A 461373-nucleotide genomic window follows, 5' to 3' on the forward strand; every position below is an offset into this window, starting at 1 on the left:
AAAGAGTGGCTCAGGTCAAGCGTATACGCCGCAATGTCAGCGGGATCATCCTGCTCGACAAGCCACTGGGTTTCACTTCCAACGCCGCTCTGCAAAAGGTTCGCTGGCTGCTCAATGCCGAGAAAGCCGGGCACACCGGCAGCCTTGATCCTCTGGCAACGGGCGTTCTGCCGTTGTGTTTTGGTGAAGCGACCAAGTTCTCTCAGTACCTGCTCGATTCGGACAAGTCCTACGAGACCCTGGCGCAACTGGGCAAGACCACTACCACTGCCGACTCTGAAGGCGAGGTTTTGCTCACGCGTCCGGTGACCGTTGGTCGCGACGATATCGAAGCGGTTCTGCCGCATTTTCGCGGACAAATCAGTCAGATACCTCCCATGTACTCGGCCCTCAAACGTGATGGTCAGCCACTTTACAAGCTGGCACGTGCAGGGGAAGTAGTGGAGCGCGAGCCCCGTTCTGTTACTATTGCGCGCCTGGAATTACTTGCTTGCGAAGGTGACACAGCACGTCTGTCTGTCGATTGCAGCAAGGGCACCTATATCCGCACGCTGGTCGAGGATATCGGTGAGAAGCTTGGTTGTGGTGCTTACGTCGCAGAGCTGCGTCGTACCCAGGCCGGGCCTTTCACGCTGGCTCAGACAGTGACGCTGGAAGAGCTCGAGCAGGTGCATGCCGACGGCGGCAATGAAGCGGTTGACCGTTTCCTGATGCCATCGGACAGCGGTCTGCTGGACTGGCCGCTGTTGAAGTTTTCGGAACACAGTTCGTTCTACTGGTTGCATGGTCAGCCAGTGCGCGCGCCGGACGCACCGAAATTCGGTATGGTTCGCGTGCAGGATCACGAAGGTCGCTTCATCGGTATCGGTGAAGTCGCCGAAGACGGGCGCATTGCGCCGCGTCGCTTGATTCGGTCAGAGTGACCGAAACCACTCCATCCGCCGGCTTGCCGGTGAATGGGGTGGAACGAGGATGGCTGTCAACAGGCACGGTCATACCTCATTTTTTAATACGAGGATCTGTCCTCGGCCTGTTGGAAACGTTTCTCCGGAAGCGCTTCCTTGCACAAAAGGATTGCCCACATGGCACTCAGCGTTGAAGAAAAAGCTCAGATCGTAACCGACTACCAGCAAGCTGTTGGTGACACTGGTTCGCCAGAAGTGCAAGTTGCACTGCTGACCGCCAACATCAACAAACTGCAAGGCCACTTCAAGGCCAACGGTAAGGACCACCACTCGCGTCGTGGTCTGATCCGTATGGTAAACCAGCGTCGCAAGCTGCTGGATTACCTGAAAGGTAAGGACGTTAGCCGTTACAGCGCCCTGATCGGTCGTCTGGGTCTGCGTCGCTAATAACGACGTTGCTAGAGGTTGGTTGTCTGTCACGATCCGTCGGGTTTTCCCGGTGGCTCTGGCAGGCTCCCAGCCTCAAGTTTTATCTGGGCTGTGGAAGGGGCCGATTCCCCACACTGCCCAAGAATTCGCAAGAAACCAGTTCCCCAAGAGCCACAAAGAAAGGTAGGAAACCGTGAACCCGGTAATCAAAAAGTTTCAGTTCGGTCAATCGACCGTAACCCTCGAGACAGGCCGTATCGCCCGTCAAGCCTCTGGTGCAGTATTGGTCACCGTTGACGACGACGTCAGCGTACTCGTGACTGTGGTCGGCGCCAAACAGGCTGACGCTGGCAAAGGCTTCTTCCCTCTGTCCGTGCACTATCAGGAAAAAACCTACGCTGCCGGCAAGATCCCTGGTGGTTTCTTCAAGCGTGAAGGCCGTCCTTCCGAGAAAGAAACCCTGACTTCGCGCCTGATCGACCGTCCGATCCGCCCGTTGTTTCCAGAAGGCTTCATGAACGAAGTGCAGGTTGTCTGCACCGTCGTCTCCACCAGCAAGAAAATCGATCCGGACATCGCTGCGATGATCGGTACTTCGGCTGCCCTGGCTATCTCCGGTATCCCGTTTGACGGTCCGGTCGGTGCTGCGCGCGTTGCTTTCCACGAAAGCACCGGCTACCTGTTGAACCCGACTTACGAGCAGCTGCAGGCTTCGAGCCTGGACATGGTCGTTGCCGGTACTTCCGAAGCCGTACTGATGGTTGAATCGGAAGCCAAAGAGCTGACCGAAGACCAGATGCTGGGCGCCGTACTATTTGCGCATGACGAGTTCCAGGTCGTGATCAACGCCATCAAGGAACTGGCTGCCGAAGCCGCCAAGCCTACCTGGGCCTGGCAGCCGAAGCCTGAAGCGACTGAACTGCTGGGCGCTATCCGCTCCGAGTTCGGCGACGCGATCTCCCAGGCTTACACCATCACTGTCAAAGCCGACCGTTATGCACGTCTGGGCGAGCTGAAAGATCAGATCGTTGCCAAACTGGCTGTGGAAGAAGGCAGCCCGTCTGCCAGCGAAGTCAAAGCCGCTTTCGGCGAAATTGAATACCGCACCGTTCGCGAAAACATCGTTAACGGCAAGCCGCGTATCGATGGTCGTGACACACGTACCGTTCGTCCTCTGAACATCGAAGTGGGCGTTCTGCCGAAGACTCATGGTTCGGCACTGTTCACCCGTGGCGAAACTCAGGCGCTGGTCGTTGCCACACTGGGTACTGCGCGTGACGCACAGCTGCTCGACACCCTCGAAGGCGAGAAAAAAGACCCCTTCATGCTGCACTACAACTTCCCTCCGTTCTCGGTGGGCGAGTGTGGTCGCATGGGCGGCGCAGGTCGTCGTGAAATCGGTCACGGCCGTCTGGCCCGTCGCAGCGTTCAGGCCATGCTGCCAGGCGCTGACGTGTTCCCGTACACCATTCGTGTCGTGTCGGAAATCACCGAGTCCAACGGCTCCAGCTCCATGGCTTCGGTCTGCGGCGCTTCCCTGGCTCTGATGGACGCTGGCGTGCCGATGAAGGCGCCGGTTGCCGGTATCGCCATGGGCCTGGTCAAGGAAGGCGAGAAGTTCGCCATTCTGACCGACATCCTGGGTGACGAAGACCACCTGGGCGACATGGACTTCAAGGTAGCCGGTACCTCCAAAGGTGTTACCGCGCTGCAGATGGACATCAAGATCAAGGGCATCACCGAAGAAATCATGGAGATCGCCCTGGGCCAGGCCCTGGAAGCTCGCCTGAACATCCTCGGTCAGATGAACCAGATCATCGGTCAGTCGCGTAACGAACTGTCGGCCAACGCGCCGACCATGATCGCGATGAAGATCGACACCGACAAGATCCGTGACGTGATCGGCAAGGGTGGCGCAACCATCCGTGCCATCTGCGAAGAGACCAAGGCTTCGATCGACATCGAAGACGACGGCTCGATCAAGATCTTCGGCGAATCCAAGGAAGCGGCTGAAGCAGCACGTCAGCGCGTTCTGGGCATCACCGCAGAAGCGGAAATCGGCAAGATCTACGTCGGCAAGGTTGAGCGCATCGTCGACTTCGGCGCATTCGTCAACATCCTGCCGGGCAAGGACGGTCTGGTTCACATTTCGATGCTGAGCGATGCTCGCGTAGAGAAAGTGACCGATATCCTCAAGGAAGGTCAGGAAGTCGAAGTACTGGTACTGGACGTCGACAACCGCGGCCGTATCAAGCTGTCGATCAAGGACGTAGCCGCAGCGAAAGCATCGGGCGTCTGATTGATCTGAGCGACATGTGAAAAAGGACTCTTCGGAGTCCTTTTTTTATGAGCGCAATTAGGGCTTTACGAATGGGGGCGTGCAAACTGCTTGGCCCAAACATGCATCTTGCAAGCCCGGGTCTTCACTAACGGGCAATCTGCACGACTCGGCAAAACAGGAAAAAACATAACCAGTTGATTTTAAAGAGTATTTCTACTGCTCCGGATTTGGCACACCGCTTGCGATATAACTGCTAACCCTGCCACCACACGCTGGTGCAGATTTTGAGAAAAACAGGAGTTATCGTATGAAGAAGTTCGCTATTGCCGCTGCTACCGCTACTGCCCTGACTCTGACCATGGCCAACGCTGCTTTCGCACAGACCTCGGCTCAAGCGCCAATGGTTCTGGCCGCTAACACCACTACTCAAGAAGTCAAAGAAGATACTTCTGATACCTGGATCACCACCAAAGTCAAAGCCGACCTGCTGACTGAAAAAGGCATCCCAGGTTCGGACATCAAGGTTGAGACCAACAAAGGCGTGGTTTCCCTGTCCTCCATGGTAAAAGTTACTGAAGCTCAGAAAAACACTGCCGTCGCTATCACCAAGAAAATCAAAGGTGTTAAAGACGTATCGGCTGCTGGCCTGAAAGCCGAGTAAACGAATACTGCCCATGAACACCCGCAGTCATTGATTGATGGAAGGTTCATGCGAGGCTACAAGGATGTAGCCATTAAAGGCCCCGACTGAAGAGTCGGGGCCTTTTCTATGGGACTACAAAAAATGAAGGACGGGGAGGCGGGAAGTATCAGTTGCGACGTTTGCTTTCGATGCCTACCAGACGGCCGCCTTCGAAGCGCAGGTACTGATACATGCCGTTGTCAGGACCGTATATCCACTCCTCGACCCTCACGACGTCGGACATTCGATAATTGTTATTGAAGGTTTCCTTGGTGCCGAGCACTTCCTGGCTGACCGGCTCTCCGCATTTCTGCTGGACGTCGAACGCCCGGTCACCGGTGCTGACCAACTGACTGCCGCAACGCAGGGTTGAGGTGGCATGTGCCGAGGCGACAACTGACCCTGCAACGGCGGCGAGGGTCAGGTTGATCAGCAGTTTGATTCGGGTGTGTGCCAAAGGCTTCACTCGCTGTCGAGGTGGAGGGGGCTGATGACTTTACCATCCGGTTGGGCCTGGCCCAGGCGGGCGTCGACAAAGTACACGCGAGCGTCTTCGAGCTTGCCCTTGTCCACCAGGTAATCCTTGATGCTGCTGGCTCTGCTCTGGCCCAGTTCGCGCAGCAGCAGCTCATTGCTGCTCCAGAACTTGAGTACAGCGGCACGCATCTGGGCTGAGCGTTGCTCCTTGCCCAGACTGGCCCATTCGGCGGGCGGCTGCTGTTTCATGCGTGTCCTGTAGATACCTTCAAGCATGGGCGCTTTTTCCTCTTCCGGGACCTGTATCAAGCCGGCCCTGGCTGGAACCTTGTCGCCGCGTCGCTGGAGGATCTTGTAGTACGTGTACTGGTATTCGCGTTCCAGCCTCTGCTGGGCGATCAATGGACCGTCACTGCTGGCAGCGCTGGTGCCCTCGATCTCCAGTTTCAGGTCCGGACGCTCCTTGAGCGCTACCGAGAGCTTGTCCAGGGCATTTTGCGCCTCTGCCGACAAGTCACTGGCGCCTGGTGCGAAGCTGACGCTGCCGAGGTCCTCGGAGCTTCCACCGGCGACCAGCCCGCCGAGCATCTTGAACGGGGCTTGCGCTGCACGCAGCACCAGGTTGCGCAGGGTCTGCCAGACAATCGGCATGACGCTGAACTGCGGGTTGTTCAGATCGCCTTCGATGGGCAGCTCCAGGGAAATGCGCCCCTTGGTATCCTTGAGCAACGCGACCGCCAGACGAATAGGCAGGTCCAGCGCATCCGGGCTGTCGACCCGTTCACCCAGTTGCAACTGCTCCACCAGCACCTTGTTCTGAGCCTTGAGCTGGCCCTTGGTGATCAGGTAGTGCAGGTCGAGATTGAGCCTGCCCTTACGGATCCGGAAGCCTGCGAACTTGCCGGAGTAGGGGGTCAGGTTGGTCAGCTCGACGCGCTTGAAGCTGGTGGTGATATCCAGACTGGCCATCGGGTCGAACGGATTGAGGCTGCCCTTGATGGTCACCGGCGCATAGCGGTCGACCTTGCCCTCGATGTTCACGGGTGCCGGCGTAGGCTTGCGGTTGTCGATGGTGCCGATACGACCGTTGAGCTGCTGCACGGCGGTGGCGAAGTTAGGGGTCAGAGTCATGTCGGCAAAGTTTGCCGAACCCTCTTTGATATTCACTTCACCCACGTAGATCGCCAGCGGGTTTTCCTTCTTGCTTGCGGCTTGCGTTCTGGCTGCCTTTGGCTGGCTGGCGGTCTTGCCGGCAGCCGCGTCGACTGGCTGCGGGATCAATAGATCGTCGATATTGGTGGTCCGGTCTTCATTGATCATGAAGCGCGCGTAGGGCTGATCCATATTCACTTTGGCAATCGAGAGGCCCTTGCCGTGCTGGTATTCCAACCCCTCCAGCGCCACTTGCTGCCACTTCAGGAAGTCGCGCTGTTTGAGCGTATCCAGTGTGTGCAACTGATTGACCTGCGCTTTACCGGTGACGCTGAACGCCAGTGGCTCGGTGCTTGTCAGGTCGACCGCCAGATCGCTGCCGAGCATGCCGCTGCGCAGCTCCAGACGAATGAACGGGCTGATGTAGGCCTGGGCGAGGCGCAGGTCGATGTCGCGGGTCGTCACGTTGAGTCGTGCGCTGACCGGGTTGAGGTTCACGTCGCCGGTTGCAGTGAGATTGCCCTGTTTGCCCAGTCCGGTATCCAGCTTGAGCGTGAAGGGCGCCTTGTTCAGGCTGTCGAAATTCTGCATGTCCAGATTCAGCGGGCCAACGTCCAGCGCGACGGGCTCTTGAGGCACGCGATCGGCCAGGTGAACCATGTAGTTGCGCAACTGCACATCACGCAACAGGACCTGCCACGGTTTGCCCTGCGCCACGGGTTGAGTGCCGGCCTTGGCTGAGGCCTCGGTGGCCGGCGCCGGCTCGGCGGCTTTTTCGTCCACGGCTGGCGTGTGCGGTGCTGCGGGCTTGCCCGGTTGGCTGGCGAACAGTTTTTGCCAGTCCAGTTGCCCGTCGGCTTCACGCGCGGCCCAGGTTTCCAGCTTCTGGCTGCGGATTTTGCCTACAGTAACCAACTGTTTTGCCAGGTCGACCGATGTTTCGCTGACGTCCAGGCGTTGCAGGCGCACCAGTGGGCGACCGTCGGGAGCGTTGAGCGCGAAAGGCGCGACACTGGCCGACACGTTGGTCAACTTCAGCTCGGTTTCCTTGGACAGATTCAGTGTGTAGGCCGTGCTGAAATTCAGCACGCCGTCTTCGAGCGCCAGCGGCAAGGCATCACGCACGTAAGGCCACCACAGCTTCATCTTGCTGTCGGTGACTTTCAGCGTGCCCTCGGAGGTGATCGGGATCAGGCTGATACGGCCGACCCAGTCGATCTGCCCACCGTCCGGCCCCGCCGCGACCAGCGTCATGTCGGCATTGTCTTCAGGCAGCGTGCTGAGGTTCTTGAGCTCGAAATCCAGCGCGTCGTAGAGAAATTCGATGGGCTGGCTGGGGCGCAGGTCCTGGAAGTGAACGTAACCGCCCGCCAGTTTGATTTCGTCGATACGCAGCGGGAACGGCTTGGTGGCGGGTTCGTCCTTTGTCGGTTCGCTGGCAGGCAGCTTGAACAGCTGTGCCAGATTGAGCTTGCCCTGTTTGTCGAACAGCAGCTCGGTGCGCGGTTTGATCAGCTCGACGCGTTGCAGATGCAGGGCCCGTGTCCACAGGCTGTTGATCTGCAGATTGGCATAAAGCTTTTCAAACGCCACCTGCTCCTTGCCCGGCGTGCCGATGTTCAGGCCCCAGAGTGTCAGCTCCAGCGTGTAGGGGTTGAATTCCAAGCGTTCGAGCTTTGCCGGCACCGTGGCGTAACTGGCCAGTTGCTGGTTCGCGATTCGCAGAGCGACGCCGGGAAGAATGAAAAACCCCAGCAAACTGTAGAGCGCGATCACAGCCAGCAGGGAGCCAAGTGTGCGTTTCAATCCTCTGGACATGGGCAGCGGCGTCTCTCTCTTTTGGAAGCCCTTGGAGTATGGCATGCCTGTTCGGTTCCGAAGGCACTGCCATCGTGGCTTGTAGGAACATTCCGGTTGCGCTTTACGATATCAGGCGCCGGATCAGAGTTGCAGAATCAGGGTCTTCAGTGGCGGTTGATTATCCTGAGACGGGAAGTCTGCGGCGGGACGCATCTCCTGGCAGTCGCGTACCGGACGCCCGGCTTTGGTGGCACAGCGCAGTACCTGCTCACGCCAGTCCTGCATGCTGACTTTCGCCAGATTGTTGCAACAAATCAGCACACCATCGTCTGCCGTGGTCAACAGCGCAGGTTTGAGCAGGCTTTGATAGTCGCGCAGCAAATCAACGGTGCCGAACGCGCTCTTGGCCCAGGCGGGCGGATCGAGCAGGACCAGATCATATTGGCGCTGTTGCAGTTTCACGTAGCTGGGCAATTGCTGGCTGCGGCGTGCGGCAATGGGCAGCCCGGCCAGTTGGCGGATCGCCGGAAAGTAGTCCGACTGGATGAATTGCATGGGTGGCAGTTGCGGATTGAGTGCACCATTCTCGCGACCCACCGCCAGATTGCCCTCGGCGAAGTCCAGATTGCACACTTCACTTGCGCCACCGGCCGCAGCACTGAGTCCGACGCCGCAGGTGTAGGCGAACAGGTTCAGCACGCTTTTGCCGGCGCTGTGCTGCTTGACCCAGCCGCGCGTGTTGCGCAGGTCCAGAAACAACAGCGGGTCCTGGCCTGCATGCCGGCCGCGGACCCGGTAATTGAGACCCCATTCGTGGCCGACATGATCGGCCAGAGCCGCTTCTTCAGCCTTGTACACGGTATCGTGACGATCCACGCGCGAGTTGCCTTGCGAACGATCGTTATAGACCAGCAGGGTGTCCAGGCCCAGGCGCGTGTTGACCTGCTCATGCAGCGCCAGCAGGGCATCGCGATCCAGGCGGGTGTGGAAACTCTGCACCAGCAATTGCGGGCCGTAGCGGTCGATGGTCAGCCCGCTGGCACCTTCCTGGCTGCCGTGAAACAGTCGATAGCAGTCCGTGCCCTGTCCATGCAATTGGTCGAGCAACGCCTGGCGATTGTCGAGGGCGACGCTGAGCGGCTGATTCAAGGAAGACATGCTGAGCGCCTCGGGCTGGAATAAGGCGCGGGAGTTTACCAGTTACCGGGCGCCGGAGGTTTTTGGCGTCAGCCATGAGCTTGATCTCCTGCGCTGTCATACAGCGCCAATATTCCCCTGCTACGGTGCTTTTTTACCTGTCAGCGAGGGGATAACCGTGAGCCAGTTCGATCTCAAGCGTCGCCGTGTCATCCAGGCTGTCGGAACTGTAGGTGCCGGTCTGCTGTTACCGGGTGTTGCACCGGCGGTCATCGCTTCGGTGCAGGATCGCCCGAAGATGGTGGATGGCGTGCAGTCCGGCGATGTGTTCGGCGACAAGGCGATCGTCTGGAGCCGTAGCGACCGGCCTTCGCGCATGATCGTCGAGTGGGACACGCGCAGCATGTTCACTCAGCCATGCCGCGTGGTGTCGGCGCTGGCCGATCAGCGTAGCGACTTTACCGCGCGGGTCGAGTTGAGCGGGCTGCCGGTCGATCAGGCCATTTTCTACCGGGTGTCTTTCGAGGATGCGCAGAGCGGTGTCGTCAGCGAGCCGTGGTTCGGCCATCTGCGCAGCACGCCGCAACAGCGTCGCGACATTCGCTTCGTCTGGAGCGGCGACACGGTGGGGCAGGGCTTTGGCATCAACCCCGATATCGGTGGCATGCGTATCTATGAAGCCATGCGTTTGCGCCTGCCGGACTTTTTTATCCACAGCGGTGACACCATCTACGCCGACAGCCCGGTGCCGGAGCAGCTCACCACGGAGGGCGGGCGTGTCTGGCGCAACATCACCACCGAGGCAAAGAGCAAGGTGGCGGAGACCCTCGACGAATACCGGGGCAATTACCGCTATAACCTGATGGATGAAAACCTGCGCCGCTTCAACGCTGAAGTGCCGCAGATCTGGCAGTGGGACGATCACGAAGTCACCAACAACTGGTCGCCCAGCAAACAGCTCGATGATCGCTACAAGGTCAAGGACATCGGTCTGCTGTCCTCGCGTGCCCGCCAGGCTTATCTGGAATACGCGCCGCTGCGCTTGCAGGAAGCAGACAACGGCGGACGCATTTATCGCAAGATCCCCTACGGCCCGATGCTCGACGTATTTGTCCTGGATATGCGCAGCTACCGCGCCGGCAATGATGCCAACCTGGCCGACAAACCGGGTCCGACCACCGCATTCATGGGCCGTGAGCAACTGGACTGGCTCAAGCGCGAGCTCAACGCGTCGCGCGCGCAGTGGAAAGTGATCGCGGCGGACATGCCCATCGGCCTGGGCGTGCCGGATGGCGAGGTCAGCCCCGGCGTGCAGCGTTGGGAGGCCATCGCCAACGGCAATGACGGCCCGGCGTTGGGGCGTGAGCTGGAGGTCGCTGAATTGCTGGCGTACCTGCGTGCACAGAAGATTCGCGATTGTGTCTGGCTGACGGCCGACGTGCATTACTGCGCCGCGCATCATTACCAGCCGGACCTGGCCGTGTTCCAGGACTTCGACCCGTTCTGGGAGTTCGTCGCCGGGCCATTGAATGCCGGCAGTTATGGTCCCAACGTGCTGGACAAGACCTTTGGTCCCGAGCTGGTGTTCCAGAAGGCGCCCCCTGCGCAGAACACCTCGCCGTTTGCGGGCTTTCAGTTCTTTGGCGAAGTGAATATCGACGGGCAGACCGGTGAGATGACCGTGGCGCTGCGTGATCTGGACGGTGTATCGGTCTTCGAGCGCAAACTCCAGCCAGTGAAGGAGGTCAGCCGCATCGTTTGATAAACGACAATCGCGGCGGGGTGGTCAGGGTTTCGGAAATTCCGTGCAACATGCTGGTCGTCGGTGGCCTATCATGAGCTACCTAACGACGGGACCGGACGCGTTGCATGCTGGCTATTTTTCTCGAAACCCTGAACATCACCGCCCCGGTGTTTGCCATGCTGTTTCTGGGCGTGTTCCTCAGGCGTATCAGCGCGATCAATGATGGTTTCATCGTTGCGGCTTCCGGGCTGGTGTTCAACGTCACCATGCCTGCGCTGCTGTTTCTGGGCATTATTCACGCCGATCTGCGCACCGCCCTGCAGCCCAAACTGCTGATTTTTTTCAGTATCGCGACGCTTCTGAGTTTTGCCTTCGCCTGGGGCTGGGCGATCTGGCGTTGCCCGCACGAAGAGCGCGGGATCTACGTCCAGGGTGCGTTTCGTGGCAATAACGGTGTCATCGGTCTGGCGCTGGCGGCCAGCATGTACGGGCCTGATGGCATTTCACTGGGTGCCATTCTCGCTGCGCTGGTCATCGTCTTCTACAACACCTTGTCGACGGTGGTGTTGGCGGTTTACAGCCCGGTGATCAAGTCCGACCCCTGGAGCATCTTCAAAAGCGTACTGGCCAACCCGCTGATCATCAGCGTGATCATCGCCTCGCCATTCGCTTACTTCGGCATCGGCCTGCCCAAATGGCTGGAAACCTCCGGCAGTTACCTGGCACAGATGACTTTGCCGCTGGCACTGATCTGCATCGGTGGCACGCTGTCGCTGGCCTCGTTGCGCAAGAGCGGAAAACTGGCTGTCAGTGCCAGCGTCATGAAGATGATCACGCTGCCAGTGCTGTGCACGCTGGCCGCCTGGCTGGCCGGTTTTCGCGGCGCTGAACTGGGGATTCTGTTCCTGTACTTCGGCAGCCCGACGGCGGCTGCCAGCTACATCATGGCGCGCACGGCCAACGGCAATTACGAGCTGGCCGCGGCGATCATCGTCATCACCACGCTGGCCGCCGCAGTCACCACCAACGTGGGGATTTTCATCCTGCAATGGGGCGGCTGGATCTAATCCGCTTTGACGTAGCTGTCGATCACTTCCTGCGCTGCACGAAATGCGTCGATGGCTGCCGGCACGCCGGCGTACACCGCGCAGTGCAGCAGCGCTTCGCGAATTTCCTCGACCGTGCAGCCATTGTTCAGCGCGCCACGGACGTGGCCCTTCAGCTCTTGCGGGCATTTCAGGGCGGTGAGGGTGGCCAGGGTGATCAGGCTGCGGGTCTTCAACGGCAGACCCTCGCGACTCCAGACGCTGCCCCAGGCATGCTCGTTGACGAAATCCTGCAGCGGCTGGCTGAACTCGGTGGCATTCCCCAGCGCACGGTCTACAAAGGCATCGCCCATTACCTGGCGGCGGATCTGTTCGCCGTCACTGATCGTCTTGTCTGTCATGGCCTTGCTCCTTGTCTCGATGCGGGTCGGAGGTCAGTGCTGGCGTCGCCAGGCGCGAATCGTGCCCCAGACAACCACAGCGCCCAGCACAGGTAACACCAGCGTGAGCATTTTGCTTTCAAGCCGTTCGGCCAGTGCCATGCCGGTGCTGATCGACAGGATATGCAGCCCGTAGGTCAGGTACAACGACAGTAGAAACAGACCTTCCAGGCGGTCTATCCGGTAACCGGAATAGAACAGCGGCACGCACAGCAGCGAGACGCCGAGCATGATCGGCAGGTCGAACACCAGTGCGTTTGGCGAGATCGTCAGCGGCACCGGGGCGACCAGTGCGGTCAGCCCCAGCACGCCCAGCAGATTGAACAGGTTGCTGCCGATCACGTTTCCCACGGCAATATCGCGCTCGCCACGAAACGCTGCGATCAGCGAGGTCATCAGTGCCGGTAATGACGTGCCGATGGCAATGATGGTCAGGCCGACGATGCGTTCGGAAAGCCCCAGGTGGATGGCAAGTACCACTGACGCGTCGACCAGCAGGTGTCCGCCAGCGGTCAACAGCAGCAAGCCAGTGGCAAGCATGAGGATGCGCGTGAAGGTACGAGGTTTTTCGGTTGTCTCGGCATGTCCGTGCCGCGGCGCATGACCGCCCTGGCGAATGATGACAATGAGGCAGAACAGCAACCCGGCAAGCAGCAGTGCGCCATCGAGTTTGCTGAATTCGCCACTCCACGACAGGCCGATAGCCAGCAGGCAGGCACCAATCATCAGCGGAATGTCGACGTGCAATACCTGGCGAGCAACGCGTAATGGAATGATCAGCGCGCACAAGCCCAGGATCACCAGCACATTGAAAATGTTGCCGCCGATGACACTGCCAACAGCGATGTCGGTGTTATCGGCAAACGCGGCTTGCAGACTGACTGCCATCTGCGGCGCGCTGGTGCCCATCGCCACGACGGTCAGGCCGACGATCAGTGGCCGGACCTTGAAAATCGCCGCCAGATGCACCGCTGCGCGCACTGACAGTTCTGCCCCGATCAGCAGCAATAACAAGCCACTGAGCATCTGGATGAGTGCGGGGGCGGGCAGGGCCGATAGCTGGAGAATACGAGTGTCCTTGTCGGGGGTAATCGAGGGTCGGGGTTAATCCAGGGCCTGCACGCGGACTGGCGCTGTGCCGCTGCGCAGCATACCCAGTTGTTCGGCCGCTTCGCGAGAGACATCGATCAGACGGCCGCGCGTGTGGGGGCCGCGATCGTTGATGCGTACGACTACCGACCTGTCGTTGTCCAGGTTGGTGACCTTGACGCGCGTGCCGAAGGGCAGCTGTCGATGTGCAGCGGTCAGCGCATTCTGATTGAACGGTTCGCCGCTGGCAGTGCGGTTGCCATGATGGCGTGCACCGTAATAGGCGGCGGTGCCGGTCTCATCATAACCATGGGGGTCGATGATGTGATTGGCGCATCCTGCCAGTAACGTCAGCAGGCTGCAGGCAAAAATAAGGCGGCGCATGGGGTGGGTTCCTGAGTGCCGGAGTAGTTGTGGTTGACGCTCGTGCCAAGGCTCCATGTCGGCATGCATTTCGTGACGCTCCGCGTCATAACTCGTTGTCACCGCGTACTCGACGGCGGACGCAGAGCGTCCGGAACTGCATTCCCACGCAGAGCGTGAGGAACGATAGGCGCGCGCGGACACCTGTCGTACCAATGCTCCGCGTTGGCATGCTTTTCGTGACGCTCCGCGTCATAACTCGGTGTCGCAGCGCGTACTCGACGGCGGACGCAGAGCGTCCGGAACTGCATTCCCACGCAGAGCGTGAGGAACGATAGGCGCGCGCGGACACCTATCGTGCCAATGCTCCGCGTTGGCATGCTTTTCGTGACGCTCCGCGTCATAACTCGATGTCGCAGCGCGTACTCGGCATTGGAGCGATCAGCCCTCCAGCTTGGCCTTCAGCAGTGCGTTGACCTGCTGCGGGTTGGCCTTGCCTTTGGAGGCTTTCATCGCCTGGCCGACAAAGAAGCCGAACATCTTGCCGCGCTTGGCTTCGTCTGCGGCGCGGTACTGTTCGACCTGTTCCGCGTTGGCTGCCAGCATTTCATCAAGCATCGATTCGATGGCGCCGCTGTCGGTCACCTGCTTCAGGCCGCGCTTTTCGATGACTTCATCGGCGCTGCCCTCACCATTGGCCATCGCCTCGAAGACCATTTTCGCGATCTTGCCGGAAATGGTGTTGTCGGTGATGCGCTTGAGCATGCCGCCCAACTGCTCGGCACTGACCGGCGACTCGTCGATTTCCAGGCCCTGCTTGTTCAGCAGGCTGCCCAGCTCGACCATGACCCAGTTGGCTGCCAGCTTGGCGTCACCGCTGATGCTCACTACCTGTTCGAAGTAATCAGCCTGCTCGCGGCTCGAAGCCAGTACGCTGGCGTCGTAGGTCGAGAGACCGAACTGGCTCTGGAAGCGTTCACGTTTCTGCGGTGGCAATTCCGGCAAGGTGGCGCGGGTTTCATCGAGGAACGAGTCCTCGATGATCACCGGCAACAGATCCGGGTCTGGGAAGTAACGGTAGTCGTTGGCTTCCTCCTTGCTGCGCATGGCGCGGGTTTCGTTGGTGTTCGGGTCGTACAGGCGTGTCTGCTGGATAACCTTGCCGCCGTCTTCGATCAGGTCGATCTGGCGCTGAATCTCGCTGTTGATCGCCTTTTCGATGAAGCGGAACGAGTTGACGTTCTTGATCTCGCAGCGCGTGCCGAACTCGACCTGGCCCTTGGGGCGAATCGATACGTTGCAGTCGCAGCGCAGCGAGCCTTCGGCCATGTTGCCGTCACAGATGCCCAGGTAGCGGACAATCGCGTGGATCGCCTTGACGTAAGCCACGGCTTCCTTGGCGTTGCGCATGTCCGGCTCGGAAACGATCTCCAGCAGCGGCGTGCCGGCACGGTTCAGGTCGATACCGGTCATGCCCTGGAAGTCTTCGTGCAGGCTCTTGCCCGCATCCTCTTCCAGGTGCGCACGGGTGATGCCGATGCGCTTGACCGTGCCGTCTTCGAGGGGGATGTCCAGGTGGCCCTTGCCGACAATAGGCAGCTCCATCTGGCTGATCTGATAGCCCTTGGGCAGGTCCGGGTAGAAGTAGTTCTTGCGGGCAAACACGTTATGCTGGCCGATTTCGGCGTTCACAGCCAGGCCGAACTTGACGGCCATGCGCACGGCTTCCTTGTTCAGCACCGGCAATACGCCGGGCATGCCCAGGTCGACGAGGCTGGCCTGCGTGTTGGGCTCGGAGCCGAACGTGGTCGCGCTACCGGAAAAAATCTTTGATTGGGTCGAAAGCTGGGTATGAATCTCCAGCCCGATGACGACTTCCCATTGCATGTGTTTCTCCTCAGAAGCCTTCAGGTGCGCGGGTGTGCCAGTCGGTGACTTGCTGATACTGATGCGCCACATTCAAGAGACGGCCTTCCTGGAAATATGGAGCGAGCAGTTGCACGCCGACTGGCAGACCGTCGACGAAGCCCGCAGGCATGGACAAGCCGGGCAGGCCCGCCAGGTTGGCGGTGATGGTGTAGAAGTCTTCCAGGTATTCGGCAATCGGATCGTTGGTCTTGGCGCCGATTTTCCAGGCCGGGTTGGGCGTGGTCGGACCGAGAATCACGTCGACATCGGCGAACGCGCTCATGAAATCGTTCTTGATAAGGCGACGAATCTTCTGCGCCTGCAGGTAGTAGGCGTCGTAGTAGCCCGCCGACAGCGCGTAGGCGCCAACCATGATGCGACGCTGGACTTCCGGGCCGAAGCCTTCGGCGCGAGAGCGCTTGTACAGGTCGGTCAGGTCTTTCGGGTCTTCGCAGCGGTAGCCGAAACGCACACCGTCGAAGCGCGACAGGTTGGACGAGGCTTCAGCCGGGGCGATGACGTAGTAGGCCGGGATCGCGTGCTGCAGGTTCGGCAGGCTGACTTCCTTGACGATCGCGCCGAGCTTTTCCAGCTCCTTGACGCTTTCATGCACCAGCTGCGCAATGCGTGGGTCGAGGCCTGTGCTGAAATATTCTTTCGGCACACCGATACGCAGGCCCTTGAGCGAGGTATTGAGGCTGGCGGAGTAGTCTGGAACCGGTTCGTCGATGCTGGTCGAGTCCTGCGGGTCGAAGCCGGCCATGCCTTGCAGCAGCAGCGCGCAGTCTTCGGCCGTGCGTGCCATCGGGCCCGCCTGATCGAGGCTGGAGGCGTAGGCAATCATGCCCCAGCGCGATACGCGGCCGTAGGTCGGCTTGAGGCCTGTGAGGTTGGTCAGTGCCGCAGGCTGGCGAATCGAGCCGCCGGTGTCGGTGCCGGTCGCGGCAGGCAGCAGGCGTGCAGCAACGGCGGCTGCCGACCCCCCCGAAGAACCGCCAGGGACGCACTCCAGGTTCCACGGGTTCTTCACCGCACCGTAGTGGCTGGATTCGTTGGCCGACCCCATGGCGAATTCGTCCATGTTGGTCTTGCCCAGCGTCACTGTACCTGCCGATGCCAGGCGCGAAACGACCGTGGCGTCGTACGGTGCCTTGAAATTGTCGAGCATCAGCGAGCCGCAACTGGTGCGGATGCCCTGGGTGCAGAACAGGTCCTTGTGGGCCAGCGGGGCACCTAACAGCGGGCCGTTTTCACCGGCGGCGCGGCGAGCGTCTGCCGCTTGCGCCTGGGTGATGGCCAGGTCTTCGGTGAGGCTGATGAAACTGTTGAGCTGCGGATCGAGCGTCGCGATGCGCGACAGCAGGACGCGAGTCAGCTCTTCGGAAGAAAACTTTTTATCGGCGAGTCCGCGAGCGATCTCGGCCAGAGTCATTTGATGCATGCAGGCGCTTTCCCTTACTCGATGACTTTCGGAACCAGATAGAGGCCGTCTTGGACCGCTGGTGCGATGGCTTGGTAAGTGTCACGACGATTTCGCTCGGTGACGGCGTCTTCGCGCAGGCGCTGGGTGGCTTCCAGCGGGTGAGCCAGCGGCTCGATGCCAGTGGTGTCGACCGCTTGCATCTGATCGACCAGCCCAAGAATGCTGTTAAGTGCTTCGGTAGTACGCGGGATATCGGCGTCATTGAGGCCCAGTCGGGCCAGATGAGCGATCTTTTCCACGTCGGAGCGTTCAAGCGCCATGGGGTATCTCCAGTGGAATGCTTATGGATTTGCTTTGTTGCCAATTGCGGAACACTATCGCGTTATTACTGTCTCAAGCCGCTAACGTCGAGGGTGGTGTTCGGAAAACCGCCAATTTAGCATATTGGCTCCTTGCCCAAAATCCCTGTCGTTGTTAGAGTTTGCCGCACTTTTTTTACCACGCGTTCCCTAGGGTCCCTTTCCCATGTTCAAGAAACTGCGTGGCATGTTTTCCAGTGATCTATCCATCGACCTGGGCACTGCCAACACCCTTATTTACGTGCGTGAGCGCGGTATCGTTCTGAATGAACCCTCTGTCGTTGCCATTCGTACTCACGGCAACCAGAAGAGTGTCGTGGCCGTCGGTACCGAAGCCAAGCGCATGCTGGGCCGTACTCCAGGCAACATCGCAGCCATTCGTCCAATGAAAGACGGCGTTATCGCCGACTTCAGCGTCTGCGAAAAAATGTTGCAGTACTTCATCAACAAGGTTCATGAAAACAGCTTTCTGCAGCCCAGCCCTCGTGTGCTGATCTGCGTTCCGTGCAAATCCACCCAGGTTGAGCGTCGCGCCATTCGCGAGTCGGCCCTGGGGGCAGGCGCACGCGAAGTATTCCTGATCGAAGAGCCGATGGCCGCCGCAATCGGTGCCGGTCTGCCAGTGGAAGAAGCTCGCGGTTCGATGGTTGTCGACATCGGCGGCGGTACCACAGAAATCGCCCTGATCTCCCTGAACGGTGTGGTGTATGCCGAATCCGTACGTGTGGGTGGCGACCGTTTCGACGAAGCGATCATCACCTATGTGCGCCGTAACTACGGCAGCCTGATCGGCGAATCCACTGCCGAGCGCATCAAGCAGGAAATCGGTACTGCCTATCCGGGCGGTGAAGTGCGTGAAGTCGACGTCCGTGGCCGCAACCTGGCCGAAGGCGTTCCACGTGCGTTCACTCTGAACTCCAACGAAGTGCTCGAGGCACTGCAGGAGTCGCTGGCGACCATCGTTCAGGCGGTCAAGAGCGCTCTGGAGCAATCGCCTCCGGAACTGGCCTCGGACATCGCCGAGCGTGGCCTGGTCCTCACCGGTGGTGGCGCACTGTTGCGTGATCTGGACAAATTGCTGGCTCAGGAAACCGGTCTGCCGGTGATCGTCGCCGAAGACCCGCTGACCTGTGTAGCGCGTGGCGGTGGCCGTGCGCTGGAAATGATGGATAAGCACACCATGGATCTGCTCTCCAGCGAATAATTCGCCGGGGTGCCTTTCACGGAGTCTTTTGTATGCAGGTGGCGGATATGCTACCTGTATGCTTCAGGCTGACGCCGAAACAGGGTGCCTATCTCTTTCATTTGTCCGGGCCGGTTACATACCGCATGAATAATTGCCAATCGAAGTTCGATCCAACGATCGCATGCCCCGGAGGAGCGGCCTATTAAACCGCTTTTCTCAAAAGGCCCGTCGCTGGGTGTACGTCTGCTGGTGCTGGCCGTTCTGTCGGTTGCGTTGATGGTTGTCGACGCCCGCTTTACGATCCTCAAGCCCGTGCGCAGCCAGATGTCGATGGTGCTCATGCAGTCCTACTGGATCGTCGACCTGCCACAGCGTCTTTATCAAGGCGTCGCCAGTCAGTTCGGCAGCCGCACAGAGCTGATCGCCGAAAACGAAAAACTCAAGACCGAAGCCCTGCTCCTGCAAGGTCGCCTGCAAAAGCTGGCGGCACTGACCGAGCAGAACGTTCGCCTGCGCGAGTTGCTGAACTCCTCGGCGCTGGTCAACGAAAAGGTCGAGGTCGCCGAGCTGATCGGCATGGACCCGAACCCCTTCACCCACCGCATCATCATCAACAAGGGCGAACGCGACGGCGTCGTGCTCGGCCAGCCTGTGCTCGATGCGCGCGGCCTGATGGGGCAGGTGGTCGAGTTGATGCCTTACACCTCGCGCGTCTTGTTGCTGACTGACACGACCCACAGCATCCCGGTGCAGGTCAATCGCAACGGTCTGCGTGCCATCGCCAGCGGTACCGGTAACCCGGAACGTCTTGAGCTTCGGCATGTGGCAGACACCGCAGACATCAAGGAAGGCGACCTGCTGGTCAGTTCGGGCCTTGGGCAGCGCTTCCCGGCCGGTTATCCGGTGGCGACGGTCAAGGAAGTGATTCACGACTCCGGCCAGCCGTTCGCGATCGTTCGTGCGGTGCCGACCGCTGCGCTGAATCGGAGTCGCTATCTGTTGCTGGTGTTCTCCGACGGCCGCTCGCCGGAGGAGCGCGCTGCCGATGCAGCCCAGGCACAGGAATCCATCGACAAGGGCGTCGAGCCTTCCGTGATGGCGACGCTGCCGCCGCCGACTCCCGCCTTCCCGATGTGGCCGCAGGCAGTCGTTCCGGTCTTTCCGGGCAGTACGCTGACGCACAAGCCTGCAGCGCAATCGACAACGCCGGCATCGGCGGCGACACCCGCGACGCCGGCAAGGCCTGCTTCCCGGCCTGCGGCATCACAGCCACCTGCCTCAAGACCTTCCACTGCCCGGGAGCCTATCGATGGTTAGTCATGTTTCCGGGCGCAATGGCTGGGTGGTCTGGCTGACATTTGCGATCGGTCTGTTATTGAGCGTTTCGCCGCTGCCGCAATTCATGGAAATTTTCCGGCCGCTGTGGCTGGCCCTGCTGCTGACCTTCTGGGTTCTGGCACTGCCGCACAAATACGGCATGACCACCGCGTGGATACTGGGCCTGATGGAGGATGTGCTGTATGGCACATTGCTCGGTCAGAATGCCCTGATCCTCAGCCTGATTACCTTTCTGGTGATGTCCCTGCAGCAGCGCCTGCGCATGTTCCCCATGTGGCAACAGTGCCTGGTGCTATTGGTGGTATTCGGTCTGGCGCAGCTTGCGCAACTCTGGCTGAGTGCGCTGACCGGCAACCGTCAGCCTACGCTGGCGCTGGTGCTGCCCGCGTTGGTCAGCGCCCTGTTGTGGCCCTGGATCAGTTATGGCCTGCGTGGATTGCGCAAACGTTTGAAAATCAATTAAGCGCAAGGTGAGCGCGACGCCTCGCTGCGTTGTTCGCGCTCACCCGCACAGACACGGAGATGTCCTTATGCCCTCGCTTTATCTGGCTTCTGGCTCGCCGCGCCGCCGCGAACTTCTGACTCAGATCGGTGTGTCCTTTACCGTACTGAGCGCTCAGATCGATGAAACCCCCTTCGACCGTGAAACCCCGGCCGCCTATGTCGAGCGTCTTGCGCTGGGCAAGGCTCAGGCCGGGCTGTCCGTGTTGCCTGCCGAACAACAGGCCTGCGTAATGGGGGCCGACACGGCGGTTGTGCTGGATGGGCGCATTCTCGGCAAGCCGGTCGATAAAGCGGATGCGCAGGCCATGCTCATGGCCATGTCCGGGCGCGAGCATGAAGTGCTGACGGCTGTCGCGCTCTGTGATCGGCAACGCAGCGAAACCCGTATTGTTACCAGTCGTGTGCGCTTTCGCCCTATTCAAACCCATGAAGCCCAGGCCTACTGGACCAGTGGCGAGCCCGCCGACAAGGCCGGCGGCTATGCCATCCAGGGGTTGGCAGCGATTTTCGTCGAGGGCCTGCAAGGCAGCTATTCTGGGGTGGTAGGTCTGCCCCTGTGCGAAACCGCAGAACTGCTCGGCCATTTCGGCATACCCTGCTGGCAATGCCTGGAAGGTGACAAGTCATGAGTGAAGAAATTCTGATCAACATTACGCCGATGGAATCGCGCGTGGCAGTGGTGGAAAACGGGGTTCTGCAAGAGGTGCACGTCGAGCGCACCCAGCGTCGCGGCATCGTCGGCAATATCTACAAAGGCAAGGTCGTGCGGGTGCTTCCCGGCATGCAGGCGGCGTTCATCGACATCGGCCTGGACCGTGCGGCGTTCATTCACGCCTCGGAAATATCCATGCGTGAAGGGCCCGCGGTCGAGAGCATTGCGTCGCTGGTACACGATGGCCAGAGCCTCGTCGTGCAAGTCACCAAAGACCCGATCGGCAGCAAGGGTGCCCGGCTGACCACACAACTCTCCATTCCGTCGCGTTATCTGGTGTACATGCCGCGCACTGCGCATGTGGGCATTTCGCTGAAAATCGAGGATGAAGCCGAGCGCGAACGACTCAAGAAGGTGGTCAGCGATTGTGTCGCCCTGGAGGGTATCAAGGAGTCCGGAGGTTTCATTCTGCGCACTGCTGCCGAAGGCGCCGGTGCCGACGAAATCCTGATGGACATCCGTTATCTGCGCAGGCTCTGGGATCAGATCGGCGAGCAGATCAAGACCGTCAGCCCGCCCACGGTGATTTACGAAGACCTGGGCCTGGCGCTGCGAACCTTGCGCGATCTGGTCAGCCCGCGCATCGAGAAGATCCGTATCGACTCGCGGGAAACCTTTCAGAAGACCACTCAGTTCGTCGCCGAGCTGATGCCGGAAATTGCTGACAGGCTCGAGCACTATCCGGGCGAGCGGCCGATCTTCGACCTCTATGGGGTCGAGGACGAAATCCAGAAGGCCCTCGAGCGCAAGGTGCCGCTCAAGTCGGGCGGCTATCTGGTGGTCGATCCGGCTGAGGCGATGAGCACCATCGACGTCAATACCGGTGCGTTCGTGGGCCATCGCAACCTCGAAGAAACCATCTTCAAGACGAATCTGGAAGCCGCCACGGCCATCGCCCGGCAGCTGCGCCTGCGCAATCTGGGCGGCATCATCATCATCGATTTCATCGACATGGAAGATGGTGAGCACCAGCGTCAGGTGCTGCGCACGCTGGAGAAACAGCTGGAACGCGATCACGCCAAGACCAACATCATCGGCATCACCGAGCTGGGTCTGGTGCAGATGACGCGCAAGCGCACCCGTGAAAGTCTCGAGCAGGTGCTCTGCGAACCCTGTCATTGCTGCGCCGGGCGGGGCAAGCTGAAGACCCCCGAGACCATCTGCTACGAAATCTTCCGGGAAATCCTGCGCGAAGCCAGGGCCTATCAGGCAGTGGGCTATCGCGTTCTGGCCAATCAGCGCGTGGTGGATCGCCTGCTCGACGAGGAGTCCGGCAATGTGGCTGAACTGGAGAGCTTTATTGGCCGCACTATCCGTTTTCAGGTAGAAACCATGTACTCGCAGGAACAATACGACGTGGTGCTGCTCTGAGGGTGCTGATCGTTTGAAATATTATGACAAGTGCCCTACGGGTTTCTGGCAGGTATGCCGTTTTATCGAGAATGATGCGTGGCGAACGAGCAAAACCTGTACCTGACCGCACCTGCACACCTGAGCCGGAACCCGTTCGCCGATTCCGCTCCTCGCGCCCCGCAGTGGAGGGCCTCCTGAGATGGGACGTCTTCCTCGCCTCGTGGCAACCCTGACCCGCTGGGGCCTGAGCCTGTGCGCACTGATTTTGGTGCTCGCGGCGCTGTACGTGAGTCTCGGTCGTCAACTGACGCCGCTGGTTGCCGAATACCGTGTCGATGTGGAAACCCGGGCCAGCAGCGCGCTGGGCATACCGCTGAGCATCGGCAGCCTGGAAGGCAGCTGGAGCCGCTTTGCCCCGGTACTGCTGGCTCATGACGTGATGGTCGGAGAGGGTTCCAGTGCCCTGCGTCTGGATCGCGTAAGGGTTGTTCCCGACCTTTGGGAAAGCCTGCTGGCGCGTGACGTGCGCATCGCTCATCTTGAAGTGGACGGTCTACAGTTCAGCCTCATCCAGGACAAGGATGGTGCATGGTCGGTTCAGGGCTTGCCGGTGCACAACGACAGCCCGTTCGATCCCGAGCAGGTGCTCAGGCAGATGCAGATGGTCGCGCATTTGTCGTTGCTCGACAGCCAGGTCACGGTGCAACCGTTTGACGCCGCGCCGCTGACCCTCACCTATGTAAACCTCAGTCTTGACACAGGCAGCTATGCGCAGCGACTTGACGCACGCCTGACCCTGCCGGATGGTCAGCCGGTCGCGCTCAACGTGCGCTCGCGCATCCAGGCCAGTCAGTGGAAGGACGGCGAGGCCGATGTCTACGCCAGTCTGCCGCAAAGCGACTGGGCCAAGTGGTTGCCGAAAACCCTCACGCGCGAATGGACTCTGTCGAAGCTGCAGGCCGGAGGCGAGGTCTGGTTGAGTTGGGGCAAGGGCACCGTGCAAAGCGCGACGACGCGCCTTAATGCGCCCCAGGTCAAAGGCGTTTACGCCGGCCGCAAACCGTCGACGATCAATAACCTTGCGCTGAACGCATGGTTTGCACGGACTGATACAGGTTTCGACCTGAACCTCGATTCACTGGCGATGAGCCTGGGCGAAACGCGTTGGGAAAGCCGTGTGCAACTGACGCAGACCGCCGCGACCCCTGACAGCGAAGAACTCTGGCACGTACAGGCGGATCGTCTGGATTTGACCCCCATCACGCCGCTGATCGACTCGCTCGCGCCCCTGCCTGACAAGGCTATGGCAGTGGTCGACGGCCTCAAGGTGACAGGCGGCCTGCATAACGTACTGCTCGACTACCGGCCACAGGCGGTCGGCGACAAGCGCCTGAGCTTTGCGGCCAATCTGGACAAGGTGGGTTTCAACGCGTATCGCGGTGCTCCGGCGGCCGGAAATGTCAGCGGTGCCATCAGCGGCGATCTGGGGCAGGGCGAGCTGCGCCTCGACACCGATGACTTCATGCTGCACCTGGACCCGATCTTCGCCAAACCCTGGCGTTACCAGAAGGCCAACGCTCGTCTGAACTGGAAACTGGATGACCAGGCGTTCACGCTGATTGCCCCGTACATCAAGGTACTCGGCGACGAAGGCAAGATTGCGGCGGACTTTCTGATCAAGATTCATCTCAATCATGATCAGGAAGACTACATGGACCTGCGGGTCGGCATGGTCGACGGCGATGGCCGTTACACCAGCAAGTACCTGCCGACCGCGCTCAGTCCGGAGCTTGATCACTGGTTGCGCACGGCCGTGGTAAGTGGCGCGGTCAAACAGGGCTTCTTCCAGTATCAAGGGTCGCTAAACAAGAATTCGCCCGATACGGCGCGTGTTATCAGCCTGTTCTTCGATGTCAGCAACGCAACGCTGGCGTTCCAGCCGGGCTGGCCTTCGCTGACCGGGGTGGATGGCAAGGTCTACGTCGAAAACAGCGGCGTACGTGTCAAAGCGAGCAAAGGGCAGTTGCTCGATACCAAGGTCAGCAACGTGCTGGTCAATATTCCCCATGTGCCGTCAGGTCAGGACAGTCACCTGCTGGTGGACGGCAATTTCTCCGGAAGTCTGGGCGACGGTCTGAAGATTCTCCAGCAGGCGCCCATCGGTACGGGCAGCACGTTTGCCGGATGGCAGGGCGAGGGCCCGCTGGACGGCAAGCTGAAGCTGGATATTCCGCTGGCCAAGGGCGTAGAGCCAAAGGTAGTGGTGGATTTCAGCACCGACAATGCACGCTTGAAACTGGCTGACCCGGTGCTGGAGCTGACTCGCCTGAAAGGCGACTTCCGTTTCGACAGCGCCAGCGGGCTGAGCGGCAAGGGCATCAAGGCCCAGGCATTCGATCGCCCTGTGACCGCAGAGATCGCCGCCGAAGGCAAGCCTGGCGACAACGTGACGCGTATTGTGGCGAGCGGGCAAATCACCGTGAAGCGGCTGACCGACTGGCTGAACGTGACCCAGCCGCTGCCGGTCTCCGGTGACTTGCCGTATCAGTTGCAACTGATTCTGGACAGCAAGGACAGCCCGCTGGTAATCAACTCCACGCTCAAGGGTGTGGCGATCGATTTGCCTGCACCCTTTGGCAAGACCGCCGAGCAGGAGCGCCCCAGCGAATTCCGTATGACCCTGCAAGGTGCGGAGCGCAGGCTCGGCGCGGCCTATAACGATCAGGCCAACTTTGCTTTCGCTGCACCGAATGGCAAGTTTGCCGAGGGGCGTGGCGAGCTTTACCTGGGGCGCGGCGGCGCGATTGTGCCGGACGCCAAGGGCCTGCGGATCCGTGGGGAGTTGTCCGAACTGGACATAGCGCCCTGGCAGGAACTGGCCGGGCGGTACAGTGGGAATGATCCTGGCGGCAGCGCAAAACAACTGCTTAACAGCGTTGATCTGCAGATCGGCAAGCTGACCGCGATGGGCACCACACTCAATGACGTGCGTGTCCAATTGCAGCGCAACGCAGCAGCCTGGGCCCTGTCGCTGGACAGCGCGCTGGCCAAGGGCACGGCAACGTTGCCCGACGCCAAGTCTGCGCCGATCGGTATCGACATGCTCTACGTTCGATTGCCTGCATCCGATCCGAAAGCAACCGTGGTGGAAAACGCACCTGATCCTCTGGCGGATATCGACCCACACAATATCCCTGCGCTGGACGTGAAGATCTCCCAGCTGTTTCAGGGCGATCAGTTGCTGGGGGCCTGGGCATTGAAAACCCGACCGACGCCTGCCGGCATGCGCATGTCGGACATGAGCCTGGGGCTCAAAGGCATTCTGCTGGAGGGTGACGCTACCTGGGAGGGTAAACCCGGGACCAGCAGCAGTTCGTTCAAAGGTCGTCTGGCGGGCAAGAATCTCGCGGATGTGCTCAAGGCGTGGAACTTCGCACCCACCGTCACCAGTGAACGCTTCGAGATGAACGTGGACGGACGCTGGCCGGGTTCGCCTGCCTGGGTCGGTCTGAAGCGCTACTCCGGCAGTCTGGATGCCACGCTCAACAGAGGCCAGTTTGTCGAGGTCGAGGGCGGTGCTCAGGCGTTGCGGGTGTTCGGGCTGTTGAATTTCAACTCTATCGGCCGCCGTCTGCGCCTGGACTTCTCCGACTTGCTGGGCAAAGGACTGAGCTACGACCGGGTCAAAGGGCTGCTGGTCGCCAGCGACGGTGTCTATGTGACGCGCAACCCGATCACCCTGACCGGCCCATCGAGCAATCTGGAGCTCAACGGTACGCTGGACATGGTTCGCGATCGCGTCGATGCGAAGCTGCTGGTGACCCTGCCGGTCACCAATAACCTGCCGATCGCTGCACTGATTGTCGGCGCGCCAGCCATTGGCGGCGCTCTGTTCTTGGTCGACAAGTTGCTGGGTGACCGTGTTGCGCGTTTCGCCAGCGTGCAATACAAGGTCGAAGGGCCTTGGAAAGAGCCGAAGATCACGTTCGACAAGCCATTTGAAAAGCCCCAGTAGCGTCTCATGGGGTACAGTGGTGGCCATGTCATTCAGGAGCGGGTTGCCATGTCCTTCGCGGTGATTCAGATGGTCAGCCAAAGCGATGTCCTGGCCAATCTGGCCAGCGCTCGACGGCTGCTGGAACAGGCCGCCGAAGGTGGCGCGCGGCTGGCGGTGCTGCCCGAAAACTTCGTCGCAATGGGGCGCCGTGACGTCGCCGATATCGGGCGTGCCGAGGCTCAGGGGCACGGACCGATCCTGCCATGGTTGAAACTGGCCGCTCGCGACCTCAAGTTATGGATTGTTGCCGGAACCTTGCCACTGCCGCCGGATGAGCGGCCGGATGGCAAGGTGACGGCGTGTTCGCTATTGATCGATGAGCACGGTGAGCAGGTGGCCCGCTATGACAAACTGCATCTGTTCGATGTGGACGTCGCTGACAACCGGGGCCGCTATCGTGAATCGGATGACTATGCTCACGGGAGCAGGGTGGTGGTGGCCGATACGCCTGTGGGGCGTCTGGGGCTGACCGTCTGTTATGACCTGCGCTTTCCCGAGCTGTACACCGCGCTGCGTGAAGCCGGCGCTGAACTGATTACCGCGCCGTCAGCCTTCACTGCGGTTACGGGGGCTGCGCACTGGGACATTCTGGTCCGCGCGCGTGCCATCGAAACCCAGTGTTACGTGCTGGCGGCGGCACAGGGCGGGGTCCATCCGGGACCCCGCGAGACTTACGGACACGCGGCCATCGTTGATCCATGGGGCCGCGTACTGGCCGAGCAGGCACAGGGTGAAGCAGTGCTGCTGGCCACACGCGACAGTGAAGAACAGGCGTCCATACGGGCGCGGATGCCGGTGTCCAGTCACCGGCGCTTTTTTTCGCAGGACGCCATGCGGCCTGCTTCGGAGTGAATATGAGTGATCTGTCCTCAGTCAGCGAACACCTTCTGGCACCCGGCGGCCTGAACCTCGACAGCCTGCAGTCCGTGCTGGGCGATCTGGCCGGGCCAGGAATCGACGCGGCCGATCTGTATTTTCAGGGCATGATCTCCGAGTCCTGGTCGCTCGAAGACGGGATCGTCAAGGAAGGCAGTTTCAATCTCGACCAAGGCGTGGGCGTGCGTGCCCAGTCGGGCGAGAAAACCGGCTTTGCGTACAGCAATGCGATCACCGCCGAGGCCCTGCGCACCGCCGCACAGGCCGCGCGCTCCATTTCCCGTGCTGGCCAGAATGGTCGCGTACAAGCCTTCACCTCGCAGGACGTGGCGCAGTTGTATGCCCCGGATAACCCGCTGGAAGTGCTGAGCCGCGCCGAGAAGGTCGAGTTGCTCAAGCGCATCGACGTGGCAACTCGCGCGCTGGACTCGCGTATCCAGCAGGTGTCGGTGAGCATGGCCGGTGTCTGGGAGCGCATCCTGGTGGCCGCCGCGGATGGCAGTCTGGCCGCTGATGTGCGCCCGCTGGTGCGCTTCAATGTCAGTGTCATCGTCGAGCAGAATGGTCGCCGCGAGCGGGGCGGGCATGGCGGTGGCGGGCGCACCGACTACCGTTATTTCCTGACCGACGATCGCGCCATGGGCTATGCCCGTGAAGCCCTGCGTCAGGCACTGGTCAACCTGGAAGCGATTCCCGCTCCGGCAGGCACCTTGCCAGTGGTGCTCGGCTCTGGCTGGTCCGGTGTGCTGCTGCACGAAGCGGTGGGTCACGGCCTTGAGGGCGACTTCAACCGCAAGGGCAGCTCGGCCTACAGTGGGCGCATGGGCGAGATGGTTGCGTCGAAACTCTGCACCATCGTCGACGACGGCACCCTGGCGGGGCGTCGGGGTTCGCTGAGTGTCGATGACGAAGGCACACCGACCGAATGCACTACGCTGATCGAGAACGGCGTGCTCAAGGGCTACATGCAGGACAAGCTCAACGCCCGCCTGATGGGCGTGGCACGCACCGGCAATGGCCGTCGCGAGTCCTATGCGCACCTGCCGATGCCGCGCATGACCAACACTTACATGCTGGGCGGGCAGAGCGATCCGCAGGAAATCATCGCCTCGGTGAAGCGCGGCATCTACTGCGCCAACCTTGGCGGCGGTCAGGTGGATATCACCAGCGGCAAGTTCGTGTTTTCGACCAGTGAGGCCTATTTGATCGAAGACGGCAAGATCACTGCGCCGGTCAAAGGTGCGACCTTGATCGGTAACGGGCCGGAAGCCATGAGCAGGGTGTCGATGGTGGGCAACGACCTGTCGCTGGACAGTGGCGTTGGTACGTGCGGGAAAGATGGCCAGTCGCTGCCGGTCGGTGTGGGTCAGCCTACGCTGAAAATCGACGCGATTACCGTGGGTGGCACGGGGAGCTGAGAGTGAGTCGGGGCCGGCTGCTTACTGCCGCCGGCCCCGAGGGCGAAATCAGCGCAGACCGCGTTGAAGTTCGTCCAGCTCACGGATGTATTTGAAGATTTTGCGGCTGGTGGCCGGCGGTTTGTTGCGTGCAACTTCATGTTGCGCCTGACGGATCAGCGAACGCAGCTGCTGACGGTCGGCATCGGGGTATTCGACCACGAATTTCTCGAGGTCGGCGTCATCGCCCGCGATCAGGCGATCACGCCAGCGCTCCAGATTGTGGAAACGTTCATTGTATTGGCGAGTGGAGGCATCGAGTTGGTCCAGCAACACCAGAATGGCTTCCTGGTCCTGATCGCGCATCAGCTTGCCGATGAACAGAATATGCCGCTTTCGCGCGATGTTCGCCGTGTGCTTGGGTGCTTCGGCCAGGGCCTTGCGCAAAGCGTCGGTCAGCGGCAGCTTGGCCAGCACATCGGCTTTGAGTGTTGTCAGTCGCTCGCCGAGGTCAACCAGAGCATGCAGCTCTCGTTTGACCTGGGTTTTGCTTTTCTCCCCGTCGAGGGAGTCGTCGTAAGAATCAACCATGGGGGCAGTCCGCAAAGAAACGCCGCCATGATAACCAGTCATGGGCCGCTTGTCCGGCCCGGTCGGTATTCGGCCTGTGCTGAAAGAAGAATTTGATGGAGAAAGTCATGAGTGCAACCCAAAGCGTCGGCCCACAAGCCTTGCCCGAGCTGCAGGAACAGGTCGAGCAGATCATCGCCGAAGCCCGGCGTCAGGGCGCCAGCGCCTGCGAAGTCGCAGTGTCGGTGGACCAGGGGCTGTCGACATCGGTCCGTCAGCGTGAAGTCGAAACCGTCGAGTTCAACCGCGATCAGGGCTTTGGTATCACCCTGTATGTCGGGCAGCGCAAGGGTTCGGCCAGCACCTCGGCAACCGGTGCCGATGCCATTCGTGAAACGGTCGCCGCTGCACTGGCGATTGCCGAACACACCTCCGAAGATGAAAGCTCCGGGTTGGCCGACGCTGCGCTGATGGCCAAAGAGGTCATGGACTTTGACCTTTATCACACCTGGGACATCTCGCCCGAGCAGGCCATCGAGAAGGCGTTGCTTTGCGAAGCGGCAGCCTTCGATGCCGACAGCCGCATCAAGAACGCCGACGGCACTACGCTCAATACCCACCAGGGCTGCCGTGTATACGGCAACAGCAATGGCTTCATCGGTGGCTATGCGTCAACGCGGCACAGCCTCAGCTGTGTGATGATCGCCGAGGGCGAAGGCCAGATGCAGCGCGATTACTGGTATGACGTCAACCGCCAGGGCGAACTGCTGGCCGATGCGCAAAGCATTGGCCGCAAGGCTGCGTTGCGTGCAGCGAGCCGTCTGGGTGCGCGTCCTGTGCCGACCTGTGAAGTGCCGGTGCTGTTTGCTGCGGAGCTGGCAGGCGGCCTGTTCGGCAGCTTTCTCGGCGCCATTTCCGGGGGCACCCTGTACCGCAAGTCGTCGTTCCTCGAAGGTGCGCTCGGTCAGCGCCTGTTCCCCGAGTGGATGACCATCGATGAGCGCCCGCACCTGAAGCATGCGATGGGCAGCTCGGCGTTCGACAGCGATGGTCTGGCGACCTTTGCCAAGCCGTTCGTGGAAGGTGGGGATCTGGTTTCCTATGTGCTGAGCACGTATTCCGGCCGCAAGCTGGGCATGCCGAGCACCGCCAATGCGGGCGGTGTGCACAACCTGTTCGTTACCCATGGTTCGGAAGACCAGGCCGCTCTGATTCGGCGCATGGGACGCGGCTTGCTGGTGACCGAACTGATGGGCAGTGGTCTGAACATGGTCACCGGCGACTATTCGCGTGGCGCGGCGGGCTTCTGGGTCGAAAATGGCGAGATTCAGTTCCCGGTTCAGGAAGTGACCATTGCCGGCAACATGCGTGACATGTTCAAGCAGATAGTCGCCGTTGGCAGCGATCTTGAGCTGCGTAGCAACATCCGCACCGGCTCGGTACTGATCGAGCGAATGACCGTAGCGGGTAGCTGATCAGGCCCTGGCTATCGTGCCCATACACGCAGAGTGTGGGCACGATAGACGGAGCACTGAATGGCTTGCCCGCTCGTTCCTCACACTCCCGCGTGGGAATGCCGTTCGTGACGCTCTGCGTCACCCAACCGCCTGCAGTTTTCACCCCCAATAACCTCCACCCGAACCCGCGTCTTCCGTGTCCCTCAAAGCATGTTCACGTTTACCGGCGTAAGGCCGTCTAGCGATCAGGCTTGTGTTGATTCTATATCTCATTTAATAATGAATATCATTTCCAAAATGAGCTGCGGTCATGGGGTCTGTTTTGCACGAGTTGTCCTATCTGGAAAACTGGCGCGGCTTGAGTCTGCGGATTCGTTGCGCGCTTGAGCCCGACGAGCCTCGGCTGATCGAGCATTACCTCGCCGAGGGGCGTTACCTGGCGCGATTTACCGCCACGCCCCGGCCCATGATCGCCGAAACCACTTTCCGTCTGCTGATCGACACCGCACGCGACACGGCATTGCCGTGGCACTGGCGTTGCCTGTGTCTGGATCAGGCCTGGCGTCCCCTGCGCGATCTGCAGGCCATTGCCTCCACGCCCGCGCGGCGTCAACGCTGGCAGGCCTGTGTTCACCAACTGGCGAACTGTGTGCTGCAGCCCTCGATTTCCCTCTCTGAATTGGTGCAAGGACATTGCGATGAGTAATACCCGTATCGAACGCGACAGCATGGGCCAGCTACAGGTCCCGGCCGAGGCCCTGTACGGCGCGCAGACTCAGCGTGCGGTGGAAAACTTTCCGATCAGCCATCAGCGCATGCCCCGGCAGTTCATTCGCGCCTTGTTGCTGGCCAAAGCCGCGGCAGCACAGGCCAATCTGGAACTGGAGCAAATCAGCACAGGGCACAGCAAGGCAATTGCCAGTGCCGTGAAAGACCTGTTGGCCAGCGACTACATGGCTCATTTTCCGGTCGATATCTTCCAGACCGGCTCCGGCACCAGTACCAATATGAATGCCAACGAGGTAATCGCGACGCTGGCCACGCGGGTGCTGGGCGAAGAGGTCAATCCCAATGATCACGTCAATTGCGGGCAAAGCAGCAACGACATCATCCCCACCACGATTCATGTCAGTGCTGCGTTGGCCCTGCACGAGCAACTGCTGCCAGCGCTCGCTCATCTGTTGCAAGTGACCGAGCACAAGGCGCAGCAGGTGCATGCCTTCGTCAAGACCGGTCGCACGCACCTGATGGACGCGATGCCGGTGCGCATGAGTCAGGTACTCAACGGCTGGTCACAACAGATTCGCGCCAACATCGAGCATCTGCAGGGCTTGCAGCCAAGCCTGCAGTCGCTGGCTCAGGGCGGGACCGCCGTCGGGACCGGCATCAATGCGCATCCGGAGTTTGCGCTGCGTTTCAGTTGCCAGTTGAGCAGCCTGACCGGCGTCCAGTTCACGCCTGGCAAGGACCTGTTCGCGCTGATCGGTTCACAGGACACGGCCGTCGCAGTATCTGGTCAGCTCAAGGCCACTGCGGTGTCACTGATGAAAATCGCCAATGACCTGCGCTGGATGAATTCGGGGCCGTTGGCTGGCCTGGGTGAGATCGAACTGGAGGCGTTGCAGCCCGGCTCATCGATCATGCCGGGCAAGGTCAATCCGGTGATTCCGGAAGCGACCGCCATGGTTGCCGCGCAGGTGATCGGCAACGACGCCACGATCACCGTGGCAGGGCAGTCGGGCAACTTCGAACTGAACGTGATGCTGCCCATCATCGCCCAGAACCTGTTGAGCAGTATCGAGTTGCTGGCTAATTCCAGTCGGCTGCTGGCTGACAAGGCGATTGCCAGCTTCAAGGTCAACGAGTCCAAGCTCAAGGAAGCGCTGTCGCGCAATCCGATTCTGGTGACCGCGCTTAACCCCATCATTGGCTATCAGAAGGCCGCCGAAATTGCCAAGACCGCCTACAAGCAAGGTCGGCCGGTGATTGACGTTGCCCTTGAACACACCGACTTGCAGCGCAGCGAACTGGAAGTGTTGCTAAACCCCGAAAAACTCACCGCTGGCGGTATCTGATTCCGCCCGGCCAACGTTCCTGGAGGTACCTCATGCAGCATTGGAAACGCACCATCGAGCAGGCCAATCGCTGTTTCAATCTCGGCGAGTGGGTCGAAGCCCGCGAGTTGTACCTTCAGGCGCTGGCGTTGGCGCAAGTCCTGTTCGAGCGCTGGGCGGATGTCGACGAAGCGGTCGCGGCCTGTGTGATTTCTCACCACAACCTGGCGGATCTCCACCTGAGTCTGGGTCAGCCGGAGGAGAGCGCCGAGTACCTGTGTGCCATCCACCAGCACCTGTTGCAGACCATGCAGGATCAACGTCTCCCGCCCGCCCTGCGCGAGGCGGCCTTGCGTCACAGCAGCAAAACATACGCCGAACTGCTGAGTTTCATCAGCGAACACGGCGAGTACCCGCGCACTCATCGGTTGCTGAGCAGCAGCGAGCATACGCGCTCATCGCTGCAGCGCCATTCGGCAAATCCTTCCGGACTTTTCTACGGAGCACATTGAAATGCCTTACACCTTGCCTGCACTGCCTTACGCATACGATGCCCTTGAACCGCATATCGATGCGCAAACCATGGAAATCCACTACACCAAGCATCACCAGACCTACATCAACAACCTCAATGCAGCGGTCGAAGGCACGGAATTCGCGGACTGGTCTGTGGAGAAGCTGGTCGCCAGTGTCCAACAGTTGCCTGAAAACCTGCGCCCAGCGGTGATCAATCAGGGTGGTGGCCATGCCAATCACTCATTGTTCTGGGAAGTCATGGTGCCGGGCGGGGGAGGTTTGCCCAAGGGCGCTGTCGCTTCGGCGATTGAAGAACAACTGGGCGGCTATGAAGGCTTCAAGGAGGCATTCACCAAGGCCGCGTTGACCCGTTTCGGCAGTGGCTGGGCATGGCTGAGCGTTACGCCCGACAAGAAGCTGGTGGTGGAAAGCAGTGGTAATCAGGACAGCCCGTTGATGAACGGCAATACACCGATTCTGGGGCTGGACGTGTGGGAGCACGCTTACTACCTGCGTTATCAGAACCGTCGTCCCGAATACATTAACGCGTTCTATAACGTGATCAATTGGGATGAGGTGTCTCGCCGTTATCAGGCAGCCCTGGCCTGAGCCTGGCAACCGCATACAAGGCAGCCTATGCGCTCAGAACTCCTCGCGCTCAGCAATGTGCGGTTATTTCGTCTGGCAGTCGGGAGCCTGCTGTTGTTGGCGGGTATGGCGCTCCTGATTGCCCATGGGCTGAACTGGATGCGCGTGCAAGGCTGGTGGTGACGGATACCGCGTTTGTCCGAGGGCTTATTCGCCCTCGTCAAACCGGTTGTCGATCAGCTCGACCAGGCCATCGAGCGCTTCCTGTTCGAATTCGCCCTCGGTGTGCAGGTGGATCTCGGTGCCCTTGCCGGCAGCGAGCATCATCACAGCCATGATGCTTTTGCCGTCGACCATGCTCTCGGGCGTGCGGCCGACCCTGATCTTGCAGGGGAACTTGCCTGCGACGCCCACGAATTTGGCGGCAGCGCGGGCATGCAGGCCCAGTTTGTTGATGATGGTGATTTGACGAGCGGGCATCGCAGTGAAAATCCTTCAGCTGAGGTCGCGGTGGCGAACCTGAACGTTCTTGAGTGATTGTTGCAAGACCTGACCAAGCCGTTCGGTCAGGTAGACCGAACGGTGGTGTCCACCCGTGCAGCCGATGGCAATGGTAACGTAAGAACGGTTACTGGCTGCAAACCGGGGTAGCCATTTGTTCAGGTAAGCGAAGATGTCCTGAAACATTTCTTCGACATCAGGCTGCACCGACAGGTAGTCGATAACGGGTTGTTCGAGCCCAGAGTGGTCGCGCAGTTCCGGCTTCCAGTACGGATTGGGCAGGCAGCGCACATCGAATACCAGGTCTGCATCAATGGGCATGCCGCGCTTGAAACCAAACGACTCGATCAGAAACGCAGTGCCTGGCTCGGGCTTGTTCAGCAGACGAAGCTTGAGCGCGTCGCGCAACTGATAGAGGTTCAGGTGGGTGGTGTTGATCTTCAGGTCGGCCAGATCGATGATCGGGCCCAGCAATGTAGTCTCGTCGCGTATCGCCTCGGCCAGCGAGCGATCTGCCGTGCTCAAGGGGTGGCGACGTCGGGTTTCCGAGAAGCGTTTGAGCAGGGTGGCTTCGTCGGCATCCAGATACAGCACGTCGCACTGGATATTGCGTGAGCGCACTTCATCGAGCATCTGCGGAAAACGGGTCAGATGGCTTGGCAGGTTGCGGGCATCTATCGAAACCGCCAGCAAGGGTTCGGCGAGTTCGGTGTTGATCAGTGCGCGTTCGGCCAGTTCCGGCAGCAGACCGGCAGGAAGGTTGTCGACACAATAGAAGCCGTTGTCTTCCAGTACATCCAGCGCGGTGCTTTTGCCCGAACCGGAGCGGCCGCTGACGATGATCATGCGCATTGTCAAGGACCTTTTTGTGCGTCCAGCACCACGTTATACAGCGCTTCATCGCTTGCCGCGTTGCGCAGGCTCTTGCGCACGTCGGCCTTGTCGAGCATTCCGGCAATCTGGCTAAGCAGCTCCAGGTGATCGTCGGTCGCCTTCTGCGGGACCAGCAAGACAAACAGCAAGTCTACGGGCGCGCCGTCGATGGCGTCAAAATCTACCGGGGCATCAAGGTGAATCACGGCACTGACAGGCTCGCCACAGGAGGCCAGGCGGCAGTGAGGAATGGCGATGCCGTTGCCGAAACCGGTCGATCCCAGTTTTTCACGGGCAATCAGGCTTTCGAACACAGTGCCCGATTCCATTCCCGGCACTTCGCGGCCGATCAGGTTGGCAATCTGTTCAAGTACACGTTTCTTGCTGCCGCCCGGCATGTTCACGAGTGAACGGCCGGGGGTCAGGATATTTTCAAATCGGATCATTTAAATGGGCGTTAGCGAGCGGCCGCACCTTTGAGGATGCTTTGCTGCTTTTCCTTATGCTTGAGCAATTGTCTGTCTAGCTTGTCAGTGAGCAGGTCGATGGCAGCGTACATGTCATCATGTTCAGCATTGGCAACGACCTCTCCACCATGGATGTGCAACGTGGCTTCGATCTTCTGCTTGAGCTTTTCGACCGTCATCGTGACCTGCACGTTGGTAATCTTGTCAAAATGCCCCTCGAGCTTCTTGAGCTTGAGCTCAACGTATTCACGAAGGGGTTTGGTCACTTCCAGTTGGTGTCCACTGATGTTGACTTGCATACAGCTTTCTCCTTTGCCAGTGCATAAAGAGGCAGGCATGGCGCCTGCCACTGGAACGCTGTGGCTCGGCCTGCATCACATCAGTCGCTTACGCTCACTGGAAGGGGCGATCCCGAGAGACTCACGGTACTTGGCGACTGTGCGACGGGCTACTTGAATGCCTTGTGCCTCCAGTAAACCAGCGATCTTGCTATCACTCAACGGCTTTTTCTGATTTTCCGCCGCAACCAGTTTTTTGATGATTGCACGGATTGCCGTGGACGAGCATTCACCGCCCTCGGAGGTGCTCACATGGCTTGAGAAGAAGTATTTCAGCTCGTAAATGCCGCGTGGGGTGTGCATGAATTTCTGGGTGGTTACGCGCGAGATGGTCGACTCGTGCATGCCCACTGCCTCGGCAATGTCGTGCAGGACGAGCGGCTTCATGGCCTCGTCGCCGTACTCGAGAAAACCGCGCTGATGTTCGACGATTTGCGTGGCGACCTTCATCAGTGTTTCGTTGCGGCTTTGCAGGCTCTTGATGAACCAGCGCGCTTCCTGCAACTGATTGCGCATGAAGGTGTTGTCCGCGCTGGTGTCGGCGCGCCGCACGAAGCCCGCGTATTGCGGGTTGACGCGCAGGCGCGGTACTGATTCCTGATTGAGCTCGACCAGCCAGCGTTCGTTGTCCTTGCGCACGATCACGTCCGGAATGACGTATTCGGCTTCGGTGGATTCGATCTGCGAGCCTGGACGCGGGTTGAGGCTCTGGACCAGTTCGATGACCTGGCGCAGCTCGTCTTCCTTGAGCTTCATGCGTCGCATCAGCTGGCCGTAGTCGCGGCTTCCAAGCAGATCGATGTAGTCGCTGACCAGACGTTGTGCTTCTGTCAGCCAAGGCGTCTTCGCTGGCAGCTGGCGCAGTTGCAGCAGCAGGCATTCGCTCAGGTTGCGTGCGCCGATGCCGGCAGGTTCAAACTGCTGGATGCGGTGCAGTACGGCTTCGATCTCGTCGAGTTCGATGTCCAGTTCGGGGTCGAACGACTCGAGAATCTCCTCAAGCGTCTCGTCGAGGTAGCCCTGGTTGTTGATGCAGTCGATCAGCGTGACCGCCACCAGGCGGTCCTTGTCGGACATCGGCGCAACATTCAGTTGCCACAGCAGGTGACTTTGCAGGCTTTCGCCGGCAGAAGTGCGTGTGGTGAAGTCCCACTCGTCGTCATCATTGCTTGGCAGGCTGCTGGCGCTGGTCTGGTAGATGTCTTCCCATGCGGTATCGACGGGCAGCTCGTTGGGAATGCGTTCGTTCCATTCGCCTTCTTCAAGGTTGTCCACGGTAGGCGCGGATTCCTGATAGGTCGGTTCCTGAACGTCGGGGTTGGGCTTTTGTTCGATGTTGTCGGCAAGCGGGTCGGAGTTGTCGAAGTCGTCGCCTTCTTCCTGCCGCTCAAGCATAGGGTTTGACTCCAGCGCTTCCTGGATCTCCTGCTGGAGATCCAGAGTTGAAAGCTGAAGTAAGCGGATTGCCTGTTGCAGCTGCGGTGTCATCGTCAGCTGCTGGCCCATTCTCAAGACTAGCGATGGTTTCATGGCAGGGGCTAAACACCTTATTCGCCGGCGCGCATGCGCCATCTACTACAGGCGCCGTGGCGCCAACTTAAGCAAATTATATGCCTGAAACCTGTGCGTTTGCCTAGAGTGATATGACAAATAAAATGTTGTCAATACACTGCGTAGGCATCAATCGGCTGCGAAGCGCAAAGGGCAGTCGATTAAAGGCGGAACTCGTGGCCGAGATAGACTTCTTTCACCAACTGGTTCGCCAGAATGGTCTCTGAGTCGCCTTCCGCAATCAGCTGCCCATCGTTGACGATGTAGGCCGTCTCGCAGATATCCAGCGTTTCCCGGACGTTGTGGTCGGTGATCAGTACACCGATACCCTTGGCCTTGAGGTGGTGAATGATCTGCTTGATGTCACCTACCGAAATAGGGTCGACACCTGCGAACGGTTCATCCAGCAGGATGAATTTCGGCGCGGTGGCCAGGGCGCGAGCGATTTCCACGCGGCGACGTTCACCACCCGACAGGCTCATGCCCAGGTTGTCGCGGATGTGGGTGATGTGGAACTCCTGCAGGAGGCTTTCCAGCTCCTTGCGGCGTGCGCCGGCATCGAGCTCCTTGCGGGTCTCGAGAATCGCCATGATGTTGTCGGATACCGACAGCTTGCGGAAGATCGAGGCTTCCTGAGGCAGGTAGCCGATACCCGCACGGGCGCGACCGTGCATGGGTTGGTGGCTGACATCCAGATCGTCAATCAGCACGCGACCCTGATCGGCCTGGACCAGGCCGACGATCATGTAGAAGCAGGTGGTTTTGCCGGCGCCGTTCGGGCCCAGCAGGCCGACGATCTGGCCGCTGTCGATGGAGATGCTCACATCGCGCACGACCTGCCGGCTTTTGTAGCTTTTAGCCAGATGCTGGGCTTTGAGCGTCGCCATTTACTGGGCCTTCTGAGGTTGATCGGTTTTCTTTTTCGGCTGGATGACCATGTCGATACGCGGACGTGGTGTGGTCACCTTGGCACCGCCATTGGCACGACCGGCGCTGACGACCTGTCTGACCGTGTCGTAGACGATTTTCTCGCCTTCCGAGGTGTTGCCGTCATTGATGACCTTGGCCTTGTCGATCAGGACGATACGGTCCTGTCCGGCGTAATACTGGATGGTGACGGCATAGGCCTGCACGATCGGTTTGTCCACGGCAGGCTTCTGCTCGTAGTAGGCCAGATTGCCGACGGAGGTAAATACATCGACTTCGCCCTGGGCATTACGAGTAATCGTCACGGTGTTGCCCGTGATTTTCATCGAACCCTGAGTGATGATGACATTGCCCTTGTAAGTCGCCACGCCTTTCTTGTCATCGAGCTGAGCATCGTCAGACTGGATGTGGATAGGCTGATCTCGGTCGGTTGGCAGGGACCAGGCGCTCGCGCTTCCCAGTGCTGCGCCCAGGCCGAGCAATAAAGGAAGAGTTTTAACGAGCCTCATACTGTCCTCTTACGTTGGACAGCAGGTCCATCCTGCTGTCTTTCAAATACGCTTTCATTCCCTTGGCCGTGGTCACACCGCCCGCGCCGTCGATTCTAACGTCTTGGTCGGTCTGCGCATATTGCTTCTGAGGGAATACGGTCATGCGACTACTGGTGATAATAGTCGTACGTTGTTTTTCATCGGTACGTTCGACGCGAACCGAATCGATCAGCTCGACCTGGTCGCCGCCGGACGAAACCTCGCCTTTCTTGCTCTGCACGTGCCAGGGAAACTCGCCGCCGCGGTACATATGCAGGTCGGGCGTGGTCAACAGGGTCACGTCAGTGGCTTTCACATGCTCAACCTTGTCGGAGGTCATGTCGTACTGAAGTTTGCCGTCGGGCAGGTACTGAACGCTGTGGGCGTTGATTGCATAGTAGTCGATGACAGTGTCGTCGACCGTCGAGACCGGTTGATCCATAAAGCTTTCCGGGCTGATGTTCCAGTAGCCGACCGCTGCCAGCAGCAGCGCCAGTACCCCGAGAAGCAGGAACTTGCGAATTTTTTTAGTGAACATAATGGCTTCTATAAATAGGCGGAGTGAGCCGCTTCAAGGTTGCCTTGCGCACTCAGAATCAGTTCGCAGAATTCGCGCGCCGCGCCTTCGCCGCCTCGCGCCCTGGTTATCCCGTGTGCATGCTCGCGTACAAAACCGGCCGCATTGGCCACTGCCATGCCCAGGCCGACGCGTCTGATGACGGGCAAGTCTGGCAGATCATCACCCAGATAAGCGACCTGTTCGTAACTCAGATTGAGTTCTGCAAGCAACTTGTCCAGCACCACCAGCTTGTCTTCACGTCCCTGGAACAGGTGTTCAATGCCCAGGCTTTTCGCCCGGCGCTCGACTATCGCGGTCTTGCGGCCACTGATGATCGCCGTGGTGACGCCCGAAGCTATCAGCATTTTTATGCCTTGGCCGTCGAGGGTATTGAATGTCTTGATCTCGCTGCCATCTTCCATGAAGTAAAGGCGGCCATCGGTCAGCACGCCATCGACGTCGAAGACTGCCAGCTTGATGGCCTTGCCGCGTTGCATGAGATCCTGGTTCATTATTTCGTTTTCCATTACATGACGCCTGCGCGCAGGAGATCCTGCAGGTTGAATGCGCCAACCGGGCGGTCGTTCTGGTCTACGACAACAAGCGCACTGATTTTGTTGTCCTCCATGATTTTCAGCGCCTCGGCGGCGAGCATCTCGGCATTGGCGGTCTTGCCATGCAGCGTCATGACCTCGTCGATGATGGTCTGACGAATATCGACAGGGCGGTCCAGTGTCCGGCGCAAGTCACCGTCCGTGAAGATGCCGGCCAGTGTGCCGTCGGCTTCGACGATGGCGGTCATGCCCAAACCTTTACGAGTCATTTCAAGCAGGGCGTCGCGCAGCAGGGTGCCGCGTTGCACGCTGGGCAGTGATTCGCCGGAGTGCATGACATTCTCGACCTTGAGCAGCAGGCGGCGACCCAAGGCGCCACCCGGATGGGAGAATGCGAAATCTTCGGCGGTGAAACCGCGTGCGTCGAGCAGCGCCACGGCAAGGGCGTCGCCCATGACCAGTGCAGCGGTCGTCGATGATGTCGGTGCCAGGTTGAGCGGGCAGGCCTCATGCACCACATGGGCGTTGAGGTTGATGTCGGCAGCCTTGGCCAGAATGGACTCCGGGTCGCCGGTCAGGCTGATCATCTTTATGCCCAGGCGCTTGATCAGTGGCAGCAGGGTGACGATTTCGTTGGTGCTGCCGGAGTTCGACAGGGCCAGGATGATGTCATCACGGGTGATCATGCCCATGTCGCCGTGGCTGGCTTCGGCCGGATGCACGAAAAACGAGGTGGTGCCGGTGCTCGCCAGCGTGGCAGCGATCTTGTTGCCGATGTGTCCGGACTTGCCCATGCCGACCACAACCACACGCCCTTTGCTGGCGAGGATCATTTCGCACGCGCGCACGAAGTCGCCGTCAAGACGTTCAAGCAAGCCTTGTATGGCTTCTATCTCAAGGCGAATGGTGCGTTGCGCCGATTGGATCAGGTCACTGGATTGGTTCATGTCTGGAAAGGGTCAGCCTGCTGAAAGGCGGCGATTATAGCGGTAATGAACGATTCCCTCACGTCTGATCGTCGTTGTGTTGTTTTTAAACGAATTTCCTACGCACTTGCAGGTCTGTATTCAAGCCTGTGGCCATAACATTGTGGTGCAGAATAATTCAGCGAATACCTGAACCGCTTGGTTCTCTTCTTGGGGGCGGGTGGTTGCGGTGATATAGTTCGCGGCCTGTTCGGCCCGCCTGGGCAGCCTGCCGGTGTTCAAAAATTGGCGGCTCGGGGCGGAAGCTGTATCGCAAGGAGTTTAGATGAGTCCTGATGACGCCTATGCGGTCGAGTTGAAAGGTGTGTCTTTCAAACGCGGTGCGCGCAGCATTTTCAATAACGTTGATATTCGTATTCCGCGCGGCAAGGTCACCGGGATCATGGGGCCGTCAGGGTGCGGCAAGACCACCCTGCTGCGCCTGATGGGTGCCCAGTTGCGCCCGAGCGAAGGGCAGGTGTGGGTCAACGGCCAGAATCTGCCGGAGCTCTCGCGCAGTGATCTGTTCGATGCCCGCAAGCAGATGGGCGTTTTGTTTCAGAGCGGCGCGCTGTTTACCGATCTGGATGTTTTCGAAAACGTCGCCTTTCCACTGCGCGTGCACACCGAGCTGCCGGAAGAAATGATCCGCGACATCGTTCTGCTCAAGCTTCAGGCCGTAGGTCTGCGCGGCGCGGTGGAACTGATGCCGGACGAATTGTCGGGCGGCATGAAGCGTCGTGTCGCGCTGGCGCGTGCCATCGCTCTCGATCCGCAGATTCTCATGTACGACGAGCCCTTTGTCGGGCAGGACCCGATTGCGATGGGGGTACTGGTGCGTCTGATCCGGCTGCTCAACGATGCGTTGGGTATCACCAGTATCGTGGTGTCCCATGACCTCAGCGAGACTGCGAGCATTGCCGACTATCTATATGTTGTCGGCGACGGGCAGGTGCTTGGGCAGGGTACGCCTCAGGAACTGATGTCCTCGGACAATCCACGTATTCGTCAATTCATGACCGGCGAGCCTGACGGCCCTGTACCGTTCCACTATCCGGCGCCGGATTTTCGCGAAGATCTATTGGGGAAGCGCTGATGCGCAATAAGTCACTGATGGACCGGGTCCGCCTGCTGGGGCGCTCGGCCATTGATATTGTTACTGTCCTGGGGCGTTCCGGTCTGTTTCTGGTTCACGCCCTGCTCGGTCGCGGCGGTGCGGGTAGCAGTTTTCAACTGCTGGTCAGGCAGCTGTATTCGGTGGGTGTCATGTCGCTGGTCATCATTGTGGTGTCCGGCATGTTCATCGGTATGGTGCTGGCGCTGCAGGGCTTCAGTATTCTGACCAAATACGGTTCGGAGCAGGCGGTCGGCCAGATGGTTGCCCTGACCCTGCTGCGTGAACTCGGTCCTGTGGTGACTGCCTTGCTGTTCGCCGGTCGTGCAGGGTCTGCATTGACCGCCGAGATCGGCAACATGAAATCCACCGAGCAGCTGTCGAGCCTTGAAATGATCGGCGTCGACCCGCTCAAGTACATTGTTGCGCCGCGTCTGTGGGCCGGGTTCATTTCGTTGCCGATTCTGGCAATGATTTTCAGCGTGGTCGGTATCTGGGGCGCTTCCTGGGTAGCGATCGATTGGCTGGGAGTCTATGACGGTTCTTTCTGGTCGAACATGCAGAACAGCGTTTCTTTCACGAACGATGTGCTCAATGGGGTGATCAAAAGCGTCGTATTTGCCTTCGTGGTGACATGGATTGCCGTTTTCCAGGGTTACGATTGCGATCCTACTTCCGAGGGGATCAGTCGCGCGACGACCAGAACCGTCGTATACGCCTCGTTGGCCGTGCTGGGACTGGACTTTATTTTGACCGCTTTGATGTTTGGAGATTTCTGATGCAAAACCGTGCCATCGAAACCGGAGTCGGTCTGTTCCTGCTGGCGGGGATACTGGCTCTGCTCCTGCTGGCCCTGCGAGTCAGTGGTCTGAGCACAAGCGCGAGCACCGATACCTATAAACTTTATGCCTACTTCGACAATATTGCCGGTTTGACTGTCAGAGCCAAGGTAAGCATGGCTGGCGTTACGATCGGCAAAGTGACGGCGATCGATCTGGATCGCGATACCTTCACCGGTCGCGTCACGCTGGAGATTCAGAAGAAGGTCGATAACCTGCCTTCGGACTCGACTGCGTCGATTCTGACTGCCGGTCTGCTGGGTGAAAAATACATTGGTCTCAGCGTCGGCGGTGATGACAAGTTGCTCAAGGATGGCGGGACTATCCATGACACGCAGTCGTCGCTGGTGCTGGAAGACCTGATCGGAAAATTCCTGCTCAATACTGTTAGTAAAGACGCCAAGTGAGGAGCTTCAAATGATCTCTATTCTGCGCCGTGGCCTGCTGGTATTGCTGGCCACTCTGCCAATGCTGGCGAATGCTGCGGCGACCCCGTCGGCTCATGACCTGGTGGAGCGCACTACCAAGGAACTGTTGAGTGACCTGGCGACCAATCGCGAGCAGTACAAAGCCAATCCAAGCGCGTTCTATGATGCACTGAACCGCATTGTCGGTCCTGTCGTGGATGCCGATGGCATTTCCAAAAGCATCATGACCGTGAAGTACTCCCGCAAAGCGAGCCCTGAACAGGTGAAGCGTTTCGAGGAAAACTTCAAGCGCAGCCTGATGCAGTTCTATGGCAATGCCTTACTGGAATTCAACAACCAGGGGATCACCGTCGCACCTGCCAAGGACGAAGGCGATGACCGCACCAGCGTGGACATGCAGGTCAAGGGCAACAACGGTGCGGTCTATCCGGTCTCTTACACGCTGGTCAAGCTGAACGGCGAGTGGAAAGTGCGTAACGTTGTCATCAACGGCATCAATATCGGCAAGCTGTTCCGTGATCAGTTCGCCGATGCCATGCAGCGCAACGGCAACAACCTGGATACCACCATCAACAACTGGGCTGGCGAAGTGGCCAAAACCAAATCGACCGTTGATGCCACGCAGAAGCCGGTGCAATGACCGAATCTGCCGTCCGCCTTGTCGGGCCGGGTGAGCTCCGGCTGATCGGTGTGCTGGATTACCGCACAGGGCCGCAATTGCGCAAGCAGGGTGCGGCACTGATCAAGTCCGGTGATCTGGCAGATCTCACGCTTGACTGCTCGGGTGTCGAGAAGTCCAGCAGCGTTGGCCTGGCCTTGTTGCTGGCGTTCATGCGCGATGCCCGGGATGCAGGCAAGTCGATGACAGTCCGCTCGCTCCCCGAAGACATGCGCCAGATAGCCCGCGTATCAGGTTTGACCGAGCTGCTGGACGCCCACTGAAAGGCACTATCGAAAAAGCCCTTTATCCGGGACCTGCTTGTCAGGCTTCGCATAACATGGGCTTTTTTTGTATGATGCCAGACCCGCGCGCGTACAGCGCCGATCGAGGTTAAGCATGCAGGCCGTAGAAGTTAAAAGCTTCCTTGAAGGAAAGCTGCCGGAAATCAAAGTGGAAGTCGAAGGCGAAGGCTGCAACTTCCAGCTGAACATCATCAGCGACGAGTTGGCCGGCCTGAGCCCTGTCAAACGTCAGCAACAGATTTATACCCATCTGAACCCCTGGATTGCCGATGGCAGCATCCACGCGGTGACCATGAAATTTTTCAGCCGCGCTGCATGGGCCGAGCGTACCTGAGCCAATTGGTGTCGAGACTCTAATGGATAAATTGATTATTACCGGCGGCGTTCGTCTTGATGGCGAAATTCGCATTTCCGGGGCAAAGAACTCTGCCCTGCCGATCCTTGCCGCCACCTTGCTGGCGGACGGACCCGTTACCGTTCAGAACCTGCCGCACCTGCACGACATCACGACCATGATCGAGCTGTTCGGCCGCATGGGCATCGAGCCTGTGATCGACGAAAAGCTCAGTGTCGAAATCGACCCGCGCACCATCAAGACTCTGGTCGCCCCGTACGAACTGGTGAAAACCATGCGTGCGTCGATTCTGGTGCTGGGCCCGATGGTCGCTCGCTTTGGCGAGGCCGAAGTGGCTCTGCCAGGTGGTTGTGCCATCGGTTCGCGTCCGGTCGACCTGCACATCCGTGGCCTTGAAGCCATGGGCGCGATCATCGATGTCGAAGGCGGTTACATCAAGGCCAAGGCACCCGAGGGTGGCTTGCGCGGTGCCAACTTCTTCTTCGATACCGTGAGCGTGACCGGTACTGAAAACATCATGATGGCGGCCAGCCTCGCCAACGGTCGCAGCGTGCTGCAGAACGCCGCGCGCGAGCCCGAGGTTGTCGATCTGGCCAACTTCCTGATCGCAATGGGTGCCAAGATTCACGGTGCAGGTACCGACACCATCACCATCGATGGCGTCAAGCGTCTGGGCCCGGCCACTTACAAGGTCATGCCTGACCGTATCGAGACCGGCACCTACCTGGTGGCCGCTGCCGTTACCGGCGGTCGCGTCAAGGTCAAGGACACCGATCCGACCATCCTTGAGGCTGTGCTGCTCAAGCTTCAGGAAGCGGGTGCCGAAGTCACGACAGGTGAGGACTGGATCGAGCTGAACATGCACGGCAAGCGTCCGAAGGCCGTCAATGTGCGTACCGCGCCTTATCCGGCGTTCCCGACCGACATGCAGGCGCAGTTCATTTCGCTCAACGCGATTGCCGAAGGCACGGGGGCGGTCATCGAGACCATCTTCGAAAACCGCTTCATGCACGTGTATGAAATGCACCGCATGGGCGCTCAGATACAGGTCGAAGGCAACACCGCCATTGTTACCGGCACCGAAGTGCTCAAGGGCGCGCCAGTCATGGCAACCGACCTGCGTGCATCGGCCAGTCTGGTGATCTCGGCGCTGGTTGCCCAGGGTGACACGCTGATCGACCGCATCTACCACATAGACCGTGGTTACGAGTGCATCGAAGAGAAGCTGCAAATGCTGGGTGCCAAGATCCGCCGCGTTCCGGGCTAGCAGCACGCGGCCCTGATGCCGTTGGCATCGGGGCCGCCTGTTTCTGTCGCGGGTGTGATTTCTGATTCGTTTCACTTCAGGTCGACAGGCCTGAGGGTTGTCATGCGCCGCTTGCGTCGTGACAAAAGTTTCCTGATAAGGACTTACGTTTCCCATGTTGACCATCGCACTGTCCAAGGGCCGTATTCTTGATGACACTCTGCCGCTTCTCGCTGAAGCGGGCATAGTGCCGACCGAGAATCCGGACAAGAGCCGCAAGCTCATCATCCCCACGACTCAGGCCGATGTGCGCCTGCTGATCGTGCGTGCCACCGATGTGCCGACCTATGTCGAGCATGGTGCCGCCGATCTGGGTGTCGCGGGCAAGGATGTGTTGATGGAATACACCGGTCAGGGCCTGTATGAGCCGCTCGACCTGCAGATTGCCAAGTGCAAGCTGATGACGGCGGGCGCTATCGGTGCGGTCGAGCCCAAGGGCCGTCTGCGCGTGGCGACCAAGTTCGTCAACGTTGCCAAGCGTTACTACGCCGAGCAGGGCCGCCAGGTCGATATCATCAAGTTGTACGGCTCCATGGAGCTGGCACCGCTGATTGGCCTGGCAGACAAGATCATCGACGTGGTCGACACCGGTAATACCTTGCGTGCCAATGGCCTCGAGCCCCAGGAACTGATCGCAACCATCAGCTCGCGTCTGGTGGTCAACAAGGCCTCCATGAAGATGCAGCACGCACGTATCCAGGCCCTCATCGACACTCTGCGCAAGGCAGTGGAGTCGCGACACCGCAGCTGACCCATTCACGCAACGTTGAGTTGCGTCCAGCTATCCGTGTCATAGCCAAATTTCTCAGGTGCCTGCGCGGATAGCTTGGTAGCTTTAGGCTCCTGAGCATCCGCCAATTATTGAGGCCCCGCTATGACCACTCCCACTGCAATTCGCCGACTCGACGCTGCTGACCCGGATTTCGCACGACATCTGGATCATCTGCTGAGCTGGGAAAGTGTGTCTGACGACTCGGTCAACCAGCGCGTGCTCGACATCATCAAGGCGGTGCGTGAGCGTGGCGACGCGGCGCTGGTCGAGTTCACCCAGAAGTTCGACGGGCTGCAGGTCGCCTCGATGGCCGACCTGATCCTGCCCCGCGAGCGCCTGGAACTGGCGTTGACGCGCATTACCCCGGTTCAGCGCGAAGCCCTGGAAAAGGCCGCCGAGCGTGTGCGCAGTTACCACGAAAAGCAGAAGCAGGATTCCTGGAGCTACACCGAGGCCGACGGCACGGTGCTGGGCCAGAAGGTCACGCCGTTGGACCGTGCAGGTCTGTACGTGCCGGGTGGCAAAGCTTCCTATCCGTCTTCGGTATTGATGAACGCCATACCGGCCAAGGTGGCAGGTGTGACCGAAGTGGTCATGGTCGTGCCGACGCCGCGTGGTGAAATCAACGAACTGGTGCTGGCTGCTGCCTGCATTGCAGGGGTCGACCGGGTGTTCACCATTGGCGGGGCGCAGGCTGTTGCCGCGCTGGCTTACGGCACTGAAAGCGTGCCGAAAGTCGACAAGGTTGTTGGCCCTGGCAACATCTATGTGGCGACCGCCAAGCGTCACGTCTTCGGTCAGGTGGGGATCGATATGATCGCTGGTCCTTCCGAGATTCTGGTGGTGTGTGACGGCCAGACCGATCCTGACTGGATCGCCATGGACCTGTTCTCCCAGGCCGAGCACGACGAAGATGCCCAGGCCATTCTGGTCAGTCCGGATGCCGAATTTCTCGACAAGGTGGCGGCCAGCATCACCCGTCTGCTGCCGACCATGGAGCGGGCGGCCATCGTCGAAACGTCGATCAACGGTCGCGGCGCCCTGATAAAGGTGGCTGACATGGCCCAGGCCATCGAAGTCGCCAATCGCATCGCGCCCGAGCACCTCGAACTGTCGGTCGCCGATCCGGAAGCCTGGCTGCCGCAGATCCGCCATGCGGGTGCGATTTTCATGGGGCGCCACACCTCCGAAGCGCTGGGCGATTACTGCGCAGGTCCCAACCATGTGCTGCCGACCTCCGGAACGGCGCGTTTCTCCTCGCCGCTGGGCGTCTACGATTTCCAGAAGCGCTCGTCGATCATCTATTGCTCGCCGCAAGGTGCGTCCGAGCTGGGCAAGACAGCGTCCGTGCTGGCTCGTGGCGAATCCCTGAGCGGTCACGCGCGCAGTGCCGAATATCGAATCACTGACCCTGACTGGAAAGCAGGCAACACAGAGGACGGCAAATAATGAGCAAATTCTGGAGCCCTTTTGTCAGCGATCTGGTGCCCTATGTGCCGGGCGAACAGCCGAAGCTGACCCGACTGGTCAAGCTCAATACCAATGAAAACCCGTATGGCCCTTCGCCAAAGGCCATCGACGCCATGCGTGCTGCGCTGACCGACGATTTGCGCCTGTACCCGGATCCCAACAGTGATCTGCTCAAGCACGCTGTCGCCGATTACTACAAGGTGCAGCCCAATCAGGTGTTCCTGGGCAACGGCTCGGACGAGGTGCTCGCGCACATCTTCAACGGCCTGTTCCGCCACGAGGCGCCGTTGCTGTTTCCGGACATCAGCTACAGCTTTTACCCGGTGTATTGCGGTCTGTATGGCATCGATTACGAAACGGTCCCGCTGGACGAGCAGTTCCAGATTCGTGCCGAAGACTACGCCAGGCCGAATGCAGGGATCATTTTCCCCAACCCGAATGCGCCGACCGGTTGCCTGCTCGGTCTGGACAAGGTCGAGCAGATCATCAAGGCCAGCCCGGATTCGGTGGTGGTGGTCGATGAAGCCTATATCGACTTTGGTGGCGAGACAGCGATTACGCTGATCGACCGTTACCCGAACCTGCTGGTCACCCAGACCCTGTCCAAGTCGCGCTCGCTGGCCGGGCTGCGCGTCGGTCTGGCAGTGGGGCATCCTGACCTGATCGAGGCGCTGGAGCGGGTCAAGAACAGCTTCAACTCCTATCCGCTGGACCGCATGGCCAATGTGGGCGGGGCGGCCGCTTTCGAGGACCACGAGCACTTCGAGAAGACCCGTAACAAGGTCATCGAAAGCCGCGAGGCGTTGATCGAGCAGTTGCAGGGCAAAGGTTTTGAGGTACTGCCATCGGCAGCCAACTTCATCTTCGCCCGCCACCCGCAACACGATGCCGCAGCACTGGCCGCCAAATTGCGCGAGCAGGGCGTCATAGTTCGCCACTTCAAGCAGCAGCGAATCGCCCAGTTCCTGCGCATCAGCATCGGCACGCCAGAGCAGCATCAGGCGTTGCTGGAAGGCCTTAGCGACATCTGAGAAGCGGATTGGTCAGCCCGAAAACGGGCTGGCCCTGCGCTACGACTCTAGACCGGGCGCAAGGCGTCCAGAAGGACATGCCCACGCGGCAGACTCATCGTCATACGCAAGTCTCGCTCCCACGCCCTTCAGGCAGATGCCTGAACGCAGTGGAAGCGCCTTTCGTGATGCTCTGCGTCAAAGATCTGCGCCGTACCGTACTTTCAGGTACTGGCGCATCACTCCGGCGCTGCGGCGGGGGTCGGGGCGGGCGGTGGGCGCAGGCCGACTTCTGCGCTCAGGCGCATTTCCTTGCCGTTGCGCATCACGTCGATAGCAATCTTGTCCTTGGGTTTGGTGCGCGCCACCTGATTCATCGAGCGGCGGCCGTCGCCGGCAGGTTCGCCATTGATGCTCAGGATCACGTCACCCAGTTGCAGCCCGGCTTTTTGCGCCGGTCCGTCGCGGAAGATGCCCGCCACGACGATACCCGGACGATCCTTCAGCCCGAAGGATTCGGCCAGTTCCTGGGTCAGGGGTTGAACTTCGATGCCCAGCCAGCCACGAATGACCTGCCCGTGCTCGATGATCGACTTCATGACATCCATCGCCAGTTTGGTCGGAATGGCGAAGCCGATGCCCTGGGAGCCGCCGGACTTGGAAAAGATCGCGGTATTGATACCGATCAGGTTGCCGCTGGCGTCCACCAGTGCGCCGCCCGAGTTACCCGGGTTGATGGCCGCATCGGTCTGAATAAAGTCTTCATAGGTGTTGAGGCCCAGCTGATTGCGCCCGGTGGCACTGATGATCCCCATGGTCACGGTCTGGCCGACCCCGAACGGGTTGCCGATCGCCAGCGCTACGTCGCCGATGCGGATGCTGTCAGAGCGCGCGATGGTAATCGCCGGCAGGTTTTTCAGGTCGATCTTGAGCACCGCCAGGTCGGTTTCCGGGTCATTGCCGATGACCCGGGCAATGGTTTCGCGGCCGTCTTTCAGCGCTACCACGATCTGGTCCGCGCCGGTGGTGACATGATTGTTGGTCAGTATGTAGCCTTCGGGGCTCATCATGACGCCAGAACCCAAGCTCGATTCCATGCGCTTCTGCTTGGGCGTGTTGTCGCCGAAGAAGCGTCGGAACTGCGGATCTTCGAAAAGCGGGTTATTGCCCTTGTTGACCATCTTGGTGGTGTAGAGGTTGACCACCGCGGGCGCTGCGGCAATCACCGCGTCGGCATAGGAAGACGGACCTTGCATGACATTGGTGGTCTGTGGAGCCTGTTGCAGATTGACATCCAGGCTCGGCAGACCTACCCACTGCGGATAGCGCTGAATAATCAGCATGGCGATAAGCACGCCAGCCAGCAACGGCCAGCCGAAAAAACGCAGTGCCTTGAACATTTAACAAGTCCTGATGGTTGCGGGCGCAGAAAGTTTTGCCACGGGTGCGCCATAATGGCGGGCATTATACGAGTACAACGCAGCTCTGAACTGCATATTTAGGAGTCTTTTATGGCTGTTGCCCTGAGCACCCTTGTCGAAGAAGCCGACCGCTATCTGAACAGTGCCCGGATTCAGGATTACTGCCCTAATGGCCTGCAGGTCGAAGGGCGGCCACAAGTCATGCGCATCGTCAGTGGTGTGACGGCCAGTCAGGCCCTGCTGGACGCGGCTGTCGACGCTCAGGCTGATCTGGTTCTGGTCCACCACGGTTATTTCTGGAAGGGCGAAAACCCGTGTGTCGTCGGCATGAAACAGCGTCGCCTGAAAACCTTGCTCAAGCATGACATCAGCCTGCTGGCCTATCACCTGCCGCTGGATGTACATCCCGAGGTGGGCAACAACGTGCAGTTGGCGCGTCAACTGGACATCACGGTCGAAGGCCTTCTGGACCCTGAGAATTCGCGTGTGGTCGGGTTGATCGGCTCGCTGTCCGAGCCCATGACTGCGCGGGATTTCGCCCGTCGCGTGCAGGATGCGCTGGGTCGTGAGCCATTGCTCATCGAAGGCAGCCAGATGATTCGCCGTGTCGGCTGGTGCACCGGTGGCGGTCAGAACTACATTGATCAGGCGGTGCTGGAAGGCGTCGATCTGTTCCTCAGTGGCGAAGCATCGGAGCAGACGTTCCACAGCGCACGAGAGAATGACATCAGCTTCATTGCCGCCGGTCATCATGCCACCGAGCGCTATGGCGTTCAGGCGCTGGGCGATTATCTGGCGCGACGGTTTGCCCTCGAGCATATCTTTATAGACTGCCCGAACCCGATCTGAACGATCAAACAGCAGGGCATATGCATAGATCGTTTCGATCTAGTTGCATCGCTGATTAGCGATATCACGCATGTTAAAGTGCGCGGCTCGAATACGGCCCGCTGGCCGCCCCGGGGTTCCCCGGTCCATAACGAACGCAATCCGTGAGTAGCCATGGTTGACAAACTGACGCATCTGAAACAGCTGGAGGCGGAAAGCATCCACATCATCCGCGAGGTCGCCGCCGAGTTCGATAACCCGGTGATGCTGTACTCGATCGGCAAGGATTCGGCCGTGATGCTGCACCTGGCGCGCAAGGCATTCTTCCCCGGTAAACTGCCATTCCCGGTCATGCACGTCGATACCCGCTGGAAATTCCAGGAGATGTATCGCTTTCGCGACCAGATGGTCGAGGAAATGGGCCTGGACCTGATCACCCACATCAACCCCGATGGCGTGGCGCAGGGTATCAATCCGTTCACCCACGGCAGCGCCAAACACACCGATATCATGAAGACCGAGGGCCTGAAGCAGGCGCTCGACAAGCATGGTTTCGACGCCGCCTTTGGCGGAGCCCGACGCGACGAAGAAAAGTCCCGGGCCAAGGAACGCGTCTACTCGTTCCGCGACAGCAAGCACCGTTGGGACCCGAAAAACCAGCGTCCCGAGCTGTGGAACGTTTACAACGGCAACGTCAACAAAGGCGAGTCGATCCGCGTGTTCCCGCTCTCCAACTGGACCGAGCTGGACATCTGGCAGTACATCTACCTTGAAGGCATCCCGATCGTGCCGCTGTATTTCGCCGCCGAGCGCGACGTCATCGAGAAAAACGGCACGCTGATCATGATTGATGACGAGCGCATCCTCGAGCATCTCACCGATGAAGAGAAGTCGCGCATCGTCAAGAAAAAGGTCCGTTTCCGTACCTTGGGCTGCTACCCGCTGACCGGTGCTGTCGAGTCCGAAGCGACCAGCCTGACCGACATCATTCAGGAAATGTTGCTGACGCGAACTTCCGAGCGCCAGGGCCGGGTCATTGACCACGACGGCGCTGGTTCGATGGAAGAAAAGAAACGTCAGGGTTATTTCTAAGGGGTGTCACATGTCGCATCAATCCGATTTGATCAGCGAGGACATCCTCGCCTATCTGGGCCAGCACGAACGCAAGGAAATGCTGCGCTTTCTTACCTGTGGCAACGTCGATGATGGCAAGAGCACGCTGATCGGGCGTTTGCTGCACGACTCCAAGATGATCTACGAAGATCACCTGGAAGCCATCACCCGTGACTCGAAGAAGTCCGGCACCACCGGCGATGATGTCGATCTGGCGTTGCTTGTGGATGGCCTGCAGGCCGAGCGGGAGCAGGGCATCACCATCGATGTTGCCTATCGCTATTTCTCCACGGCCAAGCGCAAGTTCATCATTGCCGACACACCGGGCCACGAGCAGTACACCCGCAACATGGCCACCGGTGCGTCGACCTGTGACCTGGCGATCATTCTGGTGGACGCGCGCTATGGCGTGCAGACCCAGACCCGCCGTCACAGCTATATCGCCTCGCTGCTGGGCATCAAGCATATCGTTGTCGCCATCAACAAGATGGACCTCAACGGCTTCGATGAAGGCGTTTTCGAGTCGATCAAGGCCGATTACCTGAAGTTCGCCGAGGGCATCGCGTTCAAGCCGACCACCATGGCTTTTGTTCCGATGTCGGCGCTCAAGGGCGACAACGTGGTGAACAAGAGCGAGCGTTCGCCTTGGTACACCGGCCAGTCGCTGATGGAAATTCTTGAAACCGTCGAAATCGCCAGCGACCGCAACTATGCGGACCTGCGTTTCCCGGTGCAGTACGTCAACCGTCCGAACCTGAACTTCCGCGGCTTCGCCGGTACGCTGGCCAGCGGCATCGTGCACAAGGGCGACGAGATCGTCGTGCTGCCCTCGGGCAAGAGCAGCCGTGTGAAGTCCATCGTCACTTTTGAAGGCGAGCTGGAGCAGGCGGGGCCGGGTCAGGCGGTGACGCTGACCATGGAAGACGAGATCGACATTTCCCGTGGTGACTTGCTGGTGCATGCCGACAACGTTCCGCAGGTCAGCGATGCGTTCGATGCCATGCTGGTGTGGATGGCCGAAGAGCCGATGCTGCCGGGCAAGAAGTACGACATCAAGCGCGCCACCAGCTATGTGCCGGGCTCCATTGCCAGCATCACCCACCGGGTCGATGTGAACACGCTCGAGGAAGGCCCTGCCAGCTCGTTGCAGCTGAACGAGATCGGTCGCGTCAAGGTCAGCCTCGATGCGCCCATCGCGCTGGACGGCTACAGCAGCAACCGCACCACTGGCTCGTTCATCGTCATCGATCGTTTGACCAATGGCACCGTTGCTGCGGGCATGATCATCGCCAAGCCGGTATCAGGTGGTGGCTCGCAGCACCATGGCGAGCAGGCTCACGTCTCCACTGAGGAGCGCGCGCAGCGCTTCGGCCAGCAACCGGCCACCGTATTGTTCAGCGGCCTGTCCGGTGCGGGCAAGAGCACGCTGGCCTATGCGGTCGAGCGCAAGCTGTTCGACATGGGCCGTGCGGTCTATGTGCTGGACGGTCAGAACCTGCGTCATGACCTGAACAAGGGCTTGCTCCAGGATCGTGCTGGTCGTAACGAGAACTGGAGCCGTGCCGCTCATGTAGCGCGTCAGTTCAACGAAGCTGGCCTGCTGACTCTGGCGGCGTTCGTTGCGCCGGATGCCGAAGGGCGTGAGCGCGCCAAGGCGCTGATCGGCAAGGATCGTCTGCTCACCGTCTATGTGCAGGCATCGCCAGCGGTCTGCCGCGAGCGTGATCCTCAGGGCCTGTACGCCGCTGATGGCGACAATATTCCTGGCGAGTCCTTCCCGTATGACGTGCCGCTGAATGCCGATCTGGTGATCGACACGCAGACACTCAACGTCGAAGAAAGCGTCAGGCAGGTGCTGGACCTGCTGCGCAGCCGCGGCGCGATCTGATACGCATGCAGGTGTGAAAGACCAATGGTTTTCAGCGCCAGCACTAACCTCTTTGCGAGCTTGCTCGCGAAGGGGTAGGCCACAAAAAAGCCCGCCGCAGACAATCTCTGCAGCGGGCTTTTTGTGTGACTGCGAAAGCTTACTTTTTCAAGCCGTAATGCTCATCCAGCATGCCCGGGGAGTTAGGCGACTTGGGCGCGTAATCCTTCGGTGTCTCGGTATCACGCGGCGGAGTCAGGCGATCGCGATGATCGCGGTGCGCATGATTGGCCTCAGGGTGCAGGGCGGCCAGCAGGCGTTGGCGGGTCAGTTCGTCGAGAGCCAGACGGTTGGCGCCCTCGGCAAGGTGTTCCTGAACATCCTGATAGCTCTGTGAAAGCTTTTGTACCAGATTGGCCGTGCTGTTGAAGTGCGTGACTACCTCGTTCTGATAGGTGTCGAAACGTTCCTGAATGTCGTCCAGCTGGCGCTGGGTGCTGTTCGGAACGGTGTTGGGCAGCAGGCGTGCCACCAGAAAACCAATGACGACACCGGCCACCAGGGCGAGCGTCGGCAACAACCAGACTAAGAGCGAGTGTTCCACGAGTCCTTCCTCTATAAACGGCTTTGCTTTACGTTAACGGCTCGAACCTGCGCTGTATACCCGCGACGTATCGTTGATATGCATGCCGCAGACAATCAGCTAGACGAGTCGACCCATTTCGAGGTCACGGAGTTCTGTTTTGCTCATGCGTGAAACCCCATTATTTATCGATGGCCCTGAAGGCCAGCTCGAAGCGCTGTATCAGGACGTCCCCGACGCCCGAGGTGTTGCACTGATCTGTCATCCTAACCCGATACAGGGCGGAACGATGCTCAATAAAGTCGTCTCGACGTTGCAGCGTACCGCACGGGATCAGGGTTTGATCACGTTACGCTTCAATTATCGCGGCGTCGGCGCCAGTGCCGGTACCTCGGTGGCCGGACCGGGCGAGATTGATGATGCCCAGGCTGCCGCCCAATGGCTGCGGGCGCAACATCCTGATCTGCCGATGACCCTGTTGGGATTTTCCTTTGGCGGCTACGTTGCTGCAAACCTGGGTGGCCGACTGGAAGCGCAGGGTGAAAAGCTCACGCATCTGTTTCTGATTGCTGCTGCGGCGTCGCGCCTCAAGGATCAAAGCGTACTGCCCCAGGCTTGCCCGCTGACGATCATTCAGCCGGAGAACGACGAAGTGATCGATCCCGAGACGGTCTATGCATGGTCCGCCGCGTTGCAGCGTCCCCATGAGCTGCTGAAAGTGGCAGAATGCGGACACTTTTTTCACGGCAAGCTGACTGATCTGAAAGATCTGCTCCTGCCGCGACTTTCCAGCTGATTGCAGCCCGTATTGCATCCTATTGATAAGCGACCTGCCATGACCACTCGTATCCTGACCGGTATCACGACCACCGGCACTCCCCATCTGGGCAACTACGCGGGCGCCATTCGCCCGGCCATTGTCGCCAGCCGTCAGAGCGATTTCGACTCGTTCTACTTTCTGGCCGACTACCACGCTCTGATCAAATGCGATGACCCGCTGCGCATTCAGCGCTCGCGTCTGGAAATCGCCGCGACCTGGCTGGCAGCGGGTCTGGACGTTGATCGTGTGACCTTCTATCGCCAGTCGGACATTCCCGAAATCCCGGAACTGACCTGGCTGCTCACCTGCGTCGCGGCCAAGGGCCTGCTCAATCGCGCCCACGCCTACAAGGCGTCGGTGGACAAGAACGTGGAAGGTGGCGAAGACCCGGATGCAGGCATCACCATGGGGCTGTACAGCTACCCGGTGCTGATGGCTGCCGACATCCTGATGTTCAATGCGCATCAGGTTCCGGTAGGGCGCGACCAGATTCAGCACGTTGAAATGGCCCGCGACATCGGCCAGCGTTTCAATCACCTGTTCGGCAATGGCAAGGAATTCTTTGTCATGCCCGAGGCATTGATCGAAGAGAGTGTGGCCACGTTGCCAGGTCTGGACGGTCGCAAGATGTCCAAGAGCTACGACAACACCATCCCGCTGTTCAGTGGTGCCAAGGACATGAAGGGCGCGATATCGCGCATCGTCACCGACTCGCGTGCGCCGGGCGAAGCGAAAGATCCAGACACCTCGCACCTGTTTACCCTGTATCAGGCCTTCTCGACGGCCGAGCAGTGCGCCGAATTCCGCTCCGACCTGTTGCAGGGCCTGGGCTGGGGTGAAGCCAAGAATCGTCTGTTCACGTTGCTGGACGCGCAGTTGAGCGAACCTCGTGAAAAGTATCTGGGGCTCATCGAGCGTCCTGCCGATCTCGAAGACATCCTGCTCGCCGGCGCGCAGAAAGCCCGGCGTGTCGCCACTCCGTTCCTTGGGGAGTTGCGCGAGGCGGTGGGCCTGCGGTCGTTCCGTACCGTGGTGCAGAACGCCGACACCGGCAAGAAAAAGGCCAGCAAAGGCGCTCGTTTCGTCAGCTTCCGTGAAGACGACGGCAGTTTCCGTTTCCGTCTGCTGGCAGCCGATGGCGAGCAGTTGCTGTTGTCGCGCAATTTTGCCGATGGCAAGGCAGCCGGCGTGGTCAGCAAGCAGTTGCAGCAGGGCGGCGAACTGGACCTGCGCAGCGCAGACGATCGCTTCACGCTGTGGCTGGACGGCGCCTGTGTGGCGGACAGTCCGGTATTTGCCGACGCTGCCGCGCGCGACAGTGCCATCGAAACTCTCAAGCTGGCGCTCGCTCCCCAACAGGACTGATTGCCAATCCCCGGGGTCGTCGCTACAGTGACGACCCGTTTTTGTTGCCTTGCTAACGAATTATGACGCCCCTAGAACGATATCAAGCTGATCTGAAACGCCCGGACTTCTTTCACGATGCCGCGCAGGAAAACGCTGTGCGTCATTTGCAGCGCCTGTACGACGATCTGATTGCCGCTCACGACAGCAAGCCCGGCCTGTTCGGCAAACTGTTCGGCAAGAAAGAGCAGACGCTGGTGAAGGGGCTGTACTTCTGGGGAGGTGTAGGTCGCGGCAAGACGTATCTGGTCGATACGTTCTTCGATGCGCTGCCGTTCCAGGACAAGGTTCGTACTCACTTCCACCGCTTCATGAAGCGTGTGCACGAAGAGATGAAGACCCTCAAGGGCGAGAAAAACCCGCTGACGATCATCGCCAGGCGTTTTTCCGATGAGGCGCGGGTCATCTGTTTCGACGAATTTTTCGTCTCCGACATCACCGATGCCATGATCCTCGGCACGCTGATGGAAGAGCTGTTCAAGAACGGCGTGACGCTGGTGGCGACTTCCAACATCGTTCCGGACGGCCTGTACAAGGACGGCCTGCAGCGGGCGCGTTTCCTGCCGGCCATCGCGCTGATCAAGCAGAACACCGACATCGTCAACGTCGACAGTGGCGTTGATTACCGTCTGCGTCACCTGGAGCAGGCCGAACTGTTCCACTTCCCGCTCAACGAAGTGGCGCAGGAAAGCCTGCGTAAAAGCTTCAAGGCGCTGACTCCGGATTGTGCAGAAACCATCGAAAACGATGTGTTGATGATCGAAAACCGCGAGATCCGTGCGCTGCGCACCTGTGACGATGTGGCCTGGTTCGACTTCCGCGAGTTGTGCGACGGCCCGCGCAGTCAGAACGACTACATCGAGCTGGGCAAGATCTTCCATGCCGTGCTGATCAGCGGCGTCGAGCAGATGGACGTCGCCACTGACGACATCGCCCGACGCTTCATCAACATGGTCGACGAGTTCTACGATCGCAACGTCAAGCTGATCATCTCGGCCGAGGTTGAATTGAAGGACCTGTACACCGGTGGCAGGTTGATGTTCGAGTTCCAGCGCACCCTCAGCCGTCTGCTGGAAATGCAGTCCCACGAGTTCCTCTCGCGGGCGCACAAGCCCTAGCAGCAGTGGCGAGCTTCAAGCCAACAGCCTGAAGCTCGCCCAGGCTGCCGCTTGCCTCTCAAAGCCTCTCTATATGACCTTCGAACTGTTGCCGATACTGATTGGGTGACAGCTCGGTGTGCTGACGGAACAGTCGGGCAAAGAAGCTGGCATCGTCGTAGCCTACTTCATAGCTGATGGTCTTGATGCTCTTGCGCGTCCCCGAGAGCAATCCCTTCGCCGTTTCGATCCGCAGCCGTTGCAGGTAATGCAGTGGCTTGTCGCCCGTGGCGGTCTGAAAGCGGCGCATGAAATTGCGGATGCTCATGCCGTGCTCGCGGGCCACGTCTTCAAAGCGGAACTTGTCGGCAAAGTGCTCTTCCAGCCAATGCTGAATCTGCAGAATGACCACGTCCTGATGAAGCTTCTGGCCGCCAAAACCGATTCGCCCCGGCGAGTAGGTGCGACGCACTTCATAGAGGATGTCGCGGGCTACGGCCTGGGCGACATTGGCGCCGCAGAAGCGCTCGATAAGATAAATGTAGAGATCGCAGGCTGAGGTCGTGCCGCCCGCGCAATACACGTTGTCGGCATCGGTCAGGTGCTTTTCCTGATTGAGCAGAACCTTGGGATAACGCTCGGCAAATGCGCTGAAAAAGCGCCAGTAGGTCGTCGCCTCCTTGCCGTCCAGCAAGCCCGCCTCGGCGAGCCAGTAAACGCCGGTGGCTTCGGCGCAGAGTACGGCACCGTTGGCGTGCTGCTCGCGCAGCCAGGGCAGAATCTGTGGGTAGCGCTGGCAGAGGGTTTCAAAGTCGTCCCAGAAGGCTGGAATGACGATGATGTCGCTCTGGCACAGCGCACCGTCGACTGGCAGGGTGACATCGCTGAAGCTGCTGACAGAAAGCCCGTCCGGGCTGACCAGGCGCGTTTCGAAGGCGGGCACCAGGCCATGGCCCAGTTGCTTGCTGTAGCGCAGGCTGGCCAGGTGGAAGAAGTCCTTGGCCTGCATGACGGTCGAGGCGAACATCTTGTCCGTGGTCAGGATGCTTACGCGGCGCAGAAGAGTGGCGTGTTGGATCGGCATAATCGTTATTCTTATATGGGTAAATGGTCAAGCAACGGCTGGATCGTCTTATTTTTTGCCAAAACTGTCCAGCCTCGTTATGTAGGGCTCCCTGAGGGAGCGCCTATGATGGCTTTGTGCTAAGTGGCTAAATATCCGCCAATCCACGCCCCGCAGGCAATAAACAGAATGTGAACAAAAAATCCGGTTGAGGTTATTTTTACAGTCTGTATAATCCGCCAGCTCTTTGCAGTGGAAGTGATGCGCCGTCTGCCGAAGAATCTTGCCGTATAACGGACGCGCTGACCCGAGCCCCCGATAGCGTCTGTTTCCGGCTGCCTTTGACTTGTCAAAGTACGCACTATTCAGTAAGATCCGCCGTCTAATTTTCAGGGCGGCCCCTGAGGCTATAAAGAATGAAAACTTTTACTGCTAAACCGGAAACAGTTAAGCGCGACTGGTTCGTCGTCGACGCTGCTGGTCAGACCCTGGGTCGTCTGGCCACCGAAATCGCGAGCCGTCTGCGTGGCAAGCACAAACCGGAATACACTCCGCACGTTGATACCGGCGACTACATCGTCGTGATCAATGCCGAGCAGATCCGCGTTACTGGTGCCAAGACCACCGACAAGATCTACTACTCACACTCCGGTTTTCCGGGCGGGATCAAGTCGATCAACTTCGAAAAGCTGATCGCCAAAGCTCCTGAGCGCGTGATCGAGACCGCGGTCAAAGGCATGCTGCCTAAGAACCCGCTGGGTCGCGACATGTATCGTAAGCTGAAAGTCTATGCGGGCGCTGTACACCCTCATACTGCTCAGCAGCCCCAAGAACTGAAGTTTTAACGGAATAGTTCATTATGTCGGCGACTCAAAATTACGGCACTGGCCGTCGCAAGACCGCAACCGCTCGCGTTTTCCTGCGTCCGGGTACTGGTAACATCTCGATCAACAACCGCTCCCTGGACAATTTCTTCGGCCGCGAGACTGCCCGCATGGTAGTTCGTCAGCCGCTGGAACTGACCGAGACAGTTGAAAAGTTCGACATCTACGTCACCGTTATCGGTGGCGGTGTAAGTGGTCAGGCTGGCGCAATCCGCCACGGTATCACTCGCGCTCTGATGCAGTACGACGAGACACTGCGTGGCGCTCTGCGTAAAGCAGGCTTCGTGACTCGCGATGCTCGTGAAGTTGAACGTAAGAAAGTCGGTCTGCGTAAAGCGCGTAAGCGTCCGCAGTACTCGAAGCGTTAATACGCTCTTCGTTCAAAGAAAGAACGTCCATCTCCTCGCGGGGCTGGGCGTTTTTTTATGGGCGTGATTTTTACGGTCAGGATTTTTTCGTGTTGCTCGTTTTACGTCGATATTGTGAAATTTATCCGCCTGTCGACGAAGATTACGGAATTTACATCGCGTAAATGAGCTATCTTGTGGCCCGCGACGAACACCTGTCCTGTTGCGTTCATTATCGGATGCGCCCTTGAGGCGCGTTCGTTCGTCTGTCCGATAAATTTTAACAAGCGAGGAGGATCGCCATGGGCGTGACCAACCGGTTGGCCTGTTACTCCGACCCCGCCGACCACTATTCTCATCGCGTACGCATTGTGCTCGCCGAGAAAGGTGTCAGCGCCGAAATTATTGAAGTGGTGGCAGGTCGTCATCCGCCGCAGCTGATCGAAGTAAATCCATACGGCAGTGTGCCGACCCTCGTCGATCGTGACCTGGCGTTGTACGAGTCGTCCGTGGTGATGGAGTATCTGGATGAGCGCTATCCGCATCCGCCTCTGCTGCCCGTCTATCCGGTTGCCCGTGCCAACAGCCGTTTGCTGATCCATCGTATCCAGAGAGACTGGTGCGGCCTTGTCGACCTGATCCTGGATACGCGCAGCAAAGAGCCTGCTCGTGTTCAGGCGCGCAAGGAGCTTCGCGAGAGTCTGGCCGGGGTTTCCCCGCTGTTCGCGGAAAAAGCTTTTTTCATGAGTGACGAGCTAAGTCTCGTTGACTGCTGTCTACTCCCCATACTCTGGCGTTTGCCAATTTTGGGTATTGAATTGCCGCGGCCTGCCAAGCCGTTGCTTGATTACATGGAGCGCCAATTTGCGCGTGAGGCTTTTCAGGCGAGTCTGTCTGCTGCCGAACGTGAAATGCGCTAAGGCTTAAGGAGCCGTTAATGAACTCCAGTCGCCCTTATCTTGTTCGTGCTCTCTACGAGTGGATCGTCGATAACGATTGCACCCCGCATGTGCTGGTCAATGCGGATTACCCGTCGGTGCAGGTCCCGCAAGGGTTTGCCAATGACGGGCAGATTGTCCTGAATGTTTCGCCAAGTGCCGTGCGTCATCTGCATATGGATAACGAAGCGGTCAGTTTCGAAGGCCGCTTCGGCGGTGTGCCGCACACGCTGTATGTGCCTGTCGCTGCCATCCTGGGTATTTATGCCCGCGAGAACGGTCAGGGCATGGTTTTCGATCTGGAGCCTTCCATGGAAGAGGGCGAAGAAATCGAGATCGAAATCGAAGACGATACGCCTCCGCCAGACAGCGAACCGCCACGTCCGAGTGGCAGGCCGAGTCTGAAGGTCGTCAAGTAAAAGACGGGCAATAAAAAAGGCGATCTTCGGATCGCCTTTTTCATGCCTGTCGGTTACCCGTCAGTCGATGTACTCGAAGAGTTTGACGATCTTCTGTACACCGGATACGCCCTGTACCAGGTTGGTAGCGCGATTGGCTTCGTCCTGTGTCACCAGGCCCAGCAGGAACACGATGCCGTTTTCGGTCACCACTTTGATGCGCGAGCCGGGGATGGATGCGTCAGCGATCATCTGGCTTTTGACCTTGGTCGTCAGCCAGGCGTCGTTGTTGCGCGCCAGCAGTGAGGAGGGCGCCATCACCTGCAGTTCGTTGTTGACCTTCTTGACGCGCTGAACCGCGCTGGCGGCCTGTTCGGCCATGGCCTTGAGGTCGGCACGCGGCGTCTGTCCAGCCAGCAGTACGATGCCGTTGAAGCTGGTCACGACGATGTGTGAGCCCTCTGCGAGGTCAGGGCTGGCCTTGGAGATATTGACGGCTGCCTTGGTTTCGATCAGCGAGTCGTCGATCTTGCTGCCGAAGGTGCGCGTGCCGCGATCATCTTCGATCGGCTTTTCGCGAGTGGCCGTGATCACCGAACTGCATCCGGTGACGCTGAGGCACAGTGTCAGAACCAATAGGCTGAGACGATTAGGGGTCATTCTTCACTCCCGAACAGTTGGCTGTCGATCAAATCGCAAAGGCAATGGATCGCCAGCAGATGGACTTCTTGTATGCGTGCCGTGACATTGGCGGGTACGCGGATCTCCACATCCTCCGGCAATAGCAGGGAGGCCATGCCGCCACCGTCGCGTCCCGTCAATGCTACGACAATCATTTCGCGATCATGTGCGGCCTGGATGGCTTGAATAATATTCGCCGAGTTGCCGCTGGTGGAAATGGCCAGCAATACATCGCCTGGCTGACCCAGTGCGCGGATCTGTTTGGAGAAGATTTCGTTGTAGCTGTAATCGTTGGCGATCGAGGTGATCGTCGAGCTGTCGGTGGTCAGTGCAATCGCCGGCAGGCTCGGCCGCTCACGCTCGAAGCGGTTGAGCAATTCCGAGGAAAAGTGCTGTGCATCGCCAGCCGATCCGCCGTTGCCGCACGCGAGCATCTTGCCCTCGTTGAGCAGGGCATTGACCATGACCTGACTGGCTTGCTCGATAAAGGGTGCAAGGACTTCCATCGCCTGTTGCTTGGTTTCGATGCTGGCCTGGAACAGCCGGCGAATTCGGGATTGCATGTCCATCAATGTGACCTTAATTAGAGCGTACGGCGGCGGGACGGATGCGCCGGGTTCTCCCGGGAGCTATCCGGCACACAAGGTGTGCAGCCGGCAAAACAAGTAGCGAAATCGGTGAGGGTATAAGCGTGTTACTGGCCATGATCCGAGTCGCACTGCTGCGCCAAGTCAGCTGTCAAAAGCGCTCTTGATCCAATTCAGCGGTGCGGCATTGCCGGGCTCGCCTTCAATGGCGATCACGTCGAAACGACAGGGGTGATTGGCCCAGGTCGTCGCTTGCTGCAGAAAAAGCTGTGCGGCCGTGACGAGTTTCCCCTGCTTGCGAAAATCGACGCTTTCCATGGCGCCGCCCCATCCTGAATGGCGCCGGTAGCGAACTTCGACGAATACTACTGTATCGCCGTCAAGCATGACTAGATCAAGCTCGCCGCGTTTGCATAACCAGTTTTGTTCAATCAGGCGCAGCCCCTGTTGTTGCAAAAACTGCAGGGCGAAGGCTTCAGCCTCGCGCCCTGCTTGCTGGCGGGTGCTGCGTTGCATCAGGGCGCGGTGTCCGGCAGACGCTGGATCTTGCCGTCGACGAACTCAGCCCATGGCAGCTGGCGTTCGACGCGACGACCAGGATTCAGGCTGAGGCTGCCGGACAGTCCGTCGATGCGGCTGTCAGGCATCGCCTTTAGCTGGGCGAGGCGCGGTGCCAGACGATAGGCGTCGATACCCATTGCATACAGACGACCCAGGCTGCCTGCAGCCTGTGGCCATTGCGCGGTGACCTGCTGGCGCAGCGGGTCTTCGGCGTTCAGCAGCCATGGCGTTTCGCAGAAGCGCACGCCATTCAGGTCCATATATTGAGCGTGATCGTTGCTGTTGGTGAACAGGTGCGAAGTGGCGTAGACCGGAACGTCACCCGCGTACTGAAAGACCATGGTGGGTTTGATCTGCTGTGCTTGCTGCGGGGTAGCGGCGAGGAACATGAAGTCGATGTCCTGGCGACGACTTGGCTGAGCGGCGACCTGGGTGCCGGCGGTGCTTTGCAGGCGCTGGGCGCGGCCTTCGCTGTTACGCAACTGGAACAGGTCGGCGACCTGCTGTGCCAGTTCTACAGGCTGATCGACATGCTCTGCAGCGATCAGCGTGCCGCCCTTGGCTTGCCAGCTCTTGCGGAAGGCATCCAGCACGCGGTCGCCCCATTCACCTTTCGGAACCATCGCAACGGCGCTGCGCTTGCCGTCCGCCCAGGCGCGACGTGCAACCTCGCGTGCTTCGTCTTCTGCGGCCAGGCCGAATTGGTACAGCTGAGCCGGGCCTTCATTGCTCGTGTCGCTGTAGTTCAATGCCAGGGTGGTGATCGGCAACTGCTGGCGGCTGTTCAGCTGTTTAACGAGGTTCTTTTCCAGCGGACCGACAACCAGTTGCACGCCAGCGGCCTGAGCCTGACGGTAGAACTCGTCCATCGAGGTGATTCGCGAGCTGTCGAAGACCTGGATGGCTGGAGGATTCTGTCCTGCCTGCTGAGCCTGGAAGTGCGCGGCCATGAAGCCTTCGCGCAATGCCTTGGCGACTGCGGCCAGTTGACCATCCTGCGGCAGCAGCAGAGCAATTTTGGTGATCGGCTCGCTGGTCAGTGCACGCAACTGCGCGAGGGCGGTTGGCAGTTGCAGTGCAGCAGGATGTTTCGGATTCTGCGCTTTCCAGCTGTCGATGGCAGCCTGTTGCTGCTCAAGCGTGCCTGCGCCCTTGACCGAGCGAGCCAGATTCAGCCAGCCGCCCATATCGTCAGTGGCGGTGCTCTGCAGCTGCTCGGCAGGCAGGGCGGAGACCAGTGTCCAGATCGCGTCATTGTTGGCGTTGACGTCTGCGCCTTGCAGCAGCGGGCCTGCGTAAACACGTTCATTGGCGGCTGCGAGCGCCTGGCCATCGGCTTCAAGGGCGCGTGCCTTGACCATGTGAGTACGAATCTGTTGCTCGACCGACAGCTCGCCCAGGCGCTGCATGCTCGGATGATTCAAGGCGGTCAGCGCTGCCTTGGGCTGATTGCGGCCCATCGCCAGCTCAGCGGACAGTGTGCTGGCGAAAACCTGCAGCCCGGGCTTGAGTTGATCGATTTGCACCTGTCCGAGGATTTGCGCGGCGCGTCCTGCGTCATTCTGGCGGCTGGCCAGATCGGCCGCACTCAAGCGCAGCGTTGCGGCCTGCTCGGGTGTTTTGGCGCTGGCGGCCTGTTCGAGCAATTGCTCGATGCTGGCATCCGGGGTTCGAGGCAGCTCGCCAAGGCTGGACGAGGGCGAGCTGGCACAGGCTGCGAGGAGGGCAGCGAGGCAGAGGGCAGAGAGCAGCCGCAGACAAGCGATCATTGGTATGTTCCTGAAACTCGAGCGAATTAACGGGGGATTGTACCCAAGCGCTGGCCAGGGTGCGATGTCGAAGGTATTTAAAGCCGTGATATCAGTCGCTTTAAGGTCATCTGGCGGCCAAATCGTTCAATTCGGGAGGGGCGCCGCGCTTCTTGCTCGGGTCTGAACATGTTTTCATTCCTTTTTTGTCGGCATCCTGACGCGCGAACCGTTCCGCCGGGCCGCAGCCTGTACAATGCATTTTTTCCAAGCACCTGTTTTAACCTGCGAGGTTTGCGTTTTGACTGTTCCGGTTGTTTCGAATTCCACCCCGGGTTCGCTTTATGTAGTGGCGACTCCTATCGGCAATCTGGACGACATGAGTGTGCGAGCCTTGAAGGTGCTGCGTGAGGTCGCCCTGATTGCGGCTGAAGACACTCGCCATTCCGCGCGGCTGATGCAGCACTTCGGCATCCCGACGCCATTGGCCGCCTGTCACGAACATAACGAACGTGATGAGGGTAGTCGGTTCATTACACGTCTGCTGGCCGGTGACGACGTCGCGCTGATTTCCGATGCGGGCACGCCATTGATCTCCGATCCCGGTTATCACCTTGTTCGTCAGGCGCGTGCCGCGGGTGTGCAGGTCGTACCGGTGCCGGGGGCGTGTGCCTTGATTGCGGCTCTTTCTGCAGCCGGGCTGCCGTCGGATCGATTCATTTTCGAGGGCTTTCTTCCGGCCAAGTCTGCGGGTCGCAAGGCCAGGCTCGAGGGTGTCAGGGAAGAGCCGCGCACGTTGATCTATTATGAGGCGCCGCATCGCATCCTGGAGTGCCTGCAGGATATGGAGCTGGTCTTCGGTGCTGACCGTAAAGCGCTGCTGGCGCGTGAAATAACCAAAACTTTCGAAACCCTCAAGGGTCTGCCTTTGGGTGAGCTGCGGGCATTCGTCGAATCCGACAGTAATCAGCAGCGCGGAGAGTGCGTGGTGCTGGTGGCTGGCTGGACGCCGCCGGATGACGAGGATGTCATTGGCGAGGAAGCGCGTCGGGTGCTGGATTTGCTGCTTGCGGAGATGCCGCTCAAGCGCGCCGCAGCGTTAGCTGCTGAAATAACCGGTGTACGCAAGAACCTGCTGTACCAGGTGGCGCTGGAGAAGCAGAAGGGGTAACAGGCTGCTTTTGAAAGGGGCGAGCGAGCCACACAATGCTATTAAAGCTTGTTCTTGATGGCATGTGCCGCTAACCTTGTCGGCGGAGAGTCGATTGGACAGTCGCTGCCTCTTGTTGTTCCGCAACAAGGGGGGGAGGAAAGTCCGGGCTCCATAGGGCGGAGTGCCAGGTAACGCCTGGGAGGCGTGAGCCTACGGAAAGTGCCACAGAAAATAACCGCCTAAGCACTTCGGTGCCGGTAAGGGTGAAAAGGTGCGGTAAGAGCGCACCGCACGTCTGGTAACAGTTCGTGGCAAGGTAAACCCCACTCGGAGCAAGACCAAATAGGGTTCCTAGGCGTGGCCCGCGCTGGAACCGGGTAGGTTGCTAAAGACGTCCAGTGATGGCCGTCGTAGAGGAATGACTGTTCTCGACAGAACCCGGCTTACAGATCGACTCTCCACCTTTTTCTTCCCCCTTCGTTTCAAGCAGCAAAACCCTTCCGTAATACCAAAAAAATCTTACAGCTCATAAATCACATTAACTTTGAATCGCAACGATTTGAGTTGTGTGGGATTTATCCGTCAGATCCTTCGCAAAATTACCTTTTTATCCTCAATACCTCTCCTAAATCTCCGAAATGTAAGGGTTTTCCTTAAGACCGTGCCTTGACGGTGTGGTGGGCGCGTTCCTATAGTGTGCGCAAGTGGCAGAAAGTGGCACGAAGTGGGTTTTTTTAGCGCAAAAAGCTAATATTCGGAGAATGCGCCTGTGTTCCGTGGTGCCAATGCGATCAATCTCGATGCCAAGGGCCGTCTCGCTATGCCGAGCCGGTACCGTGACGAGTTGGATTCGCGTAGCGCCGGCCAACTTATCGTGACCATTGATGCCGTTGATCCATGCCTTTGCCTTTATCCGCTTTCCGAATGGGAGCTGATAGAGGCAAAACTTCGTGATCTGGCGACGTTTCGGGAAGAGAACCGCCGCCTGCAAAGGCTTCTGATTGGTAATGCTGTCGATCTGGAACTCGACGGGAGTGGGCGTTTTCTGGTACCGCCGCGCCTGCGCGAGTACGCCAGGCTGGATAAGCGCGTAATGCTGGTGGGCCAGCTCAACAAGTTTCAACTGTGGGACGAGGACGCCTGGAATGCTCTTGCTGATGCTGACCTGGCTGCCATTCAAAAACCTGGCGCGATGCCCGACGAATTACGTGATTTGATCCTGTGACTATGAATAGCGGCTTTACCCACATCACCGTGCTGCTTGAAGAAGCCGTGGAGGCTCTCGCGGTGCGCGCCGATGGCTGCTACCTGGATGGCACGTTCGGACGTGGCGGGCATAGTCGTCTGATACTCAGCCAGCTGGGCCCCGATGGTCGGCTTCTGGGATTCGACAAGGACCCTCAAGCGATTGCCACCGGGCAAGCGCTAGCGGCCGAAGACGGCCGCTTTGTCATTGTGCAGCGCAGCTTTGCCGAATTGGGATCCGAGGCCCAGGAACGCGGTCTGGCGGGCAAGGTCAGTGGCATCCTGCTGGATCTGGGTGTGTCGTCCCCGCAGCTGGATGATCCCGAGCGCGGTTTCAGCTTTATGAACGACGGTCCTCTGGACATGCGCATGGACCCTACCCGTGGCGTAAGCGCTGCCCAGTTCATCGCGACTGCACCGGCTGAGGAAATTGCCCGCGTCTTCAAGGAATACGGCGAAGAGCGCTTTGCCAAGCGCATGGCCAACGCGGTCGTCGCGCGTCGCGAAGTCCAGCCTTTCGAGCGCACCGCCGATCTGGCAGAAGTGCTCAAGGTTGCCAACCCTGCCTGGGAAAAGGGCAAGAATCCTGCAACGCGTGCCTTTCAGGGCCTGCGTATTCACGTAAACAACGAATTGGGCGATCTGGAAGCCGGCCTCGAAGCCGCACTGGATGCGCTGGAAGTGGGTGGCCGCCTCGTCGTCATCAGCTTTCACTCGCTGGAAGACCGCATCGTCAAACTGTTCATGCGCAAGCTCGCCAAGGGCGAAGCCGACAACATGCCGCGCAATCTGCCGATCCAGTTCAAGCCGTTCGAACCGAAAATCAAAATTCACGGCAAGGCCCAGTTCGCCTCGGATGTCGAAACCAAAGCAAACCCGCGTTCGCGCAGCGCTGTCATGCGTGTAGCGGAGAAGCTCAGGTGAGCCGTCTGTTTCTGAAGCCTCTGCCCGGCGGCAGCTTCATTATGCTGCTGCTGTTTATTGCTGTCCTGATTTCGGCGATTGGCGTTTCCTATAGCGCACATTGGAATCGTCAACTGCTAAACTCGCTGTATTCGGAAATGAGTGTGCGCGACAAGGCGCAGGCAGAGTGGGGTCGGCTGATTCTTGAACAGAGCACCTGGACTGCACACAGCCGCATCGAGAACCTGGCCACCGAACAACTGAAGATGCGCATCCCGAGCGCTGCCGAAGTACGGATGGTGGCGCCATGATGAAGCTTGATGGTGCTCTTTATCCGTGGCGTTTTCGCGTAGTCGTAGGGCTGCTGGTATCCCTCGTGCTCGCGATTTGCTGGCGCATCGTCGACCTGCAGGTCATCGACCATACCTTTCTCAAGGAGCAGGGCGATGCACGCAGCCTTCGGCATATCCCCATTCCGGCGCACCGTGGCCTGATCACCGACCGTAACGGCGAGCCGCTGGCCGTCAGTACTCCGGTGACGACGCTGTGGGCCAACCCGCGTGAAATGCAGCAGGACAAGTCCAAGTGGCCGATGCTGGCAGCCGCGCTGGGCCAGGATCTCAAGGCATTGACCGAGCGTCTGGACTCGCAGGCGAACAAGGAATTCATCTACCTGGTTCGTGGCCTGACGCCAGAGCAGGGTCAGTCGGTCATCGACTTGAAAGTGCCCGGTGTATACGGCATCGAGGAATTCCGTCGTTTTTATCCGGCCGGTGATGTCACTGCGCACATGGTCGGCTTTACCGACCTTGACGACCATGGTCGGGAAGGTGTCGAGCTGGCGTATGACGACTGGCTCGCCGGTGTGCCCGGCAAGCGTCAGGTCATCAAGGACCGGCGTGGCCGACTGATCAAGGATGTTCAGGTCACCAAGAATGCCAAGGCCGGAAAGACCTTGGCTTTGTCTATTGACCTGCGCCTGCAATACCTGGCGACCCGTGAACTGCGCAATGCCATCGTCGAGAACGAGGCCAAGGCCGGCAGCATGGTGATCATGGACGTCAAGACCGGTGAGGTTCTGGCGATGGTCAACCAGCCCACCTACAACCCGAACAACCGCCGCACCATGGTGCCTGCCGCCATGCGCAACCGGGCAATCATCGACGTGTTCGAACCCGGTTCGACCATGAAGCCGATCTCCATGACCGCAGCGCTGGACAGTGGCCGCTGGAAGCCCACCGACAAGGTCGAGGTTTATCCAGGCACCCTGCAGATCGGCAAATACACGATTCGTGACGTGACCAAGACCGAAGGCCCGATCCTCGATCTGACCGGCATTCTGATCAACTCCAGTAACGTCGGCATGAGCAAGGTTGCTTTCGATGTGGGCGGTGAGGCGATCTTCCGTGCCATGCAGCGCGTCGGTTTCGGTCAGTACACCGGCCTCGGCTTCCCTGGCGAGCGCGTCGGCAATCTGCCCAACTACCGCGAATGGCGCAAGGCTGAAACCGCCACGCTGTCCTATGGCTACGGTCTGTCGGTTACTGCCTTGCAGTTGGTGCATGCCTACGGCGCTTTGGCCAACAACGGCCGCATTGTGCCGTTGACGATCCTGAAAACAGATAAAGAGCCGGAATCGACCCAGGCCATTCCGGAGAAAACCGCCAAGACCCTGCAGGGCATGCTGCAGCAGGTTATCGAGGACCCGCGCGGCGTCTATCGCGCCCGAGTGCCGTCCTATCACGTCGGTGGCAAGAGTGGTACGGCGCGCAAGACGTCCATCGGTACCAAGGGCTACGCGGAAAACTCCTATCGTTCCCTGTTCGCCGGTTTCGGCCCGATGAGCAACCCGCGCTACGCCATCGTGGTTGTCATCGACGAGCCGAGCAAGGGTGGTTACTACGGTGGTCTGGTTTCGGCCCCGGTATTCAGCAAGGTCATGTCCGGCACGTTGCGTCTGATGAACGTGACGCCTGACAACCTTGCGCCACCTGAACAAGTCAACGCCGCACCGGCAGCCAAAGGAGGGCGTGGTTGATGGCCTTTAATCTGAGCAAGCTTTTCGCTCACACCGACCGCGACGCGCTGATTCGCGAGTTGACGCTCGACAGTCGCAATGTGCGTCCGGGCGATCTGTTTCTGGCAGTGCCGGGGATCAAGGTCGATGGCCGCGCGCATATCGCCGACGCACTCAAGCGTGGTGCAGCTGCCGTAGCCTATGAAGTCGAAGGGTCGATCGTTCTGCCGATCACCGACGTGCCGCTGATCCCGGTCAAGGGGCTCGCCGCGCAATTGTCCGCTATCGCCGGTCGCTTCTATGGCGATCCTAGCCGCAGTCTGAATCTGGTGGGCGTTACCGGCACCAACGGCAAGACCAGCGTGACCCAGCTGGTGGCCCAGGCGCTTGATGTTCTCGGGCAACGCTGCGGGATCGTCGGCACCTTGGGCACCGGTTTCTACGGCTCGCTGCAAAGCGGCCGCCACACTACGCCCGATCCGATTGCCGTGCAGGCGACGCTGACCGACCTGAGAAAGGCCGGCGCGCGCGCAGTGGCGATGGAAGTCTCCTCCCACGGTCTCGATCAGGGACGCGCTACGGCGCTGGCGTTTGATGTGGCGGTGCTGACCAATCTGTCCCGTGACCATCTGGATTATCACGGCACCATGGAGGCATACGCTGCCGCCAAGGCAAAGCTGTTCGCATGGTCCGATCTGAAATGCCGGGTGATCAACCTGGATGACGACTTCGGTCGTGAACTGGCCGCTATCAAACAAGAGTCGCGCCTTATCACCTATAGCCAGCTGGACAGCTCGGCCTACCTGTATTGCCGCGATGCCAAGTTCGACGACGATGGCGTGCGCGCCACGCTGGTCACGCCTCAAGGCGAGCACTTCCTGCGCAGCAGCCTGCTGGGCCGTTTCAACTTGAGCAACGTCCTGGCTGCGGTCGGCGCGTTGCTGGGCCTGGATTACGCGCTGGACGAAATTCTCAAGGCGCTGCCGAAACTCGAAGGCCCGGTCGGACGCATGCAGCGTCTGGGTGGTGCCGAAAAGCCTCTGGTGGTGGTGGATTACGCACATACCCCGGACGCGCTGGAAAAAGTGCTCGAAGCTCTGCGCCCGCACGCCAAGGGTCGCTTGTTGTGCCTGTTCGGCTGCGGCGGTGACCGTGACCGTGGCAAGCGTCCGCTGATGGCTGAAGTGGTCGAGCGTCTGGCCGACGGTGTGTGGGTCACTGATGACAATCCGCGCTCCGAATCGCCCGCCAGTATTTTTGACGATATACGCCCTGGTTTCGTTGCTGTGGACAAGGTGCGTTTCGTCGAAGGTCGCGGTCAGGCCATTGCCGAGCTGATTGCCGGCGCCAATGCCGATGACGTGGTAGTGCTTGCCGGCAAGGGCCACGAGGACTACCAGGAAATCAACGGTCAGCGGCAGCCGTTCTCCGATTTGCAAGAAGCCGCCAGCGCGCTTGCTGTATGGGAGCCTGCGAATGCTTAAGCCAATGACCTTCAGCGAACTGGTTGTGCCACTCGACGCCCGTCTGGTCGGCGGCGACTGCAGCTTTGCCGGCGTCAGCACCGACAGCCGGGGTATCGAGCCTGGCCAGCTGTTCGTGGCCCTGACCGGCCCGCGCTTCGACGGTCATGAATACCTTGATCAAGTGGCTGCCAAAGGTGCGGTCGGTGCTCTGGTCGAGCGCGAAGTGCAGGGCGCCGTCTTGCCGCAACTGGTCGTGCTGGACACGCGCAAGGCTCTTGCCCAGTTGGGTGCCATGAACCGCAATGCATTCCTGGACCGGCCGGTTGCCGCCGTCACCGGATCCAGTGGCAAAACCACGGTCAAGGAGATGCTCGCGAGCATCCTGCGTACGCGCGGGCCTGTGCTGGCGACCCGAGGCAACCTGAACAACGAATTGGGCGTTCCGCTGACCCTGCTGGAACTGGCTCCCGAATATACGTCTGCTGTGATCGAGCTGGGTGCGTCGCGGGTTGGCGAGATTGCCTACACCGTGAGCCTCGCCAAGCCGCACGTCGCCATGATCACCAACGCCGGAACCGCCCATGTTGGCGAGTTTGGCGGCCCGGACCGGATTGTCGAAGCCAAGGGCGAGATTCTGGAAGGTCTCGATGCTGGCGGCACGGCAGTATTGAACCTGGAAGACAAGGCGTTCCCGATCTGGCGCAAGCGCGCCGGCAATCGCAATGTCCTGACCTTCGCACTCAGCGACTCTGCGGCCGATGTGTACGCCAGCGAACTTAGCCGTGATGCACGTGGCTGCCCGGGCTTCATCATCAACAGCCCGCTAGGCACTGCCCGGGTTCAGTTGAACCTGCTCGGCACGCACAATGTGTCCAACGCCCTGGCCGCTGCGGCTGCCGGCTGCGCAATGGGTGTGCCGCTGGAAGGGATCGTCACCGGGCTGAACAACGTGCAGCCGGTCAAGGGCCGTGCCGTGGCGCAAATTGCCAGCAATGGCACGCGCGTCATCGATGATACCTACAACGCCAACCCTGCCTCGATCAACGCGGCCGTCGACATCCTCACCGGCTTCACTGGTCGTACCGTACTGGTGCTGGGCGATATCGGCGAGCTCGGCGACTGGGCAGAGCAGGGCCATCGCGAGGTCGGTGCCTATGCCGCTGGCAAAGTCTCGGCGCTGTATGCCGTCGGCCCGTTGATGACTCACGCCGTCAGCGCTTTCGGTGAGCACGCTTACCACTTTGCCAGTCAGGCTGAACTGATCGCGGCGCTGGGCGCCGAGCAGGACCCTGATACCACTTTACTGATCAAGGGCTCGCGTAGCGCCGCGATGGAACACGTCGTGGCTGCCTTGTGCGGTTCTAGCCTGGAGAAACATTAATGCTGCTGCTGTTGGCCGAGTTTTTACAACAGTTCTACAAAGGCTTCGCGGTCTTTCAGTACCTGTCATTGCGCGGGATCCTTGGCGTGCTCACCGCACTGACGCTGTCGCTGTGCCTGGGGCCGTGGATGATCCGCACCCTGCAGATGCGCCAGATCGGTCAGTCGGTGCGCAACGACGGTCCGCAGTCGCACCTGTCCAAATCGGGCACGCCGACCATGGGCGGCGCGCTGATCCTGTCGTCCATTGGTATCAGTACGCTGCTGTGGGCTGACCTGAGCAATCGTTACGTGTGGGTTGTGTTGCTGGTGACCTTCCTGTTCGGTGCCATCGGCTGGGTCGATGACTACCGCAAGGTGATCGAAAAGAATTCCCGGGGCCTGCCAAGTCGCTGGAAGTATTTCTGGCAGTCGGTGTTCGGCCTCTGCGCGGCGATCTTCCTTTATACGACTGCACCGTCGGCGACTGAAACCACGCTGATCGTGCCGATGCTCAAGGATGTGCGCATCCCGCTGGGTATCGGTTTCATCGTGCTGACCTATTTCGTGATCGTCGGCTCCAGCAACGCAGTCAACCTGACTGACGGGCTGGACGGTCTGGCGATCATGCCGACGGTGATGGTTGGCGGTGCCCTGGGCATTTTCTGCTACCTGTCGGGTAACGTGAAATTTGCTGAATACCTGCTGATTCCCTATGTGCCGGGGGCGGGCGAGCTGATTGTGTTCTCTGGCGCGCTGATTGGCGCGGGGCTGGGGTTCCTCTGGTTCAACACGTACCCGGCGCAAGTATTCATGGGCGACGTCGGTGCTCTGGCACTCGGCGCGGCCCTGGGCACCATGGCGGTGATCGTTCGTCAGGAAATGGTCCTGTTCATCATGGGCGGTGTGTTCGTGATGGAAACCCTTTCAGTGGTCATTCAGGTTGCGTCTTTCAAACTTACCGGCCGCCGCGTATTCCGCATGGCGCCGATCCATCACCACTTTGAACTCAAAGGCTGGCCCGAGCCACGTGTGATCGTCCGTTTCTGGATCATCACCGTGATTCTGGTGCTCATTGGCCTTGCCACGCTGAAACTGAGGTAGAACGAGTGTCCCTGATCGTTTCCGACCGCTTCCGCATTGTCGTGGGTCTAGGCAAAAGCGGCATGTCCCTGGTTCGCTTCCTGGCGAACCAGGGCGTGTCCTTTGCCGTGGCCGACACGCGGGAGAATCCTCCTGAGCTGGCGACCTTGCGTCGCGACTATCCGCAGGTGGAAGTGCGTTGTGGCGAGCTGGACGTGGATTTCCTCTGCCGTGCCGATGAGCTGTATGTCAGCCCCGGTCTGGCCTTGGCGACCCCGGCCCTGCAGCAGGCGCACGCACGCGGCGTCAAACTGTCGGGCGACATCGAACTGTTCGCGCGTTACGCGAAGGCGCCGGTGATTGCCATTACCGGCTCGAATGCGAAAAGCACCGTGACCACACTGGTCGGTGAGATGGCCGCTGCCGCTGGAAAGCGTGTGGCGGTGGGCGGCAATCTCGGCACCCCGGCACTGGACCTGCTCAGCGACGATATCGAGCTGTACGTGATGGAGCTCTCCAGCTTTCAGCTGGAAACCACCGACCAGCTCAACGCTGAAGTGGCGACCGTGCTGAATATCAGCGAAGACCACATGGACCGTTATAGCGGCCTGCCTGCCTACCACCTGGCCAAGCACCGGATTTTCCGTGGCGCGCGGCAAGTGGTGGTCAATCGTCAGGATGCGCTGTCCCGTCCGCTGATTGGCGAAGGCCTGCCGTGTTGGACATTCGGCCTCAACAAGCCGGATTTCCATGGTTTCGGCCTGCGTGAAGAGAACGGCGAAAAGTACCTGGCGTTCCAGTTTGAAAACCTCATGCCGGTGCGTGAGCTGAAAGTGCGTGGTGCGCACAATCAGGCCAACGCGCTTGCAGCCTTGGCGCTCGGGCATGCGGTCGGCCTGCCGTTCGACGCCATGCTCGCCAGCCTGCGCGAGTTCACCGGCCTGGAGCATCGCTGCCAGTGGCTGCGCGAGCACGACGGCGTTCATTACTACAACGATTCCAAAGCCACCAACGTCGGTGCCGCACTGGCTGCCATCGAAGGGCTGGGCTCGGATATCGACGGCAAGCTGGTGTTGATCGCCGGCGGCGATGGCAAAGGCGCTGACTTCAGCGGTTTGCGTGCGCCAGTCGCCAAGCATTGCCGCGCTGCGGTCGTGCTCGGGCGTGATGCAGAACTGATTGCCCAGGCACTGGGCGATGCCGTTCCGCTGGTGCGTGTCGACACCGTCCAGGCTGCTGTCGAGCACAGCGCAAAACTGGCTCAGCGTGGCGATGCCGTATTGCTTTCTCCTGCATGCGCCAGCCTGGACATGTTCAAGAATTATGAAGAGCGCGGACGTGTGTTCGCGCAGGCAGTGGAGTGCTTGTCATGATCTTCGGTGTGATCAAGCCTTACCCATCGCCACTCATCAGCGGCCGCGGTATCGACCTGGACTTCCCGATGCTGGTCGGTTGCCTGGCGCTGCTCGGCCTTGGCCTGGTGATGATTACCTCGGCGTCGTCGGAAGTTGCTGCGGTGCAGTCGGGCAACACGCTGTACATGATGACCCGTCACCTGGTTTATCTGCTGATCGGCCTGGGTGCCTGCGGCGTGACCATGATGATCCCGGTCGCCACCTGGCAGCGTCTGGGCTGGATGATGCTGCTCGGTGCGTTCGGCCTGTTGCTCTTGGTACTGGTGCCGGGAATCGGACGCGAGGTGAACGGTTCGATGCGCTGGATCGGCTTCGGCGCGTTCAACGTGCAGCCGTCGGAAATCGCCAAGGTGTTTGTGGTGATCTTCCTTGCCGGCTACCTGATCCGTCAGCAGCAGGAAGTTCGTGAAAGCTGGATGGGCTTCTTCAAGCCGTTCATCGTGCTGCTGCCGATGGCCGGTCTGCTGCTCATGGAGCCTGACTTCGGTGCGACCGTGGTAATGATGGGCGCTGCGGCGGCCATGTTGTTCCTCGGTGGTGTCGGCCTGTTCCGCTTCTCGCTGATGGTGGTACTGGCGGTTGCCTCTGTTGTGGTGCTGGTTCAGGCCCAACCTTACCGGATGGCGCGTCTGACCAACTTTACTGACCCGTGGGCCGACCAGTTCGGCTCCGGCTACCAATTGACCCAGGCGCTGATCGCCTTCGGTCGCGGCGAGTGGTTCGGCGTCGGGCTGGGCAACAGCGTGCAGAAGCAGTTTTATCTGCCGGAAGCGCACACCGACTTCGTGTTCTCGGTACTTGCAGAAGAGCTGGGCGTTGTGGGTTCGCTGATCACCGTCGCGCTGTTTCTGTTCGTCAGTATTCGCGGCATGTACATCGGCATGTGGGCCGAGCGCGCCAAGCAGTTCTTCGGTGCCTACGTGGCCTACGGTCTGTCGTTCCTGTGGATCGGTCAGTTCCTGATCAACATCGGTGTGAACGTCGGTCTGCTGCCGACCAAGGGTCTGACCCTGCCGTTCCTCAGCTACGGCGGCAGCTCGCTGGTGATCTGCTGCGCGAGCCTCGGGCTGCTGCTGCGCATCGAGTGGGAATCGCGCAACAACATGGGCAGCGAAGAGGCCGAGTTCAAGGAAAGCGACTTCGCCGAGGACACGCCCCATGGACGCTAACGTGCTGATCATGGCAGGCGGAACCGGCGGGCATGTATTCCCGGCGCTGGCCTGCGCGCGCGAGTTCCAGGCACGCGGTTACAAGGTCCATTGGCTGGGCACGCCGCGCGGTATCGAAAACGAACTGGTGCCGCAGGCCGGTCTGACGCTGCATCTGATCAACGTTACCGGTTTGCGTGGCAAGGGCCGCTTGTCACTGCTCAAGGCGCCTTTCATGTTGCTCAAGGCCCTGATGCAGGCACGCAAGGTCGTGCGTCAGGTCAAGCCGGTCTGTGTGGTCGGCTTTGGTGGCTACGTCACCGGCCCCGGCGGTCTGGCGGCGAAGCTGGCAGGCGTACCGTTGATCATTCACGAGCAGAACGCCGTTGCCGGTACTGCCAACCGCAGTCTGGCGTCGTTCGCCAGCCGGGTGTGCGAAGCGTTCCCGAACACCTTTGCGGATTCGTCCAAGCGTCGCACCACCGGTAACCCGGTGCGGGTCGAGCTGTTTCTGGAAACACCGCGTCAGGCACTGGCCGGACGCAAGGCTCGCCTGCTGGTACTGGGCGGCAGCCTGGGCGCGGAGCCGTTGAACAAATTGTTGCCCGAGGCGCTGTCCCAGCTGCCTCAGGACATCCAGCCCGAAGTGTTTCATCAGTCGGGCAAGAATCATGACGCAGTCACCGCCGAGCGCTATCGCAACGTGGGCGTCGAGGCGCAGGTTGCGCCGTTCATCCAGAACATGGCCCAAGCCTATGGCTGGGCCGATCTGGTGGTCTGCCGCGCAGGCGCATTGACCATCAGCGAACTGGCCGCCGCCGGCCTGCCGTCGTTGCTGATACCGCTGCCCCACGCGATTGATGACCATCAGTCACGTAACGCTGACTATCTGGCTCGCGAAGGCGCAGCCTTCGTCATGCCGCAAGCGACAACTGGCGCCGCCGAGATGGCAGCACGCCTGAAAGAGGTTTTGATGCAACCCGAACAATTGAACAGCATGGCCCGCACTGCACGCAGCCTGGCCAGGCCTGATGCAACCAGCACCGTCGTCAACGTCTGTGTGGAGGTGGCCCATGGTTGAGAATCAACGCGCCATGCCACAACCTGAAATGCGCCGTATCCGTCGTATCCACTTCGTCGGTATCGGCGGTGTCGGCATGTGCGGCATTGCCGAGGTACTGTTGAACCTGGGCTACGAAGTGTCGGGCTCCGACCTGAAAGGTTCGGCCGTGACCGAGCGCCTGGAATCTTTCGGCGCACAGATTTTCATCGGCCACCGTGCCGAGAACACCATCGGTGCCGACGTGCTGGTAGTGTCGAGCGCTGTCAACACGTCCAACCCGGAAGTGGCCACTGCGCTGGAGCGCCGCATCCCGGTCGTACCGCGTGCCGAGATGCTCGCCGAGCTGATGCGTTATCGCCACGGCATCGCCGTTGCCGGTACGCACGGCAAGACCACCACCACCAGCTTGATCGCTTCGGTATTCGCTGCCGGCGGCCTGGACCCGACCTTCGTGATTGGCGGCCGTCTGAACGCTGCGGGTACCAATGCGCAGTTGGGCACCAGCCGCTACCTGATCGCCGAAGCCGATGAAAGTGACGCCAGCTTCCTGCACCTGCAACCGCTGGTCGCTGTGGTCACCAATATCGACGCCGATCACATGGCGACCTACGAAGGTGACTTCAACAAACTGAAGAAGACCTTCGTCGAGTTCCTGCACAACCTGCCGTTCTACGGGCTGGCGGTGATGTGCATCGACGATCCGGTGGTGCGCGAAATTCTGCCGCTGGTCAAGCGCCCGACGCTGACCTATGGCTTCAGCGAGTCTGCCGATATACGTGCAATCAATGTGCGTCAGGACGGCATGCTGACCTTCTTCACCGTACTGCGCCGCGACCGCGAGCCGCTGGATGTTTCGGTGAACATGCCCGGCAACCACAACGTACTCAACTCGCTGGCGACCATCGCCATCGCCACTGATGAGGGCGTCAGCGACGAGGCCATCGTTCAGGGCCTGTCCGGCTTCCAGGGCGTTGGTCGGCGCTTTCAGGTCTACGGCGAGCTGCCGGTCGATGGCGGCAACGTGATGCTGGTCGATGACTACGGTCACCACCCGCGCGAAGTGGCAGCAGTGATCAGTGCGGTGCGTGGTGGCTGGCCTGATCGTCGTCTTGTCATGGTTTACCAGCCGCACCGGTTCAGCCGCACACGCGATCTGTACGATGACTTCGTGCAGGTTCTGGCGGACGCCAACGTACTGTTGCTGATGGAAGTCTACCCGGCCGGTGAAGAGCCGGTTCCCGGTGCGGACAGTCGTAACCTGTGCCACAGCATTCGTCAGCGCGGTCAACTGGACCCGATCTACATCGAGCGCGGTGTCGAGCTGGCGCCGCTGGTCAAACCGTTGCTGCGCGCGGGCGACATTCTGCTGTGTCAGGGCGCTGGCGACATTGCCGGTCTGGCACCGCAACTGCTCAAGAGCCCGCTGTTCGCCGGTGCCAAAGTGGCCTCCACCGAAGGGAAGCTGAAATGACAGCCGTTGCCCAGTCTTCCCTGCGCTCGACACTCGAGCCGAAAAGCTTCGGCCGTGTCGCCGTGCTCTTCGGTGGCAAGAGTGCCGAGCGGGAAGTCTCCCTGAACTCGGGTAATGCCGTGCTCAAGGCGTTGCTCGATGCTGGCGTGGATGCGTTCGGCATCGATGTGGGCGACGACTTCCTGCAGCGACTGGTCAGCGAAAAAATCGACCGTGCCTTTATTGTTCTGCACGGACGCGGCGGTGAAGACGGCACCATGCAAGGCCTGCTGGAATGCCTGGAAATCCCTTATACCGGCAGTGGCGTACTGGCTTCTGCACTGGCGATGGACAAGTTGCGTACCAAGCAGGTCTGGCAGAGTCTCGGCCTTGCCACACCGCTGCATGCCGTTCTTGAAAACGAGAGTGATTGTATTTGCGCCGTGACGGAACTGGGCCTGCCTTTGATCGTCAAACCGGCCCATGAAGGTTCAAGTATCGGTATGGCAAAGGTGAACAGCGTCGATGAATTGATCGCCGCATGGAAAGCCGCAAGTACCTACGATTCGCAAGTATTAGTCGAACAATGGATTCAGGGACCTGAGTTCACTGTGGCGTCTCTGCGTGGCCAGGTGTTGCCTCCCATCGGCCTGGGCACTCCTCACAGTTTTTATGATTACGATGCCAAGTACCTGGCGTCCGATACTCAGTACCGGATTCCGTGCGGACTTGGCGATGCGCAGGAACAGGAACTCAAACAACTTGCAGCACGTGCTTGCGAAGCCATCGGCATTGCAGGGTGGGCGCGCACGGATGTCATGCAGGACGCACAAGGCAAGTTCTGGTTACTGGAAGTCAATACTGTACCTGGCATGACCGATCACAGTCTGGTGCCTATGGCGGCCCGTGCGGCAGGTCTGGATTTTCAACAACTGGTGTTGGCGATTCTGGCCGACAGCGTTCAGGCGAGGGGTTAAGGCATGTACGGCCCGTCGACACGTCCTCAGCCATCTGCACCCGGCCGCAACAAGCCGGTGCCGCGCGGCGCCAGCCGTATGGTGGCCAAGGAGCCCTTGTCGGCGCGCCTGCCCAAGGCCAACTTCAGTTTTCTGAAGCGTCTGCTCTGGCCTGTGCTGTTGGTGGTTCTGGGCTTCGGTACTTATGAGGCAGCACAGCGTCTGCTGCCGTACGCCGACCGCCCGATTACCCGCATCAACGTGCAGGGCGATTTGAGTTACATCAGCCAGCAGGCTGTGCAGCAGCGGATTGCGCCTTATGTGGCGTCGAGCTTTTTCAAGATCGATCTGGCTGCCATGCGCACCGAGCTTGAGCAGATGCCATGGATCGCGCACGCCGAGGTCCGTCGTGTATGGCCGGATCAGGTCGTGATTCGTCTTGAAGAGCAGTTGCCGGTTGCCCGTTGGGGCGATGAAGCGCTGTTGAATAACCAGGGGCAGGCTTTCACACCGCGTGAACTGTCCAATTACGAACATCTTCCCCAGTTGTTCGGCCCGCAGCGGGCCCAGCAGCAGGTGATGCAGCAGTATCAGGTGTTGAGTCAGATGTTGCGCCCGCTGGGCTTCTCCATCGTGCGCCTGGAGCTGCGCGAGCGTGGCAGCTGGTTCCTGACGACAGGTGCCGGTAGTGCTGGCCCGGGTATCGAGTTGTTGCTTGGACGCGACCACCTTGTCGAAAAAATGCGCCGCTTCATCGCGATTTACGACAAAACGCTGAAAGACCAAATAACGAATATCGCGCGCGTCGACTTGCGTTACTCCAACGGCCTTGCGGTCGGTTGGCGCGAACAGGCAGCGCCGGCGACGGAAAAACCCGCCGTCGCGAAGAATTGATAAGAGGCAGGACCATGGCAAATGTGCAAAGCGGCAAAATGATCGTCGGGCTGGATATCGGTACCTCCAAGGTGGTGGCACTGGTAGGCGAAGTCGCGGCCGATGGCTCGCTGGAAATCGTGGGTATCGGTACCCATCCCTCCCGCGGCCTGAAAAAGGGCGTGGTGGTGAATATCGAATCGACCGTGCAGTCGATCCAGCGCGCAATCGAAGAAGCGCAGCTGATGGCTGGCTGCCGTATTCACTCGGCATTCGTTGGCGTTGCAGGCAGCCACATTCGCAGCCTGAACTCGCACGGTATCGTGGCGATTCGTGATCGCGAAGTCAGCTCCGCGGACCTGGAGCGTGTGCTCGATGCTGCTCAGGCAGTGGCCATTCCTGCCGACCAGCGTGTGTTGCACACCCTGCCTCAGGATTACGTGATCGATAATCAGGAAGGGGTGCGTGAGCCCTTGGGCATGTCCGGGGTACGTCTGGAAGCCAAGGTCCACGTGGTGACCTGTGCGGTGAACGCGGCGCAGAACATCGAAAAGTGCGTACGTCGCTGCGGTCTGGAAGTCGACGACATCATTCTCGAGCAACTGGCCTCGGCATATTCCGTGCTGACCGATGACGAGAAGGAACTGGGCGTGTGCCTGGTGGACATCGGTGGCGGTACCACCGACATCGCGATCTTCACCGAAGGCGCCATTCGCCACACGGCGGTCATCCCGATTGCGGGTGACCAGGTGACCAACGACATCGCCATGGCGTTGCGCACCCCGACCCAGTACGCCGAAGAAATCAAGATTCGTTATGCCTGTGCGCTGGCCAAGCTGGCCGGTGCAGGCGAAACCATCAAAGTGCCGAGCGTGGGCGACCGTCCACCTCGCGAGCTGTCGCGTCAGGCCCTGGCCGAAGTGGTAGAGCCTCGTTACGACGAGCTGTTCACCCTGATCCAGGCAGAACTGCGCCGCAGCGGCTACGAAGACCTGATCCCGGCCGGCATCGTGCTGACCGGGGGCACAGCGAAAATGGAAGGTGCGGTCGAACTGGCCGAGGAAATCTTCCACATGCCGGTGCGCCTGGGCGTACCGCACAGCGTCAAAGGGCTCGCTGATGTCGTGCGCAACCCGATCTACTCGACCGGCGTAGGCCTGTTGATGTACGGGCTGCAAAAACAGTCGGATGGCATTTCGCTGTCCGGAATTGTCGGCAACAGCAGTTACAGCGACGAAACCAAGGCACCGGTGCTTGAGCGTATCAAGCGTTGGGTGCAGGGAAATTTCTAAGTTTCAACGTTCAACGGTTTCACAGCTTCAGATTCAGGGCTTCACCAGCAATATCGGCAGGCAGTAGGCAAAACTAACTAGAAAGCGGAAGGAGAGAGAAAATGTTCGAACTCGTAGACAACGTCCCGCAAAGCCCGGTTATCAAAGTTATCGGCGTAGGCGGTGGTGGCGGCAACGCTGTCAATCACATGGTCAAGAGCAACATCGAAGGCGTGGAATTCATCTGTGCCAACACTGATGCTCAAGCGCTGAAAAACATCGGCGCGCGGACCATTCTGCAACTTGGTACCGGCGTGACCAAAGGTCTTGGCGCTGGCGCCAACCCTGAAGTCGGTCGTCAGGCCGCACTGGAAGATCGTGAGCGCATTGCAGAAGTTCTGCAGGGCACCAACATGGTTTTCATCACCACTGGCATGGGCGGCGGTACCGGTACCGGTGCAGCACCGATCATTGCTGAAGTGGCCAAGGAAATGGGCATTCTGACGGTCGCAGTCGTGACCCGTCCGTTCCCGTTCGAAGGTCGCAAGCGTATGCAGATCGCCGATGAAGGCATCCGCATGCTGTCCGAAAGCGTCGACTCGTTGATCACCATCCCCAACGAGAAGCTGCTGACCATCCTCGGTAAAGACGCCAGCCTGCTGTCGGCTTTCGCCAAGGCTGACGATGTACTGGCCGGTGCCGTTCGCGGTATCTCCGACATCATCAAGCGTCCGGGCATGATCAACGTCGACTTCGCCGACGTGCGTACCGTGATGAGCGAAATGGGCATGGCGATGATGGGCACTGGCTGCGCCAGCGGTCCTAACCGTGCACGTGAAGCGACCGAAGCGGCCATCCGCAACCCGTTGCTCGAAGACGTCAACCTGCAGGGCGCTCGCGGCATCCTGGTCAACATCACTGCCGGTCCTGACCTGTCTCTGGGTGAGTACTCGGACGTGGGTAGCATCATCGAAGCGTTCGCTTCCGAGCACGCGATGGTCAAGGTCGGTACCGTTATCGATCCGGACATGCGTGACGAGTTGCACGTGACTGTGGTTGCCACCGGCCTGGGCGCGAAAATCGAGAAACCTGTCAAGGTCATCGACAACACGCTGCAGACCACCCAGCAGGCTCCTGCGCAGCAGGCGTCCCGTCAGGAAGCACCGTCGGTCAACTACCGTGACCTGGATCGTCCTACCGTGATGCGCAATCAGGCACACGCAGGCGCTACAGCAGCGGCGAAGATGAATCCCAACGATGATCTCGATTACCTGGACATCCCGGCTTTCCTGCGTCGTCAGGCCGATTGATGAAATGTATCAGGGGTATTAGGGTGATTGGTGTTCAGCAAAGGCATGGTCTGCTATCATCGCCAGCCTTTGTTGATACCAGTTCGCAACTTGCGCTGAAGCGGCCCATGCCATGATTAAACAACGCACCCTGAAAAATATTATCCGTGCCACAGGTGTAGGCCTGCACTCCGGGGAGAAGGTTTACCTGACCCTCAAGCCCGCACCTGTGAATACCGGCATTGTGTTTTGCCGAGCTGACCTTGATCCGGTCGTGCAGATCCCTGCGCGTGCGGAAAACGTCGGTGACACCACTCTGTCGACCACTCTGGTCAATGGTGATGTCAAAGTCGACACGGTAGAACACTTGCTCTCGGCCATGGCTGGCCTTGGCATCGATAACGCCTACGTCGAGCTCTCTGCCTCCGAAGTTCCTATCATGGACGGCAGCGCAGGCCCTTTCGTATTCCTGATTCAATCGGCAGGCCTGGAAGAACAGGACGCGCCGAAGAAATTCATCCGTATCCTGCGTGAAGTCACAGTGGAGGAGGGCGGTAAACGCGCTACTTTCGTGCCTTTCGAAGGCTTCAAGGTCAGTTTCGAGATCGATTTCGATCACCCCGTCTTCCGTGATCGCACCCAGAGTGCAAGCGTGGACTTTTCCAGTACTTCCTTCGTGAAGGAAGTCAGCCGTGCCCGGACCTTCGGGTTCATGAGTGATATCGAGTACCTGCGCAAGCACAACCTCGCACTCGGCGGCAGCGTGGAAAACGCCATCGTGGTCGACAAGGACGGTGTACTGAACGAAGACGGCCTGCGTTACGAGGACGAATTCGTCAAACACAAAATCCTCGACGCCATCGGTGACCTCTACTTGCTGGGCAACAGCCTGATTGGTGAGTTCCGGGGTTTCAAATCGGGGCATGCACTGAACAACCGTCTCCTGCGCACGTTGATCGAGCAGAAAGACGCTTGGGAAGTGGTGACTTTCGAGGATGCCAGTACGGCACCTATTTCTTACATGCGTCCTGTCGCGGCCGTGTAAGCAAGCTTTACTCTCTTTCCTTTTGTTTTTTTAAAGGCTGCCCTCGGGTGGCCTTTTTTTATGATTTTTTTTCTGGAAAGTCAGTGCTCGCGGAGGTCTTGCAGCGATCAGGGAGGACTATTTTCTGTCTTTTGCATGGCTGGCCAGCCTTTCCAGCGCGGCACGCAAGCGCGGATCGGTAATGCCTTCAGCGGTGGCCTGAATGTTTTCGGCAGCTACCGCCGACAGGTCGATCGTGTGAGTGGCGGCTCCGCGTGGCGCTTCGGGCGGCTGCACCTTGAACACAATGCGGGTCAGGTTGATGAATTCGTCGAAGGCCATCAGTTGTCGGTGCAGGCGTTTCTGCTGATAGCGCAGGCGTGTGGCCCAGTGACCGTCAGTCACGATCAGAAGCAAGGTGCCTTCGCGCCAGGATGCCACGTGACAATGTTCGCGGGCCGCAGGTTGCAGCTGGCTTTCGAGCAGGCGCTGCCAGTGGCTGAGTCGCTCGGCATGGCGAAATATAGCCTTCAGGGGCTTGGCTTCACGCAGCAAAACCGCGGGCGGGCGGGCGTTCAGAGGACGAAAGGCCATGGGGGGATGCCTGGGTAACAAGATGAACATCTTAACAGAAAGCGTTCTGACGGCTGCTTTTCAGGGCATTTCCGTGCTTTCATATGCAAATCAATGAGTAACTTCCCCGGATAACGGGTTGAAGTGCTTGAAAATGGCCCCATTGTAAACCTGCCCCGTCACAGCGCTGTGCCAGCATCGTGGAATAACGCCACTTTCCTCACCATCGTTTCCGGGTAGAATGCTCGTTCGCATGCGGCCATCTGGGCTGCACGGGCGACTCACGGGGCCGCCCTCCATTCCTATGTGTGGAAGATCCTGTCGATATGTTTGCGCCTTTGTTGAAAAAACTTTTTGGAAGCAAGAACGAGCGTGAAGTAAAACGCATGCTCAAGACGGTACAGATCGTCAATGCCTTCGAAGAGCAAATGGTGGCCCTTTCGGACGAGCAACTGCGCGCCAAGACCGAAGAGTTCAAGGCCCGCATAGCCAAAGGCGAGACCCTCGATCAATTGCTCCCGGAAGCCTTTGCTGTCGCTCGTGAAGCGGGCAAGCGCGTCATGGGCATGCGCCACTTCGACGTTCAGTTGATCGGCGGCATGACCCTGCATGAAGGTCAGATCGCGGAAATGCGTACCGGTGAAGGTAAAACCCTGGTAGGTACGCTGGCCGTATACCTCAACGCATTGTCCGGCAAGGGCGTTCACGTCGTTACCGTGAACGACTACCTCGCTCGCCGCGATGCCAACTGGATGCGTCCGCTTTACGAATTCCTCGGTCTGACCGTAGGCATCGTCACGCCATTCCAGCCACCGGAAGAGAAACGCGCCGCCTACGCTGCCGACATCACTTACGGCACCAACAACGAATACGGCTTCGATTACCTGCGTGACAACATGGCGTTCAGCATGGACGACAAGTTCCAGCGTGAACTCAATTTTGCCGTAATCGACGAAGTCGACTCGATTCTGATCGACGAAGCGCGTACGCCGCTGATCATCTCGGGTCAGGCTGAAGACAGCTCCAAGCTGTACACCGAAATCAACCGCCTGATCCCCAAGCTCGAGCAGCATATCGAGGAAGTGGAAGGCGAAGTCACCAAGCCGGGTCATTTCACCGTTGACGAGAAAACCCGTCAGGTCGAACTGAACGAAGCCGGTCACCAGTTCATCGAGGAAATGCTCACCGAAGTCGGCCTGCTGGCTGAAGGTGAGAGTCTCTACTCGGCGCATAACCTGGGCCTGCTGACTCATGTCTATGCCGGTCTGCGTGCGCACAAGCTGTTCAATCGCAACGTCGAATACATCGTTTCGGACGGTCAGGTTCTGCTGGTCGACGAACACACCGGCCGGACCATGCCGGGCCGTCGTCTGTCCGAAGGCCTGCACCAGGCCATCGAAGCGAAGGAAGGTCTGAACATCCAGGCGGAAAGCCAGACCCTGGCATCGACCACTTTCCAGAACTACTTCCGTCTGTACAACAAACTGTCCGGCATGACCGGTACGGCCGACACCGAAGCATTCGAATTCCACCAGATCTACAACCTGGCTGTGATGGTCATCCCGCCGAACAAGCCTTTGGCGCGCAAGGACTTCAACGACCTCGTATACCTGACGGCGGAAGAGAAGTACGCCGCCATCGTTACCGACATCAAGGCCTGCATCGCGGAAAACCGTCCGGTGCTGGTGGGTACGGCGACCATCGAAACGTCCGAGCACATGTCCAGTCTGCTCAACAAGGAAGGCATCGAGCACAAGGTTCTGAACGCCAAGTTCCACGAAAAGGAAGCGGAAATCATCGCGCAGGCCGGTCGTCCGGGTGCGCTGACCATCGCCACCAACATGGCCGGTCGTGGTACCGACATCCTGCTGGGCGGCAACTGGGAAGTCGAGGTCGCCAATCTGGAAGACCCGACTCCCGAGCAGATCGCACAGATCAAGGCTGACTGGCAGAAGCGTCATCAGCAGGTGATCGAAGCGGGCGGCCTGCACGTCATTGCCTCCGAGCGTCACGAATCGCGCCGTATCGACAACCAGCTGCGCGGTCGTGCCGGCCGTCAGGGCGACACCGGCTCCAGCCGTTTCTACCTGTCGCTCGAAGACAGCCTGATGCGCATCTTTGCCTCTGACCGGGTGAAGAACTTCATGAAGGCGCTGGGCATGCAGTCCGGTGAGGCCATCGAGCACCGCATGGTGACCAACGCCATCGAAAAAGCGCAGCGCAAGGTGGAAGGTCGCAACTTCGACATTCGCAAGCAATTGCTTGAATTCGATGACGTGGCCAACGAGCAGCGTAAAGTGATTTATCACATGCGTAACACGTTGCTGGCCGCCGAGAACATTGGCGAGACCATTGCCGACTTCCGCGAGGAAGTGCTCAACAACCTGATCAGCCAGCACATTCCGCCACAGTCCCTGCCGGAGCAGTGGAACGTTGCCGGCCTGGAATCGGCGCTTAATACCGACTTCGCGGTTCAACTGCCGATCCAGCAGTGGCTCGACGAAGACGACAATCTGCACGAAGACAGCCTGCGCGAAAAAATCATGGCGCAGTTGCTGCTGGCGTACAACGAGAAGGAAGACCAGGCCAGCGCCGAAGCCCTGCGCTCCTTCGAGAAACAGATCCTCCTGCGCGTGCTGGACGACCTGTGGAAGGATCACCTGTCGACCATGGACCACCTGCGTCACGGTATCCACCTGCGTGGTTACGCTCAGAAGAACCCGAAGCAGGAATACAAGCGCGAGTCCTTCACACTGTTCCAGGAATTGCTGGATTCGATCAAGCGCGACACCATTCGTGTGCTCTCGCATGTTCAGGTTCGCCGCGAAGATCCAGAGGAAGAAGAAGCCCGCCTGCGTCAGGAAGCCGAAGAGCTGGCCAGTCGCATGCAGTTCGAACACGCGCCTGCACCGGGCATCGAGCAACCGCTGCTCGACGAAGAGGGTGGCGAAGCGCCTGTTGCCGTTGCATCCGAGCCGGTTCGCAACGACCAGAAACTGGGCCGCAACGAGCTTTGCTGGTGTGGTTCGGGCAAGAAATTCAAGCACTGTCACGGCCAGATCAACTAAGCCTTTGACCGTGTAATATCTGCGCCGCGACCGGCTTGCCCGTCGCGGCGTTTTTTCATTGATCGCCGTACCGATGCGGACGGCGCCACACTCCATGAGGAGCACCCCGATGGCTGTTGGTCTTGGTCCTTTGCCTGCGTTGCACCCGGTTCCCGGTTTTGAACTTGGCATTTCTTCTGCCGGCATCAAACGCCCGGGGCGCAAGGATGTTGTGGTCATGCGCTGTGCCGAAGGCTCCAGCGTTGCCGGCGTATTCACCTTGAATGCGTTCTGCGCAGCGCCGGTCATTCTGGCCAGACAGCGTGTCCAGGGCACTGTGCGTTATTTGCTGACCAATACCGGCAATGCCAATGCGGGCACAGGCGAACCTGGTCTTGTGGCGGCGCGGCGTACCTGCGAGAAGCTGGCGCAACTGACCGGCGTCGATGCTTCTGCGGTGTTGCCATACTCGACGGGCGTGATCGGCGAGCCGTTGCCTGTTGAAAAGATCGAAGGCGCCCTGCAAGCCGCGATCGATGATCTGTCTGTGGATAACTGGGCCGCTGCGGCGACCGGGATCATGACCACCGACACCCTGCCCAAAGGCGCCAGCCGTCAGTTCAGTCATGACGGCGTGACCGTCACTGTGACCGGCATCAGCAAGGGCGCAGGCATGATTCGCCCGAACATGGCGACCATGCTCGGCTACATCGCCACCGACGCCAAGGTGTCGCAGAGCGTGCTTCAGGACCTGATTCGTGACGGCGCCAACAAGTCGTTCAACCGCATCACCATCGACGGCGACACCTCGACCAACGATTGCTGCATGCTGATCGCTACCGGTCAGGCCGATCTGCCGCAAATCACCGAAGCCAAAGGCCCGTTGTTCGAGGCGCTGAAGAAAGCCGTGTTCGATGTGTGCATGGAAGTCGCTCAGGCCATCGTGCGTGACGGGGAAGGTGCGACCAAGTTCGTGACCGTGGAAGTCAACGGTGGCGGCAATCACCAGGAATGCCTGGACGTCGGTTATGCCGTGGCCCACTCGCCGCTGATCAAGACCGCGCTGTTCGCCTCCGACCCGAACTGGGGCCGTATCCTGGCAGCTGTCGGCCGTGCCGGTGTGCCGGATCTGGACGTGAGCAAGATCGACGTATTCCTGGGGGGCGTATGCATCGCCAGCCAGGGCTGCCGCGCCACGACCTACACCGAAGAGCAGGGCTCGGCGGTGATGGCCGAAGAGGAAATCACCATCCGTATCGAGCTGGGTCGTGGCGATTGCAGCGAAACGATCTGGACCACCGATCTTTCTCATGAGTACGTGAAGATCAACGCGGAATATCGCACCTGATTCAATGCCCGGCGCGCCGGTATCCTGTCTTCGCGCCGGGCTCAATGGAGCTGAACCATGAGCCTGCATCTGATTATCGGCGACAAACGCTATTCCTCCTGGTCGCTACGTCCCTGGCTGGTGCTGGAAATGACCGGTGCGCCGTTCACCGATCAGGTTATCCGCCTGAACCAGCCTGACACCCGCGCGAACATTCTCAAGTACTCACCGACCGGCAAGGTCCCTGCGTTGCAGTGCGAGCACGGCACGATCATCGATTCGCTGGCCATTTGCGAATACCTGGTCGAACGTTTTCCGGACGCCGGCCTTTGGCCGAGTGACACCGCCGCGCGTGCCCAGGCACGTTCTGCCTGCGCGCAGATGCACAGCGGTTTTGTCAGCCTGCGTTCGAACATGCCGATGGACCTGCGCCAGGATCAGGCACTGGAAGTGATTCCGGTCGACACCCAGAACGACATCGACCGTATCGTCGAACTGTGGGCCGAATGTCGCGCTGCTGCGGCCGAAAGCGGTCCGTTTCTGTTCGGTAAGCCGAGCATTGCCGACGCGTTCTTCGCCCCGGTAGCCATCCGCCTGCGCAGCTACCGTGTCGAACTGTCTGAAGAAGCTTTGAAGTACATCGAAACCATTTACCAGTGGCCTGCCTTCAAACGCTGGCAGCAGGCCGGTCTGGAGGAGTCCTGATCGTGAAACGAGTTCATGTGGCCGCCGCCGTCATTCGTGGCGCTGACGGCAGTGTATTGATTGCCCGACGTGCCGACACTCAGCATCAAGGCGGCCTCTGGGAGTTTCCTGGCGGCAAGGTCGAGGAGGGCGAGACTGTCCAGGCCGCGCTCGCACGTGAACTGCAGGAAGAGCTGGGCATCCTGGTGACTGCGGCACGTCCGCTGATCAAGGTCTGTCACGACTATCCGGACAAGCAGGTGCTGCTGGACGTCTGGGAAGTCTCGGCCTTCACTGGCCAGGCGCATGGTGCAGAAGGGCAGCCGCTGGTCTGGGCCAGCCCGCGTGAGCTGGCCAATTATGACTTTCCGGCCGCCAACCAGCCGATCGTCGCGGCGGCACGTTTGCCCGGCGAGTACCTGATCACCCCTGAGGGGCTGGATAATATCGAGCTGTTGCGCGGTATGCAGAAAGCCATCGCAGGCGGCATCAAGCTGGTCCAGTTGCGTGCACCGGGTGGTTACGATCCGAAGTACCGTGACCTGGCCGTGGATGCGGCGGGCCTGTGTGCCGGCAAGGCGCAGCTCATGCTCAAAGGGCCTCTGGAGTGGCTGGGCGACTTCCCGTCCGCCGGCTGGCACCTGACGGCGGAGCAACTGCGCAAGTACGCCAGTCGCGGGCGTCCGTTCCCAGAGAACCGCTGGCTGGCGGCGTCATGTCATAACGCCGAAGAGCTGGCTCTGGCGGAGCAGATGGGCGTGGATTTCGTCACCCTGTCGCCCGTTCAGCCCACCCTGACCCATCCCGATGCGCAACCGCTGGGCTGGCAGCAGGCAACGCAACTTATTGCGGGTTTCAACAGGCCGGTCTTTCTGTTGGGCGGCGTGGGCCCTGCCGAGCGGCAACAGGCCTGGGAAAGCGGCGCACAGGGCGTGGCCGGGATTCGCGCGTTCTGGCCTGACGAGATAGTCTGAAGTTCAGCAGAGGACGCAGAGCGTCCAGAACGGCATGCCCACGAGGAGCGGGGGGCACCGTAAGTGTTCTTTCGAACACCTATGGTTGCTCACGCTCCAGCTTGGGAACGATAAGCCTGGTGGTGCCCATCAAACCGGCTTGGGCGCGGGCTGCCAAAGGATCTCGGCAATCCCCTGTCGTCTGGCGATCAATCGAGCAGCGACGAACAGCAGGTCCGACAGCCTGTTGATGTAGGCCAGCCCTGCGCCTTCCAGTGGCTCGACGGCATTCAGATGCTGACAGCGACGTTCGGCACTGCGCGCCAGGCTACGGCAAATGTGCGCTTGGGCGATCAGCGATGAACCGCCTGGCAAAATGAAATTCTCCAGCGGCCCCAGTTCGTCATTCCAGACATCAATGGCGGCCTCCAGTCGCTCGACCTCGGCTTCGTTCAGCGCCTTGTAGGTCGGCATGGCCAGTTCACCGCCCAGATCGAACAGTCGGTGCTGACACGGTGCAAGTACCTCGATCACTTCCTTGAGGGCCGGGACGCGCTGAGCTTCATCGATCAACCCCGCCAGCAACAGTCCCAGTTGGCTGTTGAGGGTATCGACCTCACCGATGGCCTCGACGCGCGGATGATCCTTGGAGACCCGACGGCCATCGCCCAGACCGGTTTCACCGGCATCGCCGGTGCGCGTGTAAATCTTCGACAAACGAAAGCCCATTGATGCGATTCCTGATCAGGATTTTGAAATGACCTGCTGCTGCACGTTCACCTGGTTGGCCACCAGCGGTAGACGCAGCGTAAAGCAGGTGCCTGTGCCGAGAGAGGAATGTACCTCCATCTGACCTTTGTGGTTGTTGGTGACAATGAAGTAGGACACCGACAGGCCCAGTCCGGTGCCCTGGCCGATTTCCTTGGTGGTGAAAAACGGCTCGAAGGTACGCTTGCGAATGTTCTCCGACATGCCGATGCCGTTGTCCTCGACCTGAATCTCGGCCCACGGCGGATTGAGACGCGTGCGCAGGGTAATGCGCCCGGGCTCTTCGCTCTCCGGCCGCTGGTGGATGGCCTGCGCAGCGTTCTTCAGCAGGTTCAGCAGCACCTGCTCCAACTCGTTGGCGATGCACGGCACCGGACCCAGTTCGGGGTCGAACTGACGGATGATGTGCTGGCCCTTGAAGTCGAAACCGATGGTCAGATCGAAGTCGTTACTGGCGATCTCCACGGCTTGGTCGATCAAGGCCGGCAAATCGCAGGGCGATAACTGACGACTGCTCAGGCGGCTGAAATTGAGCATGTGGCTGACGATTTTTGCAGCCCTGGCACCGGCCTGCTGAATGCCGTCGAGCAGTTTGGGTACTTCGCGGCTTTCCAGGTAATGGTTGACCTGCGCCAGATCGACGCCGTCGGCTTCGGCCTGCTCGATGTTTTTCGGCAGTTCCGGGGACAGCCGCCGGCGGATGTTCTGCACGTTGTGCAGAATGGCGCCCAGCGGATTGTTGATCTCATGCGCCATGCCTGCTGCAAGACCGCCGACCGACAACATTTTTTCCGACTGCACCATCATTTCTTCCAGCGATATGCGCTGGGTGATGTCATCGATCCGGATCACCACGCCGCGCCCGGCATCGCCGGTCAACGGGTAGAACGTCAGCGCGTAGTGGCGGGACTCGTCATTCTTGATCCAGGTCACGCGCTCGATCTTGGTCACGCTGTGGCGCTCGACGGTGTGCTTGATCTGCGGCAGAAACGAGCGCATCGGCTCGAAGGCCAGGAAGATCGGCTGGTTCAGCGCTTCGTCCAGGGTCGTCCCGGACAATGCCGTCGCCTCCTGATTCCACTGGGTGACGTACAGCTGTTCGTCCAGTGCGATCATCGCCGAGGGCATCGAGTCGATGATGCTGTTGAGGTAGTTCTGGAAGCCGGTGAGCTTCTTCTCGATCTTGCTGCGCACCTGGACTTCCAGCTCCAGCTTGCGGTTGGTGTGGCGGGTTTCCTCGGCCAGCCCCTGAGCCTGATCGTAGGCTTCCTGCGAGTCGTCGCGCGCGCGCTTGAGTTGCTGTTCGCGTGCTTCGATACGCGACAGCATGGTGTTGAACGCCTCGGCCAGGCTGCCGATTTCATCCTCGTTACCGGGTTCTGCGCGGAGTGCGTAGTTCTCTTCGCGGGTCACCTGCCGGGACAATTCTTCCAGCTGATAAATGGGTTCAGTAATCAGGCGCCGAATCTGTCGCGCCACCACCAGCCACAGCAACACGCTGAACACCAGAATGCCCAGGCTGGCGGTCAGCGTGCCGGTGTAGAACGCAGGAGGCAGTTCGCTGCTGGCAACCAGCAGCAGATGCCCTGGCGGCTCGTCGCCCTTCGGTACGGTAATGACCTGCGTGCTGCGAAATTCGGTCAGGCGCCAGCTGTCCATGTCTTTGAAGTGCCTGGGCAGCTCGAGGCTTTCGCCCTGATGCATCTGCTCAAGCCGCTCGCCGTCGTTGTCATACAGGGCTGCGGCGCGCAACGGCCCGTAGCTTCTCAGCTCCTTGAGCAGCGCGCGCGCCTCGTTCGGCGAGTACAAGGCCCGCTCGTTGAGGTTGGCGCTGCTGATCAGCCGACCGATGGTCTGCAGGGCCTGTGGAGCCATCGCCTCCTGAGAGATGTAGTAGGCCGCGCTGATGAAAGTCAGGTTGGCGACCAGCAGTACAGTGGTCATCAGGACCAGCAGGGCAGCCAGCAGTTTCTGACCTACCGGCAGGTTTTCCAGGCGTTGGCGCAAAGGCATTGGGCAAGTCGCAGTGACGGGTGATGCGAGCAGGGTAGCGCGGGCTAGTCGGTACGCAAACCCTTGCTTGCCAGATGAGCGGTCAGACGCGTCTGCAACTGCTGCAGGTGCGGGGCCGGGCAGCCATGACGCGCTGCGGCTGCGCATGCGTAACCCAGCAGGTAGCTGATTTCGGTGCGTCGCCCGTGAAGCACGTCCTGATACATGGATGAGTAGTTGGCGGCGGTCGCCTGGATGACCCGCAGCACTTCCGCATGCAGTTCCTGCGCAGCCGCTGGCTGGCCGCAGTTGCCCAGCAGATCGCTCAGCTCGGCGCATAGCGTGGCGACCTCGCAGGCGTGCTCGAGCAGGCCACCATTTCGGCAGCCGTGCAGGACCGTCAGCGGGTTGACCGCGCAGTTGATTGCCAGCTTGCGCCACAGGCGGGTCAGGATGTCCGGCGTCCATTCGTGGGGAATGCCACTGTCGTGCAGATCCTGAAGAAGCGCGGGGGCTGTCGGGTTGGATGCATCACCCAGCCAGTTGAAACCGTGGCCAGCGAACCTGACGCGCCAGTCCGACTCCAGAAACGCGCCTTCGGTGCTGGAGGCGAACAGGCAGCGCGCCTGGAGGATTTGCGCCGCCACTGCGTCCTGACTACCCAGGCCGTTCTGCAACAGGATGACATCGGCATGTGCCGTCAGTCGCGGAGCCAGCTGAGCGACAGCCTGCTCGGCCTCGTAAGCCTTGCAGGCCACCAGCAGCCGTTCGATGGGTTGTCGATGGTCGGCGGTCTGTGCTTCGACCGGGTACGCATGGGCGATACCGTTCTCGACCAGCGTCACGCAGCTGCCATTGGCTTGATAGGCGGCCAGCCGATCCGCGTTACGAAGGATCAACCGCACCGGCAGATTCGCGCGTGCCAGTCGCGTCGCCCAGAGACTGCCCAGGCTGCCCGCACCGAGAACATGCCATGTCACCGCCATCACAGCGGCACGTTATGGCGCTGAAGCGGTCTGCAGAAGGTGAAAACAAGGATGTGCATGGAAGGCTCACAGTGAACGCCGGAAAAGTCTCGTTATAATGAGCGTTCTTTCACACCGTCAAGTCATGCGTGCCCGAATTGTGCGCACGCCGTTTATCTGGAGAACATACATGCCCTCGTTCGACGTAGTGTCCGAATTGGATAAACACGAAGTCACGAATGCCGTCGACAACGCTATCAAAGAGCTGGACCGTCGCTATGACCTCAAAGGCAAAGGCACGTTCGAGTTCAAGGAACTGACTGTCACGCTGACTGCAGAAGCAGACTTCCAGCTGGAGGCCATGATCGAAATCCTCAAGCTGGCGCTGGTCAAACGCAAGATCGACGCGAAGTGCCTCGAGATCAAGGACGCTTATGCTTCCGGCAAATTGATGAAGCAGGAAGTCATCCTGCGTGAAGGCATCGACAAGGAGCTGGCGAAGAAAATCGTCGCCCACATCAAGGAAGCCAAACTCAAGGTCCAGGCCGCCATTCAGGGCGAGCAGGTGCGGGTTACCGGCAAGAAACGCGACGACCTGCAAGAAGCCATCGCAGCGCTGCGTGCCTACGATTCGGGCATGCCGTTGCAATTCAACAACTTCCGCGACTGATCATTGCATTGAAAACCGGGGAACCCTGCGTTCCCTGGCCAGTCCGAATCGCCCTGAGCATTGAAATGACGGCAGGCCGCCGTGGTTTTGATCGCAGTTCGTGACGAGTAAGGAGATAACGATGGATTTAAACGCAGAAGTCGGTCATCTGTGGCAAGCGTCGCAGGCCTGGATTCCGATGATCATGGAGTACGGCAGCCGCTTGCTGCTGGCAGTCGTCACGCTGTGTGTAGGCTGGTGGCTGATCAACCGGCTGACCGGCAAACTGGGCGCGTTGCTGGCCTTGCGACACGCCGATCTGGCCTTGCAGGGCTTCGTCAGCAACCTGGCCAACGTCATTCTGAAAATCCTGCTGGTGGTCAGCGTCGCGTCGATGATCGGCGTGGAAACCACCTCGTTCGTGGCGGCGATCGGTGCGGCCGGTCTGGCGATCGGTCTGGCGTTGCAAGGCAGCCTGGCGAACTTCGCCGGTGGCGTGCTGATTCTGTTGTTCCGCCCGTTCCGTATCGGTGACTGGATCGAAGCCCAGGGTGTGGCGGGAACCGTCGACAACATCCAGATCTTCCACACCGTGCTGCGCACCGGCGACAACCGCACCGTGATCATTCCCAACGGCAACCTGTCCAACGGCATCATCACCAACACCAACCGTCAGCCGACCCGCAAGATCACCTTCGACATCGGCGTCAGCCACGACGCCGATCTCAAGAAGGCCTTGCAGGTCCTGCTGGACATGGCCGACGACCCGCGCGTACTTAAGGACCCGGCCCCTCAGGCTGTGGTGGCTGCGCTGGGGGAGAACGCGATTACCTTGTCCCTGCGTGTCTGGACCAGCAGTGGCGACATGGGCGACGTGACGTCTATGTTCAACATCGAAGCACGCGACCGCCTGAAGGACGCAGGCATCGAGATCCCACTTCCGCAACGGATTGTGCGGATGGTTCAGGAATAGTGGTTTGTGCGGTATCACAAAGCCCTGGCTCGTGAGAGTCGGGGCTTTTCTTTATTTGCAGGTTCAGGAAAAGGCTATTTCCATGGTTGATGATTGTCTGCCTTCAGCGATTCCCGGGCGCTTTACCATCTGTCGATACGAACATGCCTTTCAGCTCTCCGGCACAAAAAGTACGTTATTTACTGTAAATGTAACCGTCGTCGTCCTCATCTTCCTCGTCGATATCTTTGAGTTTTTCTTGGTGAGGTACGGGGTAAAGACCCAGTACGGCCGCCACTCCCGTAGATATGCCCATGATAAAGGGGGTTGGCTCGGGATACTGAGAGAGCTTTCGATCGGGATCCTCGGTGGGATTAACGCCGCTGCCAGCGGGGAGCTTCATTATCTTCATGCTATCAGCGGTGAGGATGCAGCGAGGCGGGACTATCTTGCCTTCAAACATTTCCACTATTTCGGCGGTGGGTAATGGCGTGAGTGGTTCGCTGACCTGTGCGCCTGATTCACGATGCGTGAACAAGAAATTCTCGCCGCTTTTCTCGATACGAATCCTTGGCTGATTCTTGGGCTTTGTGGCGTAGTCACCAATCAACTCGTCACACGGGGACACGGACTTTTGCGCACAGCCCGCTAATAGAACCATCTCGGCAACTAAATGCATCCCTAAGACGGCCTGACAAAAACGCGTGTACATATTTCTTCCTTGTTCCAATTGAAGGGGCACTTCCACGTTGTTTCCTGTACTTGCGCTGCATGACCTGATCACGAAATATCCTAAATCACTCGCACATTCAGAGCATGGCTGGCCACACCCTGACAGCCGCACGCCAGTCGATGGCCGTGCAGCACCACCGGGATACCGTTCAGTTTTCGGGTGGGGTGGCCTTCGATGAAGGCGAACTCACCCGCATGAAGCGGGCAGGTGGCTTTGTCGCCCAGCACGGCCGGAGGCTTACCGTTGAGGGTGTGGGTGCCTGCCAGTTGGCAGGACACCACTCGGCCACCGCTGCTGGTGGCGTCGCCCAGGCAGACGGGATAACTCACTCTGCAGGTGCCCCGCCGGTTGGCGAGCCGAAGGTGAACGGATCTGCGCCGCGGTTCTGGCTGTTCTTCGCTTTGCGGGCGTCATCGGGCGGACGGACCATTTGTACGGTCAGGCTGCCATCGGTGCCGGCGTAGACCACGGCACTGACGCCACCGTCCTTGTAACTGGCGATGGTCGCCAGATTGATCTCGACCAGCGCACCACTAACCCCGGTATTACCCAGACGACGACCGATGTCGTAGCCCTCTTCGACGTTGCCCAGTTCAAGACCATGGCCGTCCTTGTTCAGGTCGTGCAGGGCGTTGTTCAGGGCGATTTCCGCTTCCGGGTTGTTGGTGCTGTCGTAGAACACTCGTACAGGCTTCTGACCCTCAGGCAGTGTGTCTAGTGCTTGTACCCAAGCGGCTTGCAAGGCTTTGGCTTGCAAGGCCGGTTTCAGACGCTTGCCGTTTTCATCCTGCATGGGCGCTTTGATCGGGCTATGCAGATAGCCAAGTACCGGCGCAGCGTCGAACTCCTTGACCTGGTGCTGACCCCAACGGATGGGTAGCCAAGGGGAAGGCTCGAAGTTGCCAGGACCACGGTTACTGATGGTTTTCCAGAGAGTGGGGAGTTGGGATTGCCAGTAGGCGGTGGACATGGTGCCTGGAGCGTAAGGGTTTTCAATGCCCTTGGCGCTTTCCGTGCTTTCGTACCAGTCTGAAAATGCTTTATCACGGCTCCAATAAAAAGCCCAAAGTTTGCCCAGATCGGTATTTTTGTTTTGATTGTCTTCTTTTTCGCTTATCGCATAAGGACGAATATACCGGTCTACTCGATCTGAGCGGGTGACAAGCAGGCCTGTCATGCTTTCGAACACTGTCGGTACGACGTAAGCATTTTTGGGCAGGCCGGGGGTACCACGTTTACGATAAATGTCTCGTGTGACATCGCCGTCCTGACTTGCGATCAACGCTTGCGGGACCTGCGGATTATCGTTGAAGAACTTGAAAAGTCGCTCAATCATGGCTTGAGCATTGCTCGTGTTCTCATCTTCCTGCCATAGGAATAGCGTAACTCCGAGAGTGGCAGCATTGCGACCGGCGTTGATCAGGTTTGCAGCCCTGTAGGGTTTTTCATATGGGTTAGGGGGGGCAAGCGCGAAAACTGGAGTCGGCCAATAGGCCACGGATTCAGACGCTGAATGTTTGAACGCGACTTGTAATTTTATATCTGCGCTAATTTCTCTAGCGTCGAGTGAAGGGTCATAATCCTTAGGGTTTCGTGAAAAGATAGAGACGAAGTTGTTGTTTTTCTTTTTTATGAACTCCCAGATTTCAGACTGATGATCCTCATAGATGCCAATTCCGGCACCTCTTATCTCCAGTGAGTAGGTACGCTGTCGAGCAGCCTCCTGTTCTGCATTCTGAGTGATCACTTCGGATTTATAAGCCGCCAGCTCAGCTTTTTCGTGAGCGATCGCGTTGCCCCACCAATGCCCGCTGTACGCCAATAGGGCAGCCCCCAAAATCCCTGCAATACTCCAGCGCACCACTGAATGTATATCACGAAGTTCCACGTCGGTTTCCTGTGCTTTTAAGTAAACAATGATGACAAAGCCGAGCCACAGAGCCAGCGTTAGTCCGATCGTCCATAGGTAGGGTCTTAGTGGCGGACGAAGTGAAGATTTTTGTTTGGTCTCCGTCACGGCTTTGCCCCTTTACTCACGACGTTCTTGACCAACGCAGGGGGGGACAGAGGGACCACTCCATAGGGTGGAAATATACCTTTTTGATAGTACTGATGACTGGCCTTTACCAAGGCCTGAGCACGTGGACTGAGACGACTCCATGCCGAGGATTCGGTTGTATTGAGAAATTGTTTTGCATCCATTCTCCAGTTCCCAATAGCCACCAACAACTCACACATTGCTGGGTCATCCAGGCTTTTAGACTGGCCAATCGCGATGTCCATTGCAGTAACCCAGCGGTGGTTCTCCGGACTCCGTAGCAATCCGGAGTGATAGGAGTTGTAGCCCCAAGTACTGTCGTCATGCTCCATGCGTGTACGGACTTCGAACGGCGTCTCTTCTCGCTGAAAGCTTCTTCGATTGTTTGAGATGCGTACCGATCTGGTGTGTTGCTCGGGGTCATTAGAGAGGCTGTTATAGCGTGCTAGAGCTTGCTCCTTATCAATCTCGTACGGGTTATATTCGCCAGGCATCTGTATCCAAAGAAACCTGGCCGCGTCTTTACCGAGTGCAACGCTTTTCCCAACATCGTCAGGTCTATCTCGGCCAGAGGTTGTGGGCGTCCCTTCGATTGCTTCGCCGCCAAACATCTGCGGTTCGTGAGCAGGATTCAATGCCTCTGCGTTGATGAGGCGCTCTTGCCCTTCTGATACGGGGGCCTGAGAGACAAGCCCGGTAAAGAAGGAGCCGCCAGGGTAACGGCTCTCGTCTTTCGCACGTAGAAACTCGGGCTGAGGTTTCTTGCCCACCAATACCGGCTCTCCGTCGCGATGGCGTTTTGTCCACATGCGCTGATAAAAGCGTCTTCCTTGCAGGATCATCATAGCCATTCGCCCATCCGGCAACGCGTCAGGTACGCCATACGTACCGATGCCCTGCACGTCGTCCAGCGCAACGGTGGTGTCATCAGGACAGAAGTAGAGATACACTTTGCCGCGATTATCTCGTTCGGGAAAGACGGTCAAGTTACCGAGCTTATTCTTTCGGATGCCTTGAGTGGGGGACCATTTAGGCCCACTTCTGCCTGCATAGGTCCCGGGGTTTCTCAGGCCTGACAATGGCGGCTGTGCGTGAGGTTTTTTTGTAACGGCACTGACGATATTGATCAGTGTGGAGAGAGTGTCATGGTCTTTGGGTGTTACCTTTGGCAGCACACTGTAGGGTGAGTCAACCATGATCACAGTGTCCGCGCAACGCTGACCTTCATCGACCAACAAAGCTTGTGCCAATAACGTTATAAGTGTGCCTTGGCTATGGCCCATGATGGTGATAGTTTCATCGGGCGATAGGCGGCGAATCTCGCGGACCAGCATAGCCAGACGGTGCGCTGCCAGCACAAAATATTGCCTTGAAGGCGCTTTTCCAAAGTATAAAGAGTTATCCGGACTCAAGAACTCTACTGAATGAGTTTTAAAGTTTGGCTCGAAGCCTTCTCCATACATCTCTTGTAAATTGTTTGTCGCGTTGGCAAAAAAACCGCCGCCCTTGGCAAAGTGACGATCCAGACGATTGCCATTGATGTCCTGAAACTGATTACGCATTTTGAGCGGGTCTCCCGCATCATCGCGTTTTATATCCTCAGATGCTGCTCGATAGCCCCAGTAAAAAGGGATGAGAAGGCTGTGGGTTTTAGGGTCATTGGTGTCGCGCCGATAAAGATACGTGTCAGAATCATCGACGATCACCTTCTGGTCACTACTTCGCTTTTCAGGTGCTGTTTTTTCAGCCGCCTTGTACCTGGCCCCATACCGCCCCGGTACCAGATCCGGCCTATCCAGCCGCTCATTAACTCCCTGACACAGCCCGGTCTCCACCGACTCATAAGAAGCCCCCGGATCATTCACACCGTGCAGAAAGATCACTACGCCTGGCAAGTCGGCGGGCACTTCCATTTTGCTGGTGGTATTTAGGTTGGGGATCAGGCGCGTATTGCCTTGGGCAACAGCGTATTCATCGGCGCCGTTCATTGCGCACCTCCTTTCGGTGTGCCGCTGCGTAATGCCGATACCTGTGCCTGATGCATCATTTCGCGTTCCACGCGCTCGGTCAGTCCGTCTGCGTTTGTCATTCCTTTCACCAGGCTGCCATCTTCCAGTTTGATTTCATACGAGTGATCCGCTGCTGCCCGCGGGCTTTGTTCGCTGTGGCCGGGGTAGTGGAAGGTGACCTGCTGGGCGGCGGGGTCGCGGCCGAAAGAAGGGATCGCAGCGCTGTCGGTCTTGGGGCCGATCCAGTCGTGTTCGCTGGCGTGCACGGTGACTTTGCCTTGCGAGCCGATCTCGACGCCGCCGCCAATCTTGATGTAACTGCCGTCATCGGCGACCAGACGGATGGTCGGCGCGGTGATGACCACTTCGCCTTCAACGGCCGAGACGTGCAGGTTTTTCTGGGCATTGAGGGCGATGTCGTCTTCCTGCGCTTGCACCAGCACTTTGCCGCGGTTGGCGATGGCGCTGATGCCAGCGTCCTGGGCGAAAGCTGACAGCCCTTTGCCTGCTTGCAGGTGCATGGCCGCGCCGCTGGTCAATTGCAGGTTGTCCTGCGCGGTGGTGTCGTGATTTTCACCGGCATAGTGAGCCTGCGAGCGCGGCGTGGCGCTGGCGATGCCTGCTGCTGCTGTCATGGCCAGTACCGGGTCGCCTAGGCCGTTATTATCCGGCGCGGGCCATTGATCGAGCGACTGGCGCAAGGCTTCTATACCTTTGACATCCACCGCCTGTCCGCCACGCGCGGCTGCGGTTTCGCCGAGGGATTTGAACAGCTCGCCGCACTCGGCCAGCAGTTTGAGCAGCTCTTCGCGATCCAGTTGTGAGCCTTTTGCGTCGGTACGCGCATAGGTGGTCAGCAACATGCCTTGCGCGGCACGCAGGGCGATGGCGGCATCGGTGCGCAGCTCTGCGCCGTTGCCGCGTGGCTGAGCGGTGCCGTCAGTGCGCGGGTCGGTCAGTTTGCCCAGGTTGAGGGCCGTGGCCTGATGGGTTGTGCCCATGCGTGCGCGCAGCGAGCCTGGCGTGTCATCGAACAGCAGTTCGTTGAAACCGCTGCCTTTGTGTTCCTGGGTGCGGATCCCCGACAACGTGCGGTTGCCGGGCAGCCCCGAGGCCTTGCTGAAGCGTGGCGGCAGATTAATGTTGTTGTAGAGCACCGACGTCACCAGAGGCCGGTCGATATCGCCTGCCAGAAACGTAACCAGCACTTCCTGGCCGATGCGTGGCATGAACTGATGCCCGAAGCCGCTGCCGGCACTGGGCATTGCCACCCTTAACCAGGTGGTGCCTTGCGGCAGGCTGTCGCCGCGCTGCCAGTGGAACCTGACCTGTATCCGCGCGAGCTCATCAGTGAACACTTCCTCACCGTCCGGCCCTACCACGATGGCGCTCAGCGGGCCGTTAATGCTCGGGCGCGGGACGGTGATCGGATGACGGTAGGGAATCTTGTGTCGAATGCACACGAACTCGTTCGTGTAGCCCGCGCCTTCGTCCGATAGGTAATTATTGCTGCCTTCATGCTTGACGGTTATCAGCAGAAAACTGCGATCTTCAGCGGAGCCGCGGTCATGATCAAAATGCTGGGTCAGCTCAAAGGTGTGGCCAGGGTACATGGCGCGGCAGTTACTGTTGCCGGTGAATATCTTGCCCTGAACTTCAATGGCCTCCAGGCGCTGACGTACAAGGCGTTCACCATCATTGAAAGTGCCGTGGCTGTAGTGATCGAGCACGTCATACACTTCATACGAATCGACGTTACCCTGCTCATTGAGGCTCGGCATGCCAACCGGCAGCGAATTGCGCGGCTGCTTGTAATCGAAAGTCTGAATGGACATGCGCCCCGATTGCAGGCGTCGATGGCTGCGCCATTCGGTGATCGAATCCGCTGTCTCGGTAACGGATGCACTGTGGTAACGAATGGTTGGCTGTTGGGGGAGGGGCGAGAGGTCGCGCGAGTGATCAAGAATGATCAGCGTGTGCTTTTCCTGATTGTGATCGAAATAAAAAAACAGCCCTTCGTGTTCCAGCAAGCGCAATACAAAGGTCAGATCGCTTTCACGGTACTGGGTGATGTAACTGTGTGTCTTGAGTGGCTGGCTGAGTTGAAACTCGAAATCGGGCAACGCGCCATAGGCCGCAAATACCGTTCGGATAACGGCTTCGATGGTCTGTTCCTGAAATATGCGCGAGTCGACGCGTCGCGAGAGCATCCACAACCAGGGGCTCAGTGTTGCGCTGTAACGTGCCAGACCGCCGTCGCTGCCTTCCAGGCTAAAGGCACTGATATAGCCATTGATGAAGCGCGACTCGCCGGTGGCCAGCTCTATTGCCAGTTGTGCAGGTTGGCCGATCTGCGATTTGAGCTCCAGGCCGGCATCGCGGCTGATCATCGACAACTCGAAACTGAACAGCTCGGACAGGCTTTCAGTGCCGGAAAAACGTTCCAGCAGGAGTTCCTGTTCGTCACGGGCAACGGTCGTCAGTTTGATCAGGCGACGGTTTTGTGGCGCAAATAGCGCTGTTAGATCCTTTAACATTGTTGCTCCGTTATATAACGCCGGCCGCTCGTCTCGGTCGAGAGTGCTGATATAGAGAGGTGTGTGAGTCTATAGACTTCTTTCCTGGGGCACACACTTAAATTGCAAAGCGCCATTACCGAGCGACATTACTCCTGATGGCGCGGTTTAGGCAGTGAGGAATGGCTAACGATGTCGTCGGCCAATTCATAAGAAGCTGTAGTGCGTTTCTTACGGCGTAATGAGAGCCGCCAAGAGGAAGGACTGTAAGGGGCGGGTGCGCGCGATATAAAAGAAGCCCTGGCGCTTGAGCGTCAGGGCTTTTTAGTCGGCGATTACTGCAGGCTTATATTGGCCAGCGTAACGATAATGCCGATTGCCGCGACGGTGGCGGCTACTACGTTGATCGAGAACACCGTACGTATGGTTGTGGAGAGTCTCCACGGTTTTACGGCGAACGCATAAACCAGCAGAAAGATGATGGCGAAGATCTCCACCTGTGCGAGCAGAACCACCGCGCCACCGAAGGCCATTGGCCCGGAAGGGGTCGCGGGATCCTGTGACAGGTAGGAGCTCAGCAGGGTGCCGATGATCGGCAGCCAGATCCCCAGGCTGATAAGGATCAGGGGAACGGGGTTGAAAGCGCGTGCTTTGTTTTCGGTGTCCAATGTTGTTCCTTGATGAGGTAGCCAGAGATCAGGGCTTGTCGATAACGGAAGCCTCTTGAGGCGGCTCGGTCTTCGCCGTGCGTATCTCTCGGTTCCATTGCAGGATGATCATCACCAGCGTCGGAATGCCCAGCAGCGCGGTGATCAGGAAGAAGTTGTGGTAGCCGTACTTTTCCACCACCACACCGGAATAGCCGCCCAGCAGGCGCGGTAGCAGCAGCATGATGGAACTGAGCAGGGCGTACTGCGTGGCAGAGAATTTCAGGTTGGTGAGGCTCGACAGGTAGGCGACGAACGCCGATGTCGCGAGCCCCGAGCTGAGGTTGTCCAGCGAGATGGTGACGATCAGCATCTTCACGTTCGGGCCCATGTCCGCCAGCAACAGGAACAGGATATTGGTCGAAGCCGAGGCCAGTCCGCCGATGAACAGGATCGGCATGATGCCGAAGCGCACGATCAGCAGTCCGCCGATACCGGCCCCCAGCAGGGTCATGATCAGGCCGAAGATTTTGCTGACGCTGGCGATCTGGTCCTTGGTAAAGCCCTGATCGATGTAGAACACGTTGGCCATGACCCCCATCACCGTGTCCGACATCCGGTAGGTCGCGATCAGGCCCAGCAACAGCAGCGCCTGCCAGCGGTAGCGCATGATGAAATCGTTGATCGGGGTGAGCACCGGTGCCAGTCCGCGACGACCCATTGAGGATAGGCAGGCGATGGTCAGGAGCGTGTAGAGAATCGCGCGTAAAAACGCCCGGTCTTCCAGCAACAGGTCCATCCAGCTGGTGCCGTTGAACAGCACGCTGGCGAAGTCGGTATTGTAAAGCTGGGTAAACATCGCCGGTACGGAGACCAGCAGCACAATCAGCACGAACACCGAGGCCAACTGGTGCGTAAAGCCATAGCGCGCTGCCGACAACTGCGTGCGCAACGGCACAGGCGGCTCGCGCATGATCAGAGTGGTGACCAGGGCGGGCAGCATCAGCAGTCCGAACAGTACGTAAGTGCCGGTCCATGCCGAATGCTTGTAGGCAAAGCCCGTCGAGCCGAAGCCCTCGGCGAAATACAGCGCACCTGCAGTTGCCAGCAGTGCAGCGACCCGGTAGCCGGACATGTAGCTGGCGGCAAGGGCTGCCTGTTGGGTGTCGTGGGCAATTTCCAGACGATAGGCATCAATGGCGATGTCTTGCGTGGCTGAAGAAAAGGCGACCACCACGGCAATCGCGATCAGCCACGAGAGATGCTTTTGCGGGTCGCAAAAGCCCATACCGATCAGGCCCAGAATCACCAGGCTCTGGGACAGCACCAGCCAGGAGCGACGACGTCCCAGCTTGCCGAGCAGGGGCAGGCGCCATTGGTCGAGCAATGGCGACCAGACCCATTTAAAGGCGTAGGCAAGGCCGATCAGGCTCGCATAGCCGATGGTCTCGCGAGCGACACCGGCTTCGCGCAACCACACGGATAATGTCGAAAAGACCAGCATATAAGGCATGCCCGCAGCGAATCCGAGCAGCAGTAACACTAATGTCGACGGGCTGGCATATGCGGCGAGCGCGGCGCGCCAGGTTTTACGGGGCATGGGCTGGAATCTGCCTCAGGTTACGAAAACAAAGGGCGCACTCTAACCGCTGTGCTATAGGGGACGCCAGCCATGGCGCTGCATATCAACCCGATTATTCATAATGGTAACGCCCTCGGCGCGTAAACGTGCCCGTTGTTCGTCACCGGAAACGCTGCCAACCGGCAGGCTGAGCCGACCACTGGCGCCCAAAACCCGGTGCCAGGGCAGGGAAGAGCCTTCCGGCAACTGGCTCAACGTACGACCCACCCAGCGTGCTGCGCGACCCAGGCCCGCCAGTTCGGCGAGTTGTCCGTAGGCGACCACTTTGCCTTCCGGGATCTGCGCCATTGTCAGGTAGAGGGCAGTGCGTCGCGCCTCGTTCGGCGATTGTCCCGCCGAGTAAAGTAATGTTAAGTCCGGGTCTGCCACGCGATAATCCTGTATAAAAACGATATTGATTGTCGTTCACTGAACTTTGGTTTATTCGGGCTGTCAGTTACCACCGTGCTTGGTGGTACATGGATAGCCCCGACACCTCCCCGCAGGAAAATGCCCGATTCCCGCCTTACAGAGCCTAGTTATCGCTTATGTTGTCCAGAACCCTGTTGTGCCTTGCAATCACCGCTGTTTCCACTCCATTGCTTGCCGATACCGTCTGGTTGAAGAATGGCGACCGCCTGACCGGCACAATCAAGGTATTCGACGGCGGCAAGTTGCTGCTGCAAACCGAATACGGTGGCGCCATCGCGCTGGACTGGAAACAGGTCAAGACCCTGAAAAGCGATCAGCCGTTGCTGGTCAAGCAGGATGAGCATGGCGGCGAAGTCTCCAATTCGCTGCAGGCAGCGGATGATGGCAAAGTTGTGCTGGCCAATGGCGATGCACCCAAGACCGTCGATCTGGCAAGCATCCATCAGATTATCAAGCCCAAGCCGGTTATCACGGATCTTGTCTGGAAAGGCAACATCGATGCGGCGCTGGACTTCCAGCAGGCAGAAAACGATACCAATGATTACAACGTCGCCTTCAAGACCTCGGCTCGTCATGGCGACTGGCGTCACAACGCCAAGGGCGATTACAACCGCGAGACAACCGACGACGTGGTCGGCACTGACAACTGGAGCGCCGAGTACTCGCTGGACCGCTTCCTGACCGAGAAATTCTTCTGGGACGGTCGCGTCAGCTACAAACGCGACAAGGTCGAGGATCTGTCTCGTCAGCGCGTAGTCGGTACCGGTCCAGGTTACCAGCTGTGGGATGACGAACTGGGTGCATTCAAGGTCGGTGCGCTGCTTAACCGTACCGATTTCGAGTTCTCCAATGACGAGAAGGAAAACTTCTATTCCGTTGCCGGCACCTGGGATTACAACCGCTACCTGATCGGCAAGAAGGTCGAGTTCTTCACCAACGGCGAGCTGGGCAAACCGCTGAGTGCCGTCGCCGACTACTCGCTGGATGTCGAAGCGGGGCTGCGTTACAAGGTGACCGACTGGGCGTCGCTTAACCTGAAAGCCGAGAAGAACGTCATCAGTGGTTCGAGCAATGGCGATGTCGACAAGACACGCTACACCGCTGGCTTCGGCGTAAGCTGGTAAGCGAAGGGCAGGCGACGCACACCCTTTGCGTCGCCTGCTGCTTTTACGGGCTGACTAGATTCGCATTGCGCCATCCAGCTCAAGGATGCGTCCGCTGTAATAATCGTTTTCCAGAATATAAGCCACCGAGTGTGCAATCTCGTCCGGCCTGCCCATGCGCTTGAGCGGGATCGCCGAGGTCATCTTCTCGAGGGCTTCGGGGCGCATGCTGCCGGTCATCTCTGTCTCGATGAACCCCGGTGCCACACCTGCCACCCGGATACCGTAGCGGGCCAGTTCCCTTGCCCAGGTAACCGTCGCAGCCGCCACGCCGGCCTTGGCTGCCGAGTAGTTGGTCTGTCCGATATTGCCCGCACGTGAAATCGAAGAGATATTGATGATCGCGCCCTGACTCTTCTGCTCGATCATTTTCGCCGCCACTTCGCGTGTGCAGAGAAATACGCCGGTCAGGTTGACGTCGATCACCGCCTGCCATTGGGCAAGGCTCAGTTTGGTCATCTCGCCATCCTTGACCTTGACCAGCAGGCCGTCACGCAGAATACCGGCGTTGTTGACCAGACCATGAATGTCGCCGAAATCCCCGGCGACCTTGCTGACCGTGTCGACGACCTGCTCTTCATTAGCAACATTGCACAGATAGGCGCGAGCCTTGACTCCGAGTGCCTCACAGGCGGCGACCGCCTGATCGAGTTTTTCCTGATTCAGGTCCAGCAGCGCCAGATTGGCGCCTTTGCCGGCCAGGTATTCGGCCATGGCTCTGCCCAGCCCCTGGCAGCCGCCGGTGATGATTATCAGCTTGTTTTTCAATTCCATATGCGTGCCCAATCACAGTTGATCGTTTCCATGGCATCACTGGCGGGTTGCGAGTGCTTATGCCATAGCCAGAGCACGTTATAGGCTGTTTTTGCGCGTTCGTCTCGGGTCTGCTGCCCGGCTCTGAAATACACCGATACACGTTTGTGAAGGCCTGGTTCAGCTCACTTGTGCGCATAATTTAGCGGCAAGCCAGATGCAGGGAGCTTGAATTAACGACCTTCTGACATCACATACGGTCTACTCGGAAGGCAATCTTCCCTTGAGGAACTCATTTGATGCGTGTTTTTTTGCTGCTGTTTCTATTATTCCCGGTACTTGAGCTGTTTCTGCTGGTTCGTGTCGGGATGTCCATCGGCTTTCTGTGGACCATTCTGCTCGTCGTCGCAACGTCGATGCTCGGCTTGTTCGTCATGCGCGTGGCCGGTTTTGCAACGGCGCTGCGTGCGCGCGAAAGCCTGGCACGTGGCGAGCTGCCTGCCCAGGAAATGCTTGAAGGGTTGATGGTTGCCGTGGGTGGCGGTCTGCTGCTGTTGCCCGGTTTCATCAGCGACATTCTGGGTGTGATCTGCCTGTTGCCGATCACCCGTCGTCTGCTGATCAACAAGGTCCGCCAGCGCGCCGAAGATCAGGCCATGCGTCAGCGAGCTTTCGCCGATGACTTGCAGACACCTGCCAATCCGGGCGCGTCCAGCCATCGTCCGACTGCGATTCACCAGCCTACCCGCGAGCCCGACGTCATCGAAGGCGAGTTCGAGCATCGCGACAAGTAATCTTCCACATCCCCCGGCAGCGCGGCACCTCAGGGTGCCGCGTTCGTTTTGACCAGCCGGTTCGGTTGTAAAAAATTTCTACCCAAGACTTGTAATCACTTTGCTCGCCCTTATGTATGGGTCACCGCAAGGTTTCTGGCCTGAAGGCCAGACCGTATTCTGCGGTTCGCGCGTCGAACCGTAACCGGCAAGTCCGGATTTAAACCGGCCGGTGCACTCACCGGACGATCAAACAAACATAATCAGGAGATCGACAATGAAGCTTCGTCCTCTGCATGACCGCGTCGTAATCCGTCGCAGTGAAGAAGAAACGAAAACTGCCGGCGGTATCGTTCTGCCAGGTTCGGCTGCTGAAAAGCCTAACCGCGGCGAGATCGTTGCTGTGGGTACCGGCCGCGTGCTGGACAACGGCGAAGTACGTGCGCTGGCTGTGAAAGTGGGTGACAAGGTTGTGTTCGGCCCTTATTCCGGCAGCAACACAGTGAAAGTAGACGGCGAAGACCTGCTGGTGATGAGCGAGAACGAGATTCTTGCTGTCGTCGAAGGCTGAGTGCTCCCGCTGACTTCCGTTACTACTAAGTATTCAAGGAATAATGATCATGGCTGCTAAAGAAGTTAAATTCGGCGATTCTGGCCGCAAAAAAATGCTCGCCGGTGTAAACGTCCTGGCTGACGCAGTTAAAGCGACCCTGGGCCCTAAAGGCCGCAACGTTATCATCGAGAAAAGCTTTGGCGCTCCGCTGATCACCAAAGACGGTGTTTCGGTTGCCAAGGAAATCGAGCTTAAAGACCGTTTCGAAAACATGGGCGCGCAGCTGGTCAAAGACGTTGCCTCCCGTGCCAACGATGATGCAGGCGACGGTACCACTACCGCTACCGTTCTGGCTCAGGCCATCGTCAACGAAGGCCTGAAGGCTGTCGCTGCCGGCATGAACCCGATGGACCTCAAGCGCGGCATCGACAAGGCGACCATCGCCATTGTTGCCGAGCTGAAAAAGCTGTCCAAGCCATGCACCGACACCAAGGCGATTGCCCAGGTCGGCACCATCTCGGCCAACTCTGATCACTCCATCGGCGACATCATTGCCGAAGCCATGGAAAAAGTGACCAAAGACGGCGTCATCACCGTTGAAGAAGGTTCGGGCCTGGAAAACGAGCTGTCTGTTGTAGAAGGCATGCAGTTTGACCGTGGTTACCTGTCCCCGTACTTCATCAACAAGCCGGACACCATGGTTGCCGAGCTGGACAGCCCGCTGCTGTTGCTGGTCGACAAGAAGATCTCCAACATTCGCGAAATGCTGCCTGTTCTGGAAGCAGTCGCCAAGGCTGGCCGTCCTCTGCTGATCGTTGCCGAAGACGTTGAAGGCGAAGCGCTGGCGACTCTGGTTGTCAACAACATGCGCGGTATCGTGAAAGTTGCAGCCGTCAAGGCTCCAGGTTTCGGCGATCGTCGCAAGGCCATGCTGCAGGACATCGCTGTTCTGACTGGCGGTACCGTTATCTCCGAAGAGATCGGCCTGAGCCTGGAAACCACTACCCTGGAACACCTGGGTAATGCCAAGCGCGTCATCCTGAACAAGGAAAACACCACCATCATCGATGGTGCTGGCGTGAAAACCGATATCGACTCGCGTATCTCCCAGATCCGTCAGCAAATCGGCGACACCAGCTCGGACTACGACAAGGAAAAACTGCAAGAGCGTCTGGCCAAGCTGTCTGGCGGCGTTGCAGTGATCAAGGTCGGTGCCGGTTCCGAAGTCGAGATGAAAGAGAAGAAAGCCCGCGTTGAAGACGCCCTGCACGCAACCCGCGCAGCCGTTGAAGAAGGCGTGGTACCTGGCGGTGGCGTGGCACTGGTTCGCTCCCTGCAGGCTATCGAAGGTCTGAAAGGCGACAACGCTGATCAGGACGTCGGTATCGCTCTGCTGCGTCGTGCAGTCGAAGCGCCTTTGCGCCAGATCGTTGCCAACTCCGGTGACGAGCCAAGCGTTGTTGTCGACAAGGTCAAGCAGGGTTCGGGTAACTACGGTTACAACGCTGCTTCCGGCGAATACGGCGACATGATCGAAATGGGTATCCTTGACCCGGCCAAAGTGACTCGCTCTGCTCTGCAGGCGGCGTCCTCCATCGCCAGCTTGATGATCACCACCGAAGCGATGATCGCTGACGTGCCTGAAGACAAGCCAGCAGGCGGCGGCATGCCGGACATGGGCGGCATGGGTGGTATGGGCGGCATGATGTAAGCCAGCTTTACCCCCAAGGTTACACCCATAAAAAACCCCGCCTTGTGCGGGGTTTTTTTATGGTCTTTCTGTGTCGGATCAATCAATGCGTCGGTTGTACTTTGCTGTTCGCGAGACCCTTGGGTTCGGGTCGGTACAGTACGAAGTAATAAACCCCCAGACAGATCAGCCAGCAGAACACTGCGGTCCAGATGTTATGGGAAAAGAAGTGCGCACCTTGCAGCATTCGCCCGACAGAGAAGACCGTGCCAAGACCGAATGCCAAAGCCAGGCCCATTTTCGCCATCCGTGGACGACGGTCGCGAAGGGCGAAGAACAGTGCGAACAGGGTAAAGCCGGTCGCCGCGTGGCCGCCCGGCCAGCAGCGTCCCGGTTTATCGGTCGCAGGGCGTGGGCTCAACAGTTCGCTGTAGGTTTCCTGCCCACCGAATTCTTTCAGGCTCCAGGGGCACTGCACTGACGTCACCACTTTCACCGGGGTAACGAAGGCGGTTGAAAGCGCCATGGACAGCACCAGGCAACCCAGCTCTCGGCGCCACGGGATCAGGCGCTCTACCTTGAAGGACGCCGCAAAGCCGATCATGGCCAGCGCGCCGAACACCATGACCAGCTGTTTGGCGCGGTCATGGAGAACGTCTTCGAGAAAATAACTGTGCCTGCCAATGAACTGTCCGCTGACGGGGTCGAAGGCCAGTTTGGCGATGTCCATGTCCAGGGAGGTCAGTTCAAGCAGCATGAGGATCAGTGCCACGGCGACAGGGATACCCAGGTAAATCCACGGGTTGATCGAACGGGAGTAGGGTGGGGCGACGGTTTTCGACATATCGAATCCAGGTCTTTGAAGGGCATGCCGCGATTATTGTGTGCGACGGTTCGTCTCAAAGTGTGTCATGAGCCTTATGAATCATAGGTGAAAAAATCGTCATGCCATTTCGGCGCTGGCCCTCACGCCCACTTCGTCTTAAGCTGCGCCAGCCCAAACTGCATATGAGAGTGCTTTATGCGAATTCTTCTGGTTGAAGACAACCGCGACATCCTGGCGAACATGGCCGATTACCTGGGCATGAAAGGCTATACCGTCGATTGCGCCCAGGATGGCCTCTCAGGACTGCATCTGGCAGCCACCGAGCACTACGACCTGATCGTTCTCGACATCATGCTGCCCGGCATCGATGGCTACACCTTGTGCAAACGCCTGCGCGAAGATGCCCGGCGCGACACGCCGGTCATCATGCTGACCGCCCGTGATCAACTGGACGACCGTCTGCAGGGTTTCCGCTCCGGTGCTGACGACTACCTGCTCAAGCCGTTTGCCCTGTCCGAACTGGCCGCGCGGATCGAAGCGGTATTGCGCCGTGCCCAAGGCGGCGGTCGGCGTACCTTGCAGGTGGCCGATCTGGTCTATGACCTCGACACCCTCGAGGTCACGCGTGAGGGGCGCATGCTCAAGCTCAATCCGGTCGGCCTCAAACTGCTCGCCGTACTGATGCAGAAAAGCCCGCACGTATTGCGTCGCGAGATTCTGGAAGAAGCGTTATGGGGCGATGACTGCCCGGACAGCGACAGCCTGCGCAGCCATGTGCACCAGTTGCGTCAGGTGATCGATAAACCGTTTGGCAAACCGCTGTTGCAGACCGTGCATGGCGTGGGCTATCGCTTGGCCGAGGGCCGGGATGGAGTTTAAACAGAGTCTTGCCCAACGGATCATCATTGCCTTCGCATTGATGAGTGCACTGGTCGCCGGGTCGTTCGCCATCGGAATCATCTCCACCGTCCACCTGGTCGAAGAAAAGCTGATTTCCGCCGGCCTCGGTGGTGACCTCAACCGTCTGATGCTGATGGACAGTGTCAGCGACTGGAGCCACCGGCCCAAGCCCGACCAGTTGTTCTATTTCAGCAATGGTCCGGGCGACTTCGATCTGCCCAAGGACATTCGTCATCTCGAGCCGGGCTTCCACGAGGTGTTCCGTGGGCCGTTGTCATACCACGCCATGATTGAGGTAGTGGATGGCCGGCATTACGCCCTGTTGCAGGATCAGAGCGATTTTGAAGAGCGTGAGCGGGTGCTGTTTGCCGTCGTGCTGGTCGGTTTCGTTCTGGCATTGGCGCTGGCGGTGTTTCTGGGGTGGGTGCTGGCGCGACGGGTCATGGCGCCTGTTGTGCGTCTGGCCCGGCAGGTTCGCCACCGTGACCAGTTGCTTGGACTGGCACCGCCACTGGCGCCTGACTATGCCGCTGACGAAGTCGGCGAGTTGGCGGTGGCCTTCGATGCAACTTTGGGACGTTTGAGGCAGGCGCTGATTCGTGAGCGTATGTTCACCAGCGACGTGAGCCATGAACTGCGTACGCCGTTGATGGTGCTGGCCAGCTCTTGTGAGCTGTTGCTGGAAAACCCTGCGCTCGATTTGCGAGGCCGTCGCCAGGTAGAGCGTATCGGCCGTGCCTGTGAAGAAATGCGCGATCTGGTGCAAACCTTCCTGATGCTCGCTCGCACCCAGCGCGAAGATCCGGCCATGACGCCCAAGGCCACGCTGGTCGGGGTGGCCGAGCAGTTGATCTCCCAGTGGCGTGACCCGATAGAGAGCAAGGGGCTGCAATTGACCTACACGCCACCTGCCGATGACCAGCTGTCCGATATTCGTTACAACGCAACCTTCCTGCATGCCGTGATGGGCAACTTGCTGCGCAACGCGCTGCACTACACCGATCACGGATTCATTGCGCTGACCCTGCACGCAGAAAGCTTCACCGTGGAGGACAGTGGCGTGGGCATTCCCGAAGAGAAACGCGAGGCGATGTTCGAGCCTTTCGTGCGTGGCAACGAGCAGCGCGGAGAGGGGCTGGGCCTCGGGCTTTCACTGGTGCAGCGCATCTGTACCAACCAGGGATGGAGCGTCGATCTCACCCCTATGGAACCTCATGGTTGCCGATTCAAGGTGACGCTCAACGTGATCAAAGTCTGACCTTCCTTTCGAGTAGAGCGGCCTCAGTGTGTAGCGGCCAATCGACTGCACTTCGTCGATTAGCCGCACACCGTCTCTAACTCTCTGTAAAATCTCGAAACACCTGATGTGGAAACGTAACATTTTTTTCACATTCAGATGACCTGACGGTGACGGCGGTGCCTTTAGTTTGGCCCCCCATCAACATCAGGAGCAGCTCTCATGAGCGATCGCATCGAACTCGAGTTTTCCCGAAAGTACGACAAGACACACGCCCGCCAGTACCTGGAAAAGCATCAGGACGGTATCTGGCGCAAGCTGTCGCATCATCGCGATGAACAGTTGGCGAGAAAGGCTCTGCACATGGCCGGGGACCCGGGCCTGGTGCTGGACCTGCCTTGTGGTGCGGGACGCTTCTGGCCGTTATTGGCCGAGAAGCCGAACCGCTCGATCATCGGTGCCGATAACTCCGCAGACATGCTCAGTACCGCCTGTGCCTCGCAGCCGGCAGACGTTGTGAAAAGGGTACAACCCTTGCAGACATCTGCCTTTGCCATCGACCTGCCTGATAACGCAGTAGACAGCATTTTCTGCATGCGCTTGTTGCACCATGTCGGTCAGTCCAGCGACCGGATGGCTCTATTGCGCGAGTTTCAGCGCGTAACCCGTGACAGCGTGATCGTCTCCCTCTGGGTTGATGGCAATTTCAAGGCATGGAAGCGTGCGCGCCTGGAGAACAAGCGCCAGCAAAAAAATGGGCGGGAAAGTTACCAGAATCGCTTTGTGTTACCTGTTGTTACCGCAGAAACCGAATTTGAGCAGGCAGGATTTCGCATTCAGAACCGCATGGATTTCCTGCCCATGTACGCCATGTGGCGAGTCTATGTCCTACGTAAAAGGTAAAAAGATGGGTTTGCAGTCCGTGAAAGAACCAGTTGTGAACCCGATCCAGAATGAGTTCGATCAGTTCTGGAGCCAGCATGGCGAGTGGGTTGAAGAACCCAATGTGCGCCGTGGTGGAGAGAGTGGTGTGCAGCGGCTGGTCATGGACGATGGGCAAACCCTGTATGCCAAACGCCAGACAGGCCACATCTACCGCAGCCTGCTGCACCCGCTGGGCCGACCCACCGTACTGCGCGAGCGCGAGGCGCTTGAAGGTCTTCGCAAGCTTGGCGTCGTCGTCCCTGAAGTGGTGTTTTGCGGTGCCGAACGTGGCGAGGACAACGCCTGGCGGGCGTTGCTGGTCACCGTGGCGCTGGAAGGCTTCGAGGAAATTGAAAAGTGGCAGGCTGCCGGAGGGCGCGAGCGCCATGGCGAGCTGTTCTATGAGCGCATGCTCAAGGAAGTGGCAGCCACTCTGGCCCGCATGCACCTGGGCCGCTGGCAACACAGCTGTCTGTACATCAAGCACATTTTCGTGCGGGTCACAGGGGAAGGGCCGGACGCCAATGTCGAGGTCGCCTTGCTCGACCTGGAAAAGGGCCGTCGTCGCCTTACCGCTCAAGGTGCCGCGCAGCACGATATGAAACAGCTACGACGCCATTCGTCATTCAGCGCTGCAGACTGGCAGAAGTTGATCTACTTTTACCAAGCAGCGTTTGGCAGCTCTATCAAAGGTTTAGAGTCATGAAGCTAGAAATGGCAAGAGGTCTGTTTATCTTCGGTGCACTGGCAGTTGCGACCGTCGCCGTGGCGGCGCTTGAACAGCCGTCTACCCGCATACTCACCACGCAGCACGGCGAGGGCCATTGTCCGCAGCCACGCGTGGCGAAGAGTCTGGTGAATGTGCAACCGGACCACGATCTGTTGCTGTTCATGTACAGCCTGGCGCAGGGTACCGGCGTCAAAAACTGAAGCCCTCAGCGCCCTGCACCTAACCCACTTGAGCCAGATGAAGATGGTTGTCCCACAACCCGGCTGGCAGGTCCAAAGGCTGGGCCAGTAGTTGCGCCTTGCGACAGTCATAGAAGCGGCAGCGTCCCTGGCCTGAGGTCACGACGAAGCCGTCGGCGACAGCCCCCACTCCCGCACAGTCCGGCAACGGCGCATCCAGTTTCAGCACGCCACTGTCCAGATCCCAGATAAAGAAGCGGTTGCCGCGTGGTGCCGTCAGGGCCACCAGTCGCAGGTCACTGTGTACTGCGACGCTGGCGGTGTAGTGAGCCATGGCGCGTAATTGCTCTTCTGCCACTGGAAACGCCTGGAATGGCTGGCCTGGACGTTTGATTGCCAGCAGTTCGGCCAACTCGTGACTGTCGCCCATGAACTGTTGACCTGCAACGATGGTGCCATCGCTGGCGATGCCCATGTGGCGGACGCTGTTCATCTGCTGGGAAAGCGTTTCCTTGCTGAGCAAGGTACCGTCACGCTGCATGATGACCAGGCTGGGTTGCATGGCATCGAGGTTCATCTCTACCCGGCTTTCCGCTTCAGTGCGGATGCCACCGTTGGCGACTACCAGCGTTTCCCCATCCGGCATCCAGGAGACCTGATGCGGACCGATGCCATGCGTAGAGATCTCGGCCGAGTGCACCAGTCGCTCGTCGACGAAGCGGTAGACACCCAATAAACCGCGCCCTGGATCACGGGTATCATTTTCCGTCGCATACAGCCATTCGCCGTCGCGATGAATCACTGCATGTCCGTAGAAGTGGCGGTCAGGCTGCGAAACGATGGTTTGCAGCAAACGACCATCACGCAGGTCGATCAGGTAGCTTTCAGTACCTGGGCGACGTGCGATGAACACCGCAAGTGGCAGGTCTGGATGATTGATGATGTCGTGGCAGCGCTGGCCCACCCGGGTCGCGAATACCTGCGTTCCGTCGAGCTTGAAACCCACCGCATAGTGCTTGCCGTCGCCATCGTCGCGAGCCGAAAGCAACAAGGGGCGTGTGTCTTTTTGCCTGAACAGGGTCCAGCCACCCAGCGTGCAGGCGCTGAGCAGAAGACTGCCGAGCGCCATGGCCTGACGTCGCAACATCACATGTACCTCTTGATCAATCGCCGTCGTTGGCGTTGAAACCCAACTGAATGCCGAGGGCCTTGGCCAGCTCGCCTTCGTGCAGGCGATGCACGGCATTCAGGCTGTCGTAAAACGCATTGAGTTGCTGGCGTCCTGCATCCGTGGCCAGCAGGTCGGCGAGTGGCGGCTTGAGTTCCGACAGCAGTTTTCGGCTGTTAGCGTAGGCGGCATCGATTTTGTCGGCCAGCGGTTTCTGCTCGGTGGGCAGCAGGCTGCGCAGGCCCTTGTTGTCGACACCGGTCCACACCGTCTCGGCGCTGATCAGGCTGGCTTCCAGGCTGCTGAGCGACGACTTGCTGCGCCACGCATCTGCCTGGAATGGCTGCGGCTGGCCCTTGCTCTGACGACCCAGTGGCGTGCCAAGCTTCTTCTTCAAGCTGTCGAGGGCGGTGACCTGAACCCGCAGCAATTCGGCAATGGCTTCGTGAGAGTCGGCGTAGCGCTGATTGGGGAACTTGCTCAATTGCGCGAGCATGCCGTCGGTGCTGTTCCAGCTGTTGAGGATTTCTTCAGCCAGTTGTTTCTGGCGTTCACCGATGGCCATCAGCAGCGGGCAATAGCGTGCTTTCTGCTCGGCATTGGCCATGTCGATGTCGGCGTCGAAGAGGATGTATTCGTAGGCGGACAAACCCTGCACCACGACACTGGCCTTGGACAGTTCCTGGGCGGTGATCTGTGGTTGGGCGGTTACCAGTTGCTCGACCTGACGGCCAACCAGATTCTTCTTGTCTGGCCAGAACTGTATTTGCCAGGCGCGATTGCCTTCGGCCAGAGGGCCGATCAACAGCGGTTGCAATTCGGCCCAGGTTTTCTGTGCTTTCAGAAAGTCGGCGCGGGCGGCGGCCAGATCAGTCTTGCCCTGGCAGAACGCCAATGCGCTGGCTGCCAACTGACGATCGGCCTCCACCCAGCGGCTGTAGGTCGGCAGGATGACCTGTTTGGCAATCGCTGCGGACGTCACCGCCTGAGGGTCGGATGGCGAGCAGGCACCCAAGGCAAGTGCCGCAAGGCTGGTCAGCAACAACTTGGGTCGGAACATGTCCGGCTCCTTATTTCTGAAAGGAAGATGTTTGAACAGGGAGATTCTGCAATGGGCGCAATCATAACGAATTCAGAAAGGCCAACAGTGCTTCACGTTGCTGTGCGTCAAAAGCCAGAACCTGGCGCTGCGCCGTCTGGGCTTCGCCGCCGTGCCACAGAATCGCCTCAAGCACATTACGCGCGCGACCGTCGTGCAACAGTTGGGTGTGTCCACTTACCGTGCCAGTCAGGCCCAGCCCCCATAAGGGCGGGGTGCGCCACTCACGTCCGGTGGCCTGGAACTCGGTACGGTTATCGGCCAGCCCTTGACCCATGTCGTGCAGCAGCAAGTCGCTGTACGGGCGAATCTCCTGATTGGCCAGCTCGGGTTCGGCGGCGTCGCTACGGGTTTTGAAAGAGGGGGTATGGCATTGCTGGCAGCCCGCCTGGAAAAACAGGTTCTTGCCTGCCAGCACCTGCGGATCATCGACCTTGCGGCGCGCCGGAACACCCAGGTTGCGGGTGTAGAACTCCACCAGGCGCAGGATATTGTCGCTGACTTCCGGTTCGCCATCCGGGCCATTGCCATTGGGCGCGGCCAGGCAATCGGTCTGGGCCGGCGTGCAGTCATCGAAAGGGCGCAGGCTGGTGGTCAGCCCCATGTCGCCGGAAAAGGCGTGCACGTTCTGCTGGTTGAGGTTCGGCTGTCCGGCTTTCCAGCCAAACCTGCCCATCACCACTTTTTGCCGAGCATCATCCCAGACCCAGTTGGGACGTCCCGAGATGCCATCGGCGTTCTTGTCATCAGGGTCGGCATTGGCAAGGATGGCTTCATCGGCAATCGCCTCAAGCAAGCCCAGGCCGATCATTGGCGGGGCCACGCGTGCCGAGATGTGAGTATCGGGGTGCATGGGGCCGTAGCCCAGTTGGGTGATCCTGAGGGTCGGCTGGCGCAGCTCGACTGCCGTGCCATCGCGAAATTCGACCGTCAGCGCATCGTACTCGACCCGCACCTTGCCCTCGGGCGCTACGCCCGGGTTCGACATGTCCTGCAATTGACCGCCGTAAACCGGCTCCGGCAGTACGCCGTTGCGCTTTACAAGGTCGGCGTACGCCGGGTCATCGGGAATCGACAGCCTGACCAGCATCGACACTGCATTGCTGTCGCCAGCCTCTGGCGGATGACCGCGACCGTCCTTGATGTGGCAGTTCTGGCAGGCATTGGTGTTGAACAGTGGGCCAAGTCCGTCGCGAGCCGTGGTGGTCGACGGCGCAATCACCCACGGGCTGCGGAAAAAGCTGTTGCCGACGCTGAAGTCCAGCCGCCGCACCGGGGACAGATTGGCCGAGGGCAGGGAGAAGGCGTTCTGGTCGCTTTTCCTGACGGTGGCGCTGCCTCCGGACAAGGCTTCTCCCGGCTCGGCATGCGTGAAACGCGGGGCGTCATCGCATGCGCTCAGGACCAGGGTCGTGAGCAAGGCAAGTGATAGACGGAGCCGCGTACTCATAGACATCCTGCAACGGGGCGAAAAATCGGGGCGTGCAAGCTTATCAGCCTCGGGCGGTTTGAATAAGAGGGATTATCGTTTGCGGCGTCTTGCGCAATGTGTTGTTACGAATCTTTGACGCTGGTCGGGTCCTGATTTTTTTGCCTATGCTGCGAAGGCTGCTTCACACGATCAGTCACATGACGCTGGCAGCATTCATACACCAACGGCCAGCAGAGATCATTCAATGAATAACCCGGACAACAGCGCTTTTGTGACCACCATTCAGGCTCTGGAAGCGATCTATGGCCCGATCGCGCCTCCTTCGCTCATCAAGGAAGTTGACCACATTCACGAGGTCTACCGGCCTTTCATCGAGCAGGCACCGTTCGCCGTGCTTGCCTCTGCCGGTCCTGACGGGCTCGATGCTTCTCCACGGGGAGATCAGGCGGGGCTGGTGCATATCGAGGACAGCAAGACGCTTTATCTGCCTGACCGACGCGGCAACAACCGCATCGATACGCTGCGCAACATCGTCAACGATCCGCGCGTTGCGTTGCTGTTTCTGATACCCGGCGTAGGTGAAACCCTGCGCGTCAACGGAACCGCACAGATATCGGTTGAGCCCGAGTTGCTCTCGCGTTTCGCAGTGAAGGGCCAGTTGCCCAGGTCTGTCCTGCGTATTTGCGTGACCAGCGTGTATTTCCAGTGCAGCAGGGCGACCATCAGGTCTGGCTTGTGGGACCCGGCACAGCACATCGAACGCAGCGCGCTACCTACTGCCGGGCAGATACTCAAGGCGGTTTCGGCTGAGAAGATCGACGGCGAGGCCTATGACAAGGCGTTGCCGGGACGTATTGCGGATACGTTGTATTGATGCTGGCGGAGTTTGTCCATGTCGCGAGCCAGCGCGCACCACAGCTGAAAACGATACCTGCCGATCAGATACAAAAATGCCGGTCAGCGAACTGACCGGCATTGATTGTCATCGCAACAAACGCGGTTGATCAGAACTCGTGATCGGCGTTGTCCGGGTTCAGATCGGTTATGCCCAGCTTGCCAGCCGCCTGTTCGATAGCACCTGTCTGTTTGACCAGCGCGGCGATAGCGTCACGTACCACCTGATTGCCTGCCGTGTTGCCGGCAGCGATCAACTGATCGAAATGCTCGCCCTTGTTTGCATGATCGACGATGACCTGCAACTTGGCCTGCGTGTCGTCCAGGTCGGCGCGCAAGGTGGCGTCGGTGGCCGGGTCTGCCTTGGCAACCAGGGACGAAAGGCTTGGCCCGCTGACCTTGCTGCCGTCGGTGCGGGTGTACTCGCCCAGATAAACGTTGCGAATGCCCTTGCCGTTGTAGAAGTGCGAGTTGTGCGTGTTGTCGCTGAAGCAGTCGTGTTCGTCTTCGCTGGAGTTGGCTTCCAGTGCGACTTTCATGCGCTCGCCCGCCAGTTCACCCAGCGACAGGCTGCCCATGCCGAAGAGCATTTTACGCAGACCGCTTTCGCCGGATTCGGCTTCCAGCGTGGCGCGGTAGTTGTCGGGCACGCCGGCCCTCCAGTTACCGGACATTTCTTCAAGGTCGCTGACCAGCAGGTCGGTGACGGCCTCGAGGTAGGCGCGGCGGCGGTCATTGTGGCCGCCGGTTGCGCCAGCCCCTTCCAGGTAATCGCTGGCCGGACGTGCGCCGGCCCCAGAGCCGGTACCGTTCAGGTCCTGGCCCCAGAGCAGGAATTCGATGGCGTGGTAGCCAGTGGCAACGTTGGCCTCGGAACCACCCAGCTCGTTCAGGCTGGCGAGTTTTTCGGAGGTGATTTCCTTCACGTCGACCTTGTCTTCGCCGACCTGAATTTCGGTGTTGGCGATGATGTTGGCAGTGGCGCCCGGGTTGCCCAGCGCGTGCTGGTAATCCTTGGCCACATAGTCGATCAGACCTTCGTCCAGGGGCCAGGCATTAACCTGTCCTTCCCAGTCGTCGATGATGGTGTTGCCGAAGCGGAACACTTCGCTCTGCATGTAAGGCACACGCGCAGCGATCCACGCCTCGCGGGCGGCTTTCAGGGTTTCATCGTTGGGCTTGGCGAGGAAAGCGTCGACGGCAGTGCTGAGTTTTTTCGCACCGGCCTCGGCATCGTCGAATACTGCGGACACCATGTTGGCGTAGTTCGCGACCACCGCCTTGGCCGCCGCGTCGTCAGTCTGGGCGGCTGCTGCCGGAGCAGGGGCAGCAGGCGTCACAGCCGGCGCCGCCGGCGCAGCAGCTGGCGCGGGTGCCGGGGCGGCAGCCTTGTCCTTGCCTTCGCCACAACCGGCGAGAGAGATAGCGATGGCCAACAGACTAGCGGTTGCCAGAGGCATACGAATCATGACGGAATCCTGCGTCGATAAAGGTGATGGCGGGGTGCGCCCATAAAATCTGCGACATAATGCGAAAGATTTGCATTCGATGTAAAGGCAAAACGCCTGTGTGGGCGTGTTCAGGCATTCGGCAGGTTGTAACAGACGGTTTCAAGATGACTTGGATGGCCGGGAGTATGCAAGCCGGCTTACAGGCTGGCGGCGTGGTCCTGACGCGACTGCTTGAGGTAAGCCAGCAACTCCCGCCCGGGCAGCGGCTTGCTGTACAGATAGCCCTGGCCTTCGTGGCAGCCCTCGGTCACCACATAAGCCTCCTGCTCGACGGTTTCCACGCCTTCGGCAATGACTTGCATGCCCAGGCTCTTGCCCAACTGGATAATGGCCCGCACGATGGTGGCGTCATCGTCGTCGTCAATCAGGTCCTGCACGAAGCTGCGGTCAATCTTGATCTTGTCCAGCGGCAGGCTTTTCAGGTAACTCAGCGATGAGTAGCCGGTGCCGAAGTCATCGATGGCGATCAAGGCGCCGGAGCGTCGCAAGCTCAACAGGTGCTGGGCGGCGGTGTTGATATCTTCCATCAGCCCGGTTTCGGTCACTTCCAGTTCCAGGCTGCGCGGTGGCAAGCGATAGATCTGCAGCAGGTTGTTGACCACGCGCGGCAGTTCGGCGTGATGCAGTTGCACGGTCGACAGGTTGACTGCCATGCGCAAATCGGTGAAGCCCTGATCGAGCCATTCGCGCAGTTGGCGACAGGCCTGATCCAGCACCCATTCGCCGATGGCGATGATGGTGCCGTTCTGTTCCGCCAGCGGGATGAATACATCCGGCGGCACCAGGCCATGTTCCGGATGCTGCCAGCGGATCAGTGCTTCCACACCGACGATACGGTGATCGCGATAGCTGATCTGCGGTTGATAGACCAGGTACAACTGATCGCGTGGCAGGGCTTCGCGCAGGTCTTTTTCGAGTTCGCGGCGGCGGCGCATTTCGCTGTCCACACTGGCGATGTAGAACTGATACCGGTTACGCGAGCGCGCTTTGGCCAGCGTCATGGTCTGCTCGGCTTTTTGCAGCAGCTTCTCGGTACTGTCGCCATCTTCGGGAAACAGGGTGATGCCGATAGTCGCTCGCAGTCGAATCTGCTGATCACCGACGATGAACGGAGCTTCCAGCTCATCCAGAATATTTTGCGCCAGTTCTGCCGCCTCGTAGGGCTGCTCGATGTTGGACTGGACCAGCGCGAACTGGTCGCCGCCCAGGCGCGCCAGTGCGCCGAGTCGCACGCTGTGCGCGCGCAGGCGGTCAGCGAGTGCGAGCAACAATTGGTCGCCGGACTGGTAGCTGAACTGTTCGTTGATCCCCTTGAAGTCATCCAGACCCACGCAAAGAACCGCCACTCTGTGTTGCTGGCGTCCCGCATCTTCCAGAATCCTGTCCAGCCCGATCTGCAATTGAAGCCGATTGGGCAGGCCAGTGAGGAAATCGTATTGCGCCATGCGCTGCAGATTGTTCTCGGCCTCGTGGCGCAGATAAGTGTGGCGCTCGATAGAGGCCAGCAACTGATTGGCGGTGTTGACCCAGATCCCCAGTTCGTTTTTCTCGTGGCCTTTGAGTAACGGCAATTGATGTTCGCTGGGGCGGTCGGGGTTGATCGCGATCAGATGCTCGATGATCTTCGACAGCGGCCTGGTCAGCAGCCAGTGATAGACCAGATACAGCACCAGCCCCATTGCCAGCGCACGCAGCACGCCGGCGATAAAGATGATTCCGGCATTGACCAGAAAGCTTTCGCCGTAATTGGCGGTGTCGAGGGTGATGCGCAAATCGCCGTAATACTCGCTGTAAGGACTGCGGCCTACCAGTTGAGTGGTGAAGCTGCGCTCCTGGCCGAGAATGAGGTCTGTCAGCCAACGCGTAGGGGCGGTTTTCAGCGGCCGGTCTTTCTCGGCGAGCAGGCTTTCGTTGGGGTGTCCTATGGACGCCATGCGTACCGATTCATCCTGAAACAGGCCTTCGATGACCTGCATGCCCATTTCGCGGTCCAGGCTATAGACGGCCTGTGTCGAGGGGTCGCGGAACATGCCGAGAATTCGCTCGGCATCGTTCGCCACGGTCTGACGTGTCTTGTAGGCGTCGAAGACGATTTGTGCACAGCTGAGCAGGACGCCTACCAGAAGCGCCGAAAGCAGCACAACGCGCAGCAACTTTACCGACAGGCTGTTCTTGAGTTCCAGCTTCAATGGCCGTTCCTTAGTTCGTGTCGGAGGGCATATCGCCTCATGACCCTCGAAAAACCAGGCCTGCACGCCGTGACCTTGTCACAACCGGTACGCCTGGCTGATCTTCGCGTTCCTTGCACCTGCTGGCCAAAGCCACCTCAGTGCGTCGGGTGGCCAGGTAGGTAACTTGAGCAGAACACTGTAAAGAATTACGTCATAGAGAATTACGTTGTAGTACGAGTCAGCTAGCGTTTTCTGACAATACACAAAGTATGGGCGGCAGGCGAAAAAGATTTTCGATTCGCCTGACTGGCAGGCCGGTGTTCGACGCCGTCTGTGAAACGGGCGTCCGGTGAGCGGCCCTTGCGGACCGGAAAACATAAAAAACCCGACGCGAGGCCGGGTTTTTTCGATGACGCTGGACTCAGGCTGCGAATTGCTTGGCCACGAAGTCCCAGTTCACCAGGTTCCAGAACGCTTCCACGTACTTCGGACGCAGATTGCGGTAGTCGATGTAGTAGGCGTGTTCCCACACATCGCAGGTCAGCAGCGGGGTGTCGCCGCTGGTCAACGGGTTGCCGGCACCGATAGTGCTGGCCAGTGCCAGGGAGCCGTCAGCCTTCTTCACCAGCCAGCCCCAGCCGGAGCCGAAAGTGCCGATGGAAGTCTTGCTGAACTCTTCCTTGAACTTGTCGAAGGAACCGAACGCCTTGTTGATAGCTTCGGCCAGAGCGCCGGTAGGCTCGCCGCCAGCGTTAGGGGCCAGGCAGTTCCAGTAGAACGTGTGGTTCCAGACCTGCGCGGCGTTGTTGAAGATACCGCCCGAGGAGGTCTTGATGATCTCTTCCAGGGTCTTGCCTTCGAACTCGGTGCCGGGCACCAGGTTGTTCAGGTTCACGACGTAGGTGTTGTGGTGCTTGTCGTGGTGATATTCCAGAGTCTCCGCAGAAATGTGCGGCACCAGAGCGTCTTTGGCGTAGGGCAGTGGCGGCAATTCAAAAGCCATGGTTTATCTCCTTTCAGGTCAATTGCGGTAGTCGCAGGGCCGATCACGGGCGGCCAGATACAGCATGCACCGGGAGTTTTACTCTTTTGCGGCGCAGACCCCGGATCATAGCACCGGGTCTGCGGCTTAACCACGCAACAACTGTGTGGGATAGAGGTTCCCACGCGATTGACTCTGCGGTTATGAAAACCGTCAGGCTGACCGTATCAACTGCAAGGCCACGCTGAACATCATCACCGCGATCATCAGGTCCAGCATGCGCCAGGTGGCAGGGCGGGCCAGCCAGGGAGCCAGCCATGCCGCGCCCAGGGCAAGGCTCGAGAACCACAGCAGCGAAGCACTGGCTGCGCCGGCGACATACGCGCCAGGTACGCCCTGTTGTGCGCCCAGCGAGCCAATCAGCAGCACGGTGTCCAGATAGACATGCGGGTTCAGCAAGGTGACGGCCAGTGCGCTGAGCAACACGGTGCGCAGCGATTTTCTGCCAGCCGCTGCGCTGCGCTCGAGGCTTTGCCGCGAGCAGGCGCGGCGCAATGCCTGCAGGCCGTACCAGCTGAGGAATATCACACCACCCCAGCGCGCCACTGCCAGCAGGGTCGGATTCTGTGCTAGTACATTGGCCAGACCGAACACTCCTGCCGCCACCAGCAGGGCGTCGCAGACAATGCACAGCATCGCCACCGCCACATGATGTTCACGGCGCAGGCCCTGAGCCAGCACAAAAGCATTTTGAGTTCCGATAGCCATGATCAGTCCAGCCGCGATCAGCAGCCCATTGAGGTAGCTTTGCCACATAAGGAGGTTCCAACGAGCAGATTCAGATAGCCATTCTTATGGGGTGAGGGATATAAGGAAAACCAATAATCCTCATCGCTCATTAGGAAAACTGATGTTCGACTATAAATTGTTGTCGGCGCTGGCGGCCGTGATCGAGCAGGCCGGGTTCGAGCGTGCCGCTCAGGTGCTCGGGCTTTCTCAGTCAGCGGTCTCGCAACGCATCAAGTTGCTGGAGGCGCGCATTGGCCTGCCGGTGCTGGTACGCGCCACGCCGCCGAGCCCGACCGATATAGGTCGGCGCCTGCTCAATCACGTGCAGCAGGTCCGTTTGCTGGAACGCGACCTGCAAAGTCAGGTGCCTGCACTGGACGAGGAGGGTGTGCCCGAGCGTTTGCGAATCGCCTTGAATGCCGACAGTCTGGCAACCTGGTGGGCGCCGGCCATTGGCGCGTTTTGTACGCAGCACCGTTTGCTGCTGGATCTGGTTGTCGAAGATCAGGACGTAGGTCTCAAGCGCATGCGCGCCGGTGAGGTGGCGGCCTGCCTGTGTGGCAGCCAGCGTCCGGTGGCCGGGGCACGCAGCCAGTTGCTGGGGGCCATGCGCTACCGGGCGCTGGCCAGTCCGGCGTTCATCGCCCGCCACTTTCCGGACGGTGTCAGCCCTGAAACGCTCGTCAGATCCGCTGCACTGGTGTACGGGCCGGACGACCTTTTGCAGCATCGTTATCTGGCACTGCTGGGCGTTCAGGACGGCTTCGAGCATCATTTGTGTCCTTCCTCCGAAGGTTTCATCCGTATGATCGAGGCGGGAATGGGCTGGGGGCTGGCGCCCGAGTTGCAGGTGCGTGACCAATTGCGCAACGGCACTCTGCTCGAATTGCTGCCGGACCGTTGCATTGATGTGCCGCTCTACTGGCATCATTGGCGCAATGGTGGGCAGCTTCTGACGCGCCTCACCGAACATCTGGCGCAACATTCGGTTCACTGGCTGGTGCCGCTGAGCGAAGACTGATCGTCAACAGGATCATGTGTAATCCATGCAGGCAGTGTTTTCCTTTCCTGCAGACGCGTTAATGGAGCGGTAAATGAAGATTCTGGTCACCGGCGCGAGCGGCTTCATCGGCGGACGCTTTGCGCGTTTTGCCCTTGAGCAGGGCATGAGCGTGCGGATCAATGGCCGTCGTGCCGAAGGTGTCGAGCACCTGGTCAGGCGCGGTGCCGAGTTTATCCAGGGCGACCTTGCCGATCCCTATCTGGTGCGCGCACTGTGCGATGACGTGGAAGCGGTCGTGCATTGCGCAGGCTCGGTCGGTACGTGGGGACGTCGCCAGGATTTCATGCAGGGCAACGTGCAGCTTACGGAAAACATCGTCGAGGGCTGCCTGAAACAAAGGGTGCGAAGGCTGGTTCATCTTTCCTCGCCGTCGATCTACTTTGATGGCAATTCGCACCGTGGCATCAAGGAAGAGCAGGTGCCCAAGCGCTTTCACAATCACTACGCGGCCACCAAATACCTGGCCGAGCAAAAGGTTTTCGGTGCCGAAGAATTCGGACTTGAAGTCATCGCCCTGCGGCCGCGCTTTGTCACCGGTGCGGGCGACAACAGCATTTTCCCGCGTTTGCTGCACATGCAGCGCAAGAGGCGCCTGTCGATCGTCGGCAATGGCTTGAACGTGGTGGATTTCACCAGCATGCAAAACCTCAACGAAGCCCTGCTGAGCAGCTTGCTGGCAACGGATTCGGCACTGGGCAAGGCCTACAACATCAGCAATGGCACGCCGGTCCCGCTGTGGGATGCGATCAATTACGTGATGCGGCAGATGCACTTGCCTCAAGCCACTCGTTATCGTTCATTCGGGCTGGCCTACAGCGCCGCGGCAATCAATGAGGCCGCCTGTATGCTATGGCCGGGCAGACCTGAACCTACCCTGTCGAGAGTGGGCATGCAGGTCATGAACAGGGATTTCACGCTTGATATCAGCCGCGCCAGGCATTATCTGGATTATCAGCCTCAGGTCAGCCTTTGGACGGCGCTGGATGAGTTCTGTGGCTGGTGGCAGGCACAGCACGCGATCTGAATGCGGTAGTAGCACAGTGAGATTGAATCTGCGCTGTTGTTATACTGCCGAACTTTGATTTAACAGCTTCCTGAAGGGTTATTCATGCGCAACGATCCATACGACGACGTCGATGACGTCCCCAGCCTGAGCGCCAAGGACGACGATGACGACTTCGCGCCGAGCAATGGCGCACGCGATCGCACCACCGTCTATTCGCGCACCACGCCTGTAGTCAAGGTCAAGGCGCCGAGCACCGGACCTTTGTGGGCGTTGGTCGGGGCGCTGTTCATTGCCTTCTGCGGTCTGGGCTGGTGGAGTTTTCAGCAGGTTTCCCTGATGGAACAGCAGTTAGTGGCCACTCAGGAAAGCTTCGCGCGCATCAGCGAAGAAGCGGCGGGGCGCCTGCAGGATATTTCCGGCAAGGTTGTCGCCACTGAAGCACTTTCCAGTGATGGAGAGGCGCTCAAGCAGCGAATCAAGTTGCTGGAAGCGCAGTTGGAAGATCAGGACAAACAACGCGAAGGCGTCGAAGGCCAGCAGGGCAGTCTCGACAAGCGCCTGGAGCAGATGGCCGCGCAAACCGCGCAGCAGCAGAGTGAAAACGCGCAGTTGCAGGAACAGCTTAAAAGCGTTGTCACTGAACTGACCACGCTCAAGGCGGCGTTGCCAGACCTGAAGACGGCTCAGGCTGATCAGGGCAAGCTGGATGCGCAGATCAAAAGTGTGGCAGCCGATGTCGCCACGTTGAAAAAGCAGGGCAATCCGTCTGCCGCTGTCGAACGTCTGGAGCAGGATCTGATTGTTCTGAAAAGCCAGCAGGAAAACCGCCCGGCTCCTGCTGCAGAGGCCAGCACTGCCGAGTTCGATGCATTTCGTGCTCAGGTCACTCGCAACATCAATACCCTGACCAGCCAGATCCAGAATCTGTCGCAACAGCTCAACGCTCGTCGTTGACCCCGGGCTTGCCTGCCGCTATCCATGGCGGCAGGCAAATACTCCGGTCTTTTTTACCTCTGATAAATAAATATGCGCTTGCCAATCGAGGGAAGGCTTACGCTTGTCTGGCAGTTAACTAAATGGAGTTTCAATAATGAATGGAATCAAGGATATGCGCCCCAATACACCGGAAGAAAACATCGAAAGAGATGACGTCGTTGCTGAAGAACTTCAGTCCATACATCCAGAGTATCTGGTATCAACCAAACCAAAAGTAAACATCAAGCCTCCGGTCAAGGTGACAAATCCGGTCAAACCGCCGGTGAAGCCTCCGGTCAAGACAACGGACCCGGTCAAGCCGCCAGTCAAACCGCCGGTCAAGACAACGGACCCGGTCAAGCCGCCAGTCAAACCACCGGTCAAGACAACGGACCCGGTCAAGCCGCCAGTCAAACCGCCGGTCAAGACAACGGACCCGATCAAGCCGCCGGTCAAACCGCAGGTCAAGCCCTCTACTACTGAGCCAGTACCGCAAACTGTGCCCCCGATACCTGCGGCACCCTCGCGTCTGGACAAGCTACTGGCGGTCGTCAACACCACAACGGGCGTCCTGCAGCTGGTCCAGCCGCCTAACAGCGTGGCCAACCCGGACGGCACGGTCAGCTATCCAAACGGCAGCGTCGAGTCTGCAGATGGTCAATCCGTCACCCATCCGGACGGAACCGTGCAGAATCTGGACGGCACGACGGTGAATGCTGATGGCTCGATAGAGCACCCCAATGGTGACGTCCAGCACAAGGACGGAACCTGGGTTTTTGCGGATGGTTCGGTCAACTACCCGGACGGCCGCTGGAAAATGGTGGATGGTACGATCACCGACGCCGAAGGCAATGTGTTAGGTACGGTCAAGCCTGACGCTGCACTGTAGCGGTCACCGTTTCACGGGCGATAAAAAACCCTGGCTCTTGCGAGTCAGGGTTTTTGGCGTTGCAGTAACGTTTTACAGACGCGGGTAGTCGATGTAACCGACCGGCCCTTTGGCGTAGAACGTCTCCGGGTGCGCTTCGTTCAGAGGGGCATCACTGGCCAGCCGCTCCGGCAGGTCCGGGTTGGCGATGTAAGGCACACCGAAGGCGATTGCGTCGGCCTTGCCTTCTGCCAGCCAAGCATTGGCGCTGTCTTTGGTGAACTTCTCGTTGGCGATATAAACGCCGCCGAAGTCTTTCTTCAACTGTGGGCCGAGGCTGTCTTCAGCATCATGCTCACGGGCACAGATGAACGCGATACCGCGCTTGCCGAGCTCTTTGGCCACGTAGCTGAAGGTTTCAGCACGGTTTGCATCGCTCATGTCGTGCATGTCGAAGCGAGGCGAGAGGTGAACACCTACACGGCCAGCGCCCCAGACATCAATGACTGCGTCAGTCACTTCCAGCAGCAGACGCGCACGATTTTCTACCGAACCGCCGTACTCGTCGGTGCGCTGGTTGCTGCCGGTCAGCAGGAACTGTTCAAGCAGATAGCCGTTGGCGCCATGCACTTCCACGCCGTCGAAGCCCGCAGCCTTGGCGTTTTCCGCACCGACGCGATAGGCCTCGACGATGTCGCCGATTTCCGCCAGCTCCAGCGCGCGCGGGGTTGGCAGTGGGGTGATTGGGCGCATCAGGCTGACATGGCCTTCGGCCGCGATGGCACTCGGCGCGACCGGGGTTTCGCCGTCCAGGTAGGAAGGGTGGGAAATACGACCCACGTGCCACAACTGCAGGGCGATACGGCCACCGGCGTTATGCACTGCCTTGGTGATGTTGCTCCAGCCACGTACCTGATCGTTGGACCAGATGCCCGGGGTGTCGGGGTAGCCCACGCCCATCGGAGTGACAGAGGTGGCCTCGGTCAGGATCAGGCCGGCCGAGGCGCGCTGAACGTAATACTCGGCCATCATCGCGTTCGGTACACGGCCTTCATCGGCACGGCAGCGTGTCAGTGGGGCCATGATGATGCGGTTGTGCAGTTGCAGATCGCCCAGGGTGATCGGGTCAAAGATAGTCGTCACGTGTCGAATCCTCGTAATTGATCAATGCGTAGCAGGGGCCAGATCGGGGTTGCCGGTCTGACGAAAGGTAATCAGGGTAATCAGCAGCGCCAGCACGGCCAGGATGGCGGCGGCCAGCGGTACGCTGGTCAGGCCCAGGCCATGAGCGATGACGCTGCCACCGACCCAGGCGCCCAGCGCGTTGCCGACGTTGAAGGCACCGATGTTCAGGGTTGAAACCAGGTTCGGTGCGGCTTTGCCGAACGTCACCACGTTGATCTGCAGGGCCGGGACGGCAGCGAAGGCCGCGACTGCCCAGAGGAACAGGGTGATTTCAGCCGGGATCAACGCGGTGCTGGTCCAGCTGAGCACGGTGGAGATCACCGCCATCGAGACGAATACGCCGATCAGCGTGGACGACAGGCGGCGGTCGGCCATCTTGCCGCCGATCACGTTGCCGGCGGTCAGGCCCAGGCCGATGAGCAGCAGGGTCCAGGTCACGCCGTTGGGTGATACACCGGTGACTTCGCCGAGCAGCGGGGCAATGTAAGTGAACAGGGTGAACATGGACGCTGAGAACAGTGCAGTCATGGTCAGCGACAGCCAGATGCCGGCCCCCCGGAGAGCGCCCAGTTCAGCGCGCATGTCGAGCTTTTCTTCATTGCGGTTGGTCGGCAGGAAGCGGATCAGGCCGATCAGCGCAATCACGCCGATGACCGTGACGGCCCAGAACGTCGAGCGCCAGCCTGCGTATTGACCCAGCGCAGTACCCAGCGGCACGCCCAGCACGTTGGCCAGGGTCAGGCCGGTGAACATCAAGGCCACTGCTGAGGCGCGCCGGTTGGCGGGCACCAGACCTGCGGCAACCACCGAGCCGATGCCGAAGAACGCACCGTGACACAGTGCAGTCACCACGCGGGCGAACATCAGGACGTTGTAGTCGCTGGCCAGTGCACAGAGCAGGTTGCCGATGATGAAAACCCCCATCAGCGTGACCAGCGCGGCCTTGCGCGGCAGTTTTGCCGTGGCCATGGCCATGAACGGCGCACCGACGGCGACACCCAGCGCATAGCCGGTCACCAGCCAGCCTGCACCGGGGATCGATACACCGAGGTCGGCCGCCACATCAGGCAGCAGGCCCATGATGACGAATTCGGTGGTGCCGATGGCGAAGGCGCTCAGGGCCAGAATGAGTAGCGAAAGAGGCACGGGGCAGCTCCTGGTAAACGTTGGAAAATCAGGTCGGGTTGTTCAGTTCTTCAACCAGCGCCTGAACGAATGCCTGTATGACTTCTTCGTTGCGTCTGAAGAAATGCCATTGTCCGACCTTCTTGCTGCTGATCAGACCAGCACGTTGCAAGGTCGCCAGATGGGCCGAGACAGTGGATTGTGACAATCCCGCACGCTGATCGATCTGTCCGGCGCACACGCCGTGTTCGATCGAGTATTCCTGGGCGGGAAAGCTTGCGCGGGGGTTCTTCAGCCAGGTCAGGATTTCTCGGCGGACCGGGTGGGCCAGGGCTTTTATTATGTCGTCGAGGTCGATAGGCATGTCGTTCTCACAGGCGGTGTAGCGTTATATCGCGATAGAGCGAACCTTATATCTGTATTTCGCGATATACAAATATGATTATGTGCTTAGGATCAGACAAATCGCTATATCGGGTTATAACGATATATGGACAGAAGGTCCGAAAGCGGCCTAGGCTTGCAGCCATGAACTACTTGGCACATCTTCATCTTGGTGGGCATCGACCCGCTCAATTGCTTGGCAGCCTGTATGGCGACTTCGTCAAAGGTCCGCTGCCGGGACGTTTTCCTGCGGAGCTCGAAGCGGCGATTCGTCTGCATCGCAGCATCGACGCCTTCACTGACAGTCATCCGCTGATCAAGGCCTCCATCGCCCGCTTTCCGCTGCAGAGACGGCGTTATGCGGGCATCATGCTCGATGTCTTTTTCGATCATTGCCTGGCGCGGGACTGGCATCGTTACGCTGACCTGCCGTTGGACGCATTCACCCGCAAGGTCTATGGCACGCTGGCTGCCGAGCCGCAATTGCCCGAGCGGCTGGCGCTGATCGCACCGCGCATGGCGGCGCAGGACTGGCTGGGGTCATATCGGGATTTCGAGGTGCTGGAGCAGGTGTTGAGCGGGATATCCCGACGCCTGTCACGACCCGAAGGGCTGGCCGGCGGCATGCAGGAACTGCAGGCGCTGTACCAGCCCTTGAGTGCGGATTTCGCTGAGTTCTATCCGTTACTCGAGGATTTCGCTCAGGCCGCTCTGGCCGGACGCGAAACCACTTCGCTCGGCTGAGCCGGCGGCTCGCCAAACAACGCCACTTGAACCGCCTGCTGGGCCTTGAAGGCCAGTGCTGCGCGTTCCTGATCAGCGGTCGGGATAGGTGTCAGCAGGTGAATATGCACGTCGCTCTGCTCGTTGGCGAACAGTCGGCGCAAATGCGACAGCAAGTCATCGTCGCCAATGAACGGGGCTATCGGGTCTGGCTTGCCGTTGCGCGAGTAACCAATGGCCACCGGCTGGATCGGCACCCCAGCATCAATGGCGCTGGACAGCAGACGACCGTGAAAGGTGCGCAGGCTTTTGCCGTCAGTGGTGGTGCCTTCGGGGAAGATCAGCAGTGCGTTGCCTTGTTGCAGGTGATTGCACATCTGCCTCTGGATCAGACGGCTGTCGCCCGATCCGCGACGAATGAACAGCGTACCGGCCTTCAACGCCAGCCAGCCCGCTACCGGCCAGGTCCGCACTTCGGCTTTTGATAGAAACGACAGCGGCGCCAGCATGCCAAGCAGTGCGATGTCGGTCCATGACACATGGTTGCTGACCCACAGCATGGGCTGGGTCGGCAGTTGACCTGTCACTGTGACGCGAAACGGCAGGGCGTTGGTCAGGCGCGCCATGAACCAGCGGCTCCAGCGCTGCCGACGCTCCATCGACCCTCCGATTCTGGTGCGTTCCAGGACTGCGAACGCGCTGGCAATCGTCAATCCGAGCGCTACGACCAGTAGCACCCGGACTACGCGGGCATAGCCGCGCAACCGGCTCATCACACGGCCGCCTTGAAGTGGCGGGCGTAGCGCGGGCACAGGTCATCGCGCTTGAGCAGGATGAACACGTCGGCCACCTGGAAGTCTTCGTCCCAGCACGGTTCGCCACAGATCTTGGCCCCCAGACGCATGTAGGCCTTGAGTAGCGGTGGCATCTCGCAGATCACATTGCTCGGGATATCGAGAGTCGGCAGCGGATTCTTCGGCTCGGCGCGCAAGTGCTCGTTGCACAGGTAGCGTTCGCGCAGGCGTTGCATGATCGCATGGGCCTGAATACCGCCGTCCTGCATCGGGATGCTTGCGCAGCCCATCAGGTAGCTGTAGCCGCCTTCGTTGAGCACCTCGGCCAGCTCGCTCCACAACACCGCGATGGTGCCGCCGTTGCGATAGGCCGGATCGACGCAGGTGCGACCCAGTTCGAGGATCGGGCCTTGCAGATTGACCAGCCCGTGCAGGCTGAACTCTTCTTCGCTGTAGAAGCGCCCCAGCGTATTGGCGGCCTGATGGTCGAGCAGCCGGGTAGTGGCAACCAGACGCCCGGTGTTCAGGTCGCGCACCCCGATGTGCGAGCAGTGAACATCGTAATCGTCGATGTCCAGGCCTTGTTCAGCGCCGTTGAGACGGGCGTTGAACTCTTCGCTGAACACACTGAAACGCAATGCCTGTGCTTCCTGCAAGGCGCGCGCTCCAATCAGGCGCTCGGCCTGAAGACGACGTTCAGAAGTGTTGTCACGAATGCGGGCGATCTGGGTCATACGAATCTCCATGAGCCAGCCTTGCAGATGCAGAAAGGGCTGGTTGACTGATTTGTCCAGGCGCTTTGCCGTACTTGCAGGCTAGGGAGATGGCGTGTCATGCCTGTGAAGCTTTGGTGATGGTTGTGTGACGGGGGACGCGGTGGCCATTTCCTCTGCGTCCGGTCTTGAGGGTTGCAGGGCGGCACAGATTTGTGACTTTGTGACGCGAAGCGTCACGCAATGCATTCCCACGCTGGAGCGTGAGGAACGAGCGGGGTAAGAACGGTCACTATCGTGCACATGCTCCGCGTGGGCATGCCGTTCTGAACGCTCTACGTCCGCTCCCGGGTTGATAGCTGACTGTCATGAAACGCTGATACGGTATGCCGATTACTTTTTAGAGGCCCTGTCATGCCGCATAGATTCGTCCGCCTGTGTCTGGTTCTGATCCTGGGCTTCAGTGCCCAGGGCGTCGTTGCTCAAACATGGCCGACAGAGCAATGGTCTTCTCAGTCTGTGCCGCGATCTGCGGCCATCGAAGAGCTCGAGGCTTATGCCTTCCCGCCTCGCGACGACGCCACGCGCAAGGGCATACGCACCGATGCGCTGCTGGTGATTCGTGATGGCGAAGTTGTGTACGAGCGCTACGGCGGTGTAACCACCGCGCAAACGCCGCACCTGACCTGGTCGATCAGCAAAAGCATCATGGCGACGGTGCTGGGGGTGGCGTTTGCAGAAGGACGCTTTCAACTGAATGATCCGGTGGCGAAGTTCTACACGCCGTTCAAGGCGCACCCCGAGGTCGCCATCAAAGACCTGATGCACTGGGCGTCGGGTCTGGATTGGCAGGAAGACTACGAATACGCTCCGCTCAACTCCTCGGTGGTCGCCATGCTCTACACCCGCGGGCGTGACGACATGGCGCGCTTCACCGCCGATCACCGCGCTGCCCAACCCCCCGGCAAGACTTACCTCTACTCCAGCGGCGACAGCACCGTTCTGGCTGCGGCCTTGAAAAAGATGGTCGGCGCTGAGGCCTATCCGGGTTATCCATGGGCCGCGCTGTTCGACCCGCTCGGCATCCGCAGTGCCGTCTGGGAAACCGATGGTGCGGGTACATTTGTAGGCTCTTCCTATGCCTACATGACCGCCCGCGATCTGGCACGCATCGGCCTGCTGATGCAGCGCGGCGGGCAATGGCAGGATCGGCAGTTGCTCAACAAGGAGTGGATGGGCTTCGCGTTGACGCCGTTTGCCGGTACAGGCGTGGATGCCAGCGTTGAAGTGCCTGGAGGCCAATGGTGGCTCAACCGTACTGCCGATGGCGGCAAAGGACCGTGGCCGGAAGCTCCCCCTGACACCTTCGCGGCACTGGGGCATTGGGGGCAGGCGCTGTATGTGATTCCCGATCAGAAGCTGGTGATCGTGCGCTATGCCGATGACCGCGACAGTACCTACAACCACAATGAGATGCTCAAGCGCGTACAGGCCGCGTTTGGCAAGGAGGGCGGTCAATGAGCACGCGTCGAATGTTCATCCTGCGCCGTCCCTTCAGCAGCCTGCTGTTGCTGATGGTTGCCGCACTTGCCATCCTCGCCTGGCAGTACCGTGTGAACCTGCAGGCATTTCCGACCATCATCAGTGCCTACACCGCCAAGGAATACTGCTCGTGCAGGTACGTCATGAACAATTCCGAAGCGTATTGCCAAGGCTACATCAAGCAGTATCTGCCCAGCACGCTGGTCGACGACAGCAGTCAAAAACGGGTCATTGCCAGCGGCCTCGGACGCACTAGCAGCGCGTCGTGGCAGGGTGAGCGACAGGGCTGTCGCTTGCTGCCCTAAGGGCTTGGTGGATTGTCGCCGAACGCAGGCGTTTGCCAGCGGTCAGACAGGCGGATAAGGTGGCCCTCAATTGCACGTCTGGAGTCTGCATGCTCACTATGAATCGCCTGCTGCTGGTCCTGCTGGCCGCAGCGGCGTTACCTGCCCATGCGAACTGGTATCTGGATAACGAGTCGTCACGGCTCTCGTTCACCTCGACTAAAAACGCCGATATTGCCGAGGTGCATCGCTTTCTCGTGCTGCACGGCAAAGTCGACGCCAAGGGGCTGGCTGAAGTGGAAGTTGAAACCGATTCAGTCAGTACCGGCACTCCGCTGCGCGATGAGCGCCTTCGAGAGCAGGTGTTTCAGGTGCGCAAGTTTCCGACTGCTCAGATCAATGCGCAGCTCGACATGCGCCCGATCAACGACCTCGCGCCCGGTGCGCAACTGGAACTGCGTTTACCGCTGACCGTCAGCCTGCGCGGCAAGACCCACAGCTATAACGCCGAGCTGCTGGCGACGCGTCTGGACGAGCGGCGCTTTCAGGTCGTGACCCTCGAGCCGCTGGTGATCCATGCCCAGGATTTCGATATGGCCCCGGACTTCAAGGCCTTGCGCAATGCCGCAGGATTGTCGGCGGTGAGCCTCTCGGTCCCGGTCGGGGCTGTCCTGATCTTCACGGCGCGCTGATATGAACGGTGCGATTTTTCCGTGGCGTGAAAACAACCGCTTTCAATTGCTGATCGACGGCCCTGCGTTCTTCCCGCGCATGATCGCAGCCATTGATCGCGCCGAGCAGCAGGTCGATCTGGAGTTGTACCTGGTCGAAGCCGGGGCCTGCGCCGACGCCATTGTGCGCGCGCTGGTCGAGGCGGGCAGGCGTGGCGTAATCGTGCGCTGCCTGTTCGATGACTTCGGTTCAAAAGCCTTCGACGCCGGCCTGCGCAAGCAACTGACCGATGCCGGTGTGATTTTGCGTTTCTACAATCCGATCCACTGGCGGCGCGGCGTGCGCAACTTCTACCGCGACCATCGCAAACTGCTGGTGGTGGACAAGGCCTTGGCCGTGGTTGGCGGCACCGGTGTGACCGACGAATTCTGGGAGCCGGACAAAGACGTCAGCCAGTGGCACGAAGTGATGGTCGAAATCACCGGGCCACTGGTGATTGACTGGCAGGCGCTGTTCAACCGGCAGTTCCATGCCAACGCCCGGCGTTTCGCCTGGCGTCCGAAAGAAAACTTCGGCCTTGATCACCTGCCCAAGGCCCCGACAACCGGTGAGGGCCTGGGCCGCGTGGCGTATGCCGATTCCCGCCAGCACCGCGACATTCTGCAGTCGCTGGTGCGTGCGCTGAACACCGGACAAAAGCGGATATGGCTGGCAACCCCTTACTTCCTGCCCACCTGGAAAGTTCGCCGCGCCCTGCGCAGGGCGGCGGCGCGTGGTGTTGATGTGCGTTTGCTGCTGACCGGGCCGCGCACCGATCATCCGTCCGTACGCTATGCCGGTCACCGCTACTACCCGCGCCTGTTGCGCGCCGGGGTCAAGGTGTTCGAATACCAGCCCTGCTTTCTGCACCTGAAAATGGTCCTGATCGACGACTGGGTGAGTCTCGGCTCGTGCAATTTCGATCACTGGAACCTGCGCTTCAACCTGGAAGCCAACCTCGAAGCCCTCGACCCTGGATTGACCCGCGACGTGGTCGCCAGCTTCGAAAAAGACTTCGCCCTGAGCGCCGAGACCACGCTGGCAGACTGGAAGGCCAGACCGCTGTGGCGACGGGTCAAACAGCGCTTGTGGGGCTGGATCGACCGGCTGGTGGTTAACTTGCTGGATCAGCGTAACTGAGGGTTACACGGGGCCACGCTTGGCCCCGGGCTGTCATCCCGTCAGACGATGCATTCCAGTGAACGGTCAACCATGGCTTTGGCCATCTCGGCCATGTGCAACACCGAAAACGCCAGATCACGGCTGGTGCCCTGGGTGCTGTCGCCGGACTCATAGGCCGTCGTGATGATGCAGCGCAGCAGATCCGAAGCGTAGTTGAGTGCTTCTTCCTGGCTGACGGAGGCGTTGACGGTGAACAGGGCAGTGGGCGGGTCGGGGACGATTTTATCGGGCATGTTTGCAACTCCTGATCAATGAAAGGAGCCGCCCCTTTCGCTACCAAACGATCAGGGTGGCGGCCGTACGCAGGTTGGTAGACCGGTGACCAGGCAAGCCGGTGCGTCCGAAGACGCCAAGCGCACGGCCACCATAAACGCAGGCCGAAAAAATGCGCCTTGAGAAGGTGGCGCATTGCGCACAGGTCACTCAGGTCTACCAAACCTGATCGCTGATTGGGCAGCGATCGATGAAGGCTAGAGACCTGAATAGCCAAGCGCAAGAGGCCGGGATTTTCTCGGAAATTTCCTTCAATTGAAAGGTAGGCGTCCTGCTGATAATTCCTACAAGAATTATCGAAATGGGTTTTCTGAAGATGTTTTCGGTGTAGGCGGGGAAGTGACGAGGGCTGTTTGTCAGTATTTCAGCAAGCAGTACATCACCGAGGGCGAGACCTTAAGAAGCTATCGGATTACAGTGAATCAGCATGATGTGTCTCCGCCCTATAGATAATGTGCGGAGTAGAGTGCTTGTAATGAAAATAGCCTGTGCAGCGTTTGCCGGACAGGCTTGTTGCATGAATGGAGTAGTTAAGGCTTTTTGATATTCTGCATGTAGGTATGATTTGGATCTGTAACGACCTTCTTCGTCAACGCGTCCAGTTCCTTGCTGTGATACATGTCCAGGCATTTCAGCAGGTCGAATTTTATACCCCTGATCCGGGATTCGGCCAAAGGGTTTGTGTAGTCTCGCGCGAGGTATTTTTCAACCAGGGTCTTGACGGCAAGAGGACTTTTTTCCATGTCATAGTAGGTCCAGTCACGCATCGCACTGACACTGCTGCCCGCGTCAATTCCGACGTTTACGTCATATTTATAAGCGGTGGTTATGCAGGTGGCTAGCGCCATGTCCTTGTAGTTTTTTTCAAAGGTTCTGTACATTCCTTCGGGCGATGAGGTCGGGGTGTAGGCAAAGCAGTTGGATGTTGCTAAGACTAGAGATAATGCAAGGGCCGCAAGACATGATTTCATTCTGCGAACCTCCCTGTGAATATGGATTTTTATTTGTAGTCTTGCATGTAGGTGTGTGTTGGATTTACGACAGTCTTTTTTGTTAAGTCATTCAGATCCTTACTGTGGTAAAGATCCAGGCACTTTAAAAGGTCAAATTTTACACCTTTTATCTCGGACTCGGTTAAGGGGTTTGTATAATCTCTGGTCAGATACTTTTTTACGAGTGCTCGTATTTCATCAGGTCCCACTTCCCAGTCGTAATTTGCCCAGTCCTCAATGGCGGTGACGCTACTTCCAGCGTCAATTCCGACCTTTACGTCATATGCGTAAGCGTTTGCTATACAGGTAGCGAGGACCAGGTCCTTGAAGTTTTTTTCATAGCTTCGGTGCATGCCCTCTGGTGATGAAGGTTTTGTATGTGCGAAGCTCTCGGTTGCCACGAGTGCGAGACAGACTGTGAAGGCTTTGAAGAGAAACTTCATGAGGTTAGGCTCCAAAAGTTTGCCGTATCCGTACGGTAGTTGACGTAGGGCTCGTTAAAGTAGCAATGGTCATAGCAAAGATTGCCGTCAAACAACGTTGCATGGCCTTTTGCGTCTGTCCAGCCCGATATTTCAAATAATATAATTCCTTTTTTTCTTGCAAGCGCTCCGCCGTCAGAAGGTGGGTATTTGACGACCTCAGGCTTGCCCCAGTGCGTTTCCAAAAAGCTTTTCAGGTTCGATACACGGAAAAAGTACTGGTGCTGATCTGCGCCGGAGACTGTCTGTTTAGATACTTTAGGTATTTTCAGTCCTGAGTAGTTCAGGATGTAACTTAATCGAACAGCACAGGTGTTCCTCCATTTTGTAGAAGGATCAGGGTTGTTTATGTTCTTCGCGACGAACCCACCAATCACCTCTGCCACTCGCTTTTCCGGCGCTATCGGATCATAAATATGTTGCGAAGCCGCCCAGGCGGCGGTAAAAAATGGCCGTGCCATAGTCCTTCCTTGATCATGTCGTGACGTTTTATGCGTGAGCGTTCAAGACGTCAGGAATAGGCCTTGTTGTTGATACGGTTCCAGCCACCCGAGACATTCCCTCCACCGGCTCCGTCAGATCTTTTCTGCTGGGTGTAGGTGGTTTTGATTTTTCCGTAGTTTAGGCTGATGGTCTCGCTGGGGATGCCATCGTTGGCATGCTGGGTGTAGTTGGAAATGATGACTTCTTCCAGCAGCACTTCAAAGTATTTGACCTTGTCTCCGCCTGCACGATGCAGTGACAAGACGACTTCCTTCAGGTGCTTGCCCGCGCACAACGTTTCCATGAGCTTGCAGCTCGACTTGTCCAGTGATTTGGTGAACGTGAAATCACTCAAGGACGTCCGACCCGACGAGGCGCCTCCTGAAGAACTCGCCGTGGCGGAGGTACTTTGGTGCATGCCGAAACCATACCCGGTGATCTCGATACAGTCCTTGTAGCGGTCATCCAGCGCTTCGCCTGGAATGCCTTCGATTTTGATGTATGCGTCAAAAGCCATTTTAGAATCTCCCTGTGTATCAGGCGGTATTCCTGAAACGTACATTTTATTTTTCATGAGCCCAGTGGTTTACAGCCAGCAGAAGAATAAGCTGTGTTGCGGGGAGGGACAGGGGCAATGAGCTTCAGTGAAGTACCGAACCATCTCGGTTTGTTGTCTGAAATGTATTACGGACTGATCGCAAGGGCGCGATATGTCTAGCCCCTGTGCATGTTATTCAGGAAGAAAGTTACCGGGTTATATTGGCAACAGACTGACGCGTCTATTCGAGCCGATCGCAATTTCAGGTTCAGTCAGTTACTCAGCAAAAACCCGGCTTGCGCCGGGTTTTTATTGTCTTGCAGATCAAAGCTTACTGCACTTCCACCGCCAGACTGTCGCTGATCTTTTTCTGCCAGATCTGCGGGCCGGTGATGTGAACGGACTCACCGGTGCTGTCGACTGCAACGGTAACCGGCATGTCCTTGACCTCGAACTCGTAGATCGCTTCCATGCCCAGCTCGGCGAAGGCCACGACGCGGGATTTCTTGATCGCCTGAGCCACCAGATAGGCAGCACCACCAACGGCCATCAGGTACACGGCCTTGTGATCACGGATCGCTTCGATGGCGGTCGGGCCGCGTTCGGATTTGCCGATCATGCCCAGCAGGCCGGTCTGGTCGAGGATCTGACGGGTGAATTTGTCCATCCGGGTGGCCGTGGTCGGGCCGGCCGGGCCGACGACTTCTTCGCGTACCGGATCAACCGGGCCGACGTAGTAGATGAAGCGACCCTTGAGGTCTACCGGCAGGGTTTCACCCCTGTTGAGCATTTCGACCATGCGCTTGTGCGCTGCGTCGCGGCCGGTGAGCATCTTGCCATTGAGCAAAACGGTTTCGCCCGGTTTCCAGCTCTGTACTTCTTCCGGGGTCAGGGTATCGAGGTTGACGCGGCGGGCCGATGGGCCGGCTTCCCAGACGATTTCCGGGTAGGCGTCCAGCGATGGAGCCTCCAGCGAAGCGGGGCCGCTGCCGTCGAGCACGAAGTGCGCGTGGCGGGTGGCGGCGCAGTTGGGGATCATGCACACCGGCAGCGACGCGGCGTGGGTCGGGTAGTCCATGATCTTGACGTCGAGCACAGTGGTCAGACCGCCCAGGCCCTGAGCGCCGATGCCCAGCTGGTTGACCTTCTCGAACAGCTCCAGACGCATCTCTTCGATACGATTCTGTGGGCCGCGGGCCTTCAGCTCGTGGATGTCGATGGACTCCATCAACACTTCCTTGGCCATGACCGCGGCTTTTTCTGCGGTGCCGCCGATACCGATGCCGAGCATGCCCGGCGGGCACCAGCCTGCGCCCATGGTCGGAACGGTTTTCAGAACCCAGTCGACGATCGAGTCGGAAGGGTTGAGCATCGCCATCTTCGATTTGTTTTCCGAACCGCCGCCTTTCGCCGCGACGTCCACTTCCACGGTGTTACCCGGGACGATGGAGTAGTGAATGACGGCCGGGGTGTTGTCCTTGGTGTTTTTGCGAGCGCCTGCCGGATCGGCAAGGATCGAGGCACGCAGCACGTTTTCAGGCAGGTTGTACGCGCGACGCACGCCTTCGTTGATCATGTCGTCCAGGCCCATGGTGGCGCCGTCCCAGCGAACATCCATCCCCACGCGCACGAAAACCGTGACGATGCCGGTGTCTTGGCAGATCGGGCGATGACCGGTCGCGCACATGCGCGAGTTGATCAGGATCTGGGCGATGGAGTCACGAGCGGCAGGCGACTCTTCACGCAGATACGCCTCGTGCATGGCCTGGATGAAGTCCACGGGGTGGTAATAGGAAATGAACTGCAGTGCGTCTGCAACGCTCTGAATCAGGTCGTCTTGCTTGATCACGGTCATGCGGCGCGCTCCTCTGTAAGGACGGGAACATTCAATTACGCTATCGGCGGCAGTCTGGAACTGCGGCTTGAACCAGAGCTGTCAGGTTGGCCGTAGCGGGCGCAAAAAGGCGCGGCAGTATAACCCGCCCGACAAGCCAGTCTGTACAATCGCCGTTATTTTCTGCACAGGCCGTCTTGATGCCTCAATTGCATGTGGGTGAGCTTAGCTGGTCGGTGGCATCGGCCAGCAATCTGCTCGACGCCCTGAACCATGCCGGTATTCCGGTCCCTTACAGCTGTCGTGCCGGCAGTTGCCACGCGTGTCTGGTGCGCGTCGTAAAGGGCGAGCCTGATGACGCGTTGCCCGACGCGCTGCCTGCCGAAAAGCGCCAGCAGGGTTGGCGGCTTGCCTGTCAGTGCCGAGTGACGGGGGATCTGGCTGTCGAGGTATTTGACCCGCAGCGTGATGGTCTGCCCGCAGCGGTCACAGGCTGCGACTGGCTCTCTGCGTCGGTGCTGCGTTTGCGTCTGGAGCCTGCGCGACCTCTGCGCTATAGCGCTGGGCAGCACCAGGTGTTGTGGACGGACAGCGGTGTTGCGCGGCCTTACTCGCTGGCGAGCCTTCCCGGTGAGGATGCGTTTCTGGAGTTTCATGTCGACTGCCAGCAGCCCGGGGCCTTCCGTGACGTTGCTCGCCAGTTGCAGGTCGGTGACGCTCTGAGGCTCGGCGAGCTGCGCGGTGGTGCGCTGCGTTACGACCCGGACTGGCAGGAAAAACCCTTATTGCTGCTGGCCGCCGGCACCGGGCTCGGGCCCTTGTGGGGTGTGCTGCGCGAGGCTTTGCGCCAGGACCATCAAGGCGCGATACGCTTGATTCATCTGGCCCGCGACAGCCAGGAGCATTATCTGGCCGATGAACTGCACGCCCTGGCTGAGCGTTATCCCCAACTGCATGTTCAGCTGGTTGCTCCGCAGACGCTACAGACAACCCTGGCTGAACTGCGCCTGTTGTCGCGGCACGCGATGGCGCTGGTGTGTGGCAGTGCCGACAGTGTCGAGGTATTTGCCAAGCGCCTCTATCTGGCGGGGCTTTCGCGCAATCAATTGCTGGCGGATGTGTTTTTGGCGCGGGAATAAGAGGCTCGTTAGTTAACGCTCTCGTTCCGCATGCTTCAGCGCTTAGCGTTATACAAGTCCGCTTTTGATTCTGGCCTACGGGCAGAAGCCTGAAAGCCCAACTTCCCGGACTGAAACAATGCAAAAGGCCCCGACTCTTGCGAGACGGGGCCTTGGCTTGCCGTGTGCTGCGATCAGACCAATGGGTCGCCAACATGCAGGATTTTCATGCCGTTGGTGCCGCCGATGGTGTGGTAGCTGTCGCCCTTGGTGAGGATGACCCAGTCACCTTGCTCGACCAGACCACGCTTGAGCAGTTCGTCGACTGCGGCCTGGCTGACCTGACCTGGGGGCAGGGCTGCCGGGTCGAATGGCACGGTGTAGACACCACGGAACATCGCTGCACGCGCCTGAGTACCACGGTGCGGAGAGAACGCGTAGATCGGCACCGAGGAACGGATGCGCGACATGATCAGCGGGGTATAGCCGCTTTCGGTCAGTGCGATGATCGCCTTCACACCCGGGAAGTGGTTGGCGGTGTACATGGCCGCCAGCGCAATGCTTTCATCGCAACGGGTGAACGAATGACCGATACGATGGCTGGAAGTCTTGCCGGTCGGGTGCTTTTCAGCACCAATGCAGATACGGGCCATGGCCTGAACCGCTTCGATCGGATAGGAGCCTGCAGCACTTTCGGCCGACAGCATCACGGCGTCGGTGTAGTCGAGCACGGCGTTGGCCACGTCGGACACTTCGGCACGCGTCGGCATGGGGCTGGAGATCATCGACTCCATCATCTGCGTGGCAACGATCACTGCCTTGTTGTGGCGACGGGCGTGCAGGATGATGCGTTTCTGTACGCCGACCAGTTCGGCATCACCGATTTCAACGCCCAGGTCACCACGAGCGACCATGACCGCGTCACTGGCGCGGATCAGCTCATCCAGCACTTCGTCGTTGGCAACGGCTTCGGCGCGTTCGATCTTGGCCACCAGCCAGGCCGTACCACCGGATTCGTCGCGCAACTGGCGAGCGTATTCCATGTCGGCGGCGTCGCGCGGGAAGGAAACGGCCAGGTAGTCCAGGTCCATCTCGGCAGCGAGCTTGATGTCCTGCTTGTCTTTTTCGGTCAGTGCCGGCGCCGTCAGGCCACCACCACGACGGTTGATGCCTTTGTGGTCGGACAGCGGACCACCGATCAGCACGGTGCAGTGCAGTTCGTCAGCGGTCTGGGTGTCGACGCGCATGACCACGCGACCATCGTCGAGCAGCAACTCGTCGCCTACGCCGCAATCCTTGACCAGATCCGGGTAGTCGATACCCACGATCTGCTGGTTGCCACTGGTCAGCGGATGAGCGGTGGAGAAGGTGAACTTGTCACCGACCTTCAGCTCTATTCGCTTGTCGGTGAACTTTGCGATACGGATCTTCGGCCCCTGCAGGTCGCCCAGCAGAGCGACGAAGCGCCCGTGTCTGGCGGCGATTTCGCGGATCAGCCTGGCCCGAGCCTTGTGCTCGTCCGGAGTACCGTGAGAGAAGTTCAGACGAGCAACGTCCAGACCCGAAAGGATCAGTTGTTCGATGACTTCCGGCGAGTTGCTGGCAGGGCCAAGTGTGGCGACGATTTTGGTGCGGCGAACGGTCATGCACAAACTCCTTAATTGAAGCGCAGCGAGAGGCTACTCCTGTCTGGGTATTTAGTCATTGTTCCTTTGCACTACCGTGTCATGGTCAGGGAGGGCGATCGGCTGACAACCGGCGCTCTATTGGCCTGAAGAAACAGGCTGTGACGCCGATACAGGGCAGAGAACAGGAGAGTCCCATGCGTATTGTAACGATTGTTGTATTACTGACTGCGCTCAGCGGTTGCACCCGCTGGGCGATGAATTCCAACCTTGATCACGCCTATCGTGCCTATCAGGAAGGTGACTGTGATCGGGTGATGCTCGATCTCTCCAAGGTCGAACGCCAGAGCCGCTCGCGCCGTTATGTCCAGCCGGAAGTGTCGATGTTGCGCGGCCAGTGCCTGGAACGACAGAAGTTGTATGTCGATGCGGCGCAAACCTATCAATTCCTGATGGCGCAGTATCCAGAAAGTGAGTACGCGTTCCGCGCACGCGCCAGACTCGACACGCTTGCGCAAACAGGCCTTTACCCCAGGGCCCAACCTGCCAGGCCCATACCTGTGCCTGTTCGAAACGCTCCCGTATCGAAATAATTACCCTCGTTTGAATGGGGTGGGTTGTGTTCGGGTGGATTTCGAATAATTTTGAGCTAGGCTGAGGTCACAAAGTGGACGAGCTGCAGGGCTCCAGGCCGAGGCTGTTACCTGGATCGCTCCTGTCGTGCAGCGCATTCGAAGTCCGCAACGAACACACGGTGTTGCGTTGTCGCAATACCCGTCTCGGAAGGCAGCCTGCCATGTATAAAGAGCGGAAAATCGAACGCCATCAACTGCAGGATTATCTGCAGGTTTTCAATCGTCATACCGGCAAGCTGGTGGGGTGCCTGGGGAATGTCTCCGGCGAAGGGCTGATGCTTATCAGCAGCCTGCCGATCCTGGTGGGGGCCAGGTTCGATCTATGTCTGAAACTGCCGAATGGCAATATCGGACAGCCCATTGATGTGAGCGCCAGGTGCCTCTGGTGTCACGAAGACGAGACACCTGGCAGTCATGACTCCGGTTTTGAATTGTGTCAGGTCTCGACGGAGTATCTGGAGTTCGTGCAGTTGTTGCGACAGTACTTCTGTTTTTACCCTTCCTACGAAGCCTCTGCCTGAGGCTGCTGCCTGACGGGCAGGGCGTCGTTCATAAAGTCCCTGCCTTTTTCCAGCTCATGTAACGGTTGACCAGCTGTGGGCCCAGTTCTCCTGGGCGCGCATCCATTATCACGATGCCTTGCGCACTCAAGCGATCGTGCAGCGAAGCGCGGGCGTTGAGAAAGTCGATGGTCCCGCAATAACTCAGCGCTTCATCGTACGTGTGTACCGGTGAGTGGCGCAGGCCGTCGAGGACCTCTTCTCGCAGACTGGCGATCAGTACCCGATGCTGTTTGCCGAGCTGCCTGGCGGCGGCCAGCAACTCCTCATCGTCTTCATCGCGCAGGTTGGTCATCAACACCACCAGTGAGCGTCTCTTGTGACGAACCATCAGTTGGCGCACGGCAGCGCTGTAGTCAGCGGGGCGCCGGGTAGTCTGCAGGTCATACACCGAGTTGAGTACCCGATTCAGCTGCCCGGGCCCCTTCACCGGCGCCAGGTAACGATCCTGCTCGCCGGCAAAGGTCGCAACACCGACAGAATCACCCTGACGCAGCGCGACATAACTCAATAGCAGACAAGCGTTGAGAGCGTGATCGAAGTGGGACAGGTCGCCGTCCTGACTGCGCATCCGACGTCCGCAATCAAGCATGAAAACAATCTGCTGATCCCGCTCGTCCTGGTATTCCCGTGCAATGGGCGCTCGCTGGCGGGCAGTGGCTTTCCAGTCGATCTGACGCAGGCTGTCGCCCTCTCGAAACTCACGCAACTGGTTGAATTCCATTCCCAGCCCGCGGCGTTGCAGCTGGCGCACGCCCAATTGGCTCAGCCAGTTATCCACCGCCATCAATTGACCGCCGCAGAGACGGGCGAAATCCGGATAGACCCGCGTGGTGCCGGGCACTGCCAGGTAGCGCCGTGCCGTCCACAGGCGCAACGGCCCCGGCAGGCTGATTTCGCACCGCTCAAATGTAAAATGCCCCCGGCTTGACGGGCGCAGACGGTAGCCGATGCTGCCTTTGCCACGTGCGGCCAGGGTCAGGGACTGAGGCAGGTTTTGGTGTTCCAGCCCGTGCGGCACATGATCGAATACCCGCACGGTAACGGGCTTGCTACCGTCGTGCTGCATGTCGAGCCGGACTTCGTTCCAGCGTTCAAGCGCCAGACTGCCCGCCAGCTCGCGCTGTACGCGCGGCGAAGAGCTTCTGAGCAGCCAGATTGCATCAAGCAGGCTAACGACGACGAGGGCCAGCAATGCCCCCCAATAAAGGTCGTCGATTTTTGCCGGATACTCGATGCCCAGCGTATGAAGCGTTCCGAGCAGCAAGGCCATGCTCATCAGTCCGCCGAGCCAGCGCAGCAGCGTTACCGACGGCTTCAGGACCTGTTTCACAGGCGCGGTGCCGAGACCTGGTCGAGGATCTGCCTGAGCACCTGATCCACAGACAGCCCTTCGATATCCAGCTCAGGTGACAGCCTGACCCGATGTCGCAGCACTGCCAGCGCACAGCCCTTGATATCGTCCGGAGTCACGAACTCGCCTCCACGCAACACGGCTCGGGCCCGACCGCCACGCACCAGCGCAATTGAAGCGCGAGGGCCTGCGCCCTGACTCAGACCTGGCCAGGTGCGCGTGCTGCGTGCCAGTCGCACGGCGTAGTCCAGCACTTGCTCATCGATGGGCAACTCGCTGGCAATGCGTTGCAGCGCCTGAACCTCGCGGGCCTGCATGATCACCCTGAGCGGTCGCACATCCAGCATGTCAGCCCGGGACGAGCGGGTGACCTGACGCACCATGTTCAGCTCTTCCTGCGCTTCGGGATAATCCATGCGCAGTTTGAGCATGAAACGATCCAGTTCAGCTTCAGGCAGTGGATACGTGCCTTCCTGTTCGATGGGGTTCTGGGTCGCCAGCACCATGAACGGCTGCGGGATCGGCAGGGCGCGTCCTTCAAGGGTGACTTGCCGCTCCTGCATCGCTTCGAGCAATGCAGCCTGGGTCTTGGCCGGTGCCCTGTTGATTTCGTCGGCCAGCAGCAGGTTGGTGAACAGCGGCCCCTTGCGCAGCTTGAACTGCTCGGTCTGCATGTCGTACACCGCATGACCGGTGACATCGCTGGGCATCAGGTCCGGGGTAAACTGGATGCGGGCGAATTCGCAGCCGATACAACTGGCCAGCGCCCGGACCAGCAGCGTCTTGCCAAGCCCCGGAACACCTTCCAGCAACACATGTCCGCCGCCGATCAGAGCGGTCAACACATCGTCGATAACCGCATTTTGGCCGATCACGGCTTTTTGCAGCTCGTTGCGCAACGCCTGAGCCAGCTGGCTGGCGCGTTGACGCTGCTGTAGCTGAGTGGCGGACTCGGCGGCGGGCTCGGCAAGTGGCTCGGTGCTGCTGCCTGATGGGGCGGGCGTTTGATCGCTCATAGGGCATTCCTGATTGTTTGCAGGTGGGCTACCTGGCGGGTGAATTCGCTGTGTGACAGGCGTTGCGGCGGGCGAGGGCGCAGCGCGTCGCTGATGGCACTGGTGGGCTGACGGGTCAGGCGTGCAAGTACTTGCCATTGTTCGGCAACGACCAGCCGCTCGAAACCGGGATGCAGTTGGCGGGCGCGACGCAGGATGTCCTTTTGCAGGCGTTTGATCAGCGTTTGCTGCCCGGTGTGTTTACGCAGGAACTCGGCACTGGCGCGCAGGTGTTCGGTCAGTTGGCGACGTGCGAGTGGCGCGGGTCGGCGCAGCGGGCCCTCGCGCAGACCGATGTGCCACAGACCCAGAGCAATCAGCAGTGCCAGCGTCAGCAGCGCCTGAGGATAGTTGCGCAGCAACAGGCTCAGCAGGTTGTCGTGTTCGGTTTGCAGCACCAGGGTCACTTGGCTGCCTTGCGTCAGATACCAGAGCAGCCAGGCATTGTCGTAGTGGCCGATCGAGCGGGTTTTCCACAGGTTGGCGTCCGTGACGACCGTGATCAGCCCATTGCCCCTGCTTATTTGCAGCAGGTGTGTGGCATCGGCGCTGTTGGCCCAGGATTGGGCGTGATCTTCCGGGTCTTCGAGGTGAAACGCCGGATCGAAGCTCATGTAGGCCGGGGCGCTCTCGTTTTCCAGGTACAGGCGGGTCAGCTCTGGCCAGGGCATTTTCTTGTGTTTGGGGGCGGGCGTCATCAGCGGGATGGGCAGTGGCGGCTGAGCGTCGGTCAGCTGCTGTTCCTTGGCATTGATGTCTTTGGTGAGGTACTGGTGAATCTGCAGACTGTCCAGCAGCAAATCGCCGCTGCGGCCTTTTTGTTCGTCCCACAGTTGTTCGGCGACGAACAGCAGGTGCCCGCCTGCCTCGGCCCAGTCCAGCAGTTTTTGGGTTTGCGTCGGCGTCATGTCTTCCCGGTCATCGAGCAGCAGCAGGGTCTGGGTGCTCTGACTCGGGTCGGGAAGCTGTGCCAGCGTATCGATGGTATTCACCGTGACGGAGAGACTACGCAGAAAATGTTCAGCCGCCAGCCAGGGATTGGCCTTCGCCTCTGGCGAGGGGCCCTGATCGACCGTTTTCTCGTAGCGCTCAAGCTGAGTGCTCAGAAACAGCGCGCCACTTGCCAGCAGTAACAGGGCCAGCAGCCCGATCAGCACTCCGGTGCGGCGGCTCATGGCTGTGCTGCCTGGTTGAACAGGCGACGCCAGCCATCGCAGAGTGCCTGCCGGGCATGGGCCGGGGGCAGGCGATGCCCGTAGGCGAGGTTTTGCCAGTGTTCGGTCAGCGTGCGGCTGAACTCACTCAGCAGCGGCTGGTTGAGCGTGGCGATACGTTCCAGCACCTGACTTTCGGTATCGGCATTTTTCAATGGCAATCGATAGTCGCTCAGCAAGCGGCTGAGCAAGGCGCGGTATAGCAGACCCAGCGCTTCGCGGGGCTGGCTGTTCCAGAGCTGCTCGGCCCGACCGGCAACATCGTCGGGCAGGCTTTCGGCATTTACTTGCAGACCAAAGAGCTGTTCGGGGGCCGGGCGGGTGGTTTTTGCCTTGTCGGTCTTCCGGCCAACGAAGGTCCTGAACCAGTCCCGGTAACGGAAGATCACCAGCCCCGCGAGCCCGATGACCACGGCCCAGAGCAGTACTTCAATCAGGCTGGCCAAGGCGCTTGCCGCGCGCAGAAGCCGATTGAGCCAGGTCATCAGCCAGCTCTGGTCACGCGTGTCCCGAGCCGCAGACTGGCCTTTCTGTTGTTCAGGGAAGCGCCAGCCCGTTTCGGTCCGGGGGTTGCGAAAGGGCGGCTGTTGCAGAACGTTGTGGATCTGGCTGCGCGCCGCTTCGCTGGTCAGGGACTGGCGGGTCAGGCGCGGCGTGTCGGGCGCCGCCACGGACGGAGCGGATTGCGCAGGGGCGGATTCCGGCACAGGGCAGTTGTAGCTTTGTTGATCGGCCCAGGCCGGAGCTGGCGCTGTCGAAAGTACCAGACCGACGCCCATCAACACGGCATAGGCACTGCCGATCAGGCGCTGCCGCAGGCGTCGGAAGATCAGTTCTATATCCCAGGCTTCAAGAACCGTACGGCGATTCAAGTACAGCGTGAAGCCACAGGCAACATACACAGGCTCCCAGAGTATCAACGCCAGGGCATAGAAGAGGTTGGTCAGGTGGTCGATCCACAGCCATTGGTTTTCCACGTCGAGCAGACTCATCCAGTGCCAGTCGATCTGGATCTGCTGCGGTATCAGGGCGTAGAGCAGGACCAGCAGCCCTATCCACAATGCATATTCCAGGTGTGCGCCAACGATGGTGAGCAACTGCGCGGCACGCAGGTCTTTCTGGCTGAGCAGGCTGATGCGCAGGTCGCGCTCGGTACCTGCCAGATGCTCCAGTTGCTGCACCGGCAGTTGGAAGCTGCGACTCAGGGAAAGACGTCGCCACAAGAGGCTGGGCAGCAGTTGCTCCTTCAGAGTCGCCGGCCATGCCTTGAGGGCCTGTCGCAGTGTCGGCGCGGCCCCGAACAGTGACTGCGAAAGGATGAGCAGCGGCAACCGTTCGAACGCAGGTTTGAGCCACCAGAACAACAGAATGGCTGCTGTTGGGTAATCCCAGAGCAACACACTTAGGACGCAGAAAAAGGGCAGGGTGACGATTGCCCAACTGCTCATCAATACGCCGCGGTGCCGCCCGGCAAGCAGCACGCCCAGGTCGATGGCTTCCCAGGGCGAGCGAGGGCGTATGGCAACAGTCGACTCAGTCAGGCGCATGTTGTGTACGTCCTGCCAGAGTCAGATACGCGGCCACCAGCAACCACAGGACGGCACCTGTCAGGTACTTGAGAAGTGGTCCGGGCCAGGTCATCGATGACCAGTACGCCTCGATGAAGGCTGCGATCAGCAGAAACAGGATAACCCCGCCGACCAGCTGCATGCTGGCCCGGGCTGCGATGCGCAGTGCGGCACTGCGGGTCAGTCTTCCCGGCGCCAGCAAGGCCCAGCCCAGCTTGAGGCCCGCCGCCCCGGCGAGAGCGATGGCGGTCAACTCGAAGGCGCCGTGACCGATGACGAAGGGCCAGAAGGTCTGTCCGTAACCGATGTCTGTCAGGTGCCCGGCGATTGCACCGGTCATCAACCCGTTGAAGAGCAGGAAAAACAGACTGCCCAGGCCGTACAGCAAGCCGCTTGCATAGGTTTGGAAGGCGATGCCGATGTTGTTCATGATGTAGTAGCCGAACATCATCCAGTCCGTATCGGAACCTCGTTCGACGGGCTGTCCGACGCGGCTGGCCGACGGGTCATACATACTCTGCATGTCTGCCAGTTGCTCAGGGCTGACGACGCTGTAGATCAGTTGTGGAAAGCCATAGACCAGCAGCGTCATGCCGATCAGGCTGCCGAACAGCAGCAGGCTGGCAACCAGTACAAAGCGCCACTCGGCCCGCACGCGTCGCGGAAAGCCGCCCAGAACGAAGCTCAGCAGTCGCACCCCGGCAGTGCTGCGGTGACGGTAAAGTTGCTGATGACCGCGCATTGCCAATTGATGCAAGGGGTCGACCAGATGGCTGCTGTAGCCGCGCTCCTGTGCCAGCGCCAAGTGGTGGCAGAGTCGCCGATAATCGCCTGGAAAGGTCTCGTTGCCGCTGACATCGGCTTTGCCCTGTTCAAGTGCCGTCAGGCGCTGCTCGAAGTGCTGCCACTCCTGCTGATGGCGGGTTTCAAACAGGCTCTGCTTCATGTCGGCCCCAGCAGGTTGCGGGCGATGCCGTTTACATGAGCAACCGCTTTATCGGCGGGGATACGCAAGGGTTCGGCAAGGATGGCCGCCAGTTCCTGGGTGCGCGCGTTGGACAGTTCACCCTGCCGTTCTGCGAGGCCGAGCACCGCCCGCTGCTCATCCAGATGCAGGGCAAAGGGCACCATGACCGGTTCGGCCTGCGGCAGGATAGGGCGCGCCACCGGCCGGTTGCTGTAAATCACCAGTGTTCCGGCGGCGAGATCACCCAGCCGCTTGAACAGCGGATGGTTCAGACAAGTGATTGCCCCCAGCCCGTAGCCCAGCGGGAGCATGTCGACGAAGCGCAGCAGGTTGCGAATCAGCGACGAAGACCAGTCTATGGGCGTGCCGTCGTCATGCACCACCCGCAGCCCGAGCAGACGCTTTCCGGGTGTGCGTCCCTGGTCGAGCACTTCAAACAGCACCATGTACCACCAGTTCACCAGAAAAAACACCAGGGCGGCCAGGCCCATGCCGAGCTTGTCGAACAGCTGCAGAAGAACGAAGAATACGCCGATGAGCGCTGCGCGAATGGCGAAGTCGATGCCGAACGCCAATGCGCGGGAAACCAGCCCGGCAGGGCGCAGGAGCATATCGATGCCTTCTGGCGTCTCGATTTCAATGCGCGTGTCCAGTGGTGTGGGCAGCGCTGCATTCCTTGGCGAAGCGGGACGGGATGACATTGTCGGAGGGGCGCGCCTGAAAACGAAAACTGATGCTAGCTACCGCAGCGGAGCTAAGCAACCGACCATTCAATACGCGGGCTGTAAGAAAACATTTCCCTGTGCGCCGGATACGACCCGATTAGCCAATGACACCTGTCACGCCCTACACTTCGCGGGTCTTTTGTTCAGGATCAGCCCGTGACCTCCAGCATCTTCTGGTACGACTACGAAACCACCGGTATCAACCCGCGCAACGATCGTGCGCTGCAGATGGCCGGCATTCGCACGGATACCGACCTCAATGAAATCGCGCCTCCGGTCAATCTGCACTGTCAGCTCAGCGATGACATCCTGCCCCATCCTGTCGCCTGCATGATCACCGGAATCACGCCGGCCACGCTGGCAGAAAAAGGCTTGTGCGAGGCCGATTTCATGACTCGCGTACATGCCGAACTGTCTGCGCCGGGTACCTGTGGCGCGGGTTACAACACCTTGCGTTTTGATGACGAAGTCACGCGCTACAGTTTTTATCGCAACTTCTTCGACCCCTATGCGCGCGAATGGCAGGGGGGCAACAGTCGCTGGGATCTGATCGATGTCGTGCGAGCCGCCTACGCATTGCGCCCCGATGGCATTGTCTGGCCGGAACAGGACGGCCGGGTCACGTTGAAACTGGAGCGTCTGACGGCTGCCAATGGTATTGATCATGGACAGGCGCACGACGCGTTATCCGATGTGCGTGCAACTATTGCCCTGGCGCGTTTGATTCGTGAAAAGCAGCCGAAGCTTTACGACTATCTGTTCGCATTGCGCAGCAAGCAGAAAGTCCAGGAACAGGTTCGCCTGATGCAACCTCTGGTGCATATTTCGGGACGTTTTTCTGCGGCGCGCAATTACCTGGGCGTGGTGCTGCCGCTGGCATGGCACCCTCATAATCGCAACGCGCTGATCGTATGTGATCTGCACCTGGATCATTCACCGTTGTTGCACGAGGACGCTGAAATACTCAAGCGGCGTTTATATACGCGGCACGACGCGCTGGGCGACGGCGAATTGCCCGTGCCGCTCAAACTATTGCATATAAACCGGTGCCCGGTGATCGCCCCGCTGGGCGTGCTGCGTAGCGAAGATCAGCAGCGGCTGCAATTGGACATGGCCGGCTATCAGGCACGCGCAACGCAATTGAGTGAACGTCGCGAAGTTTGGCACGATAAACTGGCGACCGTTTACGGCAAGGACGATTTCGCCGCAAGTGAAGATCCCGAACAGCAGTTATATGACGGTTTTATGGGTGACCGTGATCGTCGACTGTGTGAGCAAGTTCGGCAGGCCGAGCCAGAACAACTGGCGCGCGACGCCTGGCCATTTGATGACGCCCGTTTGCCTGAATTGTTATTCAGGTATCGGGCTCGTAACTTCCCTGACACCTTGAGTGGCGAAGAGCAAACACGCTGGCGGGATTTCTGTCAGCAGCGCCTGCGGAGCCCGGAATGGGGGGCTCCCAATACCCTGCATGACTTTACTGCCGCATTGATAGAATGCTCCCTTAGTGCCGCGCCAGAGCAGTTGGAGGTGTTGCGGCAATGGCAGGATTACGCACACGAGCTGAGTAACCGTCTGGGCGTATAAAAAATACCGGGCAATAAAAAACGCCAGCAAGCTGGCGTTTTTGCAATCGCAATGAATCGCGACCTTGTGAAGCTTAGCCCAGCAAAGTGGCCCAGCTTTCAACGTCGTCGCTGCCCCACTTGGCTTTCCACTCTTTCAGCGTCTTGTGGTTGCCACCTTTGGTTTCGATGACTTCACCGTTGTGCGGGTTCTTGTATTGCTTGACCTTGCGGGCGCGTTTGGTGCCGGCAGGTTTAACAGCGCCGCCACGAGGGGCCTTGTTTACCTTGGCATCCGGATCCAGCAGGGCAATGATGTCACGCAGCGACTTTTGGTATTCGCCCATCAGCGTGCGCAGTTTGCCTTCGAATTCCAGCTCGGTTTGCAGTTTGTCGTCTTGCGACAGGTTCTTCAAACGGGCCTGCAGTTCTTTGATGGCTTCTTCTGTAGCGCGGTATTCGTTGATCAGGGACATGAGGAGACCTTATGTTGTGAGGGTTGCAGGGATACAGTGCGGCAATAATAGTCACTGTAAATGAGCAAGTAAACATTAAATAAAAGTTTTATTTGAATTATTTAGCAATATACACACGTCCTACAGACCTCTGAACTAGGGGTGGGTCGTGCTTCCTTCAAAAGATCGCCGCTATAAAGCCCTCCTTATTACAGGTTTTGTTTAGCGGTAAACCCCGTAAAAACCCATACTGGCAAGGTGCAATCTCTGGCCTTGGCGGTGTGCTTTTTCGGTATCTGAATTCTGGCAACAGAGATACTGCAGTTTTGCTGCGCAGCCGCTAGAATAGCGGCTTTGCGAAGTTCTGGAGTTTCCCCCAATGCGCACTTTTCGTCTGGTGATTGCTTGCCCGGACCGTGTAGGCATCGTTGCCAAAGTCAGTAACTTTCTGGCGTCCCATAACGGCTGGATCACCGAAGCGAGTCATCATTCGGACAATCTCAGCGGCTGGTTTTTCATGCGTCACGAGATCCGTGCCGACACCCTGCCTTTTGACCTGGACGGGTTCCGTGAAGCGTTCACGCCGATTGCCGAAGCTTTTTCGATGGACTGGCGCATTACCGACTCGGCGCAGAAGAAGCGCGTCGTGCTCATGGCAAGTCGCGAATCGCACTGTCTGGCCGACCTGCTGCACCGTTGGCACAGTGACGAACTCGACTGCGACATCGCCTGTGTGATTTCAAACCACCAGGACCTGCGCAGCATGGTCGAATGGCATGACATCCCTTACTACCATGTTCCGGTGGACCCGAAAGACAAGGAGCCTGCGTTCGCCGAGGTATCGCGTCTGGTCGGTCATCACCAGGCCGATGTCGTGGTTCTGGCGCGTTACATGCAAATTCTGCCGCCACAGCTGTGCCGTGAATATGCCCATCAGGTCATCAATATCCACCACAGCTTCCTGCCATCGTTCGTCGGCGCCAAGCCTTATCACCAGGCCTCGTTGCGCGGTGTCAAACTGATCGGCGCGACCTGTCACTATGTGACCGAAGAACTGGATGCCGGGCCGATCATCGAGCAGGACGTCGTACGCGTCAGCCACCGTGACAGCATCGAAAACATGGTGCGTTTCGGTCGCGACGTGGAAAAAATGGTGCTGGCCCGCGGCCTGCGCGCTCATCTGGAAGACCGCGTTCTGGTTCACGACAACAAGACGGTCGTCTTTGACTGATCTATCTTTTCCGGAGCGCGTCTCTCGCGCTCCCGACCCAGCTGTCGGCAATGGTGCAACGTGCAAGGTGACAGCCAATGACCGATCCTCTCGACAAAGCCACTTCCACCGCTCCGGCAACGCTTGGCGAAGGCTGCCTGAGCCGCTATGACCCTGCGCAACTGACGGCGGAAAACGGCGCTGATTTTGAAGGTGCCGCAGCACTGTGGCGCGAGCTGCAGCATGCGCAAGCGCCTGTTGAAGGGCTTGAGAAGGAGGGGGAGCAAGAGGAGAAGTGAGTCAAACCCTTCAGGCGGTGCAAGGGATGCACCGCCCGAAGGGTTTTAGGCTCTGTACGAAAAGTGGCTGCGCTCGGTGATGCTTCGTTAAAAACAGGCTCGGATGCGAGTCCAATCGGAATGCTCATTTACAACACGTAGAGTCGAACGCGACCCCGGCCGTTCCTCGCCTGTTTTTGCCTCGCCTGACCTTCGCTCGCCGACTTTTCGTACAGAGCCTAGATCAGGCCAGGGCCTTGGAAGCCAGCCAGAACAACGCTGCGGACAAGGCGACCGTTGCCGGCAGGGTCAGTACCCAGGCCAGCAGGATGGTGCGCACGGTTCCGCCTTGCAGGCCGCTCTTGTTGGCGACCATGGTACCGGCTACACCCGACGACAGAATATGCGTGGTGGACACCGGCAGACTGAACACGTTGGCCAGACCGATCGCGCAGGCGGTGGTGATCTGCGCCGACATGCCTTGTGCGTAAGTCATGCCCTGCTTGCCGATCTTCTCGCCGATTGTCAGGACCACACGTTTCCAGCCAACCATGGTGCCGATGCCCAGCGCCAGTGCGACCGCCAGAATCACCCAGAACGGAGCGTACTCGGTGGTGGTGGTCAGGTCCTTGCGAAGTTTCTCCAGATCGGACTTTTCACGTGCCGACAGGTCTGGAAGTTTGCCGACCTTGCGGGCGGTGTCGTCCAGGCACAACAGATAGCGACGTACTTCGATGCGGCTTTCAGGTGCCAGCGCGTGGTAGTCGGACACGCCCTTCAGGCGGTCGAGCAACGCGTCGATGGTAGGTTCGGTCTGCTTCGGGTTACAGGCAGAGCTTGAAGGCAGGTCGCCTTTTTCGGCTTTGCCCATGGCCAGATATTCGCCCAGCGTGCTGCTGTTACGCTGATAGAACTGACTCAGGTGCTGGGTCGCATCGCGGGTACGTTCGATCTGATAGGTCGTGCTGGTGAGGTCAAGCACGAACTGGCTGGGTACGATACCGATCAGTACCAGCATGATCAGGCCAATGCCTTTCTGACCGTCATTCGAGCCATGTACGAAGCTGACCGCCATTGCGGAAATGACCAGCACCAGACGGTTCCAGAACGGCGGATGCTTCTTGTCGTCCAGCTTGCGGCGCTGGTCGGGAGTCTTGTGCATCTTCGACTGCGGGCGCCACCACTTCAGGGCAACCAGCACCAGACCCGCAACGATAAAGCCGGCCAGCGGCGAGAACACCAGCGACGCGCCGATATCGATCGCTTTCTGCCAGTTAACGCCATCGGCCAACGGGATATCGTTGAGCAGCGCATTGGCCAGACCCACACCGAGTATCGAGCCGATCAACGTGTGCGAGCTGGAGGCCGGAATGCCGAAGTACCAGGTACCGAGGTTCCAGGTAATGGCCGCCGCCAGCAGCGAGAACACCATGGCCAGGCCATGTCCGGTATTGACGTTGATGAGCAGTTCGACCGGCAGCAGATGGACGATGGCATAGGCAACGCCCACGCCGCCCAGCAACACGCCGAGAAAGTTGAATACACCGGAAAAGAACACGGCCAGATGAGGCGGCATTGCTTTGGTGTAGATGACTGTCGCCACCGCGTTGGCGGTGTCATGAAAGCCGTTGATGAACTCGAAGGTGAGGACGAAAGCCAGGGCGAGCAACAGGCTCACAAGCACCCAGGCATCAAGCCCGCTGAATAAATCGATCATGTAGGTTTTCTGACCGGGTCTGAAGGGGGCGCGATTATGACAGAAAAAATACCGAACGACTTGTCGTCACCGCGTGGTGTCGCCTCAAACCAAAAAAAAGACGCATGAGCGCCGCCCCGTTGAGTGCTCAATGAGGCAGTAAGGCGTGTAATTCCGGGTACTGGAAGTAGGAGGCTTATCGGGCAGGGATCACCAGACCCGTGCTGTCATGGCTCTTCTTTCAGGCCTTCTTCCATTTTTTGCAGTTCTTGCTTGAACGCCTGGTCCAGCAGGCTGGCTCTTTTGCGCCAGGGTTTGCGTTCCGGTTCAGGTTGCGCGGCGTAGGTGGTGATTTCACCGCCGTAGACATCCTTGTAGCGTTGCTCCTGGCGCTCAAGTTCCGCGCGCAGTTCATCTTTAGTCACTTTAATACCTGATCGAGTCGAATGGGCTCTGGCGATGACGCAAAACATTGCAAGTATGTTCACTCCAGTCTGGCTGTATACCAAATACAGTCAGCGACCTGTTCGGGCGATTGCGCGAACGGTTTACTGGACATGCCTGTTGTTGTCTGCGGCTACGTGCACCAGAGAAAAACACCTGTCGTAGCGACATACGTTTGATTTCAAGCGCAAGGCTTGAGCTGGCAGGCTTGCTGATGGTCTCGCGGCGATGGTGCACCGTGACAGGGCGTCGACAAGACAGTCGAAGCAGAAATCGGGTGAACGAATCAATCGTTGCGAGGGTATTGCCAACCAACTGGCGGATACTATCTCCAAGAAGTTCTGTTACGTCAACAACAGAGGTTGAATGAGTTCACCGGTATGGTTTTTTTGTACGATTGTTCCGAAGTTTCAGTGGGCCATTTATATGACAGAAGTTTTATAAAACAGTTTTGACTTTCGACGACAAAATGTTGGCGAGGAAATTCACGGTTTTCTATATGCGGGATGTCTTGAGTTGCGCGGCAGGCGCCGACTGAGAACGGGATGAGCAGGAGGATGTCGCGGGCATCGGGCACAGAGGGCGCGCCTGAGTAATGAAAACGGCCTTGCTTGATGAGCAAGGCCGCTGCCTTGGACTTCTTAGTGGGTACCTGACCAGTATTTCCAAGAAGTCACTTCGTGGCAGAGGTAAAGGTATAAGTATATTTACATAGGGTCAATTGCGATTATCGGCCACCTGTTCGATAATCGCACAAGCGGGCCGGGCTTCGGTCCGCTGAAAAGAGCTGAAACCTGCGGTTTACAGGGCCTGAAAGGCAGTTACATAAGGTGGGTCAATGAACGACGAACTGCGTAAATCTTTTGCCTCATTGGCACCGCCCATCGTGGCGTCGCCTGCGAAGCGCATTCAGGCGCTGACCGGTGATCCGGATTTCATGACGTCGCTGGCGCGCGGGCTGGCCGTGATTCATGCCTTTCAGGAGCGCAAGCGACACCTGACCATTGCACAGATCAGCCACCGCACAGAAATCCCCCGCGCGGCAGTGCGTCGTTGTCTGCACACGCTGATCAAGCTCGGTTATGCGACCACTGACGGTCGTACCTACTCGCTACTGCCCAAGGTGCTGACCCTGGGTCACGCCTATTTGTCATCGACGCCACTGGCAACCTCGTCGCAGCCTTATCTGGACCGTATGAGTGATCAGCTGCACGAGGCGTGCAACATGGCCACGCTGGAAGGCGACGACATTCTTTATATAGCGCGCTCTGCGACCACGCAGCGACTCATCTCGGTCGACCTTTCCGTGGGCGGTCGCCTTCCCGCGTACTGCACGTCCATGGGCCGCATTCTGCTGGCCGCTCTGGATGACGTGTCGCTGCATGAATACCTTGACCATGTCGATCTGCAGCCCAAGACCAGCCGCACCATTCGCACGCCGGAAGCCTTGCTCGAATGTCTGCAACTGGTTCGGCAACAGGGCTGGTGCATTGTCGATCAGGAACTGGAGCAGGGGCTGCGTTCGATTGCCGTACCGGTCTATGATGCGTCGGGCCAGGTGCTGGCTGCGCTGAATGTCAGTACCAGTGCCGGACGTGTGGCGCGCAGCGAACTGGAACAGCGCTTTCTGCCGATCATGCTCGATGCCAGTCGCGACCTGAGTACGCAGTTGTTTACCTGAAATGGCCGTGTTTCTGACCGATTGAATTCGTTCGATTACCGAACGTTTAGTCGATTATCGGATTGTTTGCCATCTTGCTCAGGCATAACCTCATTTTCATTCCGGCGCAGGTCTTCGCGCTGATCATTGAACGTGATGTTGGGTTCGGAGCACCTCATGGCAGACATTCTTTCTCTACGCGATGCGGTGAAGCAACTGGTCAACGATGGCGACACCGTTGCGCTGGAAGGCTTCACTCATCTGATCCCCACGGCCGCCGGCCATGAAATCATCCGTCAGGGTAAAAAAGACCTGACGCTGGTGCGCATGACGCCCGATCTGATCTACGACCAGTTGATCGGCGCCGGTTGTGCGAAGCGGCTGATTTTTTCATGGGGCGGCAACCCTGGCGTTGGCTCCCTGCATCGTTTGCGCGATGCCGTTGAAAAACAGTGGCCGCGGGCGATGGAAATTGAAGAGCACAGCCATGCCGACCTTGCCAACGCCTACGTAGCCGGTGCGTCCGGTCTACCGTTCGCCGTGCTGCGCGCTTATGCCGGGTCCGACCTGCCCAAGGTCAACCCGCTGATCAAGACCGTCACGTGCCCGTTCACCGGCGAAGTGCTGGCAGCGGTGCCTTCGGTACGTCCCGACGTAACCGTAATTCATGCTCAGAAAGCCGACCGCAAGGGCAACGTGCTGTTGTGGGGCATTCTCGGTGCGCAGAAAGAAGCCGCGCTGGCTGCAAAGCGCTGCATTGTGACGGTGGAAGAAATCGTCGATGACCTGAAGGCGCCGATGAATTCCTGCGTGCTGCCGACCTGGGCGCTGAGCGCGGTGTGCCTGGTGCCCGGTGGTGCCCACCCGTCCTATGCGCACGGCTACTACGAGCGTGACAACCCGTTCTATCAGGCCTGGGACCCGATCGCTCGGAACCGGGAGACCTTTACGGCGTGGATCGATGAATACATCCACGGCACCGCAGATTTCAGTGAATTCCAGAGCAAGCTGGCTCGCGCTTCGGAGGCCAAATAATGACTTACTCCACCAGTGAAATGATGACCGTTGCCGCAGCCCGTCGCTTGCGCAACGGTTCTGTATGCTTTGTCGGCATCGGCCTGCCTTCCAAGGCTGCGAACCTGGCACGTCTTACCTCTGCGCCTGACGTGGTACTGATCTACGAGTCCGGCCCGATTGGCGCCAAGCCCACGGTATTGCCGCTGTCTATCGGCGATGGCGAGTTGGCTGAAACCGCCGACACAGTGGTATCCACCAGCGAAATCTTTCGTTACTGGCTGCAGGGCGGTCGCGTCGATGTCGGCTTTCTCGGCGCAGCGCAGGTCGACCGTTTCGGCAACATCAACACCACCGTGGTCGGTGATTACCACCATCCAAAAGTGCGTCTGCCCGGAGCCGGCGGCGCGCCGGAGATCGCCGGGTCGGCCAAGTCGGTGCTGATCATTCTCAAGCAATCGGCGCGTTCGTTCGTCGACAAACTGGACTTCATCACCTCGGTCGGGCATGGCGAAGGCGGCGACTCGCGCAAGCGTCTGGGCCTGCCAGGTGCGGGTCCGGTGGGCATCATCACCGACCTGTGCATCATGGAGCCGGAAGCCGGCACCCACGAGTTCGTCGTGACCGCGCTGCACCCTGGCGTGACCCGCGAGCAGGTCGTTGCCGCAACCGGCTGGGAGATCCGCTTTGCCGACACGGTGGCGGTTTCCGAAGAGCCTACGGAGGTCGAGCTGACGGCGCTGCGTGATCTGGAAGCACGAACTGCCGCGGCTCACGGTCAGGTTGCGGGAGAAGCGTGATGCGTGAAGTGTTTATTTGCGATGCGATTCGTACTCCCATCGGTCGTTTTGGTGGTGGGCTGTCTTCGGTGCGAGCAGACGACCTGGCTGCAGTGCCGATCAAGGCGCTGATGGAGCGCAATCCGTCGGTCAACTGGGAAGAGATCGACGAAGTGTTCTTCGGCTGCGCCAATCAGGCCGGTGAGGACAACCGCAACGTTGCGCGCATGGCTGCACTGTTGGCCGGGCTGCCGCAAAGTGTGCCGGGCGTCACTCTGAATCGCCTGTGTGCTTCCGGAATGGACGCCATCGGCACCGCTTTCCGGGCCATCGCTTCAGGTGAAATCGAGCTGGCAATCGCCGGCGGCGTCGAGTCGATGTCCCGTGCTCCCTTCGTGATGGGCAAGGCCGATGCCGCGTTTTCGCGCAACATGAAGCTGGAAGACACCACCATCGGTTGGCGTTTTATCAATCCGGCGATGAAAGCGCAGTACGGCGTGGACTCAATGCCCGAGACGGGCGACAACGTTGCAACCGACTTCAGGATTTCTCGAGCCGATCAGGACGCTTTCGCCCTGCGCAGCCAGCAACGCACTGCCGTTGCCCAGGCTGCGGGCTTTTTCGAGGACGAGATAGTGCCGGTGCGGGTCGCGCACAAAAAGGGCGAGACTCTTGTCGACAAGGATGAGCACCCGCGTGGCGATACCAGTCTGGAAACCCTGAGCAAACTCAAGCCGGTCAACGGCCCGGACCGCACGGTGACTGCCGGTAATGCGTCCGGGGTCAACGACGGTGCTGCTGCGCTGATTCTGGCTTCGGCCGAAGCGGTCAAAAAGCATGGCCTGACGCCCCGTGCCCGCGTACTCGGCATGGCCAGCGCGGCGGTTGCACCTCGGGTGATGGGCATTGGTCCGGTGCCAGCGGTGCGTAAGCTGGTCGAGCGACTGGGCCTGGCGGTGACCGATTTCGATGTCATCGAACTCAATGAAGCGTTTGCCAGCCAGGGTCTTGCAGTGCTGCGCGAACTGGGTCTGGCGGACGATGCGCCGCAGGTCAATCCCAACGGCGGGGCAATTGCTCTCGGCCATCCGTTGGGCATGAGTGGCGCGCGGCTGGTGCTGACCGCGCTGCATCATCTTGAGAAAACCGGTGGACGCAGAGGCCTGGCAACCATGTGCGTCGGCGTCGGGCAGGGGCTTGCGCTGGCCATCGAGCGGTAAGCCCTCCCGCTTCAACCTGTTGTCCAGCAACCCGGATCGTTTGTCTGCCTCCACGAAAAGGCAGGCCGATGATCCGGGTTGTTGTTCGTCTGGGCACTGATTGTTCAACCCTCGCGGTCTTTCCCGGTGGCTGAATTGTTCTGACTTATTGTGCTCGATTAAAGACGGTGTTACAGATTGTTTCTTATGGACAGTTCTGCTTGGGGAAAATAATGACTACAACATCAAAAGCACCGCATTACACCGGCGAGGAGCGAAGCAAAAGAATTTTCGCGATTGTCGGTGCCTCATCCGGCAACCTGGTCGAATGGTTCGACTTTTATATCTACGCCTTCTGCGCGATTTATTTCGCACCGGCTTTCTTTCCTTCCGATGATCCGACCGTTCAGTTGCTCAACACTGCAGGTGTGTTTGCTGCTGGCTTTCTGATGCGTCCGATTGGCGGCTGGCTGTTCGGTCGTGTCGCGGACAAACATGGCCGCAAGAACTCCATGCTGATTTCGGTCACCATGATGTGTGCCGGATCATTGATCATCGCCTGCCTGCCGACCTATGCATCGATTGGCGCCTGGGCGCCGGCCTTGCTGCTGATGGCGCGCCTGCTGCAAGGCCTGTCGGTAGGTGGCGAGTACGGCACCACGGCCACCTACATGAGCGAAGTGGCGCTGCGTGGCCAGCGCGGTTTTTATGCTTCGTTCCAGTACGTCACCCTGATCGGCGGGCAATTGCTGGCGGTTTTGACGGTGGTCATCCTTCAGCAATTCCTGACCACCGAAGAGCTGCGTGACTACGGCTGGCGCATACCCTTCGTGATCGGTGCCGCCGCTGCGGTCATTGCCTTGCTGCTGCGTCGCACCCTCAATGAAACCACCACGGCCGAAAGCCGACAGGACAAGGATGCGGGCAGTATTGCGGCACTGTTCAAGCATCATGCAGCTGCCTTCATCACGGTACTGGGTTACACCGCCGGCGGCTCGCTGATTTTCTACACCTTCACGACTTACATGCAGAAATACCTGGTCAACACCGGGGGCATGGAAGCCAAGACAGCCAGCTACATCATGACCGGCGCGCTGTTTCTGTACATGTGCATGCAGCCGTTCTTCGGCATGCTCGCGGACCGTATCGGCCGGCGTAATTCGATGCTTCTGTTCGGCGCGCTGGGTACTCTGTGCACAGTGCCGATCCTGATGACGCTCAAGACCACTACCAACCCGTTCATTGCCTTTCTGCTGATTACCCTGGCGCTGGCCATCGTCAGCTTCTACACCTCGATCAGCGGGCTGGTCAAAGCCGAGATGTTTCCGCCTCAGGTTCGTGCTCTGGGCGTGGGTCTGGCGTACGCGGTGGCCAACGCAATGTTCGGCGGCTCGGCTGAGTGGGTTGCATTGAAACTCAAGAGTGCCGGGATGGAGAACAGCTTTTACTGGTACGTGACGGCCATGATGGCGGTAGCGTTCCTGTTCAGTCTGCGTTTGCCCAAAGAGCCCAAGTACCTGCATCAGGATCATTGATTGCAGGTTTATTCGGCCACAAAAAAACCACCTGATCAGGTGGTTTTTTTGTGTGCCGCTGTCTATCAGAACAGCTGAACCGAAGGCTTCTCCTTGGAGATGGTTTCGGTCTGTCCGGTCCTTTCATACCAGCCGCCGCCGAGGGCCTTGTACAGGTTGACCTCGCTGGTCAGCTGCGACAGGCGATCTGTGATCAGTGTTTGTTGCGCACTGAACAGCGAGCGCTGGGCGTCGAGGAAGGTCAGGTTGCTGTCGATGCCGATCCGGTAGCGACGCTCGGCCAGACGGTAGTAGTCCTGGTTGGCCGCGACGAAGTCACGTTGCGCCTGGAGCTGCTCGTCATAGGTCTTGCGCGAAGCCAGGCCGTCGGACACTTCCTGGAAGGCGGTCTGAATCGCCTTCTCGTAGTTGGCGACGCTGATTTCCTTCTGGATTTTCGAGTAGTCCAGGCTGGCGCGCAGGTTGCCGGCGTTGAAGATCGGGATGTTGATGCTTGGCTGGAACAGCCAGGCACCCGACCCGCCCTTGAACAGGCCGGACAGCTCGCTGCTGCTGGTCCCGGCACTGGCCGTCAGGCTGATGCTCGGGAAGAACGCTGCACGTGCCGCGCCGATGTTGGCGTTGGCCGCCTTGAGCGAGTGCTCGGCCTCCAGAATGTCCGGACGACGCTGCAGCAGGTCGGACGGCAGGCCTGCCGGCATTTCGGTCAGCATGTCGGAATCGAGCAAGTGGCTGGCCGGCAGGTTGTCAGGCAGGCTGGTGCCTAGTAGCAGCACCAGGCTGTTCTGATCCTGGGCAACCAGGCGCTGGTACTGGGCCAGTTTGGCGCGTGCGCTTTCGACGGCGGTGCGCGACTGGCTCAGGTCCAGTGCCGAAGAAACGCCGACTTCGCTGGCGCGCGATGTCAGACGGAAGCTTTCTTCGTAGGTCTTCAGGGTGTCCTGCGTCAGCTTGAGCAGTTCCTTGTCGGCCTGCCAGGTCATGTAGGCATTGGCGACGCTGGCCACCAGACTGATCTGGGTACTGCGACGTGCTTCCTCACTGGAGAAGTAGGTCTCCAGCGCCTGCTCGCTGAGGCTGCGTACCCGACCGAAGAGGTCCAGCTCGTAAGAGCTGACACCCAGGGTGGCCGAGTAGCTGCTGGTGATGCCGGACTGACCGGTTTGCGACTGGTCGGCCGGCACGCGCTGACGTGAGCCGCTACCGGTTGCCGAAACAGCAGGGAACAGGTCCGAGCGCTGGATACGGTACTGGGCGCGGTAGGCGTCGATGTTCAGCGCCGCAACCCGCAGGTCACGGTTGTTGAGCAGTGCAGTCTGGATCAGCTGTTGCAGCGCCGGGTCATTGAAGAAGTGCCGCCAGCCTTGTTCCGCGGCGGCCATTTTGGCGCCTTCGACCGGCGAGTACGCCGGTCCTTGCGGATATTGTGCCGCGACCGGTGCTTCCGGCTGCTTGTAATCGGGGATCAAAGAGCAGCCGCCGAGAATGAACGCGGTAACTGCAAGTGAGATCAATGACTTGCTCATTGGCCAGCCTCATCGTGTGAAATATGTTTCTGCTTGCTCTTGAAGAGCCCTGAAACCGTTACGAAGAACAGGGGCACCCAGAAGATCGCCAGGATAACTGCGGTGATCATACCGCCAATTACGCCAGTACCAATCGAATGCTGACTGCCTGAACCCGCACCCGACGAAATCGCCAGCGGCACAACGCCGAGGATGAACGCCATGGAGGTCATGATGATCGGGCGCAGACGCATGCGGCAGGCCTCGATCGCCGCGTCGACCAGGCTCTTGCCCTGTTCGTGAAGCTCTTTGGCGAACTCGACGATCAGAATGGCGTTTTTCGCCGCCAGACCCACCGTTACCAGCAACCCGACCTGGAAGAACACGTCGTTGGACAGGCCGCGCAGGCTGGTTGCCATCAGTGCACCGATAACCCCCAGTGGCACCACGAGGATGACCGCGATCGGAATCGACCAGCTTTCATACAGTGCCGCCAGACAGAGGAACACTACCAGCAACGACAGGGCATACAGGGCAGGGGCCTGCGAACCGGACAGGCGTTCCTCGTAGGACAGACCGGTCCACGAAATGCCGATACCCTGCGGCAGCTTCTTGGCCAGTGCCTCGACTTCGGCCATCGCGTCGCCGCTGCTGTAGCCAGGGGCCGGGGTACCGAGCACTTCCTCTGCCGCCACGCCGTTGTAGCGTGACAGTTTCGGCGAGCCGTAGGACCATTTGCCGCTGGCGAAGGCCGAGAATGGCACCATCTCACCCGCGCTGTTGCGCACGTACCATTTCTTCAGGTCTTCAGGTGTCATACGCGCACCTGCATCGCCCTGGATGTACACCTTCTTCACACGGCCACGGTCGATGAAGTCGTTGACGTAGCTGCCACCCAACGCGATGGACAGTGTGTTGTTGATGTCCGACAGGGTGATACCCAAAGCGCTGGCGCGCTCATCGTCGATGATCAGTTGGTACTGCGGTTCGTCGTTCAGCCCGTTCGGACGCACGCCTGCGAGAATCTTGCTCTGTGCGGCCATGCCGAGGAACTGGTTACGCGCTTGCATCAGCTTGTCGTGACCCACGCCGCCCTGATCCTGCAGGTAGACGTCGAAGCCTGTAGCGTTACCCAGTTCGAGTACCGAAGGCGGGACGACCGCAAACACCATCGCGTCGCGCAGGCTGAAGAAATAGCCCTGAGCCCGCTTGGCCAGTTCGAAAACGCTGTTGTTGGAATCACGCTCTTCCCACGGCTTGAGCATCACGAACGCAATCGCCGAGCTTTGACCGCGGCCCGCGAAGTTGAAGCCGTTTACCGAGAACACCGACTTCACTGCGCCGCTTTCCTTGGTCAGCAGGTACTCACGCATCTGATCGATGACTTCCTGCGTACGCGCGGTCGAGGAGCCGGCCGGTGTCTGGATCTGGGCGAAGATAACGCCCTGGTCTTCTTCCGGCAGGAACGCAGCCGGAATACGCATGAACATGAACACCATGCCCGCACAGATCAGTATGTAACCCAGATACGCAGGCCACTTGTGCTTGAGCATATTGCCCACGCCGCGCTCGTAACTCAGAACGCTGCGGTCGAAAGTGCGGTTGAACCAGCCGAAGAAACCACGTTTCGGCTGCCCGTGCTTTTCGTGATCAATGGGCTTGAGCATGGTGGCGCAGAGCGCCGGGGTGAAGATCAGGGCAACCACGACCGACAGGGCCATGGCCGAGACGATGGTGATCGAGAACTGCTTGTAGATCACCCCGGTGGAGCCGCCGAAGAACGCCATCGGCAACAGCACCGCCGACAGCACCAGGGCAATACCGACCAGTGCGCCCTGAATCTGTGTCATGGATTTGATCGTGGCGTCGCGCGGGGAGAGCTTTTCCTCCTCCATGACCCGCTCGACGTTTTCCACCACCACAATCGCATCGTCCACCAGCAAGCCGATGGCCAGCACCATACCGAACATGGTCAGGGTGTTGATGGTGAAACCGAAGGCCGCGAGGATGCCGAACGTACCCAGCAAGACCACCGGAACCGTCATCGTGGTGATGATGGTTGCGCGGAAGTTCTGCAGGAACAGGTACATCACCAGGAACACCAGCACGATCGCTTCGATCAGTGTGTGCACCACGCCGTTGATCGATTCGCTGACCACCGGTGTCGTGTCATACGGGTAAACGACTTTCATGCCAGGCGGGAAGAACGGTTCCAGCGACGAAACGGTCGCGCGGATGGCCTTGGCGGTGTCCAGTGCGTTGGCGCCGGTAGCAAGTTTGATCGCCAGACCGGAGGCCGGTTTGCCGTCGAACTGCGAATCGGTGCTGTAGTTCTCTGCGCCCAGGCCCACCGTGGCGACGTCTTTCAGGCGAACCTGCGAACCGTCGGTGTTGACCTTGAGGAAGATGTTGCCGAACTGCTCGGCAGTCTGCAGACGGGTCTTGCCGATGATCGTGGCGTTCAGCTGCTGACCGCTGATCGACGGCAGGCCGCCCAACTGGCCGGACGAGACCTGGACGTTCTGCGCGGTGATCGCGTTTTTCACGTCCACCGGGGTCAGCTGGAAGTTGTTCAGCTTGGCCGGGTCCAGCCAGATACGCATGGCGTACTGCGAACCGAACACCTGGAAGTCACCGACACCGGAGGTCCGGGAGATCGGGTCCTGCATGTTCGACACAATGTAGTTGGCCAGGTCTTCCTTGCCCATGCTGCCGTCTTCCGACACCAGGCCGATCACCATCAGGAAGTTCTTCACTGCCTTGGTGACGCGGATACCCTGTTGCTGCACTTCCTGCGGCAGCAGCGGGGTCGCGAGGTTGAGCTTGTTCTGCACCTGGACCTGCGCCGTATCCGGGTTGGTGCCCTGATTGAAGGTCGCAGTGATGGTCATGCTGCCGTCGGAGTTACTTTCCGAGCTGACATAACGCAGGTTGTCGATGCCGTTGAGCTGTTGCTCGATCACCTGAACCACCGTGTCCTGCACCGTCTGGGCAGATGCGCCCGGATAGGTGACCTGGATACCGATGGCTGGCGGTGCGATGCTCGGGTACTGGTTGATCGGCAGGCTGGAAATCGACAGCGCACCGACCAGCATGATCACGAGGGCAATAACCCAGGCAAAAATGGGTCGATCAATAAAAAATTTCGACATGGGTTACTCCCCTTTGCTGCCTGCGGCTTTATCAGTGGCCGGGGCAGGTGCCGGGTTTGCTCCTTTGACGTTGGTCGCTTCGGCGACTTTCACTTCGGCACCTGGTTTGACGTACTGCAAGCCTTCGGTGATGACGCGATCACCTTCTTTCAGGCCGTCTTCGATCAGCCAGTCGCTGCCCACGGTGCGATTGGCAACCAGCGTACGCATTTCCACCTTGTTGTCCTGATTGACGATCATGGCGGTCGGCGTGCCTTTCAGGTCGCGGGTCACGCCTTGCTGCGGTGCCAGGATGGCTTTCGAATTGACGCCGGCCTGCAACTGCGCATGAACGAACATGCCTGGCAGCAGACGGTGTTCAGGGTTCGGGAACACCGCACGCAGGGTCACGGAGCCGGTTGTCTGGTCAACGGATACTTCGGAGAACTCCAGTTTGCCTTCCTGGCCGTAAACGCTGTTGTCTTCCAGCGTCAGCTTGACCTTGGCCGCATTGTCGCCGGCTTTCTGCAACTTGCCGCTTTCCAGGTCACTGCGCAGCTTGAGCATGTCGGCAGACGACTGCACTACGTCGACGTAGATCGGATCGAGTTGCTGGATGGTCGCCATTGCGTCGGTCTGCGCGCTGCTTACCAGTGCGCCTTCGGTTATCGCAGAGCGACCGATACGACCGGAAATAGGAGCCAGTACCTTGGTGTAGCGCAGGTTGATCTGCGCGGTCTGCAGGGCTGCCTGAGCTTCCTGGGTCGATGCCAGCGCCGTGTCGTACTCCTGACGGCTCACTGCCTGCTCGCTGACCAGTTGCTTGTAGCGATCGGACATCGACTTGGCGGACTGCAGGGTGGCCTTGGCGCTGTTGGCGTTGGCCTCATAGACCGACGGATCGATCTGATAGAGCTGCTGACCGGCTTTGACATCACCACCTTCGGTGAACAGACGCTTGAGAATGATGCCGTTGACCTGAGGGCGAACCTCGGCGACGCGGAATGCTGTCGTCCTGCCCGGCAGCTCGGTGGTCAGGGTATACGGCTGTGCTTTTATGGTAACGACGCCTACCTGAGGGGTTTGCGCAGGCGGGGCGGCCTGTTCCTTCTTGCTACAGCCACTGAGCAGGGTTGCCAGGGCGATGGCAGTGACCAGAACGGTAACAGCTGGCTTGAATTGCATGAAGATCCTCGGGGCAGGAGCCTGTTTTCTCAACAGTACGTTGAAGTGTTAAAAAATATTTCGGCTAGATAAGTAGCAAGCTAAGGAATATACTTACATTCGCGGCTGTTTGTAAACACCCGCCGTGCGCATTCGGCCACTATTCAGGGTGCCGGGAGCCAATTCGGGACAAGGCGAGACAAATGCCGCCCGGTCATATCTCGAGGCATGACGCAAGACGCGTGCCTGAGGTGAATTTTTTGAGGTCTTATTGCCATGGTTCGTCGCACCAAAGAGGAAGCTCAGATCACTCGCAGCCAGATCCTGGAGGCTGCCGAGCAGGCTTTTTATGAGCGAGGCGTCGCCCGCACCACGCTGGCCGACATTGCCACCCTTGCCGGTGTGACGCGAGGCGCCATCTATTGGCACTTCAACAATAAGGCCGATCTGGTGCAGGCCATGCTCGACAGTCTTCAGGAGCCCCTCGACGAAATGGCGGAGGCCAGCCAGAGCGAGGAAGAGGAAGACCCGCTGGGTTGCATGAGAAATCTGTTGATTCACCTGTTTCATGAACTCGCACTGGACCCGAAAACCCGTCGCATCAATGAAATCCTGTTTCACAAGTGCGAGTTTACTGACGAGATGTGTGATTTTCGTCGTCAGCGCCAGGACAACGCCACACAGTGCCACGACCGTATCACCCTGGGGCTGAACAATGCCGTACGCCAGGGGCAATTACCCAAAGGGCTGGACACCGCCCGGGCTGCCGTGGCCCTGTTTGCCTACGTCAACGGCATCATTTACCAATGGCTGCTGGTTCCGGACAGCTTCTCGCTGCCCGCAGAGGCCGAGCAACTGGTCGACGTGTGCCTGGACATGCTGCGCTTTAGCCCGACGTTGCTGATCAATAACAACTGCTCTACTGCCCGTGCCTGAATGAACATGACCGGCGGAAGCATCCGCCGGTTTCGCCTGCCAGCGATGCTGTGCAAAGCCTGACTCCAATCCGTGCCTCTTATATAGCGTGTTTACCGATTGTTTATCCGTATTCATTGATTGCGCTCATCTTGCACGCATCAGCGAGCGTTGATCTGACAATATATTGTAGGAAGTCGGTAGGATGTTTCCTGATACATGTAGCTGATTTCCCAAAGTAAATTCCGAGTATTGCCCCGCAGGAAAACTCCCTTCACTCTTCGTCACCTGAAAGAACAGAAGAGAGGAAGGTTGCATGTTTTTGCCGAATCTTGCGCCTATGTGCCCTGAAACCATAGCCAGTTACGCTGATGTTCTCACCATGGGGCAGGAGCGCGAATACCCGATGTGCAGGCTCTTTTCGGGCATGATCAAAACAGGTAACGGGCATGCGGATACGAGCAGAAACCTGACTCCCTCAACTGATGGGGAGGCCGTACATGTCGGATGTGGCAACTGACGCTGTGAGGTTATTGGCCAGGATCACGCAACAATCCGAACGCGTGGCTATGGATTCCGCGTTGGGCACACCGGTCATACGATTGGGATTGATCACCACGCTGTATTTTCGCGATGGCCACACCGCGGAGATGAAGCGTCGTGTCGAAGCCTGCTTTTCGCGCTTTTACGACGCGTTCAAAACGAAGCTCAAATGGCAACTCTTCAAACGCATGCGTCGCCTGAGCGGCTCGGGGTTTGCCTCGACCCGCCGGCAGATTGTCGAAAGCCCGCCAGACGAGCAGTTCATCTGGTCTATCGCCAGCGCCACTCAGGCTGAAGTCGCCACCTACAGCCTGTTTGTGATGAACACCTCGAAGGGGCAGGCCGACAACGATCGATCGTGTCTGAAAATGGTGCTGCCCTGGTCGTACCTGACCGAGCCCGACGGCTTGAAACTGTACGAGGAGTGGATCAGATACCTGAGCAGCGAAGTACAGGCCGAGCACGGCTTTGGAGGTCTCGCCTGCGTGTTGCCGTGCGATGGTCATCAGTATCTGCCCTGGGAGTATCGGCTCGCTCAGGATTACAGCGGGCTGATGGTCGATCCCGGTCCGCACATTGAAAGCCTGCGTCTGTTGGACCGTATCAAGGGTGTCAGCTGGTACACCGTGCTCGGCGAGGCATTCGTCAGGCAGTTGGGAGGCAGCGACAAAATGCGCGGCGAGATGAGTGCGCACCGCGAGATCGTATTCCACACCTACCGCAACGGACTGATCATTCGCGCCGGCGAGGTGCCTGAACTGGGCGGGAGAGGGTTGCCGCCGCCGCAGCCTTATGTGACGGTCAACAGGATGATCAAGCCGATTCGCCTGCAGGACACCGGCAATCTCCATCCCTACCTGGCTCCCGGAATTGGCTTTACCGACGAAACCACCGCGCAGTGGTATGCGCGATTCGATGAAAAGCCGCTGCCGCCGGTCGATGCCGGGCAAGCATGCCCTCGATCAGGCAGTTGGTTCAGTAGCGCACAGTCAGGCTCCCGTCGGCACTTCGACAAGGGTGAACTCATGCCTGCGTTTGCCCATATAAAGAGCAAGAAAACACAATGGTTCTGGGCCGGAGTGCCTTCCTGAGCCGCAAAGGCCGATCAGTCCCGCCCTCGCAGCAACGTATTGGGCATCACCGCGGCTGCCGCAAGACCGAGCAGCGAAATGGCCGCGCTGGTTATCAGCAGGTTTCTGAAGGTCAATGACAGTTCGGCGCGCAGGGTTTCCAGCGCGGGTCCGGTTGCCGCGTTAAGGCTGTCGAGCAGCACATTGCCGGAGCTGCCTTCGCCACCCAGTGCGCCTGCACCGAGTTGGCCGACCCCGGTGTGCTGCAACATGGCCAACAGCAGCGCCGACATCAGGGCCACACCCACTGCACCACCCAGCGAGCGGAACAGATTGGTCGTGCTGGTGGCCACGCCCATATCCCGCGGTTGAACCGAATTCTGAGTGCCGACCAATGAGGTGGGGAACTGCATGCCGGTCGCAACACCGGTGAGGATCATGAACAGGCTCATGACTATCAATGATTGCGGAGGCGTGAAGGCCATGCCCAGAATCGCAACCGGCATCAGCAGCGCACCGGTCAGGATCAGCGGCTTGTAGCGCCCGGTATGCGCGGTGCGTCGCCCGGCGAAATAGGCGCCCATCGGCATGCCGATAGCCAGTGGAAGCAAGTGCAGGGCGGCGCTGTCCGCTCCGCCACCGGTGACGGTCTGGTAACGCAGCGGCATCAACACAATCAGGGAGATGGCCTGAAAACTGGTGAAGAATACCGTGCACCAGCACAGCACGGCGCTCTTGTTGGTGAACAGATGCATGGGCAGCAAGGGTTCGGCAGTGCGACGTTCGTACCAGACGAAAATGGCCAGTGTCAGCAGGGCAGTGCCCAGTAACAATTGGACCTCGGCATCGCCCAGGCCATGCCCCTGGCCAATTTCGGTAATTCCCAGCAGCAGCGCTGTCAGGCCGATGATCATCAGCACGGTACCCAGGTAATCGATAATCGGCTTGCGCTGCGGCACCGGCAGGCCGACGAGGGTTCGATATGCGACGATCAGCGCGGCTGCTCCCAGCGGCAGATTGATCAGGAACACCCAGCGCCAGGACAGGTATTCAGTCATCAGGCCGCCGAGCACCGGCCCGGCAACGCTGGCCACGGCATACATGCTGCTGAAGTAACCCTGATAGCGGCCGCGTTCGCGAGGTGGCACGATGTCGGCGATGATCGCCTGGCTGACCGAAACCATCCCGCCCGCGCCAATGCCTTGAAGAACCCGCGCCAGCACCAGTTGTTCCATGCTTTGCGCCAGGCCACAGAACAGCGAAGCCAGGGTGAAAAGCCCCAGCCCGAACAGCATCAGTTTGCGTCGCCCGTAAAGATCGCCGAGTTTGCCGTAGATCGGCACGGCCACGGTCAGCGAGACCATGTAGGCGGATATGACCCAGGCCAGCAGATCGATGTCTCTGAACTGGGCGGAAATGGCCGGCATCGAGACCGCGACGATGGTTTGGTCCAGCGCGCTGAGCAGGACTGCCATCATCAACGCAAACAGGATGCTGCGGATGGCCGGAGGCGTTTGATTAAGACTGGTCAAGGCAAAACCTGATGGCAATGTTGACCCGCCGCAAGTGTGGCGGGAGAGTCTGGCCAGTCTAATCCGATAGCTTGCTAATCGATAGCTGCCTTTGCGGAATGACGATGCAATTCACGCTGTGCGAGCCTCATCGCAAGGCGCTGAAGGTTGCGTCGGTTGGCACGCAATGACCAAACGTACAACTGGCGACCTGCGGGGCCTGGCGTGTCAGTTCGTTACGATAGGCTCCGGCGCTGTATACGGCCAATACCGCCAGAGCTCCTGCGACAACCATGCACTTTCTTGTTATTGCTTTCATGACGCACTCCTTACCTCGGCTACAGAGCAGTTTGAAAGGACTGATTAGAGTGTAGGACAAGGTTGGGGTTTGCGTTGGCTGTCGTCATCGCTGCATGCCGCGTGTCGGACGAGCCGAAAGACGCGCTAGAATTCGCGCTTTGACGTATTGGCAGGGTTGAGAGACATGGCACGCAAGGAATACAACGGGTTTGAAGTGGTCTCGGCAGTGATGCCGTCCGAGCAGGGTTACAACGCGGCGATTGCCGTTAAGGCACTGGGCGCTGGCGGCGCACCGCGTTTCCATGCGCTGCTGCCGGACCAGAAATTCAAGACCGCCGATGATGCCGACCTCGCCGCTGTGCAAGAGCTGCAGCGGCTGGTCGATATTGATGCAGAGGGCGAACCGGTCTGGCCTGAAGCCTGATCAGGCGCCTGGGCGGAACATCTTGAACAGCGCTTCCGGGCCGAGCTGGAAGTAATCCGCCGGGCCGCCGCCGCGCAGAATCGGCTCGGCGGCGGCAGTGTCGTAAACGCCGTCCTTGAGCAGCGACTTGTCGATGTGCACCGCCACCACCTCGCCCAGAATCAGCCAGCTGGGCACCAGTTCCTTGTCGGCGCGCTGCAATTGAATGATCTGCGTGACCTTGCACTCGAACGACACCGGCGTTTCGAGTACACGCGGCACCGAGACGATCTGCGAGGCCAGTGGTGTCAGGTTTGCCAGCTCGAATTCGCTGACGTCCGGTGCCACCGGCGCGCAGCTCTGGTTCATGGCTTCGGCCAGCGAGCGGGTCGCCAGGTTCCAGACGAACTCACCGGTCTGCTCGATATTATTGAGGCTGTCCTTGCGACCGACGCTGCAGAACCCGATGATCGGCGGCACGTAGTTGAACGCATTGAAGAAGCTATAGGGTGCCAGGTTGAGTTTGCCGTTGGCATCCTGCGACGAAATCCAGCCAATCGGGCGTGGGCCTACAATCGCATTGAAGGGGTCGTGCGGCAGGCCGTGACCCTTGGATGGCTCGTAGGAGTGAATAGCGTCTGACATGCTCGGTTCCTGATGGGCTCAATAGTGGATGTCAGCATAGTGCTGCGCATTTGCAGAGGATGCCAGAGCAGCGTGTGTGTTTCATCCTGAGCCAGACATAAAGAAGCCCGACATCGGCCGGGCTTGGGGTGTGGCGTGAGCGATCAGCCCAGACGATTGGCGCCTACGCGATCTGCACCGTCTGCAGCAAGACGATTGGCACCGACATGGTCTGCGCCATCGGCGGCCTGACGGTTGGCACCGACGCGGTCTGCGCCATCAGAGGCGAGACGGTTGGCACCGACGTGATCCGCGCCATCGGCAGATACGCGGATCGAACCTACGTTAGTGTGTTTAGTACCGCCTTCAGCAACGATGGTGGCGCTGGACAAGTCGCTTTGAACGTTGGTAGCTGGAAGTGCAAATGCGCTCGAAGCCATAACAGAGATAGCCAGGCCAAAGATCAATGTGTTGGTTTTCATGATGATGTCTCCAATGAGTGTCGGGTGAGTTGTCATCCCGGTATGGAGGCAATGCTACGCGCCAGCGGATTATTAAGAAGTTAATAGGATTGCTAGCGATCATCGCTGAAAATGATAGTTGGCTGTAATGCGCTGATTTCGGGCCTTTCGGCGGGGAATGCATTATTGTGGTGCGATTCTTGAAAAGTCTTGTAATAAACGCTCTTGACAAATTTAAAGTACAGTTTATTCAAAGGGTTGTTGCTGAAAGTTGGCTAAATGGCGCACCGCTCTGTAACACTCTGTTGCAGGTCCTGGATGTAATTGATTGTTTTGGAGCGGCTGATGTATCAATGCGGGCGATGATATTGATCGTTGTAAGTGAGCCTGAGTGACTCTTCTGCCTGCGCGGAGTCCTCAGCGTTATACACACGTCTCAATAAGCCCGAAAAATGGAGTGAACGGGGCGGCGATCCCCATTGCTCAAGAAGAGTCAGTCATAACGCTCTATTTCTGGAGGCTGTACCGGCCTCTTCGCGAGCAAGCTCGCTCCCACGAGATTTGTATATAACGATGAGAGCGGAGCTTGGGCACGAGAATCGTTGTGACCGTGATCAGTCAGTTTCGATACGCGAGTGCTTGCGGGTATCTTTCATGAAGACATACACCGCCAGCGAGCAGGCAATACAAGCAGTGACGTACCAGTAGTAACCGGTTTCCATACCGATGCTCTTGAACCACAGCGCAATGTATTCCGCAGTGCCCCCGAATATCGATACCGTCAGTGCGTAAGGCAGACCGACGCCCAGCGCGCGGATCTCGGTCGGGAACAGCTCGGCCTTTACCACCGCGTTGATCGAGGTATAGCCGCTGACAATGATCAGTGCTGCCATGATCAGGAAGAACGCCCCCCACCACGTCTGAATGGTATGCAGCGTGGTCAGGATCGGTACGGTACACAGCGTTCCCAACACGCCAAACGCAATCAGGATCGGACGGCGCCCCACCTTGTCGGAAAGCGCACCGATAACCGGCTGCAACAGCATGAACAGGAACAGTGTCGCCGCTGATATCGACGTCGAGTCGGTGATGCTCATGCCGACGGTGTTGACCAGGTACTTCTGCATGTAAGTGGTGTAAGTATAGAAAGCCAGCGTCCCGCCCATGGTCAGACCGACAACGGTCATCAGTTCCTTGGGATGACGCATCAGTGTGCGCATCAGGCTTTCCTTGGGCTTTTCCTTCTTCTTGCGCGTAAACGACTCGGTTTCTTCCATGCCGCGACGCAGGAACAGCGCGACGATTGCACACAGGGCGCCGATGACGAACGGGATGCGCCAGCCCCATGCATACAGTTGCTCGGTTGTCAGCGTCTGTTGCAGAACGATCAGCACGCCCAGCGCGATGAGCTGGCCGGAAATCAGCGTGACGTACTGAAAACTGGAGAAGAAGCCGCGACGTTCCTTGGTGGCCATTTCACTGAGGTAGGTGGCGGACGTGCCGTATTCACCGCCAACAGACAGCCCCTGCAGCAAGCGGGCGAACACCAGCAGGATCGGAGCACCGACGCCGATGCTTTCATAGCCTGGTGTCAGGGCGATGATCAGCGAGCCGAAGCACATCAGCAGCACCGATGCCATCAGCGCAGCCTTGCGCCCTTTGTAGTCGGCGTACAGCCCCATCAGCCAGCCACCGATAGGCCGCATCAGAAAGCCGACTGCAAAGATCGCGGCGGTGTTGAGTAGCTGTGCGGTGGTGTCGCCCTTGGGAAAGAAGGCTTTGGCGAAGTACAGCGAGAAGGCGGCGTAGACGTACCAGTCGTACCACTCGACCATGTTGCCGACCGAGCCACTGAAGATCGATTTGAGACGGCTGGAGGTGGTTTTCTGGCCAGCGGCAGTAGCAGCCGACCCATGGGAGGCGGGATTGGAAGTTTCCATGGTGTTCCTTGTTTTCATTATTTTTGGAAGGAGGCATTGGATGCCCTGCACGTTACATAGCAGGAGCTGTGCCACACCATGAGGGCTTGTTCTAGAGCGGTCGGGAGAATGTAATGAGCAAGAATCCGCTTATCTGCCGTATATGGGTAAGCGGATTCTTGCCGATAGGCGTTCGGATAGCGTCAATGGACGCGTGCAGGCCCGAAAGCAATCACTCCGATAACGAAGGCAAGCATCAGCCCCATGAGGATCATGATCCCTTTGAAGGTATTTCTGACGCAGTAGGCTTTTAAACTGTCCCAACCGCCGGTCCTGATGGCCAGGGCGTCCTGAAAAGCGCAAATCCGGTACGGCGACAGCACGATCCACAGCATTAGCACCACGCCCCACAGCGATGCCAGCACGGGGCCTTTCTTGAGGCAGACATAGCCCAGCGTGGCAATCGGAATGCCATGACGCAGCACCAGCGCCTGATAGCCGGGCCAGCTTAGATAATCGGGCAGCAGGCGCTCGCTCCAGCGCATGTCCAGCGGCTTGATACGTTCAGCGAAAGGTCGCCAGAACGACATGAATATGTAGATCACCAGCAGGAAGAACACGGGGACAGTCAGCGCAATTCCGACTATCTCGTACCAGGTGGCGTTGGCCCTGGAGGGGTCCAGCGACGCCGTTGTCAGGATCACCAGAACGCCAAAAAAATAGGCTCTGAGATTGGGGTTGAATGACACCTGCTTAGGTAGCTTTCGCCAGGACTGCACATCTGACTCAGGGAATGCCTCCATTGCCTCCGGAAACCGATGTGTCAGGTCGGACGCAAGCTTCTCACAGGCTTGCCATAACGTCTCGTCGCCCTGCCGTGCCAGGCGCAGCCGCTCATCCAGGGGCGGCGGTTGCAGCAGCAGGCGCGCGGCAATCGCCTCAGGACTGTCCGCCGGTTCTTCGAGCAATTTCTGCTGACGTGCGATGAACGCTTTCTTCTCGCAGCGCTGGACAAGATTCATCCACAGTGAAAGTGGCCCGGCATAGACGTCATGTTTCTCATCCCAGCCGAAGAGACTGCTCAAACGCTCGAACAGGGCAGGGGACCAGTCATGGTTGTTGAGCAACAGCGTCATGACCCACTGTTCGAGCTGCTCCTGGCGATCGAATGATGTCAGCCATGGCTGTTGCCGGAGAGCCTTGAGCGCATCGAGAAAGGCGCGCTCTTCATTGCGTTCGAGCAGGATATGAAATTGCTCGAGCGAACTGTCCAGTAGTGCCTGAGTCAGTCGGTGTGACTGCTGAGCCCTGAGCTGCACTTTCTGCCAGGGTGTAAGCCAGTGCAGTTGCTCGACCGCCGCTTTGATCAGTGCCTGGTTGTCTTCAGGGTCCAGCAGGCAGCGCCTTGCCAGGTGCTGCTGGAACAGCTCATCGCAGCCCTGATCCTGTGCTATCTGACGTTGCGAATGCAGGTTTTCCGGTGTGGTATCACAAGCCTGTTCGTACCAGCTCAACTCTACCGCCGGCCGTACCGGAGGCTCATCCCTGTCAAACGTGGGCGGTGTCTGGCGATCTTCCGATTGTGCGACCGGCGTCTCGTGGCGCGGTGACAACTCATGCCCCTGACCCACAAATGGCCAGTCGTCACTGTCCCCACGGTCTTCTGTGACACGATTTTTTGCCCGGTTCAGTGCCTGCTCGTACGCATCGCGCAGTGTTTGAAAGGCGACCGGATCGTCGTCGGGCCGGGTGGTTTTCAGCAGTCTGGCATATTGGCGTTTGATGCTGCGTTCGTCGGCATCGTGACTCAGCTCCAGTACGCTCCAGCAATCCATCGCCGTCACCACTCACCTCGTTCGAAGCGGTCTGCTTGCTGTTCGAGCTGTTTGCGCAGCTCGTTGATCTGACGATCATCCTGGGTTTCCAGGACGCGCTGGAATTGCGCCGCCCAGACTCCGATGGTTTCGCGTGCCTCGCCCAGATACTCCTGATAGAGCCTCTCCAGGCGCGCCGTCAGATGAGTATTAACCTGTTGTTCGCGGGGATGAACCTTGAGTGCTTCCAGTACCTTGAGTCGCTCACGAATTTCTGCCGGTGTCATGACACCGGGATTGTTCTCGATGACCAGTTTGTGATTTTCCCCGGTCATCGGGATTCGCACATCGGCTTCGAGCAGGCCGTTGTTGTCGTAAGTGAAGCGCACGTCCAGTTCGACCTCGCCAGCCTTGGCTTTTGGTACGGGAATGTTCAGTTCGCCCAGTGCAATGTTGTCTTTGACCAGGCGGCTTTCACCCTGAAAGATCTTCAGCAGAACGTGTTCCTGATTGTCGGCAATAGTGTTCACCGTGCGTACCCGGCTGACCGGTACCACACTGTTGCGCTCGATAATCGGAAGGTAATGCCCCGACTGGTAGCCGTTGAACACATATTGTGTGGTTTCGATACCCAGGGTGTAAGGGCATACGTCAGTCAGTACGACTTCTTCCAGCGCCGCATCGCGCTGTTTGAGTGCTGCCTGGATAGCAGCGCCTTGTGCGACCACTTCATCCGGGTTGAGCGTGAGGGCTGGAAAACGCCCGAACATTCCTGCGGCCAGTTTCCGGATCAGCGGCATGCGCGTGGTACCGCCTACCAGGAGGATCTCGTCCAGATCCGCCACGCGGATTTTTGCATCGCGCAAGGCGCGCTCGATGGGCGCACGCAGACGCGTCAGCAGAGGTGCAAACAGATCGCTTATCTGCTCTTGCGTGATTGTCTTGCGCCATTCGCGGTCGGCGTGGCGCAGCACGAAGTCGACACTGTTTTCCTGTCCCAGCGCCTTGCGCACGCGCTCGGCCTCACGCCGCAGCGAGGGAGTGACCTGCTCTTTGCCAGGAAAGTCTCGTTCATCGCGGTGCAGGGTCAGAAAGTGCTCTACCAACAAACGATCGAAATCTTCACCCCCCAGAAAGTTGTCGCCTGCGCTGGCACGTACTTCCATCACACCGTCGAAGAGTTCGAGGATCGAGATGTCGAAGGTACCGCCACCCAGGTCGAAGACCAGAAACGAGGTTTCGCCTTCCTTCTGGTGGAGGCCATACGCAAGCGCCGCCGCAGTCGGCTCGTTGATGAGCTTCTCGACCTTGAGTCCCGCGAGCTCGCCGGCAATTCGCGTGGCTTTACGTTGAGCGTCGCTGAAATAGGCCGGAACGCTGATCACCGCTTCCGTGACAGGCTCGCCAAACGCGCGCTCGACATCAGCCTTCAGGCTTTTCAGGACTAGCGAGGACAACTCTTCCGGGCGGTAGGTCGCAGAGCCCAGGCGAATTTCCTGAGCGCTGCCCATGTAGCGCTTGAACAGGGCGGTGGTCTTTTCCGGGTGGGTCTGCAGGCGTTCGCGTGCCGCCTTGCCGACCAGGATCTGCCCTTCGTCGTCCAGTCCGACAACGCTGGGAGTGAGTGTTTCTCCCAGCGCGTTGGTCACCAGCTCGCTGCTGCCGTCGCGCCATACAGCCACCAGGCTGTTGGTGGTACCCAGATCAATACCGACGATCATCTCGAAAATGCTCCCTGCTCTAAGAGTACTGCGATGTTTTGCGTGATTTTGAATCAAGGCAACGGGTGTTGTCTTGGTTTTATGTGTCGGGAGTGCCGGGATTCACTCATGCGTATCAGGCATCAATGAATCCGGTGGCGTAATGGATTCATACGAATCCATACCATCAGTGTTCGCCGGTACGGCTCACGGCCTTGTGCAGAATTGCCGCCAGATCGTCTCTGGAATAGGGTTTCTGCAACAGATCAAAGCGGTGTGTTTCGTCCTGAGCGATCGTCGCGAACTCAGTGCTGTACCCGGTGGTAAGAACTACCGGCATCCACGGATAGCGCGCTTCGATTTCGCCATACAGCTCCAGACCGCTCATGCCCGGCATGGCGATATCCGAGAACACCACATGAAAGTTTTCCGGGTTGCCGGAAAGCTCTTTCAGCGCCTCGGCGGCACTGCTCACCCAGAGCACCTGAAAGCCAAGCTGCTCAAGCATGGGGCGCGTATAGGTGCCGATATCCTGATTGTCCTCGACCATCAGCACGCACAGTCCGGGCAATGGGGTGAGCGTAGGGTGATTGTCTTCCTGGACGACTTCGTGATTCTGTGCGCTGGGCAGGCACAGCGTGAAGCGGCTGCCTTTGCCCAGTTCGCTTTCAACCAGGACTTCACCACCCGACTGTTTGGCAAACCCGAATACCTGCGACAGACCCAGCCCTGTGCCCTGGCCGACACTCTTGGTGGTATAGAACGGTTCGAAGATCAGGCCCAGCTTATCTTTGGCAATACCCGCGCCGGTATCAGTCAGGGATACCTTCACATAGTCACTCTCGCCAAGTGAAGCGGGCTTATCTGCCGCACAGCAGGCAGCGCATTCAACCTTTATGACCAGCTTGCCTGCACCGGACATCGCATCGCGGGCGTTGACTACCATGTTGACCAGCGCAGTATCGAACTGGCTGCCGTCCGCAAAGATGAAGCACGGCCCGACAGGCAGGTCGATGCTGACTTGAATACGCGCGCCGGTAAGCGTGTCCATCATCTCGCCAATACGCGCCACGCTCTTGCACACATCGAACACTTCCGGCTGCAAGGCCTGACGTCGGGCAAACGCCAGCAACTGACCGGTCAGGCGAGCTGCCCGGTCGACGGTGCTGGAAATGGCCTCGACGTACTTCACACGACGAGACTCTTCAAGGTTCGGCGATTTCAACAGATCGCTGCACGAGCGGATCACCGTCAGCAGGTTGTTGAAGTCATGTGCCACGCCGCCAGTGAGTTGACCGATGGCCTCCAGCTTCTGCGCCTGATGCAGGGCGTCCTGCGAGAGCCGCAACGCTTCATTGGCTTCTTCCTCGGCCTGAATGTCACGGCCGACGGCATGGATGAATTGCTTGTCCGGCACGGCAGTCCAGGAGATGGTCCGATATGAGCCGTCCAGATGGCGATAGCGATTCTTGAAGTGGGGAATAGTGCGGCCGCTCTCGAGCCCGCTCATGGCGGCCAGTGTGCTGCTCACATCTTCAGGGTGCACCAATGCCAGAAACTGGCCGTCGAGCAGTTGTTCTTCCGACCAGCCGAGGGCTTGCGTCCAGGCCGGATTGACCGCCGAGATGATCCCGTCGAACTGCGCCACGAGCATCAGGTCGGTCGACAGCCGCCAGATACGGTCACGGTCCTGGGTGCGTTCGACCACGCGTTGTTCAAGCGTTTCGTTGAGCGAAAGCAGTGCTTCTTCAGCGTCTCTGAGCTGGGTCATGTCCCTGGAAACACAGAGGATCTTCTCCGGCTTGCCATCCTTGCCGAAAATCGGGCTGACCTGCACGTGCCACCACTTGGTGGTACCGGCCATGGTCTGCGCCGAGCCGGTGAAACTGGCGTTGTGACCCGCCTTGGCAGCCTCGACCGCAGCGATGGCGTCCAGATTGCCCTGGTCTTGCCAGAAGTCAGGCCAGGGGCAGCCGCGAATCGCGTTGAAATCGCTGACTTCCATGATTTGCTGACCGCCTTCACTCATGAAGGTCAGGCGCGAATCGAGGTCCAGCACCTTGATACAGTCGTTGATGCTCGACAGCACGCGGTCCGTGAACGCTTCGCTCTCCGACTGGCGGACTTCTGCCATGACCTGCAAAGTGGTCTCGTTGACCCGGCAGAACACGCCCTCGATGAGGCCGCTATCGCCATACAGCGGCGAGTAGGACAGCGACCACCAGGTCTTCTCGGGCTTGCCATTACGGACGATGGTGCGCTGAATATTGTCGGATCGGCGGCTTTGTCCGGCCAGCGCCTGCTCGGCGAGCGGCCGCACGGCTTCCCAGGCATCGCCCCAGATCGAGGCAATGGGCTGCCCCTGCGCCTGCTGTGCCGCAATAGGCAGGACCTGAGCGTAAGCGTCATTGAAAAACAGGGTGTAGTCAGGGCCCCAGAGCAGGTACATGCTGTCAGGGCAACTGAGCATCAGATTCATTGAAGACAGTAGCGCTGCGGGCCATGCTTGCTTCGGTCCCAGCGCGGACGTCGACCAGTCCGTCTCTCGGATAAACCGACCCATTTCGCCGCCTCCCAATGGGAGGTCGAGGGGAGTATTCACGGTAGAAAATGCCCCATCTTTCGGACTGTCAAAGTGAGCTGAATAGCCATGCGGGCATGATGTCATTATGCCTCACAAGTATCCAGCCATCACGACCTCATATAGCCGTGAACAGTATGCAGACCCGGCGCTGCTGGAAATGTTCGGTTATCGCCGGAACAAGCTTTAAGGAATGTGCACAGCCTTCATTCGAGAAACATTTCGCGTACCAGAGCATGGCGCTGCATCTTCTCGTTCAACGTCCGCCGTGGCAATTGCAGTTCATTGAGCACCGCCTTGATGTCGCCTTTATGACGTGCCAGCGAAGCGCGCAGGCATTGCGCTTCGAAGGCTTCCTGACGCGCCGCCAGCGAGTGCCCCGGCCATTGAGTATCAGGTTGCGGCGGGGCTTGCTCCAGACCCAGGGCCTGCCGCTCGGCGGCATTGGCCAGCTCGCGCACGTTGCCTGGCCAGTCGTGGCCGAGCAACCGGCTCAGGTGCGCTGCGTCCAGCGCTGGCGGCTCCCGGCCCACGCGCTCGGCGGCGGCGCGGGCGAAGTGGCTGAACAGTTGCGCAATGTCTTCGAGGCGCTCGCGTAACGGCGGCAAGCGCAGCTCGGCAACGTTGAGGCGGTAGGCCAGATCTTCGCGGAAGCGCCCGGCACGCGCTTCTTCGAGAAGGTCTGGTTTGGTCGCGGCAATGATGCGCAGGTCGACGTCGATGCTCTGATTGGAGCCCAGCCGCTCAAGGCGCTTGTCCTGCAGAACGCGCAGCAGCTTGACCTGTTGCGCCATCGGCATGCTTTCGATTTCATCAAGGAATACCGTGCCGCCGTCGGCATACTCCAGGCGACCGATGCGCTTGCCCTGCGCGCCGGTGAAGGCGCCGCTTTCGTGGCCGAACAACTCGGCTTCGAACAGATGCTCCGGGATGGCCGCGCAGTTGAGTGCAACAAAAGGTTTGGCGGCGCGCGGCCCGAAATCGTGCAGGCAGCGAGCGACCAGTTCCTTGCCGCTGCCGGTTTCCCCGCGAATGATCACGTTGACCGGCAGTTGCGCCAGTTCCAGCACCTGGCGGCGCAGGGCCTGCATGCCCGGCGATACGCCGAGCAGAGTGGCGTCCAGCCGGGTTCTGGCATCGGCCTGCTCATGCAGGCGGCGGTTTTCCAGCACCAGCTGGCGTTTCTCGAGGGCGCGCCGCAGGTTGCTGATCAGGGTTTCCGGGCTGAAGGGTTTTTCCAGAAAGTCATAGGCTCCTTCGCGCATCGCTTCCACGGCCATCGGCACATCGCCATGGCCGGTGAGGAGGATGACCGGCAGGTCGCGGTCTGCACCTTGCAACCGGGTCAGCAGCTCCAGACCGCTCATGCCCGGCATGCGCACATCGGTCAGCACGACGCCGGGGAAGTGCTCCGGTATGTGTGCCAGGCACTCTTCGGCGCGGGCGAAGACTTGCACCTCGAACCCCGACAACGTCAGCCATTGTTCGACGGCTTGCCGAATGGGCGCCTCGTCGTCTACCACGATGACCGAATTCAACATGCCGGGTCAGGCCTCCAGAAAGTCGTTGGGCAAGCTGAACCGGAACTCGGCACCGTCCGCATGGTTTTGTGCCGTCAGTTGCCCGCCCAGTTCATGAATGATGGCGTAAGACACCGCGAGGCCAAGGCCCAGGCCGTCGCCTACCGGTTTGGTGGTGAAGAACGGATCGAAAATGCTGGGCAGATTCTCCGCTGCGATCCCGCTTCCGTTGTCCCTGACGCTGAGCCGCCACTGGTTGTCGACGGCATCGATACGCACTTCAAGGCGCTTTGAGCAGCATTCGCGCATGGCGTCCAGTGCATTGCGCAGCAGGTTTATCAGTACCTGCTCCAGGCGGATGGCGTCGCCGCGCACCCATGCCGGGCGTGACAGATGGAGGACGCAGTCGACGTGTTCTTCGCGCAGGCGCGGGTCAAGCAGCAGCAAGGCCTGATCGACCACCGTGGCCAGGTCCAGCCTCTCGCGCAGACCGCTGGGGCTCTTGCGCGCGAAGGTTTTCAGATGGCTGGTCAAGGCGGCCATACGTGTCAGTTGCTGATCGACGGGAACCAGTGCTTTGCAGGCTTCATCGATTCGGCCCTGATCGAGCAGCAGGCGCAGGGTCGCCAGTTGCATACGCTGGGCCGTCAGAGGCTGGTTGATTTCGTGGGCCAGCGCTGCCGACATCTGCCCCAGTGCCGCCAGTTTGGCCGACTGCACCAGACCGTCCTGCGCGGTCTGCAGATCACGCGTGCGCTCTTGCACCAGACGCTCCAGTTCATCCCGGTTGCGCTCCCTCAGTCGCGCCAGTCGCCAGCGTTGATAGAGAAACAGACTCAGAAACACCAGCGCCAGCCAGATGCCTGCAGCGGCCAGTCCTGCATTGCGAACGTCCTCGCTGGAGGCGGGCGGCTTGCGCAACAGATGCAGGGTCCAGTTTTCGTCCGGAAGGGGCAGCGACTGCCAGAGATAATCCGTGGTGCCGTACGGACCTTCGACACGGCTCAGATGACTGTTTTCGCTGAAGCTGTCGATGACCCGGCTGCGCAGCGGCGACAACACCTTCTTGTCGTACTGGCGGGTGCGCAACAGGTTGGCACGGTCTTCCACCGAGATCGGCAGCAGCTCGCGATAGCGCCAGTCTGGTTGATTGGCGATGAATACGATGCCTTTCTCATCGCTGACCAGCAGCAGATCCTCACCCTGATTCCACTCCTGCTCAAGGCTCGGGAACTCCAGCTTGACGACCATCGCCCCCATGAACCCACCGGTATCACTCAATACCGCGCTGGACAGAAAGTACCCGGGAATCCCGGTGGTCACACCCACCGCGTAAAAGCGCCCGGTGCCCTTGGCGCGTGTTTGCAGGAAGTAGGGTCGAAAAGCGTAGTTGTGGCCGACATAGCTATTGGGCGTGCGCCAGTTGCTCGCGCCAATCGCCAGACCATGCAGGTCGAGCAACTCCAGCGTCGACGAATGAGCCGCGCTGTTGATTTTTTCCAGCTTGAGGTTGAGGGCGTTCTGCACCTCACCGGTCACCGGGCCGCTCAGCGCGGCACGAATTTCCGGGTCCAGCGCCAGGACGGAGGGCAGGGCGCGATAGCGCTCGATCAGGGTGTGCAGGGTGTTGGCATACAGTGCCAGCTGTCCTTCGGCACGCGCGGCATCTTCCGACATTGCGTGACGCTGGGCCTGACGCATCGCGAGCCCGGCGGACAGGACCGCACCGGCCAGGATCAGCAGCACGTACAGGGTAATGCGCCAGTAGCGATGCTTGAGCGTCATATCTCAGCCTGATCGGACCCTGCTGGCGCGTTCCCGGGCGAACGCTCGTGAACGCGCCATGCACAGGGTTTACAGCAGATTGAAGGTCGCTTCTTTCACTGCTTGCGAGTCCAGGCCGATCATGACCTTGAATTCGCCAGGTTCTGCCACGTGCTTGAGCTCGCTGTTGTAGAACTTCAGGTCTTCTTCACTGAGGGTGAAGGTAACAACCTTTTCTTCTCCAGGCTCAAGCATCACTTTCTCGAAGTTCTTCAGTTCTTTTACCGGACGGCTGATCGATGCCACTACGTCATGCAGATACAACTGCACAACGGTTGCACCGGCTACCTTGCCGGTATTCTTCACGGTCACGCTGGCCGTGAGCTTGCCTTTGCGCGTCATGCTGGCGTCCGACAGCTTGATGTCCGAGACGTCGAACTGGGTGTAGCTCAGACCATAACCGAACGGGAACAGCGGGCCATTGGGCTCCTCGAAATAATGCGAGGTGTAGTTGCCTGGCTTGCCTTCGTGATACGGACGGCCGGTGTTCAGGTGCGCATAGTAGACCGGCAGTTGACCGATCGAGCGCGGAAACGACATGGCCAGCTTGCCCGACGGGTTGTAGTCGCCGAACAGCACATCAGCCACTGCGTTGCCGCCTTCGGTGCCCGGGAACCAGGTTTCGAGCATGGCGTCGGCCTGTTCCTGTTCGTCGACCAGCACCAGCGGACGACCATTCATCAACACCAGAACCAGCGGTTTGCCGGTGGCTTTGAGCGCCTTGATCAGGTCACGCTGCTTGCCCGGAATGTTCAGGCTGCTGCGGCTGGCCGATTCGTGGGACATGCCACGCGACTCACCGACCACGGCAACGATCACATCGGCCTGCTCGGCGACCTTGACCGCTTCGTCGATCATTTCCTGCGCTGGACGCGGGTCGATCTCTACTTCCTTCTCGATGAAGTTCAGGTAGTTGAGGACGTGTTCGTTGTCACTGACATTGGCGCCGCGTGCGTAAACCAGCTTGGCCTTGTCGCCGACGGCATTGGCCAGCCCTTCATATACCGTCACCGACTGGTTGGGACGACCGGCTGCCGACCAGCTGCCGAGCATGTCGAGGTGACTTTGCGCCAGTCCGCCGATCACCGCGATGGTGCCTTGTTTCTTAAGCGGCAGTGTCTCGTTCTGGTTTTTCAGCAGCACCAGTGTCTTGCGCGCCACATCGCGAGCTTCGGCACGGTGCAGGCGGTCATCGGAATAGGTATCGGCAGGGTCATCGGCGGCAACGCCGATGCGACCGTAAGGCGAGGCGAACAGGCCCATGTCGTATTTGGCACCCAGCACTTCACGCACGGCGCTGTCGATTTCCTTCATGGAAACCTCGCCGTCTTTCACCAGGCCGGGCAACTGCTCGCCATAGGCCGCGTCGTTCATGCTCAGGTCGACGCCCGCCTTGATCGCCAGCTTGGCGGCCTCGCGGAAATCCTTGGCCACGCCGTGGTCGATCAGCTCCTTGAGTGCGCCGTGATCACTGATGGTCACGCCCTTGAAGCCCCAGTCCTTGCGCAACAGGTCCTGCATCAGCCATTTGTTGGAGGTCGACGGGACGCCGTTGATCGAGTTGAGCGCAACCATGATGCCGCCGGCGCCGGCATCGATGCCGGCCTTGTAGGGCGGCAGGTAGTCCTGGTACATGCGCGTCATGCTCATGTCCACGGTGTTGTAATCGCGCCCGCCTTCTACCGCGCCATACAGGGCGAAGTGTTTGACGGCGGCCATGATGCTGTCGTTGGCGGCGACGTTCTTGCCCTGGAAGGACCTGACCATCACGTCGGAAATGCGTGACACCAGGTAGGTGTCTTCACCGAAACCTTCGGAGCTGCGGCCCCAGCGAGGGTCGCGGGAAATATCCACCATGGGGGCGAAGGTCATGTCGATACTGTCGGCACTGGCTTCTTTGGCCGAGACCCGGCCCATCAATGCGATGGCGTCCATGTCCCAGCTGGCGGCCATGCCCAGGCTGATCGGAAAAATCGTGCGATGACCGTGAACCACGTCATAGGCAAAGAACATCGGAATTTTCAGGCGGCTTTTGGCGACTGCGGCTTCCTGCAGCGGACGATTTTCCGAACGGGTAATCGAGTTGAACGTGCCGCCGATCCTTCCCGCGGCAATTTCCTTGAGAATTTGCGGCTGTGGCATTTCCGAACTGATACTGATGAGTCGTAGCTGACCGATCTTTTCGTCCAGAGTCATTTGTTTCATGAGTTTGCCGATGAAGGCATTCTTGGCCTGAAGCGTTGTATTGTCCGTGGCGGCAGTGGTCTGGGCCATCACCGACTGACTGGCCATACCGACCAGCAAACCTAATAAACACAGCTTATTCATGAATGATTTCTCAAGGCTTTTGTCAGTAACTCGCGTTTAATGTCCGACAGCCAGTTTTTGGGTTATGGACCTTTGGCGTTATGGTTCGCACGGGATGCAAGGATAATTGCTATCCGCTTCACTGTACGAAGTCTCCCCAAGGTGTGTACGAAAATGGCGGTTTGAATGATTTTTGTACAGACCCTGTTCGATGAAATAGTGATCGCTTCAGGTGTTGGCGGTGGATTATGCCGGGGAACTTGTGTTTTGGCTAAGGCGGGTCGTTTCAATGGATTCAAAAAAACACTGGAGGTCTGGATTTTGAAGTCTGTTTCACAGTGGATGTTGTACGCGGTGATGCTGTTGGGAGGGGTATTGCGTGCCGAGGCGGAGCCATCAGCACTGGTTTTTCCGCCGATGACCGGCAGTGTGGTGGATGCCGCACAAATGCTCGACAGCCAGACTACGGTTCGTCTGGCCAGACTTCTGAGTGCCCATGAAAAGGCGACCGGGGAGCGGGTGGTGGTCGTGACCCTCGCTGATCTGCAGGGCACGAGCATCGAAGAGTTCGGCTCCCGGCTCGGTGACACCTGGGGCCTGGGGCTGCACGGCAAGGATGACAGTGTTCTGCTGGTGGTCTATCGCGACAAGCGCAAGGTATTCATGGAGGTCGGCGATGCGCTGAAGGATCGTCTCAATGACGCCCAGGCTTCTCTTATCATCGACATGCTGATGACCCCGGAGTTTGACGACAACCGGTTTGCCATCGGCATAGAGCGCGGCACGCGCGCGATCATCGCGGCATTGGGTGGGCAGATACCCGATTACCCTGAGCCGACCAGGCAGATATCCAAATATGGCGAACAGACCAATAACGACCAGGTCTGGCTGATCGGTATCGTGTTGACGCTCATTGTGCTGGGGATTGTAATCATCAGCGTCAGACGCGGTGGCGCCACCCGGTCCTCGCGCGACAGAGCCGCTGATCGCAGTGGCGGACGTTTCGGCGGTGGCGGTGCTTCAGGCAACTGGTAGCTGATTGATTCGGGAATGAGGGAACCATGGCTTTACTGAACAAAGACGAACAGCGGCAGGTTGCCGAAGCGATTGACCGCGTCGAGCAGCGTACTGACGCCGAGCTGGTCACGGTGCTGGCTTCACGCGCCGACGACTATGCCTACATGCCGCTGATCTGGGCCGGGCTGATCGGCCTGCTGCTGCCGGGCACGATCAATTACTGCCTTCAATGGCTGAGTGCGGACGAGTTGATGCTCGCGCAGATGAGCACGTTCATTATCGTGGCACTGGTATGTCGTCTGTCGAAGGTCTCGGCGTTGCTGGTGCCGCTTTCGGTGCGGCGCTGGCGGGCCGGAAACCTCGCGCGCCGCCAGTTTCTCGAACAGAACCTGCACAAGACCCACGACGGAACCGGCATTCTGGTGTTTGTCAGCGAGGCCGAACGGTATGTCGAAATTCTGGTTGACCATGGCATCGCCAGTCGTCTGCACAACGATACCTGGAAGGCGATGGTTGACGTGTTTACTCAACAGGTCAGAGATGGACAGACTTTGCAGGGGTTTCTCGGCTGTATCCATGCTTGTGGCGAGTTGCTTGCCGATCATGTTCCCGTGACCCACGGCAGGAATGAACTGCCGAACAGGTTGGTGGTGCTGGGATAAAAGCAAAGGCAGGCGTCGATAGCATCAACGTCTGCCTTTGTATGGCAACCAGGTGCGTCAGAGGATGCGCGTTACATCGTGGAACGATGTCATGTACGTCTTCAGTTGTTCGACAAGCTGGCTGATCGGTGCAGCAGAGTTGGCTCGTCACACGATCCGATCCAGAAAGTTGTAGAGCGAGTTGTAAACCTTTTGGCCTCTTGTGCCCAAAGCGACGTTTTATCTGATTTTTGTAATCAGCCACTGCGACTACCACTGTGTTTTTATGCCGCGCAATTAAAGGTGCGCGGTTTTCGGCGCAAATCTTTTTTAACGGGTATATGCGTTTCGCAAGGGTGTACGGATCGCGCGAACAGTCGGCGTGGTCGCTGAAAATTAGAGGTGCCCTTGACGTGCCGACGCGCCTAAAATGCCGGTCTGGTTTTTTCGAGTCCCGGTCGGGACACTTGAGGCACATTTTCAATGTCAGTCATTACCCCCACGTCATCCGGCACTGCGACCGATCACCTTGCGCAGTTCCTGGGGCTGCTGGACATCAGCCTGTCGCAGAACTCGCTGGTCAAGCTGGTCCTGGCCAAATACGTGGGCAGCGAGGCCGATCTGCAGCGGATTATCATCAAACCGCTGACCGTGAAGGGGCAGCCCTGCCTGAGCTTCGTGTATCGCTACAAGACCCGCGATATCACCAGCAACTTCGCGCTTGCTGAAGCCGTGGAGGTCATTGCCGGCCTGATACCCGCGTCGTTCAAGAACGCGCATCTGCTGTCGCTGAGCGACGAGGTGCAGCTTGAGTTCAGCAAGAAGGGCAAGACGACGCTGTTCAAAAGCAAGGCTCAGCAGGAACGCCAGGCCCCTTCGGCAGGGCATGATCGCGAGAAGAAGCGCTACCTGGAGCTAACCCGGCCATTCCTGACCGACCTCGGTGTGACCAATCGGCAGCATGAGTTGATTCCGGCCATGTCGCGCAAATGGAAGCAGATCAACAAGTTCATCGAAGTGTTTTCCCATGCATTGAGCTCATCGCCGCTCAAGCTCGATCAGCCGATCAAGGTCGCGGACTTCGGCTCAGGCAAGGGGTATCTGACCTTCGCCATCCACGATTACCTGTGCAACACCTTGCAGGCGCAAGGGCTGGTAAGCGGTGTGGAGCTGCGCGAAGACATGGTCACGCTGTGCAACGAGGCGGCGGCGAAGCTCGATCATCCGGGCCTGACCTTTGCGCAGGGTGACGTGCGTACAGTGGCGCCCAGCGCGCTGGATGTGATGATCGCGCTGCACGCCTGTGACATCGCGACAGACTATGCCATTCATATGGGCATTCGCTCCGGCGCCTCGATCATCATGTGTTCGCCGTGCTGCCACAAACAGATTCGTCTGCAGATCCAGAGCCCTGCCTTGTTGAAACCGATGCTGCAATACGGTCTGCACATGGGCCAGCAGGCCGAGATGGTCACCGACAGCCTGCGCGCGTTGTTGCTGGAGGCATGCGGTTACGAAACCAAGGTGTTCGAGTTCATCTCGCTGGAGCACACCAACAAGAACAAGATGATCCTCGCGGTCAAGCGTGCCGAGCCGGTCGATCCGGCCCAGTTGCTGGCACGCATTCAGGAGCTCAAGACGTTCTACGGCATCAGCGAGCATTGCCTGGAAACCCTCCTCAGGAGCGACGGCTTTATTGGCTGAAAATAGCCGCCCTGTGCGCAGTGGCCGAAGAGTCTGCGACCAACGGTCTGGCGTTTGACTGCTTCGTTGCGCTGGGTCAATGGTTGTACCTCGCGCTAGGCGGATGCTTGGTTTATCACCCAAGCATCCGCGCTACCCAAGAGGGTCCGTCATGATCAGCACCTTTTTCATCCCCGCTGTGAACATCATCGGCACTGGCTGCATTGATGAAGCCATGCTCGCCATACACAAATACGGATTTCGCAAGGCTCTGATAGTCACGGATGCGGGACTCGCCAAGGCTGGAGTAGCCAGGCAGGTCGCCGGGCTGCTGGTGGAGCAGGGCATCGACTCGGTTGTGTACGACGGTGCGCGCCCCAACCCGACCATCGCCAACGTCGAGAACGGCCTGGCCTTGTTGCAGGAGCGCGAGTGCGATTTCGTCATATCGCTGGGCGGTGGCTCGCCCCACGACTGCGCAAAAGGCATTGCCCTGTGCGCCAGCAATGGAGGGCACATCAGTGACTATGAGGGTGTCGACCGGTCGGCAAAACCGCAGCTGCCGCTGATTGCCATCAATACCACCGCCGGAACCGCGAGTGAAATGACCCGCTTCTGCATCATCACCGACGAAGCGCGGCACGTAAAAATGGCGATCATCGACCGCAACGTCACGCCGCTGTTGTCGGTGAATGATCCCGACATGATGGTCGCCATGCCCAGGTCGCTGACCGCCGCCACCGGTATGGACGCCCTGACTCACGCAATTGAAGCCTACGTCTCCACGGCGGCCAACCCGATCACCGATGCCTGCGCCTTGCAGGCCATGGCGCTGATCGCCAACAATTTGCGCGACGCATTCAATAACGGAGCAAACATCACAGCCCGCGAGAACATGGCCTATGCCCAGTTTCTGGCTGGCATGGCGTTCAATAACGCCTCACTGGGCTACGTGCATGCCATGGCGCACCAGTTGGGTGGCTTCTATGATTTGCCACACGGTGTGTGCAACGCGGTATTACTGCCACATGTGCAGCGCTTCAACGCCAGCGTAAGCGCTGCACGCCTGACCGACGTTGCGCACGCCATGGGCAGCAACATCCGTGGGCTCTCTCCGGAAGAAGGCGCTCAGGCGGCCATCGACGCCATTCGTGCATTGTCGGCTGCTGTGGAGATCCCGGCAGGCCTTGCTACGCTGGGCGTCAAGGAGGAAGACTTCCCGGTGTTGGCCACCAATGCCCTGAAAGATGCCTGTGGCCTGACCAACCCGCGTCCTGCCGATCTTGAGCAGATTCAGGATATATTTCGCCAGGCACTTTAATCATTCCTGCACAACGGGCCTGCCATGGACATGCTTCGGCCATACACCCTCGCAGATCGTGAGCGTTGTCTGGATATCTTCGACAGCAACGTCCCGCGCTACTTCGACCCTGCGGAGCGCGAGCAATTTGCCCGTTTTCTGATGGCTCCGCTGGGCCAGTACTTCGTAGCTGAGCGTGACGGCGAGCTTGTCGCCTGTGGTGGATACCTGGTGCTGGCAAACCCTGAAGTGGCAGAGCTGACCTGGGGCATGGTCATCAGCGGCCACCACGGCAGCGGCCTTGGCCGATTTCTGACCAAGGCCCGGCTGCAACGCATGCAGGCGTTACCGGGCGTCACCCGAGCCTTTATCGATACCAGTCAGCATGTTCAGGGGTTCTACTCGAACCTGGGCTTTGCCGTGGTCTCGGTCGATGTCGACGGGCATGGGCGCGGGATTGACAGCGTCAGGATGGAGCGGGTGTTTTCGTGAGCGAGGCTGCCTGAACGCAGGCTGACCAGCTCCATGGAAGCGAAGCAGGCCAGGCCGCAGTCCGTTTAGCATCCAGATTGTCCTCGCGAATCCCGCGAGCATGACGGGAAGCTCAACCGATGACGCCCCTGCGATCTCTTTTGCAAAGCGGCTATCTGAAGATCGCCGCCACTCTGGTTCTGCTCCTGTCAGGCGCGCAATGCTTGCGGGCAGCAGACATGCCTGAAGGTTTCGCCAAGGGCGTGACCGGTGGAGGCTCCGCTGCTGCCGTACATCCTTCCACGCTGGATGAACTTCGATCAGCACTCTGTGCGTCGCATGACTCACGTGGTGCCTGCACCGATGACACACCGCGAGTGATTGTTCTGGACCATACGTTTGACTTCCGCGCGAGCGTAATTGCCAACGGCAATACCACAACCACCGAGCCTGGCTGCGTAGTGAAGCCGTGCCCGCAGGGGGGTGAGCAACTTGCACTGAATGGCGCCAACGACTTCTGCCAATCAAGGCCACGCGTCATGGTGACCTACGACAACGCGGGATTGAAACCACTGAAAGTCGGCTCCAACAAGACGTTGATCGGGGTTGGCGACAAGGCAGGTATTCAGGGCGCCGGACTGTTCATTGGCGACGGCGCGCATAACGTGATCGTTCGCAACCTGACGCTCTCGGATATCAATCCACGTGTCGTATGGGGCGGAGATGCGCTGACCCTGAACAAAGCTGATGGCGTCTGGATCGATCACAATACCTTCGCGCGGATCGGCAGACAGATGATCGTGACTGGCTGGGGCGCGGCCTCCCACGTCACGCTCTCCAGTAACGAGTTCGATGGCAGTACACCGTATTCGTCTACCTGTGACGGTCATCATTACTGGGTCTGGCTGTTCCTCGGCAGTCAGGACACGCTGACGCTGTCGAGAAACTACGTGCACGATACCTCAGGCAGAGCACCGCATTCAGGCGGCATGAACAATGCGCAGGTTCGTGCCCAGCTGGTCAACAATGTCTTCCAGCGCATGACCTATCAAGGCGCAATCATGTCGCGCACCTCATCGTCACAGCTGCTGGTCGAGGGAAACGACTTCGAGAGCGTGGCTCACCCGCTGTATAACGATGTGGACCAGCCAGGCACGGCGTTCGCCTTGTTCGATCCGGTTTCACAAGCCGCCAATGATGCGTGTATGAGCGCGATAGGCAGGCCTTGTATGGCGAATCAGCAACAGGATAGCGGCGGCGACTATCGCCCGCAGGACGCCTCTGCCTTGCAGGCGTTCCGGGAGTACCGGCAGTATCTGGTGGTGCCGGTTTCGGCGGAAGAGGCCAAGGCGCGGGTGCCGGGAGAGGCGGGGGTGGGGAAGGTCAGTGCCGGACCAGTGCAATGACTTCGATGTTTGAGTTGCATTGAGGTGTTTCTGATGGTTTTGCTATCTAAGAGTTAACGCGGGGAGAGGGTGATACTTGACTGGAAAGGGGGACTGGCGAATTTCAGGAGGGTAGAGCAGATTTTTTTGAAGGATTGAAGTGGAGCGGGTAGAGGGAATCGAACCCTCAACTAAAGCTTGGGAAGCTTTCGTTTTACCACTAAACTATACCCGCTCTGAGACCCGCTCTGAGCGGCTGACTTTGTACCAGAACCCTGCCCCGATTTGAAGCGCTAATTTCACCCCACAGCGCTTTACATGCTGATACTCACCCTGAAAACCAACCGCCAGATGACAATGCTCCGCAGCTGACGGTGGCTTCGTGTGTGGTTTTCAGAAGGTCAGGGACGGATAGCCCCGAGCGCTGTTATGCACGTTGCGTGATACCTGTGCCGGTTGCAGGAAGTTCATCAGCACCTGTTTCGAGTCGCGGCAGGCGGCCTTGTGTTCCATGTCCAGAAAGTGGCCTGTGGCGTCGATGGTGCTGAAGCTGCAATGGCGCAGGTACCGGGAGAACTGTGCTGCGTCGTGCGCGCAGGTGTATTCATCCAGGGCGCCGTTGATGAACAGGACGGGGACAGTAATGTTCTTGCCTGCGGTCAGGTAATTGTCCGGGTCGAGCTCCAGGACCTGGCTGAAGTGGTAATGCATCTGGTCATACTCGTGAGTATCCAGGCTGCTGATATGACGGAAATTGAAGCGCTTGAACAACGTAGGCAGATGCTTGCCGACGGTGTTGTTGATCAAGTGGCCCATGTCATAACGGTTATGCGCGCCCAGATGCGTGATGCCGTGACACAGGTAGTCATGCATCTTCTCGTTGATCACTGGGGAGAACGAGCTGATCACCGCGCTTTCGATGCGTTTCGGCCGATGCGCCAAGGCAACCAGCGTGGCTGCGCCGCCCCATGAGAACGACAACACGTGCTCGGCGTTGAAATGGTCGATGAGTTCCAGCAGGAGCTGGCCTTCCTCTTCCCGCGACAGTGGCGCTCGGTGTTCATTGTGAGGCTTGGATCGACCCGAGTAGGGCTGATCGTAAAGCACCACGTTGAAGGTCGGGTAGAGGTTGCGGACGGTCTGGGTAAATGACGCCGTGGTGGCCAGTGAGCCGTTGACCATAATGATGGTCTTGGCGGCGACGTCGGTGCGATAGAGCTCGGTATAAACCCGAAATTGTCCTTGTATGTCGAGCACTGCTTTTTCTGGCGACATAGTTTTCACTCCTGGCGTAGACAGGTATGCGTGCCTATGACATTGCCCGCGTTTCGTGACAGACATGCGATAGTCGATCAAAGGCCCGTGCCGATCCGACCAGCGTCCGCCAGGCGTCAAAAAAGGCTGATTTCTCCGGCGTTCAGCGCGCGATAGCTGCCTGGGCGCAGGCCGGGGTCCAGCGCCAGCGCGCCGATGTTTTCCCGATGCAGGCGCAACACTTTGTTATCGAAGTGGCCGAACATTCGTTTCACCTGATGATAGCGGCCTTCGACAATGCTCAGGCGCGCACTGCGCGGCCCCAACAAGGTCAATTGCGCCGGCTGTGTGGTGAGACCTTCGAATGCGAAATACAGGCCTTCGGCGAACTTCGCGGCGTAGCGTTCGTCGATCGGTTGTTCGGTCTCGACGTAATACACCTTGGGCATCTTGGTCTGCGGCTGAGTCAGGCGTCGCGACCATTGACCATCGTTGGTAATCAGCATCAGGCCGGTGGTGTTGAAGTCCAGCCGTCCGGCGATGTGCAGCTCATGCTTGTCAGGCTCGTCCAGCAAGTCGAGCACGGTCGGGTGCTGCGCATCGCTCGTCGCGCTGACGCAGCCTTGAGGTTTGTGCAGCATGAAGTAGCGAGGGGCCTTGCCTGCCTGGAGGATTTCCCCATCAAGCGCCACACAACTGAACTCGCGTACTTCGTGATGCGGGTCGCGGGTTGCCTGACCGTCTACCTGCACCCGTCCACTGGCCAGCGCCAGGCGCACTTGCTGACGATTGAAGCGTGGCAAGTTGCTGAGGAAACGATCAAGGCGCATGGCGATAACGGCGAGCAGAGGACGGGGTGTGCATCTTACTCTGTGGCCCGGCGTGCCTGGGGAAGCGGTGCCGCATCCTCGATCCCGGCGCAGCGCGGGCACAGACAGGCCTTGTCGCGAAGGTTATCCGGCAGGGCTGCCAGCAATGCAGGGTCGATGCTTTGCGAAAAGCACCAGCAGGGCTGGTCCACGGTGCGCGGATCGGCCAGGCTGCATTGGTTGCTGAAGCCGCACAAGGGGCACAGCGCGGTGTCAGGAGAAGCCGTTGTCATGTCGGAGGTAAGCGCCGTGCTGGATGGTCGGGGTATTCGGTTCAGGCCATATTAGCAATCACCGAGCTTGCTGTCGGGGCATGATAGACGGGTGAGCGGTTCATCAGCGCCGATATCGCCGCACACCGGCAGTGCACCAGCAATATTCTGTCGTAATGAATGCCATGAATGGACAGGCTTTCGAACAGGTCGGCCAGCGATGGCGGGGGCATGCCGAAGCGGTTGCGCACTGTGAGAACATCCATCGGCGTGGGCGGCAACCAGCCGCGCAGGGGCGACGCGCGTGAGTTGCCCACCACGCTTGCGATCTCGTCATAGCTCTCGCTGGTCGTCGTCTGAAACTTGGACAGGCTGTAGTTCTTCAGTCTGCCGGGCAGCGACGTGCCTGCTATCAATTTATCGGTGAGAAGCAGTGGTTCAAGCGGCGTAGGCTGCATCACGCTGTGCACTGCCGTGTTTGATCGTGCGAATGGCCGGGCATTCTTGTTGACGACTCGATGCAGTTTCGGGTCGATCAGTTCGTAACCATGAGGTGCGTAGGTGCGAATCTCGGTGCCATTGGGGATTTTCACGGTTCGGGACCACGGCGTGTAGTACCCGTGGCTGCTGACCACCAGCGTCCGCGCCTGGCCTCTGTCGGACGTCCATAAAAGGAATCTTCTTCCCAGCTTCCAGGCGTGCACTTGCAACAGGTTTGACGAGACGGCAGTGCTGACAGTCCAGCGCTTGAGCAGGGCGTCGCCGTGAAAGAATTTCTCCAGACGGGTCTGGCGCGGCGTGACAAATTGCCTGCGCAACGGCCGTGTGCCGAACGCCCGATCGAGCGTAATCGCTACGGTTTGGGAACTGCTCACGGCAGGTTTGACGATTCGGCTCAGTGAGCGCAGCAGCCTTGGCGTGGGCGGAGCCAGTTGCAGCAAGCCCAGCGTCAACGTGGCCAGCAGCGCCTGGTTTTTCTCTGCGTAACGACTGCCCGGCAGATGGGCTGCAGCAATGGCCATCGACGTGATGCCAATCTCCGTCGCCAGGGAGGCAACGAGCGCAGGTGTCAGCAACAAGGAAATCGGCACCAGCAGCCGCTGCAACTGCTGCAGCCGGTCGGTCCAGTCCGCCAGTGTTACCTGCGTTGACGTGACGACCTGATCCTCTGCGTCATCCAGCGCGTTTTGCTTGAGCAGTTGATGCAGAAAAGCAAATGGGGTGCTCTCCAGCCTTTTCTCACACAACGAGTGGCTCATGGCCTGGCGCGTGTCCGGGTTGTACAGCGCGTCGGCCCAGGGGCGAAGGATGGAAACGGGCGGGTTGGGTGCCTGTGTCCCGCCCCACAATCTGAGCAGGTAGCCCAGGCGCTGGTGATGACGGCGGGGAACATAACGCATGACCGCCTCACGCCATTGCGGATTGGCCGTTGCCCGGCTCAGATGCTGCTTCAGCGTCGTGTCATCTGCAAACTCGATGAACGCATCGGCGTGGCCCACCTGATAAAGCACGTTCGGCAAGCCCGGCTGCTCAAGTACCAGCAGGCCGGTGTACTGCTGTTGCATGCCGTCGGTCAACGCACCCTGAACGAAAAAACCGAGTGACCGCCAGTTATTAGGGGCAGGGTGCGCGAGCGTGTCCACGAGCAGATCAAAGGTGCCACGCGTGAGGCTGCCGCGCTTCAGGCTGATCAGTGCCTGGCTGATGAAGGCGGTTCTGAACGCCTGTTCTATTGCGGCTCTCTGCTGATCCCAGAAGTCGTGGATACGCTGGGTCATCCAGGTCAGAAAGTCGAAGGCTCTGATGTAGTCCTCGAGCGCCTGCGGGTTGATAGCTAGCGCCTGCCCCTGCTCACTGTCGCCCTGGCCGGTGGGGTCGAAGAACACCACGGTGGCGCCGCCGTGATCGATGTAGCCAGCCGGATGATCGACTCGGTAATTGCTGATCAGCGCCTCGCTCAGGCTGATCGGCCTTGGGTCGGGCGTGTGAACATACGTAGGCGGCAGCCGAGGGTTGCCCAAGGGTTGGCTCGAATAGCCGGGTTGATAAGCGATGAACACCTGCTCGGGGTTGAGCGTCAGCGCATAGTTTTCCTGTAGATAGCCCGCCATGACTTGCCCGGCCATTTTCGACGCAACCGGTATCTGCTGCAGAATGGTTGGCTGTGTCTGCCACAGGTCTGCTGCACCTGCCAGCGCCAGGCTGCGTGCTACCGGTCTGAGCAGGTCGAGCGTGCTGCGCGCGTGGCTGTCGGCAAGAACCCCGGCAAACGAAGCCTGGGTCAGTGCGGTGAACAGGTCGCCTTCGATCAGCGGCGCCTCGACAACGATACCTGCATGCTGCTCAAGCGACAGAAAGACCTGACCGTACAGCCCTGAGGCGTTCATGGCTTCCAATAATCGGCTGCTCATCTGGTGTGGATCATCGCTGATGTATTCGATGACTTTACCCTTGGCACCCAGGATGTGAATGAAACAGTGTGATGTCGTTTTCGAGCTGATCTGAAATATCTCCGGCACCTGTTTGCCATTCAGCGTCAGAACCCGGACCTCGGATTTTTCCCCTCGTCCACTCATGCTCAGCCTGTTGGTGTCGACGGGAAAGCGGTCAAGCCCCATTGCGTCCAGCGCTAGCCAATAGCCGTCCCGACTGATGTGTCTGTGTTTGAGCTGTCGAGCCAGGTTGTCAAGGAACGCCAGCCGCGACAATGTGCGCCAGGTTGCCTCGTGTTGGGCCTTGAACGCCTCCAGTACAGTGTTGTAATTGCGCTTGAGCGGCAGCTCGCCAATCAGTTTGAACATCTGCGCTGCCGTCAGCGCGGGTGTGTCTTCGCACAGTGTGAGGTCGGCAAGGGTGCTACGCGACAGCGCCTGGAAATGCTCGGGCGCGAAGCTGGCCAGCGCCACATCGGTCAGCGACAGGCTGACGCTGTAATGCTCGTGCCCATCGTCGTCCACAGCAGGTCGGTCATCGTTGCTGAAGGTGATCTGCAGGGCGTCCGGATCGAGTGCCTTGCCGCTCTTCTGCGTGAGCAGCGTGGTCAGTTGCTGGCGAACGTAATCCTGTCGGGTCGGTGGAAAGTCCATGTCCAGTTGGCAGGCTTTCAGGAGCAACGTCGAATCGGCAATCAGCTGGAAACCTGCGCTGTTACGCATGGCGCTGAGTTGTCGCTCGATATGTGGCGCGGTGTCTTCCGGCTCGCTTTCTTCGGCCACCGCAGGCGACGGCGTTGGTTCGGGCGCTGGAAAGCCGTCCGGCAGTATAAACGGCATTGATGCGTTCAGCGTGTCGTGTCTGCTACTGCTGTGCTCGGGGCGCAGAACGCTGGTTTGCTCCAGCAGTAAAGAGGACGGGTGAAACAGCGTGTCCTGGCGAAGCGGACTCCAGATGGGATTCATGACGTGTGGTCAAAATGAATGAATGCCCATTATTTCGGGAGGCGCGATCGGGAAGGTCATAACTATGTATTGCGACTTCCCGTCGCGCTGAAAGAGTGAGGCGGCACGCCCCAGCATGCCGCCTTGCGCTTACTGCGGTTGTACGTGCGCACGCCAGCCGCCGAGATGGCTGATGTCGCGGGCGCCCTCCAGGCCATAGGCTTCGCAGATGAAACCGGTCTCCCAGCGGCCGTCGGCCAATTGCACCTTGCCCAGCCCGAGCGGTGCCGGAATGCCGGTCAGGAACGACCCCAACTCGATACTAGGCAGCTCCCAGACTTCCACATCGATGGCCACGCCCTGTTCGGCCACCCGCACCATGCCAGGCCGGAAGGGCGGACCTCCGGCCAGGGCATACAGCCGATAGTCGGCCGAGCTTTGCGTGGTTTCCAGCAGGCGTGCGCCGCGTTGCCTGAGCTGCCAGTTCAATGCCAGTCCGTCCAGATGGGCACCGCAGACCACCAAGCGCGCCATATCGTTGCGTGCAGTGTTTTGCGGCATAGGCGGCCGAGGTGCTTCGCCACCAATCAGGGGCAGGGCGGTTTGCCGCTGCAAGGCGTCTGCCAGGCTGAGCAGGTACTGATCGGTGAATGCCCGTCCGAACAGCGTCACGCCCCACGGCAGACCATTGCCCATGAACGCGCTGGGCACGGCGACGGCGGCGTAGTCGAGCAGGTTGACGAAATTCGTGTAGTAGCCCAGTTCCGAATTGCGCAACACCGGCTCGGCCGCCAGCTCTGCCGATGTCACCGGGCGGCCGATGCTCGGCGTCACCACGCACTCCAGGCCTTCAAGTACCCGATCGCACGTCGCCTTGAGCGCTTGCAGGCGGTATTGCGCTCGAAACGTATCCACCCCGCTGACCTGTGGAGCCTTGGCCAGCACGTCGCGAATCACCGGCAATACCGCGTCAGGGCGTTCTTCCATCAACTGCCCGGCGACGCTGTAGCGTTCGGCCACCCACGGCCCCTCGTACAACAACCGCGCCGCTTCGAGAAACGGTGACAGGTCCACACTGACCGCTTCGCCACCCAGCGCGATAAGGTGGTCGATGGCTGCACTGAACAGCTTCGGCCCCTCGGTACAGCCGAAGAACTGCAGGTCCTCGGCGCGGGGTACCCCGAAACGAAACGGACGAGGCGTGCCGAACGCAGACGCGTCGTTCCATAACGGGTTGCGACGGCTGTATTCATCGCGCGGATCAAATGCGGCGATCAGTGCCAATAGCTCGCTGGCTTCCCGCGCCGTGGCGGTGAAGGTCGAGACGCAATCCTGCGTGCGGCATGCGGGCACCACACCCGCTGTGGAAATCAGCCCCTTGCTGGCTTTCATTCCCACCAGGTTGTTCAGTGCCGCGGGCACTCGGCCCGAGCCGGCAGTGTCGGTGCCCAGCGAGAAGCTGCTGACCCCCAGTGCCACGGCCAGCGACGAGCCGGCGCTCGAACCGCCGGACGGATACTCGTTCAACACGCTGTTGGGGCAGGCGCCATAGGGCGAGCGACTGCCGTTCAAGCCTGTGGCGAACTGGTCCAGATTGGTCTTGCCCATGGGCACGGCACCCAGTGCGATCAGGTGCGCGACGACGCTTGCCGAGTGCTCGGGTGTGTAGGCGTAGTCCGGGCAGGCAGCGGTGGTTGGAATGGCTGCCAGATCAATATTGTCCTTGATCGCGAAGGGCACGCCGAACAGCGGCAGGTCTCTGGGATCGCGATCATCCAGCGCGGCCAGGTAAGGCTCGAGTTCAGCCGCGCTAAGCAGGTGGATGAACAGGTGATAATCGCTGTTCAGCCGGGCGGCTTTCTCGCGCAGCGCCAGAATCAGTTGGCGCGGTGATATCCGGCCGGACTGGTAGGCCATGCGTACGGTGTCCAGGCGCAGGTCATTGGGCAGTGCTGTGTCGTTCATGACGGGGTTCCCTTGAAAGTGAAAAGTGGGTCGCTTCAATCTGCGCTCAGCACCACGACCCGTTGCCCTGCGCGTACTGCCGAGCCGGGTTGCACCCTGACGTCCTGCACCACGCCGGCGATCGGGGCAAGCAGGGGGATTTCCATTTTCATGGACTCCAGAATCACCAGCACATCGCCTGCTTCCACACGTTCGCCCGGTTGCACCTGGACTTGCCAGAGATTGCCGGCGATGTGGCTGTCGACGCCTTGCTGGCCGGGTTGCAGAGGCTGTTCTTCAGTGTTCGGCGCCACGCCTTCATCGCTCTGGAAATCGGCCTGCCCGTTGGCGATCCAGCGTTCGCGCTCGGCGTTGAAGGCGGCGTGTTGCTGGGCGCGGAATGCCGTGATGCCTTCGGCTTCGCGGGTCAGGAAGGCCTGGTAGTCAGCCAGATTCAGGGTGCTGTGTTCGATGTTCAGGGCGAAGCGACCCAGCGGGAAGTCGCGGCGGATACGCACCAGTTCGTCGGCGCTGACCGGGTAGAAACGGATCTGATCGAAGAAGCGCAACAGCCATGGTTTGCCCTCGAAGGCCGCGACGTCGCGGTAGCGATTCCACATCTGCAACGTGCGGCCGACGAATTGATAACCGCCGGGGCCTTCCATGCCGTACACGCACATGTAGGCGCCGCCGATGCCCACCGAATTTTCGGCGGTCCAGGTGCGTGCCGGGTTGTACTTGGTGGTGACCAGCCGGTGGCGCGGGTCCAGCGGCGTGGCCACCGGTGCGCCGAGGTACACATCGCCCAGCCCCATGACCAGATAACTGGCGTCGAACACCGTACGTTGCACTTCGTCGAGGTTGGGCAGGTCATTGATACGGCGGATGAACTCCAGGTTGCTCGGGCACCACGGTGCGTCCTTGCGTACGGTGGTCATGTATTTTTCGATGGCCAGTTGGCAGGCCGGGTCATCCCAGGACAGTGGCAGATGGACGATGCGAGAGGCCACTTGCAGGTCTTTCGCAGCGCACACCGCGTCCCATTCCCCGGCGACGATGTCGAGCAGTTGCCGAAGCGGTAGTTGCTCGGGGCGGTAGTGGATTTGCAGCGAGCGAATGCCCGGCGTCAGATCGATCACACCCGCCAGCGCCTTGGCCTCCAGCGCAAGCATCAAGGCATGGCCACGCAGGCGCAGCACCAGATTCAGCTCTGCTGCGCCGATTTCCAGCAGCAGATGCGTATCCCCGGACAGGCGCGCAACCAGACGTTTATCGTCCTGACCGATGTCGAGGACGACCGGGGTGTGCAGATCCTCTATGCGGATAATTTCGCTGTTCGCAGTGTCTTGTGGGAGCGAGCTTGCTCGCGAAGAGGCCGGTGCAGTCGATGAATTTTCTGCGTCAGGAATACCGCCTTCGCGAACAAGCTGGCTGCCACATAGTTCTGCATGGCACTCCTCGACGCTCACCGGAATGAATCGGACCCTGTCGCCAGCCTTCAACTGCCCCATCTGCCACAGGTCTGCCTCGATGATGGTCACGGGGCACACGAATCCGCCCAGGCTGGGTCCGTCCGGCCCGAGGATTACCGGCATGTCACCGGTGAAATCCACCGCGCCGATCGCATAGGGGTTGTCGTGAATGTTGGACGGGTGCAGGCCCGCTTCGCCGCCGTCGGCGCGCACCCATTCGGGTTTGGGGCCGATCAGGCGCACGCCGGTGCGGCTGGAGTTGAAATGCACCTCCCAATCGGTCGCAAAAAACCTCTCGATGTACGCTTCGGTAAAGTATTCCGGGGCCGCATGCGGGCCGTAAATGACCCTCATCCGACGGACATCTGTCAGCGCTTCAAGCGCTTCATCGGCAATCCGCTGCCCTGTACTGTGCTCCACCAGGGGCGCGATGTGCAGCACATCGCCGGCGCGTAGCGCGCGACCGCCGTGACCGCCGAACTGGCCAAGGGTAAAGGTACTTTTGCTGCCCAGGTAATCCGGCACATCGAGCCCGCCACGCACACACAGGTAGCTGCGTACACCGGCACCTGCGATGGTGCCCAGCGACAACGCCGAACCGGCGCTCATGAATAGTGCGGTGTTCATCGCACAGGATTGGCCATCGAGGGTGATCGGAATGTGCGCACCGGTCACGGCGACCACCGCATCGGTGTTGAAACGCAGCAGCGGCCCGCTCATGGTGATTTCCAGCGCGGCGCATCCTTCGGGGTTGCCCAGCAGGCCATTGCCCTGGCGCAACGCGCGGCTGTCCATCGGCCCGGATGGCGGCACACCGACCGCCCAGTAGCCCAGGCGTCCCGGATAATCCTGAACGCTGGTCTGCGTGCCGCCGCTCAATACCTCGAAGGTGTCAGCGTGATACACCAGATCTTCCAGGCAGCGGGTCCATGGCTGGCCACTGGCAAAAGGCGTGTCGACAATGATCTGGCGCAGATAGTCGCGATTGGTTTCCACGCCATACAGACGCGTTTCGTTCAGTGCGTCGATCAGCCCGGCGCTGGCGTCCTCGCGGGTCGGCGCCCAACTGATCAGCTTGGCGATCATCGGGTCAAAGTACGGCGGTATCTCGCAGCCAGCCTCGACCCAAGTGTCGATACGCAGCGTCCGGCCATCGGCAGGCGGAAAATCAGCGGCAGTCAGCAAGCCAGGGCAGGGCTGAAAATCACGGCCCGGATCTTCCGCGTAGAGCCGCGCCTGAATCGCATGGCCAATCGGTTTCAGGCCGGCCTGCAACCGATCCAGCGGCGGCAGATCACCGGCAGCCAGTTGCACCATCCAGCTGACCAGATCCACGCCCCACACCTGCTCGGTGACGCCGTGCTCCACCTGCAAGCGCGTGTTCACTTCAAGAAAATAGAAGCGCTGGTCATCACTGTCGAAGACGAACTCGACCGTCCCGGCGCTGCGGTAATTGACTGCCCTGGCGAGTTTGACAGCCGCTGCGCACAGCTCTTCAGCCATGCCGTGCGGCAGGTTCGGGGCCGGGGTTTCTTCCAGTACTTTTTGATTGCGCCGCTGTACTGAACAGTCGCGCACGCCGAGCGCCAGCACCTCGCCCTGACCGTCGCCGAACACCTGCACTTCCAGATGACGGGCGCGCTGGATGTATTTCTCGATGAACACACCCGCGTCGCTGAAATTATTCTGACCCAGACGTTTGACTGCTTCGAACGAGTCGGCCAGCTCTTCGGCGCTACGACACACACGCATGCCGATGCCACCGCCGCCCGCGGTGCTCTTGAGCATCACCGGGTAGCCGATGGTGTGAGCCGCCGTGATGGCCGACTCCAGGCTGTCGAGCAGCTCGGTGCCTTCGAGCATGGGCACGCCGTGCTGTCTGGCCAGCGCTCGGGCGGTGTGTTTGAGGCCGAATACACGCAGCTGCTCAGGCGTCGGGCCGACGAAGGCGATACCGGCGTCTTCGCAGGCCTGAGCGAACGCAGCGTTTTCCGAGAGAAACCCGTAGCCGGGATGAATAGCGTTGGCGCCGCTGGCTTTGGCGATGGCGAGGATCTTGTCCACCGCCAGATAGGTTCCGGCTGCGCCACCTTCGCCCAGGCTGTGGGCTTCGTCGGCCTGCATCAGGTGCAGGCTGGCAGCGTCGGCTTCGGAATACACCGCCACGCCCTTGACCTGCAAGGTGCGCAGGGTCCGCAGGATGCGGCAGGCAATGGCGCCACGGTTGGCGATCAGCAGTTTGTCGAACATGGCATAACCCCGGAAACCCAGTCGCGCTCGGTTTCGTGATGGGAAGCGGGCCGTCCCGCTATTGATCAATCTACGCAACGGTCGTCCGTTGCTGAGGGCAGGTGCCGGGTCAGTCGCGAATCGATAACTGCGCTGGCGTCGGGTTGTAGCCATTGCAGGGGTTGTTGAGCTGCGGGCAGTTGGAAATCAGCACGATCACGTCCATTTCAGCGCGCAGCTCGACGTATTTGCCGGGCGCGGAAATACCGTCTTCGAAGGTCAGGCCGCCTTCGGCTGTCACGGGTACGTTCATGAAGAAGTTGATGTTGGGGCCGATGTCTGCCTTGCTCAGGCGGCCGTCATGCATGCAGGCGCGCAGGTAGTTGTCGCGGCAGCTGTGCATGTAGCGCTTTTCCAGGGCGTAGCGCACGGTGTTGCTCTCTTGCGCGCACGCGCCACCGAGCGTGTCGTGGCGACCGCAGGTGTCATCGACAATGGTCAGCATCGGCTGGCCGAGGTTGGAAAACAGCACACTGCCGGTGGTCAGGTACACGCTGTTCTGGCGGCGCAGGGTGCGCTGTACGTCGTAGCGTTCACGCGGATTGCTCAGGCTGAAAAACAGCGTGTCGACGGCCTGATTGCCTTGCAGGTCGAGGATGCGCACGGTCTGCCCGGCCTTGACCTCGGCCATAAAGGGTTCGCCGGCCGGTATGGTCGCGTCACAGCAAAGATGGGTTTGTGAGTTCATGACAGGGCTCCTCAGGCGAACAGGCGGTTGGTATTGATAAAGCCGCGCTCGTTTTCCGGGCGCGATGTGCGGCAGTGCTCGGCAACACTGGCGTCGGCCTTCATCCAGCTGAGCTTGAGCGGTTGCGGGGCATATTCCGGATTAGGGTCCATCGGGTGTTGCAGCGCGGTCAGCACCACCAGCGTGTCCATCGGTGCATAGAGTTCGATGTAGTCACCGGCCTTGGAGTTGTTCGGGGCGAAGTGCAGGGCTCCTGCCTCGTCGACATCCACCCGGCTGAACAGGTTGAGGGTCATCAGCAGGTCGGACAGCCCCAGCCCCCATTTGCCCAGCTCGACCAGCAGGTTGTCGACGCCATTGCGAAAGAAGCCGTTGCGCAATTCCTGATAACGGCCCTGGCCGTATTTTTCAGCGACTTCCTGGGCATTGAGCACGCCGCCGATGCTGTCGCTCCAGCCGCAGGTGTCAGTGACGATGGCCGCCAGCACGCGGCCCATGTCCGAATACAGGCAATGACCGTTGCTCAATTTGGCGGTGTGCTGGCATTTGAGGCTGTCCGGCAGGTTCAGCCGTTCGGTTTTTTCGTGGGCGTTGAGCAGGGTCAGGCTGACGTTGGCGTTGCCGTGCAGGTCGGTCAGGCGCAGCAGTTCGCCACGCTTGAGGATGAACGAACGATGGCCGCCACCGGGCAGCATCTCTTCGGCGAAAACCGGGTACAGCGTGGTTGAGTCAGTCATTGAACGGGCTCCTCTGAAACGTTGAGCAGCGAATCGATGGCGGCACGTTCGGCGCGACGTTCGCTGTTGAGGGGGATGTCGTAAGTGATGCGCGCGCCATAGGCTCCGGGCGCGTGCGGGTCGTGGCGCACCTTGTCGAACACCAGCAGGCGGGTGCCGAGGTTGAAACCTTCGGACAGGTCGTGTGTAACCATGAACACGGTCAGTTTCGTTTCGCGCCACAGGTCCAGCAGCAGGTGGTGCATGTCCTTGCGGATGCCGGGGTCGAGCGCGCCGAACGGCTCGTCCAGCAGCAGGACGCGCGGTTTCATGATCAGCGCCTGAGCGATGGCCAGGCGCTGCTGCATGCCGCCGGACAATTGCGTCGGATACTTGTCCAGCGCATGCCCGAGGCCGACCTTGCCGAGCAACTGCGCGGCGTGCTCGCGCGCCTCGCTTTTTGCCTGGCCGAACAGTCGGCCGAGCCAGGGCGAGCGGGGCAGCTCCAGACCCAGCGCCACGTTGTCGAGCACCGACAGGTGCGGAAACACCGAGTAGCGCTGAAACACCACGCCACGGCTGGCATCCGGTTCATTGCGCAGAGCGGTACCGTCGAGCGTGATCAGGCCGCGACTGGGGCTTTCCTGACCCAGCAACAGGCGCAGAAAGGTCGATTTGCCGCAGCCCGATGCACCGACCAGCGTGCAGAACTCGCCTTCGGCCACGTCCAGGTTGAGGCCCTCGAGCACCACTTGGTCAGCGTATTGCTGCCAGACATTGCGCACACTGATAAAACTCATGCCCGTGCTCCTTCGTACCAGGGGAAGGCGCGTCGGGTCAGGGCTTTCAGGCCCCAGTCCATCAGCCAGGCAAGCAGGGTGATCCACACCACGTACGGCAGAATCACGTCCATCGCCAGATAGCGCCGGACCAGAAAGATCCGGTAGCCCAGACCGTCAGTCGAAGCAATCGCCTCGGCGGCGATCAGGAACAGCCATGCCGAACCCAGCACCAGGCGCAGGGCGATCAACAGGCGTGGCAGCAATTGCGGCAGGATCACCCGCAGGATCAGCGTCCAGGTCGAGGCACCGAGGGTTTGCGCCTTGATCAGCAGTTCGACCGGGATTTCACGGGCGCGCTGTTCTAGGTCACGGGCCAGAATCGGCGTGATACCGATCACGATCAGCATCACCTTCGACAACTCGCCCAGGCCGAACACGATGAACAGAATCGGCAGGATCGCCAACGGCGGCACCATCGACAATACCGTCAGCAAGGGCGACAGCGTTGCGCCGCACAACGGCAGGATGCCCGCTGCGATGCCCAGGCACAGGCCCAGCAGCGCGCTGATTCCCAGGCCGATGGCCAGGCGTTGCAGGCTTGATGCGCTGTCCTGCCACAGCAGGTAGTCACCGCTGCGCGGGTCGGCAACGAACGCCATGCGCTTGACCGCATCGGCCATCTGTACCGCGCTGGGCAGCAGTTTGTCGCTGGGGTTTTCCGCAAGCCGGGTGGCCGAGCCCATGAAATAGGCGAACAGCAACAGGGCGAACGGCAGGATCACCAGTATCAGGCGACCGGCACGATCCGGATGGCGGTTTATCAAACGCATGGCAATGACCTTTTTACTGAACGTGATTTACAGCTTGCCGTCGACGGCCATCTGCACGTAGCTGGGGTCAAAATGCAGCTTGAGATTGCCCTTGTCGCCAAGCATCACGTCATTGGCGAATGACATGCCGACCGCATCGGCGTCGCGTGCGCCTTCGCCGAGCAAACCGTGGGCGAACGAGAAGTCAGCCACCTTGCGCTGGGTGTCCGGCAGCTGTTTGCTGGTGGCGAACTCAAGCGCTTCCTTGGGCGTGGCGAACAGCTTGGTGGTGTCCAGTTGCGCCTGGAAGCCGGCCAGATCGGTACCCGATGCCTTGGCCATGTGTTCCAGCGCAGCCTTGGCCTGAGCGTTTTTGGCGTTCATCAGCGCGACCACTTCAAACCAGGCGCCGGTCAGGGCTTTGCCCAGGGCCGGGTTGTCTTTCAGGGTCTGAGTGTTGACGACCATCATGTCCATGATCTCGCCGGGAATCTGGCTGGAGTTGAACACTTCGGTCACGCCGGGCCTGGCCTTGATGTCCGAGAGCATCGGGTTCCAGGTGGTGACCGCCTGTACATCGTCGGTATTGAAGGCTGCCGAGATATCGGCATCCGAGGTGTTGACCACCTTGAGGTCTTTTTCACTGAGCTTGACGCTGTCCAGCGCTCGGGCCAGCAGGTAGTGGGACACCGACAGTTCGACCAGATTGACGTCCATGCCTTTCAGATCGGCGACTTTCTTGCCTTCGCCCTTGAGCACGATGCCGTCATTGCCATTGGAGAAGTCGCTGACGATCAGCGCCGTACTTTCCACGCCGCCTGCGGCCGGGATGGTCAGGGCGTCCATGTTGGTCATGGTGCAGCCATCGAACTGGCCGGCGGTGTACTGATTGATGGATTCGACGTAGTCATTGAGCTGGGTGACATCGATCTTGATGCCGTACTTTTTCGCCCACTTGTCGACGATGCCCTGGCTACCTGCGTACTCCCACGGCATCCAGCCTGCGTAGATGGTCCAGCAGACGTTGAAGTGATCTTTCTGGGCGGCATTCGCCGAGAGGCTCAACGCAGCAAGCAGGCCTGCCGTCAGCAGACCGAAGAGACGAGACTTTTGCATGTTGAGAAATCTCCAGTAGTGAAAAAAGGCGGCCAGGAGCAACGTGACACCACTGGTGTCCCTGTCTCCCGGGCTTTTGTCCCGCCGTGTAACCTCTACTGGAGGTCGCCAACTCTCGGACCAGCCACTTGCCTGGCGGCAAGCCGGAACCCTAGTCGGCTATTGCAAATTGTGGTGCCGCGAACCTGTGTTGACTCCTGCACACCGCTCATCAAGCGAGAGTTGTGCCAACTTGCGCTGCGCCTTGTTTCTCAATGGCTGGAGGAATCATCGACGGTCAGGTGCCGCGAGAATTGCCTTGTGCTGGTGCGCGGACGCACTGCGATGAGGCAAAGATAGATGAAATGTTTTGTAGCATGTTTGTAGAAAGCGGAAACAGGCCTGCACGCCTTGGTTGCAGAGCCTTTGCGGCCCGATGACGGACCCATCCTGGCCATGCCTCGACGCTGACCCAAGGCACTAGAGTGCCTTTTCGATGTCAGATAATTCGTCCGCCAACCGCTTTGACGGACGCCGACCAGCGTCGCTGGTTTGGCCCAATCGCGGTCCAGGAGGCCGCCATGTATCGAAGACCCTTGCTTATCACGTTGCTGACCCTTTTTCTTTCTGGTTGCTACGCAGGTCCCGGTTACTACGAATCCGATGTGTATACGCAGCCGACTGTCGTTGGCAGCGCTTATGCGTATGACAATGGCTACCGCTCTACCTACTATCAGGAGCGACGCATCTATGTAGCGCCTCAACCGCGCTATTACACACAGCCTCGCTACTACGCTCCGGCACCACGCTATTACGCGCCACCGCCCCCGCCGCGCTATTACCAGCCGGGACGTCCGCCGGGTTATGGCTGGCGCAATGACGGCTTCGGCCGCAATGATGGCTTTCGCGGCAACGGTGGTTTCGGACGTAATGACGGCTTCCGCGGTAATCGTGGCTGGGATGACCGCGGTGGGCATGGCGGACGAGATGGCCGTGATCATGGAAGAGGCGGCCGCGGCGAGGGGCGCGGTGGGCACCGATAGCTGAAATATGCGCGCTTACCACCATGCCAACGCTGTGAACTGACTGCTTCGAACTGACTGGCGTGCCGACGCTCTGCGTCGGCACGCGTTTCTCGATGCTCAGCGTCCGATCTTGAAGGTGCATAGCGCAACCGGCATTGACTTTGCTGCCCGGCTTTCCTAGTGTCCGCGCATTGTTTTTACCGGATGTAACCATGACTAGCGACGACCGCATCAAGCTTGAGCCCAGCTGGAAAAACGCCCTGCGTGACGAATTCGAACAACCCTACATGGCTCAATTGCGCGAGTTTCTGCGTCAGGAGCACGCGGCGGGCAAGGAAATCTATCCGCCAGGGCCGCTGATCTTCAATGCGTTGAACTCCACGCCGCTGGACAACGTGAAAGTGGTCATCCTTGGCCAGGATCCGTATCACGGTCCGAATCAGGCCCATGGCCTGTGCTTCTCGGTGCAGCCGGGTGTGCCGACGCCGCCATCGCTGGTCAATATCTACAAAGAGCTGAAACGCGACCTGAATATCGATATTCCGAACCACGGTTGCCTGCAATCCTGGGCTGATCAGGGTGTGCTGTTGCTTAACACAACCCTCACTGTCGAACGCGCCAACGCTGCCTCACATGCTGGCAAAGGCTGGCAGCACTTCACTGACCGGATTATTCAAGTGGTCAGCGAGCATCAGCCGCATCTGGTGTTCCTGCTGTGGGGCGCTCATGCGCAGAGCAAGCAGAAACTGGTCGATGCGACCAAGCATCTGGTGCTGACCTCCGTCCATCCGTCGCCGTTGTCAGCCTATAAGGGCTTTCTGGGCAACGGGCATTTCGGCCGGGCCAACAAGTACCTTGAGCAAAACGGCATCGCGCCGATCGACTGGCGCTTGCCTGCGCTCTGATTCGAGAGGATTCCAGCGACCTGTTCAGTCAGCGAGCCGTTTGTTCCAGCGTCGGTACAACGGCTCGGCGAGAAACAGCACGAACAGCAGGCGCATGACCTGCATGGCCGTGACCAGCGGCACCGACAGTTGCAGCACTTCGGCGGTCAGGCTCATTTCCGCGATGCCGCCGGGCATCATGCCCAGCGTCAGCGAACGCAAGTCCAGGTGGGTGAGGGCGCTCAGCGCCAGTGCCGCCAGCGCGGCAATCAGCATGGTCAGCGCAGTGCCCAGCAGCGTGCGCGCCAGGAACGATGGCGCACGCCGAAAGAACTCCCGATTGAAATGACAACCCAGCCCGCTGCCAATCAGTAACTGGCCAAGCTGGCTGGCACCGTTGGGCAGGCCGATTTTCAAATCCCAGACCACGCTCACCACCGCACTGAGAAGCAGCGGGCCGAACAGCCAGGGGTTGGGCTGTTTGAGGCGTTGCCACAGCCAGGCCAGTGCGGCCCCGAGCGGCAGCAGAACGGCCAGCCAGCGCCAGTCCACGACGCTGGCATGCAAGGCCGGTGCGCCATCACCCAGCAGGTATTTGAAGATCGCCGGCACGCACAGCACGACGGCGAGTACCCGCAGGCTTTGTGCGGCAGCGACACTGCTCAGCGTTGCACCATTACGTGCGCCGAGGTTGACCATCTCCCCGGAACCGCCCGGCATGCTGGAGAAGAACGCCGTCGGGCGATCCTCTCCGGTACGCAGCATCAGCCACACGCCGACCAGGCACGACAGGCTGGTGACCAGGGCGCCGATGAAAATCAGCCCGAAGTGCGCCAGCACCTGTTCGATGACCACCGGGGTGAAGTGCAGGCCGATGCCGATCCCGATGATCAGTTGACCGCATTTGCGACCGCCGGGAATCTGCGCCAGCTGCCAGGGTGTCAGGCAGCGCACCAGAATGATTGCCAGCAACGAGCCCACCATCCACGGCAACGGCCAGCCGACCTGGCTGGCGAGGTAGCCGCCCAGCAGGCCGACCAGCGGCGTTGCCCACCATTGGCGCAGAGACGAATCAGCCATGCGTCGCAGCGGCCTGCTGTTTGGCGCGCTTGCGCCAGATGCGCAACAGCGGGAACAGCAGCATGAAGACAGTCACCACCCAGACCCCGAGGGTAATCGGGCTGGACCAGAGGATCCCCAGTTCGCCGTTGGAGATCGACAGGGCACGACGCAGGTTCTGCTCCATCAGACCGCCAAGGATGAACCCGAGCAGGATCGGCGACAGCGGGAAGTCCAGCTTGCGCAGGATGTAACCGAAGATACCGATACCGACCATCAGGAACAGGTCGAAGGTGGTGGCGTGCACCGCATACACACCGATGCCGGTAATGATCGCAATCACAGGGACCAGCGCCCAGTTCGGCACGGCAAGGATGCGCGTGAAGATGCGAATCATCGGGATGTTGAGGATCACCAGCATGATGTTGGCGATGAACAATGAAGCGATCAGGCCCCAGACGATGTCCGGCTGCTGTTGAAACAGCATCGGGCCGGGCGTGATGTTGTACAGCGACAACGCGCCGATCATCACCGCCGTCGTGCCAGAACCCGGCACGCCCAGCGTCAGCATAGGCACCAGTGCGCCGCAGGCTGTTGCGCCGATGGCGGTTTCCGGTGCTGCCAGGCCGCGCATGTCACCCTGACCGAACTTGCCGCTAGCGCCAGCGATGCGTTTTTCGGTCATGTAGGCGACCGCGCTGGCCAGCGTCGCACCGGCACCCGGCAGTACGCCGAGGATAAAGCCCAGCAGCCCGCAGCGGATGTTGACCACGAACACCGAAGCGGCCTCCTTGAAGTTGAACATCATGCGCCCGGTGGCCTTGACTGCCTCCTGGCCGCGATGAGTCTTCTCCAGCAGCAAGAGGATTTCGCTGATCGAAAACAGGCCCAGCACCAGCACCACGAACTGAATGCCATCGGTGAGGTGAATGTTGTCGCCCGTGAAACGGTACACCCCGCTGTTGGCATCGATACCTACCGCAGACAGGAACAGCCCGATCAGCGCAGCAATGAACGTCTTCAACGGCCGGTCGCCGGCCATCCCGCCCAGACAGACGATGGCGAAGACCATCAGCACGAAGTATTCCGCCGGGCCGAAGGCAATCGCCCATTTGGCGAGCAAGGGCGCGAACAGCACCATGCCGCAGGTGGCGATGAACGCGCCGATGAACGAACTCCATGCCGACAGCGACAGTGCAACCCCGGCCAGGCCCTGGCGGGCCATCGGGTAACCGTCCAGGGTGGTCATCACGGTGGAAGCTTCACCCGGAATGTTCAGCAGGATCGAGCTGATGCGTCCGCCGTATTCGCAGCCCAGGTACACGGCTGCCAGCAGAATCAGCGCCGACTCGGGCGGCAGGCCCAGCGCGAAGGCGATAGGGATCAGCAACGCTACACCGTTGATCGGTCCGAGCCCCGGCAGCAGGCCGACGACAGTACCAATCAGTGTTCCGCACAGTGCTGTGATCAGGTTGTAAGGCGTCAGGGCGACACCGAAGCCCTGGCCCAGGTAACCGAAAGTATCCATTTTAATTCTCCAGAACGCTGAGCAGGCCTAAAGGCAAGGGGACGTCCATGGCCTTGTCGAACAGCAGGTAAAGGCCGACGCTCATCAGAATCACCACCACCACGCTCGGCAGCCAGCGACCGCCATACAGGCGGGCCATGGGGATGCCGATCAGGATGCTGCTGAGGATGAAGCCCAGCGGTTCGAACAGCCCTGCGAATATCAGCAGCAGGACGATGCACACGCCGATCTTGATCAGGGTCTCTCGGTCCAGCTCCGGGTCTTCCTCGGTGTGGACGATGGGCGTGGGTCTGATCAGCAGGTACAGCAGGGCGATACCCATCAGCCCGAGCATCAGCAGCGGGAAGGCGCGTGGTCCGACCGGTTCATAGGAAAACGGTGCCTGATAAGGCCAGGCCATGAGGGCCAGGCCTGCGCATGCCAGTAACAGCACGCCAGCGAAGATGCGTTGTATGACCATGAGAAGCTCCTGAGTCGCGCCCGTACGGCGGGCGCAACTGAATGTCAGTCAATTGATTTCAATTACTGAATCAGGCCGAATTCCTTGGCCATCAACTTGTAGTCGGCGACCTGCTTCTTGACGTAGGTGTCCAGTTCCGCACCGGTCATGGCGAACGGGAACAGCTCGCGCTGGTCGCGCAGTTTGGCGAAGTCCTCGGAGGCCAGGATCTTGTCGAACGAGGCTTTCCACCAGTTGTAGTCTTCGTCGCTGACTTTCGGGCCGAGGTAGAAGCCACGCACCACTGGCCAGACGATGTCGTAGCCCTGCTCCTTGGCGGTGGGGATGTCTTTCATTTCAGGCTCGTCGATACGCTTCTCGGCGAACACCGCGAGCAGGCGCATGTCGCCGCTGAGAATGTGCGGCATGGAGTCGGAAATATCGGTACTGCCCACCTGGATGTGGCCACCGAGCAACGCGGTGGCGATTTCACCGCCGCCTTCGAGTGCCACGTAGCGCAGGGCGCGCGGGTTGATGCCTGCGGCCTTGGCGATCAACGCAGTCTGCATCCAGTCCTGACTGCCCACGGTGCCGCCTGAGCCGATCACGACTTTGCTCGGATCGGCTTTCAGCGCCTGCACCAGGTCGTCGAGATTCTTGTAGGGCGAGTCGCTCTTCACTGCGATGGCGCCATAGCTGGTGCCCACGGCGGCGAGCCAGCGCACGGCGTTTTCATCGAAACGACCGAATTTGCCCTGCGCCAGGTTGAGCAGCGAACCGCTGGACCACGCGACCAGTGTGCCGGCATCGGCGGGGCGCTGCGCGACGACTGCGTTGTAGGCCACCGCGCCGACACCGCCTGGCATGTAGGTGACGCGCATCGGCGAGGTCAGAATTTTCTCGTTGATCAGCGCGCTCTGCACCAGTTTGCAGGTCAGGTCGAATCCTCCACCTGGCGAGGCAGGGGCGATGCATTCCGGACGTTTGGGTTCGGCAAGCAATTGGCTGGCAATCAGCATGCACCCAGCGGTGGCGGCTACGTGACGCAGGGAAAATTTCATGTTCAGTCTCCAGAGATATTGTTGTTTTTGGCAGAGAGAAGCTGTGCACCAGGCGCTTTTGTCACGCGCACGGCGAAACCTGTGTGCTGTGTCACAGGGACGGGTGTGTGCGCTGATGTTTTGTGTCGAGGCGGGTAGCGGGAATAGCGCGCAGAGCAGCCCTCGGCGGGGTGTGCTCCATGGGCTGGCGAGCCTGGGCGGGCATAGACATGGCGTGACTCCGTTTAGCGATTTATTGTTTTTATTGTTCAGACGCATCCGGGCGCCTGTTTTTTACGTACCCTTTGTTCGGGTCGTTTCGCGATGCTAAACGACGAACCTTTCGCAAACCTTTCAGTCGCCTTGCGCATCGTGACTGGAGCGTCGCGAATCGTTTCTGCCCTTCACAGACGGCGGCCGGCCTGTAAACTCCACCGCCACAAGCCTCGATACCCAGATCGATAACAACAGTGACAATCAGGAGACGGCGATGCGTGTTCTTCTTGTGGAAGATCATCTGCAATTGGCTGAAAGTGTCGCGCAGGCGCTCAAAAGCGCGGGTTTGACCGTTGATGTGCTGCATGATGGCGTGGCCGCCGACCTGGCGTTGAACAGCGAAGAATACGCGGTGGCCATTCTCGATGTCGGGTTGCCGCGCATGGACGGTTTCGAAGTGCTGGCGCGTCTGCGAGCGCGCAGCAAAAACCTGCCGGTGCTGATGCTGACGGCACGCAGTGACGTCAAGGACAGGGTTCATGGCCTGAATCTGGGCGCCGACGATTACCTGGCCAAGCCTTTCGAACTCTCCGAGCTGGAGGCCAGGGTCAAGGCCTTGCTGCGGCGCAGCGTGCTGGGTGGTGAGCGGCAACAGCGTTGCGGCGTGCTGGCCTACGATCTGGACACGCGACGTTTCATGCTCGGCGAAGAACTGCTGACCCTGACCTCCCGCGAACAAGCGGTACTGGAAGCGCTTATCGCCCGGCCGGGTCGGGTGATGAGCAAGGAACAACTGGCGGCGCAGGTGTTCGGGCTCGATGAAGAAGCCAGCCCCGACGCCATCGAGATCTATGTCCATCGTCTGCGCAAGAAGCTCGACGGGCATTCCGTGGCCATCGTGACCTTTCGCGGTCTGGGCTATCTGCTGGAAAGCCGTGATGATTAACGACAGCCTGCGCTGGCGGTTGTTATGGAATCTGGCCTTGCTGCTGGTGGTGTTGATGCTGGCCAGCGGAATGAGCGCTTACTGGAATGGCCGCGAAGTGGCCGACACCGCCTATGACCGCACGTTGCTGGCTTCCGCACGGACCATCGCGGCCGGCCTGACCCAGCGCGATGGCACGCTGAGCGCCGACATTCCCTACGTGGCGCTGGACACCTTCGCCTACGACAGTGAAGGACGCATCTACTATCAGGTCAATGACATTCATCAGAAGCTGATTTCCGGCTATGAAAACCTGCCGTCGCCGCCGCCCGGTACGTTGCGTACCGACGATTACCCGGCCCTGGCGAAATTCTATAACGGGACCTATCAGGGGCAGGATGTGCGTGTCGTCAGCCTGCTCAAGCCGGTGACCGACCCGGGCATGAACGGTACTGCTGAAATCCGCGTTGCCGAAACCCAGGAGGCGCGCAAGGGCATGGCGCGCAGCCTGATGGCCGACACATTGCTGCGCCTGGGCATGCTTGGAGGGGGCGCGCTGCTGCTGGTCTGGTTCACGGTCAGTGCGGCATTGCGACCGCTGGAGCGGCTGCGCACCGCCGTCGAGGAGCGTCAGCCGGATGATCTGCGCGCGTTGCCGATGGTTGAAGTGCAGCACGAACTGCGTCCGTTGGTGGGCGCGCTGAACCACTTTACCGAGCGACTGCGCGTACAGTTCGAGCGTCAAGCGCAATTCATCGCCGATGCCGCCCACGAACTGCGCACCCCGCTGGCCGCTTTGAAGGCGCGGGTCGAGTTGGGGCTGCGCGAGCACGACCCGCAGCATTGGCGCAGCACGCTGGAGTCGGCGGCGCTCGGCACCGATCGACTCACCCATCTGGCCAACCAGTTGTTGTCCCTGGCGCGCATCGAAAACGGCGCGCGGGCCATCGCCGAGGGCGGAGCGCAACAACTGGACCTCAGTCAACTGGCCAGGGAGCTGGGCATGGCCATGGCGCCATTGGCCCATTCCCGGGGTGTCGCGCTGGCGCTGGAGGCTGACGAGCCGGTCTGGCTGCGCGGCGAGCCGACCTTGCTGAACGAATTGCTGAGCAATCTGATCGACAACGCGCTGGCTCACACTTCACCGGGCGGTAATGTCGTCTTGCGGGTCTATGCGCCGGGGGTTCTGGAGGTCGAGGATGATGGTCCCGGCATTCCGGCAGATGAGCGTGAGCGGGTCTTCGAGCGTTTTTACCGGCGCAGCCAGCAGGGCAGTGGTGCCGGGCTTGGCCTGGCGATTGTGGGCGAAATCTGCCGGGCGCATCTGGCCAGAATCACGTTGCACGAGGGGGCCGAGCGAGGCTTGAAAGTGAGGGTCAGTTTCAGTGCTAACTGACTGGCACTGACTAGTAGAGCATGCTTTTGGCTTCGTCCATCTGGGCGCTGAGCATGCCTTCTGCTCTGGCAAGCCTCAACTGGCTGTAGGCAGGCAGGTCGACCATTTCAATGAGGCTGAAGGGGTGTTCGGTATTCCTGTGGATATGCACCGTGGCGATCTGTACCAGGTCGGTGTAGTCAGGGCTTTTCGAGACACGCGCGAAGTCCTGGAACTGGCCCGGCACACAGGCCAGTGGCTCGGGGAAATCCCATGAGCGCAGCAGGCGCTCGCCGATGACCGGATGAATACTGTCGATCACGTGGTTGAGGCTGATCGGGTCGGACAGCAGCTCGTAGTGGTCTTCGGCATAAGTCAGGATCGGCAGGATCCCGATCAGGTGGATCAGCCCGGCGAGCGTGGCCTGATCGGGCTTTAGATTGGTGTAGTTCTGACACAGGGTGTAGCTGATACCGGCAACCTGCAGGCTTTGCTTCCAGATATCGCGCATCTTCTGCTCGATGACCGGCGACTTGGCGTGGAACATCTGCTCGACCACCAGGCCGATGGCCAGGTTGCAGGTGTAGTTGACGCCCAGCCGCCGAATCGCGGTATTGACGTCGCTGACTTCAAAATTCGGGCGCAGCAAGGGGCTGTTCGCGACCTTTATCAGGCGCGCGGAAAGTGCTGTATCGCTACCGATGACCTTGCTCAGGGCCGAGATACTGATCTCGGTGTCCTCTGCAGCCAGGCGAATTCTCAGTGCCACTTCCGGCAGGGTGGGGAGAAACAAGGCATCTCTGTCGATGGCCTTGATCAAGTTTCTCTGCACCTCGTCAGCCATCTTGCTCATGTTGCATCTCGCAGCTGTTGGGGGTGTCCAGAGTGGTCCGCGCGCTCTTCAGAGCGCCAGGGTGTACTGGATCGCTCTAAAGACACTAGGAAGCTGAATGTGTTCGTCTGACTAGCGCTGAGTTTCGAGTTTGCTGTCCAGTGTGTAGGGCAGTTCACTCATTTGCAGCGCTGCACCTTCTGGCGAGCCAAGATTGATACGGCCGTCTTCTGCCGCATCACCCTGCAATACCGCGAGCAGTTCGATGTGCTGCCCGTCCTGTGCAGCCATGACGACGTTGCCCACCGCGCTGGCGTGCACCGGTGAAAACAGTGCCGTACCGGGTTTCGGGATCTCTTCGCCGCTCAGGGTCAGGCGGTAAAGCCTGCGCTTGAGTTTGCCAAGATATTGCATTCTGGCAACGATTTCCTGGCCGGTGTAGCAGCCTTTCTTGAAGCTGACGCCGCCAACCGCTTGCAGATTGATCATCTGCGGAATGAATTCTTCGCGAGTGCTGCCGAACACCTGGCCGATGCCGACACGTATCTGGCCCAGCAACCAGTCATTCAACGGGGCTTCGCTCAACTGCGCTGCCAGACGCGATTTGATGCTGTCTGCCTGCCCGCTGCGCACCCAGAGCTCGGTCCGGCCTGGCGAGACGCGGATCGCGATCAGATCATTGGCGCGCACCACGCTGTCGGTTTCCTGTGGCAGATCCAGCCCCAGGCTCACCAGTGCAGCGTCCCCGTCCTGCAGGCCGAAGCGCACCCAGTCTGCGCTTTCGTCCGTGAGCTTCGATTTGGAGAACACTGCGTATTTGCGCAGATCGAGCAATTGCGCCTCGATCAGATCGCTGGCCATCGCCAGCAGGCAACCGTCGCCTTCGAACACGATGCGGAAACTCGACTGCATCCGGCCTTTCTGCGTGCAACGGGCACCCAGGCTGGATGTGTCTTCATTCAGATAATTGAGGTTGCACGTCAACTGACCCTGAAGAAACTTGCTGGCATCCACGCCGCGAACGGCGAGAACGCCCTCATGGGTTAGCGTGCAGAAAAAAGCTGTGTGGGCCATGGTCATCGCAGATTGGGAAAAAAGTCCGGGGGCACATCATAGTGCCGAGTCGAGGATATGCATACGGGTACATGAAAACTGCTGCGACCAATGCGAGATTCGCGCGCCCGGCTCACGGCTGTATACTTGCCGCCTACTTTGAGGAGCGCTCCATGGTCGAAGACGTTGAACTCAACCGCCTTTACTGGCACAGCCGCCGCGGCATGCTTGAACTGGACGTGCTGCTGGTGCCGTTTGTCCGTGAGGTCTATCCACATTTGAACGACGCAGACCGCGATTTGTACCGCCGTCTGCTGACCTGTGAGGATCAGGACATGTTCGGCTGGTTCATGCAGCGTGCCGAATCCGAAGATGCTGAATTGCAGCGCATGGTTCGCATGATCCTGGACCGTGTCCAGCCCCAGTGATCGCTTCGAATGTCATTGGCAGGCCTCGCGTCTGCTGGTGGCGGCGTATCTGGCGGTCCAGTGTCTGGCACTGGTCGCGTTGTACTGGCTGGACATCGCTGGGTGGGCTGCGGCGCTGGTTGCGCTGATATGTCTGGCGCACGCTGCCTGGGTGGTGCCACGCTCTATCCTGCTCACTCATCCGGCGGCATTCACCGCACTCAAGCGCGATCATCAAGGCTGGCAGTTGTGCAATGTGCGCGACGGCTGGCAGCCTGTGCAGTTATGCCCGGACAGTCTTGCGCTGCCGTGGGTGGTCATTCTGCGTTTTCGACCGATTATCGCCGGTCGGCCAGGGCGATCGATAAAGAGCTGCTGCATTCCGTGTGACGCACTGACGCCGGACATTCACCGACGTCTGCGTGTGCGGTTAAAGTTCAGCCGGCATAAGTGGGCGGTACCAGAATAGTGTCCAGCGCCTCCGGCAACATACCGGGGTAGTCCAGCGTGTAGTGCAGTCCACGGCTTTCCTTGCGCTGCATGGCCGAACGGATCATCAGTTCCGCTACCTGCGCCAGGTTGCGCAACTCGATCAGGTCACGGCTGACTTTGTAGTTGCTGTAAAACTCGTCAATCTCATCCAGCAGCAAGCGGATGCGGTGTTGAGCGCGCTGCAGGCGTTTGTTGGTGCGCACAATGCCGACGTAGTCCCACATGAACCGCCTCAGCTCGTCCCAGTTGTGCGCAATGATCACGTCCTCGTCCGAGTCGGTGACCTGGCTGGCGTCCCAGGCAGGAAGGTCGGCGGGCATCTGCACATCAGCCAGTTGCTTCTCGATGTCTGCGGCGGCCGATCGGGCATAGACGAAGCACTCCAGCAGCGAGTTGCTGGCCATGCGGTTGGCACCATGCAGGCCCGTGAAGCTGGTCTCGCCGATGGCGTACAGCCCCGGCACATCGGTATGCCCCTTGCTGTCCACCATCACGCCGCCGCAGGTGTAGTGCGCGGCGGGTACCACTGGAATCGGCTCGCGAGTGATGTCGATGGAAAACTCCAGGCAGCGTTCATAGACGGTTGGGAAGTGCGTCTTGATGAAGGCTTCCGGCTTGTGGCTGATGTCCAGATACACACAGTCGATGCCCAGTCGCTTCATTTCATGGTCTATCGCGCGGGCCACGATATCGCGCGGGGCCAGCTCTGCGCGCTCATCGAAGCGCTGCATGAAGCGCTCACCGTCAGGCAGCTTGAGGTAGGCCCCTTCACCGCGAAGTGCTTCGGTGATCAGAAAACTCTTGGCCTGTGGGTGATACAGGCAAGTGGGATGAAACTGGTTGAACTCAAGGTTCGCCACCCGGCAGCCGGAACGCCAGGCCATGGCGATGCCGTCGCCGCAGGCGCCGTCAGGGTTGCTGGTGTACAGGTAGACCTTGGCTGCGCCGCCGGACGCCAGGATCGTGAAGCGCGCGCTGTAAGTATCCACTTCGCCACTGTTGCGATTGAGCACGTAGGCGCCAAGACAGCGCTGGCCTTGCAGGCCGAGACGGCGTTCGGTGATCAGGTCAATGGCTGCGCGCTGCTCGAGCAGTTCGATATTAGGGCGTTTGATTGCCTGTTCCAGCAGGGTGCGAAAGATGGCTGCACCCGTTGCATCCGCAGCATGGATGATCCGCCGATGGCTATGTCCGCCTTCGCGCGTCAGGTGAAATTCAAATCCGCTCTCATCGGTGTCTGCTTCATCGCCACGGGTAAAAGGGACGCCTTGATCGATCAGCCATCGAATCGCCTCGCGGCTGTGTTCGACGGTGAAGCGCACAGCGTCTTCGTTGCAAAGGCCGCCGCCTGCATTCAGCGTGTCCTCAACATGAGACTGCACGGTGTCGGTGTCATCCAGTACTGCCGCAACACCGCCCTGCGCCCAGAAGGTCGAGCCATTGGCGAGGTCACCTTTGCTCAGGACTGCAATCCGCAGGTGGTCGGGAAGGGTCAGTGCCAGGCTCAAACCGGCAGCGCCGCTGCCGATTACCAGTACATCATGCTGAAAATGTTGGCTCATCTGCGAATTCTGCCCTTGGCGACCACTAGTATAAGTATTGGGGTAACGGCACAATAGCCTCGCCTACATGGCAATGTGAGACCACGGCGGGTCTGGATTGTGCTCCAGTCCCGGACGGCATGCCTATTGTTTTCCTTTTGTTCGGTTGCTGGAAATGCTCCAGTGCGCTGATTCAATGGAACTTTATGCAGTTTGAGGCTCACGCCGGCGATTGTGTCAATGGAACTTTTTGTAAAGAACCATGCTCAATAGCAGGTTGCCTACACAGGAACAGCGTCTATTTCGCAGGGTTAGATAAGTGATCATCAACTGCGAAACTGGCGACAAGACTATTCGCGCAGCCGACCGTGTCGAGCTGCGTTTTTCGTGCACGCTTTATGATGGCTTGCAGGAAACTTGCTTGAAGGGGGAGAACTTTTGCGAAAAGCCCGAGTCTATGTTTGCAAGCCTGAACACTATCAGTTTCAACACTCCTTCATGCTCAACGAGGAGTGTTCATGCTAACCCAGGAAGAGGATCAGCAGCTTGTCGAGCGCGTACAGCGTGGCGATACGCGAGCATTTGATCTGTTGGTGCTGAAGTATCAGCACAAAATTCTAGGATTGATCGTGCGATTCGTGCACGACACCCATGAGGCTCAAGACGTTGCACAGGAAGCCTTTATCAAGGCGTACCGTGCGCTCGGAAATTTTCGCGGTGACAGTGCTTTCTACACCTGGCTGTACCGCATCGCCATTAACACGGCGAAGAACTATCTGGTTTCGCGAGGTCGGCGACCACCGGATAGCGATGTAAGGTCTGAAGACGCGGAGTTCTACGACGGCGATCACGGCCTCAAGGACATCGAGTCGCCGGAACGTGCATTGTTGAGGGATGAGATCGAGGGCACCGTCCATCGGACCATCCAGCTTCTCCCGGAAGATTTACGTACGGCACTAACTTTACGTGAATTCGATGGTCTGAGTTATGAAGACATTGCGAGCGTCATGCAGTGTCCTGTTGGTACCGTGCGCTCTCGGATCTTCCGCGCTCGGGAAGCCATCGATAAAGCCCTGCAGCCGTTGTTGCAGGAATCCTGAGACAGCGGCGATAGCCCAAGAGAGGAACCCGCCATGAGTCGTGAAGCCCTGCAGGAATCGCTGTCCGCGGTACTTGATAATGAAGCGGACGAACTGGAATTACGTCGGGTATTGAATGCCATTGACGATGCCGATACTCGCGCCACCTGGTCGCGCTACCAAGTTGCTCGTGCAGCCATGCACAAAGAGTTGCTGGTCCCTCATCTGGATATTTCGGCTGCTGTATCTGCCGCGATCGCCGATGAAGTCAGCCCGCTCAAGGCAGCTCGCGGTCCTTGGCGTACGCTGGGTCGCCTGGCCGTTGCAGCGTCGGTTACCGTCGCCGTTCTGGCCGGTGTCCGCCTGTACAACCAGGACGACATTGCCGGTGCACAGCTGGCACAGCAGACCCAACAGCCTGCCAACCTGACTGTTCCGCAAGTGAAAGGCCCGGCCGTACTGGCTGGCTACACTGAAAGCGCCGAGCAAGCGCCTGGTCCTATGGCCAATGGTGTATTGCAGGGCGGTGGTCAAGGTGACCAGCGTCTGCCGGGCTATCTGCGCCAGCACGCTCAGGAAGCTGCGTTGAAAGGTACTGAAAGCGCGCTGCCATACGCACGTGCTGCGAGTCTGGAAAACCGTTAAGGAGGATCATGCGAGCCGTCCCTCTACTGCCATTACTGCTTGGTGGATGGCTTGCCCTCCCGGTACAGGCTGATGATGCGCAAGACGCTATCAATCGTCTTGCCAAGGTTGATCAGCAGCAAAGCTATCAAGGTACGTTTGTATACGAGCGCAACGGTAGTTTTTCTACCCATCGAATCTGGCACCGCATAGCGGACGGCCATATTCAGGAGCGCTTGCTGCAGCTTGACGGCTCTGCCCAGGAAGTACTGCGTGTTGACGGGCTCACTCACTGCGTCAGCGGCACGCTTGAAGCGGGTGTGGCCAATCCGGCCGACTCTTCCGCCCGTGCATTCGATGTCAAAAGACTTTCCGCCTGGTACGACATGAAAATTGCCGGCAAATCCAGAGTGGCCGGTCGTCAGGCAACTATCGTTGCGCTGTCCCCCAAGGACCAGCACCGATACGGCCTCGAACTGCACCTGGATAATGAAACCGGCCTCGTGCTCAAGTCGCTTCTGTTGAGTGAGAAGGGGCAACTGCTCGAGCGTTTTCAGTTTACTGATCTCGATACCGCCAGCGTCCTGTCCGAGCAGATGCTCAAAACCAGTCCCGACTGCAAGCCTGTTTCCGTGGTGAAGACCAAGCCCGAGGCCTCCATAAGCCCGGTTGCCTGGCATTCCGACTGGCTGCCGCCGGGCTTTGACGTCAGCAGCAGTGGCGTGCGCAAGGACTCTTCTACGCAGTCGCCTGTGACACATCTCATGTACAGCGACGGTCTGGCGCGTTTTTCGGTGTTCATCGAAGCGGTGAAAGGCGGGGCTTCTTCGGATATTCGCACCCAGCTAGGCCCGACAGTGGCCGTTTCGCGCCGTCTGACAACGCCGCAGGGCGACATGATGGTGACGGTCGTCGGAGAAGTCCCGATGGGTACTGCGGAGCGCATAGCATTGTCGATGCGTAACGACGAACCTTCAGCCAATAAATAAACATTTGGAGTCACGGCTCTCAGGATGTAAAAATTTTCATCCTGGGTTACAGAAGCCGCCAGGCCGCACTCGACCTGGCTTGAGCAAAGGCGCTGAAATGTTTGGTGAGGTTTGCAGATTGCAAAAGCTCTGTTTTTTTTCTATAGGTCACAGCCTCGCAGCTCTGGCCTTTTGTCGTTTCCAGAGGCCATGTCGCTGATCCAGAGATGAGCATCGCTGCTTGAGGTCTTTGAATCGGTTGCTTCGGACTGCTTAATTTTTTCCTCGTTACGAACGGGAGCCATATGTCGATACCACGCATGAAATCCTACTTTTCATTGATTGCCGCTGTGCTGATGCTCGGTCAGGTTGTTACGGCTCATGCCGAAAACCTGCCGGACTTCACCGGGCTGGTCGAGCAGGCATCGCCCGCAGTGGTGAATATCAGTACGCGCCAGAAGTTGCCGGACCGTGCCGTCGCCAATCAGCAGATGCCTGATCTGGAAGGTCTGCCGCCGATGCTTCGCGAGTTTCTTGAGCGCAGCATGCCGCCAGGTTCGCGTCCGCCAGGCTCGGGTGCAGGCAAGGGTGATCGCCAGCGCGAGGCTCAGTCCCTCGGCTCGGGCTTCATCATCTCCCCTGACGGCTACGTTCTGACCAACAATCATGTGATCGATGGTGCTGACGAGATTCTCGTACGCTTGTCCGATCGCAGCGAGTTGAAGGCCAAGCTGGTCGGTACCGATCCGCGTACCGACGTTGCTGTCCTGAAAATCGACGGCAAGGATCTGCCGACCGCCAAGCTGGGCAATTCCAATACGCTCAAGGTTGGCGAATGGGTTCTGGCGATCGGCTCGCCGTTCGGCTTCGATCACTCCGTGACCAAGGGTATCGTCAGTGCCAAAGGGCGCAGTCTGCCTAACGACACCTATGTGCCGTTCATTCAGACCGATGTGGCCATCAACCCGGGTAACTCGGGTGGCCCGCTGTTCAACATGGCCGGCGAGGTCGTCGGGATCAACTCGCAGATCTTCACTCGCTCCGGTGGCTTCATGGGCCTGTCGTTCGCGATTCCGATTGACGTCGCCATGGATGTAGCCAACCAGCTCAAGGCCAATGGCAAAGTCAGCCGCGGCTGGCTGGGTGTGGTCATCCAGGAAGTGAACAAGGACCTGGCCGAGTCGTTTGGCCTGGACAAGCCTGCCGGCGCGCTGGTTGCGCAAGTGCTTGAAGACGGCCCGGCTGCCAAGGGCGGCGTGCAGGTGGGTGACGTGATTCTGAGCGCCAACGGCCAGCCAATCGTCATGTCGGCTGACCTGCCGCACCTGATCGGCAACCTCAAGGACGGCAGCAAGGCCGAACTTGAAGTGATTCGTGACGGCAAGCGTCAGAAGCTCACGGTCACCGTCGGCGCACTGCCTGATGAAGGTCAGGAAATGGGCGATGTTGGCGGTACGGGTGCCGAGCGCAGCAGTAATCGCTTGGGCGTATCGGTGATCGAGTTGACCGCCGAGCAGAAGAAGTCCCTGGACCTCAAAGGTGGCGTTGCCATCAAGGACGTCACAGGCGGCCCGGCTTCGCTGATCGGTCTGCAGGCGGGTGACGTCATCACCCACCTGAACAATCAGGCGATCACGTCCAGCAAGCAGTTCACCGAGGTGGCGAAAAGCCTGCCCAAGGATCGCTCTGTCTCGATGCGCGTTCTGCGTCAGGGCCGTGCGACCTTCATCACCTTCAAGCTGTCCGAGTAACCGGTCGGTTTAAGCGGAAAGGGTGGCCATGGCCACCCTTTTTTGTGCCCGTTTGTTTACCGTGCGCCGATCCGGGTGCCTGTAAGCGTGACGCCTCTTGCTTAGTTCAGGTACAATTCCCGGCTATTTTTCGGCGGGCAATCTGCCTGCAACCTTTTTGAGTGTTGATCCGTGAGTGATTTGAGTCATATCCGCAATTTCTCCATCATCGCCCACATTGACCATGGCAAGTCGACGCTGGCCGACCGCTTCATTCAAATGTGCGGCGGCCTGACCGAGCGCGAAATGGAAGCGCAGGTGCTCGACTCCATGGATCTTGAGCGCGAGCGCGGGATCACCATCAAGGCCCATAGCGTCACCCTGTATTACAAGGCCAAAGACGGTATCACCTACCAGCTGAACTTCATTGATACCCCGGGGCACGTCGACTTCACCTACGAAGTCAGCCGCTCTCTGGCCGCGTGCGAAGGCGCGTTGCTGGTGGTCGATGCAGGGCAGGGCGTCGAGGCGCAATCGGTCGCCAACTGCTACACCGCCATCGAGCAGGGCCTTGAGGTCATGCCGGTACTGAACAAGATGGACTTGCCGCAGGCCGATCCGGACCGCGTCAAGGAAGAGATCGAGAAGATCATCGGCATCGACGCCACCGATGCCGTTGCGTGCAGCGCCAAGAGCGGCATGGGCGTGGACGAGGTCCTCGAGCGTCTGGTCGCAACCATTCCGGCACCGACCGGCAATATCGAAGATCCGCTGCAGGCGTTGATCATCGACTCCTGGTTCGACAACTACCTGGGCGTCGTGTCCCTGGTACGTGTTCGCCACGGCCGCGTTAAAAAGGGCGACAAGATTCTCGTCAAGTCGACCGGCAAGCTGCATCTGGTCGACAGCGTGGGCGTGTTCAACCCCAAGCACTCGGCGACCGTCGATCTGAAAGCGGGCGAAGTAGGCTTCATCATTGCCGGCATCAAGGACATTCACGGTGCGCCGGTCGGTGACACTCTGACCCTGAGCACCACGCCAGACGTGGACGTGCTGCCCGGCTTCAAGCGTATTCAGCCGCAAGTCTATGCAGGTCTGTTCCCGGTCAGTTCGGACGACTTCGAAGACTTCCGTGAAGCGCTGCAAAAGCTGACCCTGAACGACTCTTCACTGCAATACCTGCCCGAGAGTTCCGACGCGCTGGGCTTCGGCTTCCGCTGTGGCTTCCTCGGCATGCTGCACATGGAGATCATCCAGGAGCGCCTTGAGCGTGAGTACAATCTCGACCTGATCACCACCGCACCAACCGTAATCTTCGAGCTGTTGCTCAAGACCGGCGAAACGATTTACGTCGATAACCCTTCCAAGCTGCCTGACCTGTCGGCCATCGAAGACATGCGCGAGCCCATCGTTCGCGCAAATATTCTTGTGCCGCAGGAGCACCTGGGCAACGTCATTACGTTGTGCATCGAAAAACGTGGCGTACAGCACGACATGCTGTTCCTCGGCACGCAGGTTCAGGTGAGCTACGATTTGCCGATGAACGAAGTGGTTCTGGACTTCTTCGATCGTCTCAAGTCTGTCAGCCGCGGTTATGCTTCGCTGGATTATCATTTTGATCGCTACCAGTCGGCCAACCTGGTCAAGCTCGACGTTCTGATCAACGCCGAGAAGGTCGACGCCCTGGCCCTGATCGTTCACCGCGACAACGCACACTACAAAGGGCGTGCGTTGACCGAGAAGATGAAAGAGCTGATCCCTCGACAGATGTTCGACGTGGCAATTCAGGCGGCTATTGGCGGTCAGATTGTGGCCCGGACAACCGTCAAGGCGCTTAGAAAGAACGTATTGGCCAAATGCTACGGCGGTGACGTCAGCCGCAAGCGTAAATTGCTGGAGAAGCAAAAGGCCGGTAAGAAACGCATGAAGCAGGTCGGCAACGTGGAAATTCCACAGGAAGCCTTCCTTGCAGTGCTCAGGTTGGAATAGTCAGGTCCTATGTCACTAAATTTCCCGCTGTTGTTGGTCATCGCTGTCTTCGTCTGTGGCGTGCTTGCACTGATTGATCTGGTCATCCTGGCGCCTCGTCGCCGGGCTGCCATTTCCAACTATCAGGGCAGCGTGGGCGAACCTGACATTGCTGTCGTGGAGCGCTTGAACAAGGAGCCTTTGCTGGTCGAGTACGGCAAATCGTTCTTCCCGGTGTTGTTTATCGTGCTGGTGCTTCGTTCGTTTCTGGTCGAGCCGTTCCAGATTCCTTCGGGCTCCATGAAGCCGACACTGGATGTGGGGGATTTCATTCTGGTCAACAAGTTCGCGTATGGCATTCGCCTGCCGGTACTGGACCAGAAAGTGATTCAGATCGGTGATCCGCAGCGTGGCGATGTGATGGTGTTCCGCTATCCGAGCGACCCGAGCGTCAATTACATCAAGCGTGTCGTCGGTCTGCCGGGTGATCGTATTCGCTACACCAGCGACAAGCGCTTGTTCGTCAATGGTGAGCTGGTGGCCAAGAAGCTGATCGGCACCGAGCCCGGTACACTGGGCAGCGCGGAGCTCTATGAAGAGCAACTGGGCGAAGTCGAACATCAGATCCGTCAGGAAATGAGCCGTTACCGCGCGCCGCCTGACAGTGAGTGGACAGTGCCTGCCGCGCACTACTTCATGATGGGCGACAACCGTGACAACTCCAACGACAGCCGTTACTGGGATGATCCCAACATTCCCAAGGACGAACTGGGCATGGTCCCGGACAAGAACATCGTAGGCAAGGCGTTCGCGGTGTGGATGAGCTGGCCCGAGCCGAAACTGAGCCACTTCCCCAATTTTGCGCGCGTAGGGCTGATCAAGTAATCGATGCGGCGCTGCCTGAGCAGCGCCGTATGTCATTCGGGCTGACTGGAAACGCCTCTGAAGCATGAGTCGACCCGGTCAGGAGGCGTTGTACTCTTGAGGTCGAAGTCGAACATGACGTTCTCTACTTCTCAAAAAGGCTTTTCTCTCGTGGGCTGGCTGTTGGTGCTGGCGCTGGTCGCGTTTGCGACGAGCACGGCCTTCAAGCTGGTCCCGCACTACCTCGACTACATGACGATGAAGAAAATCATCGAAGCGGTCGACACCAACAAGACCCTGGACATCACCACGGTCGACGATTTTTACGGTTATGTCGGTAAGAACATGCAGGTCAACAGCATTCGGGATATAGATTTGAACAAGGCGTTGAAAGTGACGGTGGAGAACAATGCGTTCCAGGCTCATTTGAACTATGAGCAGCGTGAACCGTGGTTCCAGAACATCGATCTGGTGTTGAAGTTCGACAAGCAATTCAGCGTGGGTAAACCGTGAGCGTATCCTTGAGCCGCCTTGAGCGTCAGCTCGGCTACACCTTCAAGGATCAGGAGCTGATGGTCCTGGCCCTGACCCATCGCAGTTTTGCCGGTCGCAACAATGAGCGTCTGGAGTTTCTCGGTGATGCCATTCTCAACTTCGTGGCCGGCGAGGCGCTGTTCGAGCGTTTCCCCCAGGCTCGTGAAGGCCAGTTGTCCCGCTTGCGGGCGCGGCTGGTGAAGGGCGAAACCCTGGCGTTGCTGGCCCGTGGTTTCGATCTGGGCGAGTACCTGCGCCTTGGCTCGGGCGAGTTGAAAAGCGGTGGTTTCCGGCGTGAGTCGATTCTCGCCGACGCGCTTGAGGCACTGATCGGGGCGATCTACCTGGATGCAGGCATGGAGGCGGCGCGCGAGCGTGTCCTGGCCTGGCTGACAACCGAGTTTGACAGCCTGACGCTGGTGGACACCAACAAGGACCCCAAGACCCGACTGCAGGAATTCCTCCAGTCGCGGGCCTGCGAACTGCCGCGTTACGAGGTGGTGGATATCCAGGGCGAACCGCATTGCCGGACGTTTTTCGTCGAATGCGAGATCAACCTATTGAATGAAAAAAGCCGAGGACAGGGTGTCAGCCGCCGGATTGCCGAACAGGTAGCCGCCGCAGCAGCACTCATCGCCCTGGGCGTGGAGAACGGTCATGAATGATACAACCGCAACACGCTGTGGCTATGTTGCCATTGTCGGCCGTCCCAACGTAGGCAAGTCCACGCTGCTCAACCACATTCTCGGTCAGAAGCTCGCGATCACTTCGCGCAAGCCGCAGACCACGCGCCACAACATGCTGGGCATCAAGACCGAGGGCGCCGTGCAGGCCATCTATGTCGATACCCCCGGCATGCACAAGAATGGCGAGAAAGCGCTCAACCGTTACATGAACAAGACTGCTTCGGCGGCGCTGAAGGACGTCGACGTTGTCATTTTCGTCGTCGATCGCACCCGCTGGACAGACGAAGACCAGATGGTTCTGGAGCGCGTTCAGTATGTCCAGGGTCCGGTCATCCTGGCGATCAACAAGACCGATCGCATCGAGGACAAGAGCGACCTGATGCCGCATCTGGAGTGGCTGCAGGGCCAGCTGCCGAATGCGTCCATCGTGCCGATCTCCGCGCAGCATGGTCACAACCTCGAAGCGCTGGAAAGCCTGATTGCCTCGCACCTGCCCGAGAATGACCATTTCTTCCCGGAAGACCAGATCACCGATCGCAGCAGCCGCTTTCTGGCTGCCGAACTGGTGCGCGAGAAGATCATGCGCCAGTTGGGTGCCGAGCTTCCGTACCAGATCACCGTCGAGATCGAAGAATTCAAACAGCAGGGCCGCACCCTGCATATCCACGCGCTGATTCTCGTCGAGCGCGACGGGCAGAAGAAGATCATCATTGGCGACAAGGGCGATCGCATCAAGCGCATCGGCAGCGATGCGCGTCGTGATATGGAATTGCTCTTCGATTCCAAGGTGATGCTCAACCTGTGGGTCAAGGTCAAAGGTGGCTGGTCCGATGACGAGCGCGCACTGCGTTCCCTTGGCTACGGCGACCTCTAAGCTGTCCTTTCGCCTGACCTTCCCATGGTCGGGCGAACACTTCCCTTTCGAGCCAGCCTGATGAGCACGCCTACCGGCCAACCTGCTTATGTGCTCCACAGTCGTGCGTATCGCGAAAACAGCGCGCTGGTCGACTTCCTCACGCCTCAGGGCCGTCTGCGTGCCGTGCTGCGCAGTGCCAAGGGCAAGGCGGGTTCGCTGGCACGCCCGTTCGTGCCCCTCGAGGTCGAGTTTCGAGGGCGGGGCGAGCTGAAGAACGTCGGTCGCATGGAAAGCGCAGGCGTCGCTACCTGGATGACCGGCGAGGCGCTGTTCAGCGGCATGTACCTCAACGAACTGCTGATTCGCCTGTTGCCTGCCGAAGACCCTCATCCTGCCGTGTTCGAACATTACGCTGCCACGTTGCTGGCCCTTTCTCTGGGGCGTCCGCTGGAGCCGTTGCTGCGTTCGTTCGAATGGCGGTTGCTGGATGACCTGGGCTATGGCTTCGCGATGGACGCCGACATCAACGGCGAACCGCTGGCCATTGATGGCATGTATCGCCTGCAGGTCGATGCCGGGCTCGAGCGTGTGTACCTGCTTCAGCCCGGTCTGTTTCAGGGCGCGGAATTGCTGGCCATGTCCGAAGCAGACTGGAGCGTGCCCGGCGCGCTGTCCGCTGCCAAGCGTCTGATGCGTCAGGCGCTGGCGGTTCACCTGGGCGGTCGCCCGTTAGTCAGTCGTGAACTGTTTCGCAAGCCTTGATCAGGCTTTATGCTCTACAGCCTGCTTCGATCAGCTCGCCCATTTTTCTGGAGACCCTCGTGACCCAAAGCACTCGTATCCTTCTCGGCGTGAACATCGACCACGTAGCCACCTTGCGCCAGGCCCGTGGCACGCGCTACCCGGACCCGGTCAAGGCTGCCCTGGATGCCGAAGAGGCAGGCGCCGACGGCATCACCGTTCACCTGCGTGAAGACCGCCGCCACATTCAGGAGCGCGACGTCCTGCTGCTCAAGGACGTCTTGCAGACGCGCATGAATTTCGAGATGGGCGTGACCGAAGAAATGCTCGCCTTTGCCGAACGCATTCGTCCTGCGCATATCTGTCTGGTGCCTGAAACACGGCAGGAACTGACCACCGAAGGCGGTCTGGATGTGGCCGGGCAGGAAGCGCGGATCAAGGCGGCGGTCGAGCGACTGGCGAAGATTGGCTGCGAGGTCTCGCTGTTCATCGATGCCGACGAGCGTCAGATCGCCGCTTCAAAGCGCGTCGGTGCGCCGGCCATCGAACTTCATACCGGGCGCTATGCCGACGCTCACACCCCGACTGAAGTCGCTGAAGAGCTGCAGCGGGTTGCCGACGGCGTAGCGTTTGGTCTCGCTCAAGGGCTGATCGTCAATGCCGGTCACGGCCTGCATTATCACAACGTTGAAGCGGTCGCAGCGATCAAGGGCATCAACGAACTGAACATCGGCCACGCGCTGGTGGCTCATGCTCTGTTCGTCGGCTTCAAGGCGGCAGTGGCCGAGATGAAGGCGTTGATCGTGGCGGCAGCCAGATAACTCATCCCTCAGGGCTTGCGCCCCACGATCACCGCACGCATGGGCGCTGGCAGTCCTTCGACAGTCTTGCTGTGATCGCTGGGGTCCAGATAGTCGCTCAGGGACTGGAAGCGCATCCACTCGGTGCTGCGTTGCTCGTCGACCGTCGTGTGGCTGACGTCGACGCAACGCACATCGGTGAAACCGGCACGGCGCATCCATAGCTCCAGAGCAGGCACTGAAGGCAGGAACCAGACGTTGCGCATCTGCGCATAACGATCCTCCGGAACCAGCACCTGATGGACATCGCCCGGCACTACCAGGGTTTCCATCACCAGCTCGCCGCCTTTTACCAGGCAGTCTTTCAGGGCCAGCAGGTGGTCGATGGGGGATTTGCGGTGGTACAGCACGCCCATCGAGAACACCGTGTCGAAGCCTTCAAGATTGGCGGGCAAGTCTTCCAGCGCGAACGGCAAGTGCCAGGCGGGCAGATCAGGCAGATAGCGCTGCATGGCCTGAAACTGACAGAAGAACAGCCAGTTGGGGTCGACCCCGATCACGCTGTCGGCCCCGGCGCCAAGCATGCGCCATTGGTAATAACCGTTACCGCAGCCGACATCCAGAACGCGTTTGCCCTTCAGGTCCAGGTGTGGCGAAACCCGCGACCACTTCCAGTCCGAGCGCCATTCGGTGTCGATGTGCACGCCGAACACATTGAACGGCCCCTTGCGCCACGGTGACAGGCCCAGTAAGGCCTTGCGCAGGACGGTGCGGGTCTCGCCGTTGCACTCGGCTTCCAGGGTGAAGCTGTCGATCAGATCGATTCGCTCGGGCTGCAGGTCGGGCAAGGCATCCAGCGCACTTTGCCAGCGCTGCAGGTCACCGTGACCCTTGGCCATCTTGGTGTCGAGCTGGGCCTGCAGGCCATTGGCCCATTCGGCCAGAGGGGTTCCCGCCAGACGACGGACGAGGGGAGCGAGATCAATCATGGCAGGGCAATCAACGAGGTGAAGTTAAGGCATTGAAACCAGGGCACTACCTTGGAAAAACCTGCAGCAAGCAGGCGTTGGCGGTGTTCTTCGAGGCTGTCGGGTTTCATGACGTTTTCGATGGCGCTGCGCTTCTGGGCGATTTCCAGGTCGCTGTAGCCGTTGGCGCGTTTGAAGGCGATGTGCAGGTCTGTCAGCAGAGCCTGTTCCTGCTGGTCATCGAAGCGCAGTTTTTCCGAGAGGATCAGCGCGCCGCCGGGCACCAGTGCGTCACGAATGCGACCGAGCAATGCCAGACGCTGTTCGGGGGCGATGAATTGCAGGGTGAAGTTCAGCGCCACTACCGAGGCGGGTTTGAATTCCAGTGCGAGGATATCGCCTTCGAGTACTTGCACCGGCAACAACTCCTGAAACATGGAGTCCTGAGCGTTGAGGTATTCACGGCAACGTTCGACCATGGCACTGGAGTTGTCTATCGCGATGACCTCACACCCCTCGCCACGCACATGGCGACGCAGGGCCTGAGTGACAGCGCCCAGAGAACTGCCCAGGTCATAGAGCACAGTGTTTGGCTGCGCAAATTGCGCAGCCAGCACACCCAGGTTTTCGACAATCGTCGGATAACCGGGCACCGAGCGTTTGATCATGTCCGGGAATACCCGCACCACGTCTTCGTTGAAGGCGAAGTCAGGCACCTGGGGCAGCGGCTGGGCGAAAATGCGGTCGGTTTCTTTGCTCACGGCGGTTCCGGCGAAGGCTTTGAAAAGCGGGCATTCTAGCCAAGTTGCTGCCGGGATGCATGGTGCAGTACGTCATGTCGGACAAGCCGCGTGCAACGCCTCACTTCACGCTGATGGCGCACTCGAAGGTCTGCTCCGGGGCGACTTCGGGTGCCCAGGGTTGCTGATAGACCATCATCAGCCGTCCGGTCCCGGCATCGGTGGCCTTGAAGCGCCAGACCGATTGCCCGCCATTGCCGACCATCTCCTGGCTCTCGGCGTTGGCATACACCTCAGGGCCCAGGCTGCGCAGGATATTCTGGGCCGGGTTCTGGGTCAGCCAGCGAAAGCCGGTGGTCGGGTTGCTGGGCAGCGTCAGAATCAGCGTCTGTCCGGGCGTGAGTGTCAGCGGGCAGTCGCTTTGCGTGTCGATGGACACAATGTTTTTCGGCGTCTGGGCGCACGCCGTCAGCAGCGCAAGGCTCAGCGGGGCAATTAAACGGGCAGGGGTCATGGCAAGTTCCGGTATTGCGAGACGAGGCGCAAGGATAACTGATCGGAGTTTTGTGGGGGAGTACGACAGGTGTCGCGCTCTGGATCGGACGCAGGGCGTCCAGAACTGCATTCCCACGCTGGAGCGTGCGGAACGAGAGGCGCCCGATAGAACACCTCTCGTGCCAATTCAGCGTGGGGCCTGCCTATTATCAAGCTCTAGAACAACACCTTCACCACATCCGCAAAGCGTTTGGCGAAGTGCACCGTAATGCCTTCCTTGAGATAGTCCGGCAGTTCTTCGAAGTTGCCACGGTTAGGCTCGGGCAGGATCAGTTCGTGGATCTTCTGGCGGCGTGCGGCGATGACTTTTTCGCGTACGCCGCCGATGGGCAGTACGTGCCCGGTCAGGGTCAGTTCGCCGGTCATGGCGACACCTTTTTTCGGCGGCTGGTTGCGGGCCAGGGACAGCAGGGCGCTGGCCATGGTCACGCCCGCACTCGGGCCGTCTTTCGGGGTGGCACCTTCGGGGACGTGTACGTGCACGAACGCCTCATCGAAGAACTTCGCGTCGCCACCAAACTTCGACAGATTGGCGCTGACGTAGCTGTAGGCAATTTCGGCCGACTCCTTCATCACATCGCCCAATTGCCCGGTCAGCTTGAAGCCGCGGTTGAGCGTATGAATGCGCGTCGCCTCGATCGGCAGGGTAGCGCCGCCCATGCTGGTCCAGGCAAGACCGGTGATCACGCCGGTGCCGGACAGCACCTGCTCGCTGCGGAACACCGGCATGCCCAACGACGCTTCGAGGTCTTTCGGCCCGATCTTGATCACCGAATCGGGCTCGTCCAGCAGTTTGACCACCGCCTTGCGCACCAGCTTGCCAAGTTGCTTCTCCAAGTGCCGCACACCGGCTTCGCGAGCGTAGCCTTCGATGACGGCGCGCAGAGCGCTGTCGCTGATGCTCAGTTTGTTTTTCGCAACGCCGGCTTTCGCCAGTTGCTTGGGCCACAAGTGGCGTTTGGCAATCGCCAGTTTTTCTTCAGTGATATAGCCGGACAGGCGAATCACTTCCATCCGGTCGAGCAGCGGACCGGGTATCGAGTCCAGGGTATTGGCGGTGCAGACGAACAGCACTTTCGACAGGTCCAGACGCAGGTCCAGATAATGGTCGAGGAATTCGACGTTCTGTTCCGGGTCCAGGGTTTCCAGCAGTGCAGATGCCGGGTCGCCCTGATAGCTCTGGCCCATCTTGTCGATTTCATCGAGCATGATGACCGGGTTCATGACTTCAACGTCTTTCAACGCCTGTACCAGCTTGCCCGGTTGCGCACCGATGTAGGTACGGCGGTGGCCCTTGATTTCGGCCTCGTCGCGCATGCCGCCCACGCTCAGGCGATAGAATGGCCGCCCCAGCGACTCGGCAATCGAGCGCCCGACACTGGTCTTGCCCACGCCTGGAGGGCCGACCAGCAGCACGATCGAACCGCTGATTTCACCTTTGTAGGCACCCACCGCAAGGAATTCCAGAATCCGCGCCTTGATGTCGTCGAGCCCGGCATGGTGCTGATCGAGTACCTTGCGCGCGTGCTTGAGGTCCAGCTTGTCGGCGCCATAGATGCCCCATGGCAGCGAGCTGGTCCAGTCCAGGTAATTGCGTGTCACGGCGTATTCGGGCGAGCCGGTTTCCAGCACCTTGAGCTTGCCGATTTCTTCGTCGAACTTCTTGCGCGCCTGTGGCGGCAGGGTCTTGCCTTCCAGGCGCTGCTCGAACTGTTCGATGTCAGCGCTGCGATCGTCCTTGCTCAGGCCCAGCTCCTGCTGAATGACCTTGAGCTGTTCCTTGAGGAAGAACTGGCGCTGATGCTCGCCGATCTTGCGATTCACCTCGGCAGAGATTTCCTTCTGCAGGCGTGCAACCTCGACTTCCTTGCGTAGCATCGGCAGGACTTTCTCCATGCGCCTGAGCATCGGCACACAGTCGAGTACTTCCTGCAATTCGACACCGGTCGCCGAGGTCAGGGCAGCGGCAAAGTCGGTGAGCGGCGAGGGATCATTGGGGCTGAAACGGTTGAGATAATTCTTCAGCTCTTCGCTGTACAGCGGGTTGAGCGGCAGCAGTTCCTTGATCGCGTTGATCAGGGCCATGCCGTAGGCCTTCACTTCATCGGTCGGCTCATTGGGCTGCTGCGGGTATTCGACTTCTACCAGATACGGCGGGCGGTGATGCTTGAGCCAGGTACGGATGCGCACACGACTCAGGCCCTGCGCGACGAACTGTAAACGACCATTTTCGCGACTGGCGTGGTGAACCTTGACCAGAGTGCCATACTCGGGGAGCGCGTCGGTCTTGAAGTGGCGTGGATCTTCCTGTGGAGTGTCCATGAAAAACAGCGCCAGCGAATGATGCTCGGACTTGCTGACCAGCTCCAGCGTTTCGGCCCACGGCTCCTCATTGACGATGACAGGCAGGACCTGCGCAGGAAAGAAAGGACGGTTGTGGATCGGAATGATGTAAACCTTGTCGGGCAGGTTCTGGCCGGGCAAGGCCAGCGAGGTGCTATTGGAACTCAGAGACACGTCGTGCTCGTCTGCGTCATTGGGCAAGTCTGGCGAGTCTGTCTGCTGGTCGCTCATGGGGCACCTGAGAAGTTGAACATGGTTGTTAGATGGGGCGGCGGCTCTCAGGTTTCAATAGTCTCGGTCGATAGTCTGTAAAGCGGTTGGAAAACCGCTATTTATTAGTGATGGGCCTGTCAGGGCCGACAAGAGCGGGCTTACTTCATTTACGGCGCTGCCGGTATGGGTTGAATCAGGCATGACCAACGTATTTATTTCTGCATTAATGGCGGGACTGTGGATAGCCTCGGCTGCTAGCGCATCGGCTTCCGGCTTTACCGCGCAGGTGATGGACAAGGAAGGCAAGCCTCTTGCAGATGCGGTGGTAACCCTTAAAGGGCCGCCCGATCCTTCACCCGTCGTGTTGAAAGCGTCGATGGACCAGCGCGATCAGGAGTTTGCGCCACATGTACTGGCCATCCACACGGGCACTCAGGTCAAGTTTCCCAACAGCGACAACATCCGCCACCAGGTCTACTCTTTTTCTCCGGCCAAGCGCTTTGAATTGCGACTTTACGAAGGCACGCCCTCGGATCCGCTGTTGTTCGACAAGCCCGGCGTGGTGGTGCTGGGCTGCAACATCCATGACTGGATGGTCGGTTACATCTACGTCACTGACGATTCATGGTTCGGCGTGACGGACAGCAACGGCCAGCTCAAGCTCGATCAGGTCCCCGCCGGGCACTACAATGCCACCCTCTGGCATCCGCAGATCGCGGATATGCAGCCCGTATCGGGCGGCGAGTTCGAGGTGCCTGCCGCCGGGCTCACCCAGCGTTTCAACCTCGCGGTCGAAATGCAGGCCGAGGACAAGCCCGGCAAGCCCGCCCCCGGCGGCTTCGGTGACGCCTTCCACAAGGCCACGCATGAATGAAATTTAAAGCCAGCTTTCAGGCGCGCATCGCCGGGGTTCTGATTGTCCTGTTGCTGATTGTCGTGAGTTCAGTCTATCTCGCCGTCAAGGTTGCAACAGACGAGGCGGTGCGTACCCAGGCCCAGGCGCAACTGGAGGTGGGCAGTCGTGTGTTCGAACGGCTGATCGATCTGCGCGGCAAGCGTCTGCGTGACACCGTGCAATTGGTGGCAGCCGATTTCGGCTTTCGTGATGCCGTGGCCAGTGCCGATTCCTCGACCATTCGCTCGGTGTTGCTCAACCATGGCAAACGCATCAATGCCAGCGACATGTTCCTGCTGGGCATGGATGGCACAGTGATTGCCAGCACCGTGCCGAAAGTCCCCGAGGGTTCCCGATTCGTGTACGACCAGGCCCTGCGCAATGCTAAACGTGCCGGTCAGTCAGTGCTCATTGTCCCCGGCGGCGGAGACCCTCATTTGCTGGTGGAGAGCACTGTGCTCGCACCACTGCCGATCGGTCGCGTGGTCATGGGCTTTACCATCGACAGCGATATTGCCGAAGAGCTGCGCTCGCTCAGCGGTCTGGAAGTGTCCTTTCTCACCGTAGAGGACGGTAAGACCGGTGATCTGATCAGTACCCAGCCAGAGGCCCTGCACGCTGGCCTGATCGAGCTGATGCGCAGCTCCTCGGAAGGCCAGATGCTGCTCACCGAACAATCGAACCTCAACTTTCTCAGCCAGACCCTGATGCTCGCCAACACCAGCAATGGCGGCGACGGGCAGGTCATCGCGCTGTTGCAGAGCCCTCTGGACAAGGCCTATCAGGCATTCGCGCCACTGAATCAAAAGATCTTCTGGATTTCCATGGCCGCTCTGGTGGCTTCGCTGATCGGCACCCTGGCGCTGGCGCGAAGCGTCTCGCTGCCGGTTCAGGCCTTGGCTACGGCGGCCAAACGTATTGGTGATGGCGATTATAAAACCCCGGTCACCCTGGTTCGCAGTGATGAGCTGGGCATGCTCGCCGACGCGATCAACACCATGCAGCAAGGCATTGCGGTGCGCGAGGGGCAATTGGCCCACAACGCCCTGCACGACAACCTGACCGGGCTGCCAAACCGGGCGCTGGTGATGGAGCGTCTGGGCAGTTCGATTGCCGCAGATCGTGCGGTTGCCCTGTTATCTCTGAGTGTCGAAAACCTCGTCACGATCAGCGAAAGCGTGAGCGCCGAAGGCGTGGACCAGGTGTTGCGACAGGTGGGCCAGCGCCTGCAAGGCAATCTGCGCGCCGGCGATACCGTGGCGCGTCTGGGGGCCAACGAATTTCTGCTGTTGCTGGACAACACGTCCAGCGCTGGCGCGGTGGGTATGGCTGACGCTGTGCAGCGTCTGCTCAGTGAGCCGCAGCGCATCGACAATCATGAGCTGGAGCTTGAGTGCTGCATCGGTATCACGGTGTATCCGGAGCACGGTGATTCTGCCCAGGAATTGCTCAACCGCGCGGCCATTGCCCGCAAGGATGCCACGTTCCTTCCCGGTCGCCTGCAGATCTATCAGGACGGTCGTGACCTGGCCCACCAGCGACAGATCACGCTCATTCGTGACATGCGCAAAGCCGCGCAGAATGGCGAATTAATGCTGCATTACCAGCCCAAGCTGGATATCCGTCAGGGCTATGTGCGTCAGGCCGAAGCGCTGTTGCGCTGGGCTCACCCGCAGTTCGGCAATGTCTCGCCCGCCGAATTCATCGTCCTCGCCGAGCGCACCGGGAGCATTTACCTGCTGACCAACTGGGTCATCGAAGAGGCGATGCGCCAACTGGCCAAATGGCGTCAGCGTGGTCTGGTCTTGCAGGTATCGGTAAACATTTCCGCTGATGACTTGCTGGGTGATGACCTGGTCGGCTATGTCGTGAAACTGCTCAAGCAATACGCTGTGCCGGCCGAACAACTGGTATTCGAGATCACTGAAAGCGCGGTCATGAGCGAACCGGAAAAGGCACTGATCGTTTTGCATCGCCTGCGCGATTGCGGCATCAGCCTGTCGATCGACGATTTCGGCACCGGTTACTCGTCATTGGCTCACTTGAAGCGTCTGCCCGTGCAGGAGCTGAAAATTGATCAGTCTTTCGTGCGCAATCTGGATGAAACCAGCGAAGACGCGGTGATCGTGCGGTCGACCATTGAAATGAGCCACAACCTCGGACTGAAGGTGGTGGCAGAGGGTGTCGAGTATCAACACAGCCTGGACCTGCTCCGGCGTTGGCACTGCGATACGGCCCAGGGTTACCTGATCAGTCGACCGCTGACGGCGTCGGCGTTCGAGGCATGGATTGCCACGTACCAGGCCTCACCCGGTCTTATGGTGAATTAACCCATGTTGCATAAAACATCGCTGCTGTTGGGATCTTTGCTGGTGGGCATGGCGGGCGTCGATCCGACGCCCGCCATGGGCGACAACGGCCGGTTGATCGCCACGGGCGGCGCGACCAGCATTGAAGGCAGCGCCGGCGGCGGTATAACCCCGTGGGCGGTGATCACCGGGTACAGCGAGCAGGGCGAGTGGGGCGCTACCGCCTTCGCCACTCACGTGAATCTGCCGGACTACAAACTCGATGTGGCGGGCCTGGCGGTCGCCTATGGCAACCGCTTGGAGTTGTCCTATGCGCATCAGCGTTTCGATATCAGCAACCTGCAGCACAGACTCAGCCTGCCGGACGATAACCTCAGTCAGGACGTGTTCGGCGTCAAGGTGCGGCTGTTCGGGGACCTTATCTACGAAAGCCTGCCGCAGGTTTCTCTGGGTGTGCAGTACAAGCATCAGAACGATTTCCTGATTCCCAGCCTGGTCGGCGCCCGGCGTGACTCGGATGTCGAAGGCTACCTGACGGCCAGCCGGTTGTTCATGGGCGCGGCGTTTGGCTACAACGTCGTGGTCAACGGCGGCGTGCGTTACAGCCGCGCCAACGAAACCGGGCTGTTGGGGTTTGGCGGCGATCGGCGCGACAGCCGCAGCCTGCTCAAGGAGGGTTCGGTAGCCGTGCTGTTCAATCCGCGCTGGGCGCTGGGCGTCGAATATCGCGAGAAGCCGGACAACCTGTCATTTGCAGGCGAGAGCGACTGGGCCGATGTGTTTCTCGGCTATTTCCCCAACAAGCACCTGTCTGTGGTCCTGGCCTACGCCCGCCTGGGCGAAATCGCCACGCTGGACAACCAGAACGGCACCTATCTGTCTGTGCAGGGGAGTTTCTGATGAGGCGCTTGCTGATAGCCATGATGCTGACGCTACTGGCCGGGTGTGCGCAACAGCAACAGCCACCTGTGGATGACAGCCTCTATCAGGACCTGGGCCGGCGTGCCGGTATCCAGCGCATCGTCGAAGGCATGCTGATAAACGTGGCCAAGGATCAACGTATCGTCGAGCACTTCAAGAAAGTCGACATCGTGCGTCTGCGCGACAAACTGGTCGAGCAACTCTGCGTCGAGTCCGGCGGCCCGTGCCGCTATAGCGGCGACAGCATGGCCGAGGCGCACAAGGGCCAGAACCTGACGCCCAGCGACTTCAATGCGCTGGTCGAAAACCTCATCGCCTCGATGGACACCGAAAAGGTGCCGGTCCCCGTACAAAACCGCCTCATCGCTCGTCTGGCACCGATGCGCGGTGAAGTGATCGGCAAGTAATCTGTAGCCTGGATCCTAAGAAATCGGACGTTTGTGTAGGAGCGAACTTGTTCGCGAAGAGGGCGTTGGGGCAGCAGAAATGTTGTGAATGTACAGGCCCTTTCGCGGACAAGTCCGCTCCCACAGAAACCGGGTTTCACACCGAGTGCAAGTTGACTCGTTTATATAGCGTGGCAACGAGAGTGATCCAGCCCGTCTGGCGCCGATGCGCGGTGAAGTAATCGGCAAGTAATCCGTAGCCTGGATCCTAAGAAATCGGACGCTTGTGTAGGAGCGAACTTGTTCGCGAAGAGGGCGTTGGGGCAGCAGAAATGTTGTGAATGTACAGGCCCTTTCGCGGACAAGTCCGCTCCTACAGAAACCGGGTTTCACACTGAGTGCGAGTTGACTCGTTTATATAGCGTGGCAACGGGAGTGATCCAGCCCGACTGGCACCGATGCGCGGTGAAGTGATCGGCAAGTAATCCGTAGCCTGGATCCTAAGAAATCGGACGCTTGTGTAGGAGCGAACTTGTTCGCGAAGAGGGCGTTGGGGCATTAGAAATGTTGTGAATGTACAGGCCCTTTCGCGGACAAGTCCGCTCCTACAGAAACCGGGTTTCACATCGAGTGCAAGTTGACTCGTTTATATAGCGTGGCAACGAGAGTGATCCAGCCCGACTGGCACCGATGCGCGGTGAAGTGATCGGCAAGTAATCCGTAGCCTGGATCCTAAGAAATCGGACGATTGTGTAGGAGCGAACTTGTTCGCGAAGAGGGCGTTGGGGCAGCAGAAATGTTGTGAATGTACAGGCCCTTTCGCGGACAAGTCCGCTCCTACAGAAACCGGGTTTCACACTGAGTGCGAGTTGACTCGTTTATATAGTGTGGCAACGAGAGTGATCCAGCCCGCTTCAACTCAACCGCGTCAGATACCCCGGCACTTCCTGTTCCGGCAATACCGCCAGCACTTTCAGGCGTTGCAGCATGCGCTGTCGGGCGCGTAGCAGGTGTTCCTTGAGGTTCAGGGCGGCGGCGTCGAAGGCGCCGTGCAGCAGCAATTCGATGATCAGCCGGTGTTCGGCCAGCATCGCCTCATCGGCGCCAATGCTCAGCAGGCGGTAGAAAATCCGGTTGATGATCATTGGGCTCTGGGCCTGGCTGATCAGCATGGCGATCTTGCGGTTTTGCAGGCCGCCCAGGCATTGCTGATGCAGGTCGTCCTCAAGGCGCTCAATCTCCTCAAGGCTGCACTGCTCGGCGTTTTGCGCCTCGATGACTCTGGCCAGCATTGCTTCGAGGGTTTCGCGGCTCAGATGTGGCGCTGTCTGGCGCAAGGCTTCAGGCTCAAGGCAGGCGCGCAGTTCGTAGTCTTCAGTGATTTCCCGGGCGGTCAGCGGCCCCGCCAGCCATTGCGAGTAAGGCTCTTTTTCCACCAGGCCGCGATCCCGCAGACGCATCAGCGCCTCACGAACCACCGCGCGGCTCACTCCGTAATGCTGCGCGGCGCTTTGTTCATCCAGCCGATAATGACCAAAGGCGATACAGGCCGACAGTGCCGCACCGATCTCATCATGAATACGTTCGCCAAGCGGGCGGGTGTCGACCAGTTCTTCGCTGCTGTCCAGCCCGAACTGCTTGTGGCTCAGGCTCAGGCGCAGCGGCTCGACGTCCCGCGCGTCAGGATTGACCAGGTAACCCCGGCCATCGAAGCGGCTGATCAAGCCTTCTTCATGCAGCAGATTGAGCGCCTTGCGCACCGGCACCCGGCTGGTGCCGAACAGTTCTGCCAGCGGTGCTTCAAGCAGCACCAGTCCATTGGCGGCCGCGCCCGAGACGATTGCGTTACGCAACACCTCGCGGATCATGGCGTAGCGCGACGCGGTGCGCTGGTCCTCTTCTGACATCGGTTTCATACACTTCTGGCGGTTGACGGACGATTCTCGCACAGAAGCGTTGTTGTCACCTTGGCACACGTCCTTATGCTCGCTCATGGGGCCACCGTTACTTTTTTGCACTGAAATGTACCTTTTATAAAAGATACATTATTTCTTTATGACGATCTTGTGCTCTGGCGAAGCGTTGTCGCAACTGGTTGATGCTTTTGAAAAAAGGTTTCTAGGACGGCGGTTCCAGCGCGAAAGGGCGATCCGCTCGCTTGGGTCACGGCGCCGTGCAGTGCAGATTGGCATGGAATCTGCCTTTATTAAATGTACATTTTATTAATAAGTACATTTTTAAAGGTGTGATGTCCATGACCGATACCGGGAGTCACAGCGTTACCCGTGATGCCTGCGCACTGGCCGAGGATTTTGCTCAGGGCCGCAGTGACCCTGTGCAGGCTCTGGACAAGGCCCTGCAACAGGCGGCACAGGCCGATCATGTGTTCATTTCCATGAGTATCGAACGGGCACGCCGGGAAGCCGAAGCGTCTGCGGCCCGCTGGCACCAAGGGCAGCCATTGAGCCCCTTCGACGGCGTGCCCATCGCCTGGAAAGACCTTTTCGACGTGGCAGGCAGCGTCACCACCGCCGGTGCCGCAGTGCGCAACAACCTTTCGCCCGCGCTGCTGGATGCGCCGAGTGTCGGGCTGTTGGCACGGTCCGGGATGGTCAGCCTTGGCAAGACCAACCTCAGTGAATTCGCTTATTCAGGGCTGGGCCTGAACCCGCATTTCGGTACGCCGATCAACCCCAACAGCGACAGCTCGCCGCGCATTCCTGGCGGTTCGTCTTCAGGTTCGGCAGTCGCCGTGGCCAATCGCACAGTGCCGATCGCAATGGGCACCGATACCGCCGGTTCTATTCGTGTTCCGGCAGCGCTCAACGGCCTGGTGGGGTTTCGCAGCACCAGTCGCCGCTATAGCCGCGACGGCGTTTTCCCGCTGGCGCTGACGCTGGACAGCGTCGGGCCACTGACCCGCAGCGTGCGCGACGCTCTGGTGATCGACGATCTGCTCTGCGCGCGCAGCAAACCCTCATCGTTGATACCGCGCAGCCTGGCCGGTCAGCGTTTTCTGCTCGATCAGGCGGTGCTGGAAGACGAGCGCGTCACGCCAGCCGTGCGCGACAACCTGTTGCGTGCCGTTGAAGCCTTGCGTTCAGGCGGTGCGCTGATCGAGGTCAAGCCTTGCCAGGCATTTCAGGCCACGTTGTTGCTGACTCAGCAACAGGGCTGGCTTGGCGCCGCCGAAGCGTTCGCGCTGCATCAGGCGTTGCTCGACAGCGACGCCGCCAGCCAGCTCGACCCCAGGGTTCGCAAGCGCCTGGAGGCAGCCCGTTCCATGCCGGCCAGCCTGCTGGTCAATCTGTACGCCGCGCGCGAGCGGTTGCAGGAGCAGTTGACCCTAGAACTGGACGGCGCGCTGTTGATTACCCCGACGGTGGCCCATGTGGCACCGCCGCTCGCACCGCTGCTGAATGACGACGATCTGTTCGTTCAAACCAACCTCGCCACGCTGCGCCTGACCATGCCCGGCAGCCTGCTGAACATGCCCGGCGTGTCACTGCCCTGCGGCCGCGACGCCTCGGGCCTGCCCACCGGGCTGTTGCTCAGCGCACCGGCAGGCGAAGACGCGCGGCTGCTGCGTGCGGCGCTGACCGTGGAGTCATTGATCGCAGCCCCTTGAACACGTTTTGCAGTGCCAACCGGCCCGCGTGCCGTACAGCGCGAAGCCGATCTGAATAACCCGTGGGAGAACAACGATGGCCAAAGAAATTCTGTGTGCGTTTGGTGTGGATGTGGATGCCGTTGCCGGCTGGCTGGGCTCCTATGGTGGCGAGGACTCGCCGGACGATATTTCTCGTGGCCTGTTCGCCGGTGAAGTCGGCGCGCCGCGTCTGCTCAAGTTGTTCGAGCGTTACGGTCTGCGCACCACCTGGTTCATTCCGGGGCACTCCATGGAGACTTTCCCCGAGCAGATGAAAGCTGTGGCGGACGCCGGGCATGAAATCGGTGTGCATGGTTACAGCCATGAAAACCCGATTGCGATGACCCCGGAGCAAGAGGAGATCGTCCTCGACAAGTCCATCGACCTGATCACGCAAATGACCGGCAAACGTCCGACCGGCTATGTAGCGCCGTGGTGGGAATTCAGCAACGTCACCAACGAGCTGCTGCTCAAGAAAGGTATCAAGTACGACCACAGCCTGATGCACAACGACTTCCATCCTTACTACGTTCGCGTGGGCGACAAGTGGACCAAGATCGATTACAGCCAGCATCCGGATACCTGGATGAAACCACTGGTACGCGGCGAAGAAACCGATCTGGTGGAAATCCCGGCCAACTGGTACCTGGACGATCTGCCGCCGATGATGTTCATCAAGAAGGCGCCGAACAGCCACGGTTTCGTCAACCCTCGGCACCTGGAAGAAATGTGGCGCGACCAGTTCGACTGGGTCTATCGCGAACATGAACATGCTGTTTTCACCATGACCATTCACCCGGACGTGTCTGGTCGCCCGCAAGTGCTGCTGATGCTTGAGCGCTTGATCGAGCACATTCAGAGCCATGCTGGCGTCAAGTTCGTCACTTTCGACGAGATTGCCGACGACTTCGTGCGTCGCAACCCCCGTACCCGCTGATTCATTGCCCTGTCCGAGGCGTCACTCATGTCCATTTACAATAAGCTCGACCTGACCGGCTGGAAACCTGAGCAACTGACTCCGGAGCAAGTACGGTTCGCCACATGGATTGCGTTTTTCGCGTGGGTGTTTGCGGTATATGACTTCATTCTGTTTGGCACGCTGTTACCGGAAATCGGTCGGCATTTCAGCTGGAGTGAGGTCGAACAGGCCGAAATCGCGACCTGGGTCGCGGTCGGCACCGCGGTGGTGGCCCTGGCCATCGGCCCGCTGGTAGATCGCCTGGGACGGCGCGTGGGTATTATTTTCACCGTGAGTGGCTCGGCGATCTGCTCGGCGCTCACGGCCATCGGCGGATCGTGGGGCAAATCGCCCCTGATCCTCATCCGTTCGCTGGGCGGTCTGGGTTACGCAGAGGAAACGGTCAATGCGACCTACCTGAGCGAGATCTATGCCGCCTCCGACGACCCGCGACTGACCAAGCGCCGTGGCTTCATCTATAGCCTGGTGCAGGGCGGCTGGCCGGTCGGTGCGCTGATCGCGGCCGGTCTGACAGCGGTGCTGTTGCCGGTCATTGGCTGGCAGGGCTGCTTCGTGTTCGCGGCCATCCCGGCCATCATCATCGCGATCCTGGCGCGCAAGCTCAAGGAGAGCCCGCAGTTTCAGATCCATCAACGCATCACCCAGCTGCGCAAGAAGGGCGACCTCAGTCAGGCGAAGGCCGTGGCGCAGACCTACGGGGTGGATTACGAAGAACACAGCAAGGCCGGTATCGGCGCTGCCTTTCGCGGTTCTTCGCGCCGCGCAACCCTGGTGATCGGTGCTGCGATCCTGCTCAACTGGGCGGCCATTCAGGTATTCAGTGTGCTGGGTACGACGGTAATCGTCAGCGTCCACCACATCTCGTTCGAGAACTCGCTGATCATTCTGGTGCTGTCCAACCTGGTGGGCTATTGCGGCTACCTGTGTCACGGCTGGATGGGTGACCGGATCGGTCGCCGCAATGTCATCGGCCTTGGCTGGATGCTCGGCGGCCTGGCGTTTGCCGGCATGCTTTACGGACCAAGCAACATGGTGACGGTGGTCGGCTTGTACAGCCTGGGGCTGTTCTTCCTGATCGGCCCTTACTCGGCGGCATTGTTCTTCATCAGCGAAAGCTTCCCGACCAGCATTCGTGCCACAGGCGGCGCAATCATCCATGCCATGGGCCCGCTCGGTGCTGTGGTCGCAGGCTTCGGTGCCACGTCGGTACTGAGCGCAGGCGGCGACTGGCAGACCTCGGCGTTGTACTTCGGCGCAGTGCCTTGCTTCCTGTCGGGGGCGCTGATGTTTGCCGCCAAACACGTGCGACCTGAAACGGTGAAATGAGGAGCAGCACATGACGCGTAAAGTTGCAGTGATAACCGGTGCCGCCAGCGGCATCGGTCAGGCGCTGGCAGTGGCTTTTGCCCGCCAGGGTGTGGCGGTGGCAGGCGGGTTCTATCCGGCTGACCCGCACGATCCGGACGAAACCCGCAGGCTGGTGGCGGAAGCGGGCGGCGAATGCCTGATGCTGCCGCTGGACGTGACCTTCACCGAGTCGGTCGATGACCTGGCCGCACAGGCGGTCAAGTTGTTCGGCCGCATCGACTACGCGGTCGCCAATGCCGGATTGTTGCGCCGCGCGCCGTTGCTGGAAATGACCGACGAGCGCTGGAACGAGATGCTCGACGTGGACCTGACCGGCGTGATGCGCACCTTCCGCGCCGCCGTCCGGCACATGGGCGAGGGCGGGGCGCTGGTGGCGATTTCCTCGATTGCCGGCGGTGTATATGGCTGGCAGGACCATTCCCATTACGCAGCGGCCAAGGCCGGCGTGCCAGGGCTGTGCCGGTCACTGGCGGTGGAACTCGCTCCGCAGGGCATCCGTTGCAACGCTGTGATTCCCGGCTTGATCGAGACGCCGCAATCGCTGGACAGCACCAACTCGCTGGGGCCGGAAGGTCTGGCGCAGGCAGCCAAAGCCATCCCGCTGGGCCGGGTCGGGCGAGCGGATGAAGTCGCTGCGCTGGTGCGTTTTCTGTGCAGCGATGAAGCCAGTTACCTGACTGGACAAAGCATTGTGATCGACGGTGGCTTGACCGTGCGCTGGCCGGGGTAGACCGAATCAGATCGGGAGCGAGCTTGCTCGCGAAGCGTTCAGTGCAGACGCTGGGAGTGGTGTGCCAATAACTGAGCGTTCGCGAGCAATACGCAGTGATCCCCAAACCAACCAAGGAATCCGACCCATGCAGCAACTCAAACAAAAACGCGCAGTGATCACCGGAGCAGGCAGTGGCATCGGCGCAGCCATCGCCCGTGCCTACGCGGCTGAAGGCGCGCGTCTGGTGCTGGGCGACCGGGACGCCGACAGCCTGGCGAAGATCGCCGCAGAGTGCCGCCAGCTGGGCGCCCAGGTTCAGGAGTGCGTGGCCGATGTGGGCAGCGTCGAAGGCGCGCAAGCCAGCGTCGATGCCTGTGTCGAACAGTTCGGTGGCATCGACATTCTGGTCAACAACGCGGGCATGCTGACCCAGGCACGTTGCGTCGACCTGACGCTCGACATGTGGAACGACATGCTGCGCATCGACCTGACCAGCGTGTTCGTGGCCAGTCAACGTGCATTGCCGCACATGATTGCTCAGCGCTGGGGGCGCATCATCAATGTCGCTTCGCAACTGGGTATCAAGGGCGGTGCCGAACTGACCCACTACGCCGCGGCCAAGGCCGGGGTGATCGGTTTCAGCAAGTCCCTGGCGCTGGAAGTCGCCAAGGACAACGTGTTGGTCAACGCCATTGCCCCCGGTCCGATCGAAACCCCACTGGTCGCCGGGATCAGCAGCGCCTGGAAAATCGCCAAGGCCGCCGAGTTGCCTCTGGGCCGCTTCGGTCTGGCCGAGGAGGTCGCCCCGGTGGCGGTGCTGTTGGCCAGCGAGCCGGGTGGCAACCTGTTCGTCGGTCAGACACTGGGCCCCAATTCCGGCGACGTCATGCCATGAGCAAACAGCTGGAGAACACCTGATGTGTGGATTGTGCGGGCTGTTGGGAGAAGACGTGCACTGGAGCGATCCGCTGGCTGCCGAGCTGCCCCGGCGGCGTGAGCGCTTGCGGCGCATTGCTGCAATCAACAAGGTGGTCGCGCCGTTTCGTCTGAAGGTCGAAGATTTTCAGGGCGTTTCCTATCTTCTGCTCGGGGCCACCGGCAAGCAGGAACTGGCGACCGGGCTGGAGCAGCTCTGGCAGAAGGCCGAGTTGCTGATCGGCCGGCAATTGGATCCGCTCGATTCACGTCTGCTCGATCATCTGCAGAGGTCATCATGAGTATCGCCCTGAACGTGATTACCGGCTTTCTCGGCAGCGGCAAGACCACGTTGCTCAAACGCCTGCTGGCCGATGAAAACATGGGTGACACCGCGCTGCTGATCAACGAATTCGGCGATGTGGGTATCGATCATCTGCTGGTTGAAGAGGTCGCACCGGATACCGTGCTGCTGCCCAGCGGTTGTGTCTGCTGCACCGTCCGCGGTGAGTTGAAGGATGCGCTGCTCGGTCTTCTGGAGCGGCGTAATCGAGGTGAAATTCCTGCGTTTCGCCGGGTGATTCTGGAGACCACCGGCCTGGCTGATCCGGCGCCGATTCTCACTACGCTGAGCAACGACCCGCAACTGCGCGGGCGTTTTCATATCGGTCTGATTGTCACGCTGGTCGACGCCTGCCACGCGACGCTGCAGGAGCGTCTGCATCCGGAGTGGCTGGCGCAGGTCGCGGCGGCAGACCGGCTGCTGTTGAGCAAGACCGATCTGGTCGATGAGTCGGTGCTGGATGGCCTGCGCCAGCATCTGCAAGCGCTGAATTTTTCTGCGCCACTGCTGGATACGGCGGACGTCCACAGCGGCGATCAGTTGTTGCTGGGCGAGGGCATGCGCAGCGACGAACCGGCTGCTGAAGTGACGCGCTGGCAACTGCATCGAGTGATGTCGACCTCCGCGCGGCATGGCGATGCGCAGGTCTGTTGCCTGACGTTCGAGCGCCCTCTGGACTGGGTCGGCTTCGGGGTATGGTTATCGATGCTGTTAAGATGCCACGGTGAACGAATCCTCCGCGTCAAAGGGCTGCTCAACGTGAATGACAATCAGGCTCCCATCGTGATTCATGGTGTGCAGCATTGCCTGCATGCGCCGGTGCACCTTGCCGCCTGGCCGGGCGAGGATCGCACCTCGCGGCTGGTGTTCATATTGCGCGGTCTCGATCCCGATCTGCTGCGTCGTTCGTTTGAAGTATTTTCCGGCAGTTTCGCGCCGCCGCTCAGCGAGTCGGCAGCATGACCATCACCTTGCGCGTGCTGGGTACCTCGGTGACCCTGCTGGAGTCCTTGCGTGAGCGGGCCGAGCAGGAGCTGGGGATCAAACTGATCTATCAGATTCATGACGTGCAGACCGCGCAACGCATCGCGGTCATGCAGCCAGACAGCTACGACCTCTACGACCAGTGGTTTCATAACGTCGATTTCGTCTGGCCTGCCCGGGCCATTCAACCCATCGACACGCGGCGCATCGCGCTGTGGCACGAAATCAACGACCTGCCCAAGCAGGGCCGGCTGCGGCCTACCGATCAGCCAGGCAGCGGCAGTGTGCCCAGCGAGCGTTTGTTCGTGCAGCACGACGGCAGCTTGGGCAGCACGGTGACCGAGCGCATCAGCATGTTGCCGCTGACCCATAACGCCGACAGCTTCGCCTATCGCCCCGAGCGCTTGCCGGAGGGTTTGAGCTCTGCTGACGAAAGCTGGGGCTGGCTGCTCGACCCCGTGTGGGGCGGGCGCATCGCCTTGCAGAGCGACGCGGCCATCGGCGCACTGGATGCCGCGCTGGCTGTGCAGGGGGCAGGGCTGGCAAGCTTCAAGGACATCGGCAACATGAGCATCGAAGAGATCGATCGGCTCGCCGATGTGCTGGTGCGCAAACAGCAGCAAGGGCATTTTGCTGCGTTCTGGTCAGGCGACGAAGAGGCCGCCGAACTGATGCTCAGCCCGAACATCGACATTCAGAGCCTCTGGTCACCGACCCTGGTCAGGCTGCACCGTGCGGGTGTGAAGTACCGCGTCGCGGTGCCCAAAGAGGGCTATCGCGGCTGGTTTGGCGGGCTTTCCCTGTCACGTCACGCCAAGGGCCCGGTGCTGGATGCCGCCTATGCGTACCTGAACTGGTGGCTGTCGGGCTGGCCCGGCGCAGTGATGGCGCGGCAGGGCTATTACATCGGCAATCCGGCACGCAGCCGCGATCACCTCAGCGCTGCCGAATGGGATTACTGGTACGCCGGCCTGCCTGCCCGCGAACAACTGCTCGGCAGCGACGGCTTGCCGCTGATCGATGCCGGAGAAGTTCGCGACGGCGGCTCGTACGAGGAACGCATGGGCCACATCGCCGTGTGGAACTCGGTCATGAACGAGCACAACTACCTGGTGCGCCGCTGGAACGACATCCTGCGCGCCAGTGACAAAAGCAGCGCCAAAGCGCGCTAGTCATTCGCACTGGGGATAGGACGCAGAGCGTTCGGAACGATGATCGTCTGAACACTATCGTGCCAATGCTCCGCGTTGGCATGCATTTCGTGACGCTCCGCGTCACAGAACCGCGCCGCACGGCACATTAAGAGAGGACGCAGAGCGTCCGGAACGGCATTCCCACGCTGGAGCGTGCGGAACGATAGTCGTCTGGACGGGCACTTCAGGCAGGACACTTGCGCGAGAACACCATCGTGCCAATGCTCCGCGTCGCGCTGCACATTCAAGAGAGGACGCAGAGCGTCTGGAACTGCATTCCCACGCTGGAGCGTGCGGAACGATAGTCGTCTGGGAGGGCACTTCAGGCAGGACACTTGCGCGAGAACACTATTGTGCCAATGCTCCGCGCCGCGCTGCACATTCAAGAGAGGACGCAGAGCGTCCGGAACTGCATTCCCATGCTGGAGCTTCTGGAACGATAATCGTCTAGCCCGAAGATCCGCAGTCTTGCGCGGTAGCTGGCGCCACTGAAATCAGGTTTCAGTGGCGACAAAAAAAAGCGGCTACCTCTCGGCAGCCGCTTTTCATTGACCTCAGCAACGCATCACTTCGGCAGTTTGAACGCCATCACGTAGTCACCCTGTTTGGTGCCCAGTGAGCCGTGACCGCCCGCAACGACCAGCACGTATTGCTGACCGTCCTTGCCGGTGTAGGTCATCGGTGTGGTTTGCGCACCTGCTGGCAGACGAGCTTCCCACAATTGCTTGCCGTTACGCACGTCATAGGCACGCAGGTACTGGTCAAGCGTAGCGCTCATGAACGCCAGGCCGCTGGCGGTGGTGAACGTACCGCCCAGGCTTGGAACGCCCATGGTCAGCGGGAGCGGGATCGGCGAGCTGTCGCGCACGGTGCCGTTCTTGTGCATCCAGATGGTTTTCTGCGTGGTCAGGTCGACCGCCGCCACGTAACCCCATGCTGGCGCCTGGCAAGGCAGGCCCATTGGCGACAGCAGTGCTTCCAGGATCACACCATAAGGCGCGCCCTTGTTCGGCTGTACGCCTTCGGTTTCGCTCTTGCGACCCGGACCGCCTTCAACTTCGGCAGACGGTACCAGCTTCGAACGGAAGGCCATGTAGTTAGGATTGACGAAGGCGATCTGACGCACCGGGTCGACGGAAATACCGCCCCAGTCGAACACACCGAAGTTACCCGGATAGACGATCGAACCCTGCAGCGAAGGTGGCGTGAACGGACCATCGTAGCGCAGCGACTTGAAGTCGATCCGGCACATCATCTGGTCAAACGGCGTCACGCCCCACATGTCGCGCTCCTTGAGCGGCGGCGGCATGAAGTTCAGGTCGGACTTGGGCTGGGTCGGCGAGGTGTGATCGCCCGCGACAGCGCCTTGCGGGACTGGCACTTCATTGATCGGCACGATCGGTTTGCCGGTGCTGCGATCCAGCACGTAGATGCTGCCCTGCTTGGTCGATGCCAACACTGCAGGCTTGACGCCATCGGCTGTTTTCATGTCCAGCAGGGTCGGCTGACCACCGACGTCCATGTCCCACAGGTCGTGGTGAGTGAACTGGAAGTCCCAGCGCACACGACCGGTCGCGATGTCCAGTGCAACCAGGCCCGCGCTGTACTTCTCGGACTCTGGCGTACGGTCGCCGCCCCACTGGTCAGGGGTCTGGTTACCCATCGGCAGGTAGATCAAGCCCAGCTTTTCATCGACGCTGAACATGGACCACATGTTCGGCGAGTTACGCGTGTAGATCTTGCCTTCGGCAATCGGCGCAGTTTCTTCCGGATTGCCGCTGTCCCAGTTCCAGACCAGACGGCCGGTGTGCACGTCATAGGCGCGGATCACGCCGGACGGCTCGTCCATGGAGACGTTGTCAGTGACGTGGCCACCGATAATCACCAGGTCCTTGGTGACCGCGGGTGGCGACGTGGAGTAGTAGCCGCCCGGAGCAAAGGTGCCCATGTTGGCGGTCAGGTCAACCGAACCCTTGTTGCCGAAGTCTTCGCACATCTTGCCGGTGTCGGCGTTCAGCGCGATCAGACGGGTGTCGGCAGTCGGCAGGAAGATTCTGCGCGGGCAGGCAGCACTGGCGGTGGCCGTGCCGTCGGCAGCCGGGACCGTCGGGCTTTGTGCCGGAGCGCTGGCGGCGTAGGCAGCGTCGTCATGATAGGTGACGCCACGGCAGGTCATGTGGGCCCAGCCCTTGAAGTTGGCCGCGTTCTGAGTGCTGAGCTTCGGATCGAAGCGCCAGATTTCCTTGCCCGAATCCGGGTCAAGCGCGATCACCTGGCTGTGCGGCGTGCACACATAGAGCATGCCGTTGACCTTGAGCGGGGTGTTCTCGGCAGTGGTTTCACCCGGGTCATTCGGCCCCGGAATGTCACCCGTGCGATAGGTCCACGCCGGTTCCAGCTTGCTGACGTTCTCCGGCGTGATCTGCGCCAGTGGCGAGTAACGGTCACCGAAGGCGGTGCGGCCGTAGGACTGCCAGTCGCCGTCAGGCATGGCCGGGGCGGTGTTGGTCGTGCCAGCCGTCTCGCGGTCCAGCTGGCCTTCGATGCGGCCCGGATTAGTGAACTGGCTCGCCAGCGCGGTCAGGCCGGCCAGCACCACAGCGACGCTCAATGCACCGGTGCCCATGCGTGCCGGACCGTTGCGCAGCAGCGGCTTACGGAACCATGGCAGCAGCAGCACGATACCCAATGCGAACCACAGCGCCAGGCGTGGTACCAATTGCCACCAATCGAGGCCGACTTCCCACAACGACCAAACGGTGCTCGCGAACAGCAGCAGTGCATAAAGGCCCAGCGCAGCCGCACGACCAGTGATCAGCAACACGCCAGTCACGGCGAAGCCGATACCGGCCAGCAGGTAATACAGCGAGCCATCCAGTTGCAGCAGTCGGGCACCGCCGACCAGCAAGGCCAGCCCCATCAACAGGATCACCAGCCCGAGCAGGGTCGGTAACAGGCGATTTCTATTTGAAGCACTGTCAGTGCTCATAATGCGAATCTCCGCGAGAAGTAAGTAATTGACATCTTGTTTTAAGCATCGCCTGCCTTGGCGCTATTCCTTGAAGCTGCTTGTTGAGACGAATCGCCGACGGTGGAATTAAACCGTCAGGCAGAACGCGGCTGCACGTTCGGCCGGCGCGGTCATTGATTCGTAGACCATTACCGCCCGAATTCGTGCATAGGCTTTTGTCCGAAGGAACATCTGCAGAAGGGGGAATCTTCAATCCTTAACCCGGCAATGATAGGGCGCTAACGATTTTTCTAAAAGCGAAAAACCTGACATGGATCATTGCAAGGCCGGCAATAGTGCCGCAGGTCGACGGTGTTTTATCAAAGCATGGCGCTTACAATGGCAGACTTTCGGGGAGCCCCTGCGCACTCCAGAGATCCGTTCAGGTTCGTCTCCTCTTCATCCGTTGCAAGGCTCATCATGACAACACCCAACTCCGACCCATTGCACGGCGTCACGCTGGAGCAGATCCTCAGGGCGCTGGTCGAACATTACGAATGGTCCGGCCTCGCCGAGCGCATCGATATTCGCTGCTTCAAAAGCGATCCGAGCATCAAGTCCAGTCTGACCTTCCTGCGCAAGACACCCTGGGCGCGTGAAAAGGTCGAGGCGCTGTATGTGAAATTGCATCGCAGCAAAGGCTGGTAAAAGGCCCGCCAGAACAGCCCGGCATGGAGGCCGGCACTCAAGGATACCGATTGATGCTCAGCGAACATCCACAACCTGCGCACGGACAGCGCTATTACGCCCTTGTGGCCGCTTGCCTCGGCTGGTCGGGCCTGGTGATTCAGCTTTACCTGATCCTGATTGGCCGGTATGCCGATCACGCCAGTCTGCTGGGCGGGCTGGTGCGGTTCTCAAGTTTCTTTACCGTACTGACCAATACGCTTGTAGCGGTCGCACTGAGTTGCGCGCTGACGACACGACAGTCGGCAGGCCACCGGTTCTTCCGGCATCCAGTGGTGTGTGGCGGCATTGCGGTGAGCATTGCGCTGGTGGGCATCGCCTACAACATTCTGTTGCGCCACTTGTGGCACCCGGAAGGCTGGCAGTGGGTGGCCGACGAACTGCTGCACGACATCATGCCGCTGGCATTCGTGCTTTATTGGTGGCTGTACGTGCCCAAGGGCGCGTTGCGTCTGAGCCACGTAGCGCTCTGGGCGATCTATCCGATCGTCTACTTCGCCTACGTCCTGCTGCGTGGCCACATGTTCGGTGATTACCTGTACCCGTTCATCGATGTCGGCACGCTCGGTTTTTCGAAGGCATTCATCAATGCGCTGGGCGTACTGCTCGGTTTCGTGCTGATCGCATTATTGCTGCTGGGAGTCGACAAACGGGCGTCTCGCCGTACGTTGTGAGTCGCCCGGTCCAGCTCATTCTTCAGTGCTGTCCAGCTTCCAGTAACCGGCGGCCTTGACGAAGGCTTCTTCCAGGCCGAACTCGTCGAGCAGCACGCGACGCAGCTTGCGTGACAGCGCAGATTCGGTCGCGACCCAGGCGTACAGCTTGCCCTCGGGCATCTCCAGGCGACGCGTGACGTCCAGCAGATTCTGTTCGTCGCGTACGATCCAGATCACGTCGACCTGTGCGGCGCTATCGAACACCTGCTGTTCCTGCGGATTGGCCACTTCGACCACCACCAGCGCAGCACGGTTGGCGGGCAGCGATTCGAGGCGTCGGGCGATGGCGGGAATGGCTGTTTCGTCGCCGATCAGCAGGTAGCTGTCGAACATGTTCGGCACCACCATCGAACCCTTTGGCCCTGCGATGTGCAGAAATTGCCCGGGCGCTGCCTGAGCGGCCCAGGTGGCCGCCGGGCCTTCGCCATGCAGCACGAAATCGATATCCAGCTCTCCGGTTTTTTCGTCGTAGCGACGCGGCGTGTAATCGCGCATCGGCGGGCGCGGCGTGTCCTTGTCGCCGGCAGGGTTGAGGTTCTCCAGCGCGGCCTGTTCTTCTGCCGTTTGCGGAAAGAACAGTTTGACATGGTCATCGGTGCCCAGGCTGATGAAACCCGCCAGCTCCGGCCCGTGCAATGTGATGCGGCGCATCAGCGGGGTCAGTTCCGTGACCCGCACCACCTGCAGCTTGCGACGCTTGATTTCATGCATGACGCGATGGATTGACTGAGGTGAATTCATGCCGACTCCTCCGATACAGGTTGAGGCCCATCGACCACAGCCTTGGCCGTGCTGTTGAGCAGTTCGCTGACGCGCAGAATCTCTTCCGGACTCCAGCGGCCATGGTGCATCTGCAGCGCGTGGCGCAGGTTGTGCACCGCTTCATGAATTTCCGGCGGGCGATCATGGCCGCGCAGTGAACGCTTGCTGACATCGATGCGCATGCGCACACCTTCCAGCGCCACCGCCTGATCCGCCAGGGATTGGCGGCCCGCATCGGTAACGGTGTAGAGCTTCTTGCCGGCCTGGGCATCGCCGAGGACCATTTCGCTTTCTTCAAGAAACGTCAGGGTAGGGTAGATAACGCCGGGGCTCGGGCAGTACGCCCCCTCGAACAGACCTTCGATCTTGCGGATCAGGTCATAACCGTGGGCGGGCTGTTCGGCAATCAACGCCAACAGCAGCAATTTCAGATCGCCAGGGGCGAAAACCCGTGGGCCACGTCCACCGCGTTCGCGGCCTGGGCGTTTTTCAAAACCGTCGCGATCTTCACCTGCTTCACGAAGATGCGGCGGACGGTGGTGGGGTGGGTGTTTGTCTTCACGCATGTTTTTGATCTCTGGTTACAAGTTAGATATACCTTAAGATATATCTTATTGTAATCACAGAGCCGGCAGACGAGCGGTCATAGCCGATCAGGCACCCCTGGGCGGATCGGCAAGCGGAGCGTTGCACATCGCCTGTCCGTGGTTTTCCAGGTATGGCGTCAGGATCGGTGCCATGCCTTTGAGCACCTGCACCGGCAACGCCGAGGTGAAGCGAAAGCCCTCGGCAGCGCGGCCCGGCACAAACGCCGTCAGTGCGCCAAAGTGGTTGTCGCCGATATAAAACACAAACGTCGCCGTGCGGTTGATCGCTCTTGAGCTGAGAATGCGCCCGCCCGCACCGACGCTTTCGATCCTGTTGTCTCCGGTACCGGTCTTGCCACCCATCGCCAGAACGCTGCCGTCCTGCATCTTGAATGTGCCTTGCACGCGTTTGGCCGTGCCGCCGTCCACCACTTGCGACAAGGCCTCGCGCATTGCCGCTGCAACTTCCGATGGCAACACACGCTTGCCCAGTTCCGGATTGATGCTCAACTGGGTGTCGTAAGGCGTATCGGCGGCAAAATGCAGACTGTCGATGCGCACTGCAGGCAGGCGGATGCCATCGTTCTGGATGATGCCGATCAGCTCGGCTAGCGCCGCCGGACGATCTCCCGAACTGCCGATAGCCGTCGCCAGCGAAGGCACCAGGTGGTCGAAGGGATAACCCACGCGTTGCCAGCGTTGCTCGATGTCCAAAAACGCTTCGACCTCCATCATGGTCCGCACCCGGCTGTCGCGAGCGCCCTTGTGGCGACTCTTGAACAGCCAGCCATAGACTTCCTGACGCTCGAAACGACTGGCGGCCACTGCATCCTTGAACTGGGCTTCCGGGTGTTTGAGCAGGTAGCCTACCAGCCACAGTTCCAGAGGATGGACGCGGGCGATGTAGCCTTGATCGGGCAGGTCATAAGTGCCCGGACCGTAACTCTTGTACAGATCGGCAAGACGTTTGTCGGTGAGTTTCGAGCTCGCCCTGGGCTCGTCGAGGTGGGCGCGGATGAACGCGTTGAATGTGCCCTGATCAGCGCCCGGCAACAGATAACGGTGTACCGCAGCCAGGCGAATAGCCGTCGGGTGAATGCCGTCCAGAAAGGTGTCGAGTCGCTCTTGCGTAGTCTTTTCCTTGTAGCGTTTCCAGAAGCGCAGCAGAAATACCGTGCCTTCGCGGTCGGCAAACTGCGCCAGGTATTCCTGGCGGCGCGGGTTGTCGTCATCCTTGAGCAGCTCGGCGCTGTTGTTGGGCGCCTGATAGGTGCTGTAGCGCACCACATCGCGCATCAGGCGAATGAACGGCAGGTTGATCGACTCACGCAGCGATTCGCGCAGGGTCGGAATCCGCCCGTTGTCCTCGCGCCGGAAATTATTGAAACGGTGCATACCGCCACCGGTGAAGAACGCTTCTGCCGGGCTGGCCGAATAAGTGCGGTCGAGTGCGGCCGAGAGCATCTTCGCCAGGTCACGGTCCTTGTTCATCAGCAGGTAATCCACCGCCCAGCGGGTCAGCCGATCCGGTTCCTCGACAGGGACTTTGCGCAATTGCGCAGGGCTCAAGCCTGCATAGCGCCCATGCAGCTCGGCGATGATCTCCAGATACGTCGTCAGCACGCGCATCTTCGCCGTCGAGCCCAGCTCCAGCTTGCTGCCTTCGTTGATGTCGAAAGGCTGATCGGTGCTGTCGGTCTGGACCCTGACCCGCGAGCCGTCCACGCCACGTTCAAACAGCGTGAAGCTGTAGCGCACCTGTGTTGTGCTGGCCGGGGTCAACAGGCGCTCGCCCATCAGACCGGTCTTTGCGGCAAATTCAGGGTTGGCCAGGTCACGCAGGTACTGGCTGACGCTGCGCTGCAATTCGCCATGCAGGGTGCTGGTGGCGGACAGGTCGAGACGGTCCAGGTCGTAAAGCGGGCGATTGAGCAGATTCGACAGGCGAGTGCGCGCAACACTTATACCCTTGTTGGTTTCGATAGGCTGCAGGGTCGGTTGCTGCGCCCAGTCGCGGTAGGTGACTTGGGATGCCAGCGCGGCATCGGCCAGCGGTCGGTCGATGACGTTGGCTTGGGCCAGCAAACGAATATGGCTGTCGGTCAGTTCTGCCAGCTCTGGACGACCCTTGGCCAGATAGTGCGACGGACGACGCTGGGCGATCACCAGCGAGAGCACTTCCCGCAACGCCAGCGCCTTGTCGGCCAGCGCCTGTTTATCGCCCGGATTCGAAGCCAGTACCTCGTTGGTTTTGGCGAAGTCTGCGCCGAACCATACCCTCAGCCCTTCGGCCAGACCATGCACCTCTCCATGCCCCGGCACCGCAGACAGCGGCACGCTGTTCAGGTAGTCACGCACCACTCGCTGGCGCACGGCGAGTGTTTCGGTCCCCGGCTGATAGGCGCGAACGCTGGCGGAAATCATCTGCCGCAACTTTTCCGAACCCGACAGCGTCAGCCCGTCGGGGGAATGACGGTATTTTTCCAGCTGAGTGGCCAGCGTGCTGCCCCCGGCGGACTGGCCGGGGAGGGCAAACATCTTCGCCAGTTGCGACCAGGCGGCTTTGACAAAACGTGGCCAGTCCACCGCAGGGTTGGCCATGGGCTGCTGCGGATCGAGCAGATCGCGGTTTTCGATAAACAGCAGGCTGTTCACCAGCAGCGGCGGAATGGCGGCAAAGGTCGGGTAAAACTGCTGAGGGTATTTGAACTCGTACAGCGGCTCGTTCCGGCAATCGGTGATCGACAGCCCGGCCTGGGTCTTTTCCTCGTAAGGCACGAAAAAACCATGCCGGACGTAACGCAACAGTTCCGGGGAAAAACGCGTCTGGCGCGTAATCACATAATCGCGCTTGAGCAGGCGCGACAGGAATTCATCCATGGATGAATAACCCAGGCGCCTGTCAAACGGTCCGTCACCGGGATACACCACATCATGGCTTGCCCCCGGCTGCATCGAATAACCCAGGCTCGCGGCAAAGCGGCTGAATTCCCGCGCCTGAAGCCTGGAGGTTCTGCTCTCCACGGCAACCGCAACGCCCAATGCAACCCCGGCCAACACCACCACTACCCAGAACACCCGCCATCCGTATCGCTTGCGACGAGGATGTCTGGGCGTACGAGGATCATCCTCACGATCAGCGGATAGCGTCTCTTGCTTGCTATCTGAATGCCGAAATGCGCCCATAGTCGATTGTCCGGTCATCCTGTCAAAGCACCTGACACAAGCTTAGACGCTGGACGGGATTGCGGGGAGGGAATTGTCTGGAGGTTTTCGAGCCGCTCGGAGGCGCTGCTTAGACGAGCCTTGCTCGGGGGTTGCTTCTTCAGGCGCCAAGCCTGATTGATAGGGGATCGGTCATGGACAGGCTTTCGAGAAGCAGTTTTCAAACTGGCTTTTAGTTTTAAAGATTGATCATTTATTTGTAAGACCTTTCCGATAATTATTTCAATCGCTTGATCTTGGAGGCAACAGTTGATTACGTCCGATTTTGTCAGTGGCAATGATGCTCTGGGTAATCAATCACTACTAACGAGATCAATAAAATTAAATACAAGAAGAGCAAGGCGGGTCGTACGTTTGTGTCCGGGCTATTATTAGCAATGTCTTGCCATGCGATGGCGCAATTAGAGGTGGCACCAGTTGTCACTGAACCGCCCATGCCGTCGGAGCAGACTGCACAAAACCAAAATCATTCGATTCCTGTGGTGCTGTCGGACAAGATTCATCAGATCAGTAATATTCTGGAAAGCACAACGGCGGTCCATCAGTATGGATTCACCGCAGTACGCGGCCAGGATGTTTTGATTACGACGCCGGACAGAGACTATGACCAGAAATGGCGGCTTGAGTATCAGGTGGACGGCGGGGAATGGCAGTCCAAGCGTCACTCATCGGCAGAGAGAATCAAAGCGCTCAACCCTGGTTCGCAAGTCAATATACGTATTGTTGCAACTGACGGTGCCAGGTTTGATACGGCTGACTATAAAGTAGTATTTGGCTCTTTTCCTCATGTGCAGTATGACTTGCACCATGAGAAAGGCTTCAGATTGATTCCGTATGGTTTTACCGGTCCTCCTTTTTTGGCGACTCAAGCACTTACAAATGCGATGCTGGAAGCTACCTTTACAGACAGCAAAGCTTTTCCATTAGAGGGCGGCGTGCTAGATTTTTTTCTAGGTGTAGAAAACGACGCTGGTGTGACGTATACCTCGGACAGCTCTGGGAAGATCATGCAGTTGATAACGTTCGGCCGATGCGAAGGCGGAAAGCTTGCTGATAACTTTACTCATTACAGCGAAAACGGACGAGAAACTTGGAGTACACGCTATCAATCAAAATCCTACTGGGCTAAAAATGTGCTGCCGGAACAATTGGCTGACAAGCCGCACAAATATAATTTTGGTCATATTTGCAAGCGGTGGTTAACTAATTGGTCCAGGAATTGATCTAAGCTTAAATATTCTGCCTGGAAACATCCAGGCAGAGTGTCTCTATTTCTGCAAGCAAGGCTGCTGCGCCTAACAAAAAATGCCTTTTCCTATTGCTGAAAGATTAGGACTCGGTAGAGTCCTAATCGTGTATAAATCAAGCGTGAGTGTCAATTATAGACCTGTGCTCATCCTCACGCTTCGGCGCATTACGCTCCACTTGATAAAGAATCGTGTTGATGAAATTGCCGATGTGGTTGCGGCTGAATACCTGTCCGTAGTCAATAATCTTGCTGTAATTCTCTAGGTTAAGCGTGTGGCGGTTGTCAAGTTTTTCCGTATATTGGTCTACAAGTTCCATGACGCTTTTAGCATTTTTACGTAGGTCGTCTTTCAGTGACTGACGCTCGTTCAACTTCTCGGTCAGATAGCTGAATTCTGCGGGGGTGAGTACGCCATCAGGATCTGTAACCTGAATCTCCTGATTGAAGCCCAGTGTGAAGCCAAAGTGCTTGTTTGACAGCTCCAGATTTAAATAAGGAAGCTGTTGTTTGAATTCGTGGTAATTGTCGAACATGCGGCACATTTCTGCGTTCGATGTTTTGATTAGCTCCTTCAGGTATTTGTCTCTAAGGTCATCAAGATCTTCTTTGGGAAGCATCTTGTAGAATGATGCAATTTCACCTCTTGAGTTTTTTGTTAGCCAAGGAGAGTCCTCATAGCGGTAGAACTCTTCATTAGGGTTGCGTTGTTTTATAGCCGGCTTTGCAGTTTCATTATTTGCGTTTTCAGGTGGCGCGGATGTACGACTGCTCAGTGTACCGAGCTGGCTCTGTAACGTTAGGATTGAAGAATTTATGTTCATGCCAAGGACTCGCCGGTAGTAAGTTAAATTGCTAACGGCAGTCCTCAGCAAAACTTGGCCTGATAAACCAGTAGGAAATTTCCGAGAGGGCACCCCACTGTGACGCTGTTCTCAAGTGGCCAAAAGCGTTGGCGATTTTCCCAACCGCTTATTCAACTCCAGCCCATTGGCCATCAACATCATCAATCCCAACCCGACAATCGCCGTCGTCACTTGCATGGGCCATGTATCGCCTGCCAGTGCATTGGCCATGTCTGCCAGTGGCGCGAGCAGGACGCCCAGGCAGAAGACTTCCAGCGAATAGCGGCCCATGCGACAGGTCTGGCGCGCGGGCCAGTTTTCAAGCCAGGTGCTTGAGGTTGGCAGCAGTCGCGCGACGACGTAGACCAAAGTAAGGAAGTGCAGTAATCGGGCTGGCGCAAGATCGGTCTTGCTGATCGGGTAAAGGCTTTCAAGGTGCAGGCTGGAGATCAACGCGGCGTGCAGGTCGGGCCATTTTTCGCTGAAGGTCAGGACTCCGGCGATCATCACGTAGAAGGCGGCCAGCATGAACAGAGGCTGTTGGCGCAACGGCGGGCGCTCAGCTGTTGTGGCTGTTTCACTGCGCAACGCGCACGCACCGCCGAGTACGAATAATAGTTGCCAGGCGACCGGGTTGAAGTACCAGACACCGCCGCCTTCGTAGGCGCGCAGGTTCCAGCCGAACAATGGCACCATCAGGTACAGGGCAATCGACAGGCCGACTGCCACCTCGAGTTTGCGCAGCATCAATGGCAGGGTCAGCGGCAAGGTCAGCAACAGCACGATATACAGCGGCAACGGGTCGGTCAGGTTCGGTTTGAAGCGCAACAGCAGTTCATCGGCCAGTGCCTGTTGCGGGTTGCCGACGAAGTATTCAAGGCCCATCTGCTGGACCATGTCGCGCGTTTCGACGTGATTGTTGGCGACGAAGACGATGCCCATCAGCAGGGTCAGCAGAAAGATGTGCACCACATACAGCACCCAGGTCCGGCGCAGGATCCGTACGCCAGCCACCAGCATGCCGTCACGTCGGGCGATCCGTCCGTAGGCCAGGATCGACGCGTAACCGGCGAGGAAAACGAAGATTTCCGCTGCGTCGCTAAAGCCGAAGTTGCGTACGGTCAGTTGCGCCAGGGGATTGTCCGGCACGTGATCCCAGAATATGAAGATCAGCGCCAGGCCGCGAAAGAAGTCGATTCGATGATCGCGTCCGTTATTCATAACGGTGGACTCTTGAAAGTGCTAATGAGTAAAGATAGGCCACAGAGGCTCAGGTTCCAGGCCAGCGACGAGTGACGTTCGGCGGCGCGGCAGGGTGCCGCTAATCGAGGGCAATTGCAAAGGCGCGATATTACAGAATGTCTCTGGGCCGGGCGGTCCAGTGGCTTCCCGCCGACAGCGGCGCCATGTGCGTGTTCGATCAACCTCACCGATGATGGCAATCAACAGCAATCATTCTCATCTTCCGTTATGTTACTGTATAACTATTCAAGTCAACTCACCGGAGAGATCACGATGAAGCCCGATATCCATCCTCAATACCGCACCGTGCTGTTCCACGACACCGCTGCCGACGTCTACTTTCTGATCGGCTCGACCGTAGATACAGACCGCACGCAAAAGCACACCGACGGCGCTACCTATCCTTATGTTGCGCTCGACGTTTCCAGCGCCTCGCACCCGATGTACACCGGGCAGCAGCGCAAGACCACCACCGAAGGCCGGATCGCGGGTTTCAACAAGCGTTTCGCCACCTTTGGCTCCGCTGGCAAGAAAGAAACCGCAGCCGCTCAATGAGTGGTCTGACCTCCCGGTCGTGGGCATTTCGCATGGATTGCCCACCACCGGGATTTTTTTGTCTGAATTTCAGGCCTACGGCCAATCATCTACTGGACTAACAGCCGACATTGCTTTTATCTTCGCGGCCTGAAAAACAGGAGTAACCGCTTTGAAAAAGTCAGTCGCCATCGTTTTCGGTGGGCAATCCAGCGAGCATGAGGTTTCGTTGCAGTCGGCACGCAACGTGATCAATGCGATTGATCGTGAACGCTATGCGCTGACCCTGATCGGCGTCGACAAGCTGGGCCGCTGGCTGCATTTCGACGAAGCCGATTACCTGCTCAATGCCACTGATCCTGCACGGATCAAACTGAGCGCATCAGGCAAGCCATTGTCCTTGCTGCCGGGCAGCATCGGTGGGCAGTTTGTCGAGGTCGAGTCAGGCCAGCCACTGGCAGCTATCGATGTGGTATTCCCGCTGATCCACGGCGTTTTTGGTGAAGACGGTGCGTTGCAGGGCCTGCTGCGCATGCTGGCCGTGCCCTTTGTCGGCGCCGATGTGCTGTCCTCTGCGGCCTGTATGGACAAGGACGTGACCAAGCGTCTGCTGCGCGATGCGGGCATTGCCGTCGCGCCGTTCAGGGTCTTGTCGCGTGGAGAAAGCCTCTCTTTCAAGGAGGCGGCCGAACAGCTGGGCCTGCCGATGTTCGTCAAGCCGGCCAACCAGGGTTCATCGGTGGGCGTGAGCAAGGTGTCTGACGAGGCTGGTTTCGTGGCGGCACTGGCGCTGGGTTTCGAGTTCGATCACAAGCTGCTGATCGAGCAGGGCATCGTTGGCCGGGAAGTGGAGTGCGCCGTACTGGGTAACTTCGATGCGCAGGTCAGTGTCTGTGGCGAAGTGATTGCCAATGATGAATTCTATGCCTACGACACCAAGTACCTGAACGGCGATCAGGCACGCATCGCCATCCCCGCCGAGATGCCTGCCGATCTGAGCGATCAGGTTCGTGACGTCGCGTTGCAAGCGTACAAGGTGCTGGGTTGCGCAGGGCTTTCGCGGGTCGATTTCTTCATCACCGAAGGACGCGACATCATCATCAACGAAGTCAACACGCTGCCGGGTTTCACCTCCATCAGCATGTACCCCAAGCTCTGGCAGGCCAGCGGTATGTCGTACGCCGAACTGATTCATCGCCTGATCGTTCTGGCGCTGGAACGGGCCGATCAGGCGCGTCTGCTGAAAACGGAGATCTTCGCATGAAGATCATCCGCATCGCGGCTGCGCTGCTGATCGGCGCAGATGGCCGGACCCTGCTGGTGCGCAAGCGTGGTACCCAGGCCTTCATGCAGCCCGGCGGCAAGATCGAGCCGGGTGAACCGGCAGCACAGGCGCTGGCCAGAGAACTCGAAGAAGAGCTCGGACTGATCGTCGATCCGGCGCAGGCGGTATTTCTCGGTGAGTTCACGGCACCCGCCGCCAACGAGCCCGGTTTCGAGGTCAACTGTCAGTTGTATGAGGTCAGGACAGACGCTCAGGCAGTGCCTGCCGCCGAGATCGAGGAAGTGCTATGGGTTGACGCGGACAGTCATGCGGGTTTGCAGCTGGCTCCGTTGACCCGCGATCTGATCCTGCCGCTGTATCTGAAGCGGCAGGCAGCACGTAGCTGAATGGCGCAGTCGTCCTGCATCGTGGTGCAGGACGACATTGTCAGCAAACCCCATGTCAGCGCACCACACTCACCCCGTCGAGCGTCGAAAACGAGGTGTCCTTGGCGGTCAGCAGGAAATCGCGCATGTACGGGGCGTCGAGCATGTCGGCGCGGATACCGGCGTAGAGCGTTGCAAACAGTCCTTTCTCGCCCAGCCGTTTGGCTTTTACATAGCCGCGTGAGCTGTATTCATGCAGCGCCCAGTGCGGCATGCCGCAGACCCCGCGCCCGCTGGCGACCAGTTGCATCATCATCACCGTCAGTTCCGATGTGCGTACCTGTGCCGGTTCGATGTCGGCGGGTTCCAGAAAGCGCGTGAAGATGTCCAGCCGGTCGCGTTCCACCGGGTACGTGATCAGCGTTTCAGTCAGCAAGTCTTCCGCAACGACGTAGGGCCTGGTTGCCAGCGCATGTTGGTTGGCTACCGCCAGCATCGCTTCATAGGTAAACAGCGGCACATAGGTGATGCCGGGCAATTCCAGCGGGTCGGAGGTCACCACCAGATCCAGATCGCCACGCGCCAGGGCAGGCAAGGGCGCGAACGAGAAGCCGGAAGACAGGTCCAGTTCGACCTCGGGCCAGGCATCGCGGAACTGGTCGATGGTCGGCATCAGCCACTGAAAACAACTGTGGCACTCGATTGCCATGTGCAGCCGTCCCGCAGTGCCGCCTGCCAGTCGGGCGATGTCGCGTTCTGCACTGCGCAGTTGCGGCAGCATGGAGTCGGCCAGTTGCAGCAGGCGCAAACCGGCGCTGGTAAACCGCACCGGTTTGGTCTTGCGCACAAACAGCGGCATGCCCATGCGCTCTTCCAGCTCCTTGAACTGATGGGAGAGCGCCGATTGCGTCAGGTGCAGGCGTTCGGCTGCTTCCACAAGGCTGTCGGCCTCGCGCAGGGCATGCAGGGTTTTGAGGTGACGTATTTCAAGCACGGTCAGTGCTCCATGAGCAGTATTTGTGATCAACACGAAAAAAATGAGTTTGTCTCATGTTGGGTCAGCTGTCGACAATAGCCCCATCTTTTATGGAGGACGCATCGTGGCCCTGACTCAACACCCTGACTATTTTCACATTGGCGCAGACCGTGAATTGCAGCACGCTCTGCAGGCTTTCTGGAAACAGGATCAGGGTGTTGCGACCACTGGTACCGAACTGCGCACCTGGTTGATGGCGCGTTATCCGCAGCAGGTACCGCACCTGAAACGCGACCAGCGTTTCCAGCCCGCTTGGGCGCCGCTGCTGGCGAGCGTCGGCGACGCCTGCGAGCAAGGCCGCAAACCTGCACTGATCGGCCCTCTGACACTGCTCTGGCTGAGTGCCGTTCAGGGTGATGAGGTGGATCGTCTTGACCTGCTGGAGCATCTGCTCCCTGTCTACGGCGAGATTTTCGGGCGGCTGGCTGCGCGTGGTGTCGAGTGGATCCAGATCGACGAACCGATCCTGGCGCTCGATCTGCCACTGGCATGGAGCAACGCCTTCGAACGTGCCTACCACATTCTCCAGTATTCGCCGTTGAAGAAGCTCATCGGCCTCTATCACGGTGACCTGCGGGCCAACCTGGGTGTCGCTACCTTGCTGCCGGTTGCGGGTTTGCATCTGGACAGCGTGACCGAACCGGAGCTGATGGCCCCGGTGTTTGATCGTCTGCCGGTTTACAAGGTCCTGTCCCTGGGCGAGTGCGATACGCATTCGAACTGGCACCATGAATCGTTGCTCGAAGCGCGCGCCCGTTTTGGGGAAAACCTGATGATGGCGGATCAGGTGGCCGCGTAACGCAACACTCGATTAACGACCGCTCAGCGCCATTCATCAAACTGTCACGCAAGTGTGGCAGCGCGCTTGGAAAAACATCATCAGACTCGCGGCCTACTGGGGTTCTGTTTTTTGGTGTTTTTCATGCGGGTTTTAATTTTTCTGGCCGCGCTTCTGTGCGGCTTGCGGTCTTTTGCGGCCGATCGTTGTGATACCGATGTTCCTGTACAGATGGCCGACCTCAAGGAAGTACGGATTGCCTACCAGAGTATTGGTAGCGAGTCCGACCCTGCCTTGCTGTTGGTGATGGGGCTGGGTGGGCAGTTGATTCACTGGCCGGATGAGGTCGTGGTCGCCTTGTGTCAGCAGGGCTATCGGGTGATTCGCTACGACAATCGCGATGTGGGTCTGTCTTCGTGGGTGCAACAGCCAGCCGATGCCAATCTGACGTTCGAAGTGCTGCGTTATAAACTCGGCCTGCCTGTCTCGGCGCCGTATTCCTTGACTGATATGGCCGACGATGCGCTGGGTCTGATGGATGCGTTGCAGATTCGCCAGTTTCACGTGTTGGGCGCGAGCATGGGCGGCATGATCGCCCAGCACCTCGCTGATCTGGCGCCATCCCGGGTCGAAAGCCTGACGCTGATCATGACCAGTTCGGGTGCGCAGGGTTTGCCTATGCCCAGTACCGCGCTGATGCAACTGTTGGCGCGTCGCGGCGCGCCCAACCGGGAAGTAGCAATCGAGCAGCAGGCCGATCTGCTTGCGGCGCTGGGCAGCCCGCAGGTCAAGGACGATCGCCAGCAGTTGCTGCATCAGGCGGCTGTTTCATATGACCGGGCGTTCAATCCCGAGGGCGTGAAACGCCAGATCATGGCGATTCTGGCCGAGCCCAGCCGCGTGGAGCTGCTGAACCGCCTGCGTCTGCCGGTACTGGTGGTTCATGGCACGGCTGACCCGCTGTTGCCAGTCATGCATGGTGTGCATGTGGCCGCGCACATTCAGGGTAGTCAGCTGCGCCTGATTCCGGGGTTGGCGCATCGTTTTCAGGAAGCCTTCAAGGCTCCGTTGCTCGGTGCAGTGCTGCCGTACCTTAAAGCCCAGCATGAAGACGGTCGCAACCTGGCTCAGTTGTAAGTCTGCCCGGTTGTCAGGCATGGGCAGAGGTGTATCGTGTGACCTTTGCTTACCGAAAAGGGCCGATATGACAACTGCACTGAAGATCGACTTCATCTCCGATGTTTCCTGCCCCTGGTGCGTCATTGGTCTGCGCGCGCTGGATCAGGCGCTGGAGGCGCTGGGGGATGAGGTGCAAGCGCACATTCACTTCCAGCCTTTCGAGCTGAACCCGAACATGCCTGCCGAAGGCCAGGACATCAAAGAGCACATTGCCGAAAAGTACGGCTCCACGCCGGAACAGATCGAGGGTATTCACGAGACCATTCGTGAGCGCGGTGCCGAGCTCGGCTTCACCTTTGCCAAGGGTGAGCGACGTATCTACAACACGTTCGATGCCCATCGGCTGCTGCACTGGGCCGAACAGCAAGGCAAGCAGCATGCGTTGAAGCAGGCGCTGTTCGAGGCGTATTTCAGTGACCTGAAAGACCCGTCCAATCACCAGACTCTGGCGGATGTGGCGCAGAAGGTTGGCCTGGACCGTCTGCGTGCCCAGGCCATTCTGGACAGTGACGAGTACACCACCGAAGTTCGCGAGGCGGAGCAGCTCTGGACGTCTCGCGGTATCACGTCCGTGCCGACCATGGTCTTCAACGATCAGTACGCCGTCTCGGGCGGTCAGCCGGTCGAGGTATTCGTCAGCGCGATCCGCCAGATTGTCAGCGAATCAAAGTAACCCGCTGGCTGCGCAGGATCGGACGCAGAGCGTCCGGAACGGCATGCCCACGCGGAGCATGGGCACGATAATGTTAGAGCACTGATCGTTCCGCACGCTCCAGCGTGGGAATGCATTGGATGGCGCTCTGCGTCACAGATCTGCGCTACACCGCACCCTCAAGATCGGGCGCAGTGCTCAAAGCCCGTATTTCTTGACCTTGTCAAACAGTGTGGTCTTGGCCATGCCCAGTTCCTGGCTGGCCTGGCTGAGGTTGCCGCCGCTGCGTTGCAAGGCGTCGCCAAGCAGAGAGCGTTCGAAGGCTTCGACCGCTTCGGCAAACCCCAGGCTCTGGTTTTCACTGACCGTGCCTGACTGCTTGAACGCTGGCAGGCCCAGGGCAAAGCGCTCGGCGACGTTGCGCAGTTCGCGTACATTGCCTGGCCAGTCGTGGCTCATCAGGTTCGAGCTGGTCTGCCGATCCAGCACGGGCGGTTCGCGATCAAAACGTAACGACGACAACTGCAGAAAGTGTTCGAACAGCTGCAGAATGTCTTCGCGGCGTTCACGCAAGGGTGGCAGTTCAAGCGTGACGACGTTCAGGCGGTAGTACAGGTCGCTGCGGAACTGATTGGTCTTGCCCAGGGCATTCAAGTCGGATTTGGTCGCCGCTATGACCCGGCAATCCACGGCGACGCTCTGGTTGGAACCCAGCCGCTCAAGGGTTCGCTCCTGCAGGACGCGCAACAGTTTGATCTGCAGATTGACCGGCATGCTTTCCACTTCATCGAGAAACAGCGTGCCGTTGTGCGCGTGCTCGATCTTGCCGATGCGCCGCTTGCCCGCGCCGGTAAAGGCGTTGGCTTCGTGGCCGAAGATTTCCGACTCGAACAGGCTTTCCGCCAGCCCGCCACAGTTGAGCGCCACGAACTGACTGTCCTTGCGCCGGCTGAAGTCGTGCAGGCAGCGTGCGACCAGTTCCTTGCCCGTGCCGGTTTCGCCTTCGATCAGCACGTTGGCCGAGGTGTCGGCGACGTTGGCAATCAAGGCACGCAGGTTTTGCATGGCCGGGGAGCGGCCGATGATCCGGCCTTCCAGCGAATCGCGCTCGGCCAGTTGCTTGCGCAACGCCCACACTTCACGGGCCAGCCCGCGTTGTTCCAGTGCGCGCCGGGTGACGTCGACCAGACGCTCGGGCGAAAAGGGTTTTTCCATGAAATCGTAAGCGCCATCACGCATTGCGTTGACGGCCATAGTGATGTCGCCGTGGCCGGTGATCAGCACCACCGGCAGGCTGCTGTCACGGGCCTTGAGACGGCTCAGCAACTCCAGCCCGTCGATGCCCGGCAGGCGAATGTCGCTGATGACGATACCGGCGAAGTTGTCACCGATGCGCTTCAAGGCCTCTTCTGCGCTGGAAACGCCCTCGCTGGCGATGTCTTCCAGCGCGAGGGCCTGCTGGCAGCCGAGCAATACATGCGGATCGTCTTCGACGATCAGGACAGTCAGGTCGCTGTTTATGCTCATGGGTGTCGTCTCATGTCGGGCTGTCCGGGTGGCGGGCATCGGGAATGAACGGCAGGCTCAGGACAAACGTTGTTCCGCCGTCCTCCGGATGCTCTGCGCTCAGGCTGCCGCCGGCTGCGGCGGCAAGGCTCGCCGACAGCGTCAGGCCCAGCCCCAGGCCTTGTTCGCCCGGTTTGGTGGTGAAGAAAGGTTCAAACAGATGCTTGCGCGCCTCGGCGTCGACGCCGTGCCCGTTATCACGCACCCGCAGACGGTATCGGCCGTCGACAACCGACCCGGCGAGCCATACCTCCGGTTGCTGCTGGTCGAACATGGCATCCAGTGCGTTGCCGATCAGGTTGACCAGAATCTGCTCCAGACGGGTCTGGTCGATGGTCAGCGTGGCATCGACGAAATCTCGATGCAGCGTCAGGCCTGACTGCTCCAGACGCACACCCAACAACTGCGCCGCCGCATCGACAGCCTTGCTCAGTTGCGCCTGGCCCTGATCGTCGCCGCGCCTGGCGAATGCGCGCAGGCTGGCGGTGATGCGGCCCATGCGGTCGACCAGATCATTGATGGTGCGCAGGTTGGTACTCGCGGTGTCCAGCGCACCTCGCTCCAGAAAGCGCACGGTGTTGCCGGACAAGGTGCGCAGTGCGGCCAGAGGCTGGTTCAGCTCATGCGCGATGCTGGTCGACATCTGGCCGATGGCGGCCAGCTTTCCGGCCTGGACCAGCTCGTCCTGCGCCTTGCGCAAGGTGTCTTCAGCCTGCCTTCGTTCACGAATCTGCGCCTTGAGGCGTTCGTTGCTGGCCCGCAGGTGTTCGGTGCGTTCGGTGATCTTGCGTTCCAGCTCGTTGTTGGCAGCCTGTAGCGCTTCCCTGGCGGCAAGCCGGGTCGAGATCACCTTGCGCCGCTCGTTCCAGGCGATCAGCAGAAAGGTCACCAGCGCGCAGGCCACGGCGACCAGCATGCCCTGATTGGCCGCTTCACGGCGCAGATCCTCCAGCGGGGTAAGCAGTGTCAGGTGCCAGGCGGTATCACTCAACGGGCGGCTCTGGGCCAGATAACTGACCTGTTTGTGTTCGCGGTCGACACTGATGTTGGCGGGGAACACCAGCGTTTCGACGCCTTCTGACAGGGTTTCCCGTTCCAGTGGCACCAGTTCGTCGAGCGGCCACCAGTAATATTGCAGGCTGCGAGCCAGACGCTCCTTGACCTCGGCAGTGAGCGGGCGCACTGATTTCAGACGCCGGGCCGGGTCGCTGGAGAGGATGATGATGCCATTCTCGTCGCTGACAAACGCCTCCAGCCGCGCCCTCTGCCAGCGTTCTTCGAGTGCTTCGAGGCGTACCTTGATCACCGCAACGCCGATGATGCGGCCTTTGTCCTCCAGCCCATGCGCCAGGTAATAGCCCGACTCGCCCGTGGTGGTGCCGATGCCGTAAAAACGTCCGGGCAGGCCGCGCACGGCGTCCTGAAAGTAGGCACGGAAAGACAGGTCTTCACCCTGATAACTGTCGGTGTCGCGCCAGTTGCTGGTGGCCAGCACACGTCCGGTGGTGTCCATCACGTAAATGGCACGACTGCGGCTGCGTCGATTCAGCCCTTCGAGGTAGCGGTTGACCTGCTGCTGAAGCTCGGGTCCCGGTTCGTTCAGCAACTGCGACACGCTGGACTCCAGCTCCAGCACGCTGGGCAGGTAGGTGTATTTGCTGATTTCGCTCTCGACCGTGCGGGCGTGAAGCTCAAGCTGGCGCTCACCGGTTTCGCGCAGGCCCTTGATGGCGCTGTGTTCACTGACCAGATAGGCGATATAGCCCAGCCCGATCATCAGCATGAGGATCAGCGGCGGTAAAAACACTTGACGGATCAGACGGGGTTTCACGGCGAGTGATGGCGGGGCGGCGCGATAAAGAGTGGGGTCGCATTTCATCACAGTCGTCCTGGACCGAACAGCTGCCCGCAGATGAGCGGGCAGCCGTTAAAGTACTGCCTAGTGCTGGAGAATCTTGGCGAGGAATTGCTGGGCACGTTCCGAGCGTGCGCTGACGTCACCGAAAAACTCTTCCTTGGCGCAATCTTCGACGATCTGTCCCTTGTCCATGAAAATCACCCGGTTGGCGACTTTGCGAGCGAAGCCCATTTCGTGGGTCACGCACATCATGGTCATGCCTTCATGAGCCAGTTGCACCATCACATCGAGCACTTCATTGACCATTTCCGGGTCGAGCGCGGACGTGGGTTCGTCGAACAGCATGACCACCGGGTCCATCGCCAGCGCCCGAGCGATGGCGACACGCTGTTGCTGCCCACCGGAAAGCTGACCGGGGTGCTTGTGCGCATGCTCGGAAAGGCCGACGCGGTCCAGCAGCTTCAGACCCTTCTCGGTGGCTTCGGCCTTGCTGCGGCCCAGCACCTTGATCTGTGCGATGGTCAGGTTTTCGACAATGCTCAGGTGCGGGAACAGTTCGAAGTGCTGAAACACCATGCCAACCCGCGAGCGCAGTTTCGGCAGGTTGGTCTTCGAGTCGGAGATCGATGTGCCGTCGACGACGATATCGCCTTTCTGAAACGGTTCCAGTGCGTTCACGCATTTGATCAGGGTCGATTTGCCGGAGCCGGACGGGCCGCACACCACAACCACTTCGCCCTTGCTGACCTCGGTGCTGCAATCGGTCAGTACCTGGAAGTCCCCATACCACTTGTTGACGTTTTTTATGGAAATCATACGGCAAACCTTTTTTGCAGACGCTTCACCAGCAGCGAGGCGGCAAAGCTGATCGTGAAATACACCAGACCGGCAATGATCAGGAACTCGTTGGCGCGCCCGATGATGTCGCCACTGGAGCGCGATGCGTTGAGAAAATCGACGAGGCCGACGGTGTACACCAGGGAGGTGTCCTGAAACAGAATGATGCTCTGTTGCAGCAGCAGCGGGGTCATCTTGCGAAACGCCTGGGGCAGGATGATCAGTCGCATCATCTGCGAGTAGTTCATGCCCAGCGCCTGAGCAGCGCCCATTTGTCCCTTGGAGATCGACTGCACGCCGGCACGGACGATTTCGCAGAAGTACGCGGCTTCGAACATCATGAAGGCCACGACGCAGGAGGCGAACGCACCGATGGGCGTGTCTTCACCGGTAATCCAGCGCAGCACGAACGGCACGGCCAGATAGAACCAGGTGATCACCAGCAGCAGCGGGATCGAACGAAAGTAGTTCACGTAGGCGCCGGCCACATTGGCCAGCAGCTTGTTCGATGACAGGCGCATCAACGCCAGCAGCGTGCCCAGCACCAGGCCGCCGACAACACCCATTGCCATCAGCTTGAGGGTCATGACCATGCCGTTCCACAAGCCGGGAATGGCTGGAACGATTCCAGTGAAGTCCATTTATTTGCCCCCCAGTGAGATGAGTCCCGGTACGGCGACTTTCTTCTCGATCACACGCATCAGCAGCATCAGGCTCATGTTCAGCGTGAAGTAGATGAGGGTCGCGAGGGTGAAGGCTTCGAACAGGTTGGCGGAAAACTCGGCAGTCTGTTTGGTCTGCGCGAGCAGCTCCATCAGGCCGATCAGCGACGCGACCGATGAGTTCTTGAACACGTTCAGGAATTCGGAGGTGAGCGGCGGGATGATGATCCGGTAAGCCTGCGGCAACAACACGTTCCAGTAGATCTGTGGCAGCTTGAAGCCCATGGCGCGTGCGGCCGATTCCTGGCCCTTTGGCAGTGCTTCAATGCCGGTACGCACCTGTTCGCAGACCCGTGCAGCAGTGAACAGGCCGAGACAGACCACCACGCTGAGAAACGCGGAGGTGGTCGGGTTCAGGTCTTGCTTGTACCACTCCTGCAGGTTTTCCGGCAGCAGGTCGGGCACCAGAAAGTACCAGATGAACAGCTGCACCAGCAGTGGCACGTTACGGAAAATTTCCACGTATACCGTGGCGATACCCGACACCAGACGGTTTGGCACGGTGCGCATGACGCCCAGCACCGAACCCAGTATCAGGGCAATGATCCAGGCAATGACAGCGATGGCGATGGTCCAGCCCAGACCGGAGATGAACCAGTCCAGATAGGTCTCGCTGCCGACGCCGGTGGACTTGAAGAATACGCCCCAGTCCCAGTTGTAATTCATCAGGGTCTCCCCCTCTTTTTCTATTTATATCGAGATGCACGCACTGTCGTCAGTCGAGAGTGACCAGGCGATCCCGGGCAGGCTTTGCCCGCCCGGGATACCGTCAGTTCAGACTGGCAGGACTGGTCACTCAGGCTTTCTTGTCGTCAGCCGCTTTGTCGGTCGGGTTCTGAATCAGCTCCTTGAGCTTGTCGCTCATCGGGAAATTCAGGTTCAGACCTTTCGGAGGGACAGGGGACATGAACCACTTGCTGTAGATGGCGTTGATGTCGCCCGACTTGTAGGTAGCGACAATGGCGTCATCCACGGCTTTCTTGAACGGCGCATCGCCCTTGCGAACCATGCAGCCGTAGATTTCGTAGGATTGTGCCGTGCCGGTCACTGCCCAGTCGTCCGGCTTCTTGGCCTTGGCCATTTCGCCTGCCAGCAGCGCGTCGTCCATCATGAAGGCGACTGCACGGCCGGACTCGAGCATCTGGAACGATTCACCGTGGTCTTTGGCGGAGATCACGTTCATGCCCATCTGCTTGTCAGCGTTCATCGCCTTGAGGATGCGCTCGGAAGTGGTGCCAGCCGTGGTCACGACGTTCTTGCCTTTCAGATCGTCGAAATCCTTGTAGCTGGAATCCTTTTTCGACAGCAGGCGCGTGCCGACTTCAAAGATGCCGATGGAGAAATCGACCTGCTGCTGGCGCTCGGCATTGTTGGTTGTCGAGCCACATTCCACATCGACGGTACCGTTCTGAACCAGCGGGATACGGGTCTGCGACGTCACCAGGTTGTACTTGACCTTGAGGTCAGGCATGTCCAGGTCTTTCTTGATGGCTTCGACGATTTTCAGCTGGATATCGTGGGAGTAGCCCATCGGCACGCCAGAGGCATCAGCGATGTAGGAAAACGGGATGGAGGCGTCACGATGGCCCAGCGTGATGGTGCCGGATTCCTTGATCTTCTTCAGAGTGCCAGTCAGTTCGGCGGCGAAAACCGGCGTGCTGATCAGAGCGGCAGCGATTGCTGCGCCCAACAGGTGGGGAACGATGCGCATGGTTGAGTCCTTGATTTCATTTTTATTGATGGGGCCGTAATCAGAGTGGGCCCGCTTCTTGGCGAATGCTTCAACGGCGTCCACATCCAGACACACGCCCTTGTCGAAACGCTCGGTGCAGAATGTAGAGCATGAGTCGTGCCAGGCGGTTTTAAGAAATCAACATGCTGAATTTAAAAGGATTTTTTGTAGATCGGCTCTGCTGCTGCGGATCAAGGCGTCCGGGAAGCCGAATAAGGCGGGGTCAATTGTTCGGAAAACCGAATGGAATGTGTTGCGCGGGAGGGGAGCAGCAAGGAGAGAAGCCTGTTCACCGCGCGGTGGGTGAACAGGTTGCGGGCGGATTATCAGGCAGCTTCGAAAGAGGCTTTATTGCGCACCACTGTTTCCAGGTAGCTGCTCACGGCGGCCTGCTCCTCAGGCGTGGTGAACAAGCCGAGTTTGGTGCGGCGCCACAGGATGTCTTCGATGCTGGTGGCCCATTCCTGATCGCACAGGTAATCGACCTCGCGGGTATATAGGCCTGCACCCAAATGCTGACCAAGGTCTTCCAGGCTTTGCGCACCCTCCAGCAAGCGCCAGCTGCGGCTGCCGTAAGTGATCGACCAGCGCTTGGCGATAGGGGCTGGCAGCCAGCTGAATCGACGGGTCATGTCTGCTGCCAGCGCTTCAGCAGTGGTCATGTCTTCGCCACCCGGCAGGGCAGCCTTGGCCGTCCAGCTAGGTTTCATCTGTTTGAAGAACGGTGCCAACTGCGCCATCGCCGACTCGGCCAGTTTGCGGTAGGTAGTCAGCTTGCCGCCGAACACCGACAGAATCGGTGCTTCGTCAGCGCCACCTGACAACGAAAGCGTGTAATCACGAGTGATGGCAGAAGGATTATCCGACTCGTCGTTGCACAGCGGGCGCACGCCAGAGAACGTATGGAGCACGTCTGCGCGACTCAACTGTTTCTTGAAGTGGTCATTGGCCACCTTCAGCACGTAATCCATCTCGCCTTCAGTGATATCCACCTTGTTCGGATCGCCCTGATACTCACGGTCGGTGGTGCCGACGATGGTGAAGTGTTCCAGGTACGGGATCGTGAACACGATGCGCTTGTCTTCGTTTTGCAGAATGAACGCGTGCTCACCCTCGTACAGTTTCGGCACGATCAGGTGGCTGCCTTGAATCAGGCGGATGCCGTAAGCCGAGTCGAGCTTGAGGTCTTCGCGGATGAACTTGGCCACCCACGGGCCTGCCGCGTTGACCAATGCCTTGGCATGGATCGAAAACAGGCTGCCGTCGCTGCGTTCCAGGTGCAGATGCCACATGCCCTTGATACGACGGGCGCTGACACAGCGGGTCTGAGTATGAATGTGCGCACCGTTTTCACGAGCGGACATGGCATTGAGCACCACCAGACGCGCATCGTCTACCCAGCAGTCGGAATATTCGAAACCGCGAGTGATGCTCGAGTTGAGCGGGCTGTCCGCACCGAAATGAATGGTCCGCGAGGCTGGCAGCTTTTCGCGCTTGCCGAGGTTGTCATAAAGAAACATCCCGGCACGAATCATCCAGGCCGGACGCAGGTGCGGACGATGAGGCAGCACAAAGCGCATGGGCTTGACGATATGCGGTGCTTTGGCAAGCAGCACTTCGCGTTCTGCCAGTGCTTCACGCACCAGGCGGAACTCGTAGTGCTCCAGATAGCGCAGGCCACCATGGATCAGCTTGCTGCTGGCCGAGGACGTGTGGCTGGCCAGGTCGTCCTTTTCGCACAGAAAAACCGAAAGGCCGCGACCGGAGGCATCCGCTGCGATACCGACACCGTTGATGCCACCGCCAATAACGGCAATGTCGTAGACCTCTGAGAGGGGCGGGGTTGGCACGTTGGTGTGGGGCATTGGTGGCCTCCTGGACAATTCGTGAGCAGTGCTCGAAAGGCGAATCTGAACATTAATGTTCACTTTCGAAAATAATAGCTCAATAAAATGACCCTTGCTAGCACGTATCGATTGAAAATACTGATGGCTGAATCAGAAAAAGAACAAATATGAACATTGTAGGGCGGGATTTGTAGCCGGGAGGATCGGTGCACGGCCTGCCGGAATTGCTTTGCGTCACAGGTCTGCGCTGCGCCTTTGAGGCAGGAGAGGACGCAGAGCGTCCAGAACCGCATGCCCACGCGGAGCATGGGCACGATAGTGTTCTTCGGGGCACCTATCGTTCCTCGCGCTTCAGCGTGGGAGTGCTTGGATAACGCTCTGCGTCACGATTTTGTGTTGCGCCTCTGAGGCATGAGAGGACGCAGAGCGTCCAGAACTGCATACCCACGCGGAGCATGGGCACGAGGGTGTTCTTGCGGACACCTATCGTTCCTCATTCTCCAGCGTGGGAATGCTTTGGGTGACGCTCTGCGTCACTATTTCGTGTTACGCCGCAGAGGCAGGAGAGGACGCAGAGCGTCCAGAGCGGCATGCCCACGCGGAGCATGGGCACGAGGGTGTTCTTCGGGGCACCTATCGTTCCTCGCGCTCCAGCGTGGGAGTGCTTGGATAACGCTCTGCGTCACGGTTTTGTATGGCGCCGCTGAGGCATGAGAGGACGCAGAGCGTCCAGAATTGCATACCCACGCGGAGCATGGGCACTAGGGTGTTCTTGCGGACACCTATCGTTCCTCATTCTCCAGCGTGGGAATGCTTGGATAACGCTCTGCGTCATGATTTTGTGTTGCGCCGCTGAGGCAGGAGAGGACGCAGAGCGTCCAGAGCGGCATGCCCACGCGGAGCATGGGCACGAGGGTGTTCTTGCGGACACCTATCGTTCCTCACGCTCCAGCGTGGGAATGCCTTGGGTGACGCTCCGCGTCACAGATGCGTGCCGCGCCATACAGACACAAGTCTTGTGGGAGCGAGCTTGCTCGCGAAGAGGCCGGTACAGACTCCAGAAAATAGGGCGCTCGATACACCGTCTTCATGAGCAATGCGGACCGCCGCGCGAACACCGCTCGCGCCTGACAATCACACCACTTCCAGACGAATCTTGTGCTGGTTCAACAGTTGCTGCAGCGCGGGCACGGGTGGCTGGTCGGTGACCAGGCAATCTATGAGGGTGATCGGTCCCAAGCGGACCATGGCATTACGTCCGAACTTGCTGGAGTCAGCCGCCAGCAGCACTTTGCGTGCGTTGGCGATGATCGCCTGGGACACCCGCACTTCCTGGTAATCGAAGTCCAGCAGGCTGCCGTCTTCGTCGATGCCACTGATACCCACCAGGGCAAAGTCCACTTTGAACTGGGTGATGAAGTCGATGCTGCCCTGGCCCACAACACCGCCGTCACGCCGCACATTACCGCCTGCTATCAGCACTTCGAAATCATCCTTGGTGCTGAGGATCGACGCCACATGCAGGTTATTGGTGATGATCTTCAGGTTGTTGTGGTTGAGCAACGCACGTGCGATGGATTCGGTGGTGGTACCGATATTGATGAACAACGAGGCGTTGTCCGGGATCTGCGCGGCGATGGCCTCGGCGATCCGTTGTTTTTCGTCGCGCATCTGGTCCGCACGCATGGCGTAGGCGGTATTTTCGATGCTCGAGTCATAGGCTGCGCCGCCATGGTAGCGGCGCAACAGGTTCATTTCCGCCAATTGATTGATATCACGGCGAATGGTTTGTGGGGTCACGACGAACAGCGTCGCCATCTCCTCGATGCTGACATAACCACGGTCACGGACCAGTTCGAGGATCTGTTGTTGGCGGGGAGGCAGGTTCATTGTTTTTCCTTGGGCGCCCTCTACAAATGGCGCCCATCATGCCGCAGGAAAGTGCAACCTGTCAGCCGGAATCCTGCTCCCCTCCTTACAACAGCACTGTCACTCTTCGTTTTCGTGTGGTTCCCAGTCACGAGTACGCGCGACTGCTTTCTGCCAGCCTGCGTAAAGTTTTTCGCGATGTGCTTCTTCACAGGAAGGTTCGAACACGCGCTCGATCACGGCCTTGTTACGCAGCTCGTCCAGGCTGCTCCAGAAACCGATCGCCAGACCGGCCAGGAATGCTGCACCCAGTGCCGTGGTTTCACGCATTTGCGGACGCTCGACATGAGTGCCGAGGATGTCTGCCTGGAACTGCATCAGGAAGTTGTTGGCCACTGCACCGCCGTCCACGCGCAGCGACTTAAGGCGTTCGCCGGAGTCCTGTTGCATGGCGTCGAGCACGTCGCGGGTCTGATAGGCGATGGATTCCAGCGCTGCGCGAATGATGTGATCGACTTTTACGCCACGGGTCAGGCCGAACAATGCGCCGCGTGCGTAGGGGTCCCAGTAAGGTGCGCCGAGGCCTGTGAACGCCGGCACCAGGTACACGCCGTTGCTGTCCTTGACCTTGCTGGCGAAGTATTCGGTGTCCAGCGCGTCATTGATGATCTTCAGTTCGTCGCGCAGCCACTGTACGGTCGAGCCTCCGTTGAAGACCGCGCCTTCCAGTGCATAGGCCACTTCACCACGAGGGCCGCAGCCGATGGTGGTAAGCATGCCGTGCGCCGACTTCACGGCTTTCTTGCCGGTGTTCATCAGCAGGAAGCAGCCGGTGCCATAGGTGTTCTTGGCCTGGCCCGGTTCGACACACATCTGGCCGAACAACGCCGCCTGCTGGTCGCCTGCGATACCGGCGATCGGGATGCCGCTCTTGCTGTGGCCGTAAACTTCGGAGGAGGCTTTGACCTCAGGGAGCATCTCGCGCGGGATGTCCAGCACGTCGAGCATGCGCTGATCCCATTCCAGTGTATGGATGTTGAACAGCATGGTCCGCGAGGCGTTGGTGTAGTCGGTGACGTGCACCTTGCCGCCGGTGAATTTCCAGATCAGCCAGGTATCGATGGTGCCGAACATCAGCTCGCCTTTGCGGGCGCGCTCGCGGCTGCCTTCAACGTTGTCCAGGATCCACTTGACCTTGGAGCCGGAGAAGTACGGGTCAATCACCAGACCCGTGGTGTCCTTGATGTACTCCTCAAGACCGTCGCGCTTGAGCTGCTGGCAGATCTCGGTGCTGCGGCGGCACTGCCAGACGATTGCATTGTAGATAGGGCGGCCGGTGTCGCGCTCCCAGATGACCGTGGTTTCACGCTGGTTGGTGATACCGATGGCAGCGATCTGGTTGTGGTGCAGATCGGCCTGCGCCAGTGCCTTGGTCATGCACGCAGTCTGGGTGGCGAAGATTTCCATCGGGTCGTGTTCGACCCAGCCTGCCTGCGGGTAATGCTGGACGAATTCGCTTTGGGCAGTGCTCACCACGTTGGCGTCGCGGTCGAAGATGATGGCGCGCGAGCTGGTGGTGCCCTGGTCAAGAGCAATGATGTAGTTCTTGTTCTGTGTGTCAGTCATGTCGATTGCCTTGCATTATTGGGTGGGATTCAGTTGTGTGAGATTCAAATTGAGTGATATTCAAGATGAAACCTGAACTTTGCCGCGAACCACAGGAGCCTCTTTTTCATTTTCAACAGGAGCGGCGCTTGGCAGATGACGCGCAATCAATGCGCGGTAGCCAGCGGCACCAAGGCAGGCACCCAGAATGGGCGCAAAAATCGGAACCAGGAAATAAGGAATGTCACGACCGCCGGTAAAGGCCATTTCACCCCAGCCAGCGAAGAACGTCATCAGCTTCGGACCGAAGTCACGCGCCGGGTTCATGGCGAAACCGGTCAGCGGGCCCATCGAGCTGCCGATTACGGCTACCAGCAGGCCGATCAGCAAGGGTGCCAGCGGGCCGCGCGGCAAACCATTGCTGTCATCGCCCAAGGCCATGATCACACCCATCAGAATGGTGGTGATGACCAATTCGACCAGAAAGGCCTGACCGACCGAAATGGCCGGGTTTGGATACGTCGAAAACACCGACGCCAGTTCAAGGCTCTGCACGCTGCCGCGAACGATATGGTGAGCATGTTCGAAGTCGAAAAAAAGGCTGATGTACAGCAGGTACACCAGACCCGCTCCGCAGAACGCGCCTGCGACTTGTGCCGAGATATAGAAGGGTAATTTACGCTTTTCAAACCCGGCGAACAGACTCAGCGCGATGCTGACGGCCGGGTTGAGATGGGCACCCGAAATGCCGGCGCTGAGGTAGATCCCCATGCTGACGGCAATGCCCCAGATGATGCTGATTTCCCAAAGGCCGAAGGTGGCTCCCGCGACCTTGAGCGCTGCAACGCATCCTGTGCCGAAAAAAATCATCAGGGCGGTGCCAAGAAATTCAGCCACACATTGCCCGGTGAGCGTCGGTTGTTTTAGTGCGATGGACATGGATACCTCATTTTTTGTTTTTGTCTCGGCACCCTGAGACAGGCGTGGGTGCTCGTTATTCGTGCGTCTCAGAAAAAACCCCATTTCTGATCGCCGATGCGAGTTATACCGAAAAACCGCTTTCGATAATATTCGTAAACGAAAAAATATAGACAAGAAACAACGCTGTCAAAGGTCGGAACCGAACGGTCAGAAAATCGCCAGTAGCCCGCAAAGACCCCGCAGGACCGCTTTATCCGGGTGAATTCAGACTGTTTTCAAAAGGCCGTCAGTGTCGCAGGTGGCGTGAATCAAGGCATGTTCACTTTACTTCGCTTAAAGTGACGGGCATTCGGAACCCTTTGGAGCGCTGCATGACACCCGCACTGGATTTGCTGAAAAAAAACCGCGCCGAACATCGCATTCACAGCTATGAACATGATCCGAAAGCGCCGTCATATGGGCTGGAGGCAGCGGAAAAGCTGGGTCTGGAGCCTGCACAGGTTTTCAAGACGCTGCTCGCCAGCACCGAAAAAGGCGAGTTACTGGTGGCCGTCGTGCCAGTCGTCGGAACACTTGATCTGAAGGCTCTGGCAGCAGGCTGCGGGGGCAAAAAAAACCGAAATGGCCGACCCGGCCGCGGCACAGCGCTCGACGGGATACCTGTTGGGTGGCATCAGCCCCTTGGGCCAGAAAAAGCGTCTGCGTACCTTTATCGACGAGACCGCGCAGCGTTTTGCAAGCATTTATGTCAGTGCCGGGAGGAGGGGGCTCGAGGTCGAGCTTTCGCCAGCGGTGCTGGCTGAGCATACCCAGGCCAGGTTTGCCCCAATCGGCAGGGAATAACCTGCGCCTCAGTTATTGAGCGTATGCACGGCCACGCTGCCGGGCGCCGGGAACAGCACCAGATGGTCTGCTGCCACACGAATACCGACTTCCTCACCCTGGCTGTGGTCGGCATGGCTGGGGAAAATGGCTTCCAGCTGACTGCCGGTCGACAGTTGCAGTCGATACAGCGTCGAGGCACCTTGAAACGTCCGACCGATGACCCGTGCTTTCAGGTCGCTGTCTGGGGCGTAGACGATGTCGTCAGGGCGTAGCAACACATCCACCGCGGCGCCACTGACGCCCGGGTATGCCCGGTTGCCGCGCAGAATGCCGAGTTCGGTATGCACCGATTCCGGATTCATCATTTGTCCGCGAATGAAATAGCCCTGACCGATGAAGCTGGCAACGAACGGCGTTTTGGGTTCGTGATACAGATTGTAAGGCGTGTCCCACTGTTCAAGACGCCCTTCCTTGAATACGCCTACGTGATCGCTGACGGCAAACGCCTCTTCCTGATCATGAGTCACGAGGATCGCGCTGGTGCCCCGCGCCTTGAGAATATCGCGCACCTCATGGCTCAGACGCCGACGCAACTCGCCGTCCAGATTGGAGAAGGGTTCATCGAGCAGCAGGAGTTGCGGCTCGGGCGCCAGCGCTCTGGCCAGCGCCACTCGCTGTTGCTGGCCACCGGACAGCTCGTGAGGATAGCGCTTGCCCAGCGCGCCGAGGTTGACCAGTTCAAGCAACTCGGCGATCACCTGATCCAGGCGCGAGTGGTTGCGAATGCCGAATGCAATGTTTTCGGCGACACTCAGGTGCGGGAACAGCGCGTAATCCTGAAACACCATACCGATGCGGCGTTTCTCCGGAGGCAGGGTCCAGCCCGGACGGGAGATTACTTCGCCCGCCAGGGTGATCTCGCCCGCATGGATCGGTTCGAAACCGGCAATGGCGCGCAGTGTCGTGGTCTTGCCGCAGCCCGATGAGCCCAGCAGGCAGCCGATATCGCCCGCGTTGAGGTGCAGGTTCAGATCCTGCACCACACGCTGGTTCTGATAGCCGCAAGCGAGGTTGCGCAGGTTCAGCAGCAACGGGTTCATGCGGGCTTGCAGGACGGCGCGACGAGGAACTCCAGCAGAGCTTTCTGCGCATGCAGGCGATTTTCGGCCTGATCCCAGGCGACCGAGCGTGAATCATCAAGCAAGTCGACACTGATTTCTTCGCCACGATGGGCCGGCAGGCAGTGCATGAACAGCACGTCCTTGTCAGCCAGGTCGAGCAGGGCGCGCGTGACCTGAAACGGCGCGAACAATTTCTTGCGCCGCGCGGTTTCCTCTTCCTGGCCCATGGAGGTCCACACATCGGTGCTGACCAGATGGGCGCCGGCAACTGCGGCTTTCGGATCGCGGACCACGGTGACACGCTCACCGGCCAGTGCCAGGAACTCGGCGTTTGGCTCGTAGCCGGCAGGACAGGCCACACGCAACTGGAAGTCGAATTGAATCGCCGCTTCTATATAGCTGTTGCACATGTTGTTGCCATCGCCGATCCAGGCGACGGTCTTGCCCTTGATCGAGCCGCGGTGCTCCAGAAATGTCTGCATGTCGGCGAGCAACTGGCACGGGTGCAGGTCATCGGACAGGCCGTTGATGACCGGCACGCGTGAATTGGCCGCGAATTCGGTCAGATTGCTGTGCGCGTAAGTACGGATCATGACCGCATCAAGCATGCGCGACATGACTTTTGCACTGTCGGCAATCGGTTCGCCACGGCCCAACTGGGTGTCTCGATGGGACAAAAAGATGGCCTGACCACCGAGCTGAATCATCCCTGCTTCAAAAGAAAGACGGGTACGTGTCGAGGATTTCTCGAAAATCATCCCCAATACCCGATTCTTCAGCGGTTCAAAAAGTACACCGCGATTTCGCAGGTCTTTAAGCTCTACGCCACGACGGATCAAGCCCAAGAGTTCATCCGGGGTGTAATCCATCATCGAGAGAAAGTGCCTGGCGTTCATGATTAACTACCTTTTCTGCAACAGACCGCAGGTTATCAAAGCCGGTTTTTATCGATAAAACGGGCGAGACCTGCGGCGGAGGCCGCACGGGGCGACGAATAAGAAAGGCGCGATAGTATAAAAAAATGTCGCGTCTTACCAATAGCATGCGTTTTTATGAAGCATGGGTACTACTGGCGTCCCGGACAGAAGGGGCGCCGTTATTCTGTGTTGACGGGGCAAAAACTGGCTACGCTGAGAAGGTTGACAGCCGTCTGCACTTTTTCCGAAGGCAGCATTTGTACACTGCCCAAATAGCGCTTGGCAATTAGTACCAATCCTGTAACAGTCCACGTTTGCGCGGGCGTTGCCTGACGGGATGCACTTCACGGGCTTGAAACAAGGACCGTTTCTTTAATCCCGGACGTGGGTTATAAATCGTTGCCGATACATTACTGATCAAGGGGTGGGGGAATGGACTCAAAAGAGCATCAATTAACGGAGTTGCTCGGGCTCACCGCCCGCACGCTTACCCATCTGACAGCCTCGATGACCTCGATGTCTTTCGAGCTGCTGCGCAGCGAGGACGAAGTCACGCGAACGGCGGGGCGGCGCATGATTGATCGCATGGCCACCATCAGCTCAGGCCTCGACGAGCACTGGCGCCTGATTGGCGACCTGACCGGCGTCCACGTGGCGCAGGAACAGGTCGAAACCGTGGCTGAAATCCAGCAACAGCGCAAGGTCGTTACGCCTATCGGCGGTTGATTCGGCCAACTCATCCGCGTGCCTGATGCACCCCGATTCATGAGGTGAAGGTCAGTGGCGCGGGGCATGGCAGAGCACCATAGTGAGTGTTCGGCAATCAATCGGATTGCCATGCCAGGATCTGAGGCTGCGATGACCCGGACTGAACACTACCGAGCCTGCCATCTGTGCGAGGCCATATGTGGTCTTGTGATCGAGACCGTTGTGGAGGCGGATTCTGCGCCGCGTATCACCTCGATCAAAGGTGACCCGCTGGACACGTTCAGCCGCGGTCATATCTGCCCCAAGGCCATAGCGCTGCAGGACATCCAGAACGACCCTGATCGCCTGCGACAGCCGATGCTACGCACTGGTGATCAGTGGCAGCCGATTGCCTGGCAGCAGGCGTTCGATCTGGTGGCTGAACGGCTTTACGCCATTCAGCAGCTCCATGGGCAGAATGCAGTAGCGGTTTATCAAGGCAACCCCAGCGTGCATAACTATGGGTTGATGACCCACAGCAATTACTTTCTCGGCCTGCTCAAGACCCGCAATCGCTTTTCGGCCACGTCGGTCGATCAGTTGCCGCATCACCTCACCAGTTTCCTTATGTATGGCCACGGCATGCTGTTGCCGATTCCGGATATCGATCACACCGACTTCATGCTGATTCTCGGCGGCAACCCGTTGGCGTCCAACGGCAGCATCATGACGGTACCGGATGTCGAAAAGCGTCTGAAAGCGATCCAGCAACGCGGCGGCAAACTGGTGGTCATCGACCCGCGCCGCAGTGAGACGGCAGCCATCGCCGACCAGCATCTGTTTGTACGTCCGGGCGGTGACGCGGCGTTGCTCTTCGGGCTGCTCAACACGCTGTTCGAGGAGGGGCTGACCCGCGAGAGCCACTTGCCTGTCGACGGTCTGGAGCAGGTTCGACACGCCATTGCCGGCTTCACGGCAGAGGCCATGGGCCCGCGCTGCGGTATCGCTGCCGAGCAGATCCGGCAACTGGCACGGGATTTCGCGGCCGCTGACAAGGCGGTGTGTTATGGGCGAATGGGCGTGTCGACTCAGACCTTCGGCACGCTGTGCCATTGGCTGGCACAACTGATCAATCTGGTGACTGGCAACCTGGATCGTGTGGGTGGTGCGCTGTGTACAGAGCCCGCCGTCGACCTCGTCAGCTCGACCTCCGGTGGTCATTTCAATCTGTGGCAAAGCAGGGTGTCAGGCCTGCCGGAGTATGGCGGCGAGTTGCCGGTTTCGGCGCTGGCCGAGGAAATGCTCGTGGAGGGGGAAGGGCAGGTTCGCGCGTTGGTGACCGTTGCGGGCAACCCGGTGCTGTCGACGCCCAACGGCCGTCAGCTGGAGCGGGCGCTCGAAGGGCTCGAGTTCATGCTCAGCATCGATCTTTACATCAACGAGACCACTCGCCACGCCGACTTGATCCTGCCGTCCACCTCGGCACTGGAAAATGATCACTACGACACCACCTTCAACACTCTGGCCGTGCGTAACGTCACGCGCTTCAATCGGGCCATTTTCGACAAGCCCGAAGGTGCGCTGCACGACTGGGAGATCTTCGTCGGGCTGGCCAGCTCCTTTGCTGCCAAGGCCGAGCGCGCGCTGAAACCTACGTTGCCGCCTGCGCAGATGATTGATCGCGGGCTGCGTGCAGGTCTCTATGGCGATGCATCACCCCATAAGCTGTCACTGGAAACTCTGGACAATCATCCGCACGGTCTTGATCTGGGCGCTTTGAAGTCTAATCTGGCAGAGCGCCTGAAGACCGCCAATGGCCGCATTCAGGCCGCGCCAGAGGTGATCATGGCTGACCTGGCGCGCTTTGCAGCCGAGCCTGCTCCACAGGCAGGCGAGTTGCTGCTGATTGGCCGCAGGCATGTGCGCAGTAACAATTCCTGGATGCACAACTACCATCGACTGGTGAAGGGCAAACCCCGGCATCAACTGCTGATGCATCCTGACGATCTCGCGTGCCGTGGTCTGAGCGACGGCCAGCAGGTTCGGGTCAGCTCCCGGATCGGGATGATCGAGGTTCAGGTGCTGGGCAGTCTGGACATGATGCCCGGTGTGGTCAGCCTGCCGCACGGTTGGGGCCATTCGCGTGCAGGGGTAAAAATGGCGATCGCCCAGAGCCTGCCCGGCGTCAGCGCCAATGACCTGACCGACGAACGGCAACTCGACGTACTGTCCGGCAACGCGGCGTTGAACGGGGTGCCGGTGCGGGTAGTGGCGTGTTAAGGCTCAAGACAGAGCGTCATGCTCGGGATTTCGTTACAATGCGCCACCGTGCCGACAACTGAGTCGGATATTTCAGCCGAGGTGCTCCATGGATATCATCGAAACGATCAAAGAGCAGATTGCCAACAACACCATTCTGCTTTACATGAAAGGCGCTCCGAACGCCCCGCAATGCGGCTTTTCGGCCAAGGCTTCCCAGGCATTGATGGCGTGTGGCGAAAAGTTTGCCTACGTCGACATTCTGCAAAACCCTGAAATCCGCGCCAACCTGCCAAAGTACGCCAACTGGCCGACGTTCCCGCAACTGTGGGTTGCCGGTGAGCTGGTGGGTGGTAGCGACATCATCACCGAGATGATGGCTGACGGTTCGTTGCAGACCTTGGTCAAGGAAGCATCCGCCGCCAAGGCCGAGTAAAGTCTTGCACAGAGCGTCGCACGATAGTCGCGATTACCGTTCCCTACGCTCCAGCATGGTTTTACGCACAAGAAAAAGCCCGCTCTCGATTGAGGCGGGCTTTTTCATTGCGGCGCGAGGGGTAAATCAGTCACCCATCTGCGACTGCAGGTAGTTCTCGATACCGACTTTGACGATCAGACCCAGCTGAGTCTCCAGCCAGTCGATTTGCTCTTCCTTGGGCTCAAGGATGTCTTCCAGCAGCTCACGGCTGCCGAAGTCACCGACCGTCTCGAAGTGAGCGATCGCGGCTTTCAGATCGGCCAGACCTTTTTGCTCGATCTTCAGGTCGCACTCCAGCATTTCCTTGGTGTGCTCACCGATGAGGATCTTGCCCAAGTCCTGCAGGTTTGGCAGCCCTTCCAGAAACAGCGTGCGCTTGATCAGCTTGTCAGCGTACTTCATCGCATGGATGGACTCTTTGTACTCATGCCCACCCAGCTTTTTCAGACCCCAGTCTTCGTACATGCGCGCATGCAGGAAATACTGATTGATAGCGACCAGCTCGTTCCCGAGGATCTTGTTGAGATGCTGGATGACGGTAATGTCGCCTTTCATGTTCGAGGTCCTGCCGGTGGCTTGTGTATATAAGTGCCGAGTGTGAGCTGCACTCAAACGCCTGTCAAACCTAAGTTATTGAATAATAAGTGAAATTAAATAGGAATAAGAATGTTTGAGTTCCGCATCTTGACGCTAAGCGCTTGAATTACAGGCATAAAAAAACCGGACAGGGTGTCCGGTTCTTTAAAAGAGGGGGATTCAGGCAGCTGAAAATTTTGCCGGATAGGCCAGCAATGCATGACTGGTTTGCAGTTCGGTCAGCGTATCACGCACCACTTCCTTTGCCAGGCAGGCGCATTTTCCGCATTTAGTCGCAACACCCAGCGTTTCACGGACTTCACGATAACTGCAGCAGCCTTCCAGAATTGCATCCCGGATTTGACCGTCGGTGACACCTTGGCAGAGGCAAACATACATAAGCTATGGACCGTCGCTGGTTTATTGCTTGGTGTCGAGGAGCTTAATGTTAATGAGAATGCTTGTCAAAACTGTTTTGGGTTGTATTCAGGTCGAGCGATGAGCGGTTGCTTTCGCAAGAAAAGCATCATGGATCTGCTCTCTGGGTCGTCCCGCTGCAGGCATGAAAAAACCGGCACAAGGCCGGTCCATTCAAAGACGTCACGACCTCAGTCGTCGAAATCTTGCCAACCGCCCATTTCTTTCCAGCGGTTGACGATGCCGCAAAACAGCTCGGCCGTCTTCTCGGTGTCGTAACGGGCCGAGTGCGCCTCGCGTCCGTCAAAGTCGATGCCGGCAGCCTGACAGGCCTTTGCCAGCACGGTCTGACCATAGGCCAGGCCGGCGAGGGTGGCGGTGTCGAAGCTGGAGAACGGGTGAAACGGGTTGCGCTTCATGTCCATCCGCGCAACGGCGGCATTGACGAAGCCGAGGTCGAAGCTGGCGTTGTGGCCGACCAGCACCGCACGCTTGCAGCCATTGGCTTTGAGGGCCTTGCGCACGCCGCGGAAGATGTCGTTCATCGCGGTTTCTTCGCTGACTGCCATGCGCAGCGGGTGATCGAGCTTGATGCCGGTGAACTCCAGCGCGGCCGCTTCGATGTTGGCACCCTCGAACGGTTCCACGCGGAAGAAATAGGTGTGTTCCGGGAACACGAAGCCTTTTTCATCCATGCCGATAGTCACCGCAGCGATTTCCAGCAAGGCGTCGGTGGCTGAATTGAAACCGCCGGTCTCTACGTCGACGACCACTGGCAGGTAGCCGCGAAAGCGCGCTGCCATCGGGTGACGGGAACCGCCGCCACCGCCGTGGCCTTCGTGTTCGTCGTCAAAATGATCTTCACTCACGCGTGTTCCTCCAGACGCCAGCGCAGTGTTTCACCAGCGCGCAGCGGGATAACGGTCAACTCGCCGAACGGCAGGCTGGCAGGGGCGGTCCACTCGTCACGCACCAGCGTGATGGTGTCCTGATTGGCGGGCAAGCTGTAGAACGCCGGACCGTGAAGGCTGGCGAAGCCTTCCAGCTTGTCCAGAGCGTTACGCTGCTCGAAAGCTTCTGCATACAGTTCGATGGCTGCGTAGGCGGTATAGCAACCGGCGCAACCGCAAGCGTTTTCCTTGGCATGCTGAGCATGTGGCGCCGAGTCGGTGCCCAGGAAGAACTTGCCGCTGCCGCTGGTGGCCGCGTCGAGCAGGGCCGTCTGATGCGTATTGCGCTTGAGGATCGGCAGGCAATAGAAGTGCGGACGAATCCCGCCGACCAGCATGTGGTTGCGGTTGTACAGCAGGTGATGCGCGGTGATGGTCGCCGCGACATTGGCTGAAGCTTCATTGACGAACTGCACCGCTTCACCGGTGGTGATGTGTTCGAACACCACTTTCAGGGTCGGGAAGCGCTCGACTACACGACGCAGGTGCTCGTCGATGAAGACTTTCTCGCGATCGAACACGTCGATTTCGCCACGCGTCACTTCCCCGTGCACCAGCAGCAGCATGCCGACTTCGGCCATGGCTTCGAGGGCAGGGAAGATCTTGTCGATGCTGGTGACACCGGAATCGGAGTTGGTGGTGGCGCCGGCCGGATACAGCTTGGCCGCATACACGAAGCCACTGGCCTTGGCAGTGCGGATGTCCTCGGGCGTGGTCTGGTCAGTGAGGTACAGCACCATCAACGGCTCGAAGCGGCTGCCGGCCGGGCGTGTAGCCAGAATGCGCTGGCGATAGGCATCGGCTTGCTGCGCGTTGCGTACCGGAGGCACGAGGTTGGGCATGATGATTGCGCGGCCAAAAGTTCGCGCTACGTCAGCAACGGTATGAGGCAAGACAGCTCCGTCACGGAGGTGAATGTGCCAGTCGTCGGGACGCAGGAGGGTCAGGCGGTCAGACATTGGGGATTCCAGGCGGGTCAAACTCGCTGGGAATGCTACCGGAAAAGACTCTCTCAGGCATCCGCTATCAAGTTTTGCATGAAGTTACCGATAGCTCCCTTGTCAGTCGGTATTTTCTGTTTCGCGTTCATTTCCAGTGGAGCCTCCCGTGCGCCAGCGATATTTAGCCCTGCTCAGCATGTTTGCCAGCCTCCCGGCGATGGCTATCAGTTTCCAGACGCGTCTGGAGAGCATTGAGTGGAAGGTCGAAGGCGATCAGTTCGAGTGCCGCCTGACTCAACCGATCACCGACTTCGGTGCCGGTGAGTTCGTGCGCCGCGCGGGCGAGCAGGCGACGTTTCGCCTCAAGGCTTCATACAACATGCTCGGTAACGGCTCTGCGACGTTGCTGGCGGCTGCGGCGCCCTGGCAGCCGGGACGCGGCGATATCAACCTGGGATCGGTGCGCGTCAGCAATGGCGATATTCCCTTCAATACCTCTCAGGCCCAGGCCGGACGTCTGATCAGCGGCCTGATGGACGGGCGCAGTCCACTCATTCGCCACTACACCCGAGACGGCGGTCAGATGGAAGTGCGTCTGCTGCCGGTCAAGTTCAGCAAGGCATTCAACGATTATCAGGCATGCACTGCCAAACTGTTGCCGATGAACTTCGATCAGATCAAACAGGCCGAGGTAGGTTTCCCGGGCGGCGGTATCGAACTGGACGCCCGTGCCAAGGCGCGTCTGGACAACATGGTGGCCTATTTGAAGGCCGATCCGACCGTGAACCGCATCGAACTGGACGGCCATTCGGATAACAGCGGCAATCGCTTGACCAATCGTGACCTGTCCCGCCGTCGCGCGTTGGCAGTCATGGATTATTTCAAGGCTCAAGGCATACCCGAGCAGCAAATCACCCTGCGCTTTCACGGCGAACGCTACCCGCTGGCGCCCAACACCAATGAAGCCAACCGTGCGCGCAACCGCCGGGTGAACGTGCACCTCGAACGCGTTGCACCCGATGAGCGCCCGGTACCGGTCGCATCTGCCAACGCGGCACACACCTCTTAAGGCCTGTAAAAGGCCCCTGTCAGACGTCGCCTTGTCGTCACAAGCTGTCGCGCCCCTGTAAATTTGCTGGTTTGAACGGTAGAATCAGCGGTTTTCCGTACAACCCGGTGGAGTGATGGCATGGCGGACGTAAACAAGGTAGTTCTCGCGTATTCCGGTGGCCTGGATACTTCGGTAATCCTCAAGTGGCTGCAAGATACGTACAACTGCGAAGTGGTGACCTTTACCGCTGACCTGGGTCAGGGTGAAGAAGTAGAGCCGGCACGCGCCAAGGCTCAGGCCATGGGCGTGAAAGAAATCTACATCGATGACCTGCGCGAAGAATTCGTGCGCGATTTCGTCTTCCCGATGTTCCGTGCCAACACCGTCTATGAAGGCGAGTACCTGCTGGGTACCTCCATCGCCCGTCCTTTGATCGCCAAGCGTCTGATCGAGATCGCCAACGAAACCGGCGCTGACGCCATTTCCCACGGCGCAACCGGCAAGGGTAACGACCAGGTACGTTTCGAGCTGGGTGCCTACGCGCTCAAGCCAGGCGTGAAGGTCATCGCTCCGTGGCGTGAATGGGATCTGCTGTCGCGTGAAAAACTGATGGACTACGCCGAGAAGCACAACATTCCGATCGAGCGTCACGGCAAGAAGAAATCCCCGTACTCCATGGATGCCAACCTGCTGCACATCTCTTATGAGGGCGGCGTGCTGGAAGACACCTGGACCGAGCACGAAGAAGACATGTGGCGCTGGACCAAGTCCCCTGAGGACGCGCCAAACGTTGCGACCTATCTTGAGCTGACCTATCGCAATGGCGACATCGTTGCTCTGGACGGCGTCGAAATGACTCCGGCCACTGTGCTGGCGACCCTGAACCGCATCGGTGGCGAAAACGGTATCGGCCGTCTGGATATCGTTGAAAACCGTTATGTGGGCATGAAGTCCCGTGGCTGCTACGAGACCCCTGGTGGCACCATCATGCTGCGCGCTCACCGCGCCATCGAATCGATCACCCTGGACCGCGAAGTCGCCCACCTCAAGGACGAACTCATGGCCAAATACGCCAGCCTGATCTACACAGGTTACTGGTGGAGCCCTGAGCGTCTGATGCTGCAGCAGATGATCGACGCATCCCAGGCTCACGTGAACGGCGTTGTGCGTCTGAAGTTGTACAAGGGCAATGTGATCGTTACCGGTCGCAAGTCGGATGATTCGCTGTTCGACGCCAACATTGCCACGTTCGAAGATGACGCAGGTGCCTACGATCAGGCCGATGCAGCGGGCTTCATCAAGCTCAACGCATTGCGCATGCGGATTGCAGCCAACAAGGGTCGCAAGCTGTTCTGATGCCGCACGTTTGATAAGTGCAGCCCCTCAGGGCTGCACTTCAGATGCTGACGGCCCTTCATGCGTCAGCGGCTGTACGCGGTTTTTTTCAGAGCTGCCGTAAGGCGCCTTTTTTCTTGCACAGCAACTGCGGCATGCTCGGGCGCAGGGCTAAGATAGTTCAGAATATCCTCCTGCCTCACGCCGTGACGCTTCATTAACGCCTTCAGCTGTTTCTCGAATTCGAGTGTGTGGACAAATTGCTTATTGCACTTGAGTGTTTCAAGCAGTGCCTGCTGTTTGCTCAGTGCGTTTCAATGGCGCGGTATTCTTTTAATATCGACATGGTCCTTCCTTCGAGGTGTCATGTAAAAAACAGTGAATCAGTAAAATCATGTTGGCTCATGAGTGAGAAGGCGCTCCTCTGTGTTAGGTGGCAGTGTGCAAAGAAGCCTGTCACTGTTTTTACATGGGGTTTCAATGCGCAGTCATTGCCCAGCATGATTCTGTGGTCGTGTGTATGCAGTCGTCGAAGAGCTTCTTACCGTTGGCGTCGAAAAGCGCCTACTTGTTTTAGTGTTTTCCTACAGCACCTGTAGATGTTCAACGCAGGGCATGACAGCGCTTTCCATCGGCTATCTGACATCTATCGCACACCGTGTCTGTTCCTGGCGTGATTATTCAGTGCCTGTCGCGCTCCCGTTGTTGCCCGAACTCAAGCCGGTAGGCCTTGCCAATGTTGAGTATCTGACGGAGACTCAGGTCGAGTATCCCGGCGATCTCGGACGCGGTGTAGCCCAGTGCCGAGTAGTGCATGGCGTGGCCTGCAACGACGTCGTCGATATCCGTAAGGTCATGAGCTGCCTGCCTGCCAGAGGGCAGCGAGGGGTGGCTGAGTTTAATGGCCACGCCGTTTTCTGTCGCCAGCCGACGAATAGCCCTTTTATTCATGCGTAATGAGTACTGCAATGCGGTAAAGCCCGCCCCCTTGGCGGCCAGATACTTCAGTTGCTGAACTTTGCCAGCGAGTTCAGGTGTATGTTCCTCAGCAGGCGTTGTACTCGATAATGCTGCAGTCTCTCCTTCGGGGATGACTGCAATAACACCGCCTTTGGCAACAAACGCTTCCACTGCGGTCATCAGGTCAGACGCGGTGTGGGGGGATGGCCGCGTACGGGTGTATTTAGTGTTCATGGTAAATCCCTTTTTGAACATGGTTATACAGGGCCCATTCAAAAGAGTTGCCAGGCGCCCCGAGAGTGTCCAGAAGACAGTGGTGCTGAATCGGCGATATAACCCTTTGCCTGTATTCATCCGGCCACGCGATACACAAAGCCTGTGTCAATGCGCCGCGGATGAAGTACATAAGTACCGTGCGTAGCGACAGGATGCCACAGGGCTTCGCGTGTTCAAGAACAGCAAGTAATGAAGTTGCTGTTAAAAAAGTAACGACTGGTAATAAAATTTGCAAGGGAAAAATGGTGAGTTACAAGATTTGATTGGACGGTTTTTATAAGGTCTTACGAGTTGTAATGGTGCGTCTGTTAATTGTGTAGTCCGTTTCCTGTTCGAAAGAGCGCGGCTGGCTTTGAAATAAAAAATGGTATTTGCTACTTGTCGAAGGAGCTGCTCATGCTCTTGAATGATGTAGGGTTATGCTATGGTGTGTGTAAGATTTTGCGGTGGTAAGAGGTGAAGGGATGCTGGGTGAAAACATGGCAGTGATCGGTTCATGGAAGCATGGCATGTTGATGTCGTGAGTTCAGATGTAGGACTTTTCTTGATGTTTTGTAAGGCTTCTCCTTAAATAAATATTTGTACGAAATTCTGTAAATGGTGTGTAATTTTTAAACCTTGTTTACGTATGTAGCATGTGAATGTATTCCTTGCTCCTCAAGCGTGTGTGCAGGACCGGGCGTCCGCATGCGGGGGCTTTTCAGTCGTCCTGCCAGGGGGGCGCCATGTGCACGTTTCGTTTTCCATGCTGCATGCCGATAACAGTGCGCTGTGATGGGGGCCTTGTTTTTGCGGGGCGCGAAGGGCATGACCTGTTTCAAATGACTCGACTAAAGGTATTGGTTTTAATTTGCTGGCGATAAGCCATGTATTGGTCTCGTGTCGTGACGCCGATGCAGGAATACGCTGGTGATACTTTGACAGGTGCAACAGGGGCATTTCGAACTTGAAAGTTCGGCAAGCGTCTGGTGCGCGTATTTATCTACTGATGCTGCGATGCTTGTGCCGTAGCTATCAGAAAAAAATTCACCAGGTTCCGAAAAGGAAGGCTCTGTGAAAATCAATAAAAAATGTGCGGTTCTGCCAAGTATTGTAGGAAGTTTCTGCTGTAATTGTAGGAATGGTCTTTGGCTGTCGATCCACAAGGGTGAGCGCCATGCAAAGCAGTAAACGACTAAGTTATTGTGCTGGCTCTGAAAATTCGAATAGCGAAAAATGGACTGCCCATGAATAAAGTGCTGATCGTGGATGATCATCCCGTCATTCGCCTTGCTGTGCGCATGCTGATGGAGCGTCATGGCTATGAGGTCATTGCGGAGACTGACAACGGTGTGGATGCGCTGCAACTGGCGCGTGAACACCTTCCGGATATCGTCATTCTCGATATCGGTATCCCCAAGCTCGACGGGCTGGAGGTGATTGCCCGTCTGTCAGCCATGACGTTGCCATTCAAGGTATTGATCCTCACCTCCCAGGCACCGGGTCACTTTTCCATGCGCTGCATGCAGGCCGGGGCAGCCGGTTATGTCTGCAAGCAACAGGATCTGACCGAACTGCTCAGTGCCATCAAGGCGGTATTGTCAGGGTACAGCTACTTTCCCAACCAGGCGTTGCACACCGTTCGCTCCAGTATGGGCAACGCAAGTGAGTCGGACATGGTCGACCGGCTTTCCGGCAGGGAGATGATGGTTTTGCAGCAGTTGGCCAGAGGCAAGACCAACAAGGAAATTGCCGACGGCATGTTTTTGAGCAACAAGACCGTCAGTACTTATAAAACGCGTTTGTTGCTCAAGCTCAACGCGCACTCACTGGTCGATCTGATCGAGCTCGCCCAACGTAACGGGCTTGTCTGAGTAAGGGGCTCCCTAGAGTCGTCGTGCCTGATGCCCACTGGTGCAGTTCAGCTATCGAGTAGTCATTTCACGTCGTGATCACATAGTGAAGCCTCTTCTGCGAGAGGCTTCAGGCAACACATGAAAGGAAGTCGGTGGCGAGGTTTCAGATCAATCTAGAAATCGAAGTCGTAATCAGCCAATTGTTTCTGCAAACGCCTTTCTTCAAGAAGGTTGTCGATGGTGCGTCGTTTGCTCAGGTTGGTCTTCGCCGGCTCGACAGTCGCGGGTTCTGTGTCGTCCGCATCAACGGCGACAAGGTCGTCATCTACGTCCAGTTGTTCGTTGTCAGTGCTCATGAAGTCGACTCCAGGGCTTGGGCTCTCTGGCGCTTCTTATAGCGACAATCCACTGACGGGTAAAAAAGATTTTTTCAATCGACCAGACATCAATGAACTGTCTGGCTCAATCGTCGGACGTTTTTGCCTTGTAATCGCACAGGTCCTCTATGCGGCAGCTGCCGCACCGCGGTTTACGTGCCTGGCAAACGTAGCGTCCGTGCAGAATCAGCCAGTGATGGGCATCGAGCAGGTAGTTTTTCGGCACAAATTTCATCAGTTGTCTTTCTACCTCCACCACATTTTTGCCGGGCGCGATGCCCGTGCGATTGCTGACGCGAAAGATATGCGTATCCACGGCCATCGCGATCTGACGGAAAGCGGTATTGAGCACAACGTTAGCCGTTTTGCGCCCGACGCCTGGCAGGGCTTCGAGTGCTTCCCGGGTTTGCGGTACTTCGCCGTTGTGCAGTTCCACCAGCATTCGGCAGGTTTCAATCACGTTTTTGGCTTTGCTGTTATACAGGCCGATTGTCTTGATGTACTCGGAAAGCCCCTCTACACCCAGCTCGTAGATGGCCTGTGGCGTATTGGCTACCGGGTAGAGCCTGGCAGTCGCCTTGTTGACGCTGACGTCAGTGGCCTGGGCGGAAAGGATGACGGCTATCAACAGTTCAAAAGGCGTGGTGTAGGCCAATTCGGTTTTTGGGTCCGGATTGTCCTCGTGCAGCCTGCGAAAGATTTCCTGGCGTTTTGCGGCATTCATGGGCGGAGCTTTTCCTCGGAATTGGCCTGTGCGGGGGGTGGCAGAAGTGCTGCAAGTGTCTGCTCGGCAGCTTCGTATTCGCGCTGCAATTCCACAAGCCTGGCGGCCTGTTCCGCAATCGGAGGGTGACCAAATGCCTTGAGTGACTTGTTGAGCTGCGCGCGGCTCATGGCCAGGGCAATTCGGGCTTTTTTCAAGGCTTCATCCGGCCCGGCAGGTTTGTCGTTCCGGGCGAGTGCGACGGCGGATCGGGGCAGATTGTCACGAGCTGATTCAACGCGCTGCGACCGCGCAAGGCGCTCCGCCAGCCGCGTTTGCTGTTCGCGGTGCAGGCGTGCATTGCGTGCTTCGAAACGCAGTCGGGCATGGGTACGCTTGCGCTGCCGCGCCTCCTGCAGCTCGGGGGTAGGGGCCAGACCACCCACGATGGGAGTGACCGTTGCCAGCGGCAGCGGATGCATTTCAATGCAATCCACCGGGCACGGCGCAATGCACAGATCACAGCCTGTGCATTCATCGATAATCACGGTGTGCATCAGCTTGGCTGCGCCGAGAATGGCATCCACGGGGCAGGCCTGAATGCATTTTGTACAACCGATGCACTCTGCTTCGCGAATGAATGCAACCTGCGCCGGTGCAGTGCCGCGTTGCATATCCAGTGTCAGGACCGGAACCGACAGCAGTTCGGCCAGCTGGACGATCGTTTCGTCGCCGCCCGGTGGGCATTTGTTGATGGCTTCACCGCCAGCGATACCCTCGGCGTAGGGCTTGCAGCCAGGATGGCCGCACTTGCCGCACTGAGTCTGCGGTAGAAGGGCATCGATACTGTGGATGAGGTCCACGTCGGGAAGCAGGCGAATCAATTCAGTCATGGTCTTGCCAGGTGACCAACAGGTGTTCTGTCTATCGAGAGAGCAGCATTATCGGACAGATCAGGGAGCTTGCGAATGCACAGAGGCCCGGTATCCGCCTGATGGCAGGATACCGGGCCTCACGTCGTTTACTTGATGCGCTGGCCTGGTTTGGCACCGCTGTCAGGGCTGAGCAGATAGATCTCTTCACCACCGGGGCCTGCCGCCATCACCATGCCTTGCGAAATGCCGAAACGCATTTTCCGCGGCTTGAGGTTGGCGATCATCATGGTCAGGCGACCTTCGAGTTCGGACGGGTTCGGGTAGGCGCTCTTGATACCGGAAAAGACATTGCGCTGCTCGTCGCCGATGTCCAGGGTCAGACGCAGCAGCTTGTCGGCACCCTCAACATGTTCGGCTTTGAGGATCAGTGCGACGCGCAGGTCGATGGCAGCAAAGGCATCAAAGTCGATTTCCGCCGACAGCGGGTCTTTGGCGAGTTCGCCATTACCGGCAGGCGCGGTGTCCGCCGACGAGTCGGTAGCGGTCAGGTCTTCCTTGGAGGCAGTGGCCATGGCCTCGACCTTGACCGGGTCGATACGGGTCATCAGTGCCGAGAACGGGTTGAGCTGATGATTGGCCAGCAAGGTCTTGTGGTCTTCCCAGGTCAGCGGTTCGACATTGAGGAATTTTTCTGCATCGGCGGCCAGATTCGGCAGGACCGGCTTGAGGAAAATGACCAGTTGGCGGAACAGGTTGATGCCCAGCGCGCATACGGCCTGGACTTCATCCTGTTTGCCTTCCTGTTTGGCCAGCGCCCATGGCGCTTTTTCCGCGATGTAGGCATTGGCGCGGTCCGCCAGCGCCATGGTCTCGCGCATGGCACGGGCGAAGTCGCGGGCTTCGTAGGCGTCGGCAATGCTGGGGGCAGCCGCCAGAAACGCGTCGGTCAGTTCGGGTGCGGCATTGGTTTCGACCATCACGCCGGAGTTGCCCTTGTGAATGAACCCGGCGCAGCGACTGGCAATGTTGACCACCTTGCCGATCAGGTCGGAGTTGACCTTTTGCACGAAGTCTTCGAGGTTCAGGTCCAGGTCGTCGACGCCACGGCCCAGTTTCGACGCGTAGTAATAGCGCAGGTACTCGGGCGGCAGGTGATCGAGGTAGGTGCGCGCCTTGATAAAGGTGCCACGCGATTTCGACATCTTCTGGCCATTGACGGTCAGGTAGCCGTGTACGTTGATGCCGGTCGGTGTGCGCAATGCTGCGCCTTCCAGCATGGCAGGCCAGAACAGGGCGTGGAAGTTGACGATGTCCTTGCCGATGAAGTGATAGAGCTCGGTGGTCGCGTCCTTTCCCCAATACGCATCGAAGTCCAGGTCCGGACGGCGCGCACACAGGTTCTTGAAGCTGGCCATGTAACCGATCGGCGCGTCGAGCCACACATAGAAGTATTTGCCTGGCTCTTCGGGAATTTCAAAGCCGAAATAGGGCGCATCGCGGGAGATGTCCCACTGTTGCAGGCCGCTGTCCAGCCATTCGGCGATTTTGTTGGCAACGGCGTCCTGCAGGGTGCCACTGCGTGTCCAGCTCTTGAGCATGGCGTCGAATGCGGGAAGGTCGAAGAAGAAGTGCTTCGAGTCCTTGAGCACCGGCGTGGCACCGGAAATCGCCGACTTGGGGTCTTTCAGATCCGTAGGGGCGTAGGTAGCGCCGCACTTTTCACAGTTGTCGCCGTACTGGTCCTCGGCCGCGCATTTCGGGCAGGTGCCCTTGATGAAACGGTCGGCCAGGAACATTTTCTTTTCCGGGTCGAAGTACTGGGTAACCGAGCGCGTCGCGATATGACCCGCATCGCGCAGACGCTTGTAGATCATGCTCGACAGCTCGCGGTTCTCGTCCGAGTGCGTCGAGTGGAAATTATCGAAGTCCACCAGGAAGTCGGCAAAGTCGGCGCTGTGCTCGGCCTTGACGTTGGCGATCAGTTGCTCTGGCGTGATGCCTTCCTTTTCGGCGCGCAGCATGATTGCCGAGCCATGGGCGTCGTCCGCGCAGACATAGATGCATTGATTGCCGCGGTGCTTCTGAAAACGCACCCACATGTCGGTCTGGATGTACTCGAGCATGTGGCCAAGGTGAATGGAACCATTGGCATAGGGCAGGGCGCTGGTAACGAGAATCTTGCGTGGCTCGGACATGGGGCTCGGCTACTTGAAGTGAAACGGAGACCGGCCACTATAAAGGTCTGAACGATTTTTTTCACCCGTGCGGTTGTGGGAATGCTCCTGAAGGCTTGGGCGCGGTTCAGTGAAATCATGTGGGCGGCTGGCAGAACAGGTACGATAGCCGGCTGTTCCAGTCAGTCTTTTTACGGAGTAAGCCCATGAGCGCAGTCAATCGCGCAGCGGTGGAGACGATTCTTCGCCAGTACACCGACCCCTATCTGAATCAGGATCCGGTCACTGCCGGTTGCGTCCGGTCTATCGATATTCAAGGGGCGCAGGTCAGCGTGCAACTCGAATTGGGCTATGCCGCCGACCTGTTCAGGAACGGCTGGGCGCAAGTGCTGAAAACCGCCATCGAGAATCTGGACGGTGTCAGTTCCGCCACGGTCGCCATCACCAGTGTGATCGGCGCGCACAAGGCCCAGAGCCAGATTCCGGGGCTTGCCAATGTGAAAAACATTGTTGCTGTCGCGTCCGGCAAGGGCGGTGTCGGCAAGTCCACTACCGCCGCCAACCTGGCCCTGGCGCTGTCTCGCGAGGGCGCCCGCGTCGGCATCCTCGATGCCGATATCTATGGCCCGAGCCAAGGGGTGATGTTCGGTATTCCCGAAGGCACGCGGCCGAAGATCAAGGACCAGAAGTGGTTCGTGCCGGTCGAGGCGCACGGCATCGAGGTGATGTCGATGGCCTTTCTGACCGACGACAACACGCCGATGGTCTGGCGCGGACCGATGGTCTCAGGCGCGTTGCTGCAACTCGTCACGCAGACTGCCTGGAATGATCTGGATTATCTGGTCATCGACATGCCGCCTGGCACCGGTGATATCCAGCTCACGCTCGCGCAGAAAGTCCCGGTCGCGGGTGCCGTGATTGTCACCACACCGCAGGACCTGGCGCTGCTGGATGCGAAAAAAGGTGTCGAGATGTTCCGCAAGGTCAACATTCCGGTATTGGGTGTCGTTGAAAACATGGCGGTGCACATCTGCTCCAACTGCGGCCATGCCGAGCATCTGTTCGGTGAAGGTGGCGGCGAGAAGCTGGCGACACAGTACGACGTCGAGCTGCTGGCGTCATTGCCGCTGTCGATGCTGATCCGCGAACAGGCAGATGGCGGCAAGCCTACGGCGATTGCCGAGCCGGAGAGTCAGATTGCGATGGTGTATCAGGAACTGGCACGTCACGTCGGTGCGCGGATCGTGCTGCAGGAAGCTGCAAGCCCAGCCATGCCGACCATTTCGGTAAGCGACGACTGACTGTATGGCGATGATCGGGCGAGGGAGGTGCTTTGCTTCTCTCGTTCTGGTCAGGTGTTCAGCCAGTGAGAGGTCAAAAGGCGGGCAATAAAAAACCCCGCTTTTAAGGGCGGGGTTTTTAAGCGAATCAGTACAAGTTAGATAACTTGAACTTCTTCAGCTTGCATGCCTTTCTGACCGCGGGTAGCGATGAAAGAAACCTGTTGGCCTTCTTTCAGGCTTTTGAAGCCGTCGGATTGGATAGCTTTGAAGTGCACGAACAGGTCGTCACCGGATTGTGGAGTGATGAAGCCGAAGCCTTTTTCATCGTTGAACCACTTAACGGTACCAGTTTGGCGATTGGACATAGTATATCTCCTTGGACAAAGTTAACTGCGGCGTAGGAAGAGCCCTGGCCGAGACTGAGTGCAAAGAGCTGGAAAATTCATGGAGATGGTTGGATCGAAATTCAACATCGTGTAGAGATTCTCAGTGACACAAGCAACACAGTGACGCTACCTTAACCCTTTTTTCCGAACGTGCCAATGGTCTGTTGATGATTATTTCCATTCGCAGCGAAACAGCCCGGCCGGTCACGCAAACTCGCTATCTGTTGCCTTTGAACCGTCGGCCTCAGCCCGGTAAGATGCCGGATATCTTTTTCACCTCGCTATTCAGGACACCGCCATGAGCATCAAATCGGACAAGTGGATTCGCCGCATGGCGCAGGAACACGGGATGATCGAGCCCTTCGTCGAGCGCCAGGTGCGTGGCGAAGGCGCTGATCGAGTGATCTCCTTCGGCGTGTCCAGTTATGGCTACGACGTGCGTTGTGCCGACGAATTCAAGGTGTTCACCAACATCAATTCGGCCACGGTCGATCCGAAAAACTTCGATGAAAAAAGCTTCGTCGATATCAAGAGCGACGTGTGCATCATCCCTCCCAACTCGTTCGCCCTGGCGCGCACCGTCGAATATTTCCGCATTCCGCGTAACGTTCTGACCATCTGTCTGGGCAAGAGCACCTACGCGCGCTGCGGCATCATCGTCAATGTCACGCCGCTCGAACCTGAGTGGGAAGGCCATGTAACGCTGGAGTTTTCCAACACCACGACACTGCCGGCCAAGATCTACGCCAACGAGGGTGTGGCGCAGATGCTGTTCCTGGAGTCCGACGAGGAGTGTGAAGTGTCCTACAAGGATCGGGGTGGCAAGTACCAGGGCCAGCGTGGCGTTACCCTGCCGCGTACCTGATTTGAGCTTCAGGTGACTAGTGGAATTGAATTAATACTCTATTTCGCACTCTATCTGCTCACATGCTTTCGCATAATTCATTACGTGCGACGGCCTTTGATCTGGAGTGCCCTATGAAGACTACTTTCAAAATCTCTGAACAGGTTCAATCTCCGCTTAACGAGATCGGGCTGCTCGCCTGGTCATTGATGGCTCATTCCGATCTCAGCCCGGAGCTGAACATGGTCGGTGGCGGGATCCCGGGTAATCCAGATCCCGATACTCCGTTTCAGCCTACCGAGCCAGGCGGGCCTACTGTTCCTGACGAGCCGCCACCTGCACCTGTGGCCTGATTATCACAAAGCTGCCTGCTGTTCTCGCGAGCAGCAGGCAGTCTTGTATGTGGCGACCCACGACGCTATGCCACTCGCCATACCGCATCGCCGCCGGTGACATAGACCGTGCTGTCCTGCGCGGGACGAATCTGAAAACCGCCCGTGAATTCGCCGAACGCTGGCAGCAGACTGACCTTCCGGCCCAGGTAAAAGCACGCCAGCCGCAAACTTTGCCGACCGCGCCCATGCAGCCGGTACACCGGGTGAACGTGCCCGGCCAGTACATGCAGGTCAGGGTGCGGATCGGGTTCGTGCTGCAGGGCAAAGGGTCCGAGCGCCAGCGGCTCGGGAACCACATCGATACCCAGATAGGCGGGCGGATCGCCAGCCCGTTTGTCATGGTTGCCGCGGATCAATGTGATGCGCAGCGTCGAGCGCTCTGCTCGCCACTGCTCCAGCGCCGCCAGCGTGCCGACGGCATGAGATTCTGGTGCGTGCAGGAAATCACCGAGGAAGATCAGATGATCGCAGGGATAGGCATTCAAAAGGCTGTCCAGGCGGCGCAGGTTGGCCTGTGTAGTGCCATGCGGCACCGGCTGACCGAGCTTGCGATAGGCGGCTGCCTTGCCAAAGTGCGCATCGGCAATCAGCAAGGATCGTTCGGCGGGGTAGTAGATGGCCTTGTCGGCCAGCAACCACAGCTCTTCTCCTGCCAGCGTGACAGCCAGATACGGGTTCATTGTTCAGGCTCCGGGCCAGCGGCTTTCTCCAGGTCGCGGACCATGCGTGCGATGCGGTCGGCAAGTTTCTCCGAACTGAGGCTTTCGCGAAAGCGTTCGACCAGTAATGGAAAGGCCAGCGGGGTCGCGCGCTTTATCGCGTGCAGGTCCAGCGTGCGGCTGTTGATCTGGCGCAACGTCAGTTCCAGGCGCTGCAGGTCCAGTTCCTGACGCAGTACTTCCTGTTCGGCTTGAGTCAGCAGCATGTTGTCAGCGTCGTATTGCTTGAACACCTCGAAAAACAGCCCGCTGGATGCCTGAAGCTGACGATTGCTCTTGGCCGCGCCAGGGTAGCCGGAAAACACCAGTCCGGAGATGCGCGCGATTTCCCGAAAGCGTCGCAGAGCCAGTTCGCCAGCGTTGAGGCTGGCGATAATGTCGTCTAACAGATCCGTTTCGCTGAACAGGTCAGCCTGCAACGTCTGCGCCCAGTCGATTTCGCTGGCGCTGAGCAGCTCCAGCCCATAGTCGTTGACGGCAATGGAAAAGGTCAGCGGTCGGTGCCGGCTCAAGCGCCAGGCCAGCAGGCTGCCTAACCCCAGATGCACATGACGACCGGCGAACGGGTAGAGAAACAGATGCCAGCCTTCGCGGGATTTGAGTGTTTCAGCCAGCAACGTGTCGCGTCGCGGCAGCCCTGACCACTGTCGCTGTACTTCCAGCAAGGGTTTGATGGCGCGCATTTCCGGGCTGTCGAATTCGCCCCGCGCAGCAGCATCGAATTTCTCTACCACGGCATCCGCCAGTTCGCTGGACAGCGGCATTCGACCGCCATTCCAGCGTGGCACGGCGGCTTTCTTGCCGGTCGCGCGTTTGACGTAGGCCGTCATGTTTTCCACTCGAACCAACTCCAGCAAACGCCCGCCAAACAGAAAGCCGTCACCGGGTTTGAGTCTGGCAATGAAGCCTTCTTCGACGCTGCCCAGCGAGCCACCGCCGCCGCCTTTTTTCCAGTATTTCAGGTTGACGGTGGCCTCACTGACGATGGTCCCCACGCTCATGCGGTGACGTCTGGCCAGGCGCGCATCGGGGACGCGCCAGATCCCTTCCTCGTCGGGTTCAGCACGGCGGTAATCAGGGTAGGCGGTCAGTGAATGGCCGCCGTTGCGGACAAACGCCAGCGCCCATTGCCATTGCTCGTCGCTGAGGTCGCGGTAAGCCCAGGCGCTGCGTACCTCGGCCAGCAGCTCATCGGGAAGGAAACCACCGCCCAGGGCGATGCTGACCAGGTGCTGGACCAGCACGTCCAGTGGCTGGTGTGGTGATTCGCGGGGCTCGATCATCCGCGCTTCGACGGCGTCGTGGGCGGCAGCGGCTTCAACCAGCTCCAGGCTGTGGGTCGGCACCAGCGTCACGCGCGAAGGACGACCCGGCGCGTGGCCCGAACGCCCGGCGCGCTGCATCAGGCGTGCGACACCTTTGGGCGAGCCGATTTGCAACACGCGCTCGACCGGCAGAAAGTCCACGCCCAGGTCCAGGCTCGAGGTACACACGACGGCCTTGAGAGCGCCTTCTTTCAGCGCGCGCTCGACCCAGTCCCGGACCTCTCGGGCCAACGAACCGTGGTGCAGGGCAATCAGCCCGGCCCAGTCGGGGCGAGCTTCCAGTAGCGCCTGATACCAGATTTCCGATTGCGCGCGGGTGTTGGTGAACACCAGACAGCTTGCGCTGCTTTCCACCTCGGCGACGACCTGCGGCAACATGCGCAAGCCCATGTGCCCGGCCCACGGGAAGCGTTCGATGGAGGACGGCAACAGCGTATCGACCTGCAAGTCCTTGACGATCTTGCCTTGCACGGTCACGCCGCCGTCGCCGATCAGTACCTGCTGCGCGTGCTGCTGATTACCCAGCGTCGCGGAAATGCCCCACACGATCAGTTGCGGATTCCAGCGCCTCAGGCGCGCCAGGGCCAGTTGCAACTGCACGCCGCGCTTGTTGCCGATCAGTTCGTGCCATTCGTCCACTACCACCATCTTCAGCGTCGACAAGGCGACCTGCGCGTCGGCACGGGTCAGCAGCAGCGTCAGGCTTTCAGGGGTGGTGATCAAGGCCGAGGGCAGCCGCCGACTCTGCCGGGCGCGTTCGCTGCCGCTGGTATCGCCGGTGCGCAAGCCCACCGACCATGGGATATCCAGTTCTGTCAGCGGTGCCTCAAGGGCTCTGGCGGTATCGGCGGCCAGGGCGCGCATGGGCGTGATCCACAGGACACTCAGTGGTTCGGCGGGCGGTTTGCGTTTGCGTGGTTTGTTGTCAGCGGTGAGCTTATTGGCTTTGGCGAAGCGGTTGAGCGCGGCGAACCACACGGCGTAGGTCTTGCCCGAGCCGGTGCTGGCATGCAGCAAACCGGACTCGCCGTTTTTTACCGCTGCCCAGACCTCCTTCTGAAACGCAAAGGGCTTCCAGCCCCGGGCGAGAAACCATCGTCGAGCGAAATCGGTGGGTCTGCTCATCCGTTTGAGTGTGCTCTGAGTGGCGTTAAGTCAAAGACAGCAGAGAAAGGGTAATAGTTTTAAATGGTTATGTGGCTGATCGTTCCTGGGTTACCTATCGTGCCGATGCTTCGCGTCGGCATGCAGTTCTGGACGCTCTGCGTCCTCTTTATGACGCAGAGCGTCATGAAATGCATTCCCACGCTGGAGCGTGGGAACGAGATTGAATCCAACTGACTATCGTGCCGATGCTCCGCGTCGGCATGCAGTTCTGGACGCTCTGCGTCCTCTTTATGACGCGGAACGTCATGAAGTGCATTCCCGCGCTAGAGCGTGGGAACGAGATTGAATCCAACTGACTATCGTGCCGATGCTCCGTGTCGGCATGCAGTTCTGGACGCTCTGCGTCCTCTTTATGACGCGGAGCGTCGCGAAATGCATTCCCACGCTGGAGCGTGGGGACGAGATTGAGTCCAACTGACTATCGTGCCGATGCTCTGCGTCGGCATGCCGTTCTGGACGCTCTGCGTCCTCTTTATGACGCGGAGCGTCATGAAATGCATTCCCACGCCGGAGCGTGGGAACGAGATTGAATCCAACTGGCTATCGTGCCGATGCTCCGCGTCGGCATGCCGTTCTGGACGCTCTGCGTCCTCTTTATGACGCGTAGCGTCATGAAGTGCATTCCCACGCTGGAGCGTGGGAACGGGATTTGAGGGGGATCCAGACGTTTGCGTGCAGCCATCCGTGCTACTTCAGATTGCCGCTCAAGAACTGCTGCAAACGTTCGCTTTTCGGGTTGTTGAGGACTTCATCCGGGTGGCCGGATTCTTCGACCTGGCCCTGGTGCAGAAACACCACCTGGCTCGCCACCTTGCGGGCGAAGCCCATTTCGTGGGTGACCAGAATCATCGTCCGGCCTTCTTCAGCCAGGCCCTGAATGACCTTCAGCACTTCACCGACCAGCTCCGGGTCCAGCGCGGAGGTAGGCTCGTCGAAGAGCATGATCTCCGGCTCCATCGCCAGTGCACGGGCGATGGCCACGCGCTGCTGTTGCCCACCGGAGAGAAACGCGGGGTACTGATCGGCGACACGTTCCGGCAGACCGACCTTTTCCAGGTATTTGCGCGCGCGAGCTTCGGCTTCGGCCTTGGGCACGCCCAGAACCCGGCGCGGTGCCATGGTGATGTTTTCCAGCACGGTCATGTGCGCCCACAGGTTGAAGTGCTGAAACACCATCGCCAGCCGCGTGCGGATACGCTGCAGCTCATCCGGGTCGGCAACGCGCATGCCGTCCTTGTCGCTGACCATGCGCACTTGCTTGCCATCCAGGCTCATCGCCCCGTCACTGGGCTGTTCGAGAAAGTTGATGCAGCGCAAAAAGGTGCTCTTGCCGGAGCCACTGGCGCCGATCAGGCAGATGACGTCACCGCTGCTGGCCTTGAGCGATACGCCTTTGAGCACTTTGTTGTCGCCATAGCTTTTGTGCAGGCCATCGATGGTCAGTTTGTACATGACAGGTCCTCAAGGAGAAAGTAGATAGCCGCTGCGATAGGCCTGGGTGCCAGCGATGTGCGCAATGACCATGCCGGCAGTCGCCATGCGACGCAGCGAACGCGCATACAGCAGGCCTGCGTTGAGGGCATGGATGCAGGTCACGGTGTCGCTGATCGGGTCAATGACCTCGGCAATCAGCTGGCCGGCCTCGACGTGTTCGCCAGGCGTCGCGCAGAACACCAGCAGGCCGCCGACCGGCGTAGCCACCGGTTCGACCGCTGCCAGTGGCGTAGCGGGGTAGAGCAGTTCGGGCAGCGGCTGCAGATCGCCGTCAATGATGCCGGCGTCGATCAGGTAATGAATGATCGCCTGACAGTCGCGGCTGGCCAGCGCATGGTTGACATCGCCTTGTCCGCGCAGCTCCAGGGTCACCGAAAAGCTGCCCATGGGAATCGGAAAGCGCTCGCCAAAGCGTTGCTGCAATTGCCACCAGACCAGCGTGAAGCATTCATCGAACGACTGCCCGCCCGAGTCGGTTGCCAGCAGGCTGGCTTGCGCGCCCAGGTAGCGGGATAACGGTTCGACTTTCGGCCAGGCCTCGGGCGTGGTGTACAGGTGTTCGACCGACTCGAAATCACAGTGCAGGTCCAGCACCATGTCGGCGTCGCAGGCCAGGCGCTGCAGGGTCAGGCGCAGCGACTGCAGCTGGGTGGTCGCCGGTACGGCATTCAGCGCCGCCAGCAGGCTGTCCCTTACCAGCGCACGATTGTGCTCTGCGTCGGCCGTCAGTCGGGCTTCGATGTCATCACCGACCTGAGTGCCGAGGTCGCTGAACCAGCGATTGAAGTTCTGGCCGCTTTCCAGCTCGTAGCGGCCCAGCGGGGTGTCCATCAGCACCTGTTCCAGACCGATCGGGTTGGCCACGGGCACCACAACGATTTCGCCCAGCAGGCGCCCGGCGTTTTCCAGTTCGGCCAGACGCTGCTTCAGGTACCAGGCCACCAGCATGCCCGGCAGCTCGTCGGCATGCAGTGACGCCTGTATGTAGACTTTGCCGGAGCCGTTTTGCGGACCGTAATGAAAACTGTGGATCTGCCGGCCAGTGCCGGGCACTGGCGACAGCAAGTCATGGGTGTGATGGCGCATGTTCAGTCCTGATTAGTGGGCCGGGCCGAGAAAGGCCAGCCAGCGGCGTTCGGCAAGGCGGAACAGCCCGACCAGAATGAACGTCACGGTCAGGTACATGACAGCGGCGATACCGAAGGACTGGAAGGTCATGAAGGTGGCCGAGTTGGCATCCCGCGCCACTTTCAGGATGTCCGGTACCGTGGCAGTGAAGGCCACCGTGGTCGAGTGCAGCATCAGGATCACTTCGTTGCTGTAATACGGCAGAGAGCGGCGCAGCACCGACGGCATGATCACATAAGCGTAAAGCTTCCAGCCCGTCAGGCCGTAGGCTTTGGCCGCTTCGACTTCGCCGTGGGTCATGCTGCGGATCGCCCCGGCAAAGATCTCCGTGGTGTAGGCGCAGGTGTTCAGGGTGAAGGCCAGGATCGTGCAGTTCATCGCATCGCGAAAGAACGCATCGAGCATCGGCTGTTCACGCACTGCAGCAATGCTGTAAATGCCGGTGTAGCAGATCAGCAGCTGTATATAGAGGGGCGTGCCGCGAAACAGGTAGGTGTAGAACTGCACCGGCCAGCGCACCCAGCGGTTTTTCGACACCCGCGCAATCGACAGCGGGATCGACACGCAGAAGCCGATGGCGATGGAGGCGCTGAGCAGCCACATGGTCATCGCCAGGCCGGTCACGTTGGCGCCATCCGTATAAAGGAAGGGTTTCCAGTATTCCTGCAGCAATTCGATCATCGCTGTGCCTCCCGGCTGCCTGCGGCGTAATACCGCTCAGCCCAACGCAGGGCGAAGTTCGAGGCGCTGGTGATCAGCAGGTAGATCAATGCCGCCAGCACCAGAAAGTAGAACAACTGATAGGTGCTCTTGCCTGCATCCTGTGACGCCTTGACCAGATCGGCCAGGCCGATGATCGATACCAGCGCAGTCGCCTTGAGCAGCACCTGCCAGTTGTTGCCGATCCCCGGCAGCGCGTAACGCATCATCTGCGGGAACACGACGTAACGAAAACGCTGGCCGCGTTTCAGCCCATAGGCCGTCGCTGCCTCCACCTGACCGCGAGGCACGGACAGAATCGCGCCGCGAAACGTCTCGGTGAAGTACGCACCATAAATGAAGCCCAGGGTGATGACGCCTGCGCCGAACGGGTTGATCTCGATGTATTCCCATTCCATCGCATCGGTCAGCATGGTGAGCCAGGTTTGCAGGCTGTAGAAAATCAGCAGCATCAACACCAGGTCCGGAACACCACGGATCAGTGTCGTATAAATCTGCGCCGGCACGCGCAGCAGCGCGGAGCTCGACAGTTTGGCGCTGGCCCCGATCAGCCCGAGCAAAATGCTCAGAGCAAGCGACAGCACAGCCAGTTTGACGGTCATCCAGGTGCCTTCCAGCAACAGCGGGCCAAAGCCCTTCAGGCTGAATGCCGAGAGTCCCAGGTTTTGCATGAGTGCATCGAGCATGGATAGGCCTTGTTACCAACAAAAACGCCCACCGATCGGGCGACGAATGATCGCCGAAATCGATGGGCGTCGGGGTGTTATTTACCGCTGTAGAGGTTCAGGTCGCCAAAGTGTTTTTTCTGGATTTCAGCGTAGGTGCCGTCGTCGTGCATTGCCTTGATGCCTTTATCCAGCAGCGCCTTGAGTTCCTTGTTGCCCTTGGCAATACCGATGGCGGTCTTGGCAGGCAGCAGTTCGCTGTCGATAGGCTTGCTGACTTCGTAGTCAGCGCCGGCTGGCGATTTGAGGAAGCCCAGTTCGGCCTGCAGCATGTCCTGGATAGAAGCGTCCAGGCGGCCCGAAGTCAGGTCAGCGTAAACCTGGTCCTGGTTGGCATAGGCCTTGGTGGATACACCGGCCTTGTCCAGTACCGCCTTGGCGTAGGCTTCCTGGATAGTGCCTTGCTCGTAGCCCACAGTCTTGCCTTTCAGGCTGGCCGGGTCGGCGGTAAAGCCTGCACCTTTCTTGAACACCAGCGAGGTCGGGCCGGAGAACAGTTCGCTGGAGAAGTCGATGACTTTTTCGCGGGCAGGGGTCACGGTCATCGAGGAGATAACGCCGTCGAATTTACGTGCCTTGAGGCCGGGGATCATGCCGTCGAAGTCGCTTTCGACCCATTTGCAGGTGACTTTCAGCTCTTTGCAGATCGCGTTGCCCAGATCGATATCGAAGCCGACCAGGCTGCCATCGGCCGCTTTGGATTCGAACGGTGCGTAAGATGGATCGACGCCGAAGCGCAGTTCCTTGTATTCCTTGGCCATGGTGTTACCGGCGGCGATGCACAGAGCCAGTGCAGAAAGAGTCAGCCATGCTTTTTTCATCGTTCAGTCCTTAAAACCTTAAATGGGGCGTTGGGAATACGCGAAGCGTGCTACCGGCGAGTGCCAGACTGGCAGAAGGTAGCAATTTCCGAACCAGAGCGATGAACGTGCGTTTGAAATGTAAGGCGTTGTCGCTATTTCGTATAAACGGCTGGCAATTGGCCGCCCATGCGCGCTTACGGGACTGCTGCTCATCGCCCGGCCTTGGGCAAGGTGTTTTTTAAGGTGGGGCAGAGCGGAAGATTAGTAACGAATCGGGAAGTTTCCTACAGGTAGGCAGGATAATTCGCCCTTCGGTGTTTCAAAAAGGTGCACGGTGTTTTGCGTGCGCCTTTTTGGTGCCCTAGTTCAGCAGGTCCTGCAGCGTTGCCAGACTGTCGGCTTCGGCTACCGGCTTGTCCTGCCGCCAGCGCAGCATGCGCGGGAAACGCACCGCGATGCCGCTCTTGTGACGCTTCGACAGAGCGATGCCTTCAAAGCCCAACTCGAACACCAGCGTCGGGGTTACGCTGCTGACCGGCCCGAATTTCTCCACCGTCGTCTTGCGAACGATGGCGTCGACCTTGCGCATTTCTTCATCGGTCAGCCCCGAGTAGGCCTTGGCGAACGGCACCAGCGTGCGCTCACTGGCTTCAGGCGGGCCGTCCCACACCGCAAAGGTGTAATCGCTGTACAGGCTGGCGCGTCGCCCGTGGCCGCGTTGCGCGTAAATCAGCACGGCGTCGACACTGAACGGGTCGATTTTCCATTTCCACCACACCCCCATGTCCTTGGTGCGACCGACGCCATACAGCGAGTCGCGAGCCTTGAGCATCATGCCCTCGACGCCCAGGCTGCGAGAGGCTTCGCGCTGGATGGCCAGATCGAGCCAGTCCTTGCCAGTGAGCACCGGGGAAGGCATCAGCACCTCGCTTTGGCAGGTTTCGATCAAGGCTTCCAGTTGCGAGCGGCGTTCATGTTGCGGGCGACTGCGCCAGTCATCGCCTTGCCACTCAAGCAGGTCATAGGCGAGCACCACGACCGGAACGTCGGCAAGAATCTTTTTGCCGAGCGTCTTCCGGCCTATCCGCTGTTGCAGCAGGGCGAACGGTTGAACCGAGGGCGCAGCCGCAGGAGCATCGCTGTTCAAGGCAAACTCCGCATCGGCATCCGGGTTCGCATCGGGGGCTTTCCAGACCACGATTTCGCCGTCGATCACCGTGCCGTCCGGCAGGCACTGCACCAGGCTGTGCAGTTCGGGAAAACGATCGGTCACCAGTTCTTCGCCGCGCGACCAGATCCACAAGCGTCCGTCACGTTTGACCAGTTGCGCGCGAATGCCGTCCCACTTCCATTCCACCTGCCAGTTCTGCGCCGGGCCGAGCAATTCCTCGAACTGGTCGGCGGGCTGTTGCAGGGAGTGGGCGAGAAAAAACGGGTAGGGCTGGCCGCCACGTTGAGCGTGCTCGTCTTCGGACTCAGGCGCGATCAGCTTCAAATAGCGCTCGGCGCTGGGCCGGTGCGACAAGTCGGTGTAACCCACCAGTCGTTGTGCGACGCGTTTGCTGTCGATGTCAGCAAGCGCTGCCAGCGCACGGGTGACCAACAGCTTGGACACGCCGACCCTGAAACTGCCGGTGATCAGCTTGATGCACACCATCAGACTGCTGCGGTCCAGTTGCGACCAGAACAGCGGCAGCCGCTCGGCGAGTTCTTCAGGCGGCAGGCCGCGCAATGGCAACAGCTTGTCCTCCATCCAGGTGGCCAGGCCTTCGTCGTTACTGTGGTCGGCTTGGGGCAGCAACAGCGACAGTGTTTCCGCCAGGTCACCGACCGCCTGATAGCTTTCTTCGAACAGCCATTCCGGCAGATTTGCCAGGGTCATTGCCTGTTCGCGCAGCACACGGGTGGGTACCAATTGCCGTGGGCGTCCGCCTGACAGAAAGTACACCGCCCAAGCGGCGTCCTCTGCCGCTGCCTTTTCGAAGTAGTCGCGCATTGCGGCGAGTTTGGCGTTGCTTGACGTGGTCGCGTCCAGTTGTGCGTAGAGTTCAGCGAAGGCTTTCATGACTGAGCCTCACCCGTGCCTGCCGCATCGGGTTCGCTGGTTGCCGGGTTGCTGTCTTCTTCATCGCCGTATTCGGTGCTGAAGCCCTGCGCGTCCAGGCCCAGTTCACGCAGGTAACGCACCAGTATGCCGACCGAACCGTGGGTCACCATGACGCGCTCGGCACCGGTCTGTTCGACAGCCCAGAGCAGGCCCGGCCAGTCGGCGTGATCGGACAACACAAAACCGCGATCCACACCGCGCCGGCGTCGTGTGCCGCGCAGCATCATCCAGCCGCTGGCAAACGCATCGCTGTATTCGCCAAAGCGCTTCATCCAGCTGCTGCCACCTGCCGAAGGTGGGGCGAGGATCAACGCCTGGCGCAGCGCTGGGTCGGTCTTTTTGAAATCCCCGGCGTACTGGGTTTCCGGGATGTAGATGCCGCCTTCGCGATACACGCGGTTCAGCGGCTCGACGGCACCGTGGACCAGAATCGGTCCGATCTGCGCGTCGATACCGTGCAGGATGCGCTGGGCCTTGCCGAACGAGTAAGCGAACAACACGCTGGCCTTGCCTTGGGCCGCATTGGCACGCCACCACTGGTTGATGCCTTCGAAGATCTGCGCTTGCGGCGCCCAGCGATAGATCGGCAGGCCGAAGGTCGATTCGGTAATAAAGGTATGGCAGCGCACCGGCTCGAAAGCGGCACAGGTGCCGTCCGGCTCGACTTTGTAATCGCCGGAAGCAACCCACACCTCGCCTTGGTACTCCAGCCGCACCTGCGCCGACCCCAACACATGCCCGGCCGGATGCAGGCTCAGCTTCACCCCGTGATGGGTGATGGTTTCGCCGTATTCCAGGGTCTGCAGATTAATGTCCTGCCCAAGGCGCGAACGCAGAATGCCCTCGCCACTGGCCGCCGACAGGTAATGCTCATTGCCGGTACGGGCATGGTCGCCATGCGCATGGGTGATGACTGCCCGTTCGACCGGACGCCATGGATCGATATAGAAATCACCGGGTGGGCAATACAAACCTTCGGGGCGAGCAACGACAAGATCCATGGGGCAACCGTATGGATGGGCTTGTTAGCTATGAGCCGGGAAGGATCTGGAAGTTCGGGGAGTTTGCGTGAGCGCTGCGGAGCGTGAGGTGCGACAGCAGGTGAATTAGGGCTCGACTCAAGGTCACCTTTTCGCCTCTGACTATCGTTCCCATGCTCCGCGTGGGAATGCAGTTCGTGACGCTCCGCGTCACACAGGGGTTCTGCGATGTCAGGTGGATTGAGGTTCGGCTCACGTCACCTTTTCGCCCCTCGGCGACCTACTTTGATGGGGCCAAAGTAGGCAAACCCCCAAGCTCCGTTTCCGGCCCGACTGCGTCGGGTTCCTTCGTCCTGACACTGATCCGGGGGGCGCCGCAACGGGCCATCCATGGCCCGGTGCGGCTAGCCTGGCGTCCTGCCAGGCTACCCCCGGATCAGCGCCAGGACTCAGCCGTCACTTACGTCGCACTCTGCGTCGTCAGTGCCATCGCGACAGAAAAGCGCTTTTATGCACGATGGTGTTTTTCCCGGACATTGATGACTCAAGCCGAACCCCAATCTACCTGACAAAGAAAAACCGCCGTGTGACGCAGAGCTTCACAAACTGCATTACCACGCTGGAGCGTGGGAACGATAGGTGTCCTGAAGACACCATCGTGCCCATGCTCCCTCTGCGTCCGATTTTCGGTGCTTACTTGCCCGGCGTCAGCGTCAGGCGTTGCTTGCCGTAGCCCTTTTCGTAGTTCTGTTGTTGCACCGGAATCGACTGGTACTGGCCTTTCTGCCACGGCTCGATGCTGTTGGCGTAATACGGACTGGCCGGGTTGCCGGATTGGCCGGTGCTGATCAGGCCGGTCATGGGCTCGACCAGGCTGAAGTCGACGATCATGCGCAGACCGGGCGCCATGCGTGCGTCGAAGCCTTTGCCCCACTCGAAGCCGGACACGTTCAGCGTCGTGTGATCACCCCCCGCTGGTGTGGCGCCCCGGTTGAACTCGCCGCCACCCAACTGCTTGGCCAGCGGGCTGGTCGAGGCCCAGTTGTCACGGTGCAGCTTGCCCCATTGCCAGGCCTTGTGGTCGCTGCCCAACAGGCTTTCGCCGCTGGTGATGGCGGCCGCCAGACTGCGCGCGAGGATGGCTGGTTTGTCTTCCTTCTGCGGCGTTTTGACGTCATCCCAATACGGGCTGTCATCGCGGCCCAGCAGGTGGTCGGCCTGCGGTGAGTAGGATGAGCTGGCATTGGCAACCAGTGCCTGCCAGGCAGGGCTGGTCTCCGGTCCCAGCTCATCAAGGAAAATCTGCTTGGCGCTTTCCTGCAGAAACAGCTCATACAGCGCCGCATCGGACGAAGTAGCACTGAGCCTGCCATCAAACGCCATCAGGCGCGTGAACGCTTCGCGGGCCTTGTTGCGATCCGCTTCGGGCAGGGCATCGATGGCCTGCTTGAGCGGCTTGCTCATGCCGGGCGCCTGGAACATGGTCTTGAGCTTGGCGGCGAACGTCGTGGTCTGGTCGTATTGCATGGCGATGGTGCTGCGCAGGTCCTGCTTGCCACCGTTGGCCAGTTCGGCAATCCGCTCGGCGCGTTCCGGGTAGCCCCACGAGTTGGAAAGCTGCATGCCGTAGCCTTTCGGAATCGTGCGCTGATTGGCCGCTGCGAGCCAGCCTTGGCGCGGGTCCTGATCATAGGGATGAAGCATCGAGTCGGCGAAACCGTCCCAGTCGTATTGCCCATCCCAGCCCGGCGAAGGCAGCAGGCCCTGGCCTTCACGACGGTTCGGGAAGCGGCCGGTGACCTGCCAGCCAATGTTCGAGGCATCGGCAAAAATCATGTTCAGGGTGATCGCCCGAATCTCGCGGCTGGTATCGAAGGCTTTCTCGACGTTAGGCGCGCGGGACAGATCGAAGAACGCATCCAGACTCTTGTCGTCCTTGAAGTTCGGGACTTGCAGCGCCAGGCTCAAACCGTTGCCGGGCGGGGTAGCAGATGCGTTGAGCAGCGCGCCGTGGCGGGTTTCATAGACGGTTTCGCGCAGCGGGCTGCCGCCCTTGACCAGGAAGGTTTCCTGGTGGGCCGGCGCTGGCAGCCATTTGCCGTCAGCCATATAGGAGACGCGGTTGCCTTCGCGCTTGATCTTCTCCAGAAACAGGTCCTGGTTGTCACCCTTGACGTTGCTCATGCTCCACGCCAGTTTGCCGTTGAAACCGCTGAGCACCAGCGGCATACCGGCGATGGTGACACCGGACACCTGGTATTTCGGTGCGCGGATCTGCACGAAGCTCCACGCAGAGTTGAGCCCGGCAGGCAGTTGCATGTCACTGGCCAGCAGACTCTTGCCGTTTCGGCTGCGTTGTGGCGCGATGGCCCAGTTGCTGGAGGCCGCGACGCCGAGCATGTTCAGGTCCGAGAGCTGCAGGGCGATTCTGTTCAGATCGCTCAGGCCGTTGACCTGATTGTTCAGGTTCAGGCCCTTGAGCTTGTCGGCTTCAGCGAATGGCAACTCTTCGTCAGGGTAGGTCGGCAGCAGCCAGGCGAGCTTGTCCGCGCTGACTTTCTGCGCCAGGACCAGCGCCGACAGCTCTTCCTGCAGGTTTACCGACAGGCTGAAGTTGAGCAGGCTGAAGATCAGCGCCGAGTCTTCCGGCTTCCAGTATTCCGGCTTGTAGCCTGAACTGGCGATATCCGCAGGCAGCTTGTCGCGATAGCGGAACAGGTAGGCGTTCACGCCGCGCGCATAGACATCGAAGAAGCGCTTCAAGCGCGGCGACGCAGCGTTGTACAGGTCGCTGGCATTCTGCTTGAGGTTGACCGAGCGCATCAGACGGTCGACGTCCAGCGCATCCGCGCCGGCCATTTCCGACAAACGGCCCTGCGCCAGCAGGCGCATGCCGAGCATCTGACTGATTCGGTCACCGGCATGAACGTAGCCGAGCGTGAACAGCGCATCGTGGTAGCTGCTGCTTTCTATCAGCGGCATACCCATCGTGTTGCGGCGCACGGAAACGTTCTGCGCCAGCCCTTTGAGCGGGAACGTCCCGGAAACAGGCAGCACGGTCTCGGGATCGCCGCCGCCCAACTGGCAGCCGGCAAGGCTCAGGAAGCTCGCCGCAGCGGCGGCAGCGCCGAATCGGGGTAGAAAATGACGAAGGGCTGGCGAGGCCATGGGCAAGCTCCTGGAGGGGTAACGTACAAAAGCCGCTACGTTAGAGAGCAGCCCGTCAGCGCGCAAGCGGGGAGGGCGAGTTTATTTCAGGATTTTGCAGAAGTGGCCAGACGCCTCTCGTGCCATTGCTCGGCATGGGCACGAGAGTCGACATTGCAGTCCAGGTGACTCAAGGCTTCGACGGATTGATCTTCTCGACCAGCGCATACGCACGTTGGGTCGCTTCTCGACCGGCGATGCTGTCGAACCAGCGCTTGAGGTGCGGGAAGTCGTCCAGGTTCTGCTGTTGATAGGTGTGCGGCACGATCCACGGGTAGATCGCCATGTCGGCGATGCTGTACTCGTCACCTGCTACGAACTCGCGATCGGCCAGACGTTTGTCCAGTACGCCATACAGTCGCGCGGTTTCGTTGACGTAGCGCTCGATCGCGTAGGGGATTTTTTCCTTGGCGAAACGATTGAAGTGATGATTCTGCCCCGCCATCGGACCGAGTCCGCCCATTTGCCAGAACAGCCATTGCGACACTTCCTGGCGGCCACGCAGATCCTGCGGGATGAATTGCCCGGTTTTCTCGGCCAGGTACAGCAGAATGGCGCCTGACTCGAACAGGCTCAGCGGTGCGCCGCCGTCAGCGGGCTGGTGATCGACAATCGCCGGGATGCGGTTGTTGGGGGCGATTTTCAGGAATTCGGCTTTGAATTGCTCGTTGTTGCCGATGTTCACCGGAAAGATCGTGTAGGGCAGGCCTGCCTCTTCCAGAAACAGTGTGATTTTGTGCCCGTTGGGCGTGGTCCAGTAGTGCAGGTCGATCATTGAGCGCTCCATGTGGGTGACCGAAACCCAATGTTTTACCTTGCTCACCTGCCGCCTACAAATGAAAACGGCCTGCAATGCAGGCCGTTTTCAGAATGCTCCGCGCCTTACGCGCCGTGGCATTTCTTGAATTTCTTGTCGCTGCCGCACGGGCAAGGATCGTTACGACCGACATCTTTAAGGGTATTGCGCACCGGCTCCTGGTGGGCATGACCGCAGTTCGGGCCGTGTACATGGCCGTGCTGGTGGTCGTGGTGATCGTGATCATGGTTGCAATCGGGGCCATGCACATGGTCTTGCTGGTTCATCGGTTTTACTCCGCAATTAAATCTGGCGCGCATTATCCCGCAAATCATGGCCAAGCAGTATCGGCATATTACGGTTCGCACAACGTTACTTTTTAAGTATGCTTAGTTTTGTTCGAGCGTTTTTCAGCGTTTTTTATTTCCATATGCAGAGCCGACTCATGACCCGACAGGAACGTATCGCCAGGGCCATCGCCACCAGTGGCCTGAAGAAAGGTGAAATTGCTGCACAGTGCGGCGTTGCCAACTCTGCCGTTACCCAGTGGATCAGCGGCGAAAGCAAAAGCCTGCGGCCGGAAAACCTTTACGCACTGGCCCGTGCCACGGGCTTTCGTGCCGAATGGCTGGCGATTGGCGAGGGGCCGGAAAAGACGCCTGCCTCCGACGCCAACGTTGCGCTGATCGATCAGCCGAACATGTCCTTCCGCTATCCGGTGATCAGCTGGGTGTCGGCGGGCTCTTGGGAAGAGGCGGTACAGCCTTATCCCGACGGCTTTTCCGACCGCTATGAAATCTCCGACTACGACTCCAAGGGGCCGGCGTTCTGGCTGGAGGTCAAAGGCGATTCGATGACCGCGCCCACCGGCGTCAGTGTGCCGGAGGGGATGATGATTCTGGTGGACACGGAGGCCGACGTGCAGCCCGGCAGGCTGGTGATCGCCAAGCTGCCCGCCAGCAACGAGGCAACATTCAAGAAGCTGGTCGAGGATGGCGGCACACGCTACCTGAAGCCCCTGAACCCGGCGTACAAAATGATCGAATGCGGTGCCGACTGTCGCATTATCGGCGTAGCCGTGAGAATGACCGGCAAGCTGTAAGCCTTGCGTAACAAGGCTTGCTGACGTTTTCGCCAAAGGTACCCGTCAGGAAGCGTCCTACGAAATGCTTGCGAGGTTCCTACAGCTGGAATACTGTATTTATATACAGTTATGCCTCGGAGGCTGTCATGGCCGGCAATGGTAATGGATCGACAGGCAGGTCTTCCTACGAGCAGATCGGCAAGCGCATTCAACGGCTGGTATCTGCGCCGAATGTTCAAAAGACCCAGTGGGTCATCGTCGCCCGCCGTGATGATGAGCCCGTGGACAGCTGGAACGTGGTGCTGCAGGAAATCGAAGAGACCGAAGGCATCGAGATTGACCGCCAGCCAGACGGTTCGGTAAGGATCGGCTGGCAGCGCTACATCGATAACTGACTTCAAGCCTCTGCTGCTCGCCCGATAGCGCGGAGGGTTGATGGCATACGCTTGCTCATTATTTTAAGTATGCTTAATTTTTCGGTTTTTGCACGGTGCCGGCGCCGCAGCAATCCCCGGAAGGCCCCCCCAGTGTCTGAATTTTTCTGTGTTCGTGAACGGCTGTATTTCTTGAACGGAGTCAGAAGCGATGGATATGTTGAATGGTTTGGCAGACAGAGGCGAGTGGCTGGTCGCCGGTCTGGTGGGTGCGATCATTTCTGGCTGGTGGCATAAGGCAGGTCTGCTTGACTGGCGTGCCTGGCTGGTTTTCTTGGTAACCGGGGTGGCCTGTGCAGTATTCCTCACCGGCATCGCCAGTGATTATCTGGGCGTGGCAGATCCGCGCAACACCACCGGCGTGGGCTTTCTGCTGGGGTCCTTCGGTGGCGCGCTGATCAGTGCCGTCAACCGGGCATTGTGGGCCGCGGACATCTGGAAGTTTCTTCTGGAACTGATCAAGGGCAAGCTGGGCGGATAGGCTGGAATGATCATCGGCGTTGGATCAGGTCTTCCGGCAGCACATCGCCTGACGTGCCGATGCGGACGTTGTGCCTGAACACAATGCCGGTCTTGAGCTTGCCGTCCAGCCGATAATGGATCGGCTCATCAGGCTTTTTCAGCAGTTGAGCGATGTACCGTGCGTAGCGCCAGAGGTTGGTGCGAATCGGCACCACAAAGGTTTTGCGGCTATTGCCGTCGACGACAAACCAGTCGCTGAACGTGTCATCGACAAGGACCATGTCATTGAGCGTGATCTTGTACTTCAGGCCACGCACCAGCAAGCTGTCTTCGTTGGGGTTATCAACTTCGAAGTACAGCTTGAAATCCTGCTGTGTCAGCCTCGCCTTGACCACCTGGACCTTCAGCAAATGCACTTCCGGCTCCTGAGCGCGGTCAAAACTCAGGAGCGAGCATCCGCCGAGCCCGAACAGGATCAACGCAAGGCTTATGATTCTTGTAATGTGCGCCTGAAAAAACATGGATGTGCTCCCTTTGACGCCCGAGTCTACCAACTCGACGTTCAAGGGTAACGCGCTTGTTGCGCTGTCTGACGCTTCGCCATACTTTTACTGACGTGCATATCGGTGTCTTCTTTCATGAATCTCTACGAAATTGTCTTCAGCGCCGAACTGGTTGCCGGAGCACAACCCGAGAAGGTAAGGGCCAACCTTGGCAAGCTGTTCAATGCGGATGCCGAACGTCTGGACCTCCTGTTCTCGGGACGCCGGCTGGTTCTGAAAAACAATCTCGACGCAGTAACCGCAGAGAAATATCGCGCCACCCTCGAGCGCGCAGGCGCACTGGTGCGTGTGCTGGAAATGAATACGCCACCGCCAATGGAAGAGGTCGAACTGGCGCCGCCGCCCGACGCACCGACCTGGTTGCGCAAGACCTCGGTCAGTCCGGGGCGTCTGCAGATCAAACCGCGCGACGCTTACATGGCGGCTTTTGTGGACGTCGATGCGCCGGATTACTCGGTCGCAGAGGCAGGCGTCGAGTTGCTGCCCGACAGGCCTCAACCCGTTGGCCCGCTGCTGGATCTCTCGCGTTTGAGCCTGGCCCCGGCGGGCAGCGACATGGGGCAGGTCGAAAAGCCCGAGCCGCAGGAGGCTCCTGATACGTCGCACCTGAGTATCGTCCCGGAGTGACGCTGCGAGCCCGCTGAATCCTGAAACGGAATTATTTTCAATCAGCCCTGTTACTTTCGAGCGTTCGTGCGGCTAACAGGCATTGAGAAGTATTCCATCAGGAGTTGCCCGATGTCCCGTTCGTTAGACACCCTTCTGCGTCCCAGTCTGTTGGCCGTGGCAATTGCCCTTTGCACGCCTCTGACCAGCCCGCTGTCGATGGCGGCGCAGCAGGCCAGCGTGGTTGCCTATGATCTGCCCGCAGGTCCGATGGCGACTACGCTGAATCAGATCTCCAGCCAGGGCGGTCTGGCACTGAGTCTTGACCCGGCACTGGTCGCCGGCAAAACCAGCTCTGCAGTGAAAGGCAATTTCGACGCGGCGACGGCCTTGCGCGAGGCGCTGCGTGGCAGCGGCCTGCAACTGGTGCAGAGCAGCGCCGGGACCTACACGCTGATGGTCATGGAACAGAACGCCTTGAACCTGTCGGACGTGAACATCAACGCCAACAGCACGCCCCTCGAAGGTTCGGAAGCGGCAGGTTATCGCAGCGAGAACGTCAGCAGCGTCGGTGCGCTGGGTGGCATGAGGCTGCAGGACACGCCTTATTCCATCAGCGTCACGCCTCAGGCATTGCTGAAAAACATCCAGGCGACCTCGCTGGACGATGTCATCAAGCACAACCCGTTCACCCAGATGTACTCGCCGACCAGCGCCGGTTATGCCAGTGCCGTCAACATCCGTGGTTTCAGCAGCGCCGGCAGCCTGAACATCGCCAATGATGGCCTGCGGTTCACCAATGGTGCCGACGGCAGCAACTACATGGAGGAGATGGAGCAACTGGAAGTCATCACCGGTCTGACCGGCTTCCTGTACGGTCCGGCCTCGCCGGGCGGACTGGTCAACTATGTGCTCAAGCGCCCGACCTATCAACGCTACAACAGCGTCACGCTGGGCAATGCCGGGGGTGAGAATTACTACCTGCACGGTGACTTCGGCGGGCCGATCGACAGTGAAGGCAAGTTCGCCTATCGCCTCAATGTGCTGACCCAGGATGGTGAAACGGCCGTCGATCTGAACAAGCGTCGTCGCGAGATGATTTCCCTGGCGCTGGACTGGAACGTGTCCGACGACCTGCTGGTGCAGTTCGACGCCTCGCACAAGAAGACCGAAATTCGCGGCCTGACCAGTTACTGGTATTTCGGTGACCAGTCCCTGCGCCCCAGTGCGGCATCGCTGGACAACGACAAGCTCTACAGCCAGAAGTGGTCGTTTTCCGATTATGAGTCCGACAAGGCCGGCGTGCGCGCCAAGTGGCGCTTGAACGACACCTTCACCTTGCGCGCGGCCTTCGCTGCCCAGCAGTACACCTCGGAGAACACCTACACCGGGCCGACGGTCTACAGCGCGGGCCTTTACTCGCAGCCGCTGTATGCCTTCGCCCCGATTGAAACCGAAGAAAAGACCGGCTCGTTGTTCCTCGATGCGGCGTTCGACACCGGTTTTCTCGGTCACAAGGTTACCGTTGGCTATCAGGGTAATACCTCGCGCCAGAAACAGTACGAGGATCACATTCCCTACACACCCGATCAGCCCGGCCCGCAATACGCCTCGCCAGTGGGCACGATACCGCTGGACCAGACACCTCAGGTTGGCAAGCCTGCGTACTCGATCGGGCATGGCGACCAGCGCCTGGCCAACAGTTCGGAAAGCAACAACATCCTGATCGGTGACGTCATCACCTTCAACGAACAATGGTCAACGATTCTGGGTGTGACCAACACGCAGATCAAAACCTACGCCAACGAGTTCGTTTATGCCAAGGCGTTCGGTTCCGCCGAAACCGAGACCACCTACAACGAGAGCAAGACTTCGCCGAACATCTCGCTGGTCTATAAGCCGCTGCCGTGGCTGACCACCTACGCCACCTATATAGAAGGCCTGCAATCGGGCGGCGTTGCGCCTAGCGGTACGCTCAATGCCGGCCAGGCGTTTGCGCCTGAAATCAGCGAGCAATACGAAATCGGCGCCAAGGCGACGCTGGGTGAAACACTGTTGACCCTGGCGCTGTTCAACATCGAAAAGCCTAATGGCTACACCACGGGTGGCAACATTTACGTGGTTGACGGACGTCAGGAAAACAACGGCCTGGAGTTCAGTGTGACTGGCAAGGTCATCCCTGAGCTGACACTGGTCGGCGGCTTTACCTTGCTTGACCCGAAGATCAAGAAAACCGGCGTCGCGGCGGATGAAGGCAACGTACCGACCAACGTCGCCAAGCAACTGGCCAAGGTCTACGCCGAATACGACATCAACCAGGTACCAGGCCTGGCGATGACCGGCGGGGCGTTCTACACCGGCAAGCAATACACCGATCAAAGCAACGAAAACGACCTGCCGTCCTTCACCACCTTCGACGCCGGAGCCCGCTACCGCCTGCGCCTTTCGGAAAACGACCTGACCCTGCGCGTCAACGTCAGCAACCTGACCAACAAGGAATACTGGCTCAACAGCAGCTACCTGGGCGACCCACGCACCGTCGCGTTTTCGGCGCAACTGGAGTTTTGAGGCGAGCCAGACCGCTGTGTGACGCATAGCGTCACGAACTGCATGCCTACGCGGAGCATGGGAACTATAGTCAAAACCGCAGCCACTGCTGCAAAAGCGCTTTTCTACCACGATGGCACAGACGACGCAGAGTGCGACGTAAGTGACGGCTGAGTCCTGGCGCTGATCCGGGGGTAGCCTGGCAGGACGCCAGGCTAGCCGCACCGGGCCATGGATGGCCCGTTGCGGCGACCCCCGGATCAGCGTCAGGGCGAAGGAACCCGACGAAGTCGGGCCGGAAACGGAGCCAGGGGGTTTGGTTACTTTGGCCCCATCAAAGTAACTCGCCGAGGGGCGAAAAGGTGACCTGAGCCGAACCCAATCTACCTAACAAAGAAAAACCGCCGTGTGACGCATGCACGATCCCGCTCAGGCAAAGAGGCGCGGCTCAGTCCACATAAGCCGAGCAGCACTTCTTGAACTTCTGCTCACTGCCACACGGACACGCATCATTACGCCCAGCCTTCAGCGGCACGGTGGAGTCGATGAAGTACCAGCGCCCCTGATTCTGCACGAACGACGAACGCTCCTTGTGACTGTACTCACCGTTGCCATCGTGCCAGCGAGCGGTAAAGGTCACGAAGGCATGCTCGGGCTTGCCGCCGAACACCTCCGAGCTTTCTACCTCCAGCCCCAGCCAGGTGCTCTGCGCACTCCACTGGGCAATGGCCTCACGGTCCAGCCCGCTCTGCTGCACCGGCAGCGTGGTCTGCACCAGATAGTCGGTCAGCCCCAGCACATAGGCGCTGTAGCGCGAGCGCATCAGTTTTTCCGCACCGGGTGCAGGCTGCCCCGCGTGATAGCGACCGCAGCAGGCCAGCAACAGATCGCCGCTGCCGCAGGGGCAAATGGCACTACTCATAGGTCACCACCAATACTTTCCAAAATTCTCCGGGTTGGCCCAGAACTGTGAGGGGTATGGCGGCAGGCCAAGCGTAGCGGGCTTCATAGAGGACCTCAAGGAGTTTGGTGACAAAGCTGGTGACAGTGTTGGTGACAGGAAGGGAGATCGCAAGAGTCAATTCACTGGGGTCCTTATCGCGCCCGTGAGCGTCCACACGGGGGCCTACGGGGAAGCCTGAGCGGGAAGTCTTGTAATGGTAGCCACTCAGATTTTTCTCTGGGATTTTCAAAGACTCTCATGGAGTCCCCAGCATCTATGAGCTGATGAGAAATTAACGATCAGCCAGTAGGCCACTTGGACAGCAACACAGACCCAGTAGCAGGCTTGTAGCGTGTCCATGAGGTTGCTCCTTAGGGTTACTTGGTGATCCGCCCCCCATTGGTCGATCTTGTCTTTGGACTTTGCTCTGACCTTCGCGCCCTTCGTTTCGGCCACCTTTAGGTTGATCTCTTGGGCGTATCCACGGAGCCAGTCCAGACCGTGGGGCTTTACCCGCCCGCCTTCCCGATTGCTGAAGCCCGATGAAACCTTCATAAAGGCTCCCACCTCGAAGCCCTGTCCCTTGAGGTGCGGAGCGTTTTCATGGCTACCGAAGTTGTCTACGGAAGACCCGAAGGTGCCTATAGACACCAGAGCTTCGAGGGCAAGGGATATTGGTTTAGACGTGTAGCGTTTAACGTCGGTTTCAGTGTTGGTTCTGGCAGGTGGGCGGGGTAGTATCGGTTTACAATCATCGTCATAAGGCAGGGATACCACATGAGCGAGCGACACAACCTTCTGCTCTCTGTAGCTGACACAATCAAGAGCTATCGAAACGACGAGTTACCCGAGCCGACACCGGACCACGTAGATCGCTGGCTCCATCAGTTCACCCAAGACCAGCAGCTGCCGTTCCTTCGTGAATTCGACCACGTCATGAAACAGAGCTTCATCACCCAGAAAAACGTGGAAACCTTCCTCAGGAATCTCGTGCGCAATGAGAAGCTTGCCGGTGGAGACCCTGTATCCTTTTGGTCAGCCGCTCACTTTCTAAAGGTTCAGCAGAATGGTCAAAGTCAGAAGGAGATGCTGAAGCTTTTCGCAAGGTGTTTGGCAGACGAATGCGGCGTCAATCTTGCCAGCTGTGGTAAGGAGAATGGTGATTACATTTATCTTGATGACGTACTGTTCAGTGGCAGTCGTGTTGGTAACGATCTTGAGCGATGGATCACTGAAGACGCGCCGCAGCTCGCCAAGGTGCATGTGATCGTGGCGGCCATGTATACCAGTGGGTCTTACTTCGTTGGTCGACGGCTCAAGGACGTGATCGCAAAATCGGGCAAGACGATTACGATCATGTATTGGCGTTCTGTGGAGTTAGAAAATCGCAAGACCTATAAGAACCGGTCAAGCGTTCTCTGGCCTTGTTCTATCCCGGAGACGGCAGAAGTGCAGACCTATATGGCCCTGCCCACCAAATTTCCGTTTGAGCCTCGGCAAGCAAGTTCAGCTGTTTATCCTTTTTCGTCTGAAGCTGGTCGTCAGGTGCTGGAGAGTGAGTTTTTAATTGCTGGTGCTAAGATCAGGGCTCTCAGTGAGAATCCTAAACAATCTATACGTCCCCTTGGGTTCAGCCCATTCGGCTTAGGTTTTGGCTCAATGCTCGCCACCTATCGCAATTGCCCCAACAACAGCCCGCTTGCCATCTGGTGGGGCGATCCTGATGTCACGTCAGGGGCTTTGCATTGGTATCCCTTATTGCAGCGTGAAGGCTACTCTTCCCTGCGCAATATCTTCGATGATCTTTCAGAACTCTAAAGGTACTCGTGTGAGAAGCAACCTGCTACGCACCTACCGCAGGTCCGAGGTCGTTATTGTCTATAAGACCAAAGACGATTTTGGTGGCCTCTCAAATATGGCATCAGGCTATCCTTTGAGGATTCACGGGATTCGCATACTCACGTCCGAGGCACTTTATCAAGCTTGCCGGTTTCCTCACATACCAGATCTTCAACGTGAAATTATTGGCCAACACAGTCCAATGACCGCAAAGATGAAGAGTAAACCTCATCGAGGAAACTCCAGATCAGATTGGCAGCAGGTTCGCTACAAAGTTATGCGATGGTGTCTGCGCGTCAAACTTGCTCAAAACTACGAAAAGTTTGGAGCGCTACTTCTATCTACAGGTGAAAAGCCAATCGTCGAATTATCCCGGAAGGACGATTACTGGGGTACTAAGGCTGTAGATGATTCAGGAGATGTTCTGATAGGTCAAAACGTACTGGGTCGTCTTTTGATGGAGTTGCGAGAGTTGCTTAAAGAGGATCTTGGTGAAGAGTTAAAGATAGTGCCTGCACTGAATGTACCAGATTTCTTATTTTTGGATAAGCCCATTGAGACTATGATCGCTTCCAATAGCAATGATGGAGAAGAGGTTCAGCCAGATTTATTTTGATTGGAACATAAGTCGTCCTGTCAGGGCGTGAAGGTTTCACTGGGTGCGCTATTATGTTTAGCGCTTTTCTGTGAAGCGACCGAGCAGGCAATGGGGTAGGAGTAATTATAGTTGCCAGACCAGTCCCTTCTTTGGGAGGGCTAAGGGATTCTCTTTAGGATAAAAGAAAAGACTCATTTGAAGATGGTTATGAGAAATAATCAGTGAGCATACTTTAAGTGTCTTTAAGTTAAGGCCCCTTGAACATTGAGCAATACACGGTGGCCCCAGTCCCGTGCAAGGCAAACCTTGCGATGCCCTTGAGGGGCAACGGCTTACTGGTCTGCAATATCAATGTTCGCTCCTTCCTACTGGAGCCTGACGAAAGGTCAGCTTACCGGGAACGTTAGAGTGTTGGCGATCAGGTCGCCCTTGGCACTCGGTGGTCTCAGGTCAAACGGTAGGGTCTGCACGGGATATACCCGTAGCCATAGTGAGGGTCTTTGGAATCCATGATGCACGTGGCGTACATAGTCGTTCAACGAAAAGCTCACCTCACTATTAGATACTCACGCCCTTGCAAACTCCCCATGGTAAGTCTTGCGGAGCGTTCTTAAGCATTGCTCGGCTGCCCGTAGGTTGTGCAAGTCGAATTCCTTAAGCTCTCCGTGAACCATAAACGATGCACGGTAATCGCCGTTGGGTAACTTGCGGATGCCCTTGGGGAGGCCGTCACGTTTCAGTTTGCCTTGAGCATTCCAGAGATTCTCAGCGACGGTACAGCATCGCAAGTTGTCGGGGCTGTTGTTCAGTCGGTTACCGTCGATGTGGTCGATAACATTCTGGGCTGGATCAATCCCTGTTTTCATGAAAAAGATAATGCGATGGGTGCGGTAAAATCTACTGTCAAACTTCATTCGGTAATAGCCATCTGTGCCGATGCTTACTACTGGCCCTGTCCGTCCATTGCGACCACGGGTTGCCTTGATGCGGGAGAGGCCAGAGGGACTCGCTGAGTCGATCCTATAGATTTCGTTGAGGTCTTCGAGGGGCGGCAGTGCTGTGTTGAGCTTGGTCATGATTTGTCTCCTATGGCGATTGGTGGGGTGTGCCATAGTGAGGGTCTATATGTTGTGCTTGGGTTGTGTTCTGGTTGCTATATGTAGTGCCTCTTGGGGGTGTGAACTGACTCAATTGCTCAAGCCAGCTACCCGACTCACCTCAACTTTTTTAATTGCGCCAGTCGACCCTGACTTTGTATGTGATCGTCCTTGGCGTAGTGGTGATAGGTGTTTCATCCACTATAGTGCATTCCCCAATGATCCGGTCATCCAGTTTCTGAATAATAGTTGCAATGGGTTCCCATGACTTGTAGTCGGCATGGTTTATCTTAAAGGTTCCCACTTTGTATGAGCCCAGCTCATTGTACATTAGCGGGCCATCAAGCTTCAGATGGTAGCCGGTCGGGTGAATGGTAATTGTTTTTCCGCTTTCAAAGGTTAAGTCAAGCGTAGATACTTCCATGATTACACCTTGCGTAGTTACTCGGTTGTGCTGGTTTAAAGCAGGTGCGCTGGTAAGCGGTATGCCCTTTTTTGCATTACTTGGCTGCCAGTGAGAACGCTTTCACGAGCGCCTCATGAATAACCTCAACGGGTAGCTTTTGGGTTCTCGCGTAAAGGTCCTTGGTGATGTTGCCCCCGCTATGCCCAGTGACAGCCTGCATGATGCTATCCGGCGTCACAGCAGCCAACATCAGTCCCGAGATTGAGTGTCTCAGGGAGTGGAAAGTCTGATCGCCACCTGATTTCAGTCCGAGAGGATTCCTGATGGCATCATTGAGTGGCTTGTCAAAGTAGTGCTTCTTCTGTGTGAACAATCTGCCTTGGCTTCTCTCGACCCATCCAAGGAAGGCATCAAGTGAGAACCCATATGCTCCATCAACCAACGGAACGAGCCTCACAGAGAAAGGGGTCTTAACTGACTTGCCCGTATTCTCATCTTTGTTGATGTCGATAATGGTGATGCCGTTGACCTGTCTCACGTCCTCTTTGGTCAACTGGTATAGCTCCCCGATACGAAGCCCTGTGAGGACTCCCAGAGATATCCCCCAGCGCTTCCAGTCGTCTACAGGAAGGGCGTTTGCATAATCCATCATGGTCGCCACCTGTTCCCGAGAGAACGGCTTACGGGTGCTCTCAGCGCCTCTCTCGATCTTCAAGCCCTTGTCAAATGAGCGATCAAGCAAGCCGTTGTTTACCGCCCAGTCCATCACAGTTGATAGCTGGGTCAGCAATTTGTTGATGGTGAGCGGCTTACGCCCGACCATTACCTTTTCCTTGAGAGCAACCATGTCAGCCCGTGTGTGGGTCTTCAGGTTCAAGTCTCCAAGAAGCCCTGTGAGAGTTCGGCAAGCTGATGTAACTGAATTGTGCGTGGTAGCTCTGACGTTGCCTTTACGCTCAGCCAGATAGAGCCCCGAGAGGGTCTCAAAGGTCACTGGGTCGGCGGATGGCAAAACAGATAGAGATGCAGAAGGGGCTACAGACGTGCCACAAGATAGTTCTCCAATGATCTCCACCAGTTCCTCTGGGCGACCGTCAAGGCGTTCCTGAGCAGCTCTGAGTACACGTTGACCCGTCCCGATGGCCCGCTGTTGACTCACATTGAACCGACCAATCGACGAAGCCTCAGCAAGGTGGTTGCTCATCTCTATATACCGTTCCATGTAGAGGCCCCTTGTATCTTCGTTATGGCCTTGTAGGGCATCCACAGCGATCTCCCTCAGGCGCTCCTTGAGGTCCTCCCACGAAGCCTCAGGCTGGTCGAGATGGAGTACAGCAAGCGTGTTGAGGATGTCTTTAGAGAACTGCATAGCGGTCGGCCTATCGGTGGAGCGGAGAGAGATGGTGAGACTACGGGCCGAGCAGCCCCGAGGACGGACCCTCAGGTAGTAGATCCCTGAGCGCCTGTAATGCCACACAGAGAGGTCCTGAGCTGGTCGTTGGTGACAAGGCTGGTGACAGGTTGGTGACACTTGGCCCTGCTCGGGCATAGCGACGATAGCGTTCATGGTGATGTAAGCCCTTGATATTCATGGGTTTACCACCAGTACTTCCCAAACATTTCCGGGTTGGCCCAGTACTTCGCGTTCAGCCAGTCGGGCACCTGTTTGTACTCACGCAGGTCGTACGTAAACAGGTTCAGCACCTGCTCGTCGCGGGCGAAGCGTTCGCTGGACTGCAGTGCCAGCGAGAAAAAATCGGTCTCCTGCCAACCGCAGGCCTGCAAGTCGGCGAGCACCGCGATGCGACTGGCGTTGAGGTTGCGAATACCACCCAGCAGCTCCAGGCCGGTACGCTTGGGGATGTGCTCAAGGCAATCGACCACCAGCGCCAGGTCGAAACGTTGTGCTGCGAGATGGGCGGGCAGCGCACCGGGCTCGGCCAGCGCAACCTCGGTCTGCGGATGGGCCTCCTGAAAGGCTTGCAACGCCGGGAATGCCTGAGCGCCGATCAACAGCAGACGTTGCGGCGCATAGCGATCGAGCAGGGCAGCCAGCGCTTGTTGGGGCGTACGGTTCGAGTAGCCGACGGTCATCGAAAGTCCTCTGGTTGACGAACAAGACTAGCCTGCCGGACCGGCTCTGAACAGCCGTCAGTCTCAGGCGGGCATCCACAGATACATGACAACGATCTATGCTTGATCTTTTTCAACACACCGCTGGCATATTCGGCGTACAGCACGTCTACTGTGCGGCGACGAAAAGCATGCGAAGACTGCAATTTCGTAACGGATCATGACAAGGGGTGGGCAGGCAATGAAGGTGTTTTGGGGGCTGGGAAAGATATTGATGCTGGGCTTCTGGCTGGTGGTGCTGGTCAACGCGGCGATCGAGGCGCCCAGCCCGTTTGGCGTGATGATCGACATGGCCGGCGCGGTGCTGCTGTTGACTCATTTGCTGGAGCTGATTCTGTTCAACGGCAGCCTGCGCGGTCGCCGGCATCCGTGGCGCGACCGGGGCAAAATCATCCTGTTCGGCATCTTTCACGTTCAATCCATCGGCCGTTCGGTCAGGGGGCACTCTCATGCGTAAGCTCGTTCTGCTGGCGGCATTGTTCAGCCCACTGGCCATGGCCCAGGCAATTATCGTTGCACCGCACTCGCTGATGCGTCTGCCTGGCAACAGCAGCGTTCTGCAGGTCGAGCGCCTTGAAGTGTCCGACTACGGCACTCTGCTGATCCCGGCCGGTATCGATGATGTGAAGATTGGCGAGCTGGTCCTGGGCCACGAAGCGCGAATTGCCATCGTCCCTGGCGTGCAGGCGTTCAACATGGTCGTGCTGCACGGTGAGTTCGGCGCCGGCAGCCAGATCACCGCACGGGGCGCACCGGGTACTTTCGAAAAACCTGCACGGCCAGGGCGCAACCTGACCCTGCGCCTGCAGAGCCTGGATGCTGAAGAACTGTCGATTGACGCCCGCGGTGGCGCCGGCAGCCCAGGCTATGCCGGTCTGGATGGCGGCACAGGTGAAGAGCCGGGCTGTACCTGGGGCCAGGCCGGGCGTGGGTATAACGGCGACAGCGGCGGCAATGGGCATGACGGCGCTGCGGGCGCGCAGGTTCGTCTTGAACTGCCACAGAGCTATCCGGCCGAGCGCATCAAGGTGAATGTTGCGGGTGGCGCGGCGGGCAAGGGTGGCGAAGGCGGCAAGGCAGGGAAGGGCGGTGCGTCCAAAGGCTGCATCGTCTACCGCGCTGAAGGCGGCAAGGCCGGCAGAGCGGGAGAGCCCGGTCTGCCAGGTACTGCGGGACCGGCAGGGGCGTTGATCCTGCAACGTCTGTAATCTTCGAGAGCCTGTCCGGGTCAGGTGCAAGGCCATGATCCGGACAGCCGCGACGCTCTTCACATCACATTATTGCGGTACGCCTTTCTCCCAACTCTTCCAGTCGCCGACAATGGCCTGCACCAGCGGGTTGCCGGTGCGGTAGAGGTTTTCCAGCGCCGGGACGAAGGCACCCTGATCGGCGTACTTGAGCAGGTTGTCCACCTCGCTGTAACCCGGATACGGACGGTCGAAGTCGGAGCCCGCGCGGACGACAGCCAGGCGATTGACATCGACCTTGCCGGCCTTGCTGGCGCGCAACAGAGCCTCGTAGGTAGAGTTGTCCTCCTGCTGGGTGGTGCAGTACACGCCCTTGCCGTCGGTCAGCAGCTTGGTCCAGACTTCCGCACGCTCGCTCAGACGCGTCCCGGAAAACCAGGTATTGCCTGCCACGGTGTCGCATTGCGTTACCTGCGGCGGCTGGTTGGCAGGTGCATAAGGGTATTTGACGCGCCAGGCTGCGGACTCCTTGCTCTCGCTGAGCGACACCTTGTGCGACAGGGCAAACGCCTTGGCCTGCAGCTTGGGGTTGAGCTCGAAGACTTCGGTCTTGTAGTCCAGCGGCGGCTTCTCGTTCGGGCCTTTGGTGTTGATGCCCAGATAACCGGTCGGCCAGTCCTTGGGCACATCGCGGGAGTCGATTTCCCACTGCGTGCCGAACTCCACCAGATAATGCGCCCAGGCAGTGGTGCCGAGCGTGCCGTGGTGCGGGTTGATGCCAGCAATGCCGGCGACGATGAAGTAAGTCTTGCGCAGGTCGAATTGCGGCGACAGGGCCAGCGCCAGGGTCGATGCAGCAGCGTTGGTCTGGCCCATGCCGGTGACCAGCAGGCAGACATCCTGATCATTGCAGCGAATGGCCGGGTACTCGGCGGCAAGACCGGGCACCTGGATCGCCTTGGTCAGGTGCAGCCGGTCAATCCAGTTTTGTGCTTCGGGCGCAAACATGGCGACCAGCATGACCTTGGGGGTGACCGGTGCAACTGGCGCGGTAGCCGCCCAGACAGCAGGGCTGAGCACTGCCAGCGTGGCGCAGAGGGTGTTGCGAGTCGTGTGTTTCATGAAAACTCCTGTCGTCATAATAAGGTTCAGAACTGGTAACCCACGCCTGCGTAATAGCCCCAACCGTCGGAGCGCGCGCGGAAGTTGCCATCGCCGAAGTTCAGCTCGCTGCCGTCCTGCCAGTTGCCGCCGTTGTGGAAGTAGCGGCCAACCAAGGTGAAGCGCAGGTGCGTGAAGGCGTAAAGAAGCACATTGGTGGCAACCGTGGAGTTGCCGGTGCGTGCCGGATCGTTTTTCAGGTCCGACCCGAAATCGAAGTTGGTAAAGCCTATGTAGGTCAACGAGGCGCCGTTGTCGAAGGTGCTGATCGGTACGATGTATTTGAGCTGGGCGCGATAGCCATCCCACGAATACTCGTTGCTGGCACCGTAGTTCTCCCACTGATAGCGGCCATAGAAGTTGGCCGACAGATTGACCCGCGAGTGGGTGTCGATGTCGGTGCCCAGACCGCTGTACAGGGTGTTGGCCCTGTTCGCCGTATTGCTGCCGTGGTCATAGATCCAGTCGAAAGCAACGTACCATTCCTTGAACGGCCCGATGGCCAGACTGCGCCCGGCGAGGTAGTCGATCGAGACACGTGGCTCGTGTTCCATGAACAGCGGCGAGCCATGGTCCCAGACGCCCTTGTCATTATCATTGCCGATGCCGAGGATCTTCGGTACGTCGACATAGCCATACAGCTCGAACGGTCCTTTGCGGCCGAAGTATTCGTACTCCAGGTAGATGTCATCGTTGGGTTTGGGGCCGAAGCTGATGTCCTTGCTGCCGATCAGCGTCAGGTCCTGATTGAACCAGTCTGAAAAATACGCGCCTTGACCTTCCTTGGGCGAGGCGGGCGGGCTGAGTGCTTCGCCTTGCGCCGAGTCTTCGGCAGCGGCGGGCTGTGCCAGGACGCTGGTACATGGCAACGCCGCAGCGGCGGCGAACAGCAGAGGCATGAGGAATCTTGAGGGCGTTACGGGTCGAGTGAATGGCGGCTGTGGCATTGAAGCTCCTTTTCGTGGGCGCGTACTGCTGATCGCAAACGTTTGCACAGCTCATGCCAAAGTGCTTCAAGGTGTTGAATGCCTTGGATATCAGGTACAGAAGATGACCGATCGGGCAGGAAACTGCCCGCAAGCCGTGCGCGGTGTCACTGCCAGTGCCCCGCGATGTTCCGTTTTACCTCAAAGGCCCGGACGCGCCGCCGCGAGCATGACCACGGCCAGGCCGATAATCAGGTTGATGCCGACCAGACGGCGGATATGGCCCAATGTTGCCGCGCCCTCGGCCCACTGTTCGGCTTCCACGGCACGACGCAGCTCCGGCAGCTGCAATGACTGGATACGCAAAAACAGCGCAACCATGACGACGTACAGGCCCATCATGATCTGCACATAACGCGGCGCGGTTTCAAAGCCGGTGAAGTTGAGCTGAATCATGCCGATGCCGGTTATCGGCAGCAGCACCACCGCAGCCCAGACCCAAACGAAGAAGCGCGGAAACACCTGGACCCACACTTTCAGGCGAGAAGGGCCTTCAAGTGCTGCAATGACTGCCGGGCGCAACACCATCCAGGCGAAAAACATGCCGCCAACCCACACCAGGGCAGCCAGCAGATGCAATGTATAGACAGTAGAAAAAGCGGTCATCGGACACTCCGTTCTGCGCGGATGGATTTAGCGCGCTATGATAGCGCCCACTCAGAACTACTGAAAATTTATCCAGCCTTTTTAGCCGTGCCCCCGAACCGAAGCCAATGATCAGTACCGAACTCAAAACCCAGATCCAGGGCGCTTACTCGCGTTTCCTCGAAGCCAAGAGCCTCAAGCCACGCTATGGCCAGCGATTGATGATCGCTGAAGTCGCCAAGGTGCTGGGGGACATTGACACCGATGAAGAGGGTCGTCGTTCGGGCGATCCTGCGGTAGTGGCGGTCGAGGCCGGAACGGGTACCGGCAAGACCGTGGCTTACGCCATCGCCTCGATTCCCACCGCCAAGGCGGCAGGCAAGCGGCTGGTGATCGCCACCGCGACCGTCGCCCTGCAGGAGCAGATCGTCTACAAGGATCTGCCGGACCTGATGCGCAACAGCGGTCTGAATTTTACCTTCGCCCTGGCCAAGGGGCGCGGGCGTTACATGTGCCTGTCCAAGCTCGACGCATTGCTGCAGGAAAGTGACGCGACCAACGCGACCGCGCAGCTATTCGAGGAAGAAGGCTTCAAGATCGAAGTCGATGAGGCCAGTCAGAAGCTTTTCACCAGCATGTTGCAGAAGCTGGCGGGCAACAAGTGGGACGGCGATCGCGACAGCTGGCCGCAGGAACTCGCCGATCAGGACTGGGCGCGTCTGACCACCGATCACAGCCAGTGCACCAACCGGCACTGCCCCAACTTTCAGCAGTGCGCTTTCTATAAGGCGCGTGAAGGCATGGGCAAGGTCGATGTGATCGTCACCAACCACGACATGGTGCTGGCCGACCTGGCACTGGGCGGCGGTGCGGTGCTGCCGGACCCGCGTGACACCTTGTATGTCTTCGACGAGGGTCACCACCTGCCGGACAAGGCCATCGGCCACTTTGCCCACTACACCCGATTGAAATCTACCGCCGACTGGCTGGAACAGACCGCCAAGAACCTCGCCAAGCTGCTCGCCCAGCATCCGCTGCCCGGCGATCTGGGCAAGCTGATCGAGCAGGTGCCGGAGCTGGCCCGCGAGATCAAGGGCCACCAGCAGTTCATGTTCGGTGCCTGCGAGCAACTGGCGGATTTCCGCGCCGGTGAGGACATGCAGGGCCGCGAGCGCCCACGCCACCGCTTTGTCGGCGGCGTGATTCCCGAGCACATCCGCGAGATGGGTATCGAGCTCAAGAAAGGCTTTGCGCGCCTGGACGACCTTTTCACGCGTCTGACCGAGCTGCTCAAGGAAGGCATGGACGGTGAGGTCAACATCGGCATCGCCAGCCATCAGGCCGAAGAGTGGTATCCACTGTTCGGCAGCCTGCTGGCTCGAGCGCATGGCAACTGGGAATTGTGGACTGCCTTCACCGCCGAAGACCCGGAAGACAGCCCGCCAATGGCGCGCTGGCTGACCCTGGCCGACAGCGGTGCAATGTTCGATATCGAGGTCAACGCCAGCCCGATCCTGGCGGCGGAAATGCTGCGTCGCAACCTGTGGAACATTGCCTACGGGGCGCTGGTCACCTCGGCGACCCTGACCGCGCTGGGCAAGTTCGACCGCTATCGCATGCGTGCCGGGCTGCCTAAAGGGGCGGTGACTGCCGTGGTGCCAAGCCCGTTTCATCACGCCGATGCCGGTGTGCTGCGCGTGCCGGACCTCAAGGCCGACCCGCGTGACTCGGTGGCCCATACCGCAGCGATCATTCGCGACCTGCCCGGTCTGGTGGAGGGATCGCGAGGCACGCTGGTGCTGTATTCGTCGCGCAAGCAGATGCAGGATGTCTTCGACGGCCTGGACCGTGACTGGCGCAAGCAGGTGTTCATTCAGGGCAACCTGTCCAAACAGGAAACCCTCAACAAGCACAAGGCGCGCGTCGACAGCGGCGAGTCCAGCGTACTGTTCGGGCTGGCCAGCTTCGCCGAGGGTGTGGACTTGCCCGGCGCCTACTGCGAACACGTGGTCATCGCCAAGATCCCGTTCGCGGTGCCGGATGACCCGGTCGAGGCTGCGCTGGCCGAGTGGATCGAAGCGCGTGGCGGTAACCCGTTCATGGAGATCGCCGTGCCCGATGCCTCGTTGCGTCTGGTGCAGGCCTGTGGCCGCTTGCTGCGCACCGAAGAGGACCGCGGCACCATCACGCTGCTGGACCGGCGCGTGGTCACCCAGCGCTATGGCAAGGCGATTCTCAATGCGCTGCCACCGTTCCGTCGGGAAATAACCTGAGCCAAAGATGAAGAGCGTTTCACATCTGTTCCCAAAGCGCTCGATCGCTGAAACAATACGGGCCGTTTAGCCTGTGCTCAGGCTCAGTATCGCCAGTCAGGAGTCAGCCGTTGCAGATCCAGGGTCATTACGAACTTCAATTCGAAGCAGTACGTGAAGCCTTTGCGGCGCTCTTTGACGACCCTCAGGAGCGTGGTGCCGCCCTGTGCATTCAGGTTGGCGGCCAGACCGTCATCGATCTGTGGGCGGGCACTGCCGACAAGGACGGTGCCGAGGCGTGGCACACCGATACTATTCTCAACCTGTTCTCCTGCACCAAGACCTTCACCAGCGTGGCGGTTCTGCAACTGGTCGAAGAGGGCAAGTTGACGCTGGACGAGCCCGTGGCCAGGCTCTGGCCTGAATTCGCCGCAGCGGGCAAGGCCTCCATCACCCTGCGCCAATTGCTCTGCCATCAGGCGGGCCTGCCTGCGTTGCGTGAGCCGTTGCCTGCCGAAGCGCTTTACCAGTGGGACACCATGACCGCCGCCCTGGCAGCCGAAGAACCCTGGTGGACGCCAGGTCAGGGGCATGGTTATGCGGCGATCACCTATGGCTGGCTGGTGGGCGAGATGCTGCGCCGCGCCGATGGTCGAGGCCCCGGGGAATCCATTGCTGCGCGTATTGCTCGCCCGCTGGGGCTGGATTTTCATGTTGGGCTGCCGGATGACCAGTTTCATCGCGTGGCCCACATCGCGCGCGGCAAAGGCAGTGCCGGTGACGACGCTGCCCAACGCGTGCTGCAGGCGACGATGCGCGAGCCGGCCTCGATCACGGCCAAGGCGTTCACCAACCCGCCGTCGATCATGACCAGCACCAACAAGCCGGAGTGGCGCCGCATGCAGCAACCGGCGGCCAACGGCCACGGCAATGCACGCAGTCTCGCCGGTTTCTATAACGGTCTGCTCGATGGCAGCCTGCTTGAAGCCGACATGCTCAATGAGCTGACCCGCGAACACAGCCTCGGTCAGGACAAGACATTACTGACCTCGACCCGACTGGGGCTGGGCTGCATGCTCGATCAGCCGGGCGTTGCCAACGCGACCTACGGCCTGGGGCCCAAAGCCTTTGGCCATCCGGGGGCGGGCGGCTCGGTAGGGTTCGCCGATCCTGATGACGAGGTTGCCTTTGGCTTCGTTACCAACACCTTGGGGCCCTACATTCTGATGGACCCACGTGCGCAGAAACTGGTCGGGGTCCTGCGTGAGTGTTTGCAGTAAGTATCGGCTATAAGTGCTTGTTTCATACCGACTGTCAGTTAAATGGCTGTAACAGGAACCGTACGACGGTTTCTTTTTCCAACTGCATCTTTATGCATGTTATACCGGCGTAGTTACGTCCTTCTGTCTGATCAAAACCGTTGCGGGTTACCCATGTCGTCTAATAAAAGCCTCGTTCTCGCCCTGTGCATCGCCGTGACCGGCTGTGCCCAAACTCCACAATCCGACTCTGCTGCAACCGGAGGCCATTGGTGGCAGTTCGGTTCCGGCAGCGACTCCGCTGACGCAGGCACCGCTGCCAAGGCGCCGGCACCGAGCCCGGCGCCCGCTCCGGTTGCCAAGGCTGCTGCAACGCCGGCACCTGCGGCGGGTGCTGAAAACAGCGCGCCTTGGTACTGGCCGTTCGGCTCCAGCGACAGTGCTCAGGCCAAACCTGATGCCGTGGCCGACAAGCCGGCAGCCAAGCCTGCCGCGCCGGCGATGGTTGCCAAGTCGGAGACCGACAGCAAATGGTGGTGGCCGTTTGGCAACGACTCCGCCAAGGACGAGCCTAAAGCGCTGCCGATGCCTGATCCGAAGGTGACCCAGGCCTGGCTGGACGAGTACGAGCCACGCCTGCGCGCTGCAATCAAGGACAGCCCGTTCCAGCTGGAGCGTCGCGAAGACCTGTTGGCAATCACCGCGCCGGTCGACAGCTCGTTCAACCCTGACCGTCCGGCCATGCTGCTGCCCAACACACTGGGGCCGATCACCCGTCTGGCCAAGGTGGTCGAAGGCGATCAGAAAACTGCCGTGCTGATTCTCGGTCATGCCGACACTTCGGGTCCTACCGAAGCCAACCAGAAGATCAGTCAGGAACGTGCGCAGTCGGTTGCCGCTATTTTCCGTCTCAGTGGTCTGGAGCGTAACCGCTTGAGCCAGCGAGGCATGGGTGCGGTGATGCCGCGCGCTGCCAACGACAGCCTGCAGGGTCGTGCGCTCAACCGCCGGGTCGAGATCCTCATGACGCCGCAGGACACCATGCGCGCGCTGATGAGCCGCTACGCACTGCCGCCAGTGGCACCGACCATGGTCGCCACCCAGGACGTCAAGCCGGTTGCCCCGGCACCTGCCGCCGCGCCTGCCAAGAAAGCCGCTGCGAAGAAAGACACCGCCAAGAAAGCTGCACCGGCCAAAGCCAGCACCGCCAAGAAGGCCGCGCCAGCCAAGACCACCGCAGCTGCTAAAAAGCCTGCAGCGACCAAAGCTGCTGCCAAGGCTCCGGCCAAAACCACAACGCCCGCCAAGAAGGACGACAGCCAGGCCAGTAACTAAGCCTGTCAGCACCCACGCGGATCGTCACTGACGCTTCGCGTGGGGTCGATCCGTGACCTCGCAGGAACCAAGCCATGACCCAGACTCTGGCCGATATGCGCCGTGATTACACGCGCGACGGGTTGACCGAAGCGCAATCGCCGGACGAGCCCTTTGCACTCTTCCATGCATGGTTTGCCGATGCGGTGAACACCGAGCAGCCGCCTGTCGAGGCCAACGCCATGACATTGGCGACGGTTGATGAGCAAGGACGTCCACATTGCCGTGTCTTGCTGCTCAAGGGCCTGGACACTCAGGGTTTTACGTTTTTCACCAACTACGAAAGCGCCAAGGGCCAGCAGATCGCTGCACGTCCCTTTGCCGCGATGACCTTCTTCTGGCCGACACTGGAGCGCCAGGTGCGTATCGAGGGCAGGGTGGAGAAAGTCTCTGCGCAAGAATCCGACGCTTATTACCAGGTGCGTCCTCTGGGCAGCCGCCTGGGTGCATGGGCCTCGCCACAGAGTCGCGTGATCGCGGATCGCGACGAGCTGGAAGGCCTGATCAGACAGACGGAACAACGTTTCTCAGACACCCAGCCACACTGCCCCGAGCATTGGGGTGGCTATCGTCTTTTGCCCGAGCGGATCGAGTTCTGGCAGGGTCGCTCCAGTCGACTTCACGACCGTTTGAACTATCGTTTGATAGACGACAGATGGATACGTGAGCGCCTTGCACCCTGATTGAATTATTCGTTTGGCCGGTCGTCTGAGCGTTATACAGGCTGCGGCTGTATGAGGCCTGAATCAATTTAATTTGCAGGCTCGGGGCCGTGACAGCACCTTTGTCGGGTAGTCTAATGGCCACTGATTCCTCTGGAGATTCCTTTTATGCGCAAGTCTGCTCTTCTGGTTGCTTCGTTCACTGCCATGGCACTTACGCTGGGCGGCTGTACCTCGAATCTGACCGGTGATTCCTATTCCCGTGACGAGGCCAGGACCGTACAGACAGTTCGCATGGGGACGATCGAATCCTTGCGTCCGGTCAAGATCGAGGGCACCAAGACCCCGATCGGCGGCGCGGCGGGTGCAGTCGTCGGCGGCGTGGGCGGCAGCGCTATCGGTGGTGGTCGCGGCAGTATCGTGGCAGCGGTGATCGGCGCAGTGGCCGGTGGTCTGCTGGGTTCAGCGACCGAAGAAGGCCTGACCCGTACGCAAGGTGTGGAAATCACCGTGCGTGAGGACGACGGCAGCATGCGTGCCTACGTGCAGCAGGTTCAGGAAAACGAGATTTTCCGGGTCGGCGAGCGCGTGCGCATCATGAGCGTCAACGGCACCAGCCGCGTTACTCACTGATCAGTAACACGGCACAGCAAAACCCCGAGCCGAAATGCTCGGGGTTTTTTATTGCCAGGCGTGAATATATATCGTGTCAATGCCCAGCTTTGCCATTTAGCTCCGGACGCTCCGCGTCCGATCCTTACAGTGAGCCGCAGCTTTTATGTGTGACGTGCAGCGTCACGAAATACGTTCCCACGCGAAGCGCGGGAACGATGGTCATCGTGAGGTCAGCCCTCAATCCCCAGCATGTCGCGCACCAGCGCTTCGGCCACCCGAATGCCGTCCACGCCAGCCGAGAGAATCCCGCCCGCATAGCCAGCGCCTTCACCGGCCGGGTAAAGGCCTTTGGTGTTCAGGCTCTGCAGGGTCGGCCCGCGGGTAATGCGCAGCGGAGCCGAAGTGCGGGTTTCGATGCCGGTCAGCACAGCGTCGTGCAGCGAGAAACCTTTGATCTGCTTGTCGAACGCAGGCAAGGCTTCACGAATGGCTTCGATGGCAAAGGCGGGCAGGGCCTCGGCAAGGTCCACCAGCTTCACACCCGGCTTGTAGGAGGGTTCAACGCTGCCCAGCGCGGTCGAGGCCTTGCCGGCAATAAAGTCGCCGACCAACTGCGCAGGAGCCTCATAACTGCTACCGCCGAGCAGATAGGCGTGGGATTCCAGACGCTCCTGCAACTCGATACCGGCCAGCGGGCTGCCAGGGTAGTCCTGTTCCGGCGAGATACCGACGACGATGCCCGAGTTGGCATTGCGCTCGTTGCGTGAGTATTGGCTCATGCCGTTGGTGACCACTCGGCCGGGCTCTGAAGTGGCTGCTACGACCGTGCCGCCAGGGCACATGCAGAAGCTGTAGACCGAGCGACCGTTGCTGGCGTGGTGCACCAGTTTGTAATCGGCTGCGCCCAGCTTGGGGTGACCGGCATACTTGCCCAGTCGCGCGCGGTCGATCAACGATTGCGGGTGTTCGATGCGGAAACCCACCGAGAACGGCTTGGCTTCCATGAACACGCCACGGCCGTGCAGCATGCGGAAGGTGTCGCGCGCACTGTGGCCCAGCGCGAGGATGACATGCCGCGACTCGAGCTGTTCGCCGCTGTCGAGCTGGACGCCCATCAATTGGCCGTCCTCGATCATCAGGTCGGACACGCGCTGCTGAAAGCGCACTTCGCCGCCCATCGCTTCGATCTGATGGCGCATGTTCTCGACCACGCCCGTCAGGCGGAACGTGCCGATATGCGGCTTGCTGACATAGAGGATTTCTTCCGGCGCGCCGGCTTTGACGAATTCGTGCAGCACCTTGCGGCCGATGAATTTCGGGTCCTTGATCTGGCTGTAAAGCTTGCCGTCGGAAAAGGTCCCGGCACCGCCCTCGCCAAACTGCACGTTGGACTCGGGATTGAGCACGTTTTTGCGCCACAGCGCCCAGGTGTCCTTGGTGCGCTGGCGAACTTCGGTGCCGCGCTCGAGGATGATCGGCTTGAAGCCCATCTGCGCGAGCAGCAGCCCGGCAAAGATACCGCATGGTCCGAAACCCACGACGATCGGGCGCTCTGTCAGCCCCTCGGGAGCGTGACCGACCACTTTATAGCTGACATCGGGTGCCGGGCCGACGTGGCGGTCATTGGCCAGCTTGCGCAACAGTGCCTCTTCATCCTTGACCTGGAAGTCGATGGTGTAGATGAAGCACAGCTCGGAAGACTTTTTGCGCGCGTCGTAACTGCGCTTGAATAGGGTAAAGTCCAGCAGCTCGCCGCTGTCGATACCCAGGTGCTTCAAGAGCGCAACGCGCAGGTCTTCTTCCGGATGATCGATCGGCAGCTTGAGTTCGGTGATTCGTAACATTAAGGGGTCCAGTTTTCGGGCCGCAGGTTCAGCCCGACAGCACTACAAGAACCGGCGATTATAAGCGCTGAACCCCTTTGGCGGCGAGCCTGGGCGATCAGTCGTCGCGTGAACCGCCGTAATAACCGCAGCCACGCTGGGCCTGGCCGTTGATACGCAGCTCTGCGGTGAGGTGTTGCACCGAGCCGTCGACGCTGTCGACACAGCGCTGTGGCGCGACCCAGATCTCGATGCGCTGGTTGTTGGCTTCGCTGCTGACGCTGAAACTGCCGTCCGGCAGCTTCTCTTCCACGTAGGGCAACGCCAGTGGCGCGACGCCCTCGCGCTCCAGGACCATGCCCTTGCCGCTGACATTGACGTTCCAGGCGGGCTTGTTGCCATTGACGTGCAATGTCAGGCGTTTGAAATTGAGGTCTTCACAGGCCTGGCCGGGGCGCTCGACGCGGTACAGCTGATGCAGGTCCAGCTGACCGTCACTGTTGGCCGCCTTGCTCGCGGCAAAGCTGCCGCGCAGGTCGGCAAACACCGTGCCCTTGCTGTCTGCCAGCGAGGCTGCTTCCTGCAGTATGCCGGTGTTGCCGCGATCCTTGACCACGTAGCGACGCTGCTCGTTACACGGTTTGAACAGCAACTGGCCGTTCTCCCCGGTCAGGTCGCCCTGCATACGGAGCATGCCCACTGTGGAAACCTTCGGTTCCTCGGCCTGTTTACCGAGCAACTGACACCCTGCAAACAGCGGTAGAAGAGCAAATACGAGGACGGAACGGGCAGCAAACATGATGTGGTCTCCAGACAGGTGCCGCCACGTTACTCAGACTGGAGGTGCATCACAAGAGGGGACGGCCAGAGCTGCGCCGCACGTGTCGCTGTATACACGTCTTGAGGTGACTACCGCAGAATCGCAATGTGACGCGGAGCGTCACGAAAAGGCGTTACCACGCGGAGCGTGGTAACGATCATCAAGAAGCCATCTCGGGAGGTGGCATGCGCTTAGCCGCCCAGATACGCGTCCCGCACTTTCGGATCGACCAGCAGCTCTTCACCTGTGCCTTGCATGACCACGCGGCCGTTTTCCAGTACGTAGGCGCGGTCGGCGACTTTCAGGGCCTGGTTGGCGTTCTGTTCGACCAGAAACACCGTCACGCCATCGCGACGCAGCTGTTCGACGATCTCGAAAATCTGCTGGATGATGATCGGCGCCAGGCCCAGTGAAGGCTCGTCCAGCAACAGCAGCTTGGGCTTGCTCATCAGCGCACGACCGATGGCCAGCATCTGCTGCTCGCCACCGGACATGGTGCCGCCACGCTGATTGAAGCGTTCCTTGAGGCGCGGAAAGAGATGCAGGACCTTGTCCATCTGTTCCTGATAATCATCCTTTTCCGTGAAGAAACCGCCCATCGCCAGATTTTCTTCAACGGTCAGACGCGCAAACACCCGACGGCCTTCCGGCACCACGGCAATGCTCTTGCGCATGATGATCGACGACTCCAGCCCGACCAGTTCCTCGCCCATGTAGCGAATACTGCCGCTGTGAGCGCGCGGCGAGCCGCACAGGGTCATCAGCAGGGTGGACTTGCCCGCGCCGTTGGCGCCGATCAGGGTGACAATTTCACCCTGGCGCACTTCCACGTTGACGCTGTGCAGCGCCTGGATCTTGCCGTAGAAGGTGGAAACGTTTTCGAACTGCAGCATTTACGCTTCCCCCAGGTAGGCTTTGATCACATCAGGATTGTCACGAATCTGTTCTGGCGTGCCATCGGCCAGCGGCGTGCCCTGATTGATCACCACGATGTGGTCGGAAATGCTCATTACCAGTTTCATGTCGTGCTCGATCAACAGGACCGTCGCGTTGTGCTCGCTGCGCAACACGCCGATCAGTGCTTTCAGGTCATCGGTTTCCCTAGGGTTGAGACCCGCCGCCGGTTCGTCGAGCATCAGAATGCGCGGACGCGTCATCATGCAGCGGGCGATTTCCAGGCGGCGTTGCTGACCGTAGGCCAGCGTCCCGGCAGGGCGATTGGCGAATTCCCTGAGGTTGACCGCCTCAAGCCAGTGCTCGGCATAGTCCATGGCTTCACGTTCGCTGCGGCGAAACGCGGGCGTCTTGAACAGGCCGGACAGGAAGTTGGTGTTCAAATGCCGGTGCTGGGCAACCAGCAGGTTCTCGACGGCAGTCATTTCCTTGAACAGGCGCACGTTCTGGAACGTACGCACCACGCCCTTGCGCGCGATCTGGTGGCCAGCCAGGCCCTGGATCGGTTCACCGTCCAGCAGAATCGTACCCGCGCTCGGCCGGTAGAAGCCGGTCAGGCAGTTGAAGACCGTGGTCTTGCCGGCGCCGTTAGGGCCGATCATCGATACGACCTGCCCCTGATTGACGGTCAGGGCAACGCCATTGACCGCCAGCAGGCCGCCAAAACGCATGCTCAAGCCAGTGGCTTGCAGTAATGGGCGGCTCATTTCGGCAGCTCCGCTTTCAATTTCATTTCGGGGCGCTGCATCGGCAGGAAGCCTTGTGGACGCCAGATCATCATCAGCACCATCAGCGCGCCGAACATCAGCATGCGGTAGTCACTGAACTCACGCATCAGCTCAGGCAACAGGATCATCACGATCGCCGCCAGGATCACACCCAGTTGCGAGCCCATGCCACCCAGTACCACGATGGCCAAAATGATTGCCGACTCGATGAAGGTGAACGATTCCGGGGTGATCAGACCCTGACGTGCAGCAAAGAAGCTGCCTGCGAAACCCGCGAATGCAGCGCCGAGTGTGAAGGCCGAGAGTTTGATCACGGTCGGGTTCAGGCCCAGTGCGCGACAGGCGATTTCGTCTTCGCGCAGTGCTTCCCAGGCCCGGCCGATCGGCATGCGCAACAGGCGGTTGATGACGAACAACGCCGCCAGTGCCAGCAGCAGGGCGATCAGGTAGAGGAAGATGACCTTATTGATCGAGTTGTACGGCAGACCGAAGAACTCGTGGAAGGTCTGCATGCCCTCAGCTGCCTTGCGCTCGAAAGTCAGACCGAAGAAGGTCGGCTTTTCGATGTTGCTGATGCCGTTCGGACCGCCGGTGATATCGGTCAGGTTACGCAGGAAGATGCGGATGATCTCGCCGAACCCCAACGTCACGATGGCCAGATAGTCGCCGCGCAAACGCAATACCGGAAAGCCCAGCAGGAACCCGAACAGCGCTGCCATCAACCCCGCGATCGGCAGGCAGATCCAGAAGCCGAGCCCGTAATAGTGCGACAGCAGGGCATAGCTGTAGGCCCCGACCGCATAGAAACCGACATAGCCCAGGTCAAGCAGACCTGCCAGCCCGACCACAATGTTCAGGCCGAGGCCGAGCATCACGTAGATCAGGATCAGCGTGGCAATGTCCACCGCGCCGCGCGACCCGAAGAACGGCCAGATGAAGGCCAGCACGATGAGCGCCGCAAGGCCCCAGCGCTGGGTTTTCGGCTGGGTCAGGAAGTCGCTGGTCTTTTGCGGGATCAGCGGTTTTTCGGAGCCGCGACGCATGCCGCTGATCTGCTCGGCGAACAGTACGCGCAGAAACAGCAGGACCGAACACACGGCAATGATGGTCAGGGTCAGCGGGCTGGCGTTCTGCACTTGCAGGGTGACGCCGGAAAAGGCCAGTTTCAGGCCGAACACCGGGTAGGCCACGGCCCAGACCAGCGCGGCGCTGAACAGCGCCTGTTTGAAAGACTTGCTCATACTTTCTCAACCTCCGGACGACCCAGAATGCCGGTCGGTCGGAACAGCAGCACCAGGACCAGCAGGCCGAAAGCCACGACGTCCTTGTACTGATCACCAAAAATGTCGGCACCGAAGGCTTCGGCGACGCCCAGCACCAGGCCACCGAGCACGGCACCCGGGATCGAACCGATACCGCCCAGTACCGCAGCCGTGAAGGCTTTCAGGCCGACGAGGAAACCGGCGTTGGGGTTGATCACGCCGTATTGCATGCTCAGCAGCATGGCGGCGACGGCGGCCAGTGCAGCACCGACCACGAAGGTCAGGGCGATGATGTTGTTGGTGTTGATCCCCAGCAGATTGGCCATCTTCATGTCCTCGGCACAGGCGCGGCAGGCGCGGCCCATTCGCGAGCGCGAGATGAACAGGGTCAGGCCGGTCATGGCCAGCAGGGTGACGACGAACACCACGATCTGCATGTAGGAAATCAGAACTTCCTGCGCACCACCGGGCCCGAACGACAGGCTGCCGGGCAGCAGGTTGGGGATGGCAAAGTTGCCGGAGCCCTGGGAAAGCTGGACAGAGTTCTGCAGAAAGATCGACATGCCGATTGCAGAAATCAGTGGAATCAGACGGTTGCTGTTGCGCAACGGACGATAGGCCACACGCTCGATGCTGTATCCGTAGGCACTGGTCACGATGATTGCAGCGGCAAAACCGGCAATCATCAGCAACGGCAGGCTGTGAATCCCCAGCATCGCCAGACCGGCGAGTGCCATGAAAGCTACATAGGAACCGATCATGTACACCTCGCCATGGGCGAAGTTGATCATTCCGATGATGCCGTACACCATCGTGTAACCGATGGCGATCAATGCATACGTACTGCCAATGGTCAGGCCATTGACCAGCTGCTGCATGTAGTGGAATAACTCGGGCATTTACCGCGCTCCTAAAAACCTGATCTGCATTTCTCTGACGTGCGCCGGGGTGGCATTCTGTCGATGCGTAGCCTGTTGCGCTGTCAAGGAACCGCTATTGACGGTTTTAAGATTTTCAGGGGGCCTCGTGCATGCCGTTCGGGTTGCCGAAACGTGCGTACGGGCCTGGATTCGTAAAACAAAGCCCACTGCGCTGGCAGTGGGCTTTGAGGGTTGACGCAAGCAGCTTATTTGGCGGCTTCGGTCTTGGGTTTGCCGAAGTGCCACTCGTAGACCACGAACTGGAAGTTCTTCAGGTCACCTTTCTCGTCGTAGCTCAGCTCGCCCATTGGCGTCTTGAAGGTACCGGCATGGATGGCAGCAGCCACCTTGGTGGTGTCTTCGGACTTGGCGGCAGCGATGCCGTCAGCAATGACCTGTACGGCGGAGTAGGACGGGTACACGAACGGGCCGCTCGGGTCCTGACTCTTGGCCTTGAAGGCTTCGGTCAGTGCCTGGTTGGCTGGGTCCTGGTCGAAGGATTTTGGCAGGGTGACCAGCAGGCCTTCCGAAGCATCACCCGCGATTTGCGAGATGGACTCGTTGCCGACGCCTTCAGGGCCCATGAATTTGGCATTAAGGCCTTTTTCCTTGGACTGACGCAGGATCTGGCCCAGCTCAGGGTGGTAGCCGCCGTAGTAGACGAAGTCGACGTTGGCCTGCTTGAGCTTGGCGATCAGCGACGAAAAGTCCTTGTCGCCAGCGTTGATGCCTTCGAACAGTGCAACCTTGACGCCTTTTTTCTCCAGCGTTTGCTTGACGGCTGTCGCGATACCTTCGCCGTACTGCTGCTTGTCGTGGATGACTGCAACGATTTTCGGCTTGGCAACGTCGGCAATGTAGTTGCCTGCGGCCGGACCCTGGGCACTGTCGAGACCGATGGTGCGGAACACCAGCTTGTAACCGCGCGCGGTGATTTCCGGACTGGTGGCGGCCGGGGTCACCATGATGATGCCTTCGTCTTCGTAAACGTCGGAGGCGGGCTGGGCAGAGCTGGAGCAGAGGTGACCGACCACGTATTTCACGCCGTCATTGACCACTTTGTTGGCCACCGCAACGGCCTGTTTCGGATCGCAGGCGTCATCATATTCGACGGCTTCAAGCTTTTTGCCATCTACGCCGCCTTTGGCATTGATCTGCTCGATGGCCATCTTGGCACCATTGAACTGCATGGTGCCGTATTCGGCGACAGGGCCGGTCTTGGGGCCGGCGATGCCGATCTTGATGGTGTCGGCTGCGAACGAATGGCTGGCAACCCCCGCCATAACCAGTGCGGCAAACAGCCTTGAAAGCTTATTGGTACCCTTAGTCATGATGCTCCACTCTTGCGTTGTAGTTTTTATAATCCTGAGGGCCAAGGGCTCCAGGACCGATTCGATCACCGGTTGTGCCACGCCACCAACTGTACCGGAACAGTTTAGAGCGCCGTTCGCTGGCTTGAAAAGCCGGGCGTCCGGGGACAAACCTGTGCGTGTCGCTTAATCGAAAGAAAGTTACAGAATCAAACGCTTGAGTGCCTGAAATTACTTCAGATCCATAAGGTTATCTGCACTTCCCTGCGATAAATCACCTGCTTCTGGGCTTGCCGGTGGGAAAGTCGGCGCTATCATTGCGCCGATTTTCTTTCTGGTGAAACCCATGACGCAAGAACCTAGCACCCTCTATGCCAAACTGCTTGGCGAAACCGCCTCAATCACCTGGTCTGAATTGCAACCATTCTTTGCCAAGGGTGCCCTGTTGTGGGTCGAGCTGCCTCTGGATTTGATCGAAGTCGCCGAAGCGGTGGCCGAAAATGATGCAGCCAGGGTGTCTGCATGGTTGGCTGAGGGGCGGGTTGGCAAGGTGTCTGAAACCAAGGCGCTTGAGCTGGTCGAGACAGATCCGCTGCTCTGGGCTGTGGTAGTGGCACCTTGGGTTCTGATTCAAAACAGGGCGCAGGCTTGATTTGCGCACCAGTCAGGTGCCGCGCGGTTTTCCTGAGTGAGTTGGAAGGTAACTCTTCGGCAGCCCGCGTAGCGTAAAACCCCACCTTGGAGGTGGAGGTTTCCGCGGGCTGCACTGTTTCTTTTCGACGATGGAGCCGTGCGCCGCCCCCTCAGGTACGCACAGGTCTGGGACTGGCAAAATCGTCATTGTCACGCAGTTCGGCAAACACATCCGGAGTGTCTGGTGTTTCGCTGTCCGACTCCTCGCTATGCTGTTTTGGCAGGGCAGACCAGCGTGTAGTGGGCTCGTGCTGGTTCATCTGTCTGGCAAGGGGCAAGATGCGCTCCAGCGGCTGGGGCCTGCTGAACAGATAACCTTGTACGTAATCACTGCCAAACTGCCTGAGAAACTCCAGTTGATCCTGGGTTTCGACGCCTTCCGTCACTACTTTCAAGCGCAACGTATGCGCCATGACGAGGATTGCCTGAACGATTTCCATGTCCTGCGGGGACTGCGGAATGTCGATAATGAACGAACGGTCGATCTTCAGCGTGTCCAGTGGCAGTCGTTTGAGATAGGCGAGCGACGAGTATCCCGTGCCGAAGTCGTCAATCGACAGTGAAACACCCAGGCTGCGAATGTGCTTGAGCATCTGGATGGTGTTGCTGATGTTGCCCATCAAGGCATTTTCGGTCACCTCCAGTTCAAGCTGTCCAGGTGCTGCGTCAGCATCGGCCAGCGCCCGCTCAACCTCTTCGACCAGTTCGTTGCGGCCCAGCGTCAGCGCTGAGCAGTTGACGGAGATGATCAGCTGTTCCAGCCCTTCCTGACGCAAAGTGCGCAGGTCGTGACAGGCGCGGCGCAGCACCCAGTTATCCAGCTCGGCAATCAGACCGTTAGTCTCGGCAATGCTGATGAAGCGCGCGGGTACCAGCAGGCCGTGGTGCGGGTGATTCCAGCGTACCAGCGCCTCGAGCTTGGCAACGTGGCCAGTGCGCATGTCGACGATAGGCTGGTAATACACCTGCAGTCCCTTGCCCTCGCGCAAGGCATTGCGCAGTTCTTCTTCCAGTTGCAGCTCCAGACTGGCCTTGGTCTTGAGCGCCGGGTTGAAGAAGTTGACACCGTTGCGCCCTTTTTCCTTTGACTGATAGAGCGCGAGGTCCGCGTGCTTGAGCAACTCATCGCAGGTCGAACCGTCACGCGGGAACACTGCAATACCGATACTGGTGGTCATGACCATGCGTCTTCCTGCCAGCGCGATGGTCTCCTTCATTTTTTGCATGACCCGATGGGCCAGGTGGCGTGCCTCTTCGTAGTCAGGAATGCTCAGCAGGATGCAGAATTCGTCGCCGCCGAAACGCGCTACCACGTCCTGAGCGCGGGTAGCATTGCGGATGCGCTCGGCGATCACCTTGAGCAGATCGTCACCTGCATCATGGCCCAGGCTGTCGTTGATGCGCTTGAAGTGGTCGATGTCCAGAAACATCACTGCAAGCATGCCGTTATTGTAGGTGTGCTCCTGCAGCTTCTCGGCGAAGATCTGATTGAAACCGCGGCGGTTGATCAGGTTGGTCAGCGGGTCGTAATGCGCAACCTGCTGAAGCGACACGCGTGCCTGATCCAGCTGGGTAAGCAGTGCATTGACCCGCTGCAGATCATGCTCCTTGCCTTGCAGTTTCTTGTCAGCCATTGCCGCGCTGATGCTGCCGGCGATGATCAGCAGGGCGATGGCCGCGATGGTAAGCCCCAGTTGTTGGCTGTTTTCGGTGGTGGGGCCGCTCAGCTCTATGCCTTCGGGGATCACCAACCGCAGCGCCTTCATGCCCATCAGGTGCATGGTCAGCAGGCCTGCACCCAGCAGAAGGCTGACCGCGTAACGGAACATCTGGTGAAACATGCCGTTGTACTGGCGCAAATGCCGGGACAGGGTCAGAAGCGCAATGCTGGAAAGAACCGCGACCAGGATCGACAGGGCAAACATCCGCGGCTCGTAGTACTGCTCAGCGGCGGAGCGCATGGCCGACATGCCCAGGTAGTGCATGACACTGATGCCGATCCCCATGACCACCGCACTGATCAGGCAGCGTCTCAGGGTCAGCTCCGGAATGGTCAGCGCCCGCATGGCCACGAACGCAGTGATCAACACGATCAGCAGGGAAATCAGCGTGATGGAAAGGTCGTAAGCGATTTTAAGTGGCGCCTGGAATGCCAGCATGCTGATGAAGTGCATCGCCCACACGCCACCGGCCAGGCATAGCGCGCCCAGCGCTTTCCAGAGGCGACGGCTTCTGAGGGCGTCGACCTGAATGACGCGGTCGGCAATGTCCAGCGTGGCAAAGCACGCAGCACAGGCCACGCCGTAAGCCAGCGCGACCAGAAACAGGTTATGACTACAGTCGATCAACAATTGCACGTCCGCTGGTGGGCCAGCGAATACGTTCAAACCCAGCCAATCCATAGCTTGCCCTATTCTCACTGCAAGGGCGCCAGGGCTGAAAGCCTGGCGTTGTAAGCTGAGTATAGAAGCTGTTTACAACCTGCCAATACACGAGGTGCCAATTTGGCATCAAAGTGATGGCTGGTGCGTCTGGGCTCTATGATTGGGAGGACGCAGAGCGTCCGGAAGGGCATGCCCACGCGGAGCATGGGCACGATAAGGGGTGTTGCGGATATCGGGAGCAGGGGCGCGGTTACGGTACACATCGTTCCTCACGCTCCAGCGTGGGAATGCCTTTCATGACGCTCTGCGTCATAGCGTGAGCAAGGGAGGACGCAGAGCGTCCGGAAAGGCATGCCCACGCGGAGCATGGGCACGATAGGGGGGGCGGATATCGCGCAGCAGGGGTTGCGGTTACGGTACACATCGTTCCTCACGCTCCAGCGTGGGAATGCCTTTCATGACGCTCTGCGTCATAGCGTGAGCAAGGGAGGACGCAGAGCGTCCGGAAAGGCATGCCCACGCGGAGCATGGGCACGATAAGTGTTGTTGCGGATATCGGGAGCAGGTGCACGACAGGGGTTGTTGCGGATATCGCGGAGCAGGGGCGTGGTTACGGGACACATCGTTCCTCACGCTCCAGCGTGGGAATGCCTTTCATGACGCTCTGCGTCTAGCCTGAGCAGGAGCGCCATGCCCATGCGGCGCATGGGCTTGGCAGGTGGGTGTGTAAGCGGTCTTCAGCCTGCGACCAGTACCCGAATCGCTTCCAGGCGCAGGGCCGCTTTTTCAAGCATAGCCAGCCCCTGTTCACGTTGAGTGCGCAGAGCGACCAGTTCACTGTCGCGCACGGTCGGGTTGACCGCTTGCAATGCCGTCAGGCGCGCCAGTTCTTCTTCGGTATCGGCTGCCAGGCGGCGCTGAGCTTCGGCAACGCGCTCTGCGTGCTTCGGCGTGATTTTCTCTTCGCCCGCGTTGATTCTCGGGGTCAGTTGGTCACGTTGTGCCTGGATGAACTTGTTGGCGCTGGCGCGGGGCACACTTTCGAGCTGATCATTGAGCGTGTTGAACGAGACACGGCCGGCCAGATCGTTGCCATTCGGGTCGAGCAGGCAGCGCAGCGCGGCAGGCGGCAGATAACGTCCCAGCTGCAGCGAGCGAGGCGCAACCACTTCGCTGACGTAGATCAGTTCCAGCAGAACGGTGCCCGGCTTGAGCGCCTTATTCTTGATCAGTGCCACGGCGGTGTTACCCATCGAGCCGGACAGCACCAGATCCATGCCGCCTTGCACCATCGGGTGCTCCCAGGTGATGAACTGCATGTCCTCGCGGGACAGCGCCTGATTGCGGTCGTAGGTGATGGTCACGCCTTCGTCGTCGCCCAGCGGGAAGCTGGCGTCGAGCATCTTTTCACTCGGTTTGAGGATCAGGGCGTTTTCCGAATGGTCCTCGCTGTCGATGCCAAACGCGTCGAACAGGGTTTCCATGTAGATCGGCAGGCTGAACTGATCGTCCTGGTCGAGGATCGCTTCGACCAGCGCTTCGCCTTCGCCAGCACCGCCGGAATTGAGTTCCAGCAGGCGGTCGCGACCGGTATGCAGTTCGCTTTCCAGACGTTCGCGTTCGCTGCGTGCCTCATCGATCAGGGTTTGCCACTCGTCGTCGTCACCGCTTTCCAGCAGCGGCAGCAGGCGCGGGCCGAATTGATGTTGCAGGGCGTTGCCGGTCGGGCAGGTATTGAGGAACGCATTGAGCGCTTCGTGATACCACTGGAACAGGCGTGCCTGCGGACTGGTTTCCAGGAAAGGTACATGCAGCTCGATGGTGTGCTTCTGGCCGATCCGGTCCAGACGCCCGATACGCTGCTCCAGCAAGTCCGGGTGCGACGGCAGATCGAACAGGACCAGATGGTGGGAGAACTGGAAGTTGCGGCCTTCGCTGCCGATTTCCGAACAGATCAGCACCTGGGCGCCAAACTCTTCGTCGGCAAAGTAGGCCGCCGCACGGTCGCGCTCGAGGATGTTCATGCCTTCGTGGAAAACCGTGGCAGGAATACCGGAACGCACACGCAGCGCATCTTCCAGGTCCATGGCGGTTTCGGCGTGGGCACAGATGACCAGCACCTTGACGCGCTTGAGCATTTTCAGGGTATCGATCAGCCAATCGACGCGTGGGTCGAAGCGCCACCAGCGCTCTTCTTCGCTGACTTCCGACTGCGACTGGAAGCTGACTTCCGGGTAAAGATCGGCGTGCTCGCCGACCGGCAATTCGAGGTATTCGACGGGGCAGGGCAGCGGATATTGATGCAGCTTGCGCTCCGGGAAGCCCTGCACGGCGGCACGGGTGTTGCGGAACAGCACGCGGCCGGTGCCATGACGGTCCAGCAGTTCGCGAATCAGACGCGATTTGGCTTCTTCGTCGCCGGTATTCACCGAGGCCAGCAGCGAATCGCCTTCGGCACCCAGGAAACCGTGAATGGTTTCTTGTGCTGCAGCGGATAGCTTGCCCTTGTCGAGCAGCTCCTGAACGGCCTGGGCCACCGGGCGATAGTTCTCGCTCTCGGCGCGGAAGGCCTTGAGGTCGTGGAAACGGTTCGGGTCCAGCAGGCGCAGACGGGCAAAGTGGCTGTCCTGACCCAGCTGTTCCGGTGTCGCGGTCAGCAGCAGTACGCCGGCAATGACTTCGGCCAGCTGTTCGACCAGCGAGTATTCGCGGCTGGCCTTATCTTCGTGCCAGACCAGGTGGTGCGCTTCGTCAACCACCATCAGGTCCCAGCCTGCCGCAAACAGGGCGTCCTGGGCTTTTTCGTCTTCGACCAGCCATTCCAGGGCAACCAGCGCGAGCTGGGTGTCTTCGAACGGGTTGCCGGCATCACTTTCCATGAAGCGCTCGGCGTCGAACAGCGCGACCTGCAGATTGAAGCGCCGACGCATTTCCACCAGCCACTGGTGCTGCAGGTTTTCCGGGACCAGGATCAGTACGCGGTTGGCGCGGCCCGACAGCAGCTGGCGGTGGATCACCAGACCGGCTTCGATGGTTTTGCCCAGGCCCACTTCGTCGGCCAGCAGAACGCGTGGCGCGATGCGGTCTGCAACTTCACGAGCGATGTGCAACTGGTGGGCGATAGGCTGTGCCCGCACGCCACCCAGACCCCAGAGCGAGGACTGCAACTGGCGGCTGGTGTGCTCGAGCGTGTTGTAGCGCAGCGAAAACCATGACAACTGGTCGATCTGGCCGGCGAACAGACGGTCGGTAGCCAGGCGGAACTGGATGAAGTTCGACAGCTGGGTTTCCGGCAGCGTGACCACTTCGTTCTGCGCGTTCAGGCCGTGGTAGACCAGCAGACCATCGACATCGTCGACTTCGCGAACGGTCATTTTCCAGTTTTCGAAGTGCGTGATCACGTCGCCAGGGGAGAAGCGCACGCGGGTCAGCGGCGCATTACGCAGTGCGTACTGACGTGTTTCGCCAGTGGCCGGATAGAGCACGGTCAACAAGCGGCCGTCCTGTGCCAGAACGGTGCCCAAACCCAGCTCGGCTTCGCTGTCACTAATCCAGCGTTGCCCCGGTTGATACTGCTGCGCCATGCTGCCTGTCTCCCGCTTGAAAAAGCTGAGTATGTTAACGGAACGCGCCCCGAAGGCCAAAGGCAGCGTGAAAAAACTCATGGTCAGCGCCGGAACCTATCGAATTTTTGGTTCCATGACACTTATTTCACTGAGAGCAGTCAAAAAAGATCTTATAAACCATCACTGGCTATTTCAGCCCGGTTCAAGTTGCCTCGTGCACGGCCGAAACCCCGGTAAGAGGAGATAAAACCATGCTGCAACCTATGCTTCCGTTAAGTGTGGTGCCTGTGACATCACAGCTGGATCCGGCCAAGCGCATGCCGGACATTCCGCCTGTCGCGCCAGTGCAGGAGAGCTCCAGCGAGACCTCTATCGACCTGCGCAATGAAGATACTGAGCGCAGCGCGTTGCTGTTGCGTGAAGAGCAACAGCGCCAGCAGCAACAGCAGCAGGCTCAAGGTCATGGCGGGGGCGAGGCTGAGGAATACCAGGGGCTTGTTGTTCCAGGTGATTCGCTGAATGCCGACAACACCGTACCGGTCGTACCGCTCATCGACGACGAGCCGCGCCAGGGGCTTTGGGTGGATATTCAGATCTGATCGCCGCATCGCCCATGTCTGTACTGGTCACGGCACTGGTCAGGGCTGCTGCGATTGAGCATTATTGGCCCTGATTTCCCGTGTTCGAGAACCGCAAGCCATGAGTGACGATGCACAACTGATCGACCTGGGTGCCGAGCGCGCCAAGCGTATTCACGATCTGAATGACAAGCGTCTCAACGAGGTACGCAACGCCTTCGAACAGGCGATGCCGTTGAGCGGCAAAAAACCGAAGAAAAAGCCCAAAAAACGCTGACACCCGACCTGTATGTCGACGTTCGTCAGTGATCCCGCGTGCCCGCCCGACAGGCACCCGGCTAACTGATCTGGATCAACCCGCCTGCGTGCAATCTTGATTAAGCTGAGCCCATCGAGTACCGGACTCACCGCCTGAAAGGTCAGGCCGGCAGGGCTCTCGGCCACTCACACATGAGCACGCAAGGCACTTGGGGCGACTTCGGTCGCCCTTTTTTTTGCCTATATCATTTGGCGTGCCGGTTTTCAGCCGAAGGTGATGGTTGGCAATACGGTCAGATCGACGGTCTGCTGCTTGCGCGGGGCGAGGATTTCAGCTTCGCCATCAACGACCAGTTCATCGTTCTGGTTAAAGACGCGGGTGGCGATGCGCACGCGGAATTTAGGCAGTTTTTCCAGGATTTCCAGGCGCACAGTCAGGGTGTCGCCCAGTTTGACCGGCTTCTGGAAGGTCATCTGCTGACCGATATAAATGGTGCCCGGGCCAGGCAACTCACACGCAACCGCCGCACTGATCAGCGCGCCGCTGAACATGCCGTGAGCAATACGCTCCTTGAACATGGTCTTGGAGGCGTATTCGGCGTCCAGGTGGACCGGGTTGTGGTCACCGGACATGGCGGCGAACAGTTGAATGTCACGCTCTTCCACTGTCTTGCTGTAGCTGGCGGTCTGACCGACTTCAAGGGCTTCGTAAGGCGTGTTGGTGACTTGAGTCATGTGGCTGTCCTGACAATAAAAATGAATTGAAGCGCGCCGGTTCGTGCAATCCGACCTGGCCTTGATTTGTAACACTTGATGACCTGTCGCCGCCAATGCGCGGACAAGATCATTCAGACGCTTGCTGGCGCTCCCCGGATCACATTCAAGGCAAATAATAAGCAAACGTCGTGTGAATAAGGCTGTTGCGCTATCGGGTAAGTGTCTTTGCCAGCCCGATTGCCGTGCGCAGTGTATCGCCGGCGACAGATTTCAGTCTGAACAGAGACAAGATTCATGCTGCTGATGAGGCCCGGACGATTATTTGCCTGCGGCGCTTTAACTGCTAACGTCCGCCCAGACCTATGCAGGGAAAAAGGATAAAAATAATGCAAGCTGATTTCTGGGATGACAAGCGGCCGGCGGGTGTCGACGCCGAGGTGGATCTGCAGACCTACCAATCGGTCGTCGAGGTGTTCGAGCGCTGCTGCAGGAAGTTCGCCGACCGACCTGCGTTCAGCAACATGGGCGTGACGCTGACCTACGCGGAACTCGAGCGTCACTCCGCCGCCTTTGCCGCCTATTTGCAGCAGCACACGCAACTGGTACCGGGTGACCGCATTGCCGTACAGATGCCCAATATCCTGCAATACCCCATCGCAGTATTCGGTGCGATGCGTGCCGGTCTGACAGTGGTCAACACCAACCCGCTGTACACCGCGCGCGAGATGCGCCATCAATTCAAGGACTCTGGTGCCAGGGCGCTGGTCTACCTCAACCTGTTCGGCAAGCTGGTGCAGGAAGTGCTGCCGGACACGGCCATCGAATACCTGATCGAAGTGAAAATGGGCGACATGCAGTCGGCGGCCAAGGGCTGGCTGGTCAATACCATTGTCGACAAGGTCAAGAAGATGGTCCCTGAATTCCATCTGCCTCAGGCCGTCGGCTTCAAGCGGACGCTGCGCCTGGGGCGCGACAGCCGCATGCAGGTCGTACCGCGGGGGCTGCAGGATGTTGCCGTTCTGCAGTACACCGGTGGCACCACGGGGCTGGCCAAGGGCGCGATGCTCACTCACGGCAACCTGGTCGCCAACATGCAGCAAGTCTATGCCTGCATGCGCCAGCACGGTCCGCAAGGCGAATCGCTGTTTGAAGAAGGCAAAGAGGTGATGATCGCGCCGCTGCCGCTCTATCACATCTACGCGTTCACAGCGAACTGCATGTGCATGATGATCAGCGGCAATCACAACATCCTGATTACCAATCCTCGCGATATCGGCGGCTTCATCAAGGAACTGGGCAAGTGGAAGTTCACTGCCATGATCGGCCTCAACACGCTGTTCGTGGCGCTCATGAACCATCCGGAATTCAAGAACCTGGATTTCTCGACGCTGAAAAGCACCAACTCCGGCGGCACTGCGCTGGTCAAGGCCACGGCCGAGCGCTGGGCGCAGATCACCGGCTGCACGATCGTCGAAGGTTACGGCCTGACCGAGACGTCGCCTGTCGCCAGTGCCAATCCCTACGGCGCTCTGGCGCGCCTTGGAACCGTGGGTATTCCCGTACCTGGCACCGCGATGAAAGTCATCGATGACAATGGCCTCGAATTGCCTTTCGGTGAGCGTGGCGAGCTGTGCATCAAGGGGCCGCAGGTCATGAAAGGCTACTGGAACCAGCCTGAGGCCACTGCCGAGTGCCTGGATGCCGAAGGCTGGTTCAAGACCGGTGACATTGCAGTGATTGGCGCTGACGGTTTCGTCAGCATCGTCGACCGCAAGAAAGACCTGATCATCGTGTCCGGCTTCAATGTCTACCCCAACGAAATCGAAGACGTGGTCATGGCCCATCCGAAAGTCGCCAACTGCGCCTGTATCGGCGTGCCGGACGAGCGCTCGGGGGAGGCGGTGAAGCTGTTCGTGGTGGCGCGAGACCCGGGGCTGAGCATCGAAGAGCTCAAGGCCTTTTGCAAAGAGAATTTCACCGGCTACAAGGTGCCCCGGCAGATTGTTCTGCGTGATTCGTTGCCGATGACACCGGTGGGCAAGATTTTGCGACGGGAGCTTCGGGACATCACCTGACCCTTTAATCGTCTCCATGTGTGTACCTGACCCCGTTTGCAGGCTGCTGCAAACGGGGTCGGTTTTTTCATAAATCGACGATTATGCCGATTGAACGCTCTGGTCCGGTACTTTCACGGCGATGATGAAAATTTATTAAATGTATTTAAAGTGACCGTTTGTTATTCGCTGGTCGCATTAGTGACTGTGCGGCCTGCTTCTGCCTCTAGTCGGCCTTTGGCAAAGCTGCTACTCTCGGCGCGCTTTTTGATCAGTCATAAAGCGAAAAAAGCGTCTACTGCATAATTCCAAGCACAAGAAAATCATCGCTTCAGGCGATGTGAAGAATTCGCTATCGCTACGGAGCCGACTGAATGATTGATAACTTCTGGAAGGACAAGTACCCGTCCGGTATCCCTGCCGATATCAACCCCGACGAGTACCCTAACGTCCAGGCGGTCCTGAAGCAGTCCTGCCAGCGCTTCGCCGACCAACCGGCGTTCAGCAACCTGGGCAAGACCATCACCTACGGCGAACTGTACGAGCTGTCCGGCGCGTTTGCCGCCTGGATCCAGCAACATACCGACCTGCAGCCGGGTGACCGTATCGCCGTGCAGCTACCCAACGTATTGCAGTACCCGATTGCCGTCTTTGGTGCGATTCGCGCCGGGCTGATCGTGGTCAACACCAACCCGCTGTACACCGCGCGGGAAATGGAACACCAGTTCAACGACTCCGGTGCCAAGGCGCTGGTGTGTCTGGTAAACATGGCCCATCTGGCCGAGAAGGTCGTACCCAAGACGCAGATCAGGCAGGTGATTGTCACCGAAGTGGCCGACATGCTGTCGCCGTTCAAGCGCTTGCTGATCAACAGCGTCATCAAGTACGTAAAGAAGATGGTCCCGGCCTATCACTTGCCCAAAGCCATCAAATTCAACGATGTGCTTGGCAAGGGCCGTGGTCAGCCAGTCACCGACGTGTCGCCTGGGAGCGCTGATGTTGCCGTGCTGCAGTACACCGGCGGCACCACCGGCGTGGCCAAGGGTGCAATGCTGACGCACCGCAACCTGATCGCCAACATGCTGCAATGCCGGGCGCTGATGGCGTCAAATCTGGGCGAAGGCTGTGAAATCATCATCACGCCGCTGCCGCTCTATCACATCTATGCCTTCACCTTTCATTGCATGGCGATGATGCTGCTCGGCAATCACAACATCCTGATCAGCAACCCGCGTGACCTGCCGGCCATGGTAAAGGAGCTTTCGAAATGGAAGTTCAGCGGCTTTGTCGGCCTTAACACGCTGTTCGTGGCCCTGTGCAATAGCGAAGGCTTCCGCAACCTCGATTTCTCGGCGTTGAAAGTCACCTTGTCCGGCGGCATGGCCTTGCAGCAGGCCGCCGCCGAGCGCTGGAAGCAGGTGACCGGCTGCCAGGTCTGCGAAGGCTATGGCATGACCGAAACCAGCCCGGTGGCCACGGTCAATCCCGCTCAGGACGTGCAGATGGGCAGCATCGGCATTCCCGTACCCTCGACCCTGTGCAAGGTCATCGACGATGCGGGCAACGAGCTGGCGTTCGGTGAAACCGGCGAGCTGTGCATCAAGGGGCCGCAGGTCATGAAAGGCTACTGGCAGCGCCAGGAAGCGACCGATGAAATGATCGACAGCGAAGGCTGGCTGAAGACCGGCGACATCGCGATCATCCAGCCTGATGGCTACATCCGGATCGTCGATCGCAAGAAAGACATGATCCTGATCTCCGGTTTCAACGTGTACCCCAACGAACTGGAAGACGTGCTGGCGACACTGCCCGGCGTGCTTCAGTGCGCCGCGATCGGCGTACCGGACGAGAAGTCGGGCGAGACCATCAAGGTCTTCGTGGTGGCCAAACCGGGCGTTACCCTGACCAAGGATCAGGTCATGGAGCACATGCGCGCCAACCTGACCGGCTATAAAGTGCCGCGCAGCGTCGAATTCCGCGACGTGCTGCCGACCACCAACGTCGGCAAGATCCTGCGTCGCGAGCTGCGTGATGAAGAATTGAAGAAACTGGGTGTGAAGAAGTAAGGCAGGCCAGACCCCGGATTGACGTTCATTTCCACGCCAGGCACATCGTCACGAGAAGTGTTCTCCCGAACACCTCTCGTTCCTCACGCTCCGCGTGGGAATGCCTTTCGTGACGCTCTGCGTCACACGCTAAAGCGCTGTACCAGATGCCGGCACCACTAAAGCCTGAGTTTCGTTTATGCGCGCGGTCTCGCCAGACTGAAGATTTGTGACGCAGAGCGTCACGAACTGCATGCCAACGCGGAGCATTGGCACGATAGGCAGTCAGATTTGTGCATGGATCTGAGCGCCAGGGGGAGTCCAGTGGATGATACTGCGTACTGCCCGAACTTCAGACCATCGTCACGACCCACCGCAATCTGCGACAATCCGCATCTGCCATTTGAAAAAAGACCCTGCGCGCCTGATGACCGAAGAATCGCCCTCTATCGACCAACTTCTGAAAAACCTCGACCAAGCGATGATCAGCGAACGTCATCGTCTGCGCCGTCAGTTGCACGATCTGCGCAAAAAGCCCGACGAGGCGAAGCTGGCGCAGTGGGTTGCGCGCGTTCAGGCGTCCTGCGCGCAGGTCACGGCGCGGCGTGAAAGTGTGCCGGCGATCCGTTATGACGATAACCTGCCCATCGCTGCCAAGCGTGACGAGATCAAGGAAGCGCTGCTCAAGCACCAGGTGCTGATCATTGCGGGCGAGACCGGCTCCGGCAAGACCACCCAGTTACCGAAAATCTGTCTGGAAATCGGGCGCGGTCAGCACGGTCTGATCGGTCATACCCAGCCGCGCCGGATCGCCGCTCGCAGCGTGGCCAGCCGGGTTGCCGAGGAAATCGGCACGCCGCTGGGTGCGCTGGTCGGCTATCAGGTGCGTTTCGAGGACCAGAGCGACAGCAATACCCTGATCAAACTGATGACCGACGGCATTCTGCTGGCTGAAACCCAGCATGACCGTTTTCTTGAACGCTACGACACGATCATCGTCGACGAAGCCCACGAACGCAGCCTGAACATCGACTTCCTGCTGGGTTACCTGAAAACCCTGTTGCCGCGTCGTCCGGACCTGAAGGTCATCATCACTTCCGCGACCATCGACCTGCAGCGCTTTTCCGAGCACTTCAACGATGCACCGGTGATTGAAGTGTCCGGGCGTACCTTCCCCGTGGACGTCTGGTATCGGCCGCTGACCAGCGAGCAGGACGAAGACGGCAACAGCGTCGAAGAGGACCTGACCGTCGATCAGGCGATTCTGGCCACGCTGGACGAGCTTGCGGCTTTCGAGCGCAGCGAGCGCAAGAGCCCTGGCGATGTGCTGGTGTTCCTGCCCGGCGAGCGCGAGATCCGCGATGCCGCCGAGGTGCTGCGCAAGGCGCAGCTCAGGCATACCGAGATTCTGCCGCTCTACGCGCGCCTCTCGCCGGCCGAGCAGCAGCGTATCTTTCAGTCGCATCCCGGTCGGCGTGTGGTGCTGGCGACCAACGTTGCTGAAACCTCGCTGACCGTGCCGGGCATCCGTTACGTGATCGACACCGGCACCGCACGCATCAGTCGCTACAGCTATCGCGCCAAGGTCCAGCGCCTGCCGATCGAGGCGGTGTCGCAGGCCAGCGCCAACCAGCGCAAAGGCCGTTGCGGGCGGGTCGAGCCCGGTCTTTGCGTGCGTCTGTACAGCGAAGAGGATTTCAACGGTCGGCCGGAATTCACCGACCCCGAGATCCTGCGCACCAACCTGGCTGCGGTCATCCTGCAGATGCTGCACCTGCGTCTGGGCGAGATTACCGACTTCCCGTTTATCGAGCCGCCGGACGGCAAGGCGATCAGCGACGGTTTCTACCTGTTGCAGGAGCTATCGGCGGTCAACCGCGAAAATCAGCTGACCCCGCTGGGCCGTCAACTGGCGCGTCTGCCGGTCGACCCGCGCATGGGCCGCATGCTGCTGGAAGCCGCGAAGCAGGGCAGTCTGCAGGAAGTGCTGATCGTTGCCAGCGCCATGTCGGTACAGGACGTGCGCGAGCGTCCGCCAGAGCGTCAGCAGGCAGCGGATCAGGCCCACGCGCAATGGAAGGATGCCGACTCGGACTTCGCCGGGATGGTCAATCTATGGCGCGGCTTCGAAGAGCAGCGCCAGACCCTGACCGCCAGCCCGTTGCGTAACTGGTGCCGGCGCAATTTTCTGAATTACCTGCGCCTGCGGGAATGGCGCGATTCCCATCGGCAATTGAGCCTGATCTGTCGCGACCTGCAACTGACGGTCAACAAGGACCCTGCCGATTACCCGAAATTTCACAAGGCCATTCTCTCCGGTCTGCTGAGTCAGATCGGGCAAAAGACCGACGAGGGCGATTACCTCGGCGCCCGGCAGCGGCGCTTCTGGATTCACCCGTCCTCCGGGTTGGGCAAGAAGCGTCCACAGTGGCTGATGACCGCCGAACTGGTGGAAACCACCAAGCTGTACGCGCGCATGGTCGCCAAGATCGATTCGGACTGGATCGAGCCGCTGGCCGGCCACCTGATCAAGAAAAATCACTTCGAGCCGCACTGGGAGAAGAAGCGCGGGCAGGTCGTGGCGTTCGAACAGATCACCCTGTTCGGCCTGATCGTGGTCGGCCGTCGTCCGGTGCATTTCGGGCCCATCGACCCGGTGGTCTCGCGCGAGCTGTTCATCCGTGAAGGCCTGGTGCGGGGCGATATCCTGTCGCGGGCCAAGTGCCTGAGCGCCAATACCCGCTTGCTGGAACAGCTCGACGAACTGGAAGCCAAGGCTCGACGTCGCGATATTCTGGCTGACGAAGACACCCTGTACAGCTTCTATGAAGCGCGCATTCCGGCCGAGATTCATCAGACGGCCACGTTCGACAGCTGGTACAAGACCGAAAGCCAGAAGAATCCGCAGCTGCTGATCATGCGCGAAGAGGACGTGCTGGCTCGCGAGGCCAGCGAAGTCACCGCCGCGCAGTATCCGGACACCTTGCGGCTGGGCGACCTGAGCCTGTCGCTGAGCTACCACTTCGAACCCAATCACCCGCGTGACGGCGTGACCATGCGCGTTCCCGCGCCGTTGTTGCTGTCGCTGCCTGCCGAGCGCCTTGAGTGGCTGGTGCCGGGGTTGCTCGAGACCAAGTGCATCGCGCTGGTCCGCAACCTGCCCAAGGCGGTGCGCAAGAACTTCGTGCCGGTCCCGGACTTCATAAAGGCGGCGTTGCAGCGCATGACCTTTGGCGAGGGCTCGCTGCCTCAGGCGCTGGGCCGTGAACTGCTGCGCATGACCGGCGTACGAGTCAGCGACGAAGCCTGGGCCGAGGCGGCACAGCAGCTTGAAGGCCACCTGAAGATGAACCTGGAAATCGTCGATGGCAGCGGCAAGTTTCTCGGCGAGGGACGTGATCTGGCCGAGCTGACGGCGCGTTTCGCCGAGGCGAGCCAGGCCGCGCTGGCCGTGCCGCAAACCGCGAAAAGCCAGCAGCCGGTGCAGGCCAAGGCTTTCGCTGCGGTGGCGCAGAAAACCCAGCAGAACATCGCCGGGCTGTCGATGACGGTTTATCCGGCGCTGGTCGAAGAGGGCGGCGCGGTCAAGGAAGGCCGGTTCTCGACGCAGGCCGAGGCCGAGTATCAGCATCGCCGTGCCTTGCAGCGTTTGCTGTTGCAGCAGTTGGCCGAACCCGCCAAGTTTCTACGCAACAAATTGCCGGGGCAGACCGAGCTGGCTCTGCTGCATCGCGAACTGGGGCGCATCGATGCGTTGATCGAAGACATCCTGCTGGCCAGCCTCGACAGTTGCGTGCTGGAAGGTGAAGCCGAGCTGCCGCGCGACGGTGCCGGTCTGCTGTCGCTGGCTGAGCGCAAGCGCGCCGACTGGACCGAGCATGCCGAGCGGCTTGCAAAGCTGACGCTGGAAATCCTCAAGCTGTGGCACGGTCTGCAAAAGCGCTTCAAAGGCAAGATTGACCTGTCCCAGGCCGTGGCGCTCAACGACATCAAGGCGCAACTGAGCAAGCTGGTGTACCCCGGATTCGTCCGTGATACCCCGGCGGTGTGGCTCAAGGAACTGCCGCGTTACCTGAAAGCCATCGAGATGCGCCTGGAAAAACTGCCGGCTCAGGTGCAGAAGGACCGGGTGTGGAGCATCGAACTGGCAGGTCTGTGGGCGCAATATCAGGCACGCGCCGACAAGCACGCTCAAGAGGGCAAGCGCGACCCGGAACTGGCGCTGTACCGCTGGTGGATGGAGGAATACCGCGTCTCGCTGTTCGCCCAGCAACTGGGCACGAAAATGCCGGTGTCGGACAAACGGTTGAGCAAGCAGTGGAGTCAGGTGGAGAGCTGATCCGCTGCTTCACGTCGCGAAGTAAATGGCGTCTATCGAGCCTATATTCATTGGCCCGATAGCGCCAAAACCGGGCTCTGTGGCACACTCCGCGCCTGTCTTCACCGTGTCATGAAATGCTGCTCCCGATTGCGGGCAGCTTTTACAGTCGCACTGGTACGTGGGTCCCAAAAAGCAGTGGGCCTTCAGCTGCCGTGCCTGAGCAGGTCATTACCTGCAACTCAATAAGAGAGGAACGACCGTGCACAACGTCGTCATCAGCGGCACAGGCCTGTTTACCCCGGCCAACAGCATCTCCAACGAAGAGCTGGTGCAGTCTTTCAATGCCTATGTTGCACAGTTCAACAGCGATAACGCCGCCGCCATCGAACGTGGTGAAGTGCAGGCGCTGAGTGAATCCAGCGCCGCTTTCATCGAAAAGGCTTCGGGTATCAAAAGCCGCTTCGTCATGGACAAGGAGGGCATTCTCGATCCGCTGCGCATGAAGCCCAACCTGCCGGAGCGCAGCAATGACGAATGGTCGATCCTCTGTGAGATGGGTGTAGCTGCCGCCAGGCAGGCGCTGCAACGCGCGGGCAAAACCGCTGCCGACATCGACGGTGTCATCGTTGCCTGCTCCAACCTGCAGCGGGCCTACCCGGCGATCTCCATCGAGATTCAGCAGGCGCTGGGTGTCGCCGGTTACGGGTTTGACATGAACGTAGCCTGCTCGTCGGCCACCTTCGGCATTCAGGCGGCCTGCAACAGCGTACAACTGGGTCAGGCCCGCGCCTTGCTGGTGATCAGCCCGGAAATCTGCACCGCACACCTTAATTTCCGTGACCGTGACAGCCACTTCATCTTTGGTGACGGCGCCACTGCGGTGGTGGTCGAGCGTGCCGACCTTGCCACGTCGCCGCACCAGTTCGATATCGTCAGCACCCGGCTGCTGACCCAGTTCTCCAACAACATCCGCAACAATTTCGGCTTCCTCAACCGTACCGCGGAGGAGGGCCAGAACGCGCCGGACAAGCTCTTCGTGCAGGAAGGCCGCAAGGTCTTCCGCGAGGTCTGCCCGATGGTCGCCGAGCTGGTCGCTGCGCATTTGCAGGACAACGGCATCAACATCACCGACGTCAAACGCTTCTGGCTGCATCAGGCCAACCTGAGCATGAACCATCTGATCGTCAAGAAGCTGCTGGGCCGCGACGCGACGGTCGAAGAAGCGCCGGTGATTCTCGACACCTACGGCAATACCAGCTCGGCGGGTTCGGTGATTGCGTTTCACACCTATCAGGATGACTTGCCGCAAGGCGCGCTGGCGGTACTCAGTTCGTTTGGCGCCGGTTATTCGATCGGCAGCGTGATCCTGCGCAAGCGCTGATCGCGTGCGACGGGTAGCGCTCTTGAGACGAGCGCTACCTGTCATATCCCGTTATGTCATGTGCAGGCCATTGGGTCTTTATCGTGTTGGCTATCCACAAAGCCATTAGCGGTATCGACCATGTACACCCTCCGTTACAACCCCTTTGAAACAATAGAATCGTCTGTTGTACCCGCCTCAGTAACGCCCCGACCGCAGGACTCGGCCCCGTTCGAGGCGGAGCATGCCAACACCGAATTCATCAGGCTCAACTTGCCGGACTGGTATGTGGGTGCGCCCACGGCACTGCGCCAGGCGCTGCATGCCAGTCAGCAAGGCGCACGCCTTTACGCGCAAGCGCTGGAGCCGGTGCGCAACCGACTGTTATCGGCACAGCAATTTGCAGCGCCCTTGCTGTCGAAAGCGTTTGTCGAACGTTTCAAGCTCGACCTAGACGTTGAAGCCTTTCAACTGATGACCTGGCGCTACGACAAAACCTGGAACCCGGCCCCGCTCGAGCAGACCTTGCTTCAGGCGGCCTTGCAGAACTTCGCTCCCAGCAACAGAAGCCGCTTCGATCCCTACTCGGCAATCCTGCGTACAGGTGGCCTGCGCTACTGGCTGATCGACAGCGCCCAGCGCCGCTACAAGGTGGAATACCTCGACCGCCAGGCGATCGATCTCGAGCAGTTCGCTGATTTTTGCCATGAACTGGACTTGGGTCGTCAGTATCAGACCCATCTGGACAGTGTGTTCAAGCCACCAGGCCCAGCTGCGCAAGCGGTTGCCAGCGCGTTCATGGACAGCGAGCGGGCTGCCGTAGAGGTGCTTGCGCATATCGCCGTGATGAAAGGTGATATCACCGAAGCGGCGTACCAGACCCTGCTGGACATGGTGAAGTCCATTGACCAGCCGCGATGGGATGGCAAGGGCGTGCGTTATTGCCAGCTGCACATGCTCGACACCTACACGTTCCCCGGCTCGCTGTTACAGGGTGCCCTGCTGATACAGCAGGATGGCGCCAAGCCCGATGACGGTCCTTGTCTGGTCTACCTGCCTTCCGAGCCTTCGCATCCGATCAAGCAGTTCGCGTCGCTGCGGGCCTTCAACGCCTGGCTGGTGACGGCGTTGGGCAACGAACACTATCGACGCTATTTCAGCCGTTTCGTCAGCCTCGGCCAGGCGCCGGCGTTTTTTACCAAACTGGACGCGCGGCTGTATCCCGCAGGGGATCGCACGCTGGACCCCGACGCCGACCTGGTCGTGCAGGCACAGCCCTTCTCGAAACCGCCATTCGAGCGGCTGTACGAGCATTTGCTGGCCAAAACCTATGACGACTCAAAGGCTATCGCGGTGCCTTCCGCGCAGGTGGACCAGCAGGCTCACGATGCACTGATCGAAAGCCTTGAAAACAATGGCATGAACCTGCTCAACGTGGCCGGGTTCTTTGTGCCGGTGCTGGGTGAAATCATGTCCGTGGTCGCCCTCTATCAGCTTGCCAGCGAAGCGTTCGTTGCTTACGAAGACTGGAGGCACGATGAAGTCGAAGACGCCATGCAACATGTATACGACATCGGCGAAAACGTTGCACAGATGCTGGTGGTAGGCGGCGTCGTGGGCGCGGTGAGCGGACTGCAACCCTCGATGTTCATCGAAAGCCTGGTGCAACGGCGTGTCGATGGGGCGGTGCGCCTTGGCAAGCCGAGCATCGATGCCTATGCCCATGCGGTCTCTTTGCCCGAGAACCTGAGCAGCAACGCCCTTGGGCTTTATGAACATGATGGCAAGACCTGGCTGCCACTGGACGGCAAGCTGTATCGCGTCGAGTCTGATGCGTCCGGCCTCAACTGGCGCGTCAGGCACCCGCTGAATGAGCGTTCGTACGCGCCGAGGCTCAAGCACAACGGTGCCGGTGCGTGGCGCCATGAGTGGGAAAACCCCATGGGTTGGGACGAGGTAACGGCATTCAAACGCCTGAACCCGACGTGTCATGCGCTCCCGGAAGAGGATATTCAGAAAGTCCTGCGCATTACCGGCACCCACGAGGCCTTGCTACGCCAGATACACGTCGAGGGCCTCCAGCCTCCGGCCTTGCTGAATGACGCCATTCAGCGTGTTGAAACAGAACGGCAATTGCACGTCTGTATCGAAGCTCTTCAGGCTGACGATGTGTCGCAGGTTCATGTGTCTCATATCGAGCCGTGGCTGAAACTGCTGGTGTCATCACCGCGCTGGCATGAGACCCGTGGCCTGTTACTGATCGACGCACAAGGGGCGCTGCTGGAATCCTGGAACGCGGGGTCGCAGATGACGCTGTCGTCCCATGTCACAGGGCCGACCGGGCACCTCAGTCAAGTGCTCGGCCAGTTGCTGGAAAGTCTGCCCGCCGATGAAGTCACTCGTCTGACCGGGAGCGACAGTGCAGACAAGACCGTTCAACTGCGCGGTTTCAAACGCTACCTGGCCGATTGCGCCCGGATGCACGTGGGTCGCCTGCTGGATGACGTGCAGGTGCTCAAAGGTCGCAGCAACGACCCGCATGTCCAGTTGATACAGCGCGACTTCGACAGTCTGCCGAGCAGCGTGGCGCTCGAACTCATCGGCATGACCAGCGATGCAGACAAAGCGCGAATGACCACGGAAAAACGCATCCCTCTGGCGCTTGCCGAGCATGCCCGCGAGTATCAGCAGCAACTGCGGATCAACCGCGCCAACGAAGGTTTCTATCGAGCGGTGAGCGACAATCCGGACACACAGGCAGCGGGGCTGGGCATGCTGCAGTACGTGCCAGGATGGCGGGGTGATGTTTCGATCGATCTGCTGAAGGATTCGCTGGAGGGCGACGAAATCGCCAGTCTCGACAGCGATCAGGCCGCAGTGCACCGACTGCTGGTCAGCACCGAAGGGGGCGTTCAGTGCTTCGAACCTTCAGGTGAATCGCTCGGTGAAGTCGATCAGCAATTCTTCCGGGCGTTGCTGCTGGCGCTTCCCGAACAGGTGCAGCTCGACATTCAGCTATCTGCTGGCGCGGATGAGCAGCAATTGCGCAGCCTGTTGCGCAATACGGCGGTCGAACGACGTGAGCGCATGGCTGCCGTTCTGCAATTGCAGCCGATCAGGCCGGGTATCAAATGGCCGCAACGCTTGCCCCATGGTCGTATCGGCTACCCGCTGAGTGGGCGGCTGCGACGTTTCTTTCGTCGCCTGGGCATCGGCGCTTCCAGGCACTCGCCGGAGCTTGCGGTAAAAAGCTTATACCCTGATTTTTCCGATGCCGAGGTGTCCGGCTTTCTGAGCGCGTTGCGCGCCGAGCACACCGGACCGGCGAGGGAGTTGTCGGGTTTTGTCAGACAACGATTGAGCAGCCTCGCCGATGAGTTGCGAGCGCTTCAATTGACTCTGGACACCTGGGTCGCAGAAACGCCTTTTTCTGCGTTGCGCAGGCCGAGGGAGGTCGCCGCGACACGCATTCACGATTGCTGGAAACGCTTGAGCGTTCAGTGCAGAAACTTTCAGGGTGATTTTTTAGGGTACGCGCTCGACCTGGATAATCTGCGTATCGGGCAACTACCGGATATCACGGCCAACTTCGACCATGTGGCGGTGCTGAAAGCGCGCGCCATGCAGCTTACCGATCCACAAGCAGATGCATTATTGAAAAACTTCAATAGATTGCGTTCGCTGAGCCTGGACTTCAATGACCTGCGATCCTTGCCCGCTTCAATAGGGCAAATGCCTCAGCTTGCAGAGCTGTCCATCAGCCACAATCCGCTGATCTGGACAGAGTCCGCAAACATCACATTGCAGAACCTGAACCGCCTGGAAATTCTGGACCTGAATTTTTGCTCGCTCGGCTCGGACGTCCCCATCAATGCGCTGAACTCGCTGCGCCTGTTGTTTCTGCGCGGCACTGGCATCAGCACATTGCCGGCGTGGAACTGGCTGCGGTCTGAACTGATTCGTATTGATGTGCGTGATAATCGCATCTCGGAAATATCCGTCGATGAACTCGATAACATCGAACGCTCTCTCAGTTCCTCGCGTCTGCACTTGCATCTGAACGGCAATCCATTGAATTCACCCACGCTGGAGCGCATCCGGTTGTTTCGCGAGGGCAGGCTGCGACCGCGTTGGGGTGTCAGCCAGAACCTGCGTTCGGTCGAAGCCGGACCTGACAGTGCACCGTGGCTTGCAGGCCTGAATCGTGAGCAGGTGAATGCCCGCACACGGCTGTGGCAAGACCTGCGCGCGTGCGCCGGGTCCACGGATTTCTTTCAGATGCTGAGCGATCTGACGCACTCGGCCGACTTTTCAAGTAACCGCGACGAGCTGATTGCGCGAGTCTGGTCGATGATCGAATCCGCTTCCGTAAACGCCGAACTGCGTACCCAGCTTTTCGATCTTGCCGCACACCCGCAGACCTGTGGCGATGGGCTCGCATTGGTGTTTGGCGACATGGAAGTGCGCGTCCAGGTGTTCTCGATCATGTCATCCACGCCGGAGGCCGCGCAGCCAAGCAAGCTGTTCAAGATGACCCGCAGCCTGGACCGCCTGGACCAGGTTGAGAAAATTGCCCTGCGCGATATTGCGCTTCGTCAGGCAAGCGGCGAAAGGGTCGATGAAGCCGAAGTGCGTCTGGCTTACCGCGTCGGTCTGCAAGCGCGACTTGAATTGCCCGGGCAGCCGCGAACCATGCTGTTCAGCGCTATTGCCAGAGTGAGCGAAGCGGATTTGCAGGCGGCTTACAACGAAATCATCGATCGCGAAACCACCCCTGCGTTTTTCCAGTCGATGATTAGCCGGGAGTTCTGGATGAGTTACCTGGAAATTCGTTACGCCCCGGAGTTCGAACCGGTCAAGCAGCCTTTCAATCAGCGTTTGTCGGTACTGGATGAGAGGAGCCCGGATCAGCAATCCGATCAACAGTACCTCGAGCAGATTGGCGTGATCTCCCGTGAGCGTGAGCAGGCGATCAATGAATTCGCGATCAATCTTTCCAGGCAGATTGCGGAGGCGGTGAACATGACGCCTCAATAAGGGATATTCTTCACCCTGTCTGCCTATCGGGGAACCTGCATGCCTGTTCACGTAATCGACAGCCTCGCCAGCGTCGCGCCTGCCCAGTGGGATGCGCTGGTACTTGGCAACCAGCCATTCCTGCGGCATGCGTTTCTCAGCTCGCTGGAGGACAGCGGCAGTCTCGGGCCACGCTCAGGCTGGCGTGCCGAACATGTGCTGCACTACGAAAACGATCAGTTGGTGGCGGCGTTGCCGGCCTACCGAAAGTGGCATTCGTATGGCGAGTACGTGTTCGATCACGCCTGGGCAGACGCCTGCCGCCGCGCCGGCATTGCCTATTACCCCAAGCTGCTGATTGCCGTGCCTTTCAGCCCGGTCGGCGGTTCGCGGATTCTGTCTGCGACGCCTCAGGGTGGCATCGAGCTGCTCGGCGAGCTGCCGGCGTACCTGCAGCGTGAGGGGCTGTCGAGCGCGCACGTGAACTTTACCGATCCGGCGGCCGATGCCTTGCTTGAAACCCAGGAGGGCTGGCTGCAACGGATCGGTTGCCAGTTTCATTGGCACAATCGTGGCTACCGCGATTTCCAGGACTTTCTGGACGCATTGAGCTCGCGCAAGCGCAAACAGATGCGCAAGGAACGTGAGCAGGTGGCGGGGCAGGGCATCGAGTTTGAATGGCTGCAAGGCGCGCAGATGAGCGAAGTGCTTTGGGACTTCGTCTATGCATGCTATTCCAATACCTACGAGGTGCGTGGGCAGGCGCCTTACCTGACGCGTGAGTTCTTCAGCCTGCTGGCCGAGCGCATGCCAGAGTCGATCCGTGTGGTCATTGCGCTGCAGGGCTCACGGCCTGTGGCGATGGCCTTCAGCCTCATTGGTGAAGACAGTTTCTATGGACGCTACTGGGGCTGCCTGGCCGAGTTTGACCGGCTGCATTTCGAAACCTGTTTCTACCAGGGAATGGACTATGCCATCGCCCACGGCCTGCAACGATTCGACGCCGGCGCGCAGGGCGAGCACAAACTGATCCGCGGCTTCGAACCGCAGATCACCCGTTCGTGGCATTACCTGATGCACCCAGGCCTGAAAGACGCGGTCAGCGAGTTTCTGGAGCAGGAGCGGGTCGGCGTGATGGCCTATGCCGAGGATGCACGCAGCGCGCTGCCCTATCGGCAGGCGGAGTAACCACCTGGCAGACCTTCAGCGACTGCACCGGCCCCTTCGTGAGCAAGCTCACTCCCACAAGTGCTGCGTACACCCAACCGGCAGGTGGGGTAGCTCGCTGCCCTGAAGATCTAGTTGCCCCTGAAGATCCTGTGGGAGCGAGCTTGCTCGCGAAGGGGCCAGCAGCTTCACCATATCAATCCACGCCCACAAACCCACCGGTCTGATGCTGCCACAGCCGTGCATACAGCCCGCCGTGGGCCAGCAGTTCGCTGTGCGTTCCGGTTTCGGCGACCTGGCCTTTCTCCAGAACCACCAGGCGATCCATGCGTGCGATCGTCGACAGGCGGTGCGCGATGGCGATCACTGTCTTGCCCTGCATCAACGTCTCCAGGCTCTCCTGAATCGCGGCTTCGACTTCCGAGTCGAGTGCCGAGGTGGCTTCGTCCATGATCAGGATCGGCGCGTCCTTGAGCAGCACGCGGGTGATCGCGATACGCTGGCGTTGACCGCCGGAGAGCTTTACGCCGCGCTCACCGACATGGGCATCGAAGCCGGTGCGACCTTCGGAGTCCGACAGCAGCGGGATGAACTCGTCGGCACGGGCCTTGTGGATCGATTCCCAGAGCTGTTCATCGGTTGCGTGCGGATTGCCATACAGCAGGTTCTCGCGAATCGAGCGGTGCAGCAGCGAGGTGTCCTGGGTAATCATGCCGATCTGCGCGCGCAGGCTTTCCTGGGTGATTTCGGAAATATCCTGGCCGTCGATGAGGATTCTCCCGCCTTGCACGTCGTACATGCGCAGCAGCAGGTTGACCAGCGTCGACTTGCCCGCGCCGGAAGGCCCGATCAGGCCGATCTTCTCACCCGGCTTGATGTCCAGGTTGAGGTTGTGAATGATCCCGTTGCCATTGCCGTAATGGAAATCGACCCCGTCGAACCTGACGCCGCCGTTTTCTATCTTCAGCGGCAGGGCGCCGGGTTTGTCATTGACCGTGACGGGCTGCGAGATACTTTCCAGGCCGTCCTGCACGGTGCCGATGTTCTCGAAGATGCCGTTGACCACCCACATGATCCAGCCGGACATGTTGACGATGCGGATGACCAGACCGGTGGCCAGTGCGATCGCACCCACCGAGATCATGGACTGCGTCCACAGCCAAAGAGCCAGACCGGTGGTCGTGACAATCAGTACGCCGTTCATGGTGGTGATGGTGGTGTCCATCGAGGTGACCACGCGGCCAGCCAGCTGACTTTTTTCGGTTTGATCGCGCATCGCTTCGCGAGCGTACTGCTGCTCGTGGTTGGTGTGGGCGAACAACTTGAGCGTAGTGATGTTGGTATAGCCGTCGACGATGCGGCCCATCAGCCTTGAACGCGCATCGGACGAATCCACCGAGCGCTGCTTGACCCTGGGCACGAAATACATCAGCGAGAGGATGAACGCCGCGATCCAGGTACCCAGCGGAATCATCAGGCGCCAGTCGGCCTCGGCGAACAGTACCATCGCACTGATCGCGTAGATCAGCACATGCCACAGCGCATCCACCGACTGCACGGCCGAGTCACGCAACGAGTTGCCGGTCTGCATGATGCGCTGAGCGATGCGCCCGGCGAAGTCGTTCTGGAAGAAGTTGACGCTCTGTTTGAGCACGTAGCTGTGGTTCTGCCAGCGAATCAGGTTGGTCATGCCGGGGCTGATCGTCTGATGGACCAGCAGGTCATGCAGGCCGACGAAAATCGGCCGCAGTAGCAGGGCCACCACCACCATCCAGATCAGTTCGGAACCATGAATGCTGAAGAAGTTCTCCGGCGGCGTGCTTTGTGCCAGGTCGATGATGCGGCTCAGGTAACTGAACAGCGACACTTCGATCAGCGCACCGATCAGCCCGACCACCAGCAGCGCGGTGAACGTCGGCCACACCTGACGCAGGTAGTAGAGGTAGAACGCGAAGACGGTGTTGGGCGGGGCAGCGGTAGGAGCGTCTTTGAAGATATCGATCAGTTTTTCGAAACGACGATAAAGCATTGGCTATCACACCCACGCGACGTGGGTTCTCCTTGATAAGTGGAGGCTCTCCCGTCCGGACCGCACGAAGCCCGAAGGCTTCATGCGGTGCAGGTTTCCCGATCAGTTGACGCGTTTGGCGGACTTGATCAGGATCGGGTCGATTGGCACGTTTTGCATGCCTTTCTGAGTAGTGGTGCGGGCGTTGACGATGTTGTCGACGACGTCCATACCCTTGACGACTTTGCCGAACACCGCGTAACCGAAGTCGCGCGTGCCGTTGTCGAGCATGGCATTGTCGTTGGTGTTGATGAAGAATTGACTGGTGGCCGAGTTCACGTCCGACGTACGCGCCATCGCGATGGTGCCACGGACGTTATGCAAACCGTTCTGGGCTTCGTTCTTGATCGGATCCTTGGTCTGCTTCTGAACCAGCTGCTGGGTGAAGCCGCCGCCCTGCACCATGAAGCCCGGAATCACCCGGTGAAAGATGGTATTGGTGTAGAAGCCGCTGTCGACATAGCCCAGAAAGTTCTGGGTGCTGACCGGCGCCTTGGTGTCTGCGAGTTCGATTTCAATCTGGCCGAAGCTGGTGTCGAGTACCACGTGCGTGGCTTTGTCCGGGGCCGCCATCAGGTTGGCGGCGAACAGTACGGAGCAGGCGGCGAGAGCGATTTTTTTCAGCATGTGGCAACACGTCCTTCATTGAGAGATATCGACTGTGACCGGCAAGGTAACCACGTTTGGCTTTTTTTGCCCAGCGTGTTGGCGGGTTTGCAGCACTTCAGGCGATCAGGCTGTACCTCCATGAACCGCACAGAATTTTCAGACTGCGTTGCTCGCGATGAATTCCAGCCGCGTGCGATTGACGTATAGCGCATGGCCCTGGTGGTGCGACGAGCGCCATGTTTCTGCTGCTCCGTCAGGCGTTTTGAGGCGTGCCGGGTGCCGCGGTGAGCGGGGCTGTGTCGAAGCTGCGGATCAGGTCGATCAGAATCTGCGTCGCCGGGCCCAGCGGCCGGTCCTTGCTGGAGTAAAGATAGAAAGTCGGATTGCGGCTGCCGCCTTTGTCCAGGCGCAGGGGCTTGAGCAGGCCTTCGCGCAGCTCACGCTCGATCATGTGCCGCGGCAGCCAGGCGAAGCCCAGGCCGTTGCTGACGAAGGTCGCGGCAGTGCCCAGGCTGCCGACGGTCCAGCGCTGTTCCGCGCCCAGCCAGCCGAAGTCGCGCGGCTGCTGCCGGCCGGAATCGCGGATGACAACCTGCAACTGGCTTTCCAGGTCCTGAAAGGTCAGCTCGCGATTGGCCTGATGCAGCGCGTGGTCCGGGTGAGCGACGGCGACGAACTCGACGGAGCTCATCTCGGTGCCCAGATGCCCGGCAATGCTGTAGCCGCTGATGGCCAGGTCGGCGACGCCTTCGAGCAGTACCTCCTCGACGCCGGAGAGTACTTCTTCACGCAGTCGCACCCGGCAACCGCGGCTCTGCGGCATGAACGCGGTCAGCGCCCTGACCAGACGCGCCGAAGGATACGCCGCGTCGATCACCAGGCGTACTTCCGCTTCCCAGCCCTGTTCCATATGGTGGGCGAGGTCTTCCAGTTGGCTGGCCTGCTTGACCAGTTGCCGCGAGCGGCGCAGCAGTACACCACCGGCATCGGTCAGCACAGCCTTGCGCCCGTCGATACGCAACAACGGCACGCCGAGCTGTTCCTGCATGCGCGCCACGGTGTAACTCACCGATGATTGCGAGCGATGCAGCGCTTCGGCGGCCTGAGCAAAACCACCGTGATCGACCACGGCCTGCAACGTGCGCCACTGGTCGAGAGTCACGCGGGGCGCTTTCATGCTGTAATTCCTCTTAAAGTACGGGCTTATTGTTCTACTCTGACAATCCCGACTTGGAGATTGCCGAATGAATCGACTGTGTTGTGCGCTGCTGGCCATGTTGCCTGTGACGGCTCTGGCGTACCCCATCGAGGTGGAAAAACAGTACCAGGGCGTGAAGATCGATTATGTTGCCCACGACGTCTATCACGATACCGGGTCAATCACCGTCAACAACTACGGTGAAGTAGACGCCAAATGTTCGGTGGTGTTCATCAACGGGCCGGAGGCACCGCGCACCCGGCGTGTGCAGGTTGGCGCAGGCAAGAGTCTCGACGTTTCATCCCGATTCAATCGCAGCATCATAAAGTTGCGAATCAGGCTCAGCTGTCAGCCCGCCTGAGAGTAGAGCGCTCTTATGGATAAGACAAATTTATGGGTGGGGGCACAGAGGCTTCGCGTTTTTATGCAACGCGTTGGTGTTTGACCGGGGTTGCGGGGATGTAACTGATGGTGCAGCCCCGTTTCCAGGGCTGCTTTTGTTTGGTTATGAGGGCAAGGCTTCGGGACGGTCAGACAATGATGTCGGCGGCCTGCAGCGACTGCACGCCGGTGAGCTGGATTTCGAAGTCCGCGCCGACGTTGTCATCGATATTGCCGTACAGCACGCCGTCGGCAAAACGCAGTTCACCGCTGTTGTTGGCGCTGAACGCCGCGTTGCCGATGAACACGAAGGCATCGTTGCCATCGGTCAGCGGGCGAGCATCGAAGCCGGAGAAGTCCAGCTTGTCACCTTCGGCTGCCTTGAATCCATTGATGATGTCGCGCAGTTCGCCCATGCCCGTATCGCTGATGCCGTTGAACACGTAGTGGTCTGCGCCGGTGCCGCCGATCAGCGTGTCAGCGCCTGATCCGCCGATCAGCACGTCGTCGCCCGCGCCCCCGGACAAGGTGTCATTGCCAGCGCCGCCACTCAGGGTGTTGGCGTTCTTGTTGCCGGTCAAGGTGTCGGCAAACTGGCTGCCGATCAGGTTTTCAGTGCCCTTCAGCGTGTCCAGACCCGAACCGCCTGTGGCTTGCTGGGCGCTGGTGTTCAGCGCAACTGTGACGCCGGCCGTCGCGAGCTGATACGACACGGTGTCATTGCCATCGCGACCGTCCATGACGTTGTCGCTAGCGCCCGCATAAATCACGTTATCCAGGGCATTGCCGATTGCATTGGCGGCCCCGCTGCTATTGATGACGATGTTTTCCAGATTGGCCCCCAGCGTGTAACTGGCCAGCGAGCTGTACACCGTATCGACGCCGCCCACCTGTGCATCGGCATTGGTCTCGACCACCCGGTCGGCGGCATCGTCGACGTAATAGCTGTCCGATCCATCGCCGCCAGTCAGCATGTCGGCACCTGCTGCGCCGTCGAGAATGTTGTTGCTGGCATTGCCGATGATGACGTTCTTCACGGCGTTGCCGGTGCCGTTGATGGCAGACACGCCGGTAAGCAGCAGGTTTTCCAGGTTTGCGCCCAGCGTCCAGCTGACAGACGACACCACGGTGTCCACCTGCGAGGGCGAGTCATTGCTTTCGGTGACGGTATCAAAGGCGTTATCGACAACGTAGATATCGTTGCCATCGCCGCCGCTCATGTCATCCGCGCCCTGGTCGCCGTCCAGCACGTCATTGCCAGAGCTGCCGACCAGCGTATCGTCGTCGCTGGTGCCGAAGATGTGGCCGCCTTCGTTCTGGCCACTCTCGAAAATCGCGGCTGGGTCGTTGTTGTCAGCGGCGTTGCCATGAAAACCCAGGTCATTGGCGATGAAATCGGCCAGGCGCTGGCCGACGATCTCGGCGGACTCTTCATGCAAGTGCCAGACGTCATCGGGGTAAACCAGCGGGTTGACCTCGTAACGCAGGGGCAGGTCGGTGTAGTCGACCGCCAGCTTGACGTCGGCGCGCTCAGCGGCAATGGCTTCCTGGACGCTTCTGACGTACCCGGCACCCTCGACGATGGCGTTGATCTTCTCATCGGTGTAGCCACGTGCCTTGGCCGCTTCAGTCTGGTAATGCCCGGTTTCGGCCATATACACGGTGAAGTCGCCGATCTGCGCGTGCAAGTAGTCGAACACTTTCAGGGTCGAGGCCTTGTACAGCTCGGCTGCCGCTTGCTTGTCAGTGGCGCGGGCAATTTCCTGAGCGGCTTCTTCGCCCTGGCCCCAGATGATTCCGGTGGTCACTTTGTCGATGGCAGTCAGCGACGCCAGTTGCGACTTGAGCAACTCAGTGGCGCGTAACAGCGCAGGGCCCGGCTCATTGGTGTCGACCAGCCACCAGGAAACACGCAGCTCTTCCTGAGTGCCGGTCGAGTAGCCGACCACGGTGCTGCCGCCCACGGCGAGGTCGATGCCGTCACCGTTGGCGTCGGTGAACTGGCTGCGCACGTCGTAATCGGTGTAGCGGGTCAGGTCCTTGACCATTTCCGAGGTGCCGGACTGGTTATCGTCTTCGGTCATGCGCAGCAGGCGCGCATTGGACTGGCCCAGGGTCGGCAGGTAGAGAATCTCCTGCGTTTCGCGCTGGCCGAACACGAAGTCCGCATCGGTCAGGGTGTCGATCAGGTTGCCGCTCAGGGCGATTTCGAAGCGATTGCCGTCGGCGTCCGGCGTGGCGGACTTGATGTAAGTCTTGTCGCCCGTTTCGTTGAGGGTCATGTACAGCGTGTGATCCTCGCCGTTGCCCAGCCCCAGAAAGCCCAGGGCCGAGACGTCTATCTTGTCCTGGCCGGGGGTGAAGTCATAGATCGTGTCGGTGGCGGTCAGGCCGCCAGCGTCGTAATCGCGGTAGCTGTCGGTCAGTGCGCTGTAGACGAAGGTGTCGGCATCGGCGCCACCGTACAGGGCGTCGCGTCCTGCGCCACCGTTGATGATGTCGGCGCCGGTATCGCCGCGCAGTGTGTCGTCACCGCCCAGTCCCAGAATCGTGTCGTTGCCTTCAGTGCCGTACAGCGCCTCGGCATTCTCGGTACCGGTGAGAATCCCCGGCGTCACGTTGCCCACGGTGATGGCGAAACTGTCGGCCACCGAAGCGCCGGTGGCGTCGCTCGCGGTCAGCAATACCGAGTAAAGCCCCGATGCCGTGCCGCCCGGTGTGCCGCTGAAGGTCAGGGTCTTGCTGTCGAACTTCAACCAGTCGGGCAGGGCGCTGTTATCGGCCAGGGTCGCGCTGTAGGTCAGCGTGTTGCTGTCGGGGTCGCTGAAACTGCCGGGTTGCACGGCGTAGGAGAACGCCTTCAGCTCGGTGACATTCTGGTCCATCAACGGCGTGTTCAGGACTGGCGCCTGATTGGCGGAGGCTGCCGTGGAGAAGATGAAGTTGGACGCACTCAGTTTGTCGGCCAGGTTGCCTTGCAAGGCGATCTCGAAGCGATTGCCTGTGCTGTCGACCGCATCAGTCTTGATGTAGGTCTTGCTGCCGTCGGCATTGACGGACAGGTAAATGGTGTTGGCGCTGCCATCGCCCAGGCCGCGCAGGCCGATGCTGGACAGGTCGATGCGGTCTTCGGCTGGGTTGAAGTCGGTGATCGTGTCGCTTTGCTTGGTGCCGCTGGCGGTGTAATTGCGATAGCTGTCCAGGCGCGAGTTGTAGATGAACAGGTCTGCGCCTGCGCCACCGGTCAGGGTGTCGGCGTCGGCTCCACCGGTGATCGTGTCGGCACCCGCGCCGCCGTCGATGCGGTCCGTACCGGCATTGCCGTTGAGGACGTCATTGCCGTCGGTGCCGGTGAGGGTATCGCCGCCCGCCGTGCCGTCCACGACCCGCTGGAATGTGAAATGGCTGGCATTGAGCGTGTCTTTCAGGTTGCCGCTCAAGCCCAGCTCGAAGCGGTTGCCGCTGGCATCGGCGTCGAGTGATTTGATGTAGGTGCGGTCCAGTGTGGCGTTGTAGCTGATGTTCAGCGTACCGCCCTTGCCGCTGCCCAGGCCGGTAAAGCCGAGGTTCGAGAGGTCGATGCGGTCCTGGCTGATGTCGAAGTCGGTGACCAGGTCGGTGGCGCTGGTGGTCGCCGTACGGTAGCTGTCGGTCAACTGATCGAAGCGAAAGGTGTCGGCACCCGCGCCGCCGGTGAGCTTGTCGGCGCCGGCACCGCCGACCAGGATGTCGTCACCCGAACCGCCGTTCAAGGTGTCCTTGCCCGCCAGGCCGAAGATCAGTTCGTGGGCCGCGCCACCAGTGATGATGTCGTTGCCCTCGGTGCCATTGACCGTCACCAGCGGGAACGCATCACCTGCAAAGCTGCCATCGCCATACACCAGGGTCAGCCCCTTGCTGGTGTGACTGATGGTGTTGCCGACGATGCTGTTGCGGTCGGTGCCGTCTTCGTTACGCTCGGCGACGCCGTAGGTGGAGTTGTCACTGCCGGTGATCGTGTTGCCACGGATCAGGTTGTCGCTGCCGCTGAAGAACTTGCCGGACACGCCCGAGGTGTCGTCGTAGGACTGAATGATGATTTCCGGAACCGGTGAGCCCAGCGAGTTGTTGCTCAGGGTGTTATCGAAGATATCCACCCCGGAGCTGCCATAAATGCGCACGCCGGCATTGCCGTTGTCGTGGATGTCCACGCCGCTGACCGAGACCTGGCTGGACAGCTTGATCAGCACGCCTTCTGCCGCGTTGCCATACACCGCGCCGCCGGTGATGGTGATGTTGGCGGGCGAGGGGATGTTCTCGCTGCCGCGCTGCACCACGATGCCGGTGCTGCCATTGCCATAGGCAACGTTGTTGCTCAGAGTGAAGTCGTGGGTGCTGGTGACCACGTTGAAGCCGTGGCGATCGTTGTTGTAGGCGACGTTGTTTTCAAACACGCTGTCGCTCAGGTAATCGGCCACGAAGCCGTCCAGACCGTTGCCATGCGACACGCTGTTCTTGATCACCATGTTGACGGTCTGCTCGTGCGGGTCGAAACCGTAGCCCGAGCAATCCTTGATCTCGACGCTGTCGAGGGTGACGTTCGAATCCTTGCCGTCAGAGCCTGGGATGTAACCGTTGAACCAGCCGTCCACCTTGCCGGTGGTGGCGTCGCGGTTACCGTCCAGCGTCAGGTTCTTCATGCCGAAGTCGTGGGTTTCTTCGCCATAGGCCGAGCGCACGATGCCGGTCACCTTGGTGTCCGAGCCGTCCGCGAGTTTGATGATCGTCTCGCCCATGCCGGCACCCGATAGTGTGACGTTGCTCTTGAGCATAAGGCAGCCATCCGAGGGCTCCTCGCCACCGGACACGACGTACGTCCCGGCTCCCATCACCACTTCCCCGCCGCCTGCCGCAGCGGCTGCGTCGATCGCGGCCTGAATGGCCGCTGTATCGTCAGTCACGCCGTCGCCCACTGCTCCGAAGTCTTTTGTGTTGAATATCATGGTGTTACTCCAGGCGACGACGAATGTGGATGAAATGAGTCAATATTGCAGCGTCGGGATGATAAGACCTTTTGTTCAGGAAAAGTTGCTTGATATAGGCTATATTTTCGTCGAAACCGACGACATGTACGTCAATAATGCGACTGTCATATTTGTGACGGGTAACGCGGAGCGCGGCGACGGGTTGGCGTCAAAAAGCGGCGGCCTTCGAGTGGACAGTGAGTGACGCAACCGCTATGGTCGCGCCCTTCAAAAATGGGGGCGGGGCATGGGGTATCTACTTTTCGTCACACTGATTCAGGCGTTTTCGTTCAGCCTGATCGGTGTCTATCTGGCCGGGCACGTCGACAGTTATTTCGCGGTGCTGGTCCGCGTGGTGCTGGCGGGTCTGGTATTCATTCCGCTGACCCGCTGGCGTCAGGTCGAGCCACGTTTCATGCGCAGCATGCTGCTGATCGGCGCGCTGCAATTCGGCGTGACCTACGTCTGCCTGTACCTGAGTTTCAGGGTGCTGACGGTACCGGAAGTGCTGCTGTTCACCATCCTCACACCACTGCACGTGACCTTGATCGAAGATGCGCTGAACCGGCGCTTCAACCCCTGGGCATTGCTGGCAGCGCTGGTCGCGGTGCTGGGCGCCGGGGTGATTCGTTACGATGGCCTGGACGGCGACTTCCTCGGTGGCTTCCTGCTGCTGCAACTGGCCAACTTCACCTACGCCGCCGGGCAGGTGCTGTACAAGCATCTGGTGGCGCGCCACCCGAGTGACCTGCCGCACTACCGACGCTTCGGCTACTTCTACCTCGGCGCACTGGCCGTGGTTCTGCCCGCGTTCCTGATGTTCGGCAACCCGCAACACCTGCCCGAAGCGCCGACCCAATGGATCGTGCTGCTGTTTCTCGGCCTGTGTTCGACGGCGCTGGGCATGTACTGGTGGAATAAAGGCGCGTGCATGGTCAACGGCGGCACACTGGCGGTGATGAATAACCTGCATGTGCCGCTGGGGCTGTTGATCAATCTGCTGATCTGGAACCAGCATGAGGACTTCGCCCGCCTGCTGATCGGCGGCGGGGTGATCGTGGCATCGGTGTGGATCAGTCGGTTAGGCGTGCGGCGTGTGCCGGAGAGTGTTTCCGGCACACGTTGAGTCAGACGTGCTGGCCGCCGTTGACGTGAATCTCCGCTCCGTTCACGTAGGACGCGCCAGCCGTACACAGAAAGTAGATCAGCGAGGCGACTTCCTCGGGCTTGCCCAGCCGGTGCATCGGCACCAGCCGCTCGACAATCTCGGCGGTGCCGGGTGACAGAATCGACGTATCGATTTCACCCGGCGCAATGGCATTGACCCGTATCCCGTGCGGGCCGAAATCGAAAGCCATTTCCCGTGTCAGCGCCGACAGTGCCGCCTTGGACGTGGCATAGGCGACCCCGGCAAACGGGTGGACCTTCGAGCCGGCGATCGAGGTGACATTGATGATGCTGCCCTTGGCTGCCTTCAACTCGTCAAACAAACCCCGACCCAGCAGCGCGGTGGAGAACAGATTGACGTTGAACACCTTGATCCAGGTGCTGTAATCCGACTCCAGCACACCCATGCGCCCGCCATCCTCGGTCTTCGGTGAAACGCCGGCATTGTTGACCAGCGCATCGAGCCGCCCGCCGAGCTTGTCCTTGATCGCCGCCATGCTCTCGCTGACGCTGTCGATGTCTTCAAGATCCAGATGAATGTGGTTGAGCAGACCTTCAGCCCACGGGCAGTCAGCGACCCAGTTCTGCCGCGATGCCGTAAACACCTCCCAGCCAGCGGCATTGAAATGCTTGACCGTGGCATGACCGATACCCCGGCTTGCGCCAGTCAGCAAAAGCTTTTTCTTGTCGCCCATGAGTGCGTTCCGGTTTTTAGGGTGGATGCATCATGTTTTTTGGTGGGTAGGGTGTCAACGGGGTTTACGCAGTACCGGTCAGGCGGCAGCGCGCATGTTGTTAATGCGCTTCAACACCCTGCGCCATAACGGCCGCTTTGGCCGGGGCGCTGCCTCGGCCACCACATTCGGCATGTCGCGCAAGCGAACCCAGGTTTCGCTGCGCCAGTGCAGCACGCTCAGCGATGTGCCCGGCCATTGCAGCTGGCTCATTCTGGGGTTATCCAGCGTGACGTTCTGTTGATCATGCAAGGTCGTCAGCACCTCATGCGTCAGCCACTGACGCAGCGCGCGGTTCTCCGGCACGTAATGATGAACCAGCAGCGCCAGCACGCCGGACTCGCTGATCATCAACTGCCGCTGGCACTCGCCATGAGCTTCCAGCCAGACCTCGCGACGCTGATCCGCATCGAGCTTGAGCGTGGCGCGCTCATCCAGCGCCCTGCCCATCAGGCGGGCAAGGTCGGCCAGGCAGAACCAGGCCTGAGATTCGGTGAAAATGGCGCGCAGGGTGCGGCGGTGGCGGAGGAAGAGGGTCGCTTCGAAATGGGGGGTATGGGTCACGCAGGGGGTTGCAGTGAACATGGGTGCAGCTCCTGGATATGAGACTGCCACAAGACGTCGTCAAACGAATGGGTGGCAGCTGTGCGAAGGTTGACGAACCGGTATCCAGGAAACCGGCAGACCCGAAGGTCTCCGACGCACAGCCGCCATAGCACGTACTTCAAGTTTAGCTTGATGCAGTGTGTGGGACGCTGACACGCCTGGATAGAGCGGATCGTCAAATCCGGTCGCTGATTTGGCAGCGAACGGCGGGGAGGTTAGCGTGGCAGGGATGGGGTGGCAAGGGTGTGGGGGTGGGTTTGGGGTGTAGGAAAAGTCGTTTTTTCTTGGGTGGGTGAGGTGCGTGAGGTTTTGGATTGTGGTCAGATATTGAATTGTCTTGCAGGTTCATGAGGGGGCATGGGTACATAGCCCGGGTAAAAATAAAGCCCGATCATTATTCAGGGCGATACCGTATTAAATAGTGAGCCGGCCTGTCAGAGAAAGGGTGAATATGCCTGTTATCCATAGAGAAGGTTTACAACAAGCTGACGTGGAATTGCTAGCATCTGAGATGGGTAGAGTACTGCCAGCAGACTACAAAAGATTCTTGATGAGGATGAATGGTTTTTATATAGGGGCTCCTGATTATGTTATTTTGCCTCTGTCTGCGGCTGACGACGTTATCATAAGTTTTGATCGTTTCTTTGGTTGGCTGCCTGATGAGTCCTGCAACGATATAGTCGCATTTAATCAAGAGTTTTCTGGTGAGCTTGATTTTCTGCCTCAGGCAATCATTATCGGTGAGGATGGGGGTGGCAATCCTTATGTGATACTGCAAGGCAGTGAAGAGGTTGCTGCAGGGGTTTACTATTGGGATCGCACTCATTTACATGCTTCAGACGAACTCAAATCGCCTTGCATTGCCGAAATAAATGAATGTGGAAATCTCTTTTTCATGGCTTCCGATTTTTTCCAGTTTTACGATAAGATAATCTCTGTCATGAAGGGGGCGCCACAATTTATAGAAGAAGCTTAGCTCATGAAGGGGCACCTGCAGGCATGGAGTATCCGGCGGATAAGGATGTGGTTATGAACGTTGATCAGGCTGTTGATGCTGTGTATGCCAGGCTGGTTGGAAAACACTCCATTCCGGAAAAAATCCGGTTTAGGGTCGAGGTGTCTGACGAGGAAGTTTCTGAGCTTTTTTTGGCAGTTGACTTTTTAATTGAGTGTTATAAAGGGCAGGCAGTTATTCCCAAAAGAATAGCGCTTGCTTTTGTTGATATTTATGTCGGCTTTAATATTAATGACGATGTCTATGATGAGCGCGAGCGTTGCAGATATGAGAATATTGGAATCGCTCTTCAGCAGAAAGCTTATGATTTGTTTGACTGATACAGCGTTGGCCTCAATGGTAGATGCGTTGTAAAAGACAAGGTGTGCAATGAGCGAATTTGACCTGGAAGCATTACTTGGCAGTATTTTGGCCGATTTGAGCGATATTGCATCGGCGCATGGCGGGCGCGGACTCGGGTCGATCATTCTCGATTATGAGAAAACGTTGACAGGCTTGTTGCAGGGGACGCTAAGTGCCAACTTTATCCGTGATAAGCCTAGAGCGTATCTTGAGATTTACAGTGATTATGAGCATCCAGTTCTTAATAGGATGATTGTTGCTCAAGAGCATGTGCATCTTTACATTAAGCGCAATCAAGCGGGTGGCCATAATGCATAGTCGCCAATTCAGTACGGGCAACGTTTATCTCGATTGCCGAGAAGATAAAGCCTGTAGAGTGGTACGGCGTGTCCGTTCGGGTGGAATCGTATGCAATGGAATTTGATTTTTGAGCACGAATCCGTTTCGGCCCTTCTCGGCAAGCTGAACCATCAGGAAAAAACACTGCTGATTGCCTGCTATCTCTATCGGCAGGTTCGGCTTTTGAGACGGTTCGATAACGTCTATGCCACCGACCTTAGTAGCCTTTTTTCGAGGTCGTTAGACATTGCTCTGTCGGGACACAGGGCATCAGTTGAAGCTATTGAACGTGTGGTAAGCAGCCGTATACCTGACACTGAAGAGTACACCGAACAGGAGGGCGCTTATGCACAAAATCTGGTCATCGCGCTGGATTACTTTTTGTTGTTTCTGTTAGAGGTTGACGAGGCCAAACTTCAAAGCTGTATAAATATGGCGCTTCAAAATCTGGATCTATTAAACTTCGAAGCCGATGAGGGGTACGATGAGGTCAAGGTCACCATGGGGGAAATCGCAGTCGTATCTGGGTTGGTCGCTGATATTTTGAGCTTTAGACCCTCGCTCGATAGAGGCGTCGACCTGCTGGAGGGGTTAGTGAGTGAATATAAAATTTAAGGCAATGAAATAGAGCGACTGACAATTGAGTCAGTCGTCTTTTAAGTGCTCAACCATTATCGAGCGCGCCAGCATGGATGGTAAAAATGGCCTTCAAAAAAATAGTGATAAAGACCCCGCTGTACGCTGTTTATTTTATGTGCCTCCTTACGTATGCACTCTTGCACGGATCAGAGTATGACTGGATGGAGCCTGCTTCCATCGTGCCCTCCATCGAAGATGGGGGGAGCAGTCGGTCTGTGGTGCGCGGTGCCGCAGTTGTTATTGTTCTAGTGGTACAACTATTAATCTGCATAGCAGGTTCTCGGCGGGAGGCGCTTGCCACTGTCGTCTTACTCGGGGTCGTCCTTGCTGTTTACTGGTGACGTCAAAGCATTCACCAGCACAACCTCCACTAACCTGTCTTACTACCGCATATTCGAGTGGCATCACATTCGGATCGAATTTTGAACATTGCCTCGCTGTCCCAGCCAGTAACCTCTACCCTCAACAAACCCACACAGGAGGCGACATGTTCGACAAAGGCATCTGGCTGAACCAACCCCGGCATTGCAGCGTGACGGACGAGCGTCTGACAGTCACCACAGACCCGCAAACCGATTTCTGGCAGCAGACGCACTACGGCTTCTGCCGCGATTCGGGTCATTTTCTGGGTGTTTCGGTGACCGGTGATTTCACTGCGCAAGTGCATGTGCAGGGGGATTTCAAGACGCTTTACGATCAGGCGGGCTTGATGGTCCGCGTTGACGAGCGCAACTGGGTCAAAACCGGCGTTGAAGTCAGCGACGGAGCCCTGATGCTGGGCAGCGTTTTAACCTGCGGACAATCCGATTGGGCCACGGGTGCGTTTGATGAGTCGTCATGCGGCCTCTGGCTGCGAGTCACCGTCGCCAAGGGCGTGCTGCGCATTCAGCACTCCAGCGACGGCCTGCGCTGGCCGCTGCTGCGCCTGGCGCCATTTCCAGTGAGTGAGTCTTATACCGTAGGCCCGATGTGCTGCAGTCCGGAGCGGGGAGGGCTGGAGGTGGTGTTCTCTCATTTCGAGGTCATGCCTGCACTGGGCAAGGATTTGCATGATTTGACGTGAGTGGCTTACCGGTAGGCTCTTGCCGCCCACTGCTGGCTGTGGATGGGTCTACCTTCGGACCTCAGTTGTGCATAGTTCTGATTCCTCAGCCTTAACTTTTTACAGACAGTAGCTGTAGTTTAACTATGAGCAGTCGATACCTTCAGGTGCTTTTCCTCTTTGTCTTGGTGTGACCTTGAATAGACCTGTCCTGATTTTTTGCGTGGCTTTTCTTACCGGATGTGTGGGCCACTATCAGCAAGCTAAGTTGGCAGAGCCCCACTCCACGATAGAGGCCGCGTGGGGTAAAACTGACTTTATCCACGAAGGGTTTCAAGGGTACTGGGCTTACTACGATGCTCATTGCCAAGACACAGATGAGACCGGCGCTCTTGGCGCTGTCTCTCAAACTGAACCGGAGAAGAATCGCTTTCTGATTAAGCCCGAGAAACGCATTTATCTGAATTCACTCATTGTCGGGGTCAAACGACTGGAGGATCGCTACCGCACTTGGGTGCAGGTAAGCTGTTTGAACGTCAGCAGCTTCATTCCTAAGGAGGGCGCGACCTACAAGGTGACTCCTTCAGCTTTCGAAGGCCAATGTTCGTTATCGGTAATAGACCGGCAGACAGGGAAGCCGCCAGCTTCGCTCATGATCGAGCCTGTAAGGAAGGAGTGCGGGCTTTAACGGGCCTATACCAAAACGCCCCGCTGGGTTGATGATGAATACTCAGCGCCTAGCATGTGCTGAGTATTCAGCACTCCATCGACGGGCTGCACTGGGCAAGGATTTGCATGATTTGACGTGAGTGGCTCTTCAGCGAGCCGTCGTGGGGCTCGCTGAAGAGCGATAGGGTTATTTCGTGTTACTGAACGACAGTGAACTTGCAGTTTTCAGGTGATGTTTTTTCACACACGCTATAGACAAGACCAAAAGGCCCATCTTCTTTCTTCCAGACACCGCTTGCAGTTTTTACGGTGAAATCCTTATTGTTTTTAGCGATGAAACGCATGTCCAGCGCCTCGCGTCCACCTATGTTGTAGGTACAGTGTTGCAACATCTGAGGTGCGTCTGCACCCTCTTGAATAGCGATAGCCAGGTCAAAGGACTGCACAGGCATTTTCTTTGTCACAACGCCTTGCAGCACGCCGGTCCACTCGCCGTCATGGCCGCTCGCCCGGTAGACACCGGGTGAGACCTGTTCGATCTTCGAGACTGCAGGGCAGTTTTCCGTTGCTTGAGAGGCCAGGGACATACCCAGCAGGGAAGTAGCCATTGCGGCGCTGATCAGTAATTTTTTCATGATATTCCTTAAATTGATTTAATTCTTGATGTGTATATAAGCGTATGTGTAGGATTTTTACGCAGTTAGGCCGAGCGGGCTTGTTTCCCAAGTCCGCTAGTTGGTTGCATATGGCTATCTAGTGTGTAGCAAGAAATGTGTTGCTTGTTATCTCGTTATTAAGCGAGGTGCGTGCTTCAGTAATAAATTGATCGTATCCAGTGTGGATGGGTTTATCGTAGGCGTTAGTCTGTCTATTGTCTGCGCCTTCAGGCCTTAATTGTGTGTAGGAAATGGCGTTGGCTTGTGTGGGGGGAGTGGGTTGGCTGATTGCTCCTGAAACCCTGTCCATATAGACATGGCAAGAGCAGCGCGCGGGATGACGCCTCGAAAGGCCAAGCCGGGGGCTTCACCAAGGCTTGGTTCGTGAAAGCCACTCCCCGCAGGCGCACACACCAATAATGCCTTTGCGGTATCCGCAGATGGGAACCGAAATCTTTGGCTGGCGGGATGGCGGTTATGGTCCATTAGATCTAACGCCGAAGCACTCAGAAATCCTGATCATTCTTAAGGCGCCATTCACGTATGTGCGCCTCGACCAAGCCAGTGCCAATCTTCCCAACGGAGCCGCATCCCTGGACAAACCACCCGGTCCAATGGCAATCCGGCCTCCTCGAAGGTAAGCGAAGACCGCTTGCATGAACCACGCCTGCACTGCCAGCACCGCCCAGAAGTGGCTCCAGTCGCCGGAAAAAACGCAACACTGCACTGCCCAATGACGCGATAGCCATCAATGCCGGTATCAGGTACCGATAGCGCTTTAGAATTCCGGTGTTGCTGGCTTCTCTCTCCATCGACCTTTTTCCCGCTCCAATCAAAATTGAATGCTCCAATCATGGAGCCTGCAGTGTTTCTGATAACATCCGCCCCCATTCAATTAGCAATACCAGCATCGACACACGGAGAGTGAAAATGAAACGCCTGCACTGGCTCCTCGCTGGAAGCTACGCCGCGCTTTTAGCAGGTTGCAGCAATCCAGTTCCCTTTGGAACACCTGAAGATTTGGCCCGTATGAGGCAAGATCTCAACTTGGCGTATTTGCCGTCGACCGTGCTCCCTCTGAAATGGGCCTATTTTGACTATGGCGTTCAACAAGAAGGGGTGGACACAGTTGATACTCTCGCGCTGGTCCAACCCGGCTTACTCACACTGGTCGGGTATGAGAACGGCCACTACGTCCGGCAAGCTGAAGTTACCAGCGCGTCAACTGACTGCATGTACATTTTCAAGGGTGATGTCAGCGCACAGCCGGTGTGGTTACTGAAAGCTGATCGCCCTGTATTTTTGACTACCGGCAACAGCAGAGGGCTTATCGACGTCACCCGACGTAAAACACTGATTGATCAGATGACGGCGGCAGGTTTCATTCCCCACCTTGATGTCCAAGGAATGCCCTATCAGCCAACCGGAATCACCGAACGCAAGCTCGTAATGATGACAGGCTATGGGCAACGCGTTGAGTTAATGGAGCAGAACAAGACTTACAACGTCTGTAAAAAACAAAGCTAAAGACCCGAGGCGGCCTTTTTCGAGGGGCAGCAACCGGCCGATTCTTTTGAAAAAGTCGGCCATGGTTTCCACGGCAGAAAAGTACGTGTCTGAGTTTGAAATCTTTGCTTGGAGTAGAGAGTTCCGGGTTCAGATTTCCCGTAGATGCGCGCAAAAAGGCATTTTCAGCAGTCAGTACATACGCAGCCTGGAAGGACCGACTTTTTCAACACAATCGGCCAGAAGCAGTCGCTCAGTCCTGCAAGGAAACTCGGACCCTTTTGATCTCTAGGCTGGTGTCGCGTTCGCCCGGGATGCAAGGGGCACTAAAGTTTTCCAGCGAATAGCAGATACCATTCATAGACACGATGACGATCAGTGCGTTATCACCCGCCACATTCGCAGGAAGCGCTTGAGCCATGAGCAATGGATTGCTGGAAGTACACATGCTCTTCCCCTCGTACGAACGCAAAATTTCAGCCGCATTTTTTTGTACAAAATGTGGACTGTGCTGCAAAAATCTGAACAAAGCGACTGCTTATGCACATCTGGATCGTGGGGATGGAACCTGCGTGAATTTTGATAGCACCAGTCACAACTGCAAAATCTATGAAACCCGCCCATTAATTTGTCGGGTAGATGATTTCTATGAGCAAAACCTGTCTGCGCATATGAGCAAAAGCGAATATATCGCGGCCAATCTGAAAGCGTGCGCGGATGCGCAGCATGCACACAAAGTCAATAATTCTCCAACGCATCGAGAGAGAGTTTAAATGCCACTTCCAATTATTTTGTGGGGCGCGGCCGCTGCTCTGGCAGCAACCGGTGTATTCAAAGGTGTTGAGGCATCTGGCAACTTTGACAAGGCCAAAGAGATCGGTGAAAACGCAGAGGCTAAATTTAAAAAAGCTTCACAAGTGCTGGATGGTGCTCGTGAGGAAACCCAAGCCGCGCTGACTGCGCTGGGCAAATTAAAAGTCCACACATTCAGCCATCAAATTAAATACCTCGTTGAAGCGTTTAAAAAAAGAAAGGACACTAAAAGCACCCTGAAAGGTTTCAATGAGGACTTCACCGTGGAGCAATTGAAAGCCTACGAGAAGCTGGTATTGAACTCTCTGGAGATTGAGAGAGGTCTCGCTTCTGGAGTAGGTGGCGGAGCATTGGCCGCTATCGGGGCCTATGGTTCGGTAGGGGCATTGGCCAGCGCCTCCACAGGCGCGGCGATTTCCGGGCTCTCAGGCGCGGCGGCCACCAACGCGACCTTGGCGTGGCTTGGCGGAGGCGCATTGAGCGCCGGCGGTTTTGGCATGGCCGGCGGCATGATCGCCTTGGGCGGAATTGTGCTTGGCCCTGCTCTCGCCATCGGTGGATTCATGATGGCGAGCAAAGCTGAAGAAGCTTTGACTAAAGCCCATGCTTACCAAGCCAAAGTCGAAACTGCTGTTGCAGAAATGGAAGTTCTGAAAACAGCACTGAAGGCGATTAGAACGAATGCGGCCGAGATGGCTGCAACCATTACCGAGCTTGTAAAGCGCTTTGAGGCAATCAAAGTCAACGACGATAGCGACAGCGCCGCGTTCGAGAGAATGGTGGTGTTGGGTACGGGCCTGAAAAAAGTACTTGATGTGCCAATCATCGCGGCAGATGGTTCCGCCGCCAAGAACATTAAAGGCACGATTTCCGGAATATTGACCCTGAGCTGATGCCATGAAAAAGCACATTCAAACTATCATAAAAAAAGCGCCTGACATTCCCATGCAAGCGGCGCATTCTTCCTTCGAAATGCTAGTATCATCCTGGACGGAATACAAAAAAGTCGCAGAAGTTGAAGGCACTAAAAGAGCAGCCATCTCGGCATTCAAAGACGTCAAGTTAGAACAGATCGGTGCTCAAAGAGCCGTTCTGGAGCAGTACTTGGCGAAGACCTTCGAAGAGCGGGCAACAACGATTCATAACTTCTTCGAGGTGCTCGACAAGGGCATTGAAACTGGCGACAGCTCCCTGATAAGCAATGCAATCGGCGCAATCGTCGATATTACCAAGCAGTCTCCCCTTGCGGGTGCGCGCGAGCTTATAGGTGCTTTCTACGATCCTGAGGTCAAGACGATCGAGATTTAGGTACTGTGTGAAAGGTTACTTCGCGCAGCCTCTAGTCGCAGCGACCGCAAGGCCATCCCACCGGTTATGAAATACAGCTCAGGGGTCGATTTCTGCCTGTCGTGACTGGCAGAAATGGGCCAAAAGCAGACTGTCAGCACGGTTATGATTTCTCCCAATAGGGATACCAGTAAAGGTTTAAATGACATTTCACGCGAGCCGGCGGTGCATGCAGCTCTACGATTAAAATTTAGCTGGGCAACGGACTGACATGCAGGACCGGGTTGTTCCTGACCTTGGCCAGTCGGATCTTGACTCGACTACCTGGTTTGCCAAAGAACCTCGCGGCCCTTACACCCGTCAGCTTGTGCCCCTCCGTATAGTTGAAACTCTCGGTCACGCTTCGGCGAACAAGCAGTTCAAAACTGCGAGAGTTCTCCGCGATCCACGTAATCACTTCTCTTGTAAGCGTGGTTGGTGCTGGTTGAACGGGTTCGGGTCGCCCTTTGATTTTTGGCCTTGCTGGCTTCGGTCGTTTGGCTTCAAACAAAGTGATGTCATCAAGCTGGAAAGAGCCAGGCACTGTGCATACTTGCGATTTCCCCCACCACAAACTCACGACGAGGTTGGTACCGTCTGGATGGCCGATTAGGCTCCTAGCAGCCGAGGACACCCGGAGAGACAGCTTCGGGAAAGCGTTGAATATCCCTGGCCCGAAAATGATCCCTCGACCAATTAGGCTGATTTGTTGGCCAGCGACCCTTGCCCAGCCAAAGTCATTCGATTCTAGGAAGCACAAATAGCGGTCACCTTTATCTAACGTTGCCTCAACCTTTCCGTTCGGCCGTTCCCAGACCAGTAAATTGGCTTTATCTTCGGTCTTAAGAACAGAAGACTGGTCTATGCGTTTCACCTGAGCGGTTTTTGTGATGCTCGCCCTCAAGGCTTTTTTGAGCTTGCTGGCGATCGCAGCTCGATTTTTCGCATGCGCTTCGAAGCGCTCACGTCGGGCGCGTCGCCGGGACTTGTCAACGAAATCCTTTTGGTGCTCCGCACACTGTTTCTGGAACTCTTCGTACAAGGCCTTCAAGCGCTCAATGTCCACCCTCATATCCGCGACCATTTCTGGCGTGATGCGCTCGGCATCATCCAGCCAGGGCTCAACGATGTCCATTGCCTGCCGGCGAGCCGGTTCGTCATTGAGGTGAACACTGAGCTCAAGATTGTGCTTTCCACCCTGAGTCAGGTTCTGGCTGCCTAACGTGACAAAGGTGTCTTTGTCAGTCACCAGCTTGGCGTGCAGCCCATCTAGCTGGTAGACCTCCTGTTTTTGCATCAACTCGACGACGTCCTCCAGATCCGAACCGCCGGTAGCAAAGACGTTGGTGTCAAACAATGTGTAGATCCGCGCGCCTGTCTTGCCTTTAACCAGACTCAATGCAACGTCCTTGGTGATATAGGGCGACAGGATGATTAGTGGCTGGGTAGAACGCTTTGCCTGTTGCTGCCAGCGTGGGTGGATATCCTTAAACATGCGCATGTAAGCTTCTTCCTGAAGTGCTGCCCGCCCGGAAAAACCGAGCTGATTCCAAGGGTGGGCATTGAATTAGGGGAGTATAGGGCGTTGATAGAGATTAAACGGCTCAGCGTAAATGGCTGCCTGGCCCGCGCCGGGATGCGGACGGTTGAACAGGTAGTTGAGTGTGTGGGGCATGATCGCATCAGGAGACGGTAGCAGCAATGAATCACCGTGAATGGTCCCTAGTTTCCTAGACACCTATGAGCGGCTGCTTCTGGCCGATAGTAGCCGGTCACGAAGGGCTGCCGTCGACCAAAATAAGTCGCTAACGCAGCAATCTGTGACGGCCAGTCGACATCGCCCAGCGCGTGATATAGAGTCTGGTGCGTTCATTAATTGGATGGATTATCCGCAGAATGAAAAATCGAATGTAATTTTCCTATCACGGCCGATTGGTTTGTAAATCTGATATTGCATCTCGGCCTGAATCAACTTGTAGTTTAGGGCTAGCGATGAGAGATTCCGATATTGTTTTGACGGACGAAGAGCAAGCACTTTTTTTGTCGATCAAGTTCAATTGGCAAAATCACGATGAGCTACGTTGCTCAATAGAGCCGATGCAGTTGCTCGCTGCAAGCCTTTTTGAAAGATCCGCGATTCCCGAGATTCGAATTGCCTACTTTACTGATCCAAATTTCAACCCTGGGGAAAGGGGTAAATCGCGCGAAGAAATATTTGAAGGTAATGGAATCTCTGGAGATGAAATACTCCGCCACCCGCACTTTCTAAAGCACCTTGAGTATTTTTTGTGCGGGCCTAAGCTTCCTTCTGTGGCAATTGATACCTTTAAGAAAGAGGCCTTAAGCTCAGGCTATCTGACAGGGGGAGACATCAATGACCTGACGCCTTTCGCTAGATCATGCGTAAGGTCAAACAGATTAGACCCTCACGTTGCTGCGGATGAGTTTTTTAAACTAGCTATTGAATGCGGTGCTGGGCCTTCTTATGCGGACACGATACGTAAATCCGTACGTACTATTAAACAGCGATAGCGGATCGCACAAAACATATCGGTACCGCTGACTTGTCGATTCAGTGACTGCTAGTGATCGATTAACCGTAGGGCGCTGTGAGTAAAGGACGAAAGCATCGTATTTTCAGGCGTTAAACGTTAGGCGTTAGGCGGTATGCAGGGACGCAGGAAAGAGCTGAAATCCCTATCTATAAGGTTCGCTTAATAGGCGCTGCTAACCAAGGAGGTTGCAGTCGGGAAACGCGACTGCTATCAATTCATCTTCGATGATTTTGTCATGGCCCTCAGTCAGCGAGTTCTGCGTTGAACCTAGCAACAAGTTCGGTTTCAAGGAAACAATAGTGGTTCATTACAGCGTAGTAGTTTGAGACTGCTCGACTCAATAGGCTACACGCCTCGGTCTGCGGATCGAATTGCACGTGGTCATCATCTTTCTTGTCCATATGTTTCGTTCGGTTTCTCGCATAGTTCATGATATCTGCAATGTTTTTAGGTTTCGTCTCTATCCCGCCGTTCAAAAATTTAGAAAGCCTCACTGCTCCGTCTTGCACGCTCCTGAACGATGACTCATAACCTAAGCGCTCAGCGTAGGCTCCGAGAATTTCCTCGGCGCCACCTGCAAGATGCAGTGCGGCGAAATAGGAGTTTCCTTCGTAGTACATGACCAAAGCTCGATCTAATAGCTCGGCTGCTACTAGAAGCTTCTGCGTAGGCTCTAACATGACGTAGCTCCTGGATTTCATCACATGTGTTTTGAAAATGGTCAATAATTTGAGGGCAGAATCGAGATCATTGGAATTAGAGGGCTCTTGACCGAAGTTTTGCCAAGCCTTGTATGTGACCGGCATTTTCACGGATTGTTTGCAGCGCCCACGAATTCTCATTGACCTCTGGCATACCTTGCTGTTCGATTCGTAACGTCAGCTCCATCAAGGCTGCCTCCAGGCCAGTTGGTTGGGGTACATGCTCTCCAGCACATCCGATAGCGAATAATCACCCAGCATGGTTTCAACTCTGGCGAGAAAAAGTACAGCATAGTACCGGTAGTGTCCTTGTCACGCAGTAATTGCGTCTTGTCTTGAAATTGCTACAAAATGGAGCGGGCAACGGGCTAGCCGGTCTAGCTGGGACGTTAAAGATATGCTACGCCGAATCCGTCATCGGGGCGAAAGAGAAGCGGCGCCGGTGCCGCAGTGATTGGGGCATCGGGCTTTTATCAAAGAAATATCGCATTGAAGAAATAATGAGCTTGTACAATATTTTTTAAAACAAGAGCGTAAACTCAAGTCAAAGTAGGAGTGTGCAGGTTGAGGGAGTTAGCGAGAGCCGAGGGTGAGAAAATATCGGGCATTAGGCCGGTAACTGAAGAGCAATATGAGCTATATCGATTTCATCGTGATGTTATCGCGGAGTTTAGTAGAGGGCATGAGTTGTTGAAGCTTGTTCTTGAAGAGCATCATCAGTTTCAGCAAGGTTTGGTTGATGTTGGTCACGCTATTGCGCATGAGCCTAATATGATCAATCAGAATAATTTGCGAGTGCTTACGTTTAAAACTAGTCGATTGATGTTGAGTTTTCTCAGCTCTGTTAGGACATTTCTTGAGCATGCCCAGACTTCAATTTCTCGGCAGTATGGTAAAGCCTCAGAGCAATTTTTTTACTTTAAAGAATTGACAGCGCACCAGTTTGACAATGTATTTTCGTATCGATTTTTATACAAGCTTCGAAACTATACACAACATTGCGGTATGCCACCGGTTGATTTTTCAGTGAATATAGTGCCGGGCGCTGAAATGGAAATCCAACTGCTTTTTGTAAGGAGAGTCTTACTTGAGGAATATTCAGAGTGGGGGGGTGTCCTGAAGAAAGAGCTTGAGTCAGGTGTTGGGCCTCTTTATGTTTTTCCTCTTTTGAAAGAGCACCGGAATTCGATAGTTGGTATTTATCTTGATTTTTATGAGAGGTTCAATTCAGAAAAGGTCAGCGTAAGTGGGAAGTGGATTTGTAGTTTTTTGTCTGATGCAGATCCTGATGACAAATATTGTTTTTTGGAAGTCGGTGATACCCCGCCCGATTCAAAAGAAAAATCCTTTAGGTTGGAGTGGATACCTACATCTATGGTGAGAGAGTTTTTGTGGGTAGATGGACATTTTCACAAGGCGCTATCAGGTGAGGATGAGGTCGAGCCCTCGACCAATCCCGAGTTGTGATCAGCGAGTCCCTGTTCGGATTCACCATCGGATCATCTACATAGTCGTTTTCGTTACCCAATGATGGCTGGGTATCTGGGACAGAAATGGGGCAAACCGAAAGCCAATCTATTCCATCTGAACACTTTCATCGATTTGTCAACAAAGCCCTACAGCCCTCGTTAATAGGGACTGTAGGGCTTTTCAGCTTTATTACTCCAGCACAATCGGCGTGTGATTCGCTGCAGAGCCTACGCCCAACACCCGAGGCATAACTAAGACTCAGCAATGACTGACAACTGGTCACCTCCGCTCAAGGCCCCGCACGCACACCTTTCTCCTGCGCCTCCTTTACAAGCCGCTCACGGTCTTCAGGAAGCAGCATCCGCGCTTCAACCAGCGAGTCTGCAGCTTTAGTCACTGCAGACACATAAGCCTCTTTCGTGGGGTAGCGTTCCTCCAGGGAAAGGCGAGGATCTCCGGCCACGATTCGCTCTTTCTTCGTCGCGGCAAACGGGACGAAGCTGCCTTGGAAGTTACAAAAGCCGCCATCAAAAAGCTCGGGCCGGAAGGTGTTCCAACCCGTGTAAGTTCCGATGGGAGCACCCAGATACACATCCCGAACGCCACCAACATCAATTCCGTCTGCATCCACTTGAGGTACCAAAAGGCCGTAACTGCCAACCCCCGATTTCGGCGGCTCGTTTGTGAGAATGCCAGAGCTGTCTTCGGGACGAAAAGCCGGTCCAAAATCGAGCACTTGCAGGCTGTTGACAGCACCGGTGTAGCGGAGCGCGGGGCGCGTAACGCCACCATAATTGGTCGCGGGGATGAGCGGGAAACTGACCCTGTCCGCCGGCACGAGGTTGCCGTCCGCCACAGAAGGCTTTATCGAAGCGGGCGGTATCGTCTCATCACGAACCCAGCCAACGAGATTGATGAACGCTGCGCGCATTGTCCAGGTGTGTGGATTTGGATTTGATTGAACCTGGCAAAGCCCAAAGGGTGGGTTAGCCGGGAGTGGCAAAGACGGCGGTGCATGCTGCGTACTTGCCATAATAAAAGTGCGGACGTTTTCCGGTTCAGGTGCATCGCGCAAGCCGAGTGGATCGGTAAGGCCAAGCGACTGGCGTCCCTCCCAAAGTTCAAGGGCCGTTGCCATGTGGAATATCAGAGGGCAGGTATTGTTATCGTTGCAGCGATCCAGCAAACCCTGCGAGCGTCCGGTAACAGGATCGGTTTCCGGGCCATAGGTAAACGGAAAATCATAAGCAGGGTAGTCATGATCGACCTGCTGGCCCCACGCCCGGCCAGGTTGAGCAAACCGGATGTTGAGCGGCATCAGGCCGCCGCCAATATGCGGCATCGCTCCATCATAGACCCGATGACCTTCCTCGCTGCGGTTGAAACCCAGCGCGATCATGCTGCGGATGAATCGGCCGGATTGTGATGAGCCAGTGATAATCGACTTGACCTTAGGCCCATGCACTACAGGGTTGGGCACACCGGTATCGTCATGCTCAGCCTGCTGGAAAAACGTACCAACATCCCGTGCGATAGCAAAACCAATACCCATTACCGCCGGCTCCTTGGCCTGGTAAATCAGCTCGTAAAGTTTCCCAGGCTGAAAACCAGCGGGTAGGCATATCTGGGTTTCGCTCGGCGTATTGCAATCGCCAAACTTCCAGTCACTCACTGGAATTTCCTGCCTGGGCGCATTTGCCCGTGAACGCACCGTCAACGTCGGACGAAAGCCATCCGCGAGCACTTTGGTATTGTCGGTTTCAACCGATTTGTAGCTCGTATGAGGTGGCGTAGAGGTGAACCAACCTGCGGACAGGTTAAGGCTGACGGTCGGTGAGAGCGTGGTCAACTCACTGCGCACCACACCTGTTACGGGCGACCCATCAGTATTTATGGCCGTCGGCAATTGCACCATCATGCGGTTTTCACCCGGGGCAACGTCCCCCTGCCAGGCAAACGCGATCAGCGTAGTACCCTGGCGCTGTAGAAAACCGTCCCCGGCGACTTCGAAGTTGTTGAACGCTGCTGGACTACCCCGCATATCAGCGTTGAACAATAACATCGCGCGCTTAGAGCCTCGATTTGGCACATCAAAGAGAAGAATATCATTCGATTTGGCCACGTCAGCGGGACGCAGGATTGCAACGTCAGTAGTGTATTCAACCATCCCGCGACCGTTACGGGGCGCAAGTTCGATGTCTTGAATAATCTTGTTTCCAGACGCTCCTGGGTCTAACTCACCATGAGCGCGCGCAAAGACGCGTTCGTAAGTCCCTGTATTCCCGAAGCTTTCGCCTCCGAAAGCGGGTTCGGTCCGCAGGATCTCCAACTGAGTAATACGGGCTTGGGCGGGTACTGCAACGATCATCATGGCGCTTGCAAACGCTGCAGCATGAAGTAGGCGATTCATCCTTACCCCCAATTTGTCATTTTTTTTATAGATGGCTTTTGATGCTCTGACAGCAATGCTTGTACAGATCAAAGGGCTTCAAGCATAGCCCGCAGCTAGCTCGGTTATCATGAATTCGTCAGCGTTCCCAGAGCATACCTAGCCAACTCCAGCATTCAGATGGTCAGTGGCTAGGTGAGGAATGTAGCAATGGCGTATTTCATGACTTCGTGCTGAACCTGAAGCAGCGCTACCTTTTGCTCGTATCCAGCAAAATCTGAGTTCCATGCAGAACTAAGCCCCTCATCGGTCACGCCAACGGGGGAGTGAATGTGAGATCGAAAAGGGAATGGGGTATCTTCCGCCCACAACCCGACCTGCACTTTGGGAGGAAGGAATGCGAATTTACATTACAGGCGCCTCGTGTGCGGGCGTCACCACGTTAGGCCAGAACCTTGCCATGCAACTCGAGTTGCTGCACGCCGACGTCGATGATTATTTTTGGATGCCGACGAACCCGCCTTTTACGACGAAGCGGCCTGTCAGCGAGCGTGTGACTTTGATCCAGCGCGCGCTTGGAGGCGAGGCTTGGGTATTAACGGGTTCTTGTATGGTCTGGGGAGATGCACTACTGGATCAAGTCGATTTGATCGTGTTCGTTGTGACGCCAACACCCATTCGACTGCAACGGCTGGACGCTCGTGAAAAATCACGCTTTGGCGAACGTATAGTGCCCGGAGGTGACATGCATGAAATACATGCGGGATTCAGGGAATGGGCTTCGCAATACGATAATCCGGACTTTTCAGGACGAAATCGGGCGTGGCACGAGCGATGGCTATTGGGGCAAGCGTCTCCAGTGTTGCAAATTGACGGTGCAAATCGTATAGAAGAGATGGCTGCTGAAGTTACTCATTGTGTTAGCCGGTTAACAATTTTTTGAGATGCTGACGATGAGCCGATTACACATGCTAAATATTGACCTGAGTGAGGTGTCGAGTTCTGAGGAACTCCATTGTGTCTTGAGGGATGCGCTCGGCTTTCCTGATTGGTATGGCTGTAATTGGGATGCTTTCTGGGACGCCATTACCGGTCTAGTGGAAATGCCCGAGCACCTGCAGATTTCAGGGTGGAACATGCTATCCAGGCGCCTTCCTAAGGATGCAAGGCTCATGCAAGAATGTCTTACCGAAATGAAGGTTGAGTACCCAGCGCTCGCATCAGATGTGGACTTCGGCTAAACAATCCCAAGCTGACATTTCGCCAGTTCCAACTAGCAACGCGAGCCTCGCACGGAGGTATCCTACAAATCTATCAGTAGGATGCTTCTCTCCCTGCAGCTGGCTGAACATCTGTTTCTACACACTCTGGGCCGATAGCTGCCGCTCACGATGAGCGTAATTGGCCACAAGAAAGTCTTCCTTTTGGTCAACCACCATGGAAGGCGAATTGACCCGCGTCATGAATCGAGAGCGACTGGTTACAAGGAAGACGTTTTTAATCTATATATCAGTGGTTTACTGATTTTCTTGTTGCGTGCCAATTCCCTAAAAGCCACGGCCTGCTTGAGGTCTATGGCTGTTATTACGTGATTCAGTAGGGGGCTGCGTAGCTCGATTTATTCTGAGGCAGCTTTAGGCCATTAGCTGCAATTCGTGACCGACAGGACGCGCATCAGCCAATGATGAGTTGAATACCGGAATAAGAGTGATGCTTTTAATGCGGCAGGTGCCAGCTCGCCCGAAAAGGTCAACATCAGCACCACACGGCTTCAATCAGCAGATGGCGTCAATACTAAAGGCGCCTTCATGGGGGGAATGTCTTTGCCCGCAGGTACCAGAAAGGGATCGTCCATGCGCAGGCTCCTCAATGCCGACACCACGAGACTGTCGACCACCGGATCGCCGCAGCTCTTTGCTAGATACGTCTTGGGGTAACGCTGGCCAGCTTTAAATTGATGCAGCACTGTGACCGTCAATATCTGGCGGGATCCCTTGATATGTGTGAACACATTAGACCTCAACAACAGGTAGCGCTGTTGGCGCACCAAATGTTCGGTCCACAAACTGTTGTATTTCTGCACTTGCTCGGCGTCGAGTTCCAGCTCTCTCGACAGCAGTGGTTGCATTGCCTGCCATGCTGCGTCGCCATACTTCTGCGTTGTCTCAATGTACAGCTTCAAGGCCCCATGACTATCGTTAGCACCGCCCTGGCCTTGCTCCATCATCCCACCTAGCGCTACCACGCCGGCTCGCCCCGCCAGCCGGAAGTAATCGCGGGCTTTAACCGGATCAGTCGGCTCGCCGATCCCGTCGCGCTTCATGCGACCGAGTTCGACATAGGCATAAGAGTCGTTCTTTGCCGCTTCGATATAAAGATTCCGAGCCATGCCAATGTTCTGTGCAACTCCATTGCCGCTCTCGTAAAACGTGCCAAGCACATGCCGACACGTCGCATTACCAGTATCGCTACCCTCCTTCGCGATCTTCCACATCTCGGGTGTAACAGCACTGCCGTAAGAGACTCCGAGGCAGGCCTTGCTCTGGCTGTCATCACGAGAGAAGTCGAAGGTGCCAAGCGACTTGGAAGGGTTGCGCAGATATTCAAAGTAGAGTTCCATCGGAGTTGGCTTGTTACGTGCCGCCTTGATGTATTCGGCAGTGCTTCTGCTCATTTCGCCAACGCTCTGGCATCCGGTCAAAGCGAACAGCAGGGCGGTTAATACGAGGTTTCGGGACATGCTTCATCTGCATCCATACGTGCACGGTGAAAGGCCGTACGGGTGATCCATTGGTGGCTTGTATGCCTCAGCGCCTGAGGTATAGGCGCCAGATTCTAACTGTCGTGCTCGCAGCTCACAATGATCCGTCGCTGCCGCGTGGGTGATGGCGGACCCTGGAGCAACATCCCCCGAGATGTAGCGAACCGCCCAGCTAATGGGCAATCAAGGGGTGGCTTCTAGCCGAAAGCCGGCGGTGGCTAAAAGCCGCAATCGGCCGATTCTGTTGAAAAAGTCGGCATTTGGATTCAGTTCTTCTAGCGAATCGATCCGTCGCGGCATGCCGTTAGAGTTTGGGGCATCATGACAACCTTAGAAACTGAGACTCGAAGATGAATCACGAACTTTGGCAGGAACCTGATGGTTGTCAGACCTTTTGCCTAGTTGGTGCTCACGGTGATAGTGCGCGTGTGCTTATGCATTCAGAAGCAGAGCTTGTTTGGGAGGTCGAGGCCGAAAGTCATTTCGAGGCGATGACTAAATATTATGCGCACATGCAGTGGGGTGAATACCTGACTGACTTTCCTGAACAAGACATGACCCCCTACAGAAAACTGGGTTGGGAATGACTAGCCATGGTCAGATCTCTGCCCGCGCGAACCTAGCTCAAACACAGCACAGCGCGTCGGAAAAAATAGCGCTTCCAGCCGACGTGGAAGACAATCTGTACATCGGCTAGCGGGAGTATTCGCAGCATGATGGGACAGTTATCGAGCGGACAATAGAGACTGTTTTACTCGTTCAACATTGAAGATCACATCCCAGCCAATCACCTCCTGCGCAGCATTGATCGATGTCTCGATCTAAGCGATCTGCGCCATTATCTCGCCGATTTTTATAGCTCTATCGTGCGACCTTCGATTGATCCCGAACTGATGATTCGCCTGTTGATGGTGGGCTACTGCTATGGCATTCGCTCCGAACGTCGGTTGTGCGAAGAGGCTCATTTAAACCTGGCGTATCGCTGGTTCTGCCGCTTAAGCCTCGAAGATGAAGTCCCCAATCACTCTACGTTTTCCAAGAACCGCCACGGTCGTTTTCGCGACAGCTCGCTGTTTCGCTGGCTGTTCAACGAAGTGCTGCGTCGCTGCATGGACGCAGGTTTGGTCAAGGGCGAAGTTGCGCGGCGCATCGCCAAGACACTTCAATACGTGTGCTCTCGCCATGAGCGCAAAAAGGTCGAAATGTTGTTCGCTCATCTCAAGCGAATCCTGAAACTGGATCGGTTACGACTATGAGGAATGACCGGGGCGAACGACGAATTTACCTTAACGGCTGCTGTACAGAATCTAAGAAGACTGGCGAAACTGACCTCTCAAGGGCCGCCGACTAAGGGATAGGTAAGCCTGGAATCAGCAAAAACCTTCAAATCAACCCATCGACCGAGCTGCATCGATCAACACAGAACCAAAAAGCCACGCAACGTGGTGAACAGGTTCTGAAGAGACGATCAACCTCGAAATTTTCCAGTTTGAAAATCCGACTTTTTCAACAGAATCGGTCGAAAGCAGCCGAATACCAGTAGCAATAGCTCGAACTGCGTCGCGGCTAGGTTAAACACTGGATTGCCTTGAGTATAGGCAAATGCTCAAGAATCTGGCACTCAGCGCCGATACCATCCTCAGATTAATAATGCTTGATCGCCTAGTCGTAACCCCGAGGAATAACCATGCGCAAAGCCCACCTAATTGCCGCTCTCATTTCCGTAATGCTTGGCGGATGTGCCTCAACACCCCCTACGCCAACGGCCAAAATCGACTACAGCCGCCAAAGCTACGAAGGCACCAGGTTCGAAAAGCAGGTAATGAATGTCGAATCCCAGAAAGCCGCCTTCAAAGCCGACATCGATAGCTGCGAAGCCGAGGCCAGCCGACACTATCAGGAATCAATCGCTCGCAGTGCCCAACTGTCGCAATTGTACGGCCAAGCGCTGAGCCCTCATGTCCTTGCAAAAATGAAGGAACTTCAGGTGAGCGTTTGTATGGCGGGTGATAAAGCATCGTCGAGTACAGGCAAGGGGTGGACAGCTGTTCGGCCAGGTTGAGAGCAAGCACTGCGTCCAAGTTTGGCATCATCGCGAGTCGTACATAACTGTTGGCACTAGCGGCAGCTCTCGGCCAGAAGCAGTCATCGAGGTTGAGTTCTATCCGGAAGGACGTTGGCCTCGACGTTAAACTTGCTCAACAATGCGGCACCGTCAGTGACACCAAGAATCCGATCGATTGCAGCGATTTTAACGCTTGCATTGACGATCCGAAAATCTGCGTTGTTGTATGCAGCCTCCGCCTCATTGTGGAGTGCATAGGCGATGTGCGCCGCTACACGGACGCTCATCGGAGCAGTTACATCTCTGCCCAAGTAATCGGCAAGTAGTGTCCTGATCTCAAGCAGAGCGAGCGCGAGTAGCTTGGTCTGGTCAGTTTGCATAAAGTGATCCTGGATTCGGAAATCGAGAGTGCTAGCAGATTCGTGAGGTTACATAGACTCTTGGTCAGGCAAAAGCGAAAGACCGCTTTGGGTCGATAGCTGCCGGTCGTGATGACCGCTTACGACCCATAGCAGACGTTGAGGGCCCTAGTTATGCGCCGCTCAGAAAACGATTTCGCACCGTGCTTCAACGGCCTGTATTCGTAATGTCAGACCAGACTCGAAGCGCATGACAAGATGATGATTTGGTTGGATATTATCTGTGAGGTAGAAGGTTTGTGTTTCAGCAATGGACTCTACCGCTCCAATCGAATGAAGAACATTATCGTCACTGTCAGTCGAGTTTTCATCCCGCCCACTCGCTGAAAAGTAGTCAACCTCATGGAAGCTGATAGTGATCTTGCGTGCTTCTTCAGTCGGCACCCAAGAGTCACTCCGTCGAGTAAAGCTAACTACAGCCGACCGATCCAAGATGTCGTAACTGATGGCGCTGGCTTGGTAGAAGTTATGCAGATCGTATGCACGGCTGTGAATCTCAACCTCGATATGCCCGAATACGAAACCCTGGAATTGCATGGGCTAGCCCTAATGATCTACCGGTAGGCATGCATCGTACTGCATCATCGCGATGACCGCTTCTGGCCGATTGTGTTGAAAAAGTCGGTTTTCCAAACTGCTCGGATAGTGATGGGGGAAAACACCTTCTTTGCGGGTTGCTACGTAAATCCGAGTCCGGAAGCCTCTGCTAAAGTTAAGGATTCCAATCTCAGACGCGTACTTTTTGCCACGGTACCAAAGCCGGACTGTTTTCAACAGAATCGGCCGATAGCGCCCCCCCATAGTCTCGATCTCTTGTGGGATCAAAAACTCGCCTAGTGCAATATGGCCGTTTACTCAGCGAAAACATTGGGGAGACACAAGTGCTTGAGGATTTTGAGGTGATCACGGACGTCGCTGAAATCTTGCGATTGAACAAGCAACTTGCAAAGCAACTGCGCTCGACGCTCCCACACAAAGAAAGCCGCGAGATTACCTACCCCGCCGGGCATCATACCGGGACGGTCTACTTCGAAGCTCGGTCAGGGGTCGGCGTTCGAGCCTGGTCACCGCACATCGCGCCAGATAGGCTTCTAAACTATGTACTATCAGCGGATCCCAGAAGTACGAAGTGGATCGAGATAGTCGTCCAATTGAATTTTCCCGCGGGAACCTACAATCGACGTATGGCCGGTGCTTTTGTCAAAGACGGCAGCGGGGACGTCTTTGTGGCCCATCGAGGCAAGCTGACGAAGGGCAATGCGGGGCTTCCGAAAGATAAGGTATTCCGTGAGTTCGCAGCCCGCACTGTCGAAGCTAGTGATAACGAAAAGACTTCAAGAGTGATCCTGATTGGCGGATTAACGGATCCTGAAATTGCCAACCATTTGTGGGCATTCGCTGAGGAAGCTCGGGAGGTCGCGACCCGGCTGGGTGAAGAACTACATGGAGACGGAAAAAGCGAGCGCACCAGGACGTCCCTTTCAGATAGGGCGGCCAGTGGTGATTCCGAGGAAATTGGCGGGGAAAGAGAGGTTGATGAAGGTGCCCATCGGGCTTTTTTACCGGCTGAGGCATTGTTGAAACTTCGTGATTATTTTGACGAGTATTCTGGAGAGGGGCGAGTAAAAGGGCATGGGGGTGGCAAACGCACAGTTGAGCACGGTGCAGTCGTTCGGGCATTGGAGCTCGCGCTGCAAAAGCAAGGAAGCAGCCAGAAGGCGCAGGCAATCGACCTTGCTGTTGTCACGGCTTCTAACGTAGACCTTTTTGAAGTTAAAACAACTGCCCGAACGACGGACGTGTACACGGGGGTTGGCCAGTTGGTTATTCACGGTGAGTGTCTCTATGACGTACTGGGGCTCCCGGTGAAACGCTACCTCGTACTGCCAGAGAAGCCAAAGGCCAGCCATAGCAGGGCAGCATCTAGATCGGTGGGCGTCAAAATCGTCACTTATCAGAAGAAGGATGCGACGTATCAGTTCATAGGACTGCCCTGACGACAGGCCGTCGACAAATGTCCGCTTCTGGCCGATTGCGGGCCTTCGTCTCAGGTAGCTACAGGCCAAAGGCGACTGTCAAAACGCTAGACCTGATGCCCTGCCATCCGCGATCAATACTGCTGTATATTTTTGGATCAGATGGAAATGTTACGAAAGGATTGAAGCATGGCACCCATAAGGGAATGGTTAACTCGACTAAAAAATCACGAGGCGCCCGTCACGCAATGGGAGGTTCAGCGTCGTGAGGAAGCTGCGCGTTTGCTCGGCAACGCAGAGGAGAGTGGCGACTGGATAGCGCTGACTACTCACTACAACGGCTTCGTTCGCGAAGTAGCGGTCAGGGCACTACGTGACCAACCCTCTCCTGAAGCATTAGCAGCATTGATCGATCGTTTGAACGATTGGGTTCCACAAATTCGCGAGCTGGCAGCAGAAAGCCTAAATCATTATCTATCACCGTCTTATGTTCAGGCCTTGTTGTTCGTGCTCGAACCGCTCATGGCGCTGGCTTCGCGTCAAAGGGCAGATCATGGTCCTACACTGATGGCCGTGCGCAAGGTTCTTCAGACGGCCGAGATTCACGATGATGTCTACGCAAACTTCCTGGCTCGACAAAGCAGTCCGGCACGCTACTTGTTCACGTTGTTGCTGGAAAAAAGTGTCGATACACAGACGCTTCTACGAGATTCACTGGCCCACCGAGAGTTAACTGTGCGCCTTGCAGCCGTGGCCGCTTGCCAAGGGTTGCCTGCGGCGCAAGCACTGCCATTGCTACGCGAAGCCCTGTTTCGCCCAGGGGCCAAGGTGCGAGTCTGCGTAATGCGTGCGCTGCTGCCATTGCTGGAAGATCCACAACCGTTGTTGCGTACGGCCTTACTGGATGACTCGCGGTCCATCCGAACCCTGGCCCTCTGGCTAGCGCCAAAATACGATATTGATGCGCGGGCCATTCTGGCCGAACGACTGACGCAGGGCTTGCCCACAGCAAAGCGCGATTGGCTGGGTATCCTGGAGCTGGCAGCAGAACTTGATGTCGAACTCGAACACAACTGGTTGACGGCAGCAGCAGGATCTAACTATCCCTCCGTGCGACGAGCCACTATGGGCCATCTGGGCGAGGGACATTCGGTTGAGCTGCTCAGCGCGCTCGACGATCCATCGAGCGCCGTATTTCTTGCTGCAGTTGCCCAACTGAACAAGCATTCTTGGGCTTCCTTAAAGACCGGGCTAGATGCCAAATTGGACAAGGATTGGCATGAGCTATCCGAAAAGCGCCGCCATACCCTTATGCGACTGCGTCCGCAATGGCAGCAAGTAGCTTACTTACTCGCACGGTTAACTGCAGAGCCCGCTGCACAAACTCTTTGGGCTAAACGAGTCGACTTATGGTGCGAGGAGCAATACCAAATTGTCGATCCGGTCACGTCCAGGGCCGAGCGAGGCAAACTGATTGAGCAGCTTCGAGACCTGACCTCGAAAGGGTTAATCAGCAGTGCCAATTTTGCACGTGTTTCGGATTGATCAAACTCCGACACGACTGCAGAAATTCGAGCACTCATGATCCAGCCCCTACGGGGTGTGAATCCATCTTGAGCATTCAGTTATGCATTGTCTGCGCCTCTCAGCCCGAATGTTCTGTAGGCAACGGCTCTACCAGCGGTGTAGCCCCCACCCGCGCCGTCTCCCCCCGCAACCCCACCCGCATATCCGCCCCACTAGGCTGCTGATACAAGCTCAACCCAAACTCCGGCATCACCGTAATCAGATAATCGAAAATATCCCCCTGTATCCGCTCGTAATCCACCCACACCGTGGTGCGGGTGAAGCAGTAGATTTCCAGCGGGATGCCCTGCGAGGTGGGTTCGAGCTGGCGAACCATGCAGGTCATGTTCGGGTTGATGTCGACGTGGCTTTTCAGGTACGCCAGGGCGTAGGCGCGGAAGGTGCCGATGTTGGTCATGCGCCTGCGGTTGGCGGACATTTGTGCGACGTTGCCTTGTGCCTGGTTCCAGGCCAGCAATTCGGCCTGTTTGCGGCCGATGTAGTCGGTGAGCAGGTGGATTTGCATGAGTTGCTGTTCTTCATCGTCGCGCACGAAGCGCACGCCGCTGGCGTCGATGAACAGGCTGCGCTTGATGCGCCGTCCGCCTGATTGCTGCATGCCGCGCCAGTTGCGGAACGACTCTGACATCAGGCGCCAGGTCGGGATGGAGACGATGGTTTTATCGAAGTTCTGCACCTTGACGGTGTGCAGGGTGATGTCCACCACGTCGCCATCTGCGCCGACCTGCGGCATTTCGATCCAGTCGCCGACGCGCAGCATGTCGTTGCTGGTCAGCTGCACACTGGCGACGAAGGAGAGCAGGGTGTCCTTGTAGACCAACAGGATGACCGCCGACATGGCGCCGAGGCCGGACAGCAGAAGCAGGGGCGAACGGTCGATCAGGGTGGCGACGATGATGATCCCGGCGAAGACGTACAGGATCATCTTCGACAGCTGCACGTAACCTTTGATGGAGCGCGTACGGGCGTGCTCGGTGCGTGCGTAGATGTCCAGCATTGCATTGAGCAGGGCGCCGATGGCCAGGGTCATGAACAGGATGGTGAAGGCCATCGCCAGGTTGCCAATGACGTTTTTGCCTGTGGCGCTCAGCCCGGGGACCAGGTTCAGGCCGAACTGAATGACCAGCGACGGCACCATTTGCGCCAGGCGATGGAAAACCTTGTTGTGGCGAAAGTCGTTGATCCAGTGCAGGGATGCCTGACGGCCCAGCATCCTCACGGCATACAGCACCAGAAAGCGCGCCACGCGGCCAAGTACCAGTGCGGCGGTCAGCAACAGGATCAGGGCCAGCCCGGTACGTACCCACGGGTGCTGATCGAGCATGTCCCAGATTTCCTGGGTCTTGAGCCAAAGCGAGTGAATATCCATAAAAGCATCGGGCCCGTTGAGCGAAGAGGGGGGCGTGATTAGAACATTTACCGGGTCGGACGGGGCGGCCTGTGAGCACGAAGTGCACGTTGCGCAATGATTTCAAATTGTATCAATTGCTGAAGTAGACTCATCGCTCATTATCAAAGGAGTTGCGTCTTGCACCTATCCATCGTTCAACGCTGTGCGTCACGTCTCGGGTTGCAGGCCTTGCTGGTACTGGTCGGCCTGGCCTCGTCGACCCTGGTCAGTGCCGCCGGTGCATTACCGACCTACGGCGAAATGGATGCAGCAGGCTTTGCGGGCGCTCCTCGGGAGAACTACGCCCTGCAGGACTTCTCCGATAAATACCGTGCGACGCTGGAGATCTCCGCCAAAGACGATGTGTTTCGTCCCGGCGTCATCAACGTGTACGACAAGGCCAGCGGTGCGGCCTTGATCCGCGTGCAGTCCGATGAACTGGTGCTCGGCACTGACCCCAAGACCGGCAAGGTCAAAACCAACGTGCACGAGTTGCCCTATGGCGAACAAAGCGTACTGATCTATCAGGATTTCAACTTCGATGGCATCAAGGACCTCGCCTTGATGGACGGGCAGAACAGCTGTTATCACGGCCCCTCGTATCAGGTCTTTCTCGGCACGGCCGATGGTTTCCGGCACAGCGATTCGTTTACCAAACTGGCGCAAAACAACTGCGGCCTGTTCAGCGTGAATGAGAAAACCCGCAAGATCGAGACCATGACCAAAGACGGTTGCTGCTGGCATCAGACGTCTACGTACAGCATCCGTAATGGAGAGCCGGTTCTGGAAACGCAGACGGTCCTTGACCATACCGGTGGGTCAGGGTTGCCGACTGAAACAGTCAGTCGCAATCAGAATGGCAAGATGACGCACACCACCCGCATTGTCTGGGAGGAAGACGAGCAGCGTGAGGTTCTCTTGTCGTTCAGGCTCGCGCCGTCCGGCAAGCGCGTTGTGTTGTTCCGTTCAGGGGACGCAAGCCCGGTCTTTTACGCGGCTGTGGACAGCAAGAATCAGGTCGGGCTGCTGTTTCCCCAAGCTGAAGGCGAGCAACTGAAGTACGACGCTGCCAGTCACATACTGAGCTTCGTGCGCGGCGACACCGCTTACCGGATCGTGGGTGACGCAAAGGGTGCGCCCACCGCCATGCAAGTGGTGGTGCATGGCAAAACCTCCGACCTGAAGCTGCTGGCCGAGCCCGCTCAAGGTTCGCTGAACAAGGTCGCTGATGCGTTGAAAGCCGCGCAGTAATAAGGCTGCGGGGAGGCTAGCCCCGATACCTCACCGCCTCGACAAACGCACTGAACGCCGGCGATGCCTGTCGCCGGTTCGGGTAGTACAAGTGAAAGCCTTCGAAATACGGGCTCCAGTCGACCAGCACTTCTTTCAAGCGGCCGCTGGCAATGTGCGGTTCGGCCATGGAGTCCGGCACGTAGGCCAGGCCCACGCCGTCCAGTGCGGCGTTGAGCACGTGGATCATGCTGTTCGAGGTGAATTGCCCGTTGACCCGTATGTTGAGCTTGCGGCTGCCTTTCTCGAACTCCCAGGCGTAGCAGCTGCCGTTCGGCGAGTGACGGATGTTGATGCAGGTGTGTTGGGTCAGGTCCTGAGGTTGCAGCGGGACGGGGTGTCGCTCGAAGTAGGCCGGCGAGCCGACCACTGACAAGCGCCAGTCAGGCCCCAGGCGTACGGCAATCATGTCTTTGCTGATGGACTCCCCCAGGCGGATGCCTGCATCGAAGCGCTCGCTGACAATATTGGTGAAGCCGTAGTCGATGCAGATCTCGATCTGAATATCCGGGTACTGCGTCAGAAACCCTGCAAGCATCGGGCGGATGATGCCTTCTGCGGCGTCATCGGAGCAGGTGATGCGAATGGTGCCTGCGGGCTTGTCGCGCAGTTCGCCCAGCACTTCGACTTCTGCGGCAATCTGATCCAGCAGCGGCCCGATCGAGCGCATCAGCCGTTCGCCTGCTTCGGTCGGTGCCACATTGCGGGTTGTTCTTGCCAGCAGGCGCAGACCCATGCGCTCTTCAAGGCCCCTCATGGTGTGGCTCAGGGCGGAAGGCGTAACGCCCAGTCTGGTGGCCGCCTTGGTGAAGCTCTGATCGCGCGCCACCTGCAGAAAAGCTTGCAGATCATTGAGTTTGGGTGTGCTCATTGCTGAATCCTTCTCACAAGCGCGTATAAATTGTGGTGTCTAATCATCCTAATCCCATTGCCCTAACCTGTGCCGACTATTTTCAACATCGCTAGGTCAGTGACGCATGCAAGCATTCGATTCAACGCTAAAGGGGGCTGAGACGACGGCACATCCGCCAGCCTGGGGCGCCGTATTTTCGATGGCCCTGTGTGTGGTGGTGCTGATTGCGTCAGAGTTCATGCCGGTCAGCCTGCTGACACCCATCGCCCAGGACCTGGGCATCAGTCAGGGGCAGGCAGGGCAGGCGATTTCGATCTCCGGCTTTTTTGCCGTGTTGACCAGCCTGCTGAACACGCCGCTGACCGGGCATCTGGATCGCAAGCCTGTCCTGCTGGGCTTCAGCCTGTTGTTGCTGGTGTCTGGCGTGATCGTCACGCTGGCCTCCAACGGCTGGTTGTTCATGACGGGCCGTGCACTGCTCGGGATTGCCATTGGCGGTTTCTGGTCGATGTCGACCGCCACCGTGATGAAGCTGGTGCCGAAGCAATCGGTCGCCAAGGGCCTGGCCCTGATCAACGGCGGCAATGCGCTGGCGGCGACGGTCGCGGCGCCATTGGGCAGTTTCATGGGCCAGTACATCGGCTGGCGCGGCGCGTTTTTCCTGGTCATTCCGCTCGCAGCGCTGGCGTTTGCCTGGCAATGGCTAAGCCTGCCTGCCATGCGCAGCCAGCCGAACAACCGGGCACGCAATCCCTTCCGCCTGCTGCGCAACCCGCAAGTGGCCATCGGCATGAGCGCGATCCTGTTGCTGTTCATGGGCCAGTTCGCCGTCTTCACCTACCTGCGGCCGTTTCTGGAAGAGATCACCGGGGTCAGCGTCAACACGTTGTCCCTGATGCTTTTGGCGCTGGGGGCCAGCGGGCTGCTCGGCACCTACCTGATCGGCAGGCTGCTGCACAAAGGTTTGTATGCCTGCCTGATCGCCATTCCGCTGCTGATGGCGGTGCTGGCTGTTGCGCTGACCGGCCTGGGTCATTCGCCTCAGTCCGTCGCCATTGTGCTTGCCGCCTGGGGACTGATTGCCACGCCTGCACCGGTCGCCTGGGGCCTCTGGTTGAGCCGCACGCTGCCCGACGACGCCGAGGCAGGCGGCGGCCTGATGGTGGCGACCATTCAATTGGCGATCACCGCCGGGGCCGGCATCGGCGGCGCGCTGTTCGACCGCTTCGGCTGGTGGAGCCCGTTCGCATTCGGTGGCGTGTTACTGGCGTGTTCGGCCGCGCTGGCCTGGACGGCACGCGACAACGCGTCCCTGCGGGAAAGAAACACTGGTCAGGGCCGGGCAGGTAAACGCGGGTCAATTTCTCAACGAGGTAACACGCCATGAAAAAGATTCTTTTGATGCTTGGGCTTTTAATCAGCTCATACGCTGCGACAGGAGCAGACATGTCTCACGGTGCCGATAATTTCTACACAAGCGACAAGGTCGTTGCGCAAAAAGTGCTGTTCAACAACCAGTACAAGATGAAAGTCGCGGGCAATCTGTTTATACCCAAAGGCTCGAACCCGAATGTTAAAGCTCCGGCAATCATCGTCGGCCACCCGATGGGGGCGGTGAAGGAGCAAAGCGCCAATCTGTACGCGCAGAAACTGGCCGAGCAGGGGTTTGTCACCTTGTCGCTGGATCTGTCGTTCTGGGGCGGGAGCGAAGGCCAGCCGCGTAACGCCGTTTCACCCGATCTCTACGCCGAAGACTTCAGTGCTGCAGTGGACTTCCTGGGCACTCAGACCTTCGTCGACAAAAAACGAATCGGCGTTCTGGGGATTTGCGGCAGTGGCAGCTTTGTCATCAGTGCCGCGAAGATCGATCCGCGCATGAAAGCCATTGCCACGGTGAGCATGTATGACATGGGCGCTGCCAACCGCAACGGCCTGAAACATTCGCAGACGCTGGCGCAGCGCAAGAAGCTCATCGAGCAGGCGGCACTGCAGCGCGACGTGGAATACAGCGGCGGGGATACGGCTTATACCAGCGGCACCGTACACAAACTGACTGACAAATCCGGCCCGATCGAACGCGAGTTCTATGATTTCTATCGCACGCCACGGGGCGAGTTCACGCCCGAAGGCCAGTCCTCCGAGTTGACCACTCACCCGACGCTGACCAGCAACATCAAGTTCATGAACTTCTATCCGTTCAACGACATCGCGACCATCTCGCCACGCCCGATGTTGTTCATCGCCGGTTCAAAGGCGCACTCTCTGGAGTTCAGCGAGGAAGCGTACAAACTGGCCGGCCAGCCCAAGCAATTGATCATCGTGCCGGATGCCGGGCATGTGGATCTTTACGATCGGGTCGATCTCATCCCGTTCGACAAGCTGGGCGAGTTTTTCAAGAACAACCTGAAGTAATCCGCCGGAAAGCAATACGCTTGAAAAGGCCCTGCACAAGCAGGGCCTTTTGGTTATCGGTCACTGGTGATTTCGAATCTTCCTAGAGAACCGCAGGCTCATCCTCATCGCGCAAGTGAATGTCCAGCCCCTGCCGACCCGCTGCAAGATCAGCGCGCAATGTCAGTGCAGGGATCTCGTAATCGCCGTCGTTCTGTCTGCGAAAGGGCAAGGGCTCAAGGGTGAACAGGGTATCCAGGCGGTGGCCGTAGTCGGTGCAAATCCGCGCAAATATCGCGCTGTCCACTTTGCCTGCCCGGTACACGGGGAAGGGCGCGAGCACATCGAAACCCGGATAGAACAGGATGCCGTGCTGGATAGGAAAGAGGATGTCGTTCAGCGCGCCGTTCACGCCACGCTCGCTGTAGTGCGACTCCCAGCCGCCCATGGTCACCACCAGCATGGCGCGCTTGCCTGCCAGCGTTCCTTCACCGTAGCGATCACCCCAGTGATGGTCGCTGTGCTCGCCCACGCCGTAGGCGAAACCACAGGCGTACACCCGCTCTATCCAGCCTTTCATGATCGCTGGCATCGAAAACCACCAGAGCGGGAATTGAAAGATGACGGCGTCTGCCCAAAGCAATTTGGCCTGTTCGGCCTCGATGTCCGGCGGCTGAATGCCGGCGGCAAACACGCGTTGCGACTCAAGGGCAGGGTCAAAGCGGCTGCTTGTTTCACGACCGGGAGCATCGTTGGCGTCGATGATCGCTTTCCAGCCCATCTGGTAGAGGTCGGACACCTGCACCTGATGGCCATTGTTCTGTAGATGATCAACTGCGAAGTCTTTTAACGACCCGTTCAGCGAACGCGGCTCGGGGTGGGCGTAGACAATAAGTATGTTCATGAGCGGCTCCGGTTTGTCTGTAATGCCGCAACGCTACAGACCCGATCGGGTATGCTGGAAATCAATCTCCCAAACACTTGGTATTTGCATGAACAATACCTTGCGGCGTATCGATCTCAATTTGCTGGTCACGCTGGATGCATTGCTCTCGGAGCAGAACGTGACCCGCGCGGCGCATCGGCTGAACCTGACCCAGCCCACCGTCAGCCTGCAATTGGGCAGGCTGAGGCAGGTGCTGGACGATCCATTGCTGTTGCCGGGACCGCGGGGCATGACCCCGACCGCGCGGGCTGAAGAACTGCGCGAACCGCTCAGGCAGGCGCTTGCCGCGCTGGAGTCAGCGTTACTGCCCGGCCGGGATTTCGATCCGGCGAAGGCCGATAACACCTGGCGCGTGGCTGCCAGCGACTACGCGACCATCGCGTTGATATGGCCATCGCTCGGCAGGTTGCGCAGCAGTGCGCCGGGCACACGTCTGGCCATGTTGAACAAGCACCCTGTCAGTCTGGCCGCTGATCTTGAAAACGGTCGGCTGGATCTGGCGTTGCACACCCGCGATGAGGCGCCGCCCAAGCTGCGCCAGCGGTCGTTGATCCATGAGCGTTATGTGCTTGCCGCCCGGCATGATCATCCGGACCTTGTGCGACCGGTGTCGCTGACACGTTTCTGTGAGCTGGAGCATGCGGTCATGTCTCCCGACGGCGGTGGCTTCGCCGGAAGTACCGATCAGGCCTTGGCGGCGCTGGGGTTAAGCCGGCGGGTGGTATTGTCGGCACCGCATTTCGGCTCGCTGGCGTCTGCACTGACCAGCAGCGACCTGGTCGCAGTGGTGCCTGAACGGCTGGTGCGCAATCAGTCGGCGCTCGTGGTTCAGGAGCCGCCGCTTTCGATTCCCGGGTTTGAAATGCTCATGCTGTGGCCAGAGCGTTTGCACCGCGATCCGGCTCATATGTGGCTGCGAGACTTGATGGCCTCGGCCATTGATTGAACCGTGCGGCGCCCACGATTCAAGCCCGCAGCTTGCGTCCGCGCAACGCACTCAAACACTCGCGCCCCGCATCCTCGGCGGTTTGCATAACCTTCTGGCTGCTGTCCTCGGTGATCCAGGTCAGCAGCCGGACCTGCCCCGTCGCCTGGCTGCCGCCGTGCATACGGCTCAGGGTTTCGCGTTGCTTGAGCATGGCTTTCATGCGGGTGGCGAGCATGAAGATGTCGTCGATGAAGCCGTCTTCGACGTTGTCGTGATGCTCGATGCCCAGCCCCGTGGCGTCGTGGTCGATGCGCAGGTGGTAGTGCATGGCGCCGCTTGCATCTTCGCTGCCGAACAGCGCGATGACGAAACCTTTGCCCAGCAGCGAGCGCAAGGCGTGCTGGATGATTTCCTGCACATCGGGGGTGATCTGTCTGACTTCGCGGCTCATGTAACGACTCCTGACCTGATGAGTAGTGCAGGCAGTATTCAACGACGGGATGTAAAGCGCGGTCCGGGCCAGGTAATGCTGGGTAAAGACGCCTTTGTTCATGCTGAAAAGGTCCGCCTCAAAAGGTCTGGCCCAGCGAGAACTGGAACACCTGGGTCTCGGCGTCTTCGGGCTTTTTGATCGGCACGGCGAGGTCGAAGCTCAAGGGGCCGAGCGGCGAGTACCAAGTCACGCCGACGCCGACCGAACTGGCCATCTGGTCGATATTGATGTTGCCGCAGTTCTGCGTGGTGGTCAGGTAGCACTTGTCCGCGTAGACCGTGCCGAAGTCCCAGAACAGCGAGGTGCGCAGGGATTTCTGGTCTTTGACGAAGGGCATCGGGAACAGGTATTCCATGCCACCGGTGATCAGGATGTTGCCGCCCAGGGCTTCGGTGTCGCGGTCGGAATAGTAGATCTGCCCCTGACTGGCGTAGGTGCCGGTGGCCGGGGTATTGCGCGGCCCCAGCGTGCCGTCCTTGAAGCCGCGCACCGTGGCCTGGCCGCCCGCCGTATAGTTTTCGTAGAAGGGCAGGCCGTCGGTATCGCCGTAACCGTTGCCGTAGCCGAGTTTGGTATGCAGGCGCAGCGAGGTGGTGTCGCTGAGCGGCAGGAAGGTCTGGCCGTTGTAGTCGAGTTTGTAGAACTGCAGGTCACTGCCCGGCACGGTGCTGGTCAGGGTCAGGCTTTGCGAGTGACCACGGGTGGCCAGTACGCCTTTGTTGAGGGTCGATTCCGACCAGCCGACGCTGGCCTTGAGGTTGGTGAACGCATCACCCTCGCGCTCGATGAAGTCGTAGATCTCGTCAGCGCTGTAGCTGCCGGCGTCCAGGGTGTCACGCTGAATCGACAGCCCGTAGGTCAGGCGCGATGTTTCGCTGATCGGATAGCCGAGGTTGACCCCTGCGCCCACGCTGTTGAGCGAGTAGTAGGAGACCTCGTCGTCATCGTCGTAATACTTGCTGTAGTCGGTCGCATTGTAGAAAACGTTGTAGCCCAGGCTCACCCCGTCAGGCGTGAAGTACGGGTTGGTGAACGCGAAGTTGTATTTGGTCTGGTATTCGGAGCGGGTCATGCCGAGGCTGGCGAAGTTGCCGGTGCCGAGGATGTTGTTCTGCGAGATGGAGCCGCCGAGTATCAGCCCTGCGCTTTGCGAAAAGCCCACGCTGGCGGTGATGTTGCCCGAGGCCTGCTCTTCGACGGCGTAGTTGATGTCCACCTGGTCGTCGGTGCCGGGGACCGCTGGCGTTTCCACGTTTACTTCCTTGAAGAAGCCGAGACGCTCCAGACGCACCTTCGACTGGTCGATCAGGTAAGTCGAGGCCCAGCCGCCTTCCATCTGGCGCATTTCACGGCGCAGCACTTCATCGGCGGTCTTGGTGTTACCGCGAAAATTGATGCGGTTGGCGTAGGCGCGCTTGCCGGGGTCGACTACGAAACTGATATCGACGGTGTGATCGGTATCGTTGGCTTTCGGCACGCCATTGACGTTGGCGAATGTGTAGCCATCGTTGCCCAGACGGCGGGTGATCAGGTTGGTGCTGTCAGTCATGACCTTGCGGGAGAACACCTGGCCCGGTTTGACCAGGATCAGTTGGTCGAGCTGGTCCTTCGGCACTTTCAGGTCGCCGCCCAGTTTGACGCTGCCCACCGTATACCGGTCGCCTTCGGTGATGTTGACGGTAATGAACACGCCTTTCTTGTCAGGCGTCAGCGAAACCTGCGTCGAGTTGATATCCATGTTGATGTAGCCGCGGTCCAGGTACCAGGAGCGCAGTCGTTCCAGGTCACCGGAGAGTTTTTCGCGGGCGTACTTGTCATCGTTCTTGAAAAACGACAGCCAGTTGCTGGTCTTGAGCTGAAACTGATCAGCCAGCTGTTCATCGGAGAACACGGTGTTGCCGACCACATTGATGTGCTGGATCGACGCCACCGTCCCTTCGTCGATAGTGATTTTCAGGGCGATGCGGTTGCGTGGCGCGGGCAGCGCCTGGGTATCGACCGAAGCACTGTAGCGGCCCTGGGAGACATATTGGCGTTGCAGTTCATTGCGCACGCCCTCAAGCGTGGCGCGCTGGAAGATCTCGCCTTCACTGAGCCCCGACTGCTTGAGGCCCTTCATCAGGTCGTCGGTACTGATGGCCTTGTTGCCGGCAATCTCGATACTGGCGATAGAAGGGCGTTCGACTACATTGATCACCAGCACGTTGCCATCGCGTGCAACGTTGATGTCTTGAAAGAAACCGGTCTTGAACAGTGAGCGCGACGCGTCGGCCAGACGCTGCTCATCCGCCTGATCGCCGACATTGAGCGGCAGCGCAGCGAATACGCTGCCGGCAGATACGCGTTGCAGGCCGTTGACGCGGATGTCCGAGATGGCAAAAGTATCGGCGTGTACCAGCGGGACGCTGAATGCCAGGCAGAACGATAGAAGCAGACGCGAAGAAATCATCAAACCCTTTCCAGAAAGCTGCGACAAAGGCCAATGACACGCCAGAAAGGGCCGGTCCGGTAGGCGCTGTTGGCTGCGCAGCATAGGGGGAGGGCATGTTGGGGACGGTTAACGCCGTGTAAGGTTAGGTAAAGATCATCGCGCCCGGCTGACACGCCGCAGCAGCGCCGGGATAATCGGCCACCACCAATCAAGGGCCTGCCATGACTTGCGTATTGCTTGTCGACGATGATCGGGAACTGACGGAAATGCTCAGCCAGTACCTGACCCGTGAAAGCTTCGACGTGACCTGCACCAACAGCGCTGAAGAGGGCGAGATTGAAGCCTTGTCCGGGCGTCACGACATCGTCGTGCTGGACATCATGATGCCGCGCATCTCCGGGATCGAGGTGCTGCGGCGTATCCGTGCGCAAAGCCAGGTGCCGGTGATTCTGCTGACCGCACGCGGCGACAATATCGACCGTATTTCCGGGCTGGAACTGGGCGCTGACGATTACGTGCCCAAGCCCAGCTCACCCGGTGAACTGGTGGCGCGCCTGCGGGCGATCATGCGCCGGGTGCGGGCGGTGTCGGTAGTCGAGACGGTCAGGGATGTGATTCAGGCCGGAGAGCTGATGCTCTGGCCGGGCAAGCGCGAGGCGCGCTGGCAGGGCGTGACGCTGGAACTGACCGGCAACGAGTTCTGCCTGCTCGAAGAACTGGCGCGGCATGCCGGGCAACTGGTCAGCAAACAGAACCTCTCGATGAACGCGCTGGGGCGGCCGCTGGCCCGCTACGATCGCAGTATCGACGTGCACATCAGCAGCATTCGCCACAAGCTCGGTCCGCGCAACGATAACCAGAGCTGGATACAGAGCGTGCGCAATCTGGGCTATATGTTGATCACGCCATGAGGCCGAGCCGGTTATTCTGGAAGTTGTTTCTGGCGTTCTGGCTGGCGACCAGCCTGACCTTCATGGTCGGTGCCGGCCTGTTCATGTTCACCCAGTCCGGGCGGGGCGATCCTTCGTTCAGTACGGTACTCGACAATGAAGTGCGCATTCTGCAGCAGTCAGGCATTGCTGCGGGGCAGGCGTTGCTTGATGCCTGGCAGCCGGAGGGGCACGGCAGGGTCGGTCTGTACGACAGCAACGGTTTGTTGCTGGCAGGCAATTCGCTGGAAAACCCTCGCTTCGAACTCGCCGTGCACACGCGCGAAGGCGCACTCGTGCATATCCGCTCTACCCAGCGCCCCAACCACGACGATCAACCCTCTCACCTCAATCCGCTGATCACCGGCACGGTCATGAGTGCGCTGTTCAGCTGGTTTCTCAGCAGCTATCTGGTGGCACCGCTGATGAAATTGCGTGAGGCGATGGGCAAGGTCGCCAGAGGCCGTTTCGACACACGGGTAAAACCCGATATGGGCCGGCGGCGCGATGAAATCGTCGACCTTGCCGAGGATTGCGACCGCATGGCCAATCAGCTCAAGGTCATGGCCGACTCTCAGCAACAACTGCTGCATGATATTTCCCATGAGCTGCGTTCGCCGCTGACGCGCATGAGCGCCGCCATCGGCCTGTTGCGCCAGGAGCCAACCCAGCTAGACATGCTCGAACGCATCGAGCGCGAGTCGGAGCGCATGGACTCGCTGATCGAGGAATTGCTGACCCTGGCGCGCATGCAGAGTGATGTCGAAAGCCTGACGCGGGAACCGGTCGATGTCATCAGCCTGCTGGCGGCCATCGTCGAAGATGCCGAGTTCGAGGCTGGACTGAAGCAGTGTCGGGTCAGGCTGCAGGCTCCCGGATCTTTCGTCGCACAGGTCGACAGCGAACTGCTCTACCGGGCCTTCGAGAACGTGATCCGCAATGCCGTTCGCCACACTGCGGTCGGCAGCGATGTAGTGGTGGTCGCCAACGTTCAGGCCCAGCCGCTGTGCCTGATGGTCAATGTCATCGATCAGGGGCCAGGCGTGGACGAGGAGTGCCTGCAACGTATTTTCCAGCCCTTCGAGCGCGGCCCGGAGAATGCCGCGCAGGGCTTCGGCCTGGGCCTGGCCATCGCCCTGCGGGCTATCGAAATGCACGGCGGGCAGATCGCCGCACGCAATCGGCCGGGCGGCGGGCTGGTGGTCGATGTGCTGCTGCCGGTGTCGTGACGGCGCTTGCTTGACCGTCTCGGTGCTCAGTCAGTGCAACGGCGCTTGCAGGCTGGCCCTGAGTCCACCCTCCGGACGATTGTCGAGGCTCACGTTGCCGCCCATCGATAGCGCGACTTTCTGCACGATGGCCAGCCCCAGGCCGACGCCTTGATCGTTGCCACGGCTGTAGAACGGCTCGAACAAGCGTTCGCGCTCCTGCTCATCGATACCGGGGCCCTGATCGTCGACGTTGAGCCGGAAGTAATGCTCGCTGAAGGTCAGCCCCACCGTGACCTGGCCGCCTTCGGGTGAGAAGTTGACGGCATTGGTGATCAGGTTGTGCAAGGCGATGTCCAGCGCAGGGAAGTCCACCGTTGCTTCACGGGTGGCTTCAGTGCACTCAAAGGACAGCTCCAGATTCTTGCTCAGCACCCAGGGCGTCAATTGCACCAGGCTGTCGCGCACGGCGCTGACCAGATCCACCGCTACCTTGCCCGCTGGCGAAGGGCCGGGCTCCAGGCGCGCAATGGTCAGCAACTGATTGACCAGCCGCGTGGTGCGGTCCACGCCGATGATCAGGTAGCCCAGCGACTGCTGCCGTTGGTCTTCGTTGTGCGCTTCCAGTACGTTTTGCGCGTGCACCCGCAGGACCGCCAGGGGCGTGCGCATTTCGTGGGCCGCATCGGCAATGAAGCGTCGCTCGCGCTTTAGCAGGTCCTGAATCTGCCCCAGCAGACGGTTCAGGGCGGCCTGCATGGGCTCCAGTTCAGCGGGCAGGGCGTTGAGCTGCAGAGGGTGCAGGGAACCGGCGTTACGGCCGCGCAGGGTATCGGCAAAATCGGCCAGCGGCCTCAGCCCCCAGCGGATCGCCAGCCAGATCGCGATCATCAGCACCAGGCTGCCGATCAGGTTCGGCAACACCGTGTGACGCACAATGCGGTTGACCAGATCCGAGCGCACGTCATCGCGCTCACCGACCCAGACCAGCAGCCCGTGCTGTGTGTCCCTGAGCACGAAGGCTCGCCATTGATGGCCGGCCATGTCGTTGAAATCACTGAACCCGGTGCTCTGTGGCGGATGAGTGAAGGTGGGGGCGCTGGCAGTGTGTACCAGCGAGTTGTTGTCCTTGTCCCAGACCTGAAAGGCGATCTTGCCCTCGTAAGGGTGGCCGTCAACACGCGGTTCGGCCTGGGCGAGAGCCTGATTGAAGGCCTGATAGAGCTGCGCATGTTCCTTGCGCTCCATGGGCATGCGCATCACACCTTCCAGCAGCCTCGCGTTCTGCGCAAGTTGGGCATCGTAGATTTCCGCGATTTCGTGATTGCTGTCATGCACGTTGAACAGCGTCAGAACCAGAAGACCACACAGCAGCAGGCCGATGATCAGGGTCAGTGTGCGGCGGCGTATCGACTTCAAGAACGCTCCTCCACCAGGTAACCCACGCCTCGAATGGTACGGATCAGGGTGCTGGAAAACTTTTTGCGCAGATGATGAATGTGCACTTCAAGGGTGTTGCTTTCGGCCTCTTCGTTCCAGCCATAGAGCAGTTGCATGAGCCGTTCGCGGGTCATGACCCTGCCTGGCGGCGAGAGCAATTCATACAGCAGTTGATATTCCTTGGGCGTGAGAGCCACTGCGGCATCGTGATAGCTGACCTGTTGCGTGCTGGGGTCCAGGCGGATGCCGTTGTGTTCGATCAGCACCTTGGCGCGCCCGGCACTGCGCCGCAGCAGGGCGCGCAACCGGGCCTTCAGCTCGGACACATCGAAGGGCTTGACCAGGTAATCGTCAGCGCCGATGTCCAGACCGATAATCCGGTCTTCGGTGGCGTCGCGTGCGGTCAGGATCATGACCGGCAGCGTCGATCCGCTGTGACGCAGTCGACGCAGAACTTCAAAACCACTCAACGTCGGCAGGCCGACGTCGAGAATGGCCAGATCGAAGCTCTCGCTGAGCAGAGCATGCAGGGCGCTGCTGCCGTCCTTGATCCAGTCAACGGTGTAGCCTTCCCGGCTGAGTGCCTGCTGAATGCCTTCGCCCAGTGCAACGTCGTCTTCGATAAGCAGCAGACGCATGGTGTCTCCGTCAGTTGAGCTTCTTGTTCACGCTGGCGAGCAGCGACTGGATGTCTTTCCTGCGCCCGGCGTCTGCCTCTTCACGGCCCGGACGGGGTGGTGCCTGTAACGCCTTGTTCAGGGCTTGCTGTGCCTGAGCATAGTTGCCCTGATCGAACTGATGTTGCGCCGAGAAAAATAGCGTATCGATGCCGTTCGGGTTGATTTTCAACGCCTGTTCCAGCAACTGCCCGGCCTTGGTCGAGTCGCCGAAACCTATCGGCCAGCCGGGAACCTTGTCATACAACGCTGCCAGGCTGGTGTAGGCCGAGCCCTGCAAGGCATTGGGGTCCAGGGTCATGGCCTTTTCCAGGTCGGCTTTTGCCTGTTTGGCTTTGCCCAGCGCACCAAGGCCACCTTGTGCTCCGGCCCAACTGCTGGTGACGATGCCTGACCAGATCCACGCTTCTGCAGCGCCGGGACGATCCTGAGTGAAGGCCGTGGTTTGCGTGGCGAGCTTCTCGAACGCATCGACACGCTGCTTTTCGGGCAGGCCGTACTGAATATGCGCCCATTCCCTCTGGATACCCGCCAGACGTTGCTGGTCGGGTGCATCGAGTGCCCAGAGCGGCAGACTGATCAGGCTCATGACGACGAAAGCGATTCTTTTCATGGTATGTGCTTCTCTTGTGCAACGGGTGAACTGTGGTGGCGGATCAATGGGAGATGCTTGCGCAGGCCCCGGTCCACTAGGGTCGGCAACAGGCTGTTGAGCCTGACGAAAAAGCGCTCCGGCCAACCCAGGTAAAGCTCTCTGCGGTTGCCTGCAATGGCCTGGAGCACCGCCTGGGCGACGTCTTGCGGGTCGTCGACTGCTGAACTCAGCGCGTCGTTCAGCGCCTGCGCTGCAGCACTGTTCATGCTGGTCCGGGTGGCGCGCGGTGCGACGTACAGTACGCCGACCCGGGTGTCGGCCAGCTCGCGACGCAGTGCTTCGGAAAAACCTCGCAACGCGAACTTGCTGGCGCAATAGGTGGCATACCCGGCATGGCCGATGGAGCCGTAGGTAGAACCGACGTTGACCACCATGGCTTCGCTGGCCTGCTTGAGCACCGGCAGCATCAGGCTGGTCAACTGGATTGGTGCATGCACATTGAGGGTCAGCATGGCATCGATGTCGCTGGCCGACAGCTGCTCGAGCATCGCGAAATGGTTGGTGCCCGCGGCATTGATCAGCAGGTTGACGCCAGGCACAGCGCCGACCGCACGAACCACCTGCTGACGACCCTGTGCCGTGCACAGGTCTGCCTCGACCCAGTGCAGGTTGGCTGGGTAGAGTTCGAGCAACTGACGCAGCGGATGTATGTGCCGCGATACCGCCAGCACCTTGGCGCCCTGGCTGCACAATGCTTCGGCAATGGCCAGACCGATGCCGCCGCTGGCACCCGTGAGGACGACGTGCGCGTCAGGCAGCCGCATGAGACGACTCCTTGTGCGCGGTCAGCGCAGCGCCCGGCAACTCGCGAAACATGTCGGTGTACAGGCGGTAAACCAGGCGCGACGCATGAATCACGGCCTGTTGATCGTCCGGATCGTCGACCTTGTCCATCAGCTTGCGGAAGGTTTCCATGTGACCTATGTCCAGGCTGCCGTGAGAACTCAGGTAGCTGAACGCTTCCGGCCCAAGGCCGAGCCCTGCGCGCATGCTGTCTGCTGCGTGGGTGGCCAGGGCAATGCTGGTGCCTTCCAGCACATTGACCATGCCGAACAGGCCCACCGGGTTGCCGCGTGCGATGAGGTCGTAAAGGTAGGCGACCATCAGTTCGATAGTCGCGCCGGGCTGCCCGTTTTCCACGGCCTCGGCCTGACCACCGCAGGCACGCAGGTCGTTGAGTACCCATTTTTCATGCCCGTATTCATCCTCGATGTATTCACAGACGGCCGCCCGCAGCCATTCCATCCTCGACGGCAGCCGGGCGCCGCAGGCCATCATCAACGGCACGGTATGACGGACGTGGTAATAGGCCTGGGTCAGAAAGGCCCGGTAACTTTCCAGGCTGACCTGGCCAGCCATTGCCTGGCGAATGATCGGCAGGTTGAACAGCGTTTCGCGTTGTTCCTGGGTCGCATCCTGCAGGGTCTGAAAAAAGCTCATGACAAGGCACCTTGGGTCAGGTTGTAGGGAGTGAAAAGTGCTTGGTAGCGTTCAAGAATGGCCTCGCGGCGCGGCCGGCCATTCGCGGTAGACAAACCGTTTGCGGGGCTGAACGGCTCGTCGAGTCGCGTCCAGCTCTTGACGCTGGCGTAATCGGGCAGCGTCTGATTGGCCTTGTTGACGGCCTCTTCGATCTCCACGTCAGTGGTGTCGGGACGCGATGGCCAGATCAGGGCGTGGTTGGACGGCAGGGCCTCGCCATACACGAACGCCTGGGCAATGCAGTGGTTCTGGGTAAGTTCTGCTTCGATCCATTCCGGATTGACGTTACGTCCGAAGCTGGTCACGAACTGATGTTTCTTGCGGCCCTTCAAGTACAGGTAGCCATCAGCGTCGAACTCACCCAGATCGCCGGTAGGCCACCAGGCCGGTGCGGGTGTGGTGTCGCCCAGATAACCGAGCATTGGACTGCCGGCCACCAGCACTTCGCCGTCAGCGGCCAGGCGTAACCTTATGTGCGGCAGTGGACGGCCAACACTCCCGGCACGCCGGGCGTCCGGACGATTGAGGGTGATGACCGAGGCGCACTCCGACAGGCCATAGCCCTCGAAGACCGGCAGGCCTGCCGCTTGAGCGCGCAACAGCAGATCGTGGCTGACGCGCGCGCCACCGACTGCGGCGAAGCTCAGCATCGACGCATCGAACGCACCCGCTTCGCAGGCCGTCACCAGCAGCAGCAACAATTGAGGGACCAGAATCATGCTGTCCGGGCGGCGCTGCTGCAAAAACATCAGCAGGCGCGAGGCGTCGACGCCACTGGCACCCTGAATACCCAGGTCCTGCTGGCTTGGCAGGCTGATGCGTGCGCCGGCATACAAGGCTGCATAACAACCTATGTTTTCCAGCAGGATCGCCAGCGGCAACAGGCTCAGATGGTGTACAGGCCGCACCGACTGACTGGCTTCATGAAGCCCGCGAGCAACCCTGAGGATGCTGTCGGCACTCAGGCAAACACCCTTGGGGGTGCCCGTGGTGCCCGAAGTGAAGGTCAGTTTGGCGGTGCCCACCGGCATGTATGTGTGCTCGGCAGCGCGGCGTTGCCAGAATGCGCCATGTTGTCTGTAATCAGAGGCCTGCAACTCTTGAGCGAAGACTGGTCCGGTAATCACCGTGTCCGCCTGGCTTCGCTCCAGGCAATGCCGTCGTTGGGCGAGGCTGAAGAATGGCGGCAGCGCCACACAGCTCAGCCCTTCGAACAGTACGGCCAGGTCCCAGAGCAGGGCGTCGGGGCTGTTGTCCAGCATCAGCGCCACGATCTGCGCATTGGCGGCGCGCAATTGTCCGCGGCGCTGCGTGAGCTCCTCGACCAGTGCGGCGTAATCCAGCGCCCGGTCTTCGCCTTGCAGGGCGATGGCCAGAGGCTGCTCGTCGGCAAGCGTCTGCAGTCTTTGCCAAAAGGCTTCACGTTCATGCGACATGGCAATCAGGCTCCAGTGTCTGTGGCAGTCCAAAGCGCTCGAAGATGCCCATGCTGCTCAGGTGCAGAAAACCGGCACGGATGTCGCCGACATGCACGCTGGGCCGTGAGTCGTAGTACGAGCCCCAGGTGTGACGCTCTTCGCCCAGACGTGCCGGATCGGCAGCGCACAGCGTGACCGGATTCAGGCCCAGACGATTGAAGCTGTTGACCAGTGCTCCGTTGCCGGTAAAGGCAACCCATTCGAAACCGCCCATCGCCAGCAACCAGGTTACTGTGATGATGCTCAGCCGGGCGCTGCCCAGGCTGCTGGCCGCCAGGTTGCCGACTTCGACAATGGCCTGGCGCTCGATCGGGCGCCCTGCCGCAGCGTTGACCTGCTGTTCGATGGAGTGATCCAGGTAGCTCTCCAAAAACAATGTGCCAGCGCTGGCGTGACGAATGCCGGCGACGGCACACAGCGCGCCGCTGCCGTCCTGGAGCCCGAAAAGCTCCGGCATGAATTGCCTGACGTCGGCGTTGTGGGCCTTGCGAAATTGTTGCTGAACGAACCGTTCCAGAGGCTCACGCTGCTGTTCATGCGCCAAGGCGCGGAAGAGGGTCAGGGCGGGAGCCCCGGTATTGCCAAAACTCAGCGGTAGACGAATGTTCCAATCGATATCAGGCATTGGCGAGGCTCCTCCCCCGGTCAGCGAGTAGGGTGGAGTATCGAAGCGGTTTCTTAACCGAATCTGAAGGTAGAAAAATAAATCACGGCCTTCGATTTTTTAGCGTGTATGAGGGGAGAAAAAGCCTCGCGAAGAGCGGCCCGGCGGCGTTGCCCGGCAACGTTTCGAATGGCCTTTATCGGCCCGTTGGTAAACAAAATCGGCCTTTGGTGGTAAAGAAACTCGGCCCCGGCGCTCGAAACCGTTAGGCTATGCAGCTGTATTTTTGTTTTTCGTCGAGGTAGCACCCGTGTTTTCCGAATTCGCCCTGCACGAACGCCTGCTCAAAGCTGTGGCCGAGCTTAAATTTGTCGAGCCTACGCCCGTGCAGGCGGCCGCCATTCCGCTCGCACTGCAAGGGCGCGACCTGCGGGTGACTGCGCAAACCGGTAGCGGCAAGACCGCCGCATTTGTGCTGCCGATCCTCAACCGTCTGATCGGTCCGGCCAAGGTTCGCGTCGACATTCGCGCAGTGATCCTGCTGCCAACCCGCGAGCTGGCTCAGCAGACGCTCAAGGAAGTCGAGCGCTTCTCGCAGTTCACCTTCGTCAAGGCCGGTCTGATCACCGGTGGCGAGGACTTCAAGGTTCAGGCCGCCATGCTGCGCAAGGTGCCGGACATTCTGATCGGCACGCCGGGTCGTCTGCTGGAGCAGTTGAACGCCGGCAATCTGGACCTCAAGCATGTTGAAGTGCTGGTTCTGGACGAAGCCGACCGCATGCTGGACATGGGCTTCTCCGAAGACGTCGAGCGTCTGGCTGGCGAATGTGCCGGTCGCGAGCAGACCATGCTGTTCTCGGCGACCACCGGCGGCGCTGGTCTGCGGGAAATGATCGGCAAGGTGCTCAAGGATCCACAGCACCTGCAAGTCAACAGCGTCAGTGAGCTGGCTTCCGGCACGCGCCACCAGATCATCACTGCTGACCATAACGTGCACAAAGAGCAGGTTCTCAACTGGCTGCTGGCCAACGAGACTTATAAGAAAGCCATTATCTTCACCAACACCAAGGCCATGGCCGACCGCCTGTATGGCCGTCTGGTGGCGCTGGAGTACAAGGCGTTCGTGCTGCACGGCGACAAGGACCAGAAGGACCGCAAGGCGGCCATCGATCGTCTCAAGCAAGGCGGTGCGAAAATCATGGTCGCCACCGACGTGGCGGCTCGCGGCCTTGATGTCGAAGGTCTGGACATGGTGATCAACTTCGACATGCCACGCAGCGGCGACGACTACGTCCACCGCGTCGGGCGTACCGGTCGTGCGGGCAGCGACGGCCTGGCGATTTCGCTGATCTGTCATGGCGACTGGAACCTGATGTCGAGCGTGGAGCGCTACCTCAAGCAGAGCTTCGAGCGTCGCGTTATCAAGGAAGTCAAAGGCACCTACGGCGGGCCGAAGAAGGTCAAGGCCTCCGGCAAAGCGGTGGGCGTCAAGAAGAAAAAGACCGACGCGAAGGGCGACAAGAAGAAAGTAGCGGCCAAAGGGCCGACCAAACGCAAGACGGTCAATCGTCCCAAGTCCGATCTGGTCAGCCAGGACGGCATGGCCCCGTTGAAAAAACGCAGCACCCCGGCCCCGGCCGCCGAGTGATTGCCGTGATCGCTCTCGTGCATTCGGGAGCGATCAACTTCTTTTGCAGTCTGTCTTCGTGCTGACAATGCCTCGCTACACCGCCTGCCAGCTTCTCTGAACCGTCATACACCTCGCAGGTCACACCCTTTGAGTCGCATGCCCGTGGCTGGATGTCATGGGTGATCATTCCATGCAGGACGGAGGTTTAGAGAAATGACCTACAACTGGGATCTTATCGAGCGTTTGTTGCACGAAGTGCAGAACAACGGCACCCCCTCGACATCCACTGAATTCGAGACACTGCTCAATCGCAGCTACATCGAACCGCGTCCTCGCGAGGAAGGTGGAGATGGCTCGACGTACATGCTGACAAAGCGCGGGGCGAGCCTGCTGGCTTTGATCGATAGCAGCATTCCGGGGAATGATCATCCGCGTCAGGTACTCAACGAGCAGGCAGGCGACCCGCTTGACCCAGCGCTCTTTGACACCATCGCCAAAAAGCCCCAGATCGCATAAAACCGCTGACGTTGCACATGCCGACTCGGGCCAGGACGCAGAGCGTCCGGAACGGCATGCCCACGCGGAGCATGGCACGATGGTGATAGGGCTATCGTTCCTCACGCTCCAGCGTGGGAATGCCTTGGGTGACGCTCCGCGTCACGATTCTGCACCACACCGCGCACTCAAGGCAGGACGCAGAGCGTCCGGAACGGCATGCCCACGCGGAGCATGGGCACGATGGTGATAGGGCTATCGTTCCTCACGCTCCAGCGTGGGAATGCCTTGGGTGACGCTCCGCGTCACGATTCTGCGCCACACCGCGCACTCAAGGCAGGACGCAGAGCGTCCGGAACGGCACGCCCACGCGGGGCATGGGCACGATGGTTGTGGTGAGAGGGCTATCGGACTACTTTTGCGACTTCAGGCAATCGAGGTCGGTGAAGTCCTTGCGCATGTCGGCGATGCGGCTGAGCAGTTTGGCGCGTTGTTCCGGGGTGCTCAGGGCGGTGATGTCGACGATCAGCGATATCGCCGCCTTCTCGGTCTGGTCGTAGGCCTTGCGGTATTCAGGGGTCCAGAACGTCTCGCGGTCCTGCAGCAACGCGGCGATGCGTTGCGGGAAGTCGCTGGCCTGACGCTGCTGTACGGTGGCGAGGAACAGGTTCTGCCAGCGCGTACGGTTTTCAATCCAGGCCTTGTTCTGCTCGCCGAGTGATGCAGACCAAGCCTGAATGCGGTCTTTCTGCGCCTGATTGAGCTTGCCGACCCACGGTGTCACGCGTTTCTGCATACGGTCGGCACGTTCTGCAATCTGGCGGTCCAGTGGCTGGTCGAGGTATTTGTTTTCACGCTTGCGCTGATCCTTGGCGAACGACTCCTGCATCTCCTGCACTTGCTTGTCGTCAAAGCGCGACAGCAACTCCACCGCAGACGGCGTGATCTCCTTCGAGATCTTGGATATCGCCTCTTTGGCTTCGCTGGTCCGAGCCTGCAGCCCGTCGTAAGTCACCTGGTCGGTCTTGACCATGTCTTCGAGCTTGTCCAGCCAGGTCAGGTATTCCGGCAGCTGAGTGCTGCAATGCCAGCTCAAGTGTTGCTTGAGGCGCACGTCCAGCCAGCTTTTCTGTTCCGAGTTCATGTCCAGGTAGTCGCTGAGCGTCCACGGAATGATCACGTCGAGGTTGCGATACGCCAGTCCTACCTGATTGCATCCTGCGAGCAGTGCAACGGTCATCAACAGCGTGACGAATGCTTTGAGTAAAGACTGCATGACATCTCCTTGGCGTACTGACGTGCAGTAGAGGAGTGTAACGTCTGGCAGTTCAACCGGTTTCGGCCTTTAAAAGAATGAACGCACCGCTTTGAGGGTGAACGTCCCGTCACAGCGTGCATTGTGGCCGCTGTAGACGCTGCAATCGCCGCCGCTCAGGCTTGAGCCGCTGTAGATGAGGTTCATGTCGATGCCCAGCCAGGGGCGTGACAGGTTTAGCGACCAGTCGTTGAAGCCGTTGATCAACCCGCCGTCGGCGGAAGACTGCGGGGCATCGAACTGGTGATTGGCGTACTGCATGCGCACGCCGACTCCGAGTTGCTCGATGGCGCCCAGATCGACGAATACCGTGCTGTCGCGGGTGCCGACATCGTTGCTGAAGGCCGCGCCGATCCGGCTGTCACGCATGCGCAGACCGGCATAGAACTCGTGGCTGTCGATCTGGCTGGTGTCGGGGTAACTGTAACGAATCATCCCCAGCTCGTAGCCCAGGGTGTTATCGAAGGGCTTTTTGAAGCCCATGTAGGAATCGAGCTCCATCCCGGTATCTGAGGCCAGGCCCATGTTGGGCGCCCATTGTCCGAAGTAGAAGCCGCTCTCGTGAGTCAGGTCCATGCCGCCATGAAAGGAGCCGGAACCGCCGCTGGGCGTCACCAGACCCTGTGCCATGCTGCGCGTAGGCGTGGTAGCAAGTTTCAGGTCGAAGTCGCCCAGATCCCGCTCCAGAACCTGGGCAGAGACAGACTGACAAACAAGCATGGCGCTGAAAGACAGCACGTGTAAGCGATGACTGAGCATGGCTCACTCCTTGATCTGCGAGGAGTGTGGTCAGGGATGGCGTATCGAAAATGGCTCAGGAGCCGACACAAACCGCGAGCTAGAGCCTCGCAAGGATACCGTCGAAATGCGCTGAGGGCGGACCGTTCGTCGATCCGTTATGTGTCAGTTGGCCGCAGTGGTGCGCGCAGAGGGAATGATCAGCCCGCGAATCACCACCAGCGCCTGCTGAAACGACGGGTAGCCGCTCTTGGCAACGTCCAGTTGGGCGTATTCGGCCTGGTAACGCTCGGCGAGCTTTGGATCGCTGACGCTCAGTTGCTGGGAGAGCAGGGCGATGGCCAGGGGGTGCTTGTGTTTCGCGGCGGTTTGCAGCAAATCGATAATTTGCTTCGGGTCGGCCTGCTGACGGATCAGCAGCACGGCCTGGTAGAACTCGGCTTCGCCCGACGCGTCGTCAAGTGCAGCTCGGCGCAGCATGGCCTCGGCCAGTTCATAGTTTTCGCGATCATCTTCGCTGATCAGCAGTTTGGCCTGCAGCATGTCGTTCTGATACAGCAGGTGCTCCGCCCGGCAAGGGCTGTCGGTAAGCTGGCTGTCGTTGGGGCCGTTTTCGCAGTGGTGCGACGCGCAGCCGCCAAGGTAGACAAGTGCACCGAAAAGCATCCAGTTCTTCATTCGAGCATTCCACAAAGAAGATAACGTCCAGAGCGTGATCCAGCTCGTGGTCATAGTGATATCAGAGGAGAGAGTAGCAGCGTGACCGGAAGAATATCCAGCGAAGGATGGTCAATCTAGCGCCTTGAGTGTCAAGGCGCGTAGAGATCGACAGGCAGGACGCGGTTTTACTTTTTACCGAGATTGATCTGCTTGGAAGGTGCGAAGGTCTGGCCACTCACGCCTTTGGCAATTTGCTGGATTTCACCGCCGGACTTCAGGAAAGCTGCAATCTGCGCGTTGATCGAGTCGCTCGTTTCAACGGCTGGGGCGGGTTTGGCTTTCGAGTGGGATGCTTTGATACGCATGGCTGCCATTTACCTTCATAAACGTAATACGGCCAGCCAGAGTACAGGAAACGCTTGATTATTGCTTGGTGATTATGGCACTCGCCCGAGCCGAGCCTGCACTCGGCGGCTTGGCGAATTTATTCTGGAAGTCGCTAACCGACTGTTTTCAGTAAAAAAATATCGATGAGGTGCCGTGGCGTTGCGCGGCAAGGCCAACCCATGACGAATCGGGAAACTGACGAGTGGAGGCTGCGTCGACGCGTTCGGCCACGCTACGCGAACCCGGACTCAAAGTCGGGTAGAATGCCGCCCACGTAATGAGGGTATCTGGAAATGGCTTTAATCGGGCGCTACAACAGCTTGCAAATCGTCAAGCACACGAACTTCGGTCTGTATCTGGACGGTGCGCAGGATGGTGAAATCCTTCTGCCCAATCGGTACATCCCCAAGGACGTTCCTACGGAAGATGAAGACTGGCTCAATGTGTTCATCTATCTGGACAGCGAAGACAAGCTGCTCGCCACCACTGAAAAACCCAAGGTGCAGGTCGGTGAGTTCGCCAGCCTGAAGGTGGTTGAAGTCAACAGCATCGGTGTGTTCCTCGACTGGGGCCTGCCCAAGGACCTGTTGCTGCCTTACTCCGAAGAGAAGCGCACCTTGCAGGCCGGCGATTACTGTGTGGTTCACGTCTACCTCGACAAGCACACACGGCGCATTACCGCCACTGCGCGCCTGGATCGTTACCTGGACAAGACGCCTGCCAGCTACAGCGTGGGGCAGGAAGTCGATCTGCTGGTGGCCGAAGCGACCGACATGGGTTTCAAGGCGATCATCAACAACAAGCACTGGGGCCTGATTCACAAGAACGAAGTGTTCAAGTTCATGCGCGCCGGCAAGCAGGAAAAAGGCTACATCAAGGAAATTCGCAGTGACGGCAATATCAGCCTGAGCCTGCAGCCTGTCGGTGCAGAGGCCGCCAGCAGCCTGAACTCGAAGATTCTTGCCAAGCTGCGCGAGAACAACGGCACGCTGCCGGTCAGCGATAAAAGTGATCCGCAGGTCATCAGCGGTCTGTTTGGCGTCAGCAAGGGCAACTTCAAAAAAGCCATTGGTGCGTTGTACAAGCAGGGGCAGATCGTGATTCACGCCGACCGTATCGAGCTGGTCTGATACGGCGTCGCAGCCTGGGTGCCCTGGCGGCAATCGATGTGAGCTGCAATCGATGCAGCTCGCGGCACCTCAGGCCCAGGTGGCGAGCGCGTCTATTTCCTGGCTCAGGCGATCGAACGGCAAGGTGCCGTTGAACACCCGGGCGTCTTCCAGCGCCTCGTCACTGCGTCGCAGCAGCAGGACCGGAACCGCTCTGAGCCCAAGCTTTTGCGCCAGTTGCTGGTCTTCCGTCACGGCCTTTTCGAAATGACCGGCGTTGAGTGCCTGCTCCATTGCTTGCCGATCCAGCCCGAGCGCGTTGGCCAGGTCGAGCAGTGTGTGCGTCGCGCCGATATCCAGCCCCTTTTCAAAGAACGCCCGATAAGCCTCCTTGTGAAACGCTTCAAAACTCCCTGCGTTCCTGGCAAACGCCGCAGCTTCCAGAACCTTGCGGCTGCGCGGCTGAACGCTGGGCATCTTCATCGTCACCTGACGCCTGTCGGCCATCGGCAGCACTGACCGAGACCAGGTTTCACGCAGATAATCGGCACTCGGGTCGAGCAGTTCCAGCGGATCGGGGCGCAGTTCAAAGGCATGCCAATTGAATTCGAGCCGTTCACCGTAGGTTTGCTGAAGCTGCTCCAGGACGGCCAGTTGCAGGTAGCAGAACGGGCAGACGTAGTCGCTCCAGACATCTATTTTCAGGGGACCAACAGTGTTCATGTGGTTGAAACTCCATAACGCTAGTTAACACTGACTCCCTTAACCTTTTAAAAGTCCTGAAGTTGGATGGATCAATATCTACCTTTGGTCGGTCATACCTTCAAGCGGGCTTTCCCGGACCTGAAACTTCATCAAGGACGCGCCATGAAAAGAATACTGATCGCTTACTTCGGCACATTGCTGGCGTTTCTGATCCTCGACGGAGTCTGGCTGGGCGTGCTGATGGGGCCGACCTACCGTGAATGGCTCGGACCGCTGATGCTCGATACGCCGGTCTTGGGACCTGCCATCGCGTTTTATCTGCTGTATGGGGCGGGGGTGGTGTTTTTCGGCGTCATGCCTGCGCTCAGCGTGCAACGACTGAGTCACGCGACATTGTGCAGCGGTCTGCTGGGGCTGATTGCCTATGGCACCTATGACCTGACCAACTGGGCCACGTTGCAGGGCTGGCCTGCGCAACTGGCGCTGGTGGATCATGCGTGGGGCACGGTGGTGTCGGCGCTGGCCGGTACGGCGGGCTATCTGGCGGTACGTAAGTTTGCCTGAAGCGCTGTGCCGCAATGAGCGTTGCCGATGCGCAACGTTCACCCGGCGCAGTGCGCGAGCGTAGCGGCTACGCTGCCGCTACGTTCACAGTTACTTCTGCAGGAAGCTGGCAAAACTCAGGTTGCTGCCCTTGGGGCGCATGTCCTTGAGAAAAGAGTCCTTGTCGGCGCTCAGCTCCAGGCTGACGGTCGGTTTGCGCTTGTCCGCATTGCGCACTTCAAGGCCTTCGATGTGATCGCGCATGAAGACCGTGGTCACTTTCAAATGCAGCAACTGGTCGGTTTCAGGCGTGTGCAGCAGCAGGTGCAGCCACTCGTACTGACCTACTTGCAGGCGCGGCACAGGCAGGTCGAACCACCAGATGTTTCTTTTGTGGTCCAGCACGGCGAAATGCGTGTTGTTGACACCCAGCACTGCGCCACCCAGATCCTGGTTTCTGCGTGCAATGGCCAGCTTTTTATCGAGTTTCATAACGTTCCTGTGAATCGGTGTGTTCAGCGTGTCGGCCCTGCCGGACAACGGTGGCGCGCATTCTCGCACAAACTCTGCCGCAAACCTGCCCCAATGCACGGCGGATGAGCGGCAACAGCGGCTGGGAAAATAGTTGAAACTCTTTGCCATCCGCACAGGTCAATCTTTTGTCGAGTACGACATCCGATTCCAGTGCGGTCTTCAGACCCAGGAGATTTTCGATGAGCAGCACCAGCGATAAAGCCAAAGGTATGGCCAACGAAGCAGTTGGTAACGTCAAGCAGGCTGTTGGCAAGGCTACCGACAATGACAAGCTGCAGGCTGAAGGCAAAGTACAAGAGCTGAAAGGTGAAGGCCAGCAGGCTGTAGGCAAGGTCAAGGACGCCATCAAGAAGGGCGTTGACAAGGCTTGAGTCGATTGTTATCGGCGCCCTGGCGCCGGTAGCTGGCATTACCGATAACGGTCATCCACGGATGGCCGTTATGCTTTCTGCTCTGCGGGACTGAAACCTTTCATGGCCTGTCCAGTCAATGTGCCATCGGTATTCGCGTATCGGCTCCGTCAGCGCGATACGTCATGTATGACATGCCGGTTTTCAGGATGTAAGGTTTTCCAGTAAGGGAGTGAGAGGAAGCGCCATGATTTTCCCCCATTTGCGTAAATTGAAAGTCGGCAAGGTGCTGGTGAGAACCGTCAACGAGTTCCTCGATGACGAGATGTCCACCTATGCATCGGCATTGGCTTACCAGATGCTGTTTTCTCTGTTTCCGTTTCTGCTGTTTCTGATCGCATTGATCGGCTTTCTGCACCTGCCTGACTTTTTCTCCTGGTTGCGACTGCAATCGGAATTCCTCTTGCCGCCGCAGGCACTCGAACAGGTCAACCCGGTCATCGACCAGTTGCAGCAGTCCAAGGGTGGCTTGCTGTCGATCGGTATCGTCATCGCGCTGTGGACCGCATCAGCGGGTGTGCGCCTGATGATGAGCGCCATGAACGCTGCGTACGACGTCGTCGAAGGGCGCCCCATATGGAAGCGTCTGCCGCTGTCGATTCTCTACACCGTAGGCATTGCCGGCATGTTGCTGGCGGCAGCCGCCTTCATGGTGCTGGGGCCACAGGTCATGAACTGGATTGCCGCGCAGATCGGCATGGAAGACTTCATCGTCACGCTGTGGACCATCCTGCGCTGGCCCGCGATCATTATTCTGCTGATGGTCGCTGTAGCGCTGATCTATTACGTGATGCCTGACGTCAAACAGGAGTTTCGCTTTATCACCCCAGGTTCGGTGCTGGCCGTGGTGGTGTGGATCGTTGCTTCCCTGGCCTTCGGTTTTTACGTCAAGACATTTGCCGACTACAACGCCATGTACGGCAGCATCGGCGCGATCATCGTGCTGTTGCTGTATTTCTACATCTCGGCGGCGGTGCTGTTGCTGGGTGCGGAAATGAATGCTGTGATCGAGCACATGTCTGCTGAAGGCAAGGACGCAGGCGAGAAGGAAGCCGGTGACGGCGGCGAAGAAAGCAGCGAGACAGGCAAGCAGCATGTCTCCGGGCTGGGCCGCGACCACTCAGTGCCGCTGCAGAAGGCTGACGAAGCCTGATCGATTTCTGTGGCAAGATCGCTTTTCAAGTCGGCAAGAGACAGGCAGTCATGATCCACAAAATCCTGAAGATGGGCGATGAGCGCTTGTTGCGCATCGCCCCTCCGGTGCCCGCAGAGATGTTTGGCAGCAGCGAGCTCGACACGCTGATTGCCGATATGTTTGAAACCATGCACAGCGTCGGCGGTGTCGGCCTGGCGGCACCGCAGATCGGCATCGATCTGCAACTGGTGATTTTCGGTTTCGAGCGTAACGAGCGCTATCCCCAGGCCGAAGCGGTCCCGCAGACCATCCTGATCAACCCGCTGATTACCCCGTTGAGCCCGACGCTGGAAGAGGGCTGGGAAGGGTGCCTGTCAGTGCCCGGATTGCGCGGCATGGTGGACCGTTACCAGAGCATTCGTTACGAAGGCTTTGATCCTCAAGGCCAGCCCATCGAGCGTGTTGCCCACGGTTTTCACGCGCGGGTGGTTCAGCATGAGTGCGACCACCTGATCGGCCGGCTTTATCCGTCGCGCATCACCGACTTCAGCAAATTCGGCTTCATGGACGTGATGTTTCCGGACATGGACCCCAACGCCGACGAGTGATCGTCGCGTTGCGCTGCAAAGCAGTCATGCTTCGCGGCACAGTGCGATCAGCGGCTTGCTGCGGCTGTAGCGCATGAATCGTTCGCCCAGGGCCTGGGGCAGACGCTGTGCCGTCTCGAACCCTGAACGTTGGTAGAAGCCCAGCAGGTCCGGATGGCAGAACAGCCAGACCGGCCCGGCCAGCGGTTGCAACGCCGCTTCGATCAAGCCCCGCGCCACGGCTTGTCCGCGCAGCGCCGGCGCCACGAACAGCCCGGTCAGCCAATGCCCCTCTGCGACAGGCGTCAGGCACAACGCACCGATGATTTCCGCCCGCTTTGCAACCCACGCCTGGCCCTTGCTGGCAGCGCGCATTGACGACTGGTGCTCACGGTAGAACTTGCCCAACAACGGGCGACATTCATCAGGCAGCGGATAAAACTGGATTTCGGACATCGCGAGCGCGCTTGAAAACAGGGGCTTGCATCATACAGAGGCTAACGCCGTGACAACTAATCGGCGCAGGCTGGTGTCGATACTTTCAGATCCGTTTGTTCCGCGCCATTTGAGGTGAGCATGAAATCAATAACACGACTACTGGGCTGTTCACTTCTGGCGCTGAGCCTGCTTGGGCAGACAGCGACAGCGGCTGAAAAAACCAAGCCAATCCAGTTCGGCGCGCTGACCTGGGAAAGCGGCAGCCTGATCACTGAAGTCCTGCGCACCATCGTCGAGAAGGGCTATGGCTACCCGACCGATACGTTGCCCGGCAGTACGGTCAGCCTGGAAACCGCGCTGGCGAAAAATGACATCCAGGTGATCGCCGAAGAGTGGACCGGACGCAGCCCGGTGTGGGTCAAGGCTGAAGAGGAAGGCAAGGTGCTCGGCCTGGGCGACATCGTCAAGGGCGCGACCGAAGGCTGGTGGGTGCCTGAGTACGTGATCAAGGGCGATGCCGCCAAAGGCATCAAGCCGCTGGCGCCGGACTTGAAGTCTGTCGCTGATCTGGCGCGCTACAAGGACGTTTTCAAAGACCCGGAATCGCCGGACAAGGGCCGATTCCTGAACAGCCCGAGCGGCTGGACCTCGGAAATCGTCAACACCCAGAAACTCAAGGCTTATGGCCTGGCCGACAGCTTCGTCAACTTTCGCACCGGCTCAGGTGCAGCACTGGACGCCGAGGTCGCATCGGCTATCCGGCGCGGCAAGCCCGTGTTGTTTTACTACTGGTCACCTACGCCCCTGCTGGGCAAGTACAAGCTGATCAAACTGGACGAGCCCGCCTTTGATGCTGAAGCCTGGAAAACCCTGACCGACGCCAGTAACCCCAACCCGCGTGGTACCTCTTCGCTGGCGGCAAAGCTGTCGATCGGCGTTTCGGCAGAATTCAGCAAGCAATACCCGGAGCTGGTGAGTGTCTTCAAGGGCGTGGATTTCCCGATTGATCTGCTCAACAAGACCTTGGGCGAAATGAGTGACAAGCATGAGGATGCCAAGGTCGTGGCTGCACGCTTCCTCAAGCAGCATCCCGAGGTGTGGAAAGCCTGGTTGCCTGCCGATGTCGCCGAACGGGTCAGCGGCAGTCTTTAACGATCACTCTGCTGCATGACGCGAGGCGCATAGCTGATAACGGCATCAATGGCCGGTATGCGACGCGCCGAGTGGTAAAGCCGGGCCAAGCTGATAAGTTCAGGCTTGGGTCAATCGATGCTCGGGAGGCGTCATGACTGATCACGTTCGGGGCTCGCGCGGCATGTGGCAGACCTGCCTGGCATTGCTGGCCTGTCTGTGTCTGGATGCGATGCATCCGGCCAGCGCCGAAGAGGCCGACGACATGGCGCTGGCCCTGGTGGAGCAACGAAATCTGGGCGAAGGCCTCGCCTGGCTGGGGTATCAGGTCGCCTCGCGCACTGATACGTTTGCCGGTATCGTGCAGGCAGTCGGCAAGACTGAAGCCCAGGAACTGGTACAGAAGGAATTGCAGCGCCTAAAACCGGAGTATCAGGCTCAGTGGGACCGCAATCTGGCAGCGGCTTATGCTCATTCATTTACCGCCGAGGAATTGCGTTCGCTCAATCAGGGCGACGGTTCGCCTTCATTGGGGAACAGATTCAGGGCCAGAAACACCCAGGTCAGCGCCGATATGAAAGCCCGGTCATCGGAGCTGCTGGGACAATTTGTCAGTCGTGCGCTAGGCAACGCCGAGGCAGCACTGCAACACTGACAGCTATTTTTGACGATACGAGGCAAACACATGGACGCATTCATGCAGGCAGCATTCGATGAGGCACAACTCGGGCTGAAGGAAGGCGGAATCCCTATCGGCTCGGTGATCGTCCACGGCGGAAAAATCATCGGTCGAGGCCACAATCGTCGCGTACAAGAGGGCAGTGCGACGAAGCACGGCGAGATGGATGCGCTGGAAAATGCCGGTCGCCAGCCGGCCAGTGTCTACCGTGACTCGGTCCTCTACACCACGCTGTCGCCTTGTGCGATGTGCAGCGGTGCGATTCTGCTCTACGGCATCCGCAAAGTGATCATCGGCGAGAATGAGTCATTCATGGGCGAGGAAGAACTGCTGCGCTCGCGTGGCGTGCAGATCGACGTGCTGGATAACCCTGAGTGCACACACATGATGAAGGACTTCATCGCCAGCAAGCCCGAACTATGGAACGAAGACATCGGCGAGTAAAGACCGCTTCTTGTCAGCTTCCCGCCCCTTGGACGGTTTTGCTCATCGTGCCAATGCGGAGCGTGAGGAACGAGAGGTGTTCGTAACCCTCGCTGCCATGCTTCGCGCTCATCGATATACGCAAATGTAACTGTTTATCGTGCCAATGCTCCGCGTTGGCATGCAGTTCGCGACGCTCCGCGTCACCCGGCTCATCCCTCGCGAGGTCCGGGCCTGGCTCAGATTACTGCCCGTCATTAATCTGCTTTGGCGCCTGTCTTAAAGTGCGGTTTGTGCCACTAATGTGCCTTTAACGGTGATAACCTCCTCCCATCTTTATTACGGTATTCATACCCAACCGTTTACCTGGCCATTTTTGGAGCCCGATATGTCGGTCCAGCAGCGCAACAACGTCAATATTTTGGGCGACGGACCGATCACTCTGATTTTCGCTCATGGATTCGGCTGCGATCAGAACATGTGGCGTTTTATGGCGCCGCACTTCGCAGAGCGTTTCAAGGTCGTGCTGTTCGACCTGGTGGGCAGCGGCAATTCTGATACGTCGGCCTGGTATCCGCATAAGTATTCTTCGCTCAAGGGCTATGCAACCGACTTGCTGGAACTGGTCAACGAGTTCGCCGCAGAGGGGCCGGTAGTGCATGTCGGTCACTCGGTCAGTTGCATGATTGCCGTGCTGGCCGAGCTTCAGTCACCCGGCCGCTTCGACGGCCACATCATGATTGGTCCATCCCCGCATTACCTCAACGAGGAAAATTACATGGGGGGATTCAATCGCGCTGATGTCGATTCGTTGCTCGAGACGCTGGAAAGCAATTATCTTGGCTGGTCGAGCACCATGGCGCCGACACTCATGGGCGCCTCTGACCGGCCTGAACTTAGTGAAGAACTCGCCAACAGTTTCTGTCGTACCAATGCCGAGATCGCCAGGCAGTTTGCCCGCGTGACGTTTCTGTCCGACCATCGTGCCGATGTCGCGCAACTCAAGAGCAGAACACTCATTCTGCAAAGCAGCGACGATATGGTGGTGCCTGTCGAGGTGGGTGAGTACCTGCACCGTGTCATTGCCGACAGCACCCTGCACATGATCGACAACGTAGGGCATTACCCGCACATGAGCGCAGCACAGGAATGCATTACTGCGATGAATCAGTTTCTGGCCTCTTACGAGAGTGCCGCACATGACCGTTGAACAGGTAAGCCTGCCCGCCACAGAAGACCTCTACGAACACGCGGCTTGCGGTCTGCTGATCACGCTGCCCAACGGCACCATCGAGCGCGCCAATCTGACGTTTTGCCGGTGGCTGGGTCTGGAGCGCGATGCTGTTTTGGGCCGCCGCTTCCAGGATCTGCTGAGCCTGGCAGGCAAGGCCTTTCTGCAGACCCACTGGGCGCCCACGCTGCAGTCGCAAGGTTCAATTGCCGAGGTCAAGGTCGAGCTGATTCATGCCGATGGCCGCCCCATCCCGATGATGCTCAACGCCGTACGCCGCGAGTACCCGACGGGGTTTCTGCATGAAGTGGCCGTGTTCATGGCCGAAGAGCGCAACAAGTACGAACGCGAACTGCTGGCTGCACGCAAGATCGCCGAAGAGCTCCTGCAACAGCAGATGACCGTGCAGAGCGAGTTGACCTCGGCGCGCAATCGCCTGCGCCTGGCGCATGCCGAGGCGGAGATTCGGGCTATTTTTGCCGAACAGATGATTGGCATCGTCAGCCATGACCTGCGCAACCCGCTGGCCGCGATCAAGATGGCTGCCGGACTACTGGAGCGCACGCCGCTGGAGTCGCGGCAGGAGCGGATTCTGGGACACATCAATCATTCCACCGACCGTGCCGATCGCATGATTGTCGACCTGCTGGATTTCACTCACGCCCGGGTCGGCAGTGGCATTACCGTCGTTCCTCAGCCTATCGATTTTCACGCAGTCGTCGCCCGTGGCGTCGAAGAGCTGCGCCAGGTTTTCCCGGGTCGGGTGCTGACCCATCGCAGCGAAGGGCAGGGCGCGTGTTCGGCTGATCCTGACCGCCTGCTGCAGATGCTCGGCAATCTGGTCAGCAATGCCATCAGTTACGGTACCGAAGACGGCGAGGTGCTGATTACATCGTCGTTCGACACCTGGATGATCAAACTGTCGGTTCACAACCTCGGTGAACCGATACCGATGGAGAAGGTAGACGACCTGTACGAGCCCGTCGTACGCGTGGTCAGCGACAGTGACGAGACCCGCACCGTCGGGCTCGGCCTGTTTATCGTGCGCGAGATCGTTCGAGCCCATCTGGGCGATGTGACGGTTCGCTCTTCGGCTGAAGAGGGCACGACGTTCACGGTGGCGTTTCCGCGTCCCCCGGCGAAACCGGGGGGTTGATCAGGTTTCATGCAGATTGACGATCACCCCGTGTGATTCGCGGGTGCAGAAAAATCGTTACAGTCCTAAACTAACGTGCTGCGTCATCACATCAAGGTTCATACAGGTTCTACATGCGGCGATCCATTTCAAATGATGTGGCCACGATCAGTCGAATCAGCGCGGTGCCGGCTATCCTGCAGGTCATTGCCGAATCCACCGGGTTGGGTTTCGCCGCCGTGGCGCGTGTCACCGAAACCACCTGGACGGCCTGTGCGGTCCTGGACACGCTTGATTTCGGTTTGAAACCTGGCGGCGAGCTGGAATTGAGCAGCACCATCTGCCACGAGATTCGCAGCTCCCACAAGGCTGTGGTGATTGATCATGTCGCCGAGGATCCGCTGTTCTGTGCGCATGACACCCCGCGCCTGTACAGCTTCCAAAGCTATATCTCGGTGCCGATCTTTCTTTCCGACGGCTCCTTTTTCGGCACTATCTGCGCGCTGGACCCCAAGCCTGCAAAGCTGATCGGCACGCCCATCGAGGCCATGATGGTGTCGTTCGCACGTCTTCTGGCGCTGCAGATCGAGGCCGAGGAAAACCTGCAACAGGCGCGTGAAGACCTGCTCGCCGAACGTGAGGTGGCTGAGCTGCGCGAGCAGTTTATCGCCGTGCTGGGGCACGACCTGCGCAACCCGCTGTTTGCCATCAATGCCAGTGCCGAATTGCTGTTGCGCCGTCCGCTGGATGAGAAGGCCCAGCAGATCGTGCAACACATCCTGACCTCTGGCCAGCGCGCCTCGCAGCTGGTCGATGACGTGCTCGATTTTGCCCGCGGCCGTATGGGTCATGGCATTCCCCTGAGTATCCATGAGGCGCATGGCCTGGATAAGACTCTGGAGCATGTGATTTCAGAGGTTCAGCGCGTTCACCCGTCGCGGCCGATTCACTCGAACATAGGCACGCTGGAGCGTATTCGCTGCGATCATGAGCGGATCGCGCAGTTGCTCTCCAATCTGGTGTCCAACGCGATCAGCCACGGTGATGCCGAGAGCCCGGTCGAAGTGACGGCAGGCGTGCATGGCGAGGTGTTTGTGCTCAGCGTTACCAATCAGGGCGAGCCGATACCTGAATCGGTTCGTGCGCAACTGTTCCTGCCGTACTCGAGACCCATCACCGACGAGCCGCAAGCCGGGCTCGGACTGGGGTTGTACATTGCCAGCGAGATAGCCATTGCTCATGGAGGTACGCTCGAGGTGTGCTCGACGCGAGAGCAGGGCACGGTCTTTACCTTCAGCATGCCGTTGAAGTCTGCGTAGGCCCCCTTTGCCAGCCTGTGTCTTATGACCACACAGGCTGCCAGCGAGACGCTTTTTTTGGGCTCCGGAAACCTTGGGCTGCACGCCGTTGCGTCGTTCGGCTTCGACAGCCCTGACCATCCTTGTTACAAACTCTCCCACCGCTTTGCTTGCTCATCGGCTGTGCCGAGTCGAACCTGAGGCCCGGGTTGCCATCAAAGGCCTGAGCCTTCACGGTTACTCCGAAGTTTCACTTTGCCCAGAGGTAGTGATGAACAGTTTTGTGCGCAATCTTGTTGGCGGCGTGCTTGTTGCGTCATGCAGCATCGGTGCGGTCCAGGCGCAGACGCTGCCAAACAGCACTCTCAACAACGGTGCCAGCAGCAACCCGTATAACAGCCCGATTCACCGTGCCAACCCCAACAGCCGCCAGGGCACCGAGTCCAGCGTGCCGCCGTCCCGGGGCCCCAACATAGCGCCGCCAGTGCGCAAGCCTACTCTGGAAAACGGTGGCATCGGCAACGGCTACCCTACGCGCCAGAACACGCCACGTCCTTCTACACCGACAACCGACCCCAGGCGCGGCAACTGAATTTTCAACCCGGCGAACCCGTGTGGACGTCGACTCAATGCATAAGGAAACGCTCATGCTTAGAAAAACCCTGATCGCGACATTGTGTACTGCAGCCATTCTGAGCCTGCCAATGACTGCCAGCGCCGCTACGGAGTCCTACAAAAGCGAACTGGGCACCGTCACGGTGACGCCTGTTGTCGAAGGTCTGGATCATCCCTGGGGGCTGGCCTTTCTGCCTGACAGGCAAGGCATGCTGGTGACAGAGCGTTCCGGCAATCTGCGCGTGGTGTCGGCGGATGGCAAATTGTCCGCACCGCTTTCCGGGGTCCCGCAAGTCTGGGCGCAGAAGCAGGGCGGCCTGCTGGATGTGGTGCTGTCACCGGACTTCGCCAAGGACCGTATGGTGTATCTGACCTACTCCGAGGGCAGCGGCAAGACCGCCGCCGAGGGCGATACCGCCGGCACTGCCGCAGGGCGTGGTCGTCTTTCCAAAGACATGACTCGTCTGGAAGACTTCGAAGTCATCTTCCGCCAGGAACCGAAACTGTCGGTGGGCAACCACTTCGGTGCGCGGATGGTCTTCGATCGCGACGGTTACCTGTTCATCGCGCTGGGCGAAAACAATCAGCGCCCTACTGCGCAGGATCTCGACAAGCTGCAGGGCAAGATCGTGCGCATCTATCCGGACGGCAGCGTACCGAAAGACAACCCGTTCGTGGGCCAGAAGGGCGTGCGCCCGGAAATATGGTCCTATGGCCATCGCAATCAGCAGGGCGCCGCGCTTGACCCCTGGACCGGCACGTTGTGGACCAACGAGCATGGCCCCAAGGGTGGCGATGAGCTGAATATCATCGAGCGTGGCGCGAATTACGGCTGGCCGATCGCGACTCACGGTATCGATTACTCGGGTCAGCCGATTTCGGAGTCCAAGGGCAAGGTTGTCGAAGGGACCAAAATTCCGTTCCAGGTCTGGGAAGTGTCACCGGGCCTCAGTGGCATGGCGTTCTATGACCACAGTCTTTTCAAGGCATGGGATCACAGCGTATTCATCGGCGCGCTGGCCACTGAAGAGTTGATCAGGCTGCAGTTCGAGAATGACAAAATCGTTCATGAAGAGCGTCTGTTGAAAGACATGAAGCAGCGCATACGGGATGTGCGTCAGGGACCGGATGGTTACTTGTATCTGTTGACCGACGACGATAAGGGAAGTCTGCTGAAAGTCGGCCTGGCTCAGTAATAACCTGTTAAACGCTTAAAAAGAAAATTCCCACAATATTGTGGGAATTTTCTTATGAGTTGCTTGCGGTGGTAACCGTTAAACAGTCGGATCAATTGTCCTTTTCGTCACGTATCACTTCGCCCGTCTTGGCATCGACGTCGTAGTTCCACTCCACACCCTTGGCGTCTTTCAGTTCGATCTGATAGATCAGGCGGCCGGTGCGGTCCTTGTCCAGTTCGGTATCGTGGACTGTGAAGCCCTGGTGCTTGGCAACCGCATTCTTGTTGAACTGTTCAAAGTCACCCAACGCCTGAGACTTGTACAGGCGGATCACTTCATCGGGACCAACGTCAGCCTGGGCGGTACCTGCAACAGCAGTGAGGGCAACAGCGGCGAAAACGGCAGGCATAAGTTTCATGGGGTATTCCTTTCTGATTGATCTGTCTTGATTGATTCATCACACGCTGATTGGTTCAGCGGTTTTGTTGAACTCAGGTTATCCATGCTTACTTAATTCACGCTTAATTATTCAAGTGTGCGGAGAGTTTTGAAGCAGGTCTCGCTCTGCCGATTCGTAAGTAAAGTTTTCCCCTGCACTTTGTTTACAGGCAGAGCGTCACGCAAAGGTTGAAAAAAACCGGCAGTGAACGTAAAAGGTTGGCCCCCTGCCGGAAGGTGCGTCGCGTCTGTCCAGGCATCTGTCCTTGCGGAGTCTGATCGATGAGAACGCCTTACCGACCTGCCATGCGTCACGCCTGGCGATTGTTGCCGTTGGGCATGGCGGTTGCCTCGCCGTTGCTGGCCGCTGAGGCGCTCAGTCTGGATGCGGTCAACGTCACCGGTTTCAGCGAGCCGGAAAGTAGCGGCGACTATAAAGCTGAGCGGGCGTCGATCTTCGGGTTGGATCAGGCTTCTTTGCTGGATACACCGGCGTCGGTGTCAGTGTTCAGCGCTGCGCTGATCAGGGACCGTCAGGCAAAGCTGCTGAGTGAAGTGCTGCGCAACGATGCGTCGGTCGGCGACGGCTACGCGCCGGTGGGCTATTACGAAAACTTTGTGGTGCGCGGGTTTTCGTTGAACGCCGCCAACAGTTATCGCATCAACGGCCGCAGCATTGCCGGCGAGCAGAACGTAGCGCTGGAGAACAAGCAGCAGGTCGAGCTGCTCAAGGGGCTATCCGGCCTGCAGAGTGGCGTGGCCGAGCCTGGTGGGGTCATCAACTATCAGACCAAGCGGGCGCAGGACGTCCGGTCGGTCACGGTTTCTACCAACGAACACGGCGAGCGCTACATTGCGACCGACGTCGGTGGCTGGTTCGGCAGTGAGCAACAGTTTGGCCTGCGCGCCAACCTTGCCCACGAAGACATTCGCTCGTATGTCGAACACGCCGATGGCCAGCGCGATTTTGCCTCGCTGGCGTTCGATTGGAACATCAGCGAGCGCGCCCTGCTGCAACTCGACGTCGAGTACCAGACCAAAGAGCAGCGTTCGGTGCCCGGTTATCAACTTCTGGGTGGCACTGCGCTGCCTCGCGACGCCTCGCCGCGTAAATTGCTGGGTTACCAGAACTGGTCCAATCCGGTCGGTATCGACTCGCTGAACATGAACGGACGTTTCGAATACCGCTTCAATGACAGCTGGAAGGGCAGTCTCAGTGCGTCGCGCAGTCGGGTGGTCATCGATGACTACAGCGCCTTTGCGTGGGGGTGCTATGGCTCGGCCAGTTGCGCTGGGCAAGCGGTGCCCAACCACTTCAGTGCCGAGGGCGGTTATGACATCTATGATTTCCGTAGCCCGGACGACACGCGTCGCAACGATGAAGTCGAAGCGGCCATGTCCGGTACATTCACGACCGGATCGTTGGGGCACGAACTGACCTTCGGCAGCAGTGCCTACCGCCGCACGGTTGATACGCGCGGTACCTTCAACGAATTCGTCGGCTCGGGCAATATCAATGAGGTGCCTGAGCAGGTGGCTCCCTCGACCCTGGCGCTGCCGCACACCGAGCGTCGTCTGGACAGCCGTCAGTACGGAGTGTTTGCCACTGACCGGATCAGCTTCAACGAGCACTGGCAAACCGTGCTGGGCGGACGCGGGGTGCGGCTCGACGAGCGGGCATTCAACGAGGACGGTAGCGATGCGCGACACACCGAGCGTTATGTGTTTCTGCCCCAGGCGGCGCTGATCTACAAGCCAGTGGACAATGTTTCGCTCTACACCAGCTACAGCAAGGGCCTGTCGCTGGGCGGGACAGCCGCTTGGTTCACCAGCAATGCCAGTGAAATTCTTGCGCCGACCGTGTCCCGACAGCTTGAGGCAGGCATCAAGTATGACTGGCAGCGCATGAGCCTGACCGCCGCAGTGTTTCAGGCCCGCCAGGCGTACCAGTACTCCAGGCCCAACGATGACGGCACGTTCACTTATGTGCAGCAAGGCGAGCAGAAAAACACCGGCCTTGAACTGGGGGCGAGTGGCTGGGTGACTGACCGTCTGCAGATATCCGCCAGTGCGGCGGCGATTCGGGCGCGTGTTGAAGACAGCGGCACCGAGGCCTATGACGATCATCAGGCCCTCAATGTGCCCAAATACCGTGGCACCCTGCAAGCCGACTACAGCCTGCCGGTGCCCGGGCTCGCATTGCTCGGCGGAGTGCAGTACAGCGCCAGCAAGTACGCTGACCGGGAAGGCTCCGTGCAGGTCAATGACTACGCACTGTTCAATATCGGCAGCCGTTACAGCACCCGACTCAGCGGCTATGAAACCGTCCTGCGCCTGACCGTCGACAACCTGTTCGACAAACGCTACTGGCGCGATGCCGGTGAGTATCTGGGTGACGACTACCTGTTCATGGGCGCGCCCAGAACGGCGAGACTGTCGGCCACCGTCAACTTTTAGCGGAAGGGCCCTGTTACGCGGAGCGTCGGCACGATAGTTGAGATGATCGTTCCGCACGTTCCAGCATGGGAATGCAGTTCTCGACGCTCTGCGTCGTCAAGAGGACGCAGAGCGTCCAGAACGGCATGCGACGCGGAGCGCCGCACGATAGTTGAGATGATCGTTCCGCACGCTCCAGCGTGGGAATGCAGGTCTCGACGCTCTGCGTCGTCAAGAGGACGCGGAGCGTCCGGAAAGGCATGCGACGCAGAGCGTCGCACGATAGTTGCGATCATCGTTCCGCACGCTCCAGCGTGGGAATGCAGGTCTCGACGCTCTGCGTCGCAGGAGGACGCAGAGCGTCCAGAAAGGCATGCGACGCGGAGCGTCGCACGATAGTTGCGATTATCGTTCCGCATGCTCCAGCGTGGGAATGCAGTTCTCGATGCTCTGCGTTTTCAAGAGGACGCAGAGCGTCCAGAAAGGCATGCGACGCGGAGCGTCGCACGATAGTTGCGATCATCGTTCCGCACGCTCCAGCGTGGGAATGCAGTTCTCGACGCTCTGCGTCGCAGGAGGACGCAGAGCGTCCAGAAAGGCATGCGACGCGGAGCGTCGCACGATAGTCGGGGTTATCGTTCCGCACGCTCCAGCGTGGGAATGCAGTTCTCGATGCTCTGCGTTTTCAAGAGGACGCAGAGCGTCCAGAAAGGCATGCGACGCGGAGCGTCTCACGATAGTCGGGGTTATCGTTCCGCACGCTCCAGCGTGGGAATGCAGTTCTCGACGCTCTGCGTCGTCAAGAGGACGCGGAGCGTCCAGAACGGCATGCGACGCGGAGCGTCTCACGATAGTCGGGGTTATCGTTCCGCACGCTCCAGCGTGGGAATGCAGTTCTCGACGCTCTGCGTCGTCAAGAGGACGCGGAGCGTCCAGAACGGCATGCGACGCGGAGCGTCTCACGATAGTCGGGGTTATCGTTCCGCACACTCCCGCATGGGAATGCAGGTCTCGACGCTCTGCGTCGTCAAGAGGACGCAGAGCGTCCGGAAAGGCATGCGACGCAGAGCGTCGCACGATAGTCGGGATTATCGTTTCGCGGGAATGCAGTTCTCGACGCTCTGCGTCGTCAAGAGGACGCGGAGCGTCCGGAAAGGCATGACGACGCAGAGCGTCGCACGATAGTTGCGATCATCGTTCGGCACGCTCCAGCGTGGGAATGCAGTTCTCGACGCTCTGCGTCGCAAGAGGACGCAGAGCGTCCAGAAAGGCATGCGACGCGGAGCGTCGCACGATAGTTGAGATGATCGTTCCGCACGCTCCAGCGTGGGAATGCAGTTCTCGACGCTCTGCGTCGTCAAGAGGACGCGGAGCGTCCGGAAAGGCATGCGACGCAAAGCGCCGCACGATAGTCGGGATTATCGTTCCCGCTGCAGGCTTCAGCTCCGTATCAGTGCGCCTGCAAGCTTTGCTATTCTTCGCGCCCTGTGAGCGACAGGCGCTCTTTCAGCCATGTTTCGGATGCCTCATGACGGCCATCGTACGTTCCCCCTCCCAGCCCTTCAGCAAATCCGATTACAAGACCCTGAGCCTTGCGGCGCTGGGTGGGGCGCTGGAAATCTACGACTTCATCATTTTCGTATTCTTCGCGCTGACCCTCAGCCAGCTGTTCTTTCCTCCGGACATGCCTGAATGGCTGCGTCTGCTGCAAAGCTTCGGGATCTTCGTGACAGGCTATCTGGCGCGCCCGCTGGGCGGGATACTCATGGCGCACTTCGCCGACCGGCTGGGGCGCAAGCGCGTGTTCAGCCTGAGCATTCTGATGATGGCCCTGCCTTGTCTGCTGATCGGCGTCATGCCCACCTACGCACAGATCGGTTACTGGGCGCCGCTGGTCCTGCTGGCGCTACGCATCCTGCAAGGAGCCGCCGTGGGCGGCGAAGTGCCGAGCGCCTGGGTATTCGTGGCAGAACACGCGCCCAAGGGGCACCGCGGCTATGCACTGGGCGTGCTGCAAGCCGGCCTTACGTTCGGATACCTGCTGGGTGCGCTGACCGCGACATGGCTGGCGCGGGTCTTCAGCCCTGGCGAAATCCTCGACTGGGCGTGGCGTATTCCTTTCCTGCTCGGTGGCGTATTCGGTGTGGTAGGGGTGTGGTTGCGCCGCTGGTTGAGCGAGACCCCGGTGTTCATTGCCATGCATGCCCAGCGTGAACATCTGCCGGCGCTGCCACTTGGGCAGGTCTTGCGCGATCACCGCCAATCCTTGCTGCCTGCTGCACTGCTGACGTTTGTGCTGACCTCCGCAGTGGTGGTGCTGGTGGTGATTACCCCCACCGTCATGCAGCAGCGCTTCGGCATCAGCGCCAGCGACACCTTTGCCCTGAGCGCCATCGGCATCGTTTTTCTCAATATAGGCTGCGTGCTGGCAGGCATGCTGGTCGACCGCATCGGTGCCTGGCGCGGCATTATGTTCTATAGCCTGCTGATGCCGATGGGCATCGGCGTGCTTTACACCAGCCTCGTCGAGCAATGGATGCCGCTGGGCCTCGCTTATGCCATTGCCGGGCTGGCGTGCGGGATTGTCGGGGTGGTGCCGTCGGTGATGGTCGGACTGTTCCCCGCGAACATCCGTGTGTCAGGCATCTCGTTCACTTACAACATCGCCTACGCCTTCTGGGCCAGCACCACGCCATTGATGCTGATTGCCCTGATGCCTTGGAATATCTGGGTGTGCGTGCTGTATAGCCTGATCATGGGCGCCACAGGTCTCATTACCGCTGCGGTATTCGGCTTGCGCCGGGGCGTGGTCGTGGATGACCTGGCAAGCGGTAAAGCCGGATAACACGGTGCCGGTTGGCGCGGCGCACGGTGGTTGCGGAGAAATCACGACGCTGGCTGCTCACCTCTGCTGTGGGGTGAGTAGCAACTCAAAGATGGATAAAAAGTTCCTGCTGGTAGACACGCTTAATTGTAACAAGTGATTGTAATTCCGTTTCCTCAAGTCTATCTTGCGCCTGTCTATAGTGTTTGCGTTATTTATCTAATGTGCCCTCAGCCCGTGCCTGCGCAAACTGTTTCGTCAGGAGGAACATGCATAGCTTTGATAAATAGATAGGCGTAAGTATTCTGCATTTTGTGTAGGATTTTTCCTTAGTATTTAATTGCTAGAGATTTTTCTTACAGATTTCAGCTTTGTTGGAGGCTTTGAGGGAGGCGTCTCGCATTTGCGCAAAACAAGACTCAATAAAATGATTTCTGTGCCGATTTACTGTTTGGGTCATGGAAGACGAATGTAAGAAACATCCTACAAATTTGTCTGTTAGGCAAAATGATGGCAAGGGGAAGTATCATGTGGGTGACAATGAGAGAGCAAGAGGTTCTTGGCCTGTTGTTGCAGGGATGTACGAACAAGGAAATCGCCAGGCAGCTCAGTATCAGTGACTATACTGTGCGCGATCATGTCTCTTCGCTGCTCAGAAAGAACCAGGTAAAGACGCGTGTCGAACTCATGGCCAGGTGCGTATCTCAATTGCTTCCCGGAAAAAATACCCGACCCCCTACATCTGTCGGATTGCGTCGCGAGCCAGCACATACATAATGTGTCTTGTCGCATTCTGCAACTTGTTAATGTAATCAGCGCTGCTGACGTATAGCAGTGCCATTCATAATACCGTGCTGCTCTGTGAGTGCCGTCAGGCACTGCTTTCTGGCTGTTTGCAGAAAGGAATATCCAAAACCTGCTCGCACGACGAACTGTAAACAATAAAAAGGAGCCACTCATGACTGTTTGTTTTGTTCGGGGCGAGTCAGGGGCCGACACATCGTTGCGGCTGGATCTGCAGCGGCCCGGTTTTAATATGACAACAGACTTCCATCACCTGGCAATCCGACAGTCTGCGCTTTCGGTGACGCAACTTGCCGAGCAGCAGGCAAAACTGTCCGGCCCCGCTGGCCTGTTTGCCAAGCTCTGCCGGCAGCTTCGTTCGCATGGGCGCCAGTCACCCTTGCTCGAAGACGTTGCCCGGCTTGAGGGCCGCAAGCGTCAGTGGCTGGCCGAGCGCGCCGTACAATTTGTGCTGGGCCTGCACGGCCGTCGGCCAGAAGTCGAGAACCCGTTCAAAGGCCGGGTGCGAGAAGACCTGTGCTGCATCGTTTTCGACGATTCATCGCCGCACACGCTGGTCGAACGTTATACCGCCAGTGAAGCGCTGCGGGCTCAGGACAGTGAGTACTTCGTCAAACTCATTGCCACTACACGCAACACCGTCGAACGGCGAATCGTGTTCCACGGTCTGCTCGAACACTTCGACCGTCTGTTGCCCATCGAGAAGAGCATCTATCCGCTCAACTATCGCACTGTTCAGCAAGCTCACCTCGATCATGAGGAAGCCCTCTATGGTGCCCTGATAATGCAGCAGCCCATCGGCACATTACTCGAGATGCATACGCCTGAGTGGTTGTTGAATAACCTGCCGTCATTTGAACTTTCTATTGACCGGGAATGTGTGGGGTAGGTGGTGGCAAGGCGTATTAATCCGGTGTCAGAAGTAATTTGCATTTAGTAGATATAGATACCTGTCGGCTGATGGGGTTCTTGCAAGTGGTTTGAGTTTCTCTGACAAAAAACTTTCAAGCTCAGTGCGCGTTAGCGCGTTCGGTGAATGATAAGAACTAGCGGTTCGTGCGGACGTTTCAAGTCTGCAGCTTTCGCACGGCCAATACATTTGATTTATAAAAAATTGGAATAAAAATTATGAAAAAACTAGCACCGTTGGCTTTGTTGTTAGTGTCAGCTGCCTGCCAGGCGACCGATTATTCGGTTACGACTAC

419 protein-coding genes, 1 tRNA gene, 1 other RNA gene, 4 pseudogenes and 1 riboswitch (1 of these 426 cut by a window edge) are annotated in these 461373 nt (G+C 58.9%); of the genes and pseudogenes, 222 read left to right on the forward strand and 203 right to left on the reverse strand.

Annotated features, from left to right (window positions below):
• The 5 genes from rbfA to JOE33_RS18710 all read left to right on the forward strand — a co-directional run.
• Positions 1-2: a 2-nt sliver of a 30S ribosome-binding factor RbfA gene (gene rbfA / locus JOE33_RS18690; protein WP_010427757.1), read on the forward strand. 415 nt of this gene lie to the left of the window's left edge; a 2-nt sliver of its 417-nt coding sequence is all that appears in the window; its start codon lies beyond the left edge, outside the window; its stop codon straddles the left edge of the window (only 2 of its three bases are visible, at positions 1-2).
• 3 nt (positions 3-5) lie between these two features.
• Positions 6-923, forward strand: a complete 918-nt coding sequence (truB, locus tag JOE33_RS18695; RefSeq protein WP_004416157.1) for a tRNA pseudouridine(55) synthase TruB — start codon at positions 6-8, stop codon at positions 921-923.
• 159 nt (positions 924-1082) lie between these two features.
• Entirely contained in the window at positions 1083-1352 is a 270-nt protein-coding gene (rpsO, locus tag JOE33_RS18700; protein ID WP_002555121.1) for a 30S ribosomal protein S15, read from the forward strand.
• Positions 1353-1527: 175 nt separating this feature from the next.
• On the forward strand, positions 1528-3633 hold the full coding sequence (gene pnp, locus JOE33_RS18705) for a polyribonucleotide nucleotidyltransferase (RefSeq protein ID WP_010427759.1): 2106 nt from the start codon (positions 1528-1530) through the stop codon (positions 3631-3633).
• A 289-nt stretch (positions 3634-3922) separates the two neighbouring features.
• A complete protein-coding gene (locus JOE33_RS18710) occupies positions 3923-4276 on the forward strand; it encodes a BON domain-containing protein (RefSeq protein ID WP_002555119.1) in 354 nt (117 codons plus the stop codon).
• Positions 4277-4424: 148 nt separating this feature from the next.
• Here JOE33_RS18710 and JOE33_RS18715 read toward each other — a convergent pair whose 3' ends face one another.
• The 3 genes from JOE33_RS18715 to JOE33_RS18725 form a co-directional block, all read right to left on the reverse strand.
• The gene (locus tag JOE33_RS18715) at positions 4425-4754 is read right to left on the reverse strand and encodes a DUF2845 domain-containing protein (protein WP_187624938.1); all 330 of its coding nucleotides are present in this window, start codon (positions 4752-4754) and stop codon (positions 4425-4427) included.
• A gap of 5 nt (positions 4755-4759) precedes the next feature.
• Entirely contained in the window at positions 4760-7744 is a 2985-nt protein-coding gene (locus tag JOE33_RS18720) for a DUF748 domain-containing protein (protein WP_187624967.1), read from the reverse strand.
• 123 nt (positions 7745-7867) lie between these two features.
• Positions 7868-8884, reverse strand: a complete 1017-nt coding sequence (locus tag JOE33_RS18725) for a class I SAM-dependent methyltransferase (RefSeq protein ID WP_010427764.1) — start codon at positions 8882-8884, stop codon at positions 7868-7870.
• Between the two features lie 157 nt (positions 8885-9041).
• On the opposite strand from JOE33_RS18725, the gene JOE33_RS18730 reads away from it, so the two are divergent.
• Together JOE33_RS18730 and JOE33_RS18735 are read left to right on the forward strand one after the other, a co-directional pair.
• On the forward strand, positions 9042-10625 hold the full coding sequence (locus JOE33_RS18730; protein ID WP_187624939.1) for an alkaline phosphatase D family protein: 1584 nt from the start codon (positions 9042-9044) through the stop codon (positions 10623-10625).
• 107 nt (positions 10626-10732) lie between these two features.
• On the forward strand, positions 10733-11674 hold the full coding sequence (locus tag JOE33_RS18735) for an AEC family transporter (RefSeq protein ID WP_096124471.1): 942 nt from the start codon (positions 10733-10735) through the stop codon (positions 11672-11674).
• Here the strand turns inward: JOE33_RS18735 and JOE33_RS18740 are convergent.
• The 6 genes from JOE33_RS18740 to gatC all read right to left on the reverse strand — a co-directional run bounded on the left by JOE33_RS18740 (position 11671) and on the right by gatC (position 17196).
• Positions 11671-12054 (reverse strand): carboxymuconolactone decarboxylase family protein, encoded by a 384-nt coding sequence (locus tag JOE33_RS18740; RefSeq protein ID WP_096139201.1) that lies wholly within the window; start codon positions 12052-12054, stop codon positions 11671-11673. The genes JOE33_RS18735 and JOE33_RS18740 overlap by 4 nt on opposite strands.
• A gap of 33 nt (positions 12055-12087) precedes the next feature.
• On the reverse strand, positions 12088-13119 hold the full coding sequence (locus tag JOE33_RS18745) for a calcium/sodium antiporter (protein WP_096101263.1): 1032 nt from the start codon (positions 13117-13119) through the stop codon (positions 12088-12090).
• A gap of 78 nt (positions 13120-13197) precedes the next feature.
• Positions 13198-13566, reverse strand: coding sequence for a septal ring lytic transglycosylase RlpA family protein (locus JOE33_RS18750; RefSeq protein WP_002555111.1), 369 nt, complete (start codon positions 13564-13566; stop codon positions 13198-13200).
• 420 nt (positions 13567-13986) lie between these two features.
• Positions 13987-15432, reverse strand: a complete 1446-nt coding sequence (gatB, locus tag JOE33_RS18755) for an Asp-tRNA(Asn)/Glu-tRNA(Gln) amidotransferase subunit GatB (protein WP_032615147.1) — start codon at positions 15430-15432, stop codon at positions 13987-13989.
• Between the two features lie 10 nt (positions 15433-15442).
• Positions 15443-16894 (reverse strand): Asp-tRNA(Asn)/Glu-tRNA(Gln) amidotransferase subunit GatA, encoded by a 1452-nt coding sequence (gene gatA, locus JOE33_RS18760; protein WP_187624940.1) that lies wholly within the window; start codon positions 16892-16894, stop codon positions 15443-15445.
• 14 nt (positions 16895-16908) lie between these two features.
• Complete coding sequence (gatC, locus tag JOE33_RS18765) at positions 16909-17196, reverse strand: Asp-tRNA(Asn)/Glu-tRNA(Gln) amidotransferase subunit GatC (protein ID WP_002555109.1); 288 nt, start codon at positions 17194-17196, stop codon at positions 16909-16911.
• Between the two features lie 205 nt (positions 17197-17401).
• Here gatC and mreB point away from each other — a divergent pair, with 205 nt between their 5' ends.
• The 8 genes from mreB to tldD all read left to right on the forward strand — a co-directional run bounded on the left by mreB (position 17402) and on the right by tldD (position 28679).
• A complete protein-coding gene (mreB, locus tag JOE33_RS18770; protein ID WP_002555108.1) occupies positions 17402-18439 on the forward strand; it encodes a rod shape-determining protein MreB in 1038 nt (345 codons plus the stop codon).
• Between the two features lie 183 nt (positions 18440-18622).
• Positions 18623-19738, forward strand: coding sequence for a rod shape-determining protein MreC (gene mreC / locus JOE33_RS18775; protein WP_187624968.1), 1116 nt, complete (start codon positions 18623-18625; stop codon positions 19736-19738).
• Positions 19731-20222, forward strand: coding sequence for a rod shape-determining protein MreD (gene mreD, locus JOE33_RS18780; RefSeq protein ID WP_003364106.1), 492 nt, complete (start codon positions 19731-19733; stop codon positions 20220-20222). The genes mreC and mreD overlap by 8 nt, the downstream gene beginning before the upstream one ends.
• A 67-nt stretch (positions 20223-20289) precedes the next feature.
• Positions 20290-20892, forward strand: coding sequence for a Maf family protein (locus tag JOE33_RS18785; protein ID WP_187624941.1), 603 nt, complete (start codon positions 20290-20292; stop codon positions 20890-20892).
• Positions 20889-22346 carry a ribonuclease G gene (rng, locus tag JOE33_RS18790; RefSeq protein WP_010427545.1) on the forward strand — a complete coding sequence of 486 codons (1458 nt, stop codon included), beginning with the start codon at positions 20889-20891 and terminating at the stop codon, positions 22344-22346. The genes JOE33_RS18785 and rng overlap by 4 nt, the downstream gene beginning before the upstream one ends.
• Positions 22347-22527: 181 nt before the next feature.
• On the forward strand, positions 22528-26343 hold the full coding sequence (locus JOE33_RS18795) for a YhdP family protein (RefSeq protein WP_187624942.1): 3816 nt from the start codon (positions 22528-22530) through the stop codon (positions 26341-26343).
• 48 nt (positions 26344-26391) lie between these two features.
• Complete coding sequence (locus tag JOE33_RS18800; RefSeq protein ID WP_096243548.1) at positions 26392-27237, forward strand: carbon-nitrogen hydrolase family protein; 846 nt, start codon at positions 26392-26394, stop codon at positions 27235-27237.
• A gap of 2 nt (positions 27238-27239) precedes the next feature.
• Positions 27240-28679: a metalloprotease TldD gene (gene tldD / locus JOE33_RS18805; RefSeq protein WP_003400228.1), complete on the forward strand. Its 1440-nt coding sequence runs from the start codon at positions 27240-27242 to the stop codon at positions 28677-28679.
• A 48-nt stretch (positions 28680-28727) separates the two neighbouring features.
• On the opposite strand, the gene yjgA is transcribed toward tldD, so the two are convergent.
• Entirely contained in the window at positions 28728-29249 is a 522-nt protein-coding gene (gene yjgA / locus JOE33_RS18810; protein WP_003364101.1) for a ribosome biogenesis factor YjgA, read from the reverse strand.
• Between the two features lie 107 nt (positions 29250-29356).
• Between yjgA and pmbA the strand changes: the two genes are divergently transcribed.
• The 6 genes from pmbA (at position 29357) to JOE33_RS25885 (ending at position 34026) form a co-directional block, all read left to right on the forward strand.
• Complete coding sequence (gene pmbA, locus JOE33_RS18815) at positions 29357-30703, forward strand: metalloprotease PmbA (protein ID WP_032615156.1); 1347 nt, start codon at positions 29357-29359, stop codon at positions 30701-30703.
• Between the two features lie 292 nt (positions 30704-30995).
• Complete coding sequence (locus JOE33_RS18820; protein WP_032615158.1) at positions 30996-31391, forward strand: hypothetical protein; 396 nt, start codon at positions 30996-30998, stop codon at positions 31389-31391.
• Positions 31384-32760, forward strand: coding sequence for a class II fumarate hydratase (locus JOE33_RS18825; RefSeq protein WP_187624943.1), 1377 nt, complete (start codon positions 31384-31386; stop codon positions 32758-32760). Before JOE33_RS18820 ends, JOE33_RS18825 begins: the two co-directional genes overlap by 8 nt.
• Positions 32761-32792: 32 nt before the next feature.
• Positions 32793-33251 carry a tetratricopeptide repeat protein gene (locus tag JOE33_RS18830; RefSeq protein ID WP_032615162.1) on the forward strand — a complete coding sequence of 153 codons (459 nt, stop codon included), beginning with the start codon at positions 32793-32795 and terminating at the stop codon, positions 33249-33251.
• Position 33252: 1 nt separating this feature from the next.
• Positions 33253-33864, forward strand: coding sequence for a superoxide dismutase (locus JOE33_RS18835; protein ID WP_032615164.1), 612 nt, complete (start codon positions 33253-33255; stop codon positions 33862-33864).
• A 27-nt stretch (positions 33865-33891) separates the two neighbouring features.
• A complete protein-coding gene (locus tag JOE33_RS25885; RefSeq protein ID WP_274603138.1) occupies positions 33892-34026 on the forward strand; it encodes a hypothetical protein in 135 nt (44 codons plus the stop codon).
• 24 nt (positions 34027-34050) lie between these two features.
• Here JOE33_RS25885 and JOE33_RS18840 read toward each other — a convergent pair whose 3' ends face one another.
• The 10 genes from JOE33_RS18840 to JOE33_RS18885 all read right to left on the reverse strand — a co-directional run bounded on the left by JOE33_RS18840 (position 34051) and on the right by JOE33_RS18885 (position 41090).
• Complete coding sequence (locus JOE33_RS18840) at positions 34051-34323, reverse strand: HPr family phosphocarrier protein (RefSeq protein WP_003313599.1); 273 nt, start codon at positions 34321-34323, stop codon at positions 34051-34053.
• A 15-nt stretch (positions 34324-34338) separates the two neighbouring features.
• A complete protein-coding gene (gene rapZ / locus JOE33_RS18845) occupies positions 34339-35196 on the reverse strand; it encodes an RNase adapter RapZ (protein ID WP_054992571.1) in 858 nt (285 codons plus the stop codon).
• Positions 35197-35198: 2 nt separating this feature from the next.
• Positions 35199-35663: a PTS IIA-like nitrogen regulatory protein PtsN gene (gene ptsN, locus JOE33_RS18850; RefSeq protein ID WP_122530114.1), complete on the reverse strand. Its 465-nt coding sequence runs from the start codon at positions 35661-35663 to the stop codon at positions 35199-35201.
• 11 nt (positions 35664-35674) lie between these two features.
• Entirely contained in the window at positions 35675-35983 is a 309-nt protein-coding gene (gene raiA / locus JOE33_RS18855; protein WP_002555091.1) for a ribosome-associated translation inhibitor RaiA, read from the reverse strand.
• A 75-nt stretch (positions 35984-36058) separates the two neighbouring features.
• Complete coding sequence (locus tag JOE33_RS18860) at positions 36059-37552, reverse strand: RNA polymerase factor sigma-54 (protein WP_032615165.1); 1494 nt, start codon at positions 37550-37552, stop codon at positions 36059-36061.
• Between the two features lie 182 nt (positions 37553-37734).
• Positions 37735-38460, reverse strand: a complete 726-nt coding sequence (lptB, locus tag JOE33_RS18865; protein ID WP_002555089.1) for an LPS export ABC transporter ATP-binding protein — start codon at positions 38458-38460, stop codon at positions 37735-37737.
• On the reverse strand, positions 38461-39009 hold the full coding sequence (gene lptA / locus JOE33_RS18870) for a lipopolysaccharide transport periplasmic protein LptA (RefSeq protein ID WP_002555088.1): 549 nt from the start codon (positions 39007-39009) through the stop codon (positions 38461-38463).
• Positions 38996-39568 (reverse strand): LPS export ABC transporter periplasmic protein LptC, encoded by a 573-nt coding sequence (gene lptC / locus JOE33_RS18875; protein WP_010427516.1) that lies wholly within the window; start codon positions 39566-39568, stop codon positions 38996-38998. Before lptC ends, lptA begins: the two co-directional genes overlap by 14 nt.
• Positions 39569-39576: 8 nt before the next feature.
• A complete protein-coding gene (locus JOE33_RS18880; RefSeq protein WP_096130279.1) occupies positions 39577-40116 on the reverse strand; it encodes an HAD family hydrolase in 540 nt (179 codons plus the stop codon).
• Complete coding sequence (locus JOE33_RS18885; protein ID WP_032615168.1) at positions 40116-41090, reverse strand: KpsF/GutQ family sugar-phosphate isomerase; 975 nt, start codon at positions 41088-41090, stop codon at positions 40116-40118. Before JOE33_RS18885 ends, JOE33_RS18880 begins: the two co-directional genes overlap by 1 nt.
• 304 nt (positions 41091-41394) lie before the next feature.
• Between JOE33_RS18885 and JOE33_RS18890 the strand changes: the two genes are divergently transcribed.
• From JOE33_RS18890 to hisC, 10 genes are all read left to right on the forward strand, one after another.
• Complete coding sequence (locus tag JOE33_RS18890) at positions 41395-42204, forward strand: ATP-binding cassette domain-containing protein (RefSeq protein WP_003313589.1); 810 nt, start codon at positions 41395-41397, stop codon at positions 42202-42204.
• On the forward strand, positions 42204-43001 hold the full coding sequence (mlaE, locus tag JOE33_RS18895) for a lipid asymmetry maintenance ABC transporter permease subunit MlaE (protein ID WP_010427511.1): 798 nt from the start codon (positions 42204-42206) through the stop codon (positions 42999-43001). The genes JOE33_RS18890 and mlaE overlap by 1 nt, the downstream gene beginning before the upstream one ends.
• Positions 43001-43468, forward strand: a complete 468-nt coding sequence (mlaD, locus tag JOE33_RS18900; RefSeq protein ID WP_003313587.1) for an outer membrane lipid asymmetry maintenance protein MlaD — start codon at positions 43001-43003, stop codon at positions 43466-43468. The genes mlaE and mlaD overlap by 1 nt, the downstream gene beginning before the upstream one ends.
• A gap of 10 nt (positions 43469-43478) precedes the next feature.
• Positions 43479-44129: an ABC transporter substrate-binding protein gene (locus JOE33_RS18905; protein WP_032615170.1), complete on the forward strand. Its 651-nt coding sequence runs from the start codon at positions 43479-43481 to the stop codon at positions 44127-44129.
• On the forward strand, positions 44126-44431 hold the full coding sequence (locus JOE33_RS18910) for an STAS domain-containing protein (RefSeq protein WP_010427507.1): 306 nt from the start codon (positions 44126-44128) through the stop codon (positions 44429-44431). The genes JOE33_RS18905 and JOE33_RS18910 overlap by 4 nt, the downstream gene beginning before the upstream one ends.
• 115 nt (positions 44432-44546) lie before the next feature.
• Entirely contained in the window at positions 44547-44786 is a 240-nt protein-coding gene (locus tag JOE33_RS18915; protein ID WP_005889065.1) for a BolA family protein, read from the forward strand.
• Positions 44787-44808: 22 nt separating this feature from the next.
• Positions 44809-46074, forward strand: coding sequence for a UDP-N-acetylglucosamine 1-carboxyvinyltransferase (gene murA, locus JOE33_RS18920; protein ID WP_002555078.1), 1266 nt, complete (start codon positions 44809-44811; stop codon positions 46072-46074).
• A gap of 154 nt (positions 46075-46228) precedes the next feature.
• Positions 46229-46864 carry an ATP phosphoribosyltransferase gene (gene hisG / locus JOE33_RS18925; RefSeq protein WP_002555077.1) on the forward strand — a complete coding sequence of 212 codons (636 nt, stop codon included), beginning with the start codon at positions 46229-46231 and terminating at the stop codon, positions 46862-46864.
• Between the two features lie 123 nt (positions 46865-46987).
• Positions 46988-48334 (forward strand): histidinol dehydrogenase, encoded by a 1347-nt coding sequence (hisD, locus tag JOE33_RS18930; RefSeq protein WP_003400252.1) that lies wholly within the window; start codon positions 46988-46990, stop codon positions 48332-48334.
• Positions 48334-49386, forward strand: coding sequence for a histidinol-phosphate transaminase (hisC, locus tag JOE33_RS18935; RefSeq protein WP_122694818.1), 1053 nt, complete (start codon positions 48334-48336; stop codon positions 49384-49386). The genes hisD and hisC overlap by 1 nt, the downstream gene beginning before the upstream one ends.
• A 218-nt stretch (positions 49387-49604) precedes the next feature.
• Here hisC and algW read toward each other — a convergent pair whose 3' ends face one another.
• Positions 49605-50765 (reverse strand): Do family serine endopeptidase AlgW, encoded by a 1161-nt coding sequence (gene algW, locus JOE33_RS18940; RefSeq protein WP_002555073.1) that lies wholly within the window; start codon positions 50763-50765, stop codon positions 49605-49607.
• Positions 50766-50876: 111 nt separating this feature from the next.
• On the opposite strand from algW, the gene JOE33_RS18945 reads away from it, so the two are divergent.
• The 3 genes from JOE33_RS18945 to cysN all read left to right on the forward strand — a co-directional run bounded on the left by JOE33_RS18945 (position 50877) and on the right by cysN (position 54615).
• The gene (locus JOE33_RS18945; RefSeq protein ID WP_122694819.1) at positions 50877-51635 is read left to right on the forward strand and encodes a Nif3-like dinuclear metal center hexameric protein; all 759 of its coding nucleotides are present in this window, start codon (positions 50877-50879) and stop codon (positions 51633-51635) included.
• Between the two features lie 153 nt (positions 51636-51788).
• The gene (gene cysD / locus JOE33_RS18950; RefSeq protein WP_003313577.1) at positions 51789-52706 is read left to right on the forward strand and encodes a sulfate adenylyltransferase subunit CysD; all 918 of its coding nucleotides are present in this window, start codon (positions 51789-51791) and stop codon (positions 52704-52706) included.
• Positions 52707-52716: 10 nt separating this feature from the next.
• Entirely contained in the window at positions 52717-54615 is a 1899-nt protein-coding gene (gene cysN, locus JOE33_RS18955) for a sulfate adenylyltransferase subunit CysN (protein ID WP_187624945.1), read from the forward strand.
• Positions 54616-54754: 139 nt separating this feature from the next.
• Here the strand turns inward: cysN and JOE33_RS18960 are convergent, their stop codons facing one another.
• Positions 54755-55198, reverse strand: a complete 444-nt coding sequence (locus JOE33_RS18960) for a DUF1043 family protein (RefSeq protein ID WP_010427491.1) — start codon at positions 55196-55198, stop codon at positions 54755-54757.
• A 145-nt stretch (positions 55199-55343) separates the two neighbouring features.
• On the opposite strand from JOE33_RS18960, the gene JOE33_RS18965 reads away from it, so the two are divergent.
• The 3 genes from JOE33_RS18965 (at position 55344) to zapE (ending at position 58519) form a co-directional block, all read left to right on the forward strand.
• Complete coding sequence (locus JOE33_RS18965; RefSeq protein ID WP_096139576.1) at positions 55344-55973, forward strand: alpha/beta fold hydrolase; 630 nt, start codon at positions 55344-55346, stop codon at positions 55971-55973.
• 39 nt (positions 55974-56012) lie between these two features.
• The gene (locus JOE33_RS18970; protein ID WP_187624946.1) at positions 56013-57362 is read left to right on the forward strand and encodes a tryptophan--tRNA ligase; all 1350 of its coding nucleotides are present in this window, start codon (positions 56013-56015) and stop codon (positions 57360-57362) included.
• A gap of 62 nt (positions 57363-57424) precedes the next feature.
• Positions 57425-58519: a cell division protein ZapE gene (zapE, locus tag JOE33_RS18975; RefSeq protein WP_003340671.1), complete on the forward strand. Its 1095-nt coding sequence runs from the start codon at positions 57425-57427 to the stop codon at positions 58517-58519.
• A gap of 58 nt (positions 58520-58577) precedes the next feature.
• Here zapE and JOE33_RS18980 read toward each other — a convergent pair whose 3' ends face one another.
• On the reverse strand, positions 58578-59483 hold the full coding sequence (locus JOE33_RS18980) for a GlxA family transcriptional regulator (RefSeq protein ID WP_187624969.1): 906 nt from the start codon (positions 59481-59483) through the stop codon (positions 58578-58580).
• Between the two features lie 494 nt (positions 59484-59977).
• Between JOE33_RS18980 and rplM the strand changes: the two genes are divergently transcribed.
• The 4 genes from rplM (at position 59978) to JOE33_RS19000 (ending at position 62149) form a co-directional block, all read left to right on the forward strand.
• Positions 59978-60406 carry a 50S ribosomal protein L13 gene (rplM, locus tag JOE33_RS18985; RefSeq protein ID WP_002555065.1) on the forward strand — a complete coding sequence of 143 codons (429 nt, stop codon included), beginning with the start codon at positions 59978-59980 and terminating at the stop codon, positions 60404-60406.
• Between the two features lie 14 nt (positions 60407-60420).
• Positions 60421-60813 (forward strand): 30S ribosomal protein S9, encoded by a 393-nt coding sequence (rpsI, locus tag JOE33_RS18990; protein ID WP_002555064.1) that lies wholly within the window; start codon positions 60421-60423, stop codon positions 60811-60813.
• Positions 60814-61094: 281 nt separating this feature from the next.
• The gene (locus tag JOE33_RS18995) at positions 61095-61712 is read left to right on the forward strand and encodes a glutathione S-transferase N-terminal domain-containing protein (protein WP_010427484.1); all 618 of its coding nucleotides are present in this window, start codon (positions 61095-61097) and stop codon (positions 61710-61712) included.
• Positions 61713-61729: 17 nt separating this feature from the next.
• On the forward strand, positions 61730-62149 hold the full coding sequence (locus JOE33_RS19000; RefSeq protein ID WP_003313571.1) for a ClpXP protease specificity-enhancing factor: 420 nt from the start codon (positions 61730-61732) through the stop codon (positions 62147-62149).
• Between the two features lie 60 nt (positions 62150-62209).
• Here the strand turns inward: JOE33_RS19000 and JOE33_RS19005 are convergent, their stop codons facing one another.
• The 4 genes from JOE33_RS19005 to JOE33_RS19020 form a co-directional block, all read right to left on the reverse strand.
• Entirely contained in the window at positions 62210-62788 is a 579-nt protein-coding gene (locus JOE33_RS19005; RefSeq protein ID WP_010427481.1) for a BON domain-containing protein, read from the reverse strand.
• On the reverse strand, positions 62785-63378 hold the full coding sequence (locus tag JOE33_RS19010; RefSeq protein WP_003418801.1) for a phosphoheptose isomerase: 594 nt from the start codon (positions 63376-63378) through the stop codon (positions 62785-62787). The genes JOE33_RS19005 and JOE33_RS19010 overlap by 4 nt, the downstream gene beginning before the upstream one ends.
• A 162-nt stretch (positions 63379-63540) precedes the next feature.
• Positions 63541-63915: a YraN family protein gene (locus JOE33_RS19015; RefSeq protein WP_025990804.1), complete on the reverse strand. Its 375-nt coding sequence runs from the start codon at positions 63913-63915 to the stop codon at positions 63541-63543.
• Positions 63912-65726, reverse strand: coding sequence for a penicillin-binding protein activator (locus JOE33_RS19020; RefSeq protein ID WP_096102508.1), 1815 nt, complete (start codon positions 65724-65726; stop codon positions 63912-63914). Before JOE33_RS19020 ends, JOE33_RS19015 begins: the two co-directional genes overlap by 4 nt.
• Positions 65727-66006: 280 nt before the next feature.
• On the opposite strand from JOE33_RS19020, the gene rsmI reads away from it, so the two are divergent.
• The 18 genes from rsmI to lpxC all read left to right on the forward strand — a co-directional run bounded on the left by rsmI (position 66007) and on the right by lpxC (position 85441).
• Positions 66007-66876 carry a 16S rRNA (cytidine(1402)-2'-O)-methyltransferase gene (rsmI, locus tag JOE33_RS19025; RefSeq protein WP_025990803.1) on the forward strand — a complete coding sequence of 290 codons (870 nt, stop codon included), beginning with the start codon at positions 66007-66009 and terminating at the stop codon, positions 66874-66876.
• A gap of 86 nt (positions 66877-66962) precedes the next feature.
• Positions 66963-67320: RNase P RNA component class A (gene rnpB / locus JOE33_RS19030), an RNA gene on the forward strand.
• A 307-nt stretch (positions 67321-67627) separates the two neighbouring features.
• The gene (gene mraZ, locus JOE33_RS19035; RefSeq protein WP_002555055.1) at positions 67628-68083 is read left to right on the forward strand and encodes a division/cell wall cluster transcriptional repressor MraZ; all 456 of its coding nucleotides are present in this window, start codon (positions 67628-67630) and stop codon (positions 68081-68083) included.
• 2 nt (positions 68084-68085) lie between these two features.
• Positions 68086-69027 carry a 16S rRNA (cytosine(1402)-N(4))-methyltransferase RsmH gene (gene rsmH / locus JOE33_RS19040; RefSeq protein ID WP_010427471.1) on the forward strand — a complete coding sequence of 314 codons (942 nt, stop codon included), beginning with the start codon at positions 68086-68088 and terminating at the stop codon, positions 69025-69027.
• On the forward strand, positions 69024-69317 hold the full coding sequence (gene ftsL / locus JOE33_RS19045; protein ID WP_002555053.1) for a cell division protein FtsL: 294 nt from the start codon (positions 69024-69026) through the stop codon (positions 69315-69317). The genes rsmH and ftsL overlap by 4 nt, the downstream gene beginning before the upstream one ends.
• Positions 69317-71044: a penicillin-binding protein 2 gene (locus JOE33_RS19050; protein WP_010427469.1), complete on the forward strand. Its 1728-nt coding sequence runs from the start codon at positions 69317-69319 to the stop codon at positions 71042-71044. Before ftsL ends, JOE33_RS19050 begins: the two co-directional genes overlap by 1 nt.
• Positions 71044-72507, forward strand: coding sequence for a UDP-N-acetylmuramoyl-L-alanyl-D-glutamate--2,6-diaminopimelate ligase (locus tag JOE33_RS19055; RefSeq protein ID WP_032615183.1), 1464 nt, complete (start codon positions 71044-71046; stop codon positions 72505-72507). The genes JOE33_RS19050 and JOE33_RS19055 overlap by 1 nt, the downstream gene beginning before the upstream one ends.
• The gene (gene murF, locus JOE33_RS19060) at positions 72500-73870 is read left to right on the forward strand and encodes a UDP-N-acetylmuramoyl-tripeptide--D-alanyl-D-alanine ligase (protein ID WP_096125661.1); all 1371 of its coding nucleotides are present in this window, start codon (positions 72500-72502) and stop codon (positions 73868-73870) included. Before JOE33_RS19055 ends, murF begins: the two co-directional genes overlap by 8 nt.
• The gene (gene mraY, locus JOE33_RS19065) at positions 73870-74952 is read left to right on the forward strand and encodes a phospho-N-acetylmuramoyl-pentapeptide-transferase (protein WP_003313553.1); all 1083 of its coding nucleotides are present in this window, start codon (positions 73870-73872) and stop codon (positions 74950-74952) included. Before murF ends, mraY begins: the two co-directional genes overlap by 1 nt.
• Positions 74953-74957: 5 nt before the next feature.
• Positions 74958-76304, forward strand: a complete 1347-nt coding sequence (gene murD, locus JOE33_RS19070) for a UDP-N-acetylmuramoyl-L-alanine--D-glutamate ligase (protein WP_032615187.1) — start codon at positions 74958-74960, stop codon at positions 76302-76304.
• Positions 76304-77515, forward strand: a complete 1212-nt coding sequence (gene ftsW / locus JOE33_RS19075; protein ID WP_163009691.1) for a putative lipid II flippase FtsW — start codon at positions 76304-76306, stop codon at positions 77513-77515. The genes murD and ftsW overlap by 1 nt, the downstream gene beginning before the upstream one ends.
• Positions 77505-78575, forward strand: a complete 1071-nt coding sequence (murG, locus tag JOE33_RS19080) for an undecaprenyldiphospho-muramoylpentapeptide beta-N-acetylglucosaminyltransferase (RefSeq protein WP_003418787.1) — start codon at positions 77505-77507, stop codon at positions 78573-78575. The genes ftsW and murG overlap by 11 nt, the downstream gene beginning before the upstream one ends.
• Positions 78568-80028: a UDP-N-acetylmuramate--L-alanine ligase gene (murC, locus tag JOE33_RS19085; RefSeq protein WP_003418785.1), complete on the forward strand. Its 1461-nt coding sequence runs from the start codon at positions 78568-78570 to the stop codon at positions 80026-80028. Before murG ends, murC begins: the two co-directional genes overlap by 8 nt.
• Complete coding sequence (locus JOE33_RS19090; protein ID WP_122530119.1) at positions 80025-80984, forward strand: D-alanine--D-alanine ligase; 960 nt, start codon at positions 80025-80027, stop codon at positions 80982-80984. Before murC ends, JOE33_RS19090 begins: the two co-directional genes overlap by 4 nt.
• Positions 80985-80987: 3 nt before the next feature.
• On the forward strand, positions 80988-81857 hold the full coding sequence (locus tag JOE33_RS19095) for a cell division protein FtsQ/DivIB (RefSeq protein ID WP_032615190.1): 870 nt from the start codon (positions 80988-80990) through the stop codon (positions 81855-81857).
• Positions 81858-81871: 14 nt separating this feature from the next.
• The gene (ftsA, locus tag JOE33_RS19100) at positions 81872-83128 is read left to right on the forward strand and encodes a cell division protein FtsA (protein WP_003364017.1); all 1257 of its coding nucleotides are present in this window, start codon (positions 81872-81874) and stop codon (positions 83126-83128) included.
• A gap of 101 nt (positions 83129-83229) precedes the next feature.
• Complete coding sequence (gene ftsZ, locus JOE33_RS19105) at positions 83230-84417, forward strand: cell division protein FtsZ (protein ID WP_002555041.1); 1188 nt, start codon at positions 83230-83232, stop codon at positions 84415-84417.
• 112 nt (positions 84418-84529) lie between these two features.
• Positions 84530-85441: a UDP-3-O-acyl-N-acetylglucosamine deacetylase gene (gene lpxC / locus JOE33_RS19110; protein WP_002555040.1), complete on the forward strand. Its 912-nt coding sequence runs from the start codon at positions 84530-84532 to the stop codon at positions 85439-85441.
• 117 nt (positions 85442-85558) lie between these two features.
• Here the strand turns inward: lpxC and JOE33_RS19115 are convergent, their stop codons facing one another.
• Complete coding sequence (locus tag JOE33_RS19115) at positions 85559-86014, reverse strand: DciA family protein (RefSeq protein ID WP_032615192.1); 456 nt, start codon at positions 86012-86014, stop codon at positions 85559-85561.
• A gap of 305 nt (positions 86015-86319) precedes the next feature.
• On the opposite strand from JOE33_RS19115, the gene secA reads away from it, so the two are divergent.
• The 4 genes from secA to JOE33_RS19135 all read left to right on the forward strand — a co-directional run bounded on the left by secA (position 86320) and on the right by JOE33_RS19135 (position 92025).
• Positions 86320-89061 (forward strand): preprotein translocase subunit SecA, encoded by a 2742-nt coding sequence (gene secA, locus JOE33_RS19120; RefSeq protein ID WP_010427451.1) that lies wholly within the window; start codon positions 86320-86322, stop codon positions 89059-89061.
• Positions 89062-89170: 109 nt separating this feature from the next.
• A complete protein-coding gene (gene argJ, locus JOE33_RS19125; protein ID WP_096125127.1) occupies positions 89171-90388 on the forward strand; it encodes a bifunctional glutamate N-acetyltransferase/amino-acid acetyltransferase ArgJ in 1218 nt (405 codons plus the stop codon).
• Between the two features lie 57 nt (positions 90389-90445).
• Positions 90446-91072 carry a glutathione S-transferase family protein gene (locus JOE33_RS19130; RefSeq protein ID WP_010427446.1) on the forward strand — a complete coding sequence of 209 codons (627 nt, stop codon included), beginning with the start codon at positions 90446-90448 and terminating at the stop codon, positions 91070-91072.
• A gap of 2 nt (positions 91073-91074) precedes the next feature.
• On the forward strand, positions 91075-92025 hold the full coding sequence (locus JOE33_RS19135; protein WP_032615198.1) for a Nudix family hydrolase: 951 nt from the start codon (positions 91075-91077) through the stop codon (positions 92023-92025).
• Between the two features lie 129 nt (positions 92026-92154).
• Here JOE33_RS19135 and JOE33_RS19140 read toward each other — a convergent pair whose 3' ends face one another.
• From JOE33_RS19140 to JOE33_RS19150, 3 genes are read right to left on the reverse strand one after another with little or no spacing between them, the layout of a single operon-like run.
• The gene (locus tag JOE33_RS19140; protein WP_003363999.1) at positions 92155-92733 is read right to left on the reverse strand and encodes a cob(I)yrinic acid a,c-diamide adenosyltransferase; all 579 of its coding nucleotides are present in this window, start codon (positions 92731-92733) and stop codon (positions 92155-92157) included.
• A 15-nt stretch (positions 92734-92748) separates the two neighbouring features.
• Positions 92749-94785 carry an ATP-binding protein gene (locus JOE33_RS19145; protein WP_010439153.1) on the reverse strand — a complete coding sequence of 679 codons (2037 nt, stop codon included), beginning with the start codon at positions 94783-94785 and terminating at the stop codon, positions 92749-92751.
• A gap of 44 nt (positions 94786-94829) precedes the next feature.
• Positions 94830-95750: a putative 2-dehydropantoate 2-reductase gene (locus JOE33_RS19150; protein WP_187624947.1), complete on the reverse strand. Its 921-nt coding sequence runs from the start codon at positions 95748-95750 to the stop codon at positions 94830-94832.
• Between the two features lie 169 nt (positions 95751-95919).
• On the opposite strand from JOE33_RS19150, the gene JOE33_RS19155 reads away from it, so the two are divergent.
• On the forward strand, positions 95920-96399 hold the full coding sequence (locus JOE33_RS19155; protein WP_003304827.1) for a YajQ family cyclic di-GMP-binding protein: 480 nt from the start codon (positions 95920-95922) through the stop codon (positions 96397-96399).
• Positions 96400-96520: 121 nt separating this feature from the next.
• Positions 96521-97351: a mechanosensitive ion channel family protein gene (locus JOE33_RS19160; protein WP_103377914.1), complete on the forward strand. Its 831-nt coding sequence runs from the start codon at positions 96521-96523 to the stop codon at positions 97349-97351.
• Between the two features lie 175 nt (positions 97352-97526).
• Here the strand turns inward: JOE33_RS19160 and JOE33_RS19165 are convergent, their stop codons facing one another.
• From JOE33_RS19165 to JOE33_RS19200, 8 genes are all read right to left on the reverse strand, one after another.
• Positions 97527-98042, reverse strand: a complete 516-nt coding sequence (locus JOE33_RS19165; RefSeq protein ID WP_187624970.1) for a hypothetical protein — start codon at positions 98040-98042, stop codon at positions 97527-97529.
• Between the two features lie 80 nt (positions 98043-98122).
• Positions 98123-98392: a PAAR domain-containing protein gene (locus JOE33_RS19170; protein ID WP_057406674.1), complete on the reverse strand. Its 270-nt coding sequence runs from the start codon at positions 98390-98392 to the stop codon at positions 98123-98125.
• Positions 98389-100080, reverse strand: coding sequence for a DUF2875 family protein (locus JOE33_RS19175; protein ID WP_187624948.1), 1692 nt, complete (start codon positions 100078-100080; stop codon positions 98389-98391). Before JOE33_RS19175 ends, JOE33_RS19170 begins: the two co-directional genes overlap by 4 nt.
• Positions 100077-102089, reverse strand: a complete 2013-nt coding sequence (locus JOE33_RS19180; RefSeq protein ID WP_122530124.1) for a DUF3274 domain-containing protein — start codon at positions 102087-102089, stop codon at positions 100077-100079. Before JOE33_RS19180 ends, JOE33_RS19175 begins: the two co-directional genes overlap by 4 nt.
• Positions 102086-104647 (reverse strand): type VI secretion system Vgr family protein, encoded by a 2562-nt coding sequence (tssI, locus tag JOE33_RS19185; protein ID WP_122530126.1) that lies wholly within the window; start codon positions 104645-104647, stop codon positions 102086-102088. The genes JOE33_RS19180 and tssI overlap by 4 nt, the downstream gene beginning before the upstream one ends.
• A gap of 314 nt (positions 104648-104961) precedes the next feature.
• Positions 104962-105294 (reverse strand): hypothetical protein, encoded by a 333-nt coding sequence (locus JOE33_RS19190; RefSeq protein WP_122530127.1) that lies wholly within the window; start codon positions 105292-105294, stop codon positions 104962-104964.
• A 28-nt stretch (positions 105295-105322) separates the two neighbouring features.
• On the reverse strand, positions 105323-106873 hold the full coding sequence (locus JOE33_RS19195) for an AmpG family muropeptide MFS transporter (RefSeq protein WP_187624949.1): 1551 nt from the start codon (positions 106871-106873) through the stop codon (positions 105323-105325).
• A gap of 54 nt (positions 106874-106927) precedes the next feature.
• Positions 106928-107284 carry an MGMT family protein gene (locus JOE33_RS19200; protein ID WP_187624950.1) on the reverse strand — a complete coding sequence of 119 codons (357 nt, stop codon included), beginning with the start codon at positions 107282-107284 and terminating at the stop codon, positions 106928-106930.
• Between the two features lie 158 nt (positions 107285-107442).
• On the opposite strand from JOE33_RS19200, the gene JOE33_RS19205 reads away from it, so the two are divergent.
• The gene (locus JOE33_RS19205; RefSeq protein ID WP_003424454.1) at positions 107443-108450 is read left to right on the forward strand and encodes a DUF481 domain-containing protein; all 1008 of its coding nucleotides are present in this window, start codon (positions 107443-107445) and stop codon (positions 108448-108450) included.
• A 54-nt stretch (positions 108451-108504) separates the two neighbouring features.
• Here the strand turns inward: JOE33_RS19205 and JOE33_RS19210 are convergent, their stop codons facing one another.
• Positions 108505-109263, reverse strand: a complete 759-nt coding sequence (locus tag JOE33_RS19210) for an SDR family oxidoreductase (protein ID WP_032615212.1) — start codon at positions 109261-109263, stop codon at positions 108505-108507.
• A gap of 278 nt (positions 109264-109541) precedes the next feature.
• Between JOE33_RS19210 and JOE33_RS19215 the strand changes: the two genes are divergently transcribed.
• From JOE33_RS19215 to groL, 3 genes are all read left to right on the forward strand, one after another.
• Positions 109542-110036, forward strand: coding sequence for an FxsA family protein (locus JOE33_RS19215; RefSeq protein ID WP_010439726.1), 495 nt, complete (start codon positions 109542-109544; stop codon positions 110034-110036).
• A 256-nt stretch (positions 110037-110292) separates the two neighbouring features.
• On the forward strand, positions 110293-110586 hold the full coding sequence (locus JOE33_RS19220) for a co-chaperone GroES (protein WP_003304675.1): 294 nt from the start codon (positions 110293-110295) through the stop codon (positions 110584-110586).
• Between the two features lie 49 nt (positions 110587-110635).
• Positions 110636-112279: a chaperonin GroEL gene (groL, locus tag JOE33_RS19225; protein ID WP_010439729.1), complete on the forward strand. Its 1644-nt coding sequence runs from the start codon at positions 110636-110638 to the stop codon at positions 112277-112279.
• 82 nt (positions 112280-112361) lie between these two features.
• Here the strand turns inward: groL and JOE33_RS19230 are convergent, their stop codons facing one another.
• Complete coding sequence (locus JOE33_RS19230; RefSeq protein WP_096243562.1) at positions 112362-113102, reverse strand: phosphatase PAP2 family protein; 741 nt, start codon at positions 113100-113102, stop codon at positions 112362-112364.
• Between the two features lie 177 nt (positions 113103-113279).
• Here JOE33_RS19230 and colR point away from each other — a divergent pair, with 177 nt between their 5' ends.
• The 5 genes from colR to JOE33_RS19255 all read left to right on the forward strand — a co-directional run bounded on the left by colR (position 113280) and on the right by JOE33_RS19255 (position 117075).
• Positions 113280-113963, forward strand: a complete 684-nt coding sequence (gene colR / locus JOE33_RS19235; protein WP_002555020.1) for a two-component system response regulator ColR — start codon at positions 113280-113282, stop codon at positions 113961-113963.
• The gene (locus tag JOE33_RS19240) at positions 113953-115242 is read left to right on the forward strand and encodes a HAMP domain-containing sensor histidine kinase (protein WP_054992733.1); all 1290 of its coding nucleotides are present in this window, start codon (positions 113953-113955) and stop codon (positions 115240-115242) included. The genes colR and JOE33_RS19240 overlap by 11 nt, the downstream gene beginning before the upstream one ends.
• Before the next feature lie 201 nt (positions 115243-115443).
• Positions 115444-116124, forward strand: coding sequence for a class I SAM-dependent methyltransferase (locus JOE33_RS19245; protein WP_003313508.1), 681 nt, complete (start codon positions 115444-115446; stop codon positions 116122-116124).
• A 4-nt stretch (positions 116125-116128) separates the two neighbouring features.
• Positions 116129-116851 carry a lipopolysaccharide kinase InaA family protein gene (locus JOE33_RS19250; protein ID WP_010439733.1) on the forward strand — a complete coding sequence of 241 codons (723 nt, stop codon included), beginning with the start codon at positions 116129-116131 and terminating at the stop codon, positions 116849-116851.
• Positions 116848-117075: a hypothetical protein gene (locus tag JOE33_RS19255; RefSeq protein ID WP_010439739.1), complete on the forward strand. Its 228-nt coding sequence runs from the start codon at positions 116848-116850 to the stop codon at positions 117073-117075. Before JOE33_RS19250 ends, JOE33_RS19255 begins: the two co-directional genes overlap by 4 nt.
• Before the next feature lie 19 nt (positions 117076-117094).
• Here the strand turns inward: JOE33_RS19255 and JOE33_RS19260 are convergent, their stop codons facing one another.
• The 3 genes from JOE33_RS19260 to JOE33_RS19270 all read right to left on the reverse strand — a co-directional run bounded on the left by JOE33_RS19260 (position 117095) and on the right by JOE33_RS19270 (position 120771).
• The gene (locus tag JOE33_RS19260) at positions 117095-118201 is read right to left on the reverse strand and encodes a DUF1513 domain-containing protein (RefSeq protein WP_010439743.1); all 1107 of its coding nucleotides are present in this window, start codon (positions 118199-118201) and stop codon (positions 117095-117097) included.
• 16 nt (positions 118202-118217) lie between these two features.
• On the reverse strand, positions 118218-119282 hold the full coding sequence (locus JOE33_RS19265) for an imelysin family protein (protein WP_010439746.1): 1065 nt from the start codon (positions 119280-119282) through the stop codon (positions 118218-118220).
• 61 nt (positions 119283-119343) lie between these two features.
• On the reverse strand, positions 119344-120771 hold the full coding sequence (locus JOE33_RS19270; protein WP_032615221.1) for a di-heme oxidoredictase family protein: 1428 nt from the start codon (positions 120769-120771) through the stop codon (positions 119344-119346).
• A 226-nt stretch (positions 120772-120997) separates the two neighbouring features.
• On the opposite strand from JOE33_RS19270, the gene JOE33_RS19275 reads away from it, so the two are divergent.
• Positions 120998-121627 carry a pyridoxamine 5'-phosphate oxidase family protein gene (locus JOE33_RS19275; protein WP_122530134.1) on the forward strand — a complete coding sequence of 210 codons (630 nt, stop codon included), beginning with the start codon at positions 120998-121000 and terminating at the stop codon, positions 121625-121627.
• 130 nt (positions 121628-121757) lie between these two features.
• Here the strand turns inward: JOE33_RS19275 and JOE33_RS19280 are convergent, their stop codons facing one another.
• The 4 genes from JOE33_RS19280 to JOE33_RS19295 all read right to left on the reverse strand — a co-directional run bounded on the left by JOE33_RS19280 (position 121758) and on the right by JOE33_RS19295 (position 127127).
• Positions 121758-123116, reverse strand: a complete 1359-nt coding sequence (locus tag JOE33_RS19280) for an imelysin family protein (RefSeq protein WP_187624951.1) — start codon at positions 123114-123116, stop codon at positions 121758-121760.
• A 179-nt stretch (positions 123117-123295) separates the two neighbouring features.
• Complete coding sequence (locus JOE33_RS19285) at positions 123296-125347, reverse strand: GGDEF domain-containing phosphodiesterase (RefSeq protein WP_054994037.1); 2052 nt, start codon at positions 125345-125347, stop codon at positions 123296-123298.
• Positions 125348-125750: 403 nt separating this feature from the next.
• Positions 125751-126332: a superoxide dismutase [Fe] gene (gene sodB, locus JOE33_RS19290; protein WP_003313497.1), complete on the reverse strand. Its 582-nt coding sequence runs from the start codon at positions 126330-126332 to the stop codon at positions 125751-125753.
• Positions 126333-126524: 192 nt separating this feature from the next.
• Entirely contained in the window at positions 126525-127127 is a 603-nt protein-coding gene (locus tag JOE33_RS19295) for a LysE/ArgO family amino acid transporter (RefSeq protein ID WP_010439763.1), read from the reverse strand.
• A 94-nt stretch (positions 127128-127221) separates the two neighbouring features.
• Here JOE33_RS19295 and JOE33_RS19300 point away from each other — a divergent pair, with 94 nt between their 5' ends.
• The 4 genes from JOE33_RS19300 (at position 127222) to JOE33_RS19315 (ending at position 131033) form a co-directional block, all read left to right on the forward strand.
• Positions 127222-128121, forward strand: coding sequence for a LysR family transcriptional regulator ArgP (locus JOE33_RS19300; protein WP_187624952.1), 900 nt, complete (start codon positions 127222-127224; stop codon positions 128119-128121).
• Positions 128122-128194: 73 nt separating this feature from the next.
• Positions 128195-129187 (forward strand): NAD(P)-dependent oxidoreductase, encoded by a 993-nt coding sequence (locus JOE33_RS19305; protein ID WP_010439768.1) that lies wholly within the window; start codon positions 128195-128197, stop codon positions 129185-129187.
• 84 nt (positions 129188-129271) lie between these two features.
• Positions 129272-130123 (forward strand): ATPase, encoded by an 852-nt coding sequence (locus tag JOE33_RS19310; protein WP_096130313.1) that lies wholly within the window; start codon positions 129272-129274, stop codon positions 130121-130123.
• 136 nt (positions 130124-130259) lie between these two features.
• A complete protein-coding gene (locus JOE33_RS19315; RefSeq protein WP_187624953.1) occupies positions 130260-131033 on the forward strand; it encodes a hypothetical protein in 774 nt (257 codons plus the stop codon).
• 72 nt (positions 131034-131105) lie between these two features.
• Here JOE33_RS19315 and JOE33_RS19320 read toward each other — a convergent pair whose 3' ends face one another.
• From JOE33_RS19320 to JOE33_RS19330, 3 genes are read right to left on the reverse strand one after another with little or no spacing between them, the layout of a single operon-like run.
• The gene (locus JOE33_RS19320; RefSeq protein ID WP_187624954.1) at positions 131106-132155 is read right to left on the reverse strand and encodes an alkene reductase; all 1050 of its coding nucleotides are present in this window, start codon (positions 132153-132155) and stop codon (positions 131106-131108) included.
• Between the two features lie 21 nt (positions 132156-132176).
• The gene (locus JOE33_RS19325) at positions 132177-133343 is read right to left on the reverse strand and encodes an MFS transporter (protein ID WP_032615227.1); all 1167 of its coding nucleotides are present in this window, start codon (positions 133341-133343) and stop codon (positions 132177-132179) included.
• A 28-nt stretch (positions 133344-133371) separates the two neighbouring features.
• Positions 133372-133686: a helix-turn-helix transcriptional regulator gene (locus JOE33_RS19330; protein ID WP_003313487.1), complete on the reverse strand. Its 315-nt coding sequence runs from the start codon at positions 133684-133686 to the stop codon at positions 133372-133374.
• Positions 133687-133850: 164 nt separating this feature from the next.
• Between JOE33_RS19330 and JOE33_RS19335 the strand changes: the two genes are divergently transcribed.
• The gene (locus JOE33_RS19335; protein ID WP_122530138.1) at positions 133851-134450 is read left to right on the forward strand and encodes an ACP phosphodiesterase; all 600 of its coding nucleotides are present in this window, start codon (positions 133851-133853) and stop codon (positions 134448-134450) included.
• On the opposite strand, the gene JOE33_RS19340 is transcribed toward JOE33_RS19335, so the two are convergent.
• Together JOE33_RS19340 and olsB are read right to left on the reverse strand one after the other, a co-directional pair.
• Positions 134408-135202 carry a lysophospholipid acyltransferase family protein gene (locus JOE33_RS19340; RefSeq protein ID WP_122530139.1) on the reverse strand — a complete coding sequence of 265 codons (795 nt, stop codon included), beginning with the start codon at positions 135200-135202 and terminating at the stop codon, positions 134408-134410. The genes JOE33_RS19335 and JOE33_RS19340 overlap by 43 nt on opposite strands.
• Complete coding sequence (gene olsB, locus JOE33_RS19345; protein ID WP_003405915.1) at positions 135202-135957, reverse strand: L-ornithine N(alpha)-acyltransferase; 756 nt, start codon at positions 135955-135957, stop codon at positions 135202-135204. The genes JOE33_RS19340 and olsB overlap by 1 nt, the downstream gene beginning before the upstream one ends.
• A 393-nt stretch (positions 135958-136350) precedes the next feature.
• Here olsB and JOE33_RS19350 point away from each other — a divergent pair, with 393 nt between their 5' ends.
• The 4 genes from JOE33_RS19350 to JOE33_RS19365 all read left to right on the forward strand — a co-directional run bounded on the left by JOE33_RS19350 (position 136351) and on the right by JOE33_RS19365 (position 139613).
• Complete coding sequence (locus JOE33_RS19350; protein WP_187624955.1) at positions 136351-137457, forward strand: serine hydrolase; 1107 nt, start codon at positions 136351-136353, stop codon at positions 137455-137457.
• Positions 137454-137783, forward strand: coding sequence for a hypothetical protein (locus JOE33_RS19355; protein WP_010439795.1), 330 nt, complete (start codon positions 137454-137456; stop codon positions 137781-137783). Before JOE33_RS19350 ends, JOE33_RS19355 begins: the two co-directional genes overlap by 4 nt.
• A gap of 89 nt (positions 137784-137872) precedes the next feature.
• Positions 137873-138454, forward strand: coding sequence for a YceI family protein (locus JOE33_RS19360; RefSeq protein WP_032615242.1), 582 nt, complete (start codon positions 137873-137875; stop codon positions 138452-138454).
• 1 nt (position 138455) lies between these two features.
• On the forward strand, positions 138456-139613 hold the full coding sequence (locus JOE33_RS19365; RefSeq protein ID WP_122579515.1) for a phosphatidylserine/phosphatidylglycerophosphate/cardiolipin synthase family protein: 1158 nt from the start codon (positions 138456-138458) through the stop codon (positions 139611-139613).
• Positions 139614-139654: 41 nt separating this feature from the next.
• On the opposite strand, the gene JOE33_RS19370 is transcribed toward JOE33_RS19365, so the two are convergent.
• The 6 genes from JOE33_RS19370 to JOE33_RS19400 form a co-directional block, all read right to left on the reverse strand.
• Positions 139655-139888 carry a DUF3077 domain-containing protein gene (locus JOE33_RS19370; RefSeq protein ID WP_003313478.1) on the reverse strand — a complete coding sequence of 78 codons (234 nt, stop codon included), beginning with the start codon at positions 139886-139888 and terminating at the stop codon, positions 139655-139657.
• Between the two features lie 570 nt (positions 139889-140458).
• Positions 140459-140899, reverse strand: a complete 441-nt coding sequence (locus JOE33_RS19380) for a type VI secretion system amidase immunity protein Tai4 (RefSeq protein ID WP_054993308.1) — start codon at positions 140897-140899, stop codon at positions 140459-140461.
• A 29-nt stretch (positions 140900-140928) separates the two neighbouring features.
• Positions 140929-141363: a type VI secretion system amidase immunity protein Tai4 gene (locus tag JOE33_RS19385; RefSeq protein WP_032615248.1), complete on the reverse strand. Its 435-nt coding sequence runs from the start codon at positions 141361-141363 to the stop codon at positions 140929-140931.
• Positions 141360-141863 carry a type VI secretion system amidase effector protein Tae4 gene (locus JOE33_RS19390; protein ID WP_032615250.1) on the reverse strand — a complete coding sequence of 168 codons (504 nt, stop codon included), beginning with the start codon at positions 141861-141863 and terminating at the stop codon, positions 141360-141362. The genes JOE33_RS19385 and JOE33_RS19390 overlap by 4 nt, the downstream gene beginning before the upstream one ends.
• Before the next feature lie 50 nt (positions 141864-141913).
• Positions 141914-142402 (reverse strand): type VI secretion system tube protein TssD, encoded by a 489-nt coding sequence (locus JOE33_RS19395; protein WP_010439811.1) that lies wholly within the window; start codon positions 142400-142402, stop codon positions 141914-141916.
• A gap of 352 nt (positions 142403-142754) precedes the next feature.
• Positions 142755-144278 (reverse strand): fumarate hydratase, encoded by a 1524-nt coding sequence (locus JOE33_RS19400; protein ID WP_003418683.1) that lies wholly within the window; start codon positions 144276-144278, stop codon positions 142755-142757.
• 179 nt (positions 144279-144457) lie between these two features.
• On the opposite strand from JOE33_RS19400, the gene JOE33_RS19405 reads away from it, so the two are divergent.
• Entirely contained in the window at positions 144458-145396 is a 939-nt protein-coding gene (locus tag JOE33_RS19405; protein ID WP_187624956.1) for an iron-sulfur-binding ferredoxin reductase, read from the forward strand.
• Between the two features lie 173 nt (positions 145397-145569).
• On the opposite strand, the gene pyk is transcribed toward JOE33_RS19405, so the two are convergent.
• Positions 145570-147021 (reverse strand): pyruvate kinase, encoded by a 1452-nt coding sequence (gene pyk, locus JOE33_RS19410; protein WP_003363893.1) that lies wholly within the window; start codon positions 147019-147021, stop codon positions 145570-145572.
• 176 nt (positions 147022-147197) lie between these two features.
• Between pyk and JOE33_RS19415 the strand changes: the two genes are divergently transcribed.
• Together JOE33_RS19415 and JOE33_RS19420 are read left to right on the forward strand one after the other, a co-directional pair.
• Positions 147198-147593 carry a lipoprotein gene (locus JOE33_RS19415; RefSeq protein ID WP_003345370.1) on the forward strand — a complete coding sequence of 132 codons (396 nt, stop codon included), beginning with the start codon at positions 147198-147200 and terminating at the stop codon, positions 147591-147593.
• A 203-nt stretch (positions 147594-147796) separates the two neighbouring features.
• Positions 147797-148156, forward strand: coding sequence for a PilZ domain-containing protein (locus JOE33_RS19420; RefSeq protein ID WP_032615256.1), 360 nt, complete (start codon positions 147797-147799; stop codon positions 148154-148156).
• Between the two features lie 28 nt (positions 148157-148184).
• Here the strand turns inward: JOE33_RS19420 and JOE33_RS19425 are convergent, their stop codons facing one another.
• Genes JOE33_RS19425 through JOE33_RS19450 form a run of 6 tightly spaced genes read right to left on the reverse strand, consistent with a single transcriptional unit; the run spans position 148185 to position 155054 of the window.
• A complete protein-coding gene (locus JOE33_RS19425; protein ID WP_187624957.1) occupies positions 148185-149528 on the reverse strand; it encodes a DUF58 domain-containing protein in 1344 nt (447 codons plus the stop codon).
• On the reverse strand, positions 149525-150565 hold the full coding sequence (locus tag JOE33_RS19430; protein ID WP_096125283.1) for a MoxR family ATPase: 1041 nt from the start codon (positions 150563-150565) through the stop codon (positions 149525-149527). Before JOE33_RS19430 ends, JOE33_RS19425 begins: the two co-directional genes overlap by 4 nt.
• Positions 150562-151779, reverse strand: a complete 1218-nt coding sequence (locus JOE33_RS19435; RefSeq protein ID WP_187624958.1) for a DUF4350 domain-containing protein — start codon at positions 151777-151779, stop codon at positions 150562-150564. The genes JOE33_RS19430 and JOE33_RS19435 overlap by 4 nt, the downstream gene beginning before the upstream one ends.
• Positions 151776-153365, reverse strand: coding sequence for a DUF4129 domain-containing protein (locus JOE33_RS19440; RefSeq protein ID WP_187624959.1), 1590 nt, complete (start codon positions 153363-153365; stop codon positions 151776-151778). The genes JOE33_RS19435 and JOE33_RS19440 overlap by 4 nt, the downstream gene beginning before the upstream one ends.
• Positions 153352-154332 (reverse strand): stage II sporulation protein M, encoded by a 981-nt coding sequence (locus JOE33_RS19445; protein ID WP_187624960.1) that lies wholly within the window; start codon positions 154330-154332, stop codon positions 153352-153354. Before JOE33_RS19445 ends, JOE33_RS19440 begins: the two co-directional genes overlap by 14 nt.
• A complete protein-coding gene (locus JOE33_RS19450; protein WP_032614791.1) occupies positions 154329-155054 on the reverse strand; it encodes an RDD family protein in 726 nt (241 codons plus the stop codon). The genes JOE33_RS19445 and JOE33_RS19450 overlap by 4 nt, the downstream gene beginning before the upstream one ends.
• A gap of 180 nt (positions 155055-155234) precedes the next feature.
• Here JOE33_RS19450 and sbcB point away from each other — a divergent pair, with 180 nt between their 5' ends.
• Positions 155235-156665 (forward strand): exodeoxyribonuclease I, encoded by a 1431-nt coding sequence (gene sbcB, locus JOE33_RS19455; protein WP_010435621.1) that lies wholly within the window; start codon positions 155235-155237, stop codon positions 156663-156665.
• A 73-nt stretch (positions 156666-156738) separates the two neighbouring features.
• On the opposite strand, the gene mvaT is transcribed toward sbcB, so the two are convergent.
• On the reverse strand, positions 156739-157119 hold the full coding sequence (mvaT, locus tag JOE33_RS19460) for a histone-like nucleoid-structuring protein MvaT (protein ID WP_002554971.1): 381 nt from the start codon (positions 157117-157119) through the stop codon (positions 156739-156741).
• Between the two features lie 358 nt (positions 157120-157477).
• Between mvaT and purU the strand changes: the two genes are divergently transcribed.
• A complete protein-coding gene (purU, locus tag JOE33_RS19465; RefSeq protein ID WP_010435617.1) occupies positions 157478-158329 on the forward strand; it encodes a formyltetrahydrofolate deformylase in 852 nt (283 codons plus the stop codon).
• 77 nt (positions 158330-158406) lie between these two features.
• Positions 158407-158607 (forward strand): hypothetical protein, encoded by a 201-nt coding sequence (locus JOE33_RS19470; RefSeq protein WP_122694838.1) that lies wholly within the window; start codon positions 158407-158409, stop codon positions 158605-158607.
• 223 nt (positions 158608-158830) lie between these two features.
• Here JOE33_RS19470 and JOE33_RS19475 read toward each other — a convergent pair whose 3' ends face one another.
• The 3 genes from JOE33_RS19475 to JOE33_RS19485 form a co-directional block, all read right to left on the reverse strand.
• On the reverse strand, positions 158831-160303 hold the full coding sequence (locus JOE33_RS19475; protein WP_010433954.1) for an inorganic phosphate transporter: 1473 nt from the start codon (positions 160301-160303) through the stop codon (positions 158831-158833).
• Between the two features lie 206 nt (positions 160304-160509).
• Positions 160510-160707, reverse strand: a complete 198-nt coding sequence (locus JOE33_RS19480; protein ID WP_002554967.1) for a hypothetical protein — start codon at positions 160705-160707, stop codon at positions 160510-160512.
• Positions 160708-161075: 368 nt separating this feature from the next.
• Positions 161076-161348, reverse strand: coding sequence for a hypothetical protein (locus JOE33_RS19485; RefSeq protein WP_163023659.1), 273 nt, complete (start codon positions 161346-161348; stop codon positions 161076-161078).
• 216 nt (positions 161349-161564) lie between these two features.
• Between JOE33_RS19485 and pcaR the strand changes: the two genes are divergently transcribed.
• The 5 genes from pcaR to JOE33_RS19510 all read left to right on the forward strand — a co-directional run bounded on the left by pcaR (position 161565) and on the right by JOE33_RS19510 (position 166913).
• Positions 161565-162407 carry a pca regulon transcriptional regulator PcaR gene (pcaR, locus tag JOE33_RS19490; protein WP_003363842.1) on the forward strand — a complete coding sequence of 281 codons (843 nt, stop codon included), beginning with the start codon at positions 161565-161567 and terminating at the stop codon, positions 162405-162407.
• 156 nt (positions 162408-162563) lie between these two features.
• Positions 162564-163421 carry a CoA transferase subunit A gene (locus JOE33_RS19495; protein ID WP_010433951.1) on the forward strand — a complete coding sequence of 286 codons (858 nt, stop codon included), beginning with the start codon at positions 162564-162566 and terminating at the stop codon, positions 163419-163421.
• The gene (locus JOE33_RS19500) at positions 163418-164200 is read left to right on the forward strand and encodes a CoA-transferase subunit beta (RefSeq protein ID WP_186005930.1); all 783 of its coding nucleotides are present in this window, start codon (positions 163418-163420) and stop codon (positions 164198-164200) included. Before JOE33_RS19495 ends, JOE33_RS19500 begins: the two co-directional genes overlap by 4 nt.
• Entirely contained in the window at positions 164200-165399 is a 1200-nt protein-coding gene (gene pcaF, locus JOE33_RS19505; RefSeq protein ID WP_096125279.1) for a 3-oxoadipyl-CoA thiolase, read from the forward strand. Before JOE33_RS19500 ends, pcaF begins: the two co-directional genes overlap by 1 nt.
• A gap of 212 nt (positions 165400-165611) precedes the next feature.
• Positions 165612-166913: an MFS family transporter gene (locus tag JOE33_RS19510; protein WP_010433941.1), complete on the forward strand. Its 1302-nt coding sequence runs from the start codon at positions 165612-165614 to the stop codon at positions 166911-166913.
• A 65-nt stretch (positions 166914-166978) separates the two neighbouring features.
• On the opposite strand, the gene JOE33_RS19515 is transcribed toward JOE33_RS19510, so the two are convergent.
• From JOE33_RS19515 to JOE33_RS19525, 3 genes are read right to left on the reverse strand one after another with little or no spacing between them, the layout of a single operon-like run.
• Positions 166979-168439, reverse strand: coding sequence for an AdeC/AdeK/OprM family multidrug efflux complex outer membrane factor (locus JOE33_RS19515; protein ID WP_010433938.1), 1461 nt, complete (start codon positions 168437-168439; stop codon positions 166979-166981).
• Entirely contained in the window at positions 168436-171570 is a 3135-nt protein-coding gene (locus JOE33_RS19520) for an efflux RND transporter permease subunit (RefSeq protein WP_096102460.1), read from the reverse strand. Before JOE33_RS19520 ends, JOE33_RS19515 begins: the two co-directional genes overlap by 4 nt.
• Positions 171571-171573: 3 nt before the next feature.
• On the reverse strand, positions 171574-172734 hold the full coding sequence (locus tag JOE33_RS19525) for an efflux RND transporter periplasmic adaptor subunit (protein WP_010433934.1): 1161 nt from the start codon (positions 172732-172734) through the stop codon (positions 171574-171576).
• Positions 172735-172989: 255 nt separating this feature from the next.
• Here JOE33_RS19525 and JOE33_RS19530 point away from each other — a divergent pair, with 255 nt between their 5' ends.
• Together JOE33_RS19530 and JOE33_RS19535 are read left to right on the forward strand one after the other, a co-directional pair.
• The gene (locus JOE33_RS19530; RefSeq protein ID WP_096125278.1) at positions 172990-173649 is read left to right on the forward strand and encodes a TetR family transcriptional regulator; all 660 of its coding nucleotides are present in this window, start codon (positions 172990-172992) and stop codon (positions 173647-173649) included.
• A gap of 479 nt (positions 173650-174128) precedes the next feature.
• Entirely contained in the window at positions 174129-175262 is a 1134-nt protein-coding gene (locus JOE33_RS19535) for a DUF3396 domain-containing protein (RefSeq protein ID WP_025991012.1), read from the forward strand.
• A 14-nt stretch (positions 175263-175276) separates the two neighbouring features.
• Here JOE33_RS19535 and JOE33_RS19540 read toward each other — a convergent pair whose 3' ends face one another.
• A complete protein-coding gene (locus JOE33_RS19540) occupies positions 175277-176773 on the reverse strand; it encodes an MDR family MFS transporter (RefSeq protein WP_010433929.1) in 1497 nt (498 codons plus the stop codon).
• A 127-nt stretch (positions 176774-176900) separates the two neighbouring features.
• On the reverse strand, positions 176901-177071 hold the full coding sequence (locus tag JOE33_RS19545; RefSeq protein ID WP_162829248.1) for a hypothetical protein: 171 nt from the start codon (positions 177069-177071) through the stop codon (positions 176901-176903).
• Between the two features lie 165 nt (positions 177072-177236).
• Between JOE33_RS19545 and JOE33_RS19550 the strand changes: the two genes are divergently transcribed.
• A complete protein-coding gene (locus tag JOE33_RS19550) occupies positions 177237-177476 on the forward strand; it encodes a hypothetical protein (protein WP_010433928.1) in 240 nt (79 codons plus the stop codon).
• On the opposite strand, the gene JOE33_RS19555 is transcribed toward JOE33_RS19550, so the two are convergent.
• The 9 genes from JOE33_RS19555 to bglX all read right to left on the reverse strand — a co-directional run bounded on the left by JOE33_RS19555 (position 177477) and on the right by bglX (position 192226).
• Positions 177477-178100 carry a flavin reductase family protein gene (locus JOE33_RS19555; RefSeq protein WP_003406312.1) on the reverse strand — a complete coding sequence of 208 codons (624 nt, stop codon included), beginning with the start codon at positions 178098-178100 and terminating at the stop codon, positions 177477-177479.
• A 143-nt stretch (positions 178101-178243) separates the two neighbouring features.
• Entirely contained in the window at positions 178244-178561 is a 318-nt protein-coding gene (locus JOE33_RS19560; RefSeq protein WP_187624961.1) for a hypothetical protein, read from the reverse strand.
• A 593-nt stretch (positions 178562-179154) separates the two neighbouring features.
• A complete protein-coding gene (locus tag JOE33_RS19565) occupies positions 179155-180480 on the reverse strand; it encodes an MFS transporter (RefSeq protein ID WP_010433922.1) in 1326 nt (441 codons plus the stop codon).
• 182 nt (positions 180481-180662) lie between these two features.
• Complete coding sequence (locus JOE33_RS19570; RefSeq protein WP_187624971.1) at positions 180663-182294, reverse strand: J domain-containing protein; 1632 nt, start codon at positions 182292-182294, stop codon at positions 180663-180665.
• 5 nt (positions 182295-182299) lie between these two features.
• Entirely contained in the window at positions 182300-183994 is a 1695-nt protein-coding gene (locus tag JOE33_RS19575; RefSeq protein ID WP_032614806.1) for a molecular chaperone HscC, read from the reverse strand.
• A 166-nt stretch (positions 183995-184160) separates the two neighbouring features.
• Positions 184161-186536 carry a PAS domain-containing protein gene (locus JOE33_RS19580; protein WP_209924121.1) on the reverse strand — a complete coding sequence of 792 codons (2376 nt, stop codon included), beginning with the start codon at positions 186534-186536 and terminating at the stop codon, positions 184161-184163.
• Positions 186537-186760: 224 nt separating this feature from the next.
• On the reverse strand, positions 186761-188095 hold the full coding sequence (locus JOE33_RS19585) for a sigma-54 dependent transcriptional regulator (RefSeq protein ID WP_054993323.1): 1335 nt from the start codon (positions 188093-188095) through the stop codon (positions 186761-186763).
• Between the two features lie 6 nt (positions 188096-188101).
• A complete protein-coding gene (locus JOE33_RS19590; protein WP_187624963.1) occupies positions 188102-189859 on the reverse strand; it encodes an ATP-binding protein in 1758 nt (585 codons plus the stop codon).
• A gap of 69 nt (positions 189860-189928) precedes the next feature.
• The gene (bglX, locus tag JOE33_RS19595) at positions 189929-192226 is read right to left on the reverse strand and encodes a beta-glucosidase BglX (protein ID WP_122591605.1); all 2298 of its coding nucleotides are present in this window, start codon (positions 192224-192226) and stop codon (positions 189929-189931) included.
• Between the two features lie 321 nt (positions 192227-192547).
• Here bglX and JOE33_RS19600 point away from each other — a divergent pair, with 321 nt between their 5' ends.
• The 6 genes from JOE33_RS19600 (at position 192548) to JOE33_RS19625 (ending at position 198723) form a co-directional block, all read left to right on the forward strand.
• The gene (locus tag JOE33_RS19600; protein ID WP_187624972.1) at positions 192548-193240 is read left to right on the forward strand and encodes a TPM domain-containing protein; all 693 of its coding nucleotides are present in this window, start codon (positions 192548-192550) and stop codon (positions 193238-193240) included.
• A gap of 26 nt (positions 193241-193266) precedes the next feature.
• The gene (locus JOE33_RS19605) at positions 193267-193884 is read left to right on the forward strand and encodes a TPM domain-containing protein (RefSeq protein ID WP_010433894.1); all 618 of its coding nucleotides are present in this window, start codon (positions 193267-193269) and stop codon (positions 193882-193884) included.
• A 462-nt stretch (positions 193885-194346) separates the two neighbouring features.
• Positions 194347-195567, forward strand: a complete 1221-nt coding sequence (locus JOE33_RS19610) for an SAM-dependent methyltransferase (protein WP_122591602.1) — start codon at positions 194347-194349, stop codon at positions 195565-195567.
• A gap of 151 nt (positions 195568-195718) precedes the next feature.
• Positions 195719-196867, forward strand: coding sequence for an L-threonine dehydrogenase (gene yiaY, locus JOE33_RS19615; RefSeq protein WP_122591600.1), 1149 nt, complete (start codon positions 195719-195721; stop codon positions 196865-196867).
• Positions 196868-196891: 24 nt separating this feature from the next.
• On the forward strand, positions 196892-197338 hold the full coding sequence (locus JOE33_RS19620; RefSeq protein ID WP_054993458.1) for a GNAT family N-acetyltransferase: 447 nt from the start codon (positions 196892-196894) through the stop codon (positions 197336-197338).
• 119 nt (positions 197339-197457) lie between these two features.
• A complete protein-coding gene (locus JOE33_RS19625) occupies positions 197458-198723 on the forward strand; it encodes a right-handed parallel beta-helix repeat-containing protein (RefSeq protein ID WP_187625188.1) in 1266 nt (421 codons plus the stop codon).
• 140 nt (positions 198724-198863) lie between these two features.
• Here JOE33_RS19625 and JOE33_RS19630 read toward each other — a convergent pair.
• The 12 genes from JOE33_RS19630 to JOE33_RS19685 all read right to left on the reverse strand — a co-directional run bounded on the left by JOE33_RS19630 (position 198864) and on the right by JOE33_RS19685 (position 214230).
• Positions 198864-198937 (reverse strand) — tRNA-Gly (locus JOE33_RS19630).
• Between the two features lie 158 nt (positions 198938-199095).
• Positions 199096-199977 carry an alpha/beta hydrolase gene (locus tag JOE33_RS19635; protein ID WP_187625189.1) on the reverse strand — a complete coding sequence of 294 codons (882 nt, stop codon included), beginning with the start codon at positions 199975-199977 and terminating at the stop codon, positions 199096-199098.
• Between the two features lie 116 nt (positions 199978-200093).
• On the reverse strand, positions 200094-200786 hold the full coding sequence (locus tag JOE33_RS19640) for a pseudouridine synthase (RefSeq protein ID WP_010433878.1): 693 nt from the start codon (positions 200784-200786) through the stop codon (positions 200094-200096).
• Between the two features lie 35 nt (positions 200787-200821).
• Positions 200822-201058: a cysteine-rich CWC family protein gene (locus JOE33_RS19645; RefSeq protein WP_032614827.1), complete on the reverse strand. Its 237-nt coding sequence runs from the start codon at positions 201056-201058 to the stop codon at positions 200822-200824.
• A 41-nt stretch (positions 201059-201099) separates the two neighbouring features.
• On the reverse strand, positions 201100-204435 hold the full coding sequence (locus tag JOE33_RS19650; RefSeq protein WP_187625190.1) for a DUF6543 domain-containing protein: 3336 nt from the start codon (positions 204433-204435) through the stop codon (positions 201100-201102).
• Between the two features lie 129 nt (positions 204436-204564).
• Complete coding sequence (gene atzF / locus JOE33_RS19655) at positions 204565-206379, reverse strand: allophanate hydrolase (RefSeq protein ID WP_187625191.1); 1815 nt, start codon at positions 206377-206379, stop codon at positions 204565-204567.
• 35 nt (positions 206380-206414) lie between these two features.
• Positions 206415-210080 (reverse strand): urea carboxylase, encoded by a 3666-nt coding sequence (gene uca / locus JOE33_RS19660; protein ID WP_187625192.1) that lies wholly within the window; start codon positions 210078-210080, stop codon positions 206415-206417.
• 109 nt (positions 210081-210189) lie between these two features.
• Positions 210190-210807 (reverse strand): urea amidolyase associated protein UAAP2, encoded by a 618-nt coding sequence (locus tag JOE33_RS19665; RefSeq protein ID WP_122694851.1) that lies wholly within the window; start codon positions 210805-210807, stop codon positions 210190-210192.
• Positions 210808-210818: 11 nt separating this feature from the next.
• Positions 210819-211544 carry an urea amidolyase associated protein UAAP1 gene (locus JOE33_RS19670; RefSeq protein ID WP_010435061.1) on the reverse strand — a complete coding sequence of 242 codons (726 nt, stop codon included), beginning with the start codon at positions 211542-211544 and terminating at the stop codon, positions 210819-210821.
• A complete protein-coding gene (locus tag JOE33_RS19675) occupies positions 211541-212323 on the reverse strand; it encodes an ABC transporter ATP-binding protein (RefSeq protein WP_010435059.1) in 783 nt (260 codons plus the stop codon). The genes JOE33_RS19670 and JOE33_RS19675 overlap by 4 nt, the downstream gene beginning before the upstream one ends.
• Entirely contained in the window at positions 212320-213135 is an 816-nt protein-coding gene (locus JOE33_RS19680) for an ABC transporter permease (protein ID WP_044308874.1), read from the reverse strand. The genes JOE33_RS19675 and JOE33_RS19680 overlap by 4 nt, the downstream gene beginning before the upstream one ends.
• A 27-nt stretch (positions 213136-213162) precedes the next feature.
• Positions 213163-214230, reverse strand: coding sequence for a putative urea ABC transporter substrate-binding protein (locus JOE33_RS19685; protein WP_096139619.1), 1068 nt, complete (start codon positions 214228-214230; stop codon positions 213163-213165).
• Positions 214231-214293: 63 nt separating this feature from the next.
• Positions 214294-214396, reverse strand: a riboswitch (guanidine-I (ykkC/yxkD leader).
• 394 nt (positions 214397-214790) lie between these two features.
• On the opposite strand from JOE33_RS19685, the gene JOE33_RS19690 reads away from it, so the two are divergent.
• Complete coding sequence (locus JOE33_RS19690) at positions 214791-215252, forward strand: hypothetical protein (RefSeq protein ID WP_096124457.1); 462 nt, start codon at positions 214791-214793, stop codon at positions 215250-215252.
• A gap of 194 nt (positions 215253-215446) precedes the next feature.
• On the forward strand, positions 215447-216139 hold the full coding sequence (gene ung / locus JOE33_RS19695) for a uracil-DNA glycosylase (RefSeq protein WP_003405314.1): 693 nt from the start codon (positions 215447-215449) through the stop codon (positions 216137-216139).
• Positions 216140-216163: 24 nt separating this feature from the next.
• Here ung and JOE33_RS19700 read toward each other — a convergent pair whose 3' ends face one another.
• From JOE33_RS19700 to JOE33_RS19715, 4 genes are all read right to left on the reverse strand, one after another.
• Positions 216164-217198 carry an AbrB family transcriptional regulator gene (locus JOE33_RS19700; RefSeq protein WP_010435052.1) on the reverse strand — a complete coding sequence of 345 codons (1035 nt, stop codon included), beginning with the start codon at positions 217196-217198 and terminating at the stop codon, positions 216164-216166.
• Positions 217191-218705, reverse strand: coding sequence for a tripartite tricarboxylate transporter permease (locus JOE33_RS19705; protein ID WP_032614837.1), 1515 nt, complete (start codon positions 218703-218705; stop codon positions 217191-217193). Before JOE33_RS19705 ends, JOE33_RS19700 begins: the two co-directional genes overlap by 8 nt.
• A 1-nt stretch (position 218706) precedes the next feature.
• Positions 218707-219165: a tripartite tricarboxylate transporter TctB family protein gene (locus tag JOE33_RS19710; RefSeq protein ID WP_010435050.1), complete on the reverse strand. Its 459-nt coding sequence runs from the start codon at positions 219163-219165 to the stop codon at positions 218707-218709.
• Positions 219166-219227: 62 nt separating this feature from the next.
• Positions 219228-220211 (reverse strand): tripartite tricarboxylate transporter substrate binding protein, encoded by a 984-nt coding sequence (locus tag JOE33_RS19715; protein ID WP_170963816.1) that lies wholly within the window; start codon positions 220209-220211, stop codon positions 219228-219230.
• Positions 220212-220674: 463 nt separating this feature from the next.
• On the opposite strand from JOE33_RS19715, the gene JOE33_RS19720 reads away from it, so the two are divergent.
• Both JOE33_RS19720 and JOE33_RS19725 read left to right on the forward strand, forming a co-directional pair.
• Entirely contained in the window at positions 220675-221346 is a 672-nt protein-coding gene (locus tag JOE33_RS19720; RefSeq protein WP_010435049.1) for a response regulator, read from the forward strand.
• Positions 221339-222721: a sensor histidine kinase gene (locus JOE33_RS19725; RefSeq protein ID WP_010435047.1), complete on the forward strand. Its 1383-nt coding sequence runs from the start codon at positions 221339-221341 to the stop codon at positions 222719-222721. The genes JOE33_RS19720 and JOE33_RS19725 overlap by 8 nt, the downstream gene beginning before the upstream one ends.
• Before the next feature lie 10 nt (positions 222722-222731).
• Here JOE33_RS19725 and JOE33_RS19730 read toward each other — a convergent pair whose 3' ends face one another.
• Together JOE33_RS19730 and JOE33_RS19735 are read right to left on the reverse strand one after the other, a co-directional pair.
• Positions 222732-223553 carry an HDOD domain-containing protein gene (locus tag JOE33_RS19730; protein ID WP_187625193.1) on the reverse strand — a complete coding sequence of 274 codons (822 nt, stop codon included), beginning with the start codon at positions 223551-223553 and terminating at the stop codon, positions 222732-222734.
• 111 nt (positions 223554-223664) lie between these two features.
• Positions 223665-224606, reverse strand: a complete 942-nt coding sequence (locus JOE33_RS19735) for a folate-binding protein YgfZ (RefSeq protein WP_163031852.1) — start codon at positions 224604-224606, stop codon at positions 223665-223667.
• A 152-nt stretch (positions 224607-224758) separates the two neighbouring features.
• Between JOE33_RS19735 and JOE33_RS19740 the strand changes: the two genes are divergently transcribed.
• Positions 224759-225013, forward strand: coding sequence for a succinate dehydrogenase assembly factor 2 (locus JOE33_RS19740; RefSeq protein ID WP_010435042.1), 255 nt, complete (start codon positions 224759-224761; stop codon positions 225011-225013).
• Positions 224997-225461 carry a protein YgfX gene (locus tag JOE33_RS19745; protein WP_096129800.1) on the forward strand — a complete coding sequence of 155 codons (465 nt, stop codon included), beginning with the start codon at positions 224997-224999 and terminating at the stop codon, positions 225459-225461. The genes JOE33_RS19740 and JOE33_RS19745 overlap by 17 nt, the downstream gene beginning before the upstream one ends.
• Here JOE33_RS19745 and nadB read toward each other — a convergent pair.
• On the reverse strand, positions 225430-227046 hold the full coding sequence (nadB, locus tag JOE33_RS19750) for an L-aspartate oxidase (protein ID WP_187625194.1): 1617 nt from the start codon (positions 227044-227046) through the stop codon (positions 225430-225432). The genes JOE33_RS19745 and nadB overlap by 32 nt on opposite strands.
• A gap of 497 nt (positions 227047-227543) precedes the next feature.
• On the opposite strand from nadB, the gene rpoE reads away from it, so the two are divergent.
• The 11 genes from rpoE to pdxJ all read left to right on the forward strand — a co-directional run bounded on the left by rpoE (position 227544) and on the right by pdxJ (position 237896).
• The gene (rpoE, locus tag JOE33_RS19755) at positions 227544-228125 is read left to right on the forward strand and encodes an RNA polymerase sigma factor RpoE (RefSeq protein WP_002554912.1); all 582 of its coding nucleotides are present in this window, start codon (positions 227544-227546) and stop codon (positions 228123-228125) included.
• A gap of 33 nt (positions 228126-228158) precedes the next feature.
• Positions 228159-228749 (forward strand): anti sigma-E factor RseA C-terminal domain-containing protein, encoded by a 591-nt coding sequence (locus JOE33_RS19760; protein WP_003405339.1) that lies wholly within the window; start codon positions 228159-228161, stop codon positions 228747-228749.
• A gap of 8 nt (positions 228750-228757) precedes the next feature.
• Positions 228758-229717 carry a MucB/RseB C-terminal domain-containing protein gene (locus JOE33_RS19765; protein WP_054993451.1) on the forward strand — a complete coding sequence of 320 codons (960 nt, stop codon included), beginning with the start codon at positions 228758-228760 and terminating at the stop codon, positions 229715-229717.
• 284 nt (positions 229718-230001) lie between these two features.
• Positions 230002-231447: a DegQ family serine endoprotease gene (locus JOE33_RS19770; protein WP_122530191.1), complete on the forward strand. Its 1446-nt coding sequence runs from the start codon at positions 230002-230004 to the stop codon at positions 231445-231447.
• Between the two features lie 171 nt (positions 231448-231618).
• The gene (gene lepA / locus JOE33_RS19775; protein ID WP_003413009.1) at positions 231619-233415 is read left to right on the forward strand and encodes a translation elongation factor 4; all 1797 of its coding nucleotides are present in this window, start codon (positions 231619-231621) and stop codon (positions 233413-233415) included.
• A gap of 9 nt (positions 233416-233424) precedes the next feature.
• Positions 233425-234279 carry a signal peptidase I gene (gene lepB, locus JOE33_RS19780; protein ID WP_096129798.1) on the forward strand — a complete coding sequence of 285 codons (855 nt, stop codon included), beginning with the start codon at positions 233425-233427 and terminating at the stop codon, positions 234277-234279.
• Positions 234280-234393: 114 nt separating this feature from the next.
• Positions 234394-234771: a DUF4845 domain-containing protein gene (locus tag JOE33_RS19785; RefSeq protein ID WP_010431582.1), complete on the forward strand. Its 378-nt coding sequence runs from the start codon at positions 234394-234396 to the stop codon at positions 234769-234771.
• Positions 234768-235457 (forward strand): ribonuclease III, encoded by a 690-nt coding sequence (gene rnc / locus JOE33_RS19790; protein WP_002554906.1) that lies wholly within the window; start codon positions 234768-234770, stop codon positions 235455-235457. Before JOE33_RS19785 ends, rnc begins: the two co-directional genes overlap by 4 nt.
• Positions 235450-236352 carry a GTPase Era gene (era, locus tag JOE33_RS19795; RefSeq protein WP_003363707.1) on the forward strand — a complete coding sequence of 301 codons (903 nt, stop codon included), beginning with the start codon at positions 235450-235452 and terminating at the stop codon, positions 236350-236352. The genes rnc and era overlap by 8 nt, the downstream gene beginning before the upstream one ends.
• Positions 236353-236412: 60 nt before the next feature.
• Positions 236413-237096 carry a DNA repair protein RecO gene (recO, locus tag JOE33_RS19800; protein ID WP_003413003.1) on the forward strand — a complete coding sequence of 228 codons (684 nt, stop codon included), beginning with the start codon at positions 236413-236415 and terminating at the stop codon, positions 237094-237096.
• Positions 237097-237155: 59 nt separating this feature from the next.
• Complete coding sequence (gene pdxJ / locus JOE33_RS19805) at positions 237156-237896, forward strand: pyridoxine 5'-phosphate synthase (RefSeq protein ID WP_010431588.1); 741 nt, start codon at positions 237156-237158, stop codon at positions 237894-237896.
• Positions 237897-237904: 8 nt separating this feature from the next.
• On the opposite strand, the gene cmoB is transcribed toward pdxJ, so the two are convergent.
• From cmoB to lon, 4 genes are all read right to left on the reverse strand, one after another.
• A complete protein-coding gene (gene cmoB / locus JOE33_RS19810) occupies positions 237905-238864 on the reverse strand; it encodes a tRNA 5-methoxyuridine(34)/uridine 5-oxyacetic acid(34) synthase CmoB (RefSeq protein WP_010431591.1) in 960 nt (319 codons plus the stop codon).
• Positions 238861-239604 (reverse strand): carboxy-S-adenosyl-L-methionine synthase CmoA, encoded by a 744-nt coding sequence (gene cmoA / locus JOE33_RS19815; protein ID WP_010431594.1) that lies wholly within the window; start codon positions 239602-239604, stop codon positions 238861-238863. Before cmoA ends, cmoB begins: the two co-directional genes overlap by 4 nt.
• A gap of 100 nt (positions 239605-239704) precedes the next feature.
• Positions 239705-240097, reverse strand: a complete 393-nt coding sequence (locus tag JOE33_RS19820; protein WP_187625195.1) for a protease inhibitor I42 family protein — start codon at positions 240095-240097, stop codon at positions 239705-239707.
• Between the two features lie 197 nt (positions 240098-240294).
• Positions 240295-242712: an endopeptidase La gene (gene lon, locus JOE33_RS19825; RefSeq protein WP_032614850.1), complete on the reverse strand. Its 2418-nt coding sequence runs from the start codon at positions 242710-242712 to the stop codon at positions 240295-240297.
• Positions 242713-242893: 181 nt separating this feature from the next.
• Here lon and JOE33_RS19830 point away from each other — a divergent pair, with 181 nt between their 5' ends.
• The 4 genes from JOE33_RS19830 to JOE33_RS19845 are packed head-to-tail and all read left to right on the forward strand — an operon-like array spanning position 242894 to position 247226.
• The gene (locus JOE33_RS19830) at positions 242894-243568 is read left to right on the forward strand and encodes a methylamine utilization protein (protein WP_122694856.1); all 675 of its coding nucleotides are present in this window, start codon (positions 242894-242896) and stop codon (positions 243566-243568) included.
• The gene (locus JOE33_RS19835; RefSeq protein WP_209924122.1) at positions 243565-245919 is read left to right on the forward strand and encodes an EAL domain-containing protein; all 2355 of its coding nucleotides are present in this window, start codon (positions 243565-243567) and stop codon (positions 245917-245919) included. The genes JOE33_RS19830 and JOE33_RS19835 overlap by 4 nt, the downstream gene beginning before the upstream one ends.
• A 3-nt stretch (positions 245920-245922) precedes the next feature.
• Positions 245923-246798 carry a DUF3034 family protein gene (locus tag JOE33_RS19840; RefSeq protein ID WP_187625197.1) on the forward strand — a complete coding sequence of 292 codons (876 nt, stop codon included), beginning with the start codon at positions 245923-245925 and terminating at the stop codon, positions 246796-246798.
• Positions 246798-247226 carry a group 1 truncated hemoglobin gene (locus JOE33_RS19845; RefSeq protein WP_032614858.1) on the forward strand — a complete coding sequence of 143 codons (429 nt, stop codon included), beginning with the start codon at positions 246798-246800 and terminating at the stop codon, positions 247224-247226. Before JOE33_RS19840 ends, JOE33_RS19845 begins: the two co-directional genes overlap by 1 nt.
• Before the next feature lie 893 nt (positions 247227-248119).
• Here the strand turns inward: JOE33_RS19845 and JOE33_RS19850 are convergent.
• The gene (locus JOE33_RS19850) at positions 248120-249121 is read right to left on the reverse strand and encodes a GntR family transcriptional regulator (RefSeq protein WP_032615030.1); all 1002 of its coding nucleotides are present in this window, start codon (positions 249119-249121) and stop codon (positions 248120-248122) included.
• 338 nt (positions 249122-249459) lie between these two features.
• On the opposite strand from JOE33_RS19850, the gene JOE33_RS19855 reads away from it, so the two are divergent.
• The 8 genes from JOE33_RS19855 to JOE33_RS19890 all read left to right on the forward strand — a co-directional run bounded on the left by JOE33_RS19855 (position 249460) and on the right by JOE33_RS19890 (position 257327).
• The gene (locus JOE33_RS19855) at positions 249460-250833 is read left to right on the forward strand and encodes an amidase (RefSeq protein ID WP_187625199.1); all 1374 of its coding nucleotides are present in this window, start codon (positions 249460-249462) and stop codon (positions 250831-250833) included.
• 76 nt (positions 250834-250909) lie between these two features.
• Positions 250910-251791 (forward strand): polysaccharide deacetylase, encoded by an 882-nt coding sequence (locus JOE33_RS19860; protein ID WP_002554892.1) that lies wholly within the window; start codon positions 250910-250912, stop codon positions 251789-251791.
• A 27-nt stretch (positions 251792-251818) separates the two neighbouring features.
• The gene (locus JOE33_RS19865; RefSeq protein WP_010434915.1) at positions 251819-253159 is read left to right on the forward strand and encodes an MFS transporter; all 1341 of its coding nucleotides are present in this window, start codon (positions 251819-251821) and stop codon (positions 253157-253159) included.
• A 10-nt stretch (positions 253160-253169) separates the two neighbouring features.
• Entirely contained in the window at positions 253170-253931 is a 762-nt protein-coding gene (locus tag JOE33_RS19870; RefSeq protein WP_010434914.1) for an SDR family NAD(P)-dependent oxidoreductase, read from the forward strand.
• Between the two features lie 127 nt (positions 253932-254058).
• A complete protein-coding gene (locus JOE33_RS19875) occupies positions 254059-254808 on the forward strand; it encodes an SDR family NAD(P)-dependent oxidoreductase (RefSeq protein ID WP_122694862.1) in 750 nt (249 codons plus the stop codon).
• Positions 254809-254830: 22 nt separating this feature from the next.
• On the forward strand, positions 254831-255130 hold the full coding sequence (locus JOE33_RS19880) for a hypothetical protein (RefSeq protein ID WP_054993443.1): 300 nt from the start codon (positions 254831-254833) through the stop codon (positions 255128-255130).
• Entirely contained in the window at positions 255127-256134 is a 1008-nt protein-coding gene (locus JOE33_RS19885) for a GTP-binding protein (protein ID WP_010434912.1), read from the forward strand. Before JOE33_RS19880 ends, JOE33_RS19885 begins: the two co-directional genes overlap by 4 nt.
• On the forward strand, positions 256131-257327 hold the full coding sequence (locus JOE33_RS19890; protein ID WP_010434911.1) for an extracellular solute-binding protein: 1197 nt from the start codon (positions 256131-256133) through the stop codon (positions 257325-257327). The genes JOE33_RS19885 and JOE33_RS19890 overlap by 4 nt, the downstream gene beginning before the upstream one ends.
• A 586-nt stretch (positions 257328-257913) precedes the next feature.
• Here the strand turns inward: JOE33_RS19890 and JOE33_RS19895 are convergent.
• Positions 257914-260337 (reverse strand): glucose/quinate/shikimate family membrane-bound PQQ-dependent dehydrogenase, encoded by a 2424-nt coding sequence (locus JOE33_RS19895; protein WP_187625200.1) that lies wholly within the window; start codon positions 260335-260337, stop codon positions 257914-257916.
• 441 nt (positions 260338-260778) lie between these two features.
• On the opposite strand from JOE33_RS19895, the gene JOE33_RS19900 reads away from it, so the two are divergent.
• Both JOE33_RS19900 and JOE33_RS19905 read left to right on the forward strand, forming a co-directional pair.
• Positions 260779-261006 (forward strand): VF530 family protein, encoded by a 228-nt coding sequence (locus JOE33_RS19900; RefSeq protein WP_003363662.1) that lies wholly within the window; start codon positions 260779-260781, stop codon positions 261004-261006.
• A gap of 53 nt (positions 261007-261059) precedes the next feature.
• Positions 261060-261719 carry a Pr6Pr family membrane protein gene (locus tag JOE33_RS19905; RefSeq protein ID WP_187625201.1) on the forward strand — a complete coding sequence of 220 codons (660 nt, stop codon included), beginning with the start codon at positions 261060-261062 and terminating at the stop codon, positions 261717-261719.
• Positions 261720-261734: 15 nt separating this feature from the next.
• On the opposite strand, the gene JOE33_RS19910 is transcribed toward JOE33_RS19905, so the two are convergent.
• The 3 genes from JOE33_RS19910 to JOE33_RS19920 form a co-directional block, all read right to left on the reverse strand.
• Complete coding sequence (locus JOE33_RS19910) at positions 261735-262502, reverse strand: siderophore-interacting protein (RefSeq protein ID WP_187625202.1); 768 nt, start codon at positions 262500-262502, stop codon at positions 261735-261737.
• A complete protein-coding gene (locus tag JOE33_RS19915) occupies positions 262499-263089 on the reverse strand; it encodes a PadR family transcriptional regulator (RefSeq protein ID WP_096243136.1) in 591 nt (196 codons plus the stop codon). The genes JOE33_RS19910 and JOE33_RS19915 overlap by 4 nt, the downstream gene beginning before the upstream one ends.
• Positions 263090-263176: 87 nt before the next feature.
• Positions 263177-266296 (reverse strand): transglycosylase domain-containing protein, encoded by a 3120-nt coding sequence (locus tag JOE33_RS19920; protein ID WP_187625277.1) that lies wholly within the window; start codon positions 266294-266296, stop codon positions 263177-263179.
• Between the two features lie 359 nt (positions 266297-266655).
• Here JOE33_RS19920 and JOE33_RS19925 point away from each other — a divergent pair, with 359 nt between their 5' ends.
• Complete coding sequence (locus JOE33_RS19925) at positions 266656-267558, forward strand: hypothetical protein (protein ID WP_187625278.1); 903 nt, start codon at positions 266656-266658, stop codon at positions 267556-267558.
• 139 nt (positions 267559-267697) lie between these two features.
• Here JOE33_RS19925 and JOE33_RS19930 read toward each other — a convergent pair whose 3' ends face one another.
• Positions 267698-268405 carry a hypothetical protein gene (locus tag JOE33_RS19930; protein ID WP_032614874.1) on the reverse strand — a complete coding sequence of 236 codons (708 nt, stop codon included), beginning with the start codon at positions 268403-268405 and terminating at the stop codon, positions 267698-267700.
• Between the two features lie 111 nt (positions 268406-268516).
• Positions 268517-269647, reverse strand: coding sequence for an OpgC domain-containing protein (locus JOE33_RS19935; protein ID WP_187625203.1), 1131 nt, complete (start codon positions 269645-269647; stop codon positions 268517-268519).
• Between the two features lie 294 nt (positions 269648-269941).
• Between JOE33_RS19935 and JOE33_RS19940 the strand changes: the two genes are divergently transcribed.
• The 3 genes from JOE33_RS19940 (at position 269942) to JOE33_RS19950 (ending at position 271873) form a co-directional block, all read left to right on the forward strand.
• Positions 269942-270223 carry a type B 50S ribosomal protein L31 gene (locus JOE33_RS19940; RefSeq protein WP_187625204.1) on the forward strand — a complete coding sequence of 94 codons (282 nt, stop codon included), beginning with the start codon at positions 269942-269944 and terminating at the stop codon, positions 270221-270223.
• Between the two features lie 151 nt (positions 270224-270374).
• Complete coding sequence (gene ddlA / locus JOE33_RS19945) at positions 270375-271466, forward strand: D-alanine--D-alanine ligase (protein WP_187625205.1); 1092 nt, start codon at positions 270375-270377, stop codon at positions 271464-271466.
• Positions 271463-271873 carry an NUDIX domain-containing protein gene (locus tag JOE33_RS19950; RefSeq protein ID WP_057457065.1) on the forward strand — a complete coding sequence of 137 codons (411 nt, stop codon included), beginning with the start codon at positions 271463-271465 and terminating at the stop codon, positions 271871-271873. The genes ddlA and JOE33_RS19950 overlap by 4 nt, the downstream gene beginning before the upstream one ends.
• A gap of 55 nt (positions 271874-271928) precedes the next feature.
• Here the strand turns inward: JOE33_RS19950 and metR are convergent, their stop codons facing one another.
• Positions 271929-272846 (reverse strand): transcriptional regulator MetR, encoded by a 918-nt coding sequence (metR, locus tag JOE33_RS19955; RefSeq protein ID WP_122579545.1) that lies wholly within the window; start codon positions 272844-272846, stop codon positions 271929-271931.
• 106 nt (positions 272847-272952) lie between these two features.
• Between metR and JOE33_RS19960 the strand changes: the two genes are divergently transcribed.
• The 3 genes from JOE33_RS19960 (at position 272953) to JOE33_RS19970 (ending at position 275518) form a co-directional block, all read left to right on the forward strand.
• On the forward strand, positions 272953-273687 hold the full coding sequence (locus tag JOE33_RS19960; protein ID WP_187625206.1) for a 5-methyltetrahydropteroyltriglutamate--homocysteine methyltransferase: 735 nt from the start codon (positions 272953-272955) through the stop codon (positions 273685-273687).
• 123 nt (positions 273688-273810) lie between these two features.
• Complete coding sequence (locus JOE33_RS19965; protein ID WP_187625207.1) at positions 273811-274803, forward strand: alpha/beta hydrolase; 993 nt, start codon at positions 273811-273813, stop codon at positions 274801-274803.
• Positions 274804-274870: 67 nt separating this feature from the next.
• A complete protein-coding gene (locus tag JOE33_RS19970) occupies positions 274871-275518 on the forward strand; it encodes a DsbA family oxidoreductase (protein WP_032614878.1) in 648 nt (215 codons plus the stop codon).
• Between the two features lie 177 nt (positions 275519-275695).
• Here the strand turns inward: JOE33_RS19970 and JOE33_RS19975 are convergent, their stop codons facing one another.
• The 10 genes from JOE33_RS19975 to JOE33_RS20020 all read right to left on the reverse strand — a co-directional run bounded on the left by JOE33_RS19975 (position 275696) and on the right by JOE33_RS20020 (position 288472).
• Positions 275696-277024 carry a sigma-54 dependent transcriptional regulator gene (locus JOE33_RS19975; protein ID WP_096103196.1) on the reverse strand — a complete coding sequence of 443 codons (1329 nt, stop codon included), beginning with the start codon at positions 277022-277024 and terminating at the stop codon, positions 275696-275698.
• Between the two features lie 10 nt (positions 277025-277034).
• Positions 277035-278942, reverse strand: a complete 1908-nt coding sequence (locus JOE33_RS19980; protein ID WP_209924123.1) for an ATP-binding protein — start codon at positions 278940-278942, stop codon at positions 277035-277037.
• Between the two features lie 60 nt (positions 278943-279002).
• Positions 279003-279737 carry an amino acid ABC transporter ATP-binding protein gene (locus JOE33_RS19985; RefSeq protein WP_003412939.1) on the reverse strand — a complete coding sequence of 245 codons (735 nt, stop codon included), beginning with the start codon at positions 279735-279737 and terminating at the stop codon, positions 279003-279005.
• Complete coding sequence (locus JOE33_RS19990; RefSeq protein ID WP_002554865.1) at positions 279734-280399, reverse strand: ABC transporter permease subunit; 666 nt, start codon at positions 280397-280399, stop codon at positions 279734-279736. Before JOE33_RS19990 ends, JOE33_RS19985 begins: the two co-directional genes overlap by 4 nt.
• Positions 280400-281146 carry an amino acid ABC transporter permease gene (locus JOE33_RS19995; protein WP_003363624.1) on the reverse strand — a complete coding sequence of 249 codons (747 nt, stop codon included), beginning with the start codon at positions 281144-281146 and terminating at the stop codon, positions 280400-280402. It lies immediately after the preceding gene.
• Positions 281147-281276: 130 nt separating this feature from the next.
• A complete protein-coding gene (locus JOE33_RS20000) occupies positions 281277-282191 on the reverse strand; it encodes a glutamate/aspartate ABC transporter substrate-binding protein (RefSeq protein WP_003428827.1) in 915 nt (304 codons plus the stop codon).
• A 347-nt stretch (positions 282192-282538) separates the two neighbouring features.
• The gene (gene glpD, locus JOE33_RS20005) at positions 282539-284077 is read right to left on the reverse strand and encodes a glycerol-3-phosphate dehydrogenase (protein WP_054993429.1); all 1539 of its coding nucleotides are present in this window, start codon (positions 284075-284077) and stop codon (positions 282539-282541) included.
• 1116 nt (positions 284078-285193) lie between these two features.
• Positions 285194-285949 (reverse strand): DeoR/GlpR family transcriptional regulator, encoded by a 756-nt coding sequence (locus tag JOE33_RS20010; protein ID WP_003363617.1) that lies wholly within the window; start codon positions 285947-285949, stop codon positions 285194-285196.
• Between the two features lie 99 nt (positions 285950-286048).
• Positions 286049-287554 carry a glycerol kinase GlpK gene (gene glpK / locus JOE33_RS20015; protein ID WP_010426632.1) on the reverse strand — a complete coding sequence of 502 codons (1506 nt, stop codon included), beginning with the start codon at positions 287552-287554 and terminating at the stop codon, positions 286049-286051.
• A gap of 60 nt (positions 287555-287614) precedes the next feature.
• A complete protein-coding gene (locus tag JOE33_RS20020; protein WP_187625209.1) occupies positions 287615-288472 on the reverse strand; it encodes an MIP/aquaporin family protein in 858 nt (285 codons plus the stop codon).
• 353 nt (positions 288473-288825) lie between these two features.
• Between JOE33_RS20020 and ybaK the strand changes: the two are divergent.
• Positions 288826-289297 (forward strand): annotated as a pseudogene (ybaK, locus tag JOE33_RS20025) (Cys-tRNA(Pro) deacylase).
• Between the two features lie 8 nt (positions 289298-289305).
• Here the strand turns inward: ybaK and JOE33_RS20030 are convergent.
• Both JOE33_RS20030 and argF read right to left on the reverse strand, forming a co-directional pair.
• Positions 289306-290379, reverse strand: a complete 1074-nt coding sequence (locus tag JOE33_RS20030) for an ABC transporter ATP-binding protein (RefSeq protein WP_010426629.1) — start codon at positions 290377-290379, stop codon at positions 289306-289308.
• Positions 290376-291296: an ornithine carbamoyltransferase gene (gene argF / locus JOE33_RS20035; protein ID WP_003412919.1), complete on the reverse strand. Its 921-nt coding sequence runs from the start codon at positions 291294-291296 to the stop codon at positions 290376-290378. Before argF ends, JOE33_RS20030 begins: the two co-directional genes overlap by 4 nt.
• A gap of 453 nt (positions 291297-291749) precedes the next feature.
• On the opposite strand from argF, the gene JOE33_RS20040 reads away from it, so the two are divergent.
• The 3 genes from JOE33_RS20040 (at position 291750) to grxD (ending at position 294699) form a co-directional block, all read left to right on the forward strand.
• Complete coding sequence (locus tag JOE33_RS20040) at positions 291750-292043, forward strand: hypothetical protein (RefSeq protein ID WP_010426627.1); 294 nt, start codon at positions 291750-291752, stop codon at positions 292041-292043.
• A gap of 132 nt (positions 292044-292175) precedes the next feature.
• Complete coding sequence (locus JOE33_RS20045; protein ID WP_054993422.1) at positions 292176-294284, forward strand: molybdopterin oxidoreductase family protein; 2109 nt, start codon at positions 292176-292178, stop codon at positions 294282-294284.
• An 88-nt stretch (positions 294285-294372) separates the two neighbouring features.
• Positions 294373-294699: a Grx4 family monothiol glutaredoxin gene (gene grxD / locus JOE33_RS20050; protein WP_002554852.1), complete on the forward strand. Its 327-nt coding sequence runs from the start codon at positions 294373-294375 to the stop codon at positions 294697-294699.
• A gap of 126 nt (positions 294700-294825) precedes the next feature.
• Here grxD and bfr read toward each other — a convergent pair whose 3' ends face one another.
• The 4 genes from bfr to pyrC form a co-directional block, all read right to left on the reverse strand.
• Positions 294826-295296, reverse strand: a complete 471-nt coding sequence (bfr, locus tag JOE33_RS20055; protein WP_002554851.1) for a bacterioferritin — start codon at positions 295294-295296, stop codon at positions 294826-294828.
• A 201-nt stretch (positions 295297-295497) separates the two neighbouring features.
• Complete coding sequence (locus JOE33_RS20060) at positions 295498-295716, reverse strand: bacterioferritin-associated ferredoxin (RefSeq protein WP_010426625.1); 219 nt, start codon at positions 295714-295716, stop codon at positions 295498-295500.
• A gap of 209 nt (positions 295717-295925) precedes the next feature.
• Positions 295926-296603: a ribonuclease T gene (gene rnt, locus JOE33_RS20065; RefSeq protein ID WP_003412908.1), complete on the reverse strand. Its 678-nt coding sequence runs from the start codon at positions 296601-296603 to the stop codon at positions 295926-295928.
• Positions 296600-297643, reverse strand: a complete 1044-nt coding sequence (gene pyrC, locus JOE33_RS20070) for a dihydroorotase (protein WP_032614890.1) — start codon at positions 297641-297643, stop codon at positions 296600-296602. Before pyrC ends, rnt begins: the two co-directional genes overlap by 4 nt.
• Before the next feature lie 148 nt (positions 297644-297791).
• Between pyrC and JOE33_RS20075 the strand changes: the two genes are divergently transcribed.
• A complete protein-coding gene (locus JOE33_RS20075) occupies positions 297792-298694 on the forward strand; it encodes an OmpA family protein (RefSeq protein ID WP_032614892.1) in 903 nt (300 codons plus the stop codon).
• Positions 298695-298814: 120 nt separating this feature from the next.
• Positions 298815-300032: an argininosuccinate synthase gene (locus JOE33_RS20080; RefSeq protein WP_003412906.1), complete on the forward strand. Its 1218-nt coding sequence runs from the start codon at positions 298815-298817 to the stop codon at positions 300030-300032.
• A 660-nt stretch (positions 300033-300692) separates the two neighbouring features.
• Here the strand turns inward: JOE33_RS20080 and JOE33_RS20085 are convergent.
• On the reverse strand, positions 300693-301205 hold the full coding sequence (locus JOE33_RS20085; RefSeq protein ID WP_010426621.1) for a hypothetical protein: 513 nt from the start codon (positions 301203-301205) through the stop codon (positions 300693-300695).
• 1268 nt (positions 301206-302473) lie between these two features.
• Here JOE33_RS20085 and JOE33_RS20090 point away from each other — a divergent pair.
• Entirely contained in the window at positions 302474-303100 is a 627-nt protein-coding gene (locus JOE33_RS20090; protein ID WP_002554843.1) for a response regulator transcription factor, read from the forward strand.
• A gap of 155 nt (positions 303101-303255) precedes the next feature.
• Here the strand turns inward: JOE33_RS20090 and JOE33_RS20095 are convergent, their stop codons facing one another.
• The 4 genes from JOE33_RS20095 to metG form a co-directional block, all read right to left on the reverse strand.
• Positions 303256-303438: a hypothetical protein gene (locus tag JOE33_RS20095; protein ID WP_010426620.1), complete on the reverse strand. Its 183-nt coding sequence runs from the start codon at positions 303436-303438 to the stop codon at positions 303256-303258.
• A gap of 106 nt (positions 303439-303544) precedes the next feature.
• Entirely contained in the window at positions 303545-304183 is a 639-nt protein-coding gene (gene nth / locus JOE33_RS20100) for an endonuclease III (RefSeq protein ID WP_003363585.1), read from the reverse strand.
• The gene (gene rsxB, locus JOE33_RS20105) at positions 304180-305055 is read right to left on the reverse strand and encodes an electron transport complex subunit RsxB (RefSeq protein WP_187625210.1); all 876 of its coding nucleotides are present in this window, start codon (positions 305053-305055) and stop codon (positions 304180-304182) included. Before rsxB ends, nth begins: the two co-directional genes overlap by 4 nt.
• 128 nt (positions 305056-305183) lie before the next feature.
• Complete coding sequence (gene metG / locus JOE33_RS20110) at positions 305184-307232, reverse strand: methionine--tRNA ligase (RefSeq protein WP_010426618.1); 2049 nt, start codon at positions 307230-307232, stop codon at positions 305184-305186.
• 185 nt (positions 307233-307417) lie between these two features.
• On the opposite strand from metG, the gene apbC reads away from it, so the two are divergent.
• Positions 307418-308512, forward strand: a complete 1095-nt coding sequence (gene apbC, locus JOE33_RS20115) for an iron-sulfur cluster carrier protein ApbC (RefSeq protein WP_096125188.1) — start codon at positions 307418-307420, stop codon at positions 308510-308512.
• 137 nt (positions 308513-308649) lie between these two features.
• On the opposite strand, the gene JOE33_RS20120 is transcribed toward apbC, so the two are convergent.
• Positions 308650-308859, reverse strand: coding sequence for a cold-shock protein (locus tag JOE33_RS20120; protein ID WP_002554837.1), 210 nt, complete (start codon positions 308857-308859; stop codon positions 308650-308652).
• A gap of 319 nt (positions 308860-309178) precedes the next feature.
• Between JOE33_RS20120 and dcd the strand changes: the two genes are divergently transcribed.
• Positions 309179-309745, forward strand: a complete 567-nt coding sequence (dcd, locus tag JOE33_RS20125; protein ID WP_002554836.1) for a dCTP deaminase — start codon at positions 309179-309181, stop codon at positions 309743-309745.
• Between the two features lie 113 nt (positions 309746-309858).
• Positions 309859-310077: a hypothetical protein gene (locus tag JOE33_RS20130; RefSeq protein WP_004389919.1), complete on the forward strand. Its 219-nt coding sequence runs from the start codon at positions 309859-309861 to the stop codon at positions 310075-310077.
• A 65-nt stretch (positions 310078-310142) separates the two neighbouring features.
• Here JOE33_RS20130 and pdeM read toward each other — a convergent pair whose 3' ends face one another.
• From pdeM to JOE33_RS20190, 12 genes are all read right to left on the reverse strand, one after another.
• Positions 310143-310799, reverse strand: coding sequence for a ligase-associated DNA damage response endonuclease PdeM (pdeM, locus tag JOE33_RS20135; protein WP_187625211.1), 657 nt, complete (start codon positions 310797-310799; stop codon positions 310143-310145).
• Complete coding sequence (locus tag JOE33_RS20140; RefSeq protein ID WP_187625212.1) at positions 310796-313288, reverse strand: ligase-associated DNA damage response DEXH box helicase; 2493 nt, start codon at positions 313286-313288, stop codon at positions 310796-310798. The genes pdeM and JOE33_RS20140 overlap by 4 nt, the downstream gene beginning before the upstream one ends.
• Before the next feature lie 729 nt (positions 313289-314017).
• Positions 314018-314782, reverse strand: coding sequence for an ATP-binding cassette domain-containing protein (locus tag JOE33_RS20145; protein WP_010436853.1), 765 nt, complete (start codon positions 314780-314782; stop codon positions 314018-314020).
• 9 nt (positions 314783-314791) lie between these two features.
• Positions 314792-315910 carry a succinylglutamate desuccinylase/aspartoacylase family protein gene (locus JOE33_RS20150; protein WP_187625213.1) on the reverse strand — a complete coding sequence of 373 codons (1119 nt, stop codon included), beginning with the start codon at positions 315908-315910 and terminating at the stop codon, positions 314792-314794.
• Between the two features lie 12 nt (positions 315911-315922).
• On the reverse strand, positions 315923-316633 hold the full coding sequence (locus JOE33_RS20155) for an ABC transporter permease (protein ID WP_187625214.1): 711 nt from the start codon (positions 316631-316633) through the stop codon (positions 315923-315925).
• Positions 316630-317358: an ABC transporter permease gene (locus JOE33_RS20160; protein ID WP_003363567.1), complete on the reverse strand. Its 729-nt coding sequence runs from the start codon at positions 317356-317358 to the stop codon at positions 316630-316632. The genes JOE33_RS20155 and JOE33_RS20160 overlap by 4 nt, the downstream gene beginning before the upstream one ends.
• Before the next feature lie 77 nt (positions 317359-317435).
• Positions 317436-318218, reverse strand: a complete 783-nt coding sequence (locus tag JOE33_RS20165; protein WP_010436860.1) for a transporter substrate-binding domain-containing protein — start codon at positions 318216-318218, stop codon at positions 317436-317438.
• A 343-nt stretch (positions 318219-318561) separates the two neighbouring features.
• The gene (locus JOE33_RS20170; RefSeq protein WP_187625215.1) at positions 318562-320265 is read right to left on the reverse strand and encodes an ATP-dependent DNA ligase; all 1704 of its coding nucleotides are present in this window, start codon (positions 320263-320265) and stop codon (positions 318562-318564) included.
• A complete protein-coding gene (locus JOE33_RS20175) occupies positions 320262-321308 on the reverse strand; it encodes a ligase-associated DNA damage response exonuclease (protein WP_032614905.1) in 1047 nt (348 codons plus the stop codon). Before JOE33_RS20175 ends, JOE33_RS20170 begins: the two co-directional genes overlap by 4 nt.
• Before the next feature lie 672 nt (positions 321309-321980).
• Positions 321981-324455: a penicillin acylase family protein gene (locus JOE33_RS20180; protein WP_187625216.1), complete on the reverse strand. Its 2475-nt coding sequence runs from the start codon at positions 324453-324455 to the stop codon at positions 321981-321983.
• Positions 324456-324624: 169 nt separating this feature from the next.
• On the reverse strand, positions 324625-325269 hold the full coding sequence (locus JOE33_RS20185; RefSeq protein WP_122530223.1) for a glutathione binding-like protein: 645 nt from the start codon (positions 325267-325269) through the stop codon (positions 324625-324627).
• A gap of 107 nt (positions 325270-325376) precedes the next feature.
• Positions 325377-325577 (reverse strand): SEC-C metal-binding domain-containing protein, encoded by a 201-nt coding sequence (locus JOE33_RS20190; RefSeq protein ID WP_003402305.1) that lies wholly within the window; start codon positions 325575-325577, stop codon positions 325377-325379.
• Positions 325578-325735: 158 nt separating this feature from the next.
• Between JOE33_RS20190 and JOE33_RS20195 the strand changes: the two genes are divergently transcribed.
• From JOE33_RS20195 to JOE33_RS20205, 3 genes are all read left to right on the forward strand, one after another.
• Entirely contained in the window at positions 325736-326392 is a 657-nt protein-coding gene (locus JOE33_RS20195) for an XRE family transcriptional regulator (protein WP_187625217.1), read from the forward strand.
• A gap of 128 nt (positions 326393-326520) precedes the next feature.
• Entirely contained in the window at positions 326521-326769 is a 249-nt protein-coding gene (locus tag JOE33_RS20200) for a DUF1654 domain-containing protein (protein WP_010428716.1), read from the forward strand.
• Positions 326770-326959: 190 nt separating this feature from the next.
• Positions 326960-327289, forward strand: a complete 330-nt coding sequence (locus JOE33_RS20205) for a hypothetical protein (protein ID WP_010428713.1) — start codon at positions 326960-326962, stop codon at positions 327287-327289.
• Positions 327290-327299: 10 nt separating this feature from the next.
• Here the strand turns inward: JOE33_RS20205 and JOE33_RS20210 are convergent, their stop codons facing one another.
• The gene (locus JOE33_RS20210; RefSeq protein WP_010428710.1) at positions 327300-327791 is read right to left on the reverse strand and encodes an LEA type 2 family protein; all 492 of its coding nucleotides are present in this window, start codon (positions 327789-327791) and stop codon (positions 327300-327302) included.
• 117 nt (positions 327792-327908) lie between these two features.
• Here JOE33_RS20210 and JOE33_RS20215 point away from each other — a divergent pair, with 117 nt between their 5' ends.
• Both JOE33_RS20215 and JOE33_RS20220 read left to right on the forward strand, forming a co-directional pair.
• Positions 327909-328460 (forward strand): hypothetical protein, encoded by a 552-nt coding sequence (locus tag JOE33_RS20215; RefSeq protein WP_010428708.1) that lies wholly within the window; start codon positions 327909-327911, stop codon positions 328458-328460.
• Positions 328461-328571: 111 nt separating this feature from the next.
• Entirely contained in the window at positions 328572-331007 is a 2436-nt protein-coding gene (locus JOE33_RS20220) for a TonB-dependent receptor (RefSeq protein ID WP_122579555.1), read from the forward strand.
• 427 nt (positions 331008-331434) lie between these two features.
• Here JOE33_RS20220 and JOE33_RS20225 read toward each other — a convergent pair whose 3' ends face one another.
• Positions 331435-331908 carry a YchJ family protein gene (locus JOE33_RS20225; RefSeq protein WP_209924124.1) on the reverse strand — a complete coding sequence of 158 codons (474 nt, stop codon included), beginning with the start codon at positions 331906-331908 and terminating at the stop codon, positions 331435-331437.
• 798 nt (positions 331909-332706) lie between these two features.
• On the opposite strand from JOE33_RS20225, the gene JOE33_RS20230 reads away from it, so the two are divergent.
• Both JOE33_RS20230 and JOE33_RS20235 read left to right on the forward strand, forming a co-directional pair.
• A complete protein-coding gene (locus tag JOE33_RS20230; RefSeq protein ID WP_187625218.1) occupies positions 332707-333747 on the forward strand; it encodes a hypothetical protein in 1041 nt (346 codons plus the stop codon).
• Positions 333728-334384, forward strand: coding sequence for an NADAR family protein (locus tag JOE33_RS20235; protein WP_058392582.1), 657 nt, complete (start codon positions 333728-333730; stop codon positions 334382-334384). Before JOE33_RS20230 ends, JOE33_RS20235 begins: the two co-directional genes overlap by 20 nt.
• A gap of 548 nt (positions 334385-334932) precedes the next feature.
• Here the strand turns inward: JOE33_RS20235 and JOE33_RS20240 are convergent.
• The 4 genes from JOE33_RS20240 to JOE33_RS20255 all read right to left on the reverse strand — a co-directional run bounded on the left by JOE33_RS20240 (position 334933) and on the right by JOE33_RS20255 (position 337963).
• Positions 334933-335442: an HNH endonuclease signature motif containing protein gene (locus JOE33_RS20240; protein ID WP_187625219.1), complete on the reverse strand. Its 510-nt coding sequence runs from the start codon at positions 335440-335442 to the stop codon at positions 334933-334935.
• A 151-nt stretch (positions 335443-335593) separates the two neighbouring features.
• The gene (locus JOE33_RS20245) at positions 335594-335887 is read right to left on the reverse strand and encodes a hypothetical protein (protein ID WP_187625220.1); all 294 of its coding nucleotides are present in this window, start codon (positions 335885-335887) and stop codon (positions 335594-335596) included.
• 76 nt (positions 335888-335963) lie between these two features.
• Positions 335964-337238, reverse strand: a complete 1275-nt coding sequence (locus tag JOE33_RS20250; RefSeq protein ID WP_187625221.1) for a tyrosine-type recombinase/integrase — start codon at positions 337236-337238, stop codon at positions 335964-335966.
• Between the two features lie 227 nt (positions 337239-337465).
• A complete protein-coding gene (locus tag JOE33_RS20255; RefSeq protein WP_010421220.1) occupies positions 337466-337963 on the reverse strand; it encodes a DUF6231 family protein in 498 nt (165 codons plus the stop codon).
• Between the two features lie 220 nt (positions 337964-338183).
• On the opposite strand from JOE33_RS20255, the gene JOE33_RS20260 reads away from it, so the two are divergent.
• Both JOE33_RS20260 and JOE33_RS20265 read left to right on the forward strand, forming a co-directional pair.
• Complete coding sequence (locus JOE33_RS20260; RefSeq protein WP_010432432.1) at positions 338184-338459, forward strand: DUF1145 domain-containing protein; 276 nt, start codon at positions 338184-338186, stop codon at positions 338457-338459.
• Positions 338452-339210, forward strand: coding sequence for a collagen-like protein (locus JOE33_RS20265; protein WP_187625222.1), 759 nt, complete (start codon positions 338452-338454; stop codon positions 339208-339210). The genes JOE33_RS20260 and JOE33_RS20265 overlap by 8 nt, the downstream gene beginning before the upstream one ends.
• Before the next feature lie 69 nt (positions 339211-339279).
• Here JOE33_RS20265 and JOE33_RS20270 read toward each other — a convergent pair whose 3' ends face one another.
• From JOE33_RS20270 to JOE33_RS20280, 3 genes are all read right to left on the reverse strand, one after another.
• Positions 339280-340311, reverse strand: a complete 1032-nt coding sequence (locus JOE33_RS20270) for a purine nucleoside permease (RefSeq protein WP_187625223.1) — start codon at positions 340309-340311, stop codon at positions 339280-339282.
• Between the two features lie 26 nt (positions 340312-340337).
• A complete protein-coding gene (locus JOE33_RS20275) occupies positions 340338-341297 on the reverse strand; it encodes a nucleoside-specific channel-forming protein Tsx (protein WP_025990976.1) in 960 nt (319 codons plus the stop codon).
• 180 nt (positions 341298-341477) lie between these two features.
• A complete protein-coding gene (locus JOE33_RS20280) occupies positions 341478-341942 on the reverse strand; it encodes a CopD family protein (protein ID WP_032614921.1) in 465 nt (154 codons plus the stop codon).
• A gap of 107 nt (positions 341943-342049) precedes the next feature.
• Here JOE33_RS20280 and dinG point away from each other — a divergent pair, with 107 nt between their 5' ends.
• The 5 genes from dinG to JOE33_RS20305 all read left to right on the forward strand — a co-directional run bounded on the left by dinG (position 342050) and on the right by JOE33_RS20305 (position 348101).
• A complete protein-coding gene (dinG, locus tag JOE33_RS20285; protein WP_003402334.1) occupies positions 342050-344194 on the forward strand; it encodes an ATP-dependent DNA helicase DinG in 2145 nt (714 codons plus the stop codon).
• A gap of 110 nt (positions 344195-344304) precedes the next feature.
• Positions 344305-345453 carry an EstA family serine hydrolase gene (locus tag JOE33_RS20290; protein WP_010432451.1) on the forward strand — a complete coding sequence of 383 codons (1149 nt, stop codon included), beginning with the start codon at positions 344305-344307 and terminating at the stop codon, positions 345451-345453.
• Between the two features lie 153 nt (positions 345454-345606).
• A complete protein-coding gene (locus JOE33_RS20295) occupies positions 345607-346767 on the forward strand; it encodes an OmpA family protein (protein WP_010432453.1) in 1161 nt (386 codons plus the stop codon).
• A gap of 74 nt (positions 346768-346841) precedes the next feature.
• Positions 346842-347489: a pyridoxamine 5'-phosphate oxidase gene (gene pdxH, locus JOE33_RS20300; RefSeq protein ID WP_010432456.1), complete on the forward strand. Its 648-nt coding sequence runs from the start codon at positions 346842-346844 to the stop codon at positions 347487-347489.
• A gap of 147 nt (positions 347490-347636) precedes the next feature.
• A complete protein-coding gene (locus tag JOE33_RS20305) occupies positions 347637-348101 on the forward strand; it encodes a glycine zipper 2TM domain-containing protein (RefSeq protein WP_003314430.1) in 465 nt (154 codons plus the stop codon).
• A 212-nt stretch (positions 348102-348313) separates the two neighbouring features.
• Here JOE33_RS20305 and JOE33_RS20310 read toward each other — a convergent pair whose 3' ends face one another.
• The 8 genes and pseudogenes from JOE33_RS20310 to JOE33_RS20345 all read right to left on the reverse strand — a co-directional run.
• Positions 348314-349927, reverse strand: coding sequence for an NAD(P)/FAD-dependent oxidoreductase (locus JOE33_RS20310; protein ID WP_054994055.1), 1614 nt, complete (start codon positions 349925-349927; stop codon positions 348314-348316).
• Between the two features lie 97 nt (positions 349928-350024).
• Complete coding sequence (locus JOE33_RS20315; protein WP_187625224.1) at positions 350025-350705, reverse strand: hypothetical protein; 681 nt, start codon at positions 350703-350705, stop codon at positions 350025-350027.
• Positions 350706-350917: 212 nt separating this feature from the next.
• A complete protein-coding gene (locus JOE33_RS20320; RefSeq protein WP_010432462.1) occupies positions 350918-351619 on the reverse strand; it encodes an ABC transporter ATP-binding protein in 702 nt (233 codons plus the stop codon).
• Positions 351620-352387 carry a high-affinity branched-chain amino acid ABC transporter ATP-binding protein LivG gene (gene livG, locus JOE33_RS20325; RefSeq protein WP_003314434.1) on the reverse strand — a complete coding sequence of 256 codons (768 nt, stop codon included), beginning with the start codon at positions 352385-352387 and terminating at the stop codon, positions 351620-351622. It lies immediately after the preceding gene.
• A complete protein-coding gene (locus JOE33_RS20330) occupies positions 352384-353649 on the reverse strand; it encodes a high-affinity branched-chain amino acid ABC transporter permease LivM (RefSeq protein WP_010432465.1) in 1266 nt (421 codons plus the stop codon). The genes livG and JOE33_RS20330 overlap by 4 nt, the downstream gene beginning before the upstream one ends.
• On the reverse strand, positions 353646-354569 hold the full coding sequence (gene livH / locus JOE33_RS20335) for a high-affinity branched-chain amino acid ABC transporter permease LivH (protein ID WP_010432468.1): 924 nt from the start codon (positions 354567-354569) through the stop codon (positions 353646-353648). The genes JOE33_RS20330 and livH overlap by 4 nt, the downstream gene beginning before the upstream one ends.
• A 227-nt stretch (positions 354570-354796) precedes the next feature.
• A complete protein-coding gene (locus tag JOE33_RS20340) occupies positions 354797-355921 on the reverse strand; it encodes a branched-chain amino acid ABC transporter substrate-binding protein (protein ID WP_003425596.1) in 1125 nt (374 codons plus the stop codon).
• A gap of 85 nt (positions 355922-356006) precedes the next feature.
• Positions 356007-356248: pseudogene (locus JOE33_RS20345) on the reverse strand (hypothetical protein); the annotation flags it as partial.
• Here JOE33_RS20345 and JOE33_RS20350 point away from each other — a divergent pair.
• Entirely contained in the window at positions 356247-356552 is a 306-nt protein-coding gene (locus tag JOE33_RS20350; RefSeq protein WP_010432472.1) for a DUF2288 domain-containing protein, read from the forward strand. The pseudogene JOE33_RS20345 and the gene JOE33_RS20350 overlap by 2 nt on opposite strands.
• Positions 356553-356703: 151 nt before the next feature.
• Here JOE33_RS20350 and JOE33_RS20355 read toward each other — a convergent pair whose 3' ends face one another.
• Together JOE33_RS20355 and rapA are read right to left on the reverse strand one after the other, a co-directional pair.
• Positions 356704-358995: a bifunctional diguanylate cyclase/phosphodiesterase gene (locus tag JOE33_RS20355; RefSeq protein ID WP_010432475.1), complete on the reverse strand. Its 2292-nt coding sequence runs from the start codon at positions 358993-358995 to the stop codon at positions 356704-356706.
• Positions 358996-359714: 719 nt separating this feature from the next.
• A complete protein-coding gene (gene rapA, locus JOE33_RS20360; protein WP_010433357.1) occupies positions 359715-362561 on the reverse strand; it encodes an RNA polymerase-associated protein RapA in 2847 nt (948 codons plus the stop codon).
• Positions 362562-362794: 233 nt separating this feature from the next.
• On the opposite strand from rapA, the gene JOE33_RS20365 reads away from it, so the two are divergent.
• Both JOE33_RS20365 and JOE33_RS20370 read left to right on the forward strand, forming a co-directional pair.
• Entirely contained in the window at positions 362795-363142 is a 348-nt protein-coding gene (locus JOE33_RS20365; RefSeq protein ID WP_010433360.1) for a hypothetical protein, read from the forward strand.
• Between the two features lie 100 nt (positions 363143-363242).
• On the forward strand, positions 363243-363398 hold the full coding sequence (locus tag JOE33_RS20370; RefSeq protein ID WP_010433362.1) for a hypothetical protein: 156 nt from the start codon (positions 363243-363245) through the stop codon (positions 363396-363398).
• 245 nt (positions 363399-363643) lie between these two features.
• Here JOE33_RS20370 and JOE33_RS20375 read toward each other — a convergent pair whose 3' ends face one another.
• Complete coding sequence (locus tag JOE33_RS20375; protein WP_010433364.1) at positions 363644-364114, reverse strand: MaoC family dehydratase; 471 nt, start codon at positions 364112-364114, stop codon at positions 363644-363646.
• Between the two features lie 368 nt (positions 364115-364482).
• Here JOE33_RS20375 and fadD2 point away from each other — a divergent pair, with 368 nt between their 5' ends.
• The 6 genes from fadD2 to JOE33_RS20405 all read left to right on the forward strand — a co-directional run bounded on the left by fadD2 (position 364483) and on the right by JOE33_RS20405 (position 380080).
• Positions 364483-366171: a long-chain-fatty-acid--CoA ligase FadD2 gene (fadD2, locus tag JOE33_RS20380; protein ID WP_010433367.1), complete on the forward strand. Its 1689-nt coding sequence runs from the start codon at positions 364483-364485 to the stop codon at positions 366169-366171.
• 353 nt (positions 366172-366524) lie between these two features.
• Positions 366525-368216 (forward strand): long-chain-fatty-acid--CoA ligase FadD1, encoded by a 1692-nt coding sequence (fadD1, locus tag JOE33_RS20385; protein ID WP_187625225.1) that lies wholly within the window; start codon positions 366525-366527, stop codon positions 368214-368216.
• A gap of 406 nt (positions 368217-368622) precedes the next feature.
• Entirely contained in the window at positions 368623-372534 is a 3912-nt protein-coding gene (hrpA, locus tag JOE33_RS20390) for an ATP-dependent RNA helicase HrpA (protein ID WP_187625279.1), read from the forward strand.
• Between the two features lie 241 nt (positions 372535-372775).
• Positions 372776-373897, forward strand: coding sequence for a beta-ketoacyl-ACP synthase III (locus JOE33_RS20395; protein ID WP_187625226.1), 1122 nt, complete (start codon positions 372776-372778; stop codon positions 373895-373897).
• A 120-nt stretch (positions 373898-374017) separates the two neighbouring features.
• Positions 374018-378913 (forward strand): NEL-type E3 ubiquitin ligase domain-containing protein, encoded by a 4896-nt coding sequence (locus JOE33_RS20400; protein ID WP_187625227.1) that lies wholly within the window; start codon positions 374018-374020, stop codon positions 378911-378913.
• A gap of 39 nt (positions 378914-378952) precedes the next feature.
• Positions 378953-380080: a GNAT family N-acetyltransferase gene (locus JOE33_RS20405; RefSeq protein ID WP_187625228.1), complete on the forward strand. Its 1128-nt coding sequence runs from the start codon at positions 378953-378955 to the stop codon at positions 380078-380080.
• 175 nt (positions 380081-380255) lie between these two features.
• Here the strand turns inward: JOE33_RS20405 and JOE33_RS20410 are convergent, their stop codons facing one another.
• From JOE33_RS20410 to JOE33_RS20420, 3 genes are all read right to left on the reverse strand, one after another.
• Positions 380256-382088 carry an ABC transporter ATP-binding protein gene (locus JOE33_RS20410; RefSeq protein WP_010433381.1) on the reverse strand — a complete coding sequence of 611 codons (1833 nt, stop codon included), beginning with the start codon at positions 382086-382088 and terminating at the stop codon, positions 380256-380258.
• A gap of 102 nt (positions 382089-382190) precedes the next feature.
• On the reverse strand, positions 382191-382754 hold the full coding sequence (locus tag JOE33_RS20415) for a peptidylprolyl isomerase (RefSeq protein WP_187625229.1): 564 nt from the start codon (positions 382752-382754) through the stop codon (positions 382191-382193).
• Positions 382755-382989: 235 nt separating this feature from the next.
• The gene (locus tag JOE33_RS20420; protein WP_010433384.1) at positions 382990-383913 is read right to left on the reverse strand and encodes a LysR family transcriptional regulator; all 924 of its coding nucleotides are present in this window, start codon (positions 383911-383913) and stop codon (positions 382990-382992) included.
• Between the two features lie 67 nt (positions 383914-383980).
• Between JOE33_RS20420 and JOE33_RS20425 the strand changes: the two genes are divergently transcribed.
• Positions 383981-384295 (forward strand): hypothetical protein, encoded by a 315-nt coding sequence (locus JOE33_RS20425; RefSeq protein ID WP_010433386.1) that lies wholly within the window; start codon positions 383981-383983, stop codon positions 384293-384295.
• A 169-nt stretch (positions 384296-384464) separates the two neighbouring features.
• Here JOE33_RS20425 and JOE33_RS26070 read toward each other — a convergent pair whose 3' ends face one another.
• On the reverse strand, positions 384465-389297 hold the full coding sequence (locus JOE33_RS26070) for a glycosyl hydrolase family 28-related protein (protein ID WP_187625230.1): 4833 nt from the start codon (positions 389295-389297) through the stop codon (positions 384465-384467).
• Here JOE33_RS26070 and JOE33_RS20435 point away from each other — a divergent pair.
• Entirely contained in the window at positions 389284-389523 is a 240-nt protein-coding gene (locus JOE33_RS20435) for a hypothetical protein (RefSeq protein WP_236274272.1), read from the forward strand. The genes JOE33_RS26070 and JOE33_RS20435 overlap by 14 nt on opposite strands.
• 42 nt (positions 389524-389565) lie before the next feature.
• Positions 389566-390444, forward strand: a complete 879-nt coding sequence (locus tag JOE33_RS20440) for a carboxylate/amino acid/amine transporter (RefSeq protein ID WP_054994044.1) — start codon at positions 389566-389568, stop codon at positions 390442-390444.
• 1 nt (position 390445) lies between these two features.
• Here JOE33_RS20440 and JOE33_RS20445 read toward each other — a convergent pair whose 3' ends face one another.
• Together JOE33_RS20445 and JOE33_RS20450 are read right to left on the reverse strand one after the other, a co-directional pair.
• The gene (locus tag JOE33_RS20445) at positions 390446-391180 is read right to left on the reverse strand and encodes an SDR family oxidoreductase (protein ID WP_010436074.1); all 735 of its coding nucleotides are present in this window, start codon (positions 391178-391180) and stop codon (positions 390446-390448) included.
• Between the two features lie 78 nt (positions 391181-391258).
• Positions 391259-391804 carry a Bro-N domain-containing protein gene (locus JOE33_RS20450; RefSeq protein ID WP_187625231.1) on the reverse strand — a complete coding sequence of 182 codons (546 nt, stop codon included), beginning with the start codon at positions 391802-391804 and terminating at the stop codon, positions 391259-391261.
• A gap of 472 nt (positions 391805-392276) precedes the next feature.
• Here JOE33_RS20450 and JOE33_RS20455 point away from each other — a divergent pair, with 472 nt between their 5' ends.
• The 6 genes from JOE33_RS20455 (at position 392277) to JOE33_RS20480 (ending at position 395890) form a co-directional block, all read left to right on the forward strand.
• The gene (locus JOE33_RS20455) at positions 392277-392801 is read left to right on the forward strand and encodes an SMI1/KNR4 family protein (protein ID WP_096129734.1); all 525 of its coding nucleotides are present in this window, start codon (positions 392277-392279) and stop codon (positions 392799-392801) included.
• A 53-nt stretch (positions 392802-392854) separates the two neighbouring features.
• Positions 392855-393160, forward strand: coding sequence for a hypothetical protein (locus JOE33_RS20460; protein ID WP_074594785.1), 306 nt, complete (start codon positions 392855-392857; stop codon positions 393158-393160).
• 49 nt (positions 393161-393209) lie between these two features.
• The gene (locus tag JOE33_RS20465) at positions 393210-393500 is read left to right on the forward strand and encodes a hypothetical protein (RefSeq protein WP_074594688.1); all 291 of its coding nucleotides are present in this window, start codon (positions 393210-393212) and stop codon (positions 393498-393500) included.
• Between the two features lie 90 nt (positions 393501-393590).
• On the forward strand, positions 393591-394136 hold the full coding sequence (locus tag JOE33_RS20470) for a hypothetical protein (protein ID WP_074594691.1): 546 nt from the start codon (positions 393591-393593) through the stop codon (positions 394134-394136).
• Positions 394137-394647: 511 nt separating this feature from the next.
• A complete protein-coding gene (locus JOE33_RS20475; protein WP_074594696.1) occupies positions 394648-395223 on the forward strand; it encodes a DUF1349 domain-containing protein in 576 nt (191 codons plus the stop codon).
• 202 nt (positions 395224-395425) lie between these two features.
• Positions 395426-395890 carry a hypothetical protein gene (locus JOE33_RS20480; protein WP_244158747.1) on the forward strand — a complete coding sequence of 155 codons (465 nt, stop codon included), beginning with the start codon at positions 395426-395428 and terminating at the stop codon, positions 395888-395890.
• Between the two features lie 178 nt (positions 395891-396068).
• Here JOE33_RS20480 and JOE33_RS20485 read toward each other — a convergent pair whose 3' ends face one another.
• Positions 396069-396506, reverse strand: coding sequence for a DUF3757 domain-containing protein (locus JOE33_RS20485; protein WP_074594701.1), 438 nt, complete (start codon positions 396504-396506; stop codon positions 396069-396071).
• Positions 396507-397457: 951 nt separating this feature from the next.
• Here JOE33_RS20485 and JOE33_RS20490 point away from each other — a divergent pair.
• The 4 genes from JOE33_RS20490 to JOE33_RS20505 all read left to right on the forward strand — a co-directional run bounded on the left by JOE33_RS20490 (position 397458) and on the right by JOE33_RS20505 (position 400154).
• Positions 397458-398054: a hypothetical protein gene (locus tag JOE33_RS20490; protein WP_074594703.1), complete on the forward strand. Its 597-nt coding sequence runs from the start codon at positions 397458-397460 to the stop codon at positions 398052-398054.
• A gap of 398 nt (positions 398055-398452) precedes the next feature.
• On the forward strand, positions 398453-398806 hold the full coding sequence (locus tag JOE33_RS20495) for a YkgJ family cysteine cluster protein (protein ID WP_238986383.1): 354 nt from the start codon (positions 398453-398455) through the stop codon (positions 398804-398806).
• Positions 398807-399739, forward strand: a complete 933-nt coding sequence (locus tag JOE33_RS20500) for a hypothetical protein (RefSeq protein WP_187625232.1) — start codon at positions 398807-398809, stop codon at positions 399737-399739. It begins immediately after the preceding gene.
• 4 nt (positions 399740-399743) lie between these two features.
• Positions 399744-400154 (forward strand): hypothetical protein, encoded by a 411-nt coding sequence (locus tag JOE33_RS20505; protein ID WP_003425529.1) that lies wholly within the window; start codon positions 399744-399746, stop codon positions 400152-400154.
• Between the two features lie 229 nt (positions 400155-400383).
• On the opposite strand, the gene JOE33_RS20510 is transcribed toward JOE33_RS20505, so the two are convergent.
• A complete protein-coding gene (locus tag JOE33_RS20510) occupies positions 400384-401673 on the reverse strand; it encodes a hypothetical protein (RefSeq protein WP_187625956.1) in 1290 nt (429 codons plus the stop codon).
• A 491-nt stretch (positions 401674-402164) separates the two neighbouring features.
• Here JOE33_RS20510 and JOE33_RS20515 point away from each other — a divergent pair, with 491 nt between their 5' ends.
• On the forward strand, positions 402165-402704 hold the full coding sequence (locus JOE33_RS20515) for a hypothetical protein (protein ID WP_065087884.1): 540 nt from the start codon (positions 402165-402167) through the stop codon (positions 402702-402704).
• A 265-nt stretch (positions 402705-402969) separates the two neighbouring features.
• Here the strand turns inward: JOE33_RS20515 and JOE33_RS20520 are convergent, their stop codons facing one another.
• Both JOE33_RS20520 and JOE33_RS25915 read right to left on the reverse strand, forming a co-directional pair.
• Positions 402970-403407, reverse strand: coding sequence for a hypothetical protein (locus JOE33_RS20520; protein ID WP_187625957.1), 438 nt, complete (start codon positions 403405-403407; stop codon positions 402970-402972).
• Between the two features lie 76 nt (positions 403408-403483).
• Positions 403484-403689 (reverse strand): annotated as a pseudogene (locus tag JOE33_RS25915) (hypothetical protein).
• Between the two features lie 303 nt (positions 403690-403992).
• Between JOE33_RS25915 and JOE33_RS25920 the strand changes: the two are divergent.
• Positions 403993-404895 carry a hypothetical protein gene (locus tag JOE33_RS25920; protein WP_240009410.1) on the forward strand — a complete coding sequence of 301 codons (903 nt, stop codon included), beginning with the start codon at positions 403993-403995 and terminating at the stop codon, positions 404893-404895.
• A gap of 292 nt (positions 404896-405187) precedes the next feature.
• On the opposite strand, the gene JOE33_RS20530 is transcribed toward JOE33_RS25920, so the two are convergent.
• Complete coding sequence (locus JOE33_RS20530; protein WP_187625958.1) at positions 405188-407308, reverse strand: alpha/beta hydrolase domain-containing protein; 2121 nt, start codon at positions 407306-407308, stop codon at positions 405188-405190.
• Positions 407309-407684: 376 nt separating this feature from the next.
• On the opposite strand from JOE33_RS20530, the gene JOE33_RS20535 reads away from it, so the two are divergent.
• Both JOE33_RS20535 and JOE33_RS20540 read left to right on the forward strand, forming a co-directional pair.
• Positions 407685-408230, forward strand: a complete 546-nt coding sequence (locus tag JOE33_RS20535; RefSeq protein ID WP_187625959.1) for an adenylate kinase — start codon at positions 407685-407687, stop codon at positions 408228-408230.
• A gap of 10 nt (positions 408231-408240) precedes the next feature.
• Positions 408241-408528, forward strand: coding sequence for a barstar family protein (locus JOE33_RS20540; RefSeq protein WP_096129894.1), 288 nt, complete (start codon positions 408241-408243; stop codon positions 408526-408528).
• Positions 408529-409058: 530 nt separating this feature from the next.
• Here JOE33_RS20540 and JOE33_RS20545 read toward each other — a convergent pair.
• A complete protein-coding gene (locus JOE33_RS20545) occupies positions 409059-410027 on the reverse strand; it encodes an SEL1-like repeat protein (RefSeq protein WP_187625960.1) in 969 nt (322 codons plus the stop codon).
• A gap of 371 nt (positions 410028-410398) precedes the next feature.
• On the opposite strand from JOE33_RS20545, the gene JOE33_RS20550 reads away from it, so the two are divergent.
• The 3 genes and pseudogenes from JOE33_RS20550 to JOE33_RS20560 all read left to right on the forward strand — a co-directional run bounded on the left by JOE33_RS20550 (position 410399) and on the right by JOE33_RS20560 (position 412110).
• Positions 410399-410635, forward strand: a complete 237-nt coding sequence (locus JOE33_RS20550; protein ID WP_187625961.1) for a hypothetical protein — start codon at positions 410399-410401, stop codon at positions 410633-410635.
• A gap of 159 nt (positions 410636-410794) precedes the next feature.
• Positions 410795-411406 (forward strand): annotated as a pseudogene (locus tag JOE33_RS20555) (transposase).
• 329 nt (positions 411407-411735) lie between these two features.
• A complete protein-coding gene (locus JOE33_RS20560; RefSeq protein ID WP_187625962.1) occupies positions 411736-412110 on the forward strand; it encodes a hypothetical protein in 375 nt (124 codons plus the stop codon).
• An 83-nt stretch (positions 412111-412193) separates the two neighbouring features.
• Here the strand turns inward: JOE33_RS20560 and JOE33_RS20565 are convergent, their stop codons facing one another.
• Positions 412194-412493 carry a hypothetical protein gene (locus tag JOE33_RS20565; RefSeq protein WP_209924125.1) on the reverse strand — a complete coding sequence of 100 codons (300 nt, stop codon included), beginning with the start codon at positions 412491-412493 and terminating at the stop codon, positions 412194-412196.
• Between the two features lie 162 nt (positions 412494-412655).
• Positions 412656-413069 carry a hypothetical protein gene (locus JOE33_RS20570; RefSeq protein WP_187625963.1) on the reverse strand — a complete coding sequence of 138 codons (414 nt, stop codon included), beginning with the start codon at positions 413067-413069 and terminating at the stop codon, positions 412656-412658.
• Positions 413070-413413: 344 nt separating this feature from the next.
• Between JOE33_RS20570 and JOE33_RS20575 the strand changes: the two genes are divergently transcribed.
• Positions 413414-414529 carry a hypothetical protein gene (locus tag JOE33_RS20575; protein ID WP_187625964.1) on the forward strand — a complete coding sequence of 372 codons (1116 nt, stop codon included), beginning with the start codon at positions 413414-413416 and terminating at the stop codon, positions 414527-414529.
• 168 nt (positions 414530-414697) lie between these two features.
• Entirely contained in the window at positions 414698-416053 is a 1356-nt protein-coding gene (locus JOE33_RS20580; RefSeq protein WP_187625965.1) for a PBS lyase, read from the forward strand.
• Positions 416054-416153: 100 nt separating this feature from the next.
• Here JOE33_RS20580 and JOE33_RS20585 read toward each other — a convergent pair whose 3' ends face one another.
• Positions 416154-417464, reverse strand: a complete 1311-nt coding sequence (locus JOE33_RS20585) for a mechanosensitive ion channel family protein (RefSeq protein WP_187625966.1) — start codon at positions 417462-417464, stop codon at positions 416154-416156.
• A 159-nt stretch (positions 417465-417623) separates the two neighbouring features.
• Between JOE33_RS20585 and JOE33_RS20590 the strand changes: the two genes are divergently transcribed.
• Positions 417624-418736 carry a hypothetical protein gene (locus tag JOE33_RS20590; protein WP_187625967.1) on the forward strand — a complete coding sequence of 371 codons (1113 nt, stop codon included), beginning with the start codon at positions 417624-417626 and terminating at the stop codon, positions 418734-418736.
• A 16-nt stretch (positions 418737-418752) separates the two neighbouring features.
• On the opposite strand, the gene JOE33_RS20595 is transcribed toward JOE33_RS20590, so the two are convergent.
• Positions 418753-419646: a LysR family transcriptional regulator gene (locus JOE33_RS20595; protein ID WP_096103408.1), complete on the reverse strand. Its 894-nt coding sequence runs from the start codon at positions 419644-419646 to the stop codon at positions 418753-418755.
• Between the two features lie 106 nt (positions 419647-419752).
• Here JOE33_RS20595 and JOE33_RS20600 point away from each other — a divergent pair, with 106 nt between their 5' ends.
• Both JOE33_RS20600 and JOE33_RS20605 read left to right on the forward strand, forming a co-directional pair.
• Positions 419753-421015: an MFS transporter gene (locus JOE33_RS20600; protein ID WP_209924126.1), complete on the forward strand. Its 1263-nt coding sequence runs from the start codon at positions 419753-419755 to the stop codon at positions 421013-421015.
• Positions 421012-422040 (forward strand): alpha/beta hydrolase, encoded by a 1029-nt coding sequence (locus JOE33_RS20605; protein ID WP_187625969.1) that lies wholly within the window; start codon positions 421012-421014, stop codon positions 422038-422040. The genes JOE33_RS20600 and JOE33_RS20605 overlap by 4 nt, the downstream gene beginning before the upstream one ends.
• A gap of 82 nt (positions 422041-422122) precedes the next feature.
• Here the strand turns inward: JOE33_RS20605 and JOE33_RS20610 are convergent, their stop codons facing one another.
• Positions 422123-422923 carry an NAD(P)H-dependent oxidoreductase gene (locus JOE33_RS20610; protein ID WP_010436113.1) on the reverse strand — a complete coding sequence of 267 codons (801 nt, stop codon included), beginning with the start codon at positions 422921-422923 and terminating at the stop codon, positions 422123-422125.
• An 88-nt stretch (positions 422924-423011) separates the two neighbouring features.
• Here JOE33_RS20610 and JOE33_RS20615 point away from each other — a divergent pair, with 88 nt between their 5' ends.
• Entirely contained in the window at positions 423012-423911 is a 900-nt protein-coding gene (locus JOE33_RS20615) for a LysR family transcriptional regulator (protein ID WP_187625970.1), read from the forward strand.
• A 19-nt stretch (positions 423912-423930) separates the two neighbouring features.
• Here JOE33_RS20615 and JOE33_RS20620 read toward each other — a convergent pair whose 3' ends face one another.
• Positions 423931-424344 (reverse strand): hypothetical protein, encoded by a 414-nt coding sequence (locus tag JOE33_RS20620; RefSeq protein ID WP_187625971.1) that lies wholly within the window; start codon positions 424342-424344, stop codon positions 423931-423933.
• 118 nt (positions 424345-424462) lie between these two features.
• Positions 424463-426835, reverse strand: coding sequence for an outer membrane protein assembly factor BamA (gene bamA / locus JOE33_RS20625; RefSeq protein WP_187625972.1), 2373 nt, complete (start codon positions 426833-426835; stop codon positions 424463-424465).
• A gap of 203 nt (positions 426836-427038) precedes the next feature.
• Here bamA and JOE33_RS20630 point away from each other — a divergent pair, with 203 nt between their 5' ends.
• Complete coding sequence (locus JOE33_RS20630) at positions 427039-427728, forward strand: response regulator transcription factor (protein ID WP_054993468.1); 690 nt, start codon at positions 427039-427041, stop codon at positions 427726-427728.
• A complete protein-coding gene (locus JOE33_RS20635) occupies positions 427725-428975 on the forward strand; it encodes an ATP-binding protein (RefSeq protein ID WP_187625973.1) in 1251 nt (416 codons plus the stop codon). Before JOE33_RS20630 ends, JOE33_RS20635 begins: the two co-directional genes overlap by 4 nt.
• Before the next feature lie 30 nt (positions 428976-429005).
• Here the strand turns inward: JOE33_RS20635 and JOE33_RS20640 are convergent, their stop codons facing one another.
• Genes JOE33_RS20640 through JOE33_RS20670 form a run of 7 tightly spaced genes read right to left on the reverse strand, consistent with a single transcriptional unit; the run spans position 429006 to position 435311 of the window.
• A complete protein-coding gene (locus JOE33_RS20640) occupies positions 429006-430373 on the reverse strand; it encodes an ATP-binding protein (RefSeq protein ID WP_010436117.1) in 1368 nt (455 codons plus the stop codon).
• On the reverse strand, positions 430370-431032 hold the full coding sequence (locus tag JOE33_RS20645; RefSeq protein WP_010436120.1) for a response regulator: 663 nt from the start codon (positions 431030-431032) through the stop codon (positions 430370-430372). The genes JOE33_RS20640 and JOE33_RS20645 overlap by 4 nt, the downstream gene beginning before the upstream one ends.
• Before the next feature lie 10 nt (positions 431033-431042).
• Complete coding sequence (locus tag JOE33_RS20650; protein WP_187625974.1) at positions 431043-431684, reverse strand: tetratricopeptide repeat protein; 642 nt, start codon at positions 431682-431684, stop codon at positions 431043-431045.
• Positions 431681-432490, reverse strand: coding sequence for an SDR family oxidoreductase (locus tag JOE33_RS20655; protein WP_096139919.1), 810 nt, complete (start codon positions 432488-432490; stop codon positions 431681-431683). Before JOE33_RS20655 ends, JOE33_RS20650 begins: the two co-directional genes overlap by 4 nt.
• A complete protein-coding gene (locus JOE33_RS20660) occupies positions 432477-433166 on the reverse strand; it encodes an iron-containing redox enzyme family protein (protein ID WP_187625975.1) in 690 nt (229 codons plus the stop codon). The genes JOE33_RS20655 and JOE33_RS20660 overlap by 14 nt, the downstream gene beginning before the upstream one ends.
• Positions 433163-434644 carry an AMP-binding protein gene (locus JOE33_RS20665; RefSeq protein ID WP_187625976.1) on the reverse strand — a complete coding sequence of 494 codons (1482 nt, stop codon included), beginning with the start codon at positions 434642-434644 and terminating at the stop codon, positions 433163-433165. The genes JOE33_RS20660 and JOE33_RS20665 overlap by 4 nt, the downstream gene beginning before the upstream one ends.
• Complete coding sequence (locus JOE33_RS20670; RefSeq protein WP_010436134.1) at positions 434634-435311, reverse strand: thermostable hemolysin; 678 nt, start codon at positions 435309-435311, stop codon at positions 434634-434636. Before JOE33_RS20670 ends, JOE33_RS20665 begins: the two co-directional genes overlap by 11 nt.
• Positions 435312-435600: 289 nt before the next feature.
• Here JOE33_RS20670 and JOE33_RS20675 point away from each other — a divergent pair, with 289 nt between their 5' ends.
• Together JOE33_RS20675 and JOE33_RS20680 are read left to right on the forward strand one after the other, a co-directional pair.
• A complete protein-coding gene (locus JOE33_RS20675) occupies positions 435601-436938 on the forward strand; it encodes a DEAD/DEAH box helicase (RefSeq protein WP_004416638.1) in 1338 nt (445 codons plus the stop codon).
• Between the two features lie 195 nt (positions 436939-437133).
• A complete protein-coding gene (locus JOE33_RS20680) occupies positions 437134-437436 on the forward strand; it encodes a hypothetical protein (RefSeq protein ID WP_010436139.1) in 303 nt (100 codons plus the stop codon).
• Positions 437437-437827: 391 nt separating this feature from the next.
• Here JOE33_RS20680 and JOE33_RS20685 read toward each other — a convergent pair whose 3' ends face one another.
• The 4 genes from JOE33_RS20685 to JOE33_RS20700 form a co-directional block, all read right to left on the reverse strand.
• Positions 437828-438691 (reverse strand): DUF6279 family lipoprotein, encoded by an 864-nt coding sequence (locus JOE33_RS20685; protein WP_187625977.1) that lies wholly within the window; start codon positions 438689-438691, stop codon positions 437828-437830.
• A gap of 69 nt (positions 438692-438760) precedes the next feature.
• Positions 438761-439489 (reverse strand): TorF family putative porin, encoded by a 729-nt coding sequence (locus JOE33_RS20690; RefSeq protein ID WP_187625978.1) that lies wholly within the window; start codon positions 439487-439489, stop codon positions 438761-438763.
• A 144-nt stretch (positions 439490-439633) separates the two neighbouring features.
• Positions 439634-440146, reverse strand: a complete 513-nt coding sequence (locus tag JOE33_RS20695) for a hypothetical protein (protein ID WP_010433729.1) — start codon at positions 440144-440146, stop codon at positions 439634-439636.
• A gap of 167 nt (positions 440147-440313) precedes the next feature.
• The gene (locus JOE33_RS20700) at positions 440314-440502 is read right to left on the reverse strand and encodes a hypothetical protein (protein WP_002554403.1); all 189 of its coding nucleotides are present in this window, start codon (positions 440500-440502) and stop codon (positions 440314-440316) included.
• A gap of 306 nt (positions 440503-440808) precedes the next feature.
• Between JOE33_RS20700 and JOE33_RS20705 the strand changes: the two genes are divergently transcribed.
• Positions 440809-441645, forward strand: coding sequence for a S1-like domain-containing RNA-binding protein (locus JOE33_RS20705; RefSeq protein WP_010433731.1), 837 nt, complete (start codon positions 440809-440811; stop codon positions 441643-441645).
• 69 nt (positions 441646-441714) lie between these two features.
• On the opposite strand, the gene JOE33_RS20710 is transcribed toward JOE33_RS20705, so the two are convergent.
• Positions 441715-442347 (reverse strand): DsbA family protein, encoded by a 633-nt coding sequence (locus tag JOE33_RS20710; RefSeq protein ID WP_096131182.1) that lies wholly within the window; start codon positions 442345-442347, stop codon positions 441715-441717.
• 144 nt (positions 442348-442491) lie between these two features.
• On the opposite strand from JOE33_RS20710, the gene JOE33_RS20715 reads away from it, so the two are divergent.
• Positions 442492-442893 carry a DUF2177 family protein gene (locus JOE33_RS20715; protein WP_096125115.1) on the forward strand — a complete coding sequence of 134 codons (402 nt, stop codon included), beginning with the start codon at positions 442492-442494 and terminating at the stop codon, positions 442891-442893.
• A 90-nt stretch (positions 442894-442983) separates the two neighbouring features.
• Here the strand turns inward: JOE33_RS20715 and JOE33_RS20720 are convergent, their stop codons facing one another.
• Positions 442984-443364 carry a hypothetical protein gene (locus tag JOE33_RS20720; protein ID WP_010433737.1) on the reverse strand — a complete coding sequence of 127 codons (381 nt, stop codon included), beginning with the start codon at positions 443362-443364 and terminating at the stop codon, positions 442984-442986.
• Between the two features lie 221 nt (positions 443365-443585).
• On the opposite strand from JOE33_RS20720, the gene JOE33_RS20725 reads away from it, so the two are divergent.
• From JOE33_RS20725 to def, 3 genes are all read left to right on the forward strand, one after another.
• Positions 443586-443777 carry a CsbD family protein gene (locus tag JOE33_RS20725; protein ID WP_003314503.1) on the forward strand — a complete coding sequence of 64 codons (192 nt, stop codon included), beginning with the start codon at positions 443586-443588 and terminating at the stop codon, positions 443775-443777.
• Between the two features lie 226 nt (positions 443778-444003).
• Positions 444004-444969, forward strand: a complete 966-nt coding sequence (locus JOE33_RS20730; RefSeq protein WP_010433739.1) for a YihY/virulence factor BrkB family protein — start codon at positions 444004-444006, stop codon at positions 444967-444969.
• A 50-nt stretch (positions 444970-445019) separates the two neighbouring features.
• The gene (def, locus tag JOE33_RS20735; protein ID WP_003314505.1) at positions 445020-445559 is read left to right on the forward strand and encodes a peptide deformylase; all 540 of its coding nucleotides are present in this window, start codon (positions 445020-445022) and stop codon (positions 445557-445559) included.
• 24 nt (positions 445560-445583) lie between these two features.
• Here def and JOE33_RS20740 read toward each other — a convergent pair whose 3' ends face one another.
• The gene (locus JOE33_RS20740) at positions 445584-445994 is read right to left on the reverse strand and encodes a GNAT family N-acetyltransferase (RefSeq protein ID WP_096125114.1); all 411 of its coding nucleotides are present in this window, start codon (positions 445992-445994) and stop codon (positions 445584-445586) included.
• Positions 445995-446114: 120 nt separating this feature from the next.
• Here JOE33_RS20740 and JOE33_RS20745 point away from each other — a divergent pair, with 120 nt between their 5' ends.
• From JOE33_RS20745 to JOE33_RS20780, 8 genes are all read left to right on the forward strand, one after another.
• On the forward strand, positions 446115-447128 hold the full coding sequence (locus tag JOE33_RS20745) for an ABC transporter substrate-binding protein (protein WP_187625979.1): 1014 nt from the start codon (positions 446115-446117) through the stop codon (positions 447126-447128).
• Positions 447129-447261: 133 nt separating this feature from the next.
• The gene (locus JOE33_RS20750) at positions 447262-447762 is read left to right on the forward strand and encodes a hypothetical protein (RefSeq protein ID WP_187625980.1); all 501 of its coding nucleotides are present in this window, start codon (positions 447262-447264) and stop codon (positions 447760-447762) included.
• A gap of 30 nt (positions 447763-447792) precedes the next feature.
• A complete protein-coding gene (locus JOE33_RS20755) occupies positions 447793-448230 on the forward strand; it encodes a nucleoside deaminase (RefSeq protein WP_003393272.1) in 438 nt (145 codons plus the stop codon).
• 367 nt (positions 448231-448597) lie between these two features.
• Positions 448598-449419 carry an alpha/beta hydrolase gene (locus JOE33_RS20760; protein ID WP_096102993.1) on the forward strand — a complete coding sequence of 274 codons (822 nt, stop codon included), beginning with the start codon at positions 448598-448600 and terminating at the stop codon, positions 449417-449419.
• Positions 449409-450596: a PAS domain-containing sensor histidine kinase gene (locus JOE33_RS20765; protein ID WP_187625981.1), complete on the forward strand. Its 1188-nt coding sequence runs from the start codon at positions 449409-449411 to the stop codon at positions 450594-450596. Before JOE33_RS20760 ends, JOE33_RS20765 begins: the two co-directional genes overlap by 11 nt.
• A 113-nt stretch (positions 450597-450709) precedes the next feature.
• The gene (locus JOE33_RS20770; RefSeq protein WP_187625982.1) at positions 450710-451894 is read left to right on the forward strand and encodes a GAF domain-containing sensor histidine kinase; all 1185 of its coding nucleotides are present in this window, start codon (positions 450710-450712) and stop codon (positions 451892-451894) included.
• 250 nt (positions 451895-452144) lie between these two features.
• A complete protein-coding gene (locus tag JOE33_RS20775) occupies positions 452145-452465 on the forward strand; it encodes a hypothetical protein (protein WP_032615015.1) in 321 nt (106 codons plus the stop codon).
• A 55-nt stretch (positions 452466-452520) separates the two neighbouring features.
• Entirely contained in the window at positions 452521-453684 is a 1164-nt protein-coding gene (locus JOE33_RS20780) for a PQQ-dependent sugar dehydrogenase (RefSeq protein WP_032615017.1), read from the forward strand.
• A 91-nt stretch (positions 453685-453775) separates the two neighbouring features.
• Here the strand turns inward: JOE33_RS20780 and JOE33_RS20785 are convergent, their stop codons facing one another.
• Positions 453776-454084, reverse strand: a complete 309-nt coding sequence (locus JOE33_RS20785; RefSeq protein ID WP_054993482.1) for a PepSY domain-containing protein — start codon at positions 454082-454084, stop codon at positions 453776-453778.
• A 302-nt stretch (positions 454085-454386) separates the two neighbouring features.
• Between JOE33_RS20785 and JOE33_RS20790 the strand changes: the two genes are divergently transcribed.
• From JOE33_RS20790 to JOE33_RS20805, 4 genes are all read left to right on the forward strand, one after another.
• Entirely contained in the window at positions 454387-456561 is a 2175-nt protein-coding gene (locus tag JOE33_RS20790; protein WP_096139927.1) for a TonB-dependent siderophore receptor, read from the forward strand.
• Positions 456562-458068: 1507 nt separating this feature from the next.
• A complete protein-coding gene (locus tag JOE33_RS20795) occupies positions 458069-459385 on the forward strand; it encodes an MFS transporter (RefSeq protein ID WP_187625983.1) in 1317 nt (438 codons plus the stop codon).
• A 486-nt stretch (positions 459386-459871) separates the two neighbouring features.
• Entirely contained in the window at positions 459872-460141 is a 270-nt protein-coding gene (locus JOE33_RS20800) for a LuxR C-terminal-related transcriptional regulator (RefSeq protein ID WP_074594727.1), read from the forward strand.
• A 181-nt stretch (positions 460142-460322) separates the two neighbouring features.
• A complete protein-coding gene (locus JOE33_RS20805) occupies positions 460323-461057 on the forward strand; it encodes a hypothetical protein (RefSeq protein ID WP_122529909.1) in 735 nt (244 codons plus the stop codon).
• Positions 461058-461373 lie beyond the last annotated feature (316 nt).

The sequence above is a fragment of the Pseudomonas sp. PvP027 genome (assembly GCF_017833005.1).
Classification (GTDB): domain Bacteria; phylum Pseudomonadota; class Gammaproteobacteria; order Pseudomonadales; family Pseudomonadaceae; genus Aquipseudomonas; species Aquipseudomonas congelans.

Bases quoted from the DNA above. Each gene is read 5' to 3' on its own strand.
- rpsO (WP_002555121.1), top strand. From the start codon at position 1,083: ATGGCACTCAGCGTTGAAGAAAAAGCTCAGATCGTAACCGACTACCAG.
- JOE33_RS18710 (WP_002555119.1), top strand. From the start codon at position 3,923: ATGAAGAAGTTCGCTATTGCCGCTGCTACCGCTACTGCCCTGACTCTG.
- JOE33_RS18720 (WP_187624967.1), bottom strand. From the start codon at position 7,744: ATGTCCAGAGGATTGAAACGCACACTTGGCTCCCTGCTGGCTGTGATC.
- JOE33_RS18725 (WP_010427764.1), bottom strand. From the start codon at position 8,884: ATGTCTTCCTTGAATCAGCCGCTCAGCGTCGCCCTCGACAATCGCCAG.
- JOE33_RS18735 (WP_096124471.1), top strand. From the start codon at position 10,733: ATGCTGGCTATTTTTCTCGAAACCCTGAACATCACCGCCCCGGTGTTT.
- JOE33_RS18740 (WP_096139201.1), bottom strand. From the start codon at position 12,054: ATGACAGACAAGACGATCAGTGACGGCGAACAGATCCGCCGCCAGGTA.
- JOE33_RS18745 (WP_096101263.1), bottom strand. From the start codon at position 13,119: ATGCTCAGTGGCTTGTTATTGCTGCTGATCGGGGCAGAACTGTCAGTG.
- JOE33_RS18750 (WP_002555111.1), bottom strand. From the start codon at position 13,566: ATGCGCCGCCTTATTTTTGCCTGCAGCCTGCTGACGTTACTGGCAGGA.
- gatB (WP_032615147.1), bottom strand. From the start codon at position 15,432: ATGCAATGGGAAGTCGTCATCGGGCTGGAGATTCATACCCAGCTTTCG.
- gatA (WP_187624940.1), bottom strand. From the start codon at position 16,894: ATGCATCAAATGACTCTGGCCGAGATCGCTCGCGGACTCGCCGATAAA.
- gatC (WP_002555109.1), bottom strand. From the start codon at position 17,196: ATGGCGCTTGAACGCTCCGACGTGGAAAAGATCGCTCATCTGGCCCGA.
- mreB (WP_002555108.1), top strand. From the start codon at position 17,402: ATGTTCAAGAAACTGCGTGGCATGTTTTCCAGTGATCTATCCATCGAC.
- mreD (WP_003364106.1), top strand. From the start codon at position 19,731: ATGGTTAGTCATGTTTCCGGGCGCAATGGCTGGGTGGTCTGGCTGACA.
- JOE33_RS18785 (WP_187624941.1), top strand. From the start codon at position 20,290: ATGCCCTCGCTTTATCTGGCTTCTGGCTCGCCGCGCCGCCGCGAACTT.
- rng (WP_010427545.1), top strand. From the start codon at position 20,889: ATGAGTGAAGAAATTCTGATCAACATTACGCCGATGGAATCGCGCGTG.
- JOE33_RS18795 (WP_187624942.1), top strand. From the start codon at position 22,528: ATGGGACGTCTTCCTCGCCTCGTGGCAACCCTGACCCGCTGGGGCCTG.
- JOE33_RS18800 (WP_096243548.1), top strand. From the start codon at position 26,392: ATGTCCTTCGCGGTGATTCAGATGGTCAGCCAAAGCGATGTCCTGGCC.
- tldD (WP_003400228.1), top strand. From the start codon at position 27,240: ATGAGTGATCTGTCCTCAGTCAGCGAACACCTTCTGGCACCCGGCGGC.
- yjgA (WP_003364101.1), bottom strand. From the start codon at position 29,249: ATGGTTGATTCTTACGACGACTCCCTCGACGGGGAGAAAAGCAAAACC.
- pmbA (WP_032615156.1), top strand. From the start codon at position 29,357: ATGAGTGCAACCCAAAGCGTCGGCCCACAAGCCTTGCCCGAGCTGCAG.
- JOE33_RS18820 (WP_032615158.1), top strand. From the start codon at position 30,996: ATGGGGTCTGTTTTGCACGAGTTGTCCTATCTGGAAAACTGGCGCGGC.
- JOE33_RS18825 (WP_187624943.1), top strand. From the start codon at position 31,384: ATGAGTAATACCCGTATCGAACGCGACAGCATGGGCCAGCTACAGGTC.
- JOE33_RS18830 (WP_032615162.1), top strand. From the start codon at position 32,793: ATGCAGCATTGGAAACGCACCATCGAGCAGGCCAATCGCTGTTTCAAT.
- JOE33_RS18835 (WP_032615164.1), top strand. From the start codon at position 33,253: ATGCCTTACACCTTGCCTGCACTGCCTTACGCATACGATGCCCTTGAA.
- JOE33_RS25885 (WP_274603138.1), top strand. From the start codon at position 33,892: ATGCGCTCAGAACTCCTCGCGCTCAGCAATGTGCGGTTATTTCGTCTG.
- JOE33_RS18840 (WP_003313599.1), bottom strand. From the start codon at position 34,323: ATGCCCGCTCGTCAAATCACCATCATCAACAAACTGGGCCTGCATGCC.
- rapZ (WP_054992571.1), bottom strand. From the start codon at position 35,196: ATGCGCATGATCATCGTCAGCGGCCGCTCCGGTTCGGGCAAAAGCACC.
- ptsN (WP_122530114.1), bottom strand. From the start codon at position 35,663: ATGATCCGATTTGAAAATATCCTGACCCCCGGCCGTTCACTCGTGAAC.
- raiA (WP_002555091.1), bottom strand. From the start codon at position 35,983: ATGCAAGTCAACATCAGTGGACACCAACTGGAAGTGACCAAACCCCTT.
- JOE33_RS18860 (WP_032615165.1), bottom strand. From the start codon at position 37,552: ATGAAACCATCGCTAGTCTTGAGAATGGGCCAGCAGCTGACGATGACA.
- lptB (WP_002555089.1), bottom strand. From the start codon at position 38,460: ATGGCGACGCTCAAAGCCCAGCATCTGGCTAAAAGCTACAAAAGCCGG.
- lptA (WP_002555088.1), bottom strand. From the start codon at position 39,009: ATGAGGCTCGTTAAAACTCTTCCTTTATTGCTCGGCCTGGGCGCAGCA.
- lptC (WP_010427516.1), bottom strand. From the start codon at position 39,568: ATGTTCACTAAAAAAATTCGCAAGTTCCTGCTTCTCGGGGTACTGGCG.
- JOE33_RS18880 (WP_096130279.1), bottom strand. From the start codon at position 40,116: ATGGAAAACGAAATAATGAACCAGGATCTCATGCAACGCGGCAAGGCC.
- JOE33_RS18885 (WP_032615168.1), bottom strand. From the start codon at position 41,090: ATGAACCAATCCAGTGACCTGATCCAATCGGCGCAACGCACCATTCGC.
- JOE33_RS18890 (WP_003313589.1), top strand. From the start codon at position 41,395: ATGAGTCCTGATGACGCCTATGCGGTCGAGTTGAAAGGTGTGTCTTTC.
- mlaE (WP_010427511.1), top strand. From the start codon at position 42,204: ATGCGCAATAAGTCACTGATGGACCGGGTCCGCCTGCTGGGGCGCTCG.
- mlaD (WP_003313587.1), top strand. From the start codon at position 43,001: ATGCAAAACCGTGCCATCGAAACCGGAGTCGGTCTGTTCCTGCTGGCG.
- JOE33_RS18905 (WP_032615170.1), top strand. From the start codon at position 43,479: ATGATCTCTATTCTGCGCCGTGGCCTGCTGGTATTGCTGGCCACTCTG.
- JOE33_RS18910 (WP_010427507.1), top strand. From the start codon at position 44,126: ATGACCGAATCTGCCGTCCGCCTTGTCGGGCCGGGTGAGCTCCGGCTG.
- JOE33_RS18915 (WP_005889065.1), top strand. From the start codon at position 44,547: ATGCAGGCCGTAGAAGTTAAAAGCTTCCTTGAAGGAAAGCTGCCGGAA.
- murA (WP_002555078.1), top strand. From the start codon at position 44,809: ATGGATAAATTGATTATTACCGGCGGCGTTCGTCTTGATGGCGAAATT.
- hisG (WP_002555077.1), top strand. From the start codon at position 46,229: ATGTTGACCATCGCACTGTCCAAGGGCCGTATTCTTGATGACACTCTG.
- hisD (WP_003400252.1), top strand. From the start codon at position 46,988: ATGACCACTCCCACTGCAATTCGCCGACTCGACGCTGCTGACCCGGAT.
- hisC (WP_122694818.1), top strand. From the start codon at position 48,334: ATGAGCAAATTCTGGAGCCCTTTTGTCAGCGATCTGGTGCCCTATGTG.
- algW (WP_002555073.1), bottom strand. From the start codon at position 50,765: ATGTTCAAGGCACTGCGTTTTTTCGGCTGGCCGTTGCTGGCTGGCGTG.
- JOE33_RS18945 (WP_122694819.1), top strand. From the start codon at position 50,877: ATGGCTGTTGCCCTGAGCACCCTTGTCGAAGAAGCCGACCGCTATCTG.
- cysD (WP_003313577.1), top strand. From the start codon at position 51,789: ATGGTTGACAAACTGACGCATCTGAAACAGCTGGAGGCGGAAAGCATC.
- cysN (WP_187624945.1), top strand. From the start codon at position 52,717: ATGTCGCATCAATCCGATTTGATCAGCGAGGACATCCTCGCCTATCTG.
- JOE33_RS18965 (WP_096139576.1), top strand. From the start codon at position 55,344: ATGCGTGAAACCCCATTATTTATCGATGGCCCTGAAGGCCAGCTCGAA.
- JOE33_RS18970 (WP_187624946.1), top strand. From the start codon at position 56,013: ATGACCACTCGTATCCTGACCGGTATCACGACCACCGGCACTCCCCAT.
- zapE (WP_003340671.1), top strand. From the start codon at position 57,425: ATGACGCCCCTAGAACGATATCAAGCTGATCTGAAACGCCCGGACTTC.
- rplM (WP_002555065.1), top strand. From the start codon at position 59,978: ATGAAAACTTTTACTGCTAAACCGGAAACAGTTAAGCGCGACTGGTTC.
- rpsI (WP_002555064.1), top strand. From the start codon at position 60,421: ATGTCGGCGACTCAAAATTACGGCACTGGCCGTCGCAAGACCGCAACC.
- JOE33_RS18995 (WP_010427484.1), top strand. From the start codon at position 61,095: ATGGGCGTGACCAACCGGTTGGCCTGTTACTCCGACCCCGCCGACCAC.
- JOE33_RS19000 (WP_003313571.1), top strand. From the start codon at position 61,730: ATGAACTCCAGTCGCCCTTATCTTGTTCGTGCTCTCTACGAGTGGATC.
- JOE33_RS19005 (WP_010427481.1), bottom strand. From the start codon at position 62,788: ATGACCCCTAATCGTCTCAGCCTATTGGTTCTGACACTGTGCCTCAGC.
- JOE33_RS19010 (WP_003418801.1), bottom strand. From the start codon at position 63,378: ATGGACATGCAATCCCGAATTCGCCGGCTGTTCCAGGCCAGCATCGAA.
- JOE33_RS19020 (WP_096102508.1), bottom strand. From the start codon at position 65,726: ATGATCGCTTGTCTGCGGCTGCTCTCTGCCCTCTGCCTCGCTGCCCTC.
- rsmH (WP_010427471.1), top strand. From the start codon at position 68,086: ATGAATAGCGGCTTTACCCACATCACCGTGCTGCTTGAAGAAGCCGTG.
- JOE33_RS19050 (WP_010427469.1), top strand. From the start codon at position 69,317: ATGAAGCTTGATGGTGCTCTTTATCCGTGGCGTTTTCGCGTAGTCGTA.
- JOE33_RS19055 (WP_032615183.1), top strand. From the start codon at position 71,044: ATGGCCTTTAATCTGAGCAAGCTTTTCGCTCACACCGACCGCGACGCG.
- murF (WP_096125661.1), top strand. From the start codon at position 72,500: ATGCTTAAGCCAATGACCTTCAGCGAACTGGTTGTGCCACTCGACGCC.
- mraY (WP_003313553.1), top strand. From the start codon at position 73,870: ATGCTGCTGCTGTTGGCCGAGTTTTTACAACAGTTCTACAAAGGCTTC.
- murG (WP_003418787.1), top strand. From the start codon at position 77,505: ATGGACGCTAACGTGCTGATCATGGCAGGCGGAACCGGCGGGCATGTA.
- murC (WP_003418785.1), top strand. From the start codon at position 78,568: ATGGTTGAGAATCAACGCGCCATGCCACAACCTGAAATGCGCCGTATC.
- JOE33_RS19090 (WP_122530119.1), top strand. From the start codon at position 80,025: ATGACAGCCGTTGCCCAGTCTTCCCTGCGCTCGACACTCGAGCCGAAA.
- JOE33_RS19095 (WP_032615190.1), top strand. From the start codon at position 80,988: ATGTACGGCCCGTCGACACGTCCTCAGCCATCTGCACCCGGCCGCAAC.
- ftsA (WP_003364017.1), top strand. From the start codon at position 81,872: ATGGCAAATGTGCAAAGCGGCAAAATGATCGTCGGGCTGGATATCGGT.
- ftsZ (WP_002555041.1), top strand. From the start codon at position 83,230: ATGTTCGAACTCGTAGACAACGTCCCGCAAAGCCCGGTTATCAAAGTT.
- lpxC (WP_002555040.1), top strand. From the start codon at position 84,530: ATGATTAAACAACGCACCCTGAAAAATATTATCCGTGCCACAGGTGTA.
- JOE33_RS19115 (WP_032615192.1), bottom strand. From the start codon at position 86,014: ATGGCCTTTCGTCCTCTGAACGCCCGCCCGCCCGCGGTTTTGCTGCGT.
- secA (WP_010427451.1), top strand. From the start codon at position 86,320: ATGTTTGCGCCTTTGTTGAAAAAACTTTTTGGAAGCAAGAACGAGCGT.
- argJ (WP_096125127.1), top strand. From the start codon at position 89,171: ATGGCTGTTGGTCTTGGTCCTTTGCCTGCGTTGCACCCGGTTCCCGGT.
- JOE33_RS19130 (WP_010427446.1), top strand. From the start codon at position 90,446: ATGAGCCTGCATCTGATTATCGGCGACAAACGCTATTCCTCCTGGTCG.
- JOE33_RS19140 (WP_003363999.1), bottom strand. From the start codon at position 92,733: ATGGGCTTTCGTTTGTCGAAGATTTACACGCGCACCGGCGATGCCGGT.
- JOE33_RS19145 (WP_010439153.1), bottom strand. From the start codon at position 94,785: ATGCCTTTGCGCCAACGCCTGGAAAACCTGCCGGTAGGTCAGAAACTG.
- JOE33_RS19150 (WP_187624947.1), bottom strand. From the start codon at position 95,750: ATGGCGGTGACATGGCATGTTCTCGGTGCGGGCAGCCTGGGCAGTCTC.
- JOE33_RS19155 (WP_003304827.1), top strand. From the start codon at position 95,920: ATGCCCTCGTTCGACGTAGTGTCCGAATTGGATAAACACGAAGTCACG.
- JOE33_RS19160 (WP_103377914.1), top strand. From the start codon at position 96,521: ATGGATTTAAACGCAGAAGTCGGTCATCTGTGGCAAGCGTCGCAGGCC.
- JOE33_RS19165 (WP_187624970.1), bottom strand. From the start codon at position 98,042: ATGTACACGCGTTTTTGTCAGGCCGTCTTAGGGATGCATTTAGTTGCC.
- JOE33_RS19180 (WP_122530124.1), bottom strand. From the start codon at position 102,089: ATGAACGGCGCCGATGAATACGCTGTTGCCCAAGGCAATACGCGCCTG.
- tssI (WP_122530126.1), bottom strand. From the start codon at position 104,647: ATGTTAAAGGATCTAACAGCGCTATTTGCGCCACAAAACCGTCGCCTG.
- JOE33_RS19195 (WP_187624949.1), bottom strand. From the start codon at position 106,873: ATGCCCCGTAAAACCTGGCGCGCCGCGCTCGCCGCATATGCCAGCCCG.
- JOE33_RS19205 (WP_003424454.1), top strand. From the start codon at position 107,443: ATGTTGTCCAGAACCCTGTTGTGCCTTGCAATCACCGCTGTTTCCACT.
- JOE33_RS19210 (WP_032615212.1), bottom strand. From the start codon at position 109,263: ATGGAATTGAAAAACAAGCTGATAATCATCACCGGCGGCTGCCAGGGG.
- JOE33_RS19215 (WP_010439726.1), top strand. From the start codon at position 109,542: ATGCGTGTTTTTTTGCTGCTGTTTCTATTATTCCCGGTACTTGAGCTG.
- JOE33_RS19220 (WP_003304675.1), top strand. From the start codon at position 110,293: ATGAAGCTTCGTCCTCTGCATGACCGCGTCGTAATCCGTCGCAGTGAA.
- groL (WP_010439729.1), top strand. From the start codon at position 110,636: ATGGCTGCTAAAGAAGTTAAATTCGGCGATTCTGGCCGCAAAAAAATG.
- JOE33_RS19230 (WP_096243562.1), bottom strand. From the start codon at position 113,102: ATGTCGAAAACCGTCGCCCCACCCTACTCCCGTTCGATCAACCCGTGG.
- colR (WP_002555020.1), top strand. From the start codon at position 113,280: ATGCGAATTCTTCTGGTTGAAGACAACCGCGACATCCTGGCGAACATG.
- JOE33_RS19240 (WP_054992733.1), top strand. From the start codon at position 113,953: ATGGAGTTTAAACAGAGTCTTGCCCAACGGATCATCATTGCCTTCGCA.
- JOE33_RS19245 (WP_003313508.1), top strand. From the start codon at position 115,444: ATGAGCGATCGCATCGAACTCGAGTTTTCCCGAAAGTACGACAAGACA.
- JOE33_RS19250 (WP_010439733.1), top strand. From the start codon at position 116,129: ATGGGTTTGCAGTCCGTGAAAGAACCAGTTGTGAACCCGATCCAGAAT.
- JOE33_RS19255 (WP_010439739.1), top strand. From the start codon at position 116,848: ATGAAGCTAGAAATGGCAAGAGGTCTGTTTATCTTCGGTGCACTGGCA.
- JOE33_RS19260 (WP_010439743.1), bottom strand. From the start codon at position 118,201: ATGTTGCGACGTCAGGCCATGGCGCTCGGCAGTCTTCTGCTCAGCGCC.
- JOE33_RS19265 (WP_010439746.1), bottom strand. From the start codon at position 119,282: ATGTTCCGACCCAAGTTGTTGCTGACCAGCCTTGCGGCACTTGCCTTG.
- JOE33_RS19270 (WP_032615221.1), bottom strand. From the start codon at position 120,771: ATGAGTACGCGGCTCCGTCTATCACTTGCCTTGCTCACGACCCTGGTC.
- JOE33_RS19275 (WP_122530134.1), top strand. From the start codon at position 120,998: ATGAATAACCCGGACAACAGCGCTTTTGTGACCACCATTCAGGCTCTG.
- JOE33_RS19280 (WP_187624951.1), bottom strand. From the start codon at position 123,116: ATGATTCGTATGCCTCTGGCAACCGCTAGTCTGTTGGCCATCGCTATC.
- sodB (WP_003313497.1), bottom strand. From the start codon at position 126,332: ATGGCTTTTGAATTGCCGCCACTGCCCTACGCCAAAGACGCTCTGGTG.
- JOE33_RS19295 (WP_010439763.1), bottom strand. From the start codon at position 127,127: ATGTGGCAAAGCTACCTCAATGGGCTGCTGATCGCGGCTGGACTGATC.
- JOE33_RS19300 (WP_187624952.1), top strand. From the start codon at position 127,222: ATGTTCGACTATAAATTGTTGTCGGCGCTGGCGGCCGTGATCGAGCAG.
- JOE33_RS19305 (WP_010439768.1), top strand. From the start codon at position 128,195: ATGAAGATTCTGGTCACCGGCGCGAGCGGCTTCATCGGCGGACGCTTT.
- JOE33_RS19310 (WP_096130313.1), top strand. From the start codon at position 129,272: ATGCGCAACGATCCATACGACGACGTCGATGACGTCCCCAGCCTGAGC.
- JOE33_RS19315 (WP_187624953.1), top strand. From the start codon at position 130,260: ATGAATGGAATCAAGGATATGCGCCCCAATACACCGGAAGAAAACATC.
- JOE33_RS19330 (WP_003313487.1), bottom strand. From the start codon at position 133,686: ATGCCTATCGACCTCGACGACATAATAAAAGCCCTGGCCCACCCGGTC.
- JOE33_RS19335 (WP_122530138.1), top strand. From the start codon at position 133,851: ATGAACTACTTGGCACATCTTCATCTTGGTGGGCATCGACCCGCTCAA.
- JOE33_RS19340 (WP_122530139.1), bottom strand. From the start codon at position 135,202: ATGAGCCGGTTGCGCGGCTATGCCCGCGTAGTCCGGGTGCTACTGGTC.
- olsB (WP_003405915.1), bottom strand. From the start codon at position 135,957: ATGACCCAGATCGCCCGCATTCGTGACAACACTTCTGAACGTCGTCTT.
- JOE33_RS19350 (WP_187624955.1), top strand. From the start codon at position 136,351: ATGCCGCATAGATTCGTCCGCCTGTGTCTGGTTCTGATCCTGGGCTTC.
- JOE33_RS19355 (WP_010439795.1), top strand. From the start codon at position 137,454: ATGAGCACGCGTCGAATGTTCATCCTGCGCCGTCCCTTCAGCAGCCTG.
- JOE33_RS19360 (WP_032615242.1), top strand. From the start codon at position 137,873: ATGCTCACTATGAATCGCCTGCTGCTGGTCCTGCTGGCCGCAGCGGCG.
- JOE33_RS19365 (WP_122579515.1), top strand. From the start codon at position 138,456: ATGAACGGTGCGATTTTTCCGTGGCGTGAAAACAACCGCTTTCAATTG.
- JOE33_RS19370 (WP_003313478.1), bottom strand. From the start codon at position 139,888: ATGCCCGATAAAATCGTCCCCGACCCGCCCACTGCCCTGTTCACCGTC.
- JOE33_RS19380 (WP_054993308.1), bottom strand. From the start codon at position 140,899: ATGAAATCATGTCTTGCGGCCCTTGCATTATCTCTAGTCTTAGCAACA.
- JOE33_RS19385 (WP_032615248.1), bottom strand. From the start codon at position 141,363: ATGAAGTTTCTCTTCAAAGCCTTCACAGTCTGTCTCGCACTCGTGGCA.
- JOE33_RS19390 (WP_032615250.1), bottom strand. From the start codon at position 141,863: ATGGCACGGCCATTTTTTACCGCCGCCTGGGCGGCTTCGCAACATATT.
- JOE33_RS19395 (WP_010439811.1), bottom strand. From the start codon at position 142,402: ATGGCTTTTGACGCATACATCAAAATCGAAGGCATTCCAGGCGAAGCG.
- JOE33_RS19400 (WP_003418683.1), bottom strand. From the start codon at position 144,278: ATGACCGTGATCAAGCAAGACGACCTGATTCAGAGCGTTGCAGACGCA.
- JOE33_RS19405 (WP_187624956.1), top strand. From the start codon at position 144,458: ATGCCTCAATTGCATGTGGGTGAGCTTAGCTGGTCGGTGGCATCGGCC.
- pyk (WP_003363893.1), bottom strand. From the start codon at position 147,021: ATGACCGTTCGCCGCACCAAAATCGTCGCCACACTTGGCCCTGCCAGC.
- JOE33_RS19415 (WP_003345370.1), top strand. From the start codon at position 147,198: ATGCGTATTGTAACGATTGTTGTATTACTGACTGCGCTCAGCGGTTGC.
- JOE33_RS19420 (WP_032615256.1), top strand. From the start codon at position 147,797: ATGTATAAAGAGCGGAAAATCGAACGCCATCAACTGCAGGATTATCTG.
- JOE33_RS19430 (WP_096125283.1), bottom strand. From the start codon at position 150,565: ATGAGCGATCAAACGCCCGCCCCATCAGGCAGCAGCACCGAGCCACTT.
- JOE33_RS19435 (WP_187624958.1), bottom strand. From the start codon at position 151,779: ATGAGCCGCCGCACCGGAGTGCTGATCGGGCTGCTGGCCCTGTTACTG.
- JOE33_RS19440 (WP_187624959.1), bottom strand. From the start codon at position 153,365: ATGCGCCTGACTGAGTCGACTGTTGCCATACGCCCTCGCTCGCCCTGG.
- JOE33_RS19445 (WP_187624960.1), bottom strand. From the start codon at position 154,332: ATGAAGCAGAGCCTGTTTGAAACCCGCCATCAGCAGGAGTGGCAGCAC.
- JOE33_RS19450 (WP_032614791.1), bottom strand. From the start codon at position 155,054: ATGTCATCCCGTCCCGCTTCGCCAAGGAATGCAGCGCTGCCCACACCA.
- mvaT (WP_002554971.1), bottom strand. From the start codon at position 157,119: ATGTCCCTGATCAACGAATACCGCGCTACAGAAGAAGCCATCAAAGAA.
- purU (WP_010435617.1), top strand. From the start codon at position 157,478: ATGCGCACTTTTCGTCTGGTGATTGCTTGCCCGGACCGTGTAGGCATC.
- JOE33_RS19470 (WP_122694838.1), top strand. From the start codon at position 158,407: ATGACCGATCCTCTCGACAAAGCCACTTCCACCGCTCCGGCAACGCTT.
- JOE33_RS19475 (WP_010433954.1), bottom strand. From the start codon at position 160,303: ATGATCGATTTATTCAGCGGGCTTGATGCCTGGGTGCTTGTGAGCCTG.
- pcaR (WP_003363842.1), top strand. From the start codon at position 161,565: ATGAACGACGAACTGCGTAAATCTTTTGCCTCATTGGCACCGCCCATC.
- JOE33_RS19495 (WP_010433951.1), top strand. From the start codon at position 162,564: ATGGCAGACATTCTTTCTCTACGCGATGCGGTGAAGCAACTGGTCAAC.
- pcaF (WP_096125279.1), top strand. From the start codon at position 164,200: ATGCGTGAAGTGTTTATTTGCGATGCGATTCGTACTCCCATCGGTCGT.
- JOE33_RS19510 (WP_010433941.1), top strand. From the start codon at position 165,612: ATGACTACAACATCAAAAGCACCGCATTACACCGGCGAGGAGCGAAGC.
- JOE33_RS19515 (WP_010433938.1), bottom strand. From the start codon at position 168,439: ATGAGCAAGTCATTGATCTCACTTGCAGTTACCGCGTTCATTCTCGGC.
- JOE33_RS19520 (WP_096102460.1), bottom strand. From the start codon at position 171,570: ATGTCGAAATTTTTTATTGATCGACCCATTTTTGCCTGGGTTATTGCC.
- JOE33_RS19525 (WP_010433934.1), bottom strand. From the start codon at position 172,734: ATGCAATTCAAGCCAGCTGTTACCGTTCTGGTCACTGCCATCGCCCTG.
- JOE33_RS19530 (WP_096125278.1), top strand. From the start codon at position 172,990: ATGGTTCGTCGCACCAAAGAGGAAGCTCAGATCACTCGCAGCCAGATC.
- JOE33_RS19535 (WP_025991012.1), top strand. From the start codon at position 174,129: ATGTCGGATGTGGCAACTGACGCTGTGAGGTTATTGGCCAGGATCACG.
- JOE33_RS19545 (WP_162829248.1), bottom strand. From the start codon at position 177,071: ATGAAAGCAATAACAAGAAAGTGCATGGTTGTCGCAGGAGCTCTGGCG.
- JOE33_RS19550 (WP_010433928.1), top strand. From the start codon at position 177,237: ATGGCACGCAAGGAATACAACGGGTTTGAAGTGGTCTCGGCAGTGATG.
- JOE33_RS19555 (WP_003406312.1), bottom strand. From the start codon at position 178,100: ATGTCAGACGCTATTCACTCCTACGAGCCATCCAAGGGTCACGGCCTG.
- JOE33_RS19560 (WP_187624961.1), bottom strand. From the start codon at position 178,561: ATGAAAACCAACACATTGATCTTTGGCCTGGCTATCTCTGTTATGGCT.
- JOE33_RS19565 (WP_010433922.1), bottom strand. From the start codon at position 180,480: ATGGAAACTTCCAATCCCGCCTCCCATGGGTCGGCTGCTACTGCCGCT.
- JOE33_RS19570 (WP_187624971.1), bottom strand. From the start codon at position 182,294: ATGGATTGCTGGAGCGTACTGGAGCTGAGTCACGATGCCGACGAACGC.
- JOE33_RS19575 (WP_032614806.1), bottom strand. From the start codon at position 183,994: ATGATCGTCGGTATTGATCTGGGTACCACCAACAGCCTGGTGGCTGTA.
- JOE33_RS19580 (WP_209924121.1), bottom strand. From the start codon at position 186,536: ATGGGTCGGTTTATCCGAGAGACGGACTGGTCGACGTCCGCGCTGGGA.
- JOE33_RS19585 (WP_054993323.1), bottom strand. From the start codon at position 188,095: ATGTTGAATTCGGTCATCGTGGTAGACGACGAGGCGCCCATTCGGCAA.
- JOE33_RS19590 (WP_187624963.1), bottom strand. From the start codon at position 189,859: ATGACGCTCAAGCATCGCTACTGGCGCATTACCCTGTACGTGCTGCTG.
- bglX (WP_122591605.1), bottom strand. From the start codon at position 192,226: ATGAATAAGCTGTGTTTATTAGGTTTGCTGGTCGGTATGGCCAGTCAG.
- JOE33_RS19600 (WP_187624972.1), top strand. From the start codon at position 192,548: ATGTTGTACGCGGTGATGCTGTTGGGAGGGGTATTGCGTGCCGAGGCG.
- JOE33_RS19605 (WP_010433894.1), top strand. From the start codon at position 193,267: ATGGCTTTACTGAACAAAGACGAACAGCGGCAGGTTGCCGAAGCGATT.
- JOE33_RS19610 (WP_122591602.1), top strand. From the start codon at position 194,347: ATGTCAGTCATTACCCCCACGTCATCCGGCACTGCGACCGATCACCTT.
- yiaY (WP_122591600.1), top strand. From the start codon at position 195,719: ATGATCAGCACCTTTTTCATCCCCGCTGTGAACATCATCGGCACTGGC.
- JOE33_RS19620 (WP_054993458.1), top strand. From the start codon at position 196,892: ATGGACATGCTTCGGCCATACACCCTCGCAGATCGTGAGCGTTGTCTG.
- JOE33_RS19625 (WP_187625188.1), top strand. From the start codon at position 197,458: ATGACGCCCCTGCGATCTCTTTTGCAAAGCGGCTATCTGAAGATCGCC.
- JOE33_RS19635 (WP_187625189.1), bottom strand. From the start codon at position 199,977: ATGTCGCCAGAAAAAGCAGTGCTCGACATACAAGGACAATTTCGGGTT.
- JOE33_RS19640 (WP_010433878.1), bottom strand. From the start codon at position 200,786: ATGCGCCTTGATCGTTTCCTCAGCAACTTGCCACGCTTCAATCGTCAG.
- JOE33_RS19645 (WP_032614827.1), bottom strand. From the start codon at position 201,058: ATGACAACGGCTTCTCCTGACACCGCGCTGTGCCCCTTGTGCGGCTTC.
- JOE33_RS19650 (WP_187625190.1), bottom strand. From the start codon at position 204,435: ATGAATCCCATCTGGAGTCCGCTTCGCCAGGACACGCTGTTTCACCCG.
- atzF (WP_187625191.1), bottom strand. From the start codon at position 206,379: ATGAACGACACAGCACTGCCCAATGACCTGCGCCTGGACACCGTACGC.
- uca (WP_187625192.1), bottom strand. From the start codon at position 210,080: ATGTTCGACAAACTGCTGATCGCCAACCGTGGCGCCATTGCCTGCCGC.
- JOE33_RS19665 (WP_122694851.1), bottom strand. From the start codon at position 210,807: ATGAACTCACAAACCCATCTTTGCTGTGACGCGACCATACCGGCCGGC.
- JOE33_RS19670 (WP_010435061.1), bottom strand. From the start codon at position 211,544: ATGACTGACTCAACCACGCTGTACCCGGTTTTCGCCGAAGAGATGCTG.
- JOE33_RS19675 (WP_010435059.1), bottom strand. From the start codon at position 212,323: ATGAGTTTTATCAGTGTGCGCAATGTCTGGCAGCAATACGCTGACCAA.
- JOE33_RS19680 (WP_044308874.1), bottom strand. From the start codon at position 213,135: ATGCGTTTGATAAACCGCCATCCGGATCGTGCCGGTCGCCTGATACTG.
- JOE33_RS19685 (WP_096139619.1), bottom strand. From the start codon at position 214,230: ATGCAAAAGTCTCGTCTCTTCGGTCTGCTGACGGCAGGCCTGCTTGCT.
- JOE33_RS19690 (WP_096124457.1), top strand. From the start codon at position 214,791: ATGTATCGAAGACCCTTGCTTATCACGTTGCTGACCCTTTTTCTTTCT.
- ung (WP_003405314.1), top strand. From the start codon at position 215,447: ATGACTAGCGACGACCGCATCAAGCTTGAGCCCAGCTGGAAAAACGCC.
- JOE33_RS19700 (WP_010435052.1), bottom strand. From the start codon at position 217,198: ATGGCTGATTCGTCTCTGCGCCAATGGTGGGCAACGCCGCTGGTCGGC.
- JOE33_RS19705 (WP_032614837.1), bottom strand. From the start codon at position 218,705: ATGGATACTTTCGGTTACCTGGGCCAGGGCTTCGGTGTCGCCCTGACG.
- JOE33_RS19710 (WP_010435050.1), bottom strand. From the start codon at position 219,165: ATGGTCATACAACGCATCTTCGCTGGCGTGCTGTTACTGGCATGCGCA.
- JOE33_RS19720 (WP_010435049.1), top strand. From the start codon at position 220,675: ATGCGTGTTCTTCTTGTGGAAGATCATCTGCAATTGGCTGAAAGTGTC.
- JOE33_RS19725 (WP_010435047.1), top strand. From the start codon at position 221,339: ATGATTAACGACAGCCTGCGCTGGCGGTTGTTATGGAATCTGGCCTTG.
- JOE33_RS19730 (WP_187625193.1), bottom strand. From the start codon at position 223,553: ATGAGCAAGATGGCTGACGAGGTGCAGAGAAACTTGATCAAGGCCATC.
- JOE33_RS19735 (WP_163031852.1), bottom strand. From the start codon at position 224,606: ATGGCCCACACAGCTTTTTTCTGCACGCTAACCCATGAGGGCGTTCTC.
- JOE33_RS19740 (WP_010435042.1), top strand. From the start codon at position 224,759: ATGGTCGAAGACGTTGAACTCAACCGCCTTTACTGGCACAGCCGCCGC.
- nadB (WP_187625194.1), bottom strand. From the start codon at position 227,046: ATGAGCCAACATTTTCAGCATGATGTACTGGTAATCGGCAGCGGCGCT.
- rpoE (WP_002554912.1), top strand. From the start codon at position 227,544: ATGCTAACCCAGGAAGAGGATCAGCAGCTTGTCGAGCGCGTACAGCGT.
- JOE33_RS19760 (WP_003405339.1), top strand. From the start codon at position 228,159: ATGAGTCGTGAAGCCCTGCAGGAATCGCTGTCCGCGGTACTTGATAAT.
- JOE33_RS19765 (WP_054993451.1), top strand. From the start codon at position 228,758: ATGCGAGCCGTCCCTCTACTGCCATTACTGCTTGGTGGATGGCTTGCC.
- JOE33_RS19770 (WP_122530191.1), top strand. From the start codon at position 230,002: ATGTCGATACCACGCATGAAATCCTACTTTTCATTGATTGCCGCTGTG.
- lepB (WP_096129798.1), top strand. From the start codon at position 233,425: ATGTCACTAAATTTCCCGCTGTTGTTGGTCATCGCTGTCTTCGTCTGT.
- JOE33_RS19785 (WP_010431582.1), top strand. From the start codon at position 234,394: ATGACGTTCTCTACTTCTCAAAAAGGCTTTTCTCTCGTGGGCTGGCTG.
- era (WP_003363707.1), top strand. From the start codon at position 235,450: ATGAATGATACAACCGCAACACGCTGTGGCTATGTTGCCATTGTCGGC.
- recO (WP_003413003.1), top strand. From the start codon at position 236,413: ATGAGCACGCCTACCGGCCAACCTGCTTATGTGCTCCACAGTCGTGCG.
- cmoB (WP_010431591.1), bottom strand. From the start codon at position 238,864: ATGATTGATCTCGCTCCCCTCGTCCGTCGTCTGGCGGGAACCCCTCTG.
- JOE33_RS19820 (WP_187625195.1), bottom strand. From the start codon at position 240,097: ATGACCCCTGCCCGTTTAATTGCCCCGCTGAGCCTTGCGCTGCTGACG.
- lon (WP_032614850.1), bottom strand. From the start codon at position 242,712: ATGAGCGACCAGCAGACAGACTCGCCAGACTTGCCCAATGACGCAGAC.
- JOE33_RS19830 (WP_122694856.1), top strand. From the start codon at position 242,894: ATGACCAACGTATTTATTTCTGCATTAATGGCGGGACTGTGGATAGCC.
- JOE33_RS19835 (WP_209924122.1), top strand. From the start codon at position 243,565: ATGAAATTTAAAGCCAGCTTTCAGGCGCGCATCGCCGGGGTTCTGATT.
- JOE33_RS19840 (WP_187625197.1), top strand. From the start codon at position 245,923: ATGTTGCATAAAACATCGCTGCTGTTGGGATCTTTGCTGGTGGGCATG.
- JOE33_RS19845 (WP_032614858.1), top strand. From the start codon at position 246,798: ATGAGGCGCTTGCTGATAGCCATGATGCTGACGCTACTGGCCGGGTGT.
- JOE33_RS19850 (WP_032615030.1), bottom strand. From the start codon at position 249,121: ATGAAACCGATGTCAGAAGAGGACCAGCGCACCGCGTCGCGCTACGCC.
- JOE33_RS19855 (WP_187625199.1), top strand. From the start codon at position 249,460: ATGACCGATACCGGGAGTCACAGCGTTACCCGTGATGCCTGCGCACTG.
- JOE33_RS19860 (WP_002554892.1), top strand. From the start codon at position 250,910: ATGGCCAAAGAAATTCTGTGTGCGTTTGGTGTGGATGTGGATGCCGTT.
- JOE33_RS19865 (WP_010434915.1), top strand. From the start codon at position 251,819: ATGTCCATTTACAATAAGCTCGACCTGACCGGCTGGAAACCTGAGCAA.
- JOE33_RS19870 (WP_010434914.1), top strand. From the start codon at position 253,170: ATGACGCGTAAAGTTGCAGTGATAACCGGTGCCGCCAGCGGCATCGGT.
- JOE33_RS19875 (WP_122694862.1), top strand. From the start codon at position 254,059: ATGCAGCAACTCAAACAAAAACGCGCAGTGATCACCGGAGCAGGCAGT.
- JOE33_RS19880 (WP_054993443.1), top strand. From the start codon at position 254,831: ATGTGTGGATTGTGCGGGCTGTTGGGAGAAGACGTGCACTGGAGCGAT.
- JOE33_RS19885 (WP_010434912.1), top strand. From the start codon at position 255,127: ATGAGTATCGCCCTGAACGTGATTACCGGCTTTCTCGGCAGCGGCAAG.
- JOE33_RS19890 (WP_010434911.1), top strand. From the start codon at position 256,131: ATGACCATCACCTTGCGCGTGCTGGGTACCTCGGTGACCCTGCTGGAG.
- JOE33_RS19895 (WP_187625200.1), bottom strand. From the start codon at position 260,337: ATGAGCACTGACAGTGCTTCAAATAGAAATCGCCTGTTACCGACCCTG.
- JOE33_RS19900 (WP_003363662.1), top strand. From the start codon at position 260,779: ATGACAACACCCAACTCCGACCCATTGCACGGCGTCACGCTGGAGCAG.
- JOE33_RS19905 (WP_187625201.1), top strand. From the start codon at position 261,060: ATGCTCAGCGAACATCCACAACCTGCGCACGGACAGCGCTATTACGCC.
- JOE33_RS19910 (WP_187625202.1), bottom strand. From the start codon at position 262,502: ATGAATTCACCTCAGTCAATCCATCGCGTCATGCATGAAATCAAGCGT.
- JOE33_RS19915 (WP_096243136.1), bottom strand. From the start codon at position 263,089: ATGCGTGAAGACAAACACCCACCCCACCACCGTCCGCCGCATCTTCGT.
- JOE33_RS19920 (WP_187625277.1), bottom strand. From the start codon at position 266,296: ATGGGCGCATTTCGGCATTCAGATAGCAAGCAAGAGACGCTATCCGCT.
- JOE33_RS19930 (WP_032614874.1), bottom strand. From the start codon at position 268,405: ATGAACATAAATTCTTCAATCCTAACGTTACAGAGCCAGCTCGGTACA.
- JOE33_RS19935 (WP_187625203.1), bottom strand. From the start codon at position 269,647: ATGAATAACGGACGCGATCATCGAATCGACTTCTTTCGCGGCCTGGCG.
- JOE33_RS19940 (WP_187625204.1), top strand. From the start codon at position 269,942: ATGAAGCCCGATATCCATCCTCAATACCGCACCGTGCTGTTCCACGAC.
- JOE33_RS19950 (WP_057457065.1), top strand. From the start codon at position 271,463: ATGAAGATCATCCGCATCGCGGCTGCGCTGCTGATCGGCGCAGATGGC.
- JOE33_RS19965 (WP_187625207.1), top strand. From the start codon at position 273,811: ATGCGGGTTTTAATTTTTCTGGCCGCGCTTCTGTGCGGCTTGCGGTCT.
- JOE33_RS19970 (WP_032614878.1), top strand. From the start codon at position 274,871: ATGACAACTGCACTGAAGATCGACTTCATCTCCGATGTTTCCTGCCCC.
- JOE33_RS19975 (WP_096103196.1), bottom strand. From the start codon at position 277,024: ATGAGCATAAACAGCGACCTGACTGTCCTGATCGTCGAAGACGATCCG.
- JOE33_RS19980 (WP_209924123.1), bottom strand. From the start codon at position 278,942: ATGAAATGCGACCCCACTCTTTATCGCGCCGCCCCGCCATCACTCGCC.
- JOE33_RS19985 (WP_003412939.1), bottom strand. From the start codon at position 279,737: ATGATTTCCATAAAAAACGTCAACAAGTGGTATGGGGACTTCCAGGTA.
- JOE33_RS19990 (WP_002554865.1), bottom strand. From the start codon at position 280,399: ATGGACTTCACTGGAATCGTTCCAGCCATTCCCGGCTTGTGGAACGGC.
- JOE33_RS19995 (WP_003363624.1), bottom strand. From the start codon at position 281,146: ATGAATTACAACTGGGACTGGGGCGTATTCTTCAAGTCCACCGGCGTC.
- JOE33_RS20000 (WP_003428827.1), bottom strand. From the start codon at position 282,191: ATGCGCATCGTTCCCCACCTGTTGGGCGCAGCAATCGCTGCCGCTCTG.
- glpD (WP_054993429.1), bottom strand. From the start codon at position 284,077: ATGCCCCACACCAACGTGCCAACCCCGCCCCTCTCAGAGGTCTACGAC.
- JOE33_RS20010 (WP_003363617.1), bottom strand. From the start codon at position 285,949: ATGAACCTGCCTCCCCGCCAACAACAGATCCTCGAACTGGTCCGTGAC.
- glpK (WP_010426632.1), bottom strand. From the start codon at position 287,554: ATGACTGACACACAGAACAAGAACTACATCATTGCTCTTGACCAGGGC.
- JOE33_RS20020 (WP_187625209.1), bottom strand. From the start codon at position 288,472: ATGTCCATCGCACTAAAACAACCGACGCTCACCGGGCAATGTGTGGCT.
- JOE33_RS20030 (WP_010426629.1), bottom strand. From the start codon at position 290,379: ATGAACCCGTTGCTGCTGAACCTGCGCAACCTCGCTTGCGGCTATCAG.
- argF (WP_003412919.1), bottom strand. From the start codon at position 291,296: ATGAACGCCAGGCACTTTCTCTCGATGATGGATTACACCCCGGATGAA.
- JOE33_RS20040 (WP_010426627.1), top strand. From the start codon at position 291,750: ATGGACTCAAAAGAGCATCAATTAACGGAGTTGCTCGGGCTCACCGCC.
- JOE33_RS20045 (WP_054993422.1), top strand. From the start codon at position 292,176: ATGACCCGGACTGAACACTACCGAGCCTGCCATCTGTGCGAGGCCATA.
- grxD (WP_002554852.1), top strand. From the start codon at position 294,373: ATGGATATCATCGAAACGATCAAAGAGCAGATTGCCAACAACACCATT.
- bfr (WP_002554851.1), bottom strand. From the start codon at position 295,296: ATGAAAGGCGACATTACCGTCATCCAGCATCTCAACAAGATCCTCGGG.
- JOE33_RS20060 (WP_010426625.1), bottom strand. From the start codon at position 295,716: ATGTATGTTTGCCTCTGCCAAGGTGTCACCGACGGTCAAATCCGGGAT.
- pyrC (WP_032614890.1), bottom strand. From the start codon at position 297,643: ATGTCTGACCGCCTGACCCTCCTGCGTCCCGACGACTGGCACATTCAC.
- JOE33_RS20080 (WP_003412906.1), top strand. From the start codon at position 298,815: ATGGCGGACGTAAACAAGGTAGTTCTCGCGTATTCCGGTGGCCTGGAT.
- JOE33_RS20085 (WP_010426621.1), bottom strand. From the start codon at position 301,205: ATGAACACTAAATACACCCGTACGCGGCCATCCCCCCACACCGCGTCT.
- JOE33_RS20090 (WP_002554843.1), top strand. From the start codon at position 302,474: ATGAATAAAGTGCTGATCGTGGATGATCATCCCGTCATTCGCCTTGCT.
- JOE33_RS20095 (WP_010426620.1), bottom strand. From the start codon at position 303,438: ATGAGCACTGACAACGAACAACTGGACGTAGATGACGACCTTGTCGCC.
- nth (WP_003363585.1), bottom strand. From the start codon at position 304,183: ATGAATGCCGCAAAACGCCAGGAAATCTTTCGCAGGCTGCACGAGGAC.
- rsxB (WP_187625210.1), bottom strand. From the start codon at position 305,055: ATGACTGAATTGATTCGCCTGCTTCCCGACGTGGACCTCATCCACAGT.
- metG (WP_010426618.1), bottom strand. From the start codon at position 307,232: ATGTCCGAGCCACGCAAGATTCTCGTTACCAGCGCCCTGCCCTATGCC.
- apbC (WP_096125188.1), top strand. From the start codon at position 307,418: ATGAGCGCAGTCAATCGCGCAGCGGTGGAGACGATTCTTCGCCAGTAC.
- JOE33_RS20120 (WP_002554837.1), bottom strand. From the start codon at position 308,859: ATGTCCAATCGCCAAACTGGTACCGTTAAGTGGTTCAACGATGAAAAA.
- dcd (WP_002554836.1), top strand. From the start codon at position 309,179: ATGAGCATCAAATCGGACAAGTGGATTCGCCGCATGGCGCAGGAACAC.
- JOE33_RS20130 (WP_004389919.1), top strand. From the start codon at position 309,859: ATGAAGACTACTTTCAAAATCTCTGAACAGGTTCAATCTCCGCTTAAC.
- pdeM (WP_187625211.1), bottom strand. From the start codon at position 310,799: ATGAACCCGTATCTGGCTGTCACGCTGGCAGGAGAAGAGCTGTGGTTG.
- JOE33_RS20140 (WP_187625212.1), bottom strand. From the start codon at position 313,288: ATGAGCAGACCCACCGATTTCGCTCGACGATGGTTTCTCGCCCGGGGC.
- JOE33_RS20145 (WP_010436853.1), bottom strand. From the start codon at position 314,782: ATGTACAAACTGACCATCGATGGCCTGCACAAAAGCTATGGCGACAAC.
- JOE33_RS20150 (WP_187625213.1), bottom strand. From the start codon at position 315,910: ATGCGCCATCACACCCATGACTTGCTGTCGCCAGTGCCCGGCACTGGC.
- JOE33_RS20155 (WP_187625214.1), bottom strand. From the start codon at position 316,633: ATGATCGAATTGCTGCAGGAATACTGGAAACCCTTCCTTTATACGGAT.
- JOE33_RS20160 (WP_003363567.1), bottom strand. From the start codon at position 317,358: ATGCTCGATGCACTCATGCAAAACCTGGGACTCTCGGCATTCAGCCTG.
- JOE33_RS20165 (WP_010436860.1), bottom strand. From the start codon at position 318,218: ATGAAAAAAGCATGGCTGACTCTTTCTGCACTGGCTCTGTGCATCGCC.
- JOE33_RS20170 (WP_187625215.1), bottom strand. From the start codon at position 320,265: ATGAAAGCCTTCGCTGAACTCTACGCACAACTGGACGCGACCACGTCA.
- JOE33_RS20175 (WP_032614905.1), bottom strand. From the start codon at position 321,308: ATGGATCTTGTCGTTGCTCGCCCCGAAGGTTTGTATTGCCCACCCGGT.
- JOE33_RS20180 (WP_187625216.1), bottom strand. From the start codon at position 324,455: ATGGCCTCGCCAGCCCTTCGTCATTTTCTACCCCGATTCGGCGCTGCC.
- JOE33_RS20185 (WP_122530223.1), bottom strand. From the start codon at position 325,269: ATGATCGACCTGCACTACTGGACCACGCCCAACGGGCACAAAATCACA.
- JOE33_RS20190 (WP_003402305.1), bottom strand. From the start codon at position 325,577: ATGAACCAGCAAGACCATGTGCATGGCCCCGATTGCAACCATGATCAC.
- JOE33_RS20195 (WP_187625217.1), top strand. From the start codon at position 325,736: ATGACCCGACAGGAACGTATCGCCAGGGCCATCGCCACCAGTGGCCTG.
- JOE33_RS20200 (WP_010428716.1), top strand. From the start codon at position 326,521: ATGGCCGGCAATGGTAATGGATCGACAGGCAGGTCTTCCTACGAGCAG.
- JOE33_RS20205 (WP_010428713.1), top strand. From the start codon at position 326,960: ATGGATATGTTGAATGGTTTGGCAGACAGAGGCGAGTGGCTGGTCGCC.
- JOE33_RS20210 (WP_010428710.1), bottom strand. From the start codon at position 327,791: ATGTTTTTTCAGGCGCACATTACAAGAATCATAAGCCTTGCGTTGATC.
- JOE33_RS20215 (WP_010428708.1), top strand. From the start codon at position 327,909: ATGAATCTCTACGAAATTGTCTTCAGCGCCGAACTGGTTGCCGGAGCA.
- JOE33_RS20220 (WP_122579555.1), top strand. From the start codon at position 328,572: ATGTCCCGTTCGTTAGACACCCTTCTGCGTCCCAGTCTGTTGGCCGTG.
- JOE33_RS20225 (WP_209924124.1), bottom strand. From the start codon at position 331,908: ATGAGTAGTGCCATTTGCCCCTGCGGCAGCGGCGATCTGTTGCTGGCC.
- JOE33_RS20230 (WP_187625218.1), top strand. From the start codon at position 332,707: ATGAGCGAGCGACACAACCTTCTGCTCTCTGTAGCTGACACAATCAAG.
- JOE33_RS20235 (WP_058392582.1), top strand. From the start codon at position 333,728: ATGATCTTTCAGAACTCTAAAGGTACTCGTGTGAGAAGCAACCTGCTA.
- JOE33_RS20240 (WP_187625219.1), bottom strand. From the start codon at position 335,442: ATGACCAAGCTCAACACAGCACTGCCGCCCCTCGAAGACCTCAACGAA.
- JOE33_RS20245 (WP_187625220.1), bottom strand. From the start codon at position 335,887: ATGGAAGTATCTACGCTTGACTTAACCTTTGAAAGCGGAAAAACAATT.
- JOE33_RS20250 (WP_187625221.1), bottom strand. From the start codon at position 337,238: ATGCAGTTCTCTAAAGACATCCTCAACACGCTTGCTGTACTCCATCTC.
- JOE33_RS20255 (WP_010421220.1), bottom strand. From the start codon at position 337,963: ATGACCGTCGGCTACTCGAACCGTACGCCCCAACAAGCGCTGGCTGCC.
- JOE33_RS20260 (WP_010432432.1), top strand. From the start codon at position 338,184: ATGAAGGTGTTTTGGGGGCTGGGAAAGATATTGATGCTGGGCTTCTGG.
- JOE33_RS20265 (WP_187625222.1), top strand. From the start codon at position 338,452: ATGCGTAAGCTCGTTCTGCTGGCGGCATTGTTCAGCCCACTGGCCATG.
- JOE33_RS20270 (WP_187625223.1), bottom strand. From the start codon at position 340,311: ATGAAACACACGACTCGCAACACCCTCTGCGCCACGCTGGCAGTGCTC.
- JOE33_RS20275 (WP_025990976.1), bottom strand. From the start codon at position 341,297: ATGCCACAGCCGCCATTCACTCGACCCGTAACGCCCTCAAGATTCCTC.
- JOE33_RS20280 (WP_032614921.1), bottom strand. From the start codon at position 341,942: ATGACCGCTTTTTCTACTGTCTATACATTGCATCTGCTGGCTGCCCTG.
- dinG (WP_003402334.1), top strand. From the start codon at position 342,050: ATGATCAGTACCGAACTCAAAACCCAGATCCAGGGCGCTTACTCGCGT.
- JOE33_RS20295 (WP_010432453.1), top strand. From the start codon at position 345,607: ATGTCGTCTAATAAAAGCCTCGTTCTCGCCCTGTGCATCGCCGTGACC.
- pdxH (WP_010432456.1), top strand. From the start codon at position 346,842: ATGACCCAGACTCTGGCCGATATGCGCCGTGATTACACGCGCGACGGG.
- JOE33_RS20305 (WP_003314430.1), top strand. From the start codon at position 347,637: ATGCGCAAGTCTGCTCTTCTGGTTGCTTCGTTCACTGCCATGGCACTT.
- JOE33_RS20310 (WP_054994055.1), bottom strand. From the start codon at position 349,927: ATGTTACGAATCACCGAACTCAAGCTGCCGATCGATCATCCGGAAGAA.
- JOE33_RS20315 (WP_187625224.1), bottom strand. From the start codon at position 350,705: ATGTTTGCTGCCCGTTCCGTCCTCGTATTTGCTCTTCTACCGCTGTTT.
- JOE33_RS20320 (WP_010432462.1), bottom strand. From the start codon at position 351,619: ATGCTGCAGTTCGAAAACGTTTCCACCTTCTACGGCAAGATCCAGGCG.
- livG (WP_003314434.1), bottom strand. From the start codon at position 352,387: ATGAGCCGCCCATTACTGCAAGCCACTGGCTTGAGCATGCGTTTTGGC.
- JOE33_RS20330 (WP_010432465.1), bottom strand. From the start codon at position 353,649: ATGAGCAAGTCTTTCAAACAGGCGCTGTTCAGCGCCGCGCTGGTCTGG.
- livH (WP_010432468.1), bottom strand. From the start codon at position 354,569: ATGCCCGAGTTATTCCACTACATGCAGCAGCTGGTCAATGGCCTGACC.
- JOE33_RS20340 (WP_003425596.1), bottom strand. From the start codon at position 355,921: ATGACTAAGGGTACCAATAAGCTTTCAAGGCTGTTTGCCGCACTGGTT.
- JOE33_RS20350 (WP_010432472.1), top strand. From the start codon at position 356,247: ATGACGCAAGAACCTAGCACCCTCTATGCCAAACTGCTTGGCGAAACC.
- JOE33_RS20355 (WP_010432475.1), bottom strand. From the start codon at position 358,995: ATGGATTGGCTGGGTTTGAACGTATTCGCTGGCCCACCAGCGGACGTG.
- rapA (WP_010433357.1), bottom strand. From the start codon at position 362,561: ATGGCGCAGCAGTATCAACCGGGGCAACGCTGGATTAGTGACAGCGAA.
- JOE33_RS20365 (WP_010433360.1), top strand. From the start codon at position 362,795: ATGCTGCAACCTATGCTTCCGTTAAGTGTGGTGCCTGTGACATCACAG.
- JOE33_RS20370 (WP_010433362.1), top strand. From the start codon at position 363,243: ATGAGTGACGATGCACAACTGATCGACCTGGGTGCCGAGCGCGCCAAG.
- JOE33_RS20375 (WP_010433364.1), bottom strand. From the start codon at position 364,114: ATGACTCAAGTCACCAACACGCCTTACGAAGCCCTTGAAGTCGGTCAG.
- fadD2 (WP_010433367.1), top strand. From the start codon at position 364,483: ATGCAAGCTGATTTCTGGGATGACAAGCGGCCGGCGGGTGTCGACGCC.
- fadD1 (WP_187625225.1), top strand. From the start codon at position 366,525: ATGATTGATAACTTCTGGAAGGACAAGTACCCGTCCGGTATCCCTGCC.
- hrpA (WP_187625279.1), top strand. From the start codon at position 368,623: ATGACCGAAGAATCGCCCTCTATCGACCAACTTCTGAAAAACCTCGAC.
- JOE33_RS20400 (WP_187625227.1), top strand. From the start codon at position 374,018: ATGTACACCCTCCGTTACAACCCCTTTGAAACAATAGAATCGTCTGTT.
- JOE33_RS20405 (WP_187625228.1), top strand. From the start codon at position 378,953: ATGCCTGTTCACGTAATCGACAGCCTCGCCAGCGTCGCGCCTGCCCAG.
- JOE33_RS20410 (WP_010433381.1), bottom strand. From the start codon at position 382,088: ATGCTTTATCGTCGTTTCGAAAAACTGATCGATATCTTCAAAGACGCT.
- JOE33_RS20415 (WP_187625229.1), bottom strand. From the start codon at position 382,754: ATGCTGAAAAAAATCGCTCTCGCCGCCTGCTCCGTACTGTTCGCCGCC.
- JOE33_RS20420 (WP_010433384.1), bottom strand. From the start codon at position 383,913: ATGAAAGCGCCCCGCGTGACTCTCGACCAGTGGCGCACGTTGCAGGCC.
- JOE33_RS20425 (WP_010433386.1), top strand. From the start codon at position 383,981: ATGAATCGACTGTGTTGTGCGCTGCTGGCCATGTTGCCTGTGACGGCT.
- JOE33_RS26070 (WP_187625230.1), bottom strand. From the start codon at position 389,297: ATGATATTCAACACAAAAGACTTCGGAGCAGTGGGCGACGGCGTGACT.
- JOE33_RS20440 (WP_054994044.1), top strand. From the start codon at position 389,566: ATGGGGTATCTACTTTTCGTCACACTGATTCAGGCGTTTTCGTTCAGC.
- JOE33_RS20445 (WP_010436074.1), bottom strand. From the start codon at position 391,180: ATGGGCGACAAGAAAAAGCTTTTGCTGACTGGCGCAAGCCGGGGTATC.
- JOE33_RS20450 (WP_187625231.1), bottom strand. From the start codon at position 391,804: ATGTTCACTGCAACCCCCTGCGTGACCCATACCCCCCATTTCGAAGCG.
- JOE33_RS20455 (WP_096129734.1), top strand. From the start codon at position 392,277: ATGCCTGTTATCCATAGAGAAGGTTTACAACAAGCTGACGTGGAATTG.
- JOE33_RS20460 (WP_074594785.1), top strand. From the start codon at position 392,855: ATGAACGTTGATCAGGCTGTTGATGCTGTGTATGCCAGGCTGGTTGGA.
- JOE33_RS20465 (WP_074594688.1), top strand. From the start codon at position 393,210: ATGAGCGAATTTGACCTGGAAGCATTACTTGGCAGTATTTTGGCCGAT.
- JOE33_RS20470 (WP_074594691.1), top strand. From the start codon at position 393,591: ATGCAATGGAATTTGATTTTTGAGCACGAATCCGTTTCGGCCCTTCTC.
- JOE33_RS20475 (WP_074594696.1), top strand. From the start codon at position 394,648: ATGTTCGACAAAGGCATCTGGCTGAACCAACCCCGGCATTGCAGCGTG.
- JOE33_RS20485 (WP_074594701.1), bottom strand. From the start codon at position 396,506: ATGAAAAAATTACTGATCAGCGCCGCAATGGCTACTTCCCTGCTGGGT.
- JOE33_RS20490 (WP_074594703.1), top strand. From the start codon at position 397,458: ATGAAACGCCTGCACTGGCTCCTCGCTGGAAGCTACGCCGCGCTTTTA.
- JOE33_RS20495 (WP_238986383.1), top strand. From the start codon at position 398,453: ATGAGCAATGGATTGCTGGAAGTACACATGCTCTTCCCCTCGTACGAA.
- JOE33_RS20500 (WP_187625232.1), top strand. From the start codon at position 398,807: ATGCCACTTCCAATTATTTTGTGGGGCGCGGCCGCTGCTCTGGCAGCA.
- JOE33_RS20505 (WP_003425529.1), top strand. From the start codon at position 399,744: ATGAAAAAGCACATTCAAACTATCATAAAAAAAGCGCCTGACATTCCC.
- JOE33_RS20510 (WP_187625956.1), bottom strand. From the start codon at position 401,673: ATGCGCATGTTTAAGGATATCCACCCACGCTGGCAGCAACAGGCAAAG.
- JOE33_RS20515 (WP_065087884.1), top strand. From the start codon at position 402,165: ATGAGAGATTCCGATATTGTTTTGACGGACGAAGAGCAAGCACTTTTT.
- JOE33_RS20520 (WP_187625957.1), bottom strand. From the start codon at position 403,407: ATGTTAGAGCCTACGCAGAAGCTTCTAGTAGCAGCCGAGCTATTAGAT.
- JOE33_RS20530 (WP_187625958.1), bottom strand. From the start codon at position 407,308: ATGAATCGCCTACTTCATGCTGCAGCGTTTGCAAGCGCCATGATGATC.
- JOE33_RS20535 (WP_187625959.1), top strand. From the start codon at position 407,685: ATGCGAATTTACATTACAGGCGCCTCGTGTGCGGGCGTCACCACGTTA.
- JOE33_RS20540 (WP_096129894.1), top strand. From the start codon at position 408,241: ATGAGCCGATTACACATGCTAAATATTGACCTGAGTGAGGTGTCGAGT.
- JOE33_RS20545 (WP_187625960.1), bottom strand. From the start codon at position 410,027: ATGTCCCGAAACCTCGTATTAACCGCCCTGCTGTTCGCTTTGACCGGA.
- JOE33_RS20550 (WP_187625961.1), top strand. From the start codon at position 410,399: ATGAATCACGAACTTTGGCAGGAACCTGATGGTTGTCAGACCTTTTGC.
- JOE33_RS20560 (WP_187625962.1), top strand. From the start codon at position 411,736: ATGCGCAAAGCCCACCTAATTGCCGCTCTCATTTCCGTAATGCTTGGC.
- JOE33_RS20565 (WP_209924125.1), bottom strand. From the start codon at position 412,493: ATGCAAACTGACCAGACCAAGCTACTCGCGCTCGCTCTGCTTGAGATC.
- JOE33_RS20570 (WP_187625963.1), bottom strand. From the start codon at position 413,069: ATGCAATTCCAGGGTTTCGTATTCGGGCATATCGAGGTTGAGATTCAC.
- JOE33_RS20580 (WP_187625965.1), top strand. From the start codon at position 414,698: ATGGCACCCATAAGGGAATGGTTAACTCGACTAAAAAATCACGAGGCG.
- JOE33_RS20585 (WP_187625966.1), bottom strand. From the start codon at position 417,464: ATGGATATTCACTCGCTTTGGCTCAAGACCCAGGAAATCTGGGACATG.
- JOE33_RS20595 (WP_096103408.1), bottom strand. From the start codon at position 419,646: ATGAGCACACCCAAACTCAATGATCTGCAAGCTTTTCTGCAGGTGGCG.
- JOE33_RS20600 (WP_209924126.1), top strand. From the start codon at position 419,753: ATGCAAGCATTCGATTCAACGCTAAAGGGGGCTGAGACGACGGCACAT.
- JOE33_RS20605 (WP_187625969.1), top strand. From the start codon at position 421,012: ATGAAAAAGATTCTTTTGATGCTTGGGCTTTTAATCAGCTCATACGCT.
- JOE33_RS20610 (WP_010436113.1), bottom strand. From the start codon at position 422,923: ATGAACATACTTATTGTCTACGCCCACCCCGAGCCGCGTTCGCTGAAC.
- JOE33_RS20615 (WP_187625970.1), top strand. From the start codon at position 423,012: ATGAACAATACCTTGCGGCGTATCGATCTCAATTTGCTGGTCACGCTG.
- JOE33_RS20620 (WP_187625971.1), bottom strand. From the start codon at position 424,344: ATGAGCCGCGAAGTCAGACAGATCACCCCCGATGTGCAGGAAATCATC.
- bamA (WP_187625972.1), bottom strand. From the start codon at position 426,835: ATGATTTCTTCGCGTCTGCTTCTATCGTTCTGCCTGGCATTCAGCGTC.
- JOE33_RS20630 (WP_054993468.1), top strand. From the start codon at position 427,039: ATGACTTGCGTATTGCTTGTCGACGATGATCGGGAACTGACGGAAATG.
- JOE33_RS20635 (WP_187625973.1), top strand. From the start codon at position 427,725: ATGAGGCCGAGCCGGTTATTCTGGAAGTTGTTTCTGGCGTTCTGGCTG.
- JOE33_RS20645 (WP_010436120.1), bottom strand. From the start codon at position 431,032: ATGCGTCTGCTGCTTATCGAAGACGACGTTGCACTGGGCGAAGGCATT.
- JOE33_RS20650 (WP_187625974.1), bottom strand. From the start codon at position 431,684: ATGAAAAGAATCGCTTTCGTCGTCATGAGCCTGATCAGTCTGCCGCTC.
- JOE33_RS20655 (WP_096139919.1), bottom strand. From the start codon at position 432,490: ATGCGGCTGCCTGACGCGCACGTCGTCCTCACGGGTGCCAGCGGCGGC.
- JOE33_RS20660 (WP_187625975.1), bottom strand. From the start codon at position 433,166: ATGAGCTTTTTTCAGACCCTGCAGGATGCGACCCAGGAACAACGCGAA.
- JOE33_RS20665 (WP_187625976.1), bottom strand. From the start codon at position 434,644: ATGTCGCATGAACGTGAAGCCTTTTGGCAAAGACTGCAGACGCTTGCC.
- JOE33_RS20670 (WP_010436134.1), bottom strand. From the start codon at position 435,311: ATGCCTGATATCGATTGGAACATTCGTCTACCGCTGAGTTTTGGCAAT.
- JOE33_RS20680 (WP_010436139.1), top strand. From the start codon at position 437,134: ATGACCTACAACTGGGATCTTATCGAGCGTTTGTTGCACGAAGTGCAG.
- JOE33_RS20685 (WP_187625977.1), bottom strand. From the start codon at position 438,691: ATGCAGTCTTTACTCAAAGCATTCGTCACGCTGTTGATGACCGTTGCA.
- JOE33_RS20690 (WP_187625978.1), bottom strand. From the start codon at position 439,489: ATGCTCAGTCATCGCTTACACGTGCTGTCTTTCAGCGCCATGCTTGTT.
- JOE33_RS20695 (WP_010433729.1), bottom strand. From the start codon at position 440,146: ATGAAGAACTGGATGCTTTTCGGTGCACTTGTCTACCTTGGCGGCTGC.
- JOE33_RS20700 (WP_002554403.1), bottom strand. From the start codon at position 440,502: ATGGCAGCCATGCGTATCAAAGCATCCCACTCGAAAGCCAAACCCGCC.
- JOE33_RS20705 (WP_010433731.1), top strand. From the start codon at position 440,809: ATGGCTTTAATCGGGCGCTACAACAGCTTGCAAATCGTCAAGCACACG.
- JOE33_RS20710 (WP_096131182.1), bottom strand. From the start codon at position 442,347: ATGAACACTGTTGGTCCCCTGAAAATAGATGTCTGGAGCGACTACGTC.
- JOE33_RS20715 (WP_096125115.1), top strand. From the start codon at position 442,492: ATGAAAAGAATACTGATCGCTTACTTCGGCACATTGCTGGCGTTTCTG.
- JOE33_RS20720 (WP_010433737.1), bottom strand. From the start codon at position 443,364: ATGAAACTCGATAAAAAGCTGGCCATTGCACGCAGAAACCAGGATCTG.
- JOE33_RS20725 (WP_003314503.1), top strand. From the start codon at position 443,586: ATGAGCAGCACCAGCGATAAAGCCAAAGGTATGGCCAACGAAGCAGTT.
- JOE33_RS20730 (WP_010433739.1), top strand. From the start codon at position 444,004: ATGATTTTCCCCCATTTGCGTAAATTGAAAGTCGGCAAGGTGCTGGTG.
- def (WP_003314505.1), top strand. From the start codon at position 445,020: ATGATCCACAAAATCCTGAAGATGGGCGATGAGCGCTTGTTGCGCATC.
- JOE33_RS20740 (WP_096125114.1), bottom strand. From the start codon at position 445,994: ATGTCCGAAATCCAGTTTTATCCGCTGCCTGATGAATGTCGCCCGTTG.
- JOE33_RS20745 (WP_187625979.1), top strand. From the start codon at position 446,115: ATGAAATCAATAACACGACTACTGGGCTGTTCACTTCTGGCGCTGAGC.
- JOE33_RS20750 (WP_187625980.1), top strand. From the start codon at position 447,262: ATGACTGATCACGTTCGGGGCTCGCGCGGCATGTGGCAGACCTGCCTG.
- JOE33_RS20755 (WP_003393272.1), top strand. From the start codon at position 447,793: ATGGACGCATTCATGCAGGCAGCATTCGATGAGGCACAACTCGGGCTG.
- JOE33_RS20760 (WP_096102993.1), top strand. From the start codon at position 448,598: ATGTCGGTCCAGCAGCGCAACAACGTCAATATTTTGGGCGACGGACCG.
- JOE33_RS20765 (WP_187625981.1), top strand. From the start codon at position 449,409: ATGACCGTTGAACAGGTAAGCCTGCCCGCCACAGAAGACCTCTACGAA.
- JOE33_RS20770 (WP_187625982.1), top strand. From the start codon at position 450,710: ATGCGGCGATCCATTTCAAATGATGTGGCCACGATCAGTCGAATCAGC.
- JOE33_RS20775 (WP_032615015.1), top strand. From the start codon at position 452,145: ATGAACAGTTTTGTGCGCAATCTTGTTGGCGGCGTGCTTGTTGCGTCA.
- JOE33_RS20780 (WP_032615017.1), top strand. From the start codon at position 452,521: ATGCTTAGAAAAACCCTGATCGCGACATTGTGTACTGCAGCCATTCTG.
- JOE33_RS20785 (WP_054993482.1), bottom strand. From the start codon at position 454,084: ATGAAACTTATGCCTGCCGTTTTCGCCGCTGTTGCCCTCACTGCTGTT.
- JOE33_RS20790 (WP_096139927.1), top strand. From the start codon at position 454,387: ATGAGAACGCCTTACCGACCTGCCATGCGTCACGCCTGGCGATTGTTG.
- JOE33_RS20795 (WP_187625983.1), top strand. From the start codon at position 458,069: ATGACGGCCATCGTACGTTCCCCCTCCCAGCCCTTCAGCAAATCCGAT.
- JOE33_RS20800 (WP_074594727.1), top strand. From the start codon at position 459,872: ATGATGGCAAGGGGAAGTATCATGTGGGTGACAATGAGAGAGCAAGAG.
- JOE33_RS20805 (WP_122529909.1), top strand. From the start codon at position 460,323: ATGACTGTTTGTTTTGTTCGGGGCGAGTCAGGGGCCGACACATCGTTG.